The organism is Bacillus sp. M5A3_1b, assembly GCF_053345335.1.
Genome location: NZ_JBKEZY010000002.1, coordinates 1 through 461,373, shown reverse-complemented (window position 1 = coordinate 461,373; position 461,373 = coordinate 1). Strand labels below are relative to the sequence as shown.

Below are 461,373 nucleotides of genomic sequence, written 5' to 3'. Positions count from 1 at the left end.
TGATAAGCAATCGTATTTTGTGTTTTATATAGTGAATTATCAAATATTTTGTAGATAAAACAAAGATAAAATCCCCATTAAATTCCCTCTATGGCGATTATAAAGTTTCTGACAAATATTTTCAATATTTTCAGAAAACATTGTTGAATTGTGATATATTCGTATGCTAACTATGGAATTTTTACAAATATGTTAAAAAAATTACATAATATAACTAAATATTGAAAAAATATTGAATTTTTAATAAAATTCAATTTGTAATACATATTTTTTATTAGGGGAGGAAATAAGGGATGAACAAGAAACCGTTCAAAGTTTTGTCATCAATCGCTTTGACAGCTGTGTTAGGTCTTTCATTCGGAGCGGGTGGCCAGTCTGCATATGCTGAAACACCTGTGAATAAGACAGCTACGAGTCCAGTCGATGATCATTTAATTCCAGAAGAACGTTTAGCGAATGCGCTAAAAAACCGTGGGGTAATTGATTCGAAGGCTTCAGAGACAGAAACAAAGAAAGCCGTCGAAAAATACGTAGAGAACAAAAAGGGTGAAAATCCTGGGAAAGAAGTATCAAATGGGGACCCACTTACGAAAGAAGCATCTGACTTTTTAAAGAAAGTGAAAGATGCGAAAGCTGATACGAAAGAAAAGTTAGACAAACCAGCAACAGGAACACCTGCAGCAACAGGCCCAGTTAAGGGTGGTCTAAATGGTAAAGTACCAACTTCTTCAGCAAAGGGAAAAGAATATAACGGTGAAGTTCGTAAAGATAAAGTACTCGTTTTACTTGTAGAGTACGCTGACTTTAAACATAACAATATTGATAAAGAACCTGGTTATATGTATACTGACGATTTTAACAAAGAACATTATGAAAAAATGTTATTCGGTAATGAGCCATTCGCATTAGAGGATGGCAGCAAAATCGAAACGTTTAAACAATATTACGAAGAGCAATCTGGCGGTAGTTATACAGTAGACGGAACAGTTACAAAATGGTTAACAGTTCCTGGTAAAGCTGCTGATTACGGTGCAGATGGTGCGACAGGTCATGATAATAAAGGGCCAAAAGGACCACGTGATTTAGTAAAAGATGCATTAAAAGCAGCTGTAGATAGCGGTATTGATTTATCAGAGTTTGACCAATTCGATCAATATGATGTAAATGGCGATGGAAATCAAAAACAACCGGATGGTTTAATTGATCACTTAATGATTATCCATGCGGGTGTTGGACAAGAAGCAGGTGGCGGTAAATTAGGTGACGATGCAATTTGGTCACATCGCTGGACTGTTGGACCAAAACCATTCCCAATTGAAGGTACACAAGCGAAAGTTCCATATTGGGGCGGAAAGATCGCAGCATTCGACTACACAATTGAACCAGAAGATGGCGCAGTTGGTGTATTCGCACATGAATATGGTCATGATTTAGGTCTTCCAGATGAGTATGATACAGACTATACTGGTGACGGTGAACCAATTCAAGCTTGGTCTGTTATGAGTGGCGGAAGCTGGGCTGGTAACATTGCAGGAACAACGCCAACGAGTTTCTCACCACAAAATAAAGAGTTTTTCCAAAAAACAATCGGTGGTAACTGGGCAAATATCGTAGAAGTAGATTACGAGAAATTAAATAAAGGTATCGGTCTAGCAACATATTTAGACCAAAGTGTTACGAAATCTAACCGCCCAGGTATGATTCGTGTTAACTTGCCAGATAAAGATATAAAAACAATTGCTCCAGCATTTGGTAAGCAGTATTACTACAGCACAAAAGGTGACAATCTTCACACAAAAATGGAGACGCCACTGTTCGATTTAACAAATGCAACGACTGCGAAATTTGATTTCAAGTCATTGTATGAAATTGAAGCAGAGTATGATTTCCTTGAAGTACATGCTGTAACAGAAGATGGTCAGCAAACATTAATCGAAAAACTTGGTGAGAAAGCAAATAGTGGAAATGCACATTCAACAAATGGAAAATGGATTGACAAATCATACGATTTAAGCCAATTCAAAGGTAAGAAAGTAAAATTAACATTTGAGTACATTACAGATGGTGGTTTAGCATTAAACGGTTTCCTACTTGATAATGCATCACTAAATGTAGATGGTAAAGTAGTATTCTCTGATGATGCAGAAGGTACACCGCAGTTCAAATTAGATGGATTCGCTGTATCTAATGGAACAGAGAAGAAAAAACATAACTATTATGTAGAGTGGAGAAACTATGCTGGTTCGGATAACGCATTAAAATATGCTCGCGGTCCAGAATACAACACAGGTATGGTTGTATGGTATGCAGACTCAGCTTATACAGATAACTGGGTTGGTTTACATCCAGGACATGGTTTCCTTGGCGTAGTTGATTCTCATCCAGAAGCAATTGTTGGAACTTTAAATGGTAAACCAACAGTAGCAAGTAGTACACGATTCCAAATCGCTGATGCGGCGTTCTCATTTGATAAAACGCCAGCTTGGAAAGTTGTATCTCCAACGCGCGGAACGTATACGTATAATGGCTTAGCAGGTGTACCGAAGTTTGATGATTCGAAAACGTATATTAATAAACAGATTCCAGATGCAGGACGTATTTTACCGAATCTTGGCCTGAAGTTTGAAGTAGTAGGACAAGCTGATGATAATTCTGCTGGTGCTGTTCGTTTATATCGTTAATACAGTAAAACTACCGAAAGATTTTCTTTCGGTAGTTTTTTTGTGAGCAATGAATTTTATATGCAAGAAGAAATTATATATAATGTAACTTTACGAATAGAAATTTATTATATATGAAGTCTATATAAATAATGAAAGAATTGGATAAAAATAGTGGGAGAAGGTGAATGAATGAGTGTTTCTTCTATTGTAAATAAACAAAAAGCATATTTTTATAATGGCCATACGAGAAGTGTAGAAGTGAGAAAGAATAATTTGAAGAAGCTTTATGAAGGCATTCAGAGTTTTGAAGAAGAAATATTTCAGGCATTGAAATTAGATTTAAATAAGTCAGTTCATGAGTCGTTTACAACGGAAGTTGGATATGTATTAAAAGAAATTTCCTTTCAATTGAAGCATATTTCATCGTGGAGTAAACCGAAGCGGGTTCGAACAGCACTCACTCATTTTGGATCAAAGGGGAAAGTAGTTCCTGAACCGTACGGTGTGACACTTATTATTGCACCGTGGAACTATCCGTTTCAATTAGCAATTGCACCTCTTGTAGGAGCGTTGGCGGCTGGAAATACAATTGTTTTAAAGCCTTCAGAGTTAACGCCAAACGTTTCCAAAGTACTTACGAGGATGTTAGAGCAATTATTCCAAGAAGAGCTTGTAGCGGTAGTAGAAGGCGGTGTAGAAAAGAGTACGGAATTGTTAAAGGAACCGTTTGATTATATTTTCTTTACAGGTAGTGTCGGTGTTGGAAAAGTTGTGATGGAAGCAGCAGCGAAACGGTTGACGCCACTCACGTTAGAACTTGGGGGAAAAAGCCCATGCATTGTACATAAAGATGCAAAAATAGATGTAACAGCAAGACGAATTGTTTGGGGTAAGTTTTTAAATGCAGGGCAAACGTGTGTAGCGCCTGATTATATGTATGTGCATGCTTCGGTGAAAGAACAGTTAATCGAGGCATTACGACACGAAATTGCGGAGCAGTATGGAAAAGATCCACTAAACAATGACAATTATGTACGAATTGTGACTGAACGTCATTTTGAACGTTTATGTTCATTTTTGAAAGATGGTAAAACGGTAATCGGTGGGAACTATAAAAAAGAAACTTTACATATAGAACCAACAGTGTTAACAAATGTTACATGGCAAAGTACTGTTATGGAAGATGAAATTTTTGGTCCGATCTTACCAATTGTAGAATACGACAACATAGAAGAGGTAATTGGAACAATCCAGCAACATCCGAAGCCGTTAGCGTTATATGTATTTTCTGAAGATAAAGAAGTACAAAAGAAAGTGACAAGTAATATTTCATATGGCGGAGGCTGTATTAATGATGTTGTCTATCATCTTGCAACGCCATATTTACCTTTTGGTGGTGTTGGAAGTAGTGGATTAGGTAGTTATCATGGGGAAGAAAGTTTTCGGACTTTTTCACATTATAAAAGCATTTTAGCCCAATCTACGGCATTCGATATGAAAATTCGTTACTCTTCTACAAAAAGTGCTTTAAAATTCATACGAAAGTTGTTAAAATGATGATGGTGTTTATCAGTAGGCGTAGCCGTATGATAATAGCCCCTTCGTAATGGAAGGGGTTTTTCTGTTCGACATGTGTATCATGCAAAAATGAATCAAACATACTACATAAAGAATAGAAGAGAACGCTAAACAACCATTTTTGTTTGGATCGAAACAAAAAATAGTCTATAGAACATAAATATTTATTCATGAATATAAAAATTAAAATTTAAGGTAGATAGGACGGGAAAATGAAAAAGATTATTAAAGTTGAAGCAGTAGAAAAACATTTTGGAAATCAAGTGATTATCCCACCTCTTTCTTTAGACATTAAAGAAGGGGAATTTTTAACGATTTTAGGGCCGAGTGGTTGCGGGAAAACAACGTTACTTCGCATGATCGCAGGCTTTGAAACGCCAACTAAAGGGAATCTTTTATTAGATGATGAAAAGATTAACGATTTGCCACCATATAAGCGTCATATGAACTTAGTGTTCCAACATTATGCGCTATTCCCACATATGAATGTGGAGAAAAATATTTGTTTCGGTATGAAAATGCAGAAAGTACCGGCAGCAGAGCAGAAAGAGCGTGCTGAAGAGGCAATGCGTTTAACGCAGTTACTTGAGTTCCGTAATCGTAAACCTGCAAAGCTTTCTGGTGGACAGCAGCAGCGTGTAGCAATTGCGAGAGCGATTGTAAATAACCCGCGTGTATTATTACTAGATGAGCCACTTGGGGCGTTAGACTTTAAGTTAAGAAAAGATTTGCAACGTGAATTGAAAAACTTACAACGTAATTTAGGAATTACATTCATATACGTAACGCACGATCAAGAAGAAGCGATGAGCATGAGTGATCGTATTGTCGTTATGAATAAAGGACATATTGAACAAATTGGAACGCCGAAAGAAATTTACAATAAGCCGAAAACAATGTTCGTTGCGACATTTATCGGTGAAAATAATATTGTGAAAAACGGGGAAGGCTATGTAGCAATTCGCCCTGAAAACGTAAAAGTACGTTCGGTTGAAGAGCCGATTTTAAAAGAATACCATCTTGGACATATTGAAGACGTTGAGTTTGTTGGAAATATGGAAAAGCTGTATGTACGTGACGAGAAAACATCAGAATTACTAATGGCATATCAAACTGCTGAAGAAGCAGCGCAGTGGAGCATTGGAGATAATGTATACGTAGGCTGGGAGCAAGAGGACGAGGTGACCTTAAATTGAAAAAAGGGAAATTACTCGCACTACCGACAGTCGCGTGGCTGTTAATCTTCTTCCTAATTCCCCTTCTGTTTGTATTGGCATTTGCCTTTATGCAGCGCGGGGCATATGGGACAGTGGAAATGCAATTTACGTTAGAGAATATAGCTCGTGTGTTTGATCCACTATACATGGGAACGTTATGGGAAACTGTTAAGATTGCAGTTATTACAACAGTAATCTGTTTAGTAATTGGTTATCCATTTGCTTATACAATTACAATTGTTGATCGCAAATACCGTTCAATTCTTTTATTATTGGCAACGATCCCGTTTTGGATTAACTTCCTTGTTCGTTCATACGCATGGATTGTTATTTTACGTTCACAAGGTCTTGTAAACACATTGCTATTGAAACTAGGTATTATAAGTGAACCTTTAAATTTACTATATAACACACCTTCTGTAATACTCGGAATGGTCTATTCTTTATTACCATTTATGATTTTACCGGTGTATGCAGCGATTGAGCAGCTTGATAAGCGTAAGCTAGAAGCAGCTTATGATTTAGGAGCAACACCAGCAAAGGCATTTTGGAATGTAACAGTACCAATGACGATGTCAGGGATTGCTACTGGTTCTATTTTAGTGTTTGTTTCTTCTATCGGAATGTTTGTTGTATCAGACGTTATGGGTGGATCGAAAGTAGCGTTAATCGGAAACGTAATTCAAAATCAATTCTTAGGAGCGCGTGACTGGCCGTTTGGATCTGCGTTATCTATGATTGTTGTTCTATTCTCTGTTCTGTTAATTTACTTATATTATCGTGCAACGAAAGTATATAAATATGATGGGAACGGAGGGGAATAGGCAAAGATGAAGAAGTTTTTAGTTTCTTATTCTTGGTTAATTTTATTGTTCTTGTATTTTCCAATGATGGTTTTAATGGTATATTCCTTCAATGATTCTCGCATTAATGCGGAATGGGAAGGTTTTACATTCCATTGGTATACAGATTTATTTCAAAAGCAAGATGTTATTGATGCGTTTGTAAATAGTATGACGATTGCGATCGTAACGACGGTTGTAACGACAGTTCTTGGTGTGATTTTCGCGATTGCATTACATCGTTATAAATATCGCTATGAAGGGGCTATTAACGGTCTTGTGTATTTACCAATTTTAATTCCTGATATTTTAATGGGATTATCTTTACTTATCTTATTTAGTCAATTAGGTATGGAACTTGGCAAAACAACAATTATTATTGCGCACATTACATTTAGTATTTCATTTGTTGTCGTTATTTTAGCAGCGCGTCTTTCTGGTATGGGACGTGATTTAGAAGAGGCTGCGAATGATTTAGGAGCAACGCCGTGGCAAACGTTTCGTTATGTAACGTTCCCAGCAATTGCACCAGGGGTTATTTCAGCCGCATTATTAACATTCACATTATCAATTGATGATTTTGTAATTAGTTTCTTCGTATCAGGACCAGGATCAACAACATTGCCATTATACATTTACAGTATGGTTAAGCGCGGAGTATCACCAGAAATTAATGCACTTTCTACAATTTTAATTGTGGCTATCGTAGGATTAATGGTTCTATCTGAAATCTTCCGTAACAAAGGTGCAGATGGTGAAGAAAACTCTGGAGGACACCTTCCTTTATAATACGAACGATATAGAAAGTACGAGGAGGTAATAAACCGATGAAATTAATAAAAAGATTAGCCGGCGCAGCAATTAGCTTTAGCCTTGTTGCTGGTGTACTTGCTGGTTGTGGTGAAAAGAAAGAAGAGTTAAACATTTATAGCTGGGCTGACAATTTTGATGAGCAAGTGCTAAGAGATTTTGAAAAGAAATATAACGTGAAAATTAACTATGATAAGTATGCAAGTAATGAAGAAATGCTTGCGAAATTACAAGCAGGTGGCGCGAAGTATGATTTAATTCAGCCGTCTGATTACATGGTTAAAACAATGGCGAAAATGGATTTATTAGCGCCGTTAGACAAAAAGAATATCCCGAATATCGAAAATATGGTTTCTAACTTCAAAACACCGGCGTTTGATCCAGAGAATAAATATTCTTTAGTATATACTTGGGGCGTAACAGGTATTGCATACAATAAAAAGTATGTAAAAGAAGCTCCTACAAGCTGGGCTGACCTATGGAATGAGAAATATAAAGGGCATGTAACTTTATTAAATGATTCTCGTGAAGTGTTAGGTATGGGTCTTAAGAAGCATGGATTCTCAAACAGCACGAAAGACGATACACAGTTAAAGACAGCAGCAGATGATTTAAAGAAGCTGCTTCCAAACTTATTAGCATTTGATACAGATAATATTAAACAAAAATTCATTACAGAAGATGCTTGGATCGGAACAGTTTGGTCTGGAGATGCAGCATTTATCGCAAAAGATAATAAAGATGTAGAGTACGTTGTACCAAAGGAAGGCGGCACAATTTGGGCTGATACGTTAGCAATTCCAAAAGGTGCGAAAAACAAAGAGCTTGCAGAGAAGTTTATGAACTACTTATTAGATGAAAAAGTAAGTGTGAAAAACTACGAGTCAATTGGATACAGTAATCCTAATGAAAAAGCTCATCCTCTTCATAGTAAAGAATATCGTGATAATCATATGATCTTCTTAACGAAAGAAGAATTAGATCGTACAGAATGGCTTGTTGATGTAGACGATAAGCTAAAAGACTATGATCGTTACTGGACAGAGTTAAAAACAAAAGGTAAATAAGTAAGGAAATGCGGTTTCTAAAGTAGAAATCGCATTTTTTCATAGTAGGAGGAAATCGTTTGAACAAGAAGTTACATCAATATGAGGTAGTATGTATCGTTTTATTACTTGCTGTATTTGGCATTGTTGCTTGGCGCGTACATGCGGGTGGCGTTACAGTGATGGATACATATGTCCGAGCATTAGTAAAAGGATTACAAACAGAAGGTTCGCTTACATTTTTTTCACACTATACAAAATTAGGTTCTGCTATCGGGATCGTAACTACGCTGGCTATAAGTTTACTTGTTTTTTGGAGAAAACGTTATTATGCTGCGATGATCGTGTATCCAATGGGTATTTTAATAACACATCTTGTTAATAAAGGGATAAAAGAAATTGTGAAAAGGGAGCGCCCGTCGTTAAATGAAACGTTGGATGCACTTGGGTATAGCTTCCCTAGTGGACATGCAATGTTATCTATTATGACATTCGGGTTTCTTACTTATATTATTGCGGCAAATTTGAAGAGTGTAACTGGAAAATATGTTATAACGATTTTGATGGGAATTGTAATTGTATCGATTGGATTAAGTAGAGTTATTTTAAATGTACATTATCCAACTGATATTTTAGCTGGTTATTGCGTAGGTGGTATTTTGTTAATTATGGCGATTTACTGCCATCGTTTACTTACCAAAAGATTGGGACTTAATAAAGAGAGATAAAAAAAACGTCTGGAAAAACTATCAATATAGTGTTTCCAGACGTTTTTTGTTTGTACGAAGATGTGATACAGTATAAATGACAATTGAATTATTTAAAGTAGGTGAAAATGTGTGAAAACAAATGTACATAAAGTAGATAAGTGGGGGAAATTAGGAGCTTTTTTGTATCAGTTTCGTTATACAGTAATTGTAGCATTACTATTGGTTGCGATCGCACTCGGTATTTTCGCTCCAAAGCTGCCGGGAGTATTAGGCGGTGATGGTTTCCAAACGGAAGGGGACTATCAAAAAACGAAAGAAATTTTAGATAAAGATTTTAAGAGGTCTCAAGACACACTTCTACTCGTTTTTGAAAAAAATAAGGGTGTTTCACATGAGGAATTTCAAAAGCAAGTAGAGGGAATTGTAAAGAATGTACAAGAGAAAGAGACATATGAATCTTTCCATCACCCAGTGCAAAATAAAGAAATGTTACAAGATGATATCGGCTATGCGACAATTTTATTTTCCGGGAAAACAAATAAAGAACGAATGGAAAAGACATTGCAATTTGCTGATAAAATCGAAAAGGAAAGTAATGCCGCATTAAAAGTAACGCCTACAGGGTTTCCAAAAATTAATCAAGAGATTAATGAAAGAACGCAAAATGATTTAAAAGTAGCAGAGATGATTGGGTTACCAATTGCATTTCTCGTATTACTATTTTCATTTGGTAGTCTTTTGGCATCTATTTTACCAATTGTAAATGGGGCACTTAGTGTTATTAGTACGATGGGCATATTATACTTTATAGGTAGCGATAAGGAACTATCTATCTTTGTGTTAAATGTTGCACCGATGATTGGACTTGCGCTATCTATTGATTTTGCACTATTATTTGTAAATCGCTTTCGAGAGGAAGTTGCAAAGCGAACGGTAAAAGAAGCGATAGCAATTACATATCAAACAGCAGGGCGCGCTATCGTATTTTCAGGATTATGTGTATTTGTTGGATTATCTGGCTTGTTTTTCTTTAAAATCGATTATATTCAGTCTGTCGCAATTAGCGGAATGATTGTTGTGATTATGAGTATTTTATTCTCACTCACGCTTCTTCCAGCGCTATTATCATTAATTGGGAAACGAATATTAAAAAAGAATCAAGTAGCACATACGCCGGCAAAGGCGTGGCGTGAATTTGCACAATTTGTAATGAAACATCCAATCGCAATGATTATTGTTGTTACAACATTTATTGTTATTTGCTTATTACCGTTACGTACAGCTAATTTGCAGTTCCCTGACGTAGAAGCTCTACCTAAACAAAGTGATACAAGAATTGCATATGAGAAGTACGAAGAGGCATTTAATAAAACTGCAAAAAAACACGCTGATGTTACGTTAGTGGTAGAGACGAAAAAAGATATGAAAGAAAAAGAAAGTTTACAAAAGATAGAAGAAGTCGTTCAAAAGTTAAAAGATGATAAGAAAGTATATGAAGTTAGAAGCTTATACGACGGGTTAACTCGTATGAAAGCAGATCAAGTTGCTGGAATGTTAGAGTCGCCAGAAGCGGCGAAACTAGCTCCTATATTTGAAGCGTATACGAAAGGAAATAAGACGACGATAGAAATCTTTTTGAAAACAAAACCACGTACTGAAACTGCTAAACAGTGGGTTCGTGATTTTAAACAAAAGTATAAAGAAACAGATGTTACGTATTATTTAGGCGGGATGACAACGTTCCAACAAGAGTTAGAAGATGAAATTAAAGATAAAGTTGCAATTGGTATGTCTGTTATATTTGGGTCGACCTTTGTTATATTATTATTTGCATTCCGATCTATACTCATTCCAATTAAGGCGATTATTATGAATATACTTAGTTTAAGCGCGACAATTGGAATTGTTGTTTGGTTATTTGAAGGTGGGCATTTTGGTTTAGAAGCAAGTCCTGTTTTATTTGTCTTACCAATCTTTATTTTCGGCCTCGTATTTGGGCTTAGTATGGATTATGAAGTCTTTCTTATTTCGCGTATTCATGAGTTATATGAAGAAACAGGAGATAATGATCAAGCAACGTTAGAAGGACTTGTGTCAACAAGTAGGATCATTACATCAGCTGCGTTAATTATGATTGTTGTAACAGGTGCGTTCGCCTTTACTGATATTTTACCAGTACGGCAAATGGGGCTTGGTGTTGCATTAGCAATATTCCTTGATGCAACAATTATTCGTCTTATGCTTGTACCAAGTTTAATGAAACTGTTTGGAGATTGGAACTGGTGGTTACCATTTCGAAAGAAAAGAGAAAAATCATCGTAAAAAATACTCATCTTATAGATGAGTATTTTTTTATGAATAGCAAGACCTACATTTTGCAAATAGTATGTGATAAGAACATTACATATAAGTAGGTGAAGGCAATGTTTCGTTATTTTAAGTTTAAGCTAAATGATACAGTACAGTTTGCAGAAAACGATGGGCATATGTATCGCATTGTCGGTTATCGGTTAGAAAAAGGATTTTATCCAAAAGATGAATGGACTCATATCATTTATGAATTGCTTAGAGATTTTGATGGGTATACGATGGATGCGGAAGAGGAGGAACTTGTAAAGGTCATTCAAGTAGAGGATGAGTATTACAAAATACAAGAAGTATCGGGCTATCGTTATCCAGTAAAAATGAAGCAAAAACAACAAGTGATGAAAGTAGAAAAAATTGATGACTTATTAGATACGTATAATGATTATAAAAGATTGGCGGATTTCTTTAAAGATTTATCGTATGAGCAAAAAGCGGAAGAAGTATTGCAGGAAATGAAACGGCGTAGAGCGTGAGGGGGACAGTCTACTATAAGACTGGCCTCTATTTTTGACGGTGCATCAAATTGTGTTTTCCGTTACAATGAGAGAATCAATAGAAATAAGGTGATACAGTATGGAAACGAAGAAGAAGGGCGAATGGTGCGAAATTACTGTTCCAGCGAAATGGAATGGCATAAGTATTGATTCGTTATTAAAAATAGAATGGGAAATACCGAAAAAGTTGTTACATCAGCTTCGTATGGAAAAAGGTATTACCGTTAACGGAGAACAGAGAAGATGGAATGAGCTTTTAAAAGAAGGCGATAAGTTACAAGTGCATATGTTTATCGAAGAAGAATACGATGTAGAGCCTGAATATGGTGAATTAGATGTAGTATATGAAGACGATCACGTACTCATCGTAAATAAGCCTGAGAAGATGGATACGCATCCTGCGGAAAAAGGTGGGATGGGAACACTTGCAAACCTTGTTGCTTTTCATTTTCAAATGCAAGGTTTAGAGACGAAGGTTCGTCATATCCATCGGTTAGATAAAGATACGACAGGTGGTGTCGTGTTTGCTAAGCATAGAATTGCTGGTGCAATTATGGATCGTTTATTAATGGAACGAAAAATTAAAAGAACATATGCGGCGCTTGTGGAAGGGAAAGTAAAAGGTAAGCAAGGAACAATTGACGCAGCTATTGGAAGAGATCGCCATCATGCGACGAGACGACGTGTTTCTCCAAAGGGAGATCAAGCTATCACATTTTATAAAGTAGAGAAGTATTTTAAAAACCAAAATGTTACGTTCGTAACGTTACAATTAGAAACAGGTAGAACCCATCAAATTCGTGTTCATATGAGCTATCATGGTAATCCATTAGTTGGGGATGTATTATATGGTGGACAAACGCAATATATGTCCAAGCAAGCATTACATGCGATGAAGATAAACTTCTTACATCCAATTACGAAAGAAGAGATCGAAGTGGATGTACCATTCCCTGCAAAATTAAATGATACAATGAAAGAATTTCAAAGAATGAATGCGTAAAGTGTAAGTTTAAATTTGAGAAAAGTAGATTCTTGCAGGAATTTCTCTAAAAGAAGCGAAGCCGTTAAGAGAAAAGAGAGGTGAGAATTGCTTGGTCAAATATAAATACATACTAGGAATATTTTTCGTTTGTCTTTTAGTTACTCTATGCCTCTATCCATATTTACCAAATGAGATGGCTGTACATTGGGATGAAAATGGTGGGCCGAACGATTTTATGAGTAAACAAGTTGTTATAGCATTTATTCCTTTTTTTCTTATTTTTTTACATGGATTGATGTATATTATTTCACATAATATATATAAGTTTAATGAAGGCGAGCATGTCATTATAAGTGGATTTCTAAAGACGATTACTTTATTTATGTTGTTTATCCATATGCTCATTCTCTTTATTAATTTTGGAAGTATGATATCCTTTCAAACAGGACTAACAATTGGGATTAGTATGTTTCTTTTTATGCTTAGTAAGTTGTTTAAACAAGTTCAGAGTACGGAAAAAGACCCAATCAAATTACAAAAGATCCGTTTAGTGAGTAGGCGGATTTTTCAAATGATGGCATGTAGTATATTATTTTCATTATTTTTGAACTTGAAGTGGGGGTTTTATGTATTACTTAGTGTAATAAGTAGTGGTTCTATTTTGTTCATGTTTTACATTTTATACTCATACATAATAGAAAGTTATGAAACATAAAAAAGAGTCTTCTCATTATGAGAAGACTCTTTTAATCTATTTACTTCGTAATAAATTGTTGTGTCCAGTAGTTGCCGCTTTCTACATAGCCAACACCGATGTGAGTGAAGCCGTTATTTAAGATGTTTGCACGGTGTCCAGCACTGTTCATCCAAGCTTGTACTACCTCTTCAGGTGTACGTTGGCCTTGAGCGATGTTTTCACCTGCAGATGTATAAGAAATACCAAATTTCTTCATCATGTCAAACGGAGACCCGTATGTAGGGCTGTTATGATCAAAGTAGTTATTCTTCTGCATATCTTCAGATTTAACACGTGCTACTTTGCTTAATTCAGTATCAATTTTTAGTGCTGGTAAGCCTTGTTTTGCACGTTCAGCGTTTGTTAATTCAACAACACGTTGTTCGAATTCGCTTAAAGATTTTGCTTCTTCAGCAGGCTTTTGCTCAGCAGGTTTTTGTTCAGCTGGTTTTTGAGTATTGTTGTTTTCAGCAGGTTTTTGAGCTTCTGGTTTTTGAACTTCTTCAGCAGGCTTTTGTTCAACTGGTTTTTGCTCAGCAGGCTTTTGAGTTTCTGGCTTAGCTGTTGGTTGCTCAGTTACAACATTTTCAGTTGGTTGTTGACCAGGAATAATGCAATTTGGTTGGAAGTTTCCTTGTTGCCATTGTGCTAATGATTCCACGCCCATAGATTGTAAGAATGCTTGTAATTCTTGTTGGTTCATTTGCTTCATCATCACTTTTGAATGCTGAATATTTTGAACCTTTACGTTAGATGGTTGTACTGTTGCAGCTTGTGCATCTAGAGAAGATACTCCTAAAGTAAGAGCCGTTGCAGCAGCTACAGATAATAAAACACGCTTTTTCATGATGTGTGTCCCCCTATATAAAGTTTTAATTTGTTTTCACACGATTTGTTTTTGACAGCCTGTCTGACTGACAAATTCATCGTAGCATAGATTTTGTGAGAAAAAAGATGGAAAAAAATTCATAGACTTAAAAATTACCTAATTTATCCTAAGAGGGGAAAAGAGGAAAAATAAGAGAAACATAGAGTATAAAAGGAATTTTCAGCATTTTTATACTTGGTTTTAAGAGGGGTATTTTGGATGAATTTACCTAAACGGAAAATGAAGAATCCTATTGTATCAATGGTTTGAGAGTTTTTTTTAGGAATATACTGGATTGATTTTTACAAAACTGTAATGTATCTGTTGTTCTTTTTTATAATAAAGTAACATACTTTTAATATTGTAGCGGACAAAAAAGCGGCTATCTCTTTACATAGACGAAGGAGATAGCCGTTTTCCTATTATTACGTATGTTACGAGTTATTACGAGTTGGTTTCAATTGCTTCTAATAATAAATCTACAATGTGAATTCCTCTCATTTTATGAGAAAGTCCTTCTCGTTCAATGCCTAATTTCATTTGTAGTAGACAACCTGGATTTGCAGTAACAATAGTTGCTGCTTCTGTTTCATGTACACAGTCCATTTTATAATCTAGAAATTCCATGGAGAGTTCTGAATGAACAATATTGTAAATACCAGCAGAACCACAGCAGCGATCCGCATCTTTCATTTCACGATATGTTGCGCCTTGAATTGCTTCTAGTAACATACGAGGTTCTGAAGATGTTCGCATAACATTGCGTAAATGACAAGAGTCTTGATACGTAATAATTTGCGATGGAAGTCGTAAGTCATTTCGTTTATGGAAATCTAGTTCTACTAGAATAGCAGTAATATCTTTAATTTTAGAAACAAACTGCTTTGCGCGTTCAGCCCACTGTGGAACATCTTTTAAAAGATAATCGTAGTCTACGAGATAAGCTCCGCAACCACCTGCATTCGTAATAATATAGTCGATATTTAAATCTTCGAATGCTTTTATATTTCGTTTCGCTAATTCTTTCGCTCCGCTCTTTTCACCAGCATGCCCATGTAATGCACCGCAGCAACTTTGTGTTTTCGGAATAACGATATCACAACCAGCTAACTGAAGAAGTTTCATCGTTGCGTTATTTGTTTCTAAAAACATCGTATCCATTAAACAGCCTGTGAAGAATGCAACTTGTTTCTTTTTTGTACTTTCAGCAGGTAAAAATGCAGGACGATCTTTCATTGCTTTCATTTTAGGGACTTTTGGTAAAACGAGATCCATTGTTGCAAGTGTTTCAGGGAATAACTTCATAATACCCATTTTATGTGTTAGTGTTTGTAAACCAGAACGTTGGTAAAATCCGATTAACCCTGTTAATGTTCTCATTCGATTTTGATGCGGGAAGAGCCCTTCAAAAACGACTTTACGAACGGCTCTCACTGGCACCGAGAACTTTTTGTTTTGATTTATAATATCACGAGCTTCTTCTAATAAATGTCCGTAATTTACACCTGATGGACAAACAGGTTCACAAGCACGGCAGCCAAGGCAAACATTCAATGTATTTTCAACATCTTCATCTGGTTCAATTAAACCGTCAACGACCGCTTTCATTAATGCAATACGTCCTCGTGGTGAATGTGATTCTTTATATCCAGATTGAATGTAAGTAGGACAAGTAGGTAAACAGAAACCGCATCGCATACAGTTTAGTAGTTCATCTTCACTTAATCTTTCTTTAAATTCTTTTTGAATGTTTTCTTTATTTAATGTTGTCATCGCTCAACCACCACTCTTTTGCGAGTGTCTTTCGCGAACATCTTGCCAGGGTTCATAATGTTATTTGGATCGAAGGCTTGTTTAATTCCTTGCATGGCAGCAATACCTTCTTTACCTAATTTCATTTCTAAATAAGGAGCTTTCATCGCACCAACACCATGTTCACCAGTAATTGTGCCACCAAGTTCAATTGCTTTCGCAAATATTTCAGCAAAAGCTTGTTCAGCTCGGTGCATTTCTTCTTCATTACGAGCATCTGTCATACAAGTTGGGTGTAGGTTGCCATCGCCAGCATGCCCAAATGTACAAATAGGAATATTATATTTTTTTGCAATGGCATTAATAGCTTCAACCATCGGAGCTATTTGTGAGCGTGGTACCGTTGCATCTTCTAATATTGTAGTAGGTTTTAATCTTGCAAGTGCTGATAGTGCACTACGGCGAGCTGTCCGAAGCGCATCTGCTTCCGCTTCATCTTTTGCAATGCGAACATCGACTGCATTCATAGAGCGGCAAACGTTAGCCATTTTTTCAATATCTCGATTGACAACTTCAGGTGGACCGTCTTGTTCAATTAATAAAATTGCTTTTACATCAGTTGGTAAACCGATCTGTGCAAACTCTTCTACTACTTCAATTGTCGGCTGGTCTAAAAACTCAAGTGTCGCTGGAATGATTTTATTTGCAATAATAGAAGAAACAGCACGTGCAGCTTCATTAATATCTTCATATAGTGCAAGCATCGTTTTCTTCGTTTCAGGCATAGGAACAAGTTTTAATATTGCTTCTGTTACGACGCCAAGTGTTCCTTCAGAACCGATAAATAAACGAGTTAAATCGTAACCGGCTACATCTTTTGCTAATTTACCGCCAGTACGAATAATATCGCCATTTGGTAAGACAAGTTCAAGACCCATCACATAATCACGTGTTACGCCATATTTTAATCCGCGTAATCCACCTGAGTTTTCATTAATGTTACCGCCGATTGTAGAAATTTTCATCGAGCTTGGATCTGGTGGATAAAATAAACCTTTTTCTTCTACCGCTTTAATAATATCAAGTGTAATTACACCAGCTTGTACAGTAATTGTTAAATTCTCTTCATCAATTTCTAAAATGTTATTCATATGGCGGAAGATAAGGACGATACCGCCTTCAAGTGGACATGTCCCCGCGCAAAGGTTTGTTCCAGAACCACGAACATATACAGGAATTTTGTGAGTGTTACATATTTTTAACACTTCAGCTACTTCATTTGTATTACGAGGAGCAATGACTGCATCAGGCATTGCTTGGAAGTTTGGAGTGGCATCATAACTATACGTTAAACGCCCCATATTGGATGTATCTACATTATCTTCGCCAACAATGGATACGAATGAATGAATAATTTGCTTTTCTAACATTGGAAATCCCCCTCAAACTGTTAACGTATTTAGTCATCATAAAAAACGTTGTAACAGTGCTTTCATTATAATGATAAAAAAGTTGGGGGATTCTTTCTATGTATAATCATCTAAAGATTAATCTTTTTTATCATTCTTTTTTGTATGATTATCTAATAAGAGGAGCGAGAAGTATAAAATGTTTAAGTCTTTGAATTGTTTCGGGTCAAGTCCTGTATGCTCCTCAATCTTTTTAAGTCTGTAATGCAATGTGTTAATGTGTATATGTAATTGTTCAGCTGTTTGTTTATAGGATTGGTTATAATCAATAAATAAGCGTAAAGTGTGCATAAGCTCAGGAGATGATAGTAAGTTTTCGATAGTACGCCTTAGAAACTGTTCCCGCGTTTCAGCAGAAATATCTTGTAAGCACATTTCTAAACGTAAATCTTCATTAAATACAATTTTTTTCGTTTCAAGTGATACGGAAAGAGCTTGTAATGCTTGTTCGTACGATAAGTTCATATTGCTTGGTGTAACGGATTGTCCAATCCCAATATATAAAGGAATAGAAAACAAAGTTTCACAGTCTTGTTTTAATCTTTTTAAAAATTGATACGTTTGCTCTTTGGAGTTTGTGGCTGTAAATAAAATGAATCGATCATTTCCCCAACGAACAAATAGATGCTCCTTTGTTAATAGATTGCGTACGTGTTGCCAAATCTTACGCTGAAGCATCGTGTCATTTTGATCGATAGAGAACAAAATAAGTTGTTTCTTCTTATATAAATCAATACCAAGTGTTTTTGCGCGATCGAGAAAGCTTGGAGACCAGTCTGTATTTTGAAGCCAATCAAAGACAAATGCTTCATAAGAACGGTGTTCAAGTTCCAGTTGTTCTAAAAAGTAGTTTTCGTGAATGAGTAGTTCGGTCATTTTACGTAATATTTCTCCGTATTGTGAAATGTTTTCAGGTTCGCCTGTAATTCCAATGACACCAATTACTTCGTCATGAAATAGTAAGGGGAGGTTCATACCCGCCTTTACGCCTTGCAAACGTCGTTCATCTTCTTTTGTAATAATGACAGTTTTCTTTTGTTTCGCGCATCGGAGTGCACCTTCATGAAATTGGCCGATTCTTTCTACATCTGTACTTGCGATAATAACGCCTTGTATATTAATGATAATGATATTTTCTTTAATTAATCTGCGTACTTCTCGTACAATTTTATTCGCTAAATCAGGAAAAAGCATAATTTGCACACCTCAAATTCTATTTGTTGTACATTATATATGTAAATAAAGTAAGAAAGGAAAATTTCACACTTTCCACACATTTATTTGTTATTTTACAATTATAACGAAATCATCCGAAGATGGAGGGAATCTTTTGAGAAAGTATGTTTTTCTTCTCTGTTTTTTATTTCTATTAGTAGGGTGTCAAGGAAGTTCATATACACCGATTGCTAAAGATAAAAGTGTTATTATAACAACGAATATAAAAGAAGGTAGTATTAGTTTTGTTGATGAAAAAACTAAAAAGTTAATTACGACATGGGAACTTAATGAGCCAATGGCAGGAGTTGCACTACTTCCAAACGGTGAGGACATACTTGTATATGGCAAGCAGTTAGAGTACATGTATGTATATTCACTAGCAGAAGGAAGGCAAGTGGACAAATATAAAACGGGAAAAGGCATTGTAAATGTGATTGTATCCGAGGATAAAAAACAATTATTTGCTGCCGATCAAACTGCCCAAAAGGTAAGGTTCTTTACGATAAAAGGGAAAGAGACAGGGAGTGTATCAACAGGAAAAGGACCAATTACGATGGTAGAGCACGATAACCAGTTATCTGTATTAAACTTTTATGATACGAAGCTAACGACCATTGATACAAAGAAAAAAGAAGTGATACAATCCTTTATGATTCCCCCAGCATCAACGGGAGCGACAATTAGCCCGGATGGGAAAGAAATATGGATTGGCGGACATGGTGATGGAAATCAAGTCAATGAAAAAGTATTAGTGTATTCATTGCAGAGCGGAGAAATGGTACGTTCTTTACATGCTCCGTTTATGCCTGTGAATATAACGAAGGATAATAAGAATGTATATGCATTAAGTCACGGTTCGAATACGCTTAGAAAGTTTGATGTTAGCACGTATAAAGAGGTGGCTTCTGTAGAAGTAGGATCGAATCCATTTGCATTTTTGAAGAGCGGAGCAGAAGGATACGTAGCAAGCTATGATAGTGATGAAGTGTGTGTCATGGATATGAAGAGCTTGAAAATAAAACAAACAATTAAAGTCGGAAAAGGGCCGTTTCAACTCATAGAGAGGGAAGGGAAGGACAATGAGTAAATATAGGGTGCTAGTTGTAGATGATGAAAGTGATATGAGGCAGCTTGTTGGAATGTACTTAGATAATTTCGGATACGAGTGGGGAGAAGCTGAAAATGGAAAAGAGGCTCTAAAAAAATTAGAGACTGATCATTATGATTTCGTTGTATTAGATATTATGATGCCAGAGATGGATGGACTTTCAGTTTGTAAAGAAATTAGAAAAACGTCGGATGTACCAATTATATTTTTAACAGCAAAAGGTGAAGAGTGGAATAGGGTGAATGGCTTGCGTATCGGAGCAGATGATTATATTGTAAAGCCTTTTAGTCCTGGAGAACTAATTGCTCGTATGGAAGCTGTGCTAAGACGTTATACGAAGCAAGAGCAACAAGAAGAGATTCAGTTTGGACCGATACTTATTAATGAAAAAAGTAGGAAGATTGAGGCTGATGGTGAGCCGATTTCTCTTACAGTAAAAGAATTTGATTTACTCTATTTTCTTTGCCAACATACGGGACAAGTATTTAGCCGGGAACAATTGCTGGAAAAGGTATGGGGATATGATTATGCCGGAAGTACAAGAACAGTGGATACGCACGTGAAAACGATGCGTTTGAAGCTTGGAGAAAGTGGAAACTACATTCAAACGGTTTGGGGTGTAGGCTATAAATTTGAGGTGTAACGTATGTTTACGATGGTACAGAAGCTTTGGCTTACAGTAGTATGTGCAGTATGTGTAACAGTTTCCTTTCTTTATTTTGTATCTTTATACTCGTATGAAAAACTATACGTTGATAATTTAAAAGATTCATTAGTAATGGAAGGGAAACGTCTTGCTGCGCAATATGATAAGCGTGAAGGAATAGCAACTTTTGAAGAGAAAGTAAGAGCATTTGATCAAATATCTAGTTCAGATGTTCTTTTCGTATCTAATCCGCGTGATTTAAGCGCGTGTTTACCTTTTGATGTGCATCATCATTCTCTTATAAGTGAAGGGGACAGGCAAGCATTATTAGATGGAAAAACTGTGACAAAGATAGGGTATGAGGAACATTTTGACCGAAATATTATGGGGGTTGTCATCCCTGTTTTAGAAAATAAAAAGTTAGTTGGCATTGTATATTCTTATATTCCTTTAAAAAGTATAAAAGACTTAATATATGATATGGGCCTTATTTTAGCGCCATTAGCACTTGCTATGACTTTACTGACAATATGGATTGGTAGAAAGATTATTATTGCTATTACGAGACCGCTTTCGCAAATGGAACGAGTTGCCAATCATTTGGCTACGGGAGATTTCTCAGAACGGATTACAATTTCTTCCGAAGATGAAATTGGACGATTAGGAAAAGCATTTAATAAAATGGCAAATTCTTTAGAGACAGAAGACGTAAAGCGTAAGGAATTTTTAGCTAACGTTTCGCATGAACTAAGAACACCACTTAGTTATATAAAAGGATATAGTGAAGCTATTTTAGATGGTGTAGCGAAGGGACCACAGCAGGAAAAAGTAACACAGCTCATTCATAAAGAAGCGGGTCGTATGCAGCGTCTCGTTCATGATTTATTAGATTTAGCACAATTAGAAGGTGAACATTTTCCGTTAAAGAAACAACCTATCGTTTTTTCACAACTGATTGAAGATGTGTTAGATACGTATGAGATTAAGTTTATAGAAAAGAAAATTCGTATTTCAACAAATTTAAATCCAGAAATCATTGTAATGATTGATGAGGATCGTATGCAACAAGTGCTTCATAACGTGTTAGATAATGCGATACGGTATACAAATCAAAATGGGGATATTGTGATAACACTCAGGCAGATAGATGATTACTGTGAATTAAACATAAAAGATACAGGAATCGGTATTGAAACAGAGCATTTAGAAAATCTTGGTGAACGTTTTTACCGCGTTGATAAAGCGAGAAGTCGTCAACATGGTGGAACAGGTTTAGGCCTTGCCATTGTCAGACAAATTGTTCATATACATGATGGACAGTGGCGAATTGAAAGTGAAAAAGGGCATGGAACGACGGTTAGTATTAAATTGAAAATACAAGTTGAAGAAAGCATGTTCTAACGTGAAGGACATGCTTTTCTTCATGAGTGCAATGAATAGAGGAATAAATATAAATTAATATCAAATAAATATTAAAAATTTGACGATTTTATGAACAAAACATTTGTACTTCTTACCAATTCGTTCTAAAATAGTTATGATGCAAAGTTCTTATAAATCGTTTCAATTGTTGTTTGGAAGATACTGAGGTGATTTAACTGGAGTACAAATCTATTAAACCGAAAAAGATTTACGAAGAAGTATCTGAAGCTATTTTAACAATGATTAAAAATGGTACGTTAAAACCTGGTGACAAACTACTTCCTGTACATCAATTAGCTGAGCAGTTTCAAGTGGGTAGATCTGCTGTTCGTGAAGCGCTAAGTGCGCTAAGAGCAATGGGCTTAATTGAGATGAAACAAGGAGAAGGTACATATGTGAAGAATTTCGATTCTTCTTCATTAACAAAATCATTAAACAATAAATTATTAATGAAGAAAGAAGATATTTTAAACTTATTAGAAGTACGAAAGGTGCTTGAAGTGGGGGCAGTTCGAGCAGCTGCGGCAAAACGTACGGAAGATAATTTGCAAAATATGAAGCATTGGTTAGATGAAATGGTAAAGAGCATTGGAGATGAAAAGGCTGGCGAAAAAGCAGATTTTCAGTTCCATATGGGAATTGCGGAGTCTTCGCATAACAACATTTTGCTTGAACTCATGAATCACGTTTCAGAGATGATTGCTGAAACGATTGGTGAATCAAGACGCATTATTTTATATGGTGAACAAACAACATCAGAACGACTTATAGAAGAGCATCAAGTTATATATGATGCAGTGTTAAAGCAAGATGTAGAATTAGCGCAGCAAGCAATGCTAGATCATTTAACAAATGTAGAACATATTGTCACAGGTAAAAACGATATAAATTCGTAATTTAATCTTTTAAAAATCAAATTTTTTGATAAAATAGAGAAAGATTAAGTAAGCGTTTTCTTTAGAAGAGGGAGAGGATAGGCCATGGTTGAGCCTACTTCTTCTTTCCTTAGTCATCTGATGACCATATGTTTGTTGGTGGAGTTGTAAAAAGGGGGAGTAATAATTATGAAAGTTACTTTATTTGTTACTTGTTTAGTCGATATGTTTGAAACAAACGTCGGCAAAGCAACAGTTGAAGTGTTGGAGCGTTTAGGTTGTGAAATTGAATTTCCAGAAGCACAAGTTTGTTGTGGTCAGCCTGCTTATAATAGCGGCCATGTAGAAGCAGCAAAGGAAGCGATGAAACATATGATTGAAACTTTCGAAGATGCAGAATATATCGTTACACCATCTGGTTCTTGTGCGACAATGTTTCATGAGTATCCGCATGTTTTTAAAGATGATCCGAAGTGGGCTAAACGTGCACAAAAGGTTGCTGATAAAACATATGAATTTACACAATTTATTGTAGATGTTTTAAAAGTGACAGATGTTGGTGCAAGCTTACCAGGGATAGCTACTATTCATAAATCTTGTCATATGACACGCCTGCTTGGAGTAAAAGAGGCACCAGGAATTTTATTATCAAACGTAAAAGGATTAACTGTGAGAGAACTGCCAAACGAACAAAATTGTTGTGGGTTTGGGGGAACGTTTTCAGTGAAGATGACTCCAATTTCTGAGCAAATGGTAGATGAGAAGGTAGATAGTGCAATGGAAACAGGTGCTGATTATTTAATCGGTGCAGATTGTGGGTGTTTGTTAAACATTGGCGGACGTATTGAGCGTTTAGGAAAAGAAATAAAAGTAATGCATATTGCTGAGGTACTAAATAGTCGCTCATGAAGGGGGAACATAAGCTATGTCTATGAAAATCAGTGAGAAAAAATTTAATGATCGCGTTGGCGATGGAATTCAAGATTCTTTTATGCGCGGAGCAGTATCTTCTGCGCAAACGCGCTTATATACGAATCGCTTAAAAGCAGCGGAAGAATTAGGAAACTGGGAAGAGTGGCGTGAACTAGGTGAACAAATTCGCCAACATACGTTAGAAAATCTTGATTATTACTTAATGCAGTTAAGTGAAAATGTATCAAAAAGAGGCGGACATGTGTACTTTGCGAAAACGAAAGAGGAAGCAGCAAAGTATATTCAAGACGTTGCAAAAAAGAAACAAGCGAAGAAAGTTGTAAAATCAAAATCAATGGTAACTGAAGAAATTAGTATGAATCATGCCCTTGAAGAGATTGGTTGTGAAGTGTTAGAAAGTGACTTAGGAGAGTATATCTTGCAAGTAGATAACGATCCACCTTCACATATTATTGCGCCCGCACTTCATAAAAACAGAACGCAAATTCGTGATGTATTTAAAGAGAAGCTTGGCTATGAAAATTCTGATGATCCATATGAAATGACAAAGTTTGTTCGTAAACAACTTCGTGAGAAATTTATGGATGCAGAAATTGGTGTGACAGGTTGTAACTTTGCAGTTGCAAATACTGGCTCTCTTTGTTTAGTAACGAATGAAGGTAATGCCGATCTTGTTATGTCGATTCCGAAAACTCAAATTGCAGTAATGGGTATGGAACGTATGGTTCCGACAATGGAAGAATTAGATGTTTTAGTTGGTTTACTATGTCGTAGTGCAGTAGGGCAAAAATTAACAAGTTATGTAACTGTAGCGGGACCAATCCAAGAAGAGGAAGTAGATGGACCAGAAGAATTCCACTTAGTTGTTGTTGATAATGGCCGCTCTCAAATTCTTGGGTCTGAATTCCGTTCAGTATTGCAATGTATTCGTTGTGCTGCTTGTGTTAACGTATGTCCTGTATATCGTCACGTTGGTGGACATTCGTATGGTTCTATATACTCAGGACCAATCGGTGCGGTATTAACACCACTTTTAGGTGGATACGATGATTACAAAGAGCTTCCATATGCCTCTAGTTTATGCGGAGCGTGTACAGAAGCTTGTCCAGTAAAAATACCATTGCATGATTTATTATTAAAACATCGTCAAGTAATTGTTGAGCAAGAAGGACGTGCACCACTTGCAGAAAAATTAGCAATGAAAATGTTTAGTATGGGTGCATCTTCAGCAGCTTTATATAAAATGGGATCAAAAATGGCGCCAGCAGCAATGAGTCCATTTACATCGGGCAACCGTGTATCAAAAGGTGTTGGGCCACTTAAAAACTGGACAGATATTCGTGAATTCCCGGCTCCAAGTAAAGAACGATTCCGTGATTGGTATAAAGATCATAAGAAAGGCGGGGACAAATAATGACAGGATTAATTCAAAACCGTGAGTCCTTTCTAGATAATATTGCAAAAGAACTTGGACGTGAGCGGAAAACGGAAGGCGTAAAGCGTCCAGCATGGAAAAGTAATGTGAATGTAGAAACGCTAAAAGATTATTCAAAAGAAGAATTGTTAGAAGTATTTAAAAATCAATGTACAAACATTCATACAACTGTAGTGGAAACGACAAACGACCGTTTACGTGAAGATATTCAAAAAGTAATCGTGGAAAACGGCGGGGGACCTATTATGTTATCGGCAGACGAACGTTTTGATTCTTATGGATTGACTTCTTTATTTAAAGAAGAGCTTCCAAACCAAAATGTTGAAGTAAATGTATGGGATCCTGAGAAAAAAGAAGAGAATATGCGTATCGCAGAAAGAGCGAATATTGGAATCGCATTTAGTGATTATACTTTAGCTGAATCTGGTACGATTGTTGTACAAAGTCATAAAGGCCAAGGTCGTTCTTTACACTTTTTACCGACTGTATACTTTGCTATTATTCCACGTGAAACACTTGTGCCTCGTATTACACAAGCAGTTCAGGATATGAACACACGTGTAGAAAATGGCGAGGCAGTGGCATCTTGTATTAACTTTATTACAGGACCTAGTAACTCGGCAGATATTGAAATGAATCTTGTTGTCGGAGTACACGGACCATTAAAAGCAGTATATTTCATCGTATAAAAGAGGGGAAAGCAGGCCAGAAAATGGCCTGCTTTTTTAATAGAATAGAAATAATATGGAGTAGAATTTCTCTCCTTTTTTTGCTATGTTCTTCTGGAAAGGAGAGGAAGGGATGTTCACTTATTTATATGCATTGTTAGTGGGGATGGTGTTTGGTTCTTTTTTTATGTTAATTGCGATGAGAGTACCACTTGGTGAGTCTATCATTATCCCGCGTTCACATTGTCATTATTGTAAGTATGTGCTAAAGCCAAAAGAATTGATTCCAATCATTTCTTTTTGTATACAAAGAGGACGTTGTACGAATTGTAAGAGGAAAATGTCAATTTTGTACGTAGTATTTGAACTTGTAACAGGAATGATGTTTCTTCTTACTGTATATATGATTGGGGTGGAACGGGAGCTTATCATCATTTTATCGCTTTTTTCTCTCCTTCTTATTATTTCAGTTACAGATTACATATATATGTTAATCCCCAATCGTATTTTAGTTTGGTTTGCCTGTTTACTCATTTTAGAATGTGTTTTTGTGCCGTTAGTGACTTGGACAGATAGTATAGTTGGTAGTGGCGTTATATTCATTTTGTTATATTGCATGCAAAAGATATATCCAGAAGGGCTTGGTGGAGGAGATATAAAATTACTTTCGTTACTTGGATTTATAGTGGGACTGAAAGGGATTTTTATGATCTTATTTTTAGCATCTTGCTTTAGTCTTTGTTTCTTTGGAGTTGGTATAGTATTAAAACGTATGAAAATGAGGAGCCAAATTCCGTTCGGTCCTTTTATTAGCCTTGGGGCAATATGTTATATGTTGTTCACGTATACAAAATAGAGAGAGGATAGAACATGAATGTATATATGGATGATCAAAGAAGTTGTCCGTACGGGTATGTGCCCGCCACTACAGTAGAATGTGCCTTGCAAATGGTTCGGGATTATGATGTGAATATTCTTTCCCTTGATTTTAATATGGGATGGGGGAAAAGAAATGGATTAGATTTTGTAGAGGCTTTTTGTAAAGAGGGTTTATATGTAAATGAAATTCACCTTCATACGAATGATGTCATCGGTATGCACAAGATGAAACAGAGAATTAATAAGGGAAAGGAAGAAGGCGAAATTAATCCGCACCTTGTTGTTAAATATGTGGGGAGCTAAAAACTCCAAAGTTTTACTTTGGAGTTTTTAATGTTTCATATGTGCTTGTAACGGAATGATTTCTTCTTGTTGAGCCGCTACTAATTCAGTTTCTTCTTGTTTCACGTCAGGTACTTTCTTTGTTAAGTAATGGTATACCATGCCGACAAAGACGGACCCGCCAATAATGTTACCGATTGTAACTGGAATTAAGTTATGAATAGCACCTGCAAAAGAAATTGTCTCCGGATGCGGTGAAACTAAAGATAGAGCAAACAGTGATAAGTTTGCAATGCTATGCTCGTAACCAGATAAGAAGAATGTGAAAACGAGTAGCATCATCATCATAATTTTTGCTGTATCACCTTTAACTTGAGAAGGTAAGAAACACGCAAGACATACAAGCCAGTTACATAAAATTGCTTTAAAGAATAATTGCATTGTAGGTGTATTCATTTTTCCTTCTACTACTTTATTCATGAAATGGCCGTGATCAATTGCTTCGAAAATTCCAGTTGCATAAAATAGTAAGGCAAAGAATAAAGCGCCAGCTAAATTCCCTGCATAACAAGCGACCCAGTTACGAAGTGTATCAGAAATCGTTGTTTCTTTTCTTAAAGTTGCTACAGTAAAGTACATTGTGTTTCCAGTAAACAATTCAGCACCGCCATATATAATAAGTACGAGGGCAATTCCGAAAAACATAGAAGCAGCTAAATAAGTTGCCGGTGAATCTGCAATGTGAAAAAAATTACCTAATTTAAAACATAGTACAATAATAAAACCGATATAAATACCCGCAAGTGCGGCACGAATGAAATATTGCATCGGGTTTGTATCTAGCATTTGTTTTTTGCTCTTAGCCAGTTTGACAACATAATCTATTCCTTGCTCTAGCATGAGTAATACGCTCCTTTAGTACATCATCTATAAATACTCCTTATATGAATAAAGTACATGGAATTGTTCTTAGTTTCAATAAGTTTGTGCAATGTTTCACAAAAAGGACATACATACATTAAGAAAACGCTTACAAATGGTAGTATAATAGAATTTTTTCTGGACATTGAGAGGGGAAGGGAAAAAGAAAAAGCGCTGTAATTACAGCGCTTTTTCGTCTAAATTCTTTTCTACTTTTACTTCTACTTCTTTCGAGAAGAACCAACCGCCAACTGCGATTCCGACTAATATAATCCAGAATGTAAGCTTCCATAGTGTAGATTCTGGGAATGAATGCGGAATTACATTTAATGCAGGGTGTGCTAATGTATAAACTGCTAGTTTCACACCAACCCAACCTACAATTAAGAATGCTGCAGTTTCAAGTCCTGGTTTACGTTTTAAGATTTGTACGAAAGCAGTTGCTGCAAATCTCATGATGATTAACCCGATAAGTCCACCTACAAAGATAACAACGAATTGCCCAGTATCAAGACTACCAATTGTACCTAATCCTGTTTTTGGTAAAGTCATTGCTAACGCAACTGCAGCTAAAATTGAATCAACTGCGAAGGCGATATCAGCAACCTCAACTTTAAATACAGTCCACCAAAAGTTCTCTTGTTTTTTCTTTGCTTCTTTTTCTTCTGTTTCTTCATCCGTATTCTTTTTAACATACGTTTTAAATAAGTGATTACCAGCTATAAACATAAGGTAAATGGCACCGATTGCTTGCACTTGCCATACGTCGACTAAGAACGAGATCATAAATAACGATCCGAATCGGAAAACAAATGCCCCCGCTAATCCGTAAAATAATGCTTTCTTTCGTTTTTCTTCTGGTAAATGTTTTACCATAATTGCAAGAACGAGAGCGTTATCAGCCGCTAAAATCCCCTCTAGTGCAATTAGGATGAGTAATACCCAACCATACTCCAATAATAATGATACATCCATGTACATTCTCCTCTCATTTCTATAAGTACTAAATAAGTGAAGAATTTCCCCACTATTTAGTTTCCCCATACTCCTGCCTATTAACTTTGGAAGAATTTGGAAATTAATACAAAAAAGACCTCTGCCGTTAATAGGCAAAGGTCTTGCTAGACATATGTAATGAAAATGCCAACAAAGCCGGAAGAACTAAGTTCTACGTAATGACGACTTTGTTTCCAAGAAATATTCTTGGACGCTACTCCCCTTTGGAGATATGCTATTGTACTCTCATTATATGGATAATGTATACGGTTGTCAACCTGTTAAAATATCTTCATTCGGATATTTTATTTTTCGGTTCTTTTTACGTGCAAATGAAAAAGCCAATGTTAAAGGTCCCATTTTCCCAAAAAACATCATAAAGATGATAATAGCTTTTCCGATCATAGTTAAGTGTGGTGTGAAATTCATACTGAGACCGACAGTCCCAAATGCTGAAAATACTTCGAAAGCACTTATCAATAGAGGAACTCGCTCAGTAATACTTAAAATTAAAATAGCAAAAAAGATAAATGAAATGGAAATAATAGTGATGGTCAATGCTTTGACAATGAGAGTATCTTTAATAGATTTTTTAAAAACGACAATATCATCTTGTTCTTGTAAAAATTTAAATACCCCAAAAAACATGATTAAAAATGTTGTTAACTTAATTCCACCGCCGGTTGAAGCACTACCAGCGCCAATAAACATAAGGAGCATCATTAATAGTAGGGAAGGCTTTGATAATGCAGAAATATCAACTGTATTAAACCCGGCAGTACGAGTTGAAACCGCCTGGAAATAAGCGGCCATTCCTTCTTCAAATGGGGTAAATCCTCTCATAGAAAGGGAATTGTGGAACTCGAATATAAAAATAAAAACAGTCGCAATAATATTGACGATTAGAGTAGAAGAGAGCATAAGTTTTGAGTGTAATGTAAGGTTTTTAAAATTTTTCTTTCTTTTTATATCTACGATTACTGTAAAACCAATTCCACCTAAAATAATGAGGGAGGAAATAACGAGATTGACAAGAATGCTATGAGAATGGGACATTAAATTATCGCTCCACACAGAAAAACCAGCATTGTTAAAAGCAGAGATCGAATGAAAAAAGCTATAATAGATCCCTTTAGCAATCCCGTATTTTGGTACCCATTCAAAAGAAAGAATCAAAGTAGCGATACATTCGACTGTAAAAGAGAATAAAAATAATGCTTTGGCAAGACGAATGACACCACCAATGTTCGTTTGGTTTAACGCTTGTTGCAGTAAAATTCGGTTTTGAAGACCAATTTTTCTGCCGAGCATAATCGCAATTAAAACGGCAAAGCTCATAATGCCAAGTCCCCCTACTTGTATAAGCGTTAAAATGACACACTGTCCAAACAAAGTAAATACTTTTCCGGTGTCTACAACACCAAGCCCAGTAACAGTACAAGCAGAAACTGTTGTAAATAAAGCGTCGATCCATGAAATAGAAGTTGTTGTAGCAATTGGTAGTTTTAATAAGCATGTACCGATAACTGATAACATAATAAAAGACAAAGTAAGAACACGGGGAGGACTCATGCTAATATTAATCCGTTTCATGTCACATATCGTTCCTTTCAGTTTGCTCTTACTAGTATGTGAAAAAGCACGATTATGTATGTTAAAAATAGAAAGAGGCAGAGAATATCTGCCTCTAAGCCATAGGTTATTGTATTATCCACGTAATTGTTGTTGAGCTAAAGCGACTAGTCGTTTCGTTACTTCACCGCCAACTGAACCGTTAGAACGAGATGCTGTATTAGAACCTAAGCTAACACCGAATTCTTGTGCGATTTCATATTTAAATTGTTCAAGCGCTTGTTCTGCACCTGGAACTAGTAATTTGTTTGTTTTTACCATGTTGATACACATCCTTATGAGTAGTCCAATTCAGCTAAATACTTATCTAAACTGGTAACGTTATTTTATGTGGAAACGACGTACTCATACGCGGAAGTAATCGGTGTGATTAGAAGTTATTGGATAGAAAAAAGAGTAGCAAATTTGCTACTCTTTTTTCAGTATTGTCGCTGTACCTTCCACGACAATATCACCGGATTGATTATATATGTTTGTTTGCAACGTAATGATTTTTTTATCGTCTCGTTTTTTAATGACTTCTGCCACAACGCGAAGTGTATCACCGATTTTGACAGGAGCACGGAATGAAACGTTTTGAGATAAATAAATCGTGTTTTTGCCAGGGAGTTTCGTTCCAAGAATCGTCGAAATGAAACTGGAAACGAGCATGCCATGAGCAATACGTTCTTTAAACATTGTCGTTTTTGCAAAAGAATCTAAAATATGAATAGGATTCACATCTCCAGTTAATTTTGCAAAATTAATAACGTCCTCATCCGTAATAGTTTTTGTAAGGGATGCTTGATCACCGACTTGAATCTCATCATAACGAAGCTCCGGAACAGTTTGTGCTTCTTGAAATGGATTCATTTTGGCCTCCTTCTTTTCCATATCGAAAAATGCTAGCCATCTTGATGTAGTAGGAGGAAGAAAGAGTTTTGTTTGTGCTGCAGTTAGCTCCCACATTTTTCTTACTTGATGGAAGTAAATAAATTTTTTGAGTTTTCCTCGAACTGCTTTGCGAGTTCTAGTTGTTTGGACTTGAACTCTCCCAAAAAAACTTCTAACTGTTTTTGAACCTCTTCACGTTGTAATTGTTGTTGTTCAATAAATTGTTTTGTTGTTTCTTCAAATTGACCGCTAGTTTGAGTAAGAATAGACAAAGATGTTTTCGTAGGAGAAACAGTCAGTTGGTGCATTTGATTAGAAAGTTCATTCCATTTCCCTTGCCACTCGTTAATTTGATCATTTAAGGAGTTTCCAGTTAATTGCTTCACGTAATCTGTATATTGGTTATTGAACTGAGCAGTGAATTGTTGTAGTTCTTTTTCTAGTTCATCTACTCCTGATGTTAATTTATGCAAAGCGTCTTGTTGTTGTTTTAAAGTTTCTAAAGTAAGTTGCTCTAATTGTTTCCCAGCTGAAGAGAAGAGGGAAAGAGATTGAGACCAGTTTTTCCAAAATGCATCGACTAATTCGTATGGCTTAGTTTCCATTGTTTGACCTCCAAATGTTTTTTTGCATATTGTGAACGCAGATTACTCTGCTGTACCACCAGGTGAAGATGAAGAATCCTTTTCATCCTTTTCTGGAGAAGAAGAAAATGGAAAGAATGCATTGGTGTATAACGTAAAAAACGTCCGCAACATATTTTGATAATGTTCAAAAGAAGTTGCACATGTTGTTAAATATTGCTCTCCATATTCTGTTAAAGAATAAATTCGTTTCGCTGGCCCGCCTTCACTTGTATCCCAAGTGGAAGAAATGAGATTTTCTTTTTCTAACTTGCGCAATGTTCTATACACATTACCTTGGTCAACAGAAGAAAAGCCGATGTCCATTAGCATTTGAATGAGTTTGTAACCATGAAGACTCCAGTCTTTTAGACAGAGAAGTAAGAAAGGAACTAAGAAGTTTTTGGGCATGGAGTTTGGTTGTTTCGCTTGGTTTTTTTCCAAACTTTCTGGGTGTTCTGGTTCATTATGTAGCATGATTGTGCATCACCTCATGAATCAGTTAGATGGAATTTTTTTGCTTATAAGTGCAATTTACACCTATCTGTTTTTAATGTCAACACATTTATTGGAAAATAAAGAAAAATAAAATATAGACTTGAAGTTTTATTCAGAATATTAGAAAATAGTGAATAGGTTGAATTGTTTCAAAAACGAAAAAGGGAGTGTAGTCGAAGTGATTGATCAAAAATTCGATCCATTGCAAGCATGGAAAAATGCTTATGAACAAACCGAAACATTTTGGGGAAAAGCGCTCAATGAAACAATTAAAACAGAAGAATATTCTGCTTGGATGGGCAGCGTTCTAGATTTGAATTTGTTTTATCAAAAAGCATTAAATGATACGACAAAAAATTATTTAGAACAGGTGAATGTGCCGACGAGAGAGGATATCGCTAGAGTAGCTACGCTTGTTATCAATTTAGAAAATAAAGTTGATAACATTGAGGAAATTCTAGAAGAGAAAGTGGATTCATTAGGACAAGCTCCTACATTAAAGCGTGATGTTACGAAAGTAAAACAAGATATTCGCACGCTAGAAACGAAAGTTGATCAAATTTTAGAGTTACTAGAAAAGCAAAATGCAGTACTAGCGAAACTACAAGTACCTGCAAAAGAAGAAGTAAAACCTGCGAATAAGCCGGAAAATAAAAAATGATAATAGCGTTTGTTTATAACGTGTAAAAGGGAAAGGGAGAATCTCTTTTTCATGTATAAACAACGAAACATAATTAATATATGGACTCTATTCATATGAGTACCAAAATGATTCATAACAATCGTTCACAAATTCATTTAAGGGGGAAAAGAAATGGTTCAATTAAATGGCAAAGTAGCAATCGTAACAGGTGGGGCAAAAGGAATTGGAAAAGCAATTACAGTAGCATTAGCACAAGAGGGAGCAAAAGTAGTTATTAACTATAACAGCAGTAAAGAAGCAGCTGAAAACTTAGTAAATGAATTAGGAAAAGAAGGACATGACGTTTATGCAGTTCAAGCGGATGTTTCGAAAGTAGAAGATGCAAACAGACTTGTAGAAGAAGCTGTGAATCATTTTGGTAAAGTTGATATTCTTGTTAATAATGCTGGTATTACAAGAGATCGTACATTCAAAAAATTAAATCGTGAAGATTGGGAGCGCGTAATTGACGTGAACTTGAGCAGTGTATTTAATACAACAAGCGCGGTACTTCCATACATATCGGAAGCAGAAGAAGGAAGAATCATTAGTATTTCTTCTATTATTGGCCAAGCTGGTGGATTTGGACAAACAAACTACTCTGCAGCAAAAGCAGGTATGTTAGGATTTACAAAATCATTAGCATTAGAGCTTGCAAAAACAAATGTAACTGTAAATGCAATTTGCCCAGGATTTATTGATACTGAAATGGTAGCAGAAGTACCAGAAGAAGTACGTCAAAAAATCGTTGCGAAAATCCCGAAAAAACGTTTTGGTCAAGCTGATGAAATTGCAAAAGGTGTAGTATACCTATGCCGTGACGGTGCATATATCACAGGTCAGCAATTAAACATTAACGGTGGATTATACATGTAATGAATTGAGAAAAAAGTGCATATCCATAGCAGGAATGCACTTCTTTTTTTAGAAATAAATCGACCGAAAAGGAGATAGAAAAATGACTACATTCGTAACGGAATGGGAAAAGCAATTGGAGTTGTACCCAGAAGAATATCGTAAAGCATATCGCCGTGTGAAAAGAGCGAGCGAAGTTTTATTACGCGAACCAGAACCACAAGTTGGTTTAACACCAAAAGAAGTTATTTGGACGAAGAATAAAACGAAGCTGTATCGTTACATTCCAAAACAAGAAAAAACACAGAGAGTTCCAATCTTATTAATATACGCGCTTATTAATAAACCGTATATTATGGATTTAACTCCAGGAAATAGTTTAGTGGAATATTTAGTAGATCGTGGTTTTGATGTGTATATGCTTGATTGGGGCACATTTGGTTTAGAAGATAGTCATTTGAAATTTGATGATTTCGTGTTTGATTATATTGCAAAAGCAGTGAAGAAAGTAATGAGAACTGCGAAATCGGACGAGATTTCTTTACTTGGTTATTGCATGGGTGGAACGCTAACTTCTATTTATGCAGCACTTCATCCACACATGCCAATTCGCAACTTAATCTTTATGACAAGTCCTTTTGATTTCTCTGAAACAGGATTATACGGTCCTTTATTAGATGAGAAATACTTCAATTTAGATAAAGCGGTTGATACATTCGGAAATATTCCGCCAGAAATGATTGATTTCGGAAATAAGATGTTAAAACCAATTACAAACTTTGTAGGTCCATATGTCGCTTTACTTGATCGTTCAGAAAATGAGCGCTTCGTCGAAAGCTGGAAATTAGTTCAAAAGTGGGTTGGTGACGGTATTCCATTCCCAGGTGAATCGTATAGACAATGGATTCGTGATTTTTATCAAAATAATAAATTAGTGAAAGGTGAACTCGTTATTCGTGGACAAAAGGTAGACCTTGCAAATATTAAGGCGAATGTCTTAAATATTTCTGCGAAACGTGATCATATCGCCCTGCCATGCCAAGTAGAAGCTTTGCTAGACCATATTTCTAGCACAGATAAACAATATGTTTGTTTACCAACGGGACATATGTCGATCGTTTACGGTGGAACAGCGGTAAAACAAACATATCCGACGGTTGGAAATTGGCTGGAGGAGCGTTCTAATTAAAAATAAAAAATCCAACTAGCGTATGTTAGTTGGATTTTTTTATGGGAAATAACAAAAGATAGAAAGGAGAAATTTATATTTTAGGAGTATAATTATGAAACTTATGACTGGTAAGTTGTTTTGGAATACAGGAGTTTCTATACCTTGTTATCCATCATTAGAAAATGATATGATATGTGATGTGCTTGTAGTCGGAAGCGGAGAAGCAGGTGCTCATATAGCATATTCGTTAGCAAAAATTGGAATGCGTATTACGCTCATTGAAAAACGAGCAATCGCATGTGGTAGCACAGCTGCTAATACAGGTTTACTACAATTTCTTCATGATAAATCGCTAACCTCACTTATCCATACATTTGGTGAAAAAAAGGGGGTACGAGCATATAAGCTTTGTTACGAAGCGCTACGAACAATGGAGCAAGTTGTACCGACTCTCGATATTGATCCCCAGTTTATTCCGCGAAGTAGTTTGTATTATGCAAGTAGAAATGAGGATGTATCGTTTTTACAAGAAGAATATAATACGTTACGCCATTATGGATTCCCGGTTGAATATTTTACCGATTCACATATGAAGAAGAAGTATTCATTTATAAAACAAGCAGCGTTATATACGCATGGTGATGCCGAAGTGAATCCGTATTTATTAGCGCATAGCCTTTTGCATAAAGCAAATCAAATGGGAGCTACTATACTTGAGCATACAGAGGCCATACATATAAAAAAACGCCAAAATGATTTAATTTGTTACACGAAAACAGGAAATCAAATTGTAGCAAAGAATATTATTATGGCGACAGGTTATGAAGCACTTTTCGGAAAGAAAGAAAAAAATACAACGGTGGAAACATCATATGCAGTGGTGACAAATAAGGTAGATTCATTTGAAGGCTGGCATGAACAATCATTAATTTGGGAAACAGCACGGCCTTACTTATATTTTCGAACGTATCAAAATCGTATTATTGTAGGCGGATTAGATGAAGCGATGCAAATTCAAACAATTGGTGATACGAAATTATTGCATAAGCGTGATATCCTTATTAACATTGTAAAAGAGATGTTCCCGCAGTATAAGAATATACAGGCAGAGTACTATTGGGCGGCAGCATTTGGCGGTAGTCATGATGGTCTCCCTATTTTAAAAGAAGACAAAGAGATACATAATTTATTTTACGCATTGCCGTATGGAGGTAATGGAACTGTGTATGGAATGGTATTTGCCAAATTATTTGAGCAGTTATTTACAAATAAAGAAAGTGAAGATTTTTCTTTATTTAATCGATAGAAAAAAAGGTAGCGAAGTGATGGAATGAGAGATATAAAAAAGTTTTTACAAAAATTACGTCCTGTACAACTCATTGTTTTGTTTTATTTATTAGCAGTAGTTGTATCGGTGATATTGCTTAGTTTCCCGTTTGTTACGAAGTCTGGTGTGAAATGGACATTTATCGATGCCCTCTTTACATCTGTTAGTGCGGTAAGTGTTACGGGACTGTCTGTTGTTACGATTTCAGATACATTTACTACGGCAGGAATTATTATGTTAGCCCTTATTTTACAATTAGGTGGCTTAGGAATTATGGCACTTGGTACATTTGTTTGGATTATAACGGGGAAAAAGATCGGTTTGCAGAGAAGAAGACTCATTATGGCAGACCATAATCAAGGGAATTTATCAGGCCTTGTAGAACTGATGCGTTCTATTTTAATTGTAATTATTTCGATAGAACTTATCGGAGCGATACTATTAGGTACAAGATTTCTACTTTATTTTCCAACTTGGCAAGAAGCTTATTTTCACGGTTTCTTTGCCGCTGTTAGTGCAACTACGAACGGCGGATTTGATTTAACTGGACAATCATTAATTCCGTACAAAAAAGATTATATTGTGCAAATGATTCATATGTTACTTATTATTTTAGGAGCGATTGGCTTCCCGGTGTTAATGGAAATAAAGCAATTCTTTAGTAAAAGGCGACAGCAAATATTCCGCTTTTCGTTATTTACAAAATTGACGACAACAACATTTTTTGCCCTCGTTATCGTTGGAACCATTATGATTTTTTTACTAGAACGAAATCAATTTTTAGCAGGAAAGTCATGGCATGAAACAGTTTTCTATACATTATTCCAATCTGTGACGACGCGAAGCGGTGGACTTGCTACAATGGATATACGTGAATTGTCACAACCGACGCTTTTATTTATGAGTATATTAATGTTTATAGGGGCATCTCCAAGTTCGGTTGGGGGCGGAATACGTACAACAACATTTGCTGTTAGTATATTATCGTTATACACTTTTGCAAGAGGCGGAAGAACGGTTAGAGTCTTCAAACGCCAGTTACATGAAGAAGACGTGCTAAAAGCATCTGTCGTTATGACGATGGGGATTTTATTATGTGCCACAGCACTCTTTATTTTATCTATTACGGAAAATGTACCGCTTATGAGTTTAATTGTTGAAGTGTGTTCTGCTTTCGGAACGACAGGGCTATCGACAGGTATTACGCCAGATTTAACAACTGTTGGTAAACTTGTACTCATTGTACTTATGTTTATTGGGCGTGTCGGTATTTTAACATTTATACTGGCTAGTGGGGGAAGAGAACAGCCACCTCGCTATAAATACCCGAAAGAGAGAATTATTATTGGATAGTATGAAACCATTCTACCTATGTGAGGTAGAATGGTTTTTTAGTCGTTAATGCCAAATTGCGGATGCATAAAAGCCTCATTCTTATTATCCACTTCTTTTTTTAGCAACTCTTGATTTTCTTCTGAAATCCACCCAATATCATTTGTAGGATGAATCCATTCTTCTCCAGCCATAATGGCAGGGTCTACTTCATCAGTCCAATTGTGAAGTGGACTATTCTCGGAATCATATTTACTGTCTCCGATTACGACGTCATATTGATTTATGAAAGGTTGTTGCATCTTCTTTCCTGTTCCTTTAAAAGATGGGAAATTCATTTGATGCGGGAGCGTTTCATCTAAAATTGGTGACTGGATTTTATCTTTCTTCTTCAAAATAATCGCCCCTTTTCTAATGTTTTTTTCATAGGTAGTATTTCCATCTAGCGGCTTTATGTACTTGTTAACACTTGCCAGTAATAATTATTTAATGTTGTTTCAAACTAGAGTAGAAAGTGAATTCTTGAGAGCAGGTGAATGTATTGGTAAAAAGAAAAGTAAAACAAAATGCGGCAATCAACAATAATAAAACTCCGAAAGAAAGCTTACCAGATGCAGAATTTGCATTAGAGTATGAAGGAGAAAATAGCGCGAAGTATGCAAATCGTAATTCAAAAAAAGGTAAACAAAAATGAGGCGTTTTTTACAAACGCCTCATTTTTTTGTGGGATTATAAAGGTTTTTTTAATTATTTGTAAATTTAGTGTTCATTATTAGCAGAAAAATGCGAAAAAACATAGAAGTAGCAACGTATTACACAAAAACAAACAACAAACAAAAGATTAATGTTGGTTTAATACTGCTTTTACACTAGTTGTTTATATTAGAGTTGTACATAAGATTTATAAAAGGAGAGAGAGACAGTGAAAAAAACAATCTTTAAAGCTGTAGCAACTGGAATGGTATTTTCGTTATTAATGGGGTGTGGTGCAAAGAAAGAAGAAAGTGCTGGGGCAAAAGTAAAGGATGATAAATTATCTGGATCATTAACTGTTTACACAGCGATTGAAGAAGAACTTGTACCAATTTATCTTGATTCTTTTAAAAAGAAATATCCAGATGTGAAACTGAACATTGTTCGTGATTCAACTGGAGTTATTACAGCGAAATTGCTAGCTGAAGGAAAAAATACACAAGCAGATGTTGTATGGGGAACAGCAGCGTCTAGTCTATTAGCTTTAGATAAAAAAGATATGTTAAAAGGATACTCTCCAAAAGGAGCGGATCGTGTTCTTCCGCAATTTAAAGATGATAAGCAACCAGAAAAATGGGTAGGTAATACGGCATTTATGACGGGGATTGCTATAAATAAAGAAGAATTAAAGAAGAAAAATTTACCGATGCCAGAATCATACGAGGATTTAACGAAACCAGAATATAAAGGAACGCTTGTTATGCCACATCCAGCTTCTTCTGGGACAGGATTTTTAACAGTTTCTGCATGGTTACAAATTATGGGTGAAGATAAAGGCTGGGATTACATGAAGAAACTTCATGATAATATGGCAACTTATACTCATTCAGGTTCAAAACCAGCGAAATTAGCAGGCGCAGGTGAATATCCAGTTGGCGTATCAATGGTTTATAGTGCTTTGAAAGAGAAACAAAAAGGTGCACCAGTTGAAGTTGTATTGCCGAAAGAAGGATTAGGTTGGGAAGTAGAAGCGAACGCACTTATTAAAAAAGATAATGCAAAAAATGAAAAATTAGCGCAAGCATTTTTAGATTGGGCAATTACTGATGATGTAATGAAGTTATACTTCGAGAAAAATGGATTCGCGACAATTAAAAATGATTATAAACTTCCAGATGGATTCCCTAAAGATGTGACAGAAAAGTTATACAAAAAGAATGACTTTAAATGGGCAGCAGAAAATCGTGACAAAATTTTAGAAAAATGGGAAAAAGAGTTTGGCCAAAAAGCAGAACCGAAAAAGTAAGTGAGTGGGAGAGAGAAAAAATGAGCGAATATTTATCAATTCAACACATTCAAAAACAGTTTGATGCATTTACAGCGTTAAAAGATATTTCTTTTACTGTGAAAAAAAATGAGTTTGTATGTTTATTAGGCCCAAGTGGTTGTGGGAAAACAACATTGCTTCGAATTTTAGCAGGGCTAGAAGAGGCAACAACAGGTAGTATCGCTGTGGATGGAAAAGATATTACAGCATTACCTCCTGGAAAGAGGAATTTCGGAATGGTGTTTCAATCGTATGCATTATTTCCGAATTTAACAGCACTTGAAAACATTGAATATGGCTTAAAGACAAAAAAATATGGAAAAGCAGAAGTAAAAGAGAAAGCGCTAGAGGCGTTAGAACTTGTAGATTTGCTGAATGTAAAAGATAAATATCCTGCTCAAATGTCTGGTGGACAACAGCAGCGAGTAGCACTTGCACGTGCGCTCGCTCTGTCTCCGGATATTTTGTTACTCGATGAGCCATTATCTGCTTTAGATGCAAAAGTGCGTGAAAAGTTACGTAGAGAAATGCGTGATTTACAAGAAAAAGTAGGAGTAACAACTATTATGGTTACGCATGATCAAGAAGAGGCATTAACGATGGCCGATAAAATTGTTGTAATGAATCATGCGGAAATTATGCAGATTGGCACACCAGAGGAGATTTATCATAGACCAGCCAATCCATTTGTGGCAGATTTTATTGGTTCTATTAATTTCTTTTCGAAAAACGATGAAGAACATGCAATTCGTCCTGAGCATGTAACAGTTGTACAAAAGGATGGTATTAAAACGGTTGTGGAAAGCATGGAATTTCGCGGATCTGTATATCGGACGGAAGTGCGGGTCGTAGAAGAAAAAACACATCTTTATAACGAGAAAATTGTAGTGGATATATTGGCATCAGAAGTAGAAGCAACCGCAATTAGAAAAGGAAAGCCGATTCAAATCTCTTTCTCAGAAAATCATATGTTGTCATATGGAAAGAAGGTCATTGTATAGATGGAGATGTTAGAAGATTTTAAGGTAGAAAGTACGAAAAAAAAGATTAAGAGACGTATCGGTAAAGAAGAGTGGATACAAAGACTATTAATTATTGGTATGCTTCTCGCGTTTTTGATCATGCTTGTATTACCTCTATTACAATTGTTTTCACAAGCTTTTTATGATAAAGATGGAGCTTTCATTGGTGTTGCGAATTTCAGTAAATATTTCACAACACCAACGCTAGTTCAATCATTACAAAATACGATATGGATTTCGGGTGCGACAACAATTATTGCAGTGACACTTGCTTTCGCTTACGCCTATGCGATCGCTCGTACGAATGTGTTTGGAAAGCGTGTATTTCAATATATTGCGTTGTTACCATTATTCGCACCAACGATGATGCATGGTATCGCACTTACATATTTATTTGGTAATCAAGGGTTAGTAACGAAAGGAATGTTTGGTTTGTTTGAAGGGATACAAATCCCTTTATATGGACCAGTAGGAATTGTAATGGCTGAAGTCATGTATACATTTCCGCAAGCATTTCTTATATTATTAATTGCTTTTCAAGGCTCTGATTATCGTTTATATGAAGCTTCTAATATGTTAGGAGCGAGTAAAACAAAGCAATTTTTCACTGTTACTTTACCTAGTGTAAAGTACGGATTAATTAGTGCGATGTTCGTTGTGTTTACACTTAGTTTCACTGATTTTGGGGCACCAAAAATTGTTGGTGGGCAATATAATGTACTTGCTACTGACGTATATAAGCAAGTAATTGGGCAGCAAAATATGCCGATGGGTGCAACTGTCGGAATGATTTTATTAATCCCAGCTATATTTGCCTTTGCAGTTGATCGCATTACGCAAAGAAAGCAGGCGAATCTCTTATCTTCCAAATCAGTACCTTACAGAATAATAAATAATAAGAAACGAGATGTTATTTCGTTCGTATATTGTAGCGTAGTAACGCTTATGATCATTCTATTATTTGTGGCAGTTGGTATTGCTGCAAGTGTGAAAGTATGGCCATATAATATGAGCTTTACATTTGAGCATTTTAATTTTTCCAGTTTAACAGGAGATGGACTTGAAGCATTTAAAAATAGCGTAATTGTTTCAGCAATTACTGCGGTTATTGGAGCGGTTTTAACATTTATGTTCGCTTATGCGATTGAGAAAATAGATCAGCTACAATTTTTCCGAAAAGCAGGTTACTTTTTCTCTATCGTCCCTTTAGCGATACCAGGTTTAGTACTTGGGTTAGGCTACGTCTTCTTCTTTAGTCAACCAACAATACAAATCTTTGGACTTTCCGTAACGAATCCGTTCCATTCTCTATACGGAACAATTGCTGTGCTAGTACTAGTCAATATCATTCATTTTTATTCTGTAACATTTGTTACGGCAACGACAGCTTTAAAGAAATTAGATCGAGAGTTTGAACTTGTTTCACAGTCGATGGGGATACCGTTTTATAAAACATTTTTTCGAGTTACGGTACCGATGTGTTTACCAGCCATTTTAGAAATGGTAATGTACTACTTCGTAAATTCAATGGTAACTGTCTCAGCAGTTGTATTCCTGTATGCAGCTGATTTTAAACTAGCTGCCGTATCAATTGTAAATATGGACGATGCAGGAAATGTAGCACCAGCAGCTGCAATGAGTGTACTTATTGTTGTTACAAATATTGTAGTGAGAGTTGTATATGAATGGGGAACGAAAGCACTTCGTAACCGAACGTCACAATGGCAAAAAAGATAAAGTGAAACTTTAATCAGTGGGGAGGTGTTCCTCCCCCACTGATTATTAGTTGAACCAATCGGGCGTTTACGGGCAGTTGATCTCCCACTTAACTTTTTTGCTCCAGCCGAATTTTGAGGGGGAAATCTTACTGCCCGTTAACGCGGGATAAATAAGAAGGGTGATGGATTGGATGAAAGTAGAAGCAGTTATTTTTGATTGGGCAGGTACAACAGTTGATTACGGATGTTTTGCACCACTGGAAGTATTTATGGAGATTTTCCATAAACGTGGTGTGGCAATTACTGCAGAAGAAGCCCGTAAGCCAATGGGATTATTGAAAATTGATCATGTTAGGGCATTAACAGAGATGCCTCGTATTGCGAGTGAGTGGAATCGTATTTTCGGACAATTACCAACAGAAGCAGACATTCAGGAGATGTATGAAGAATTCGAAAAGATTCTCTTCGCTATATTACCGCGCTATGCGTCGCCGATTAATGGAGTAAAAGAAGTGATTGCTTCTTTACGTGAAAGAGGAATTAAAATTGGTTCAACGACTGGTTATACGAGAGAAATGATGGATATTGTAGCAAAAGAAGCAGCACTACAAGGGTATAAACCTGATTTTCTTGTAACACCAGATGATGTTCCAGCAGGTCGTCCGTATCCGTGGATGTGCTATAAAAATGCGATGGAGCTTGGTGTATATCCAATGAATCATATGATAAAAGTTGGAGACACAGTATCAGATATGAAAGAGGGAAGAAATGCTGGTATGTGGACAGTGGGTGTAATTCTCGGCAGTAGCGAACTCGGCTTAACTGAAGAGGAAGTGGAGAATATGGATCCGGTGGAACTTCGTGAAAAAATAGAAGTAGTTCGCAATCGTTTCGTTGAAAATGGGGCTCACTTTACGATAGAAACGATGCAGGAACTCGAAAACGTAATGGAACATATCGAGAAACAAGAACTTATTATTTCATAAAAGGGGAATAGGATCATGACTGAAAATCACTATTTATTATTAACGCCTGGACCATTAACAACAACCAAAACAGTAAAAGAAGTTATGTTATACGATTGGTGTACGTGGGATGCTGAATATAACAAAATGGTACAAGAGGTAAGAGCTAAGCTTGTATCGTTAGCAACGAAGGAAAAAGAGACATATACAACTGTTCTCATGCAAGGAAGCGGTACGTTTTCAGTTGAAGCAGTGATTGGATCTGTCGTTCCTAAAAATGGAAAGCTGCTCGTATGTACAAATGGTGCGTATGGTAAGCGAATTGTACAAATGGCAGAGATGTTACATATAGATGTGGTGGTCAGTCAAACAGAAGAGTGGGAGCCCACTAATATTGCAGCAGTAGAAAAGATATTGCAACGAGATAAAGAGATTACACATATTGCAGTTGTTCATTGTGAAACAACAACAGGTATTATCAATCCAATTGTAGATGTATGTAAATTAGGGAAGCAATACGGAAAAGTAACACTGGTTGATGCAATGAGTAGTTTTGGTGGTATTGAAATAGATATCGCTGAGTTGCAAATTGACTTTCTAATTAGTAGTGCGAATAAATGTATTCAAGGGGTTCCTGGATTTGGCTTTGTTATTGCGAAGCGCGATGAATTGGTGAAATGTAAAGGGCAGGCACGTTCATTATCATTAGACTTATTTGATCAGTGGGAAACGATGGAACATCAAAATGGGAAATGGCGTTTTACGTCACCTACACATGTTGTACACGCTTTTTATCAAGCACTACTTGAATTAGAAAAAGAGGGCGGAGTAGAAGCACGTTACAATCGATATTATAACAATCAAAAAATATTAGTGAATAGAATGAGAGAAATCGGATTTAAGCCACTAGTAGATGAAAAATATCAATCGCCTATTATTACATCCTTCATTTATCCAGAAGAGGGGTTCAATTTTGGGCAGTTATATAATGAATTAAAGTGTGATGGGTTTGTTATTTATCCAGGTAAAATTTCAAAAGTAGATACATTCCGCATTGGAAATATCGGTGATGTACATGAGGCAGATATCAATCGCTTAGTTGATAGTATCGCTAAAGGAGTTGTTATAGGTTGAAAGTATTTTGCTTAGGTGGAGCAGGTAAAATTTGTCGTGAAGCAATTTTAGATTTAGTGCAATTTTCATCTTTTGAGGCGATTACAGTAGCTGATTTTAATGAAGAAGAGGGCCTGAAAGTAGTAGAATGGCTCAACGATCCTCGTGTTGATTTTGTGAAAGTAGATGTAACGAATCACGAGGATACGGTTGCAAAAATGAAAGGTTATGACATTGTAATGGACGGTACGACAATTAAGTTAAATGGATTGTCTACTCGATGTATTGCAGAAGCAGGTTGTCACGGTGTGAATTTGAATGGATTTGGTGAAGAAAATGAATTTCATTCTATATTTGCTCAAAATGAAAAAACGTGTTTACCTGGTTTTGGTATGACGCCAGGTGTAACGCAAATGATGGCAATGCATGCAGCAAATCAGCTAGATACTGTAGAGTCAGTACGTGTAAGTCATGGCTCCTACCGTCCAATTGCTTTTTCTGCATCAATTACAGAAACAACGACATATGAATATGATCCACATTTACCATCGCGTACAGTATATGAAGATGGTGAGTTTAAGCAAGTACCGCCGTTTGCGCGTCCGAGAGAAATTGATTTACCGGCGCCTTATGGTAAGGAAACGCAGTATATAATACCGCATTCTGAAACGATTACGTTAGCAAAAGCACTAGAAAATAAAGGGGTCAAACTGATAGAGACGAGAGGAACTTGGCCAAAGCAAAATATGCAGCTCGTACGTGCTTTATATGATTATGGTATATTGCGTAATGATCGAGTTGACATAAATGGGAAAGAAATTGGCATTATGGATTGTATTTCGAAGTATTTATTGCAATCGAAAGAAGGGCAAGAAACAGAAATTTACGGTTATGCGCTTCATGTAGAAGTAATAGGTATGAAAAATAATGAGAAACAAAGGCACGTATTATATCATACACACCCGTTATCTGATGGTTCTGTTGTAGGATGGGAAAAATTAAGAGCTTATACGAGAAACGTCGGTATTCCATTTGGGATTGCTACAGAGTTAATCGCAAAAGGGAGTGTAAACAAAGTTGGTGTTGTGACACCGGAGGAAGCTTTTGTAAATCCACAAATTATTTTTGATGAACTAAAAAAGCGTGGTATTCATATTCATGAAGAAGTTTTCACTGAAAAAGAAAGTTATAACTTTGTATAAGTAAGGCAGTGTATGAGGTAGAAATCAATGGGGTGAATCTATGTCTGTAGTAGGTGAAGAAAGAAAGCGAACCATTCTTGAGAAGGTAGAGTTTAAAGGGAAAGTAAAAGTTTCAGAGTTAGCGAGAGAGTTTGCTGTATCAACAGAGACGATTCGTCGTTATTTAGAAGAATTGGATCGTGAAAAGAAGTTGAAGAAAGTGTATGGCGGAGCCGTCCAACTTCCGGGAGCTGGAATAGAGGCACCAATGTTAGAACGAGAGATGCTGCATATAGAAGAGAAGAAGAGAATTGGGTATAAAGCAGCAACGTTTGTGGAAGATGGAGATGTGATTGCGATTGATGATGGAAGTACACCACTTCAAATGGTGCCATATCTTGTTCATCGTAAAAATTTAACGATTGTAACAAGTTCATTTCCAGTAGCTACACAATTAATTTCTTCTATTAATAAAAAGATGTTTCACGGTGAAGTTTTATTTATTGGTGGAAAAGTCTCTCCAAAGCATTCACGTGTGTCAGGGTCTATTTCGCAGCAAGTAATCCAGCAATTTCATTTTCATAAAGCATTCGTTTCGATTGATGGATTGTTACCTGGTTTTGGGGTTTCTAGTTTTGAATTAGAAAAGGCGAAACTGTCAGAAACGATGCTGAAATTAGCGGAGAAAACATATATTTTATGTGATCATACAAAAGTAGGGGTAAAAGGAAATTACCGAATAGCAGCATTTTCACGTATTCAACATGTAATTTGTGATAAGAAAATGCCCTATAGTTTTGAAGAGGAAGTCAAAAAGCATAATATTCAATGGACAATTTGCTAAATAAATTGAACTCCCACCTGTTTTTGAGGTGGGAGTTTTACTGTCCGCAAATAGCGGGATAAAAGATTTGTATGTATGCAAAAAGTGGACACATTTTCTCATCTCTTTCATATAATTTACCAATACAAAAAAAGTTGGTCGAAGGAAAGAAGGGAGAAGCATGTCAGAACGGATATATAATAAACTTGTATTGTATGCAAATATTTTGCAAAAAATTGGTTTTATTAATGAAAAAGAAAAAAGTGAAATTCTTCATACGCTAGGTAAAAAGGCCCTTTGATTAAAGGGTTTTTTTATATTTTATCTTTGGAAATATAAACCTAATGTAATATTATCATTTATTTTTACAATTGATAACATTTATCAATTGTAAAAATTATGTATGATAGAGGATATTATTTTGAAAAAAGTTATATTAAGGCGCTAGTAGTAGCCACAACATTAGCAATTCCATTTGCTATATACTCTACTCCAGCATTAGCAGCACTAAAAGCTGAAGCAAACCAGTCGGTGGCAACAGCTAGTGAACGTACATACGATACTGAGATTAAAATATATGCCAAATTTAAAATCTTTAACAGTTGCGAATGCGAAGATAACAGATCCGTTGTTCTTTGCGCATTTAAAGCAATTAAATCATTTAGTTTTACGTGGTAATGAATTTTCAGATGTAACACTACTTGTTAAGATGGATAATTTAGCATCGCTTGATTTGAGTAATAATAAAATTACAAACGTTGCACCACTCATTGAAATGAAAAATGTAAAAAGTTTATATCTATCAGGCAACCAAATAGAAGACGTAACAGCATTAGCGAAAATGGAACAACTAGATTACTTGAATTTAGCAAATAATAAAATTACGAATGTTGCTCCATTAAGCGCGTTAAAAAATGTAACATACTTAACTTCAGCAGGTAATCAAATTGAAGATATTAAACCGTTATATTCATTACCTTTAAAAGACTTAGTATTAACGCGTAATAAAGTTAAAGATTTATCGGGTATTGATCAAATGAAGCAATTAAATAAATTATTTATCGGGAAAAATCAAATTGAAGATGTGACACCACTTGCTAAAATGACTCAGCTTACAGAATTAGATTTACCTAATAATGAGTTAAAGGATATTACTCCATTATCAAATCTAGTAAACTTACAAAAACTTGATTTAGAAGCAAATTATATTTCAGACTTATCGCCAGTTAGTAGGTTGAATAAGTTAGTATATTTAAGTTGTGTTGCAAATGAAATCCGTGATGTTAGACCAGTGATAGAACTAAGTAAGAAAGCTTATATTAATGTTCAAAACCAAAAAGTCTTTTTAGAGGATACAGAAGTAAATAAAGAAGTAAAAGTACCTATATACGAAAAAGACGGTGAGGTATCTACAAAAATCCGTCTGAAGAGTGATGGTGGTACGCATAGTAATGGTGTAGTGAAATGGAGTACACCAGGTGAGAAAGTATATGAATTTGGAGTGAAAGATCCATTTAATGATACAGGTATTTTCTTCACTGGTTCTGTGATTCAAAAGGTTGTAAATGAAAAAGTAGCTGAAGAAGTAATAGAGTTTAAAGATGTACCAAAAGGTCATTGGGCAGAAGGCTATGTGAAAGCTTTAGCGGATAATAATATATCAAAAGGTGATGGAAAAGGAAACTTTTTAGGTGATGATTTCGTAACACGTGAACAATATGCACAGTTTTTATATAATGCAATAAAGAAATAAAAGATGAGAAAATACGTTATTCTTTGATTTAAAAAGAATAACGCATTTTTATGTACAAAATGAAATAGGGAATAGACAGAAGTATAGATATATGGATGGCCCATTTTAAAGAAGAGCTATGAAACTATATTGACAAAAAGGCGTTATCATGTGATAATTCAATTAAATTTTTAGAATAATCAAAAAATACTCCTTTTACATAGAAAGGATTCGAACATTATATAAATATTATGCCGGGGGTGACGAAATGTTATTTTTTCTAAAAAAATGGAATGAATTAAAAGATGTGAAATCTGAATTGGCACTTCGTGATTGGTTTTATGGTACAAAAATTAGTTTATCACTCTGTACGTCAAAAGAGCCATTAACTTTTTTAATAAACGTTGAGGGAAGAGATAAAGGGTTATTTTCAGAAGAAGACTTTATTGTTGTTAATTGTATGTGTGAGCCAGTATTTGAAAATGAAGAAAAACCAGCTGCAGAATCGTTTATGCATGCGGATATTTATAAAAAAAGTAGTGCAGAATGTATTTTACAAGTGCAGACTGTAGATAGTCATTTAATATCAGAGTTATATGGAGAAGAAGGGGAAGTAACATTCGATAAACGTAGTGTGGAACGTGTTTTTGGAAAAGAAGGTATAACAGAAATGACAATTCCCATTGTAGAAGATGAGAAGAAATTTGCTGATTTATTAGAAAATAATGTACCGAATTTTATTGAAGGTGGAGGAGTAGTTCTTGTTCATAATTATGGCATGATTGTGTGGGGGAAAACTCCAGAAGAAGCGAAAAAATGGCTAGAGGGTATAGAATATTTAATGAATTATCATGTAAAGTTGTTAATGATAAAAGGTGCAAAGAGCTCTGTTATATAAAATGTTTGTGATGTCGTTACAAGTCAATAAAAAATGAAAGCGTTTTAAAAATAATTTCACTCATAAAATATAGGTCTCCTTATTATATATAGATTACATGTTGACATGTAAGGAGGAACATATTTTGCGAGTTAAATATCATTTTCTGCCAAAACAGCAAGTAACATTTTGCAAAATGAATGATTCAGGTGAAGAGGCTTTGCACATTATGAATGAAACGGGATTTCGAGCAATCCCTGTATTAGCAGAAGATGAAAAGAAATTCATAGGGATTATTTATAAAGTAGATCTTTTAGAAAAGAAGTGTAATAGCGGATTAGAGAAATTAAGTGCGGAACATATGCTGGGGGATTCCTCCGCATTTATTTTTGAAAAGGATTCTTTTTTTAGAGCATTTTATGTTATTCGTCGACTTCCATTTTTAGCTGTGCTAAATGACTATAATGAATTTGTCGGTATCTTAACGCATTCCAATATATTTGATGTTATTGAAGATTCATTCGGTATGCGGACGGGTGGTTATATATTAACAATTGCAACACAAGATTGTAAGGGAACGATTAAAGAACTTGGGACATTGTTGAAAGCATTTAATATCGGTGGATTATTTACACTAGATAACGGTGATCAATATATTCGCCGCGTTATCGTAAATATAGCAGATGAGTTAAATGAAAAAAGATTAAAGCAATTAATCGAAAAAATAGAGAAAAAAGGATTCAGGGTGAGTCATGTAGATTATATTTAAGGTGAAAAGGAAAGGTACCAATTTGCTATATGCAGATTGGTACCTTTTTAGTGTGAGTAATGAATCTTATTTTGAAACAGGAGGTGGAGATAGTGCTAAATCAGATAAAAAAATAAAATCTGCATGCGCGCGAATGTTAGGAATAGAAGTTTCTATAACACGTGATGTAATTTCACCTGGAGGTCCAACGTGTCCAATAGCTACCATAATCGGTTTTTCTTGAAGTTTTTTAATAAGTAATTGGGCTTGTTTTGAAATATGTGCCGCTGTATACACATCATCAAAAAATAATTGATTTTCAATAATAGGCACTCCTAATTCTTTCCCGATTTTTGGGACAACACTCTTAGGATTTGTTTTGCTATCTAAATAAAATAAACCGTGTTTTTTACAAGCTGCAAGTATAAGTCGTACAATTCTTTCGTCCGCGGTCACTTTTGATCCCATATGATTGTTCATGCCAATTGCATGCGGTACTTCTTGAATCGCTTGTTCGAGTCGGTTATTTATTTCTTCGTCGCTTAAATCAGTTGTAATTGCTTTTGGTCCAAGCCATTCTTTTTTACCTTTAATAGGTTCCATTGGCATATGTATAATAACTTCGTGCCCTTTCTTATGAGCCGCTATCGCATCTTCCTTTGTGGAAGGGAGAAAAGGCATAACGGCAATAGTCAGTGGAATAGGAAGTGATAACATTTTATCAGTCCCCTTCATATTATTGCCGAAGTCATCAATGACAATAGCGACTTTGTTTGTATGGGCCTTTGCTTGAACAGGAAACAAGAAGGATGGTAAAAACATAGTAAATATAAGTAATGCAATCGTATATTTGCGCATATAAATATTTCCTTTCTATTTTATCCCGCTATTTGCGAGCGGTGAGGAATGGACAAAATCCCCAATGATTAAATTTCACTTTATCAATCATCATTATGTTTTGCGTTTTTATATAAATTAAACAAAAAATGTCGAAGAAAAGTATATGGAAAATAGAGAATCCGCTATTTAATTGGTATTTGTAAAAAAAGAAGATGAAAAAAATGTCTATTATTGCGAATGTATTTACAAAGATAGAATAATTTGTAATAATTCTCAAAGTGAGGGTAAAGATTTGTAAATTACAGGGAGAAAATGTTAAATTTTCTGATTCTTCAAATTCAAATATGATTAAGTAGTTAAAAGGCCGATGGAGAAGTAAAGTCGAGAGCACGGAAGTATAATAAGGGGGATATGGATGTTTACTGTAAAAAGGAAGTACACATTAGAAAAGCTTTCACGTGATATTCATATGAAACGTGAAGAAATGATTCAATTAGGTTTAACAAGTGGGTTAAATAGTATGGAGACAATTCAAGTGAGTCAAGAATTGGACAAGCTTATTTTACAGTACCAGTGTTATAAAGAAAAACAAACACCAAAATGGTTATCAATTATAAAGGTACCTATTTTTCAAATTGGGTATGAAGGGAAATCAAGTAATTTTTGGCGAATGCTTGTGGCTGGTTTTATGAAATAAGTATAATTACCCTTTTGGGATAAGGATAATTATACTAGGTGTAACGGAATTTCGATATGAACTGTCGTTCCTTCATTTTCTATACTATCAATAAAAATATGCCCATTGTACATCTCTACAATTCGTTTACATATGACAAGTCCAAGACCGGTTCCAGTATCTTTATTAGTAAAGAACGGATGAAAGAGGTGTTTTTGAATATGTTTCGGAATTCCCTTTCCAGTATCTGTGATTTTCAATTGTGCGTGTGTTTCATTGTTTGTTACGGAAATGGTCAGTGTGTCACCAGAATTCATGGCTTCAATTGCATTTTTTGTAATGTTTAAAACCACTTGTTTCATATGGTCTTTTGAGCAACGGATATGAACAGGATGGTCTGGCAAATGTAAATGGAATACAATGTTATGTAGATTCGCCTCAGATTGAATAATTAATGCTACCTCATTTAGAATGGTTCTCACATCATATGTTTGTTCAATGATAGCAGTTGGCTTTCCAAGAATAAGAAATTCGCTTACAATTTCATTAATCCGTTCTATCTCTTGTTCGATGACGGAAAAATAAAACTGATCTTGTTCATCTTTATATTTCTCTTTTAATAGAGCGACGAGCCCTTTAATTCCGGTAAGAGGATTACGGATTTCGTGGGCTGTACTAGCTGCAAAAGTTCCAACCAATTCAATTTTTTGTAGTTCATTTTGTTGTCTTTCCAGTTTTGTTTGACGTTTTAACAACATATATTGAGCAAGTAAAAATAAAATGGACATTAAAAATAAAGTAGCTATACACTCTATTGCAACCCACTGATATAAAGTTTTTTGATGGATAGGCAATGGAGAAACAGAGACCTTCCAATTTAATCTTTGGAGTGGGGTAGTAAGCATATTAGAATGCGCATCACTTGTTTCGTTATTATCATCGGTGAGAAAAACTACATCATGTTTATCAGTTACTTCAAAATGATATTGTGGCTTAATGGCATTTAAAGATGCTGAAATGTAGTCAAAGCGTAAACTTGCTAACAATAAGCCTGAGATTTCCTTCTGTTTATTGAAAATGGGAGAAGCAATCATAATAGCTTGATGTCCAAGAACACGATCTGTAATGGCTGATGATACAGTTGTTTTCTTCGTTTGCAATACGTCTTGAATATATTTGCGATCTGAGACATCAACAGGTGGTCGGTCGCCTTCGGATGCGATTGTAATGATGCCTTCTGATGTAGCGTAATATAAACCAGAAAAACGTGTATCGTTTCCATCTGTATCATGTACAATTTGTTTAACTCCATTTATATTTCCAGTCTCGGTTCCTACGACCTTTGAGAGCATTTCTAATGCGGAAATTGCTTCACCAAGGTGATGATCTAAATAGTCTCTATATAAAAAGAGAACCGTGTGAGCAGATAGTTTGTTTTCCTGCTTCATTTTATACGAATGATATGAATAAAATGTAGCACCAATTCCTATCGTTGGTAGGATAACAAGCACTATATATAAAACTATGCTGTGGAATTTGACTTTCAAATTTGGTACTCCTTCTTTTTTATTATCATTATATATAAACTATGTTAAAATTGTCATGTTTTTATTCAAGAATCATTCATAATATATTTGGGGAGAGGAAATGAATGAGTGAATACTCATTCGGAATTTACATGAAGTACTAAGTTGTTTTTTCTTTTTATTACTGAGAATTTAAGTGAAGGGTTGAAAGTTGTATGACATCAAATAATGAACGAGAAGATATTTCTCAATCTTTAAAAGTATTTATTGCATTATCTCGTGTACATCGTTCTGTTATGGATACTACAAATAAATCTATACAAAGTAACGGGCTAAATCCAACTGAATTTGCTGTATTAGAATTGTTATATCATAAAGGCGGTCAACCACTTCAGCAAATTGGTGAGCGTATTTTAATAGCTAGTGGCAGCATTACATATGTTGTAGATAAGCTAGAGAAAAAGGGGCTAGTAAAGAGAATTCCGTGCCCGAATGACAGACGTGTTATTTATGCACAACTAACTGAATCTGGAGAGAGCTTTATTGCTTCTATTTTTCCAGGGCATGAGCAAGTTATACATCAGTCTTTTGAAATGTTAACGAAAGAGGAAAAGGATGAATTACTTGCTCTATTAAAAAAGATTGGAAAATATGAAAAATAATAGTATGTTCCAAAAGAGCTTTGGATAAAGAAATCCAAGGCTCTTTTGTTTACATGTAATTATGACAGCATCTGCCGTATTTTGTTGAAGAATAAGAGGAGATTTGTAAGTAAGCATTGAATTATAGTAAGGATGCACATAATGGAGAGGAGGCTCGTTCATGTCATTTAAAGACTATGAATATAAACGGCCAAATATTGAAGAATTAAAAGAAAAGTTTACTGTTGCTTTAGAGAAGTTTGATAATGTAAAAACTGTAGAAGAACAAAAACAAGTCATCAATTCAATTAACGAAATTCGCAACGACTTCGGTACAATGGGGAATCTTTGTTACATTCGTCATTCTGTTGATACGACAGATGCTTTTTATAAGGAAGAGCAAGATTTCTTTGATGAATTCTCTCCAGTTGTACAAGGATATGGTACAAAGTATTATAATGCGTTAATTCATTCTCCATTCCGTGAAGAATTAGAAGCGTATTATGGAAAGCAATTATTTGCTTTAGCGGAGTGTGATTTGAAAACATACTCTGATGAAGTTGTGAAAGATTTACAATTAGAGAATAAATTATCTTCACAATATACGCAGTTATTAGCATCTGCAAAAATTGACTTTGCAGGAGAAGAAAGAACGTTATCGCAACTGATTCCATTTATGCAAGGGAAAGAAAGAAATGAACGTAAAGTAGCAAGTGAGGCATATTACGGATTTTTAGCTGAGAATGAGGAAGAGTTAGATCGTATTTATGATGAGCTTGTTAAAGTGAGAACGAAAATCGCCAAATCTTTAGGTTTCAAAAACTTTGTTGAACTTGGATATGCAAGAATGTACCGTACAGATTATAATGCGGAAATGGTGGCGAATTATCGTCAGCAAGTACTTGATTATATCGTTCCCGTTACAACGGAATTAAGAAAGCGACAACAAGCACGTATCGGTGTAGAGAAGTTAGCATATTACGACGAAAACTTTGAGTTTGCTACTGGTAATCCAACTCCAAAAGGAGATGCGGATTGGATTGTTAATCATGGGAAAACGATGTATAAAGAGTTATCGGCTGAAACGGATGAATTTTTCAATTTCATGCTAGACAATGATTTATTAGATTTAGTTGCGAAAAAAGGAAAAGCTGGTGGCGGATATTGTACATATATTGAGAATTATAAAGCGCCATTTATTTTCTCAAACTTCAACGGAACATCTGGCGACATTGATGTATTAACACATGAAGCTGGTCATGCTTTCCAAGTATATGAAAGTCGTAAGTTTGAAATTCCAGAATACAATTGGCCAACGTATGAAGCATGTGAAATTCATTCTATGAGTATGGAATTCTTTACATGGCCATGGATGAAGTCATTCTTTGAAGAAGATGCAGATAAATATTATTTCTCTCACTTAAGTTCAGCACTTCTGTTTTTACCGTATGGTGTATCTGTTGACGAATATCAACATTATGTATATGAAAATCCAGAAGCATCACCAGAAGAGCGAAAGACAGCATGGCGTAATATAGAGAAAAAGTATTTGCCGCATCGTGATTATGAAGATAATGATTATTTAGAGCGCGGTGGATTCTGGCAACGTCAAGGACATATTTATAGCTCGCCGTTCTACTATATCGACTACACATTAGCACAAATTTGCGCACTGCAATTTTGGAAACGTGCAAGAGATAATAGACAAGAGGCATGGGAAGATTATGTGAATTTGTGTCAACAAGGTGGAAGTAAATCATTTTTGGAATTAGTAGAAGTTGCAAATTTAACATCACCATTTGCTGAAGGCTGTGTGAAAAGTGTCATTACAGAAATTGAAGCATGGCTACGTGCGATTGACGACACAAAATTGTAAAAAACATGCGCTTTTTTTCACATGTTTAACATCGACATAAAGAGAAAATGATGAGATAATAAAAGAAAAGAAAATTCAGAATACTAAAGAGGTGTTTCTAATAAGGAGCACCTCTTTTCACCAACAAAAAGGGGGGAAAGAAGTATGCTTCAATCTAATATGGATGTGAGTTTAGAAAGTTTGGTGAACTCATTACAGTCTACTCGAAGCACGCTATTATCAGAAATTGAAATGTTAAATGATACAGAAGTGAATGTAAAGCCACGCCGTGATAAATGGAGTATTATTCAAATTTTGCATCACTTGCATTTAGTTGAACAATCAGTTACATCTGCCCTTGTATATGCTTTACAAAAAAATGAAAGAAACACGACTCCATTTAAAGACCTCCAACTTACGCTTGATCGCACACATAAACGAGAAGCTCCTCAGCAAATGGAACCAACAGAAACGTTAATGAAAAAACAGCAAGGAATTCAATTACTAGAACATTCACGACAAGAACTATTACACGCGCTTCATAGTGTGGTAGATGAAAAAGATTTATTTGAAAATGGATTAAAGCATCCTATTTTTAATGAGTTGAATTTGTATCAGTGGGTTCAATTTCTTGATTTGCATGAACAAAGACATCTTACGCAGTTAAAAGAGGCGAAACACGCAATTTTGCAACGATAATCAGAAGGAAGTGGGAGACCACTTCTTTTTTGATACGTGCATAGTTTTCTTTCTTATTTTGGAATACTACATGGAGAAAGAACAGAAGGAGTTGAAAAGTATGTCCAAGAAAAAGAAAGAAGAAGAGCGCGCGTGGAAAGCACGTAAAGAAAATCAAAAACCACATGGTAAAGTGAAAGCCTTTGCTGAATTAGTTGAAGGAACAGAAAAAACGTGATGATTATTTCATCACGTTTTTTGTATGAGTGGAAAAGTTAATAAGAAGGTTGTACCTGTACCTTTTTCGCTTATAATATCGATTTTTCCGTCCATAGCTTGAACAACACTGAACACGACCATCATTCCAAGACCAGTTCCTTTTTCTTTCGTTGAGTAGAAAGGAGAGCCAAGACGTTTCACTTGTTCGGTATCCATACCGATTCCTGTATCTTTTATATACAACTGAATATGCTTATGATCAGGAACTAATGTGAAATAAAGATCACCGCCTTTTGGCATGGCCTCAATGCAGTTTTTTAAAATATTTAACAAGCATTGATTTAGTTTTTGTTTTTCTCCCGCGATAAAAAAAGAAGTGCTTTGCTTTATATAATGTGTACGCACATTTGCTAAATTAGCAAGCGGTGTAATTAACGATAATGCATGTAGTAGTTCTTCTTCTAACTGTAATCTTTGTTCTTTTTCAATACTTGGTTTTGCAAAGGTTAAATAATCTGTAAGAACATGATTTGCTTGTTCGATTCCGTTGATGGCTATGTCGATATATAATTTTCGCTCTTGCTCAGTGCATGTATTTGACTGCAAGAGTTGTAAAAATCCTTTTGTTGAAGTTAATGGATTGCGAATCTCATGAGAGATGGACGCTGCCATTTCTCCAATTAAATGGAATTTTTCGGCATTCATAAGTTCGTTTTGAAGACGAACTTGCATTTGTAGTATGTGTAGCAAATATAAAATAAGGATTGTTCCAATTATTGTACATATTTCGTACACGATAATATGGGGTATGTAATCGGCGCTATTTGTAACCTCTGAGAGGAAAGAAGGTACCCAGCCCAAGCCAAATATGAGACTGTAAAAGATAGCGAGTGCTATTTTTATTCGATTAGAACTTCGGTTAAATAGTTTGTATGTTAATAGTAGAACAATAAACAGTAGAACCGAGGCGATAAGGGATGGAAAAACACCTATTCCCCCTAATAAGAAGCGGTATATGTTTAATACAGTTAAGATGGAAGCACCAGCAATAGGGCCCCCTGTTAATGTACCGACAATTAATACGATATGGCGCATATCAAATTGAAATCCATAATTTGTTTTTGCTCCGAAAGTAATACATAGTATGGTAGCGAGGCAACATAATGCAATAAATATAGCTGAATTTAATTTAGGAGAACGTTTCCCTTTTTGATTCCAAAATAAATGGTATACGAGCATTGTAACAAGGATGAATAATATATTTAGAAAGAGATAAATAATAAAGGGTTTCAGTGGGGTGCCTCCTCTCTTCTCACATTAAATTCATCATACTATAAAATGAAAGAAATGAAATGAAAAATAGCGGAAAAATCAGAAAATTTTTCTGGTAGTATACAATATGTTACAATAAGCTTTGTCAATGAAAGAAGGAATTCCGTGCATTGCACGGGAGAGGTTCGCGAACTCCCTCTATAAAAAACTATGGAAACAACAATATCTTTAGGTATTGTTTTGTTTTTTTATTGTGACAGTTCAAGAACGTTCTTTCTTCTTATTCGTAGTAGAGAAGGAGAATGAGTGAAATGAAAAAAGAAAAGGCAGTTGTTGTTTTTAGTGGAGGACAAGATAGTACGACATGCTTATTTTGGGCAATAGAGCAGTTTGCAGAAGTAGAAGCTGTAACGTTTAATTACAATCAACGTCATAAACTAGAAATTGAGTGTGCAGCGGAAATTGCGAAAGAGCTAGGAATTAAACATACGGTGCTAGATATGAGTCTATTAAATCAACTTGCTCCAAATGCGTTAACGAGAACGGATATGGAGATTACACATGAAGAAGGTGAATTGCCATCGACGTTTGTGGATGGACGAAATTTACTATTCCTATCATTTGCTGCTGTATTAGCAAAACAAGTTGGAGCACGTCATATTGTAACGGGTGTATGTGAAACTGATTTCAGTGGTTATCCAGATTGCCGTGACGTGTTTGTGAAATCGTTAAATGTTACTTTAAATTTATCCATGGATTATCCGTTCGTAATTCATACACCACTTATGTGGATTGATAAAGCGGAAACATGGAAATTATCAGATGAACTTGGAGCATTCGAGTTTGTTCGAGAAAAAACATTAACATGTTATAACGGAATCATTGGTGATGGTTGCGGTGAATGTCCAGCATGTCAGCTTCGTAAAGCAGGATTAGATACGTACCTACAAGAACGCGAAGGAGCAAATAACTAATGGATAATTTCTTTGGATTTCGCATCGTAGAAAATTTGCAAAAAATGGACAAGGATATTCAGCGTAAACAGCTCAAATATCATAATAAAAGAGTAATGGTCAGCAAGGAATTTACATTTGATGCAGCACACCATTTACACTGTTATGAGGGGAAATGTAAAAACTTACATGGTCACACATATAAAGTTGTATTTGGGATTAGTGGATATGTAAATGAAATAGGTCTTGCGATTGACTTTGGAGATATAAAAGAAATTTGGAAAAATGAAATAGAAATTTATTTAGACCATCGTTATTTAAACGAAACGTTACCAGCAATGAATACGACTGCTGAAAACATGGTCGTTTGGATTTATGAAAAGATGGCAGAAGCATTACTAAAAGATAATCGTGCGAACGAATATAAAGGAGCTCGTGTTGAATTTGTTCGTCTTTTTGAGACGCCAACTAGTTATGCGGAAGTAAGACGGGAGTGGATGCTCGATGAGTAAAATCCCTGTCTTAGAAATATTTGGTCCGACCATTCAAGGTGAAGGAATGGTTGTGGGACAAAAGACGATGTTTATCCGTACAGCTGGCTGTGATTATAGTTGCGCATGGTGTGATTCTGCTTTTACGTGGGATGGATCGGCTAAGGAACAAATTAGACAGATGACAGCAGAGGACGTTTGGAACGAGCTTGTAGAAATTGGTGGCGAAAATTTTTCTCATGTTACGATTTCAGGTGGAAATCCAGCATTGTTGAAAAATATTGAGTTTCTTCTTTCTATATTAAAAGAGAATGGAATGCGGACGGCAATCGAAACGCAAGGGAGTAAATGGCAAGATTGGTTACTTCAAATTGATGAGATAACGATTTCTCCAAAACCACCAAGTTCGACGATGAATACTGATTTTCAGAAGTTAGATGCTGTTATTCAGAAACTAGCAGGAAAAGATATTAGTTTAAAGGTAGTAGTATTTGACGATTATGACTTTGAGTATGCAGTTAAGATGCACGAACGTTATCCAGATGTTCCATTCTTCTTACAAGTAGGGAATGATGATACAAAAACTGTGGATGATGCGATGTTGATTAAAAAATTATTAGATAAATACGAGTGGCTTATTGAAAAAGCGGTTAACTGTAAAGAAATGAATAATGCAAAAGTATTGCCACAGCTTCATGCGTTAGTATGGGGAAATAAACGCGGAGTATAATGAGAAGGGATGTTTAAAATGGCAGGAAGATTAGATGAAGATTTAAAAGATGTAACTTTATTAGGAAATCAAAATACAAAATATTTATTTGAATATAGCCCAGAAATTTTAGAGGTATTTGATAACAATCATCCAAACCGTGATTATTTTGTAAAATTTAATTGCCCTGAATTTACAAGCTTATGTCCGAAAACAGGTCAACCAGATTTTGCAACAATTTATATTAGCTACATTCCAGAACAAAGAATGGTAGAGAGTAAATCTTTAAAGCTATATTTATTTAGTTTCCGCAATCATGGTGACTTCCACGAAGATTGCATGAACGTTATTATGAATGATTTAATTAAATTAATGGATCCGCGTTACATTGAGGTATGGGGGAAATTCACACCACGTGGAGGGATTTCAATTGATCCTTACTGCAACTACGGTCGCCCAGGCACGAAGTATGAACAAATGGCAGACTACCGTATGATGAACCATGATCTATATCCAGAAACAATTGATAATCGTTAATATATAATAGAAAGAAAGGATCTGTATAACATACAGATCCTTTCTTTCTATTATATTATGCATTTTGATTAATGACAGTATAGTTTTTATGACTTACAACTGTAAGAGGTTCCATATCTAGTTCTCTAAAATTTTCCATAATTGTTATATCTACAATAACGGAGTTTTGATTTACTTTTTGAACACGGCCTTGCATTCCACCTTTAAATTCAATGATATCTCCAGTTTCTGCGATCTGCATAAGCAACTCTCCTTGTTACAGTTTTCCAAAAAAAGAATAATTTTGGTTTTTTTTATTTCCTCTTATTTTGAACCATATTGTCTAGTTTGTAAATGTTTCCAAAGTAAAAATTCGAAAAATATTCACATTTTGTAAGAAAATATGCAAGAACTCCAAGTTATTAGAAAAAAAGAACGGTTTAAATGCGCGCATCTTTATATAGGGGTATAATGAAAAAATACAATAACCTACTAAAGTGGGAGAAATTAGAGGCGGTAAAATGATGTTTGAATTTGTGGGGAGTGTTATAGCATTAACTTTATTTGTATTTTCTTATATAAATTTAAAAAAGATTCGTCATCATGAAACGACTACATATTTTGATGGGATGGATGGTATACATGCTGGGGTCACACATGAGAGTGGTTGGGATATGTAAAGGTGTATAACTTTCTTTTTTTGCGTGGTATGATATTTAAAAATAGTACATAATAGAGTTCGTAAGTGATGAATGGAGAGTGGAAAGAATGAAGATTTCTTTTATTCGTCATGGCCGCTTAGATCGTACTATAGAACCAATGACGGTTACATCCTTTCACGAATGGATGAAAGGATATGACTTACATACTATAACAGAAAAAGCACCTATACCAATGGAAACAATGGAAACGGTTGAAGCAGCAAAGTTGATTGTAACGAGTAATCAAAGGTGTGCTATACAGTCAGCAGCTGAATTAATGAATTCTTTATCTTTTATGCAAAATTCTCTTTTTAGGGAAGCTGAAATTCCGACGAATTTTTATGCTCCAACATGGTTGAAATGTAAACTTAACGTATGGATGTTTATCGGGCGAACATTATGGATACTTGGTTACCATAAAGGTGTTGAGTCTTATAAGGAAGTAAGAGAGAGGGCAAGGCAAGCGGCTTACTTATTACACCGTTATGCTCTCGTACATGGAAGTATTGCTCTTGTAGGTCATAATTACATTAATGCAATGGTTGGTGCGGAGCTGAGAGCGATGGGATGGTCTGGTTCTCCTATTTTACATAGGAAGCCATGGGGATGTACAACCTATACATTCCACGAAGCGATGGATGGAAATATATTAAATACAAAATTAACATAAAAGCACACGATTTATATATAAATCGTGTGCTTTCTTTTTAAGATATAGAAATTTTGATGTTTAATGTTTTTACGAGGTGTGCATAAGGTTCGCCTACAAGCATAACGATTTGATCTTTTTTATAACCTAGTTTTTCATATAGTGAATAGGCACGTTTGTTTTCTAAATTAACAAGTAATGCGATTTTTTCATGCTCCTTTTCAGTTGCATGGATTTCAGCAGCTTCAATTAATTGAGAACCGATTCCTTTTCCGCCATATGCACTTGAAACTGATAATGTATCAATGTAATATTCATCAAGTTCAGCTTCTTTTTCTAATGTAATTGATTCATCTTTATGTAATTCTCTTAAGTAATGTACAATTGGTGCATCAAGACTTGTTGCTTCACTACCGTGATAAGCGACAATAACCCCAACTGCAACCCCGTCTTGTACATATACAAAACAGTTTTCATAGCTCAGTCGATTTCTCTCTTTTGAGAACCATGTTTCAAGTCCTAGTAATACTTCTGTCTCAACTGTGCTGCCTGTGATTTTTTCAGCAATTTCGTGCAGAGCGTTATATAATAAAGGTGCAATTGCCTTCGCATCTGTCTTTTTTGCTTTCCGAATCATAGTATCCCTCCTAATTCTATTTATATATTGTAGCATAGTGGTATGGAACTTTGCATAATTGAATGCTGAAATGATTGATATAGAGAAGTAGCTATGTTAGTATATGATATTTAGTGGACATATACTAAAGAGATCTTTTTTGAAAAATAATGAAAATGAAATGAAGGTATAGCACCTGGATAATTTTACAGTTGTTGACCTATAGAATATACGATAAAATAAAATATTGCATAGAGGTGAAATACATGGATAAAGAATTAGCAAATGCAATTTTGGATCAGCTGAAAAATGGTGAAATAAAGGAGTATGTTGTTACGAAAGATGTATTTTATACGTTCAGAGAAGTTGTAGTAAGTCGAGAAGATTTTAAACATATTATTGGGAACGCACAGCGCGGCGGACAAGTAATTTATACATATTCAGAAACGCCACGTTCGTAACTAGAAGAATATAGGGAGGAGAATTATGGGCGATTTTAAACAAGGCATATTACCGCATTGGGATTATATGTGGAAAGATAGAGCTGGCAATAGGTTTATGGGGATGGTCATGTATCCAGAGAAACGAAAGTGTTCGGCAAAAATGCTTCAGAAAATAAAAAGAGCATATGAAGAGGCTATAGAAATTAAAGTAACCGTACAAGTTCAACATACATATCAGTACGTAGAAGGAATGATTGTGTACTTTGATGAAGAAGCTCCTGTATGTACAATGATTGATAAAGATGAAAATCCACATCATATATTTGTAAAAGATATTTTGCGCATTGAGCACTCAGAATAATCTTTTCATAAATAAGTTGAATTTCCATAATAATAATCTTTTTCTATAATAGTTATCTTTTAGTATGTAACGCGAACCGAAAGTATATGTATAATATTTAATAAAGTAAAACTGATAAATGTAATCGTTTTTTAGAACAGATTATCGTTTCATGTCTGTTCTTTTTTGCGTGATGCTGGAGAAATATATTCCTCCAGCATTTGCCGTTTTATGACAAAATATATTGGTAACTTTTTTAAAAATAAGGTTAAATTCGTTGACAACTTTTTTGAAAAGCACTTTATTGACATGAGTTTTAGAATGTTGTTTCATAGTCATTGTATTGAAAAAAATCGACTGTCTTGTCGAAAAGTAAAATTTAAAAAAAGAAAGAATTTATACATATATCTTGTGTCTTATTTTGAAACGTAATACAATATATAGAGAAATCAAGAAACAACATACAGAGAGTATAGATTGGAGAGGGAGGGTCGGAAATGATAGTTGCATATGATTCTATGACAGGAAACGTGAAACGTTTCATTCACAAATTAAATATGCCGGCCGTTCAAATTGGTGAAGATCTAGTAATAGATGAAGACTTTGTTTTAATTACGTATACAACAGGTTTTGGCAATGTACCAGAACGTGTTTTAGAATTTTTAGAGCGCAATAATGAAAAATTAAAAGGCGTATCTGCAAGCGGCAATCGTAACTGGGGAGACATGTTCGGTGCAAGTGCTGACAAAATTTCTGCTAAATATGAAGTGCCTATTGTATCAAAATTTGAGTTATCAGGAACAAATAATGATGTAGAATATTTTAAGGAAAGGGTGCGGGAGATTGCGACACATTGAACTGAATAATGAAATCACGCAAATGCAGGACGGTTTTTATCAGCTTCATAAAGATAAAGAGGCATTAGAAGTCTTTATGGAAGAAGCTAGAGAAAATACCGTTCATTTTAATAGCGTGGCAGAGCGAATGGAGTATATGAAAGAATATGATTACTATTACAACGTTCTGGACGAGTATAGCTTGGAGGAAGTAGAAGAGGTATATAACATCGCTTATGGTGAAAACTTCGAGTTCCAATCTTATATGGCAGCATCTAAGTTCTACAAAGATTATGCGTTAAAAACAAATGATCAAAAACAATACTTAGAAAGCTATGAAGATCGTGTAGCAATTGTTTCATTATACTTAGGACGCGGTGATGTTGCGAAGGCAAAACACTTCGCAAGCATGATTGTAAAACAAAACTACCAACCAGCGACACCAACCTTTTTAAATGCGGGACGAAGCAGAAGAGGAGAAATGGTGTCTTGTTTCTTGTTAGAGATGGATGATAGCTTAAATTCAATCGGCTTTAACATTAATACTGCAATGCAATTATCAAAAATCGGCGGTGGAGTAGCTTTAAACTTGTCTAAGCTACGTGCACGCGGTGAGCAAATTAAAGGTATCGATAACGCTGCAAGTGGTGTAGTACCTGTTATGAAATTACTTGAAGATTCGTTTTCATATGCAAATCAACTTGGGCAACGAAAAGGTGCCGGCGCAGTATACTTAAACATTTTCCATTGGGATATTATTGAATTCCTTGATACAAAAAAAATAAATGCCGATGAGAAGAGCCGTATTCAGTCTCTATCAATCGGAATTATCGTTCCAAGTAAGTTCTTTGAGCTTGCTGAGAAAAACGAACCTTTCCATGTTTTCGCGCCTTATACGGTATATAAAGAATACGGAAAGCATTTAGATGATATAGACATTGATGAAATGTACGATGAATTAATGAGCAATCCGAAAGTGAAGAAGAAGCCGCTAGATATTAGTGCACGTGATATGCTTATTAAAATTGCTATGATTCAGCTTGAGTCTGGTTACCCATACTTAATGTTTAAATCAAATGCAAATAACCAACATCCACTGAAGGATATTGGAACTGTGAAGATGTCGAACTTGTGTTAAATATGTAGCACCTTCTAGTAGAAATGCTAGTCGAAAACTCCGTTAAACGGGGAAAGCCTCAAATTTGAGGTAACCTACCGTGCTAAATCTTATCTTAGAATGAAAATATAAAAGTTCAGAATGTATCTTATTATTTTGTATAGCAGAGTTATGGGACAACATAAAGTAATAAGATACATTCTGAAGTATGTAAGATAAGTAAAAGCCTAACGACTATCCCTTATGGGAGTAGAGCGCAAGCGATTGGCGTTCGAAAAGCGGAGCACCTAATCAGGTAATGCTGTAGGTGATGATATAGTCTGTCCTGTATGGTGACATACAGCAGTTGCATGAGCAACGGACTGAGGAGTAGCGGACTCGGTTGAACATTCGAGACAGAAATCTTCCAGCTTCAAGAAACTTCTGAAATAAATGATTACGGTACAGATGATATTATCCGTCGTGATATTAACTGTAATTTAGGATCGTTAAATATCGTGAATGTAATGGAAAATAAAGAAATTCGTGAAGCTGTTCATGCGGGAATGGAAGCTTTAACAGCTGTGTCTGATATGACGATCATTCCGAATGCACCAACTGTGAAAAAAGCAAATGATGAGCTTCATTCAGTTGGACTTGGCGCAATGAACTTACACGGATATTTATCAAAAAACAAAATCGCATATGAAAGTGCAGAAGCGAAAGAGTTCGCTCGTACATTCTTTATGATGTTAAATTACTACTCTATTGAAAAAAGTATGGAGATCGCTAAAGAAAAAGGCGAAACATTTAAAGACTTCGATAAGTCTGATTATGCGAATGGCACATACTTTGAAAAGTACGAAACGACAGATTACAGCCCAGTAACTGAAAAAGTTCAGCAACTATTTGAAGGAATTCATATTCCAACAAAAGAAGATTGGACAAGTTTAAAAGAGCAAGTGAAGAAGAATGGATTATATAATTCATACCGTCTTGCTATCGCTCCAACACAATCTATCAGTTACGTTCAAAATGCAACTTCAAGCGTAATGCCGATCGTAAGTCAAATCGAATCAAGAACATATGCGAATGCGACAACATATTATCCAATGCCGTATTTATCAAAAGATACGTTCTGGTACTATAAATCTTCTTACGATATGAATCAGTTTAAATTAATTGATTTAATCGCAGAAATCCAAGAACATATTGACCAAGGAATTAGTACAATTCTTTACGTTAATAGTGATATTTCAACACGTGAGTTAGCACGTTACTACATCTATGCACATAAAAAAGGCTTGAAGAGTCTTTATTATACGAGAACACGTAAGTTAAGCGTGGAAGAGTGCGTAGCTTGTACCGTTTAATATAAAAAGTGAGACATCATGAGCAGGGTTTTCTGAACCCTGCTCATGCTTAGTTATCAATTTTTCATGTTTATTTAGAGAAGGGGCGATTGAATGCGTGCGGTAAACTGGAACAAAAAAGAAGATGATTTTAGTTTAATGTTTTGGAAGCAAAACATCGCTCAGTTTTGGACAGAAGAAGAAATCGCAGTATCTTCTGACAAAAATACTTGGGCACAATTATCAAAAGAAGAGCAGGTTGCTTATAAGCGTGTATTAGGTGGTTTAACACTTTTAGATACGAAACAAGGTGGCGAAGGGATGCCACTTGTACTTGTTCATCTTGAAAATTTACAAGCGAAAAGTGTATTAGCTTTCATGGGAGCTATGGAAGAAGTACATGCGAAGAGTTACAGTCATATTTTCACAACGTTAGCTACTGAAGAAGAAATTGATGATATTTTTGAATGGGTAGACAATCATCCATTACTTGAGAAAAAAGCTGGTATTGTTACTAGTTACTATCGTCGTTTATTAAAGCCTGAAGTAACGAAAAAAGAGTTATACATGGCGATGGTAGCAAGTGTATTCTTAGAAAGTTACTTATTCTATAGTGGATTCTTCTACCCACTTTACTTAGCAGGTCAAGGTAAATTGACAGCAAGTGGTGAGATTATTAACCTAATAATTCGTGATGAGTCAATTCACGGCGTATTCGTCGGTATTTTAGCACAACAACTCTTCGCAGAACTTTCTGCAGAAGATCAACAAGAAGTGCAAAAAGAAACACAAGAGTTATTAATGGAACTATATGAAATTGAAATGGCATACACAGAAGAAATTTACACTTCTATCGGTCTTGTAGAGGATGTAAATCGTTTCGTTCGTTACAATGCGAATAAAGGACTTATGAACTTAGGACTTGAGCCGAAGTTTGAAGAAGAAGAAATTAACCCAATCGTTTTAAATGGTTTACGTACAGATACGAAAAACCATGATTTCTTCTCTGTAAAAGGGAATGGTTACGTAAAAGCAACGAACGTTGAAAAGTTAGCTGATGATGACTTCGTGTTTGATTTTTAATATATACTCATAAAGAAAAGCTGTCTTATTCATTGATAAGACAGCTTTTCTTTATGGATTTGTTTACATAACACTATTATTTTTGTAATTAAATGGGTATTTACAAACTATTTGTATCAGTGTATTATTTAACTAGTACACCGATACAAAAGGAGGGAAGAAATGAAAATAGAGTTTTCTCCAAATACACCAATTTACATTCAGGTAATGGAATACATAAAAAAAGAAATCGTAACAGGACATTTATTGCCTGGTGATAAAATTCCCTCTGTACGTGAATTAGCGAGTGAATTACAAGTAAATCCAAATACGATTCAGCGTACATTTCAAGAGCTAGAACGGGATGGGGTTGTTGTCACACGTAGAGGAATGGGTCGATATGTAACGAATGAAGGGGAGAAAATTATGGAGCTGCGAAAAGAGATGGCGAAAGAATTACTTCATTCTTTTATAGATGGAATGGACAATTTAGGTTTTTCAGAAGAAGAAATTCTTACAATCCTTCGTTCTTCATTACACGAGAAGAGGGAGGAGAGCGAATGACAGAGTTATTAAAAATAGAAAACTTATGGAAGAGATACGGATTGAAAGCAGTGATCCGTGAATTAAACATAGAGATTACGGAAGGGAAAATTATAGGACTCGTTGGAGATAACGGGAGCGGGAAAACGACGTTATTGAAAATGATTGCCGGTCTGCAGCATCCTTCCGAAGGCAGTATTACAATTGCTGGTAAAAAGGTAGGATTAGAAACGAAAGAAATTGTTTCTTTTATGTCAGATAAACCAGTATTTGATGATTGGATGACGGTAAAAGATTCTTTATTCTTCTATCGAGATTTTTATAAAGACTTCGACATTCAAAAAGCGGTAGATACGATTGCGGAATTTAAAATACCGTTAGAAGAAAAAATTACAGCTTTATCAAAAGGTATGGTTGAAAAGCTACAAATTATTTTAACATTTTCTAGGAAAGCGAGGTTATACGTACTAGATGAACCATTGGGCGGGATTGATCTCGTTTCTAGGGAGCATGTACTGGAACTTATTTTACAGTTTTATCGCGAAGACTGTACTATTTTAATTGCAACACATTTAATTGGAGAAGTGGAAAATATTTTTGACGAAGTAATCTTTTTAAAAGATGGTGAGAGTGTATTGCATGAAAATGTAGAGGAATTACGTTTCCAAAGAGGAAAAGCTGTTACGGATTTGTTTAAGGAGGTGTTTAGTAGATGAAGGCCAGTTTAATATATATGTACAATGCGAATAAAAAACAAATTTTCATTTCGTTATTGTCATTCATATTTATTGCAGCTGTCGCTTTTGTAAGTATGGGGAATTATATTAAACAAGAATCAGGAGAAGTAAGGCAAATGATTATAGTTGCCTTAGTATTCTTAGTTTATATAATTTTTGCGGTATTAGTATTTCTGCAGGCGATGTCTGCGTTTGGGAAAATGACCGAAAGTACATTATTTCGATTAACACCGATATCTGGTAAAAAAATTGTTTTAGCAATATTGTCATATGCGGCAATTAGCTTAATGTGTTTTGAAGTAATAGGTACTATGTTTTTCTATAGCATTTCGATGAAAGTAATAAAAGGTACAGAACTCTATGGATTGTTATTTACCGAAAGTACACTTACGTTAGATATAGTAAAACAATTATTTAGCAGTGTGTTATATGTATTTAATTTATCAAGTGTATTGTTAGTTTTACTTTTTACAGTAGCTGGCGTTAAAGTATTTTCTTTGAAAAAGAAAAAAATGGAGTATGTAATTATTTTCTTCTTATTTTTACTAGTAACGAAAGTAATCAATATGATATATGAAATGCTAGGTGGACTTGCACCTACACCTGCTTTTATAAAAAAGTTAGTGTATATAGATGAATCATCAGAAGCAAATGTGTTTCTTTATCCGGAAAAGCTTATGAATTTATATAGTATTGCTTTTTCAATCGGTATATTTGTTTTATTTGTTTATATAACAGGTCGCATAATCGATAAGAAACTAGAAGTCTAAAGGAGGAATCAACATTGGGAAATGTAGTAGTAAAGTTAGAGAATGTTCGAAAAAAGATTGGTGGAACGGAAATTATCCGCGGTTTATCATTTGAAGTTCGTGAAGGGGAAGTGTACGGGTTTCTTGGACCGAATGGTAGTGGTAAAACGACGACAATTCGTATGATGACAGGTCTTATATCAATGACAGAGGGCGATATTACAATTTGTGGTCATAGTATTCGCACGGAGCGTGAAAAGGCGCTAGAGCAAATTGGAGCGATTGTAGAAAATCCTGAACTATATGATTATATGACAGGAATGCAGAACTTAAAGCATTTTGCGAACATGGCAATTACACCGATTAGTAAAGAGCGCATTGCTGAAATTGTAAAGCTTGTTGAATTGGAGCATGCGATTCATAAAAAAGTGAAAACATATTCACTTGGCATGAAACAACGTTTAGGAATTGCACAGGCATTACTGCATCAGCCAAAAATCTTAATTTTAGATGAGCCGACAAATGGATTAGATCCAGCTGGTATTCGCCAAATTCGTGATTATTTACAACGTTTAGCGAAAGAGGAGAATATTGCTGTAATCGTATCAAGTCACTTATTAAGTGAAATTGAACTCATGTGTGATCGTGTTGTTATTATTAAACAAGGTGAGTTTGTACAAGAGTACAACTTACATGAACAAGCAAAACATGATGAGACAGTAGTTGTAGCGTTTGAAGTAGATCAAGTACAGAAAGCAAATGAAATCATTGAAGGTAAGGCGCAAGGAAATGTCATTGTAGTATCTGTAACGAAAGAAGAAATTCCACAACTTGTAAAGAAACTTGTGAGTGACGATGTGCTTGTATACGGGGTTACCGTTCAAAATAAAACGTTAGAGGATGAGTTCTTAGCGATTACAGGGGGAGTGAAAGCGTAATGTTTAAATTAATTCAAAATGAATTTTTAAAGTTGCATGCGAAAAAAGGTATGTATATTTTAATTGGTGTTATTGCAGTATTGGAGATTTTGGGAGTTTTAGCAATGCTGAAATGGGGGGACGGAACTGAATTTAAAGGATCATATTTAGATTTTGCAAGTTCAGAGATTGGTTTAATTACTTTGTTTGCAACAATTTTTGGGATTACGATTGCTTCTCGTATGATTACTGATGAGTTCCAAAAAGGTACAATTAAGCAGTTATTAATCCGTCCAAGAAAACGAGTGACAGTTTTATTCTCTAAATATATTACAGTGTTACTTACTATAGTATTTATCATATTTGCTAGCACGTTAATTGCAATGATTGTTGGCGGAATTGTAATGGATGGTAGTAAAACAGAATTAACGGTAGGAATCGTAATGAAATCTACTTTATATCAAGTACTTTCGCCGTTCTTCTTTGCGACGCTTGCATTTTTCTTAGCAAATGTATTTAGAAAATCTGTATTACCATTAATTATTACGATGTTTTTCTTCTTTTTACAAGGACCAATTAATATGGTACTGATGATGTTTGCAAAAGGTGTAGCGAAATTTGTAGTGTTTTTCCATTTAAATTTAAGTGTTTACGATAGCAATAAATTAGTGAGCGGCGGGATGGAACCAACATTTACAGAGTTTACATTTACAACTTCATTATTACTTGTAGCTGCATACTTTATTGTATTACTTGTAGCATCAAGTGCATTATTCCAAAAACGTGACGTATTATAATAAAAGAAATCCCCGCTTGTAGAAACGGGGATTTTTCTTACATAACTTTCTTGTAGATTGCAACTTAAAGAACAGTGATATGGTATTTTAAAAGATATGTTGTTTGAAAGTATTTGAGAAAAATAGGAAGAATTTCAACTATATTCGAATTATAATTTAGTTATCTGACCATTTATTTATATTATCTTTGGGGGTGTTCTATATGCACTATGCATTTTCACGTATAAGACTCCGTAGCTTTTTTGGATGGATGATTATAGGGTTGTTCCTTACGATGATCCCATTAGGTCTATCGAATGTTTCTGAGAGTACGATGGAAGTTATTTCACAAATAACTATATTTTTTGTATTTCCGTTATTTTGGTTATACGTAAAAACAAATAAAAATAATGTTGTATTTAACAGTTTTTTTGATAAGCCAGGACGTTTACCGTGGGGGTTAATTGTATTAGCGACGATAATGGGAATGATTTTTTCAGTTGGTATATCTCATATTCAATTTTACATATTAGCACATACGTTACCGAATTTCTTAGTTACTATGTTAGAAGATGGAACTGTTATTAATACGAGTAACATATATATGACGATATTTACTTTCATTTCAGCATGTGTATTAGCACCTATTATGGAAGAGGTTATTTTTAGGGGATTCTTTTTACAGCGAATGGCTTATAAATGGGGGATAAAAAAAGCTGTAATTATATCTTCACTTATTTTTGGTCTAGGACATTTTGATGTTATTGGTGCGTTCATGTTTGGTGTTGTAATGTGTCTCTTATACATAAAGACGAAAAATATATGGACGAATATCGCTGTACACGCTCTAAATAATTTGATTGCAACAAGTATGCAATTTGTCGGTGGAGAAGAGAGTAGCGCAATCTCAATTCCTGAATTACAAGCGCAAAGTAATTTATGGATCGGTATCGGTCTTACAGTTGTTGGTTTACTGTGGTTAACTCCGTATGCTTGGAAGCAATGGCGTACAGTAAAAGAAGTTGGTGTGCCGCCGATGCGCTTTATAAATGAGGAAAAAATAGTAAGTGTGTTACAAGAAAATGAAGTGTATAGTCAAGTGATTGTAACAGATAGACTGATGGCTGTAGAGCTACCAGATGAAGCAGTAAATAAGCTTCGATTAGAAGAAAATGATTATGTAACAGTATCTGTAGAAGACGATAAAATCGTTATAAAGAAAGCGCGTGATACATAATTAAAAAGTAGCTCCTTAGGAGCTACTTTTTAATTTGTAATAATTTCTACACGAAAATTATTACCGTTCTTTACATATTTAATATCTGTAACGATACGGACTGTTTTTAAAATCTCCACTTTTTCACCAATTCGAGGGATAGTCGGAACATTGTCCCAAATGCCAAGCAAGTCATCTAATTGTGCCGTTTTTTCATAAAACCAGATTTTCAATGTAAAGCCCCTTTCTCGAACTTTATGTATTTTAATACATAATATATTATTTTTATTCTTATTGTAAGGGGTTTTTATATATTTTATGAATAAAAATAAATTAAACTTCTGGGAAGATATGTTCAATATCAGGAGTAAGAGATACTTCTGATAATACGATATGAGAAACAGTCGTTGCATATGAAGAAACATCATTGATAAATTCTTCAAGTTCAACGAGTGAAGGAACAGAAATTTTTACAATGTAGCATAAGCTCCCTGTTACTCGGTAACAAAAACTTGCAGATGGATAAGACTGAATAAACTGTTGCATACGTGTTGTATCACCATTTTTTAAAGTGATTTCTAAAATACAATCTAAAACAAGTCCTGCTTTTTTATAATCAATATCGATTGTGTACTTTTGAATCACGCCTTCACTTTCAAGTTTGCGAACACGTTCTGCAGTAGACGGAGCAGATAAGTTTACTCGTTTCGCCAATTCACGCATGGAAAGGCGACTATCATTATATAATTCATTTAAAATCTTTCGATCGACACGGTCTAGTTGCATTTGTAAATATACCTCCAGTAAAATAATGATTTTTGTAAAGTAAAAATATAAATTAAGATTCATATGAAATGTAAAGTGAACTTTATTTATTTTACAATAAAACGGAAGGAAATAGGAGGGGAAATGATGGAGAGAATTTCATTATCAAATGTAGGAGTTACAAAGTTTCAAAAGTTATTAGGGCATAATCCAGATCTATTACATGCATGGAGTATGGTAGAGAATACACTGTATAGTAAAGGAACTCTGTCGGCAGAGCTAAAGGAGCAAGTAAGAAGAACATTAGCGTACGGGAATGAATGTCCGTACTGTATGGCAAAGGGAAGACCTGATGATATGCAAAAGGTAGAAGAAATGAGTGTAGCAGTTACTTTTGCACATACATTTGTTCATGATAAAAAGGCAATAGATGATAATATGTTTCATGCATTGAAACAATATTGGACGGAAAAAGAAATTGTAGAGCTTTGCGCTTATATTTGTTTTATTACTGCGTCACAACAACTTGGTTTTCTGTTTCAATTACAGCCGAATGAAGGAGAAAATGATGACTAATCAAATAGCACTTATCATAATTGATGTACAAAAGGCGTTTCAGTTACCATACTGGGGCGAGAGAAATAATCTTTTTGCTGAAGAAAACATGAGAATGTTATTAGCAGAATGGAGAAAAAGGAAACGACCAGTTTTTCATATTCAACATGTAAATAAAGAAAATGCTCAATCGATGTTTTATGAAGGAGCGGAAACGGTGAACTTTAAAGAAGAGCTGAAGCCATTACCAGGCGAAGTGATTATTCAGAAATCTGTTAACAGCGCGTTCATTGGGACAAATTTAGAAGAGCAATTAAGAGAGAACAAATGTAATGCAGTAGTGGTTGTAGGATTAACGACAAATCATTGTGTGGAGACTACGACACGAATGGCAGGAAATTTAGGATTTACAACGTATTTAGTGAGTGATGCAACGGCTACTTTTAACCGTAAAGGTCTAGATGGTAAAGAGTATAATGCAGAGGATATTCACAATATGACACTTGTAAATTTACATGAAGAGTTTGCTACGATTGTAACGACAAAAGAAGTATTAAAATTATTTTAAGAAAATAATTGCGAATTATGTAGAAAAAAATAAGAATATTTCGTATAATCTAAGTACAATCATTTTGAAATAGGGGTGGCATCATATGGAGCAAATTCCGGTAAAGAGAATAGAAGAAGTACTTGTTGTAGCAGGGGACGATAAACAGAAGCAAAAGGAATTTTATGAATTGCTCTTATCTACTGAGTTTTATGTTGCTGGTTCACTAGAAGCAGAGGACGGGGCAACAGAAGGAATACTTCGTTTGCGTCATTTCCAAGGAGAGGGTAGATGGATCGTTCCGTTCTTTACACAAATGGAATTTGTAAAAGACGTGTTGCCAGAAGGAACGCCCCTTATTACGATACGTGGAAAAGAATTATTTGGTAGCATTGAGAAAGATGCTACAGCAGTATTAAATGTTGGCACTGATATAAGTAAAACATTTATTCCAGAAGAAGTTGCAGATATCGCATCTGGACGAATTTTTAATTATTATAAATAAAAGGAAAAGCGGAATCGCTTTTCCTTTTTAATTTGAATACGGATTGGCTACGCCAGAAGAAATAGAGAGTGTTTTATTATTTGTATTTATTGTCGCTGTAGCTCCAAGAGGAATCCCGATGTTTGGGCTTATATGTCCAATTGGTAAACCGAATAGGACAGGTATATGATATGGTGCGAAAAATTCATATAGTATTGTTTGCAATGATTGAGATGGTTTAGAAGGAGTGCAGTCGTGACAACTTGTAAAAATAACACCGCTACATTCATTAAACTTTCCAGATATAAGTAGCTGATTTAACATACGGTCAATGCGATACGGTTCTTCCCCAATGTCTTCAAGCAACAAAAGTTTATTAGCCGTATTTATCTCATAGGGTGAGCCAATTATACTCGTTAATACAGTTAAATTTCCTCCCGCCAATGTGCCTGTAACTGTACATGGAGAGGTAGGTACGATACATTCTGAAGCTGATAAGATGGTTGAATACGGATGGAATAGTTGATTGAAAGAAGATAAAGAAAGAGAATCTACACCTTTACCTAATTCTTCAACCATTGGACCATGAAAAGTAACAAGCTTTGCATAACGTGAAAAGGCCGTATGTAAAGCTGTAATATCGCTATATCCCCAAAAGATTTTTGGATTCTGCTGAATGATTTCATATTGAATGTGAGGGAGGAGACGAGCACTTCCGTAACCACCTCGTGCACAGAAAATGGCCTTTACTTCATTATTTGTAAATGCTTCGTGTATATCATCGAGCCGAACTTGATCACTTCCAGCTAAATATCCATATTTCTCATAAACACTCTTCCCGATTACTACAGATAAACCCATTTCTTGTAATAGGGTTACCCCTTTTAAGACATTTTCAATTGTTGGTGGGCCGGACGGTGCAATAATCATAACTGTATCACCTTGTTGTAACGCATCTGGATAAATCATCATTTTCAGCCTCCTTCCCTTTCAATATATTCGCTTCATAGGAAGTTCAACCCTTGTAAAAGAAGGGGAAAGTTTGTCAAATAAAGAAGATATAAGGGGAATAGGAGGAGAAATGATGTTTACAAGTCGCGTAATAGATGTATTACAAATTAAGTATCCAATCATTCAAGCAGGTATGGCAGGTGCGATTACGACGCCTGAGCTTGTTGCAGCTGTAAGTAATAGCGGAGGATTAGGAACGCTTGGAGCAGGCTATATGAGCCCTGAACAAATTCGTGACGCAATTTATAAAATAAGAGAACGAACGGATAAGCCTTTCGGTGTTAATTTACTGTTAACGAAAGAGATACAAATAGAAGAAGAGAAGGTAACCTTGGCAAAGGGATTACTTAGCGGAGTAAATAAAGAATTCGGTATAGAGGAAGAAGAGACGATAAAGCTTCCGAGAAGCTATAAAGAACAATTACAAGTGTTAGTAGAAGAAAACGTGCCAGTCGTTAGCTTTGCATTTCAAACGTTAGAAAAAGAAGAAATAGATGACTTAAAAAGAAGAGGAATAAAAGTCATCGGAACAGCTACTCATGTGAGAGAGGCGAGGGTGCTTGCTGAATTAGGAGTAGACATTATTGTCGGTCAAGGTAGCGAGGCAGGAGGGCATAGAGGAACATTTATTGGGAAAGAACAGGACGCTATGATTGGGACGTTCGCATTAATTCCGCAGTTAGTAGCAGCAGTCCCGCATATACCAATTGTTGCAGCAGGGGGTGTAATGAACGGGCAAGGGCTTGTTGCGGCATTTACACTGGGGGCAGAAGCTGTTCAAATGGGATCAGCCTTTTTAACGAGTGATGAAAGTATTACGCATGATGTGTATAAAAAAGCAGTTTTACATAGTACAGATACGAGTACAACTGTGACCCGTGCGTTTTCCGGGAAATATGCACGGGGTATTCGTAATGAATTTATAGAGAGATATGAAGGGAAAGAAAAAGGGCTTCCGATGTATCCAGTGCAAAATGTATTAACTTCTAAAATACGCCAAGAAGCAGCAAAACATAATAAAGGAGAATACATGTCGCTTTGGGCAGGGCAAGCGTCATCATTAGCACGAATAGAATCAGCTCAGCATGTAGTGGAGCGAGTGATGAAAGAAGCAGGTAACGTAATCGAACAATTGCAAAATATATATAGAAAAAGACCACTTGAATAATTCAAGCGGTCTTTTCATTAGTTTGCTTTATAAAATTGTTGGATGGCTTCATCGATATAAACCCAGCCTTTCCAACCTAAGTGCATATGATCTTTTAAGAAGTATTTATCATACTCATGATTTGAGAAGTCGGCAATTGGATAGCCAGCTTTCTCAATTTGCTCATGAACTTTTTTGTAGTACAATTCGCGACGTTCTTTCGGGAAGCCAGCGTAATCGTACCAAGGACCTTTTACAGGAACAGAAATGAAGAGTGGTTTTGCACCAGATTGTTTTAATAAATCAAGTACAATTTGTAAATCTTCATATTCTGGCGATTGATCATAAGCATCATTTTTTAAGTAGCCTTCACGTTGCTTTAACTTCTTCTTAATCTTGCTGTTGAAGTAATCATCTTCGATACCGTATTCGTTAGAACCTGATTCTACTGCACCAGTTTGATCTGCATGTTTACGAGCTTCTTCCCAATTCATTTGTTTTAATGAAGGGTCAAGTTTTTCTTTATGCGGTTTAATATCAAACATTGCTGTAAATAAATCTTTACGATCTAAAATGTTACGATAAATATAAGCGAAAGGTTTAGCAGCAAGTGCTTTTACTTTATGCTTTGTATCATCATAAACGATACCTTCAAGCGAAATTTTTAATAAAGTTTCTTTCTTAACGATCTCAAAGTTTAATAAACGTTTTGCAATTTGCTTTTTCATTTCAGGCTTTAAGTCATCATTGAAAAGTAAGTGATAGCCTTGTTGTTTTGAAAAGTTAGGTGCAAAGTGTGTTTCATCAATACCTTGTGGTACAAACCATTGAGGAGAAAGAACAAATACCATTTTCTTATCTTTCAATTGATCCATTGTAGATGCAAAGTTTAACACATGTACAAGGTCTTGTGTTCCTCCGCGTCCAAGAAGGAATGGTGTGAACCCTTCAGGTTTTACTTTGAAATAATTTGATGGATGGAAAGCATCCATACGTGCGAATTCCGATGAACCGTACATCGGAAGGTATTTCGGGTCTGCTAACATCTTTTGCTGTAAAATCATACTTTGAATCTTTTCTTCTTTTAAAGAAGTGGCAGCTTGTTCTACTTTTTCATCACTTAAAAGTGGAAGTAGGAAGCGCGTTGGAATAAGTAAGAATACAGCAAAAAGGGCCAATGCTAAAAGCATCGGACCAAATTTTGCTTTGTTCATCGGATTTCTTCCAACTTCTTAATAACCATGTTTGGTGTAGCCCACTCGTCACGGTCAAAATCAGAAATAGAAACTTCAATATCTAAACGCTCTTGGAATTCAACTAATAAAGATACTACAGCGAAAGAATCAAGAATACCTTCTTCAAATAATTGAACATCTAAGTTTTCTTTCACAATATCGTTTTCACATACTTCTTCTAAAATATCTAATACTTGCTCTTTGAATTCTGCCATTTTTAAAATCTCCTTTATATCCGAAATATATTATATGTGCAACTTCTTATTAGTATAAGAAGGGTGCATTAAAAGTATCTGTTAAGGTGTCCAGAGAAAATTAGGAAACCGAAACATACAACGTGGAACGTAATTACAATCGCAAGGACGTGTGTAAATTTATTGTTTGGCCAAAACTTATGCTTCTTGTTTTTTCGTTCGAAAATATCGAATAAAATAAACAGTGCGGCATGATAGAGACCATAAATAACATACTGCGCAATGGCGCTTCCTTGGATGTGCCAAATTCCCATAATGAAGAAGTTTAAAAAGGCACCGATATACGAAATTGTGTAACGGTTCTTGATTAACTTTTTCTTCGTTGCAAAAAAGACGAAACGCATGTAAATAAAATCACGGAACCAGAATGATAAACTCATGTGCCAGCGGTTCCAGAAGTCTTTAATGTTACGACTAAGGAATGGCTTATTAAAGTTTTCTGGTGTTTTAATTCCCATCATGTAACTGATACCAATTACGAACGCACTATAACCTGCAAAGTCAAAGAATAATTGCATGCTAGTAGCGTACATAAAAATCACATTAGATAAAAGTGTATCTTGATTGGCGAATACTGCCTTAACAAGGTATGTTGTTATCAAGTGCGCGATTATAAACTTATACAGAAAACCTTGGAAAATACGGTTAAGCCCTGTATATAGTAACTTTTGATATTCTTCAGCGCTAGGTGGCTTTTGAATATCTTTTTGGAATCTACGGTAACGATCAATAGGTCCACTTGAAATCGCAGGGAAGAATAAAACAAACTCCCAGAAATTAAAGAAGGAAAGTTCTTTAATTAAATTATCACGAACTTCAAAGACCATTTGTACAGCTCTAAATGTTACGTAAGACATACCTGCGAAAACAATAAAATGTAATTCAGGTACAAATGGTGCGATTTTTGCCAAAATAAGTGGCAAAATCGATAAAATAACAGCTATACAAAACATGAATGTACTATTATTTTGTTTTCTTAAAATTAAATAGCCTTTAATTAGGGCATATTGCCAAATAATAAATGCGGCTAACATAATCGCTTGCTTCGGTTTATCCGAGAAGATAATAGCAATCATGACTAATGTTAAAACGGCATTATATTTACGCAACATTTTACCTTTTAATCCAGCTATGATAGTAGGTATTAATAAAATGCCCACTATAGCGAAAAAATAAAATGATCCATATGCGGTCATGCTGTAACCTCACTCAATAATTTTTTGCGATCTACCTTTCCATTTGGTGTCATTGGAATAGAAGATTGATACATGAATTTACGTGGAATCATGTAGTTTGGTAACCGCTCATTGAGTTCTTTTTTAATTGCAGATGTTAATTTGAATTCTTTTTCAAATGAATGTTCTCCAGGAACAACAACCGCTAATAAATAATCGTATTTCTCACCTTTTTTAATTGGAACGATAACTGCTCCTTCTACGTAAGAACACGCACGAAGGTGATGCTCAATTTCTTCTAATTCCATTCGATAACCATGCAGCTTAATTTGGAAATCAAGACGACCATTATAGAATAGAAGACCATTTTCAACATAGCCAGCATCGCCTGTTTTATAGGCGCGCTCACCGTCAATCATAGTAAATGCTTTTTCTGTTAATTCAGGGCTTCCTAAATATCCAACACTTACGCTTGGACCGACAATTACGATTTCACCTTTTTCACCATCAGGTGCAATGGTGCCATCTTCTTTCATAATAAGAAGGCGGCAATCTGATTTACAGTAGCCAACTGGAAGTGATTTGTATTGATCAAGCACTTCTTCTGTAACGTGAATACCTGTTACAGCGACAGTAGCTTCTGTTGGACCGTACGTATTCATAATTGTCGCTTTCGGGAAACGCTCAATTAATTTTCTAGCTACTTCATTTGGTAACACTTCACCGCAGAATAAGAATGTTTTCATGTTCGGTAGCATACTCTCAGAGAAAGATGCTTCCATTAAACACATCTCTGCGAAAGATGGTGTTGAAGTCCATACTTGTATATCCGATTGCTCTAAAGAAGCAAACAAGTCTTTTGGACGTGCAATCATATCTTTATCGATTGCCCAAAGTGTACCACCTGTTACTAAGGATGGGTAAATATCCATGACAGATAAATCGAATGAGAAAGGTGCTTGGTTTAAGAATACTTGTCCTGTTTGTAAGTTGAAATCTTCTACAGCCCATTTTGTAAAGCTTACAAGGCAGTTATAAGTAATCTGAACCCCTTTCGGATTACCTGTGCTTCCTGATGTGTAAATAATGTAGAAGTTCTCATCACCTTTTACCGCATGTTCAGGATTTGGAGTGTTCCCTTTATGAGTAAAGAAAATATCTTTTAAGTTGTCTTCACTTACAATGCGAACTGGTAAATCAGTTACAGTTACTTCAGTTTCTGATAAAAGTAGTTTCGCACCAGAATTTTCAGCGATACGTTGTACACGATCAGCTGGGATAGATAAATCTACAGGAATATAAGCGTGTCCAGCTTTTACACATCCTAAAAAGTTAATAATCATTTCAGGTTGCATATGGCCATACACCATAATTGGTGAACGATCATCTGGATACTCAGAAGAAATCCAATGTGCTAACGCATCAGAATCTTCCTTTAATTGTTTGTACGTAATTTTCGCATCTCGCCAAACAAAAGCAGTTTGATCAGGCGTTTCAATAGCCCACTTTTCAATTTGTTCTAATAACTTCATAACGTTCCCACCCTAAAATTCGTTGTAAATAAATGTACTTGTGTTTGTATCATGGAATCCATACAACCAAAGCAATGCAAATAAAATTGCAAGGTAATAAACCGTCTTTGCAACCCATTGTGTGAGTGGTCGAGACCATATCTCTTTTAATCTTTCCATGTCTTTCCCTCTCTTAATGAAATGATAGCTCTTTGTAGGTATCATGTCCTACATTATTGTGAAAAAAACAAAATTCCACATTTTAGGTAAAAATAAGTCAAAAGGCTCTTTTCTGATATTAGCACTAAATACTAAAAAAGAAAATCCCTAACTTAGCAATTATATTACATTCAGCATGAATTTGTAATGGGTTTGACATGTAAATAGGAAGTGGATTGTGTGAATGTATAAAAGTGGTCTGGGAGAATGTATAGAAATGTAATATTTGTTTGAGTTTTTCATAGTTAATATATGAATTGTTAAAGTTTCATAAGAGGAGGAATTTCTGATGAAGAGGATGTGGAAGGATCTTATTTCAGAAGAAAACATTATTAAGTGGAGACAGCATTTTCATAAATATCCGGAATTATCATTTCATGAAAAAGAAACTTCACAATTTATATATGATACATTATGTTCATTTTCTTCTTTTGAAGTAACGAGACCGACGAAGTATAGTGTACTAGCAATTAAAAGAGGGACGGGACAAGGGAAAGTAGTTGCGATTCGAGCTGATATAGATGCTTTACCAATTCAAGAAGAGACAAGGAAATCTTATACGTCTGTGAATAAAGGAATGATGCATGCATGTGGGCATGATGCTCACGCAGCTATTTTGTTAAGTACAGCAGAGGTGCTATCAAATATAAAGGAAGATTTCGTAGGTGAGATTCGTCTCTTCTTTCAGCACGCAGAAGAGGTGTATCCTGGCGGGGGACAAGAAATGGTTGAGGCAGGCGTGATGGATGGTGTTGATTATGTAATAGGTTTACATGTTATGTCAGGACTTGAGAGCGGGAAAATCGGAATTACGTATGGACCGATGATGGCAGCACCGGACGTATTTACAGTTGAAATTCAAGGGAAAGGAGGGCATGCGGCGAGGCCAGAAGAAACGATAGATCCTATTGCTATCGGAGCACAGATTATTACAAATTTACAACATATCGTATCAAGAAATACAAGTGCTTTCATGCAAAGAGTTGTTTCAGTTACGCAGTTTCATGGGGGAATGGCTGATAATATTATTCCTAATACAGCAACTTTAATGGGAACTGTGCGTTCTTTTAATCAAGCGTTAAGAATAGAAGCAGAAGAGAAAATTGAGCAAATCGTGAAAGGAATTACAAAAGCACATGGAGGGAAGTATACATATACGTATCGATATGGATATGATCCGGTTATTAATGATGAATATATTACGAAAGTAGTAGAAGAAAGTGCACTACATTTGTTTGGGAATGAGCGTGTTGTGAAGCTTGAACCTTCTATGGGAGGAGAAGATTTTTCAGCATATTTAAGAAAAGCACCGGGTTGCTTCATTAAATTGGGGACCGGGAATGAAAAGATAGATACTTGTTATCCACATCATCATCCAAAATTTGATGTAGATGAAGCAGCTTTAATTTATGGAGTGGGATTATTTCTAGAGACAGCGATAAGATTGCTAAAATCGTAAAAAAGTATAAAAAAAGGCAACTGCGCTCTATCGCAGTTGCTTTTATTTCTTTCCGTCAGAGAGGGCTGAGAAAGAACTATGCTCATTTATAGTATATGAATAGCTAACGGACAAGCTTGTACATTTTAATCATTTTTTTAAAAATAGTTATTGACATTGATAATCACTGTCAATTAATCTAAGGGTAGTTGAAATTGATAATTATTATCAATAGGATGGATGCGACATGTTAATGAGAAAAAAATTTCACCTTCTGCGGAGGGGATTAAAAGATAAAAATAAAGATGTTGATCAGCATATGGAATGGCAACGAAATGTAATTCGATCTGAATATGTAGATGAGAAGAGTACACTTCCAACAGAAAAAGAGATACAAGGTAAAAGGAGAGATTCAGTTGAGTAAGTTAGTAATGATATTTGCAAGTATGAGTGGAAATACAGAGGAAATGGCTGATCATATTGCGGGTGCAATTCGTGAAACAGAAAATGAAATTGAAGTGATCGATATTATGGATTCACCAGAGGCTTCTATACTAGAACAGTATGATGGAATTATTTTAGGTGCTTACACTTGGGGAGATGGTGACCTTCCTGATGATTTCTTAGATTTTTATGACGCAATGGATTCTATTGATTTAAATGGGAAAAAAGCAGCAGTCTTCGGATCATGTGATTCGGCTTATCCGAAATACGGCGTGGCGGTTGACATTTTAATAGAAAAGCTACAAGAGCGCGGAGCTGCAGTTGTGTTAGAAGGACTAAAAGTAGAATTAACGCCAGAAGATGAAGATGTAGAAAAATGTTTACAGTTTGGAGCTGAATTTGTAAAACACCTTTCTTAATGGCAGAAGGGAGATGGAGAGCAAGTGCACGAGAAAATCGCAATCAAAACGATGACAGATTATCATTTGTATGATTTTATGCGTTGTCCGCATAAATTTTATTTTCGTCATATAAAAAGAAGAGAACCTTCTTCATTTGAATGGCAACAAATTGCACAAATGATTGTGAATCGAATTATTAACGAGTATTACACACTACCTGCGGGCCAACAAACGAAAATCGTACTTTTAATATTAATAGAAAAGTATTGGAAAAGAGTAAGGATTAATATGTTCGCTTCAAAGACGGAGTATTATATTGTGTTAGCGAAGTTAACGGATCATTTATTACAGTTTGTTGAAAGAGATGATAGTCAGACACCGCCGTTATTTTTATATGAAAAATTTCAAACATATATGGAAGAGTTAGGTGTCCACATGTCATTGACATTAGAAGTTGGTGAGTGGAGTACTGAGTCGTTTGTAATTAAAAAGTATGTTGTCGATGCGGATGAGGAAATGCTTGCTCTTTGTCAAAAGTTAATGACAGTATTCAGTTATAAAGCTTTCGGTATTCTTCCAGGAAAAATTGAAGTTATTAATTTAATAGAAGGAACTAAGTATGAGTACATTCCGAAACAGGAAGATATTATAACTGGCATGGCTGATTTATCTAGAATGAAAGAAATGTTGCAACAACCTGAGCATTATACAGAGCGTCATTTTCGTTCTGAGTGTATGAGTTGTGCGTTTCGTAGTGAATGCCAAAGGGAAGAAGTAAAGAAAGAAGCGAAGCAGAAGAAAAATATCGTACATTAAAGGATGCAATTTTGCATCCTTTTTTGTTATTGACATGAAAAGCTTTTCATCATTTAACGTATATTTGTAGCAGATTTTAATAAAGGGAGGAATAATCAATGAAAGATGAAACGAAAGTATTTCAATGGTTAAAAGAACAGAATGCTCCTTTTGGAATTCAACTGCAAATTTTACAAGCGTTTCAACTGTATCAAATTATTGTTGAAATGGATAAAAAGTTAATGATGTATGAGGAGAGAGAATATCGGGAGAGAATTTAATCTCGGCCCTGTAGTATTACTTTCAGTTGTTCAGTACCTTCTAGGAATTCAAGTTCATTCTTTGTTTCAAAGTTATAAATCATATTATGTAATAAAGGACTGTATTGATAAAAGGTCGTGATGCGATGAATGAGTAATGGATCATGGTGTGAAATAAGCGTACTGTATTGTTCATATACTGATGTAGTAAATTCATGTCCGAAATCATAATATAGCCCAGCAAAATCAAAGGCGGGATCTCCAATTTGAGCATCACCAAAATCGATAATACCTGAAATGGTTTTATTTTGGTGATCAAATAAAATGTGATGATGTGTAAAATCAGCGTGAATAATTGTATTTTGAAAAGTGGTTGTATCGAGAAAAGTAAAGAAATTTTCGAATAAACGATTTAAAGATGATTGCTGTAACGAAGTAAGACTATTAGTAACATACTGATTTAACTTAGTTTGTAGCTCTTTCCAGTAGGTAAGTGTTTTTTCAACAGGGAATCCTAACGTTGTACCTTGTTTTAAAGGAATACTATGTAAGGTTGCAAGGAAGGTGGCTAATTGTGTAATAATAGTTTTCAGTTCTTTATCCTCAAGCTTGATTACTATGTCTGTTTTTAATGGTTCACCATCAATGAGTGTATAGTAACTACAAAGTGGAACCGCATCAGCATCATTTCTATATAATAGGTGATACTGTGGAACCTCAATTTCATGTAGTGAACAAGAGAGGAGTGTGCATAGTTCTTGTTCTAACGGAATTCGCATTGCATATTCCTGTTTTCGAGGGAAACGAAACAGTAGCTCATCATTTATGATAATCGCTACATTATCCCATCCTTCTTCATTTTGTTTATATGAATGTATAGAAAGATTGGGCAAAGCTTCTTTTATATACTGTTTGTAAGAGTCCATAATTGTTCCTCATTTCTAAGTTAAGTTATTCCACTTCATGATATCAGAATTTTCTTTCTATATGTTAAAATATAACTATCATTATGAAGAAGGGCGGGAGTATTACGAAGAAAAGACTATTCCTCATTTCTCTATGTATCGCTTTTGGATTGTTTTGGTCATATAAAGAAGAGGTTTTTGCTAGCTTTAAACCGATTGATCAGTACGGATTAAATAATGAATTAAAGAACAAAAATATAGAAACTTTAACTCATAATGAAATGAAAAAGGTAGGAGAACATTTTGGGACAGAGCAATTATCAGTGTTTGAGCTTAGTAATAAAGAAGATGTGAAACGAAAAGGTGAAGAACTATTTGTAAATAGAGGGTATGAACAATTAATAGGAAATTATTATCCAAATCGGTTTCGGGATTTAGAGTATAAATTTACAAACGAGGACATACGTGAAGTGACGGATGAAAGTTTTCGTTATCAAACTGTAGCGTACGTTGCGGGTACTGAAAATGGTAAGAGAAGCGAAATGAAATTGAATTATGAAATGAAAATTGTAAAGGTTAATAATATATTTAAGGTGTTAGAACAAAAACAGTATGTACAATAAAGTGAAACATGAATCAGTGCTACAAATAGCGGATAAAAAAATCCCCCAGTTCTTTGAGGGATTCTAAAGGTTTTCATTTTGTTGACCAAGTTCTTTTTGAGCAGTATATAAATTTCCTTGCTCGACTTGTTTCTGTGTAAGAACAGAATCACCTGCATATCCTTTTTCTGTTTTTACAGTTCTTTTCGAACGATTGGAATTTTGTTTCTTCATATTAATGACCACCTTCCATCAAAAGTAAACGAAAATGATAAGCACAAGTAGTACTGCAGCGAAAATGGTAATACCCATTAAAAAAGAAGTGTTTTTATTTTTAGGTGGCTTATGTACATCTTGTCGATATCCAGGTGAAATTTCAGGGGCGAATTCTTCATCGAATGATTGCTTTTTTTCTTTTTCGTCCATATGTATCCACCTTTCTTTTTCATTATGTTATACGTTCAAAGAAAAAATATGCATAAAGAAAACCGCCCTCTATCGTGAGCGGCGGTTTTCTGTTGTATATTTTCTTTGAACTTGAAAGAGACGGACAAGAAGGAAAGTGGCACCAAATGCTAGACCGATAATAAGACCGATCCAATATCCTTTTGCTGCCCAGTCAGTATACGTCGCTAATATGTAACCGAGAGGGAGACCTATTACCCAGTAAGCGATTAATGTCATAATTAAGGAAACATTTACGTCTTTATAACCACGTAGTGCCCCTTGTACAGGAGTTGCAATTGCATCTGAAATTTGAAATAAAATCGCAAATATAAGAAATTCTTTTGCTAAATGATGAACTTGTATATCTGTCGTATAAATTGAAGCAATTGCATCATCAAAGAAGTAGAGAAGAATTGAATATAATAGGGCGAATGCAAGTGCTAAGCCAATCCCGATAAATCCATATTGTTTTGCGTTATTGTATCGCTTTGCTCCAACTTCAAATCCAACAGCGATGGTCATTGCCATTGCTAAACTTAAAGGAGTCATATATAACAAGGAAGCGAAGTTCATAGCTGCTTGATGAGCAGCGATTGTTGTCGTACTAAAATTACTCATCATAAGTGTCACCGCAGCAAAAATACTCGTTTCAAAAAAGATAGCAAATCCGATAGGGACGCCAAGTTTTAAGAATTCAGTCCAACTTGAAAGAGAAGGACGATATAATTGTTTAAATATATTGAAAGATGCGAAAGGCTCTTTCGTACGAATAATAATAACGGTAATAATTAAAATGCACCAATAGGTTGCTGCAGAAGCAATTGCCGCTCCAACACCACCGAGTTTTGGAAAACCGAAATGACCGAAAATTAATACATAATTTAATACTACGTTAATTGGTAATGATAGTAATGTAATAATCATCGTTGTGCGAGTTTTTCCTAATGCATCAATAAACCCGCGCAAAACAGTGTAAGTAAATAAAGGGATAATTCCAATTGCAATAATACTTAAAAATTGTGCCGCAATACGTTCCACAGGTTCTTCCAGGCGCATGCCGTTTAAAATAGGTGAAACAGCGAAGAAACCGATAAGGATGACCACGAAACTAGCACAAATTGCTAAATATACTGCTTGTATGACAACTTGGGGAACATCTTCTTTTTTCTTTGATCCAACGAGCTGCGCAACAATTGGAGTAGTAGCCATTAAAATTCCTGTTAATCCGGTACTAACGGGAAGCCATATACTTGTTCCGATAGCAACACCAGCTAAATCAATAGGACTTGCGTGCCCTGACATTGTCGTATCGAAAAAACTCATTGCAAATAATGACATTTGCGTTACGAAAATCGGGAAAAATAGTAATACAAATTGCTTTAATTTTTGTGAGAATGAATTAGTTTCCTTCATAAAATCCCCTTTCCGCTAAAAAAAACAAACTCTTACTATCATACAATTTAATCAAAAAATAGAAAAGAAATACGCGCATACAACATGTACAATCAATAAAAAAAAGATGCACTTTAAAAGGGGATAAGGTATTATGATAAGGTGTGAAAAATTACATATTCGTTATTAAGGAGGCACTACTCGTGGCTGATTGGTTAATTGGAATAATCATGGGTGCTGTTGAAGGTTTAACAGAGTTTTTACCAGTTTCATCAACAGGACATATGATTTTAACAGGTCATTTACTTGGATTTGACGATGAGAGAGCGAAAGTTTTCGAAGTTGTTATTCAATTGGGATCGATTTTAGCAGTTGTTGTTATATTTTGGAAGCGTCTATGGTCTTTAGTAGGTATAGGGAAAGTAACAGAAGGACCATCGTTAAATTTATTACATATTATTATCGGGATGATTCCTGCCGGCGTACTTGGCGTATTGTTCCATAGCGCGATTAAAGAAGTTTTATTTGGGCCAGGCCCAGTTGTCATCAGTTTAGTGGCTGGTGGTATTTTAATGATTGTTGCTGAAAAGTTTTCGAAACCAAGTACAGCAAGAACATTAGATGAAATCACATATAAGCAAGCATTTACAATTGGAATGTTCCAATGTTTAGCGCTTTGGCCAGGATTTTCTCGTTCTGGATCTACAATAAGTGGTGGTTTATTAGCTCGCGTGTCACATACAGCGGCGGCTGAATATACATTCATTTTAGCAGTACCAATGATGGTAGCTGCAAGTGGTTTAGATTTAATTAAAAGCTGGGATATATTAAGTACGGCTGATATCCCATTATTTGCAACAGGATTCATTACAGCATTCGTTGTTGCGATGCTTGCAATTGTTTCATTCTTAAAATTATTAGCTCGTGTAAAACTAACACCGTTCGCTTACTACCGTTTCATTTTAGCTGCGGTATTCTATTTCTTCTTCATTATGTAATAAAAAAACTGCCGAGTTCGGCAGTTTTTTTATTTTACTACTTTTTCCATCATGCTTTCCATTACATGTTCCCAAAGAGTAGTATCATCCGCTAATGTGGCACGGAAATTAGCGTACATTTCTTTTTGTTTCTCTTCGAATGTAGGATCTTCTTTTTCAGGCAATGTAGCGCGCATTGAAGTTACTAATTCTTGTACTTTCGGAGCGCGTGGTCCCCAAACGGCTTGTTCATTTCCATCTTTATCAATGAAAATAAAAATTGGAATGGCACGTGCTGTTCCATTTGTTAAATATTGATCCATTAATTCTAAGTTTTCATCGCGAATTAATAATTTCATATCAATATTTGCAACTTCAGAAATTCGTTTCATAACAGGTACGCATAAAAGAGCGTCACCACACCAATCAGCTGTTAATACGATAACACGCCAGCCATCATTTTGGCGTTCTTCTAATACAGGAAGTAATTCATTTGGAATTAAAAAGTTATTGTAAATGTGTAGTAGCTCGTATTGATTGACTTTCATTTCATTCACATATGTATCAAAGGACATACCTTTATCAGCCCATTGTTGTAAGTTCATAAGTAACACCTCTTTAGTATGATTTGTTGTCATTGTACCAATTTTTATATAGAAAAGCTTGTATTCTTACTCTTTCTTGTCACTTAATAATTGATTTAATAGGAAAAAGAATAGTACGACACATAATTCAGTAAGATTGGACAGTTGTACGCTCTCTATCCAATCATCGGCAGTATGAATGACGAACCAATCTAGCGTAATTTCAATGATTGCAAAAAGAGTAATAGCCAGCCAATTTGGCATGTTTTTTGTCATTGGATATAGCAACGCCTTGAGGAAGCCGAAGATAAAGAATGTAATACCGTCTAAGAAAGTGATTAATAGAAAAAATAGAAGTAAAGCAGTGCGTGATCTATACTCTATACCTGTAATATGAAAGATTCCTACATATACAAAGAATATAAATGCAAAAGTTATAATGAGAAACAGAATAACAAAACCAATAATCAAAGTCTTATCTTTTAGATTGAGATTAGAAAATTTGTCTTCTTCACTCACTATTTCATCCCCTTTTTCTGGAAAACCAACTTTATTGTATCATGAAATATCTATTTAAAAACTACGAATTATGGGAAAATAAGGTGACAAAAAGTAAGATTTCATGTAAAATTATTAATAAGGTTTTTATTTAACTAAATGAAATAAAAGGGGCTGTCAAAGTTGTCTCAAAATCGAGAGCAATTAATGGAAGAACTATCGACAAATGTTTTTGCTATGTTCCGCACGTTGCGTAATGATATTGGAAAGATATTTGGTGGTTACATACCGTGGAATGAGTTCATTGTCCTTAGAATATTGAATCGTACGAATAAAGAAATGGTATCACGTGTAGCCAATGAGTTAAATGTGTCGAATAGTCATATTACAGCTGTTACAGAAAAATTAATTAATAAAGGTTTTGTAACTCGTTCACGTTCTACGTCAGATCGCAGAGTTGTATATTTGGAGATTACAGAACAAGGAAAAGATTTAGTTGCGAAAATGGAAGGGGAGAAAAAGAAATATTTACAAGAAAGATTCTCCGCGCTTTCAGAAGAAGAAATGAATATAATGATATCAATTTCTAAAAAACTTATTTAATTCATTACAAGTAAGAAAACGCTTACGTAATAAAGGAGAAGACCTTCCCTATGTGAGGAAGGTCTTCTTTCGTATGTAAAAGATTATAAAAAAGAAAATATGTAACATACTACTAGTAAAGGAAGGGGGCAGACATATGACAAATCGAAATGGTAGTAAAGGGAGCGGAAATCAAGGCTCACCGAAATCAGGGCAATTTCAGCAAGAGTTTAGTACTGAATTTGAGACTGGTAATGATAATAAAGGAAAAGAATATCGTTCGAAAAAAGGAAGTAAATCAAAAAAGGAGTGAAATAATTCACTCCTTTTTTGATTTAAGATGCTGCGGATTGATCCGTATTATATTTTTCTTCTGATTTTGCGACGATCATTGCGCAAATTGCATCACCGGAAATATTTACAGCTGTTCTTGACATATCTAAAATGCGATCAATACCGATAATTAAGGCAATACCTTCTACGGGTAGATTTACTTGATTTAAAACCATCGTAAGCATTACAAGTCCAACACCTGGTACACCAGCAGTACCGATACTAGCTAGTACAGCAGTTAATACGACGACAGCTAATTGGGACATAGTAAGCTCAACTCCGTATACTTGAGCGATAAACACAGTTGCTACACCTTGCATAATGGCAGTACCATCCATATTAATTGTTGCACCTAGTGGTTGTACAAAAGAACTTATCGCTTTTGGAACGCCAAGTTTTTCTTGTGCTGTTTTCATTGCAAACGGAAGAGATGCATTAGAGCTAGATGTACTAAACCCAATTGCCATTACCGGTCCGAAATGTTTAAAGAAACGGACAATACTTTCTTTTGCTAATACCTTTAATAATCCGCCATAGACGAAGACGCCGTGAATAATAAGTACTAGCATAACGACAATCATATACTTGAACATCGCAGCGACGCCTGCAAGACCCATTTTACCAACGGATGAAGCGAGCAATCCAAATGTTCCGATTGGAGCTAATTTCATAACGAGATTAACAAGATACATCATTAATTCGTTGCCCTGTTCAAGTAATGAATGGATACCTTGAACTCGTTTTCCTAAAATAGCTATACCGAGTCCGATTAATACGGCAAAGGCAATAATTTGTAACATGTTTCCATCAGCCATCGCTTTTGCTGGGTTATCTGGTACGATATTTAGCAATGTATCGACGAAAGATGTTTCGGTTTTTGCCCCTTCATATTTAAGCCCTTCGGTTTTAAAGTTACCGCCAGATCCTGGTTGTATAATCAGTGCAAATGTAACTGCAATAGAGATGGCAACGGCTGTAGTTACAAGAAAGAATGAAATTGATTTTAAGCCGATTCTTCCAAGTTGTTTCGGGTCTCCAAGCCCAGCAGATCCAAGCACGATAGAAATGAATACAACAGGAACAACTAGCATTTTAATGAGGCGAATAAATAATTGACCAAGTGGATTGAACACATATTGATTTAATGGTTCAAAAATGGATGGTGCAGCTAAATTTAAAGTGAGTCCGACGACTAAACCGAGAAATAATGCGATTAAGATTGCTTTTGTTTGTTTCAATAAAACCCCCCCTTTATTTTTGTGAAATTACTTTCTACATTAATTGTACAGAAAAACCGCCTGTTTTGACAGTATTTTCTGAATATTTTGTATGAAAATATGTATTTAAATATAGATTGCTTTTGCTAAAGTAAGCAAAAAAGTTGGGGAATCTAGTTAGAACACAAAGTAGACCATCACATAGGATGGTCTAGGGAAGGGGACAATTTATGTCAATTTAATTAGGGATGGAAGCTATTCAAAGACACTGGGGAATGTCTTATAAATTAGGGAGGAACAGCTTCGATACATATACTATAAAAGTTGGATGTGACCCCCATGTGAACATAGAGTGAAAGAGAGAGGGAGTTTTAAATAGAAAATAGAGTAAACAAAAAAATAAGACCATCACAAATGATGGCCTAAGGAAGGGGACAATTTATGTCAATTTAATTAGGGATGGAAGCTGTTCAAGACACTGGGGAATGTCTTATAAATTAGGGAGGAACAACTTCGATACATATACTATAAAAGTTGGATGTGACCCCCATGTGAACATAGAGTGAAAGAGAGAGGGAGTTTTAAATAGAAAATAGAGTAAACAAAAAAATAAGACCATCACAAATGATGGCCTAAGGAAGGGGACAATTTATGTCAATTTAATTAGGGATGGAAGTTGTTCAAGACACTGGGGAATGTCTTATAAATTAGGGAGGAACAACTTCGATATATATACTATAAAAGTTGGATGTGACCTTGATGTGAACATAGAGTGAAAGGTATGAGAATTTGAGAAATGATACATATAAAATGATTGTTACGAGAGTTGTAGAGTACGAATAAATATAATAGAAAGTTTCTTGTCATAAAATGAAGTGGAGTTCGAGTATAAATAAAAGTTGAAATCTTTAAAAAAAAGGATTATGCTCAACTATATTATAAGAATATAAGGTTTATCCCGCTATGTAAGGTTTCTTATAAGCCTTTAGTTATGAGGGGAAAAGGGAGTTAGTGAACATGGAAGTAACAAAAAGACAAGGGCTGTATAATCGTTTTATACGATTAAATCCACCACAAATATTAGCACTAGGTTTTTTCTGCTTAATTCTGGTTGGCGGTTTGTTATTAAAGTTACCATTCGCAACGAAAGTACATATTAGTTGGGTAGATGCTTTCTTTACGGCAACGTCAGCAGCAACTGTAACCGGATTAGGAGTAGTAGATACTGCAAGTACGTTTACGATGTTTGGCGAGATTGTTATTATGTTTTTAATTCAAACAGGTGGTTTAGGGCTTATGACGATTGCCATTTTAATTGTTTGGGTATTAGGTAAAAAAATCGGGTTACGCCATCGATTATTAATCGGAGAGGCATTTAATCAGACAAATATAGGCGGTCTTGTAAAATTAGTAAAACGTGTCTTTATATTTTCAATTTGTATTGAATTGATTGGAGTTATCTTTTTATCATTTCGCTTTATTCCAGAGTTTGGCTTTGGAAAAGGTGTATACTATAGTATTTTTCACGTGATCGCATCATATAATAATGCCGGATTTGCTCTATGGCCAGATAATTTAACGAGGTATGTAGGAGATCCAATTATTAATATTGGGATCTGCTCTTTAATCGTAATAGGTGGTCTCGGTTTTACTGTATTAATTGATATATGGTATAGCCGGAGTTTTCGAAAATTATCGCTTCATTCCAAAATCATGATTGTTGGAACAGTAGCGCTAAATGTGATAGCGATGATTGTGATTTTTGTATTGGAATATAATAATGTGAAGACGTTGGGGAATTTACCTTTAAATGAAAAGTTATGGGCTTCTTTTTTCCAAGGTATTACTCCTCGTACTGCTGGATTTAATACAGTTGACTACGGGGGGATGGAAGAATCATCTATATTATTTACGATGGTTTTAATGTTTATTGGTGCAGGAAGTGTATCGACAGGTGGAGGGATTAAATTAACAACGTTTGTTATTTTAGTTACATCCGTCCTTTCTTTCTTTAGAAAAAAAGAGGAAATCGTTTTATTTCAGCGCACGATAAAAATGTCAACAGTAACGAGAGCGTTAGCCATTGCTGTTGCCAGTCAAATACTCATTTTTGCAGCAGTATTTGTATTAATGCTTACAGAAAACTTTAGTTTTATTCAGTTACTATTTGAAACAATTTCAGCGTTTGGAACAGTAGGGTTAACGATGGGGATTACTGCAAAGTTATCAGCGTTTGGAAAATGTATTATTATGTTTGTTATGTTTTGTGGATTAATTGGACCGTTAACACTTGTTTTTTCTTTAGCGCGACCAGCAAAACAAAAAATTAAATATCCATGGGAAGATGTATTTACAGGATAAGGTATCCCGCATAAGCGAGATACCTTTTTCTTTTTAAAAAAGGGAGAACAATAATCCGACAAGTGCTACTCGGAATAAAATTGCAATGAGTGCTGCAATTCCGCCGACAATCGCAGCGATACCACCAGTTACAGTAGCTCCGCGATTATAAGCGTAAATTCCTAGTAATACAGAAACAAGACCAAATAATGTTGGGAAGGTAAAGAGTGACAAGATAGATAAGGCAAGAGCGATAAAGCCAGCAGTTGATCCAGCGGCGGACGATCTTACATCATCTTTATTATCTTTCTCATCGTAATCATAATCAATGTGCTGTGGTGCAACCTCAGCTGCATATTCTTCTTTATAGTCACTATAATCACTATCTATTCTATCTCTTTTTTTATACTCATCAAATTTCTCAGTCAAAGTCATGACTCCTTTCATAACAAGGTTCAATAGTAGTATGCATCTCTTTTTCTTTTTTATCCCGCTATTGTAGCCCGTAAACATCTGATTGCTGATGGCTAATAATCAATGGGGGATGAACAAAGCCCTGCTGATTAAAGTTTCACTTTATCCGAACGAGTACAAGGCGTAATTCCACTTAGAAGAGTAAAATTGTTTTTTTGAAATAGGAAAAGTTAGTATGACTTCCTCTATTTTGGAAAGTATAAAAAAGAATAATGAGGAAAGGGTGCAATACATAATGGAACATCCAATTGAAGATTTAATGAAAACAGCAATGACAAATTTAAAAGAGATGGTAGATGTAAATACGATTGTCGGAAGTCCAGTTTCAACAGCTGATGGAAATGTAGTATTAACAGTATCTCAAGTGGCTTTTGGTTTTGGTGCCGGCGGAAGTGACTTTAAAGGTGATTTTATTTCCGAAAAGCATAATAACGGACAAGGGCAGCATAAAGAGAAGAAGCAAAGCCATCCATTTGGAGGCGGAAGCGGGGCTGGGGTTTCTATTAGCCCAGTTGCTTTTTTAGTAGTCGGTTCGAACGGTGTGCAAGTATTACACCTCAATAGTAGTACACATTTAATTGAAAAGGCTTTAAATACGGTACCAAGCACTGTAGATAAATTTGTAAATGGTCGCCAAAAGTGAACTTGCATTTTTTAGGAATTATGATATATTAGAAAAAGTGCGCTTTAAGATGATCGGAATAATTGAACTGTAAATATATATGATGTGTGGAATAAGGGAGAGGAATTTATGATTAATATCAAAAACTTAGTAGTTGGCTTATGTATGTTAGTAAGCGGTTTTGTTGTATATGTAATAAAAGAAAAAGCTCCATTCTAAAACAGACAAACCGTTACTGTCTGTTTTTAATTTACAAAAAATGTTGACAAGTTATTGTATTAGTGTTAAAATTTTAATTCGTGTCTCGGTTACAGCTAGTGTAAAGTAAATAAATCTTATAAATATAATACGAAAAGTTTGCGAAAGATCGGGTAGTCTTACCAACAACTTTTGTGAACAAACCCTATAAATTATTATTGTAGGCTTTATATGTATACTAGTGAATCAAGGAGCGGTCAGTGGAACCGTAATGATGAGAGAGAGGTAGGGCTTTCATCCAGTATATGTTACTTTCCCGTTAGGTGAATATAAAAAAGAGGACTCCTTTTCAAAAGGAGTCCTCTTTCTTTTTGTATAATACATTTAAGTGCGGCTCTCTACTTGCTGACAAATTTCATCTGTTGTTAGACCATGAGCTGCAATTACCGATCCCTTAATTGATGCATCTGCAATACCCATCATATTAGAATCTTGCCCAGTTACAACACAACAATCGCACCCTTGTGCATCATGTTCGGAGCCCAAGGTAACAACTTCATGTCCCTGTTGCTGAAGAGCTTGTTGAACATCTGTTAATGAGTTTTCAACGCCAATTCTAGCCATAATTCTCACCTCCTACCATCTAGTTGCTAGTATGCTCAAGTCCACTGCATATATTTATGAAAAGACGGTAGGAAGTAAATCTTTGTTTAGTCGTTATATACACCAGTAAGCATTTGACTTACGAATTGATCGTTTAAAGTATCTTGGGCAGAAGAAGTATTTGAATGAATGTCAATTGAAGCAATAAAATTATTATGTTCTTTATTATTTGGTTCTACCTCTACATAATTATCGAATTTACAAAAACCTTTCGTATCCATTAGATCAAATAGTTGAAGCATTTCTACTACCTCTTGTCTCGTTCCTTTAATTTGTACACACGCCATATTGATTTCCTCCTTCATTTTGACAAATTGTTTTTTAAAAATAGGATTATGATTACGAAACGAAAAATATGAATGTTATTTTTAGACAGCGTTATTCTTATTATTTCCCCCCTTTTTCAGCAAAAGTCGTTATATATTCCCGAATTTATAAAAACGGACGTCCGTTTATTGAATACAATAGATTCGTATCAATTGATGAAAATCCTTCTTTTAAACAAATATTTTTTTTAGTAGAAATTGACGAAAAAAATTTTTGATTTTTTGTAAACGTTAACAATGCTGTTAAATCAATATAATCAAAGATGTACGTACGATTAAAAATTATAAATTTTCTAAAAATTGACTTGATTTATTTAGAAAGGAGAGTAAACTAGGAAACAATAAAAAATTCATAGAACATAGGAGGCGCTTTCCAGTGAACGAGCAATGGATTTTCTTAAATGGAGAATTTGTTCCAAAAGACGAGGCAAAAGTTTCAGTATATGATCATGGTTATTTATATGGCGATGGAGTATTTGAAGGAATTAGAGTATATAGCGGTAATGTTTTCCGTTTGAGAGAGCATCTTGTCCGGTTATATGAATCAGCAAAATCCATTATGTTAGAAATTCCATATTCTTTAGATGAAGTAACGAATATTGTTGTTGAGACGATTCGACAAAATAAATTATCTAATGGATACATTCGCCTTGTTGTATCGAGAGGAGCAGGAAATCTTGGATTAGATCCTGATTCTTGTAAGAAACCGAATGTAGTAGTAATTGCAGAACAACTATCTTTATTCCCGCAAGAATATTATGAAAAGGGGATTCCGGTTGTAACAGTTGCAACGCGCCGAAATCGTCCAGATGTTTTGTCGCCACAAGTAAAATCTTTAAATTACTTAAACAATATTTTAGTTCGTATTGAAGCGAAATTAGCTGGAGTACAAGAAGCACTTATGTTAAATGATCAAGGATACGTAGCTGAAGGCTCAGGAGATAACGTGTTTATTGTAAAAGGAAATAAATTAATTACACCACCAAGTTCTGCTGGAGCGTTAGAAGGCATTACACGAAACGCTATATTAGAAATCGGTGAAAAACTTGGATATGACGTTAGAGAAGAATTATTTACAAGGCATGATGTATATGTAGCTGATGAAGTATTTTTAACAGGAACGGCTGCTGAAGTAATTGCTGTTACGACAGTAGATGGTAGAACGATTGGTTTAGGGCAAACAGGTCCACATACGAATCGTTTATTAGAAGAATTCCGAAAGTTAGTTGTAGAAGATGGAGAGAAGATTTACGAAGAAAATAAAGTTGGATAACAACTCTTTATAACAATAAGAAAGCGTTGAGAGGGAGGAGTAGTTGATTGTGAAGCCTCACAGAGAGTCGGTGGTTGCTGAAAACCGATGGTTCACGTCGACGAACATCGCCCTTGAGTGCTAAGCTGAAGCATTTGTCTAGGCTTAGACGGTAGCTCCGTTATTAGCTAGACTCATTTATGAGTCACTGAGGCAAGAGTATTCTTGCGAAGAAGGGTGGTACCGCGAAATCTTTCGTCCCTTCAGCACATAGCTGGAGTGTGGACGTAGGATTTTTTTTATTGATAAAAATTTTCAAAAAGGGGGCTTATAAGAACAATGTCTTCAAAAACGGAAGAGAAACTGGCAACTGGTGCACAGCTATTGTTAGAAGCGTTAGAAAAGGAAGGAGTAGAAGTGATTTTCGGTTATCCTGGTGGTGCTGTTTTACCTCTTTATGATGCACTCTATGACTGTGAAATTCCGCATATTTTAACAAGGCATGAGCAAGGAGCTATTCACGCCGCGGAAGGGTATGCCAGAATTACTGGCAATCCAGGGGTTGTCATTGCAACGAGTGGGCCAGGTGCTACAAATGTTATTACCGGTCTAGCAGATGCGATGATTGATTCATTACCACTTGTTGTATTTACAGGGCAAGTAGCAACGACGTTAATTGGAAGTGATGCTTTCCAAGAAGCGGATATTATGGGGCTTACGATGCCGGTGACAAAACATAACTATCAAGTGCGAAAGGCTTCAGATTTACCTCGAATTATTAAAGAAGCATTTCATATTGCTAGAACAGGAAGACCAGGCCCAGTCGTTATTGACCTTCCGAAAGATATGGTAGCAGAGCAAGGAGAACGCTGTAATGACGTACAAATGGATTTACCAGGATACAACCCTAATTATGAACCAAATTTACTCCAAATAAACAAATTATTACAAGCAATTAGGGCTGCAAACAAGCCGTTAATTTTAGCTGGAGCAGGTGTATTGCATGCGAAGGCTTCGAAAGAGTTAACAAGTTTTGCTCGTAAATATGAAATTCCTGTTGTGCATACATTACTTGGTCTTGGTGGGTTTCCGCCAGATGATGAACTTTTTCTAGGGATGGGAGGAATGCACGGTTCTTACACAGCCAATATGGCGTTATATGAATGCGACTTACTTATTAATATAGGTGCAAGATTCGACGATCGTCTTACTGGGAATTTAGCTTATTTTGCTAAAAAGGCGACTGTTGCGCATATCGATATTGATCCAGCCGAAATCGGAAAAAATGTGCCGACTGAAATTCCTATTGTTGCAAGTGCTAAGCGAGCTTTGGAAGTATTACTTCAACCAGAAGGAAAGAAAGAAAATCATCATGAATGGATCTCTTTACTAAAGAGTAGAAAAGAAAAGTATCCATTTTCTTATAAACGAAATTCGGAAAGTATTAAGCCTCAATACGCAATTGATATGTTATATGAAATTACGAAAGGAGAAGCGATTGTAACAACAGATGTTGGGCAACATCAAATGTGGGCGGCACAATATTATCCGCTCAAAAATCCAGATAAATGGGTAACTTCAGGAGGATTAGGAACGATGGGATTTGGGTTTCCAGCAGCAATTGGGGCACAAATTGCAAAGCCTGATGAACTAGTTATTGCAATTGTCGGTGACGCTGGATTTCAAATGACCTTGCAAGAATTAAGTGTGTTAAAAGAACACTCCTTACCTGTTAAAGTGTTTATTTTAAATAATGAAGCTTTAGGAATGGTAAGACAATGGCAAGATGAATTTTATAATCAAAGATACTCGCACTCTTTACTGTCGTGTCAACCAGATTTCGTTGCTCTTGCGAATGCGTATGGCATAAAAGGAGTTCGCATAGATGATCCACTTCTTGCAAAGAAGCAAATACAGCATGCGATTGAATTACAAGAACCGGTCGTAATTGATTGCCGTGTACTTCAATCAGAAAAGGTAATGCCGATGGTTGCGCCAGGGAAAGGTGTTCACCAAATGGAGGGAGTGGAAAAAAGGTGAAGAGAATTGTTACAGCGACAGTTCGAAATCAAAGTGGTGTGTTAAACCGAATTACAGGTGTTATGACACGAAGACATTTTAATATTGAAAGTATTTCAGTAGGTCATACAGAATCATCGGATATATCACGGATGACGATTGTTGTACACGTTGAAAATGAGCAGCAAGTTGAACAGTTAATTAAACAACTTCATAAGCAAATTGATGTTCTGAAAGTATCAGATATTACAGAAGAAGCGATGATCGCAAGAGAACTTGCACTTATTAAAGTCGCAACATCAGTAGCAAGAGCAGAATTATATAGTTTAATTGAACCGTTTCGAGCCGCTGTAATAGATGTTGGGAAGGATTCCATAGTTGTGCAAGTAACCGGTACGCAGGAGAAAGTAGAAGCATTAATTGAATTACTTCGCCCATACGGTTTGAAAGAAATTGCTAGAACAGGTGTAACAGCATTTACGCGTAGTATGAAAAAACAAGATAAGCAAGTTATGTTAATTCAATAATCATTTAAATATAGGGGGAAATGAAAATGACAAAAGTTTATTATGAGAAAGATGTAACGGTAAATGTATTAAAAGAAAAGAAAGTAGCAATCATTGGATATGGTTCGCAAGGTCATGCGCATGCGCAAAACTTACGTGATAACGGATTTGATGTAGTAGTAGGTTTAAGAAAAGGGAAGTCTTGGGATAAAGCGAAAGAAGATGGATTTTCTGTATATACAGTAGCAGAAGCAGCGGAAAAAGCTGATGTAGTAATGATTCTACTACCAGATGAACTCCAGCCAGAAGTATATGAAGCGGAAATTGCGCCAAATTTAAAGGCAGGAAATTCTCTCGTTTTTGCACACGGATTTAATGTTCACTTTGATCAAGTGAAACCACCAGCTAATGTAGATGTATTTCTAGTAGCGCCAAAAGGGCCAGGTCATCTTGTGCGCCGTACATTTGCTGAAGGCGGAGCTGTTCCTGCATTATTTGCAGTATACCAAGATGCAACAGGAGTTGCGACTGAAAAGGCACTTTCTTATGCTGATGGGATTGGAGCGACGAGAGCTGGTGTATTAGAAACGACATTTAAAGAAGAAACAGAAACAGATTTATTTGGAGAGCAAGCTGTGCTTTGCGGCGGAGTAACTGCGCTAGTAAAAGCTGGATTTGAAACGTTAGTTGATGCTGGTTATCAACCGGAACTTGCATATTTTGAATGTTTACATGAACTAAAACTAATCGTTGACCTTATGTATGAAGGCGGACTTGAAAATATGAGATATTCAGTTTCAGATACAGCGCAGTGGGGCGACTTCGTATCAGGACCACGCGTTGTAACGGAAGATACGAAGAAAGCGATGGGTGCAGTGCTAGCAGAAATTCAAGATGGTACATTTGCAAGAGGCTGGATTGCAGAGCATAAAGCAGGAAAACCAAATTTCCATGCGACAAATGAGAAAGAGAATGAACACGAAATTGAAGTAGTTGGACGTAAATTACGTGAAATGATGCCGTTTGTACAGCCGCGAGTAAAGGCAGGGGTCAAATAATATGAAGCAGATTTTGTTCATGGATACGACGCTACGTGATGGCGAACAATCACCAGGAGTAAATTTAAATGAACAAGAGAAATTGCAAATTGCAAGGCAATTAGAGAGACTAGGTATTAATGTCATGGAAGCTGGTTTTGCAGCAGCTTCCGCAGGGGATTTTCAATCGGTAAAACGCATCGCAAATACCATTCAAAATGCTACAGTTATGAGTTTAGCTAGAGCGAAAGAAAGTGATATTCGAAGAGCATATGAAGCGGTGAAAGGTGCTGTATCTCCTCGTTTACACGTATTTTTAGCCACAAGTGATATTCATATGAAATATAAACTTTGTATGTCAAAAGAAGATGTATTAGATAGTATTCACCGCTCGGTTACACTCGGGAAATCATTATTTCCGACAGTACAATTTTCTGCAGAAGATGCGACAAGAACAGCAAGAAATTTTTTAGCTGAAGCAGTTGAAGTTGCGATTCGTGCAGGAGCGAATGTAATTAATATTCCAGATACAGTTGGATATACGAATCCAGAAGAATATTATTCTCTTTTTAAATACTTACAAGAATCCGTTCCTTCATATGAAAAAGCAATTTTCTCTTGTCATTGTCACGATGATCTTGGGATGGCAGTAGCAAATTCATTAGCTGCGGTTGAAGGCGGAGCGTTGCAAGTAGAAGGAACAATTAATGGAATTGGAGAAAGAGCAGGTAATGCGGCGCTAGAAGAGGTCGCAGTTGCTCTTCATATTAGAAAAGATTTCTATAAGGCGGAGTCTTCTATGACGCTAAAAGAAATTAAAGCGACGAGTACATTAGTAAGTAGATTAACAGGTATGGTTGTACCGAAAAATAAAGCGATCGTTGGAGCGAATGCATTTGCTCATGAATCCGGAATTCATCAAGATGGTGTTTTAAAAGAAGTGACAACATATGAAATTATTGAACCAGCGCTAATAGGCGAATCTCAAAATCTATTCGTACTTGGAAAACATTCTGGACGTCACGCGTTTACAGAAAAAATGAAAGAGCTTGGCTATGAATTTACAAAGGAAGAACGAGATGCGGTGTTTGAAGCGTTCAAAAAATTAGCTGATCGTAAGAAGGAAATTACGGAGGAAGATTTACGTGCGCTTATGCTTGGTGAAGCAGCATTTGCAGCTCAGCAATATAACATTACGCAACTACAAGTTCATTTCGTATCAAATAGTACACAATGCGCAACAGTTGTACTAAAAGACGAAGAAGGAAATGCATACGAAGATGCAGCCACTGGTTCTGGTAGTATTGAGGCGATCTATAATGCAATCCAAAGAATTTTAGGATTAGAATGTGAATTGGCGGATTATCGCATACAATCTATTACACAAGGTCAAGACGCACTGGCTCATGTTCATGTTGAATTAAAAGAAGGAACGCATCAAGTATCAGGTTTTGGTGTTGCGCAAGATGTATTGGAAGCGTCGGCAAGAGCATATGTCCATGCAGCAGGGAAATTAAAATCTCTGGTAGAGCTTGTGAAATAAGTGTTTGATGGGTGAGGGAGAAGTTTCCTTACCTATCAAATTAAAGTTCTGAAAATTCAGTTAAAAGGAGTGTTGAAATTGGAAAAACGTATCGTTTGTTTAGCTGGTGATGGTGTTGGCCCAGAAATTATGGAAAGTGCGAAAGAAGTATTGCATATGGTAGAAAGGTTATATGGACATCATTTTCACTTACAAGATGAGTACTTTGGCGGGAGTGCTATCGATTTAAATGGGCAACCATTACCACAACGAACGCTTGCCGCTTGTTTAGCAAGTGATGCGGTTTTACTTGGAGCGGTTGGTGGACCAAGGTGGGATAGCGCGAAAGAAAGACCGGAGAAAGGATTATTAGCTCTAAGAAAAGGACTTGGTGTATTTGCGAACGTTCGCCCTGTAACGGTAGAAAGCGCAACGGCACATTTATCGCCATTAAAAAACGCTGATGAAATTGATTTCGTTGTCGTTCGTGAATTAACAGGCGGAATTTATTTTTCTTATCCGAAAGAACGAACGGACGAAGTAGCAACAGATACACTTACGTATCATCGTCATGAAATTGAACGAATCGTTTCCTATGCCTTTCAATTAGCGAGTAAGCGGAAGAAAAAAGTAACATCTATTGATAAGGCGAATGTTTTAGAATCTAGTAAACTATGGAGAACTGTTACGGAAGAAGTAGCACTTCGTTATCCAGACGTTGAACTAGAACATATTTTAGTAGATGCAGCTGCGATGGAGTTAATTCGGAATCCAGGACGGTTTGATGTAATTGTAACGGAAAATTTATTTGGGGATATTTTGAGTGACGAGGCTTCAGTATTAGCGGGATCATTAGGAATGCTTCCATCAGCAAGTCACGCGGAAAAGGGGCCTTCATTATACGAGCCTATTCACGGATCAGCACCGGATATTGCCGGGAAAAATAAGGCGAATCCAATTGCAATGATGCGCTCTGTTGCAATGATGCTTGGGCAATCATTTGAATTAACGAGAGAAGGGAATGCAATTGAATCTGCGATATCTGCAGTTCTTAAATTAGGAAAATGTACAGCAGATATCGGAGGAGATGAGACGACAACTTCATTTACGAAGGCAGTTATACAAGAGATGGAAGAGCAAGCGTTAGTAGGGAGAGGGAGATAATGGGAAAAAGGCTGCTAGATAAACTTTGGGAAAGACACGTAGTTACGACAAACGAAAATGGATTAGATTTATTATATATCGATCTTCATCTTGTTCATGAAGTAACGTCACCGCAAGCCTTTGAAGGCTTGCGGCTTACAAATCGAACGGTTCGCAGATCGGATTTAACATTCGCAACGATGGATCATAATATTCCAACGAAAGATGTTTGGAATATTACCGATCGCATTGCGAAGCAGCAACTAGATACACTCCGGGAAAATTGTAAACAATTTCAGGTGCCGTTAGCGGATATCGGGGATGAAGAGCAAGGGATTGTTCATGTTATCGGACCAGAACTTGGACTTACACAACCAGGAAAAACAATTGTTTGTGGTGATAGTCATACAGCAACGCATGGTGCGTTTGGCGCACTAGCGTTTGGCATTGGTACGAGTGAAGTGGAGCATGTATTGGCAACGCAAACGTTATGGCAACGAAAGCCGAAAGCGATGGGGATTGAGTTAAAAGGAAAATTACAGAAAGGTGTTTACGCAAAAGATATTATTTTGCATTTCCTTTCAAAGTACGGTGTAGCAGTTGGAACTGGATATGTAATGGAATTTTACGGAGATACGATTGAGGCTATGGAGATGGAAGAGAGAATGACGCTTTGTAATATGGCAATTGAAGGAGGAGCAAAGGCTGGTATTATAGCACCAGATGAAAAAACATTTGCTTATGTAAAAGGACGTAAATATGCACCGAAAGAATTTGAAACATTCGAGAAGAAATGGTCTGAACTTTATACAGATTCAGATGCAATTTATGATTTGCATATTTCGATAGATGTGACGGATTTAGCACCGTACGTTACGTGGGGAACAAACCCGAGTATGGGTGTTCGTATTGATGAAAAATTGCCAGAAAAGCAGGATACAAATGACGAAAGAGCATTTTCTTATATGGGATTAAGCCCTGGACAAAGCACGTATGACATTCCTGTTCAGCATGTTTTCATTGGATCCTGTACAAATTCCAGGCTTTCTGATTTAGAAATTGCTGCATCTGTTGTGAAAGGGAGAAAGGTAAAAGCGGGTGTGCGAGCGCTCGTTGTGCCTGGATCGAAAAGAGTAAGAGAAGCTGCGATGCAAAAAGGGCTACATCACATATTTGAAGAAGCTGGATTTGAATGGAGAGAACCTGGATGTTCAATGTGTCTTGGAATGAATCCAGATCAAGTACCTGCAGGAGAACATTGTGCTTCGACTTCAAATCGTAATTTTGAAGGAAGACAAGGAAAAGGGGCACGAACACATTTAGTTAGCCCGGCAATGGCGGCAGCAGCTGCGTTATACGGTCATTTTGTTGATACTAGAAAGGAGAGTTATGATGGAGCCATTTCGTATTCATAAAGGTACTGCTGCAGTACTGATGAATGATAACATTGATACAGATCAAATTATTCCGAAGCAATATTTAAAGAGAATTGAAAGGACGGGATTTGGAAAATATTTATTCGATGAATGGCGTTATGATAATAACCGCCATGAAAACCCTAATTTTCCGCTTAATGCACAAAATAGAAAAGGAGCAAGTATATTAATTACAGGTGATAATTTTGGTTGTGGTTCTTCAAGAGAACATGCTCCGTGGGCGCTTGCTGATTATGGTTTTCGCGTTATTATCGCCGGCGGGTTTGCAGATATTTTTTATATGAATTGTATGAAAAATGGTATGTTACCAATTGTAATGGATAAAGAAATGCGAGAACAACTTGCCATAACGGATGCGAGAGAACAAATAGAAGTAGATTTAGAGAATGAGGTAATTAAAACAAGTACGCACAGGTTTCATTTTACAATCGAGAAAATGTGGAAAGAGAAATTATTAAATGGTCTAGACGAAATTAGTATTACGATGCAATATGAACAAGAAATTGTAGAGTATGAAAGGAAAGTAGCTTTACATTAAGAAATAACGGAATGTTCAAAAAGTATTTACATTCAGAATTAAGTATTATATACTATGTAAAAATCAGAGGAGAAAGGGAGTAAGTATTATGAATATCATGCAATCTATTAAAGTGCTTACACAACTACATCATCATACATAAAGCCCTTGAACCTAGCGTGAAAACGTGTAGGTACAAGGGTTATTCCCGTTGTACCTACACTCTACTAAAGAGCCTTGTAGGTATTTTGTCTACAAGGCTCTTTTTATTTTCGGTTTAGGTGAATGAAATGAGCATACATTAGAAAGGGAAAGGTGTGAGAATTTAGATGACAAAATGGAAACGTGCAAACCCAAATGGAACGAGAGACTATTTATTCGAAGAATGTACGTTAATTGAGGAAGTGGAGCAAAAATTAAGACGTACTTTTTTAGGGCGAGGTTATGAGGAAATAAGGACACCTACAATTGAATTTTATGATGTTTTTGCCTTTCAAAATAGACCGATAGATGAAGAAAAGATGTATAAATTTTTTGATGAAAAGGGACGGATTATCGTATTGCGTCCAGATATGACAATTCCTTTAGCGAGAGTGATGGGAACGCAGAGGTGGGATACGCCGCTTAAATTGACGTATGGCGGGAATGTATTTCGGGCGAATGAGTCCCTTACTGGAAAATATAATGAAATTGTACAAAGTGGTATTGAAATTATAGGTATTGATAATGTAAGAGCTGAAATTGAATGCGTCATAAGCGTCATTCAATCACTTCAAAAGGTAAAGGTACAATCTTTTACAATAGAGATTGGGCAAGTGCAATTATATAAATGTATTGTAAAAAAACTCTCCATTCATGAGGAAGAAGAGAGAGCACTTAGGACATACATTGAAAGTAAAAATTATGCGGCTCTATCAAATTTTATTAGAGAAAAGAAATTAGATCGATGTGATGAAACAGTAAGATTACTTGAGAAGTTACCAAGGCTATTTGGAAACTTAGAAGTGATTGAGGAAGCAGAAAAACTCGCCTCAAGTAATGAAATGAAAATGGCGATTGCAAGAGTGAAAGAAATATATGAAGCAATTGAAAAACTAGGCTATGGATCTTACATATCAATTGATTTAGGTATGATCCAACATTTAGATTACTATACGGGAGTTATTTTCAAAGGGTATATATATGAAATAGGAGAAGAAATTGTTAGTGGCGGAAGATATGATGAGTTAATTGGAAATTTTGGAGAGATGCTGCCGGCTGTTGGACTCGCGGTGCAAGTCAATCAAATTGTGAAGGCGCTGCAAGAGCAACAAGAACCATATGAACGAAAGGAAATAGATATTATTATTCATTATGAGCTAAATAGATTAGCAGAAGCGGAAAGATTACGAAATTTACTTCAAAAGGACGGGAAAAAAGTAGAGCTATCCTTATACTCTAATGTAAACGACACCTTTCAATTTGCAAGAAAAAATCAAATAGTAACGGTCGTTGAGGCGAAGAACGAATCATTAGTGGAATATGTATGGAAAGAGAAATGGGTAGTCCAGAAAGAAGGAGAAACTTCATGCGTAACATTCAAATTGCGTTAACGAAGGGAAGATTAGAAAAACATGTGATTCCGCTCTTTGAGCAAATTGGAATTGATTGTTCGGAGCTCAAAAATAAAGGACGAAAGCTTGTCTTTCAAAGTAAAAATACAGATATCTCATTTATTTTAGTGAAAGCAGTAGATGTTGCTACTTATGTAGAACATGGAGTAGCTGATATTGGGGTCGTTGGAAAAGATATTTTAATGGAAAACGAGAAAGATATTTATGAAATGTTAGATTTAGGAGTGGGCGTGTGTAAGTTTTGTGTTGCTTCTATTCCTACGTATAATCCGAAGAGCTACCGAAAGAAACGCATTGCGACGAAATATCCACATATTACTTCTAACTATTTTCATGATAAAGGGGAAGATGTAGAAATTATTAAAATAGAAGGTTCTGTAGAAATCGCTCCTATTCTTGGATTGGCAGATGCAATTGTTGATATTGTGGAAACAGGAAAAACATTACAAGAAAATGGGCTCATTGTATTTGAGGAAATGTGTTCTATATCTGCTCGAATGATTGTAAATAAGGCTGCATTAAAAACTAAAAAAGACGAAATATTCAGTATTGTAAATATGATGGAGCAAGAAATTTTGTCAGGAAAATAGGGGGACTTGTAATGGAAATCGTTTATGAAAATTTTCAAAAGGCGTTATCAAAAATAAAATTGCTACGAGAAAACGCTAATATAATAGAAGAAACTGTTCAAAGAAATGTAAATGAAATTGTTCGAAATGTAAGGGAGAGTAGGGATGAGGCCCTATCTTTTTATACAAAAAAGTTTGATGGTGTAAAGGTTAAAGAATTTCGCGTAAGTGAAGAAGAAATAAAACGAGCGGGTATGTTTGTAGAGAATTCATTTTTAGAAGCGTTACAAGAGGCGAAGAAAAACATTATTTCATATCACGAAAAACAAAAAAGGCAATCCATATTCGATTGCGAGAGTAATGGCATCATTAGAGGACAAATCATTCGGCCGTTAGAGAATGTAGGCGTATATGTGCCAGGCGGAACTGCTTCGTATCCTTCGTCAGTATTAATGAATGTATTGCCAGCAAAACTCGCTGGTGTGAAAAAAATTGTAATGGTAACACCGCCGAGGGAAGGAGGAATTGATCCACATATTTTAGTTGCTGCAAGCCTTGCAGGAGTAGATGAAATTTATACGATAGGTGGCGCGCAAGCAATTGCTGCTTTAGCATACGGGACGGAATCGATTCCGAAAGTGGATAAAATAGTTGGACCGGGAAATTTGTACGTCGCTCTGGCAAAACGAGAAGTATACGGGATAGTAAATATTGATATGATTGCTGGACCGTCAGAAATTGTAGTTATCGCTGATGAAACTGGCAATGCAAAATACATTGCTGCTGATTTATTATCACAAGCAGAACATGACGTGAGAGCAACAGCAATTTGTATTACAACGAATATAGAGTTAGCAAAAGAGGTAGAAAAAGAGATAGAAAGACAGTTAGAAACATTACCAAGAAGCGAAATTGCACGTGAATCGATAAATAGAAATGGAGCCATTTTTATCATTCCTTCTTTAAATGAGGCGCTACAATTATCCAATGAAATCGCTCCAGAACATTTAGAGTTACATATAAAAGAACCGATGAATGCTCTAGCTTATGTGAAACATGCGGGATCTATCTTTCTTGGACCATATGCACCGGAACCGCTCGGTGATTATTTAGCAGGACCGAATCATGTGTTACCGACAAGTGGAACAGCAAGATTTTTTTCACCGTTATCAGTCGATGATTTCGTGAAAAAATCAAGCTTTCTGTCTTATACGGAGGAAGCGTTAAGAGATGTACAACATCATATTGTAGAACTTGCCAATAAAGAAGGATTACATGCGCATGCGAGAGCAATTCAAATAAGATTTGAGGAGGAAGAATAATGCGTGAGTGCAGTCAAATACGTGAGACGACAGAAACAAAAATCAAATTAAGTTTGCAGCTTGATGAAGGCAAAAACGTTTCTGTACAAACGGGAATTGGATTTTTTGATCATATGCTAACTTTATTTGCAAGGCATGGAAGATTCGGTTTACAAGTGGAGGCGGAAGGCGATGTATTCGTTGATGCGCATCATACAGTTGAAGATGTTGGAATTGTACTCGGGAATTGTTTGAAAGAAGCATTGCAAAATAAAGAGGGGATTAACCGTTATGGCTCCGCATATGTACCGATGGATGAATCTTTAGGTTTTGTCGCAATTGATATTAGCGGGCGCTCATATATTGTATTTCAAGGAGAATTAACGAATCCGAAGCTAGGGGATTTTGATACAGAACTAACAGAAGAATTTTTTAGAGCAGTTGCTCATGCTGCCAATATTACATTACATGCTCGCGTTTTATATGGAAGTAATACACATCACAAAGTTGAAGCATTATTTAAAGCATTTGGTCGAGCGCTTAGGGAAGCAGTTGATAAAAATACCAACATTACTGGTGTAAATTCAACGAAAGGGATGTTGTAATTGATTGCTATTATAGATTATGGAATGGGAAATATTCGTAGTGTAGAACAAGCATTAAAATATATTGGAGCAGAGTACATCGTAACGAGTGATAAAGAAGAAATTTTTAAAAGTGATGGAGTGATTTTACCAGGAGTAGGTGCATTTCCAAAAGCGATGGATGTATTGGAAGAAAAAGATTTAGTGTGTGTATTAAAAGAAGTCGGGCGTTCAGGAAAACCGCTTCTAGGCATTTGCTTAGGAATGCAGCTTTTATTTGAAAAAAGTGAAGAACTACAAGACTGTAACGGATTAAGTTTATTACCAGGTGTTATTCGAAAGCTAAAAGTCCCTTATAAAATTCCACATATGGGATGGAATGAGCTAAAGAAAGAGGGAGAAATAGCACTTTGGAATGGAGTAGAGGACGGTTCTTTCGTATATTATGTTCACTCTTATTACGCAGATTGTCCAAATGAAATTGTATATGGAATAAGTGAATATGGATTGAAAGTACCTGGTTTTGTAGCGAAAGGAAATATATACGGCGCACAGTTTCATCCTGAAAAAAGTGGTGACATTGGGATGCAAATGTTGAAAAATTTCAAAGGGGTGGTAGAAGCATGGAAATCTTCCCAGCTATCGATTTAAAAGAGGGACGATGCGTTAGACTGTATCAAGGAGAGTTTAGTAAAGAAACAGTAATGAATGAAGACCCAGTTGCGCAAGCGATTATATTCGAAAAATCGGGAGCGAAAACACTGCACATTGTTGATTTAGATGGTGCAATTGCTGGCGAGTCAGTAAATTTGCTCGTTATTGAAAGGATTTGCAAGGCAGTACGTGTTCCTGTGCAAGTTGGAGGGGGAATTCGATCACTTGTAGCGGTAGAGAAGTTATTGTCAGTAGGTGTAGATAAAGTGATTTTAGGAACAGCTGCTCTTTATGATAAGGAATTTTTAGAAGAAGCAGTTCTTCTATATAAAGAGAAAATCATTGTTGGAATTGATGCGAAAAATGGTTTCGTAGCAACGAGAGGCTGGCTTGATGTGTCTGAAATTTCTTACATTTATTTAGCAAAGCAAATGGAGAATGTAGGTGTTCAAACGATTGTGTTTACAGACATTTCGAAAGACGGGACGCTTGCAGGGCCGAATTTAGAGCAATTGGAGTTACTACAAAAAAGCGTTGCTATTCGTCTTATTGCTTCTGGAGGAGTGGCATCTATTCAAGATGTGAAAAAATTAAATGATATGAATATATACGGCGTCATAATTGGTAAGGCTCTTTATGAGAAAACGATTGATTTAGAAGAAGTGTTAGAGGTAACAAAGTTATGTTAGCGAAACGCATTATTCCATGTCTAGATGTGAAAGAGGGCCGAGTCGTAAAGGGTGTAAATTTTATAGGATTACAAGACGTCGGTGATCCTGTTGAAATAGCCGCCTTATATAATGAGGCGGGAGCAGATGAAATTGTATTTTTAGATATTACGGCAACGCATGAAGGACGAAAAACAATTCTAGATGTTGTAGAAAAAACAGCTTCAAAAGTATTTATTCCTCTTACAGTTGGCGGGGGAATTTCAAGTGTTAAAGATATGTACAATTTACTAAGAGCGGGAGCAGATAAAATTTCAATTAACTCAGCAGCAGTGCGAAATCCAAAATTAATTGAAGAAGGAGCAGAACACTTTGGCTCACAATGTATTGTCGTCGCAATTGATGCTAGAAAAGTAACAGAAGGTAAGTGGAATGTATATGTGAACGGCGGAAGAGTTGATACAGGAATGGATGCCATCTGGTGGGCAAAGCGCGTTACCGAGCTAGGCGCAGGGGAAATTTTATTAACGAGTATGGATGCGGATGGAACGAAAAATGGATATGACCTTCGCTTAACAGAAAAAATTTCAAAAAGCGTTTCCGTACCAGTCATCGCGTCAGGCGGGTGCGGTCATGTTGATCACATTATAGAAGTTTTTCAAAAGACAACAGTTGATGCAGCGTTAGCGGCATCAATCTTTCATTATGGTGAGGCGACAATGCAGGATGTAAAGAGAAAATTAAGAAATGCAAACGTCGAGGTGCGGTTATGAAACCTAACTTTTCAAAAGGATTACTACCAACAGTTGTAATTGAAGAAGGTACAAAAGAAGTTTTAATGCTAGCTTATATGAATGAAGAAGCATATGAAAAAACGCTAGAAACGAAAAGAACTTGGTTTTATTCTCGGTCAAGAAGGTCGTTATGGAATAAAGGGGAAACATCAGGGAATATCCAATATGTGCAATCTCTTTATTTAGATTGTGATCAAGATTCAATTGTTGTTGTCGTAAAGCAAGTAGGACCTGCATGTCATACGGGAGAAAAGACATGTTTTCATTACAAAATTATATAGGGGGATACATATGAAAAACGCTTTTACATTACTATTTGAAACAATTGAAGAACGAAAGAGAAGTCCGCTTCCTGAATCATATACAAATTACTTGTTTTCAAAAGGGGAAGATAAAATTTTAAAGAAAATTGGTGAGGAATGTTCCGAAGTAATTATCGCATCTAAAAATAATGATAAAGAAGAGTTAGTGAAAGAAATGGTTGATGTAATGTATCACTGCTTCGTTTTATTAGCCGAAAAAAATATACCATTAGAAGATATTATGGAGGAAGTGAAAGAAAGAAATGGGAAGCTTTCGAGAGTAGGAGACAGGAGAGAAATAGATACATTATAAGGGGGAAATGTAGATGAAGGTGGATTATCACATTCATTTAGAAGAAGGGCCATATTCAATAGGATGGCTAGCTAAAATAAATGAAGCACTGCAACATTATGAACCACTTAAAGAAGAAAAACATTCTATGGAATGGCTTGTGAAAACACAAGAACGCCTGCAAAGACGTGTGAAAGAAGGGCCATTTACAGTGAAATGGATTGATTTATATTTAGAAGAAGCTTTGCGAAAAGGTATAAAAGAAGTTGGGATTGTCGATCATTTATACCGTTTTTATGAAGCGAAAGAATACTATGAAAGATATGTCGATATTAGTAATTCGAGGCTTGGTCATTTACAGAAGGAATGGTTAGACCAAGTAAGGGTAGCGTCACTACATGATTTTACAAAGGCAATTGAAGAGGCGAAAGAACGATGGAGTAAAAGAGGTGTTACGCTTAAACTTGGAATTGAAGCGGATTATTTTATTGGTGGTGAACAAGAATTACAATCTTTACTCGCATTAGGGGATTTTGATTATGTAATAGGTTCTGTTCATTTTTTAAATGGCTGGGGATTTGATAATCCAGATACGAAAGAATATTTTAAGGAACATGACTTATATGTTTTATATGATACGTTTTTCAAAACGGTGGATTGTGCAGTTCGTTCTAAGTTATTTGATATAATAGCTCATCTTGATAACATAAAAGTATTTAACTACCGGCTAGATGAGAATGAACAACTTTCTTATTATACGGAAATTGCACGTGCGTTAGTAGAAACTAATACGGCAACGGAAATAAATGCGGGGTTGTACTATCGCTACCCTGTGCGCGAGATGTGCCCGAGTCCACTATATTTACAAGTATTAGCTAAGCATGGGATCCCGATTACACTTTCCTCAGATGCCCATTATCCGCATGATTTAGGAAAATATGTGGAAGAGAATATAAAGACGTTACGCAATCATGATATTTCACATTTAGCTACATTTACGAAACGAGTCAGAACGATGCGATTACTAGAAGAAGAAGTAACAATTTCAAAATGATCACGATTTTTTGATGAAAATTCACCTTTTTGTTCAAAATAAGAAAGAATAAAAAGGAGGGTAAAGAAATGACGAAACAACAAAATAAACAAAATGTACAAGGTGCACAGCAACAAGCGTATACTTCTGAAACGAATGCTGCATCTCAATCCGTTATTGAGGAACAAATTAGTGATACAGTTGCAGAAGGAACGATCGATGTGAAGCTTGGAAAACAATCGCAAGAAAAGGCATAAGAAGAGGGGAGACTTGCATCTCCTCTTTTTTTGTGGAAAAGTGTCGATTTTCAAAACTATAATCAAATTCCTTGGTTTTTATATGTGGATTTCTTACAATGAAAGATAAGAGATATCTTATTTTTTATAGAAGAGGTGTTAGTAGTGGCAAAAATATTAGTAGCAGGGAAAATTCCAGCAATCGGATTAGAACTATTAAAGGATCATGATGTAGAAATGTACGATAAAGATGCGTTAATTTCTTTAGATGAATTAACAGATCGTGTAAAAGATAAAGATGCATTGTTAAGTCTACTTTCTACAAAGGTGACAAAAGAAGTTATTGATGCGGCACCTAATTTGAAGATTGTTGCAAACTACGGTGCTGGTTACGATAATATTGATTACTCGTATGCCGGAGAAAAAGGGATTGCGGTAACGAATACACCGAAAGTATCAACTGAAGCGACAGCAGAATTAACATTTGCACTTCTTTTAGCAGCTGCACGCAGAATTCCTGAAGGCGATACATTATGTCGTACAACTGGATTTAATGGATGGGCGCCATTATTTTTCTTAGGCCGTGAAGTACATGGTAAAACAATTGGAATTATTGGGCTTGGAGAAATCGGAAAGGCAGTTGCAAAGCGTGCGAAAGCGTTTGGAATGAATGTTTTATATACAGGTCCAAATCGAAAGCCTGAAGCTGAAAGTGAACTGGAAGCAACATATGTAACATTGGAAGAATTATTACAAACAGCAGACTTTATTACAATTAATTGTGCTTATAATCCGAAATTGCATCATATGATTGATGATGAACAGTTTAAAATGATGAAGAAAACAGCGTATATTGTAAATGCTTCACGTGGACCAATTATGAATGAAGCGGCACTTGCTCATGCATTAAAAACGAATGAAATTGAAGGAGCAGCTCTTGACGTATTTGAATTTGAACCGAAAATTACAGAAGAGCTAAAAGGATTAAAGAATGTAGTACTTGCTCCTCATGTAGGAAATGCAACGTTCGAAACTCGTGATGCGATGGCTGAAATGGCAGTAAGAAATATTTTAGCCGTATTAAAAGGGGAAGAGCCTGTAACACCTGTAAATCAAAAAGTAGTAGTTACAAAATAAAAAGAAACCTTCCGATTCCGGAAGGTTTCTTATTTTTCTTTATTTGCTCTTTTAGATGGTCTTTGTCTAAGAAATTGAGATAGCATATACAAAATATATAGTGGAATAGCAATGAATAAGAAAACAGAAAAATTACCGAACCCTGTTTGGTACATTGTTATAATGATTCCAACTAAAAATAGTGTAATAATGATACTATATCGTGGAATTGGTACATCTTTTAAACTTGGGATACGAATGCGGCTCACCATTAAAAATGCGAACGTTACAAATACTGTAATAAGAACGATTTTTGGAATGGTATGTGAAAATAATGTTAAGAAAGCAACAAGCCCTCCCGCTGCTGTAATCGGTACGCCAGTGAAATATTTCATTGAAGTAGAAGATGGTGTTACATTAAATCGTGCTAAACGGTATGCTCCGAAAAGAGGGAATAATCCCGCTATGTATAGTCCGATGATTCCGTAATTGGAGAAAGATGTGTAATACATGAGAACAGCAGGTGCTGCACCAAATGTTACGACATCCGCCAGCGAGTCAAGCTCTTTTCCCATTTGTGAATCAACACGTAATAAACGAGCAACACGTCCATCAAGACTATCTAACATCATCCCGATAAGTACTAAAATAGCAGCTGATTTATAATATCCTAAAGATGCATAGCCGATTGACAAGAATCCACTATATAAATTTCCGAGCGTAAATAAGTTTGGAATAGCTGCTCTATACAAAATCTGATCCCTTGCTTTCTGTAATAAATTCTTAATTAGTTTATGAAATTTTACTTATTTTATCATACCATAAATTTCTTCCTCATACGAAAAAAATTCCCAATTTGTGAAAGATTTCATAGCGGAATGATTTGAAAAATAAGTGAAAAAAGAAGCAACTTTTATAAAAGTTGCTTCTGGCGCTATTCAAATTTCGTTGTCATTGTTCCGGTTTTATAACGATTGTTAGGGTCGAAACGTAATAAGTCTCCATAAATGAGTTTGTCGGAGAGTTTCAATTCAGTTTTTGCTTTTTCAATATTTGGTTGACATAATGAAATGTCCGCTTCTTCACCTGTATTTCGTTTATAGCACATGTTTTTTGTATAAACATAGTTTTCCGAAACGAAGCTACCATCACGCATTACCATAAGTGGATCTTCTTCTTTAATAAATAGGTCAGTTCCAAATTCAACTGATTGATTTGTTTTAATACCAAGTAAATGAAGTAGCGTTGGTTTAATATCAATTTGACCAGATACTTTAGAAATGACTTTTCCTTCTTGACCAGGTACATGAATAATGAGAGGGACGCGTTGTAATTGCATAGAATCAAACGGTGTAATAGCGTCTTTACCAAGGAACTGAGCCATAGCTGCATTATGGTTTTCAGAAATACCGTAATGATCTCCATAAATGACAATAACGGAATTATCATACAGTCCTTCCTCTTTTAATTGTTTAATAAATAGTTTAAGAGCTTCATCCGTGTAACGAACGGTTGGGAAGTAGCGGTTTACAACACCACTTTCCGAATTAAACTCATCAACATATTGATCTTCTGGATTTAGAAGAAATGGAAAATGATTTGTTAAAGTAATAAATTTTGTATAGAACGGTTGTGGTAAAGATTTTAGCTTTGGAATCGATTGTTCAAAGAACCCTTTATCTTTTAATCCCCAACCGACAGACATTTGTTCTGTGCCTACGTAATCATTTAAATTAAAGTAACGATCATATCCAAGTGCAGGATACATTACATCACGATTCCAAAACGTTTTATCGTTTGAATGGAAGACAGCAGAAGAATATCCGTGTTTTTTTAATTGTTCTGGTGTAGCTGTATATTCATTTGTTGCGTGAGTAAAGAATACAGAACCGCGGTCTAACGGATAAAGCGAATTTTCAACGATAAATTCAGCATCAGAAGTTTTACCTTGTCCCGTTTGATGATAGAAGTTATCGAAATAAAAACTATCTTTAATAAATTCATTTAAAAATGGAGTAATTTCTTTTCCATTTATTTTTTTATTAATAACAAAACTTTGTGTAGATTCCATTGAAATCAAAATTACATTTTTACCTTTTGCAGCTCCAAATAAGTTTTTATCAACTTGCTTATCTTTTGAGTCTGTATAGTTTTTAATTTCAGAGAATCCGTCACCACTTGCAAATACACGTTCAGCCGAAGATTTAGATTGAAGTGTAATATCAAATAGATGATATGTGTATAAACCTAAATTTTTCACGACAGTTTGACGATCAAATGAGCGTGAGAACATTTGTGGCTTATAAATAACTGAAACGACAATTTGTAATGCTAATAGAGCTGTTACACCGCTAAAGAAAGTTCGCTTCTCAGAGCGAGAAAGTGGCGTCTTGTCGCAAAATGTTGGAAATTTACGTGAAAGAAACATTAAAATAATTGCATCTGCAAATAAAAGTAATGTTTTGTACGTAAAGAGTTCTTTTATACTTGTCCCTAAATCAGCCATATTATTTGTTTGAAATAAAACTGGGAACGTAACGAAATCGTTATAAAACCCATAAAACATTGCATTTCCAAATAAAATAAAGGACAGTATAAAACTGATTCCAACTATAATGCGGTTTCGGTGTTTAGATGCAAGTAAAGCAAAACCGAAAAATAAAAGTAACGCAGCTAGTGGATTAATAAAAAGCATAAATTCTTCAAAGAAGTTATCAATTTTAATATCAAATGCTAGCTTGTACACAATATATGTTTTTATCCATAATAAAACGACTGCAACGAGTGCAAATCGCAGTTTTGGAAACAGATGTTGTAGCATAATATACTCCTCTCCTAAAAAGCATGACAGTTCTTGTGAGCCGGTTTGATTAGCTCCTCATTTTATATATACGAACAGTCCTTTGTTATTATGTTTATTATACTATGAGTATCATTATACGAAAATAAAAGAGAGTTGTGGACTTTTTTATAATAATTGAGTAGAAAAAGGGCAGTGGGAGACAATAAAACGGAGTTTCTATGTATGATAATTATCGTGCGCAGAAAGAATCGTGTAATAATACGGAGGTTATAATGCGAAGATTATTATATTTTATAGTATGCAGTAGTGTTATACTTTTTGCTTCACCGAGTGTGTCGGTAGCCCAATATGATGCACCTCTTATGGAAGATGCCCTTTATTCTGTTTTATTTCCGAAAATAAATAAAGCAATTGAAAAACAATATGGGAGCTTGAAGCCTTATCAATGTCCTAAAATTATTAGTTTAAAAAAAGTGTATAGCGGTACATATTTATTTCAAGCAAGTATTGAAGTAACGAAGTATGAACGAGTTGCTGGGAAAATTGCTCCACCATTTGAGAAGGTAACGATTACATTTAATAATGAAGAAGGCGAATGGGAAGTGTCAAAGATTTCAGTAAAGCGCTTACCAAATGATACGAAATTAAACTGTAAAAAAACAATATAAAAAATTGTTTGACAAATAAAATGATCCTTTGGTATTGTTAATAGCAACAATTAGATGTTTGAAAATTAAATAGACTTACCTCATCTACTCTCAAAGGTAGAGGCCGCGATAGGAAAGAGTAAGCTATGGGAGATTTAATGGAATCTGTGATCATAGGTTGAAAGGGACTATTGCCGAAATATAAGAATAACCATCTTATTCATATATTGGGACTGCATTGAATAAATGTAGTACTGTCATAATATTTATTTTATGGAGAGCTATTTGGAGATGTTGATGCGGTTTCTTATTTTGAGGAGATAACAACTCGTTTATTTTTTCAATATATATTTTTCCTAATAAGAAACGCGTGTGAACATTGTTCCGCGCGTTTTTTGTCTATCTAAAAGCGTGCTGCAATGAATAGAAGATTGGGGTTATGAGTTTTAGAGGAAATAAGGGAGGAATTCAAATGTATTTACACGGCACGAGCCGAATCAATGGGCAAGGACACTTAGAAATTGGAGGGTGCGATACGACGCAGCTAGCAAAACAATACGGAACACCACTTTATGTATACGATGAAGAGTCAATTCGAGGAAAGTGCCGCGCGTTTCATCGTGCGTTTAAAGAAAGTGGTTTCTCTTATCAAGTAGCATATGCAAGCAAGGCGTTCTTGTGCATGGAGATGTGCCGAGTGGCTCGTGAAGAGAATATGTCATTAGATGTTGTTTCTGGAGGAGAATTATATACTGCGCTGCAAGCAGGATTTCCGGCATCACGCATTCATTTTCACGGCAATAATAAAACAGAAGAAGAAATTGTGATGGCTCTTCAGGCGAATATTGGTTGTTTTGTCGTAGATAATTTCTTAGAATTAGAAATTTTGCATGATTTAGCAGTGCAACATGGGAAATTTGTGAACATATTAATTCGTGTAACGCCCGGAGTAGAGGCGCACACACATGAATATATTACAACAGGCCAAGATGATTCGAAATTTGGATTTGGCGTGTCAAATGGTCAAGCGATGCAAGTAATTGAGATTGCTTTACAAAAATCAAATTATAATGTGTTAGGAATTCATTCACATATCGGATCACAAATATTTGAAACGGCCGGCTTTGTGCGAGCGATTGAAGTTCTTCGTCAATTTTTAGAAGAAGTGAGAGAGCGAACAAACTATGTAGTAAAAGTGCTAAATGTAGGCGGAGGATTCGGAATACGCTACACAGAGTCAGATACACCATTAACTCTTGAGACATATGTGCGAGCTGTAACAAGTGCTGTGAGGGAACAATTTACAGTATGTAATTATCCCCTGCCAGAAATATGGGTTGAACCAGGCCGTAGTATTGTAGGGGATGCTGGAACGACAATTTATACAGTCGGATCTGTGAAAGACATTCCTGGTATTCGGAAATATGTATCAGTGGATGGTGGGATGACTGATAATTTAAGACCTGCTTTATATAACGCTCGTTATGAAGCGATGTTAGCGAATCGAGGGAATGATGAGAATGAGGAACTTGTCTCGATTGCTGGGAAGTGCTGTGAGAGTGGAGATATGTTAATTTGGGATATCACTCTACCGAAAGTTGCTTCAGCCGATTTATTAGCAATTTCTTGTACAGGGGCATATGGATACTCGATGGCGAATAATTATAATCGGATTCGTAGACCAGCTGTCGTCTTCGCGAAAGGCGGCACATCACAAATTGTTGTAGAGCGTGAAACATATGAAAATATTATTGGGAACGATCGCATACGTATTAAAGAACTTGTGTGAATGGGAAAAAGGAGTTGTTCGGATGGGCAATTCCTTTTTTATAAAATAAAATAATTAAAATATATCGGAAAACTAGGATTGAAAAAAATCAGAATTGTGATAAAATACAAATACAAAGCTTATCAAGAGAAGCGGAGGGAACTGGCCCGAAGAAGCTCGGCAACCTGCTTATAGAAAGCAAGGTGCTAAGTCCAGCAAAATGGAATCCATTTTGAAAGATAAGGTAAAATATATTACCGAACAGTCTTTTCGAAATGGGAAAGATTTTTTTTATGAATAAAAAGGGGGGCTGTTCGCGTGAGCGTACGGGAACATTTTGAGGAAGTATCTGAGAAAATTCAAGCGATGCTTGCTGATATGAAATATGGTTCAATTACAATTGTTGTGCAAGATGGGAAAGTCATTCAATTAGAGAAAAGTGAAAAGGTACGTTTAAAGTAAAAAGCGCTGACTAGAAAAACTAGAGGCGGTTTTAACCTATTATATTAGGTTAAAACCGTCTTTTTGCTTTTACAGGGGGAAAGAACATGTTGACGTATGAAACGTGGGAAGAAAGTAATGTTTCATTTTCAGAAGAAGATGAAACGAAAGGCGCGCTATCTGTATTAAGTTGGGCTTATAAAGAATATAAAAATGAAATTGTATACGCATGTAGCTTCGGAGTGGAAGGGATGGTATTGCTGCATCTTATAAACCAAGTAAATCCATCTGCTAAAGTTGTATTTTTAGATACGAATGTTCATTTTCAAGAAACGTATGAATTAATTCAAAAAGTGCGGAAACGATTTCCTTCATTAAATATTATAGAAAAACAGCCGGAACTTACGCTTGATGAACAAGCGAAGTTGCATGGTGAGAAATTATGGGAAAGTAATCCGAATCTTTGTTGTGAAATTAGAAAAATTTTACCGTTAGAAAAATCATTGGCAGCGGAAAAAGCGTGGATATCGGGCTTAAGGAGGGAACAATCAGAAACACGTAAGCATACAAAGTTTATAAATCAAGATCATCGCTTTCAATCTATTAAAGTTTGTCCACTCATTCATTGGACGTGGAAAGAAGTGTGGCGATATGTATACAAACATAGCTTACCGTATAACCCGCTGCATGATGTTGGATATCCAAGTATTGGGTGTGAGAAGTGTACGTTACCTGTAGGTGAGGGTGGCGATTCGAGAGATGGTAGGTGGTCTGGGAAAGTGAAAACAGAATGTGGTCTTCATTACCAATAAGATGAATTTGAAAATAAAGCTAAGAGAGGAAATAGAAAATGAGTACAAGAAACGAATTAATAAATCGTATAGACGAGACTTACGACGTATCACAAATCGAAAAAGAAATTGAACTAGACAACATTGCGTTAAGTGATTTAGAGCTATTAGCGACAGGGGGATATAGCCCACTTACTGGTTTTTTAGGAAAGAAAGATTATGATTCGGTCGTAGAAACGCTTCGCTTAGCAAACGGGAGCATATGGAGTATACCGATTACATTACCAGTAACAGAAGAAGTAGCAGAGAGTCTAAAAGCTGGAGAGGAAGTAAAACTTGTTAATGCTGAAAATGTATATGGTGTCATTCAAATAGAAGATATTTTTGTGCCTGACAAGGAAAAAGAAGCGTTACTTGTGTATAAAACGACGGATGAGGCTCATCCAGGAGTGAAAAAATTATATGAACGACCGAACGTTTATGTCGGGGGAGCTATTATTCTTACAAAACGCTTTGAAAATAATCCGTTTCCTTCTTATCATTTAGATCCAATTGAAACGAGAGAAGCATTTAAAAAACGTGGTTGGAAAACAGTGGTTGGATTTCAAACGAGAAATCCGGTACATCGTGCCCATGAATACATTCAAAAATCTGCCCTTGAAATTGTAGATGGTCTCTTTTTAAATCCACTCGTTGGGGAAACGAAGTCGGACGATATTCCTGCTGATGTAAGGATGGAAAGCTATGAAGTATTACTTCAAAACTATTATCCGAAAGATCGTGTCTTTTTAGGTGTATTTCCTGCAGCAATGCGTTACGCAGGACCGAGGGAAGCGATATTCCATGCAATAGTCAGAAAGAATTTTGGATGCACTCACTTTATCGTAGGGCGTGATCATGCAGGAGTAGGAGATTATTACGGGACTTATGAAGCACAAGAAATTTTTACAAACTTTACAGTGGAAGAGTTAGGGATTACACCATTATTTTTTGAACATAGTTTTTACTGCACGAAGTGTGAAGCGATGGCTTCAACGAAAACATGCCCACACGGAAAAGAGGATCATGTCATTTTATCAGGTACGAAAGTAAGAGAACTATTAAGAAACGGTGAGGTTCCGCCGAGTACATTTAGTCGTAAAGAAGTAGTGGAAGTGCTAATTAAAGGTTTGAAAAAAGAAGTAGTAACAGAATAAGGAGAGAGTGACATGGATACGAATATTACTTGGCATACAGCATCTGTTTCAAAAGATGAGAGAAGAGTAAGAAATGGGCATCATAGTTTTGTAGTTTGGTTTACTGGTCTATCAGCTTCAGGTAAATCTACGGTGGCGAACGCGGTTGCTCGTAAACTATTTGAAAAGAATATTGGAAACTATGTATTAGATGGAGATAATGTACGCCACGGTTTAAATAAAGACTTAGGTTTTTCTGAAAGTGATCGTATGGAAAATATAAGACGGATTGGTGAAGTGGCGAAGCTATTTGTAGATCAAGGTACTGTTGTTCTTACAGCGTTTATTTCACCGTTTCGAGTAGACCGAAAACAAGTTAGAGATCTATTAGCAGCAGATGAGTTTATAGAAGTGTTTGTAAAATGTCCAATTGAAGAGTGTGAAAAACGTGATCCAAAAGGATTATACAAAAAGGCAAGACAGGGTGATATTAAAGAGTTTACTGGTGTTGATTCACCGTATGAGGAGCCAGAGAAAGTAGAGTTAATTGTAGAAACGCACAAGTATTCTATTGAAGAATGTGCAGAACAAATCGTGAAGTACTTACAACAGCGTAGTTTTATATAGGGGGATAAAAAATGAGTTATGAAAAAGTATGGGCTAACAATGAAAAATTAAATCAGACTGAGAAAAATAAATTGAAAAAAGATGGATTGGAAATCTTTAATGATATTCCTTACTATGCAGAAAATGGCTTCGAATCTATTCCGAAAGAAGAGTGGGACGCATTCAAATGGGCAGGGTTATATTTACAAAGACCGAAAGAAGCTGGATATTTTATGATGCGTGTAAATATACCTTCAGGGATTATTACGAATGCACAGGCAGAAGTGCTTGCTTCTATCGCTGAGGATTATGGGCGTGACGTAATAGATATTACGACAAGACAGGCGATTCAGTTTCATTGGTTAGAAATTCATCAAATTCCAGATATTTTTAAAAGATTAGCAAGAGTTGGGTTATCTTCAGCGGGGGCGTGTGGTGATATAACGCGTAATATTACAGGGAATCCACTTGCTGGTATTGATGCAAATGAACTGTTTGATACAACGGGTATTGTGAAAGAGGTATATGATTATTTCCAACATAATGAAGAGTTTTCTAACTTACCGCGTAAATTTAAAATGTCTATTAGTTCTAACATTTATAATTCAGCAAACGCAGAGATTAACTGTGTTGCATTTACACCTGCAACGAAAGAGATAGATGGTGAGAAAAAAGTTGGTTTTCATATAAAAGTAGGCGGTGGATTATCAGCCCGTCCATATTTAGCTGATGAATTAGATGTATTCGTTTTACCAGAAGAAGTGAAGGCGGTAGCAATTGCGATTGCTACGATATTCCGTGATTTTGGATACCGTGAAAAACGTCATTTAGCCCGTTTGAAATTTCTAGTTGCAGACTGGGGAGCAGAGAAATTTAAAGAGAAACTAATAGAGTATATAGGACCATTGCAAAGTAAAGGAGAAAGTGCTCTCAAAGGATGGAATGCGGGATACTTTTATGGTGTTCAAGATCAAAAACAAGATGGACTAAAATATGTAGGTTTTAATGTGCCGGTAGGACGTCTACATGCAGAAGAAATGTTTGAGATTGCAAGAATTGCTAAGCAGTATGGAAATGGACAGATTCGTACATGTAATTCGCAAAATTTCATTATTCCGAATGTTCCGCCAGAAAATGTAACAGGTTTACTAAATGAGCCGTTATTTAAAGCCATATCAGCAAGTCCTAAATCATTTATTGGTCATGCGGTTTCCTGTACCGGTATTGAGTATTGCAATCTTGCTTTAGTAGAAACGAAAGAAAGATTACGCAAAATCGCAGAGTACTTAGATACACAAATTGCGCTCGATGTTCCAGTTCGTATTCATATGGTAGGATGCCCGAATTCATGTGGGCAACGTCAAATTGCTGACATTGGATTGCAAGGGGTGAAAATGAAAACGAAGGAAAAAGGAATTGTTGAAGCATTTGAAATATACGTAGGTGGAACGCTGTTAGATGGCGGTGCTTATAACCAAAAGTTAAAAGGGAAAATAGATGGTGAGGATCTATCTGATGTACTTGCATCATTTATAAGCTATTTCAAAGAGAATAAATTACCAGCTGAAACGTTTTATGATTTTGTCGGCCGTGTTGGTGTAGAGACATTACAAATAGCGTTAAATAACGTGCTAGAAGAAGTAATAGCGTCTTAGGAGGGACAATATGGATTTATATCGATTTGAAGCTGTGTTAGTAAATAGTATTGTTCCGATTGTTGTTGTTGCTCAAAGTGAAGAACAGGCATTTAAGCTCGCGGAGATAGAGCTTGAAAAGCATTTTTTACCGTTACCAGAAGTAAAGGAGATTTCTCTATTTGAAAAAAAGAAGATTCGAAAAGGTGCAGCATTTGTTATTCATGAGTAGGAAAAAGGTAATACGAAATAATGAAAACTTCCATTCGTATATAAGGATGGAAGTTTCACTTTAATAGTAGAAATGAGGAGAGATGATGGGGAAGGTTTATATCGTTGGTGCAGGTCCTGGTGATCCAGATTTAATTACTGTGAAAGGGTTGAAATGTATTGAGAAGGCAGATGTTATTTTATACGACCGTCTCGTGAATAAAGAGTTACTTTCCCATGCAAAGCCTGAAGCGGATTTAATTTATTGCGGAAAACTACCAAATTATCACACGATGAAGCAAGAGACGATTAACACGTTTCTTATTAAATATGCGAAAAAAGGAAAAGTTGTAACGAGGCTTAAGGGTGGCGATCCATTTGTATTTGGTAGAGGAGGAGAAGAAGCTGAAGCGTTAGCAAAGCAAGGTGTACCATTTGAAATCGTTCCTGGTATTTCAGCTGGGATAGCTGCTCCTGCTTATGCTGGCATTCCAGTGACACATCGTGATGCAAGTGCAAGTTTTGCTATTGTGACAGGGCATAGGAAAGAAGGTGCTGAAGAAGAAGTGAAGTGGGAAAATTTAGCGAAAGGTGTAGAGACTTTAGCTGTATATATGGGGGTTAGCAATTTACCCTACATATGTGAACAACTGATGAAGCATGGAAAAGACAAAAGTACACCTGCTGCTATTATTGAACGGGGAACGACATCAATGCAGCGCACAGTTGTTGGGACGTTAGGAACAATTGTGGATGTTGCAAAAAAAGAACAAATTCAAAATCCGAGCATGATTGTAATTGGAGAAGTGGTCCGTTTTCGAGAAAAAATCCATTGGTTTGAGAAACAGACAGAAAGTACCTATCAAGTAAGTGGAGTGTTATAAAATGAAAGCCATCTTATATATATGCCATGGAAGTCGTTTGAAAGCAGCTAAAGAAGAAGCGGTTGCATTTATTACGTCATGCATGAACCGTGTAGAGGCAAGTATTCAAGAAGTTTGTTTTTTAGAGTTAGCGAGCCCAACGATTAATGAAGGGTTCCGTACATGTGTGAAGCGTGGTGCTACAGAGATTATTGTTATTCCAGTTTTTTTATTAGCGGCAGGTCATGTGAAAAAAGATATACCGCTTGAATTGGAAAAGTTAAATAATCAATTTTCGAATGTTAAAGTGACCTACGGTAACCCGTTTGGTGTATCAGAAACACTTGTGAAATCGGTGTATAGTGGAAGTGGCATTGAACAGGAAGATAAGAATGAAGTGACGCTACTTCTCGTAGCAAGAGGGAGTAGTGATCCTGAAGTATTAAGAGATATAAACTGGATTGCTTCTTTATTTCAACATGAAGAGAAAATTAAAAAAGTAGAGGTTTGTTATTTAGCGGCTGCCGAGCCGAAATTTGAGGAGAAGTTAAAGGAAGTTGTTGAACGAAAAGAAAAGAATATCGTTGTACTGCCTTACTTATTATTTACAGGTTTACTTATGAAACATATTGAAAAAGAAGTGCGCCAATATGAGTTGGATGAGATAAAAATAAGTCCGTATTTAGGAAAGAATGAAGCATTTCAATATATGTTAATTCAGAAAACGAAGAAATTATTGAAGGGAGATCAATATGTATCCACTTACAGTGCGAGTTGAGAAGAAACGTGTTGTTGTCATTGGTGGAGGAAAAGTCGCGGGATTCAAAATTATTCCTTTACTAAAACAAGGTGCGGATATAGTTGTGATAAGTCCTGAATTGGATGCGAATTTAGTGAAACTAGTGGAAGAAAAGCAAATTCGTTGGTATCAAAGGGAGTATGAAAAAAGTGATATTCAAGGTGCTTTTTTAGTTGTTGCAGCGAGTAGTGATGCCGTATTAAATGAACAAATTGCTGAAGATAGCGCAGAAAATCAATTAGTAAATGTTATTACGAACCCGGAAAGTGGCAATGTTCATTTTCCGGCGGCGATTCATCGTGGATTATTGAATGTGGCTGTTTCTACCGGAGGAGCGAGTCCGAAACTTGCAAAAAAAATTCGTGATGATATCGCAAATAAATATGATGAGGCGTATGGATCGTATCTTGATTTTTTATACGAAGTTAGAATAAAAGTGAAAGAATTACAAATAGAGAAAAGAGAGAGAAATATATTGTTGCAAGAAGTATTAAAGTCGATATATGTTCAAAATGAACAAAAAAGAGAATTGTTTTTACAAGAATTAGAGAGAAGAGTTCATATAGGATAATGAGTAAATTGTACTTTACAACTATAAAAATATAATTTATAATCACAAGTAACTTCAATAAATGAAATCGATGAGCAAGAAGAGTATGTATATTTGATACGTTCAGAGAGCTGGGGGAAGGTGTGAGCCCGGTACGATAAAATATACAGAATGGGCTTGCGAGAGGTATGTTGAACATTGTAGTAGGCAACCCGGGTTCCGCCGTTAAAAGGATAGAGTATCGGAATTTTCCTGTACTTGAACAAGTGGGATTTATCAATCCAATTGAGGTGGTACCACGGTATTTACATTACATATATCGTCCTCTACATGCATATTTGCGTGTAGGGGACTTTTTTATTTTCTAAAGGAGGTGTGCGAGTATGAAATGAAAGTGTATAATTAACAAAAGTTTAAATATTCAGAAAAGGAGAATTTATGATGAAAGAAACACAGCAATGGACGTCGAAAATAGGCTTTGTACTCGCAGCAGCCGGAGCCGCAGTAGGTCTTGGTGCCATATGGAAATTTCCGTATGTTGCAGGTAATGGTGGGGGAGGCGCATTCTTCCTTGTATTTTTACTATTAACTGTATTTATAGGTATGCCGCTTCTTTTAGCTGAATTTGTTATTGGACGTAGTACTCAAAAAGAGGCAGTTACAGCGTATAAAGTATTGGTGCCAAATAGCAAGTTATATCCTTGGATTGGTCGCATGGGAGTTGTTACTTGTTTTAGTGTACTCTCTTTTTATAGTGTTGTAGGTGGATGGATTTTACTGTACTTATACTATAGTGTTACAGGTAGCTTCTGGAATGGTGTTGTTGATTATGGAAAATTATTTGGTGAAACGATTTCAAATCCAGTAAGTGCGATTGGAGCGCAATTTATCTTTATGCTTTGTACTATTTTTGTAGTAAGTAAAGGTGTAGAGAAGGGAATAGAAAAGGCAAGTAAGTATATGATGCCGCTATTATTTATTTTGTTTATTGCAATCATTATTCGTGCGTTAACACTAGATGGTGCTTTTGCTGGGGTAGAGTTCTTCTTAAAACCAGATTTTTCAAAGCTGACAGCAGATACGATTTTATACGCGATGGGACAATCGTTCTTCTCACTAACAGTAGGTGCCTCAGTAATGGTCACGTATAGTTCGTACTTGAAGAAAGAAGAACATTTAGCTAAATCAGCAACATCTATTGTAAGTTTAACTGTTTTTATTACAGTACTTGCAGGATTAGCAATTTTCCCGGCGATTTTCGCATTAGGCGTTAAGCCGACTGAAGGACCAGGACTACTGTTTATCGTCCTTCCAGCAGTATTTGCGAAAATACCATTTGGACAATTTTTCTTCATTATGTTTTTAGTTTTATTTTTCTTTGCAACTTTAACATCTGCGATTTCCATGCTTGAAATTGTAGTAGCATCTGTTGCGAAAGATAATGAGAAAAAGCGTCCGTCAGCATCATTATTAATTGGTATTCTTATTTTTGCAGTTGGAATCCCGTCAGCATTATCGTTTGGAATTATGAGTGATGTGAAAATATTTGGTAAGACATTTTTTGATTTCGTCGATTTTTCGGTAAGTAATGTATTACTGCCGCTCGGAGTACTAGCCATTTCGCTATTCGTACCAAATAAAATGAGTAAAGAAATGTTAATGAAAGAATTAGAAGTTACGGAAACGAAAGGGAAAACATTATTTAATATTTGGTTCTTCTTGCTTCGTTATGTTATTCCAGTAACGGTAATTATTGTATTTTTAAATGCGATAGGCGTATTTAAAATGTTTGCATAAAAAAAGACGGAGAAATCTCCGTCTTTTTATTGTGTTGGAGGTGTATTTAATAAGCGATTGTATGCTTTGTAGGCTGTGACGACTGCGATGAATGATCCGATTAAAAATAACGCTGAACCGCCAAACGTAAATAGCCGACCGATATAAGTCTCTCTAGCTTCTTCTATTTCTTGTAGTAATTGTGTATTCATAGTTGATCACCCCGTAAACTATAGGCATTTAGTTATAGTCTATGTGGAAAGCCTATATTATGTGAAGTATAAATAAAAAACTCGGTATGCACCGAGTTTTTTCTATAATCCGATATAAGGAGATGGATCAACTGCATTTGTTTTGCCGACATTCCATTCTCCAAGGTGAAGCTCGAAGTGTAAATGTTGTCCGTATGATTGGCCAGTGTTCCCCATAAATCCGAGTTGAGTACCTTGTTTTACAGTTTGTCCATTTGATACAGAACGGCTACTCATATGAGCATATACTGTTGTGTATGTTTTTCCGTTTATACGGTGAGATAAGTACACAACATTTCCGTAACTAGATGATAATTCTGAGCGAATAACAACGCCATCAGCAGCGGCAATAATTGGAACGGTTCCTGAGGCTGCGATATCGATTCCTTTATGGTTATCTATAGAGCGCACGCCAAACCCAGAAGTTTTTGATCCAGCTGCTGGCTTAATAAACCCACCAATATTTGTATCGTGTGGTGTTGGAGCTGCTTGAGCTGTTTGAGCAGATGTAGTAGCTTGTTTACGAGCTTCTTCCGCCTTGCGAGCTTCTTCAGCTTTACGAGCCTCTTCGGCACGTTTTTCTTCTTCAATTGCTTTTTGAACAGCTTGACGCTGATTTTCTAAAATGCCTTTAGATTCTTCTAATCCTTCAATCTCTGAATCTACTTTTGCTACTTTCGTATGTAGATCGCTAATAAAGGTTTGCTGCTGTTGTTGGTTATTTTGTAATTCTTGCTGTTTTTGTTCTAATTTTTGCTCGGATTCTTTCAATTGTTGCTCTTTTTTCTCAACAGTCTCTTTTTCTTTCGTCACAGCATTTTGGTCAGTTGTTTGCTTTTTAACAATATCTGTATCATTGTTTAAAATTAAACTTACAGAGTACATATTATCAACAAGATCAGCAATGTTTGTAGAATTTGTTAATACCTCTGTAATGATGTTTGTACGAGGTTTTTCTTGCATAGATTGTAAACGTTGTTTAATAACTTCCTGACGCGTATCTATGTTTGTTTGTAATTGCTCTATATGTTTCTTTTTTTCAGTAATTATTTGTTGTGTTTTACTAATTTCTTTTTTTGTATCGTTTAATTCAGCTTCGTTTTTATTAATAGAAGTAGTTAAGTCATCAATTTTCTTTTGTAATTCTTGAATTTCTTTTTCTATTTGTTCTTTCTCAACTGATTTATTTTGTAAGTCATTTTGTTTTCCTTCTAATTCAGATTGAATATTAGATAATTTATCTTGATTCGTTTCAGCGTATACGGGTGAAAGTAACGGAGAAACAAAAAGTGTTCCTGCTGCTAAAACACTAAACGCTGCAAATTTCTTTTTCATGGTTGTCTGGCTCCTTTCCCTATGAATGTTATATATCATAAGAAGAAGAGTGTCTATCGTTGTAACCATAATGTAAAGAAAATTTTATAAAGTTGCTAAGTTTTGTCGGAATTTATCATTTTTCAACGGTAATTGTCATGGTAGATGCACTTTTTGTTCGTGTAAGAAGGATGTATTTTTTGGGTTTTTATGTAAAATAAAGGGAATAATGTATTTGTTTTATATAGTGAAATATTAGATAGGAATCCAATAAAACACTGATAAGGAATCGTTCTCATGTGAGGTTTTCTGACATGGGTTTTGTTTTTGTCAAGAAAATTATTTGCGTTCGGGCAAACTTATTTTGTTGTCAGATTTAAAATTTTGATTTATGATTTTTAACAGGGACAAAATGTAGTGAATTGTCGAATAATATGTAATACTCTTAATTTCAAGTTTTATAGAGATAGAATGAGAGATAGAGTGACACATCGAAGAGGGGGTTACAACAAATATGAAAAGAATAGGACTTGCATGGCAAATATTAATAGGACTTGCGCTTGGTATTGCAGTTGGAGCGATTTTCTTTGATAATCCAGCGGTTGTGAAATATTTACAACCAATTGGTGATATTTTCATCCGATTAATTAAAATGATCGTTGTACCAATTGTTGTAGCAAGTATTGTTGTTGGGGTTGCTGGTGTTGGTGATGTAAAAAAACTGGGCCGACTAGGCGGAAAAACAATTCTTTATTTTGAAATCATTACAACAATTGCAATTATTGTCGGTCTATTAATTGCGAATATTTTCCAACCAGGAAAAGGCGTAAATATGGATCAGTTAACGAAGACAGATATTTCGAAATATACACATACGACAGAGCAAGTGCAAAGTCATTCATTTGCAGATACATTTGTAAATATTGTTCCAACGAACATTATGAAGTCATTAGCTGACGGAGATATGCTTGCGATTATCTTCTTCTCTGTACTATTTGGTTTAGGTGTAGCAGCAATTGGTGAAAGAGGAAGACCGGTTCTTCAATTTTTCCAAGGTGTAGCTGATGCGATGTTTTATGTAACAAACCAAGTTATGAAATTTGCACCATTTGGTGTGTTTGCACTAATTGGTGTTACAGTTTCTACATTCGGTCTAGCTTCATTAATTCCATTAGGGAAATTACTAATTGTCGTATATGGAGCAATGATCTTCTTCGTCGTAGTTGTCTTAGGACTTACAGCGAAAATATTTGGAATTAACATTTTCCAATTCTTTAAGATTTTAAAAGACGAGCTGATCTTAGCATATTCTACAGCGAGTTCAGAAACAGTTTTACCGAAAATCATGGAGAAAATGGAGAAATTCGGTTGTCCGAAAGCAATTACGTCTTTCGTTATTCCGACAGGTTATTCATTTAACTTAGATGGATCAACTTTATATCAAGCAATTGCGGCTATTTTCCTAGCACAAATGTACGGTATTGATTTATCTATTACACAACAAATTACATTATTACTTGTATTAATGGTTACATCAAAAGGTATCGCAGGTGTACCAGGCGTATCATTCGTTGTATTATTAGCGACACTTGGTACAGTAGGTATTCCACCTGAAGGTTTAGCATTCATCGCTGGTATTGACCGTATTTTAGATATGGCTCGTACAGCAGTTAACGTTGTAGGTAACTCTTTAGCAGCTGTAGTTATGTCTAAGTGGGAAGGTCAGTATGACGCTGAAAAAGGACAGGCTTATTTGAAAGAAATTTCTAATAAGCAAGCAGCTTAATTATAATTTGAACAAGCTCTCACATAATATGTGGGGGCTTTTCTATATAGAAGGGAAGCGGACGTAATGAAACGTAAATATGGTGACGGTTCTTCGTGGAAGCGACTAATAGAGAAGGATTATACGGTTAAGCAAGTAGAAGAAGGAATGCTAGGAATATTAGACATAAAAAAGGTAAGAGAGCCTAGTTGTAAAGAATATGATGGTAAAAAACTTTGTATCGCAGGGAATCAATATACGTGGATTCAATATTTTATAGACGGGAAAAACTTTGCGATTACAGCTATGTTAGATGATCAGAAAAAATTAGTGCAATATTATATCGATGTGGCGAAAGAATATAAAATTGATGACCGTGGTTTACCGTATTTTGATGATTTATATTTAGATGTAGTGTTATTACCGAACGGTAAGATGTATGTACTAGATGAAGATGAGCTAGAGGACGCCTATAAAAGTGGCGATGTTACAAAAGAAGAGTACGAGTTAGCTTGGTACACTACGAAATGGATAATAGATGCAATAAAAAATAGTGAATTTTATTGGATTTCAATATTGGAAGAAGAAATCAAAAAGTTAAAATGATTGTTGTATTCAAATTTTTGTATAATTACCAAAAAAATCTATACAAAAAATAATTGACTTTTGTTTTGTAAGCGAGTAAAGTTAGGGAAGAAATTATTATTAAAAAATAAATATGAAACCTTCTTATAAAGAGAGGCGGAGGGACTGGCCCTACGATGCCTCGGCAGCGGACTCGATTTCAGAGTGCTGTGCCAAATCCAGCAAGCATGTGCTTGAAAGATGAGAAGAGCGTTCCTTATAGATGTATAAGACCTCTTCTCATTGGAAGAGGTCTTTTGTTATTCATTAGAAAAGGTTGAAACTAGGGAGAGATGGTACTTTGAAAGAAACGAGAGGAAATGGTTTGGCTTTATTACCACTTGGGATATTTTTGGCGCTATTTATTGGTTCTGGAATTATTACAGGTGATTTCTATAAATTGCCGATACTTGTAGCAATTTCAATTGCTGTAGGAGTCGCTTTAGCGATGAATCGTAAAGAAAGTTTTAATGTAAAAGTAGAACGATTTGCTAAAGGTGCAGGGAACCCGGATATTATGATTATGGTTCTGATTTTTGTACTTGCAGGAGCATTTTCTGAAACAGCAAAAGGGATGGGCGGCGTTGATTCTACAGTTAATTTAGCGTTATCCATTTTACCGCAAGGATTTATCGTAGCTGGAATTTTTGTTATAGGGGCATTTATTTCATTAGCGATGGGAACTTCAATGGGAACAATTGCTGCATTAGCACCAATTGCTGTAGGTATTAGTGGGCAAACTGATATCTCTATTGCACTTACGATGGCTACTGTTGTTGGTGGGGCGATGTTTGGGGATAATTTATCATTTATTTCAGATACAACAATCGCAGCTGTACGTTCACAAGGAACAGAAATGAAAGATAAGTTTAAAACGAACTTTTTAATTGTATTACCAGCAGCTATTATTACAATTGTACTATTAGTAATCGTTACTTTAGGAAGTGACACGCAGATTAAAGCGCATAGCTTTGACTGGATAAAGATTTTACCGTATGCAGGAGTACTTATTACAGCATTGCTTGGTTGGAATGTACTTATTGTGTTAACTGGTGGAACTGTACTATCCGGCGTTATCGGTCTTTTAGATGGGAGTTACACGCTAGAGAGTTTCTTTAAAAGTGTAACGACTGGAATGGGCGGTATGATGGAGTTAGTATTACTTGCTATTTTAATTGGTGGTATGGTCGAACTGATTCAATATAATGGTGGTATTCAATATTTAATGAATATTTTAACTCGTAACATTCGTTCGAAAAAAGGAGCAGAGTTCGGTATCGCTGGCTTAGTGAGTATGACGAATATGTGTACAGCGAATAATACGATTTCTATTATTTTTACAGGTCCACTTGCGAAAAACATTGCAGATCAATATGAAATTGATCCTCGTAAATCAGCGAGTGTATTAGATCTTTTCTCATGTTGTGTGCAAGGGTTAATTCCGTATGGTGCGCAAATGTTAACGGCAGCAGGATTTGCGGCGTTATCTCCGATTGAATTGTTACCATATGCGTTTTATCCGATTTTAGTTGGAGTATGTGGAATTATTTCTATATTAATTGGTTTCCCGAGGTTTTCTAAAGTAGCGGGAAAGAAAGAGTATCACAAAACAGCATAATTTAAAATGAAGTTTATGAATAGTAATGAAAGCCGTACAGAGAATGTTCTCTGTACGGCTTTTTATGTGCGATAAAAGAGTGAATCATCCTATCCTACCGCATATTTTTACAAAAGGCTGAATGCAACTCAGTCTTAAGTCTGAGTCGAAAACGGTTCTTAAGCTCGTTATGGAAAAGTGAAAAAATAGTTAAGATAAGAGTATCAAATCGAAGGGAGGCAAGCACAAGATGAAACAATTTCTAGCGTTTATCGCGGCTGGTATTTTAGCTTTAATTGCTCTTGGCAGTCTTGCTGGTATTATAGGATTCGCAATTGGAGCAGGAGTTGTGTACTGGAGCTATAAATCATTTGTGCGAGCACAATCATTTTTTGGAAAGTTAGCTTGGGGTATTGTTGGTTTGATCGGCTTGTCCATCGCCCTTTCTCATTCCCCAGCATTAATTGGTATCGCAGCATTAGTAGTTTTATACTACGGATACCGTGAGTGGAAAAAAGAAAAAAATGTAGTTGTTGATTCTGCACCAGAAAGTTCTAAACCATATAGCAACTTTGAAGATGAGTGGAACAAGTTAATGAAAAACTAATAAAAAATCAAATCAAATTTATAAAGTAGAAGAGAGGAAGATTATAATGAAACAATCTTTATTCGGACGTGTACGCGATGCAATTTTAGCAGATTTTCATAATGTGTTAGATGAGAAAGAAAGAAAAAATCCAATCGCGATGTTAAACCAATATTTACGCGATAGTGAGCGTGAAATAACAAAAATTGAGAAGTTAATTGAGCGCCACAAAACATTAAAATCTAATTTCGCTCGTGAGCTTGAGCAAGCACGTTATTTCGTTAATAAAAGATCAAAGCAAGCGATCGTCGCTCAAGAAGCAGGCGAATTACAGCTACATGAGCGTGCGTTAGAAGAAGTAGCGTATTATGAAGGGCAAGTAACTCGATTAGAAGAAATGTATGCAGGTGTTGTAGAGCAAATTGATGAGTTAGAGCGTCGTCTTTCAGAAATGAAAAATAAATTAAAAGAAATGAACGCAAAGCGTATGGAATTAATGGCACGTGAAAATATGGCGCATGCAAATCGCCGTATGAATACAGCCATGCATAAAATGGATGAAAATAATCCGTTCTTACGTTTTGAAGAAATTGAAGATCATATTCGCGACTTAGAATCTCGTATAAATGAGGAGCATGAACGTGACACATTTGATATGAAGATTGCAAAGCTTGAGCGTGAAATGAAAGAGAAGAATGATGTATCGTTAACAAAAGAGTTAACAAAATAATAGTAGTATATTATAAAACAGGCTTATGATATAGTGATAGGAGAAAAGGTGTTGGAAAGCAATGCCTTTTCTTCTATGTATATGTAACAAGAAGGGGGGAGCTGAAATGAAGAAACAATTTTCAAAAACACAATTAATGGGGATGCTCCTCATCATATTTGGATTCGGTCTTTTTCTTGATATGATACTTGGACATTTTGAACCAGGTGGTCTCATTTTTGCATTTATTATGCTTATGTTTGGAAGGCATTATCGTAAGAAGAATCGTTATGTAAGGGGAAATGTCTTTTTATTTGTTGGTGGTATCGTATTTTTATTCTTCTTATTTTCATCAGCAGCATTTGTTCTTGTCGTCTTTGCTTGTTTAGCTTTAATTGGTTATCAATTGATTCAACAAGGACATCAGAAAAAAGCAATGAAGGTTGAAATTAAAGAAAAAGGATATATAGATGAAGAGAAGCAAATTTATCGTACAGAACCATATTTAAAAAACATGTTTGTAGGTAATGTGCGAATGATGGATCATATTTATGAACTTGAGGATATTAATGTTCAATATGGTGCTTGTGATGTGGAAATAGATTTAACAACTGCTATGATTCCAGAAGGAGAAACGGTAATTGTTATCCGAGGTATCGTTGGTAATATTCGTTTATACGTGCCATATGATATTGAGCTGTCTTTAAATCATTCTGTTATTGTCGGACGTGTGCTCCTGCCAGGACATGAAGAGACAGGATTTAATCGTAATGTTACATTTAGAACAGAGCAGTATAAAGAAGCTCCTCGTCGTATTAAAATTATTTCTTCGCTTATCGTAGGCGATACGGAAGTGAGGAAAGTATAATGAAGAAACAAAAAAATATTTCGTGGATGTATATTCGTTATTCTATGTTGTCTTCTGTTAGTATCGCACTCATTTGTACAATTGTATATGTATGGAAAAGCGAGCAACAAGTGTATGATTTATTATGGAAGGAATCCATCGCTTCTGTTCCAATTGGCTTGTTTATTATGACTACAAGTTTACTTATCGGGGGAATTGTAGGGTATGCAATCGGTTACTATATAGAGCAGCGTATACAAGGATTAAATACTTTTCTATTTGAAGTGGAGCGAGGGAATTTTCCGAGCGATGTTTCGTTTACTGCAGATGATGAATTTCATGAAGTAGAACGAAAAGTAATCGGTCTTGCTCGTCGATTAGAGGAGCAAGCTGGACTCTTTCAAAAAGTAACGAATGAACGAGCTCATTGGAATGAAGAGATGAGACAAGAAGCGATATCCCAAGAAAGGCATCGATTGGCGAGGGAGCTGCATGATTCTGTAAGTCAGCAGCTTTTTGCAATGTCGATGATGATGTCGGCTATTAATGAACAAGTAGCTGAAATTCCAGAAACGACAAACAAGCAGTTGCAGCTCGTTGAAAATATGGTTGTAAATGCGCAATCAGAAATGAGAGCATTGCTTCTTCATTTACGTCCTGTACAATTAGAAGGTAAGAAACTGACACAAGGCATAGAGGAATTATTGACGGAATTGTCGCGAAAGCAACATATGAAAATTGAATGGCTAATCGAGCCAATAGAATTGAAAAAAGGTGTAGAAGATCATTTATTTCGTATTGTGCAAGAAGCTTTATCCAATACTTTACGACATGCGAAAGCGAAGAAAACGGAAGTACGTCTTCGGAAAATTGATCAATATGCAATTCTAAAAATTATTGATGATGGCGTTGGATTTGAAGTCGGAGTGAATAAGGCTGGTTCATATGGTTTAAGATCAATGCAAGAGCGTGTTCATGAAATTGGTGGGACATTAAAAGTACTTAGTTTCCCCGCTAAAGGGACACAAATAGAAGTAAAAGTACCGATTATGATTGAGAGAGGGGGAGAATCATGATAAAAGTGTTACTTGTCGATGATCATGAAATGGTTCGAATGGGTGTATCAGCATATTTATCAACGCAGCCAGATATCGAAGTAGTTGGAGAAGCTGAAAATGGAAGAAAAGGTTCAGAGTTAGCACTGCAATTAAGACCAGATATTATTTTGATGGACCTTGTCATGGATGAGATGGATGGGGTTGAAGCAACACGTACTATTATTCAGGAATGGCCAGAAGCGAAAATTGTAGTTGTAACGAGCTTTTTAGATGATGAGAAATTGTACCCTGTTATTGAGGCTGGAGCGACAAGTTATTTATTAAAAACATCAAGAGCGAGTGATATAGCAGACGCTGTACGAGCTACTTATGATGGAGAAACGGTATTAGAGCCAAAAGTTACTGGTAAAATGATGTCTCGTATGCGTCAGAAGAAAGAACAACCTTTGCATGAGGAGTTAACAGAAAGAGAGTCTGAAATTTTGTTATTAATTGCAGAGGGGAAAAGTAATCAAGAGATTGCAGATGAATTGTTTATTGCCCTCAAAACAGTAAAGACACATGTGAGTAATATTTTAAATAAGCTAAATGTAAGTGACCGGACACAGGCAGTTATTTATGCGTTTAGACATCAATTGACGAAATGATAAAGTGAAACTTTAATCAGTGGGGGGTATCTCCGCTGATTATTAGTTTACGCCAAATCTTTTTATTGACGTTAATAAATGTAAGCGTTATCATTGAGTTGTTAACAATACATACAAAGGGGAGAGAGTGTATGTTAGTTCAAACGATATTTGGCATGGATAAGTCTAAAAAATTAGGGGATTATGTGAACGCATTACAAGCGCTTTGTGAACAATATAATGTTGAAACAGATAAAATTGCAATTGTTGAGGCGACAGAAGAGTACTATTTATTTTTAGTAAAGCAAGAAGATTGCTACGATGTTGTCAAAGTAGAAACAGTGGATACAAATATCGAATATTATACGAAAGCATATAAAATAAGCAGTTTTAATCATACTGTTTATCAAAAGTAAAAAACTCCCTTTCGGGAGTTTTTTAGGATGCTTTTACTTCGCGGGAATCGGTTATTAAGGGAACTTTTTTCGTACCGCTTAACTTAGCGATTGTAAGGCCGATAATAGCCCCGGCTAATGCTGGTATTAGCCAGCCAATTCCTTCATTATATAAAGGGATAAATTCAAAATATGGTGTGATAAATGAAACTGAAATGCCACCTTGTTTTAATCCGTCAAATACGCTTACGATTGCTGCTCCAATTAAAGCACCTACATAAACAGAACGATATCCACCGAAATATTTATGAAGTAACGATAGTAGGACGAGTACAATTGCAACTGGATATACAACAAGTAGAATTGGAACAGAGATGGCAATAATTTTCGTTAAACCTAAGTTGGCAACTAATAATCCTAATGCACAAATGATACTTGCGAACATTTTGTATGAAAATTTAGTCAATAATGTTGAGAAATATTGACTACAAGCAGATACAAGTCCAACACAAGTTGTTAGACAAGCGAGTGTAACGATTAGAGATAATAGAAGTAAACCGTATGGACCGAATAATTGCTGTACGATAACAGTAAGTAATTGTCCGCCATTTTGTGCATATCCGAGCGAGACGCTAGTTGCACCGAGCCAGCCAAGTGCACCATATACAAGTACGAGACCAGTAGCGGCAATAAGTCCTGCTTTCGCTGTTGCGATGGCAATGGATTTACGATCCTTCACACCTTTAGAGCGAATGGCATTTACAACGATAATTCCAAATGCAAGCGCAGAAATGGTATCCATCGTTAAGTATCCTTCCATAAAGCCTTTGAAGATTGGAGAAGTTTGATACTCTTGCATTGCTGGTCCTGATTGCCCGAGTGGCGTAAATACACTTTTAATAAATAGTAAGAGAATAGAGAGTAATAAAATAGGTGTTAAAATATTTCCGATGCGATCGACAAGTTTAGATGGATTTAAACTAAGCCAAAATACGATAGCGAAGAAGACGACTGTGTATAAAAATAGTGCTAGGTTACTAGAACGAATTGTTTCTGGTAAGAAAGAACTAACACCCATTTCATAAGCGACATTTGCAACGCGTGGAATTCCCATAGAAGGACCGATTGCGATATATACAACTACAGTAAAGAAAATTCCGAATAATGGGTGAACATGACTTGCGAGTTGTTGCATGCCGTTTCCTGATAAAGAAATTGCAATAACAGTTAATAATGGTAAACCGACTCCTGTTAGTAAAAATCCAATCATTGCCGGCCAAAAGTTTTCACCTGCATTTTGTCCAAGCATGGGAGGGAAAATTAAATTACCTGCCCCAAAAAATAAAGAAAATAGCATAAGACCCGTGAAAAAAATATGTTTTTTTGATACAGTGTTCATTGTTTTTCCTCCTTTTTTAAATTCATTTGTAAGAACACAAAAAACTCGTCCCTAAAGAAAGGGACGAGTTATATTTACCCGCGATACCACCCTAATTTATACATGTAGAAATGAGTCTATATGTATACGGCTTTACAACGTACAACATGATACGTGTTCCTTGTAACGGGGGACAGCCGGTAAGAACTTACTGTAACATTCGGTTCTACTTCTCGGAGATGATTTTCGGTTACGCACTGAACGTTGGCTTTCAGCAAATCGCCAACTCTCTGGGGGACAGTCCTATAACGTACTCGTTCTCGTCAATGAATTTTTATTCAAGTATTCTGACAGTATTGTCACATGTTTTTTTTTGAAAGTCAACATTTTTTTGAAAGGTATATTTATATATGGAAATATTGAATGTGATATTCGTTGTTGTAAAGGGAATGGTGAATTGTAAAACGGGAGTAAAAATTTGTAGAGAATTGTAAAACTTATAGAGAAAGTTGATATTTATAGGAGTAAAGAAGGTATTGTTTGAATTTACAGAGAATAATACAACAATCCACTTGCTGGAAAGAACAAACCAAAAGAGGTGACTGGAATGCTTGCGATGGGAGTATTATTTGGCATTATTGCTATAATTGGTTTTATGTGGTTATATTATTCGCGTTCGTTTAAACAAGCAGAAGTTTTACTCTTTCAAAAAGGTAGTTTGTTGACAAATCAGTCTAGATATTTAGTATGTCCGAAGTGTGGAAGTGCACAGGCCAGAAGTGGAGGATATCAAGAGTGTTGCAAAATTAGATTATGAAAGAAGGAAGCCTCACATTATGTTGTGAGGCTTCCTTCCTTACAATTTCATGGCGCTCCAAATTGTCCACCGATCTCTTTCGATAATAGGAGAGATGCTTTGTAATGCGGTCTGGACCTGTTGTAGAAGTTGAGAAAGTTCATGATCTGTTAATTCATATAGAATGGATCGACCTGTTCGAGGTGATAAATCTTGTAGCAATACTTCTACAGAATCATGTATTTTTCGCACTTCCCATTGTGTTTGAGAGGGGAACACGTGAAGAAAATATTTTTGTAATTCTTGCTGTATCGTGGTGGTTTTTGGCCGCCTTTTTGATTCTATTTCAATGAGTTTTGGAAAGGTAGAGAAAAAATATCCACGAATGTGTTCGGGGCTTCCAGGAATTGTACAATCTTCAATAGTTCGGTCTTGTACAATAAGTACACCGTTTTTCTTTAATATACGAGAAGCTTCACGTAGAAATGCAGGAATGTCTTGTAAATGATGAATCACTGCGCGCGAAATAACAATGTCAAATGTATTATTAGGATATGGGACGTTATGTGCATCACCGTGAATGAATGAAATATTTGGAAAGCCGCTACAATTTTCTTTTGCAGCTTGTAATATTTCTTTTGAAAAATCAAGTCCAATGACATTTTTGGCCCCCATAAGAGCAAGTTCTTTCGTATAAATCCCGCCACCACAGCCGATATCAATTATTTGTTTATTTTGTATATTTGTAATACTTTTTATCATTTCTCCCCAAGAAATATGGGCGTTTCGCTGTGCGTATGTGTATTTATTATTTGCATCGTGAAAATTAATGGACATGAAGAAGACCTCCTTTCAATACTTAGTATAGCGTATTTTATAGTGTTTCACGTTTTTGTTTTTTATATGAAGAGTATAAGAATTTCTTATTGTAAAAGGAGGATTAAGTTGAAAAGGAAATATGTATTGTTGTTGTTGTTATTTGCTACGTTATTAGCATCTTGTGGTCAAGTAGAGCAAAAAAAAGAAACAAAAAAAGTGGAAGAGACGGTGAATGAAGTGAAAGAAACGATAGGGGTAACCGTTATACAAAAAAAACATAAAGAGAAAAAGTTACAGGAATCAGAAGCTAAGTTAGTAATAGACATTATAGATAAAGCGGAAAAACAAGAAGTAACAGGTAGTTTTGGTGAACCGGAATATGAAATAAAAATTAATAGGGGTGGAAAAAAAGAAACATATTATGCATGGCTAAGAGGAGAAGACAGACGAGGATGGATACAATATAAGAAAGCTATGTATATGCTGAATAAAAAAGATACAGAAAAGCTTTTGGCTATATTTCCAAATGTTTCAGAACAAAAAGAAGATGAGATGCAGGTAGGTCCTTTAACGGAAGTAACAAAAAAAGATTTGCAGATTACTGCGTTTCATATTAAAGCAGGCGATCAAAAAGTGAATTATACGGTGCGGTATACGATTTCACATTCACTATACAACAAGTTAGAGAAGGAACAAGAGTATTATTTACAAGTCATTTTCCCAGAAAAAGTTCAAAAATTAATTGGAGCAAAAGAGAGTGAAAAAATTTCAGGTGAAAAGGTAAAGGAAGGGTATAAACAATATGAATTGCATGCTACTGTTCCGGTAAAAGATGCTTCAGAATCACAATTAAAGTCATTAGAAAAATATTATGAAAATTATGATTTGAAAATATTAAATAGCAAAAAAGAAAAAATAGGTGTTTTTCAAAATATCATTCAAATTGTTAAAGAGTATGGTGAAAAAATGGATTTACAAAGATAAAATGAAACTTTAATTAGCCCTTACGGATCGAGATGAATGTAAAGTCTATATGACCTTTCCTAGGAAATGATAATAGAGAGGGGAAAACACCCCCTCTCTATTATTTTGCTTTTGCAGATGGCTCATTCATTGATTTTCGTGTAATAAGAAAAGAAATCATAAGAGCGGAAAGGATGACAAGGGCAATAAATACGTGATTGGGCAACAAATCTAATAATAATACGTAACTAACGGTATAAAAAATAAGAGTTGAAGCTAAAAACGATAGAGCGCCTATTATGAGAGATTGTAAATTCATTTGCAAACACCTCCTTATATTTATATTTTTGGCTAAAAATGGATTAAATAAACATTATTTCTAACGATAGAAAAAAATATGTCATAATAGAGAAAAGAATAGTTTTGATGAATAAATATGATTCATTAATGAGAGATAAAGGAGAGGAATATGAAAAATAATAAAAAAGGATTATGGGGAATTATTGTTGCAATAGGGCTATTTTTACTTTCTAAGTTAAAGTGGGTATTTGCAATTTTTAAACTAGCAAAGTTTTCAACGGTATTTAGTATGTTTCTATCACTTGGTGCATACGCGGTTATATATGGTTGGAAATTTGGGGTAGCGCTCATTTATTTGTTGTTTATTCATGAAATGGGCCATTTATGGGCTGCGAAAAGAAAAGGTATACCAACATCGCCAGCAATATTTATTCCATTTATGGGCGCTCTTATTGGGATGAAAGAGATGCCGAAAAATGCAAAAGATGAAGCTTACATCGCCTATATGGGACCTCTTTTCGGATTGTTGTCATTTTTACCTGCGATTCCACTTTATATAATAACGAAAGAGCCATTTTGGGCATTAATTATTTTACTTGGAAGTATGATTAACTTCTTTAACTTGATTCCGGTTTCTCCATTAGATGGTGGACGAATTATCTCAGTTGTAAGTACAAAGATTTGGGGAGCGGGTCTTATTGTATTGCTCGGTTATGCCATTTACTTTAAAAGTATTTTGGGAGGATTTATTTTTATTATCGGCTGTATGGAATTATATAGAGTAATAAAGAGAGATGAGCCAATTAAGGAATTAGGATATAGAATTGATGGAATGAAAGAATATGTTGCAAGACTTGAAGAGGAGTTAAAAGAAACAGGTGCGGTGCATCGAAATATATATATGATGCAACATGAAATGAATATATTAAGGCAAAAAGAAAGAGAGAAAGAATTAAAAGTAGGAGAACTTCAAAAGATTGAAGTGTTAGAGCATCTTTTACCAAAGTTTGAGCCGCTTGATTACGTTCCATATGAAGATGAAAAAGAAACGCATACAATTCATATAAGAGAAGCATTTGAAATGTCAGAAAGAAAATTACAGGAATGGGAGACAGAAAAGAGACAACAGGAAAACTATTATAAAGTTGATATGAAAACAAAATGGACAGTCTTTGCTTGTTATATCGGATTAATGGCTATACTCGGTTACACAGCTTATGAAGGGTACATTGTTTTACAAGAACATTTACCAACGAGAAATGTATAGAAAAATATTGTCGAAATGATAGGAAGAATTTATACAGGAATTATATTTCTACGAGAGAATGTTACAAGTATAGTCTTACATTGTAATATCTTTAGTAGAGAAGGAGTTCTGTATATGAAGAAATTGTTAATTGTATTCGGGATTATTAGCGTAATGATCATTGCGAGCTATAGTCTTATGAAATTGCTATTACATTATGCGAATAAGCCTGCTGAGGTAAGTACAATAGCTCAAATAGAAGATGTGCAAGAAGAGACAAAAGTGCTAGATTTTATTCGTATGACGCATGAAAGTTATAATAATTTCTTAAATTACGGTAAAGCAGAGAATTATACAGAAGGGGACTGGAACCAATTTAAACAATGGTTTCAACAACAAGAATCGTCTTTAAAAAATATACATACAGAAATAAAGAATGAAAAAATAAAACGTGATGTAAATAGAAGCTATGAAATTGTAAAAAAAGGTGTGGAACTTCAAAATATTGAGTATGTAGTTTATGCACATCGTGTATACCATGACTTAGATATTATTGTAAATAAATATAGAGGTGAAACGAACATCTGGGGGTATACAGAGTTTGGAGATGGAAAAGATATAAGGGCAATTGAACAAGCTATACAGTCCAAATAATAAGCTAGCTAGAATTCTAGTTGGCTTATTTTCTTTTGTAAGTGCAATGTTCATATATTATTCACAAAAACACCGTGTTAATAGTGATTAAAATCACAATATGTACTATACAATTCAGTTAAACTAAAAACAGTTAAGGAAATAGAGGAGTGGGATACAATGTTAAGTGCAAAAACAATTGAAATCGTAAAGTCAACAGTACCATTATTACAAGAAAAAGGCGTTGAAATTACAACGAGATTTTATCAAATTTTATTTTCGGAACATCCGGAGTTATTGAATATTTTCAACCATACAAATCAGAAAAAGGGAAGACAACAACAAGCGCTAGCGAATGCTGTTTATGCAGCCGCAACGTATATTGATAATTTAGAAGCTATTATTCCAGTTGTAAAACAAATTGGTCATAAGCATAGAAGTTTAGGTATTAAAGCAGAGCATTACCCGATTGTAGGTACATGTTTACTACGTGCAATTAAAGAGGTCGCAGGTGCACCTGATGAAGTTTTAAATGCATGGGGAGAAGCTTATGGTGTCATTGCTGATGCATTCATTAGCATTGAAGCAGAGATGTATGAAGAAGCGGCACATAAAGAAGGTGGATGGAAAGATTTCCGTAAATTTGTGGTTGTTAAAAAAGTGAAGGAAAGCGACGTTATTACATCATTTTATTTAAAACCTGAAGATGGTGGGCAAGTTTCTTCATTCATCCCAGGACAATATGTAACGATTCAAATAAATATAGAAGGTGAAACGTATACACATAATCGTCAATATAGTTTATCAGATGCTCCTGGAAAAGAATATTATCGTATTAGTGTAAAGAAAGAAAAAGGTGTAGATACACCGGACGGTAAAGTATCTAACTACTTACATGGTCATGTAGAAGAAGGGGATATGTTACCAGTAAGTGCACCAGCAGGAGATTTCGTATTAAATATGGATTCAACATTACCAGTTGTGCTAATTAGTGGTGGAGTAGGTATTACACCAATGATGAGTATGCTAAATACGTTAATTGAACAAAACTCAAAACGTAATGTATGTTTTGTTCATGCAGCGATAAATAGTAATACACATGCAATGAAAGAACACGTTGAGGCAGTAGATAATGAATACGAACAAGTTAAAGCATACACTTGCTATTCTGCACCAACTGAAAAAGATTTGGAAATGAAGAACTTTGATAAAGAAGGTTTCATTGAAGCTGAATGGTTACAAACTATTATTCCGACAACTGAAGCAGAATTTTATTTCTGTGGTCCCGTACCATTTATGAAGCATATAAATGCTGCATTAACTAATTTAGGTGTGGAACAAGAGCATATTCATTATGAATTTTTCGGTCCAGCAGCAAGCTTACAATAGATGAAGTTTGAAATAAGTAAAAAAACGAGGTATTATTTTACCTCGTTTTTTATTTGTTCCCGTAACAGCCGATTTACCGTTTCACGGCGTATACCTATGAGTTGACCGATTTCAGTTTGTGTTAATATTTCATATATAGGAATGTCACCTAAATATAGTGTGAACCATTCTTGTAAACGATGTAGACGTTCTTTCGGAGAGACGGTTGTCAATTGATCGATACGCTGTTGCATCAGTCTTAATTTTGATTGTAGTTGCATAGCAATATTTGCATATGATGCAGGATTTGCCTGAAGTTGATCGTACCATTCATTACTAATTATAGGTTCAACTTCTGTTTTCATTAAAGCGATTGCTGTACCGTGATATTCCTTCGGTGAAATTAAAGAATGGTGAGGTATCGTTTCACCTGGAACGATAATGTTGAATAGAAATGGTGTTCCATCTTCTTCTATCCGTACTACTTTTAATAAACCTGTTTTTATAAAATATAAAGGACCGTCCTCGCCTTGACGGAATAGTACATCTCCTTTGTGTAGAATCAATGTTAGCCCCCCATTTAAACATTTATATTTCTTCTATTTTAGCGTATATGTATAAAGACAATATGCTTTTAAACAGCAATTTCATTGACGAAATATATGCTATTACAGTAGTATACTATTTAGTGTGTAATAGTACTAGCAATGAATACGCTGTAGGGGGTTTAGTATATTGTTAGATGCGATAAAAATGACGGATATGAGAATTCCGGCGAATGCTATCATTCATGTAGAAGAGATGAAAGGTGGAGTCGTGTTATCCGTTGAAGTAGACGGCCAAATTATTTATACGATGGCTTATGATGAAGAAACAGATAGTTATGCTGAATTATATGATCGAAACGATAAGAGGGCGTGCCAAGTACATGAGGATTTTATGGGATGGTCACTTCTTCACTAAAAAAGATGTCAATATGACATCTTTTTTTATTAAAACGATAGAATATACAAAGAAATGAAATATAAGGATAAAATTTGTAATAAATGATTTTGCATTGTTAGCACTTTGTAACTGCAAGTGAATTATTTTTTCGCTATCATAAAGATAACAGTCGCAGTTATAGGAGTGGTCAACTTGAAGAAAGTACATATTTCCAATTATATGTTATTATGTGTTTGTTTAATTTTATTTGTTCTCTTAGGAGGATTTTTATATTCATGTGTATAAGAAAAACGCATTCTAAAAAGAACGCGTTATAAAAAAGAAGTAATGATTAATCTAGTTCCGAGAATAATTAATGTGATACGTAATAAATTAATTACGGCATTACCACTTAATTTTGTATTAATATAAGCCCCGATTTTTCCGCCAATCCATGCACCAGGAATAAGAATTAATGCGTAAACCCAGCTGACATTTCCAAGGGAGATGTGAGTTGCAGAACTTACAATTGCTGATAAAAATACGATAAACATCGAAGTTGCTACAGCAATATGTGCTGGGAATGCAAAAAGTAGCATCATTGCTGGAACAAGTAAGGCACCGCCGCCAATTCCAAATAATCCAGATATAAAACCAACTATAAAGGCGATAAAGATAGCGAGAAGCGGTGGAAATTGATAGTGTACGGTGTTTCCTTCGTTATCTGTAAAAGAACGCTTAATTACCGTCATATTTGATAAAGAAAGGGGGTTTAATTTGTCTCGTAACATAAGAAGGATGGAGACAAAAATAAGGAAAATCCCAAAATATAAAGAAAATGTATCTTGGTTTAAAAATTTGTTTGCCCACGAGCCGATGATACCACCAGGGCCACTCCCGATAAATAAAATAAGTCCACTTTTGTAATCTACTCGTTTATGCTTCATATAAGTAAGGGTGGAAGAGAGTCCTGTAAAAACGACTGTTACCATTGAAGTTCCTACTGCAAGTTGTGGTGATAGACTGTGTAATCCGATTAATAACGGAACAATAATAATTCCGCCACCAAGCCCGACTAGACTCCCGACTGTCCCGGCGATTAACCCGATGAAAAGTAACATGATGTATTCCAAAATTTCCAACTCCTCTATATAACTTATCCACCAATTATTATACACGCTTTTTAATAAGAAAAAGGTTTGTTCACAAAAAAGTCGTCTTCCTAGAAAAATAAGGAAGACGACTTTTAATTAAAAGATTAAGTGTAATAAAGCGTAAAATAATGCAGCTAACGAAGCTGAAATAGGAAGTGTAATAACCCATGTAATTAACATGCGTTTTGCAGTTCCCCATTTTACACCTTTCACACGATGTGAAGCACCAACCCCTAAAATAGAAGAAGAGATAACGTGCGTTGTACTAACCGGTAAGTGAATGAATGTTGCGCCGAAAATAACAAGTGATGATGATAAATCAGCAGCTACACCATTTACAGGACGAATTTTCATAATTTGTCCACCGACAGTTTTAATAATTTTCCATCCGCCAACAGAAGTACCAAGACCCATTGCGATTGCACAACATAATTGTACCCAGAACGGGATGTCGTCAGAAGTATGATAGTTATTGGCCATAAGAGCCATCGTAATGATTCCCATTGCTTTTTGTGCATCATTCGTACCATGTGTATAAGCTTGTAATGCTGCAGTGAAAATTTGGAATAAACGGAAGTTTTTGTTCGTTTTCGTTAAATTAAAGTTTTTAAAGACCACTTTAAAAATACTGTATACGATATAACCAATAACAAAAGCGATAATCGGTGAAATGATTAAAGCTTCAAGAATTTTTATGAACCCTTTAAGATTTAACGAGCTAATACCGGCAGCAGCGATAGCTGCACCTGCGATTGAGCCGATAATTGCATGCGAAGAACTACTTGGAATACCGTAGTACCAAGTAATTAAATTCCAAGCTATTGCCGCAAGCAAAGCAGCTAAAATTACAAGAGAACCATTTTGCAAGGCAAATGGATCAACGATATCTTTTGTAATCGTTTTTGCTACACCTGTAAATGTCATCGCACCTAAAAAGTTCATAATAGCTGCCATAATAATTGCATGTCTAGGCTTTAGAGCTTTCGTTGAAACAGCCGTTGCAATAGCGTTTGCTGTATCGTGAAATCCATTGATAAAGTCAAAAGCTAAAGCGCAAATGACTACTAAAACGGTCAGTATCAAGAGTGTATCCATGATCAAACTCCTTACGCGTTCTTCATAATAATTGTTTCTAATACGTTTGCAACGCTTTGGCAGCTATCCGCTACTTCTTCAAGCTCTTCGTAAATCTCTTTGTATTGAATAATCTTAATCGGATCTTTCTCACGAGAGAATAAGTGCTTAATTGCATGACGGCGAATATCATCACATTGTGATTCGTAATCTTTAATCTTAATCGCGTTCGTACGAATGTCGACTAACTTCTTTTTAGACAGTAGTTCAACAGAATTTGCAATCTCAATCGCACATTGATTAATTGCTTCAACAAATTTAATCATGTATTCATCAGCTTCTGTAATAGAATACATTTCGAATAGACCAGCACTATGATCTAATCCGTCTAATACATCATCCATACTCATTGCAAGTTGTAGGATGTCCTCACGTTCAATTGGAGTAATAAACGCTTTGTTTAGCTCCATAATGATTTCGTGAATAAATGAGTCACCTTTTGACTCATACTCTTTCATGCGCATAGAAAACTCTTTTAAATCGCTAGCATTTTTAATTTTATACTCCACGAAAAACTGCGCGCCTTCTTTTAAATTTTCTGAAACATTCATTAGCATTTCAGAAAATTTATCTTTTTTTGATTTAAATACCATTATTAGTTACCCCCACAAAAGTAATATATGTAAAATATATTGGCTAATCAATTCTAACAAAAAACTGTCGTTTTTTAAAACATTTTATCGAAAAGTTTACAAAAACTTAACATAACTCTCATTGTTGTATTAATAATATTAATAATCAATAGTGAATATCTTACTTGTAGAATGTCCTTTTCTTGCAAAAAGTATGAATGTGAAAGAAAAGCTTTACACTATAGGAACGACTACGTTATTATAATAAATTTAAAAGGAGGTATATTCTTCCTTTTGAAAAGAAGAGTGTAAACAAACGAAGGAAGTGAACGAATGAAATTGAAGAACACTCACTTAAAAAAAATGCAGGAGTGGTTCAACAAGAGGAAGAAACTTCGTAATTCATTAATTGTATTAGGGAGTTTACTCGCTACTCTATTTATTGCTATAAATATAATAATTTCCATTCAAGACATATCTGAATTAAAACAAGCTGTTCCGCAACCGACCTTAATTTATGATGCAAATAATGAAGTTGCGACTAAATTAGCTTCTTCTAAAACAGAAGGTATTAAAAGGGGAAATATTCCTGATATTATGGTTCAGGCAATTGTTGCAGTAGAAGATAAGGAGTTTTTTAACCATCACGGTATTTACTATAGTGGAATTATAAGTGCAGTTTTTAAAAATATTACAGCAGGAGAAGTTGTAGCAGGGGGAAGTACAATTACACAACAACTTGCGAAAAATGTATTTCTGACACAAGACCGCACATACTCTCGAAAAATAAAGGAATATTTTTTAACAAAAAAAATAGAGCGTACGTATACAAAAGATGAAATTATTGAAATGTATATGAACCAAATTTATTTTGGCGAAGGTGCTTGGGGTATAAAAAGGGCAGCTAAATCTTATTTTGATAAAGATGTAAAAGATTTAACGGTTTCAGAGGCTGCAACGATTGCTGGCTTGATTAAAGCACCGTCTGCATATTCACCATATAAAAACTTTAATAAGTCAATCGAACGACGTAATGTTGTATTAAGTTTAATGAAAGAGCAAGGATATATTTCTGACGAGCAGTATAATAAAGAAAAAGAGAGCGGTCTTGTGTTAAAACGTGGTGTGGATGATAAATACAAGGGGAAATACTCTCAATATGTAGATTATATTGTTAGGGAAGCTATGGACAAGTACGAATTAACACAAAATGAAATTTTAGCAGGTGGTTATCGTATTTACACAGAGCTTGATCCGAAAAAACAACAGGCTGTAGAAGACGTTGTGAATAATGAGAGTTATTTCAAAGATAATGGCTCAGACCAGCTTATGCAAACGGGTGTAGTTCTTATGAATCCAAAAACAGGTGGTGTACCAGCTTTAGTTGGAGGTAGAGGACCGTATCAGTTTTTACAGTTTAACCATGCAACCCAATTAAAAAGACAACCTGGCTCAACGTTAAAGCCTCTGGCTGTATATGTACCAGCGTTAGAGCAAGGGTATGAAGTATACGATATATTAAAAGATGAACCATTTAATATTAAAGAATATAAACCACAAAATAGTGATCACACTTTTCACGGTGATGTGACAATGTATGAAGCCGTGGCAAAGTCGTACAATGTTTCGGCTGTTTGGCTATTGGAACAAATTGGATTGGATAAAGGGTTGAAATCTTTAGAGCGATTTGGTATTCCATTAGTGCCAGAAGATCGTACGTATCCAATTGCTTTAGGTGGGATGCATGTTGGGACCTCTCCATTTGTAATGGCTCAAGCATACAGTACATTTGCAAATGACGGTGTCCAAGTGGAAGCTCATGCGATTAGAGAGATACAAAATGCTGAAGGTGAAACAATTGGACAGTGGTATAAGAAAGAGACACGAGTGACGAGCGAGAAAATTGCTCAAAAGATGACATATTTATTAAAAGGTGTTGTCGAAAAGGGAACGGGCGAAAAGGCGAAAGTTAATAATGTTGATACGGCAGGGAAGACAGGAACTACTCAAATTGTAAATGGACCAAGCACCGGTGCAAAGGATTCATGGTTTGTTGGATACACACCAGATTTAGTAGGTGCGATTTGGGTAGGATTTGATAAAACAGATAGCGATCATTATGTTCCAGGGGGGAGTCAAATTACGACGACAATGTTCCGGGATATTATGAAAAAAGCGAATGCCAATCCAGCTCAAAAAGCATTCCAGTTATCGCTCATATCTGAGGCTGATTATAAAAAACAATTGAATACAATAGAAGAGGAAAAACGAAGAAAAGAAGAAGAGAAGAAAAGGAAAGAAGAGGAACAGCAAAGAAAAAAAGAGCAACAAGAGTGGCTCGATAAAGTAAAAGAATGGATTCCTTCACTTTGGTAAAAGAAAGAGGCGAATAACGAAATTCGCCTCTTTTTCGTATGAGAAATTAAGTGAACTTTTAATCGGTGGGAAGAGCTGTATCTATCCTTACGAGTTGTTAGCCCATATCAATTGGGATAAATAGTATTACTCGTTAAGTGTAACATTTGTACTGCCAAAGGATTGAGAATCGTATGTGATAATTATTTTTCCTTTACTAATAGGCTCGTAAGGTAATTCTTCTTCGTAAACACCATTATTTTCATTATGGATAGAAAGCATGATTTCATCAATTTCTTTATTTGTATACTGAACTTTAATCGTTTCAGCAATTTGAAGTAACGCTTCGGAACTAGCAGCTTTCGTAATAAGCATTCCTTTTATAACTTTTTTTTCATTATTTGAGGCATTGGAATAAGGGATGTTGCTTTGTTTTGTATACAAAAGTTTGTATGGAACAGTTTTTCTCTCTGCTTTTGATATAGTGGAATATTTTAGAGTTAAAAAAAATCCTACACATAAAATAATGCATACCATAAGAGCAACCCAAATGCGTATTAGTGACATAACTCTCATTTTCATCCCTCTTTCATATCTTTGACTTCACTATTTATCATACAAAATGAGGATTAAGACAGAGTAAATTTGAGGTAAAGAAACGTAAAGAAGGAGCACTTATCCTCCCAAATAAGTGCTCCTTTCTATATAAAGAGAGATTTAATACACAGTCAATTAAACATATCACTATAAATATGATTATTCGGCAAAAATTAGTAAATTCGGAAGACAGTTAGTACTGCAGTGGTTTCACCTGTGTTTGGAATAGAGATAGTGTTTGCTGTAGGTTGTACAGAGATTGTTGTGCCAGCTGTTAAAGTAATAATCGTTGAGAAAGAAACCGCACTACCGATAACGTTAGTTGAGAAATTACGAGTAGGTGGTTGGCCGTTAAATGAAAGACCGAAACCAAATGGTGAAGAGCCTGGGAAGGTTGTAGACGCGGAGAAGTTAATATCGTATACACCAGTTTCTAAAACAGTTAGAGTATCAGAGCCGTTAAAGGAGATGTTTGTTAATTCGAATGTTTCATTGAATTGTATATTGCTTCCTGGTGATACTGTTTGCGCATTTGTGTTACCTAAGACAGCTGTAGTTACAGGAATTGGAGTACCCGCTGCACCTGTTGCGCCAGCTGGTCCTTGAGCGCCAGTAGCACCTTGAGCGCCAGCTGGTCCTTGAGCACCAGTAGCACCTTGAGCGCCAGCTGGTCCTTGAGCACCAGTAGCACCTTGAGCGCCAGCTGGTCCTTGAGCGCCAGTAGCACCTTGAGCGCCAGCCGGTCCTTGAGCGCCAGTAGCACCTTGAGCGCCAGCTGGTCCTTGAGCGCCAGTAGCACCTTGAGCGCCAGTAGCACCTTGAGCGCCAGCTGGTCCTTGAGCGCCAGTAGCACCTTGAGCGCCAGCTGGTCCTTGAGCACCAGTAGCACCTTGAGCGCCAGCCGGTCCTTGAGCGCCAGCCGGCCCTTGAGCGCCAGTAGCACCTTGAGCGCCAGCTGGTCCTTGAGCGCCAGTAGCACCTTGAGCGCCAGCTGGTCCTTGGGCACCAGTAGCACCTTGAGCGCCAGCCGGTCCTTGAGCACCAGTAGCACCTTGAGCGCCAGCCGGTCCTTGGGCACCAGTAGCACCTTGAGCACCCGCTGGACCTTGAATACCTTGAGCACCCTGAGGTCCAGTAGCGCCTTGAGCACCCGCTGGTCCCTGAGCACCTTGAGGTCCTTGGGCGCCAGTAGCACCTGTTGCGCCAGCTGGTCCTTGAGGTCCAGTAGCACCTTGAGCACCCGCTGGTCCCTGAGCACCTTGAGGTCCTTGAGCGCCAGTAGCACCTGTTGCGCCAGCTGGTCCTTGAGGTCCTTGAGCACCAGCCGGTCCTTGAGGTCCAGTAGCACCTTGAGGTCCAGTAGCCCCAGTAGCACCTGTTGCTCCTCCTCCAAGGCAACCTGACCCGTATTGAACTAGGATAGTTTGGATCTCTGTTATGAGTTTAACTAGTTTGTCGATAGTGCAGCAATCTACTTTGAATAACTTAGCGATATACAATAAATAATTAAGCAAGCTTTGTAGCTCAACGTACAATGCTCCGCATGAGAAAGGTTTTGTTTTTAAAATAGTTAATAGATTAGCGATAATAGAATTTCCAATTTGTTTTTGTGCTGGAGATAAATCTAAGCAATTGAGGAATTTTTGTAGGTTATTTAGGGCAGTAATCAAGTTATCGATATTATTTTGAGAAGGGTTTTGAAAGACAGCTTGAATAGCTTGGCCAAGAGCTTGAAGAAGTCTAACGAATTCTGTAAGTTCGGACTTAGAGATGTTAATATAACTACAAGCTCTGACTTCGCAACAATCATTACCATAAAATACTTTTCCTTTATTTTTATTGTTCATCTTTTCATTCCTTTCTTTCATAGAATCAATAGTCGTTACTATATATTAAAATGAAATTTATACTAAATTCGTGATGGACAAACTACCATTTCTAAAAAAATAAGAAATTGGCCCTCTTAGCAAAAATAAGTAAGATAAAGAGAAGGTTTATATAATGTAAAGACGAAAAATTCAGCATAAAAAACTGCATGCTAATTGTTGTAGGTATTTAACAATTGGCATGCAGTTTGTGGAGGAGTACCTCATTTGTAGTCATTTAATCTTTCAAGGGTTGTTTTAGGTAAAATTGGAATTGAAATAGTGAAAGTTGTACCATCTTGATTACTGGTCATTTTTAATGTACCGTTATGATTTTGAATAATTTTCTTCGTTACTGACAAGCCCAGTCCTGTGCCCGAATCTTTTGTTGAGAAGAATGGATCAAAGATATACTCTTGAATGGCTGTTGGAATACCAATTCCATTATCAGTGAAAGTAATACGAACAAAATTATCTAGACGATAACTAGTAATTTGGATAGAAAGTTTTTTTTCACCTTGAGCATCGACAGCATTCTGAAATAGGTTTAAAAAAACTTGTACAAGTTCATGACGATCAATATGGACTAATACATCATCTAATTCGGTAGAAAAATTATAATCAATTGAAATATTATGTAAAAAGACTTCACTAGCTAGTAACTGTTGAATATACTCACGTAAAAATGTATTAATAGGAAACGGTTCTCTTGTAAATTCGCGTGTTTTTGAAATAGCTAAAAATTTTGTAATAATACTATTTGCGCGGTCTAATTCAGGAATAAGTAAGTTTTCAAATAATTCTTTATTAGATGGAGAAACAGTTTCTTGTAAAAATTGTAAATAACCTCGTACGGTTGTAAGAGGATTACGTACTTCATGTGCAATCCCAGCTGCAATTCGCCCTGCTAAAGAAAATTTCTCTGCATCACGTTCTGTGTTTAAATAATGAAAGACACTAATAACTCTAAAAATCTCTCCGTTATAATCACGAATAATTCGGTTATTTAAAATGCCATAGTTTTTGTCTAAAACTTCTTCATTATATATTTCTGTTCCAGTTCTTAATGTTTCAAGAGCTTTAATTTTTTCTTCTGGCAATTGTAGTAATTGTTGAATTGGCTTTCCGATTATATCATTTCGTACTACACCAAAATCATCTGCTGCAGCTTGGTTACATAAAGTGATATTTCCTTTAGCATCAACAAAGGTTACATGATGTGAAAAAGCATCAAAAATATGAATGAAGTATGTTTCAAGTTGCTCAAATAAAAATAATGAATCGCAAGTAAGTTGAAAATCAGCCTCTTTATTCTCTTTTTTTATGTTTTGAATGGAATGAGTCGTTCTCGTTTTCTTTATTTGTAAACCAATATGTGAATTTTTGTATGTGAAATGATGTGGTAATTCATTCACAAGTTCTTCATAAAAACGTACTTTATTTTCCAATTCTTCTATTCGTTTTTCATGAGATACAATATCATCGTTTGGAAGCATAAATAAATAACCCCTCAATTTAAAAATTCTTCCATCTAGTATATCATATTTTTATACGGATACTCTTAAAGAAGGGGCTACTTAATAAAATTGATTAGCTGAAGTGTTCGGGAAGTGAGTAGAATGAATAGAAGGTGAAGTTAAAAAGGGAGGGATATATTTGCTTTTCATTGGAGTGACAGGGTGGGGAGATCATGATTCTTTATATATAGATCCCTATGAAAATAGAAATAAATTACGAACATATAGTGAGTATTTTCCTATAGTGGAAGTGGATAGTTCATTTTATGCGATGCAACCTGCACGAAACTATACAAAATGGGCAATGGAAACACCGAAAGATTTTGCTTTTATAGTAAAAGCATATCAAGGAATGACAGGACATATGAAAGGTGAAATCCCTTTTTCTACGTTTGATGAGATGTTTGATGTGTACAAACAATCTATTCTGCCTTTAATAGAAGCTGATAAATTAAAAATGATTTTATTTCAATATCCACCATGGTTTGATTGTAAAAAGAAAAATGTGAATTTTCTTCGATATACGAAAGAAAAAATGGAAGGTTTACCGTGTGCCATAGAATTTCGAAATCAAACATGGTTTTATCCCGAAATGAAAGATAAGACGATACAGTTTCTAGAACATGAGAAATGGATTCATACCATTTGTGATGAGCCGCAGGCCGGGATAGGTTCGGTACCTCTCGTATTAGAAGTAACGAATGCAGAGATGGTGTTAATACGTTTTCATGGTAGGAATGTTCATGGGTGGCTTGATAAAGGGGAAAATTGGAGAGCGGTTCGTTGCTTATATCGCTACAACAATAAAGAATTAGAAGAATGGGTAGAAAGACTAGAGCAATTAAAAAAGAAGACAAAGGACATATATGTACTATTTAACAATAATTCGGGCGGAGATGCAGCGGATAATGCGAAACAGCTTATGAAAATGATGGACATTACATATGGTGAGCCGAAGCCTGAGCAATTAAATTTGTTTGAATGATAATAAACAAGAAAGGCACTGTACAAACAGGGGGAATGTACAGTGCCTTTCTATATGAAAAAGAGGGGTAACAATGTTACTGAGCGTTTGGTTGATTCATCAATTGTTGGCTTCGTAATAAATGATAATGGTTATCATTATCATTGTCAATAGTTTTCCGAAAAATAAATAAAAAACTTTTTATGAGACATTAACGGGTAGGAAGATTCCTGATAAAAGGTTTGGCTGAAGCAAAGAAGTTTTTCAGGGGAGAATGCTAGTAAACTCCTAATAAAGTATCAAAAAAAGAACAGCAATTAATGCTGTTCTTTTCCAGTGACGAATTGTTGTAAATCAAAAGGAGTTATCGCTTGGATAAACTCTTTTGAGATAAGTGTTTGAACAAGAGTACTTTCAGAAATGGAAGCGCCTGTTTTCTTTTCATAAGCTTGTTTTAATAAATCAAGTTTTTCAGCCGTATCTTTCGGTAATTCAATTGTTAATGTGTTCATAATTTCTCCCCCTTACTATTAGAGTACCACTACAATATAGGAGAGACAAGAAAAGAGAATGTGAAACATAAAAAAGGTTACCATTTATAAATGGTAACCTTTTTTATGTATAAGAGTTATTAAGCAATACCGATATACTTTAAAGTTTTTGATGGAGTACTATGATCAAAGAAGTGTTGTAAAAATGCGATATCAACACCTGATTTGTATGCACAATATCCCCAAGTTTTTCGAAGTGTATGTGAGCTAATCCCTTCTAATCCAACTTCTTTTGCAGCTTTGTTTAAAATGTACCATGCATGTTGTCTCGTAATAGATTTCGTTCCTTTTTGAGACTTTAATAATGGTTCATTACGTTTCCAAGTTTTACGTTCTTTCATGTAGTCTTCGATCGCGTGCTGCAAGTCTTCATTTACAGCAAACCATTTATGTTTCTTTACTTTTTCATTGTAAAATAAAATGGAATGGCGAACATTTTCATTTTCATCGATTACATCACTAACTTTTAATTGTAAGATTTCACTTACTTTTAAGCCAGAATTTACAGCTAATACGAATAATAAGCCATCACGTTTCGAAGATTGTAAAAGTATATTTTTGATAGTTTCTAATTGTTTTTCATTTTGAATAGGTTGTCCTGCTTGTTTCATTTCACGCACTCTCCTCATTTATGTGTGTAAAGGAAAGGATTAACTTGTTTCCTACTATAAAGGGAGAGTGTGAATTTCATGTGAACTCCTAGTGAAATTAAGACAAATTATTTGACTTCTTTTACTTTTTGTAAATTAAAGTAGAATACAACACTATTAGTCGTGTTATATACACCGTACTCGGCATGGTGGAGGTCTAAAATGTTTTTTACAATTGATAACCCGAGACCGGTACCTCCAGTATGACGGCTACGAGATGCATCTAAACGGTAGAAACGATCCCAAATTTTTTCAAGACTTTCTTCAGGGATAGGGTTTCCTGTGTTTTCGATTTCGAATTTCACTATATCTTCCAGTTCTATAACGGAGACGTGTATTTTTTCTCCATCTGGCGTATAGCGAATTGCATTGCTAAGTAAGTTCACAACGACTTGCTCAATACGACTACGATTCGCGTTAACGAATATAGAAGAGTCTACATCTACGTTCACTTGTAAATGCTTTTCCTCCATGCTAAATAATAACTTTGTATAGACTTGTTGAATTAATTCACCGATTGAGAATGTCGTCATATCTAGTTTGTACGTACCAGATTCTAGTTTTGCTAATTCTAACATTTCAACAATAAGTCTGTTCATGTTTTCTGTTTCTTCTAAAATAACATCTGTGTAATACGTCGTATCTTTACTAACGCCATCTTTAATTCCTTCTGCGAAACTTCTAATTACACTAAGTGGAGTTTTTAATTCGTGTGATACACCAGAAATGAATTCTTTTCGCGTTTTCTCTAATTGACGTTCACGTTCAATATCTTGTTGTAATTTTGTATTGGCAACATTTAATCGATCGATTCGGTCTTTTAAGTTTACAGATAACGTATTAATACTACCGGAAAGCCCGCCAATTTCATCGTCTGCTGTCACAGGTAATTTTTCACTAAAATCAAAATTGGCCATTTTTTTTGTAACGCGATTCATTTTAATTAATGGTTTCACAATGATTTTTGAGTAGTAGAAGGATAATAAAATAATTACGAGAAATACGATGATTAAGGCATAGACATAATAATCCTTTAAAACGAGCATCGCTTCATTAACAGGTTGTAAAGATGCTATCGCAAAAGCGTATTCTGTAATTTTTCCATTTTCCACAATAGGTTTTACAAAGATACTATTTTTTATATTCTCTCCACCATCTATTATATAAGTGTTTAATTGGTGTGAGTTAGCAGTGCCATTTCTAATAATCTCTGCAAAATATTGAACGGCTTGTAATGTTTCAAAATCATTTGCAAGACGAACATCTGCTTTGGATGGAAGCTGTAACTTAGATACGATACCAGTAAACTCAATTTGAGTCACAGTTTTGGATCGGCTTGTAAGTCTATTTTTAGCAGGGTTTCCATTAATGGATTGAAAATCTGAGTTGACATTTTCGTTTTGCCATCGATTATAGTTTGTTGTCAATTCTAGTGGTGTTATGGTGGAATCTTGTACAAAACCGACGACGTTTATCATCCCATCTTTTTTCAATCCTAAGTTTTCGAATTTATTATATTCTTCTGGCGTTAAAACATTATTGAGTGGAATGGAATATGCTTTATTATTTTTAGGATTAATTACATCAATGTAGAAATTATTGTCACTTTTAATAATGCCGTTCGTATTTAAAAACTGCATTTCAGCATTTGTTTTGTCATGAAATTCTTGTTTTAATTTTCGAATTTCCTCATAAGTTTTACCACTTTCTTCGTAAGTATTTACGAACTTCTCAAAAGCAGTTTGAACTGTTTTTACTTTTTTATTAATGTAAAATTTCTCTAAAAATAGAGATTGTCCTAAGAAAAAAAGGAGGAATATGATTGTAAATAATGTTGATGTTAATAAAAATAGTTTAAAGACGATACTTCTGTTTTTCACTGCGTCACCTCTTGTGAGAAATACTGTAAATGATTTCTTAATTATAACAAACGTTACAAAAAAGTAGAGGAGAAAATCTGTCTCTTCTGAAAGTAGTTTTTAATAAAAAGTCACATAAAAAGAACTCGACAGACGTATGACGAGTTCTTTAATGTATTATTGTTGAATTGCTGCATCTAAAGCGATTTCAATCATTTCGTTAAATGTAGTTTGACGCTCTTCAGATGTTGTTTCTTCACCAGTGAAAATGTGATCGCTTACTGTTAATACAGATAACGCATTTACACCGTATTTCGCTGCTAATGTATAAAGAGCAGTTGTTTCCATTTCTACTGCTAGTACACCATAATCTCCAAGTTTTTTAACCATGTCCATGCTTTCGCGGTAAAATAAATCTGCTGTTAAAACATTACCAACACGAACGTGTAAGCCTTTTTCAGTTCCAGCATCGTAAGCTTTCTTTAAAAGGTCAAAGTTTGCAGCTGGTGCAAAATCAAAACCTGGGAATGTTAAACGGTTCATATTAGAATCCGTACAAGCTGTCATTGCAATAATAACGTCACGTACTTTTACGTCTTTTTGAATCGCACCGCAAGTTCCAACGCGAATTAAATTTTTAACTCCGTAGCTTTGGATTAATTCGTTTACATAAATAGAAATAGAAGGAACACCCATACCTGTACCTTGAACAGATACGCGTATTCCTTTATAAGTTCCAGTGAAACCTAACATACCACGCACGTTATTATAGCAAGTAACGTCCTCTAGAAATGTTTCAGCGATATATTTTGCACGTAATGGATCACCAGGTAATAGAATAGATTCAGCAATTTCGCCTTGTTTTGCTTCAATATGTACACTCATGAAAAGTCCTCCTTATAATGTATTGATAGAAATCAATATCATTTGCATTATACACTATCAATCCTTTCAATTAAAATCTTTTAATTATTTGTAATATGTGCAAAGCAGGAGGATTTCATAAATCATAATCTAGAATATATATGTAAGAAGTTTTGTATAAACAGAGACAATAAAAATGGTAGGTGATATTTTGAAAAATCTTGTCATTGGACTTGTTGCTTTACTATTTATTGTAGTAGGCGGATTTTACATAAAAAAGTATCAGGAAACTACAGAGACTGTAGGTGATGTTCAGGAAGTAAAATGGGATGTGTCAAATGGAAAAGGAAATGAGAAAGTAAATATTTTGTTTCAATTACTAAATAATAAAAATAACGAAGTTCGTGGTGTGAATGATCAAATTCGGGCAGTTATTGTAGACGGACAATTAAAACATGTACAACAAATGAAACCTACATTTGCAGGGAATGGATCATATAAGGTATCTTCCAACATAGCGAAAGATGAAAGATATACAATATTTTTATATGAAGACAAAAACAAGTCTGTGAAATCATTTGCGAAGAAAGATTTTGGGAGAGAAATAGAGGAGAAAAATAAGAAAAAAGTAAAATTTCCAATCGATAGTGTGCTTACAAAAAAAATAGGGGAGTATGAAGTTTCTCTATTATTTGGTGCATTACATCCGAATGAACCAGCGACGTTAACATTTCAATTCCAAGCGAAAAAGGGTGAGAAATTGAAATTACATTCAGAGAGAGGAGAAGTGGCAGCGCTCTATATCGTGGACGAAACGAGAGAAAACTTTTTATACGCAATACCTGTTGATACAGATGAGCAATTACAATACCGTATTACATTTCCTATAGAAGGAACGTATAAAATATGGGGAGATTTCTATATAAATGGTAAGAAATATGAAAAAGAATTTATTGTACAAGTTCAAAAAAGAAAAAACAGCTAAATGTTTAGCTGTTTTTTCTTTTTCCTATTAATTTTGTTACAGAGAGCATTGTAATTGGTAAAGAATGATTCTTTCTAAATGCTAAATATTTACCGCTCCATGCTGGTTTATATTTTTCTTTAAAATGACGTAGCCCGCTGAAGCTATACGTATAACGAACATTATTAAAGATGGCAGCAGCAACTCGTTCGGACCAAAAAGATTGTGTCGATAAACCTACATTTGAAAGTGGTGCCATACCAATATTAAAGGAGTGGTATTCATTTTCTTTTGCCCACTGGAATAGGTGGATGAAAATTGCATCCATAATGCCGCTAGGTGCATCTGGATAATAGCGCATTAAATCAACAGACAATGATCCGTCTTGATATACGGGCATAAAGGTTGTAAATGCAATGATTTTTCCATCAGCATCACATAATGTAGCGATAGGTGCTCGGCTAATATATTCACGATCAAAGTATCCGAGTGAAAAACCTTTCTCTTTTTTTCCGCCGAGCCACGCATCTGAAACTTTTCTTAACTCTTCAAATAATTCGTTTGAGAATGGTGGCTGATGAATAGAGAATGTATAGCCTTCTCGTTCGAAACGGTTGAAAGTCGCTCGCATACCGGCTCGTTTTTTTCCTGTTATTGTAAATGTGTTCAAATCAACGACAGCTTCTTCACCAAGTTTAAAGAAGTTGTAACCAAAATCATGATATAAACTCATCCATTTACTTTCTATTTGGTAGAATACACAAATGTATCCAAATCGATCAGCCTCAGCTAAAAACTCTTGTAACACAGTACGGTAGGAGGAAGGATCCCCAATTGGATCACCTAGCACAACGAGACGTTTTCCAGTTATAGAGAAGAGAAGGAGCGCTTTCCCATCACTACTGAAGAAAAATTGTTTATCTCCTAAAAATCCTAAATGACTAAGTACATTACCATCATGTTCATCTAAAAAGTTTTGCAACCTTTTATCATTAGCTGGTTGCCCGGGAAATTCATTTCGATAACGATTGGCAATGAGTGAGCCAATCAGTAAAAATGTAGGAACGAAAAAGGCAGCTGCTAATGCACTTCGTTTCACTTGCGTAATATTACGAACGACAAAATCAGGTTTAAAAGCTTCTTTCGCACCTGCAAATAAAATACCTAAGTTTTTATATAAATATAAAGTTATGAGTAAGAATATAAAAACTTTTACCATATCAGAAAGTGAGACTTCCATTTTCTCGCGTACAAATCTTTTACGAAGCATATATAATACAGCGAGTACGATTAATAAAATAAACGTCTCTTCAATATCAATCCCTTTTAGCGTATTAAAGATGGCTGCTCCGATTAAAGAAATAATCGTCATATAGTAAGAACGCTTTGTTCCATAATATATCCCTCGCGAAAGGATCAGGAGGAGAATACCAAATGTTAGTGATAAGCTAAAAGAAAATTGAATAAGATGTTTTGGAGCTAGAATATGTAAGGCGTGTGCTCTGTTTATACTTGTCGGTAGAATGGTCGATAAAATAACCATTAATCCAGCAAATACTGTTAAAGCAGCAGAGGCCCATGAACCTAGTTTTCCTAGAAAATCACGCTGCAAAGTCCATATAACACCAGTTGTTTCTAATGCAGGCGCAATAAAAGGTTTATCTTCAAACTTTTTAATGGCCACGCCTGTCATTTCAAAAGCTGCAAAAATAAGACCAAGGCAGAAAGGTAAAATGTAATAGACGAGGCGATATAATAACATAGCAGGTAGTAATACGCCTGTATCAATGCCGTATTGTCCGAGCCCAGTTAAAAAGACAAGATCAAATGAACCAAGTCCACCAGGAACGAGACTAACAACACCAGCTAAAGCAGCAATTACATACACACCTAAAAACTTTTGAAATTCGATATCGATACCAAATAATATTAGTATGACGTACATAACAATACCGGCAGATACCCACTCAACTAATGAAACTAATGAGTATAAAACAGTTGGATTTTTTTCTTCTTCCCCTTCTTCTTGCCCTTCGGTTTGCTTTGGTTTTCTATTTTTTAGTTTAGAAAAGCCAATGTATATAGGGACGAAAAGGGCGAAGAAAATAAGAACAGGCCATAGCCACGGTTTTTCATGCAAAATAAAACTTGTGTCTAATATTCCAATAAGACCGAGGAAAGAAAGAATTGCGAGTCCGTTAATAAAAGCAGTTGTCATCCAGGCGATACTTTTAATAAGTTTGCCATTTTCTTTTATGTATGGACGATAAAGCATTGTGCGTACACCAGCTCCAACGAGACCACCAAACCCAATAAATCCATTTAAAGTATTAGCAATCCATGAGATACGAAAAATCTTTTGGACTGGTATATCAGCTTTTAAATAACGAAGCATAACATAGTCATAAAAGAACATTGTTGATACGGCAAATGCACCAAGTGTAATTGCTAAAAAGACTCCTCCGGTTGGAATGTTTTTAATTGTATTGATTGCTTCTAAAAAAGAAATGCCTGCTAATTCTTTTTTTGCTTGAAAGAATACAATTGTTAATACAACAAATGGGAAGATAATTTTCCCGATTTGTAAGAAACGTTTCCATGAAAACGACATAAATACAACTCTCCTTGTATAAGAAAACTGAGACAATAATATTATTATGACAAACTTCAAGAAAAATAAAAAGGTAAATTCCTGTATAGAGAAGCTATTTTTTATATGGGTCATATTTAAAAGAGTATTTCGTTTGTCAGAAAATTAAGTTAAAATGAATTGAAAGAAGGAAGAGAGGGGAAGTAGATGATTATAATAGGTTATGCGGGATATGAGTTAGAGAAAGCGAAACCTAATACATCAGAAGATTTCTTTAATAGATCTGAAGTGACATATATATTAAATAATAAAGAGAGAACTTTTTCCGTTTTATACGTTCGATATTTTGAAGAAGTTTTACAAGAAATTACTCCTTTTAAAGGAAATCCAGTATGTAAAGTAGAAGAACAAGACATATATTTACGGGATATTGTAGCGATATGTTGTTTACTGAAAGAGAATGAGCATCGCATGCAAAAACGTTTATATTTAAATAATATAGAAGCATTCCAACAATATTTTGATGAGGAAACAGTGGTGAAAGTACAAGAAATATTAGCTGAATTACATAAAAATAAAAGAGTAGAAATAGCGTGAAATGGCAAAGGAGAGGGAAAAAATGTCTAATCTAATGGTTGAAAATCAAACAGAACAAGTTTCTATGTTTTTAGAAGATGTTATTACTTTAATAACCAATTATGTAAATTATCATACGTTGCCTTCTTTATTAGAAGAAAAACCAGCAGGGAACGAGCAATATTATAAAGGGTTATTAGCATCAATAAGACGTCTTCTCGTTTTTTGTGAAGAAGGACATGATGCATGTTTTGTTTTGTTAAATAGCCAGCCATTTCGAAAAACAGCAGCTGAGAAAATTTTATATAAAATTTATCATCAAGTAATTGCAGAGTTTTTCTCACCAAAGAGTGATCATTGGTATGAAAATAGTCGGTCTGCCTATACTGGGAAGAACTCCATCGTTTTTCAACAAACGCCACCAGCATCTATAGAGCAAGTGATGAAGAGTTTAGAAGGAAAATTTCAATTGATGCGTGAAGAACTAGAATATTATGAGACGGATTACCAAACAAAGATGTTACACAAATATTAATTGCGAAAAAGAAGCTAAGGGGACTTAGCTTCTTTTCCTTTTGTACAGTTATATAAGGGATTTCCTTTGAATATATTTATGGGGATAGCATTAAGGAGGTGTAACATGAGTCAGCAAGGTGTATTTACAGATTACTTTCATGAAGTAGAAAGCTGGTGTGAAAGTGTTCTTCACGTATTAGATAGCCGTGCAATGGAAGTGTATGATGTCCATATGCTTGCTTATAAAATTCAAACGTTATTAGATCGTATGAAAGAGCATGAGTATGATACAGATGCAGAGTTTATGTATGAAATAAGTGATGATGTAGAACATATTCAGCATCATTTGCAGGAAGTATTCGTGCAAGGAGAAGAGGAATATGAACTATATGAAAGAGGGGATAGTGAACGAGCTGTTCCAATTGGAGGGCATACACTTCCGCCATTACCTTATCCGTATAATGCGTTAGAACCGTATATTTCTAGAGAAATTATGATGTTACACCATGATAAACATCATCGCAGTTACGTGGAAGGGTTAAATAAGGCAGAGAAAATGATGGAAGAAGCGAGAAAAACAAATCAATTTGATTTAATTAAGCATTGGGAAAGAGAAGCGGCTTTTCATGGATCAGGTCATTACTTACACACGATATTTTGGAATAACATGAAAAAAGATGGTGGCGGAAGTCCAAGAGGGGCTCTTTCACAACAGATTGAACAAGATTTTGGGAGTTTTTTACGTTTTCAAAAACATTTCACAGAAGCAGCTTCTAAAGTGGAAGGATCAGGCTGGGCGCTTCTCGTTTGGGTACCACGATCTGGAAGATTAGAAATTTTGCAGAGTACACTTCATCAATTATTTACACAATGGGATACGATACCGCTCCTCGTGCTAGACGTGTGGGAACATGCGTATTATTTACAATACCAAAATCGAAAAGATGAATATATTAAAAACTGGTGGAATGTTGTAAATTGGCCTGATGTAGAAAAAAGATTTGAAAGTGCGAAACAAATTGAATGGACACCGTATTAGACGCAGGTTCTCTGCGTCTTTTTTATTAGAAGGAGAAAGAGATTTTGTTCATATTTTAAAAGGCCAAGCATACACTTGTACAAAAAGTGCCAAAAGGACGTGGGGGGAAATATGAGACGAATTTGTGTAATAATCACGCTTCTTATTATGTGCGCAAGCGTTATACCAATTCCTACATATGCAAAGATGAACGGTAATGTCAGTGCTCGAAATGCTGTATTAATGGAGCAACAGTCCGGTCGTGTATTATACGGAAAAGCAGAACATGAGCCACAAAAAATTGCTAGTATAACAAAAATTATGACAGCCTTGTTAGCTGCTGAATCAGGAAAAATGAAAGAAATGGTATCGGTTAGTAATGAAGCGGTGAGAGTAGAAGGATCAGCAATTTATTTAAAGCCTGGACAGAAAGTGAAGTTAGAGGATTTAGTATACGGACTCATGCTTAGATCTGGTAATGATGCAGCACAAGTAATTGCTGAAAATGTAGGAGGAAGTATAGAAGGGTTCGTATATTTAATGAATGAAAAGGCGAAACAAATTGGAATGAAAGATACTCACTTTTCAAACCCACATGGTTTGGATGGAGATGGATCCCATTATTCATCAGCCTATGATATGGCACTTTTAACAAAGTATGCAATGGGGAACGAAACCTTTAAGAAGATTTTTGGGACAAAAACGTATAAATCAGATTCGTGGGATTATCCGTGGAAAAACAAACATAAACTCGTGACATCTTATTATGAATTTGCGACAGGAGGAAAAACAGGTTTTACGAAGAAAGCAGGACGGACACTTGTTACAACAGCATCAAAAGATGGACTAGATCTAATTGTCGTAACTTTGAGCGCTTCTAGTGATTGGGATGATCATATGAATTTATTTGATAAAGGTTTTGAACGTTTCAAGCAAACGAACGTTGTAGGACAAGGAGCTCTTGCTGAAATAACTGAAAAGAAATATGCCAATCATGTATATACAAAAAATAGTTTTGCGGTGCCATTAACTGAGCAGGAAAGAAAGAATGTCGTATTAAAAGTTGAACTTGATAAAAGTGCAAAACTTAAAGATGGAGTAAAGGTTGGGAAGACGGAAATTTATGTTGGCAATGAGAAAGTTGGAGAACGGAATTTATTTTATAGTAAACGAAAGTTAGTAGCTACAACGGGAATGTATTGGAATAATGTGAAAGAAATTTTTTCTCATATGATAGGTGTTGGGAGCGATGGTTAATCTCGTATGGGTAGCGATGGCAGTCATAGGGATTGTATATGCCATGATAAATGGAACGATGGAAGCAATAAATAAAGCCGTATTTGACGGAGCAAAAGATGCAGTAACAATTTGTATAGGACTTATTAGTGTATTAGTATTTTGGCTCGGTTTAATGAAAATTGCAGAGGAAGCAGGGTTGTTAAAAAAGTTAGTTTCACTTTTTATGCCGATAGTAAAAAGGTTGTTTCCAGAAATCCCGAAAGATCATCCGTCAATGGGATTTATTTTATCGAATATGATGGCGAACTTTTTTGGGTTAGGTAATGCAGCAACCCCACTTGGTATTAAAGCGATGGAACAATTGAAAGAGTTAAATGGAGGGAAGGATTCGGCGAGCCGTTCTATGGTGACGTTTCTCGCATTAAATACATCAGCGATTACTTTAATTCCTACTACTGTCATTTCGATTCGAATGACGTATGAATCAGCGAATCCTACTGAAATTGTTGGGGTAACATTCATTGCACAAGTACTCTCTATGATCGGAGCGATTTGGATTGACCGCTATTTTTACCGAAGAAGGAGTAGGAAGGGGCGGAAAAAATGAGCATTGTAAATACGATATCATTATGGGTAATCCCTTGTGTAATCGGTTTTATCCTTTTATATGGCACGATAAAGAAAGTGCCGACGTATGAATCGTTCGTTGAGGGGGGAAAAGAAGGGATTCAAATTGCGATCTCTATTTTACCGTTTATGGTTGGAATGCTTGTATCTATTTCGATTTTTCGGGCGTCTGGAGCGTTAGATGCAATGATATCAGTAATGAAGCCGATGTTAGATTTAATTCATGTCCCAGCAGAAATTGTTCCACTAGCACTTATACGCCCTATTTCAGGCTCTGCTGGTTTAAGTATTACGACCGATTTAATTGCCACATATGGGCCAGACTCGTTTATTGGAAGATTGGCTTCTACGATGCAAGGGAGTACAGATACGACTTTTTATATTTTAACAGTATACTTCGGAGCTGTTGGAATTAGAAAGATGGGAGATGCATTAAAAGTAGGACTTTTTGCCGATTTAATCGGGATTATTTGTTCAATTGTGTTTGTTTCTTTAATGTTTAAGTAAGGCGGCTATTCATTTTTTATGCTATTTCGCTTATAATACGTATACGACCACTATTAAGGTGTTGCTTAATAGTGGTTTTTTTATGCGGTATTTTTGACAAAATGATGAACTTTTATTGTGAGCAATATGAAGAATATGGACAATAATAAAAGGTAAAAACATGATTTGCCCTTTATATGTTTATTATCATCGCTATGTTGTTTAAGTAAGATGAAGCGAATAGCCGTCAAGCGTATGCGGTTGCCAAGTCTTTCTAATGTAAGGTAAGATAAATTCGAGGTGAAAAAAAGAAATGGAACGATTACAAAAAGTGATTGCGCAAGCAGGTATTGCATCGAGAAGAAAGGCTGAGGAATTAATTCAGCAAGGAAAAGTAAAAGTGAATGGAAAAATAGTGAAGGAGTTAGGAACAAAAGTAACTCCTCAAGATAAAGTAGAAGTAAATAACATCCCTCTTGAAAAAGAAGAACCTGTTTATTTTTTACTATATAAACCAACTGGCGTAATTTCAAGTGTATCAGATGATAAAGGAAGAAGTGTTGTAACAGACTTTTTCCCTGAAATTAGACAACGTTTATTCCCAATCGGACGCTTAGATTATGATACGTCTGGCGTATTATTGATGACAAATGATGGGGAATTTGCAAATGTATTAATGCATCCGAGATATAAAGTTGAAAAAACGTATGTTGCAAAAATTAAAGGGCCATTAACAGGTGAGAAAATTCGCATGTTAGAACGAGGTGTTGCATTAGAAGATGGGAAAACAGCACCAGCACAAGTGAAAATTATTTCTTGGGACAAGCGTAAAGAAACTGCGATTGTACAATTAACGATTCATGAAGGACGTAATCGTCAAGTACGCCGCATGTTTGAAGCGTTAGATTGTAAAGTAGTGAAACTAAAGCGTGAACGTTACGCCTTTTTAGAAGTGGGTAGCTTGCGACCTGGTGATGCGAGAGAATTGTCACCACATGAGGTGAAACAATTACGTGCATTGGCTTCTACAAAGCCGCGCTAACCGATAGTGTGAAACTTTCACCAGTGGAATGCTCCGCTGGTGATTTATTAAAAAATACATATATTCATCACTCGTCGAAGAGAGGGGAGACAATATGAAAAAAAATCGCTTATTATTTCGTGTTATTATTCTACTCATTTTATGCGGTGCTGTAGGATTTACACTTTATCAAGGATATTTCACTAAAGAAGAGAAAATGCAAATCGGAAAAGAAGCACCTAATTTTGTTGTAACAGATTTAGAAGGAAAGAAAATTGAATTAAAAGATTTAAAGGGAAAAGGTGTATTTTTAAACTTTTGGGGCACTTGGTGTAAACCGTGTGAAAAAGAAATGCCTTATATGAACGAATTATATCCAAAGTATAAAGAAAAAGGCGTTGAAATTATTGCGTTAGATGCAGATGAAACGGATATTGCTGTTAAGAATTTTGTGAAACAATACGATCTTAAGTTCCCAGTCGCAATTGATAAAGGTGGAGAAATTATAAAAACGTATGGAGTAATACCGTTACCAACAAGCTTCTTGATTGATAAGGATGGTAAGGTGATTCAAGAGATTAAAGGTGAACAAACGATAGAACAATTGGAAGAGTATTTAAAGAAAATTACTCCGTAATAAAGAAAGCCTTTACATACGAGGCGCTTACCTATAGCGTCTTTGATTTAAAAATTCTGAGTATTGCGGTAACTTGAGGGTAGAATATACAATAGTACATATAGATATAGGGGCGGTGAGAGTGTTGAAAGAAATTAAGTGTGAATGTGGACATGTGAATCCGATAGGAACTGTTTTTTGTGAAGCATGTGGGAAACCATTTGAAAGCAATGAAAATATAAAACTATTGGATATGCGTTATGAGGGGAGTGCTCGGAGATCTCTCACACAAACAAAAACGATAGTCGATAAAATTTGGAGCTTTTTCTCTTCTGTAAAAGTGGGTGTATGGCTCATTGTAATCACTTTAGCTGCATCAGCAATAGGAACTATTTTTCCGCAAGAAATGTACATAACTCCAGGAATTGCACCAGCTGAATATTATAAGCAAGAATACGGATTTTTAGGGCAACTATACTATCAATTAGGATTTAATAATTTATACGGTTCATGGTGGTATATGATTTTAATTGCTTCAATTGGTATTTCACTTGTGATATGTAGCTTAGACCGTGTCATTCCACTTTATAAAGCTTTAAAGAAGCAAGGGGTGAAAAGACACCCTAGCTTTTTAAAGAGACAAAGATTATACGGTACTGGTACACCGCAAGATGGTGATCTTGAAAGAGTGCAAAAGAATTTAAAGAAAAGAAACTATAACGTGAAAGTGGAAGACGGAAATATTTTGGCGGAAAAGGGACGGTTTTCACGCTGGGGTCCATATGTGAATCATATCGGTCTCATTATCTTTTTATTCGGTGCAATGCTCCGTTTTTTACCGAGTATGTACGTAGACGAAGCCCTTTGGTTACGTGACGGTGAAACGAAAGAAATACCAGGAACGGATGGTCAATACTATTTAAAAAACGAGAAATTTATTAAGGAAGTTTATGATAAAAGTAAGGACAAGGAAGTTTTTGATGAAGCGATTGATCGTGTAGGCGATAAAATGATTGCGAAAAACTTCCAAACGAATGCTGTATTATATAAAGCGGTCGGCGAAAATATAGCAGGACAAAAACCGAAATTAGAAAAAGTAAAAGAAGCGGAAATTCGAGTGAATGAACCGCTGAAATTTGATCAATTTGCTATATATCAAGTGGATTACAAAGAAAGTGAATTTAAAAGCATGTCATTCCATTTGCAAAACAAAGAAAATAATCAAAAGTGGGGACCGATTAAAGTAGATTTAACGAATCCTACAGAAAAATTTGATTTAGGAAATGGTTATTCTTTAGAACTATTAAGCTATTTTCCAGATTTTTATTTTGATGAGAGTGGAAGACCAAATACGAAAACGAAATTACCAAACAACCCTGCATTTGTGTTTAAAATGTTTACGCCTGAAACACCAGATGGTGAAGTGAGTTTTGTTGGTATTCAGCAAAATATAGAACCTGATGGAAATAATAAATATAAAATGTCGTTTGCAGGTGTGGAAATGCAAAATGCAACGGCACTTACTGTAAGGAAAGATTTAACGCTTTGGATTCTCGGTATTGGAGGATTTATATTTATGGTGGGTGTCATTCAAGGGATGTATTGGAATCATCGCCGTATTTGGATACAACGCGTTAATGATGAATGGTGGATTGCAGGACACACGAATAAAAATTGGTTCGGTTTAAAGAAAGATATTGAAAGAGTACTAGAAGGTACGGCAATTCCGCAGCCAAGCGATAAAGTAGTGGATAAAAAAATTAGTTAAGGTGGGGAAACGATATGGTGCAAATAAGTAGTAACTTTCTCTTTACCGCATTTATTTTATATTTAATTGCAACTCTATTTTTCGGGGGAGCAATTAAAGAAAAAGGTCATAAATGGGCAAATATAGGAATAACGATTACAATTTTAGGGTTTATTGCACAAACAGTATATTTTGTTACAAGATGGATTGCATCAGGACATGCACCAGTTAGTAACTTTTTTGAATTCGGTACATTTTTCGGCATGATGCTTGTCGGAGCATTTATTGTCATGTATTTTATGTATCGCGTAAGTATAATCGGACTTTTTGCATTACCAGTTGCACTTTTATTAATTGCCTATGCAAGTATGTTTCCGAGGGAAATATCTCCGCTTATTCCTTCTTTAAAAAGTAATTGGTTGCATATTCACGTGACGACTGCAGCAGCAGGACAAGCAATTTTAGCAATTAGTTTTATTACGGGCGTTATGTATTTATTGAAAAATGTAGACCAATCAACGAGAACCAAACGTACATTTTGGTTAGAAACGGTAGTGTTCACACTTGTTTGTACAGTTGGTTTTATTGGAGTGACAACGTTATTTTCTAGTATGAAATATGAAGCAAAGTTTCAATGGATTGATAAAAATGAACAACAAGTGGAAATGAAGTACAATCTTCCAGCTTTAGTAGGACCGCACGAAGGAAAGTTATTGACAGAAAATAAATTAGAACCGACAGTTGAAGTTCCAGCGATTGTAAATGCGAAAAAATTAAATACTGTTATTTGGTCAGTGTTAGTTGGGACATTACTTTATATTGTATTAAGACTTGTTTTACGCAAACGAGTATCGGCAGCACTTCAGCCGTTAGTAAAGAATACAAATAGTGATTTACTGGATGAAATCGGATATCGTTCTATTGCAATTGGATTCCCGGTTTTCACATTAGGTGCATTAATTTTTGCCATGATTTGGGCTCAAATAGCGTGGACACGTTTTTGGGGTTGGGATCCAAAAGAGGTTTGGGCGCTTATTACTTGGCTTTTTTATGCGGCGGTATTACATTTACGCTTATCAAAAGGGTGGCACGGAGAGAAGTCAGCGTGGTTAGCGGTAATTGGTTTTGCAATCATTATGTTTAACTTTATTGTAGTAAACTTAATTATCGCGGGTTTACATTCATACGCATAGAGAAATAAAATAGGAGAGTGAATGTCACTTTCCTATTTTATTTTTGTCAATTTTTCTTCTTTTTTGAGAAAAACATGACAAAGTAGCGGTTGATTTTGTAAAATGATGTCGAGGACATTATATCCTGTTCAAAAAAAATACATAGTTTTGGAAAAAAATTGAACAAACTTTATTATTCTTGTGAAGCATAATATGGGAAGTGAAACATTTAGAAGATTGCTTAAATAAACGAGAATAGTGCAACATACTAGTGTAGAAGGGTAGGTGTAAACCGTTGTGGTAAAAGTACGCAACGGGTAGAAATGGAAAATGAATCAAGAATTTTAATTGTAGACGATGAGGATCGTATTCGTCGTTTGTTGAAAATGTATTTAGAAAGAGAACAATATACAATTGAAGAAGCGGACAATGGCGATACAGCTTTAGAAATGGCGTTACAAAATGATTACGATTTAATCCTATTAGATCTTATGATGCCAGGTAAAGATGGTATTGAAGTGTGTAAAGGGGTTCGTGAGAAGAAAGCGACGCCAATTATTATGTTGACGGCAAAAGGTGAAGAAGTAAACCGAGTACAAGGGTTTGAGGTAGGAACTGATGATTATATTGTGAAACCATTTAGCCCACGTGAAGTAGTGCTTCGTGTGAAAGCGGTCTTACGCCGTTCTGTACCAACAACGTTCTTTACACAAGATACAACGACAAAAGATGTTACTGTGTTCCCTCATTTAACAATTGATAATGATGCACACCGTGTTACAGCAGATGGTAATGAAGTAAACTTAACACCGAAAGAGTACGAATTACTATTATTCTTAGCGAAAGCGCCTGATAAGGTATTTGATCGTGAGCAATTGTTAAAAGAAGTATGGCAATATGAATTCTTCGGAGATTTACGTACAGTTGATACGCATGTAAAGCGTTTACGTGAGAAGTTAAGCAAAAAATCACCAGATGCTGCGAAGATGATTGTTACCGTTTGGGGCGTAGGTTACAAATTTGAGGTTGTGAACGACTGATGCTTTGGAGAAGTGTAGTAGGGAAGTTATGGATGACTATATTACTTCTCGTTTCGTTTGTGCTCGGATTTGTTGCGATTTTACTTTCACAGTTTTTTAGAACATATTATGTTGATATGAGTGAAGCTAGGCTTCAAAAAGTTGCAACAAGTGTTTCAGAGTTAATTGAAGAAGGTGCCGATGTAAAAACGATTGAGAATATCGCGTACAAATTCTCTGATCCACTTTCAAGGATCATTATTGTAGAAGATGGTAAAGAAATATCTTCTTCGCCGAAACAAGAAGGATTAGTCACTCTTACAATGGATGATTTGAAAGAAGACAAAGAATTAGCGGCTGTTTTTACAGACAAAAAAGAAATTAAGAATAACATTAGAAAAGCCTCTAATAGTAGAAAGAATAAAAACACTGAAAATGATATTATGATTGTCGGAAAACCAGTGCATTCAAAAAATCAAAGTGCAGTGTTCGTATACGAATCTTTACAAGTACCGATACAAGGTATGGAGAGAACGACTGATTTTATATTCTTATCAGCAGGGATTGCGATTATATTAACAACGTTCTTTGCATTCTTCTTATCTACTCGAATTACAGCACCACTCCGTAAAATGCGTGAGGTTGCTTTTGAGGTCGCGCGTGGGAAGTTTGATGCGAAAGCACCTATGGTATCTCAGGATGAGATTGGTGAGCTTGCAACGGCCTTAAATCAAATGGGGAAACAGTTGAAGTTTAATATGAATGCCCTGCAGCAAGAAAAAGAACAGTTAGCTAGTATTTTAAGTAGTATGGCAGATGGGGTTATTACGTTAAATCAAGAAGGTGAAGTCGTTGTAATTAATCCGCCGGCTGAACATTTCTTACAAGTTTGGCAAGAGGAAAAGGAAGTAGAGCTCAGTAAAAAACTACCTTCTGAACTTGTTGAACTATTCCATCTCGTTGTAGAAAGTGAACAACAACAAGTGGTTGAAATTAATTTACAAAAAGGGAATTATGTAGTTCTTATGACGCCGCTTTACAACCAAACGAAAATTCGTGGTGCTGTAGCTGTATTACGTGATATGACGGAAGAACGCCGTCTTGAGAAGATGCGTCAAGACTTTATTGCGAACGTATCACATGAACTTCGTACACCGATGGTAATGCTTCAAGGGTATAGTGAAGCGATTTTAGATGATATTGTGCAAACGAAAGAAGAAATTAATGAGTTTGTTCAAATTATTTATGATGAATCCGTTCGTTTAGGTAAACTTGTAAATGAACTATTAGATTTAGCGCGTATGGAAAGTGGTAATGTAGAGTTACATATAGGTGAAGTTGATATTCATCCTTTCGTTGAAAAAATAGGTCGTAAATTCCAAGGAATTGCAAAGGATAAAGAAGTCGCATTAACGGTTGATTTCCAGAATCCAATTGAACAATACCCGTTTGATGCAGATCGTATGGAACAAGTATTGACGAATTTAATTGATAACGCAATTCGTCATACGAATGCAGGCGGACATGTAACGCTTGTAATTAATACGAAAAATAATGGTCTTACTTTTGAAGTACAAGATTCGGGCGCTGGTATTCCAGAAGAAGATATTCCATTTTTATTTGATCGTTTCTACAAAGCTGATAAAGCAAGAACACGTGGGAAAAAAGGTGGAACGGGGCTCGGGCTTGCGATTGCAAAAAATATTGTGCAAGGCCATGATGGTAAAATTGCTGTTTCAAGTGTTGTTGGAGAGGGAACTACATTCTCTGTATATTTACCGAATCGTATAATTTAGATATGCGTTTTTAAAGTTGATAATGAATAAAGTTCTACTGTTTTTTATTTTTTTGTAAAATCAATTAAATAAATAATAGTAGAACTTTTTTTCTATCTTAGTCGAATGAAGAATAGCAAGAGGGGTGTCGTGAAGCGATGAAATTATATACGAAAACAGGAGATAAAGGGACAACAAGTGTAATAGGCGGCAGAGTGGATAAAGATAATATCCGAGTTGAAGCATATGGCACGATAGATGAGGCGAATTCTCATATTGGATATGCAATGACTAAGCTACAAGGCGGATCTTTTGGAGATATTTACAATGAACTTGAAAATATTCAACATGAACTATTTGATTGCGGGGGAGACTTGGCGATAGTAGAGGGGAAAATTCCTTATAAAGTAACGGTTGAAATGGTTGAAAGCTTAGAAAGAAGGATTGATTCGTATATAGAAGAAGCACCGCCGTTAGAGCGTTTTATTTTACCAGGTGGAAGCGAAGCGGCAGCTGCTATTCATATTGCACGTACAGTTGTAAGGCGAGCAGAACGATGTGTAGTGTCCTTGCAAAAAGAAGGGAAAATAAATGAAGTTGTTCTAAAGTATGTAAATAGATTATCTGATTATTTGTTTGCGGTAGCTAGAGTAATAAACGCTCGATTACAAGTAAAAGATGTGGAGTATAATCGCAGTGCAATCGTTTTTCGTGATAAAAAAGAGAAGGAAGTGGAGTGATTCACTTTCTTTTTTTGTATACTTTTTTCTGTAATATACCAAAATAGAGAAGGTATGGTGTTAATTAGAAAACGGAGGATGTATATGAAAGTGTTAAAATGTAGCATCATGTTATTGACGGTATTGTTTTTATCTCAATTACATGTGTACGCAGAGGGAAATCAATGGACATGGCCTGTTGAAGGGCAGATAAGTGATTATTTTGGGACAAGGCATGGAAAACACTACGGTATAGATATAGCAGCACCGATTGGCACGCCTGTGGCAGCTATTCAAGAAGGTAAGGTAACAAAGTCTTATTATTCAAGTAGTTATGGAAACGTTGTATTTATTAAACATGGAGAATATGAGGCTGTGTATGCGCATTTAAATAAGAGATATGTAGTTCAAGGGGATTATATTTCAAAAGGAGAAATAATTGGAGAAGTAGGAAATACAGGAGAATCGAGAGGTGCACACTTACATTTAGAAGTTCATCAAGGAAGATGGACGATGGCGAAAAAGAATGCGATGAATCCATTGCTTGTTCTAAATGAACAGAGAAATGAAGTTGTGTCCTCATCCTTATATGTCGTCCAAAAAGGGGACACTTTAGTTAGTATTGCACGGAAATTTAGTATGTCAGTTAAGGAAGTTAAAGATAAAAATGGACTGCAGCAAGATCGGATTTATCCAAATCAACAATTATACGTAAAGTAAAAAAAGAGCTAGTTAAACTAGCTCTTTTTTTTACCAAAAAATAAAGACACATATAAATCCAGAAATAGCTAAGTAGCTATATAAGTAAAATACTTTCGTTCTTGTTTTTTCGTTCGTTCGAAATAGTACAATAGTCGGTTCAATTAAACCGATTGTCAAACAAAGTAAACCAAGAAGCATACAACCGATTGAAATGGAGTACAGGGCGATTTGTGGTGCTTGAAATGGAATCATCCATTTTAATAAAAATGCAATAAGTGCAGTGTAGCAAATGCTGCCGATGTATTTATTCAACGGTGCATTAGAACGGAACCCTGGAAGTTTTTTTAAGAAAGAACGGGAAACAACTTCAGTTTGTAAAGATGTGTGCTCTTCAATTATTTTTTGAGCTTCTTTTCCTTTTTGGAAAAGGGATAATATCCAGTTTCGCTCACCTTGAAAAATAAATTGAGAAGTTGTCAAATAATGATCCACCTTCACTTTATTCCAACTCTTCCATGGGTGACGCTCACACAGTTTTAATTTACTCTCTGTTTTTTTATCATACTGATAAATACTGATGCCATCTTCATCGAAAGCAGCATAGTATGTCTCGCTTGAGAATGTGCCTAAATCAATTGGACAGTAGAAAAGTAATTCTTTTTTTAAGTAAAAGTATTCTTTTCTTAAGTTTTTTTTCATTGCTTCTCGAATAGAGTGTCTCTTTTCTTTTTTCATGACATTTCCTCCATAATCCAGAAAATGTTCTTATCTTAACAATTCAACATCTTATCACTTTTCATTATATATGACTAGGGGATTCATAGGGGAAATGCCGAATACTAAAAAATCTGGGGTGTATTGTAAAATATAGTAATTGGTTTTAATTATATAAAATTAATAACTTATTTTTAATAAGTTACACTTTTTTTGTTCACAATACGATTATGTTGTTGTATAATAAAGTGGAAAATAGAATATCGGTCTATCTTCGGGGCAGGGTGAAAATCCCGACCGGCGGTGATGAACTATATGTGATTTTGTTCTAAGCCCGCGAGCCGTTAAGGCAGGATTTGGTGTGATTCCAAAGCCGACAGTATAGTCTGGATGGGAGAAGATGGAGGTTCAAGCGTTCAAAAAAGATATGGATTTGAACGTCTGTTTGATGTGCCTTAAATTCTCCCTTTGTGTAAAACACAAAGGGTTTTTTCGTTCTATGAAAAAGTAGGCATAGCAGAACCTTTCCACTTTCCATGAGATGATCGATGGAAAAGGAGAGAGAAAGATGAAACAAAAAAACAGTGTAGTGCAGATGGTGAGTGTAGCGATGCTAAGTAGTATTGCATATTTACTGATGATGTTGGATTTCCCGTTTCCAGGGCTTCCGCCATTTTTAAAAATTGATTTTAGTGATGTACCAGCTCTAATTGCAGCAATTATTTTCGGGCCAGTTGCAGGGATAATTGTAGAGGCGATAAAGAATATTTTACATTACGGGATTCAAGGGAGTTTAACGGGAGTGCCAGTTGGAGAAATTGCTAACTTTATTGCAGGATGTTTATTTATTGGACCGGCAGCTTTCTTATTTAGAAAGTATCGTACTGTTAAGAGTTTAACGACAGGATTAATGCTAGGGACAATTACAATGGCGCTCATTATGAGTGTATTAAATTACATCATTATATTCCCAGCTTACACTTGGTTTTTAAATTCACCAGCTATGTCTAGCGAGGCTATAAGAACAACGGTTGTAACGGCAATCTTACCATTTAATTTGATTAAAGGAATTGTTGTGACAATTGTATTTGTAGCGTTATTCTCACGCCTGAAAGTATGGGTGTTTGCAAAAATGAAAAATGCATAAAATATAAAATAAAACCATTAGTAGTATGGAACTACTAGTGGTTTTTTATTAAGTAGAATGAAAATAGAAAACAAAAAATATCCCTCATATGAATGAGGGATATTTTTTGAAGTTAATAAAAGACTATTCGAATTTTAAAGAGTCGCCATCAAATGATTCATCAGCAACTTTAATTGAGTCAGTTGGACAACCTTCGAATGCATCCATCATATCTTCAATTAATACATCTGGAATTTCAACGATACCTTGGTTATCGTCTAACGTTACAAATGCAATACCTTCATCATCATAATCATAAATGTCTGGTGCAGCAGCGCCGCAAGCACCACATGCGATACAAGTATCTTTATCAACGATTGTATATTTTGCCATCTTTTTTCCCTCCTGATAATATGTATGTGAAAAGCTCGCCATAAAAATTATAACCTTATTGTAAAACGGTTTTTAAAACTTTTCAACATAAAATTATAATGATAATCCTTATCAATTAGAGTGTCAACTAATTTTTGCATTATGTCATAAGATTTTCAAAATACGTAAATGTTATTTCGTTTGGTACAATATACTATATACAAGTACATAGTGCCGATATGATAAGTTTAATGAGTAAGTGCAATCATACTAAAAAGTAATTAAGCTAGATTGAAAGGTGGAAGCGGTAATGCAACTACAATATACTTTATTGTATTGTTTAAAACAATTGAATGGTGAAAGGACCGTTTCTTCTATTTATTATTTATTAAAAGGAAAACGATCTTCGCAAACGTTACAAGATGGAAATATGTTCCGAATTTCATTTTTGTTTGGAATATATAAATCGTTAAATAGAACAGACTATGATCGTGAAGTTGCAAAGTTGTTGCAAGCAGATTTGATTCGAGAAATACATGAAAATACATATTTGTTAACATCTAAAGGTAAAATGCAGTTACATACATGGGAGGAAGTGTATGCTTTTCCTGCGCATTTACATGGTTTACACTATGGTGAATTAGGTGAAACATTTTGGAAACGATTATCATTAATTATTCAAACTATATCTAATTTACAACAGAATAATACGAAGTTTATTCCCATTCAACAAGATACAGAAATAATGATGTGGGTAAAACGTTTTTTAACAGGTATACCATATAGGCGAAGTGAATTGGCTAAAAGATTATGGAAAGAAATATATAATCTTTTAGGAAAAGGTGATGTGGTAGAAGCGACGATTGTAACATATAGATTAACAGGATATGAACGTATCGGTTGTACATTGCAGCAATTAGCGGAAATTACGAAACAAGATATATTCCGGGTGTATTTTTTATTTTGGGGTACAATTCACTTCTTTATACAAGAAGTTCACGATAAAGAAAATGAATTTCCGCTATTGGCTGAGATTATCTCTTATCCAAATGAGAGAGCTGATTTATTTAGTTTATCAACGAAAAAAACATATAATTTTTGGAGACAAGGACGCTCTTTAGATGAAATAGCGACAATTAGAAATTTAAAGGTTGCAACGATAGAAGATCATTTTGTTGAAATTGCTTTGCGGGAAAAAGAGTTTTCAATCGAGATGTTTATGGAAAAAGACAAAATAGATAAAGTAACAAAAGTAATTGAGGCATTACAAACACGTAAGTTGCGTGAGTTGAAACAAGCGGTTGGAGAGGGTATCTCTTATTTTGAAGTTCGTCTTGTATTGGCGCGGATGGAGGGTATAAATGAAGCTTGAGGAATATTTATATAGATGGTTTGGATATTCTGAATTTCGTACAGGGCAAAAAGGGGTCATTACAGATTTATTAGAGGGAAAAGATGTTATAGCAATGCTCCCGACTGGAAGAGGGAAGTCTATGTGCTATCAACTTCCAGGGCTAATGCAAGAAGGAACCGTGCTTGTTGTATCACCATTATTATCTTTGATGGAAGATCAAGTTACACAATTAAAGTATGTTGTGAAAAACCGAGTAATAGCATTTAATAGTTTTCGGACATTACATGAAAAAAGAGAAGCGATGAAAAAATTAGCTTCATATAAATTTATTTTTGTTTCACCAGAGATGTTGCAGTCGGAAGTGTTAATAAGAGAATTGAAGAAAGTTCATATTTCATTATTTGTTGTGGATGAGGCTCATTGTATTTCACAATGGGGTTATGATTTTAGGCCAGACTATAAAAAACTAAATGTAGTCATTGAAAATATCGGGTCTCCTACGGTGCTAGCATTAACGGCAACAGCGACAAAAGATGTACTCCGAGATATAGCAGAGAGTTTAGATTTGAAGAAAGTGACGCAGCATGTATACTCTATTGATCGTCCAAATATTGCGATGGAAGTACAATTTGTGGAGACGATAGAAGAGAAGAAAGAAGCGCTTTTGGATCAGGTGATGTATTTACAAGGGCCAGGGATTGTATATTGTTCAAGCAGAGCGTGGACAGAACGTTTAACGGAGTATTTAAGAGGAAAAGGCGTGACTGGTGTCGCTTTTTATCATGGTGGTATGGAACATGAAGAGCGTATGTTAATTCAACAGCAGTTTATGAATGACCAGTTGCAGCTTGTAATATGTACAAGTGCTTTTGGTATGGGAGTAAATAAGTCGAATACGAGCTATATTATTCATTTTCATTATCCGACTAATATAGCTTCCTATTTACAAGAAATCGGAAGAGCTGGAAGAGATGGTGAACCGAGTATAGCTATCTTACTATGTAGTCCGTTAGATCACGATTTACCAATTTCGATAATTGAAGATGAATTGCCAAGTCAGTCGCAAATACAATTTTTATTCTCTTTACTACAAGAAAGAATGTTTCAAACGAAAGAATTACCAATAGAAGAGGTAGAAGAAATTTGTTATAATGCAGCAAGATTTAATGAACAATATTGGCGTTTCATCCGCTATCATCTTGAACAGCTTGGAATCATACAACAGCGAAAATTAAAATTAGAGAGCTTGTCAGATGAAATTATGAACAGATTAATAGCTGAAGTAGAAATAAGGCTACGTAATAAATATAGTGAGCTAGAAAACATGAAGTCGTGGATACAAGTGAAAGAATGTAGGCGTGAATATTTGTTACAACAGTTCGGTTATAGAAAAGAGAACGAGTTGAAAAATTGCTGTGACTATTGTGGTATTACAAAAACAGATTATAAAAAAAGACAAGCGCAACAATCGGATTTCGACTATAATTGGGAAACAGAGTTACAAAAGCTTTTCGGTCTAGAAAAGATGGGGGAATGATGAACATTCAAAGGCATAATATTGAAGATATGAGTCCGAAAGAAATAAGGCTGAATCTGTATATCACACAGTTCATTATTATCGGTATCGGTTGTTTACTAGCATATGTATTATTCCGAGATATAAAATCGGTGTATAGTCTGTGGAAGTGGGAACCGGTGTCTATACTTATAATAGGTGGCTTGTTGGCAATTGGTATTGTGTTATTAGATTATGTTGCAATGCGAGTATTTCCAGAGTCTTGGTTTGATGATGGTGGTATTAACGATAAGATGTTTCAAGGAATGTCAGTTATGCACCTACTCGTTATTACGTTCATTATCGGCTTTGCAGAAGAATTTTTATTTAGAGGTGTAGTGCAGACGCACTTTGGAATTGTAATAGCGAGTTTAGTATTTGCAGTGTTACATATTCGGTATATAACAAAGCCATTTTTGTTTTGTTTCGTCTGTTTCATTAGTTTTGTCTTTGGTTATGTGTTTGAATGGACAGAAAATTTGTTTATAACAATCTTTGCACACTTTCTTGTTGATTTTATAATGGGACTCCAATTAAGAAAATAAATGTAAGGTGGTGGTGAACAACATGAGAAAACGAATTCCTGATTTCGAAGAGGAATTAGAAGTTGAGCGAGTGGAAGAAAAAGAAAGTTTACCGCCGCGTAGTGAAATTCATAGAAATAAAGAGAAAAAAGAAAAGTTTAAAATGAATCATATTTTCGTCCGAGTTTTAACATTTCTATTCATATTACTACCAATTAGTATCTTATGGTATACAGATAAATATATTCAGGTGAAAAGTGATGGTAATAACGCTGGGAAAAGTGCGTTTGAGGTCATTTTCTTTGATTCAGCTAAATCTGAGTCTGAGGCAACATCTGAGAAAGTAGTAACGCATACGGTAAAAGAAGGAGAAACTTTAGAAAGTATAGCGAAGCAATATTTTTCAGATGAAACTGGGATTGAAGTGATTAAAAAGTATAATGATTTACAAGAAGATGAAGTGAATGTAGGTCAAGAAATAAAAATTCCGATAAAAGATAAGTCCGCAAAGCAGGATAGCTAGTAACATACCTACTATAAAAGCTGAGGATTATCTTTATGCGGAAGGGAGTGAAAATATATGATATGGATTATCTTATTAAGTGCTCTCATATGTATTGGTATTATATTTCTTCTTGTAATGTATACAGAAGCGATGCGTAATACTGTGTTAGAACATACTTTACTTTTTGAAGAATTTCCGAAAAGTTTTCAAAAAGTAAAGATGTTTTTTATTTCTGATATTCATAGAAGGGTCATTTCAAGTTCGTTAATTGAACAAGTAAAAGGAAAAGTAGACCTTGTAATTATTGGCGGTGATTTAGCGGAAAGAGGTGTCCCTTTATCGAAAATTTCTGCAAATATACAAAAGTTAAGAGCGATAGCTCCTGTATATTTTGTGTGGGGAAATAATGATTATGAGATTGAATATCATGAATTAGATGCTTTGTTATTAGAAAATAATGTGAAAGTTTTAGATAATACAAGAGTTGTATTTGAGTCTGAACTAGGAGAAAAAATTTGTTTGCTCGGTGTAGATGATGTTGGTTTGAAGCGTGATCGTTTAGATTTAGCTTTGGCTGATTGCAAAGAAGATGGTTTTCGCATATTAATTAGCCATAACCCTGATATAATAAATAAAATGTCTGGAAAAGAACAAATTTCACTTGTGTTAAGTGGACATACACATGGAGGACAGATTCGATTATTCCCATCTAAAAAATATTTAAAAGGTGGCGTATATAAGCATTCAAATATGACTCTTTTTGTTAGTAATGGGTATGGAACAACGTTGATTCCACTTCGCTTCCGAGCACCTGCTCAAACACATATTATTACGTTATGTGGAGGGAAATGATGCCAACTCTAAACGGGAAATATAACATAAAAGCTGTTTCCAATATAATTGGAATTCAGCCGAGTACGCTTCGTGCATGGGAAAGACGATATCAAATTATTGCCCCAATGCGGAATCATGCGGGGCATCGATTATATACAGAAGAGCATATTCAAATTTTGAAATGGTTAATGGACAAAGTTTCTTCCGGCATGATGATTGGACAAGCAGTTCAATTATTAGAAGGGAATCGTTTGCAGAGTAATGTTCAAAAAGAAATACATTACGATAGAGAAGTTGTTTTAGTGGACGATTTACTGCAAGCTTTGTTAAAATTTGATGAAATTACAGCTTCTGCATTGTTAAACGAGGCTTTTAGTATTTATGCAACAGAAAAAGTCATAGCAAGTATTGTTCTTCAAGTGTCAAATAAATTGTTAACGTTAAAAAATAATAATGAAGTTACAATGGTGCAATTCCAATATGTCGTATCATTTTTACAAACTCGTCTAGGAATGGTGTATCATAATGCAGCATCATTTTCTTCTATACACAAAGTTGTTGTGTTAGAAAATAATATGTTGAAAGGGTTTGTTTTCTCAACGTATTTACGCTTAAAAGGATATGAGGTGATATATATTAGGTCAAGCTTAGCGGAAGATGGTATTTTGTTAGCTGTTGAGAAAATACAACCTACATATGTAGTAGTCTCTTTTGATGAGGAACGAGAACTTAAGAACGCGATGAAAGACATGAATTTGTTGCAAGAAAAAAGTGAGAAACTTTCTGTTGGGTTTATAGGAGAAATAGGTGCTCGAGATCAGTTGAACATTCAAACATGCCTAATTGGTGATACGAAAGAAGAATGGGATGATTGGTTAAAAATGTTAGAATAGTTGTTCGAAAAGAACCATCTATTTTCTATTTCATATAATAAAAATTATATTCATTGGTTACGTAGGGAGGGTATGAGATGAGGCTGGAACGATTAAATTACAATAAGATAAAAATTTTCTTAACATTTGATGATTTATCTGAACGAGGATTAACGAAAGAAGATTTGTGGAGAAATGCACCGAAAGTACAGCAATTATTTCGTGATATGATGCAAGAAGCAAATAAGGAACTAGGGTTTGAAGCGGATGGCCCGATTGCAGTTGAAGTATTTTCTCTACAAGCGCAAGGAATGGTCGTAATTGTAACGAAAGAACATCAAGATGTGGATACAGATGATGAGTTCCGTGACGAGTTTATTGAAATGCAAGTGACTCTAGATGAAAGCGAGCATATACTTTATGAGTTTGCTACACTAGATGACGTAATTAACCTGTCGAATCGTTTATATAACCTTGATGTAACTGGCGGAAAACTATATACGTGGGATGGGCGTTTCTATCTTTGGATGGAAGAAGAGGAGCAAGTTCAATTACTGAAGGCAGATTTTATAGCTATTTTAGCGGAATATGGTAATCCGTCTACAGCAACTATTTATCGTCTAATGGAGTATGGTAAAGAATTAATGGCTTCTCAAGCAATTGAACAAATACACAATTACTTTGTGAAAAAACAAAACCTTAGCTAATATAACAAAGCTAAGGTTTTGTTTTTTATTTGGAGAAACCTAAAATGTTGGTCTGAAAATGTCAAAACGATTAATGGTATAGCGGGAATCATAAATATTTGGGCGCTCTTTACTATACTTAAAAATATCTTCTTAAGTTGTTATATATAAGTAAAATAAAAAATATTTAAATATTTAAGTATTTTACTTTTCTAAAAGCAATAAAAGGACTATAATGATAGTGAAAACGCTTGCAACAGGAAATAGTTTGTATATATTTGTTAGCGTTTTCTATTGCATTCCAAATTTAACGGTGTATACTAGGCAATGAAGGTTTACTAAACAAGTGAAATTACAGGGGGTTTACTTACTATGGTAGCCGAAAAGGGAACTCAAACAAAAACACAACAACAAAGGGAACAACATTTTGAACTATTGAATTCGACACAAATTGTTATTAGTGAAGCGTTAGAAAAATTGGGTTATCCAAACGAAGTATATGAATTATTAAAAGAACCAATTCGTATGATGACAGTGAAAATACCAGTTCGTATGGATGACGGGACTGTTAAAATATTTACAGGATATCGTGCACAACATAATGATGCTGTTGGTCCAACGAAAGGTGGAATTCGCTTCCATCCGAATGTAACAGAAAATGAAGTGAAAGCACTTTCAATCTGGATGAGCTTAAAATGTGGTATTGTTGATTTACCATACGGTGGAGGTAAAGGTGGAATTATCTGTGACCCACGTGAAATGTCATTCCGTGAGTTAGAAAGATTAAGCCGTGGTTATGTACGAGCAATTAGCCAAATCGTAGGACCGACGAAAGATATTCCAGCTCCAGATGTATTCACAAACTCTCAAATCATGGCATGGATGATGGATGAATATAGCCGTATTGATGAATTTAATTCACCAGGATTTATTACAGGTAAGCCACTTGTATTAGGTGGATCACATGGACGTGAAACAGCAACGGCGAAAGGTGTAACAATTTGTATTCGCGAAGCTGCAAAAAAACGCGACATTGATATTAAAGGTGCACGCGTTGTTGTTCAAGGATTCGGTAATGCTGGTAGCTTCTTAGCTAAATTTATGCATGATGCAGGCGCGAAAGTTATTGCAATCTCGGATGCTTACGGTGCATTGCATGATCCAAACGGATTAGATATTGATTATTTATTAGACCGTCGTGATAGCTTCGGTACAGTAACAAAACTATTTAATAATACAATTTCAAACAAAGAATTGTTAGAACTTGATTGCGACATTTTAGTTCCAGCTGCAATTGAGAACCAAATTACAGAAGAAAATGCTAATAATATTAAAGCAAAAATCGTTGTTGAAGCTGCAAATGGTCCAACAACATTAGAAGCAACTAAAATTTTAACAGATCGCGGAATTTTACTTGTTCCAGACGTATTAGCAAGTGCTGGCGGTGTAACAGTATCTTACTTTGAGTGGGTACAAAATAACCAAGGTTACTACTGGACTGAAGAAGAAGTAGAACAACGTTTAGAAAAAGTAATGGTAAGATCATTTGATTCTATTTATGAAACAGCACAAGTTCGTAAAGTGAACATGCGCTTAGCTGCGTATATGGTCGGTGTTCGTAAAATGGCTGAAGCAAGTCGCTTCAGAGGTTGGGTATAATATTATATCGTGAGAAAACGTGATTCCTTTCGAGGGAATCACGTTTTTTTGTTGAAGTATTAGTGTGAGGTGTTGTATATGGAAAATGAAATGATGGAACGAGTAGAACAATTAGAAGAAAAGGTTAAGAGGTTAGAGGGAGAACTCTCAAGAACGATGAAAGCCGGAAAAACAAGTAATGTTCGGATGTTCGGAGAAGGACTACTGTTTTTAATATTTGGTGCAGTTGTAGTAGGGCCGATTATCGCTTTTGTAATCTCAATTCTTACTTGGATTGTTGAAAAATAAAATAAAAACAAAAAAGAACGCTTGTTCTACACGAACAAACGTGCTATACTTTCCTTAGATAAACAAAACGGAAATGATTTTAAGGAGAGATAAATGATGAAAATGACAGTAGACCAAAGATTTATGATGCCAGCAGATGTTGTAGAACGAGTGGAAGTATTAAGAAACAAACAAAGTAAGCGCGGCACATTATTACAATCTGTAAATAAATTTTTCGGTTTAGATACGAAAGAAGATTGTGTTTGGTTTTACGGTTTTTATGGAGTTGCTGTAAGTATTTTATTATTTATGGTGTTCACATCAAATATTTTCGATTTTCTCTTCGCGTAAGAAATATGCGATAAGGACATTGCTACCGAATACATATATAAAGAAGTAAGGTAATCTTCTGAAGCGGGAGTTGGTAGTAATGGCGATGTTTCCTATAGAGCGTAACTATATTGGGTATGGAAGTTCACGACCGGGAATTCCTCTTTCTAAAGTAAGGTTTATTGTAAGTCATGATACGGGGAACCCTGGTAGCAATGCGATAGGGAATCGGGATTATTTTAATGAAATACAACCGAAAGCTTCGGCACATACATTTATAGATGATAAAACAATATTGGAAATTGTTCCTATAAATGAAGTTGCCTATCACGTTCGATATGGTGTGCCGACAGATAATGACTTATATGGTTATGATGCTAATAAGGCTGCCATTGGAGTGGAACTTTGTTATGGCGGTGATGTTAACTTTTGGGAAGCATATACCCGTTTTACGTGGTATCATGCGTATTTATGTCAAAACTTCGGCTTGAATCCGAAGAAAGATATCGTATCACATAAAACACTTGACCCAGCTAGAAAGATTGATCCTGAAAATGTATTAGGGAAACAAGGTATTAAATTTCAGCAGTTTTTAGCAGATGTCTATCGGATGTATGTTTCGTTTAGATGACAAATATATGAAAAATGAATACAATAAAGATAGGTGCCTACTGCTGTAAGTAGGTTTTTTCTTGTTTTTATAAATAGCGTATTGGTAGAAGACTAGGAGTGAGCTGAGTATGCAGAAAGAAACAGCTATCATAATTGGAGGCGGTCCGTGCGGATTAGCAGCAGCAATTTCGTTGCAAAAGGTAGGGATAAATCCGTTAGTAATTGAAAAAGGAAACATTGTAAATGCGATTTATAATTATCCAACTCATCAAACATTTTTCTCTTCTAGTGAAAAATTAGAAATTGGTGATGTAGCTTTTATTACAGAAAATCGTAAGCCAGTTCGAAATCAAGCGCTTGCGTATTATCGTGAAGTAGTAAAGCGTAAATCTGTACGTGTAAATGCTTTTGAGCGAGTGGAGAAAGTACAAAAAGATGGAGAAGTTTTTCATGTTGAGACAACAAAGCGTGACGGAAGTACAGAAATATATATAGCGAAATATGTTGTTGTAGCAACTGGATATTATGACAATCCAAATTATATGCATGTTCCCGGCGAGGAACTGAAGAAAGTAGCTCACTATTTTAAAGAGGGACATCCTTATTTTGATCGAGATGTAGTAGTTATAGGTGGGAAAAACTCGAGTATAGATGCCGCGTTAGAACTTGTTAAAACCGGTGCGCGTGTAACGGTTTTATATCGCGGAAGTGAGTATTCACCAAGCGTTAAGCCGTGGATTTTGCCGGAGTTTGAGGCGTTAGTACGAAGCGGCACAATTCAAATGCATTTCAGGGCTCACGTGAAAGAAATTACTGAACATACATTAACGTTTACAGTCGATGATGAGGCATATACAATCCAAAATGATTTTGTATTTGCGATGACTGGTTACCATCCTGATCATAGTTTCTTAACGAAGATGGGTGTTCGGATTGATGAAGAAACAGGACGTCCGATTTATGCAGAGGATACAATGGAAACGAACGCTGAAAATATTTTCATTGCAGGTGTAATTGCTGCTGGAAATAATGCGAATGAAATATTTATTGAGAACGGTCGATTTCATGGGGATGCGATTGCGCAAACCATTGCGTCAAGGGAAATATAAAAAGAAGCTGTCGAAATAAACTTCGACAGCTTCTTTTTAATTGTGCATAAACATATTTTGGATTGTTTCATGAGAATTTGTATTTTCTAATGCAACTAATAATTTAATACGTGCTTTTTGAGCATTTAAACCGTATGTGAATACAATACCCATATCTTTTAATTGTTTGCCGCCACCTTCATATGAATATACATCTTGCACGATGCCATTGAAACAGCGAGAAACTAATACGATAGGGATTCCTTTGTCGATTAATCGTTCTAGACTAGGAAGTGTTCTTGGAGGTAAATTACCTTGTCCAAGTGCTTCAATAACAATCCCGTCTACTGGAAGGTTTTCAATTGCTGCTAACAATGTATCGTCCATACCAGCGTATGCTTTTAGAACAACTACGTTTTTAGAAACCTTATTTACTGAATATGTTTCATGGTGTACTAAAGCGTGATGGAATACAACGCCGCGCTTTGTTACCATACCAATTGGTCCATACTGTGGACTCTGGAATGTTGCCACGTTACTTGTATGTGTTTTCGTTACATTTGTAGCGCAATGGATTTCGTCGTTTAATACGACTAAAACACCTTTTTCAGCAGCTTCACTACAGCTAGCTACTTTTACAGCCGATAAGAAGTTATATAGACCATCAGCACCTAATTCATTACTAGAACGCATTGCACCTGTTACAACGATTGGAATAGTTGCTTGCACTGTTAAATCTAAGAAATAGGCTGTTTCTTCTAATGTATCCGTACCATGCGTAATGACTACGCCATGAATGTTGTCTTGTTTTACTTTTTCATCAATGATGACTTGTAATTGTAACATTTCGCTCGGTGTCATATGAGGAGATGGTAGATGGAACACGTCTTCAACGATTAAATCAACATCGCCTTCTAAATCAGGAATAAATTTTAAAAGAGGATTTTTTTCACCTGGCTGTACGACCCCAGTTTCTTTATCTTCCTCCATTGCAATTGTTCCACCTGTGTGTAAAACTAGGATTCTTTTCAATGCTTATACCCCTTTCAAGTTGAAAAATACATTTAGAACATAACATGTTTTGAGTAAATTCGACAATGGAAATGTATAAAAGTATGCATCGAAAATGACAATAAAGTTAGCTGCTATATATACGATGTATAAAATCACGAAACGAAATGTGTAAAAGTAGGATAGGAGGGAGCAATTACATTGAAAAAGATGGAGAAAATTTTTATTCGTATATTAGTAATACAATTCATTTGTCTTTCTGTTGTGCAATTGTTATTTATACATAAGTCATCAGTGAAATATTTATCTAAAATTGTTTATTATGAAGGTGTCATGGTAAAAAACAAAGCAGAAATCTTACAGGTGAATAGGTAGTTTTCATTTTCTTCTATGAAGGATTATGCTACAATAATTGAGGATTTAATGACGTGAAGCAAATGAGAAGAAGCAGGAGAATACCTGCTTTTCGTTTTGTTTTATAAGTGAAAAAATGAGGTGTTACAATGGATAAACGAATTTCAATTGCTATAGATGGTCCAGCAGCTGCTGGAAAAAGTACGGTTGCAAAAGTTGTGGCAAAGAAACTTTCTTACGTTTATATTGATACAGGCGCAATGTACCGCACGATTACATATGCAGCCCTTGAACAAAAAGTGGACATTGAAAATGAAGAGAAGTTAATGGAAGTTGTAAAGAATGTAAATATTGAGTTTCAGCAAGGAGAAAATACACAACTTGTATTTTTAAATGGACAAGATGTTTCTGAAGTAATTCGTACACCTGAGGTGACGAATCGAGTATCTATTGTGGCGAAACATCGCCTTGTTCGTGAAGAAATGGTACGTCGTCAACAAGAGTTAGCGGAAAAAGGCGGCGTTGTAATGGATGGCCGTGATATTGGTACACATGTGTTACCAGATGCTGAAGTGAAGATCTTTATGCTTGCTTCTGTTGAAGAAAGAGCAGAAAGAAGACATTTAGAAAATATAAATAAAGGTTTCGATTCTAATTTAGAGCAGTTAAAAAAAGAAATTGCTCAGCGTGATAAATTAGATTCAGAACGCGAGGTTTCTCCTCTAAAGAAAGCTGATGATGCATTGGAATTAGATACAACTTCTTTATCAATTGAAGAAGTTGTCCAAAAAATTATGAGTATTGTTTCAGGAGTGTTTGCGAAATAAAGAAAGGGGATAACCTCTTTCTTTTTTTGTTTATATAGAAATGTAAAGGATGCGTGAATTGTGAGTCTCTTTCCTTGACAAATGATCGGATTTGTAAGAAGTTAGTAAAAGAAGGATAAAACTTTCAGAATATATTCGCTATTATATTTCAAAACATACTTTCTTCAAGATGATTTTGCTGTATACTATTTATATAGGTTTAATATATTTTCTAGTGAAATGTATGAAAACTGAGTATGTGATGATAAATTCTTAAACATGCAAATGAAAACATATGTTTTCATTTCGTATATACATAAAAAATGCTTTGTCAATTCTGTAGGGAGGTATTTCCATGGTAGAGAAAATGAATGAAGAAGTTATGGATTCAAAAGAATTACAAGTTGGTGACGTTGTTACAGGTTCTGTAACGAAAGTTGAAGAGAAACAAGTGCTTGTAAATGTTGGATACAAAACAGATGGCATAATTCCAATTAGTGAATTAGCTAACGTTCATATTGAAAAAGCAAGCGATGTTGTAGAATTAGATCAAATACTAGAATTGAAAATTATTAAATTAGAAGAAGATGATCTTGTCTTATCTAAACGTGCTGTTGATGCAGAAAAAGCATGGGTAGAATTACAAGAGAAATTTACTTCTGGTCATGTGTTTGATGTTACTGTAAAAGATATCGTGAATGGTGGATTAGTTGTGGACCTTGGTGTTCGTGGTTTTATCCCAGCTTCACTTGTAGAAGTACATTATGTAGAAGATTTTACTGACTATAAAGGCAAAACATTAGCCGTGAAAATTGTTGAATTAGACCGCGAAAAAAATCGTGTAATCCTTTCGCATAAAGCAGTAGTAGAATTAGAACTAGATTCTAAGAAAAAAGAAGCGATTTCTTCATTAAAAGAAGGAGACGTTGTTGAAGGAACAGTGCAACGATTAACGGATTTTGGTGCTTTCGTTAACGTTGGTGGTGTGGACGGTTTAGTTCATATTTCACAAATTTCACACGAACGTGTAGAGCAACCTTCTGAAGTATTAGAGCAAGGTCAAAAGGTAAAGGTAAAGGTATTATCTGTTGATGCTGATACACAACGTATTTCTTTATCAATTAAAGCAGCTCAGCCAGGACCTTGGGAGAATGTTGCTGGCGAAATAAAAGCTGGAGATATTCGTGAGGGAGTAGTAAAACGTCTTGTTACATTCGGTGCATTCGTTGAAATTTTACCTGGCGTTGAAGGTCTTGTGCATGTATCTCAAATTGCAAATCGTCACGTGAAAAATCCGAATGAAGTATTGGAAATGGGACAAGAAGTAAAAGTGAAAGTGCTTGAAGTCCATGTTGCAGAGAAACGTATTTCTTTAAGTATAAAAGAAACGCTTGAGGAAAATAATGTAATTGAGGATTACAGTCAGTATGAACCAAATGCTGATTCTGCTACTTTCCAATTAAGTGATATTATTGGTGAACAACTGAAAAAATTAAAGAAATAAAGAGGGGTACAAGTGGTAAGGGCAAAACGTAAATTAGATCATATTGAATACGCTCTTTCTACTGGTCAGTCTCGTACGCATGGATTTCATGATATTGATTTTGTGCATCAAGGATTGCCAAATTCAAGTTATGACACAATAACATGTGAAACAAAAATCGGCGAACTTTCACTAAGTTCGCCGATTTTTATCAATGCGATGACTGGTGGTGGGGGAGAGAAAACGTTACATATTAATGAGCAATTAGCATATGTAGCGAAACATCATAATCTTGCTATGGCTGTAGGGTCGCAAATGGCGGCGTTAAAAGATGAAAGTGAGGCTGCTTCTTATACGATTATCAGAAAGGTAAACCCAAATGGTGTTTTCTTTGCTAATTTAGGTAGTGAGGCAACTATCGAACAAGCAGAGCGTGCCGTTGATATGATTGAAGCGAATGCATTGCAAATTCATTTAAATGTCATACAAGAGTTATCGATGCCAGAAGGAGACCGTGACTTTACTGGTGTACTTCAGCGTATTGAGAAAATTGTATTAAATAGTAAAGTTCCTGTCATTGTGAAAGAAGTTGGATTTGGGATGAGTAAGGAAACCGTACAACAGTTAGCGAGCATAGGTGTAACGGCAATTGATATTGGTGGACAAGGTGGTACAAATTTTGCTGCTGTTGAAAATGAAAGAAGACAGCGAATGCTTTCTTATTTTAATGACTGGGGCATACGAACAGCAACCTCGATTATTGAAGCAACCTCTACAAACAATAACCTCTCTTTTATTGCATCTGGGGGTATACAAACAGCGCTTGACGTAGCGAAAGCAATCGCATTAGGGGCGAATACAACTGCGTTTGCTGGATACTTTTTACGTATTTTAATGCAAGATGGTATCGAGAAGTTAGTGGATGAAATTGATCTTTTACATACAGATTTGAAATTTATTATGACAGCTCTTGGTGCAAAGACGATAGAAGAGTTACAGGCTGTACCTCTTGTTGTAAAGGGCGAAACGTATCATTGGTTAACGCAGCGTGGTATTGATACGACGCATTATAGTAGAAGATAAAAAAATCAACCGTTTGGTTGATTTTTTTGTTTTTGTTCGTTTTAGTAATATAAGGTGAGGAATGGAATTAATATTCTATCAAAATAAAATTATTCCTATATAAACACTATCTTGTGCAAGTTGCGACTGAAAAAGAGGCTGGAAAATGTAGATAGTTTGCTACTGAATTATTGGGGAGAGTTTAATTTCGCAAAGGAAAAATAGGTAGAGATAAAACTAAACCATAGAAAAATTCGGATGTTAAATGTTATTTTGATATAAGTAAAAATCATTAAAATAATTATGTAAAAGACGGTTTCGTACAATATCGAAACCGTCTTTTTGTGTTCATTAGTGCTGATTTTGTTTTCGGGCTTGCTCTGGTGTATCCAGTCCAGTTGCACCCGGATATTGTAGTGATTGGTCACGATCAGATTCAACGCGTCGTGATTCTCTTAGTTTTCGTTCTTGACGATCTTTACCCATAATGAATAGCACCTCCTTATTAAAAGTGTTGCTGTTATATGAAAAAACTATGCGCGAAGAAAGTGGATTAACTTTCATAAAAAGTTCCCATAATGGAAAACATAGGAGGTGAAATGATGGAAGGGAGTACTTTTTATTTTTTAGCTTGGATAGGGTGGATTATTGTAACTTTTTTTATGAAAAAGGACTCTATGCGGTGGAAGATAAGCGCTTGTATATTGATTTTTATTATTTGCTCTCCGTTACATGTAACGATTGCTTCATTCAAGGTATCAGTAAATGCACTTTTGCTTTGTATTGTTGCTTTTATAGGAATCGCACTATATTCTATTTGGAAAAAATTATATAGCTTACTTTCGGCACTTATTATTGCAATGTTATATACAAGTTTTCATTTGTTAGAAGTATATGATCCGATTTGGATTGTGGTGGACAGGTTGTTTTTGGTAAGTGGTGCTCTTGTGTATGCATCGGTTTTATTGCATGAGGATCGCATATTACGATTATGTTCTCTTTATATAGGAATGTTACAGGGGGAATTGTTAGTGACACTTATTTTTCGAAAACTACATTTCCCTTATGATTACGGAAGTTTAGCGTTTTTTGATATCGTCGCCGTTGCTACATTTTTCATGGCAATTTTGTTTTGGATTGCAAAAGCATCAGTATACATGGAACAGTTCAAGAGGAAATCACGTAAAAGAAAGGCGAGGGTAATACATGACTGAATATACACCGGCCATTTTATGCGGAGTAATAGCGGGGACAGTAACGAGAGTGCTAATGCTCCGGACAGATACGCGTCAATATCCGACGAGGCTCCACGGGAAAATTATTCACGTTGCGATGGGGTTAATTGCAGCGGCTTTAGGAGCGATTGCAATTCCGTCAATTTTGAAAAAAGATTTTTCTGCTATTACATTTCTTACATTAGCAGCAACACAGTTTCGTGATGTGCGTAATATGGAAAGAAATACCCTTCAACAATTAGATGGATATGAGCTCGTACCGCGTGGAAATACATATATTGAAGGGATTGCATTAGTTTTTGAAAGTCGAAACTATTTGGCGATGTTAACGTCGTTTGCAACGACGTTTGCGTATATAGGATTCCATTCATGGATTGCTGGAGTAATTATGGCTATAATCGCATTTATTATCGCGAAAAAATTAATGTCTGGCAGAAGGTTACATGATCTTGTTGATATCGAGCATGTTCCACTTCGTTTTGAAGGAGCGGGGCTGTATATTGATAATATTTACATTATGAATATTGGATTACCAGCAAGGCAAGAGGAAATTATGAAATATGGAATGGGCTTTATTTTAAGACCGAAAACAATTGATGCGATGGTGACAATCTCAAACTTAGGACAACGACAAGCTATTTTACATGATGTTTCTGTTGCTTTAGGGATTTATAGAGATTCTGGTACGCCAGCGCTTGTGCCGCTAGCAAAGCGTGATTTAGAAGATGGTAGGGTTGGGATTTTTGTCTTGCCACAAGATCAAGATGCAGAGAAAGCGATAGGTGTCATAGGGAATGTGCCGACGTTAGAAAGTGCTGTTCATATGTCATCGGAAGCCCCGAAAGGAAGGGGAGATAAAAGATGATGTTAGAAAGTGTAATTCTCGCGGTTATTACAACAACGCCGGAGAAATTTGCTGGTGGTGCCCCTTTGTTTACTTGTGAATCGACAGATGAGTTAGAATTTGTTGCAAATAATTTAGAGGCAATTTTAGATGGTATTGCACATCGCTTACAAGAGAATGTATATATTATTGTGAAACATTAGTAACGTGTGGTATAATGTGAGGTGTTTTGATACGCTGAGAAATATTCTGGAATGCAAATCCCTTCTTGCACAAAGAAGGGTTTTTTACATAATAAACAGAAGCAAGTTGAAAGGATGAAAGTATATGCCGAAACCAGTAATAGCAATAGTAGGCCGCCCGAACGTAGGAAAATCTACTATTTTCAATAGAATTGTTGGAGAAAGAGTTTCAATCGTAGAAGATATACCAGGTATAACGCGAGACCGTATTTATAGTGCGGGAGAATGGTTAAATCATGAATTTAACATTATTGATACAGGTGGAATTGATATTGGAGACGAGCCGTTCTTGACACAAATTCGTCAACAAGCGGAAGTAGCGATTGATGAAGCAGATGTTATCATTTTTATGACGAATGGTCGCGATGGTGTAACTGCAGCAGATGAAGAAGTTGCTAAAATTTTATATCGTTCTAAAAAACCAATTGTACTTGCGGTAAATAAGGTTGATAATCCAGAAATGCGTAGTGATATTTATGATTTTTATGCATTAGGATTTGGCGAGCCATTCCCGATTTCAGGTACACACGGTTTAGGACTTGGTGATTTGTTAGATGAAGCTGCAAATCATTTTCCAAAGATTGAAGAAGAAGCGTATGATGATGAAACAATCCGTTTCTCTTTAATTGGACGTCCAAATGTAGGGAAATCATCACTTGTAAATGCACTTCTTGGTCAAGAACGTGTAATTGTAAGTAATATAGCGGGAACGACACGTGATGCTGTTGATACACCATATAGTAAAGATGGTCAAGATTATGTAATCATCGATACAGCTGGTATGCGTAAAAAAGGGAAAGTATACGAAAGCACAGAAAAGTATAGTGTACTTCGTGCGCTTAGAGCGATTGAACGTTCTGACGTTGTTTTAGTCGTTTTAGACGGAGAAGAAGGAATTATTGAACAGGATAAAAAAATTGCTGGATATGCTCATGATTCAGGACGTGCTGTTATTATCGTCGTAAACAAATGGGATGCAGTGAAAAAAGATGAAAAAACAATGAAAGCATTTGAAGAAAACATCCGTGCTCATTTCCAATTTTTAGAGTACGCACCGATTGTATTCTTATCTGCGAAAACGAAAAAACGTACACAAACATTATTACCAGTTATTAATGAAGTAAATGAAAGCCATAGTATCCGTATTCAAACGAACGTATTAAATGATGTAATTATGGATGCGGTAGCGATGAATCCAACACCAACTCATAATGGTAGCCGTCTGAAAATCTTCTATGCGACACAGGTTGCGGTAAAACCACCAACATTTGTTATATTTGTAAACGATACAGAATTAATGCACTTTTCATATGAGCGCTTCTTAAAGAATCGTTTACGTGAAGCGTTTGGTTTTGTAGGAACGCCGATTCACATTATCGCTAGAGCAAGAGACTAATGGAGAGGATGTGATTTTATGACAAAAATCACAGTAGTTGGAGCAGGTAGCTGGGGAACAGCGTTAGCGATGGTATTAGCTGACAATGGACATGATGTACGTATTTGGGGAAATCGTTCTGAACTTATGGATGAGATTAATACAAAACATGAGAATAGTCGATATCTTCCAGGAATTACATTGCCAAGCACAATCGCAGCCTACTCTTCTTTAGAAGAAGCATTAGTAGATGTAAATGTAGTACTTCTTGTAGTACCAACGAAAGCGTATAGAGAGGTATTACAAGATATGAAGAAATATGTAGCAGGTCCGACTACTTGGATTCATGCAAGTAAAGGGATTGAACCTGGTACATCAAAACGTATTTCGGAAGTGATTGAGGAAGAAATTCCAGAGGACTTGATTAAAGATGTTGTTGTACTATCTGGACCGAGTCATGCAGAAGAAGTTGGTTTACGTCAAGCGACAACTGTTACGTCTGCAGCAAAGCGTATGGAAGCGGCTGAGGAAGTACAAGATTTGTTTATGAATAGTTACTTCCGTGTATACACAAATCCAGATATCGTTGGAGTTGAGCTTGGTGGTGCGTTAAAAAATATTATCGCATTAGCTGCTGGGATAACTGATGGACTTGGATTAGGTGATAACGCGAAAGCGGCATTAATGACACGTGGTTTAACGGAGATTGCTCGTTTAGGAAGAAAAATGGGCGGAAATCCATTAACGTTTGCTGGTCTAACTGGTATGGGAGACTTAATTGTAACTTGTACAAGTGTTCATAGCCGAAATTGGCGCGCTGGAAATATGCTTGGAAAAGGACACTCTTTAGAAGAGGTGTTAGAAAGCATGGGTATGGTTGTAGAAGGTGTAAGAACAACGAAAGCTGCTCACGAATTAGCAGAGAAAATGGAAGTTGAAATGCCGATTACAGCTGCTTTATATGACGTGCTATTCAATGGGAATAATGTGAAAGATGCAGTAGGCTCATTAATGGGACGTGTTCGAAAACATGAAGTGGAAGCTATACCTGACTTACTTTAAAGAAAAGCGACAGAAGTACATTTGTACTTCTGTCGCTTTTTATTTTTATGGGTCTTTTCACCATTTTTTTAATTTTGCATAGGATGAAGAGTAACTTGAGGAGAGGGTGAAAAGAATGGATAATAACATTTTTAATAACATTGAAAAAGAAGCGAAAGTGAATAAAGAAGATATTTTTAAATTAGCATCATCTGTACAGAATGCGAATTTACGTGATGAGACTGTGCTTCGTCAATTGATTCATCAAGTGGCTCTTATGGCAGGACGTGAAGTGCCGAAAGAACAAGAGGATCAAATTGTAAAAGCAATTATTAACAATAATATGCCCGCTGATTTTGGTTCGTTAAGCAAAATGTTTAAAAAATAAGATATAAGAAACAAAGAGTTTGTAGATTGCATATGATAGCCATGAAAGTATGGGAATAGAGCTGTTTTGGGCATATTTGGTCAACCGAAGCGAGAGATACACTCGCTTCGGTTTTATTTTTATTTAGATTAGTGGAAGATGCGAAAAAACCTGTTGATTAAAGTTATATATTCGTAATTTGTAGTAAAATGTTCTTTTTGTATTTGTTTAAAGATTTTAATTTGTTAAAATAGTATAAAAATAGATTAATAAAAAGGGGTGTGTATATGTCAGAAGGGCTCATAAAAATGTGGTTTGCTTTAGGAGCAATTGGATTTATGTTTTTTGCAGTAAGTTTTATTTTACTAAGTAGATACAAAATAAAGAATAAATTTTTGAAAGGGATTACAGCGTTAGTAGCGTACACCCTTATGATTGTGTCAGGAATTGTTATTTTTCTTGTTGTATTTAGTGGACCTGTACAGCAGTAAAGGGAATGGTCTCGAAAATGCTACATACGGAGCAAGTTATATTAGTATGAAAAGGTGATTGCTAGTGAAAAAAGTCCATATTATTTTAATATTTTGTTGTATGAGCCTTTTAACAGGATGTCTGTATCCGAAAGAAAATATGAAACAAAATGCCGTTCCTTATGAAGATCAGATACAGGTTGTTCAAAAAGCTGTAGTGACATTTAAGGAGCAAAATGAGGGGATATTGCCAATTAAGACGCGGGATATGAGTACGCCTATTTATCAAAAGTATCCAATCGATTTTCAAAAGATTGCTCCGCGTTACATACAGGAAGCGCCAGGAAATGCGTATGAAAGCGGAGGAGTATACCAATACGTATTAATAGACGTTGAAACAAACCCGACAGTAAAGTTAATTGATGTTAGGATGGCTGAACAAATTCAGCAGTTATCATTAAAGCTTAGGATGTATCGGGATGAACATCAATATCCGCCTTTTAAAAAGGTAATTTCAGATGGTGTATATGAATTAGATTTCAAAAAACTAGGATATAAAGATGTGCCGCAAGTGACAAGTCCGTATTCTGGTAAAGGGCTTCCTTTTGTAATCAATGAAAAGGGAGAAATTTATGTTGATTATCGAATCGATTTATATGAAGCGTTGAAAAAAAATGAAGGGCAATTTAAGGAAGGGGAAGATATTCGGAATATACTTTCGAAAGATTCTCCATTTGTACCTGCGTATTCTTTACCGTATACGGTAAAGAATGGAGAACCAATTTTTTTAAAATCATAAGTCATGAACCTTTCTTTTAGTGAATAAGTTCTAGAAGAAAGGTTTTTTATGTTACACAACTTGCGATGCAAACAAAAGGTATTTTTTAATAGTCATATGAAATTGGACAAAATTATATGATATATTGTCCGAACTTCTAGAATACCATTATATTATATCAGATATTATAGGCAACGTTAGAGAAGGTATTAGTTGACTATAAATGTGGAATTATTCCCAAAAATATTGAGGGAGGGAATCACTTGGAAAAGGTAGATATTTTTAAAGATATTGCGGAACGCACAGGCGGTGATATTTATTTTGGAGTTGTAGGAGCTGTTCGAACAGGGAAATCAACATTTATTAAAAAATTTATGGAACTTGTAGTTATTCCTAATATTGAGAATGAGTCTGACCGTCAAAGGGCGCAGGATGAACTGCCTCAAAGTGCTGCTGGTCGTACAATCATGACGACGGAACCGAAGTTTGTTCCAAACCAAGCGGTTTCTATCGAAGTAGATGAAGGTCTTGAAGTGAATATTCGATTGGTAGATTGCGTTGGATATACGGTTCCAGGAGCAAAAGGCTATGAAGATGAGAATGGCCCTCGCATGATTAATACTCCTTGGTATGAAGAACCTATTCCATTCCATGAAGCTGCAGAAATCGGAACACGTAAAGTAATTCAAGAACATTCCACAATTGGTGTTGTAATTACAACAGATGGAACGATTGGGGAAATTCCAAGAAGAGATTATATAGAGGCAGAAGAACGCGTAGTAAATGAGTTAAAAGAAGTCGGAAAACCTTTCATTATGATCATTAACACTGTACAGCCGTATCATCCAGATACAGAGCAATTGCGTCAAAGTTTATCTGAAGAATATGATATCCCAGTCATTGCGATGAGTGTCGAAAGTTTAAGAGAAACAGATGTGTACAATGTGCTTCGAGAAGCGTTATTTGAGTTCCCAGTATTAGAAGTGAATGTGAACCTTCCGAGCTGGGTAATGGTGTTAAATGAAGGGCATTGGTTACGCCAAAGTTATCAAGAAGCTGTTCAAGAGACTGTTAAGGATATAAAACGTCTTCGTGATGTGGACCGTGTCGTGTGGCAGTTTAGTCAGTATGAATTTATTGATCGAGCGAGCTTAGCTGGCATTGATATGGGGCAAGGCGTAGCAGAAATTGATTTATATGCACCAGATGAATTATATGATCAAATTTTAAAAGAAGTAGTAGGGGTAGAAATTCGAGGGAAAGATCATTTATTAAAGCTTATGCTCGATTTATCTCATGCGAAAATAGAATACGATCAAGTGGCGGATGCCCTGCGTATGGTAAAGCAAACAGGATATGGTGTAGCAGCACCTGCGTTAGCTGACATGAGCTTAGATGAGCCAGAAATTATTCGTCACGGTTCAAGGTTTGGTGTGAAACTAAAAGCTGTAGCTCCGTCTATTCATATGATTAAAGTAGATGTGGAGTCAACGTTTGAGCCAATTATTGGTACTGAAAAGCAAAGTGAAGAATTAGTTCGTTATTTAATGCAGGATTTTGAAGATGACCCATTATCAATTTGGAATTCTGATATATTCGGACGTTCACTTAGCTCTATTGTTCGAGAAGGCATTCAAGCGAAACTATCTTTAATGCCAGAAAATGCAAGATATAAATTAAAAGAAACGCTAGAAAGAATTATTAATGAAGGATCTGGCGGATTAATTGCGATTATATTATAAGAAAAAATCCCTCTCATCGTAGAGGGATTTTTTTTGATTTTCGCGTATAGAATAGCAAAATAAACAGTCATTATCTAATATATTGTTGTAAATTGTCAAGTTTCATCAGAATTTCACATTTTAAGAGTAACAATTTCCTTAAAAATATTGAATTATAAAGGAGAATCGTATAATATAGGCGTTGATAATGATTTATCTACATCTTTGTAGTATAGAATTTGTAAAAATTGCCTACAAATGAAAGTAAGACTCATTTTATGATCATTATACAGTCTTATCTTTGGGAGGAGGTGAATGGCATGAACAAGACAGATTTAATCAATGCTGTTGCAGAAGCAAGTTCCCTTTCTAAAAAGGACGCAACAAAAGCAGTAGACGCTGTTTTTGATTCTATCTTAGAAGCTTTAAAACAAGGTGATAAAGTACAACTGATCGGATTCGGTAACTTCGAAGTTCGTGAGCGTGCGGCTCGTAAAGGTCGTAACCCACAAACAGGTGAGGAGATTGAAATCGCTGCAAGTAAAGTACCTGCATTCAAACCTGGTAAAGCGTTAAAAGATGCGGTTAAATAATCCTTACATATTAACAGGGAAGAAGAGTTTCCTTTTTGGGAACTCTTCTTTTTGCTTTTAAAAACATAAATATGCTAGAATGTGTTCGTATCACTTTTAGGTTTTCGGGAGGGCTAGCGGATGGCAAAAGTTAATTTAGAACAAATTGAACATGCAGTGCGCCTTATTTTAGAGGCAATCGGAGATGACCCAAATCGTGAGGGAGTACTTGATACACCAAAGCGTGTGGCAAAAATGTACGCAGAAGTGTTCGCGGGTATGCATGAAGATCCGAAAGAACATTTGCATAAAGTGTTCGGAGAAGATCACGAGGAGCTTGTACTAGTAAAAGATATACCGTTTTATTCGATGTGTGAGCATCATTTAGTTCCATTCTATGGAGTTGCTCACGTTGCATATATTCCACAAGGCGGAAAAGTGACAGGGTTAAGTAAATTAGCTCGAACTGTAGATACAATTGCACGTCGTCCACAACTGCAAGAACGTATTACATCAACAGTAGCGAACTCTATTATGGAAGTACTAGAACCGCATGGTGTAATGGTAGTAGTAGAAGCGGAACATATGTGCATGACGATGCGTGGTGTGAAAAAGCCGGGCGCGAAAACTGTAACAACAGCGGTACGTGGTGTGCTAGAAAATGATGCTGCGGCACGTAGTGAAATTTTATCTTTTATTAAAACGAAGTAAAGAAAAGTGGGAAACTGCTTTTCTTTTTTTTTTTTTTTTAATAAATGATATAGTTTTAGGAAGACAGAGTGAGAATAGAAAGACTACTTACAAGAATGAAAGATGTTATTTCATTCGGTGGAAGTTTGGAAAGAGTAGCCAAGTTTTGGTTATAGAAAATAGAATGAATGTGTTATAATAAGTTTTATGAATTAGAAAACAAGGGTGATTTTTGTGTGTGACATCTACGGAGGGTATGCGGGTATAAGAGAGAAATTGATGGAGAAATTACGCCATCCTTATTTTATAAACTATATTGAAGAACCATATATTGATGAAGAGAAAATAGCATTGTTATATGGTGCTTTAAAAAGTGCAAAATTACATATAGAACAAATTGAGCATTATGTAGTAACGATTATGCTTGTTCAAATTGCGCTTGATACACATGAAAGAGTATCAAATAAAGCAGGGGAAGAAGCGAATGAATCGCATAAACGTCGCCAGTTAACAGTGCTTGCTGGAGATTACTATAGCGGGTTATATTATTACTTATTGTCTATGAATCGTGATATTGTTTTAATTCGTGCGCTTGCTGAAGGAATTAAAGAAATTAATGAGCACAAAATAATGTTATATCAAAAAGCACATAAAACGATGGATGACATAATGGGAAGTGTAGTAACGATTGAGTCTGTGCTCTTACAAAAAACATGTGATCATTTTCATTTATCTCATTGGAAGCCGTTTATAACGTATGTACTAGGAAAAAATCGTCTTCAAAAAGAATGTGAACGATACGCTGATAAACAACATTCACCTGTTTTTCAAGCTATTCAAGAGATTTTGAACGATAAAGCGGATGCAGAAACAGTTATCAATGGATGGATGATGGAACTCAGAAAGAAAGAAAATCAATTTTTGGAAAACCACACAGATATAAGTGAAATAAACTCTGTGTTAAGAGATAGATCGAAGACATAAGCAATTTTACATTGGAAGAAGGTACGAGCATGCAACAATCAAAAGAAGAAAGAGTACATGATGTATTTGAGAAAATCTCTGATAAATACGATGTGATGAATTCTGTCATTAGTTTTCAAAGACATAAAGCGTGGCGTAAAGAGACGATGCGCATTATGGATGTAAAACCAGGTAACAAGGCTCTCGATGTATGCTGCGGGACAGCGGACTGGACAATTGCGCTAGCTGGAGCGGTAGGTGAACAGGGCAAGGTTGTTGGTTTAGACTTCAGTGAAAATATGTTATCTGTCGGTAAGCAAAAGGTGGAGGCGTTACAATTAAAACAAGTAGAACTTTTACACGGGAATGCAATGGAACTTCCATTTGAAGATAACACATTTGATTATGTAACGATTGGATTTGGTTTACGTAACGTACCGGATTATATGCACGTATTAAAAGAAATGACGCGTGTAGTAAAACCAGGTGGAAAAGTAATTTGTTTAGAAACATCTCAACCAACAATGATTGGTTTTCGACAAGGATATATTTTATACTTTAAATATATCATGCCGTTATTTGGAAAGTTATTTGCGAAAAGTTTTAAAGAATATTCATGGCTGCAAGAATCTGCTAGTACATTCCCAGGTATGAAAGAATTGGCTCATATGTTTGAAGAAGCTGGACTTGAACGTGTACAAGTGAAGCCGTTTACTTTTGGGGTAGCAGCGATGCATTTAGGTATGAAACCAGAATCAAAATAGAAAAAAGAAAAAAGAAGTTTTAGGTTAAGGTGAACAATATGAAGTTACAACTTATGTACTCTTTTTTACGATCGGATATTAATGTGATAGAAAAAGAATTAAAAAAGACAGTTGCTTCTGAACAGCCATTGGTAGAAGAGGCGGCATTACAACTTATTGAAGCTGGTGGGAAGCGAATTCGTCCTGTATTTGTGTTGCTTGCGGGAAAATTTGGAGATTATAAGTTAGATGCAATTAAACATGTAGCTGTTGCGTTAGAACTTATTCATATGGCTTCTCTTGTTCACGATGATGTTATTGATGCTGCATTTTTACGACGTGGTAGTGCAACTGTGAATGCGAAATGGGGAGATCGTATTGCAATGTATACAGGGGACTATTTGTTCGCTAAGTCTCTTGAATGTATAACAAATATCGAAATTCCAGAGGCGCATCAGGCGCTATCGCATACCATTTTAGAAGTGTGTAAAGGTGAAATTGAACAAATTAAAGATAAGTACAATTATGACCAAAATTTACGAACGTATTTAAGAAGAATAAAGCGAAAAACAGCATTATTAATTGCTGCGAGTTGTCAACTAGGAGCAATTGCTGCTGGCGCTAATCGTGATACGGTAAATCGACTATTTTGGTATGGGTATTTTGTAGGAATGTCGTATCAAATTATTGATGATATTTTAGACTTCGTTTCCACAGAAGAGAAGCTTGGAAAACCTGCTGGTGGTGATTTGTTACAAGGGAATATTACGCTTCCTGCCTTATACGCTATGGAAGATCCCGTGCTTCGTAAGAAAATCACATCTGTACATGAAAATACAACAGCGGACGAAATGAAAGGAATTATTGAGGCTGTAAAAAATAGTGACGCTATTGATCAAGCATTTGCGTTTAGTGAACGTTATTTACATAAAGCATTAGAAATCATAAAACCACTTCCGCGTGGACAAGCGAGGTATGCATTACAAAATGTAGCAAAGTATATTGGGAAACGAAAATTTTAGTGTTTTTTCTAAAAAATAAAATAATCTCTCTATTTCAAAACTATTGCGCAATTGTGATAAGGGTGTTAATATGTGTGTGGGGATATACAATTACATACATAATTCAGAAGTGGAGAGATTTTTTATGGAAAAAACATTTCTAATGGTAAAACCAGACGGTGTACAACGTGCCTTCATTGGGGAAATCGTAGCTCGTTTTGAGAAAAAAGGCTTTCAATTAGTTGGTGCAAAATTAATGCAAGTCACTCCGGAAATTGCTGGACAACACTATGCTGAGCACACAGAGAAACCTTTCTTTGGTGAATTAGTAGACTTTATTACATCTGGACCTGTATTCGCAATGGTATGGCAAGGTGAAGGTGTAGTAGATACAGCTCGTAACATGATGGGTAAAACAAGACCACATGAAGCAGCTCCTGGAACAATTCGTGGAGATTTCGGTGTAACTGTTGCGAAAAACATTATCCATGGTTCTGATTCGTTAGAAAGTGCAGAGCGCGAGATTGCTATTTTCTTTAAGGAAGAAGAATTAGTTGACTACTCAAAATTAATGAATGAATGGATTTACTAATTATTTTGAAATAATTTGTAAACGCTTTAATCACTGTGATAATAGTAGAAAGTGCAAGGAGAATAGGGGTATTCTTCTTGCACTTTTTTTGTTGCAATTAGTTACGAAGTTAGAGCTGTTATGATATATTGATATGTAAAGTAAAAGGCCTATCGGAGAATAAGCGAATGGCTGATCAAATATATAATTTCTTTCATATTTTTAGAGTAAGGAAAGATAATATCATTGCTTAATATAGCGGGATAAATACATATGCGAAAAGAGGAATAACGTATGCGATATATTACAGCTGGTGAATCTCATGGTCCACAACTTACAGCGATTATAGAAGGTGTTCCGGCAGGACTGCCTTTAGTAGCGGATGATATAAATGAAGAGTTAGCTAGAAGGCAAAAGGGGCATGGGCGTGGTAGACGCATGCAAATTGAAACAGATCAAGTGCAAATTGTAAGTGGTGTTAGACACGGAGAGACATTAGGTTCTCCAATTGCACTTGTTGTTGAAAATCGTGATTTTGCACATTGGACAAAAATTATGGGCGCAGAGCCTTTAACGGAACAAGAAGAAAAAGAAATGAAAAGGAAAGTAACAAAACCAAGACCTGGGCATGCTGATTTAAATGGTGCGATTAAATATGGTCATAGAGATATGAGAAATGTACTGGAGCGTTCTTCAGCACGCGAAACGACAGTGCGTGTTGCTGCTGGTGCGGTTGCTAAAAAAGTGTTAGCAGAACTTGGTATTACAGTGGCGGGCCATGTAATTGAAATTGGCGGTGTACAGGCTCAGGAAATTACGTATAGTTCAATTGAAGAATTAAAAAGTATTACAGAAGCATCACCTGTACGTTGCTTAGATGAAGAAGCAGGTAACCAAATGATGAAAGCAATTGATGATGCGAAAGCAAATGGTGATTCAATAGGTGGAATCGTTGAAGTGATTGTGGAAGGAATGCCAATTGGGGTCGGTAGCTATGTACATTATGATCGAAAACTGGATGCAAAATTAGCAGCTGCAATTATGAGCATTAATGCTTTTAAAGGCGTCGAGATTGGAATTGGTTTTGAAGCAGCGCATAGACCGGGAAGTGAAGTTCATGATGAAATTCTGTGGAATGAGGAACATGGATATACACGAAGAACAAATAATGCAGGTGGATTAGAAGGCGGTATGACGACTGGAATGCCAATTGTTGTGCGCGGTGTGATGAAACCGATCCCTACACTATATAAACCTCTTCAAAGTGTAGATATTGAAACGAAAGAGCCTTTTACAGCGAGCATTGAACGTTCAGATAGTTGTGCTGTGCCAGCAGCTAGTGTCGTTGCAGAAGCGGTTGTGGCTTGGGAATTAGCGACAGTTTTAATAGAACAATTCGGATTAGATCGTATGGACCTTATTCGTGAAAATATTGAGAAACATAATGAATATGCGAGGGGATTTTAATGGGAAACATACATATTCAAACGAAATCAAAAGAATATGATGTACATGTAGGAAAAGAATCGTTGTCACATTTGACAACAATCATTCAAAACATGCAGCCATCTGTATCAAGCATCATGATCATTTCAGATGAAGTTGTTGCAACTTTACATTTACAGACAGTTGTAGATGCATTGCAAATAAAGCAAAAAGTATTTTCATTTGTCGTACCGAGTGGCGAAAAAGAGAAGTCTTTTGAAAATTTCTATGCGGCTCATACGTCAGCTCTTGAAAATAAATTAGATAGAAATTCTTTAATTATTGCACTTGGAGGCGGGATGATTGGAGATTTAGCTGGTTTTGTTGCTGCATCGTTTATGCGTGGAATTCGCTTCGTTCAAGTTCCAACGACTTTATTAGCTCACGATAGCGCAGTAGGTGGGAAAGTAGCGATCAATCATCCGTTAGGTAAAAATATGATCGGTGCATTCCATCAACCGGAAGTAGTTGTATATCATACGCCGTTTTTACAGTCACTTCCTGAAAAAGAGTGGCGTTCAGGTTATGCAGAAGTGATAAAACATGCTCTTATTGGTGATGTAAAGCTGTATCATTGGTTAAAAGAAGAAGTGCAAACATTAGCGGATCTTCGTGATGAGAAGCTAATCCATATATTAACGAAGGCAATTCCTGTAAAGGCAAATATTGTATCACAAGATGAAACAGAAAAAGGCGTACGTGCTCATTTGAACTTTGGACATACGTTAGGCCATGCTCTTGAAAAAGAACTAGGATATGGAAATATTACTCACGGTGACGGAGTAGCGGTTGGAATGTTATTTGCCTTGTTTTTAAGTGAGCAAGTGTACAAGGTTAATCTTTCTTATGAAGAGATGAAGCAGTGGTTCTTAAAGTACGGATATCCAAAAATGCCAAGTGATTTGAATGTAGAGCGTCTCGTTCAATTGATGAAACAAGATAAGAAAGCGAACGCTGGAGCAATTCATATGGTGTTAATGCAGGAATATGGGGTAGTGAATGTCGTATCTATTCCAGATGAGACTGTTCATATTGCGTTAGAGGCATTTCAAAAGGATATGGTTTAAGAGCTAAGAAGTGCTTGTTTAAAGGTAGCCTCGTAATAGTGACGGTTAAGATAAACGATTGCAGTGAGAAATTACAACCTTATTGTAATTGAATTGAATAAAACGACTGGGGGAAGAAAAATGAGAGTGAAAGAGCAATTGTTAACTTTGAGAGCATATGTACCTGGGAAAAATATTGAAGAAGTAAAAAGGGAATATGGGTTATCAAAAATTGTGAAATTAGCGTCGAACGAAAATCCATTCGGTTGCTCAGCACGCGTAACAGAAGCATTAACTTCTTTAGCGAGTCAATACGCTCTTTATCCAGATGGATATGCATTTGAACTTCGGACAAAAGTAGCAGAGCAGTTAGGTGTCAAAGCAGAACAACTGTTATTTGGTAGTGGATTAGATGAAGTCATTCAAATGATTAGTCGTGCATTACTACATGAAGGAACAAATGTTGTAATGGCGAATCCAACATTCTCGCAATACCATCACCATGCTGTTATTGAAGGAGCAGAAGTTCGTGAAGTACCACTTAAAGATGGCATTCATGATTTAGATGCAATGTTACAGCAAGTAGATGATAAAACGAAGATTGTATGGATTTGTAACCCGAATAATCCGACAGGTACATATGTAGAGAAACAAAATTTACTTTCATTTTTAGAATCAGTTCCTAAGTCAGCGCTCGTTATTATGGACGAAGCATATTATGAATATGCGGGGGCAGAAGACTATCCGCAAACATTACCACTTCTTGAACAGTATGAAAATCTTATGGTTTTACGCACGTTTTCAAAAGCATATGGTTTAGCTGCTTTCCGTATCGGATATGCGGTTGGTAATGCGAATTTAATCGGGCAGCTAGAAGTAGCAAGGTTACCATTTAATACATCGACTGTAGCGCAGGCTGTAGCACTCGCTGCATTAGAAGATCAAGTGTTTTTACAAGAATGTGTGAAAAAAAATGAAGAAGGATTAAATCAATATTACGCATTTTGTAAGGAATATAACGTATTCTATTATCCATCTCAAACAAATTTCATTTTCTTAAAACTCGGTATTCCTGGTAATGAGGCTTTCGAACGATTAATGAAGAAAGGATATATTGTTCGTTCTGGTGCTGCATTTGGTATACATGATGGTATTCGTATTACTGTCGGTTTGAAAGAAGAAAATGATGAAATTATAGAATTATTGAAAGAGCTTGTAAATGAGCAAGTAAAGAAAGAAGAAACATACTCTTAAGAGTTTGTGAAGGCTCCTAATATAGGAGTCTTTTTTATTTAAATGAAGGCCTGTAAAGCTTGATCCGTGCGTGTTAATAATTAATAAGGGAAGTTATTTGCACGGTAATGAAAGAAAACGGTACAATAGAAAGTAGTAATGCGGTATCGGTGGCATATTTGAATCGTTGTCAGTGAAAGTACAAGATGAAGTATGCTCATCCCCTCACTGATTATTAGCCCGCACCAATCGGGGTAAATGAACAGAAAATAATATTTGTTAGAATTAAAGGAGACGTTTATGCAAAAGTTTGAACAAGCTGTTTCATATATTGAAAATGGTGAAGCGGAAAAAGGATTACAATTATTAAAAGAACAATTAAAAATTGCGAATGATGAAGAGAAGTATGATATCGCTCGCTATTATCATACACTTGGATTTACGGATGAAGCGTTAGTTATTACAGAAGACTTGCGTTTATTGTATCCGGAAGAAAGTGAATTCACTGTATTTTTAGCAGAATTATATATTGATCTAGACAAAGAAGATGAAGCGATTGAAGTGCTTCATGATATTCCAGAAAATGATGACTTATATGTTCAATCGTTATTACTTGTTGCAGATTTATTCCAAATGCAAGGTTTCGATGATGTAGCAGAACAAAAACTATTAAAGGCGAAAGAAATGATGCCTGACGAACCTGTTATTACGTTTGGATTAGCAGAGTTATATAGTAGTAAAGGTGAAGAACAAAAGGCAATCACTCATTATGAGTCGCTATTAGCAGAACATAAAGTCATGGGTGGTGTTGTCATTGCACTTCGCCTCGCAGAAACGTTAAGTGCGATTGGAAATTGGGAAGAAGCGATCTCTTACTATGAAGCAGGTTTAGAGGAACAAAAAGATATCCACTCATTATTTGGATATGCCTTCACATTATACCAAGGTGAAGAATACCAAAGAGCAATTGGTGCTTGGCAAGAACTAAAAGAATTAGATCCGGAGTATGCATCGCTGTACATGTATTTGGCGAAAAGCTATGAAAAAGAAGGAATGCTTCAAGAAAGCTATGAAACACTTCAAGAAGGAATTAAAGTAGATGAGCTTTCTGTACCATTTTATGTAGAATTAGCGAACATTGCGGCGAAATTAGGAAAAATAGCGGAAGCAGAGGAAGTGCTTCAAAAAGCGCTTGAGTTAGATCCAGGACATTTAGGTGCGATATTAAAATATGCGTATATCTTAAAAGAACAAGAAAAATATGAAGAGTTAATTGCAGTTGTAGAGCGTGCGATTGATAGCGGAGAACCAGATACACAACTACTTTGGGATCTTGCGTTTGCAAAAAAACAATTAGAAATGTATTCGGATGCATTAAAACACTATGAAAGTGCATATACTTCTTTTAAGAATCATCCAGACTTCTTGGAAGAGTACGGTTATTTCTTATTGGAAGAAGGTATGCGAAAAGAGGCGAAAGAAGTATTTACTCAGTTAATACAACTAGACCCGACACAAATTCATATTGAAGAATTGTTATATAATTTAGAGGATTTTTCATAAGTTGGAAGGAAACTGAATACCGCTTCTTGAATCTAAAAAGAAAAGAGAAAGACAGAGGAGGGACTTAATTGCTATGAATACCCCTGTTTCTGTAAACGAGAAGAAGGATTTTGTAAAATGGTTTTTGAATAATTACCAACTGAAACAGCGTGAATGTGTATGGATTTTGAATTATTTAATGAGTCATGACCAATTGATGCATAAAGTCCACTTCGTAGAGCATGCAAAATATTGTCCGCGTGGTTTAGTGATGTCCGCGAATTGTGTGAAAGACACACCATTTCACTTTTTTAAACAAAATGTTATGACAACAGATGCTGAAAAATCGTTTCATGATATTCGTTTAAATCGAGATGAAGATATTTATATTCAACTCAATTTTAAATCATCGTTTCAAAATGCCAATTATGTAGCTGTATTAGAAGAAAACCCGTATTTACCAAAGCATATTGAAGTAAATGAAAAAGATCGTTTACTTGCAGAAAGATTTTTAGAAGAAAGTGTATTTTCTTTTAGAAGAGAACGTCTTTTGAAACAAATTGATGAAGCGCTGGATAAGCAAGATAAGGAAGCGTTTCATAAGTTAACAGCTGAGTTAAAGATGTTATAGAATTCATTTGGATTCATAAAATTTTACAAATTTCAGACTTTTTTAAGAAAAACTACCTTAATATAGGTAGTTTTTCTTTTTTTACCTCTTTTAGTATGGTTTAATATATATAAAGTGAAAGTTCTGTCATTTGAAAATGAAGGGAGGGAAGACATTTGAAATGGAGTGTAAAAGATGTGGAGCAGTTTGAGCAAGCTAGAGATTATGTAGATACTGGTGTTATACCACTTTTATCAATTTCGGCAGCAAAAGAAATGAAAATGGTAGTAGAACAAGGTGAATTTATCGAATTGTTGAGTATGGAGTTGGAAAGAGAATATAAAGGAAGAGTACTTTTACTACCTGCATTTACGTATTTAGTAGAAAGTCAAAAAAATGAAAAAGGTCGTTTGCAAGAATGGACAAATCATTTGCAAAAGCAAGGTTTTAAGCATATTGCTTATGTTACAAGTGATTTTTCATGGAAAGAAGATATGCAAGAGTTACAAGGAGATTTATTTTGGTTTCCTTCATTAGCGTTAGAACAATTCAGTGATCAAGCAAAAAGAGAAGTTATTCATGCACATATAAAAAATATAATGGTGATGTTAGAAGAAAAATGGGGAAAGTAATAATAAACAGAAAGTTCTTATTATTATGAGTAGTATGATATTGACCTGTACCTAAGCGTATTATATCATGATAGTGTCCTAGTTTTTATTTTTTATATAATTTATCACGAGGGGACAATTTCTGATAGAGGGGGGAAATTTTCGTGAGCGAGAAAGAACATCGTGTATCAAGAAGACAGTTTTTAAATTACACCCTTACAGGGGTAGGAGGCTTTATGGCAGCGGGTATTTTAATGCCGATGACGCGATTTGCGCTTGATCCGGTGTTAAGAAAAGAAGCGGGAACGGATATGGTTGCTGTTGCACAAGTAAAGGATATTACAACAGAGCCGAAACGTTTCGACTTTAAGGTGAAGCAGGTTGATGGTTGGTACAAGTCCGAAGAGCCAAAATCAGCTTGGGTTCATAAAGATGAAAGCGGAGACATTGTTGCGTTCTCTCCAGTATGTAAACATTTAGGATGTACAGTTAACTGGAATTCGGACAAAGCACATCCGAATCAATTCTTTTGTCCATGTCACGGGGGCCGTTACACAAAAGACGGGATGAACATTAAAGGCACGCCGCCCCTTGCTCCGCTTGATGTATACGAGTCCAAAGTAAAAGATGGAACGCTGTATTTAGGCAAAGCGAAGCCAAAAGGGGGTGCAAAGTAGATGCTAAATAAAATTTATGATTGGGTAGATGAAAGGTTAGATATTACACCAATATGGCGTGATATCGCTGATCATGAAGTACCTGAACATGTAAACCCGGCACATCACTTTTCTGCATTCGTTTATTGCTTTGGAGGACTTACCTTTTTCGTTACTGTAATTCAAATTTTATCAGGAATGTTTTTGACGATGTATTATGTGCCTGATATTAAAAATGCTTGGGAATCGGTTTATTATTTACAAAATGAAGTTGCATATGGGCAAATTGTTCGTGGTATGCACCACTGGGGCGCTAGTCTCGTCATTGTAATGATGTTTTTACATACACTTAGAGTTTTCTTCCAGGGTGCGTATAAAAAGCCTCGTGAGTTAAACTGGATTGTTGGTGTTCTTATTTTCTTTGTTATGTTAGGTCTTGGTTTTACCGGATATTTATTACCGTGGGATATGAAAGCGTTATTTGCTACGAAAGTAGGGATCCAAATTGCAGAGCAAACGCCGCTCATTGGTCCTTACATTAAAACATTACTCGCTGGTCATTCCGAAATTGTTGGCGCTCAAACATTAACTCGCTTCTTTGCTATTCACGTCTTCTTCTTACCAGCAGCACTTCTAGGTTTAATGGCCTTCCACTTCATCATGATTCGCAAACAAGGTATTTCCGGTCCACTATAAGAGATTGCTAAATTAAAGGGGAAAGAACTAAAGGAGGGAGATTATGCATCGCGGTAAAGGGATGAAGTTTGTAGGAGATTCTCGGGTACCAGTAGCTCGAAAACCAAATATTCCCAAAGACTATTCTGAATACCCAGGGAAAACAGAAGCATTTTGGCCAAACTTCTTGTTAAAAGAATGGATGGTTGGTGCAGTTTTTTTAATCGGTTATTTATGTTTAACAGTGGCGCATCCGTCACCGCTTGAAAGAATGGCGGATCCAACTGATGCTGGGTATATACCACTTCCAGATTGGTATTTCTTATTCTTGTATCAGTTATTAAAGTATTCTTATGCTTCTGGCTCATTTACTGTAATTGGAGCATTCATTATGCCAGGGATTGCGTTTGGCGCATTACTGTTAGCTCCATTTCTTGATCGAGGTCCAGAAAGACGCCCATTGAAGCGTCCTGTAGCAACGGGATTTATGCTTTTAGCAATTGCATCCATTATCTTTTTAACTTGGGAATCTGTAGCACACCACGACTGGGAAGCTGCAAAAAAACAAGGAGCAATTGTAAAAACAGCACCAGTTGATAAAAATGATGATGGTTATAAATTAATGCAAAAAAATACTTGTTTAACATGTCACGGTGACAATTTACAAGGCGGGGCAGCAGCACCGGCACTGCAAAACTTAACTTTAAAGCCAGAAGAAATTGCTAAGATTGCGAAAGAGGGAAAAGGTTCAATGCCTAAAGGGGTATTTAAAGGTACAGATGAGGAACTGAAGAAGCTTTCGGAATTCGTTGCAAAGTATAATAAAAAATAATAAAAAGCTGACTGCAAAAAAATTGTAGTCAGCTTTTTATTTTGATGAAAGAAAGTTTACTATATAATAGAGTAGAGTTTGAGGAAAGAATGACTTTGTTTGAAAGGTGTTGGACATACAGCTTGGTTTATTTGTATGCAATGTTAAGACAACGCTCTATATTATTATTTTTATTAGTTGTTAACATATTAGGTACAATATACGGATTTATATGGTATGGAAATCAATTAAAAGAAACCTCACCTATATTTTGGCCGTTTGTACCCGATAGCCCGATGGCGAGTCTCTTTTTTGTCTTTGTTTTAATTGCTTTTTTAAGAAAGAGAAATTGGGGATTAATAGAGGCGCTAGCGATTGTTACTTTGATGAAATATGGTATATGGGCTGTTGTTGTAAATGCAATTATGATTTATGTAAAAGGTCCTATTGGTCTTATGGGGTATATGTTAATGCTTTCGCACTTTGCGATGGCAGTACAAGGATTGTTATATGCACCGTTTTACCGTATAAAAAAATGGCATTTTGCGGTAGCAGCTATATGGACATTACATAATGATGCAATTGATTATTTATTTTGGCAAATGCCGAGATATGGAATTATGCATTTGTTTGTAGAAGAAATTGGTTACTTTACGTTTTGGCTAAGCATCGTCACACTATGTCTTACATATTATTATTGCTTGCGTGAGAACCGAAAACAGTTTTCTTTATGATAGTTAGAACATGTAGGGGGAGAAAATGAAGAAAAATAAGAGTGGTACAAAAATATTGGATCGATTGATTACTATAGTTGTTTCATATAGCATAGCATTTTCTATATTTGCACTCGCAACAACAGCGGTTGTATACGGAAAATGGCTATATTATTTTGAAATTGATTTTTTAAACATCCCAGACTTAGCGGATATGACGAAGGCTGATATTAAAAAAAATTATGATGTGCTTATCACATATTTATCTCCGTTTTATGACGGGGCATTACAGTTTCCAACATTAGATATGTCTACAAATGGCCGTATTCATTTTGTAGATGTTAAAAATATTTTAGTAAAGATTCAATATGTAATGTATGCGACAATTATGATTGCAATAATAGGCGGGATTTATTTATTAAAAAAGAAAAATGAAAAGTTTTTACTGCACGGATCAATTTTAACAATTATCTTACCAATCGCGCTCATGTTACCGATCGCTATTAATTTTGAAAAGAGTTTTGTATTATTCCATAAGCTGTTATTCAGTAATGATTATTGGATGTTTGATATTGAAACGGATCCAATTATATTAATGTTACCAGAAGAATTCTTTATGCATGCTGCGTGTGCAATTTTATTATTTATTTTATGTGGCAGCATACTTTGTTACAGCTTGTATAGATATTTCGTAAAAAAGAAAAGGATTTCAAAGGAAAAATTCTCTGTTTAAAGAGAATTTTTTTGTTTGTAAAACGATAATATATTTTTCGGTCCAGTTCTGTTCTATTCTTGTCCCAATTAACATATTTTGTACTAGTAGTTATAGGGGGGACCGTGATGAAGAGAACATTAATTGGATTGATAGCATTTCTAATTATAATGTTTCCGTTACGTATATATGCTGAAGAGTGGAGTGGACTAACAGGGTTGTTAGACGACTCATTACAATTAGTGAAGCGTAATGAAGATGAAAAAGCAGTACAAGTATTACAACATTTCTCGGAGCAGTTTGTCATAAAGGGGAATGAAAAGAAGCAAGAAGTAACGCCAGATCAAGTTAGAGTTATTTCTTTAGCTTACGACAAGGCGAAACAATCACTCGCGGAAACAGATTTAGGTAAACAAGTTAAAATTGATAATGTGTTAGCCCTACAGCTCGCTGTTGATGCGAAAGTGTCGAAATATCAACCACTTTGGATGGAAAGAGAAAAAAAAGTAATGGGTGCCTTTTCTCAAATGGAAAAAGCGATGAAAAAAGAAGATACGGGACAGTTTCAACAAACGTTAAACACATTCTTACATGAATTTAATATTATTTATCCAAGCTTAATGATTGCTTTGCCAGAAAACGAAGTGCAGCGTGTAAATGCCCATTTATCTTATTTGGATGAATTTCGTAACGTTATGTTAAAAACGAAAGGTGGGCAAATGCAAGTAGGAATCATTAAAGGGGATTTGCAAAAAATATTTCACACAGTAAAAAAAGATGAAATTGCACCCTCTCTCATTTGGTTTATGACAATTACTGGAGGTCTTATTTTATTCACATTAACTTATGTTGGATGGAGAAAGTATAAAGGAGAGAGAGAAAAAAGAAAAAGTAATGTACACTCTAAAAATAGATAATGCAATAAATAAAGATATGGATTGTAAGGTTTATTCATTGACAATGATGTCAGAAGAAAATAGAATGAGAAGTACTATAATTAAAACTTCAATGGAGGTTCAAAGGTTCATGATGTTTTATTTAATTTACTTCGCGATCATAATGATCATACCGTTGTATGCACAGTCAAAAGTACGTAGTGCCTATAGCAAGTATTCACAAGTTTATTCAACATCAGGTATGACAGGAGCGGAAGTGGCTCGAAAAATTTTAGATGAGAATGGATTATACAACGTAGCTGTAGAAGAAACACCAGGTCATTTATCAGACCATTATGATCCAACTGCCAAAACAGTTCGATTATCAACAGACAACTATTACGGTCATTCAGTTGCTGGTACAGCAGTTGCAGCACACGAAGTAGGACACGCAATTCAAGATGCAAAAGACTATAACTTTATGCGTATTCGTCATTCGTTAGTGCCAGTTGCAAACTTTGGATCAAATATTTCCTGGGTATTTATTATGATTGGTGCCTTTGCATCTATGTCTAACTTATTGTTATTAGGTATCATCTTAATGGCAGCAGGTGTTGTGTTCCAGCTCGTTACATTACCTGTTGAGTTTGATGCATCAAAGCGTGCGATGCAACAAATTGAAGCGTTAGGTATCGTATCAACAGATGAATATGGGCAAGCTCGTAAAGTATTAAATGCGGCAGCATTAACATATGTAGCAGCTGCAGCTGTAGCGGTATTTGAATTATTACGTCTCGTATTAATGTATACTGGTATGCAGCGTAGCGACGACTAAAGACTATCAATTTTGATAGTCTTTTTTTGTTTTGTGAATTGAATTATATAATGTATTGCAAATAGAAATAATAGAAGTAATACGGAAAGGCGGTGGGGAAAATGAAATATCCAAGCCATTTAGTAAAACAAGTGAAAGAACAAAGTGCTCTTTATCAGCTAGAAGGTTTCTTAAGTGGACAAGGTCCTGAAAATCCGAAATTTATGTTGTTAGGAGAAGCGCCTGGTGAAACAGAAATTCATAATGGGATTCCGTTTAGCGGGAGGGCGGGAAAACAACTAATGGATTTTTTAGAGCGTATTCAAGTTAAAAGGGAAGAAGTATATATCACGAGCGCTGTTCGAAGTAGACCATATAAGTGGCGAGAGAAAAAAGAACGAAATGGTGAAATCATACAGAAAAAGTATAATAGAACGCCAAATCAAGGAGAAATACTTGCCCATGCCCCGTTGTTAGATTATGAATTAGAGAAAATAAACCCGAAGCTTATCGTCACACTTGGAAATATCGGCCTTCAACGTTTAACAGGAAAACATAAAAAAATAACTGATGTGCACGGAAAATTATTAAAACAGCCTATTCAAAAAGTAAAGGATATGCAAAGTGCAGCGTTTACATGGTCAGAGAAAGAATATCATATTTTCCCGACTTTTCATCCTGCTTCCATTTTTTATAATCGGAGTTTATTGGAGCTTATTTATGAGGATTTAGAGAAACTTAAAAAACATGTAATAAAAAACTAGAAAAGCTAGAGAGCTTTTCTAGTTGCGTTTATTTATGTAACGGATTTTTATTTTCATCTAACGTAAAACCTTCACCAACTACATCATGTACATCACTTACAGCAACAAAGGCATGAGGATCTACAGAAGTAATAATATTTTTTAATTTCACGATTTCATTTTTAGCAACAACGCAATATAATACGTTCCGTTCCACTTTTGTATACGATCCAACAGCTTTTAAAAAAGTAGCTCCGCGTTCCATATCAGATAAAATTTTGGCAGCAATTTCATCGTTTTTATCTGAGATAATAGTTGCTCCTTTTGCCGCATAGGCTCCTTCTTGCATAAAATCAATGACTTTCGCCCCGATAAAAACAGCAACTAACGTATACATGCCCTCGCGGTACGATAAATAGGTAAGAATAGAGACGATAATGACGATAGCATCAAACATAAACATCGTTTTCCCCATACTCCAGCCAACATATTTATGAGCGAGTCTTGCGATAATATCCACACCGCCAGTAGTCCCGCCATATTTAAATATGATTCCAAGACCGACACCGATAAATGCCCCGGCGAATAAAGCCGCGAGTGTCATATCATTTTGTAAGTTTACATGTAAGTTGAGAACTTCGTAACGTTGAAAAATCCATAGAAATAAAGATACGCTGAAGGTGCCGATTAGTGTATAAATAAATGTCGTTCTTCCAAGTAACTTCCAACCAATAAAAAATATAGGGATATTTAAAATTAAGTTTGAATAAGAAGGATCAAGCTTAAATAGAAAATACAATAATAGTGTAATACCGGTAAATCCACCTTCTGCAAGGTGATTTTCAATATTGATATTCACAATACCGAAAGAAAAAATAGCGGAACCGATTAAAATGAAAATGATATTTCGAATCTTCAAATTTGATGTCATATAGAAATCCTCCTAATTATGTAAATGGCATTGCTCCGCTGATACGGTAAAACATAATGATAAGTAATTTCTAGCTTTTAGTAAAAATAGTGAAGGCTATAAAAAACCGCAAAAGAAGTTTCACTTTACCCCGTTCCAATGGCTGATAGGGGATAAAGCTCTGAAGGAGGGCAAACCAGCCGCTGGAACCCAATTGGTTCGGGCTAATCTTTTGCAAAAACCGCAAAAGAAGTTTCACTTTACCCCGCTCTAACGGCTGGTAGAGGGTAAAGCAGTGAAGTGAGATCAAACCAGCCATAAGAGCCCGATTGGTTCTGGCTGATCTTTTGCAAAAACCGCAAAAGAAAGTTTCACTTTACCCCGCTCTAACGGCTGGTAGAGGGTAAAGCAGTGAAGTGAGATCAAACCAGCCATAAGAGCCCGATTGGTTCTGGCTGATCTTTTGCAAAAACCGCAAAAGAAAGTTTCACTTTATTATATTCTATCTAAAAAGGGGGCGCAAATAGGTGTTTTGCAGGGAATAATATTTGTCAAATCGCGATGAATTGGCTAACATGAAAGAGGAAGGATTAGAGGTGAATTGTATGGAAGCAAAAACGATGAAGGATATGCAGAAAGAAGTAGATGCATATATTGGTCAGTTTAAAGAAGGTTATTTCAGTCCACTTGCAATGATGGCTCGTTTAACGGAAGAAATGGGGGAGCTTGCAAGAGAGGTAAATCATTATTATGGTGAGAAACCGAAGAAAACAACTGAAAAAGAACGTAGTCTGGAAGAAGAGCTTGGAGATGTATTATTTGTTATGATTTGTATGGCAAATAGTTTAAATATTGATTTAGAAACGGCACATAACATTGTAATGAATAAATTTAATACACGTGATAAAGATCGCTGGACACGTATTGATGAGGGAGAGAAAGAATAATGAAAGAAATTAAAGTAATTATCGCTGGACCAAGAGGACGTATGGGACATGAAGCAGTCCTTCTTATGGAAAGAACGGAACATTTTAATTTGGTAGCAGCAGTGGATTATAAGCATGGTGGAGAGAAAATTTCTGATTTACCGGGCATGCCAGCGTTACAAGCGCCAATTTACGCAGATTTACATACTTGTTTAGAGGAAGTAGAAGCAGATGTGTTGTTAGATTTAACAACGCCAGAAGTTGGGAAACAACACGTTACACTAGCAGTTGAGCGTGGACTTCGTTCTGTTATTGGTACAACTGGATTTACAGAAGAAGAACTAAAGCAATTAAGAGAGAATGCGAAAGAAAAAGCAGTAGGAACAATTATCGCTCCAAACTTTGCAATTGGTGCAGTTCTTATGATGAAATTCTCACAAATGGCAGCGAAGTATTTCCAAGATGTTGAAGTAATTGAATTGCATCATGATCAAAAGTTAGATGCACCATCTGGTACAGCAGTAAAAACAGTAGAATTAATTCGTCAAAATCGTGAAGCAAAGCAGCAAGGTCATCCGAATGAAGTAGAACAACTAAAAGGTGCTCGTGGTGCAAATGTAGACGGCATTCACATTCATAGTGTACGTTTACCAGGACTTATTGCACACCAAGAAGTAATGTTTGGTGGAGATGGACAAATGTTAACGGTTCGTCATGATTCATTCAATCGTGCATCATTTATGTCGGGTGTAAAACTATCAATTGATACAGTAATGAATCTAGATCATCTTGTGTACGGTTTAGAAAATATTATCGACTAAAGGGGAGACAACGGATGAAAATTGCCTTAATCGCACATGACAAAAAGAAAGATGACATGGTTTCGTTTGCATACGCATATAAACCAATTTTTGAACAACATGAATTATTTGCAACAGGGACGACAGGACTTCGTATTATGGAGGCAACTGGTTTAGTTGTAACAAGATTTCAGTCGGGTCCTCTTGGTGGCGATCAAGAAATTGGTGCCATGATTGCAAAAAACGATATGGATATGGTGATTTTTTTCCGAGATCCACTAACTGCTCAGCCGCATGAACCAGATGTAAATGCATTGCTTCGTTTATGTGATGTATATGCGATTCCACTTGCAACGAATATGGCAAGTGCTGAAATGTTAATGCACGCATTAGAGCGAGGAGATTTAGATTACCGCAAGTTTAGAAAATGAGGGGAACAATTATGAGTGGATTACATATATTAGCGTTTGGTGCTCATGCCGATGATGTTGAAATCGGCATGGCTGGTACCATTGCTAAATATACGAAGCAAGGGTATGAAGTAGGTATTTGTGATTTAACAGAAGCTGACCTTTCTTCTAATGGAACGATAGAATTGAGAAAAGAAGAAGCAAAGGCGGCAGCTCGTATAATGGGAGTAAAAACGAGACTGAATTTAGCGATGCCAGACCGTGGTTTGTATATGAAAGAAGAGTATATACGTGAAATTGTAAAGGTGATTCGTACATATAAACCGAAACTAGTTTTCGCGCCGTATTATGAAGATCGTCATCCAGATCATGCAAATTGTGCAAAACTTGTGGAAGATGCTATTTTTTCAGCGGGAATTCGTAAATATATGCCAGAGGTTTCGCCACATCGCGTGGAGTCTTTTTATTATTATATGATTAATGGTTTTCATAAACCGAATTTTTGTATAGATATAAGTGAGTACCTTTCTATAAAAGTGGAAGCATTAGAAGCGTATGAAAGTCAGTTTTCAACAGGGAGTGATGGTGTGAAAACGCCGTTAACAGAAGGGTACGTTGAAACTGTGGTCGCTCGAGAGAAAATGTTTGGAAAAGAAGTTGGAGTCTTATATGCCGAGGGATTTATGAGTAAGAAACCGGTTTTATTACATGCTGATTTAATAGGGGGGATGTAAATGAAATTAAAAATAGGTATTACATGTTATCCTTCTGTAGGTGGTTCTGGGGTTGTTGGAACAGAATTAGGAAAGCAATTAGCGGAACGCGGGCATGAAATTCATTTTATTACATCGGGTTTACCATTCCGGTTAAATAAAGTGTATCCAAACATTTATTTTCATGAAGTGACGGTAAATCAATACTCTGTATTTCAATATCCACCATACGATTTAGCGTTAGCGAGTAAAATGGCAGAGGTTGCACAAAGAGAGAACCTAGATATTTTACATGTGCATTACGCAATACCACATGCCATTTGTGCTTATTTAGCAAAACAAATGATTGGAGAGCGTATTAAAATTGTTACAACCTTGCATGGAACAGATATTACTGTGTTAGGTTCCGACCCTTCGTTAAATAATTTAATTCGTTTTGGTATTGAGCAATCTGATGTTGTGACGGCTGTCTCGCATTCATTGATTAACGAAACGCATGAGCTTGTAAAACCAAATAAAAACATTCAAACGGTATATAACTTTATAGACGAGCGTGTATATTTCAAGCGTGATATGTCTCAATTAAAGAAAGAATACGGTATAAGTGAGAGTGAAAAGATACTGATTCACATTTCAAATTTCCGTAAAGTGAAACGTGTGCAAGATGTTGTTCAGGCATTTGCTAAAATTGTTACAGAAGTAGATGCGAAGTTGCTTCTTGTTGGAGATGGACCAGAATTTTGCACGATTTTACAGATAGTAAAAAATTTACATATTGAAGATCGCGTCTTATTCTTAGGGAAGCAAGATAATGTTGCAGAGCTACTTGCGATGAGTGATTTAATGTTGCTTCTTTCAGAGAAGGAGAGTTTTGGTCTTGTTTTATTAGAAGCGATGGCGTGTGGTGTACCTTGTATCGGAACAAGGGTTGGAGGTATTCCAGAAGTCATTCAACATGGTGAAACAGGATATTTATGTGAAGTTGGCGATCCAACAGGAGTGGCAAATCAAGCCATTCAGCTATTAAAGGATGAAGAACTTCACCGTAATTTGGGAGAGCGAGCAAGAGCAAGTGTTTACGAGCAGTTCCGCTCTGAAAAAATCGTCTCACAATATGAAACGATTTACTATGATGTACTAAGGGATGACAAAAATGGAAAGATTTAAAAAAGCTAGTTCTATTATTGAGACTTTAAAGCAACGAGGACATGAGGCCTACTTTGTCGGCGGAAGCGTACGAGATCTTATTATCGATAGGCCGATTGGAGATATTGATATTGCGACATCTGCTTTACCAGAAGAAGTGATGGCTATATTTCCAAGACATGTTCCTGTTGGTCTTGAGCATGGAACTGTAATTGTGGTAGAAAATGGTGAACCTTATGAGGTAACCACTTTTCGAACAGAGAGCGAATATGAAGATTTTCGAAGACCTAGTAGTGTTCAATTTGTTCGTTCATTAGAAGAGGATTTAAAACGTCGTGATTTCACAATGAATGCAATTGCGATGACAGAAGAAGGCAAAATGGTTGATTTATTTGCTGGACAGCAAGCGATTCAAAAGAGAGAAATTGTGACAGTTGGCAATGCTGCGGATCGTTTTCAAGAAGACGCCCTGCGAATGATGCGTGGTATTCGTTTCGTAAGTACGTTAGGTTTTTCTTTAGAAATGAAAACGAAACAAGCAATAGAAACATATGGACATTTGCTAGAACATATTGCAATTGAGCGAATTACAGTGGAGTTTGAGAAACTGTTAACTGGTACATATTGCGTGAAGGGCTTGCAAGAATTAGTAGAAACGAAGCTATTTTCTCATCTGCCATATTTACAAATGTCAGAAGAGAGATTATTAAAAGCTACGCAGTATAACTGGGATTCTTTTGAAACGGACATTGAGGCATGGGCATTCTTCTTATATTGTATTGGGGAAGAGCATCCATCTGTCTTTTTACGTCAATGGAAGTTTTCGAATAAAAAAATAAAAGATATCGTTGCAGTTTTATTAACAATCCGTACGAGAAAGGAGAAGGATTGGGATACAGTTCTTCTTTATAAAACGGGAATTCATATCGCTGAAATGGCAGAAAGAGTATATGAAGCGATGATTGAAAGCTATGATAATACATCTGTTAAACGGGTACAAACGTTGTTTGAAGCATTGCCAATCAAGAATCGACAAGAAATGAATGTGACTGGGAATGATTTATTAAACTGGGCAAATAAAAAGCCAGGTCCGTGGGTTGCTGAAATGATTCAAAAAATTGAGGAAGCAATCGTACAAGGAAACGTAGTTAATGAGAAAGAGTGTATAAGGGAGTGGCTGCAAGAATGCAATCTACTATAAGAAAGCAGTTATTGCAAGTTTTTTCAGAAGCGGATGGCGCGTTTGTATCTGGCCAAACGATTAGTGATAAACTTGGTTGTTCAAGAACCGCTGTGTGGAAACATATGGAGGACCTTCGGAATGAGGGATATGAACTTGAAGCTGTGCGTCGATTAGGTTATCGAATTGCGAGTAAGCCAGACAAAGTGACTGCTAATGAAATTCAGTTAGGGTTACAAACGAAACATATTGGTAGAACGGTATATTTTGAAGAGTCTGTTGAATCTACGCAGCATATTGCAGCAAAACTTGCTTATGAAGGTGCAGAAGAAGGAACGATTGTTGTTGCAGAAGAACAAACAGCCGGCAGAGGTCGTTTAAGCAGGAAATGGCATTCACCAAAAGGAACAGGAATTTGGATGAGTATTATTTTACGTCCATCAATCCCGGTTCATCATGCACCACAACTTACTTTATTAGCGGCTGTTAGCGTTGCACAAGCGATTGAAAAGTGCACGGGTGTAAACGTAGGAATAAAATGGCCAAATGATATTTTAATTCAAGGTAAAAAGGCTGTAGGTATATTAACAGAAATGCAGGCGGATCCCGATAAAATTAATGCTGTTATTATGGGGATTGGTATTAATGCGAATCAAAAGCAAGAACATTTTGATGAGGAAATTCAGCATATTGCTACTTCTTTAGCGATTGAATCCGGTAAGCCAATTGTTCGTGCAGAGCTTATGCAACAAATCTTTTTACAACTAGAAAAATTATATGAAGAGTATTTACAAAATGGTTTCTCTGTCATTAAAATTCTTTGGGAAAGTTACGCTGTGAGCATCGGGAAAGAAATTACCGCTCGAACGATGAGGGAGACAATTACAGGGGTAGCAAAAGGAATTACAGAGGATGGTGTATTGCTTCTGGAGGACCATGAAGGGAAAGTACATCACATTCATTCTGCGGATATCGAAATTAAGTAAAAGAAGTTCCTATTAGGAACTTCTTTTTATTTGACGATTACTTTGCCTTCCATTCCTTTAAGGAGATGGTACCGACATATTAATTCATATGTACCAGCACTTGTAGGTTTCACGGTAATATTTTTTTCTTTTCCGGACTCGACTACGACGTCAATTCCGAGTGTTTTTACTGTAAAGGTGTGCTCGCTTTTACCTTTGTTTTTCAAAAGCAATGTTGTAGATTGTTCGATCGGAATCGTGATGACATTAGGGTTAAAGTAATTATCATTCAGTTCAACCTCAATTACTTTCGTTGAATCGATAGGTTGTGTCACGACGTTAACTGAAGCAAATACATGGAAGGAGCTAAACGTTATCATCCCTACAATTATCACAAGAAAACCGGTAAGTCGAAATAACCATTTGTTCATAGACATTCGCAATTCTCCTTTTATAAGTATGTTTCCTCCATTAACCTGCATCATTATTTGAAGAGTTATACTATGCATGTAAATTAAGCGATTTATCTTTCTATAATGGAGTGATGTTTAAAAATTTCACATACCGTAATAGGAATAAAAAATTATTTTTTCAAAAAAATGTAGTAATTTCTTTTTGGAGTTTGCTATAATTAGTTCGAATATGGGCAGTATCAGAGCGAACTGCACCATGATTCAAAGCAATACGAAAAATAATAACTTGGATTCTGCCTTGATCCAATAACGGACTGGGACAGAGGGATGAATAATGCCGACTAACACACAACCCTTCTGCCCTTTTATGGCCAGAGGGGTTTTTTATATGATTTCGGCCATCTCCTCTCTCCTGTATAAAGGAGGAGTAGTTTTTGAAAACAAAAACAGATTTTTTGAAGATGAAAGAGCAAGGTGAGCCGATTACGATGCTAACGGCGTATGATTATCCGTCTGCTAAGTTAGCAGAAGAAGCTGAAGTTGATATGATTCTAGTTGGAGATTCCCTTGGGATGGTTGTGCTCGGCTACGATTCAACAGTACCTGTAACAGTAGAGGATATGATTCATCATACGAAAGCTGTACGCCGAGGAGCGAAAGAGACGTTTATTGTAACTGATATGCCATTTATGTCGTATCATGTGTCGCCTCAAGATACGATGGTGAATGCACGCCGCATTGTTCAAGAGAGTGGTGCTCATGCACTGAAGGTAGAAGGTGCAGGGGAAGTGGTATCAACTATTCATTACTTGACGAATGCGGGAATTCCTGTCGTGGCACACTTAGGCTTAACTCCTCAATCTGTAGGAGTACTAGGTGGGTATAAAGTACAAGGAAAAGATGCTGAAAGTGCAAAAAAATTAATAGAAGATGCGAAGAGATGTGAGGAAGCTGGTGCGATAGCGCTTGTGTTAGAATGTGTGCCAATGCAGTTAGCGGAATTAATTTCGAAGCAACTAACAATTCCGACGATTGGAATTGGAGCAGGGAAAAAAGTAGATGGGCAAGTACTTGTTTATCATGATCTTATCTCATACGGCGTAAATCGTGTTCCGAAATTTGTAAAGCAATATACGTCTGTTCAAGAGGAGATTGTGCGAGGGATTTCACAATACGTTACTGAAGTAAAGACAGGGCAATTTCCAGAAGAAAAACATTCATTCACAATGAAAGAGGAAGAATGCTTAGCGTTATACGGAGGAAAACAATAATGAAAATCGTAACTACAGTGCAAGAGATGCAGCAAATTACAAACGAACTTCGTATAAGTGGAAAAAGTATTGGTTTTGTTCCAACGATGGGTTATTTACATGAAGGCCATGCGACTTTATTACGTAAGGCAAGAGAAGAAAATGAAATTGTGGTTTTAAGCGTGTTTGTCAATCCGCTACAGTTTGGGCCGAATGAAGATTTAGATCGATACCCTCGTGATATTGATAGAGATGAAAATGTAGCAAAAGAAAACGGTGTAGATTATTTATTTTATCCGAGCGTAGAAGAAATGTATCCAGCAGAACAAACGACAACAGTAGCAGTTGTAAAGCGTACCGATGTATTATGTGGCAAACAAAGACCTGGTCATTTCGCTGGAGTTGCGACTGTACTAATGAAACTATTTAATATTACATTGCCAACGCGTGCTTATTTTGGTATGAAAGATGCACAGCAAGTTGCTGTCATTGAAGGATTTGTCGCTGATTTTAATATTCCGGTTACGATCGTACCAGTGGATATTGTAAGGGAAGTAGATGGATTAGCGAAAAGTTCTCGTAACGTGTATTTATCACAAGAAGAGCGTGAAGAGGCTCCTCATTTATATCGCAGTCTATGTAAAGCGAAAGAAAGAATTGAAGCAGGCGAACGTAATGCAGAAATCATTACAACTCTTGTGAAAGAGTATATTGAGACGTATACGAAAGGCACTGTAGATTATGCTGATTTATATGCCTATCCTTCACTACAAGTAATAGATAAAATTGAAGGACGAATCATTTTAGCAATTGCAGTTAAATTTGAGAATGTACGATTAATTGACAATATAACATTAACGGTTAAATAAGGGGGAGCATCTATGTTTCGCACAATGATGAGAGCGAAGTTACATCGCGCTACGGTAACAGAAGCAAACTTAAATTATGTAGGTAGTATTACAATTGATGAAGATTTAATGGATGCAGTAAATATTGTAGAAAATGAAAAAGTACAAATTGTAAATAACAATAATGGTGCGCGCTTAGAGACATATGTTATTAAAGGAGAACGCGGTAGCGGTGTTGTTTGTTTAAATGGTGCAGCTGCAAGGCTTGTACAGCCAGGGGATAAAGTTATTATTATTTGCTACGGTTTAGTGGCAGAAGAAAATATTCATAACCAAGAGCCGAAAATTGCAGTATTAGACGATGATAATCAAATTATCCAAATGTTAGGCGCTGAAAAAGCGGGTACGATATTATAAGTAAGAAGGCTATCTCTATTACGGAGATAGCTTTTTTGTGCATCTTTTCATTAAGATGAGATAAAACGTGGTATAGTAACATTATATAATTTTGTGTTTGATAGGTAAGAAATTGAGGTGTTACATATATGAGTAAACGTTATGTCGTTGTGGATTTAGAGACGACAGGGAACTCCTGGAAGGACGGGAAGGATAAAATTACCCAAATCGCAGCTGTTGTAGTGGAAGATGGAGAGATACTAGAGATTTTTTCATCTTTTATTAATCCGAAGAGAGAGATTCCGCCATTTATTACAGAATTAACAGGGATTGATGAGAGTATGGTTAAGCAAGCCCCGTTATTTCAAGATGTAGCCCCGATGGTTGTTGAGCTATTGCAAGGTGCAGCTTTCGTTGCACATAACGTTCACTTTGATTGGAATTTTTTAACGGAAGAATTAAGGTGGGCTGGATATACAGAAGTACATTGTCCGAAAGTTGATACAGTGGAGTTGGCGCAAATTCTTTTGCCGACAGCTGATAGTTATAAATTACGTGATTTAGCTAAACAACATGAATTAGAGCACGATCAACCGCATCGTGCGGATAGTGATGCTCTTGCAACAGCGGAATTATTTTTACAATTTTTAAATGAAATTGAAAAGTTACCACTTGTCACCTTGCAATCGCTTTATGAATTGAGCGATGTTTTTCAAAGTGATATAGCGGATGTACTTTCTGAAAATATTTTAAAGAAAATGATGCATGGTAGAAAAGTGGCAGAGGGGTATGAAGTGTATCGAAATATTGCGCTTCGAAAACGGAATTATGCTTTAAATCTCAGTGAAACATGTTCATCTAAATTTGATGCTTTCTTGCATAAGGCAATCGATAAACTTGAATTGAATATGCCAAAGTTTGAAAAAAGAGAAAGCCAACAGATTATGATGAAGGAAATATATACAGCACTAAGAGATTCTAGGTTTTCACTAATTGAAGCAGGAACAGGAACAGGAAAGACTCTTGCATATTTACTTCCAAGTATTTATTTTGCAACGAAAAAAGAAGAACCTGTCATCATAAGTACCCAAACAGTACAACTGCAACAACAAATATTAGAAAAAGAAATTCCATTATTACAGAAAATAATGCCATTTTCATTTGAAGTAGCTCTTTTGAAAGGAAGAAAGCATTATCTTTGTCTACATAAATTTGAATATGCTTTGCAAGAGGAAGAGAAAAATTATGATATGGCGCTCACAAAGGCAAAAATTTTAGTGTGGTTATTGCAAACAGAAACTGGCGATCGTGATGAATTAAATATTCCTGAGGGCGGAAAGTTACTTTGGAACCGTATTTGTAGTGATGTACATAGTCCAGGTGGGATGCAAAGCAACTGGTATAGCCGTTGTTTTTATCAACGAGCAAAGAATAAAGCATTATTTGCAGATATCGTTATTACAAATCATGCGTTATTATTTCAAGATTTTTCAAGTGAAGAACCACTATTTGCTTCATGTGAACATATTATTTTTGATGAAGCTCATCATATCGAGGAAGCGGCGAGTAGAACATTAGGTGAACAGTTCTCCTGTATGTATTTTCAATTAGTTTTATCTCGTCTTGGTACGCTAGAAACAGATGATGTACTTTCTAAAGTATATAAAATGATGAAAAAATCAGAGCAAGCCTCTCGTTCGACTTTCCGTATGGTGAGTCATAGTTTGAAGGAATTGAAATTTGATGCGGATGAGCTATTCCAAATGTTACGTGCTTTCATCTTTAAACAAACAAAGCAGGAACAAGGGATAAGCAATATGCCACTCATTTATCGATATAACACGGAAGTAGAGAAAGGTAAGTTATGGGATAGCATTACAGAGTTAACAAATCGTTTTGTATACGATGTAAGAAAATTATTGACTATACTTGAGAAGCAAGTTGATATATTGCAAAGTAAATTAGAATGGGAGATGCATGTTGTTACAGGTGAATTTATGCATTTAATTGAGTTGTTGAGAAAGATGGAACAATCTTTACAATTACTCATTTTAGAAAAAAATTCATACGTGACATGGATGGAGACTGAAACGAAGGGAACAATTCATTCAACCGTTTTATATGCACAGCCTGTTCATATTGGTGAAAGGCTTGCGGATGAATTTTTAACACAAAAAAAGAGTGTTATTTTCACATCAGCAACGTTAACAGTAAACGATTCATTTGACTATATAAAAGAGGAGCTAGGTTTACATGATTTTGCTCCCAATACATTACAGGTTCCATCACCATTCCGTTTTGAAGAACAGATGAAATTAATGGTTTCAACAGATGTGCCTTTTATTAAGCAAGCAAGTAATGAAGAATATATTGAATCTGTGTCGGCACATATTGCAAAAATAGCGAAAGCTACAAAAGGTAGAATGCTTGTTTTATTCACTTCGTATGAAATGTTGAAAGAAGCGTATACGAATTTGAAAAATGATGAGGAATTAGAGGGGTATTTATTATTAACGCAAAGTGTAAATAATAAGAGCCGAAGTCGTCTCATTCGTAAATTTCAAGAGTTCGACAAATCGATTTTGTTAGGAACAAGTAGTTTTTGGGAAGGGATAGATATACCTGGAGATGCCCTTAGTTGTCTTGTTATTGTACGGCTTCCCTTTACGCCTCCTCATCAACCGATGATGGAAGCAAAAGGAGAGTGGTTAAAAAATCAAGGAGAGGACGTATTCGCTAAGTTAGCACTCCCGCAAGCAATCTTGCGTTTCAAACAAGGATTTGGTCGTCTGATTAGAACAAGTACAGATACCGGAACAGTATTTGTATTAGACCGTCGTTTGATAAGCGCTTCTTATGGAAAACGTTTTTTACAATCAATCCCAACTGTTCCGCTTTATGAAGGCCCTCTAGAAGAATTATTAGAACAATTAAAGGCATGGCCAAATAAATAAAATTGGAAGAAAAATACGCCTGAAGTACATTTAAGCTTCAGGCGTAAAAAATGTGGGGAGGAGGAATTTTATTTTTCTTACTTCTTGTATACAAAATGTATTGGTTTTCGACTTGAAACCTTTTTTTGCAGTACATGTCCTGCTATAATAGATGGGTGATGAAGCAGGGGTTGTAAAGAATGTACTCTTATTGTAACCGTATTGCGTTCTTCTATAATTAGAAATTTTTGTGTAACGGAGGAGTTTTTTCATGGATAAGAAAATCGAAGTCCTATCAACGACGCGTATTAAATATTCGTCTGACTTGTATAAAATTGTTGATAGTTTGAATCGTACGTTAAAAGAACAGGACCTCATGTTCGGATTAGCATTAGACGAAAAAGATAAAGAAATAGCTGTATTTACGATTTACAGAACGTAATGATACAATGAAAAAGTGGATCTTTGCAATCGTTATCGTAATCGTTGCTAGCGGAATATATGGGGCGTATGTTTACAATAAAGCAATGGAAAAGAAAATCCATAAAGAGGCAAAATCTGTAGAAATTGCGAAAGAAAAGGCAAAGCTTACAAAAGTAAAATCTGTTGATTATTATAATGGAAATTCTTCATATACAGTCGTACAAGGTGTAGACGAAAAAGGAGAACAAATTATTGTTTGGGTGCCTAATAAAAAAGGGAATGTCCTTGTGAAGAAAAAGAGTGAAGGTATTCCTGAAAAAGAAGCTTTGCAAAAGTTGGCTGAACAAGCTACAGGAAAAGGTGATGAGCCAAAGCCAAAGCCAAAAGAAATTATAAAAGTAAAATTAGGTGCTCAAAACGATATTCCGTTGTGGGAAATTACATATATTGATCAGGAAGATCGTTATACGTATTATTATTTAGAGTTTCAAAATGGGGCTTATGCTGGTCACTACAGCATTGAAAAATAGATGTAGGGGGAACTACAAATGAAATTAGCAAAGCGAGTAGCTGCTTTAACACCATCTGCAACTTTAGAAATTACAGCAAAGGCACAAGCATTAAAAGCAGAAGGTCATGATGTAATTGGATTAGGGGCAGGAGAACCTGACTTTAATACGCCAGAACATATTATGGATGCTGCACATAAAGCGATGTTAGAAGGACATACGAAGTATACACCAACAGGTGGATTACAAGCGTTAAAACAAGAAATTGTGAAGAAGTTTACACGTGATCAAGGAATTGCGTATGATCCATCTGAAATTATTGTATGTAACGGTGCAAAGCATGCATTATATACATTATTCCAAGTGTTACTTGATGAAGGAGATGAAGTTATCATCCCAACTCCTTATTGGGTAAGTTATCCTGAGCAAGTAAAGCTTGCTGGAGGTAAGCCAGTTTACGTAGAAGGCCTGGAAGACAATGAGTACAAAATTACAGCGAAGCAGCTGCGTGAGGCAATTACAGAGAAAACGAAAGCAGTTATTATTAATTCACCGAGCAATCCAACAGGAATGATTTATAGCAAAGAGGAATTACAACAGCTTGGAGAGGTATGTTTAGAACACGATATTTTAATCGTTTCAGATGAAATTTATGAAAAATTAATTTATGGTGGAGCAGAATATACTTCGATTGCCCAGCTTTCTAATGTATTAAAAGAACAAACACTTATTATTAATGGTGTATCTAAATCTCATTCTATGACAGGATGGCGTATTGGATATGCAGCAGGAAATAAGCAGCTTATTAAAGCGATGACGAACTTAGCGAGTCATAGTACGTCAAACCCTACTTCAATCGCTCAATACGGCGCAATTGCAGCATATGCAGGCTCACAAGAACCTGTAGAAACAATGCGTCAAGCATTTGAAGAAAGATTAAACATTATTTATGATAAATTAATTCAAATCCCTGGCTTTACTTGCATTAAACCACAAGGTGCATTTTACTTATTCCCTAATGTAAAAGAAGCTGTAGCTTTATCAGGATACGAAACTGTGGATGATTGGGCAAAAGCTCTATTAGAAGAGGAAAAAGTGGCTCTTGTACCAGGTACAGGATTTGGTGCTCCAAATAACGTTCGTTTATCATATGCGACATCTCTTGAACAAGTAGAGAAAGCATTAGAACGCATTCATACGTTTATGAAAAGTAAAGTGCAAGCTTAATTGTATATTTTATTAACGCAATACAAAAAACCTTCCTACATAATAGGAAGGTTTTTTTGACGAATTGTGGCAAAAAGAAATAGCGAAAGGTGTGTTATACTAGAGAGCGAGGTGTTTGGTGATGAAAAAGAAAATGATGTTACAGTGGTTTGAGCAGGGAAGCATTGCAATTCCAAAATTACTTATGATGCATTATAAAAAATTAGGGTTAAATGAAATGGAATTTATGGTTGTACTTCATGTACACACATTTTTAGAATCGGGCAATTCGTTTCCGACTCCGTCAGAGATTTCAGAACGGATGACGATTACTGAAATGAAATGTATGGAAGTAATTCAGACATTGATTCAAAAAGGTTTTTTATCACTAGAAGGTGGACAAAAATCAGAAGCGATGATGTGTGAAAGTTATTCTTTACAACCGCTATGGGAAAAAATATTGCATTTCTTAATGAACGAATCAATAGAGGAAGAACAAAAAGAAATAAAACAACTGCAAGTAAATTTATATACAATATTTGAAAAAGAATTTGGAAGACCACTTTCTCCGTTTGAATGTGAAACGTTGGGTATGTGGGAAGATCAAGATCAACATCATCCGAATTTAATTCAAGCGGCCCTCAGGGAAGCTGTAATGAGCGGTAAGCTTAATTTCCGATATATTGATCGTATTTTATTTGAGTGGAAAAAGAATGGTATTAAAACAGTAGATCAAGCCCAAAACCAAGGACGGAAATTTAGAGCAAATCAACAACGAACGCAGCAAACGACAAAACAAGAGACGAAATTTACTGGGAAAGTGCCTTTTTATAATTGGTTGGAGCAGTAATGTAGGAGGAAGTATATGTTAAATAAAGCGCAAATTCGCTATTGTTTAGACACAATGGCGGATATGTATCCAGAAGCACATTGTGAATTAATTCATGATAATCCATTTGAATTAGTAATCGCGGTGGCGTTATCTGCACAATGTACAGATGCACTTGTAAATAAAGTGACGAAAAATTTATTTCAAAAATATAAAACACCAGAAGATTATTTAAGCGTGTCTTTAGAAGAATTACAACAAGATATACGTTCCATTGGATTGTTTAGAAATAAGGCGAAAAATATTCAAAAATTGTGCCAGATGTTGCTAGATGATTATAACGGGAAAGTTCCAGAAGACCGTGACGAGCTGACGAAATTACCAGGAGTAGGAAGAAAGACAGCGAATGTAGTTGTTTCGGTTGCATTTGGAATTCCAGCGATTGCTGTTGATACGCATGTAGAGAGAGTGAGTAAACGGTTAGCGATTTGTAGGTGGAAAGATTCGGTGTTAGAAGTAGAAAAGACATTAATGAAGAAAGTTCCGATGGATGAATGGGGCGTTACACATCATCGTATGATTTTCTTTGGGCGTTACCACTGTAAAGCACAGCGACCACAATGTGAAGAGTGCCGATTACTAGAAGTGTGTCGTGAAGGAAAGAAGCGAATGAAGGGGAAATAAAGGGTGGAGCGAGTTATAGAAATACCGAAAGAATTTCGGTGCTTACCATTTTTTACAGAAAGCGTAACTTCGATTACGTATCATACAGATCAGTCTTTTGAAGAAATAATACAAAATACTTACTTTATATTTGATATTGAAAGACAATATGAGCCGTGGAATGAAATTGAAAATAGTATTCCTGTACTGTTGAATGTATGGAAAAGTAAGCATGAAGACATTGCTACACTATTTCGAAACAGAAATAAGCAAGAAGCTGAAGGTCCAATGATTCTTTTTGCGGCACATTTGTTATCGATTATATATTGGCTAAATGAGCAACCTGTTCATAGTTTGAATGAAATGGAAGCTTATACGAGTAAATTGGAAGTACAACCAGTTAATTTTATGGAGCGATATTCGTTCATTATAAAGAAACCGAATAATTATCATTCCTATATTCAGTTAGCGCAGTTGTATATTGAAATAGAAAAGCTATATGTTAAGAAAATGATAACAAAAAAGAAGTCCTTTCCTCGTTAAGAGAAAGGACTTCTTTTTTTGTATTAAGACTCTGTTGTGACAACATTTCCGTCTGCGTGAGGTGTATCTCCTCCGGTATTTTGTTGTTGTTCTTGTTGCTTGTGTTGTTCTTCTTCAGCTTTTTTTCTAGCAGCCTCTTCTTCAGCTTTCTTTCTAGCAGCTTCTTCTTCGGCTTTCTTTCTAGCAGCTTCTTCTTCAGCAGCCTTTTTCTGAGCTTCTTCTTGTTGTTTACGTTGTTGTTGTTGTTGCTGTTGCTCTTGTTGTTTACGCTGCTCTTCATCAGCTTTTTTCTGAGCTTCTTCTTGTTTTAATTTATCTTCATTAGCCTTTTTCTGAGCTTCCTCATCAGCTTTTTTCTTAGCTTCTTCTTCGGCTTTCTTTTTGGCAGCTTCCTCTTCAGTTTTCTTAGCATCTGGAGTTCCGCCAGGCGCAGTGAAGGATGCTCCAACTGCTGGGCTTGTTCCAGTACCTTTTTTCGCTACTACAGAGAAGCTGTAAGTAACGCCAGGTTTAATACCACCAAGAGAAGCTGTCGTACCACTTATTGATAGGCTACCACTTGAACCGTCAGTCGCTTTATAGCTTGCTGCATACGCATCAACTTCTGTTGGTCCAGACCAGTTTAGTGTAACAGTACTAGCGCCATCGAAAGTGACATTAAGACCACTAGGTGCATCTACTTTAATTTGTTTAATTGCATCTTTTTTCGCACCTTTTACGTATAACTCTCCGTTTATTTCTTGTACAGAAGAAGGACGCTCGAAACGGGATTTATCTGTAGCGAATTTGCTCATCATTACTTGGAACATTTGTTGTGCAATTCTAGTATAACGGTCACTAATGTAGTTTTCTGGGCCATTTTTTTCGTAACCAGTCCATACTGCCATTGTATATTGCGGTGTATATCCAGCGAACCAACTATCTCTGTTTGCATCAGCTGGAATACCATATTTTTTAAGAACGTCTTCATCAAAGTTTTGTGTTCCTGTTTTACCGGCAACATCAACACCTGAAACGTATGCTGTTGGACCAGTACCGCCAGCACCAGGTTTTACTACGTCACGAAGAACGTCAGTCACCATGTAAGCTGTGTAGTCTTGCATCGCACGTTGTTCTTTCGGTTTAAAACTTTTCTTTTTCCCATCTGGGAAGATAACTTCTTTTACGAAGTGCGGTTTATTGTAGTTCCCACCGTTACCAAAGGCTGCATATGACCCCGCTAATTGTAATGGAGAACTATCGTTACTACCAATTGCTGTTGATTCATATGTTTTGCCGTCTTTAAATGTCATACCTAAACCTTCAGCAAACGCTTGTGACTTAGGAAGACCAACCGCTTGAGCTGTCTTTAAAGCTGGAATGTTTAATGACTTTTTCAAAGCTTCACGTAGTGAAACGTCACCTTTGTAACTATTTGTTGCATTTCGTATTTTTTTACCAGTGGAATACGTATACTCTGAGTCATTTAATTGATGATATGTAGACCATTGTAAATTCTCAATTGCTGGACCGTAGTCGAAAATTGGTTTCATTGTTGAACCAACTTGGCGTTTTAAATCAGTGGCCATATTATGACCTTTGAAAGTAGACTTACTTTCTTTACGCCCAGCTCCAATTGCTCGAACTTCTCCAGATTGTGTATCCATAAATACGAATGATCCTTGGAATTGATCGTTCGGATACTTAATAAGATTGCCATCCATAATTTTTTCAGCATAATCCTGAGCATCTTGGTCAAGTGTTGTATGAATCGTTAAACCATCTGAACCGATATTTATATCGGGATATTCTTTTTCAACTTCTTTTACAACAGCATCTAAAAATGCTTGATACTTCATCTCAGTTACTTCTGAAGCCGGTTGAAGACCCTTAGTTACAGAGATTTTCATTGCGTTATCCATTTCATCTTTTGTTATATAACCATGTCGATTCATTAATGACAATACGACATTACGACGATTTGTTGCTCGTTCAACATTTTCCTTTTTGGTTGGATCATAAATGTTTGGACCTTGGGGTAAACCAGCGAGCATAGCAGCTTCATGTAACTGTAAGTCTTTTAAATCTTTGTTATAATATTTTTGGGCTGCTGTTGCAATACCGTACGAACGGTTACCTAAGTTAATCTTATTTAAGTACATTTCTAAGATCTCATGTTTAGAGTATTGTTGCTCTAATTTGTAAGATAGGTACCATTCTTGTACTTTTCTCTTCGCAGTTTTGTCCATCGTTAGAAAATAGTTTTTGACTACTTGTTGTGTAATCGTACTACCACCTTGAGATCCGAACCCTCCAGTGACATTTTCCATAACTGCTTTTGTAGTTCGTTTAAAATCAATTCCATTATGATCATAGAAACGTGAATCCTCAGTTGCAAGGAATGCACTTTCAACTACCTTTGGAATTTGATCATACGTAACGTGGGTTCGTTTTTCAGCACCGTATTCATAGAAAAAGTTCCCATTCTTATCAAGAAACTTTGTTGATAAAGGATTGACAAGTTTTGATTTGTCTAATTTTGGAGCGTCCTTCACCATAACAAAGAAAGCGGAAACGCTAGCTATAAGACCAACGATACCAAGAAGTAGACAACCTATAAGGAATTTTTTAAAAAAGGAGCCCTTTTTCTTTGGTTTTTTTTCTTTATTTGTTTCTTGCTTTTGATTTTGATTTTTTACATGATTTCGTTCTGTACGAGAACGATAATTATCTGACATTATACTTTCTCCTACCTTTCATTCTCTCCCCAAAAGTCGAAAAAAGAGCCTTAGTGATGACTCTATCACGAAAAATAAACCGTGTCTAGTACACGGATATAATCAATCCGAGGGTGATAACCGCATGATAATAAAGATCCATGCTCTTCTATTTCTTCTTTCGTAATCGATTTCCGTCCACCAGTATTTTGACGATTCCAAAATGCAATAATATGTTTTGCATCTAGTAAATAAAGTTCATCAAAAAGTGTAAATTTAATAATAACAAATGCAATTCCATCATGAACGATTACTTGCTTCATATGTTCAATTTGATGAAGGTGGAAGTTTTGAAGTGGAAAGCTGGTTTTATTTTTTGTTTCTTTCGCTTCAAAATCGATGTATTTCCCTTTGTATACACCGTTGTAATCTGTTGTAGAAGGTTGTTTAAAATACGCTTCTTTTACCACTGCAGCACTTCGAGCGGGGTAATCTACTTTTACAATTTGAAGAGGTGTAGGTTTTTTATGTACACATGCAATATTATGGGTTAAGTAATATTCATTTGTTTCATTCAATTCCTCTTCAAGGGACATACCTCTATTACTATAAGTATGTTTTTTAATTGGTGTTTTATGGGGTTGTGAAGCTTGATTGTACCGTTTTCCGTTTGGGTAACGAATGGTCATAGTGTGTCCACTCCCAACTTGCTAAGAATTACTTACAAAGGTGATTATAACAAAAAATGAAAAAAGATGTGACCTTTTTGAAGAAAGGTATGATGACTTATTTATGTTTACATGGAATGATTATGAGAAAATTAAACAATATCGTAAAAATATGGTTTGTACAGACGAAGAAAAAACAATCGTTTATAACATTAAGAGGCAAATAGAAATGGCTAATATGGACAACATTTCTCGAACACAGTCTTATCAAGAATATTATGTAAGGAACAGTGAAATTAGGTGGGCCTTTTTAGCAAGTATGGTCTCGAGAAATGCGGGATGGAATATGACTGATTTAAAAGGGAGATATTATGCTACTGTTTTACCTCAAACAGTAAAAAAACATTTGTTTCTGACTTATGAAGAAGCGAATTGGATTATTTTTTTAGATGCATTTCCTCAGCTATTGTTATACGAAGAAAGTAAGAGGAGGCAGGTACCACTATTCTATTTGTTACAATATTTTAACGTATCAATTTTTATGGAAAAAGAATGGATTTATTTTTGGGAAAAAAAAGATATAAATAGGCTCATGACAGCGCTTATTATAAATGAGCAAAATAAAATTCAAAAACCAGTTATTGAGAATGCATATTTTAAAAAACATGTATTCCATACTGCACTTTTTAAATTGCAAGAAATGCTTCATATTAGTGCTGTTATTTTTCCGACTGTTGAAGGGAGGATGTATGGTTTTTCAGTTTATCAATTTGAAACGTTACAAAAGCGTATAGAACTAGGGCAGAAATTAGCGGAGTTACTGTTTCATCCGAATTATAAAAGTTTATTCCATAGGTTTGCATTGCAAACTATACACACAGGATCAAGAGCAGATTATGAATATTATGTAAGAGAAGCTAGAAAATCTTGTACGCCAGCCCTTAGAGAGGTTTATCCTGTCGTTGCACATAAGGAAATAAGTATGAGAGATTGGTTTTGTAGAGATATGGAAATAAATGAGTTGTTTCTACAGGAAGAGTATAAGGGTGAAGTTGATATAACAGAATGGTATAAAAGAAAGAGGGAGCAAATCTATGTTGCTTCTATCGTAAATCGTTTTGTTAAAAGGATGGATGAGTTCGTGATATAATAAAAAAGAAGTCCCGTCTTCATAAATGAAGACGGGACTTCTTAATGTAAAGTAATCCTGCCGTGTATGCTAAGAATTTAATCTCAAAACGTAATGAATATAAGAGATTAAGGATGCTCAGAAATTAGCTTTTTGTAAAAGTGCTAAAGTTTCACTTTATGTAGCAGGGAAGTTTGGACCATCTAACTTAGGGTTGCCAGTCTCGGGTTTATTTTGTTTGTTTTGTTTTTTCTTTTTTTCGTTTTTGTTCTTTACCATTTTCATACACCTCCTTTTTGTATTGTTACCATTTCTATAAATGACATACAAAATGATTTCTTTGACGAATAACAACTAGTTTTGTCATGTGAGCAGGAGTGAGGAGTCATTCGGCGAAATTACATGACAAAGGAAAAGCAAAGAAGGGGGCGTTTTGTATATGGCGATGGTTCAGAAGGAAGATGTAATGAAAACAATGGATCAAATGTTAAGTTCTCTCGATTTGCTGGAAATGAATATAGGGATTAGAATGAATCATGCATTGAAGGATACGGGTGAAAAAATATGCAATAAGATAGAAATAACAGAAATGCATATTGAGCATATGGAAAATAAATTAGTGCATCACGAAGAAAAAGGGAATTGGGTGAAGGCATTTCAAAACGTCGTAGTGAGTGCATAATAAGGTGGGAATAAAATGAAGTATGAAGCATTAATACAATCTTCAGAAAAACTCATGCAGTATAATAATGAAGCGAATGTGAAAAAAAGAGAAATGATTGAGTACGATTTTTATAAGGATATGAAACCATTTGTAGATATGGTAGATGAGGAATTAAAAGTGTGGAAAGAATTAGCTTATAAATGGATTAAGGAAGAAAAACCGAAGTATATACATGTACAGCAAATTGATCAAGTGTACGATAATTTACAGACAAATGTGTTGCAATGTTTTGTAAATAAAGGTAAAGGTAAGCGATTCTTTGAAACACATCAAGCCATTTCGTATACTTTGCAAAATATAATTGAGCAATGTAAGTAACAAGAGGGGAAACCCTCTTGTTTTTTTATGCTTCTGTCATTGTTGTAGGTTTTGTTGCACCGTTTATTTCTAATTCTTTTATTAATGTTCGGTAATCTGAAATGCATATTTTTCCTTCGAGATACCACTGTCTCGTAAAGTCTAACAATTCATTTACATTCTCTGTGTAATACCCCTTTTTTTGAGAAAACGCTTGTTTTAAATCCCCTAATACCATGTTGATTCCTCCCCCATGAGAATCTTCTTCTTCACTATCATAGCATGGAAGGGTTTTCTTTTTTAATTTTTTAAAAATTTAAACTTCCGACAAAAATAGACAGAGACTCCGCCACACAAATTATTTTACAAGTACATATTATATATGTAGAAACTTATGTGAAGGAGGAGAGAATGCATGTTTCAACAATCTAACGTATATCAGCAATCTAATCCATATGCACAGCAAAATATGTACCAATATAATACGGATACATATTTACGGTATAATATGTATCCTTTCGAGCCTAATTATGGAAATCAAAATTATTACCAGCCATTTGAAGTGTCGTTTATGAATCAACCACAACAACAGCAGCAACCCCATACGAATCAACAACAGCAGCCCTATATGGATCAACAGCAGCAACCCTATACGAATCAACAGCAGCAACCCTATATGGATCAACAACAGCAACCTTATATGAATTCACAATACTATATGCCACCACCATCTCCCTATGGAAATCAACAAGCGATGTTTTATCCACCAAAACAACCGTACCCGACGCAGAATAAACAAAAACAACAACAGCAACCGAGTCAATTTTCTAGTTTTGTTTCCCAATTTAAAAACTCAGATGGTAACTATGATGTAAATAAAATGATGAATACAGCTGGACAAATGATGAATGCGATGAACCAAGTGACAGGTATTGTAAAGCAAGTTGGAGGTTTTTTTGGTAAGTAATCTTGGGGGTTGTCTATAAAAAGCATTACGTATAAAGCAGAAGGCTAGACAAATTTCCTTGTAATAAATGGGTATATATAACAAACGGCTTTCTCTCTTTTCTCATATTGTAAAGTGTAGTCAGATTTTTTTAACGAGAGAGGAGAGAAAAAACTATGCATCATTGTCATCCTTGTTTTGGAGGGCATAAGCCTGTAGGACCTATCTGTACAACTGCTCCTGTCATTCATCCGACGAAACAATGCGTAACACATTCTTTTTCAACAACGGTGGTGCCACACATTTTCCCAACGCATACAACACATGTTCATCATCAACAAATTAAAAACCAAAACTTCTTCCCACAAACAAACTCGAATGTAAATGTTGTAGACCCGATCGATCCAGGGTTCGGCGGCGGATGTGGACCATGTGGTCATGGACATCATGGACATCATGGACATCACGTATCACCATTTGGACCAGGACCAAATGTATCACCATTCGGACCAGGACCAAATGTATCACCATTCGGACCAGGACCAAATGTATCACCATTCGGACCAGGACCAAATGTATCACCATTCGGACCAAACGTTGGTGGAATATTTAAAAAGTAAATGATATGTTAGAACTAGCGAAATGCTAGTTCTTTTTTTGTAATTGGAGTGTTGATATGAAAGTTATTGCTGTAACGGGATATAAGCCATTTGAACTTGGTATATTTAAAAATGATCATCCAGGGGTGGAATGTATAAAAAAAGCATTGCATCGAAAATTAACTACTTTTGTAGAAGAAGGTTTGGAATGGGTGATAATAAGTGGGCAGTTAGGAGTCGAATTATGGGCTGCTGAAGTTGTTTTTGAAATTCAAGTAGAATATCCAAATCTAAAATTAGCGGTATTTACTCCGTTTTTAGAACAAGAAGAAAGCTGGAAGGAAGATAACCGTGAATATTACGAATGTATTCTCTCTCAAGCAGACCATATTGATAGTATTACGAAACGGAAGTACGAAAGCCCGGAACAATTTAAATTAAAAAATCAATTTTTTATTGAAAAAAGTGATGCACTTTTAGCTGTATATGATGAAGAAAAACCAGGGAGTCCCAAATATATTGTAGAAGCAGCAAAGAAAAAAGGAGAAATAGAAAATTATCACAGTTATTTTATTCTTTTTTCTGATTTACAAGATATAATAGAAGAGGAACAGTGGAATAATGCTGAGTAATATGTAATATAGTACTCGTATATATGATTGACAAAAGGCATTGTTTCTGAAAAAATTTAGGTAATGAAAGTTTTGGCAAAAATTTGAGGTGAAGAAAATGATTTCGGATAAAATTAAATTAACGGCGAAAGATATTTTAGAAAAAGAATTTAAAACAGGCATGAGAGGCTATCAACAAGAAGAAGTAGACAAGTTTCTTGATATGATCATTAAAGACTATGAAGCTTTCCACAAGGAGTTTGATCAATTAAAGCAACAAAATGCTCGTTTAAAGCGTGAATTAGAGGAACAAAAATTAGTAGCAACGCAAGTGCCACAACAACCAGTTGTACAAACACCAGTTGCACAACCTGTATATAACAACACGAATACGGACATTTTAAAACGTCTATCTAATTTAGAAAAAGCTGTATTTGGAAGTAAGTTATACGAATAATTTCTAGTGGTAAAAAGGTTAAAGCATTTTACATAGAAAAAAACATTGCAAAATCTTTTTGTTTCCACTATACTAATGGATGTCATAACGTTTGGGTAATCGCTGCAACGCTAACGTTGTAGAGGAAAGTCCATGCTCGCACGGCCTGAGATGGCTGTAGTGTTCGTGCCTAGCCAATTCATAAGCTAGGGTATTCTGGCTGTAAGGCTGGTTTAACGGCAGGGAAAAAACCTAAGTCCTTTCGGATATGGTTTGACTACCTTTAAAGTGCCACAGTGACGAAGTCCTTGAAGAAATGATAGGAGTGGAACGAGGTAAACCCCACGAGCGAGAAACCCAAATAATGGTAGGGGAATCTTTTCCAAGGAAATGAACGATGGGAAAGGACAGGTTGTATAACCTGTAGATAGATGATTGCCACCGGAGTACGAGGCGTGGGCCGTTTGCAGTACAAAGGAACAGAACATGGCTTACAGAACGTTATGAACCAACTATGAAATAACTCAGCTCTCCTTTGTTAGAGGAGGGCTTTTTATTTGTATGAAGTTATAAATTATGAGTTAAAATGGTTAATGAGAAAATTCTTCGTAAAATGTAATGATTAATAGGACAAATTGCTATTAATTATTGTTTAACTATACATAAGAGGTGAATGCAAATGGGAAAAGTTACTTTAATTGCAACAGCGGCAATGGGTATTGAAGCGTTAGTTGCCCGAGAAGTTCGTGATCTTGGTTATGAATGCCAAGTGGAAAACAGCAAAGTAACATTTGAAGCAGATGAAAAGGCGATTTGTCGCACGAACTTATGGTTACGTACTGCGGACCGTGTGAAAATTAAAGTTGGCGAATTCAAAGCGACAACATTTGATGAGCTGTTTGAAAAGACGAAAGCATTAAACTGGGGAGATTATATTCCAGAGAATGGGGAATTCCCTGTAATTGGTAAATCGTTAAAATCTGAGTTGTTCAGTGTTTCAGATTGCCAACGTATCGTTAAAAAAGCTGTCGTTGAAAAATTAAAAACAACATATAAACGTACAACTTGGTTTGAAGAAGATGGTCCGTTATTCCGTATTGAGATCGCAATGCTCAAGGATATTGCAACATTAACAATTGATGCAAGTGGTGTTGGACTTCATAAACGTGGATACCGTATGGATCAAGGGGAAGCCCCATTAAAAGAAACATTGGCTGCGTCTTTAATTAAGTTAACAAACTGGAAGCCGGATCGTCCTTTCGTGGATCCTTTCTGTGGATCAGGTACAATTCCGATTGAAGCAGCATTAATTGGACAAAATATTGCACCAGGATTTAACCGTGGCTTCGCATCAGATGAGTGGGGCTGGGTTGGTAAACAAAACTGGCGTGAAGCTCGTCAAGAAGCTGAAGATTTAGCGAATTATAATCAACCACTACAAATCATTGGGTCAGATATTGATCATCGTATGATCCGAGTTGCTCAAGATAATGCAGAAGAAGTGGGCTTAAGTGATTTAATTACATTTAAACAAATGCAAGTAAAAGATTTCACGACAAAAGAGGATTATGGCTATGTTGTAACGAATCCTCCATACGGAGAACGTTTAAGTGAAAAAGCACTCGTTGAACAATTGTACAAAGAAATGGGACAAGTATTCCGCCCATTAGATACATGGTCAGCGTATGTATTAACAAGCTACGAAGCATTTGAAAAGTGTTATGGAAAAGATGCATCGAAGAAACGTAAACTGTTTAATGGGTTTATCCGTACAGATTACTACCAATACTTCGGAAAACGTCCACCGCGTAATTCATAGTATAAAACTCCTCCAGCGCGCATATACTGGCTATTATGTAATGCGTAAAGGAGGACGTGATATGGATAGTTTCCAATTATCTATGATTCAAAAAGCTATTCATCGTACGTATGATGAGATCGGGAAAGAAGTGGATAGCCAAGGTACGATTGTAGAGGAAATACAAAAAGCACAAGAAGAATATTTGTCAGCTCTTTCACACGAAACAGCGATTGATAAACGGTATTTAAAGTCATTAATATAGAAAAAAATTTTCCTTTTTCGAAAGGAAAATTTTTTTTCGTGTATTTCTATGTATGGCAACAGGGGAAAGTGGCTGCACACATATGAGTAGCAGTTGCTATATCTTTTTATAGAAAAACTTTTTGGTTGGAGGCTAAGGATGTTTACTGAGAAGAGATTACCATTTGAAGTAGGAAAACAAGATAATTTTTATGATAAGTTGAATGAATGGATTGGAGATGTGTTTTACGATATCCTTCCGGAAAAAGGCTTTGAAGAGCGTGATGAACAAATTTTTATGGCGTTTCAATTAGAGCGTGCTTTCCAAGAAAAGAAAGTAATGTTCGCAGAAGCGGGTGTAGGAACAGGGAAAACAATTGTATATCTTCTATATGCAATTTGCTATGCGCGTTATACTGGAAAACCAGCTATTATCGCTTGTGCTGATGAAACGTTAATTGAGCAGCTTGTGAAAGAAGAAGGAGACATTGCTAAGTTATCTGAAGCATTAGGACTATCTGTTGATGTTAGACTTGCGAAATCAATGGATAATTATTTATGTTTACGTAAACTTGAAGATGTTATGAGTGGACGAGCTCCAGAAGTAATTGAAGATGTATACTACGAATTACCACAGTTTGTATTCGATCATGGTACGATGCAAAACTTTACTCACTACGGCGACAGAAAAGAATTTCCACTTTTAAATGATGAGGAATGGTCAAAAGTAAATTGGGATTACTTCCAAGATTGCTTCACTTGTGATTCTCGTCATCGTTGTGGTCAAACTCTTTCTCGTGAACATTATCGTAAAGCGGCAGATTTAATTATTTGTTCTCAAGATTTCTACATGGATCATATTTGGACGTACGATGCTCGTAAGCGTGAAGGGCAAATTCCGTTATTACCTGAAAGTAGCTGCGTTGTATTCGATGAAGGACATCTTGTAGAATATGCAGCTCAAAAAGCTTTAACATATCGTTTAAAGCAAACGATGATGGAGCAACTTTTAACAAGATTGTTGCAAAATGATATTCGTGAAGAGTTTGCACATTTAGTAGAAGAAACAATTTGGCAAACAGAGCGATTCTTTGATGTGTTACAAGAAAATAAAAAGGAAATCGCCGGTTCTGATCGTTTAGAAATTACTGTGACAGAAAAAGTAACAGCTGAAGCGAATAGACTTTATGCGAAAATTGGTGAAGTCGGTGATGCATTAGTATTTGAAAGTGAAATGCATACAGTAAACACGTATGATTTAAATATCGTTGATGAACATTTAGATGTATTAGAACATTCACTTCGTCTGTTCATGCACGAGAAAAATGTAATTACATGGGGTGAAGAAGGTGATGGAGCCTTCACGTTAGTGATTATGCCACGTGCAGTTGAAGAAGTATTACAAGAGAAAGTATTCTCGAAGAAAATCCCGTATATTTTCTCTTCTGCTACATTATCTAACAACGATTCATTCGCATTTACAGCAAATAGCCTAGGGGTAAAAGATTACTTATCATTCTCAGTTGCCTCACCGTTTGATTATGAGGAGCAAATGGCAGTAAACTTACTATCGCATACGAAAGAGAACGAATGGGAAAGAAAGTGTCAATATACACTTGAAAATATACAGAAAACAAATGGACGTACACTTGTATTATTCCGTACAACACAAGAACTTGCAGCGTTTAAAGAATATGTAAGTAAAGAACAAATGTCCGTTCCGTTCCTATATGAAGGGGATCAAGAAATTAGTCAGCTCGTTTCTCGTTTCCAAAATGAAGAAGAGACTGTACTTTGTGCTGTTCATTTATGGGAAGGTTTAGATATTCCAGGTTCATCATTATCGCATGTTATTATTTGGTCATTACCATTCCCTCCAAACGATCCTGTGTTTGAAGCGAAGCGTAAACATGTAAATAATCCATTCTGGGATGTAGATGTACCGTATATGATTTTACGTCTTCGTCAAGGGATTGGACGTTTAATTCGTACGAGCGACGATAAAGGGGCTATATCAATCTTCTTATCTGATACAGAAGATGAGAAAGTGATAGAAGCGGTGAAAAACGTACTACCAGTAGAAGGTAAAGAATTATAAGGAGAAAGCTTGGCGCTTGCCAAGCTTTTTTTCTATTATAAAAGGAATTTAGGTTTCCATGTCGAATTAAGTTTGAGGTAGAAAAGGGAGGTTTTATACGATGACAGTAGCTACATATGAAGTAGAAAAACAATTTTTAACATATGTGAAGAAGATACAAAATTACGGTGAAGCATTAAGCTTAATGTTTTGGGACTTAAGAACAGGTGCGCCTAAAAAAGGTGTAGACCAGCGTTCGGAAGTAATTGGTATGCTTTCATCAGAAGTGTTTGTCATGTCGACTTCAGATGAGATGGGAAATTATTTAACAGAGCTTGAAGCTTTAATAAGTGAAAATAAACTTTCTGAAACGACGAAGAAAATGGTTGAAGAGTGTCGTAAAGAATATGATAGAAATAAGAAAATTCCACAAGCGGAATACGAGGCGTATGTGAAATTAGAAGCGAAAGCGGAAAGTGTGTGGGAAGAAGCTCGGGAAAAATCTGATTTCGAAATGTTCCGTCCGTATTTAGAACAAATAGTTGAATTTAAAAAGAAATTCATTACATATTGGGGTTACGAAACATATAAATATAATACATTATTAGATATGTATGAGCCAGGTATTACAGTAGAAGTGTTAGATCACGTATTTGGTCAACTTCGTGAGCGTATCGTTCCGCTTGTAAAAGAAATATCGGAGTCACAAAAGAGATTAAAGACAAGTGCTTTATCAGAACATTTTTCAAAAGAAAAACAAAAGAACTTTACATTAGAGTTATTAAAGCAATTGAATTATGACTTTGAAGCAGGTCGCCTTGATGAAACGGTACATCCATTTGAGATTACATTAAATAGAGGGGACGTTCGCATTACAACACGCTATGATGAAAAAGATTTCCGTATGGCAGTGTTTGGAACAATTCATGAATGTGGCCATGCTGTATATGAACAAAATATTGCAGAGAAATTCGAAGGTACACCGCTATGTAGTGGAACTTCTATGGGTATTCATGAGTCACAATCATTATTCTTTGAGAACTTTATCGGTCGTAATAAATCATTCTGGAAGAAAAATTATGATTTATTAAAAGAGTATAGCGATGGTCAATTCAATGATATATCAGTAGATGAGTTTTATGATGCGATTAACGAATCGAAGCCATCGTTCATTCGTATAGAAGCAGATGAGCTTACATATCCGCTTCACGTCATGGTTCGTTATGAACTTGAGAAAGAATTATTTGATGGTACATTACAAGTGAAGGATTTGCCAGCGGCTTGGAATGATAAGATGGAAGCATATTTAGGAATTCGTCCGGAAAGCGATGCACAAGGTGTATTGCAAGATGTTCACTGGGCTGGTGGTTCATTTGGATACTTCCCATCTTATGCGCTTGGTTATATGTATGCAGCGCAATTTAAGCAAAGAATGTTAAAAGACATTCCGAACTTTGATGCATTATTAGAAGAAGGAAACGTAACACCAATTCGTGAATGGTTAACAGAAAATATTCACCAATACGGTAAAACCAAAAAGCCACTTGAAATTTTAGAAGATGTGACAGGTGAAGGATTAAATGCAAACTACTTAGCAGATTATTTAGAAGCGAAGTATAAAGAAATCTATGAGTTATAAAAAAGAGCTGCTTAATTGCAGCTCTTTTTTTCAAGGGGGATAGAAGAATGGATTATACATATACAGTAATGACGCAAGAAGAAGCAGAAGAAATTGCATATAACTGGCATTATGAAGGGAGGTATTCCTTTTACGATATAGGTGCAGATGAAGAAGATTTAGCTGAGTTTTTACATGATGAGAGTAGAGGAGATCATACATTTTCTGTGAAGGAAAACGGCACTCTCATTGGTTTTTTTACTGTTTGTAAAATAAATGACGGAACGGTTGATATAGGTCTTGGAATGAGACCTGATATAACTGGAAATGGATTTGGTTTACAGTTCGTAAACGCTGGACTAGCTTTTAGTAAAGAAAAATATGGTTGTAATTATATAACGCTATCAGTAGCGACATGTAATGAGAGAGCGATTAAAGTATATAAAAGAGCAGGATTTGAAGTTGTTGGAACGTTTATACAGAAAACAAATGGTAGTTGTTTTGAGTTTTTGAAAATGAATTATATATGTAAAAATGATTAAGAAACAGAGGAGATCTTCTGTTTCTTTATTTTGATTTAGAAGTATAGGATACATATTTTTGTACTTGTTGTAATTGAGAGTTTTGAAATTTTGACAGAGGATGTGTATGATTGAACTTTAGTAGCAAATAGCAGGTTTAGCAAGGAGAGGTAGAATGATTACAATTAAAACGAAAAATGAAATAGATTTGATGCATGAATCTGGGAAATTACTTGCTTCATGTCATAGGGAAATTGCCAAAATGATGAAACCAGGTATTACGACAAAAGAAATTGATACGTTTGTTGAAGCTTATTTAGAAAAGCATGGTGCAACATCTCAGCAGAAAGGTTACAACGGGTATCCATATGCGATATGTGCATCTGTAAATGCTGAAATGTGCCATGGGTTTCCCGCCAATGTTCCTTTAACTGAGGGGGATATTGTAACAATTGACATGGTAGTAAACTTAAATGGTGGTCTTTCAGATTCTGCTTGGACGTATAGAATTGGAAATGTTTCTGATGAAGCAGAAAAGTTATTGTTAGTAGCTGAGAATGCTTTATATAAAGGGATTGATCAGGCGGTAATCGGTAATCATGTAGGAGACATTGGCTATGCAATTGAAAGTTATGTAGCTACTGAAGGTTTTTCGGTTGCAAGAGATTTTACGGGGCACGGGATTGGTAAAGAGATTCATGAAGAACCAGCAATTTTTCATTTTGGAAAGTCAGGACAAGGGCCTGAGTTACAAGAAGGGATGGTTATTACAATTGAACCGATTGTAAATATAGGTATGCGATATTCTAAAGTAGATTTAAATGGATGGACTGCGAGAACGATGGATGGGAAATTATCAGCTCAATATGAGCATACAATTGCGATTACAAAAGATGGGCCGATTATTTTAACGACGCTTTGAAATATTATGTAAGAGTTTACAAAACTCGAACGAAAACAGTTCTTTTTAAAATTTTGTACGTGTTTTTTCGGTAAATGCTTTTCAAAGTATAAAAAGTGCGTTATAATCCTTCTATAAAATAAATAGTTAGCTACACTCATATAATCGCGGGGATATGGCCTGCAAGTTTCTACCGAAGTACCGTAAATACTTTGACTATGAGTGAGGACGAATATATTTGCTTGTTTAGCATTCTTTTTTGCGAAACTCCAAAAGCGCGTCTCTCACTTGTAACGAGTGGTGGCGGCTTTTGGAGTTTTTTATTGCATAAGAGGGGGAACAAACATGAAAGTATTACAAGAAAAGATTTTGAACGAAGGAAAGGTTTTATCTGGTGACGTATTAAAGGTAGATGCATTTTTGAATCATCAAATTGACCCAGTACTTATGCAAGAGATTGGAAAAGAATTTGCTAAACGTTTCAAAGAAGAGAACATTACAAAAATCGTAACGATTGAATCTTCAGGCATTGCACCAGCAGTTATGGCTGCATTAGAGCTTGGTGTAAAAGTAATCTTTGCAAGAAAACGTAAATCGTTAACGTTACAAGATAATATGTACGTTGCAAACGTATATTCATTTACGAAACAAGAAACGAATGAAATTTCATTATCTCGAAATCATATCGATGAAAATGACCGTGTTTTAATTATTGATGACTTTTTAGCAAACGGTCAGGCTGCTTTAGGTTTAATGAGTTTAGTAGAGCAAGCTGGAGCAAGTATTGCAGGAATTGGTATTGTTATTGAAAAAGCATTCCAAGATGGAGGAAAGAAGCTTCGTGAACAAGGAGTTCGTGTTGAGTCACTAGCAGAAATTGCATCACTTGATAACGGAACAGTTACATTTGTACAGCAAGAAACTGCGGAGGTGAAATAAACGATGAAGCAACATCCATTTAAAATCGCATCGCTTGGTATGCAGCATATGCTTGCTATGTATGCTGGAGCAATTATTGTTCCGCTTATTGTGGGCGGCGGACTTGGTTTAAATCAAAAAGAGTTAACATACTTAGTCTCAATTGATTTATTAATGTGCGGCGTTGCGACAATTTTACAAGCATTATCAAATCGTTTTTTCGGTATTGGACTTCCAGTTGTACTTGGTTGTACATTTACAGCGGTTGGCCCAATGATTGCAATCGGGAAACAATACGGCGTGTCTTCTATTTATGGAGCAATTATTGCTGCCGGGTTATTCGTTGTTATTTTTGCGAAATTATTTGGAAAGCTTGTAAGACTGTTTCCACCTGTTGTAACAGGATCTGTCGTTACCGTAATTGGAGTTACACTTGTTCCAGCAGCGATTAATGATATGGCTGGAGGAGTAGGAAGTAAGGATTTTGGTAGTCTTGAAAATTTAGCGTTAGCATTTGGTGTATTACTATTTATCATCATTATGTATCGTTTCTTTGATGGATTTATTCGTTCAATCTCTATTTTACTTGGCCTATTGTTCGGTACAATTGTCGCAGCATTTATGGGGAAAGTAAGTTTGCAAGCGGTTGGAGAAGCGGATTGGTTCCATGGTATTCAGCCGTTTTACTTCGGTACACCAACATTTGAATTAACGCCAATTATTACGATGATTTTAGTTGCTTGCGTAGGGATTGTAGAAGCAACAGGTGTTTATTTTGCATTATCTGATATTTGCAATAAAAAGATTGGTGAAAAAGAATTAACAAAAGGTTATCGCGCAGAAGGATTAGCGATGGTGTTAGGTGGTATTTTTAACGCATTCCCATATACAACATACTCTCAAAACGTAGGACTTGTTCAATTAACTGGAGTAAGAAATCGCGTTATTATTTATACTTGTGGTGGTATGTTAATCGTTCTTGGTTTTATTCCAAAAATCGCAGCTATTACAACTATTATCCCGAAATCAGTACTTGGCGGTGCAATGTTAGCGATGTTCGGTATGGTAATGGCATATGGCATTAAAATGTTAAGTAGTGTTGATTTTGGTAAACAAGAAAACTTATTAATCGTTGCATGTTCTGTTGGAATTGGGCTTGGGGTTACAGTTGTTCCGACATTATTCTCACAACTTCCTGAAAACATTCGTATTTTAACAGATAACGGAATTGTACTTGGAAGTGCGTCAGCAGTACTATTAAATATTGTATTTAATATGGTGCCGCAGCGTAAAGTGAAAGAAGAGCCAGTGTCTATGCAAAGTGCAGTAAGAGAAGCGTAAAAAAGCAAGGTCTCATTATGAGACCTTGCTTTTCTTTTTAAGTGGCATCATTTTCCCATACGTACCAAGACGCCAAATGTACTCAAGTGGCCCGTATTGATAACGTGACAGCCACCAGCGGCTAATAAAGATTTGTAACGTATAGAAACTAATGCAAAATAGAGGACCTACCCATAATGGAGCAAGATAATCATTTTTGAACAATAGTCCGAATACAAGTAATGTAACAATTGTATGTGAAATGTAGTTTGTTAACGCCATTCGACCAACATACTGGAACGGACGTAATAATGTTTGCCATCTTTCTTTTTGTAATAAACGCATTAACGTGACAATGTAGAAGATGAACAATGTCTTTCCGCTTATCATCGTAATACCCATAAGTGAAAATGGTGTGTATGGTTGATTGTTCATAAAGAAGTAAACCATAATAAACCACATCGGTAATGTTAAAATGAACATAATGATTTGCCATTTTTTAAGTTTTAGATCTAATTCTTTAGCACGGCGGAAAATGTCTTTTTTACCGGCATATAATCCTAGTAAAAACAATCCTAGTGTTTCAGGAAGCATAATAAGACTGTTACTTATTGCTTCAGAATAGAAAGAATGGAATCTGTCTGTAATTTGTAAGCCCCAGTTTTCTAACGGCATAATGGCTATGGAAAGGCCTAGTTCATCTACCGGCACTAATAACATGAGAAGAGAACCTACTAATGTGAACAATTGCATGAAACTTAATAGTACAATTGACCATATTAAAATAGTGCGTGGCTTTCTCTTGTAAAATAAAAATAAGAAAAATCCAGCGATTGCATAACTATGTAAAATGTCTCCGTCCCATAAAAGAACGTAATGTAAGAAACCAAATAATAATAAAATAAGTAAGCGGCGAACAAATAAAGTTTTTGGGCGATCTGTTTTCGCTTCAGCACGAGTCATAAAAATGTAAAAGCCTAGGCCGAATAAAAACGAAAAGATTGTATAAAATTTTGTTTGAATAAACATATCGTAAAATAGGCGAATATAGCTGTCTATCCCTTCGTAAATTCCTGTAATATCACGTGAGTCAACCCCGGCGATAATTGGCCAGTTAACAAGAAAAATACCTAGTACAGCTATCCCTCTAATAATATCGATGGAATGTATCCTCTCGCCTTGTGAAATATTTTGTGTCATTATTTTCCTCCTTGTTAAGTAATTCCCTTTTATTATACAAAATGTAAAGAGGAGGGTATATAGGTAATTTCCAATTTTTAAAACTGTTAAGATATGTATTATGAGATATAATAAGAGTGCACAACAAGTTTTAACCTTCTTCAAACCAGGCAGTAAAGCTCCTTTCTATAAGGAGCTTTCTTTATGAAAAGTATTGATAATGATTCTCTTTAATGATAAAATGTATTCAAAAGTGATAATCATTATCAAAAAAAGGTTGGTGCATGAGCATGGTATATGCATTAGTAGCAGGTACAGTCGCTGTATATGCAGTTATTGCAAAGTATGTTTTAAATGGAGTAGGAACAGCAAAATGAGTGATATGACATAAAATCCCTTTCATTTGTAAAAAGAATGAAAGGGATTTTTTATTTTTAATGAGAATATGCTGAAAATTTAGTATGATAGTAAAGTGAAACTGTAATCGATGAGGGGATGTATCTCCTGATGATTATGAGCTCGCAAATAGCGGGAAAAAGTATATACATCTTGGATAAAGGGGAACAAGGGGATGACAAACATAGTACAGACAAACGGTATGAAAAAACTTGTTTGTTTTTATGAAGAGTGGCAAAAACACGGCGATGCAGAGAATAGTGTAAAGTTGTTTGAGGTGATTCAAAAATATAAACAAGAACAGCTTATGATAGCGTTCTGCGGTCACTTCTCTGCAGGGAAATCAACGATGATGAATCATCTATATAAAGCGCAGTTGTTACCAACAAGTCCAATTCCGACAAGCGCTAACGTTGTCAAAATTGAAAAAGGAATGGATCGTGTTGTTGTAACAGTTAAATCTGGAGAACAGTACGAATATGATGGTGCATATTCAGCTGAAGAATTAAAACAAATTTGTAAAGACGGTGATGAGGTAATTGGTGTTCATATTTATCGGAATGATGCGCCAATTCCTGAGGGTGTTATGTTAGTTGATACACCAGGGATTGATTCAACAGATGATGCCCATCAATTAGCGACAGAATCAACGCTGCATCTAGCAGACGTGATTTTTTATATGATGGATTATAATCACGTCCAATCGGAAGTGAATTTGCAATTTGTTAAAGAATTGAAGCAACGTAATAAAACGGTTTATCTCGTTGTAAATCAAATAGATAAACATAAAGAAAATGAATTATCGTTTGAGGATTATAAAGATAGTGTAAAACAATCGTTCTCTAACTGGGATATTGAAGTAGATGGAGTGTATTATACTTCATTACGAATGATGAACCATACACATAATGAAATTGGGAGCTTAGAAACATTAATTACTTCTATTATGAAAGAAAAATTGCAGTATGTAAGAGATGGAATGGAGCGAGAAACAGAATATTTAATGGGGGAACATTTTTCATTTATTCTTTCAGAAAATGAAAAAGCTCTTTTGAAATATGAGGAAGAGCTAGCGTCGCCGCTTTCTATTTCAGAGATAGTTGAAAAGAAAGAAGAGCTAACGGAAACTAAACAACGCGAGGCTAGTAAAGAATCTCATGTGAGAAACGAATTTATAAAAGGCTTACAAGCTATATTAGATAACGCGTATTTAATGCCATTTGAAATGAGAGAATTGGCAAATGCGTATTTAGAAACGAAATTAACTAAATTTAAGGTCGGTTTGCTGTTTGCGAAAGGAAAGACGGAACAAGAAAAACAGAGACGTTTAGATGCTTTTTATTCTGCTTTGCAAAAGACTGTTGAAACGCAACTTGATTTTCATGTGAAAGAATTTATCGTTGCCTTCTTAAAAGAAGAAGGATTGTTCACAGAGGAAATTGGGAAAGACATATATGCTTTAGAAATTGCTTTTGGACCAGAAATGTTAGCTGAAGTCATTAAACAAGGTGCAGGTTTCACAGGTGATTACTTACTTCTTTATACAGCGGATGTAGCGAATGAACTGAAGAAACGTTATTTTACAAAAGCGCAGCAAATTTTTGATAAAAGTGCAGTCGTTTTAAAGCAAAAGGTGAAGGAAGCAGTTGCACACATTGAAAAAGAGATTGAAAAATATATGATGTTGCAAACGGCAAAAGAAACGCAATTGCAATACAGTAACAATTTAGAGACATATGAAAGTTATTTGCAAAATGTTTGGCACGAGCGTGTTGCTACACCAGAAGGATTGCAAATAGAGGAGATATTGCAAAGTAAAACACAAATTGTTAGTGAGAAATTCACACTACAAGAGCAGGAAAGCGTAAACGATAACGTAATGGCTCGTGAGGAAGAGATAAAAGGAACGGTAGCATTAAATATTCAGCGTATATTAGAGAAAGTGAAGAAAGCTGAAACGATATTAGAGCCATTGCCAGCGCTGAAACATGTACAACAAGAGGTAATAGAAAAAAGGTGTCGTGTGGAAACGAAACAATTTACAGTAGCGTTATTCGGAGCTTTTAGTGCTGGGAAATCATCATTTGCCAATGCATTGCTTGGTGGGAATGTACTTCCTGTATCACCAAATCCGACGACGGCAACGATTAACCAAATTTTGCCGGTTACAGAGGAAAAACCACACGGAACAGTAATGGTTCAATTCAAATCAAAGCAAGCTCTATTAGAAGATATGAAAGCTGTTTATAAGTTGTTTCATTATGAGATTACTACGTTAGATGAAGCGTTAGCACAAATTGATAAAGTTATGAAATATCCTTCACCAACTGGGAAGCAAAAAACAACATTTAGCTTTTTACGAGCGGTACAAAAAGGGTATGATACGGTTTCTGCTCATTTAGGGGAGCAAGTACAAGTTACATTAGAAGAGTTTTCTGATTATGTAGCGAATGAAGAAAAATCATGTTTTGTTGAGTACATGGAGCTTTATTATGATTGTGCTTTAACAAGGCAAGGAGTAGCGCTTGTAGACACACCTGGAGCGGATTCTATTAACGCCCGCCATACGGACGTTGCGTTCCAGTATATTAAAAACGCAGATGCTATTTTATTTGTAACGTATTATAATCATGTGTTCTCTCGTGCTGACCGTGAATTCTTAATCCAGCTTGGTCGTGTAAAGGATACTTTTGCACTTGATAAAATGTTCTTCTTAATTAATGCGGCCGATTTAGCAGAGTCTGAAGAAGAACTTGAAATGGTAAAAGGTTATATCGCAGACCAGCTACTGCAATATGGTATTAGAAATCCGCGTTTATTTGCAATTTCAAGTTTATGTGCACTTGAAGAGAAGCAAGGAAAGAATATTGAAAAAGAGAAGTACGGTATTTTACAAAACTCTGGGGTTGCTAAGTTCGAGGAATCATTTACATCCTTTATGATGAGAGATTTAATGCTAGTATCTGTTCATGCTTTATATGGTACATTGCAAGGAGCAAATCAGCTTTTAGTAAATATGATAAACGGTGCAAAGCAGGGGAATGAAGAGAAAGAGAAGCAAACGAAAAAATATGAAGCAGAGCGTGATCAGCTACTTCATATTATTTCATCATATAGTGTGCTTGCTGAAGAGCAGGCGATGCAAAATGAAGTGAAAGAATTGCTTTATTACGTGCAACAGCGTCTATTCCTACGCTATAACGATGTGTTTACTGAATTTATTAATCCAGCATCGCTGCGAACGGATGGGAATGTGAAAGTGCAGTTGCAACAGTGCGTTATGGAATTAGTGGCATTTATTCAGCATGATTTACTACAAGAAATGCGTGCGACATCATTACGCCTTGAGAAATGGATAGATGAAGCGATGAAGCGTGCAAAGAATGAAATTGTGGTGAACTGTAAAGTAGAAAATGAATCAATTTCTATGAGTGGAACAGTGGATTATGAATATAAAGATATTGCACATAAAGAACCATTCCCTTCAGTTGAAATAAAAGATTTCAAAAAAGCACTGGCGCATTTTAAAAATGAAAAAAGCTTTTTTGAAAAAAATGATAAAGCTTTCATGCAAGAAGAGGCTAAAGTTGTATTAGAGCCTTTCGTATCAAACTATGTAGCTGATGAAAAAGATTTATTTGTTCATCATTATAAGCAAGAGTGGGATTTGAAATGGAACTTATTCCAAAAAGTGATGCAGCAAGATGTGATGAATTATTATGAAAGTGTATTATTTGCATTGGCTGAAACAATTGATGTATCACTATATGAACAAAGTAAAGAACAATTGCAAAAGCAGTTAGTAGAGATTGAAAAAGAAATTTATGTGATATAGTCGTTATGAGAAAAAGATTCGTTCAATTTTCTTTTGCAATACTGTATCTAAAGATTTGACAAACCCAGCAAATTCATCGGTAGAAATCATATGAGTAAGAACGAGGCGTCTGCCGTCTGGTGTTTCACCGCATAAGACGAATGAAGAAAATTCATATGTTTTGTTTTCTACTACTAATTTTGGGTAGGAATACGTGTCGCTTTTCTTCTTCTTTCCATCAATAGAGATGACGTTGCACTTTTTCTCATTGTTGTCCATGGTGAATCCCTCCTTTCTATTATTTATGGTAGACAAGGAGGGATTAGAACAATAGAGAAAGGGGAGTTTTTTATGTGTGTAGTAATAGAGTATATTTCGAAAGAAGCTATACCGAAACCTTTATTATTGCTTGCTGATCCGAGTGAGGAGCAAATTGATGCATATGTACAAAGAGGGAAAACATATGTAGCTAAGCAAGAGGGGAGAGTTATCGGTGTATATGTTCTTTTGGAAACAAGGCCGAAGACGATGGAAATTATGAATATTGCGGTTGTAGAGCATTTGCAAGGAAAAGGGATTGGAAAGCAGCTATTAAGTCATGCCGTAGAAACTGCTAAAGGATATGGTATGTCAAAACTTGAAGTTGGTACGGGCAATTCTAGTGTTTCACAACTTGCTTTATATCAAAAATGTGGATTTCGTATTTTTTCTATTGATTTTGATTACTTTTCGAAGCATTATGAAGAAGAGATTATTGAAAATGGGATTGTATGCCGTGATATGATTCGGCTTGCAATGGAATTGAATGAGAACGTATAACTTATTTAGGGGGAAGAGAAGATGGAAGTACATAAAGCAATTACAGCACATTCTCGTAAACAAAATGAAAGTGTAAAAGCATGTTTACAATTAGATGCGCAGCGTGAAGCAGCTATTGAAGCAGCCGTATCTCTTGCGTCAAATGGGAAAGAATTTTCGGTTGATGTCATTAATGTTGTAACAAAGCAAATTAATGATCTTGCAAAAAATGGTGTTACACTAGAGCGTAAATATGTTACAGAAGAAATGGTTATGGAGTATGTAAGTCGTTTGCAAGAGAAAGAAGGTCGTTAAAGATGATAGTTACAGTCGAATGGTTACGTGAGCATATAGAAGATGAGAATGTCCGTATAATCGATTGTCGTTTTGATTTAGCGAATCCTAATTGGGGTAGAGAAAAGTATGAGGAAGAACATATTCTTCATGCATTATATTTTGATTTGAATTTAGATTTATCAAGTCCTGTAACAGAACATGGTGGTCGCCATCCATTGCCGAATATTGAGGAGTTTGCAGACAAGCTTTCACAAGCTGGTATTGATGAACATACGACAGTAATTGCATATGACAGTCAAGCGGGTGCAAATTCTTCTCGTCTCTGGTGGTTATTAAACTATGTAGGACATGAGAAAGTATATATATTAGATGGTGGATTTCCAGCTTGGAAAGAGAATGGACTACCGATAACAACGGAAATTCCTGTTGCTATACGAAAAACATTCAAAGCAAATGTACAAGATTATATGCTTGTAACGATGGAAACGGTGAGAGAGAATATTCATGCAGGTGCAGATGTTACGTTAATTGATTCTAGAGAGCCAAAGCGTTATGCTGGTGTAGAGGAACTAGTTGATCCAAAAGCAGGACATATCCCGACAGCAGTAAACTATTTTTGGAAGGATGGAATTGTACAATCAGGGCAATTTAAGAATGAAGCTGGGCAACAAGAACGATTCCGAAATCTTTCGAAAGATAAGGAAACAATTGTATATTGTGGTTCTGGTGTTACAGCCTGTCCAAATATCCTTGCATTGAAATTAGCTGGATTCCAAAATGTTAAATTGTATGCAGGTAGCTGGAGTGATTGGATTTCTTATCCAGAAAATCAAATTGCAAAAGAAGAAGATTAATCACTTGCATGCAAAAATAATTTGTATTAAAATAAGGTCACAAGCAAGAAATTGCTCGAAAAACTTTGTATTTTACACATTGGAAACAATGTGATAATATAACGACAAGTAAATAATACATCCTGCGGTGTACGTAACTTATTTATGTCTAAAACCGATGTTAGTTATACGGAAGCTCAATATTTAGCGACCATCATCAAGCCTTCCTTGTGGAGGAAGATGTACGGTAACTGTGAGGGCATCCACCTGCGAGTAGCGGGTTTTTGGACATTTACGAGGAGCGGCACGTGCGGGGGGCTTATTTCAACTAACATTATATAAAATTCCTACGGTGTACGTAGCTTATGCATGTCTTAAACCAATAAGTTTAATATGGAAGTTCAATATTTAAATGTAGCTAACATGCCATCTTTTTAAGAAGGAAGTTACAAACATTTGTGAGAGCATCCACCTGTGAGAGCAGGTTTATGGACATCTAGAGAGAACGGCATATGTGGGGCTATATAAAAACCTTACGTTTTATACGTAAGGTTTTTTTGTTGCATACATATATCTATTTTATCTGGATTCACCTGTGAAGTTTCCATAATAAATATAGCACTTTCTATCTTCATCAATCTCTCTTGAATCTAAAGCGAACTCCATATGCATGCCGTCGCGCTGAATATATATAATGTCTGAATGAAGAGATGGCAAAATTTCTTCATAGTTCCATACATCTTTCCGATCTATTATGCTTGAACTCGTTTCACTTAGTTCTCTAACCTCAAAACCGATGTGAGAGTATGTAGGATCTGAAGTGTCATTTGCAAACTCTTCTTTTTGAATATATATAACTGCTATTCCGTCTGGATCTACTGAAGTAGCAGTAACAACATATGTCTTGTTATCCTTTATAAAATATTCACATGTCATGCGCGCGATGATTTCAGAATTAGAAATATTTGCGTAGTTCCATAAAGCAGGATACCTTTTCGTTTCATCATTAAGTCGATATTCTAAGCGCATTTTATCCCTCTTCTTCCTTTTTCTTCTACTTTATCATGCTATCTTATATAATAGGAATAGAATTTAAAAAGGGGAGTGCGAAGGTGACAAAAACGAAATGGCTAGTAGGTGGTGTCGTAACGTCTTTAATGACTGGCACCTTATTTGGCTGCGCACAAGATCTTCCCCCAAAACCGAATGATAATAGTTGTTCAGATTGGGATTGGGATGATGAACTTGGGGTATGGCAGTGTGATGATAGTAGGTCAGGTTATCGTGGGCATTATTTTTATGGTGGGAGTTACTATCAAAATAAATCCACTTTTAAAAATTCATCGGCGTTTAAATCTTATCAATCGTCTGCGGAATTTAAAGGTGGAATTGGAAGCGGTTCAAAGGGAGGATTTGGGGGCTAACATATGTCGCAATACATAAGAGAACGAAAAGCGTTTTATTCGAAATATCCGAATTTTTGGTCGGATTTATATGAATGTGAGTATAGTTTGTTTCATGTTTTCTCTATAACAAATCAGACTATGAAACAATTGCAATTAGCAACTGAACGAATGGGGAAAATATTTTTTAAGACTGCTAAACTTTTGCGGAATTTAAGTGACGAACAGCTTCTTGAACTTGGGTATCCTTCTGCAAGCTTATCGTTTATTAGAATGAAAGGATTATATCCTGAATCTATTATTTCACGATTTGATTTCGTTTTAACAAGTGATAACCAAATTAAAATGCTTGAGTTTAATAGTGATACACCAACTTTTATTATGGAATGCTTTCAAATGAATGGAAAAATTTGTGGGAAACTAGGCTATGATGATCCAAACTTGGGTCAAGAACGATTACTATCTTCTGGTGTTACAAAGGCCGTAATGGAAGCGACAAAGGGAATAGATAACCCAAATGTTGTTTTTACAGCACATCATGAACATATTGAGGATTGGAATACGACTATGTATTTGAGTCAGTTATGCCATGTTGAAAATAAAGTAGTGCCAATGTCAGAACTTAGAATTACAAAAGATGCTTTAGTGGATAGGGATGGAGTACAGATTGATATTTTATATCGCCAAACATATCCGATAGAAGATTTAATTGAGGATCAAGATCCTGAAACAGGAGACTTCGTAGGTGTGGAACTGTTGCAACTTGTAAAAGCCGGAAAGCTTTTTATAATAAATCCTTTGTCAGCATTTTTGCTTCAGCCAAAATCAATTCAGTGTCTGATTTGGGGGTTAGCAGAAGAAAAGGCCTTTTATACAAATGAGGAACAACAGTGGATTAAAGAATATATGTTACCTACATATTTAGAACGAGATTTATTTTTAGGAAAAGGCTCTTTCGTTCAAAAGCCTTCATTTGGTAGAGAAGGAGACACAATTACCGTTCGCGATAAGGACGAAAATATTATGATTCAAAATGCACACCAAACGTATAAAGCGTCACTGCCGATATTTCAAAAGTATACAGAACTTCCAGTCGTATCTTTGGAAACAGAGAAAGGGATGGAGAAACTGTCGTATGTGTTTGGTTCGTTTCTAATTGCTGGAAAAGCGAGTAGTATCGGTATTCGCGCTGGGGAAAAAATTACGGGGAATGAATCGTACTATTTACCGGTAGGTATAAAAAAGGAGGAAAGTATATGATTAATTTTTTATTATATTTAGCAGTAACACTGGGCCTTTTATGCATTGGTCTGTTCCTCATGGAAGTGACAACGAAAGTAAAAGAATTTAAGTTAATGGCCCAAGGGAATAAGGCGGTAAGCTATGTACTTGGAGGACGATTACTTGGATTAGCTATTGTTTTATATTCGACAGCAGCTAATTCCATTTCACTTCTTGATATGGTTTCGTGGGGAGCCGTTGGGATTTTGGCTCAAATTATCGTCTTTTATTTAGCTGAGTGGCTTACACCACGCTTTAATATAAACAAAAGTCTTGAAGAAGATAATCAAGCAGTCGGTCTTTTTCTTATGTTTTTATCGCTTTCCATTGGGATTGTAATTGCTGGTTGTATAACTTATTAAAACCTTTACGTTAGTTCGCCATACTTTTCGAAAAAATTGTAGGCTACTGTTGACATCTATTTTAAATAAGAGTAACATTTTCTATGTAATAAAAATAAGTCTCTGTTAGGTGAGGCTCCTGTATAGAGAAATGCTACTGCCCAAAAATGTCGAGAGACGCCAATGGGTCAACAGGAATGATCGAATTAAGGTTTTTCTTAACGTAGCTGGTAATGTACCTATGCTATACAGTGCTAAAACTCGGCGAGGGAGAGGTCCGTAGATTTCTAATTGTTTAGGAATCGTTTATTTGTGTATGCCATGACCTTTACTCTTTTCGGAGTAAGGGTCTTTTTGTTACAAATCTATGAGTAACTTCATAGTATAAACTATAAAATTAAACGAGGAGGTGAGGAGCATGTCAAATTCTGACTCGGTTCCGTTACCCATATACTTCAAATCAAAAATATATGATGTAGGCAGGAAACGACTTGTTCCTCCCTCTATATTTATCATAATGTAGCGTTTATATGCATGTTTAAGCGCTAAACACTGTTACGGTAAAAGTGGATAAATTGAGAAACAAAGCGTTTCTTCCTATGTTGTACAGGAGGAGACGATAATATGTTATATGCAAACAAAACTGTGGGTAACACGTCATATAAATTAAGTAAAAAATCAATGAAAGAACAAACAATGCTTCAAAAAAATAAAGATTTATTAATTGAAATCGCAACGAGAGATGTAAAATCTGTATTTGCGTATTTTAAAACAACAAGAGACGGATTATCTATGAAAGAGGCACAAAAACGCATTCAAGTATACGGCCGAAACGAATTAATTTCAAAAAGAGCGCGTATTGCGGAAGTAATGATGAAGCTAAGTGGAATGATTCCAGGTTTTTCAAAACAACATGTGCGTGATGGATTACAATGTGAGAAAATTACTGTGTCTCGAGTAGAATGTTCTAGTGTAACAGGTTTAAACGGTAAATTAAAAATGATGAATGTGCCAGTACAAGAGCTTGTTCCTGGGGATATGATTTTTCTTTCAGAAGGTGATACAGTACCAGCAGATGTACGTATCATTTACGCGAATGATTTATTAGTAAATGAATCCGTGCTAACAGGAAAAGATGCAAGGATTGAGAAATTTGAAAGTTGCTATCACCTTGAGCGTAAACGATTCATTCCTTTAAAACGAATGAAAGACTATAATCCACTTGAACTTGAAAACGTATGTTTCAAAGGGACTCATATTGTTGGCGGAAATGCAAAGGCTGTAGTTGTTTCGACTGGGAAAAATACGTATACAGGAATTCTTCATACTTGTTGTAGTAGAACGTCTTAATGTGTAAATGATGCTAAATATACAAAAACAATGTATAATAGACAAAGTTGAAAAAACGTAGAATGGTAATCTATTTATATAACCTTACGTGATGACGTGGGGTTATTATTTTTTTGGTAGGAGAGGGATTATGAAAAAAGTATTATTAGTTGATGGTATGGCACTATTATTTCGTGCTTTTTACGCAACAAGTGTCTACGGACAATTTATGAAACGACAAGATGGTACCCCTACAAATGGGATTCATGGTTATATGAAACATTTATTAACAGCTATGCAAGCAGTTGAACCGACACATATCGTAACATGCTGGGATATGGGTAGTACGACATTTAGAACAGAATCGTTCTCGAATTATAAAGCGAATCGTGTAGCGCCCCCTGAAGAATTAATTCCGCAATTTGATTTAGTTCAAGAAATGACTGCGAAATTGTCTATTCCAGTTATCGGTATGAAAGGGTATGAAGCGGATGATTGTATCGGCACGCTTGCAAAACAATACTGTAATGAAGCGGAAGTGTATATTTTAACAGGTGATACGGATTTACTTCAGCTTGTTGATAAGAACGTTACAGTAATGCTCTTGCGCAAAGGAATCGGAAATTACGAATATTACACACCAGAGAAAATCATGGAAGAAAAAGGCGTAGAGCCGTGGCAAATCGTGCATGCGAAAGCATTCATGGGAGATACGAGCGATAATTACCCAGGTGTAAAAGGTATCGGGGAAAAAACAGCGTATAAATTGATTCAAGAGCACGGAACAGTAGCAACTGTACTAGAAAATGTAGCATCATTAACGAAAGCGCAGCGCACAAAGATTGAAAGTGATTTAGAGAACTTAAATATTTCATTACAATTGGCACAAATTCATTGTGAAGTTCCAATTTCATGTTTACTAGAAGAAGGATTACACACAATGGATGAAGAAAAACTTAGATTCGTTTGTGAAGAAATGAATTGGGGAAGACCTGAAATATTAATCAATATGCTATAAATAGTTTTGAAAGAGGGGTGTTATATAAGTCAAAGTTTGACTTATATAACACCCCTCTTTTTGTTTTTACGAACAGTATCGTAGTAAATAAAATTATATCGAACTCAATTTTAAATATATAAATGTTTCGACAAAATATATTGATAGAAGTTGATGACAATAGCAACTTTTATAATGAAATGAAGCAATTTCAAAATGGTTTTAGGATGATCACATTTTTGTATGTTCACAAAGTTGTCAGAAAATAAATGAAATTTTCATATGAAGTTCAAATGGAATTCACAACAATCAATTATTATAAGGACACACAGATAATTCCTTATCTTTTATATAAACCATCCCCCAAGGAGGAAAATGAAAATGAGAAAAAAAGTGAGAAAATCTTTTAAACAATTATTAATTGAAAATAAACAATCACTATTAAATAATAAAGAAAATATGAAAGAAATTGAAGAAAGAATTGAGAAACGACATGTAGCATACAGAGTTGCTAGTAATTGAGTAAGATAATTTGGCCTATGAAAAAAGCTTGTAGTTTGGATACTATCCAAACTACAAGCTTTTTCTTTTTTATTATTTCCACCAAATCCAAGTCCAAAAGTAATTTCGTATATTTCGAGGAGTAATGCGTATAAAACGTTCCCCGTCAAAGAAGCAGTTTAAATTTGGAAGTGTTTCATTTGGATTTTCTGAAATAAAGGTGACGATATTTTCGTTGCTTGTAACGGTTACTGTAATTGGTGGGTCGGTAGGTGAAACTTGAAGTTGTAATGAAATATTGGCCGTATTTTTAAATTCATTAGTAACAGGTGGACTTATCACTTGTACTGTGAATAACACGATAATTGTTTCGTCTGGTTCCAAATTATTAGCGACTAGGAAACCGATATTCGGATTCGCTATTGGAGAGCGTTCGCCGTTAATAAAGACAGTGCCGTTCATAAATTGTAAACCTGCTGGAATGGTATCTTGCAAAGAAACATTTGAAAGTGAAATATCAGAAGTATTCGTAATACGTACCGTATAATCAAAATATTGTTTTAAATAAGCCGAGCTGACGGAAGTGTTTTTTACTACTGTCGCAGTTATAAATTGAACTGGTATACGAACGATATTTGAATTAACAATGAAAGTAATAATTGGGTCTTGTGGTGTCAACTGGAATGCGGCTGTAACTGTTGCGGAATTAATAATTGTACTGTTTGAAGGAATAGAAGTGACGAGGACTTTAAATGTTATCGTTGCTACTCCATCTGCTGGTAGGGCGCCGATATTAATACCAGTGTCTGGACGAACATTTGGTACCGAAGTACCGTTAATGGTTACGCTGTTTTCTATAAATGTTGTACCAGTTGGAATGGTATCTAAAATAGAAGTACTTATCGTAGGAATCGGGGAATGGTTCAATACCTCTAATGTGAATGTAATAACATCTCCTATAACGGCGATAGATGTGTCGGCTGTTTTGTTAATTCGAACCATTGGGTCTATTATAGTTGTTGTAACGGTATTTGTTTGCTTTGTAATTGTAATAGGCGGTTCATTCGGATCAATGGTAACAGTATAGGAAACAGAAGCATTGTTATTGATTGTAGATTGAAGAGTGGAAGGAGATATTGTTACTTGGAAAGTAATGATAGTAGATTCATTAGGAGAAAGGTTTCCTAATGTAATACCATTTTCAGGATTTGCATTAGGCTGATTGATTCCGTTAATCGTAACGCTGCCCGTAACGAAGGTTGTATCTACTGGTGCGGTGTCTATTGCAAGAAGGTCTTCAATCGTAACATTACCGCTATTTGTAATCGTAATTGTATACGTTAAAGTTTGACCAGGTAAGACATTCGTTACATCAACAGACTTAATAGCAAAGACATTATCATTTTGGACAATCGTTGTGACGGTATTTGTTGTAGTTGTATTCGTAACAGGTATGTTATTTGGGTTGACTATATAGTTAAAGGTAGTAATTGCGTTGTTGTTGAGTTCATTTGGTGTTGGGATAGAAGTCACAGAAACTTGGAATGAAGCGATAGCATTTCCGCCTACAATTATAGTACCAATTGGTATACCACTTACTGGATTAACTCCCGGAAGAGTTTCTCCGTTTACCATGACGCTATTTTCTATAAACGTAGTACCTTGAGGAATCATATCTTGAATGACTACATCATTTGCTGCAACATTACCAGTTTGATTGAGTGTAATTGTATAAGTTAACGTGTCACCGACTGTTGCAAATGCAAGGTCAACAGCTTTATTACTATTTAAATTTGCATGATTAATTGCTGTTACGGCAGCTGATGAAAGAATAGTTTCGGTAATAGGCGGCTGGTTTGGTATGGTGTATTGGTATTCAATTGTACTCGTGTTAGAGATTGGATTTGTTTGCGGAATTGAAGTAACCCGTACTTGGAATAGAATGGTTGCTGTCGTATTAGGTGGAATGTTATCAAGTTGTATCCCGTTAAGTGGATTGTCATTTGGACGAGCGGTGCCATTCACAATAACACTATTCTCTATAAAGCTCGTATTTGCTGGGATAATATCTGTAACGATAATGTTTTCTACTTGTATATTCCCATTGTTTGTGATGGAAATGGTGTAAGGGATAATCGTTTGTAGGTCAGCATATTGAATAGGTGTTGTTTTTATAGCGAGCACATTAGCAGAAATAACTTCAGTGAAGGTAATATTACTAGTCGATATTTGTTCTTCGCCACTAATTGTATAACGAGAAGTTGATTGGTTTTGGATACGACTGCTTGCTGGAAGAGATACCACAGTAACGGAAAACGTGACAGGGATAGAATCATTAGGAGCAATCGTTCCTACAAGTATACCAGTACTTGGATTCGCGTTAAGCTGAGGAATATTATTTACTAAAACGCTACCATCTATAAAGGTTGTTCCAACAGGAATATTGTCTGTAAATACAACAGCAGTAGCATCTGCATTTCCTATATTCGTTAAAGTTGTAGTATAAGTTAAAATGTCACCAATCGTAACAGAATTCAAATCAACAGTTTTCAGTGAAACGATATCAGCGTCATTAATTTGGACGAAAGTAGTATTGGAAGTAGTCGATTTTTGAATAGGTGCAAAGTCAGGGTTGAAAATAAAATCGTAGACGATGTTTGCAGTATTAGGTGTTGGGTTTACAGCAGGTAAATTCGTAACGGAAACTTGGAACGTTATTGTAGTCACTTGATCTGACGTAATATTAGGGATGGAAAAGCCGATATTTGGATCTGCTGCAGGAAGTGCAGTGTTGTTAACTGTTACACTTCCCGGAATAAATACTGTTCCATCCTCTATAGTATCTGTAAAAAAGGTGGAGTTAGTTGTAGTAGATCCGTTATTTTGAATGAGTACTGTATATTCAATGGTTTCATCAATATTAGCTAATACTGTATTTGCGGATTTTGTAGCGATAAGAATCACATCAATAAATTGTATATTTGTAGTATTGGAAGATGTCGTTTCTGAAATTGGTGGCAAGCTTGGGTCTGGCTGATACTCATAGTGGATGACGGCGATATTATTAATGTTATTTTGAGAAGGTGCAGAGACTACATTTACTTGGAATGTAACGATAATTGTATTGTTTGGAAGGATAATATCAAGGGTGATTCCGGTAATTGGATTTTCGTTAGGTCTCGGTATGCCATCTACAAGAATGCTATTTGGAACGAATGTGGTGCCAGCAGCAATTGCGTCAATTAGGAGAGTATTTGTAATAGGTACTGTACCAGCGTTTGTAACTGCGACTGTATATGTGATGATTTGACCTATGCGTGTAATAGATCTGTTAGCGGATTTAATTGCACTCACATTTGCCGTCCGCACTTCAGTATTTACTGCATTTGATAATGATCTACGCTGAATAATCGGAGAACTAGGGTCAATTTGGTATTCATACGAAGTGTCTGAAATGTTAATGACTGTGTTGCCCTCTGGTATATTTGTAAGTTGTACTTGGAATGAAATAGTGACTGTTTCATTTAGTTGTATCGTGCCGAGGGTTACTCCATTTTCAGGGTTCACACCAGGCTGAATCACATTATTTATTGATAAGCTATCTTCAATGAATATAGTACCTTCTGGAATGTTGTCAATGAACAACGTATTGTTAGCTGGAACAGTTCCTATATTTTGTAGTGTATTTGTGTAGGTAATATTTTGCCCGATGGATACGAAAGTAACATCCGCCTGTTTAACAGAAATAATATTTGCATTTTGAAGTGATGTTGTAACAATATTAGAATTTGCAGAGCGATTCACTGGTGGAGCTGTAGGAATACTTACATATTGGTAATTTACAGATGATTGATTTACAATTTCGGTTTCAGTAGGTGGATTATTTGTTTGTACTTGAAATAGTATCGTTTTGGAACTATTTGGTGGAATCGTTCCAATTGGTATTCCGTTTTCAGGATTTGCATCAGGCTGAAGTACACCGTTAATTGTGACACTGTCTGGAACGAATGTAGTCCCAGCTGGAATAGCATCTGTAAAAGTAATATTTATTGCGTCAACATTTCCGGTATTTTTCACTTCAGAAATATAAAGTATAGTTCCGCCAATATCTACAGTGATTGGATTGGACGTTTTTGTAACTGTCAATTGTGCTTGCACGAAATTTGTAATGACAATATTACTTGTAGATGTTTCAGTAATAGGCGGTTGCCCTGGGTCTGGTTGAATTGTATATGTTGTATTAGATTGATTTGTAATCGATTGTTGCGAGAATGAATCGTTAATAAGAATTTGGAACGAAATAAGGTGAGTAGCGTTTGCTACTAGGTTAGGCAAAGTAACACCTGCATTTGGATTTGCACCAAGTATAGCTGTTCCGTTAAGTGTAAAACTATTTTCTACGAATGTAGTCCCTTCTGGAAGCGTATCTGAAAATATGAGATTAGTAGCTGGAATATTTCCGGTATTTTCTAGCGTTATCGTATAGGTCAAAATGTCACCGGTTGTTGCTTGTTGTGCATTGACAGCTTTTAAAGAAAGAACATTCGCATCCGAAATTTGTGTGAAAGCTGGATTAGACGTAATTGTTCGAGAGATGATAGGAGCAGCTGGATCGGCGATAAAAGTATAGTCAATACGGGCTATATTAGAAATTGGATTCACGCTTGGAATGGATTGAACGATAACTTGGAATGTGACGGTGACGATTTCTGAAGGTGCAATGGCGTTTAAGGAGATTCCTACGTTTGGATCAGCACCTGGGGCTGAAACGCCATTTATGGTTACGCTATTCGGAATAAATGCAGTTCCTTCTGGGACCAAATCTGTTAAAGTAACTGTATTTGCAGTTGTATTTCCGTTATTTTGAACGACTACCGTGTAAGTGATTGTACCGTCAGTAGATTGTACGAGAGAATCTGTATTTTTAATTACAGATAGCGATGCATCAACGACAGCTGTATTTACCGTATTAGATGAAGATGTTGCTGTAACTGGAGGTTGACTTGGGTCGACAATATAAGTGTAACTTGTAAGTGCTTGATTTATAATCGCTCCTTGCGGTGGAATAGAACTTGCAAGAAATTGGAACGTAATAGTAGCAGAATCACCTGGTGCGATAATACCAACTGGAATACCGAGAGTTGGACTTGCATCTGGAAGTGAAATCCCGTTAAGCGTGACACTATTTGGAACAAATAATGCCCCTTCAGGAACTCCATTAATGAGTAATACAGAATTTGCAGGGAAGTTTCCAGTATTCGTTAATGTTGCTGTATACGTAATTATATCTAAGGTAGATACAATTGTACGATTTGCTTCTAAAACAGTTGTAACAGTCGCGTTATTAATTTGTGTGGAAGCACTATTAGAAGTTATTGTGCCTGTAACAGGAGGAGAGGCCGGATCAACTATAAATTCGTATTGAATAGCTGCAACGTTTGTAATTGGGTTCGAAGGTGGAGTAGATGTAACTATGACTTGGAACGTAACGGCTGAGGAACTACCAGCATTCACGGTTCCGATATTAACCCCGTTATTTGGATTTGCCCCTGGAATGATACTTCCATTTACAGAAAAACTATTTTCAACAAAGGTCGTTCCAGCTGGAATAAGATCTGAGAAATTTAGATTCGTAGCGTTTGTATTGCCGCTGTTTTGAATAAGGACCGTATAAGTGATCGTGTCTCCGATATTTGCAAAGGCTGTATTAGCAGTTTTTACAGCTGAAAGTATCGCTGAATTAATAGAAGTAACGAAGACGTTCGTTTCCACATTGCCAGGCTGGGCCTGTAATGCATTTCCTACGTTATATTGGAAGTTCACAAATCCTAAGTTTTGGAGTTCAGGTGTGAACGTTGTTGGGTTGCTTGTGATTTGAACTTGGAACATGATTGTTACAGTTTGATTTGGAATGATTGTATTTATGCCAATACCGTCAATGATAGAAGCAGATGCTAATGGTGTGCCATCAACAATAACTGATCCTGCAACAAATTGTGTCCACGATGGAATCGGGTCTGAGAAAATAACGTTATTAGCAGGAATATTTCCTGTATTCGTAATCGTAGTTGTATACGTAATTGTATCACCAATCGTTGCAAAAGCTTTATCTCCGATTTTAGTAGTAGTTAAAATAGCACTTTCAATTGTTGTTGTAACACTATTTGAAGTAATGTTTTTTGAAACAGGAGGATTAGCTGGATTGACAATGTGTTGGAAACTAACACTAGCTTGATTGGTAATTGGATTTATAGGCGGAATTTCATCGGCACTAATATGAAATGTTACAATGACAGATTCGTTTGGCCCAATATCACCAATTGGAACGCCTGTAATTAGGTCTGCATTTGGGATGGTAGTTCCGTTAAGTGTAAAACTATTCGGTTCAAAGGAAGTTCCGTCTGGAATTAGGTCGGTAAAAATAACATTCGTCGCACTAACATTTCCGCTATTTGTAATCGTAACTGAGTAGACAATATCTTGCCCAATATCTACTGCTTCCACATTTGAATTTTTTTGTGCAGTAAGGATAGCGCTATTAACTTGTGTTGTCGTTGTATTAGATTGATTAGAAGTTGAAATGAACGGCTGATCTGGATCAACAATATAACGGTAAGTGGTAAGAGCCGAATTAGAAATAGGATTGTTGATTGGGAGGGTTGAAACGATGGCTTGGAATGTGACGATTGATGTGTTTCCACCATTAATGGAACCGATATTTACACCAGTAGATAAATCAGCGTTTGGAATGGTTTGCCCATTAACTGTGAAACTGTTTGGAACGAAACTTAAATTGCTATCAAGTATATCGATAACGGTAACATCAGTTGCAGCCACATTCCCGGAATTAGGAAGGGTAAGTGTAAATGTTATTGTATTACCAACATCCGCAAAAGTAAGATTTGCTGTTTTTGTACTAATAATAGTTGCATTGTTTATTTGAAGAAGCGTCGTGTTAGAATTAGCTGTACTTGAAACGGGAGGATTAACAGGATCAACAGTAAACTCATACGTCGTTGATGATGTATTTGGTGCAGGATTAATAGGTGGGATGCTGTTAACTGTAACTTGAAATACGATACTATATATTTCATTTGGTGGAAGTGTTGCAAGTAATACACCGGTATTTGGATTCGCGTCAGGTTGTAAAACACCATCAACAGTTAATGTGTTAGGAACAAATGTGAGTCCGCTCGGTAATACATCTGTGAATACAATGTTGGCTGCATCTGTATTTCCTATATTCGAAATAGAAGTAGTGTAAAAAGCGGTTTGCCCGACGTCTATAAAGGATACACTTTCGTTTTTCGTCATGGATAATATAGCTTCGTTAATTTGAGTTGAAACAGGATTGCTAATTGAAGTTTCTGCATCAGGCGGTGAGACTAATTGATACGATGTTGATGAGAAATTTACAACTGGGTTTTCGGTTGGTAATGACGTTACAGTAACTTGGAACGAAACTGTTACTGTAGTCCCAGCTGTTATAGTCCCAATATTTACACCGTTCGATGGGTCCGCACCGCTTTGGGGAATACCATTAATAGAAAAAGAGTTTGTAATAAATGTAGTTCCGCTTGGCATTGTATCAGTGAATATAACATTTTGTGCGGTGGAATTTCCGTTGTTTGATAGAGTGACGGTATAGGTGAGTGTGTCTCCAATACGACTAAAGGGTTTATCGACTTGTTTTAATGAAAGAATGGTAGCTGTGTTAATTGTAGTGAACACTGTGTTTGAAGTAACATTCCTTGAAACAATAGGGGCATTAGGATCAGCGATAAATGTATAAGAAGCACTAGCGGAATTGGCAATAGGATTTTGAACTGGAGTAGAAGTAGCTGTAACTTGAAATGCTATTGCTATTGAGTTGTTAGGAGCGATTGCACCAATCGTTATACCTGTATTAGGATTAAGACCAATTTGCGTGATACCATCTATTGTAACGCTATCAATAATAAACGTTGTACCATCTGGTATAAGGTCAGTGAACGTAATATTAGTTGCGTTTGTATTACCACTATTCGTTAAAATTGTCGTATAGGTAATGGTATCACCTAGCGTTACAAGTGTTTGATCGACCGATTTTACCATTGTTATCATAGCATCTAGTACAGGGTTTGTAACGATATTCGTTGAAGTAGAAGTAGTAGCAGGAGCTGCGCTTGGATCAACAGTATAAGAGTATAAAATCGTATCATTACCCATAATCGAACTTGAAGGTGGCACTGAAATAACATTTACTTGGAAAGTAACAGTTACTGTTTCACCAGGAGCGATATTTGGTATAATTACCCCAAGTGCTGGCTGTGCACCAATTTGCTGAAGACCATTGATTGTGACCGAATTTGGTATAAATGTAGTGTTAGCTGGAATAGCGCTTGTGAATGTTATATTCGTTGCTGGTGTATTACCGGTATTTGTAATCGTAGTTGTATACGTAATTGTATCTCCGACAGACACTATAGATTTATCAGCACTTTTTGTTGTAGTTAATATTGCACTATTTATTGTTGTAGTAGCGGTATTAGATGAAGTGGTTTGTGTTATAGCTGGTTGACTTGGATCGACAATGTGCTGAAATTGTATAGAACTAGAATTAGAGATGGGATTTATACTTGGAATGTTTGTTACAAGTACGTTTATCGTAATAGTAGCCGTGCTACCGGGATTTATATTTCCAATCTGAATCCCGTTCCCGGGATTTCCAATTTGCTGAGCACCAGAATCATTTACAAGAGTACCAGATATAAATGTCGTTCCATCAGGCAAAATATCCGTGAAAAGTATATTTTGTGAAGTGACATTTCCAGGGTTGCTTAATGAAATTGTATAGGAAAGTGTATCCCCGATCTTTGCAAAAGTTTTATCTACAGATTTAATTGCCAAAATTTCTCCGGAATTTATTTGTGTTGAAACCGGATTAGATGTTGTACTTCGTGAAACGAGTGGTAAATTAGGCCCTGTCATAAATTGATAATTAATAGAAGCTCCGTTTACAACGGGTGAGTTTGGTCCCCCAGGTCCGATTGGAAAAATAGGATTTGGGATGCTAACTACTTGCACACGAAAGGTGACATTTATAAAATCTCCTGCAATAATATCCCCAATTGGTATCCCGTTCGCCGGATTTACTCCAGGTAATAAAACCCCACCTACTCGAACGCTATCTTCTATAAATACTGTATTATTTGGAATCGGATCTGTAAAAGTGATATTAGTAGCAGTTGTGTTTCCTATATTATCCAATAAAACTGTATAAGTTAAAAATGAATTTCCGGGTGCGATGTCAGAAAATATACGATCGACACTTTTTGTTGCTTGAATAATTGCTTCGTTAATTTGCACTAAAGTTGGATTACTTGTAGCTGTTTCTGTCACTGGCGGCTGGGTAGGATCCACAATGATAGAATATGTCGTACTGGATTGATTCAACGTAGGATTTGTAGCTGGTATTGAGCCAACGATAGCTTGGAAGCTAATTGTTGTTGTTCCTCCAACTGGAATGGGGTCTAAAGAAATCCCGCTATCTGGTCTAAATCCAAGTTGTGGGATGGTATTAATTTGTAAGCTATCAGGAACGAATGAAAGTTCAGGTGGTAATATATCGATAAAAACAGGTGTGTTTGCGGTAGTATTTCCGCTATTAGTGAGAGTAGTTGTATACGTAATTGTATCTCCGACAGCAGCAAATGCACTGCTTGCAGTTTTTGTTGCGATTACGGAGGCTGTATTTACTTGTGTAAAAGTTTTATTGGATTGAACGGTCCGTGAAACAGGCGGTTCATTTATATCAACAATAAAGCTATATTGAAGCGATGATTTGTTAGGAATTGGATTAGGATTTGGGATTGTTTTAATGTTTACTTGAAAGCTGAGTATAACTGATGCATTTGAATTTATGTTCCCGATATTGATACCGTTTTGTGGATTTGTATTAGGAATAGTTATTCCATTTACTGTAAAACTATTTGGGATAAACGTCGTACCATCTGGAATTAAATCTGTAAAAATAACATTGTTTGCGGTAGTGTTCCCGGAATTAATAATGGTAGAAGTGAAAGTGAGTGTATCTCCAATAGTAGCGAATGTTGAATTGACAGTTTTATTTATAGATAGAGTAGCATCAATAATTGGAGTAACCGTCGTATTCGTAATTGTACTACCAACAGCAGGTGATTGGTTTGGATTCACGTTATATTCATAATTTACAAGAGCATTATTTGTTAATGTGCCACTAGGTGGTATCGCTAAAATTTGTGCTTGAAAAGTAATGAATATAGTATCACCTGGAGGAATATCTGCTAAGTGAATACCAAGTGATGGATCTAATCCTGGCTGTGGAACATTATTAATAGTTACAGAATTCTCGATAAATGAAGCCCCTGCGCCAAGTCCATCCGTTAAAACAGTTGCACTAGCGGGAATATTTCCTGTGTTCGTAACTGCAATCGTATAGGTAACGATATCTCCAATTGCAGCAGTCGGTGTGTTCACTGATTTCGTAGCGATGATTGTAGCGTTATTAATTTGAGTTGTTATTACGTTACTTAACGCATTGGAGGATGTTGGAGGTAAGTTAGGATTTACGAAATATTGGTACGTTGTGTTACTTTGGTTCGGGATAGGGTTCGGATTCGGAATGGAATTTACTTGCACTTGGAACGAGATGGTCGTATTTGCATTAGGATTTATCGGATCAATTGCTATGCCATTTGCTGGATTTGCATTAGAGAGCGTAGTACCATTTACTGTTACGCTATTTGGAATAAAAGATGTCCCGCTTGGAATGGTATCTGTAAATACTATACTTGATGCAAGTGTGTTCCCATTATTTGTTAAAGTAGTCGTATACGTAATAATATCATTTACGTTCGCAAACTGTTTATCAGCAGATTTTGCAGAGGTAATCGTAGCGTTATTAATAGCTGTTTGTACAGTGTTAGAAGCAACCATCTGCATGATGGCTGGTTTGGATGGATCGTACGTGTATTGGAATGTAGTGCCTGATTGATTCGTAATTGGATTTACAGCAGGAATAGTTGGTACAAAAACTTGGAATGAAACGGTACGTGATGAATTTGCCACAATCGTACCGATCAAAATGCCGTTAGCAGGATTTGCATTTGCTATAGGGACACCGTTAATCGTTACAGTATTAGGAAGAAAGATGGTACCATCTGGAATGATATCTGTAAACGTTACATTAGTGGCAGGGATATTGCCGTTATTCGTTAAAATTGTTGCATAAGTTATGACATCGCCAACATCAGCGAAATTTGTACTTGTTAGTTTCGTAGCAACAAGATTTGCGGTGTTAATTTGTGTCGTTACGATATTGCTAGTGGCATTTCTAACAACAGCAGGGAAATTTGGATCTGCGATAAAGCTATATTGTAGTGCAGCACTATTTTGAACTGGATTTGGTGAAGGTAAACTATTTGCACTAATTTGAAAAACAATGGTTGTAATTCCACCTGTGGGAATTGTTCCAACTTGAAGACCAACACTTGGATCAGCACCTAGCTGTAAAGCGCCGCCTATAAAAATACTATTTGGTACAAGAGTCGTACCAGGAGGGAGTATGTCGGTAACAACTACATTATTCGCTGGAGTATTCCCAAGGTTCGCTAAGGCAATTGTATATGTGATTGGTTGCCCAACATCAGCAATAGTTAAATCTACCTGTTTGACAATAACTACATTTGCTAAATTAATTTGTGTGCTTACAGTGTTACTTAAAGAGGTTTCTATAGTTGGTGGATCGCCTGGATTTAGAATAAAGCTATACTGTGTACTAGATGAATTTGTTGTTGGATTTTGTGTAGGTAAAGCAGTGACGGTTACTTGATAAGAAACAGTAATTTCACCGTTAGCAGGAATGGAAGGTAACGGAACACCGGCGTTTGGATCAGCGTTATTTTGGAGTACACTATTAATAAGGAAAGTGTTTGGAATAAAGGTAGTACCGTCTGGATTCGTATCAACGAAAGTAGGGCTATCAGCAGTAACACTTCCTGCATTCGTTAAAAGAATAGTATAAGTTAATACATCCCCAACAGTAGCAAATGCCCGATCCACTGTTTTTGCTGAAATGACATTTGCATCGTTTACTTGAGTAAATGTAGTGGTTGAAGTAGTGTTCTTACTTACAGGTGAAGCGTTTGGATCCACGATAAAGTTATAGGAAATAGAAGCGCTATTTGAAATAGGATTTGGATTTGGGATGCTAGTTATTAATACTTGGAATGAAGCTGTAATTGTAGTATTTGCATTGATGCTACCAATATTGATGCTAGCTGGTGTAACACCTGGCTGAGCAACATTGTTAATTGTAACACTGTTTGGTACAAAGGCAGTACCATTCGCAATTGAATCGGATAGTACTACATTGTTCGCCGCAACATTTCCATCGTTTGTAAGAGCAAAGGTATAAGTTAATACATCTCCAACTTCCGCAAATGTTTTATCTACAGACTTCGTAGCTTGAAGGTTTGCTAGTCTAATTGTTGATGTAACAGAATTAGAATTTGCTGTTTTTGAAGTTGGTGGCAGACTTGGATTAACAGTATATAGATAAGAAGCGAAAGCATTATTAATGATAGGATTTTGGGCGGTAATATTAATAATTGTTACTTGGAAAGAAAGAGTAAAAGTAGCTCCGCCAGGAATTGTTCCGATAGGTAAAGCGACGAGAGAATTTACATTTTGCAAAACTCCATTTAGTGTTACAGTACCAGGAGTCAATATCGTTCCATTTGGAAGTGGATCTGTTAGTTGCACGTTAGTTGCGGCTGTATTTCCACTGTTTGTAATGAGGATTGTATAACTTATCGTTTCGCCAATTGTAGCAAATTGTTTGTTTGTTGATTTTGTTAATGTTAAATTCGCGTTGTTAATTTGAGTGGAAACAAGATTAGAAGAGATATTTTTTGTAACGGGTGATTGGCTAGGATTGACGGTATATTGATAAGAAGCGCTTGATCCATTAGAAACGACACTTGACGCGGGTATTGTGTTTACTACTACTTGAAACGAAACATTTTTTGTTGTGCCAGTTGGGATGGATCCTACATTTACACCGTTAGCAGGATTTGCTCCAACTTGTGTCGTTCCATCTATTGTTAAACTGTTGAGAACAAAAGTTGTTCCAGTAGGAATGATATCTGTAAAAATAACGTTATTCGCATTCGTATTACCTGTACCTGTAAAGGAAACGGTGTAAGTTAATGTATCACCAATATCTGCAAAATTTTTATCTACTGCTTTCGTCATTGTTACAGTAGCATTATTCACTTGAGTGGAGACAATATTTGTCGTATCAGTCCCGCTTACTGCTGGCTGATTTGGTACAGGAATGTATTGATATGTTGTTGTGCCACTATTTAATATTGGATTTGTTTGGGGAATAGAAGGAACGAATACTTGAAATAAAACAGTAGTCGTAGAATTAGCAGCAATAGTTCCAATGGATATACCATTAGCGGGATTCGCTCCAGCTTGAATAACTCCGTTAACAGTTACACTTCCCGGAATGAAAGTAGTCCCGCTAGGAAACGGATCCGTATATATGACGTTAGTTGCAGCGATATTTCCTACATTAGCTAAGGCAATACTGTAAGTTAACGTTTCGCCAATATCGGTAAATATTTTGTTAACTGATTTTGTGCCATTAATATCTGCGAGGTTAATTTGTGTTCCTGCAGAGTTGCTTGTTGCAAGACCATTAAAAGTTGTTCCTCCGGCGATCGGTGTATATTGAAATGTAATATTAGCAGTGTTAGAGATAGGGTTTTGGCTTGGAAGAGAAACGACAGTAGCTTGAAAAGTTACTGTACGAGAAGCGTTATTATTAATGGTTCCAAGAGATATACCAGCAGCCGGATTTGCGTTTGTTTGCGGGACATTATCTATCGTTACAGTCCCAGGTATAAAGGAAGTACCGTTAGGGAGAATGTCTGTAAAAATAACGTTATTGGCAGGAAGAAGTCCAGTGTTAGGGATAGTAACTGTATAAGTGAGAACGTCTCCAATTGCAGCGACGCTTTTATTCACGCTTTTCGTTGCTTGTATATTAGGAGAATTTATGTTGATTTGTAAACCGACTGTATTCAACATATACGCGTCTCCGTTAGTTGTTAAACGGATTGCGGCGGACACTTGAGAATTTGTTAAATAAGGAGAAATATCAATAGAAGTAATGTCCCAGCCCTGTCTCCCAGCAGAGATGTTTGTGCTTGTAGAAGCACTTTGATTTCGTGTTCCAAATGTCCCAGTTGTATCTAAATTACCGGCAGCATTATTAACTTGAGAACCGAAGAAATTATTTACAGCATTATTTGGCCCGGATAATGCATTTAATGAACTGAAATTTGGTCCAAATAATGCTTGATCCCCAGTTAAATCAGCATCCCCTTCAGTAGAACTTATAAATAATCTCCCGCTTACAGGTCCTCCGGCAGGTGTTAAAAACCCTGAGACAGATACATCTGCACTACCAGTTTCTACAGAAACGCGGTTACCAGCTACGTAAATTGTTAAATTTCTTGCGGGTAAGGAACCGTTTTGATAAGCGACAATGAGCGTCCATCCAGAAGAATTGATAGCTCCGTTAGAAGCATCCAAAGGATCAACAAGTCCAGGGACAGAGCCGGTTGTATAAGAGCCAGATCCTCCAGCTTGAACGAGGGATGTTACATCTGCGGAACGTGTATAAAATCCAAATGTGACAGATCCAGAAACGAATGTTTGATTAGAAGCTGTAACGGTTGAAGGGGTAATTGAGTATGTTGACACAGGTGTTGTAAAAGAAACGGGGTTTCCTAATACACTCGTAATGTTTTGATCACGAGATAAGTAGTTGCCACCCCAAACAAGTTCTGCGTAAAGAATAGTACTACCAGCAGGGATATTTAAAAGAGCGGTAGAACTATTTTGTGTATAGTTTAATGTTGTACCAGCAGGAAAACTCGTTACTTGTAAAGCAGTATTCGTAGTTACGAATGCACCAATTGCCCCGATTGTACCAGCACGGTTTTGATTACTAATTTTACTTAAGCCTAAAGTATTACCTGTAATTGCGAGTGCGCCGTTAGTGGTGGTAGAAAATCGATTCGTAATGGGCATGTTGTCACCTCATTTATAATATAGTCTTGGTCAAAATAGGATATGTGTGTGACAAATAAAGTGAAACATGTACAAGTTGATTTAATAATAATGATTTAAATGTCTAGATAAGGGGATGAAGTATGCTTGAATTGGAAATTAAGGTGGAGCGTCTTAGGGAAGAACAAATAGGCGATATTGTAGCATTATCTTCTTATATTGGGTGGGATTATAATAAAGAAGAAATTGAGACTATTTTTGATTCAGGTATTATATACGGTGTGTGGAATAAGAGAAAGGAACTTATTGCTAGCGCGGCAATTATATTATATGGGGAGAAATTAGCGTCTATCGGAATGGTCATTGTACATCCGAAATATGAGGGGAATGGGATTGGAAAGGCGATAACGAATTCATGCATTAAGAGCGTATCGGCTCAAACTCCAATTATGCTTATTGCTACGGATGAAGGAAAGCCGTTATATGAAAAACTAGGATTTAGGGCAGTAAGCTATGTTTCTAAATACATATGTAACTCGTACAATGTGAATGATTATTGTGTAGGAAATGAAGATTATATGATGAATTATGAAGAGTGTGATTTAGAAAAAATAATAAAATTAGATGAAAATGCGTTTGGAACAAATAGAAAAGCATTTTTAACGAAAAGAATTATACAAAGTGAACAGTGCATCGTTGTAAAGGACAACAACCAAAATGTATTAGGTTACGGTTTAAGTATACAAACACCAGAAAATAAAATAATAGGTCCAGTCGTTGCGAAAAATGATGCGATGGCAATGAGAATTGTGCATGATTTAGCAAGAGAGCATCATGGTAAATTAAGAATTGATGTATCAGAAGGAAAGAAAGGTTTCATGAAAGAATTAGAGATTACTGGTTTTCAAAAGGTTAATACACCGCCAATTATGATGAGAAATAGTGATCAATTTTTGAAAAGAAATGGGGAACTATACAGTATTGCAGCGCAAATTTTTGGATAAAAAAGAATCCTTCTAAATGAAGGATTCTTTTTTATTAATCACGATATTGGTCGTGAGTTGGTTGGAAGAGGTCTTCCTCGATATCTCTCACCATAGAAAAATGATCCACATTATAATGACCATGGAGAATTTTATTATGGTGAGAGATAATTTGTTCTGCAGTCAATACGTCAGAATCAGTTGTGGAATGACCGTTTTTAATTAATGTAACATCAAATCCTTGTACAGTAGCTGTTCTAACTGCGGTGTCGATGCAATGTTCTGTTTTACATCCACCGATAACGATATGATTAATTTTTTCTTCTTTTAAAAGTTCAAGTAGAGAAGTGCCATAGAATGCGTTTGTTGCTGCTTTATTAATAAGGATTGCAGACTGAGGTACTTGAATTTCATTATGTACTTCAAATCCTTCTCCGCTACCAGAAGCAACATCGATATCTCTTACGAAAACAATAAGGGAATTTGCATGTATTGCTTTTTGTACGGCTGTATTTAGTGTAGATAATAACTCTTTTTTGCGAAAAACTTCTTTTTCTTGTTCATTCCCATCCATTAATTCTTGCTGCGCATCGATAATTAATAGTGCCTGTTTCATCGTGTCTCCCCTTTAATATGAAATAAGTTCCACTATACATATTCATTCATATTGCAAGGAAATCCTCTATTGTCTATGCAGTAGACGATAGATTTACAAAGTTGTCAAAGAAATTTCATTCTCATAGCGTGTAAAAACATGTATGATAAGAAGTGGAGAATTTTTGAGTAGGTGGGAATATCATGCAAACAGTAGAAGATTATCTTTCATTCTTACATACGAAAGGATTTAAACTATCAGAGGAAGCACAAGGGTTTATTATGTTTGGACAAGGATATACTGGTGCATCTGATGGAATTGTGAACGCAGCAATAGAAGCGACAATTAAACATCAATTACAGTTTGATGGGAGTTATTTTGTTGCGTTATTAGAACGTTTGAAAGAAGAAGAAATTACCGATAAAAAAAGCGCTAAGGCTTTTATGCGGAAGTTACAAGCGTAACTTCACGCAGCCTGCGCTTCTTTTTTTGTTTTGGAAGGTAATTCAACAAAAACCATGCCTAGGAAAATACATAGGCATCCGATAATAGCAGAAATAGAAAGTTGTTCGTTTGCAACGAGAACGCCTGTTAATGCAGCAAAAACAGGCTCCATTGCGAAAATAATTGCTACTCTCGTTGGAGACGTATGTTTTTGTGCTGATGTTTGAATAAAAAAAGCAATGGATGTCGCAAATAGGGAAGTTAGAAATAGAGCGAATAAAAAGGAAGAATTCGTCCATAGTGCTACTGAAAATAATTTTTCCCAATCTTCAAACAAAAAGGCGCAAATAGAAGAAAACATACCGACAGCTAATACTTGCGACGTGCTTAATAATAAAGGTGATATTTTCTTAGAGAAGAAGCCGTTAACAAGAATATGGGCAGCGAAAGCAACTGCACAACCGAGAACGAGTATATCTCCAATATTTAATTGAAAAGAATCACCAGCAGTTAATAAGTATAAACCTGCTGTTGCTACAGCAATGCCCATTACGATAAAAATGGTAGCTTTTTGTTTTAAAAAGATAAAAGACAAAATGGGTACCATAACGATACTAAGACCTGTTAAGAAACCAGCTTTTGAAGAAGTTGTATAAAGTAAGCCGAATGTTTGTAATACATAGCCAACGCATAAAAAAAATCCAACGATTAATCCAGCGAGACTACTCTGTTTTATATCTTGTTTTGAAGATTTTTTTGAGAAAATCATTTGAACGAATAATAAAATAATTCCAGCGAATAAAAAGCGAATACCATTAAAAGTAAATGGACCAACGAAAGACATAGCATTTTGAACGACAACAAATGTAGCTCCCCAAATAAAAGAGACAAATAATAAAGCAAGAGGAGCAACCCAATCTTTTTTCACACTCATACCCCCGTTAATTTTGTAAGATAGCTTTTCTAGCTAATTCATCAGCAACTTTATTTTGACTACTTGGAATCCACTTAATAAAAAAGAGATCGAAACTTTTTATGTACTGTAATGCTTCTTCTAATAGTGGTGCAAACATTTTATTTTTTGCGTATTCTTTTTCGACAGCTCGCTCGACAAGTTGCGAATCTGTACGAAAAGAGACAATGTTATAATTATGCTCCGTGCAATATTTTAATGCTACAAGTAAAGCGTGGTATTCTGCTTCATGATTGGACATTGTCCCAAGGGGCAATGATAATTGTACAGCTGGTTGCACCCCTTTAATAAACACTCCAGCACCAGAAGGACCAGGATTTCCTTTTGATGCACCATCAATATATACTTCAATCAAAGTGAGAAACCTCCAAATTATAAGATGATCCCCTACTTATATGTTTCTTTGAAGTAGGGGATAGAGTAACTTAGCCGATTGTAATACTATAACGACATGTAAATGTTTCATTCGCTTGTAAAGATTGAATTCCTTTTTTTTCCTTGAAATCTTTTGCTGGATTTACTTCATCAGCAATCCCGTACCAAGGTTCAATACATAAGAAAGGTGCGTTTTCGCCTGGTGTCCATACGCCGACAAATGGGAATCCGTCAAATTCTACTTTTACAAATTTATTATGTTTATGAGAACGAATAGAGATTTCATCCGTATTCATATTTTCAAAAATAAGCGCATCATTTTTGAATAAATCGTATGTAAGTGGTAATTCATTCGTATTTTCAGCGATTAATTGTTTTTTACTTGAAAGGTAAGGTCCTTCTAATACGCTTGTTTCTAAGCGTTCAGAACCATTAAATGATAAATGATAATCTGTAAATGATTCGCCCTCTAATAAGGGGAAGTTGAAACCAGGATGTGCTCCGATTGAGAAGAACATCTCTTTTGAAGTAGGGTTATTTACTTCATATGTTACATGAACGATTTGTCCGTCTAGCTCATAAGAAACGAGTAATTCGAATTCGTATGGGTATTTTTTTAATGTTTCTTCATTACTAGTTACAATATAAGTGATTTTCGTTTCACTTTGTTCTTGTACAGAGAATGTAAGATCACGAGCAAAGCCGTGCTGTGTTAAAGAATATGGTTTACCATCTACGTAGTATGTATTATCTACTAATCGGCCGACAATTGGGAATAAAATTGGTGAGCGGCGCCCCCAATAAGTAGAATCGCCTTGCCATAAGTATTCAGTGTTATCTTCTTTTAAGCGAACGCTTTGTAATTCTGCACCTTTGTCAGAAATGGAAACGATCACTTTTTCATTTTGAATTGTTGCTGTCATGAAGTGAAACCTCCTAAAACTTTCATATGTTTTATTATACGTTGTCTAAAAGAAAAAAGGTAGTTAATGATAGGAATCTATTGACGAGAGAGTGTGTATTGCGTAGAATATATTCTTGTTGCTTAAAAAACGAATAACGTGGTTCGAAACCATCCCACGTAAAAAAACTAAGGAGATTTTGTCATGAATATAAGAACATTAGTCGGTAATGGTATTTTAGCGGCATTATATATTGCTGTTTCTATGCTTATTCAGCCATTTGGCTTTACGAGTGTACAGTTTCGTATTTCAGAGATGTTTAATCATCTTGTTGTATTTAATAAGAAAGCAATTTACGGAATTGTATTAGGTGTATTTTTAACAAATCTCTTTTTCTCACCCATGATCGCTTACGATTTAGTATTTGGAGTAGGGCAATCTATTCTTGCATTAGTTGCAACGATTATTTCTATGCGATTTATTAAAGGTGTTTGGGCTCGTATGATTTTTAATACAGTTATTTTTACAATTACAATGTTTATGATTGCAATTGAACTTCATCTTGCATTTGATTTACCATTTATGTTGACTTGGTTAACATGTGCCGTCGGTGAATTTGTTGTCATGGCAATTGGTATGCCTGTAATGTACTGGATTAATAAACGAGTACAATTTGAAAGATTTATGCAATAGATGAAAGAGCTATTCCTATAGGGATAGCTCTTTTTGTATGTAATCATATTGAATATAATGCTGTGACTCTTGATACAATATAATAAAATAAAGTGAGGCTTTCATTAGCTGACTACATATAAGAAGTCTTATATAAGGGGAATCTAGTATGAAATATAAAATTCATTGGCTGTATAAAACAAAGAGCGGATTGCAGACGGAATTAACGACAGATTATATGAACATAGAAGATGTATTGCAATTTGCAGAGGATTTCGAGAAAACAGGAAGAGTGAAAGAACTATCATTTTATGATGAAATGGATGCAGAATGGTCATTAAAGGAAATGAAAAAGCTGAGTAAACAAGTGGAGGAAGAGCCCCAAGAAATCCTCGTTTATTTTGATGGCGGTTATGATGTACAGACGAAAGAAGCTGGAGTAGGTATATGTGTATATTATAAAAAAGGAAATACAAAATACCGAATTCGCCGTAACGCATATATAGAAGGTATATATGATAATAATGAAGCGGAATATGCATCATTACTATATGGCATGAATATACTCGAGGAATTCGGAATTAAGTATGAAGCAGTTACACTTCGCGGCGATTCTCAAGTTGTACTGCAGCAATTGGCTGGAGAATGGCCTTGTTATGATGAGCATTTAAATCATTACTTAGATCAAATTGAACAAAAAGCGAAGCAAATGAAATTAAAACTTGTATGTGAGCCGATATCTAGAAAACAAAATAAAGAAGCGCATCAATTAGCTACGCAAGCATTAGAAGGAACAGTCATTGATAGTCATAAAGAAATAACCGAATAGAGAGGTGCAAAGGTGGATAAAAAGCAACTCATTACAGAGGTAAATGACTTATTAGAAACGTATTGTGAAGGATGTTTCTTGCGAGAACATAATCGAAAGACAAATAGTAAGTATTACGCTCATTCATTTTGTATTAGGCAATGTACAGTTGGAGAAACATTGAAAAAGTATGGGGAACAGTTATCATGAAAAAACATCCAGAGAAAATTCTCTGGATGTTTTTTAGTGTCTTGCTTCGTTTAGTTGATGCTCGCATTTACTTAATTTCTTTTCCTCATTCATTAAAAATGGCTCATCTAAATCTGTCGCAACAGATTTCATAATTTCAAGCTGAGAGCGAGCGGCTTCTACAGCAGTAGTCGCATGCTCTAATGTATCTGGATCCATTGAAATTGTCGCTGATCCTACCATTTTTTGTGCTGTTTCTACACGGAATTTCACTTCTTCAAAATCATTTACTTCTGATCCCATTATTACTTCCTCCTTTGTATATTGCGCATTTCACATAGTTTTTGCTCTGTAAAACGGAAATATACAAAGGAATAACAAAGGAGGTTACCAAGTAAGGTAACCTCCTGTTATATGTTGGATTAAAGTTTTACTACGTTAGCAGCTTGAGGTCCGCGGTTTCCTTCAGTGATATCGAAAGATACTTCTTGACCTTCTTCTAAAGCTTTGTAGCCGTCACCTTGAATAGCAGAGAAATGTACGAATACATCGTCAGCGCCTTCCATTTCGATAAATCCAAAACCTTTTTCGTTGTTAAACCATTTTACTTTTCCTTGCATGTTACAATTCCTCCTAAAAACATTTGCTTTTTTTCATTTAGTGAAATTCATTTGAAAGATAATATAAACTAAAAATGCTATAATCTTGAATATTCTGCTAAATGATTAATTTAAATATACACGAATTGGTAGAAATTAGTCAAGTAAGCGATTTTATTTTTTTGTATTTTTAAATAATTTTTCAGCCGAATTTTTAAATAGGTATAGGACAGGCCGAGTATGTAATATTCTTAATTGAATGCTATACATAATGAGGTGAAAGAAAGAATGAATGAGTCTTATTTATTAGATAATGAAGGAATGAGAACGAGAACTGACATACCAAATTGGGTTGCAAAAGAATTTCAAAATTTTTCGAGTGTCGTGCTAGAACCAACTTTCCCATGTTATTTCGGCTTAACAGCTTTGAAAAAGAATGAACTTCGTTATTCATTTCTCTCTCATACTGATTGGAGTCATTTGCCACATACAATGTTATCTTTTTTAGAGTTAATGAAAGAGCGCCCAATTGTAAGAAGAGGATTCTTTCTTTTTGTGGAACCGGAATGTGAGGAACAATCACTGGAATATTATCGTGATTACTTTTGGAAAGTACTACAATATTTACATGAAAACGATGACCAAACATGGCCGAAGCAAATTCCTGAAGACCCAGACCATTACTTATGGGAATTTTCATTTGGTGGTGAACCGATATTCGCATTTGGAAATGCGCCAGCTTATAAACAACGAAAAACTAGGCATTTAGGAAATTCTCTCGTTATTGGATTTCAACCGCGTACCATCTTTGATGGATTAGAAGGGGATCGCCCTAAAGGAGCATATTCAAGGCAAACGGTCCGAGATCGAGTTGAAAAGTGGGATCAGCTGCCGAAACACCCTAACATTAGTCATTATGGTGATCCAGATCATCGCGAATGGAAACAATACTTCATAGGAGACGATGTAGAGCCGATAAAAGGAAAATGTCCTTTTCTTCATAAGTTAGAAAAGTAAGAGCCATCATCCAGATGGCTCTTTTGCATATTTTGGATAAAAAAGGGTATTTTAGTAGTAAATATTTTGATGAAAGCTAGTCTATTTTTAATCATTACATCATTACTTAATAGTAAAGGAAGTAGAAAGGATAGAGCGATGTTTGGAGCGATTATACAACAAATTGTATTAGGTATTTCATTAGCTGCGCCAGTAGGTCCGATTAATATTGAAATGTTAAAACGAGGAATTGAACGAGGTTTTTGGCATGCATGGGTTGTTGGAATTGGTGGAATGACTGCAGATATTTTGTTTATGCTTCTCATTTATTTCGGTTTATCTTCTGTGTTTATGTATACATATGTACAAGCTTTTATGTATTGCACAGGGTTTTTCTTATTATTTTATTTAGGATTTCAAAGTGTAAAACAAGGAATTTCCCACTCGAATATGGAATATAAAAAGGAAGAGGTAGGTGGCCTTAAACAATCGTTTATGGCAGGTTTTTTAATTGCGATATCCAATCCATTAAACCTTGTTTTTTGGTTTGGTATATACGGAAGTACACTTAGCTCATTGCTTACGAAGGTAACGAAACAAGAAGCCTTTTTATACAGTCTTTGTATTATCGTTGGCATTATTTTATGGAATTTAAATATTGCTTTTTCTGTCCATTTTGGCAGAACTTTATTAAAGCAAAAAGCACTTGGCTATATAACAGCGGGAGCCGGTATTATTTTAGTAGGATATTCTATCCATTTTGCATACAAAGCTTTACAGTTGTTCACATAAGATTGAAGGGGAGATTTTTATGTATCGAACCACTATTGACGGAAAAGAAATTATTATTACGTTAGCACCCAAAATCCGAAAAGAAATTACTGATAGGAATCCACTATATGAAGCGGTATTTCATAATGCAGCAAGATTACTGCAAACAAAGCAACCAACGTTTGCGCTAAATCATGAAATATTTGGGCTCATTATTGGAGAGGTACAAAGAGGAGAAGTAACAGTGTTTGCGGTGGAACATATTATTCCAAAGCAAAATATATTTGGATCGAACAATTTTTTCTCGACAATAGAGCAGCAGGCAAATTTGTAAAGTGAATAGAATAAAATAAAAAATAGAAGAAATAGTCGTAACGATATGTTGCGGCTGTTTTTTTGGAAAAGGGGGAAGGAAGATGAAGAGAGTGGGGAAAGAGTTCTTTTTACAACATGATATCGTTATTATGTATAGTATTTTATTTATTTTCATCATTATTTTAAAAATGCAATTTTTTACATGGATCGGTATGTTCGCGTGTTTGTTTGGGATTGTTTTTTATACGCTTAACGAATATATGACACATCGGTTTTTATTCCATTTAAAGCCACCTAAAAACGTATTTTTATTAAAAATGTTAAGAAGATTACATTATGATCATCATGTATATCCAGATGATTTAAAACTATTGTTTTTGCCTGTATGGTTTAGTATACCTAGCTTTACTATATATTTACTTATAGCATATGGTATAACAAAAAGTGCTACTATTACACTTTCATTCGGAATTGGAATGATTATCATGCTTCTCGTTTATGAATGGAAACATTATATTGCACATAAGCCGATTCGTCCGTTCACTAAGTTTGGAAGGTGGCTAAAAAAACAGCACATATTACACCATTATAAAAATGAAAAGTTTTGGTTTGGTGTTTCAAATCCAGTATTCGATTTCATATTTGGAACACTTAAAGATGGGAAAGACGTTGAATTAAGTGAAACAGCTCGTAATTTAGAAAAAGAGAAAAAGACAGAAGTAGTGCGATAAGCACTACTTTTTTTATTTGGAAATTTGCCGGGTGGTAAAACTCCCGCCTCACAATCCGGCAAATATGAGGAAGTTAGATGGAAGATAACTTCCTGTAAAGCTTGACTGGTGAGGAATTGAAGTGCGTAATTTTTATGTTGAAAAAGTATATTAAAAACTTAGGAGAAATTGGCGAAAAATGTCTATCGAAAAATCTTTGCAGGAATGTATGGATTGTCTAAAATAGAAATAAGTTTCTGAATATTTATAAAATTTAGTCTTTAGGTATACAAGGGGGAATTGTATTTTCGGTAAGAGAGGGGAATGGGAATGAAAAGAGATGATACATCAGCACGTAAGTTACAAAATGAAGTGAATTATACAGAGATTGTTCAGTCAGAAGAATTTCAATTGCTATTAAATACGAAAAAGAAGTTTATCGTTCCGATGAGTATTTTCTTTTTAAGCTTTTTTATTGCATTACCTATTTTAACATCGTATTCAAAGGTGCTCAATACACCAGCATTTGGGGATGTTACGTGGGCATGGGTGTTTGCATTTGCGCAATTTATCATGACGTGGTCATTATGTATGATTTATAGCAAGAAAGCAGAATCCTTTGATAAAATCTCGCAAAAAATTCTACAAGATATGCAAAAAGGGAGGGGCTAACTTTGAATGTAACCGCTTTTGCATTATTTTTAATCATCGTTCTTGGTACACTCGTCATAACTTATTTTGCATCGAAGAAAACGAAAAATGCGAGTGAGTTTTATACAGCTGGAGGGGGATTAACTGGTTGGCAAAATGGTCTGGCCATTGCGGGAGATTATATGTCTGCTGCGTCATTTCTTGGTATAGCCGGGGCGATCGCATTAACTGGATTTGATGGATTCTTTTATAGTATCGGCTTTTTAGTTGCTTATTTAGTTGTTCTATACCTTGTTGCAGAACCGCTTAGAAATTTAGGGAAGTACACGTTAGCGGATATGATTGCGGCACGTTTTGATGCGAAAAAAGTTCGCGGCGTTGCAGCGCTTAATACAATGACGATTTCGATTTTTTATATGATTGCACAATTAGTTGGGGCTGGTGCACTTATTAAATTATTATTAGGGATCGAATATACGACATCCGTTTTAATCGTTGGTACATTAATGACAGTGTACGTTATTTTTGGCGGAATGACTGCGACGAGCTGGGTACAAATTGTTAAGGCTGTATTACTTATGGCTGGTACATTTATTATTTCTGTTATCGTTTTCTCAAAATTTAATTTTAGTGTGACTGAAATGTTCGCTCAAATGAAAACAGCTACGCCATTAAAAGATTCATTTTTAAATCCAGGGGTAAAGTATAAGGATGGTCTTGATACACTGTCTTTAAATTTAGGACTAGTTCTTGGTACTGCCGGATTACCACATATTCTTGTTCGCTTTTTTACAGTACGTGATGCAAAAACGGCACGGCAATCTGTTGTGTACGCTACGTGGTTAATTGGCGCATTTTATATTATGACAATCTTCTTAGGATTTGGGGCAGCAGCATTTGTAGGGAATGAGGCGATTATGAAAGCAAACCCTGCTGGTAATATGGCAGCACCTTTATTAGCTAAAGCGTTAGGTGGAGATTTCTTATTTGCTTTCGTTTCAGCAATTGCCTTTGCAACTATTTTAGCTGTAGTGGCAGGACTTGTATTAACAGCAGCATCAGCATTCGCACATGATTTTTATAATGAAATTATTCGCAAGGGGAAATCAACGGAAAAAGAGCAAGTGTCAATGGCTCGCTATGCGTCTATTGGAGTAGCGGTATTATCCATTATACTAGCGTTATTTGCTCAAACATTGAACGTGGCATTTTTAGTTTCATTGGCATTTGCAGTTGCAGCGAGTGCAAATCTACCAGTTATATTATTCACAATATATTGGAAGCGCTTCAATACAACAGGTGCCATTTCGGGTATGGTCGTTGGTCTTGTATCAGCAATTGTTCTCGTAGCTTTAAGTCCAAATGTTTGGAACCCTGTAGCTGGAAAAGCTATATTTGTTGGGGAAGCGATATTCCCATATACGACACCTGGAATTATTTCAATTCCGCTTGGATTCCTTGCAGCATATTTAGGAACCGTGTTATCTAGTAAGAAAGAAGATGTTGCGAAATTTGATGAGATTCTTGTGAAATCTAATACAGGTCATGGTGTTAGTGATGCATCGTCACATTAAAAAGAGAAGGGCTTTTCGATATATAAGAAAAGCTCTTTTTTTCTTGTAAATATTACTGTATTGTAAGTAGGATTTTGTCTTAATTTTGTGGAATGAAAATAAGCAGGGAGAAAATTAAATCATCATGGCACCAGCGCAGCTTTTGTGAAAAATAAGTTGTTATGGAAGGTGGAAGAAATGATGAAAACGAAACAGACTGATGAATTATTAGCAAAAGATGAGCAATATGTTTGGCACGGAATGCGTCCCTTTAGTCCAAATAGTACAATGGTAGGGGCAAAAGCAGAAGGGTGCTGGGTTGAAGATATACAAGGAAAACGATATTTAGATGGTATGAGTGGTCTTTGGTGTGTGAATAGTGGATATGGCAGAAAAGAGCTCGCAGAGGCGGCTTATAAGCAATTACAAACATTATCATACTTTCCAATGTCACAATCGCATGAACCGGCTATAAAGCTTGCAGAAAAATTAAATGAATGGCTTGGAGGAGAGTATGTTATTTTCTTCTCTAATAGTGGCTCGGAAGCGAACGAAACAGCTTTTAAAATAGCAAGACAATACTATGCTCAAAAAGGTGAACCGCATCGTTATAAATTTATGTCACGTTACCGCGGGTATCATGGGAATACAATGGCAACGATGGCAGCGACGGGACAAGCACAACGTAGATATCAATATGAGCCATTTGCTTCAGGATTTTTACATGTAACGCCGCCAGATTGTTATCGTATGCCTGGAATAGAAAGAGAGAACATTTATGATGTAGAATGTGTAAAAGAAGTAGATCGCGTTATGACATGGGAATTAAGTGAAACGATTGCAGCTTTTATTATGGAACCAATTATTACGGGCGGAGGCATTTTAATGCCGCCACAAGACTATATGAAAGCTGTTCATGAAACGTGTCAAAAACACGGTGCCTTGCTCATTAGTGATGAAGTGATTTGCGGTTTCGGACGTACAGGAAAAGCATTTGGATTTATGAATTATGACGTTCAGCCAGATATTATTACGATGGCAAAAGGGATTACGAGCGCATATTTACCGTTATCAGCGACAGCTGTGAAAAAAGAAATATATGAAGCATTTAAAGGGAAGGGAGAATATGAATTCTTCCGTCATATTAATACATTTGGTGGAAATCCTGCAGCTTGTGCATTAGCGCTTAAAAACTTAGAGATTATGGAAAATGAAAATTTAATTGAGCGATCTGCACAAATGGGCTCGCTTTTATTAGAGCAATTAAAAGAAGAAATTGGAGAGCATCCACTTGTTGGGAATATTAGAGGGAAAGGTCTACTAGTTGGAATCGAACTAGTAAATGATAAAGAGACGAAAGAACCAATTGATAACGACAAAATTGCAAGTGTTGTAAATGCTTGTAAAGAAAAAGGTTTAATTATTGGACGAAACGGCATGACAACAGCAGGATATAATAACGTCTTAACATTAGCACCACCACTTGTTATTTCAAGTGAAGAAATTGCCTTTGTTGTTGGAACGTTGAAGACGGCGATGGAACGTATTTAATGAATCGAGCGAGCTGTAATATACAGCTCGCTTTTGTTTATTATGTGAAATATGATAAATTTTCAAAGGGAGGGAACTTTTATGAAGAAATATGACCCTAGTCAACATTATCACATCGGGTATTATGAAGATGGATACGATTTAGAAGTGACGGCGTACAAAAGAATAAATGAACCAGTTTGGGACGCTTATATTCCGCACTATGAGGTAGACAATTTTTATAAGAAAGTGGAGAAAATGAAGCTAGGTGAATATATAGATGATTACGGCATTATGGTGTATTCATTTCGTAATGATATTGATGATGAAGAAGCACGAATTATTTTTGAAAAATGGTTAAAAACGAATAAAATTGTTTAAAGATAAAACGAAAAAGGAGATTGCTATCTTATAAGATAGCAATCTCCTTTTTTATTAAACTTATTTACTTGCTTTCATTGCTTTATCTTTTGCACCAAAAGTGTATTTTAACATTGGTGGTGTAATCATTGTAGTTAAAATAACGACAATAACGATAGCTGTAAAGTAATCTTGTGCTAGTAGACCTGAAGAAAGTCCTGTTCCTGCGATGATAAGTGCAACTTCACCACGAGAAACCATTCCAGCACCGATAATTGCAGAAGACTTAGCGTCAAATCCAGTCATTCGTGCACCAAATCCACAACCAATTAGTTTCGTTAATACAGCGATTACTGTTAATGCTAGGATGAACCAAATTTGATTGCCAATACCGTCAAATGTAATATTCATACCGATACTAACGAAGAACACTGGAACGAACATAGCGTAAGCGATTGGTTCTACTTTCTTTTCTACTTCATGTTTGTAGTTCGTTTGAGAAATAGCGATACCAGCGGCGAAAGCACCGATAATACCAGCAATTCCTAATAGTTCGCCGAAATATGCGAATGAGAAACAGATGATAAGAGCCGCGCTCACGATAGACTCAGATACGCGTAGTGGTGATAACCAGCGCATAATCGCAGGAACACCTTTCCATCCGATTAAAATAATAGAAGCGAAGAATACAACTTTCTTCAAGATAACCATTGTTAAGTTAACATCGTCTGTACCTAAGAAGCTCATTGCAAATGCTAATAAAATAACAACAAGAATGTCATCAAATACAGCTGCGCCAAGCATAGTTGTACTTTCACGTGTTTTCATCTTTCCTAAATCACGAAGTGTTTGTACGGAAATACTAACACTTGTCGCACATAGAAGTAATCCTAAAAATACAGCATTTCCTTGTTCCATTCCCATAACAAGACCAGAAACGTAACCACCTACGAATGGTAGAATGATACCTCCAAGTGCAACAGCTAAAGAAGAATTACGATTTGCATTTAATTCCTCTAAGTCTGTTTCAAGTCCTGCCATAAACATTAAAAGAATAACACCGACATTACTTAATTGTGTTAGAAGCTCTGAATTTTCAATCCAACCTAATATAGCTGGACCGATAACGATACCGACAATTAATTTACCGAGTACAGAAGGTTGACCTAGTCTAACACTAAGGTCACCAGCAAGCTTTGTACTTAATAAAATAAGTGCAATTTGAAAGAAAAATTCGAAATCCATCGGATCCTCTCCTCATCATTTTTATTTTTATCATACGATTTCTCGGAATTTGCCTAATGAAAATATGTAAAACCCATTAAACAAAGGTCTGATTACAAGTTCTTTTGAACTCGTAATTTGAACCTGTAATTAATATATAATAAAATGTATGAAAAATCAATGAAAAAATAGCAGATTTTCATGATAGGATTCGATTTAGGTATGGAGGGTAACTAACTGTTACGATGTATTTAACCAAGTATAACGAAAGTTAATTAAATATATCAGTAAGCCGTACTAGTTAAGTGATTGGCTAGTAGTGAGGGTTAACGGCGGGCAATCCCTAAAGCTGATTGAACTACAACGTGGCTAGAAATAGCGAGCGTGAATGTCGCCGAAGCAGAAAAAATCAATCAGATCGTGCAAGGTTAAATCCTAAACATTAGAACAATGGGTCTTCCGCATCGAATCATCTAAGTTAATATTGATAAGATGAATGTTCAACGACTATTTTGTATAACTGACGAGAGTACATCACAAGCCTATGGTGGTGGAAAAATCCTCTATCTCTAAGTAGATAAACATATAGTCTGCGCTCATGTGAAAACAGGAGAAGTTCATAAGAGAACTGGCTAAGGAATTGCATCCTTAGTTGAACAAGATAAATTTTATTGAATCTATCAAACTTCATTGAATTTGTCGAACGTATGTGCTACTTTAGATTCAATGAGGTGAGAATAATAATGAAATTTTCACGAGTTAGTCAAGTATCAGAATTAACAGGTTTGCATCCGATTAGTCTCAGGAGAATGCTGGTGGAACACGCTACTATTCAGAAGAACAAATCTTTCATTAAAGGAGTTACATTCTGATGATATTGGCGAAGAAGGTCAGACTGATTCCAACGCCTGAACAAGAAAAAGTGCTTAGAAACCATGCTGGTGCTGCAAGATTTGCTTATAACTATTGTAAAAGAATGAGTGATAGATACTATAAGCTATTTGGGAAATTTGTTTCACAGTTAGATTTACAGAAACGATTTACAAAGATCAAGAAGCGAAAGAGATATGAGTGGTTACATGACATCAATGCACAGGTTCCTAAACAGGCTTCAAAAGATTTTGACAAGGCGAGGAAAAATTCGTTCGAAAAGTACAAAAATGGTTCTCACACTTCTTATAAATCCAAAAAAGATGTAATCCAAGGATTTTATGCCAATTATGAAAGGCTGATTATAGGAAAGAAAGTAGTTCATATTCAGTCTATTGGAGAAGTGAAAACAAGCCAACAACTACCAAGAAACAAAAAACCATCCAATCCAAGAGTTACCTTTGATGGTCGTCACTGGTGGATTAGTGTAGGGTTCCAAAAAGACTTTGAATTACAAGAACTAACGAACGAGTCGATTGGTGTGGATGTTGGATTAAAAGAGCTGTTTGTAGCTTCTAATGGTATGAAAGAACGAAATATAAACAAAGATGCTAAGGTTAAAAAACTTTTGAAAAGGAAAAAGTCAGCGCAAAGAGATATGTCTAGGAGATTTAAAAAAGGTGTAAAAATTCAATCTGCCGGATATGAAAAAGCGAAAGGTGAGCACCTGCGGTTATCTAGGAAAATTATGAATATCCGAAATAACCATATCCAACAAGCAACAGCTAACTTGGTGAAAACCAAACCAATGAGGATTGTTGTGGAAGACTTATCTATCTCAAACCTGTTAAAAAACAAAAAACTATCGAAAGCATTTTCATTTCAAAAATTAAACTTCTTCTTTCAATGTTTATCATACAAGTGTGAGAAGTACGGCGTTGCGTATGTAAAAGCTGATAAATGGTTCGCTTCAAGCAAGATTTGCTCATGTTGCGGCGTAAAATACGACCATTCAGTTCAATCAGAAGGACAGTGGAGTTTAAAAATACGTGAGTGGTGTTGTGTTTCCTGCAATAGCCATCACGATAGGGATGTAAATGCTGCGATAAATTTATCAAGATGGGTAAAATAAATGCTTGATAATAGGAGGTAACGATACTGCCTCGTGTGGAGTGTTATACCCCTCGTCCCTTTGGGGCTGCGAGAACACGATGAAGCACTAACTTGTGTAAATTTGATTGAATTGTATAGATTTAGTTAAGTTTATCGTATCGGAATCACTATATAATAAGAAGAAATAAGGCTACGCTATTAATGAATTGGAGAAGGGTATATGTTATTAAATAAACGTTTTACAATTGGAGAAATGGCAAAAATGCAAAATATAGCGGAATCTACTTTACGCTATTATGATGAAAAGGGGATTTTTCATCCGTCCATTGTGGACCCGCAAACAAATTATCGCTATTATACGATCGATCAATTTTCACTATTAGATACGATTAAATTTTTACGCCAATTAAATATTCCATTAAAGGAAATTAAGAAATATATTGATGAAAGAAATCCGGCATACGCACTCAATTTATTGGAAAAACAACAAGAAATGATGTTGAAAAAACAAAGAGAAATTGAGTATGCTTTGGCGAAAATGGAACATAAAATTCATTTAATTAAGGAAGCGACAAAAGCAAAAGCTGAACAAATGGTAATTAAAGAGATCTCGCAGCGAAAAATTACAGCAATTGCGGTTGCCCCGAATACGACGGATGATATGTTTGAGTACTATATTCATTCGTTGCAAAAAAATATGAAACAAATGGATGATAGCTTATTTTCTGGAGATATCGGTGTAACAGTTGCGAAAAAAGGATTAATGCAAAATGAGTTTCAAGCATATAGCAGTGTTTTTATTCTTTTGGATTACATGCCTTTTCAAATACATAGTTCAGATGAAATTAAAGAAGGCATGTTTGCCTGTGTATATCATCATGGACCATATGAAGAAACGGATGAAACATATAAGAAGTTAATGAAATATATTAATCAAGAAGGATACGAAGTAAGTGGAGATGCGATTGAGATTGCATTAATTGATTGGTCTGTAACAGACAATCCAGAGGAGCAAGTAACAGAAATTCAAATTCCTATAATGAAAAAACAAAGCAATAAGTTGTAGGACGCGTATCATTACAAATTGGCTCCAAACATGATAATTAAGTTACCTATTTTTTAATTCTCTATTGACCTTCAAGTAACTTGAAGGTTTAAACTGTGAACAGAGCATTGAAAAAGGAGCATTTATATGATGGAAACAACAGAAAAGTTAAGAGAAAAACCGATAAAAAGTTTATTTATTTCTTATTTAATACCAGCCGTTCTAGGAATGGTGTTAATGTCAGTTAATATTGTGATTGATGCGGTTATGATTAGTAGGGGAGTTGGAGCAAACGGATTAGCAGGAGTAAACGTGGCTATTCCAGCGTTTTCAATTTTCTTCTCTATTTCATTATGGATTGGAATGGGCGGGGCAACGTTATATTCCATTGCACTAGGTGAAAATAAATTAGATAGGGCAAGATCTATTTTTACTCAATCCATGACGGTAGCAGTAATTATCGTAGGTGTGTTAGCAGCGCTTTGCTTATGGAGAATAGAAGATTTAGCATACTTATTCGGTGCAAACGAAGTGATTTTACCGTATGCGTTAGACTATTTACACGTGTTATTAACATTTGGAATGATATACGTTTTAGAAAATATTTTAAGTACATTTATACGAAATGATGGAAATCCTAATTTAGCAATGGCAGGGCTAGTTGTAACGGCTGTATTAAATATAGTGTTTGACTATATCTTTATTTTCATCTTTGGATGGGGCATAACAGGTGCGGCTTCAGCGACTATTCTTTCAGCAGCGATTGGTTTCCTTGTATTATTAACGCACTTCTTTAGAAAAAGTAGTATTTTAAAATGGACGAAATTCCATTTTGAATGGGATACAGTTAAACAAATTATGATCATAGGTTTCCCGAGCTTTACAGCAGAAAGTACAGTAGCGATTGTTACGATTGGTTTTAATATTACATTCGTTCAATATGCAGGAGAAGTAGGAGTCGCTTCTTATGCGATGGTGAATAGTATTCATGCGATGACATTACTATTATTCTTCGGCGTTGGAGCAGCGTTACAGCCAATCGCTAGTTTCCATTACGGTGCAAATTTAGCAGAAAGATTACGTGAAGGATTGCAGTTTGCTGTAAAAATTGCGGTAGTACTTGGGGGCGTAGCAATAATTGTCGGATTATTCTTCGGGAAATATATTATTGGTCTCTTTGATGTCCAATCTCCAGAGTTATTGGAGTTAACATTAACGGGTATTAGCTTGTTCTTTATCCAATATGTATTTTTAGGCTATAACATTGTGTATGGAGAGTACTTCCAATCCGTGCGACAAACGACAAAATCAGTGCTGATTATAATGAGCCGAGGGTTACTATTTATTATTCCATTATTATGGATTATGCCAAAATTATTTGGGATAAACGGAATTTGGCTCGTTATGCCAGTAGCTGAATTATTGACAGCGATTATTGTATTTACGATGAATCGTATGAAACATCCTGTTCCATTAAATATGGCGGGAGAGAAAGAAGCGATATAATGAAGAAAATCCCCTTGAGTAAGTAAGGGGATTTTTTACTCTTTTAAACTAATCGCAAAAGATCCATCTGTTTCTTGAACAGACGCGAAAGCAACGCTTTTAATATTAGTGATGCCCTTTTCTTTTAATTCTTTATATAACCATTTTTCGTCCTTATGAATTAACTTTAAGTTATCGTATTGAATTTGCGAATCAACGATAAGGGCAATTGGTAATCCGGCATACGTAACATCTATGTTCAAATCTTTTGGAGTTAATGGTACAAGCTCACGCTTTGGTAAAATACTAATGGCTCCGTTTGCTTCTAAAATAGCGTATTCAATTTCGTGAACACTTGGGTATCCCGCGACGCGAAGGTTAGAAAGAAGTTCAGCGATTGGATATCTACTTTTTTGTAAGTTCTCAAAAATAATATCACCATGTTTAATTAAAATGATAGGATGTCCGAGAATGAAACGATTTAGTTTGTTTAGTAAGCTTAATTTTGTAAGAAGCAAATGCAAACATGTAATAACGACCATACCGAGAAAAGCTTGCAAAGCACCAGAGACTGGTATGGCCTGAAAAGCTAAATAAGATAAAAAGATAATAGCACCAAAATCATGAGGAGTTAGTTGTGCTAAAGCTGATTTACCGAGCATTTTAAGTGATAGTAAAAATAAGATGAAAAAGAACGATACGTTACATAAAAAGAGAAGCAATAGAGACACTCCTTCGTGCAAAGTTGTACTTACTGTTCCCGAAAGAAATATAAATATTACTTTCCAGAGGATAAATTAGACTGAATTGGAATTTGTCTGTATACAAACAAATAAATGGATATTATCATGAAAGAAGCAAAGAACATAGGAGAATATGGATATGAAAAAGAAGAAAATAATTAAGTATATGATAGGGATTATAATGGTTTGCGCTGTTTATGCGGGATTTTTACAATATAACATTTATAAGCATGGGCAAATGAATGCGGCCTATGATGCTGATTATATAATTGTATTAGGCTCGAAAGTAAACGGGACGAAACCATCATACTCCTTGCAATATCGTATTGATAAAGCTGCTGAGTATTTACAATCACATGAGAAAACAATTGCTATCGTGTCTGGAGGGAAAGGAAAAGGAGAAGATATTTCAGAAGCATTAGCAATGAAAAATGGATTAATGAAACTAAAAATTGCAGAAGACCGCATAATAATGGAAGATAAGTCAACGAGTACAGATGAAAATATTACATTCTCAAAACCTTTAATTCCGGACAATATGAAAAAAGGGATGATCGTAACAAACGATTTCCATATGTTTAGAGCGAAAAAAATAGCAGCAAAGCAAGGTTTACAATTAGAAGGTCTTCCGGCCGAAACGCCGAAGCGAATTGTTATTCCATCGAATATACGAGAGTATTTTGCTATTACGCAATATTGGTTTATGAATCGAATATAGAGAAAAATAATCCCGTCTGGAAGTCCAGGCGGGATTGTTTTGCGGAAAATCTTACAAAAATGTCATGTTCCTGAAAGGCAAAGCGATAGTTTCTAGAATGCATTCCTGACATAATGAAGATAACAAAAACTATTTAGAGGTGAATCGGATGAAAGGAAATAATATATTATCTTCACTATGTTACTTTAGTATCTTTTTTGCACCATTTTTACTGCCAATTATCGTGTACTTCATTGCGGAGGATGAAGTGAAATATCACGCGAAAAAAGCATTTTGGTCACATGTTTTCCCGTATGCGGTTTTATTTGGTGGATTAGCAGTATCAGGCATATATGGTTTAAGCTTCAATCAATCTGATGGTGCTGGAATTGGAATGATGATCACATATGCAGTATTCATTCTTGTAGGGGTTTATTACTTCATTTGGAATATCGTAAAAGGTGTTAAAGTTTTGAAAACAGCGTAATAAGATAAGGAATAATTCGGAGTGAATTTGTCGTTATTTGTCGGTAAGTCGATATCCCTTGTCGAATCGTCGATATATCTGAAAAATCGCTGATATATTTAAATAATCGTCGATATAATTTCATGCACCGTATTGATAGACGTTTTAAAAAGAGCAATTCAAAAAGAATTGCTCTTTTTGTGCTTATAAGTTGTGAATATTGGAAAAGATATGTTAATTTTTCATTAGGAAGAGAAAAAAGGAGTGTTTTTCATGAATGAGATCATACATACAATGGAGCAACACGTTTCAGTTCGTAAATATAAAGAAGAATCAATTCCGAAAGATGTAATAGAAAGAATGGTGCAAGCTGCGCAGCATGCTGCTTCCTCGCATTTTGTACAGGCGTATTCTGTTATATATGTAACAGATCAAGACTTAAAGGTTAAACTAGCAGAGCTATCCGGAAATCGTCACGTGAAAGACTGCGCAGCATTCTTTGTTTGTTGTGCAGATTTAAAACGACTTGAAATGGCGTGTGAACAGCATGGTACAGAGATTAAGCATGAAGGAGTAGAAGACTTTATCGTTGCGACGGTAGATGCTTCACTGTTCGCGCAAAACTTAGCGTTAGCAGCAGAATCGTTAGGATACGGTATTTGTTATATTGGTGGTATTCGTAATAACCCGAGAGAAGTAAGTGAATTGCTTCATTTACCAGATAAAGTATATCCTATATTCGGAATGACAGTTGGTGTACCAGATGAAAATCATGGAGTGAAACCACGTTTACCAGTAGCGGCAATTCTACATGAAAATGGGTATGATGAAAAGAAATATGATGAATTACTAAACGAATACGATGAAACGATGAGTTCGTATTACAAAGAAAGATCAGCAAACAAGAAAAACGTAACATGGACAGAATCAATGAGTTCGTTTATGGCTAAAGAAAAAAGAATGCATATGAAAGAGTTTTTAAGTGAAAAAGGACTTAATAAGAAATGAATAAAAAGGCAGACCTTCATGTAGGTCTGCCTTTTTTGGAGGAGAAATATGATTGTTTTCGAATAAGTATAGAAGGAGGAGATAATATGAAAAAAGCTTTAATCTTTTTATTCGATGGATTTGCAGAATTTGAAGTGAATATAGCGAGTTTATTTTTGATCATTTAGAAAATGAACAATTGTTATCGATCGTGAATGAATTACATAAGCAAAATAAATGGATAGCAGGTATTTGTGCAGGGACATCATTACTACATGCAGCAGGAGTACTTAATAAGAAGAAATTCTCAACATCATTAACACCAGATGAAAAACAATTAGCGCATTTACATGAATGGGAATATAAACAAAATAAAGATGTAACCGTTGATGGGAAAATCATAACCGCGGTAGGATCTGCGTACGTGGAATTTGCTGCTGAAATAATGAAGCAGCTCAATTTATTTAACGAAGCTGAAGTGAAGGAGAACTTGCAATACTTTAAAAATGTAACAGAGGTTTGTGATGAAACGTTAGTATAAGTGAATATAAAAAGCGGCATAATAGCCGCTTTTTATCGTTTAAATCTATGAGTTTTTGTACAATTTAAAGCATCTATTGTCTTGAAGAGTTTACTTATAATAAATACAAACTCTCAATAAGAAGATACATACCCGTGCAACTCAAAAGGATGTACGTAAATATTTTAAAAATCCGTTGATTAAGCCATTTGAAAATAATTTGACCTATATACAAACCTAAAAAAACAATTGGGATTGCATAAAAACTTGATTGCCAAATTGTTTTGTTTGTGCCAGTAAAGAGTATTTGAGTTAGTAGACTAATGAAATATATAAATAGATAAAAAGCTAAAGTAGTTGCTCGTAACTTCTCTTTTTTTGTATCAGTTCCTGTAAAATAAAGTAACAGGGGAGGTCCTGGCATACCGATACTTGTCGTTAATAGACCAGATAATCCACCAACTATGAAATCTCTAGATTTTGTTGATTGAATTTTAAAGTTGCATATTAGCATCAACGTTAATAGTAAAAGTAGGATGCTAATTGCTAATTTAAATGTGTTGATGTTAATGGAAATGAAAATTAATATTCCAAAAGGAACACCAACTATACTTCCGAAAATTAATCTTTTCAGTAGAATAAAATCAATGTCTGTTTTTATTTTCCAAATGAGCGATATGGAAATAATTAATGATAAAATGATATTTATTTGTATAGCTTCTTGTGGTAGAAATAACATGAGTAAGAAAGGTGTTGCCATAATAGAAAAGCCAAAACCTGTACTTGTTTGTAAAATAGAAGCTACTAATATAATACATATGAAAGTGAATATAATCTCCAAAATAGTCCTCCTATATAATTAGTTCCAATACATATTTTAACATAAAGTGAAACTTTAATCAGTGGGGCTTACTGTCCTTTAAAACGGGAAAAAAGCGGCTAAATAGCCGCTTTTTTCTCGCATTTAATATTCCAATGATGACCCTGTAGCTTTAAAATATTTTTCTCGTGAAGGCGTCATTACACGGATTGCTAATAAACAGGAAAGGAAAAGAATAAGTAATGAGCTGGTTATTACAGTGATTTGAACGGAAAGAAATTGTGCGGATGCCCCAATTGCTAAAATGAAAAAGATTTGGATGAAATTTTTTATGGAATCAAATACGCTATCAATACGACCTATCATATGTACAGGGATGTTATTTTGATAAAATGTTATAAAGCCAGTACCAGCAAATGATGAAGAAATGCCAAGTAAAATGAAACCACTCGCTGCAACTATAAATGAACTTGAAAAGGCGAAAATTACATAGCCTATTGCTGTGAAAATCATACCTAATCCGATACAATGTTGAATTGGTAATCGTTTAGCAAAGAGAGAAACAAGAAATGAACCGAAAACGTAAGCAGCACCAGTTATACTAACAAGCATGCTATATTCTATATTGGATAAAAACAGTACTTGTTTTGTGAAAACAACCTCTTGTGAATCGAGTGCCATAGAGACAAGCATAGTAGCTTGAAATAAAACGAATATGAGAATAATGTAACTTTCAGTTCGAGCGAATGAAAAAACTTGTTTCCAATCACTTCGTAATGTTTGTACGAAAGTATTTGCAACTTCTTCGTTTTGTTTTGTTTGTAGTGTAATGTTTGGCAAGAAGTAAATGAGAATGGTAGAAAGTAGAAAGGAAAGTGAGTTGCAGTAAATCACAAAGGATGCTGAGTACGTGGTGAGAAGTATTCCAGCAAGAGCTGGACCGATAATAAAAGCCCCGTTTGTAAATAAGCTATTCCAAGCGTTGAATTGAGCGCGTTCTTCAGCTCGTATGAGCATTGTTCTATAAGAAAATGATGCTGGATCGAAAAATGATGTAGCAATGCGAGTTAAAAAGATAAAAATATAAATGGCCCAAATAGAATCAAATAGTGGAATACAGCCAATAAGAGCTGCTCGAATTATATCTGTGATGAGCATAATGGACCGTTTGTTTAATCGATCTACTATGCTACCAGACCATATTTTTGTAACAACGGTGGCAATTGGACCTACAATCCATAATCCTGCTACAGCAGCAGGGGAGTTTGTGCTATTTAACACCATTATGTTTAAGGCGATGAGATACATAAAATCACCTAAACGAGAAATTCCTGTTCCCGACAATAATAATAATTTATTTTTCATGAACAAATGGCCCTTTCTTTCATTGTTTTTTAATCCTGCAGGAAATGGAGTATTCCTCTTCGGAGTTTGATTGACGAGCGGTTTTGTTTTCCCAGCGTAATAAAACTTGTGTAACTTCCCAAGTAAGCTGTTGTAATTCCTCTGGAGTTAAAAATAAATGAGATACAATATGACTACCTGTATTCGTTCCTTCTGTGCCGCTTTCTTCAATATAGAAATGAGCAGCTTTTGCTTTATAATATTTTTCAATAATTCCCCGTTTTTCTTTCGTGTCTACTAATTCAAGTAACCCTCCATCATATAAAATTTGAACGTGATAATGTACGCTACCAGCAGATTTATTTAGTTTAGTAGCTACTTGTTTTGCAGTGAGTGCCTCGTCTTTTAAAAGGTGAAGAATTTGAATGCGAGTTGCATTAGAAATGAGCTTCTGCTGCTCAGCTGAAATAGTAAGTCTATCGTCAAACATTATGATATCTCCTTTCTTATGATCTAAATTTATTGTACATTCTAAAAAATTAGAACGTAAGGAAAATAAATCGCCTTTTTCCTTTATATTTCGACATAAATAAAAATAGCATGTACATAAACATGCTATTAAGTGATAGTAGATTCTTCACTCAGTTTCCCGCGATAAAACAGGTAAAGCCATATAAAACTAACAAAAATACAGCATATAGCTAATAGGCTACCAATAACTTGCGGAGAAAGGACTTCTAAAAGCGCTCCAGTAAAAAACATAGATAGCTGAATAAGAGATCCGTAAATGGAATAATGGAATGAAAAAACTTTACCCATCATATTTTCCTTCGTATAAGTTTGAAGTAATGTCGTATCAAGTGGAACGATGATTCCTCCTGCTATGCGCATACAGAATAATGTAATGATACCGATAATAAGTTGATCGGATAAAATGAATCCGAGAAAGAAAATTCCTTGTAGGAAATAGGCCCACCCGAATGCTTTTTTCATTTTTTCTTTATTATGAGACATATAAAGATTAACGAGAAGGCTTCCCATCATAAGCCCAGCCCCTTGAACCGTATATAAAATTCCAATGTTGGTGTGGAAAATTTTTTCGGCATAGATCGTTAGAAGTAGCTGATAAGCCCCTCCAATCATGCCCCATGAAATGCCGACAAGAATTAACGTTAAAATGATTTTTGTTTGTAATATGTATGTGTAACCATCTTTTATATCAGTAAAAAATGCTTTTTTCTTGTTACAAGTATCATGAGAAGGGACACTCATATTATAAATAAAATAGGCTGAAATAAAGTATGACAGGATATTTACTAAAAAAGTGAATTCAATATGTAAAGATTGTGCAATTATCCCGCCCAAAGAAGCCCCCATAATAGACATAAAACCATTCATTGTACTAGAAAGAGAGTTAGCAGTTACGAAATGATCTTGGTGTACGATATTTTTTAAGGCTGCCTGTTTAGCCGGCTCAAATAAACAAGAAAGTACAGATAAACATATATTAGAAATGAAAATAATCTCAATTTTATATAATGCAAATAAATAAGTGAGGACGATTATGCCTCGTAAAATATCGGTAAAAATAAGAATCTTCTTTTTAGGAAAACGATCTACAATCCCGCCTATGAAAGGACTAAGTAGAAGTTGAGGTAAACCTTTACTTATAAAAGTTAGTGCGATCATAAACGGAGATTCCGTTATGCTATAGACGAATGTTACTAAAGCTACCGTATGAAACCAATCTCCAAGTACACTTAATGTTTGCCCATAAAATAGTTTTTTGAAGGTATTATTTGTTTTCAAAAGTGTGATATAAGAAATTGACATAAAAGATTAATCCTTATGTAATAATGATGCTTGAACTTGTTTCTTCCATTCACTTAAATACACTTTCTCCTCTGTAGGAAGTTCAACAGGTAATTGTGCAATTAATTCTAAACTATTTCCGTCAGGATCGTTAAAGTATACGGCGGCATGCGCTAATTCTGGAAAAACAATCGGTTCAATTGGTTCCATTCCGAAATCTTTTCGTGCTGAAATGCCTTTTTGATTTAGCCAATGAATCGCATTTTCTAAATCATGTAAGCTTACTTGAAAGGCGATGTGTCGTAAAGAGGGATGATAATTAACTTTGTATTCTGTGCCTTCCCAAAGGCCGAGCCAACTTTCATTTTCTTTAATCCAAAAGAAAGCAATATCATCTCCTCTTTTATATAATTTCAGTCCAAGTGATTTATAAAAAGATATTGATATCTCTAAGTTACTGACAGGTAAATGTGCTTCGTAAAGACCTTTAATCATTGTAATCCTCCTTAGTAAAATATTTCTTATTTCATAGTAAACTTTTTTTTATTAGTTGAAATCACAAAATAGAGGGATATCACTTCATACGAAAGTATGAAAAAACAGCTCAAATATGAGCTGCTTTCGTATAGTTTTTCGTTCATTTGTTAAGGATAGGATATATTAGTATCCGTATCCGCCGCCACCCCAGCAGCTACAACCGATGATGATTAGAAGGATGAATAGTACGATAAGCAAAGCAAATCCACCGCCGAAACCAGCGCAACTTCCACCATAGCTCATATGTTTTCCTCCTTTTGAGTAAGTTAATCTATATAATTCATGGACTACTATATACAGTATGTTTTTTGTGTGGAAAAGGAGCCAGTCTCTTTTGTAATTAGACAAACGCCTGTATGGTTATTTTAATTGTATATTGTGCTAGGGGTATGTGAAGAAATCGTTATATATTTTGCGATTTGTTCATAAAAAAATATAAAAATTGTAAAAAAAACCATTTTTATATTTTTTTATGAGAGGATTTGTACTATAATTTTACAAGTAATATTATGGGAAAAGGGAGTTTTAGTAAAGAGATGGAGATGGGAAAATTACACAATAAAATAGAAAACAAAAAGAAAGAGCTAATCCAACTTGTTGCTAGACACGGATTGGATCATGATAAAGTTTTGTTATTTAGCCGAGATTTAGATATACTTATTAATAAGTTTATGAATGTAAAAGATAAATTACATAAATAATTTGTAGTTTTTTATATTAGGATATTTTGCGAAAAGGAGAGAAAATTATTTGGAACATTTACAAGAAGAGTTATATAAACAAATAAAAGAAGAAAAAGGTATTGTTACAGTTTTTTTAAAGAGTGGCGTTAGAATAGTAGGAGAAATTGTTGCGATAGACAAATTTACCGTTTTAATGTTAGTTGATGGAAAACAACAACTGATTTACAAGCAGGCTGTATCAACGATAATGAAATAAGACACTCAATTTGAGTGTCTTTTCATTATCGTTTGCAAGCTTCCACGTCAATGCCGGCAGCTAGTAATTTCTTTTCGCCATCTTGTTCAATCATTTTTTGTAATTTAGATAGGAAAGAATCAAAGTTTGTATGCTTTGCCACTTGGAATGTCATTTTATGCTCAATTGGTAGCCACGTATCAATATCAGCTTCGTTATGCTGAATTTTCACCTCAAGCTTATCAAGTGCGTTGGCAACTTTTGCTTCGTACGTTTCTTTCGCTTCAAACTCCATCCATAAATCATATAATTCCTCACCGAGAGAACCTTTTAATGTTCGTTTAATATTTAAAATGGCTTCTTGCTCATTTTTTTGTTTTTGTAATTGTAATTCATGACTATTCATTGTATCAAAAGCAGGAATATCACCAGCTTCTGCCTCGACTAGGTCGTGAATAATAACCATTTTAAGTAATTTTTCAATATTTACTTTTTGATCTAAATAAGGCTCAACTAAAATGGCCATTAGAGACATGCGCCACGTATGTTCAGCAACACTTTCTTGACGCCCGTTAGAAAGCCAGCTATGTCGCATTTCGTATTTTAATTTTTCTGCTAGTGCAATGACTTGTAAAATGTTATGTTCCATCGTGATCCTCCTCATATTTCCATACTATAATTCTAATATGGAAATGAAATGTGTCAATTTTATGAGTATATTGCGATAAATAGATAATAAGCGTATAATAAACATTATATGTGAAAACGCATTATTAAAATGAAAAAATGTTTTATAAAAATGAAAAGGGAAGGTCCGGAATATGGGAGATGAAAATCAAGTGTTTGCTAGACCAGAAAGAAAAAAAAGGAAGTTTGATATTTCTAGCCCAGTGGGCATAATAGTAGGTTTTGCTATTGTAATAGCAGCAATTATGATTGGCGGCGGCGGAGTAAAAGCTTTTAAAAACTTTTTAGATGTTTCATCTATTTTAATTGTCATAGGGGGAACAACTGCGACAATTGTTGTGGCATATCGATTTGGAGAAATAAAAAAATATACGAAAAGTATTTTTACTGTTTTACATAGAAAAGAAGAAGATTTAGAACAGTTAACGGATTTGTTTGTCGATTTTTCAAAAAAGTCCAAAAAACACGGTTTGCTTTCTTTAGAAGTTGATGGAGAGCAAGTAGACAATCTTTTTATTCAAAAAGGAATTCGATTAATGTTAAGTGGTTACGATGAAGATGAATTAAAAGAAGTGTTAATGAAAGATGTTGAAACGGAAGTGTATGAGTTAAGAAAAGGGGCAGCATTACTAGATAAAATTGGCGATTTCGCTCCAGCTTGGGGCATGATAGGGACTTTAATCGGTCTTATCATTATGCTTCAAAACTTGCAAGACACATCGCAAATTGGTACAGGGATGGCAGTTGCGATGTTAACGACATTGTATGGGTCAGTACTTGCGAATATGATTGCAATCCCTCTTGCTGAAAAAGTGTATCGTGGTATTGAAGATTTATATACAGAGAAGAAGTTTGTTATTGAAGCGATTTCAGAATTATATCGTGGTCAAATTCCTTCTAAATTAAAGTTGAAACTCGATACATATGTATACGAAACAAAGATAAAAAAGGTAAAACGAGCAGCCTAATATTTCAAGGAGTGGTATGGTTATGATGCAACGACCGCAAAAGGGATCGCCTCGTTGGATGACGACTTTTACAGATTTAACGATGTTATTATTAACTTTCTTTGTATTACTAGTTGCTACATCAAAGCAGGATGCAGTAAAATTGTCACAGATGCTTGAAAAGTTTAGTGACGTGGAGCAAGTAGATGCAAAAGTAATGGAAAATACAATACCAGATATTTCACATGAAAAAAATGATGAAAAAATGGTCTCTAAAAAGAGAATGGACGAATTATATAAAAAGTTAAAAGCATATGTAGATAATAACGGTATTAGTCAAGTGAATGTATATCGAGAGGATACGGGAGTAAGCGTCGTTATAGTAGATAATTTAATATTTGATACGGGTGACGCGAACGTTAAACCAGAAGCGAAAGAGATAATAAGTCAATTAGTTGGGTTTTTCCAATCAGTACCAAATCCGATTGTTGTTGAAGGGCATACAGATAGTAGACCTATTCATAATGACAAATTCCCTTCTAACTGGGAGCTGTCTTCAGCAAGAGCAGCAAATATGATTCATCACTTAATTGAAGTGTATAATGTGGATGATAAAAGGTTAGCTGCGGTAGGATATGCAGACACAAAGCCAGTAGTACCAAATGATTCACCGCAAAATTGGGAGAAAAACCGTCGCGTTGTCATTTACATAAAAGAATAGTATATTATCATTTTAATAATAAAATAATGAAAATACGAAAATTCTTTTAAAAAAATATTAAATTTTATCATTTTATTTTGTATAATGAGTGAGAATGATAAGGTGAAATATTAAGATATATTTATACATAGAAGGAGAGAATTAAAAAGAATGGCACATAAAATTTTAGTTGTAGACGATGCGATGTTCATGCGAACGATGATTAAAAACTTATTAAAAAGTAATTCTGAATTTGAAATTATTGGTGAAGCAGAGAATGGAGTAGAAGCAATTCAGAAGTTTAAAGAACTTCAACCGGATATTGTAACATTAGATATTACTATGCCAGAAATGGACGGACTTGAAGCATTAAAAGAAATTATTAAAATTGATTCAAGTGCAAAAGTTGTTATTTGTTCTGCAATGGGACAACAAGGTATGGTATTAGATGCAATTAAGGGTGGGGCAAAAGACTTTATTGTAAAGCCATTCCAAGCAGATCGCGTAATCGAAGCTTTAACAAAAGTAGCAAACAGCTAATATAGAAGGGGCGCCACAAGGAATCTAAACATTGGTAGCGGATATGCGTGTGGCCCCCTTTTTTCTTGCTATAAAACACTAAATTGTTATACATAAATGAAATGTTTGTTAGACAGGTAGGGGATGAAAATGCAAACAGATCTATTAAATATATTTTTTGAAGAATCAGAAGAACATTTACAATCGCTAAATGAAAATGTGCTAACTTTAGAACAAAATCCCACTGATATGGATGTTGTGGGAGAAATATTCCGCTCAGCCCACACATTTAAAGGTATGTCAGCGAGTATGGAATTTATGGAAATGGCGGATTTAACGCATAAAATGGAAAACGTTTTAGATGAAATTCGTCATGGGAATATAGTTGTAAATGCAGAGATTATTGATGTGATTTTTGAGTGCATTGATAATTTAGAGAAGATGGTTGCAGATGTGCAACAAGGCGGAATGGGCAATATTGATGTAATTACAACTAAGCAGAAATTAGAAGCATTATTGAATGGCAATGTAGAAACTCCTGCGGAATATATTGAGCAAGAACTTATAAATAATGATAATGCAGTTTCGCATGAAGTGCATATAACTGTTGAGCAACATGCTATTTTAAAAGCAGTACGTGCAATTATGTGTATTGAAGCACTGCAAAATGTAGGTAATGTACAAAAAACAGTTCCAAGTATTGAAGAAATTGAAGCGGATGCTTTCGGGTTTGAGTTCACAGTATTTATGGATACTGATCAAAGTGAAGAAGAATTAAAACAAGTAGTGCTTCATGTTTCTGAAATTGAGAGAGTAGAAGTGAAGCAAGGACATACATTAAAAGAAGTAGTCTCGAAAGAATTGGGTACACAAGAAGCTATGCAGGAAGATTTACAAGCGGCTACGCATGCGGAATCAACTAAAGAAGTATCGAAGCAATCAGCTAATGCTACACCTGCTAAAAGCGCTACAAAAACGAAAAATGGTAAAGTGGAAAATCGTTCCATACGCGTTCAATTAGAAAAAATTGAACGATTAATGAACATGTTTGAAGAAAGTGTAATTGAGCGTGGTCGTATAGATGAATTGGCACAAGCAATTCAAAACAAGGAATTAATTGAGCATTTAAATCGATTAGGCGATATTTCAAAAGATATTCAAAATGTACTACTAAATATGCGTATGGTGCCGATTGAAACAGTCTTTAATCGTTTCCCGCGTATGGTACGTATGTTAGCGAAAGATTTAGGGAAGAAAATTGATTTACAAATTACAGGTGAAGACACAGAAGTTGATAAAATTGTTATTGATGAAATCGGTGATCCACTCGTTCATTTAATTCGTAATGCAATTGATCACGGTGTTGAAACTGTTGAACAACGTCGTGATGCAGGTAAAAATGAGACAGGTACGATTAAATTAGAAGCGTTCCATAGTGGAAATCATGTCGTAATTCAAATTACGGATGATGGAAATGGAATTCATAAAGGGAAAGTATTAGAAAAAGCGATTAAAAATGGTGTTGTAACAGAATCTGAGGCAAATAAATTAACGGATCGTGAAGTATTTGATTTGATCTTCCAACCAGGATTTAGTACAGCTGAAGTTGTATCAGACCTTTCTGGGCGTGGCGTTGGATTAGATGTAGTGAAACATACGATCCATAGTTTAGGTGGACATTTAATTATTGATTCTGAAGAAGGAAAAGGTAGTACATTTAGAATTGAACTGCCATTAACGTTGTCCATTATTCAATCTATGCTTGTTCAAACGAATGATAAACGTTATGCTTTCCCTCTTGGTAATATTGTTGAAGCAATTCGGATTAAGAGAGAAGACATCCAATCCTTACAAGGAAAAGATGTGTTAAATTACCGTAATCAAATTATTGAAGTGAAGCATTTAAGTACTGTATTTGGTGAAAAAACAGTAGATGAGGCGTTTGCGTCATATGATGGTCAAATGGTTCCTGTGTTAATTGTTCGTAATACACATCGCAGCTATGGACTTATTGTAAACACAATTATCGGTCAAAGAGAAATAGTCCTAAAGTCATTAGGTGACTTCTTTGCAGAGAGTTCTAATTATTTCTCTGGTGCGACAATTCTCGGTGATGGACGAGTGGTCCTCATTTTAAACCCAGAAGGTTTATAATAGGAATGAAGGAAAGCTCCCCACTTGTATACAATTGGGGAGCTTTTTGGTTAATCGTTACTAAACTAAAAATGGGAATAAATACATATTAACGTTTTATATAATAAGTTTGTTAAAATAAAATGAGAGTTTATATCATTTGATAGAAAAACAGAAATGAGGAGGCAGAGAAAATGCCTGAGCAACACACAAAAGGGGATACGAGCACAATTGTGCTAGAAAAAGAAAATGAGCATTTAACGCCTCAAGAATGCGATATTCTTGGCGAAATTGCAAATATATCATTTGGTTCAGCTTCGACTGTATTATCAACAATCTTAAATAGGCAAGTAAGTATTACTGCTCCTCGCATAGAATTGGTAAATTTATATGATTCAAGCGACGTCGAAGTTCCACACGTTGTATTAAACATTCATTTTACAAAAGGATTAGATATGGAAAACCTTCTTGTCCTTAAGCAAGATGTTGCATTATCCATTGCTGATTTAATGATGATGGGAACAGGTGAAGTGGAAGACGGAAAAGAACTTGGTGAATTAGAGCTAAGTGCTGTACAAGAAGCGATGAATCAAATGATGGGGTTCGCAGCTACATCTATGTCTGAATTCTTCCAAGATACAGTAGATATGTCTCCGCCGACAATTAAAGTTGTAAAGTTATCAGAAGAAATGGAGAAAATCTCTGAAATCGATGGGAATCATACGATTGTTAAAGTATCGTTTGATTTAAAGATAGATAATCTTGTAAACTCTAAACTTGTGCAAATTGTTTCAGTTGAACATGCGAAACGAATGGTAAATAAATTAATGCAATTATCTGGTGGAGTAGAAGAAAAAGATGAGCCAGCAGAAGTAGTGGAAACTGAGATTGTAGAAGAACAAGTTGAAAAAGAGCATTTAACACAAGAAGAGAAAGATGTCCTTGGTGAAATTGCAAATATTTCAATTGGCTCCGCTTCAACAGTATTGTCAACACTTTTAAATCAGCCAGTTACAATTAGTACGCCCAATGTAGAATCAATCAATGTTCGTCATTATGACGGAGTACCAGTCCCGTTTGTTATTTTAAATGTTGATTTTGTTGAGGGACTAAAGAATGAGAATGTATTCGTATTTACGAAAGATGTCGCTTTAACAATGGTAGATTTAATGATGATGGGAACAGGGGAAGTTGATCCAGAGAAAGAACTTAGTGAATTAGAACTGAGCGGTATTAAAGAGATCATGAACCAAATGATGGGGCATGCTGCAACGGCGATGTCAGAAATGTTTCAAGAAAAAATGGACATGACACCACCAAATGTTAAATTCGTAACGTTAAAAGAAGAAATGGAATATTTGGGAGAGTCAATGAAAGTGGACGAACTCGTCCAAATTACGTTCAACCTTGAAATTGGCGACCTGCTTCAATCGAAAATGTATCAAATTTTACCGATTTCAGAAGCGAAAGAAATGGTAAGAAGACTTCTATATCCAATGATGGAAGAGGAAGAAGAGATTGTTACGGAAGAAATTGAAGAAGAAAAAATTGTAGAACCTGTTGTGCAACCTATTGAATTTAAAGAAGTAAAACAAATGGAACCAGTATACATGGACACATCCATCTTACAAAATGTAGAAATGAATGTGAAATTTGTATTTGGAAGCACAGTGAAAACAATTCAAGATATTTTAAGTTTACAAGAGAATGAAGCGGTTGTACTAGATGAGGATATCGACGAGCCAATTCGTATTTATGTAAATGATGTATTGGTGGCGTATGGTGAACTTGTAAATGTAGATGGATTTTTCGGAGTAAAAGTGACGAAATCGCTATAAGTCGTTGAAATAGGAGTTTGAGCTAGTAGATGAAAAACGTAAAGTTTTTTCTAATGAGCTGGTTATTCATAAATGTGTGTCTGTTCTTCCCTCTGCAAAGTCAGGCGGAAGAACAAATTGAGCCAGATCAAAAACTAAATGAAATGAATGTACAAGAAGAAAACAAAGAAGTTCAAGAGCAGCCAGAGCAAGTGGAAGTGAATCAAGGTAAAGAGCAACAACAAGAAGTAGTAAATGAACAAGAGGCCGAAAAAAAGATAGAGACGGATCAAGGGGTTATTACAGTAAATAAGTCGGAATTAAAAGTTGGCGAAGAAGTGCGAGTTATTGTAGAGCCGAAAGAGCAAAATGTTCAAAGTATAAAAGGTATTTTGCGCTTGCCAAAAAACGGCGATCAGTATGAACAAGAAAGAATGCTATCGTTTAAGTATGAAGAGGAAACGAAGCGATGGATTGCTAACTACAAGGTCGAAACTTTTGATTTGCAAGGTGATTGGAATCTTCAGCTCATTCAAAGTTCTAAAGAAACTGAGAAAGAAGAGCTTATAGAAAATGAAGTGAAAGTCCCATTTATTCGTATAAATAATGACACGCCAACAATAGATAAAGAACTGCCGAAGTTGCATAAAGTTACTGTTGACGAGGCGAAAGAGAAGCTAATTGAACGGAAACAAGGCGATTCTATACGTGTGCGAGTGAAGGCGACAGACGGAGAATCAGTTGTGAAAGAAGTTCGTGTTACATTAAAAGGGAAAGAAAATAAAGAGATTACATTTTTATTAGATTACAATAAGCGCGACATGGATTGGCAAAAAGTATTTGAAATAACGGATGCGTTGCCAATCGGGACGTACGAAATACTTGTAGAGATAGTGGATGCGGCCGGCAATAAACTGGTTGAGGAAAGTGAGTATATCGTTTCTATTTTGGAGCAAAAACCAGAAGATGATAAAAAGATAGAAGAACGAGAGAATGAAGATAAATTAGAAGATAAGAAAGAAACTGAGAAGCAGGAAGACTCGAAAGTAGAATTCCCGCTTCCAGAAGAAAACCCGCCAGTTGTTCAAATTCCGAAAAAAGAAGAGAAAGTAAACGATCTTATAAAAGAACCATTGAAAGAGAAAGAAAAAATTACTTATGTTATAAAAGAGCCTTTCACAGACAACAAGGAAGTAAATAAAGCGAAGGCACAAATAGATAAAGATAATAACAATCAAGTCATTTCGAAAAAGAAAGAGAAAAAAGAAAAGCCAGAAGATAAGAAAGAAGCTAAAAGTGAACAGGGAATACAAGCTTCTAATGTATTTGCCATCATGTCAGGTTTATTCGTATTGTTTTTAGTTTTAAAAAGTAATAAAGAATGGGGCTAATAATTTCATAGTAGTGGAGGCGCTTAGATGGAGATTAAACGTACGACAATTGAAAATAAGACGCTACAACCATTAAAACAGCCTGCAGCTATTTCGGAACATGAAATCCAGAAAGAACGAAAGCATAGTAATCTAGTGTTTACTGGACAGTCTAAGATTATTTCGAAAAATAATGAAATAGGGATTTTACTTGCGAGTTTAGGTGATGGAAAGGTTATGAAGGAAATGCTTTCTAAAGAGATGGATACAGTACTGCAACTCTTTAAAAAGTTGCATACGTTATCTGGAGAAGGGAAGCAAACAGAAAAAGTATTTGAACAAGTAATGAGAAGTTTACAAGGGCTTGTTAAGCAGGCGCATATAAAAGAACTTCCTTTGTTAGATGGAACGTATGATTTCGCAGAAGTACAACTATCATTTGGTAGAAAGGTACATATTCCGTTATTAGATGTAAGTGCACTCATTTCTAGAGTGGAAAGTGATTCTTCAGAAGGAAATATAAATTTAATGGTAACGGTTATTACTGCTTACATAACGAAATTGTCTAATGAAACTATTTTAATTAGTGTTACAGATCGCACTGCTAAAGAGCGGGATGTGAGTGTATGGAGAGCGCTCGCAGAAATGAATATGACACAATTATCGCAGGCCCTGAAACAAACGATGCAAGAACATAAATGGTCTATGACATTTCTTTTTCTCTTTGTATGGATTGTTGCTATTATTTTAATTCGAGTTATATAAAAAGGTCGTCACTTTACATTGTGACGACCTCTTTTATATTTTTTCGTAAAAGAATGTATCAAAGCGCTGAAGATTGAATCGTTCGGGTGTTAAAATTTGTTCTGTGCTACCAACAAATAGCACCCCGCCTTTTCGTAAAGAGCGACTAAACTTTTCGTAAAGTTTTACCCTTGCTTCTTCAGTAAAGTATATCATTACGTTGCGACAAATGATTAAATCGTAATTTGTATCGAACGACTGCATTAACAGGTCATGTTGTTTGAACGTAACGTTTTGCTTAATGTTTTGATGTAATGAATATATATCATTCTCTTTTGTGAAATGACGTTCTTTCAAATCGGTAGGTAATTCTTTTAAAGAACGTTCTGTATATTGACCGCGTTTTGCAGTTTCTAAAATGTGAAAGTCAAGATCTGTTGCTTGTATTTCAAAACGAAATGGAGCTAGATGCTTCGATAAAATTAAAGAGAGTGTATATGGTTCTTCACCGGCAGCGCAAGCGGCACTCCATACTTTTAATTTTCCGTTATTTTGTTCAAGTAATTTTGGTAGTGCTTTCGTCTCTAACGTTTGCCACCGTTCTTTATTTCTAAAAAATTCTGAAACGTTAATTGTAATATAATCAATAAAACTTAAAAATAAATTTTGATCGGTACGTAAATTACTTAAAAAATTAGTGTAGTTCTCAAAACCTTTTCTCGAAATAAAAGCATCGATTCTACGACGCATTCTATCTTGTTTATATGAAGCGATATCCATATTAAATTGTTGTTTAAAACTCGCGATAAAATGATCATAATCTTGTTCAATTATCATATTTATAATAGGCACAATAATGATATTGTGCCTCCCCCTTTACATCATACGGATTTTTTGTTCAAAGTTTTTCTTCATCTGTTTTTCATGTAAACCAGGTAAATCATAAATAACAGCATCAATTCCTGCATCTTTTGCAACGTCAACGGGAATGACAGATGTATGCTTGTCCCCATTATAAAAACAGAGAACTAAATCGGTATCTTCAATTATTTGTTTTACAAAAAACATATAATCCGATCGGTAAATGGAGTCGGAAGGATGATCAAAAGCGACATACTCGGCTCCGTGTCTTTTTAAGTAATCAACGACCTCTTGAAATTCATCTGTTAATGATTGTAACGGCTGTAGCGTGTAAAGGCATAAATTTTGAGCGAGTCTTTCGTTTTCGATGAAAAAACGAAGAATCTCATTTTCGATAGATTTATAACATAATATGTAAATTTTATGTTTGTGAGCATAGTCAGTTAGAAATTTTTTTATTTCTTCTTGATCTAATGCTGTTAATTGATTTGAACCACAAAGAAAAATATTCATAGATTTGTGCCACCTCATGCTAAATTGTAACATATCTTTTATAAAAAATAACTGCAAAATATTAGTGTTCAGAGTATAATTATAAATAACTGGATTTTACGATTAAGTTTAGGAAGAAATAAAAAAATAAATAGGTGATATATATGCTGCGTTCGATCTCGCATAATCCAATTTTATCGCATATACCGCCTGCTACTCAAATGCCGAAAGAAGCAAATGTCAGGACAGGACTTGCATTTTCGGATAATTTGCATGCAGATCCGAAAAAAGATAAATTGTTAGAACAAATGGAAGCATTTGTCGATAACATTGGAGAAATTAAAGAGAAAATTGAAATGGAATTAACGCTTGATAATGTAATGGAATACAAAAATACAGTAAAATCATTTTTGAATTTTTACGTAGATAATGTATTGCAATATAAAGATGTCATGTCTCGCCATCCGCGTTACGGATATTCACAGAAAATGACGATTGTGAAACAGGCGGAAATGGGATTAAATGAGTTAGAAGATGTTATGAATTTAATTAATACGAAAACGGGACATTTAGAAATGTTAAATCAAATTGGAGAAATCCACGGTTTAATTGTAAATTTAGTCTTGTAAAAGGGAAGGAAGCTATATGTACATACAATTATATGAAAAGCTCGTTATTATTCAAAAAGCATATGAAAACATTCAAGCGCTTGGAGAACAAATATATGAGAATTTAAAACATAAAAATGTAAATGCAGTTCAAAAGTTACAAGTAGAGCAATTGCAGTACATTGATGGTTTAAAAAAGTTATCAAGTTCATTTGAAGAAATGGTTGTTCAGTTTTGTAAAGAACAGGGCGTGGAATCATTTCGCGTAAGTGCGTTATTTTCGTATTTTTCTCATGAAGAAATTGAAAAAATGGGAGAATTACAAAAAAATGTAGCTGAATTAGAAGAGAATGTAAAAATGATTCTTTTGAAAAATCAATATTACTTAAACGTACTATTAAAAACTACAGAAAGTATTGTGGATTCCGTTTCTGAATATAATTTAGAGCGAAACAATAATTCACAAATCTTTATGAACGAACTATTGTAAAGGGGAAGTGAAACATTATGAGACTATCTGATTATAATACGCCGTTATCAGGTTTGTTAGCGGCACAAATGGGATTACAAACGACGAAACAAAATTTATCTAACATTCATACGCCTGGTTATGTGCGTCAAATGGTGAATTACGGATCGGCTGGAGCAAGTCATGGCTATTCACCAGAACAAAAAATAGGTTACGGTGTACAAACGTTAGGCGTTGACCGTATTACAGATGAAGTGAAGACGAAACAGTTTAACGATCAATTATCTCAACTCTCTTACTATAACTACATGAATTCGACTTTATCACGTGTAGAATCTATGGTTGGAACGACAGGAAAGAATTCATTATCTAGTTTAATGGATGGCTTCTTTAATGCCTTTCGTGAAGTTGCAAAAAATCCAGAACAACCAAATTACTACGATACATTAATTTCTGAAACTGGGAAGTTTACAAGTCAAGTAAATCGTCTAGCGAAAGGCTTAGATACAGCAGCAGCACAAACGACAGAAGATATTGAAGCGCATGTCAATGAATTTAATCGTCTTGCTGGCAGCTTAGCGGAAGCGAATAAAAAAATTGGACAAGCAGGTACACAAGTGCCAAATCAACTTTTGGATGAACGTGATCGTATCATTACAGAAATGTCTAAGTATGCAAATATAGAAGTGTCTTATGAATCTATGAATCCTAATATCGCGAGTGTTAGAATGAATGGTGTTTTAACAGTAAATGGACAAGATACGTATCCGCTTCAATTAAATAAAGAAAAAGAACCAATGACTGCTGAAATTTACGGTTCGGAAATTCCTTTAACGAGTGGAGCAATCCAATCAGCGATCGATACGAAAGCGAAGATTGCTAGTTATAAGAAAAACCTTGAAGAATTAATGGGTTCTGTAAAGAATGAAGTGAACACAGTAATGGGGAAAGAGTTCTTCGTTGGAGATCAAGCGAAAGATATGAAATTAAACCCGGAATTTGCAAAAGATGTTTCGAAAATGAAAATATCTGCTGAAACAGCAAATAAACTAGCAGCAATTACAGATGGTAATTATAAAGAAGGTCTTTCTTATAAACAAGCATTAGACCAATTCGTAGTTGGTGTTGCATCCGATAAAAGTGCAGTGAATGCTTATCAAAAAATTCATGGGGATTTATTAGAGGGGATTCAGCAAGAAAAAATGGGTGTTGAAGGCGTTAATATGGAAGAGGAAATGGTTAATTTAATGGCCTTCCAAAAATATTTCGTTGCAAACTCTAAAGCGATTTCTACGATGAATGAAGTGTTTGATAGTCTATTTTCGATTATTAGATAATGAGGGATAAAAACGAAGGTCTTTTCTTTTATGTTTGAAGAGAGGGCCAGCAGAGGATAGAAGCGGTCAGAGCCTAATAGAGGACCTATCGGTGTGAGACCAGAGATACGGTGCGGTAGAGGAATAAGTTAGGTAAGCGGAGAGCCGGAAATAATTCTGGTTTCTTCTTCAAATTAATTTGAAATAGATAAAGGAGGAGATAGAAATGAGAGTATCTACATTTCAAAATGCAAGCTGGGCAAAAAATCAGTTAATGGATTTGAATGTGCAACAACAATACCACCGAAATCAAGTAACTTCAGGGAAGAAAAACCTTTTTATGAGTGAAGATCCACTTGCGGCAAGTAAATCATTTGCGATTCAACATTCATTGGCGAATATTGAACAAATGCAAAAAGATTTAGCGGATTCGAAAAATGTATTAACACAAACTGAAAATACTTTACAAGGTGTTTTTAAATCTTTAACGAGAGCAGATCAATTAACGTTGCAGGCATTAAGTGAGCAAAATGGTGAAAAAGAATTGAAAGCCATCGGTGCAGAGATTGATCAAATTTTAAAACAAGTTGTATATTTAGCAAATACGAAAGAGCAAGGTCGTTATATTTTCGGTGGTGATAATGCAGAGAAGCCACCATTTACAGAAGATGGTACGTATCAAGGTGGACAAAATGATGTGAACTGGCAACTAAATGACGGTTATGAATTAAAGGCATTTCGTAACGGTGAAGCGCTATTATCCCCTGTTATAAAAACGTTAAAACAGATGAGTGAAGCGATGCAAAAAGGTGACCAAAAAGCATTGCAGCCTTTATTAGGAGAAAATAAGAAAAATTTAGATGGCATCATTAATCGTACAACTGAAGTTGGTTCGACAATGAACACAATGGAGACGTTTAAAACAATTTTAAGCGAGCAAAATTTAGCGCTTCAAGAAAATCGTAAAGAAATCGAAGATGTTGATTTAGCGGTAGCCATTTCTGATTTAGCGTATATTAATGCGACGTATGAAGCGACGCTTAAAGCAGTTAGTACGATGAGTAAAACGAGTATTTTAGACTACATGTAATATACAAGGAGTGAGAAAAATGGCAGGAACAACGATGACAGGTATTGGTGGTAGACAACAAATTTGGAACCTTGGAAATAATATGATCGATACTTCTAACTTCGTGGAATTAGAAATGAATGCATTAGATATGAGAAAAACGCCGTATACGAAAGAAAAGACTGACCTTACGAATGATAGACTGGTATATACGAGTTTGAAATCGGAATTTAGCTCTTTTACACAAACTTTTAAAAACTTAGCGGCTTTTAAAGGAAATGAGAAAAAAGTAACAACATCACAAGACGGCTATATTAATGTAAAAGCTGATGGTGGTGCAATTGCAGGAACTTTTAATATGACGATTACTCAGCTTGCACAGCGTCATCAAATAGCCTCTAATAAGGTTACTGATATAAATGCGAAGCTTCCTAAAGATGAAACCATAAAATTAGGTGATAAAGAACTAAAAGTAACAACTGATATGACATATAAGGATTTAATTAATAAAATTAATGATGGAGATTATGGTGTATCGGCTTATACACTTGGAAATAAAATTTTCATGACCTCGAAAAAAGAAGGGGCAATGAATGAAATTAAATTAGAAAAGACACCGCCTAATGTACTTACAGATTTGTTTTATTCGAAAGTGGAAGGCAAAGACCCACTTGCCACTGAAATGAGATTAAATACTATTAATGAAGCGCTAGATGCAAAATATAGCATTAATGGTGTTGAGGGAAAAAGTGATAGTAATACAATTGAAGCATTGCCAGGTGTAAAGATTGAGCTATTGAAAGTGACGGAATCAAAGGTGGAAAATAAACCAGAAGGCGGAACTGGTACAGATGCAGACCAAAAAGCAAAAGGTATAGATCTAAAATTCACAGTAAGTGACTCAAACGTAACAGACGCATCAAATATTATTAAAAAGATGGTTGCAGATTATAATAAAGCTGTTTCTACCGTGGATATTTTCGCTGGAAAAGGTGGAGTTTTCCAAGGTCAAACTATTATGCAAAGCGTACGTCAGGCAATGAATAACGTCGTAACATTTTCTCAAGATGGTAATTATTTATTCTCGTTTGGTATTCAATTAAAGCAAGATGGAACGATGGAAGTTAATGATGAAAAATTAACACAAGCACTAAAAGAAAAACCAGATGCAGCGAAGCAATTTTTCTTCAGCTCTAACGGTTTAGGAAAAATGATGGAAGAGCCACTTGATAAGTTATTTGGTGATAAAGGTGTAGTCGGAGAGAGAGTAAAAAGCATTGATTCACGTGTAAGTGATTTAGATAAAAAGATTAAAGATATTGAAACACAAAACTTGCAAAAGCAAGATGAAATTGTGAAGAAGTATCAAAAGCTAGAAAGTACATTAGCGGCGCTTGATAGCCAATTAAAAACAATTAAAGCAATGACAAAACAAAAAAGTGATGATTAATGAAAGTTGAGGAAGTGATCGTATGCAAGCATGGCAACGTTATATGCAAAATGATATTATGACGAGTAATCCGATTAAAAATACAATTTTTATTTATGAAAGATGCATTATAGAATTTCGTAATTTAGAAGAACTGTTAAATGCTTTTAAACTACAAGAGGGAGATGCACTTCTTGAAAAGTTAGAACGTATTTTTGAAGAATTAAAGCTTCAATTAAATCCTGAAATTACGAAAGATTTATATGATAGTTTATATGGCTTATACGATTGGATTAGCATTCAAATTCAAACGATGAAAGTAACACGTGAAGCAAAAGACATTGATGCGATTGTGAAAGTGTTACAAGATTTAATAGACGGTTACCGCGGAGCACTTGAAAATGAACAATGATATTTATCGGACGTTTGTCGGCTGTTTTAATGAAATCGGTGAATTGCAAGTGTCAGATGGAGAGTTTGCTGAGAAGAGTGAAATGTTAAATCGCTGGATGATGACATTGGATGAGGAAACACGTGCGCAAGTTGCAGCAGAAGTAAGCCCGTTCATTATTAAGGCGGCACAGCATATTCGAGATAAGCAAAAGATTTTAGAAGAAATGATTATGACAAATGATGGGCGCATGAAAGCTAATTCATTTTACGGTAAATTTTAATGATAGAGTCTAGAAACGGATTCCCCTTTTAGGAGGGGATCCATTCCTTTGTTTAAGTAAAGACTTCCGCTGATTGAGGTTTCATTTTATGACTGTAATGAAAAAAGTAGTAATCTAAATAATGTGAAAATGAACTTTAGTTTGTAGATTATATATTGAAATGTTGCATAGATTATTACGTGTATACAGTTTTTTTGTATTCTTTTTTATATTTTTGTATTTTTCTAAAGACAACAATGGAAAAATGGAATAAAATATGTAAGGGTACATGATTGTTAATATTTTAATAAACACATATAAGAAAATAAATAATGAAATGAAACTTCCATCAGTGGATCATGAAATTAGAAAAGAAAGGGTGTGGAATATGCCAGATTTAGTGAGTGATGTAGGCCATTATATGAATTATTTAGTGACGAAACGAAATACTGTTTCTAGTAATATTGCAAATGCGAATACACCCGGCTATAAAGCACAAGATGTAACATTTGCTGAGCAAATGAATAAAAGTAGTGCATTATATAAGAACAATGCTGCGGACTTAAAGAGTAATCCGAATTTATATCAAACGAATGAAATGCACTTACCGACAGTGAATATGAAAAATACATATGCAAAGATTCAAACAAAATCAATGCAAACGAATAAAGATGGAAATAGTGTGGATGTAACGACAGAAATGCTAGATTTAATGAAAGCAAATCAGTTATACGGTATTTCAATCAACGCAATTAATACACAATATGCAATTAACCAAGCGGCACGCGGACGTTAAAAGTAGAAGGAGAGACAACGATGTTTCAGGCAATTAATGCAAGTGGCTCAGGGCTAACGACAGCGAGAAAGTGGATGGAAGTTACTTCTAACAATATTGTAAATGCAAATACAACGGCTGCTCCGGGGGCGAATTTATATGAGCGTCGTAGTGTAGTGCTAGAATCAAACAATAGTTTTGCAAATATGTTAGAGGGGTCTCCTACTAATGGAGTAAAAATAAAAAGTATTGAAGCAGATAAAACTGAAAACTTAGTGTATGATCCAACACATCCGCATGCAAATGAAGAAGGATATGTACGTTATCCAAATATTGATGTGACTGCTGAAATGACGAATGTAATGGTTGCCCAAAAAATGTATGAAGCGAATACAAGTGTATTAAATGCGAATAAAAAAATGCTTGATAAAGATTTAGAAATCGGCCGAGGATAAGGGGGAATATAGTAATATGAAAATCCAACCAATGTTAAATACACAGCCATTTGGAGCAATTCAGTCAATTGGTGCACCGAAAACGTCTCAAACATCTGTAGTTGAGGGGAAAAAGTTTATTGATTTATTGGAAGATATGAATCAAACGCAAAACAATGCGCAAACAGCAGTATACGATTTACTAACTAAAGGAGTAGGAGAAACGCATGACGTTTTAATTCAGCAGAAGAAGGCTGAGTCTCAAATGAAAACGGCTGCTCTCGTACGTGATAATCTTATTGAAAATTATAAGTCACTAATTAATATGCAAATTTAGGAAAGTGGACGGGTGTGTTTAAATGGAAAAGATGAAAAATGTTATCCAATCATTAAAAACGTGGCATAAGCTAGTAATCGGTGCTGCGCTTTTAGCGATTGTAACAGGAGCACTTTTATACTTCACCTTGCCAGATAAATATGTTGTTGTATATCAAAATTTAAATGATACAGATAAGCAAGAGATTACAGCAGAATTATCGAAGTTAGGTGTCGATTATCAGTTAGCGGCCGATGGATCGATTCGTGTGCAAAAAAATGATGCTCCATGGGTTCGAAAAGAAATGAATGGAATGGGCTTACCGTTTAATTCTAAAAGCGGTGAGGAAATTTTATTAGAAAGCTCGCTCGGTTCAAGTGAGCAAGATAAAAAAATGAAGCAAATTGTCGGTACGAAAAAGCAATTGGAGCAAGATATCGTAAGAAACTTTGCGACAGTTGAAACGGCAAATGTTCAAATTACATTACCTGAAAAAGAGACAATTTTTGATGAAGAAAAAGCAAAAGGAACAGCGGCAATTACTGTAGGTGTGAAACGTGGCCAATTATTAACTGCAGATCAAGTTGCGGGTATACAGCAAATGATTAGTGCAGCAGTTCCAGGTGTAAAAGCAGAAGAAGTAAGTGTGATTGATAGCAAAAAAGGTATTATCTCAAAAGGAGCAGATGAAGCGCATTCTACTAGTTCCTCTTCTTATGAAAAAGAAGTAGAGATGCAGCAACAAATTGAAGGTAAATTAAAGCAAGATATTGATGCAACGTTAATGACGATGTTTAAACCGAATGAATATAAAGTGAATACGAAAGTGTCTGTAAACTATGATGAAGTTACACGCCAGTCAGAAAAATATGGTGATAAAGGTGTACTTCGTAGTAAACAAGAGCAAGAAGAAAGCTCTACTGCACAAGAAGGAGCAGAGACGAAACAAGGCGCTGGTATTACAGCGAACGGTGAAGTACCAAACTACGGTACGAACAATAATCAAAATGGTAAAATCGTCTATGATAATAAAAATGGTAACAAAATTGAAAACTATGAAATAGATAAAACAGTTGAAACAATTAAGAAACACCCAGAATTAACGAAAACAAATGTTGTAGTATGGGTAGACAATGATACGTTAGTAAAACGAAAAATGGATATGACTACTTTCAAAGAAGCAATCGGCACAGCTGCTGGGCTTCAAGCTGATCCGAATGGAAACTTTACAAACGGTCAAGTTAACGTTGTAACTGTTCAGTTTGATCAGCCGAAAGAAGAGAAGAAAAAAGAACCAGAAGAAAGCGGTATAAACTGGTGGTTATTCGGTGGAATTCCAGCTGGTTTATTAGCGATTGGTGGTCTAGTATGGTTCTTATTAGCAAGACGTAAGAGAAAGAAAGAAGAAGAGGAATATGAAGAATACTTAGCAGAAGAGGAAATTGCTGCAAGTAATGAAAGTATTATGGAAATTCCTGAAGAAAAAATAGTACCAGAGCCAAAACCAGAACCAGAAGAACCGAAAGAACCAACGTTAGATGAACAAGTGCATGATGCTACGAAAGAACATGTAGAAGGAACTGCAAAAGTAATTAAAAAATGGTTAAATGGACAGTAAGGGAGGAACAACGATGTTAGATGAAATCTCCTCCAAAGAAAAAGCTGCCATCCTTATTCGTACATTAGAAGAAGGGGTGGCAGCAAAAGTCATTGAATATATGACGGCTGAGGAAAAAGAAGTATTACTTCGTGAAATTGCGAAATTTCGTGTATATAAACCGGAAACGTTAGAAAATGTACTAGGGGAGTTCTTGTATGAATTAAATGTAAAAGAATTAAACCTAGTGACTCCGGATAAAGAATATATTCGTCGCATATTTAAAAATATGCCAGAAGACGAACTAGAAAAATTATTAGAAGATCTTTGGTATAACAAAGATAATCCGTTTGAATTCTTAAATTCACTTGCAGATTTAGAACCACTTCTTACTGTACTTAATGATGAGTCGCCACAAACGATTGCGATTATCGCTTCTTATATTAAACCGCAGCTTGCTTCTCAATTAATTGAGAGATTACCAGATCATAAGCGAGTAGAAACGGTAATGGGGATTGCGAAGCTAGAGCAAGTAGATGGTGAATTAATAAATCAAATTGGTGATTTATTAAAATCAAAATTAAATAATATGGCGTTTAATGCAATTAATAAAACAGATGGCTTGAAAACAATAGTAAACATTTTAAATAACGTTTCACGAGGTGTTGAAAAAACAGTCTTTCAAAAACTGGATGAAATGGATTATGAGTTATCTGAGAAAATTAAAGAAAACATGTTTGTATTTGAAGACTTACTCGGACTTGAAGATCTTGCACTTCGTCGTGTTTTAGAAGAAATTACAGATAACGGTGTTATTGCGAAAGCACTTAAAATTGCAAAAGAAGAAATTAAAGAGAAATTATTTACATGTATGTCTTCAAACCGTAAAGAGATGATTCTAGAAGAATTAGATGGCTTAGGACCACTTAAGATGACGGATGCTGAAAAGGCACAGCAAACGATTACAGGCACAGTGAAAAAGCTAGAGAAGGAAGGAAGAATTATCGTTCAAAGAGGTGAAGATGATGTCCTTATTTAAAAACAGAATTCCGAAGAATTCTGTTTCTTTTTCTGAAGAAACGTTTGAATTACAATTTCCAAAACCAATACCAGTTCAAGTAGAAGAAGAAATACAGGTGGACCATGAAGAGCTTCTTGCACAGCAACAATCATTACATACTGAACTGAATCAACTAAGACAAGAACAACAAATGTTAGAGCGAGAGCGTCAACAGCTATTACAAGATAAAGAACAATTTCAAATGCATATTCATGAACAAATGGAACAGATGGAAGCAGCACGTATGCAGTTTCAAAAAGAACAACAAGAAACAGCATATGAATGGACAGAGTTATTATGGAATCAATCTTTTCAACTAGCAGAAAAAATTGTGAATCAAGCTGTAGATACTAGATTACTTGATGTGTTACCTATATTAACGGGCATCGTTCAAACATTGCCTACTTCTTTTGAAAAATTAGTCATTACAGTACATCCAGAAACATTTGAACGTATTCAAGAAGAGAAGGAAAATACGAAAGAGTATTGGTTACTACAATTAGTAGAATGGAAATACGATTTCTCCTTGCAGTTCGGTGAATTTGTTCTGGAAGAAGAGAAAGAGTTCTTTGAATTTAAATTTGCACCTATATTTGCGAAACTTCGCCAGAAATGGGAAGAGGGGAAGTTATTTGAGGAGCAAAATGTATGAATAACAAGCTCATGAACGAACATAGTAAATGGAATACGTTTATTGAAACCCCGTTTTATACGAAAGTCGGTAAAGTTCATAGTGTACAAGAACAGTTTTTCGTAGCGAAAGGGCCAAAGGCGAAAATTGGAGATGTTTGTTTCGTTGGGGAACATAATGTTTTATGTGAAGTGATTGCGATTGAAAAAGAAAACAATATGCTACTTCCATTTGAGCAAACAGAAAAAGTATGTTATGGAGATTCAGTTACATTAGTTGCAGAAGATGTTGTCATACCTCGTGGGAATCATTTACTCGGAAAAGTGTTAAGCGCAAATGGTGAAGTACTAAATGAGGATGCAGAGAATATTCCATTACAAAAAATAAAACTAGATGCCCCGCCTATTCATGCATTTGAACGGGAAGAGATTACCAATGTATTTGAAACAGGAATTAAATCTATTGATTCTATGCTAACAATTGGCATCGGTCAAAAGATTGGAATTTTTGCTGGATCAGGTGTTGGTAAATCTACTTTACTCGGAATGATTGCAAAAAATGCAAAAGCTGATATAAACGTTATTAGTTTAGTAGGAGAGCGTGGCCGGGAAGTAAAAGACTTTATTCGAAAAGAATTAGGTGAAGAAGGAATGCGAAAAAGCGTCGTTGTTGTAGCGACGTCAGATGAAAGCCACCTAATGCAACTTCGTGCAGCGAAGCTTGCGACATCTATTGCTGAATACTTCCGTGATCAAGGCAATAACGTACTACTTATGATGGATTCTGTTACTCGTTTTGCGGATGCCCGCAGAAGCGTTGATATTGCCGTTAAAGAGTTGCCGATTGGTGGTAAGACACTCTTAATGGAAAGTTATATGAAGAAGTTGTTAGAGCGCTCTGGGAAAACACAAAAGGGATCTATAACAGGTATATATACAGTACTCGTCGATGGGGATGATTTAAACGGACCTGTACCAGATTTAGCACGAGGTATTTTAGATGGGCATATTGTGTTAAAGCGTGAACTTGCAACGCTCAGTCATTACCCTGCCATTTCAGTGTTAGATTCAGTAAGTAGGATTATGGAAGAAATCGTGTCGCCAACTCATTGGCAACTGGCAAATGAAATGAGAAAAATCTTATCTGTTTATAAAGAAAATGAATTGTATTTTAAATTAGGAACGATTCAAGAAAATGCAGAAAATGCTTATATTTTTGAATGTAAAAACAAAGTAGAAGGTATAAATACGTTTTTAAAACAAGGTCGATCTGATAGTTTCCAATTTGATGATATTGTTGAAGCGATGCACCATATAGTATAAGACCTCTGCCCAAGAGGTCTTATTTTTTTGTTTTTTAATATTTCACAGATTTTTTTGGAAAAAAACTATATAATAGAAAAAGAGAACGTTATAATAGGAAGGGGCTATAAAAACAGGTGGATAAGCAGCAGTACGACACGATAAAATTGCAAATAAATCAAGAAAAAGAACAGATTTTGAAAGAAGTGTATGAATTAACAGGTGAAAAAAGAAAAATAGAACAAAAAAAAGAATATGATTTATATGTAGTAAAATCGCGTAGTAAAGTCGTACAAACTGGGCAGCGTATAATGGCTGGCATGCTTTCGTCACATACGTTTTCACCTGAAAGAATAGAAGAATGGAATCGGAAAATTAAAAAAACGGAAGATTTTATTCAAAAAAATGAAAGCCTTTTAGAGCAAGTAAAAGAAAAAGAACGTGTCATTGATGAGATGTATCAAGAAGGTTGTAGAAAGCTTGCTAAAGTACGAGAAAAGCAGGAAGAAAAAATGCTTCTTGATTTGAAAATGTGTATGAATGGATGAGGTGAATATAGTGATACAGTCTGTATTACCGGTGCAACAAAGTTTACCTCCGCAAAAAGAAAAAGGGCTAGAAGTACAATCAAAAAGTGAAGATTCTTCATTCGATCGTACGATGAGAATGGAAAATAAAAAGCAGCCGAAAACGGAGAAAATGAAACGAGAAGAAGCACCAAAAGAAGAAAAAAAAGAATATATTCTTTCTAAACAATCCGTAACGAAAGAAGAGCCAATTGTAAAGAAAGAAGAAAAAAAAGAGACAGAACAGTTACTATTGGCTGTATCTGAGCAAATGGTTGCAATTGAACAATTACGTGTGCAGCCGGAATTGTTATATCAATACATACAAAAAATACAAGAGCTATATAAAGAATATGGGAATATAAAACTTAACGAATTACCCGCCAATGAATTACAACAGTTGCAAGAGCTTCTTTCAAATATGAATATCAAAAATGCTATATGTTTAGAAGATACAATGCAAATGGTATTAGACAAAATGAAGATGCCGGAGCAAACGATGCAAGCATTAAAAATTGTAGAAACAGAAACTTGTAATATTGCAAAGAAACAAGAAGATTCCAAAGACTTAGATGTAGATCTTCCAAAAGCTGAGGGCGATGATGTAAAGATAGAGTTGCCGGAAGGTGATGTGTTAAACGATTCGAGTTCAACGGGTGCGGAGTTATTAAATAAAGCAACGGGTACGGATCAAATAGGAAAATCAAATAGTGGCGCTGAGAAAGTTACGTTACCTGACTTAGGAAAGAAAATGGAAGCACAAGTAGAAGCGTTGCAAAAATTTGTAGTGAAACAAGAGCGTGTTTTATTTCAGTTAAATCCAGAAAAACTTGGTACATTAACGGTGTTTATGAAGAAACATGGAGATCAAATTGATGTTCACGTAGAAATGGAAAAACATGATGCGAAAAAACGTGTTGAAATCATTTTTGATGAATTGAGACTGAAGTTAAAAGAAAAAGAAATCAATATTCAAATTAGCTATTCAGATAAAGATGAAAATCGAAAAGAACAGCGAGAACAAGAGCAAAGACAAAAACAAAAATTAGCAAGTACGAAACATGAAAAACAACATTCAAAAGAATTTGCGGGATTATTGGAGGAATAAAGTGTGCCAACAGTTGGATTAAATACAACGAGTACAAATCATATTCCGTTACAAGCAGGAGCACAAACAAAAAACGCATCTGTTACTGGTGCACAGTCGACAGCTCAACAAGCAAACGGAGTATCAGCAAGTACTCAAAAAACACCCGGTATTATGGATAAAGATGATTTCCTGAAACTTTTCTTAGCAAGCTTTCAACATCAAGACCCGTTTAATGCGATGGATATGAACCAAATGATGAACCAAACAGCACAGCTATCGCTTATGGAGCAAGTACAAAATATGACGAAAGCAGTAGATAAACTGCAATCAACGATGTATTCGACGGCTCTTGATGGAGGGATGAAGTTTTTAGGAAAGTACGTTAGAGGTGTAAGCAATAATGGAAAGCAAGTGACTGGTCAAGTGGAAACAGTTCGACTTGCTGAAAATAACGATGTGCAACTTATTGTTGATAATCAAGTTGTCTCACTTCGTTTCATAGAGAGGGTTTCTGATAAACCAATAACAGAAACTAATCCGGAAGATGAGAAGAAAGATGATATAGAAAAAAATGAAGAGGTTAAGCAAGATTAATAAAAGGAGTGTACAAAGGTTATGATTAAAGCGTTATATACAAGTATTACAGGGATGAATGCAGCACAAAATGCATTAAGTGTTACTTCAAATAATATTGCAAATGCACAAACAGTTGGATATAAAAAGCAAAAGGCTATTTTTGATGATTTACTATATAATAATACGGTTGGTTCACGTGGTGATGGTGCTTATGCTGGCACGAATCCAAAGAGTATTGGTAACGGTGTAAAGTTCAGTGGGACATCTACAGATTTTAGTGATGGTTCTATTACTTTAACTAGTGATAAGATGGAGACAGCAATAGAAGGAAACGGTTTGTTTTTAGTTGGTGATCGTAACGGTGGAAATGTAGAGTATACGAGAAAAGGGTCTTTTGGTGTATCGAAAGATAGCTATGTTACAAATACAGGTGGACAGTATGTACTAGGTTATGGTGTAAAAACAGGAACACAAGAAGTAGATTTTTCTTCACGACCAAGCCCAATTCATATTCCAATGGGATCAGCTGTTGGTGGGATTCAAACAGATAAAGCGACAATAAGCGGAAACCTTCCTAGGAACCAAAATGCATTATCTCACGAATTCACAGTTTTTGATGCGGAAGGGAACTCGTTAACGTTACGTGTAAATATTAAGCAAAAGACTGAATCGGAGACTGTAGATGGTAAAGTAGTTGAAAAGCCGAAGGCAGGTGAATATACATATTCAGTTTCTGTAAGAAATGATTCTAAAAACGACAAAGAATTTAAGCCTATTGAAGGCATGCCGGAGAATAAACCTCTTATATTTGATACATTAGGGAATTTAAAGCAAACAGATGAACCTGTACAAAAAGATCCAGTAACTGGTGAAATTACTAAAGGTGGAACGATTGATATTCCTTTTGGAAAGGGATTGAAACTGGATTTAAGTGGTCTAACAAATTATCCGACAGGGAAAACTATTTCTACAACAGAAGTAACGGGGCGTCCAGCTGCAATTGCAAATGACTATTCTATTTCTGATGGTGGTTTCGTTATGATGAAATATTCGGATGGTAGTATGAAAGTTGTAGGACAACTAGCTGTAGCTACATTCCCGAATTCAGGTGGATTAATGAAAACTGGGAATGGAAATTACGTTGCAACACCATCAGCGGGTATTCCAGGGGTAGGTGTTGCTGGTGAGAATGGTGCAGGGAATGTACGAGGGTCAGCAAAAGAAAGTTCAAACGTAGATTTATCTGTAGAATTTGTTGATTTAATGCTTTATCAACGTGGATTCCAAGGAAATGCGAAAGTAATTAAAGTGTCAGATGAAGTATTAAATGAAGTTGTGAACTTAATTCGATAATATATAATAAAGTAAAATTGTAATGTAGTAGAAAGGGTTTTTTATTCGTATGACGACAAGACAAGAGCGAATTTTACAATTGCCTTTTTTCGAAAATAAACGTGAACTTGCCGAGCAAGTGTTAAAAATGGAACGAGAAGAGCATATATATTTACCTGATCAATTTGAAATTAAGCAAGTACCTGCATATTCATTTGGTGAAAAGCAATCAATTATTGGCCGTATTCATGAGTTTTATTTCGTAAGTGTTGGTAGCGAAGGAGAATGGAAGTATCAACTGTTTAAGGACGAGATGAAGTGCCGGGAGTTTTTTATTACACTATCAGGGATAACGGATCAGCAGATTGCATTTTGGTTCAATAACATCGAGTTATTGAAAAGCTCTTAAAAAGCTTTTAAAAGCCCTTTTTTAGGTTTTGAGAGAGGACCTGGCGGTGTGTGGTGGCGGTTAGTGCTTATGTGGGTGCTCGACCGTTGTTTAAGACCAGAGATATGGAGAGTTACTAGGTTAGTTTAAGAAGATTTAAGCGAAGTGTAGTATGAATAATACGTGTGGTCTTAGCGTGTTAGATGGACTAATAAGTTTATTTGTGACGATAGATTTCTATAAAAGGAGAGGTGAGGAGGATGGCGCAGAATAAGTATCGCGTTACATTCATTTCGCCAAGTGAGGTTGAGCAGCGGACTGTTATGGCGGCGAGTAGTTTGCCGGATTTAATTCGTAAAGTAGAGAGTATTATTGCAGATCCGAATGGTTATTTTGTGAATGATAAAAAAAATAATTGCTATTTTAAAGTGATTAAAGAAAATGTTACATTTATTCAATATGAGTTACTATTTTCTGATAAAGAAATTCATATTGAAAAATTAAAACATATAGCACCATCTATATTGAAACAATTATTTAAAAAAATAAATGATCCGGAACTATATGCGCTCGCGCTACTGGATGTTGATATAGCGACGAAAGAATATGTGCTAGCAGAAATGAATACAGGGTTAAGAATAAGAGTAGAAACAGAGCTTTCGAAAAAATGGGAAGCGATGCCGACAGAAATTGTAGGAGCACAAGAAGTGTTATTAGAAGCACTTGCTGCGTTTATACAAGAGTAATTGCTTTTCTAAATAAAGAAATGAATCGTTCGACTATCTATATTTTTCATATAGGTAGTTGACTTTTTCGGTTTAATAAAGCTTAATAATTAGATATACGGAAATAATGAAAGGGGAGCGACACCTTTATGTCACAAGCACAAAGTATTTTATTAGAAAGCGGAACAAATGAATTAGAGATTGTTACATATACTGTTGGTGAAAACCTATTTAGTATTAACGTAATGAAAGTACGTGAAATCATTAATCCATTCCCTGTTACAACTGTGCCAGAATCTCATCATGCAGTTGAAGGTGTTGTTCAAGTACGTGGTGAAATCTTACCCGTTATAAACTTAGCGACAGCTCTTAATTTAAAATCGACAAAGCCACTTGATCAAACGAAATTTATTATTTCAGAATTAAATCAAATGAAAGTTATTTTCCGTGTTGATGAAGTGCATCGTATTCAACGTATTTCGTGGGAACAAATTGATGAACCAGCTTCATTGTCTATGGGACTAGAAGAAACGACATCTGGTATTGTAAAACTAGATGGAAAAATCATCTTACTATTAGATTACGAGAAAATTGTATGTGAAATTAGCGGAACTGGTTATGATAATAAATCCCTTTCAAAATTAGAACAAAAAACAGATCGAGCTGAAAAAGTTATTTATATAGCAGAAGATTCAGCGATGCTTCGCCAAATATTAGAAGAAACATTATCATCAGCTGGATATACGAAAATGAACTTCTTCAGCAATGGTGCAGAAGCATTGGCGCAAATTGAAAAGCTAGCGAAAGAGCAAGGAGAAAAAATGTTTGAACATATTCACTTGCTAATTACGGATATTGAAATGCCGAAAATGGATGGACACCATTTAACGAAAGTAATTAAAGATGGTGAAATAATGAATCGTTTACCAGTCGTTATTTTCTCTTCACTAATTACGAATGAATTATTCCATAAAGGCGAAGCTGTGGGGGCAAATGCTCAAGTAAGTAAGCCAGATATTCAAGAGTTAATTGGTTTAGTAGATAAGTTAGTGTTGTAAAAGAGATTTAAAAGCATTTCTTTTGCTGGAATAGAAGCTCTAGCTGTGTGTGGTAGCGGTCAGTGCCTAATAGATCTCTGTGCGATGTAAGACCAGAAGTATGGAGTTGTTTTAGATACAGAGGAAAAGTGAGCCGCCAAGAGGGTTTTTAAAAAGCTGATATATCATGTTTTTCTATTTATTAGGAATAGAGAAACTAGCCATGTGTGGCGCGGTTAGTGCCTAATGGAGCGCCGTACCATGTGAGACCAGAGATATGGAGTGGTTTTAGGTAAGTAGAAGAAGTGAGGATTTGCAGACACTATTTACAACTCTATTCTTCTAGTGGAGAGAAGGGAACTAGCCATGTGTAGTATTGGTTAGTTCCTTTTTAGTGTTCTATATTCTGTATAGGCGGAAAGATGGAACGTTTTGGAGTGTTTCTAGTTGTAAGTATCAAAAATCTTCATTTGAAGATTTTTGATTTAGAAATATAAAAATGTATCTTTGGATTATTTTGGTAATATTTCGTGGTAACGCAAACTTTTTCGGTGAAAATACATTCAAAATACCATATAATATAATTAAATGTGATTAATATGCAATTATACATATTAATTGAAAAATCTTTTTTTATTTCTATACTTTTTATATATTTTTGTATGTTTATTATTTGACAGACAATTTTGAAATGTTATAATATGGATATGTAAAAATTGCTATTTTCTGAGAAGACATGGGAGTCAGATGAGAATTGTGAAAGGATGAGGGGGAGTGACACAGATTATGTATCACCACACAGCAATCAATGTATTAAGTCTTTTACAAAACATGTCAAATAATAAAATGAACGATGTGCAACTAGAAGAGGAATTTAAAAAAATAGAAAAACAATTCCAAGTAAAATATGAAGAACTAGTTGATTTACATAATAGAATGGTATTATTTCAAATAGATATAGAAAAAAATGGTGGGATGCGAGCGTATGAAAAATCAACAATTACATGGCTAAAGTCTGAGCTAGAGTTACTGTATGAAGTGTATCAATTTTCCCAACGTCACGGTTTAAACATTATTAATATTTCAAAATACGTTAGTAAAAAAGAACTAAATCTTTTTCCAAAAACAGCAAGTCAATTACAAAATACGTATTACAAATTAAAAAAATGTGAAATACCATTTGAAAATGTTGAAAAACAAAAACCAGGACGAAAGCGAAAATATACGCCTGTAAAAGAACCAATTGTTGAGATGAAAACAGAAAACAAGAAAGAATTAAGAAAAGAAGTTGAAAATACAGAGAGTGAAAAAAACCTTGTAACAGTTATATCTGGTATTGTTGATAATTTTGAAACGATTAGCCAGTGTAGTGAAAGAAAAGAGCATGAACTACATCAGTTCATGGAAGGGATTTATAAGCTTTCTAGCATGGCGGCAGAGCGTTCAAAAGATGAAAAGAATGCACGTGGTCTCGAAGGTGAATTACATGTATTGCGAGCTGAAAATGAAAGGCTAAAACGAGAAAAGGAAGAGCTTGTTCATGATATAAAAGAAATGACGCATCATTTAATTCATTTCATTACGAGCTCTGATATTAATCAAATTCGCACATTACCTTTCTTCGTAAAAGAATGTAAACAAGATTTGCATAAATTAGGGTTATATAACGCGCAAGACGGTAAAATGAAAATTATGGTTGATCGTAGTGGGCAGGTTATGACTGTAACGCAGTAATAAAATTTGGGTACAAAATAAAAGGGAGATACATAGTTTATATGTATTTCCCTTTTGTTTTGTATGGAATCGTTTCATAGAAGGAAGATGATTTTTTAAGATTGTAGTAACTTGGAAACCATTTGCGGAATTTGATTTGCTTGTGAAACCATACTAAGTGCAACTTCAGTTAACAATTTAAACTTTAAAAAATCGCTCATTTCCTGCGCCATATCTGCATCTTCAATTCGAGATGCAGCATCTGTTAACGCCATACTTTGGCTATTTAAATTTTCAATATTAAACTGTAAACGATTCATCATAGCACCGAGATCAGCACGATGAAGTGATACATTTTGTAAAGCCTCTTCAATTTTACGAATTGCAGCTCTTGCTTCTTGTTCTGTTGAAATTTTGATGTCATGTTGTGTAGGGGAAGGAGGAATATGTTTCGTTATATTTACTGTATGACCAATATCATCTAACGTAACAGGACGGTTTCGGCCGTCGAACACGGATAAATCATTAAACTCAGTCGTCTCGTCAATATAGCCAATTTGTTCTGTTAAAGATTGAAACTCTTTATTTAGTGAATCACGGTTTTTATTTGAATTTGTACCATTTGCAGATTGAACAGCTAAATCACGCATGCGCTGTAAAATATTCGTCACAGTTTGAAGAGCTGCTTCTGCCGTGCGGAGCATCGATATCGCATCCTCATTATTACGAATTGCCACACGCATACCACTCGCTCGTGCATGCATACGAGTCATAATCGCAATATTAGCTGGATTATCAGAAGCATGGTTTAACTTCTTACCAGTAGCCAAATGCTCCATCGCAATATTCATACGTTTTTTCATTCTCGTATAGCGATTGCCTAGCATTCATACTCAAAACATTCGTACCAATACGCATAATAGACACTCCTTATTGTATAGATTCATATAGGATCTTAAAGCCAATAAACAGTTATAAAAAGAAAAAAGGACTTATGCTTATCTTCTAGTTGTGTTTTAACGAGAGAGGGGATAGAGATAGGTTAATGATTATTGCTAGGTAACGCGGATGCTCTCTCTTACCTAAAAAAGAAAAATCTTACAAATAATTCATCTATATAGAAAAAATAAACCTCTCCGCAAGCAGAGAGGTTTATTCATGAGACTAACTCAAATGGATTATTGTAATAATTTAGAAACCATTTGAGGAGTTTGGTTTGCTTGAGAAAGCATGCTAATACCAGCTTCGTTCAAGATTTTGAACTTAGTCATTTCAGACATTTCTTTTGCCATGTCAGCGTCTTCGATTTGAGAAGCAGCTGAAGCCATAGAAGAAGATTGGCTCTTAAGGTTGTTTACGTTAAAGTCAAGACGGTTTAATGTAGCACCTAAAGTTGCACGGTTATCAGCAACTGTTTTTAGTGCAGCATCAATTTTACTTACTGCATCTAATGGAGTACCATTTGTAGCAGCAGCTTTAGCAGTTTCAAATTTAGAAACTAAATCTTTAGAACCTGCTGTATTCTCCATTATTCCTTTAGTATCTTCTAATTTTTGTTTGTTAACAGCGTTACTTGTATCTGCTTCATAAACAGCTTTAGCAGCAAGGTAATTTTTGGCTGGCGTATCTAAAGCTGTTTTAGCATCTTTATAAGCTGTAACTAATTTGGTAGCATTTACATCTTGGCTAGAAGCTGCTGTAGCTAGAGTAAGTTCAGCTTTTTTACCGTTTTCTGAAGCTTCTAATGCATCGAATTTGTTAATTAATTCTAGGGCTTTAGCTTTCTCAGTAGGATCAACAGTGTTTGTAATAGCGTCTTTAGCAGTAGTTTTATCTCCTGCATTAGCAGCGGTAATATAAGCTTTTGCTAGCGTAGCAGCAGCTTTATCAGGACTAGCTGCTCCGTCAGCAATCGAAATAACTGATTCTTTAAATGATGTAGTTAGCGCAGTAGCTTTATCAGCAGCTTCACTTGCATCAACAGTAGCTTTTGCAAGTGGGTTAGCAGAAGCACCAATCGCTAATTGGTCAATTCCAAGAGATTTTAAAGAAGCTGATTTTAAGTTAATACCAATTTGTTGATTACCATCTGAAGAGTCTAATGTTTGAATGTTAATAGATGAATCAGACTGTAATAAGTTTTTATCATTGAATTGTGTATTCTCTGAAATGTAAGTAATTTGCTTTTGTAGTTCTGCAAATTCTTTTTGCATTGCAGCTTGGTTATCAGATGTATTTGTGCCGTTTGCAGATTGGTTTGCAAGGTCACGCATACGAAGTAAGATGTTAGATACAGATCCTAAAGCTGAGTCAGCCGTACGGATTAATGACATACCATCTTGTGTGTTGTTAGCAGCTACGTTTAGACCGCTTTCACGTGCACGCATACGAGTTGCGATTGCAAGACCTGCTGCATCGTCAGAAGCGTTGTTGATACGCTTACCGCTTGATAAACGGTCCATAGAATTGCTCATTTTTGCTTGGTTTTGACGCATATATTCTTGCGTACGTAAACTATTAATGTTTGTGTTAATTCTCATGTTAAGAACCCCCATTTTTTTATATTGACTTTTCTGCAAATTGAAAAACGGTAATATGCGAAAAAATCAATTTCGAGATTTATTGTAATCCCTGTCATAGCGGGTGTCAACTAAAAATTCGAATTAATAAATATAAAAAAATAACAGTTTAACAATATATTCATTTTTTTATTACAATATTATTAAAAGGATTATTGCAAACTTAAAAAAAAAACTCTAATATTAGATTATCTTTGTTTACCGAAAAGGTGATATTATGATAGTTGGAAATATAGTAAAAGAAGTGCTTGCATATAAGAAAGGACAAATTCAGCAAAAGCTAAGTAGTCCACAAGCATTCGTTAGTAGTCGTTTTCAAGAGAAGTTGCAGAGTGAACCTGCGAAGGAGACGAAGGGTACTACGCAGCCGGCAAATGTAGAGGATATGAGTCAGCCGGTACAATCTACGAAAATAGAAACGGTCGTAAATAAACCGGAACAATCTATTACTAAAGTAGAGGAAGCGAGTAAGCCTGAAGAAAAGGCTGAAACGAAGAACGTAGATGAAGTGCAAGTCGCACAAAAAGAGTTTGAACGACGTTTCCCAGAAACGAAAAATGAGGCTGCTGATACGTGGGAATTAACGAAGAAGTATAATATTCAAAAAATACGTTCTTCTAATGAAGGGAAGTATGAGGATATTATTGATAGAGTCAGTCGTACATACGGAATTCCGAAAACGTTAATTCAAAAAATGATTGAAGTAGAGTCTAATTTTAATCCGAAAACGGTGTCACATGCAGGTGCGATGGGACTTATGCAGCTTATGCCAGCGAATGTGAAAGAGATGGGTATAAAAAATCCATTTTCACCAGCTGAAAGTATTGAAGGCGGCGTGAAAGAGTTAAGCGGTTATTTAAAGAAAAATAACGGCGATCTCGTATTAGCGCTTGCATCTTATAATGCAGGTCCTGGTAATGTGAGAAAGTACGGAGGCGTACCACCATTTAAAGAAACGCAAGGATATATTAAAAAAATATTAAATATCGACGTTTCAAAATAAGAAGTTTCATATATAGAGAGAACATGAAATTTTCGTGAACATGATATGGGAGTTGGCTAGATTTGAAATTACAAGATGATATTCCGTTAACAATTTATTTTGAAATCGGAAATACGAAAAAGAAAATTGAAGATTTGCTTCATATTACGAAAGGTACATTGTATCGTCTTGAAAATTCAACGAAAAATACGGTGCGTCTTATGCTTGAGAATGAAGAGATTGGAACCGGAAAGATTTTGACGAAGAATGGAAAGATGTACGTTGAAATCGTTGAATTGAAAAGGTAGGGAAGGGGATTGTCATGAGTGGCGAAAAATTAAGCCAAGAGCAAATTGATGCCCTGCTGAAGGCGGTAAATGAAGGCGAGGAAATGCCAGCTTTCGCACAAGAAGCAGGGAAGCAAGAGAAATTTCAAGAGTATGATTTTAATAGACCGGAGAAGTTCGGTGTTGAGCATTTACGTAGCTTGCAAGCAATTGCTTCTACATTTGGTAAACAGACGTCACAGACGTTGTCAGCGCGTATGCGTATTCCGATTGAGTTAGAGCCTTCTACGGTTGAACAAGTTCCATTCACGAGTGAGTATGTGGAGAAAATGCCGAAAGATTACTATTTATATTGCGTTATTGATCTTGGCCTCCCGGAGCTTGGAGAAATTGTTATTGAGATTGATTTAGCGTTCGTTATTTATATTCATGAATGTTGGCTTGGTGGAGATAGTAAGCGTAACTTTACGATGCGCAGACCACTTACCGCATTTGAGTTTTTAACACTGGATAATATTTTTATGCTCCTTTGTAAAAATTTAGAGCAATCATTTGAAAGCGTTGTTGCGATTGAACCGAAATTTGTAACGACGGAGACAGATCCGAATGCATTAAAGATTACGACAGCGAGTGATATCATTTCATTACTAAACGTAAATATGAAAACGGATTTTTGGAATACGACAGTGCGCATCGGAATTCCGTTCTTATCTGTTGAAGAAATTATGGATAAGTTAACATCTGAAAATATTGTGGAACATTCTTCAGATAAACGTAAGAAGTATACGTCTGAGGTGGAAGTGAAAGTAAATCAAGTGTATAAACCTGTTCACGTTGCAATTGGCGAGCAAAAGATGACGATGGGTGAGATTGAACAAATTGAAGAAGGCGATATTATTCCGCTTCATACGAAAGTTTCGGATGAATTACTTGGTTATGTAGATGGAAAGCATAAATTTAATTGTTTTATTGGGAAAGATGGAACGCGTAAGGCGCTCTTATTTAAAAGTTTTGTAGAGTAGGAGGATCCATATGAAGCATGAAGTATCTCCTGTGTCATTAATGGGATTAGAAGATTTTGCAGGAAAGCGAAATGAAGCGGGTAAAGCACATATTGATACCGTTTCAGACATTTCGATTGAACTTGGTGTAAAGCTTGGGAAGTCATCTATTACGCTCGGTGATGTGAAGCAATTAAAAGTGGGCGATGTTCTGGAAGTAGAGAAAAACCTAGGACATAAAGTAGATGTGTATTTAAGTAATATGAAAGTCGGCATTGGGGAAGCGATCGTAATGGACGAGAAGTTCGGTATTATCATTTCTGAAATTGAAGCCGATAAGAAGCAAGCTGCGCTTATGAAAGCGCAAAGTCAAATGCAAGATAAAGAGTAGAGGAGGAGTCATATGTCGTATATGACGACCTTATTTCAAGTCGTTTTACTGTTTGGTGCGCTCGGCTACGGTGCATATTATATGACGAAAAAGACGCGCAAGCAGCAGTTTTTTAAACAAGGTGAAAATGGCCATATTCAAGTAAAAGACGGTGTGTATTTAAATCATCAAACGAGCGCCTTTTTATTTGAAGTAGATGGTAAGCAAGTGTTCACTGTTATTAGTAATAACGGTGTACAATCTGTGCAATTAACAGGAACAGGAAATCAGTTTCAACAAGCGCTAGAAGACGCGGTGAAGAGTGAAACGAAAAAAGTAGAGGATCCATCATGAGAATAAAGAAACAGTTATCGTTATTAGCCGTTATTTTCGTATTTTCTATCGTTTTTTCAATTATTTTTGTAAATCCAGCGTATGCGGCCCCGAACGGTTTTATTAATTTCGAAAATGGAAAAGAGTTTACGAGTAATTCAAGTGTACAATTATTTGCGCTCGTTACCCTTTTATCATTATCTTCTTCTATCGTTCTATTATTTACACATTTTACTTATTTTATGATCGTTCTTGGGATTACACGTCAAGGACTTGGGGTAATGAATTTACCACCGAACCAAGTACTTGTTGGACTTGCCTTATTTTTATCACTCTTTACGATGCAGCCTGTACTTGGGCAGCTAAAGAGCGATGTGTGGGATCCGATGACGAAAGAGAAAATAACAGTAAGTCAAGCTGCGGAGACGACAGCTCCAATTATGAAAGAGTATATGTCAAAGCATACGTATAAGCATGATTTAAAAATGATGCTGAAAGTGCGCGGAGAAGAGTTGCCGAAAGATTTGAAAGATCTTTCCTTATTTACGCTCGTACCATCCTTTACGTTAACGCAAATTCAAAAGGGATTATTAACGGGGATGTTCATTTATTTAGCGTTTGTATTTATAGATTTGATTATTAGTACACTGTTAATGTACCTCGGGATGATGATGGTACCGCCGATGATTTTAAGTTTACCGTTTAAAATACTCGTTTTCGTATATTTAGGTGGATATACAAAAATCGTCGACATTATGTTTAAAACAGTCGCCTGAAGCGTTTGATGCTATGTGATAGGAGTCATATAAATGAATACGTCACCAATTATAGATATTTTTCAAACCTTTTTTTATAAAGGGGTTATGATTTTAATGCCGGTTGCCGGCGTAAGTATGATTGTCGTTATTATCATCGCTGTCATTATGGCGATGATGCAAATTCAAGAGCAAACGTTGACGTTTTTACCGAAAATGGCGAGTATCGTACTCGTTATTATCATTTTAGGTCCGTGGATGTTTCAAGAGTTAACGACGCTTATTTTAGATTTATTTGATAAAATCCCATCGCTATTGCGTTCGTACTAAGATAGGTGAACTGAAATGAATATGGAATTATGGGCGGCGACGTTTTTTGCGTTTTGCCGCATTACTTCATTTTTATATTTTTTACCGTTTTTCTCAGGTCGATCCATTCCAGCGATGGCGAAGGTTACAGTAGGACTTGCTCTTTCAATTACAGTGGCCGATCAAGTTGATGTCTCTCACATAAAGACAACTTGGGACGTTGCAGCTTATGCAGGAACGCAAATTGTAATCGGATTATCGCTTTCAAAAATTGTAGAAATGCTGTGGAATATTCCAAAAATGGCAGGGCATATTTTAGACTTCGATATCGGTTTATCACAGGCAAGTTTGTTTGATGTAAATGCAGGCTCACAGTCTACTTTACTATCAACAATTTTTGATATATTTTTTCTCATTATTTTTATTTCACTTGGCGGCATTAATTATTTCGTTGCCACGATTTTAAAGTCGTTTCAATATACAGAGGCGATTTCAAAATTGCTGACGACTAGTTTTTTAGATAGTCTACTCGCAACGTTATTATTTGCGATCACATCAGCGGTTGAAATTGCTCTTCCGCTCATGGGAAGTTTGTTCATCATTAACTTTGTTTTAATTTTAATCGCAAAAAACGCTCCGCAATTAAACGTTTTTATGAATGCGTACGTTATTAAAATTACATGTGGTATTTTGTTTATTGCGATGAGTGTACCGATGCTCGGTTATGTGTTTAAAAATATGACGGATGTATTGCTTGAGGAATATACGAAACTATTTAACTTTTTCTTAACGAAGTAGGGGGACGCACATGGCAAAGGATAATAAAACAGAAAAGGCCACCCCGCAGAAGCGTAAGAAATCGCGTGAAGAAGGGAATATTGCCCGGAGTAAAGATTTAAATAATTTGTTTTCCATACTTGTATTAGCAGTTGTCGTTTACTTTTTCGGAGATTGGTTAGGGTTTGAGATTGCAAATTCTGTAGCGGTGCTGTTTGATCAAATTGGAAAAAATACAGATTCGACCGAGTATTTTTATTTAATGGGTATTTTATTACTAAAAGTATCAGCTCCGATATTAATACTCGTATACGCTTTTCATTTATTTAATTATATGATTCAAGTCGGTTTCTTATTTTCTTCTAAAGTCATTAAGCCGAAAGCTTCACGTATTAACCCAAAAAACTATTTTACGAGATTGTTTAGTCGTAAAAGTTTAGTAGATATTTTGAAATCACTATTTTATATGGGATTAATCGGTTACGTCGCTTACATTCTCTTTAAAAAGAATTTAGAGAAAATCGTTAGTATGATTGGATTTAACTGGACTGCGTCACTTACTGAAATTATTAGGCAAATTAAATTTATCTTTTTAGCTATTTTAATTATATTAATCGTTCTTTCTATTATTGATTTTATTTATCAAAAATGGGAGTACGAACAAGATATTAAGATGAAAAAAGAAGAAGTAAAACGAGAGCATAAAGATAATGAAGGGGACCCGCAAGTAAAGGGAAAGCGAAAAAACTTTATGCATGCCATCTTGCAAGGGACAATTGCGAAGAAGATGGATGGTGCAACGTTTATTGTAAACAATCCGACTCATATTTCAGTCGTACTTCGGTACAATAAACAGGTTGATTCGGCGCCAATTGTCGTTGCAAAAGGGGAAGATGAGCTCGCATTATATATACGAACGCTCGCCCGCGAACAAGAAATACCAATGGTGGAAAACCGTCCACTTGCTCGTTCTTTATATTATCAAGTCGAGGAAGATGAGACGATTCCAGAAGATTTATACGTAGCTGTAATTGAAGTTATGCGCTATTTAATTCAAACGAATGAACTTGAAGTATAATAGCGCGGTTGGAGGAGATCTCTTGTGTTTAAGATAGATTCTGCAAGAACCTATTTTTCTATCTTTTTAGCAGCGTCATTCGTAGTGGCGCTCTTAATTCCACTTCCACCATTTATACTTGATATCGTTATCGTTTTTTTACTAAGTATGTCAGTGCTTATTTATATGCGAGCAACAAGTATTAACGAGTGGGATGAATTAAAGTCATTTCCGACGATGTTGTTATTAATCGGGATATTCCGCGTATCGATTAACGTATCGACGACGCGAGCGATTTTGACAGACGGAAATGCGGGGCATGTTATTGAAGAGTTCGGTCAGTTTGTAATTGGCGGGAACTTATTAATTGGTATCGTTATATTTACAGTATTAATCATATTCCAGTTTATCGTTGCAAACGGTGCATCTCGTACTGCTGAAGTTGCAGCTCGTTTTACACTTGATTCTTTACCCGGGAAACAAATGTCGATCGATGCGGATTTAAACCAGCGTATTATTACTGAAAAAGATGCACAGGAAAAACGAAAAAAGTTAAATATGGAAACAGAGTTTTACGGGGCGATGGATGGTGCCGGGAAGTTCATTAAAGGGGACGTTATTTTCGGGATTGTCATTTTATTCGTAAACATTATTTTCGGTTTAATTGTCGGGATGATGCAGCAGGGGATGAGTTTTGCTGATGCAGCTATTCACTATACACAGCTAACTGTCGGTGACGGAATCGTAAACCAAATCGGTTCGTTAATGCTTGCGATTTCAACAGGTATTATCGTAACACGTGTATTTGATGGTTCAGCGGATACAGTAACAGAAGGTATCTTTAAAGAGTTATTAGCACATGAAGTTGTTGTATATGCACTTGGTGGTTTATTTATTGCGATGGGTATTTTCACTCCGCTACCATTTCTACCGTTTGCTCTTGTTGGTGGAACAATTATTTTATTAGGAATTCGTAATAAAAACAGAATAAAGAAAGAAAAAGAAGATGAGCTTCAAAAAGAATTAGAAATGATTCAAGGCGAAGATGAGCAACTGCAACAAGTGGAAGATTCATTCGGAGTATTTACAGATAAATATCCAATTATAGTAGAACTCGGTTTAGATTTAGCAGCCCTTGTAAAGCAGAAAATTAACGGGGAAACAGCTCGTGATAAAGTTGTTTTAATGAGGAAGTCGATTATTACCGACCTTGGTATTAACGTTCCTGGCATTAACTTTAAAGATAATACGAGTTTTAGACCACGCGGACGTTACATTATTCGTATTAAAGGTGCGAAGGCAGCTGAAGGTGTTTTAAAATCAGGTTATTTATTAGCATTGAAAACACCGAATGTAATGGCCGATTTAGATGCAGAACCAGCGAAAGATCCAATTTTCGGTGAAGATGGATATTGGATTTTAGAGCATATGGTACAAGATGCACAAATGAAAGGCTATCAAGTATTAGAGCCGCTTAGCATATTAATTACACATTTAGATGTTGTCGTTAGACGTAATCTTCATGAGTTAATTCAGCGTCAACATGTAAAAGACTTAATTAACTCGCTTGAAAATGATAACGGTGTTTTATTAGAAGAGATTAAGAAGAAAGAAATCGACTTATCACTCGTTCAAAATGTTATTAAACAATTGCTAAAAGAGGGTATTTCTATTCGTGATTTACCAACTATTATCGAAGGTATTATTGACGGAAAAGAAATTTATCAAAATCATGTAGACGGTGTAACGTCATTCGTCCGTGAATGTATTTCAAAAGTGATTTGTGAAAATGCAAAAAATCCTGACGGTAAAATTTATGCGGCGCTCTTCTCAGATTCAATCGAGTTAGATGCGGATGTTGTAAATAATTCATACCAAGGTTACTTATTAAACTGGGATTTAGATTTAGAAACACGTGTTGTTGAACAAGTACAGCGTGTCTTTAAACAAGCTCGTTTAATGGGAAGAGAACCAGTATTATTAACGCGTAGAAAAGATTTCAGATTTGCGATTGTAAGACTTCTTGAGCGTTATCAAGTAGAAGCGCAAGTACTTTGTATTAGCGAATTAGCACCGGAAATTGTTGTAGATCAAATTGCCTATATTGAATAGTAGGGGGTGAAGTAATGGAAAGTACAGAAAAGAAAGAAGCGTTAATGCGAATAAAAGCAGCTTCGAAAAATGAATTGTATCGAAAGTTATTTGACCAATATGGTACAGATTATTATTACGTTGTCGATGAAAGTGTAAAACGAAATATCCCGTTTTTTTGGAAAAAGAATTATGAAATGTTAGTTGCTTTTCCAGAGGATAAACAGGAAGAAGTGAATGAAGGCACAGCTCAATTTCATGAACAACTAATGGATGTTGTAAATGATTCTTCAGAACAAATTGTGAAGGCGAACGGAATTCAATCGGTACTGCACAATTTAGAAAACGTGACGACTTCTATGTCATATGCGGCGATGCAAACAGGAAATAGTGAAGAATGGACAAGAAAGAAAGAGAAACTATTAAAGCTGTTTGAAAAAGGTATCGTCGTTGTGAAACAGACGGAAGAAACGAAAGTAGCGAAAGTAACAAAAAAGCAAAAAACTGTGAAAAAAGTTGTTCCGGTCAAGAAAGAAGAAGTGGTTGTAAAAAAAGAAAACGAAGAATCTGTACCGTTTATTATTCAAAAAGTAATTCGCATGCTAGAGCAAAACGATGTAGAACAATATTTCATTCATGCATATGCTGAAAAGTTAAAAGTGAAGTTTGAGAATGCGACGATGATTACAGAAGAAGAAGTGATCGGCTATATATTGGAAGATATGAGATCCCATTTCAATACGGAAAACGTTTTTGAAAAAGAAGTGCAAACAATTGCATTAATCGGTCCAACTGGAGTTGGAAAAACGACGACACTTGCGAAAATGGCGTGGCAGTTTCACGGTAAGAAAAAAACGGTTGGTTTTATTACGACAGACCATTCACGTATCGGGACAGTACAGCAACTGCAAGATTACGTAAAGACAATTGGATTTGAAGTAATCGCTGTACGTGATGAGGCTGCAATGACAAGAGCACTTACGTATTTTAAAGAAGAAGCGCGCGTCGATTATATTTTAATTGATACCGCCGGAAAAAATTATCGTGCGTCAGAAACAGTAGAAGAAATGATTGAAACGATGGGACAAGTAGAGCCAGATTACATTTGTTTAACGTTATCAGCTTCGATGAAAAGTAAAGACATGATTGAAATCATTACGAATTTTAAAGATATTCATATTGATGGTATCGTATTTACGAAATTTGATGAAACAGCAAGTAGTGGTGAATTATTAAAAATTCCAGCAGTATCATCAGCTCCAATTGTATTAATGACAGACGGACAAGACGTGAAGCAACATATACATATCGCTACAGCTGAACATTTAGCGAAGCAAATGTTGCAAACATCATAGAAAAGAGGTGAAGGATAAGGCAACTGCCTTATTCAAACGAGTATGAACGGTCTTTATATAGGTTCTATGGGTATGATGAATTACATGCAGCGCATTAATGTTCATTCGAATAACGTTGCAAATGCTCAAACGACAGGATTTAAAGCAGAAAATATGACTTCTAAAGTATTTGATGTACAAGACACATATCGCCGCGGAGATGGGGCTGTGACAAATATCGGTTCGACTGATTACGCTGTAGTACCAGCCGCAACGCATGTGAACTTAGTACAAGGAAATATACAAATGACAAATAGTGATACAGATTTCTTTTTAGATGACGGTACGGCCGGCACAGCTTCGTTTTTTGTTACATCTAAAAATAATGAAACGTTTTTAACGAGAGACGGTAGTTTTACATTAAATAGTGATCGTTATTTACAAACAACTTCAGGCGCTTTCGTAATGGGAGAGAATAATGAACGTATTCGTATTCCAGAAGGAGCAAAAGTAGCTGTACAAGCAGACGGTACGTTATATGATGCAGTAACACAAAATAATATTGCCCGCCTGCAAACAAAAACAGTAGATGCAGAAGCGAATGCACGTCTAATGCAAAGAGAGAACAAAAGCTTTGCGCTAGCTGAAGGGAATATTGCTGATTTACCGAACGGAACAGGGACAGTAAAAAACCATATGCTAGAAAATTCAAATGTAGATATGACGAAAGAGATGGCTGATCTTATGACAGATCAAAAAATGATTTCAGCGTCACAACGCGTTATGACTTCATTTGATAAAATTTATGAAAAAGAAGCGAATGAAATATTGAGATAAAAGACTTCCGTTAGCGGAGGTCTTTTTTTATTGCTTTTATTTCAGTTACATCATAAAATGATAATGATTATCAATATCATTTTATCTATTTTCATAAGAATGGAATTTCATAATGACAGCAACATTGCTTAACTAGGTAAATTAAAAACAAGGGAATGGTGTGAATGTCTACAAAAAAACAACTGTGCATTGGTTTATGTTTAATTTCTAGAAAGAAAGAGCAAGAGAGTGAGTTTAATTCAGGAATTGCTGAACAAGTAAAGTTAGCGAAACAGGCAGAAAAGGCTAAGTTAGATTTTGTTTTTAAGGCAGATTATTTAGTGGCGCACCCGGATTTAATTGCTCGTAATAAAGGGAATGTCATTTTAGATCCGACGTTACTGTTTACGGCTATTGCTTATGCAACAGAAAAAATTGGAGTCGTTACGACTGCGTCAACTTCGTTTTATCCACCATATATATTAGCGAGGCAATTACAATCTTTACACTGGATTAGTAACGGCCGAGTAGGGTGGAATATTGTCACATCCATTGACGGTGCAGAAAATTTTGGTGAGACAGAGATGCCATCATCTGAGGAACGATACGCGAAAGCGGCAGAATGTACAGCGTTAGTAAGAAAACTTTGGGGGAGTCATCCTAATGAAGTATTGAAAGTAGATAACTCTGATGTGATTAGAAAGATGGTAAAGCCTATTGAGCATAATGGTGAATACTTTAAGGTGAAAGGTCCACTTAATATTCCGCAGCACATTTCAGGGGAAATGCCATTATTTCAAGCTGGTGCTTCAGAGTCAGGACGGAATTTTGCTGCTTCTGTTGCGGATGCAATTTTTGCTGCAACGCCAGATGTAGAGTCAGGAATGGAACTGCGTCAAGATTTAAGAAGAAGAGCAAAGCAGCATGGCCGAAAGCAAGATGATATACGTGTATTACCTGGATTATATTTCTTTATAGGTGATACATATGAAGAAGCGTTAGACATGCATAGGCAAGCACATCAACATCTCACAAAAGAGAAGAGATATGCGTTACTCGAAATGGTTCTCGGATTAGACGTTAGAGGGATTCCGCTAGAAAGTAAGGTTACGGAAGAGATGCTGCCAAGCCGGGATCAAACTGTTCGCAGTAAAACTCATGCCGAATTATTACGGAACTTCATTATTAAAAATGAACCAACTGTTGAACAAATACTAGAACGCCCAGAAGTTGTTGGATCGGCTCATTGGGTTGCGGTTGGTACACCGCATGACGTTGCGAAACAAATTATGGATAGGTTTGAGGCTGGAGCGTTAGATGGATTTATCGCCATTCCAGGAGGACCTCCAAAGTCACTAAATCTATTCTTTAGTGAAGTTATTCCTCTATTCGTGAAAGCTGGTGTATTTAGGGAAGAGTATACAGGTTCTACTTTACGGGAGCATTTGGAGGAGAATCTATCAAATATGTTGCAACTAAAATAAGTGAAATAGTATGTAGAAAAAGCCTTCTCATGAAAGGCTTTTTATTTTCGGGTTAAATTTCAGAATTATCAATTGACTTTGTGGGTCTGTTTTTTTATATTAGTAGGTATACCAATAACTACTAACATATTTGTATCGTTTTGAGATGAGAGTTATATAGAATGTGAGGGATTGCCGATGGATGAAATTATAAAGGAATTACAAAAGTTAGGTTTTTCCCAGTATGAATGTAAAGCGTATATTGGACTATTAAAACATTCCCCAGTAACTGGGTATGAAGTGAGTAAACAGACAGGAGTACCTCGTTCGATGATTTACGAAGTGCTCGGTAAATTGATGGATAAAGGAGCAGTGCATATCGTTCCTACTGAACCAGTCAAATATGTACCAGTACCAGCTACGGAGCTAATGGATCGAATGCGAAAAGATTTTGAAAAGTCCTTTGAATTTTTAGACCGGAAATTAAATTGTTTAGAACAAGAGCGACAAATAGATGTAATTTCGCATATTCGCTCAAATGATCGTGTTGTAAAAGAAATATGCAATATAATTAATAGGGCGAAGGAAGAGCTATGGATTTCTGTTTGGGAAGATCAAGTGCATGAAATTGAGCCATATATTCGTCAAAAGGAAGAGGAAGGTGTACATATATTTTCAATCTTATTTGGCGCTCCTAATAAAAAAATAGGCGCGACGTTTCACCATAATTATATGACACCCCACGTTGTTGAAAAGAGAATGGGTGGTCATTTAACTGTTATTGCTCGTGATGGAGAGGAAGTATTAATTGCGAATTTCTCAAATGATAGTACTTCATGGGCCGTTACAACGTATGACCCAGCTTTAGTTCTCGTTGCTACAGAGTATGTGCGGCACGATATTATGATTGAAGAAATCACAAAGGAATTTGGAGCTGATAAGTTAGATACGTTATGGCGTGAAAATATAGATTTAGTTCATGTCGTAACAGGAAAACGAACGATAGAAGGAATGGAGGATGATACGAATGAGTAAAGCTCAGGCCCATGTAGCTTTGCAGAGCGATGATACATTTCAGCAAGGAGTAAAAGATTGTTTACCAACTGTATTTGGTTATTTAAGTATCGGTATAGCAGCTGGTGTAATTGCAAAAACAGCAGGTTTCTCCATCATTGAAATTGCATTTATGTCTACTTTAATTTATGCAGGTTCTGCCCAATTTATATTAGCCGGTATGTATGCAGCCGGTGCTCCTGCTTCAGCAATCATTTTCACCGTCTTTTTTGTTAATTTACGCCACCTTCTAATGAGTGCTGCCCTTGCACCATACTTTACGAAACTTCCGCTATTAAAAAACGTATTTATCGGTTCTCAAATTACAGATGAAACGTTCGGCGTTGCAGTGCAGCATGCAACGCAAAAAGGATATGTTGGTGACAGGTGGATGATGGGGTTAAATGTAACAGCATATTTAAATTGGATTCTTGCTACTATTATTGGCGGGCTGTTTGGCGAGTGGATACCAGATCCGCATACGTACGGCATGGATTATGCATTACCAGCAATGTTTATCGGATTATTTGTTCTTCAGCTCATAAGTAGTAAACCGAAACTAGCAATTCATCTTACTGTTGCAATTGTAGCGATTATGATCGCATACGTTTCACACTTATTTATGCCAGATAGTATAGCGGTTATTATCGCAACATTACTAGCTGCGACGATTGGAGTTGTGATTGAAAAATGGAAATGAGATTGGACGTACTATTACTTTTACTAGCAGCAGGAGCTGTCACACTCGTGCCACGTATTTTACCTCTACTCGTATTTAGCAAACTACAAATTCCAGACTGGGGTTTAAAATGGTTAAATTACATACCAATTGCGATATTAGCAGCACTTTTAGCCCAAGTATTATTTATGCATGAGACGATGCAGTGGGATTACCTTGTCGCAGCAATCCCAACATTTCTTGTAGCGATATATACTCGTAGTTTATTAGGTACAGTATTAACGGGAGTGATTGTGATTATTTTGTTACGTTTCTTTTTCTAAAAAGGATTACGCTCATATAATAGCGAAAGGTGTAATAACATGAAAGATATAGGGGGTGGTGTTATGATACTTTTAACGATAGGAGCAATTTTGTTAACGTTGTTTATTTTATTTATTATCGGCTTCGTCACGTTTATGATGTTTGTTGATAAGGCGACACCTCAAATATATTATACACCTTGTGAATCAGTGACAGTGAAAGCTAAAGGTAAACATAGAAGGAAGAAAAGTTGAAAGTTGGCTTTTCTTCCTTTTTCTATTACATCCCCGAAAGAACTAACAACAATAAACCAAATAGAAAACTAATAAAGGAAAGAAAACCAATACATATTGAGAACACACGATTGTTTCTCCATTCGCGCCAGAAAACGATACATCCTAAAATACAAAGGGAAAACCAAATGGGTAAGAATATGAACTCGCTAACTACCTCGGGAAGTAAACCATAAAAAGATGTTAAATATAAGATCCAATTTGTAAAAAATAAAATGTAAACAATAATAGATTGTAAGTAGGGGCGTTTGGAAAACTCCCCCTTTTTTACGTTTACAAAAATAATAGTTAGCGCTGAGAAAAAGGCAATGAATATGAAAATAAGTAAGAGTAATGTAAGCGTCATTTGAGCCTCCTTTATAAGAGTGTTTTTACCCCGCATTAATGGGCAGTAAGATCCCACCTCAAAATTCAGCTTAAGAAAAGAGGTTAGGTGGGGGATCAACTGCCCGTAAAAGCCCGATTGGTGAGGGCTAATAATTAGTGGGGGATAAAGAGTCCCCTACTGATTAAAGTGTCACTTTACAAGAAACGAATCTATTAAATGGTATGCCTGCTTTGTAGAGTTCTCGCTATATTTTTCAGTGTACGGATTTAGAAAACCATGTTCACCGTGTAGTTGTTGTATTTCTAGTAAAGGATTTTTTTGTTGCTGCAATGTTTGAATTAAAGAGGATACTGAAAAACTAACTTCTTTTTCAGGGAAAATAAGTAAGGTAGCACATGTTGGTTTCATATGAATATAGTCACGTATACGGGAACCGTAACATCCAATAATAAAATCTATTTTCGGATTGTTACTACATAGCCATGAGATGGTAGCACCAACACTAAAGCCGATAAGTCCAATATGTGTGTAATTACTAGAAAGATGAGTAATGAATTCTTCAATTTGCTTTTTTCCATCTTCAAATCCAATATGATTCATAAAAAAATGATATGCTTTTTCTTCATCACTATAAGTAAATGCATGTTGTGATTGTAGCAGATTAGGACAGAATACATCTATATGAGATGAAGTAAAGTGATGGATAACGTGATGCATATGGTCGTTCACACCATATATTTCATGAACAGCAATGAGAGCTAATTTTTTCTTCATCGTTATAAAATACCTCTACGAAACTTAAATTCTTTTTCTACAAGGCAGATACGCAGGTGGAAGTTTTCATACCATTGCTCACGGCCTCTTTTTTTCGCTTTTTTATGTAAGGCGTTCTGTTTCCAATTTTCAATTGCCTCAAGTGATTCCCAATAAGAAATTGTGATTCCGAGTCCCGAATGATCTCGTGCACTTTCTACACCTAGAAATCCAGGTTGCTGCTTTGCAAGTTCCTCCATTTTGTCAGAGGCGGCACTATAATCTGTTGTATCATTCGATAAATTAGAAGTGAATATAACTGCATAATAATGACTTGTTTTTTGCGATGTGTTCTTCATTCAAATTCCCCCTTGAAAATTATTTCATAGTTTGAATTTTAGCACGAAATAAAAAGAAAAGAAGCAAGGGGCTTCTTTTCTTTTTTACGCTGTAAATTTTAATCCAGCATATATTTTACGACCTTTTTTTTGAATCCAACATACTTTGGCTTTTTTCTTTTGAATATTACGCTCATTCATTGTTATCTGTATAATTTGGTCAATCGCGAGTGGGGTGTTCGTTTGTATTTGACACCCACCTGTACTATAGTCGATAATGGTCGCTTCAATCGGCATCCCATTCATATGCAATGTTCCAGGAGACATCAGTTGTTCACGTATATGTTGCCTGCGAAATTGTCTTGGTGATTTCTTTGTGTTTTTTATGAACGATGCAATTGCTAGTGTAAGAAATGCTTTATCGTATACCTTTTCCACCCGGTCATTAACAGGTTTACTAAATAGATGAAGAATGAGTTTACAATATTGCTCATGGGATACATCATGAAACGATACACCAATTTGTACTGAATTTGCTTGTCTTCGGATCCATTTTTTTGTACTATGAATCTTTTCTACCTGTCCAAAAGATAATGTATAGGAAGATAGACTTGATAAAGTTTCAAATGGAATGGATGAATCTACTTCAAAACGTGCACCAGTTTCACTAATATCAAGGACGTGGCAAGAAATCGTCATATCTTCGGTTTGTAAAGTACCTGGTAAATTTACTACGAAACGTTCAGAGTTTCGGAAACGCGGTCTTTCAAATGCTATAAATAAGGAAGTGATAATAGCTATTCCGTTGTAAAGTACCCAGAAAATATTAATATATAAGCTTTCTCTTTCAATATGATATTGTTCAGGGGATAGAAGCATAAGTATTGCCCGAATCAGTGCAATAATTGTTAATATTAGTAGCACGAGATGAGGGACACTTGCAATCCATAAAAAATGCCTCGTGTTATTTTGGACGCCTTTTCTCGTTACATGAAATTGAAACTTTTTCCGTAAGAACGTTTCAGATAAAATAGCAAATCCCATATAAGGTGCCATAGCTACTTCGTATACGTGACTCCACGTAGTCGTTCGTTTTTTATTCGAAACAGCTTTGAAAATAAGCTGTGACGTTAAAAAGGCAGGAGCCCAAAACATAAATAATTGCATAAAATTAATTTCTAAACTATAAATATTGAATACTAAAAATAATAGTGGTGCTAGTAAAAATATCATTTTATAAACGCCGAAAAACCAATAATGAATTCCATCTGCATATAAAAGACGCTGCATAAAAGATAATCCTTTTAAAGTGAAAGGATTCCATTTTTTTACGACTTGAATATTCCCTCGACACCAGCGATCACGTTGTTTTAATAAATCGCTAAACGTTTCTGGGGATAATCCAACAGCGAGTGTTTCATTGACAAATACAGTTTCCCATTTGTTCGCTTGTAGTAGCATACCAGTTGCCATATCTTCGGTAATAACGCCAGTTGCAAATCCTCCAATTTCTTCAAGAGCAGTACGGCGAAATAGAGCGTTACTACCAACATACATTGTAGCGTTAAATCGATCTTTTCCTTCCTCTAATTGACGCATAAAGAAATCTTGTTCATTGGCGATATTATCTTCAAAAAACAAATTATATTGGAATGGATCAGCATTATAAAACACTTGTGGTGCTTGAACAAATACAACATTATTTTTAGAAAAATAACCAATCGTTCGCTCTAAAAAGTTGGCTCTTGGGACCATATCAGCATCCATTGTAACGATAAAATCACCTGTCGAATGGGTCATGGCATGATTTAAGTTTCCTGCTTTTGCATGATTGTTTTCAGTACGAGTAATATAGTGAACAGAAAACTCACTAGCAAGATTTTTAACACTTTCCCGTCGACCATCATCACAAATGTAAATATTGAGCAACTCTTTCGGATAAGTAATCATTGTACAACCAGCGACAGTTCGTTTTAATAAATCGAGTGGCTCATTGTAAGTTGCGATAAAAATGTCAACGGTAGGTAATGTTTCGAAAGTAGATAAAGGGACTTCTTTCCGTTTATACGGCTTCCATGAAATGATGCTGAAAACGATAGATTGTAAATAACCAGCCCACTCTGTAACTAACAATATAATACCCGCGATAATACTTATAAGATTAATAGTTGGTAACGAATAAAAAGTTCGCCAAATAAGATAAATGGCATTACTAACGAGAAATAGAATAATAAGTAATTTTTTTGACCATAAATATTTATGGGCGAGAGCGTAAATAATAATTATTAAGAGAAAAATAATGCCTAAACCTTCGTATATAGAAAGGTTCATCAAAAGCCTCCTTTAATAATAGGGTATGGAAATATAAAACTTTTTATATTTGTTTATAAAGATTTTGTAATTATCATTATATAGAATACCGTAAAATGGGTTTAAAGTAAGAAGTTTCTATATTATTTATATGCAAAGTTTAATTATTATTAGACACTATTGTCAATCTTAAAATCTTTATATTAAAATGTATAAAATAGTAATAATTCACATATTTTGTTAACAAATCTTATGATTTATATTAGAATAATACATATAAAGTATATGAATATAATATGTTAGTAAAATTCATTGAAGGAGGTGACCTCTTTGCACAGTAGGATCAAAGAAAATGAAAAAGTATTAAACGTATTTGTAGTTGTTATGAGTTTATTCTTGCTATTATCTCAATTGCAATTTTTAAGTCCAATTGATACGGCAACGGCAGCAGTTACAGATGAAGAAGGTTTTAATAAACCAACCTATCAATCTATTCATAAAGGTGAGATGTATTCGACCGGTAATGTGAATTTAGGTATTAAAGCTACTGAAGCTCAGAAGAAAACTGCATTGTATTCAGATATAACGAATATTGTGTCTACAGCACCGAATGGCTATACCCGTGAACTTATTGATATAGATGATGATCCAACAACTACAAATTCATCTATGGCATATATTCCCGTTCCAGAAGATGCTGAAATTGAATGGGCTGGATTATATTGGAGTTCAACACGTTATGAATTAACGCAACAACAGTATGTATCACCAATTAAGTTTACTACTCCGGTAGGCAAGAGCTTTCAAGTAAAACCAAGTAATACGTATTACGGAAGTGGTTTACTTTATGGTTTTGGTATTGATGGTACTTATTATTCTAACTATGCAGATGTTACAAAGCTTTTACAGTCCTCTAATTCAAAAGGAGGAAGCTATACTTTAGCAAATATTCCTTATCCAAATACAAAACTTGCCTATAATTATGGATATTATTCTTTTGCTGGTTGGTACATGCTAGTTATCACGAAAGATAAGTCAAAAACAAGAAAAGCATTTACTGTTTATGATGGTGGATTGAAAAGAGCTACTGGATCAGGTGAAAAAGAATTCACAGTGAAAAACTTTCTTGCTTCAAAAACTGGAGATTTAGATCCAAAAGTTTCTGTTTTCGCTGTCCAAGGTGATAGATATTGGCAAGGTGATAAACTTTTTGTTCATACAGATAATACCTGGAAGGAAGTTACTGATAAGCTGAATCCAACAGGTAATATATTTAATTCCACTATTTCTGAATATGAGGAACATATGAGAGATAAGTATCCAGGTACTTTTAATCCCGATTATAAAAATAATTTAGGGATTGATGCAGATTTAATTAGGTTACCAGCAGGATATATTAAACCAGAGCAAAAGGAAATACGTTTAAAAGCTGCGACATCTGGTGATGACTACGTATTAAACACATTAGCCTTTGCAGTAAATGCAACGGCACCAGAACTTGTAATTGATAAGGAGGTAATAGATGCAAAAGAAAAGTACGATCCAGGTGATGAAGTTACATATCGTTTACAGGTGAAAAACATTGAACCGAATTCGAGTTCTGTTGATACAAAAATTGAAGATGTTTTAGATTCTCGTTTAGAATTTGTACCAAATTCGGTGAAAATCATTTCTGGTCCGAATACTGGAAATCAAACAGAACAGGTTGACTATGATGCAAAGACAAGAAAGTTAACAATAAGAATAGGTGAAGGAGCAAATGCTACAAAAGGTGGAATCTATACGGATAAAACACCTGAGACAACCATTGAATTTAAAGCGAAATTAAAGGGAGAAAAGGTAGAAACAGAAATTCCCAATATCGCTGTGGTTCAAGGGATTGATGAGTTAACAGGAAGTCAGGTTGAAGCTAACGATTCTAATAAAGTAGTAGTTAAAGTATTACCCGAACGAGAAGAGAAACCTGGGAAGTTAGTAGCTACTAAACTAGCTAAAGATATAAACGGTGGTACGCTGAAAGTTGGCGACAAATTAGAGTATACAATTCATACTAAAAATAGTGTGCCAGATTCTCTCTTAAAATCTGTTAAAATTACGGATAAACTCCCTGAAGGAGTAGAATATGTTCCAAATACGTTGAAGATAAACGGGAAGGAACAAACGGATGTTGAAGATGAAGATCATGCACATATAAAAGATGGAACGATTTATGCTCATCTCGGCGACCTTAAAGGTGAGGAAGAGAAAGCAATTACGTTTGAAGTTGTTGTAAAGCCGGAGATGGCAAATAAGAAAATAAAAAATATAGCAATAGTTGAGACTGATAGTTCGAAAGATAAGGAAAAGCCAGAAGTTGAAACACCAGTTGACTCGTTGTCTGGTCAACTAGAATCGAAGAAAGAGATTATTGGTATTAAGCAAGAAAAATTCCATGTCAATGATGAATTAGAGTATCAAATTAAACTTCGAAATAAGGTAGAAAATGGACTTATTAAAGATATGCGTCTAACGGATAAGCTTCCTGGAGGTATAGAGTATATAGCTGGTAGCATGAAGTTAAATGGGAATTTATTGACAGATGCAGTTGACGAAGATGAAGGATCTTATGAGGATAATACGATCAAAGTAAACTTTGGTGACGTACTTGATACAGAAGAAAGAACGGTAACTTTTAAAGTGAAAGTTACACAAGACGCATTACAAACGAAAGAAATTGAGAACATAGCTGTTGTTGAGGGGAAAACACCAGATAATGAAGATTTACCACCACAAAAACCGAATGTAAAAACGAATGTGGAAGCAAGGGAGCCTATGGTAAGAAAGAAGGTTTCGGATGCAGATGAAAAAGAAGTGGAAAAAGCGACATTACAAAGTATAGATGAAGAGTTTACATGGCATGTAAACTATAATTTTGGTAATGATGTTATGAACCTTGAAAAAGTAGTATTGCAGGATGACTTAGAGGATATTTTAACCATCTTACAAGTAAAACTTGTAAACAGCGATGGAGAAGAAATAGAAGTTATACCGCAAATTGATGAACAATTAAAGAAAGTAAGTATTGAGTTACCGAAGCAGGACGGAAATTATACTTATCTTGCGAATCAATCGTATACGATGCATATTAAGTCAAGACTAAACGATAATGTAAATGTAGATATGCTAACGAAATACAATGCGGATGATGGTATTCCAAATAAAGCGGAATTATTGTTTGATCAGGAAAAAATTGTGTCAAATGAAGTATTCGTAGTACCACCAACATTAGGGAAGTTTGAGGTTGAAAAAGTAGATGCGAACGATGAAAATCTCAAATTAGAAGGCGCAGTATTTGAAGTAATAAGTAAAGATGGAAATACAGTATGTACATTAACAACTGATAAAAATGGTTTAGCAACTTCAACTCCATTAATAATTGGGAAATATACATTAAAAGAAGTAAAGGCACCAAAAGGATATATGTTGATGAGAGAGCCAGTAGAAATAGAAGTGAAGTCTGGAATGGATTCACAAAAAATAAGAGTAGTAAATAAGAAGAGTGAATTTGTTATTCCAGAGACTGGTGGAATAGGGACAATTATTTATTATGCAATTGGTGGAATATTGATGTTGGTTACATTGTTCCTCTTTGTTAGAAAGAGAAACAATGAGAGATAGAAATAACAAAAGTAATGAAAATGATAGGGAGTGGACGACAATGAAAAAGATTTTTAGTTTATTTTTAATCTGTATGTTAGCTTTTTCAACGTTATCTAACATAATTGTTAGTGCGGAATCTAGGAGTACAGGTACTTTAACGATTCACAAATTTGAACAAAGTAAAGATTCTAAAACTAATACAGAAGGTAATGGGAAAGAAGGACAAGTTGTTCCAGAGGATGTAAAGCCTTTAGAAGGTGTAACTTTTGAAATTAAACGAATTGAGTCATTTGAAAAAATTTCAAATGATGGAACTGTTATAAAAGAAGATGCAAAACCAGTAAAAGACGCTGCAATAACAAAGGTAACAAACGCAAAAGGGGAAGCTGTTTTTACAGATCTTCCGCTAGGACGTTATGAAGTAAAAGCAATTGAAGGTCCAAAACATATTGCGTTGGATAAGACTACTTTTATTGTCGATATTCCAATGACGAGTGCAGACGGTAAAGATTTAAATTACGATGTTCATATTTACCCTAAAAATGAAACAAAACGTGGTTCAGTAGAATTCGTAAAAAAAGGTGAAGCCGGTAAAGTATTAAAAGATGCAGAGTTCCATTTGTTTAAAAAAAATAAAGATGGAACAAGTACACAAGTTAAGACACCGAGTTCATTAGTAACAGGGGAAGATGGTAAAGTTCGTGTTGATTCGCTAGAATATGGAGATTATTATTATTTTATTGAGCATAAGGCTCCAACAGGTTATTTAACTAGTAAAGAGGAGCGTCCTTTCTCTATTAAGGAATCTGGTGAAGTAGTTAAGCTGGATGATATAAAGAACTATAAAGAACCTACCATTACTAAAAGTATAAATAACGGTTCAAAAGTAGCTGGAATTAATAAAGAGACAGATTATACGTATGATATTAAAACACTACTTCCTGAAGATATTCAATCATATAAAAAATATGTTGTAACAGATATTTTAGATGATCGTTTGGAAATAAAAGGCCTACCAATTGTTATGATTGATGGAAAGAAAGTTGAAGATGATAGTGTAAAAGTAGTTGTAGAAGGCCAAAAAGTAACCGCTACGATTGAAGATTTTTCAAAAATAAATGGAAAAGAGCTTCATTTACAAATTACTGCAAAAATTAAAAGTGATGTTGAATCTGGAGTGAAAATTCCAAACAAAGCAGTACTTGATTTTGTAAACAAAGATGATGTTTCATCAGAAAAAGATGGAAAGCCATCTAATGAAGTGGTGGTCACACCGACAACGGGAAATATTAAAATTGAAAAAGTTGATGGTAAGGATAAGACGCTTAAATTAGAAGGTGCGAAGTTCCAATTACAAGATAAAAAAGGTAATGTTATAAAAGTTAATGGGAAAGAAATGAATGATATAACAGATGCAAATGGTATTATTACATGGAATGAAATACCGTACGGTGAATATCAAATTGTTGAGACGGAAGCACCAAAGTATAAAGATAAAGACGGTGCAGTCGAACACTATCAAAAGTTAAGAGATCCGATTGATATTACAATTGATGAAAAACACCAAAAAATAGAGCTACAAGTTGAGAATAATAAGAGCGGTTGGATTATTCCAGCAACAGGTGGTATGGGTACAATTCTCTTCACAGTAGTGGGCCTTATACTAATGGCGGTAGCAACATTTATTTTCTTTAGAAAAAAACCTGTAAAAAATTCTTAATTTATATGTTTATAATAATTGAGTTTAGAAAAGAGGAAAGGCATATTGCTTTCCTCTTTTCCACATTTTATCCGTAGTGAAAGAGGCTATTATGAAACGAAATATAATTTTTGGAAGTATTTTTTTACTAGGATTAAGTATATTTCTCTATCCAACTGTAAGCAATTGGTTTGCAACAAGAACACATTATTCAGAAGTAAGTACGTATGATGAAGCGATAAAGGGGCTGGAGCAGGAAGAGATTGATCGTAAAGAAACGGAAGCACGAGAGTATAATAAGAAGGTACAAAATACGACGCAAACATTTTCAGATCCTTTTCGGGAAAAGGATGGTGAACGTAAAAGTTCTACTGTGGATATGTTAAATGTTGGTGATGTTATGGGGTATATTGAAATCCCAAAAATTGATGTAAACCTTCCAATTTATCAAGGGACAACAGAAGAAGTGTTAAGCCGTGGGATTGGTCAGTTGAATGAAACCTCATTACCAATAGGGGGAGAAAATACGCATACAGTTTTAACGGGACATCGCGGTTTACCTTCAGCGCTAATGTTTACTCATTTAGACAAAATTGAAAAGAAAGATATATTTTATATTCATACATTAGATAAAGTGCTTGCCTACCAGGTAGATCAAATAAAAGTTGTGTTACCAAATGAGACAGAAGATTTATTAGTTGTACAAGGACAAGATTACGCAACATTAATTACGTGTACCCCTTATGGAGTGAACACGCATAGGTTACTAGTGAGAGGACACCGTGTTCCATATGATGCTGAAGAAAAAGAAATGATTACAAAACCTTTCATTTTAGAAGATTGGATGATCGTTTTTCCTATTGGTATTATTTGCATTGTCCTTCTAACAATCTATTTAAAAAAACGAAAATAGTATGTATTGTGTGGTGAGTGTGTGAGAAGGGGATTCATAAGTTTAGTATTGTTCCTTGCAGGTTTATCTCTATTTCTATATCCATTGGTTGCTAATTATATAAACAATTATGTATATAAAACGAGAGTAATCCGTTACGAAAAAGTGGTTGATAATTTAAAAGTAGAAGATGTTAATGAGAAATTTCAGAAGATGGAAACATATAATAGTTTGTTAGGAAGAGCTGCTTTCAAAATGAATGATCCATTTGTTCAGGATGCTGAAGTAAATAAGGAATCGTTAAATTTTATAAATAAAGATGAGATATTTGGTACAGTTTCTATTCCAAAAATAAATGAGGAGTTGCCAATTTACTTAGGGGCGAGTCAAGAAAACTTAAGTAAAGGGATAGGGCAAATCGAAGGGACTTCATTACCAATTGGTGGGAAAGATACACATGCTGTTTTAGCAGGGCATCGAGGCTATCATGGGGCAAAGATGTTTCGCCATCTTGATTGGTTAACTGATGGAGACTTATTCTATGTAAAGGTATTTGGAAAGCAGCAAGAGTATAAAGTAGTTGGCCGTGAGATTATTAACCCTAATCAAGTTGATAAATTAAATGTAATAAAAGGAAAAGATAAAGTTACATTACTTACGTGTGAACCATATACATCAAGCAAATATCGTTTGTTAGTGTATGGGGAGCGAGTAGAAGCAGAGCAAAATGAAATTGAAAGACAAAGCAAAAGTATAGCAGATGTGAGGAGTCATGAAACAAGAGATTTATTTGAAAAACTGTTTTTTGGCATAGTAGGTCTAATTGTAATTTGTATAGGGTTGTACGGTTTATTAAAAACGAAAAACTAGTGATGCAATATATAATAAAAGAAAATGCCACTTCAAAAAATGAAGTGGCATTTTTTATATTTCCTCTAAGCTATTAACTGGAACCGTTAATTCGCGTCCTGGATTTTTTACTTCATATATGCGGGCGGTTTCGTTGCTTTCGTCGACGTGTTGAATCGTAACAGGCATGCCTTGAAAACTAACATTAGCTTGCTCCGCTGACACAGAAAGCTCTTTTGCACGTTGAATATTCATTTATATTCCTCCCATCATTATTATCTTTGCTAAAAAAGAGGAATAATATACCATTTAGAGACATTCTTAAAGTTTTTGTATTATTTGTAATGTTTCTTTAATAAATGAAGAGAAGATGGAATCAGGATAGCTATTTATCGCTTGAACTGCTTCTTTTGCTTCTTTCAAGGCAGATTTTTTATCTTGAAGTTCTATATAGCAAAGGGCACGATAAGATCCAGCTGTTAATAACCACGATTGATCAAGTGGATGACTCATATAATCCGGTATGATAGCACGATCTAATACTTCTAAAGCTTCCTTGTAATGTTTTAAACCATACAGAGATTTTCCTTTTTCAAGATAATACAGTCCATCGTCTTGAAAAATTGGTACATCTTTTAGCTTTTCTCGGAATTGTTCTAAATGTGCTAATGCAATTGTATATTCATTCGTAACGGTATTGTAGTAATAAGCTTTTAATATATGTATATTTGCAGTGGATAAAGTATCTTCTGTAAAAATGGCAAATTGCTCAGATTTTTTTATGTAATATAAATATCTTTCTTTATCAGTTGTAATGATTTTTTGATAAGATAAAATACGGTAAAATTCATCTGTTTTATAATACACTTGATGTTTTTTTGAAAATGCAAGTGCATCTAAAATGACTTTTTCACATTTTTCATAATTACCATATGCGAGTAAAATAATTGCTTCTTTTAAATATAATTGTATATGTGTAATAAGATCCATTTCTAAATTCTTCGTTTTATATTCATCGCGAATTCTGGTAATCAACTGTAAACATTCTTTATATTTTTTCCGTTTGTAGAGCATATAGTAAAACAGTAGTTTCGTTTCAGTACTTTCGCGATACAAAGTATATTTTTCAAATATAGAAACAGCTTTTTCAACGTAATATTCAATATTATAATCGTTCATAATAGCCGCTCCAGTTATGAAATGTTTATATAAACGTGCTGTATTTAAAGTAAGAGGTAGTTCTTTTTGAACGATAGGTAGTAAAGTCTCATATACTTCATCGCATTTATTTGCTTTTATTAATGGCTCCATTTTTTGAATGAGTGCTACAATTTCTACATCATCTTCTTCTAATAAAAAACTCGTTTCACATTCAAGTTTTTCTGCAATATATTGTAATGTTTTCATAGAAGGTGTAGCTTTTCCATTTTCAATTTGACTAAGCATGCTTTTTGTCAATTCGGAACCTGCCAGTGCTGTTTGAGTAAGCTTTTTTTCTTTTCGTAATGCCTTAATTTTTTCTCCGAGAGTTGCCATATTGTAGCTCCTTTATAATCAAAAAAGTTAAATACAATTAAACTTTTTGTTGTAATAATTGGAAAGTTGATTATATAATAAGTTTAACACAATTTAACTTTTAAGGGGAGAGTGTCATAATGGAAGATGTAAGTATAGGTCAAGCTGATTCAAGAATGAAGATTGCAACGAGAAATATCATTTTAATGATGATTGGAAAGATGACGTCTTTGTTAGGGGCGGGTATTTATACGTTTGCAATGGGGTTATACGTACTAAAGACAACTGGTTCAGGAATGGGGTTTGCCATTACGCTCGTTTGCGGATCACTTCCAAGGATGATCTGTGGTCCAATTGCAGGTGCTGTAGCTGACCGTGTCAATCGAAAATGGCTTGTCATTGGTACAGATTTATTAAGTAGTTTAACGATGCTTATTATGTTTATTCTTGCTACTATATTTGGACCATCACTTCTTTTTATTTATATTTCAGCAGCATTATTATCAATTTGTGCAAGTTTTTATTCTGTTGCATTAACGTCGTCTATTCCGAGTTTAGTGGATGAGGGGCGTATTCAAAAAGCGAGTGCTTTAAATCAAACGGCAGCTTCTTTATCAAATATTTTAGGGCCGATTATAGGTGGAGTTGTATTTGGTTTCTTTTCAATTAAGTCGTTCTTTTTGTTAAATAGCATTACATTCTTTTTAGCAGTTATTTTGCAATTATTTATTGTGTTTGATTTATATAAAAAAGAAGTGGCTGAGAGTAAAGAGCATTTCTTGACGAGTATAAAAGAAGGTTTTTCATATGTAAAACGACAGCATGAAATATATGGTTTAATGAAAATAGCATTGTGGGTAAACTTTTTTGCGTGTGGGCTAACCGTTGCACTTCCATATATTATCGTCCATACATTGCATTTATCTTCAAGGCAACTCGGTACTGTAGAGGGAATGTTAGCGGTCGGGATGCTAATGGGGGCGATTGCTTTATCAGTGCGTAAAGAAGTGAATAATCCGTTTCGTTCTATTTATACGGGACTGTTTTTGTTTGCAGGTTTAAGTTTATGTACAGTCTTCCCGTTGTTAGTTACGATTCCAAAAGTGGCAAGTTTTATTTACTATATTGCTTTTATGATGTTAACGGGTATAGCAATTATGATTGTAAATATTCCGATGCAAGTACATATGCAAAAAACGACAGATCCGAGCTACTTAGGACGTGTGTTTGGTCTACTTGAAACAATTGCTACTGCAATCGCGCCACTCGGTATGATTGTATATGGATTATTATTAGATATGTTGCCAACTAGCATTGTTATGATGACGATAGGTGGAGGTTTATTGTTAGTTGTATTAGTTGGAGTAAAGCAACATATGGCGAAAAAACAAGTAGATGTGTCGGCTTAAAAACAAGAAAATAATAAAAATTTGACTTATCATAATAAAAATGACCGAATTAGTATTTTAGTTTTTGAAACTCTTTTTCATGTGTGTTACAGTAAAGTGAGCAGGCAAAGAAAAGGAGAAAACATCATGAAAAAATTAAGTTTTGTTATGCTTTTTCTGTTAGTCGTAATGGCTGGATGTAGTAATTATGACACATATATTGATACAGGTATGCAATCATTGAAAGATGAAAAATATAGTGATGCAACGATGTGGTTTGATAAAGCGGAAAAAGAAAAATCAGGAAATGAAGCGAAATCATATAAAGAAATGGCCGAGAAAATGGATCACGGAGCAACAGCATTAAAAGATGGTAAGTATTTAGAAGCGAAAGACATTGCAAATGAAGTGTTGCAAATGAAAAAAGATGATGCACTTGAAACAGCTGTAACATCAAATGCAGAGAATATGCTTCAAAAAGCAAAAGATGTAGAAGAGAAAGTGAATGAAAGAGTAGCAAAGCGGAGAAAAGTAGAAGAAGAAGGAATCGATAAACTCATTAAAGCTGTCGATAGTATAGATGATGTGAAAGAAAAAGAGAAAAAATTTTCAAAAGCATTAGATAAGGCTGAAGAGGCACAAGCAAAAATTGAAGCGAAGAAAAATAAATAGAGTTGTAGTTTAAAAGGCTGTCGTGTATAACGACAGCCTTTTAACTTTTTTCTGCATAAGAAGTGATGCTATGTAGTAAAAAAGAAATAATTTTAGAATTCCATCTGTCCTCATGATGAATTGTATAAATGTTACGCTGAAATTCAAATTCAGGGATAGGTATGTAGCATAGTTCATTTCGTTGTACTTCTTGTTCAATAGCGAGTTTAGAAATAAAAGCGACACCATTACCGTATTTTAAAATTTGTTTCATCGTTTCTAATGAATCTAATTCAATTTCGGATTGGAATGTAATGTTATGAGCTAACATCCATTTTGTAAGTAAATCTCTCGTTGTAGATGGATTACGATGCAATAATATACGTTCCTTTTCAATGTCTTGTAATGATACATTTTCTTTTTTTGAAAAAGGATGTTCTTTGGAGAAAACAAGAACAAGTGTATCAGGCATTACAATCGTCTGTTTTAAAAGTGATTCATCAAACGGTGCCGCAGAAATTACCCCGAGATCAATTTCATGATTTTGTAGCATTGTTCGAATTTCAGGAGCTGTTTTTACCATAAGTGTTATTTTTATATTTGGAAATTCACATTGAAATTGGTGAATAATTTCTGGTAAAAGATAAGTCGCTGGTACATAACTAGCGCCAATTGTTATAGCGCCTTTATGAAAATCTTTAAACTCTTGCGTGACCCGCCTAGCTTCTTTCATAAGTGCATCTATTTTACAAGCATAATGATGCAATGCCTCACCAGCCTCTGTTAAGAAATATCTTCCAGAACGTAATTCAAATAAAGACACACCGAGTTCCTCTTCTAAGCTTTTTATATGGAATGTAATAGTAGGCTGTTTCACACCAAGTTTTTCTGCAACAATCGTAAGCTTTTTATATTTCTTAATAAGCACTACAATTTCTAATTTTAAGAGATTCATGGCAATTTGCCCCTTTTTCTTCTAACTATAGAAAAAATCTATAGAAATAAATAGTTTATTAGAAGTTTTTTAATTTAATCTTTACAGTACATTAACATTCAGTATAAATCTTCCAGATAGAATGAAAGCAGGTTAAGAGTGAGAGGAGAGAGGTGAAACGATGGATATTAAAATTCATGGATTAGAAAAGATGTTTGGAAAAACGCAGGCGTTAAAACCGTTACAAATTGTCATGAAACAAGGTGAATTCACCACACTGTTAGGACCTTCTGGATGCGGGAAAACGACTTTACTTAGAATGATTGCAGGACTTGAAGAGCCAGATAAAGGTGAAATATATTTTGGAGATACGTGCATGTATTCTTCAACCAAAAAAATAAGAACATCTCCTCATGAACGTAATATCGGGATGGTATTTCAAGATTTTGCTTTATGGCCGCATATGACTGTATTTGAAAATGTTGCATTTGGTTTAAGGGCTACAAAGCAAACGAATCAATTACGGGAAAAAGTAGAAGATGCAATAAAGCGAGTTCGCCTGCAAGGGATGGAGAAAAGATATCCGCATGAACTCTCTGGTGGACAGCAGCAACGTGTCGCATTTGCGAGAGCGATTGTAACAAAACCGCATTTTATTTTGTTTGATGAACCGCTGAGTGCACTCGATGCAATTTTGCGAGAAGAAATGCGATTAGAGCTTATGGACATCGTTCATTCAATCGGTTTAACGGCATTGTATGTCACGCACGACCAAACAGAAGCGATGTCAATGTCAGACCAAATTATTGTCATGAAACAAGGAGAAGTATTACAAAAAGGAACACCAGAAGACATTTATGTGAAGCCATCTCATGAATTTGTTGCAAAATTTGTTGGTAAAGCCAATTGGCTTGTAGAGGGGAAACAAATGGTTCGTCCAGAACATGTAAGTTGGACGAAAAATGAAGTGAGCGAAATGTATACAGGTGAAATTCAGCACGTTACATATGTAGGAGAACGGTATGAAATGAAAGTAAACATGGGTGTACTTGGGATATGGACAGTTTATCACAATAGTAAATTAAGCATCGGTAAACCAGTATCGTTATATGTGCCAAAAAAATGTATTCATCATATAGGGGGAGAATCTTATGAAGAAATTCAGTTCGCTTAAGTCTTTATTTGTATGTACTTTATTATTTTCAGCTGTAGTAACAGGGTGTAGTTCAAAGACAGGAAATGCAGATGCAAAAAGTAAAAATACGAATGAAAAGAAAATTGTTGTATATAGTGCAGGACCAAAAGGATTAGCAGAAAAGATTCAAAAGGACTTTGAAAAGAAAACAGGTATAAAAGTAGAAATGTTTCAAGGAACAACAGGTAAGATTTTAGCGAGAATGGAAGCTGAAAAGAAAAATCCAGTCGTTGACGTAGTCGTACTTGCCTCATTACCAGCGATGGAAGGATTAAAAAAGGATGGGCAAACGTTAGCTTATAAAGAAGCGAAACAAGCTGATAAGCTTCGTTCTGAATGGTCGGACGATAAAGGACATTATTTTGGATATAGTGCTTCAGCGTTAGGAATTGTGTATAACACAAAAAATGTGAAGACAGCGCCTGAAGATTGGAGTGATATAACGAAAGCGGAATGGAAAGGAAAAGTGAATCTTCCAGATCCAGCACTTTCAGGTTCAGCTTTAGACTTTGTAACTGGATACGTGAAAAAGAACGGGAAAGATGGATGGAATTTATTTGAACAGCTTAAGAAAAATGAAGTTACAGTAGCGGGGGCAAACCAAGAAGCATTAGATCCAGTTGTAACAGGTGCAAAAGATATGGTCATTGCGGGTGTTGATTATATGACGTACAGTGCAAAAGCAAAGGGTGAACCGGTTGATATTGTGTATCCAAAAAGCGGAACAGTTATTAGCCCGCGTGCAGCAGGGATTATGAAGGATAGTAAAAATGTAGAAGGTGCAAAAGAGTTTATTGATTATTTATTATCAGAGGATGTGCAAAAACAAGTGTCTAAAGCGTATTTATTACCGGGCAGAACAGATATAAAAGCTGAAAATAGACCGAATGTAGAAGAGATTCCAGTATTAAATATTGATTGGAAAACAGTTGAGAAAGAACAAGATGAAATAGGAAAACAATTTAAGAAAGTATTTCAATAAGATGGTGATTACATGGTAAATCGATTCGTATCAGTACGGCAAATTGGAATGACGGTAGCGCTGTTACTTGTGGCGATGTTAATCGTCATTCCGCTTTTTCTCATTTTATTTTCTAGTGTATATGAAAATAGTAGTTGGAATTTTTTAAAGCCTTTTGAAGTGATGCAGAATGGTGGGTTAGCTGGGATTTTTCTAAACTCAATGCTCCTAGGTGTACTCGTAGTAATAGGAGCAACCATATTTGCATTTCCATTAGCGTTCATTATGAGCAAAACAGATGTTGGAAAGTATAGTAAATTGGATATTGTTTTTATGATTCCATTTATGACACCGCCGTATATTGGATCGATGGGCTGGATTTTGTTCATGCAACCGAACGGCTATTTCGAGCAGTTTTTCCCGATGCTAAAGATGATTTCATCTTCGTTTTTCAGTTTAGGTGGTATGGTTTTAATTATGAGTCTGCATTTATTCCCATTTCTTTACTTCATGTTGAAAAACACGTTACTTCAAATTGGGAGTAGTAAAGAAGAAGCTGCAGCAGTTCATGGTGGAGGCTTTTTCTACCGTTTAAGAAAAATAATATTGCCATTATTAGTTTCAAGTTATGTAATGGGTGCTTTACTTATTTTCGTAAAGACGATTGCTGAATTTGGAACACCGGCTACATTCGGACGTAGAATAGGATTTCATGTATTAACATCAGAGATTCATAAATTTATTTCGAGTTGGCCGATTGATTTTAGTAGTGCAACAGCATTATCTTCTTTATTGCTTAGTGCATGTATGCTCATTTGGTATATGCAAAATGTATTGAATCGAAAGTATTCATATGCAATGGTTAGTGGAAAAGGCGTGAAATCTAAAAGGTATACTTTGTCTATATTTACAAGGGTTGTAGCATGGTTTTATGTAATTGGTTTATTAATTGTATCAATTGGGATCCCGTATTTTTCTATACTGATTGCTTCTTTGTCAAAATTAAGAGGCGGCGGCTTACATATAAACAACTTTACAACGAGCCATTATGAAGCATTGTTTACAATTGGATCTCCAGGATTAGAGGCTTTATGGAACAGTTTTCTTTTTTCACTTATAACAGCGATTATTGCTGCTACTATTGGAGTCTTTTTGGCGCTTATGATTCGAAAAGGGAAAAAGTCCTCTGAAAAGTGGCTTGATATGTGCGGTATGTTACCGAATATGGTACCAGGAATCGTGATGGTTGTAGGGCTTATTTTATTTTGGAATTCACCCTATATGCCCATGTCAATTTACAATACACCCGTCATGGTTATCGTAACGTACGTCGTTCTTTTTTTACCTTATACGGTGCAGTATGTAAAAGCATCGCTCGGGCAAATTGATGATTCTCTTGTACAGGCAGGAAGTATTTTTTCTGGAAATTATATTTATATTTTTAGAAAAATAATATTACCTCTTATTATCCCGGGCATTCTTGCTGGGTGGGCGATGACATTTACAATCTCGATAAGAGAGTTAGTAGCATCCCTTCTTGTACTGCCTCCATCAGTAGAAACTTCAGCAACATTTATTTTTGCTCAATTTGAACAAGGAGAAGTATCTATTGGCATGGCAATGGCTGTCGTTTCAGTTGGACTTACAACAATATGTTTATTACTTCTGCAACATATGGAGCAAAAACGAAAAGGGGTAGCATGATGAGGATAGAAGTATGGGGAGGAGCGGGAGAATACGGTCGTTCTTGCTACTTTGTAAAAAATAAAGAGACGAAAATAGTATTTGATTGTGGTATTAATCGATCATATGAGGATAGTTATCCAAAAATAGAGAGGGAAGTTGTACCGTTTTTAGATGCAGTATTTTTATCACATATTCATGAAGATCATACGATGGGCTTACCTTTATTAGCGAAGTATGGATATAAGAAAAAAATTTGGACGACTCGTTATACGAAGGAGCAACTTCCCGCTTATTATGAAAAATGGAGAAACTATAATTTAACGCAAGGATGGAATGTGCCTTATAACGACCAAAATGTTAAAGATTTAAATTATGTATATATTGATGAAATTAGTAATCCGAATGAATGGGTACAGATTACTCCTACATTACGGTTTCAATGGGGGTATAGTGGACATGTATTAGGGGCTGTTTGGTTTTTAGTGGATATGAGTCATACATATGTATTTTATTCTGGCGACTATTCAGCAGAGTCTAACATACTCCGAGCCAATTTACCTGAGAAATTGCGCGGCGATATAAAAGTTGCAATCGTAGATGCCGCTTATCATACTGAGGATGTTTCGCAACATGAAAGAGTAAACGAACTGTGTGCAGAAATTGAACGAGTTGCGCAAAATAAAGGAATAGCATTACTACCATTGCCACCGCTTGGTAGGGCGCAAGATATCGTATTGTATTTATATGAAAAATATAAAGAACTTCCCATTATAGTAGATCAAGAAATTTTGGATGGATTCCAACAGATGTTCGCATATAAAGATTGGCTCAAAAATAATGAAGAACTTGAAGGGCTTATGGAGAGTTTAAAAAGAAACATAATCGCTATGGATTATGACAGCTGTACGCAAAATAGTTATGGAATAGTTGTAATGAGTGATGCGAATATGCAAACGAAACGAGCACAGTTATATTATGAACAACTTCGGCATGAAGAACGAAATTCCATTATATTTACAGGACATATTGCTAAAGGGAGTTTTGCAGAAAAGGTTATGAAAGAACGTGTAAATAAAGAATGTAGGGTGAAGCGAGTTCCTTATAAAGTTCATCAAAGTATAAGTGACGTTAAGGCAATGTTAAATACACTATTACCAGAACATACGGTTTTAGTACACGCTTTGAAAGAGGATACGGATCGATTACAGAAAAAGCTTAGCACGGCAGGGTATGAAAATGTACATTCACTTACTATGGAACGTATAGAAGTCATTTAAAATGTAAAGGGGATAGGTATATGAAAAAAGTATTTGTATTCGTAAGCATTTTCTTTTGTTGTTTCCTTTATAACGTTAAGGAAGGGTTTGCTGCCAGTCCAATGACACCTAGTTTTGAAGTGAAGTTATTATTAAAACCCGAACAAGTATTAGGTTATAACAAAGAGATAAATCAAGAGGTACTAGAATATTTCCAGGCTGGTACAAATTATGAAAGAATACAAGTGCAATTTTTAGATACGGTAAATAAAAATTTAAGTAAGGAAGGTTGGTTTGCGAGAATTCGAAAGAAAGAATTTAGTAAAGATTTTGAGCTAACATATAAAAAAAGATATCCTATTCCAAACGGTGTAATTCAAGATGCACTAGAAGTAGCTAAAAATGATGGATTTGATAGTAAAACCGATAACTATGATGCGGAAATAGATTGGGGATTTGAGAAGAAAACGTTAAGTATTTCAAATAAGAAAAGCTACAGTGCTAAAGGATATGGAGTACTTGATTTACCAAACGAACGAGCTGCTCAAAACATGTTAATAGAAAAGTTGCCAGGGAAAATGAACAAATGGTTGTATACGAATTGGGGAGAAGAAATGCTCAAAAATTCTCGTATTTATGGGCCTGTATTAATGAAAAGGTATACAGCTGAATTTGAAAATATTAAAACGAATATTGAAGTTTGGTCATTAAGTAATACAGGGAAAATAGAAGATGATTTCGTAATAGAAGTGTCGTTTAAAGCAAAAGAGGAAAGTATTGCAACAAAACAAAGAGAATTATTAATGAAGAGTTTAGAACAAAAAGGATGGTTGTTACCGAAAGATAGTCTGAAGACAGAACTTATTTTTCAGTGAATAGTAAAAAGGAATCCATATGTCATGGATTCCTTTTATATATGGGTATTAAGCTAAATCAGCTGACACGAACATATCATTATTTTGAAGGTTTTTAGAGCGTAAACTATAAGCAACGACCTTCTTTTTATGTTGCTTTACAACATCAACATGCTCTTCATGACTATAAATATAAAATGTAAAATCTTTTTTGCCACGTTTTGCATTGATAATTAAAGGCGTACCCTCATTGTGTGGCGGTGCATAATAGCGATCTAAAAATAAACCTTCGTTAAAATCATGAATAATTTTGGATTTTTGTTCGCCTTCTAAGTTATTTCCATTGATTGTAACAGTCGCATTCTCTTCTTCAAGTTGCGGATGTGTTTCGTACTTACTAATAATGGATTCAATAACAGAGTTGGGAAGGCTAGAAACGATAATTTTAAATGCCCCAAATACAACTAACATAACAATAAACCAAGTCGTCATAGTATATCATCCCCTTTTTCCTATTAAATAATATAACTCATATGGTAATAGTACATATGGTGAAGTTTTGTATAATTTGTGAAAAATATGCCATTTTTACGAACGAAATATTAGAAAAATCAATTTTGTTACAAAAAGTTGAAATCGAAGTATTTTAAAAGAAAAAGGTTTATAATAAAAATATAACTAATAACCACATTACTAATTATAAGGAAGTGTAACTATGAGTACTGTAGCAATCGTATATGGTATTATTCTTTCCACAATTATTGTTTTGTTTTTTGTTGGGGTTTCACGTTATATTCATAAATGGAAAGAAGGCGTTGCGAAATTAAATCACATTGAAGAAGAACTTAGTGATTTAATGTTACATCATGGTAAGTAAAAAGTTTATTTTTTAACTAAACAATGTGAATAATATCACAAAACATGCTCTCATCATGAAGGCATGTTTTTTTGTTATGTGAATGATTAGGCACATTCATACATTTTTTCCATACGATACAGTGTGAAACTAGAAATGTTCGGAGTGGAAAAGAGGGATAAAATGAGTAGTTCAGGTTATGTTCCAGATAATAAAAATTTAAAGAAAAGTTCAGGAACTCCAAACCTTTTCTTTGATTCGAGAAAAAACATCTTTTTTAAAAGAGATGAGAAAAACGTTGCCTATGAAGTTACGTCAACGCAGTTACCAGCAATGATCGGTGGAGCGTTTGTCGATTTATTTATGACAAAAGGGCACATGCGGGAACCACATTGGCATCCGAATGCGTGGGAATTAGATGTTGTTGTATCAGGAGAAGCAATTACATCTATCTTAAATCCGGAAACGAATCAATTGCAAAATTATCATGTAAAAGCGGGGCAAACCGTCTTTATTCCAATGGGATGGTGGCATTGGATTACAGCGATAACAGAAGAAGTACAATTACATTTGTTCTTCAATAACGATCAGTTTGAAACAGCAGAAGGGTCAGACATACTTAGATTAACTCCGCCAGAAGTATTTCAAGCTGCATACGGTGTAAGTGCAGAAAAATTAGGAAAGGACCTTTCGCAAATTAAGGAGTCAGTTGTCATTGGTCCTCCTAACTCCAATCGATTAAAAGGTGCTAAAGAAAGTGGCGACTCAAATATAGTCGTTACGTTAAATGGACAAATAACATCATGTGAAATAGAGTAACTCTTTCTTTTTTAGGAAGAGTCACTCTGTTTTGTATAATTTTGTAATTAGATTCGTTATAATTATATAGTAGGGAACTTAGTAAAGGGGGGCATAATGTGAACATATTAAAGATTATAGGAATTGTTGCAGGAATTATTATAGTAGCCGCTATAGCTTTCTTTTTTATTATGAAGTACTATTTGTCAAAAGAAGATCCTAATTATGTATTACAGTACATAAAAGAGCATAAAGGTGATAAAACATGTTCATTACTAATTAGAAAAAATGGGGAAGTAGTAACATCTATAAATGAAGATGTAAAATTGCCATTAGCGAGTATGGCCAAAATTGTAATAGCAGTTGAATTTGCTAAGCAAGTGTCAGAAGGAAAAATAAGTCGGGATGAACAAATTTCATTGCAGGAGTTAGAAAAATATTACGTTAAAAACACTGATGGTGGAGCGCATCCTGACTGGTTAGAAGATGCCAAAGCGAGAGCGTTAATGAAAAATGGACAGATAGCTTTAGAAGAAGTCGCTAAAGGGATGATTCATTATAGTTCTAATGCAAATACAACATATTTGTTAGATAAGCTTGGAATAGAAAGGGTAAATGAAAGTATAAAAGAATTAGAGCTTACTAGTCATGACAAATTCTCTTCGTATACTGCTTCACTATATATGAGAGGGTATGTAGAAAAAGAGCTTCATGAGCCAGAAAATCAATCATTAGAAATGATACGTAACATGTCAAAGGATGAGTATAATAAACATGTATTACAAATTCATGAATGGATGAAAGATGAAGAAGAATGGAAAAAACGGGATATTCCATTAAAGGTAGATATGGAATTTCAGCGAATTTGGTCAGATCGATTAGTGAGTGCAAACGCTAAAGATTATATGAGTATAATGGAAAAAATAAATAGTAGAAATTATTTTCCAAAATCAATGCAAGAAGAAATCGAGAACATTTTCAAAGGAACAGTTAAAAATAGTAAGTTCGAATATGCTGGTCAAAAAGGTGGTTCTACCGCATTCGTATTGACAAAAAGCTTGTATACTACAGATAAGAAAGGGAATAAAGTAGAAGTTGTCATTATGTTTAACGATATAGAAGAGCAAGTTGCATATCAAAAGCTGAGAAATAATGTAGATTATTTTATTCGAGACATTATAACAAGTGAGGAATTCAAAAATAAATTATAATAGAATAATTTTATTATGTAAACAAGGTGCTATTAAAGGTAGGTGTGGAGATGAGGTTGAATGAGTATATGCTTGAAACGTTTCCAAATTTAGAACTTAGACCACCTCTATTTTATAATGGGGATATTGGTATTCGCTTTAGATTAGGTGTGAACTATGATTGCAATAACATTTATGAAAACTGCCCATATTTAGAAGGCGTTTATAATAGAGCGATTACTTTATTTCAGTCTTTACATGCAACAGAAGATGATATTTATATCGTAGTGGATGTAAATGACTATGCAGACGGTGAAATTTTCAAACACAAGTTGAATATCTTTTCTAAGTATGTAAAAGAGAAGTCCGATTTGTTTAAGTTACAGAAAAATACAATCCCTTATATTTTTCCAGAAGACGATGAAGACGGGGTATATAAAACTCATAGATATACTTTGAAATGTAAAGTTTCAGACTTGAAATACATTCCTATGCTAAAAGCAATTTGTAATCAAGATATGGGAATAAAACCGCGTATTTTTCATAGGGTGTATTTCATAAATATTAACAAGAATACTATATTTCACGTTTATGATGATAGAGGTTGTGATGTATTAGCTACCTCTCCTAATACAATTAGAGATATTTATCATACATATAATGATTGGATATTAGAATACGACAGAAATAAAATTGATAAAGTATTTAATTGAATGTAGTCTATTTTAAATGAGGGAAATACCATAGAGGTGTTTCCCTTTTATTAATATGAAAATCAACATTCAAATTTGACAGCACTTATTATAAAGGTAAAGGGATTTGATGGTAATGTATTGAATTTGGATAGAAACAGAAAAGGGGGAATGAATGAATGACGACAATATATTTTGTTCGCCATGCTCACTCTATATATACAAAAGACGAAAGGGTACGTCCCTTATCTGAAAAAGGGCACTTAGATGTAGAGAATGTAACACGCTTATTAAAAGATAAGCATATTGATGTTGTGATTTCTAGTCCGTATAAAAGAGCGATTCAAACGGTACAAGGAATTGCAAATACATATAATATATCGATACAAATAGAAGAAGATTTACGAGAAAGGTTATTAAGTAAAGAGCCAGTAACAGATTTTAATGATGCGGTCCAAAAAGTGTGGGAAGATTGGGATTTTGCACACGAAGGCGGAGAATCGAATGATGTAGCGCAAAGGCGTGCTGTAATATGTATGCAAAATATATTAAAAAAATATGAAAATAAGAATATTGTAATAGGTACTCATGGGAATATTATGGTATTACTAATGAATTATTTTGACTCGAAATATGATTTTCAGTTTTGGAAAACCCTTCATATGCCTGACGTGTATAAATTAACTTTTGATAATAATTGTTTCAGTTCTGCTGAAAGAATACAGTCTACAGATTGTCAGATAAATAATTTGTAAAAGTTTATCAAAAAAAGAGGAAAGGGAGAAGTTATTGTAGAAGTATGACTTTGTAACATAAAAAATATGTGTTAAAGGAGGCTGTTTACATGTTTGAGAAAGAGAAAGAAGGGCTTATTGAAGTTCAGAACGTATTTGAAATTGTACCAGCAGATGGAGCAATTATTGGTATGGCAACGGAAGAAGAAATGGAAATTGCTGCTGAACTAGAGCTGCAGTACTATGCCCATTCTCGTTTGTTAGAAGCAAATATTCAGTTAGACGGTTCCTCCTACAAAGAGTTACTTCAGGAGTTCCAGGAGTACGAAAGAAAATCAATGAGCTTTTGGCGAGCAATACATAAGCGTTTAGCTGTGCCATGGGCATGGGTATTACGTATTGACGTTGCGAATGGCCCTATATATGTAAGTAATGGGAATTCGTATTATGAAGAAATCGATGATGAAGAAGATTATGAATAGATAAGTAAGGAAGCAGCTTTAGTTGCTTCCTTTTTTTATTTATAGAGATTGAACAGCCTCAATAATAATATCTGGTCGATCAATTTCAATTCCGTGACCAGCATGTTCGGCAAGTATATATTGGCTATGTATTGAGAGCTGTAATTGTTCATGAATTAGTTCTTGCCACATTGCTTCTAGTTGTATCGCTTCCTTTTTTGGCATGCCGCCTTCAGTCAACTGAGTAATAGAATATTGAGGGTCTCTACCGATAACGATTAAAGGTGTTTTTAATGTTTTATGTAGCTCTTTTATTGAGCGGGCACAATTTTTCCACTCACATAGTTCAGAAGCTGTCGCTTTATATAATAGAGGCGAGGTAGAAAATTCAATGTACTGTCTAGATTGATCAATGAGTATAGGTTTTAGTTCAGTATTAAGCATGTCTATATCCATTTTGGAGTATGTATTATATTTTTGAATCCACATATCATCCGAATCCGTTTGATCAGAAATTGGTAAATGCAGTTCATCTAATCGGTGTAAGTTCATAGAAGTAGAATCAACTAAAATAAGTGCTTGCAGCTTATCTTCATGTAACATCGCAAAATGTTGTGCACATAAGCCTCCATAGGAATGACCGATTAAAATGATAGGCTCGTGAATAGCAAGTTCATGTAGTAACATATGAAGTTCGTTTGTCGCTTGTCTTGTAGTACGCGAATAATTTCCTAGTTCACTTTTTCCGTAACCTGGGCGATGGTATGAAATGACTGTAAAATGTTGTGAAAGTTTTTCTATAATAGGGAGCCAATCATAAAATGAGCAACCCATTCCGGTCTGAATAACTATCGTTTGTTTACTACTTCCTTTTGTATATACTTCTATAGTTTGCTCCAATACCTCTACAAATTTATAAATAATAAACCCTCCTAACTAAGCTTGAAATAATTTTTGACAAGCAAAAACGATACACCAAACACCTATACCAAACAGGACAGATGTACTAAGTGAAAATGAGTTTTTTAGACCAATATAGACGATAAATAGTAGTAGTGCGGATGCAGGAAATCCATATAATACGCCTATAGCAAATTGACTTAATTCTTGTTTGTTCCCGCCTTCTAAAGAAATCCAAAATAGGCTCAGTAAACTAACGAGAGGAAGGGCAGCAATAAAGCCGCCTATCGTACTATAATGTTTAGCGACTTCAGTAATAACGCCAATAATAAGTGCAGAAACGATTACTTTAACGAGGAAATGCATATTTTGCCTCCTTCGCTAATAACGAAAAGGCTTTTTCAATTAATTGTTGTTCTTCTTTTGATAACTGTGATTCTAATATTTTTATCTTTTCTTTATCTAGTAAAGTATGCTTTTCTAATATTTCAATGCCTTCTTTCGTTAAAGTAAGGTTTACGACCCTTTCATCTTGTTTGTTTCTTTCTTTTATAATAAATCCTTTTTGAATAAGGCGCTTTACGTGTTCTGATGCTGTGTTATGAGAGAGACTAAGCTCAGTAGCGACTTTTCCAATTGTTATATCTTTCTCACGAGAAATGAGTTGTAAAATACGAATGGCTTGGTGAGAAAGGTTGTCCTCATACTCATATCGTAAGTGATAATAAATGCTCTCCCAATGTTGATTGATGTCTTTCATAATGATAAATCCCCCTGTTTTTATATCGTATAGTAAGATATATTCGTGAACATAGAAATAAAATCCTTTTATTTGGATAAAAAATGTTGAAAAAGTTTATTTTTATTGAAATATAAGGTAATCTATGTGTAAAGGTATACATTTAGCAAGAGAGAGGATGATAGCTGTGAATACATTCAAATGGATGAGTCATGAACAGATGTATGTAGATGAAATACATGTTGAAAAATGTGGTCCTCTTTCAGTCGGCGTATATGGGGGAAATCAAGAGAGTGATGCATATGAACGAGGAGATGCGGTACTTGCTTGGTGGGATCCTGAATTACAATTTGAATTTGTTATGATTTTTGATACACACCACAAAACAAAAAATATTGATTATATAATAGAAGCAATTTCAGCAAGAAAAGAGAAACTAAAAGAGTTATTTTCTTACCCGATACATTTAGCTTTTCATCATACGCATATGTACTTATTAGCGTTATTTACAGATGAATTGTTTATTGAAAAATGTGATCAAGATGATGAGGAACTTGCATGCTTAATTTGTTTGCGAAAAGGCGAATTTTTATATTGGCTATCAGTTGGTGATTGCTTCGCATATTTATTCCATTCTGAAAAAACGAAGAATGGTAAAGGGCGGTTAAATAAACGGAAGAATTACGAATATATTGGTAGGAAAAATATTTTTGCTGCAAATACACCTTGCTTTACATCAGGTGTCAGAGGATTAGAAAAAGGAATGAATCATATTGTAATGGCAACGGACGGTATTTTAGAGTGTGATAAACGAAAATTTGATGATGATCAATCTTTAGTAGAAATATTGCACGACGGAAGTTGCTTACAGATTGAGCCAGTATTAACAAATGTACTGCAGTGGAAAGGTAGAGATTGTGCCACAATTATTGGATGGTCCATTGATACTGAAAATAAAAAATGCGCTAATTAATATAAAAGGAGTTCAAGGTTTTTATCCTTGAACTCCTTTTTGTTAAGCAATATGAATATGATACGTTTTCAACCATTCATTTACTTGTAGCATATATTCCATAGCACTTCTTGCTTCAAAATTGTTAATTTCTTTATTGCTTTCATCGGCAATGGCAAGTAATGTGGAATGATTAATAAGTGAGAAAATAGGATTGTTTTTATTACTGCACAAGTCGAGTGATAAATGACGGATTGTTTGTAAATAATGTGGATCTTGTGAAGTTGGGTAAGCGCTTTTTCTTCTATTGCGTACATCGTCAGGTAAAGCAGGTTGCAGTGCTCTACGTAAAATGCCTTTTTCAATATTATCAATGCTTTTTATATTGAAAGGAACGTTCCATAAATATTCAACTAATCTATAATCGCAAAAAGGTACACGTACTTCAAAGCCTACAGCCATACTCATACGATCTTTACGATCAAGTAAGAACGGGAGAAATCTCGTTAAAAATAAATAAAACATTTGGCGTTGTTTCGCGGCTTTTTTACTTTCCCCTTCAAGAGTAGGTACTTCAAGAATCGCTTCTTGGAAGCGTGTATCAATATAGTTTTCTAAGTTGCATTGGTTATTTACTTCATTTAGTAGAAGAGGGGAAGTATTTTTCCAATTTGTTAGCCAAGGAAATTTATCGACAAATAGTAAATCCTCTTGATGAAACCAAGGGTAACCACCGAATACTTCATCAGCAGATTCGCCGGATAAAGCTACAGTTGCATCTTTTTTCATTTCGCAAAATAGTAAATATAGTGAAGTTTCCATTTCGCCAGCACTCGGTAAATCTTTTGCACGGAGAGGGACGAATAAGTGATTTGCTAATTCTTCAGCATTCACAATAATGTCATGATGAGATGTCCCTACATGTTCGGAAACACGTTTTACCCAAGGAGCGTCTAAACCAGTGCGAGCAAATGTCAGCTCGAAATCTTTTGCACTATTTACAAAGTCAACGGAATACGTATGAAGTGTTTTATTTTCCGCTGCAAACTCTTTACCCGCTAGTGCAGTAATACCGCTAGAATCTAATCCTCCTGATAACATACAAACGAGAGGAACATCGGCAATTAATTGTCTTTTTACTGTATCTTGTAAAATAGATAAAATATGTGATGATGTATCTTCAGTAGAGTCTGTATGAACTTTACTTTCTAAATTCCAATATTTCTTAACTACTTTTTTATCACGTGTAAACGTTATAGAATGTCCAGCACGCACTTCTTGAATATGTTTAAAGACGCCACATCCTGGAGTTCGAAATAATCCTAATCCAAATATTTCGTTTATGCCATCCGCATCAATTTCAGCAGGGACAGATGGATGCGCTAATAGTGCTTTTATTTCAGATCCGAAAATAATGCTGTCATTTCTTTCTGTATAAAAGAGTGGCTTTACGCCTAAATGATCACGTGCTAAAAATAATTGTTGCTTCTGATCATCCCATAAAGCGAAAGCGAAAATTCCGTTTAAATGTTGTACGCAGTCTTCTTTCCATTCTAAATAAGCATGTAGTAACACCTCTGTATCCGAATGTGTTTCAAATGCATGACCACATTTTTGAAGTTGCTCTCTAAGCTCGCGGAAATTATAAATTTCTCCATTATAAGTAAGAGCATACGTATAATCACCAGCACGAAATGTTTTTGGTTGTGTCCCGCCTTCTGGATCAATTACGATTAACCGACGGTGTGCAAAGGCCGCACGAGGTGAAAACCAAAATCCTTCAGCATCCGGACCGCGATGCTGGATACTATTTGCCATCTTTTCTAAAATAACATGTTCATTGGAAAGATCCTTATTCCAATTTACCCAACCTGTAATTCCACACATACACATCTCATCTCCTAATTTAAAATGTTGAAAAGTAGATTAATGAAATAAAGTGAAACTTTAATCAGTGGTTTTTTTTCCATCCCCCACTGATTATTAGCCCTCACCAATCGGGCTTTTACGGGCAGTTATCTCCCACCTAACTTCCTCGCATTCGCCCAATTTTGAGGTGGGATTTACTGCCCGTTAATGCGGAGTAAAATGTACACCAAGTTAAAGAATGACTATATAAATAGTGTACTACATGAATTAAATTGCAGACTTGAGAAAATTCTCTTGTAATACATAGTTATGTGAGACAATGACGTAGGGAAAGTATTCCATAACATACAAAAAATAAAAAAGATGAGAGAAAATATTTTGTAAGACGTTATATAGGGTGTAAAAGCTTTTACAAAAAAATAAGGGGAATCGCTACATGAAATCAAATGAGAAAAATTTTATAAAAAGATTACAACGACAAAAAGAAGATGCGCTAGAATTTGTTGTTGATACATACTTACCACTCATAAAAGGAATAACGCACAAAGTTCTCCTTCCAGTTCGAAATGATGGACTCATAGAGGAATGTGTAAACGATATATTTCTTTCCATTTGGAATAACGCAAATAAATTTCATGGAGAGCCGAGTGACTTTAAAAAATGGATAGCGGCGATTGCGAAATTTAAAGCGATTGATTATTACCGGAAAGCGACTAGAAAAGTAGAAATTATTTCAGATGAGTTTCATATTAGTACGGAAAAGTCAGCTGAAGATGAATTAATCGTTATGGAAGATAGGGAAGAGTTATTGAAGCTTATTAATCAATTAGAACCGTTAGATCAAAAGGTGTTCATAATGAAATATCTTCTCGGTATGAAGACAGAAGAAATAGGAGATAAGTTAGGGTTAACTCGGGCAGCGATCGATAATCGTGTATACCGTGGGAAAAAGAAACTACAACAAAATGCTACGAAAATTAGTTTTGGAGGTAGTGCCATATGAAAGACATTTATGAACTATTAAATGACATTGATATAGATGAAAAAGAACTTGAGGAAATTGAGGCTTCTGAAATTGAAAAAGAAAAAGTGAAGCGCAATGTAAAACAATTGTTACGTACGAAGAAAAAGATGAAAAGTTGGAAAAAAGGTGTCGCTGCCGCATCTATTTTAGTAGGATTATCAGTTGCAACGCTTGGTATTGGATTTCCTACATATGCAGGGGGATTGCCAATTGTAGGTGATATATTCCGATTTTTAGATAATGGTAGAACAGGGTTATATGAAAATTATAAAGCGAACGCAGAGAAGAAAACGGGGCTTCATAATAATTATCAACAATACGCCACAGTACTAAATATGACAAAAGAAAGAAATGGAATTAAGATAACGATTAATAATGCGATTTTCGATGGTAAGACAGTATCAATAAACTATTCTATAGAAAGTAACAGAGATTTAGGAAAAAATCCAAGTACGTTGGATTTTTTAACTATTAAAGGAGCAGGTGCCCAATCAGGAAGCAATGAAATTATTAAGGTCGCTGATAGGAAATATAAAGGTTTAATAAAAACAAGTAGTGATCTAATTAGTAATAAAGGAACTACAGTGAATGTTGAATGGAGTATACAAAGTATAAACATTTTAGAAACAGAAGAAGAGATAAAAGGAGATTGGAATTTTAATATTAATCTAAAAGGAATAGAAAATAAAGAGAAATTGATTAGAGGTAGTGCAGAAAAAGATGGTGTAAAAGTTAATATGGAGAGAATGGAAATAACACCCATGTCGTTTATTCTATATTACAACCAAGAAGTAGCTCAAGAAATAAGAGGTGTATGGGATGGAGTGGATGTTGATTTAAAAGTGAGAGATGATATAGGTAATCAGTATTATGGAGAAGGAAATGGAGGCTCAGGTGAAGATCCTTATAATTTTAATTGGAGTGAAACATTCCAACAACTTAATGAGAATGCGACTAAGTTAATAATAACGCCTTACGTTAATTTAAGAATTCACACTCCTGAAAATTATGGCTCAGTAACAATAGTTGGAGGAGAAGTAAAGGAGCGTTTTGTGCCTCGAAGATTGGGAGGCAATAAGGGTATTGCGTTAGATGATATCGTAATTGATTTAAAGAAATAAAAGAGAGACTGCCTAAAACAATTAGGCAGTCTTTTTTTCGTTAAGAACTAGTAACGAGTAATGCATGTGGATGCTGCGTTTTATACTCATCTTTCCACGGAATGTTTAATTGTTCCCACGATTCGCCGCTATCTTTGGATTGAAAGGCGCCGTTGTTATTTAAAGTGTAAAACGTATGTGGTTCTGCTGGATTTGTAGCAAACATTGAAATGACTGTACCAATTGCAGATGGTAGACCTTGCTGCACTTGCTCGAAAGGAGTATCTTTCGTTTTACGGTAAATATAGGATTCATAAGGAATATGGTGATGGGCGAGGTCAGCACTTGGTGCGGCAGAAACGAGAATTGTATTGCAATCAGCTGGATCAATAGCCATGCTGTATAAATAATGATGTTCAAGTCCTTCACTGCATGATATCCAGCTGTTTCCACTGTTATAACTTTCAAGGTATGCACGATCAGGTCCGCCCATAAATCCGTCACCACATGATGCATAAAGGCGATTTGGAGCTTCAGGGTGCATAAGCAATTGATGTGCATCGATAGGAGCACCGAATTTTTTATCAATCCAAGTATGCCCTCTATCATTACTTTGAATAACAGCACCAGCTTCAATTGAAACATGGATTGTATTTGGATTGTTTGGATCAACTGTAATCCAGCGTACATGATGGGTAAAAGGTCTAGGCGGAAAAGCCCACGTATAAGAAGATATTAATGATTTCATATTTTTAAGTTCAGTCCACGTTTCACCACCATTTTCAGAACGGAATAAAGCGCTCGGTTCTGTGCCGACATAAACGACGCCATAGCCGTTAACTTGTTCATTAGGACTTATCGTAATGGAAGTTATCGAAGAGTGTAAAATACCATCTTCTTTAGGGAAATCAAAGTAACGATATGAATCTCCAATCGGTTTCCACGAATCACCGCCATCGTCGCTTAACCATAAACCTCGTCCAAATGTTCCGCAATATACACGATTATTTTGGAATGGATCAACTGCAATACAAGTAGGTTGCATGTTTTGTAAGTGATACGCTGTTTCAAAGTGACCATATTGTTCTTTCACTACAACAAGTTCTCGCTCCATACAGAGAAATAAACGTTTCATTTTAGTAACCTCCTTAAAAATTCTTTCATTAGTAAACAATATGAAGCTGAAAAAGAAGTAGTCTTATTTTTTGTTGAGAAAAAGGACTTGTTTGAAAAATAACGAAGTGTATAGATAGAGGAAGCGGACGTTTATGGACAGTTAATGGGGGATAAAGAGGGGGAGTTTGTTTCATACTAACATACAGATATTACACTTAAAGGAGCATTCGTATGGGACATTCACATGATCATGGTCATTCTAACAATAAAAAGGCGTTACTAATTGCTTTCGTACTAACGACAAGTTTTATGATTGCTGAAGTTATTGGGGGATTTGTAACAAATAGCTTAGCACTATTATCTGACGCGGGGCATATGTTAAGTGATGCAGTATCGTTAGCGTTAAGTTTACTTGCGTTCAAGCTCGGAGAAAAAACAGCAACAACTGCGAAAACATATGGGTATAAGCGAGTCGAAATGTTAGCGGCATTATGTAACGGTGTCGTTCTTATTGTCATTTCAGTATACATTTTTATTGAAGCAATTCGCCGTTTTAAAGAGCCAGTTGAGATTGCTAGTAATGGGATGCTCATTATTGCTGTACTTGGTCTGCTTATTAATATTTTATCAGCTTGGATATTAATGAGAGGCGGAGATGTGAAGGGGAATTTGAATTTAATAAGTGCTTTCTTACACGTATTAGGCGATCTATTAGGATCAGTTGGAGCGATTATTGCTGCGCTATTTATTAAATTTTTCGGATGGACTGTTGCTGATGCGATTGCTAGTATTCTTGTGTCTATTTTAGTCATTATTAGCGGATGGCGTGTAACACGTGATACGGTCCATATATTAATGGAAGGTGCACCCCAGCACATAAATGTTGAAGAGGTAAAAAGTACATTATTAAATATTACGGTTGTAAAAGAAGTTCATGATTTGCACATATGGTCTGTCACATCTGATTTTCAAGTATTAACTTGCCATTTGATTATTAAAGGTGATGAAACGCAAAATGTATTAAAAGAGGCTACGGATGTATTAAAGGAGAAGTTTCATGTAGAACATGTCACTATTCAAGTAGAAATAGATGGTGAATTTAATCATAGTGAGACAACTTGCAAAGTATGAAAGAAAAAGGATAAGAAAATGTGTCATAACATTTTTCGCACGGCATACATATATATAATGTGGCCACAAATACTTTGTAAGGTAAATATTTCATGAAATTACTTTACTTATAAAGAGTCATCTTTTATAATCAAAAATGGTAATTGATAAAGATTATCGTTTTCAATGATTGTGGAAAGGAGTTTTTTAAAAGATGAGTAGTCAACTCCGTTTTGCTGTTGAAAATCGTAAGAGGCATTTAATTGATGAGTTAATTGGAGCAGGTGTGTTTAAAATTCGCGACCGACAATTATACGAGCTGTCTTTAGAGGAATTGGAAAAAGAGTACGAAGATATGGAAGAATATGCAGATATTCAGGCATAACTATATAGATTAGTAAAAGGTGAGCTGGTTACGATTTTCTGTAACCAGCTCTATTATTATTTCGTAGAAATTATTTTTGATATTTCTTTCATTGGACGGAGCCAGTTTTGAGACATCATTTGTTCCATTTGTTTTTCGTCCTGTTTTTGCAATGCTTGAATGATAGAGTGATGTTCTTCAATAGATTGACTTGCTGGAACAAAGTTTTGGAAAAATAAATATTCAAGGCGTAAAACGTGAAGTTGCATATTTTCTAGAAAGGGTTCAATATATTGGTTTTTAGCAATAGAAGAAATTGTATTGTGAAATTGTATATCTAGTTTTAAAGCTTGTTTTGCGTTTTTCTTCTCTATAGAGCGCTGAAAATCAGCATTTATTTCAGAAAGTAGTTTCAGATCAGCGTCTGTAATGTTTTGAAGTGCTTGCTTTCCTATAATAGAGTGAAGACCAGCCATCGTTTCATAAATGATAGGAATGTCGTCTAACTTAATAGGAGCAATTTTTGTTTTTTGCCCAGGTACCATTTCCACTAATCCAGAAAGCTCCAATATTTGAAGTGCTTCTCTTACAGGTGTTCTGCTTACTCCTAGTGCTTCAGCCAACTCCCCATCATTAATTTTTTCATCAGGCTGCAGTACACCTTCAATAATCCAATCTTGTAGTTGATTTAAAACGAGTGATTTTGCCGAAACTCTTCCTTGTTTTTTATAATTTTGAGGGATAGGCATAGTGAAATACAATCCTTTCATTGTATATTTTCTTTTTTCTCATGAACAAACTTTAATTCCTGTTTCCCTTCATCCGGTTTTTGGCTTAAGATGAGCACCATTACAATGACACAAAAAGCCCCTAATAACTGAAAAGATTGAAAGGGTACGTGTAATATAAGTACAGAAGAAATAATAGCTGCGAGTGGTTCAGTACAACCGAATAATGTCGTTTCTTTCGGAGTCAGGTATCGTATGCTGTCTAAGTATAAATAAAATGCAATCAGTGTTCCGAAAATAACGACAAATGTGATGAGCGGTAGGGTACTTAGTTTTACATATTTCATAGTCGATAATAAAATGAATTCGTTTGTAGAAATAAAGTGTAGAATCGTAACGCCAATACCCCCAATAATCATGCCCCATCCAACGATAACAGAGGAAGACCAGCTTTCTAGTAATTCCTTGGAATATAAACTATAAAAAGCAAGAGATACCCCAGATAAAATACCCCAAATAATAGCCGGTGTAGAAACAGCCAAGTTATGAACAGACCCATTTGTTAGTAAGAGAAAAGTGCCTACTAATGAAAGGGTAATGGAAATGAAATCAATTTTTGATGGCCGAACGTTCCATTTGAAAAGTAAGTATACAGTAATAAATATAGGAGCTAAATATTGCAATAATGTTGCGACGGCAGCGTTCCCTTCTTTAATAGAAGCGAAGTACGTGTACTGTACAGCAAGCATACCGAATAGGCCAAACAATATCATTTTAGTAGCATCAGATTTTTGTTTCCATATGCCGAATATTTCTTTTTTTCTCGTTCCGAATGAGGAAATAAGGAGCAAGATAACGCCAGATATAAGCAATCGAATTGTAACTAACCATTCAGTAGAAACATTTTCATATTGAAAAAGTTGTTGTGCAGCTGTTCCGGACAATCCCCATAAACAAGCACCAATTACAACCATAATGATTCCTTTTAAACGATTTGGATCCATATAGTTTTTATTCTCCTTTTCTACAAATTCGTTTCGGATACAATATGCAATATATCACGAAATGAATAAAAAATAAACTGAAATTTCTGTGTTATAAGGTGGGAATTTTAGTAGTTCCAGTTATGTTTACGATACAAGTGAAGAGGTGAAATAAAGCGAGATAAAATTATAAAAATAAATCATAATCAAGAGGATAAAAAAATAAAGATAAGAGTAATTTGGTTTGTTAAAAATATGTGTAGAAGGAGAAATGTGATGAGCTGGGTTACTCATAAACCAACATTTGAATTTGATCAATACAGTCCATATATTCGTATGAATTCTGCATGGGTAGGACATTTAAACTTCGCTTATGATTTAGTAAGATTTGAAAAACCAGAAATATTAGTTGAGTTAGGTACACATCTAGGAGCTTCTTTTTTCAGTTTTTGCCAAGGGGTAAAAGATGAAGGGTTATCTACAAAATGCTTTGCTGTAGATACTTGGGCAGGAGATGAGCACACAGGTCCATATGGGGAAGGTGTCTTTCAAATAGTGAGTAAATTCGTGAGCACGAGTTATCCTCAAATAGGGAATTTAATTCGGTCTACTTTTGATGAGGCCGTGGATCAGTTTCAAGATGGAACGATAAATTTGTTGCATATTGATGGCTATCATACGTATGAAGCAGTTTCTCATGACTATAAAACATGGTTACCGAAACTTGCGAATAATGGTATCGTATTATTTCATGATATTGAGGTGAAAGATCGAAACTTCGGCGTGTATAAATTTTGGGATGAGGTTAAAGCGAAGTATCCTCATTTTCAGTTTGAGCATTCATATGGGCTTGGAGTGTTATTTCCGAAAGGTTGTAGCGAGAAGTTTGTGGAAATACTTAAAAATAAAGAAGAAATACAAAATATGTATAAATAAAAGTGGAGCATGCATCATTTGAATGATGTGTGCTTTTTTTTGTGGGGAATAATAATACTCCTTAAAACGGTGAGGATAATGGTAAAAAGTTTTATGGTGGCAAATATTAAAAAAGTTACTCTTTGATTGTTAAATATAAAAAATGTAACATTTTTTATATTTTCCATTGCGAAAAGTAGCATCTACTTTTACAATAGAAAAGGTGTCCGTATATTATACTGGAAAAATAAATCGAAATAATATGAAAATTTTGTTTTGTCTTCGCTAATTGTATATTACATACATGTAAGACGACATACGTCATGTTATCGACTTGTAAGGAGAGAAAAAAATGAAAAGTGTAAGATTACCATCGATGCTAGAAATCATAGTTCTTTTATTACTATTTCTTGCTGTTGTCTTTTCCTTCCAAACGATTTTTGATCTCCCAATTCAATTAGCGCTATTTATTTCATGGTTTTTAGTAATTGCGCTTGGATTAAGATTAGGATTTCGTTATCAAGAATTGCAAGATGCAATTACGAAAGGGATTTCTAACGGATTAGAAGCAATACTGATTTTAGTTGCGGTAGGTGCTTTAATTGGAACTTGGATTGCTGGTGGCGTTGTACCAACATTAATCTATTATGGATTAGAGTTTATTCACCCTAGCATATTCCTATTAGCAACATTAATTATTTGTTCGATAACTTCTATTGCGACAGGAACATCATGGGGAACAGTTGGAACAGCAGGTATTGCTATGATGGCGATTGGTGAAGGACTTGGCTTACCACTTCCGCTTGTTGCTGGTGCAGTTCTTTCAGGAGCTTATTTCGGCGACAAATTATCACCACTTTCTGATAGCACAGTTCTTGCAGCTTCTATGGCGAAAGTAGACGTTATTGCTCACGTTCGAGCTATGCTCGTATTAGATGTTCCGGCTTACATTATTACTAGCATTATGTTTACTGTAGCTGGTTGGATGTATGGCGGCGATAATGTAGATTTGAATCGAGTAGAGTTTTTAAAAGAAGCTTTATTAAAGGAATTTGATATTAAAATATGGATGCTTGTTCCGGCAGTCATTGTTATCGCTTTATTAGCGATGAAGAAACCTTCTATGCCAACAATTGCAATGGGAGCTTTAATTGGTGCAATTTGGGCAACTCTTTTCCAAGGAATGAACTTTGGAGAGGCGATTGGAACAGCGTATAACGGATTTTCAATTCAATCAGGTGTTGAGTTTGTTGACAAGTTATTAAACCGTGGTGGAATTAACGGTATGCTTGGCTCAGTAGCCGTTATTATTTTCGGTTTAGGATTTGGTGGCTTACTTGAAAAACTGGGTGTTTTAAAAGTGATTGTATCAAAATTTGAGAAGAAATTAAATTCTGCAGGTAATGTAACATTGTCTACATTAATCGTGGCATTCTTAGCTAATATATTTGGTTGTGCAATGTACGTATCATTAATTTTAACACCGAAAATTATGGAAGATAGCTATGATAAATTAAAAATAGACCGACGTGTATTAGCGCGTAACTCAGAAGTAGGTGGAACGTTAACTTCTGGTATGGTTCCGTGGTCGGATAATGGTATTTTTATGGCTGGTATTTTAGGTGTAGCAACGTTCTCATACGTTCCGTTTATGTGGTTAAGCTTTGTTTCATTAATTTTAGCAGTTATTTACGGATACACAGGCAAGTTCATTTGGTATGTAGATGACGTTGAAAAAGGAAAGCAAGCATCATAAAAAAATACCTTCTGCGATGGCAGGAGGTATTTTTTTATATATACGAGTGAGAATTCTTATCATTTGGGTGGAATTCTGTTAAAATGAGAAATGTAGGTATTTTATTTTCAAGGGGATGAAAAAATGGAGTACAGAATTGAAAGAGATACAATAGGAGAAATAAAAGTTCCAGCTGATAAATTATGGGCAGCACAAACGCAACGTAGTAAAGAAAACTTCCCAATTGGAACAGAGCAAATGCCGCTTGAGATTGTAAAAGCATTTGCCATTTTAAAGAAAAGTGCAGCACTTAGTAATCAAAAATTAGGAAAGCTATCAGAAGAAAAAGCAGAAGTAATTGTGGCAGCAGCTGACGAAGTGATTGCAGGGAAATGGAATGAACATTTTCCACTTGTCGTATGGCAAACTGGTAGCGGTACACAGTCAAACATGAATGTGAATGAAGTAATTGCAAATCGAGGGAATCAAATTTTGAAAGAGAAGGAATCTGACGTACATATTCATCCGAATGATGATGTGAACATGTCTCAAAGTTCAAATGATACATTCCCAACGGCGCTTCATGTAGCATGTGTAATTGCAGTGGAAAATCACGTATTACCAGCAATTACGAAATTAAAAGAAACGTTAGCAGAAAAAGTAACTGCATTTGAACATATTATAAAAATTGGTCGTACACACTTACAAGATGCAACACCGTTAACATTAGGGCAAGAAATTAGCGGATGGCACCGTATGCTTGAAAAAACAGAGCGTATGATTGCTGAGAGCAATACATATATGAAAGAGCTTGCAATTGGTGGTACTGCAGTTGGAACAGGTATTAATGCTCATCCTAAATTTGGTGAGATGGTGTCAGAGGAAATTAGCCAATTTACAGGTAAGCAATTTATTTCTGCACCAAATAAGTTCCACGCATTAACAAGTCATGATGAAGTTGTATATACGCATGGTGCATTAAAAGCATTAGCAGCTGATTTAATGAAAATCGCTAACGATGTGCGCTGGCTTGCAAGTGGTCCGCGTAGTGGTCTAGGAGAAATTATTATTCCGGCAAATGAGCCAGGAAGTTCTATTATGCCAGGTAAAGTAAATCCAACGCAAAGTGAAGCGTTAACGATGGTTGTAGCGCAAGTGATGGGAAATGACGCAACAATCGGATTTGCAGCGAGCCAAGGTAATTTTGAATTAAATGTATTTAAACCTGTTATTGCATATAACTTCTTACAATCCGCTCACTTATTAGCAGATGCAATTGTTTCATTTAATGATAATTGTGCAGTTGGTATTGAAGCAGATGAAGAAGTAATTAAAGAGAATGTGAATCGTTCTTTAATGCTTGTTACAGCATTAAACCCGCATATCGGATATGAAAATGCAGCGAAAATTGCGAAGCATGCTCATAAAGAAGGGTTAACGCTAAAAGAAGCAGCACTGCAATCTGGACTACTAACAGAAGAACAATTTAATGAAATTGTCGATCCGAAAAAAATGATTGCTCCGAAAGAGTAATAAAAAAGCCAAGATTCTTTAGAATCTTGGCTTTTTTGATATTTATTTTTATGACTTCCATTTGTATTACTACAAGTGCCAAAATATATTATTTGTTAGCAGGCATGTTCAATACTTTCATTTGTGGACAGTTTTCTTTTAAGCGTGAAATGAACTTTTCTTCTTCTTGTGGTACGAAAGTTGTCACAGAATCAAATAAATTGTAATGGATTTCTAATTGCTGCCTAGTCCACTTTTCTGAGCGAAGTGTTTTGCCAGAGTATGTAATGTGGCGAATATCTTCAAATGGAATTTCAGTACGCAGTATGAAACCATATTTTACAACAAGAGAGGATTCCGTTACGTCGTAGTGAGAGAAATAGAATGAAGAAAGATTCACGATATTTAACAGCATTATGAGAGTGAAAAAAATAGAATTTTCATTTTGGAAGAATAGCGAAACGAAAAAAATAATGATAAATAATGTAATAAAAATGACGTGAAATGGATTCTTTTTCGCTTTGAATTTCAAGTTAGTCACCTCGGTTTACGTGTACGCTAACTAAATTAAATCACAACATCGTAATAAAACGTATATGTATGCATAATTGCATATTCACACGTTTTATTATTCATGTAAAATTTCCTGATGGGATAAATTTAAATGGAATTTTGTAATAGTGGAGAGGTATAAAGTGACTTGCAAAAATAGAAAGTTAGCATTAGTCATAATTAGTTGTATGATGATTATGGGTAGTTGTGCTAATAAATTTGTTGAGGATGGAAACCGAAAGCATATATTCGTACAGGTAAGTAAGGCTTTAGTCGAGGTTATAAATAGAATATATAATGGATAAAAGGTGTTTCCATATACGGAAATACCTTTTTGTAGTTAAAATTGAATGCTGAAGTTTTGGAATGAGTGAGTACCAGTTCCGTGTAGAACGAGGTTGTTATCACTCAAATATTGAATAGCGTATTTTAGTTCTTTCAGTATAGTAGGCGGGAGACCAAGAGTATGATGTGAACCGTAAATTTGATTAACAGTAAACAAAGGATCTTGCAGAATAGTCATGTTTTGTTTCACATCCTATCTTCATTTGTGTATTAAATACATTCGCTTTTTTGTTACTTTAAGTCTTTTCATAAAATTATTTAGTAGACGTTTTTTATAAAAGTTTGTAAAATGGGTAAACGTAATGTTGAAATGTTTATTTGCTGTATGTTAAGATGATGAAGAGATAGTAAACGTTATTGGGAAATGTCTGTTTTTAGATAAACATTTTAAAGGAGTGTTTAGTATGAGTGATATTTCAGAGAAGTTTTGGGATGCTTCGGTAGAAGAATTGAAGAAAGGGTATGTATTTGAAGTGGAAGCAGAGGAGTATATTTGTTTAGCTTGTGGAGAAGCGTTTATTAAGGGGGTTATTTATCAAGATAATCAAGTTTTGTATGAAGCAGAGAAGTTTGTGCAATTGCATGTGCAAAATGAACATACGTCTATGTTTGATTATTTATTAAACCTTGATAAAAAGTATACGGGTTTAACGGATTTACAAAAGAAAATGGTTCAGTTTTTCCATATGGGGCTAAATGATAAAGAGATTGTAAAAGAGATGGATGGCGGAAGTACATCAACCATTCGTAATCATCGATTTACACTTCGAGAGAAAATGAAGCAAGCGAAAGTATTTTTAGCATTAATGGAACTGTCAGAAGAAAAATCAAAAGTACAAACGAAATTTGTACCCATTCATAGAACAGCAACGATGGTAGATGATCGCTACAATATTACGGAAGAAGAAAATGATGAAGTATTAAAAGCGCATTTTACAGAAGGATTAGATGGACCACTTTCTACATTTCCGAAAAAGCAAAAGCGCAAATTAATTATATTACGCCATTTAGTGACGAGGTTTGATAGTAATAAAAAGTACACTGAAAAAGAAGTAAATACTATCATAGAAAGAGTATATCCGGATTTTGTAACTTTAAGAAGGTATTTAATCGAATATGGTTTTTTAGATAGAACAGCAGATGGGAGCCAATATTGGGTAAAGTTATGATAATATGGAAAAGAAAATAAATAGAGGCACATTATTATAACAACTATACAAAGAAATAGAAGTTGAAAAACAGATTTTTAATAAAAGGAGAAATGAAATTTGAAACCACCTACAGATAATAATAAAGAAGGTGCGGAGTCACATAAGTTAGAAAGTGAGAGTAAACCGATTTGGAAATCGATGTCCATGTTTTTAGTACCTTTACTATTAAGTAATGTATTACAATCGATTGGACAATTATTCGGTATGGTAGTAGTAGGAAGATGGCTTGGCGTTAATGATTTAGCGGCTATATCAGCATTCTTTCCACTATTTTTCTTACTCGTTTCATTTGTAATTGGTATTGGTTCAGGGAGTTCTATTTTAATTGGTCAGGCGTTTGGTGCTAAAAACGAAGATCGTTTAAAAGCTATCGTTGGTACGACACTGACATTTACATTTATTATTGGAGTTGTGTTGGCGATAATAGGTAGTATTTTTGCGATGGATATTATGCGCCTAATGGGAACGCCAGAAAATATTATTGATATAAGTGTTCATTATGCACGTATTTTATTTATATCGATGCCAGTATTATTTTTATATTTTGCATACACAACATTTATGAGAGGTACAGGAGATTCTAAAACGCCATTTTACTTTTTAATTGTAAGTACAGCGCTAAATATGATCTTATTACCAATTCTTATTTTTGGATGGTTAGGAGCTCCGAAATTAGATGTGTATGGAGCAGCCTATGCTTCTGTTATATCTACAGTTATTACGTTTATTGTCATGTTGGTGTATTTAAAGAAGAAAAATCACCCACTACAATTAGATAGTACGGTAAGGAAATATCTTCGCATGGATAGGGAGTTATTGAAGCTATTGTTACGACTCGGAATTCCAGCGAGTATTAATATGATATTAGTTTCATTATCTGAAATTGCGGTAATCGCGTTTGTGAATCGTTATGGTTCGGATGCAACAGCAGCTTATGGCGTTGTGAACCAGGTTGCAAGTTATGTACAAATGCCAGCAGTTAGCCTTGGTATTACAGTTTCCATTTTTGCAGCACAATCAATTGGTGCGAATCAATTTGATAGATTGCAGAAAGTTGTGAAGGCCGGAATTATTATGAACTACGTCATCGGTGGTGTGCTAATATCTCTTATTTACTTGTTCTCAAGAGACATTCTATCACTATTTTTAACGAGTCAAACTACAATTGAAATTGCTCATAGCCTAGTTATGATTACGTTATGGAGTTATTTAATTTTCGGGCATGCGCAAATTATTAGTGCGACAATGCGAGCGAGTGGTACAGTATTATGGCCAACTGTTATCGGAGTTGTATCAATTTGGCTTGTTGAAGTACCTGTAGCATATTACCTTTCTTACCATACAAGTCTTGGCATAGAAGGGATATGGATTGGGTACCCAGCAGCATTTATTGTCAGCTTAATATTACAGTATGCATATTATAAGCTTTCATGGCAGAAGAAACGAATTACACGACTAGTGAGTTAAATCATGCAAATGTCCCTAAGCTATTATACTTAGGGACATTTTTTTGTAAGTGTATGTTTACAAATAGCTTTTTAAAGTGATATCAAAATGTTGTCTAATGAGCTTGTTATCGCTCATATAAAACTCCCACGCTTTTTCAGGTTCACCGATAATTTCAAAAGATTCTTCTGTAATATATAAAGCGCAATTATCCTCTAGTGCAATTCCTTCTATATTACCTTGATGATTTTGTAAAAAGGAATGGAAGGCGTTCATTCTATTTAATTGATTATAATGTGGACAAAACCTTTTGTTAACAATCCCCCAACCGTTACACTCTATATAACCAGAACCTTCATAATCTGATCGGATACTAGATGTGAACCAACACATAGCACCAGCGCTATTGCCCGCAATGAGTGTTCCTTGTTGCAGAGCCAATAGTAATTTTTCATCGAGTTTAAGTTCTTTCCATTCTGTAACCATTTGAATATAGTTCCCGCCACCGAGATAAATTAAATCAGCAGACTGAATCATTTCGTCTATTTCATATTTAGAAGGTGTATCAGCTATAGTACGTAAAATTTGTACTTCACAGTGTAATTGTTTTTCGAACGTGTCTAAAAATAGCTTTATATAGCTTTCATCATCATGACTAGCTGTAGGAATGAATAATACTTTTGGATACTGTTTATTTGTTAATTCTATAAGTCGCTCATTAATAGGCGAGTGATTGGAATCTTGTAAATCACCGCCACCAATGACAGCTAATTTCATAGTAAAGCACCACCTAATCATTTTTGTTATATAAAAATTCGATAGAAGAGAGTAACATTCCTTCTCTCAAGTAATGAATAAGTAGAAAATATAGTTTAAGTATATCGGAATAGTAAAGGTAGTGATAACTATATAGAAAAATGAATTTGAAACAATTTATTGATATATAATATTTCGTACTATTGTTTCAAAATATAGGAAAAATATGTTTAAATTGATATAACGACGCAGTGATTAATATTGAATTAAAAAAGAATTAGAAATAATAGGGATATTAAAAGTGCTTTTTACTTTTAATAGGAACTTGTACCGTAATATGGTAAAATTATTTTAATATATTTATTTAATATAGAATGAATAGAGGGAGCGTGAAAAAATGGATTTTCGATTTGAGTTTGCAACGAAAGTGAAAGAATACTTAGATGATGAGAAGGATGAAAAAATAATAAAAGATGGACATAGAGATATAATTTTTCACTATTTATATGCGTTAGAGGCTGAAATTGGCGTTGTGAAAAATCCTAACTTTACTTTCTTTACATCAGGAAGACGTTCACATATCGTATTAGAAAATATTGAATTTAAAACAGAGGTAAATGTCAAAAGTAACATCATTGAAATTACAAAAATAGTGGATAATGTCGTTATTCCATTAGATACTATCGTAGCGAAAGATCGGGAATTATTTGCACTTGGGCGTAATAAGAAGTTTAATGTACAAATATTAGAGCAGTATCTCTTTGAAACATTTGGAGAGAAGCTAGGATTATAATGAATGGAATGGCGAACGTATTTATAGGTAGTGGATTTTAGTGCATTTCATTCGTGTTTGACCTTTCATTTAATTTATACTACAATTCGTAGTGTGAAAGGAGCCATACTATGTTTACTCAAAACTATAAATTAAATGAGCAAGGATTAAATCACTTTTTTGGACCGCTTGAAGCGAAAATTATGGAGATTGTCTGGTCTACCGAGGGTATTACGATTAAAGAAGTGCAGCAGAAATTAAGTGAAGAATCACCTGTGAATTTTAATACGGTCATGACAGTTATGAACAGGTTAGTAGAGAAATTCCACTTAGAAAAACAGACTGTGAAAAGAAGTGGCATATATCGTGCTGTGCAAACAAAAGAAGAATTCTTATCCAATCAAACGAAGAAAATGACACAGGAATTGATGGGGGAATTTGGAGATTTAGTTGTAAATCATATGCTTGATGAGTTAGAGCAGGTTGATCCAACTTTAATAAAAAAATTAGAAGACAAATTGAATCAGTTAAAAAAAGAGGATCAATGAAATGAAATGGCAAATGCGTAAAATCGTATTGTTAGCAGTAATTGTTAGTACCCTCTTTTTCAGCATGTTAGTGTATTACGTTACATATCCATTTCTGTTTCAAAATAAGGCGTTCTTTCTTTCAAATTTTTGTTTGTTTCAATTAGAACAACATATGAAGGAATTATCGCTCATTCGTATTATAATTGCTGGATTACTATTACTTACTGTACTCATAGTGTGCAAAAGAATGTGGCGACAATTTTTCTATAGTAAAAAATTACAAAAAGTACTTATCCCTTCCATTCGAAAAGGAAAACAAATATATATATTGCCGACCGCGGAAGTTGCAGCATTTACAATTGGGTTATTTCGTCCGAAAGTTGTCATGTCAGAAGGCATGCTTCAAACATTTTCAGATGAAGAAATGGATGCGATTATTTTCCATGAAGAATATCATCAAACTAATCGAGATCCATTAAAATTATTTTGTTTTACGTTATTAGCAGAAGGAATGGTGTACATCCCGATATTAAAAGGTTTATTGCAGCGCTATCATGTGTATCAGGAGCTAGCAGCAGATAAGTATGCGATGCGAAAAATGAAATCTAAATTCGAGTTAGGTAGCGCATTATTAAAATTAATTAAAATAAAGACAATGGAAAATCGATGTGTGACAGCTTCATTTGCAAAAACAGCAATAAATTTACGAATCGAGCAAGTGTTAAATGAAAAAGTTGTTAAGCTCAATATTCCGTTACATACGAATTCGGTATATGTAACATTAGGTTTATTCTGTATGTCGATTGTACTTATTGTCGGAGAGTGCATATAGCCTCTTTTTTTAAGAATTAACACTACTTATTGTAGTGCTTTAGGGGGAGTAAAATGAATGCAGCAGATTTAACAATTTGGCTTGTAGCTGGGGCAGGGGTATTGTCATTTATATCACCATGTTCTTTGCCGCTATATCCAACTTATTTATCGTATATTACAGGTGTGTCTATTCAAGATTTAAAAGAAAATCGTGGAATGATGCAAAAATCAGCGATCATACATACCGTATTTTTTATGATCGGATTTTCGGTTATATTTTATGCGTTAGGCTTATCGGTAAGCTGGATTGGAATAACATTTTCATCTAACCAAAAATTGATTCAACAAATTGGTGGGATTTTCATTGTTTTGATGGGGCTGTTTATGACAGGTTTGTTTCAGCCTAAGTGGCTTATGGCAGAGAAAAAGGTACAGTATAGAAGTAAATCGACTGGATATATTCGCTCGATTTTAGTCGGTATGACATATGCAGCGGGTTGGACGCCGTGTGTTGGACCGATATTTTCAGCTGTACTCATGCTTGGGGCGACAAATCCTGAAGAAGCACTTCTTTATATTACAGCGTATACTCTTGGGTTTGCGGTTCCGTTTTTTGTGATGGCATTCTTTATTGGGAAGGTAAAATGGATCGTTACATATGCCAATGTCATGATGAAAATTGGCGGTGGAATGATGATTGTAACAGGGGTTTTATTGTATACAAATCAAATGACGAAAATTACCGCATTCTTTATTCGTCTATTCGGCGGATTTACAGGCTTTTAAAAATGAGGAGGAAGAAAAGTGAAGAAGCTAATTGCGATTATACTGGCCGGGGCATTAATTTGGGCCGGGGTTAATTTTTATAATACAAAGAAAGAAGAAAAAGAAAGAAAAGCAAAACAAGCGGAGTTACAAGAAACAGAAGTATTACCACAAGTAGGATTTAAAGCGCCAAACATAACATTAAAAGGGTTAGACGGGAAGCTGTATTCGTTAAATGATGCAAAAGGAAAGCCATACCTTATTAATTTTTGGGCATCATGGTGTGGCCCATGTGAAATGGAGGCACCTGACTTAGTTCGTATGTATGATAAATATAAAAAGGATGTTGAAATTTTTGCGGTAAATGCGACAATTGGAGATCCAGTACAAGAAGCGAGTGCATTTGCAGATCGTCACGGATTTAAGTTTCCTGTTTTACTAGATATGGACGGAGTAGCTGGATTAGATTATAAAGTATTTTCGTTACCAACGACATTTTTTGTTAATAAAGATGGAATTATCGTAGAGCAAGTACGAGGCGTATTACCTCCAGATCAATTAGAAGAGAAATTTAAGAAATTAATTGAGAGTTAAAGAGGGGATTTTGTATTGATGGAGTGGATCGTGAGGTTACAACCCGTATCTCTTATAATTGGAAGTTTATTTGGATTTATGTTGATGAAACGAAAGATGAAGAACGAAAGTGTACCATATGAAAAAATGATGGATGCAGTAACAAATGCTTTTCTTATCATCGTATTTGTATGGAAATTTGCACCGGCAATTTTAAATCCAGTATGGGCCTTTAGGTCGCCATTGCAGGCACTATTAGCTGTAGGAAGTATGCAGCATATTATAGCAGGATGTGTAATTGCGAGTATATACATTGTTTGGAAAAGTAAAAAGGGACAATTTTCGCTTCGTATTTTACTTGACGCATTACCTTTTGGACTATGTATGAGTATTATTTTTTATTTTCTATTCAACCACAAAATAGGTGTACAAACGACATTGCCTTGGGGTGTGAAAATATATGAATCTAAATTTTTATATCACCCTATTTTCGTATACGAGATCATCCTCGCCCTTTGTATAATCGGCTTGTTATGGATGAAAAATGAAAGGCTCGGAAATGGAAAGAATATAAGTGTTTTTCTAATTATTGAAGGGGTTGCTCATCTCATTATTTCGCTTGTTAGTGAACAAAATTCGGTTCTATTTGGTTTATCAATACAGCAAATAATGAGCTTCTTAATTATTAGTTTAGGAATTTTGTTGGTGCCGAAAAAATAAAAAGATAGCCACGTATGGAGTGTGCCCGTACGTGGCTATCTTTTTTATTGTGTATTAAAAAATCGGCGGAGTAACAGAAAATAAAACAATTGCATTTTTCTCGAACTGATTTACCCATTTATGTTTTAAATAAGCAGGTATTTTTACGCTATCACCCGTTTCTAATATGTACTCTTCTTCGTTTAAATACAATGTGATTGTCCCGTCTAATACAAATGCTAATTCTTCGCCTTTATGTTCTAGCACATTTTCTGATGAAGCTGTATTTGGCGGAACGGTCATGATTGCTGTTGCTAAATTCCCTGTAAAATCAGGTGATAACAATTCATATGATAAATTATCAATAATCATTTTTTTTCGTTTATAGGAACGTACAATTAAATCGTCTGTATTTGTATCTTCAAGTAAAAAGCTAAATGTTGGAACATCTAACGCTTTTGCGAGTACTTTTAATGTTTGGATAGAAGGGTTAGCAGACCCACGCTCAATTTGACTTAACATAGATGGTGTAATACCTGCCATCTTTGCGAGTTCTTTACTCGTTAAACCTTTTTCTTTTCTTTGTTTTTCGATCTTTTTACCAATATCTATATTTTCCATAATGAAAAGCTCCTTACTAATTTATTAAATTATATTTAAATAAATTAAATTAAAATTAACTTAAGTGAATAATTTGTGTTAAACTATATTAAAATTAAATTAATTATAATTTATTAAATCGTAAGCTACAAGGTGATGAGGAGGAAGAGGAATGAAGGAAATAGAGAAATTAAAAGCGGAATATCCATTATTAAATAAATTAATCAAAACAGAAGAAGTGTTTTGGGTGAATCCGAACATGGAAAAGTATGAAACGGCAATAAAAGATTCGCCACTTAGTGAAGAAAATGTAAAAGATGCGGAAGAGAGGTTAAAGCGTTTTGCACCATATATTGCGAGAGTTTTTCCTGAAACGAAAGAGACTAACGGCATAATTGAATCACCTTTAGTGAAAATCCCTTTAATGAAACAAGCTTTAGAGAAAAATTACGAGCAACCTATTTTAGGAGAATTATTATTAAAATGTGATAGTCATCTTCCGATATCAGGATCCATTAAAGCTAGAGGCGGGATTTATGAAGTGTTGAAACATGCTGAACAATTAGCTTTGCAGCATGGTATGTTAACAGAAGAAGATGATTATTCCATTTTAGATAGTGATACATGTAGAGAGTTTTTTGCCAAATACTCAATTGCGGTAGGTTCAACAGGAAACTTAGGATTAAGCATTGGGATTATGAGTGCGAAACTAGGTTTTAACGTAACTGTTCATATGTCAGCAGACGCAAAAGAATGGAAAAAAGATTTATTAAGAAGTAAAGGTGTAAACGTTATTGAATATGAAGCTGATTATAGTAAAGCAGTAGAAGAGGGGCGTCAGCAAGCGGATGCAGATCCTAGCTGTTATTTTGTAGATGATGAAAACTCACATGATTTATTTTTAGGATACGCAGTAGCAGCATCGCGTTTACAAAAACAATTAAAAGAGTTAGAGATTGTAGTAGATGAAGAGCATCCTTTATTCGTTTACCTTCCGTGCGGAGTAGGGGGCGGACCTGGCGGAGTCGCATTTGGTTTAAAGTTATTGTATAAAGACAACGTGCACTGTTTCTTTGCAGAGCCTACGCACTCTCCATGCATGTTACTCGGTTTAATGACAGGACTTCATGATAAAATTGCCGTTCAAGATATAGGGATTGATAATGTAACAGACGCGGACGGACTGGCGGTAGGAAGACCGTCTGGATTTGTCGGTAAAACGATGGAGCCATTTTTGAGTGGAAATTACACAGTAAGTGATGAAGAGTTGTATAGATTGTTAAAAGAACTAGCTGATACGGAAAATATTTATTTAGAGCCTTCTGCGTTAGCGGGCATGATAGGATCAGTGAAAGTATGTACAGAAGATGAGTATTTACAAAAGCAACAGTTAACAGAGAAGATGAAAAAAGGTACTCATATTGTGTGGGGAACGGGTGGTAGTATGGTTCCAGAAGATGTGATGAATGGGTATTATAAAACAGGTGAGTCATTAACAATATTAGAAAAATGAGGCTAATTGTGGCCTCATTTTTTATTTATATGACATATGTATTATTATAAATTCTTTGTTATTTTCGCATTAGTTCATTATAGTATAGATATAAAGAACTAATATCAAATAAATATAACAAAAAGCTTTATTTTACATAATAAGAGGATGTGTATACGATGTCATTACAGACTAAATATATAGCGGGTATTTCGCTTGGGGTTATGGGAGTAGGTTTTGCGGCTTCTATCCCTTTTCAAGGAACGGTAGCAGGTGAGATTATACAAGGGGGATTTGAAGCTGGATTAGTTGGAGGACTTGCGGATTGGTTCGCAGTTACAGCATTATTCCGTCATCCGATGGGAATTCCAATTCCACATACAGCGTTATTACCTAAAAATCGTAAACGAGTAACGAAAGGGCTCATTCATACGTTAGAAAATGAGTGGCTGACGAAAGAAAGTATTACGAATAAAGTAAAAGAAATGCAGCTAGCGCAAATGGTACTGCAAATTGCTGAAAGAGAAATGCAGTCTGACGCTGTGAAAAAGGGAATTGTAACAATTGCTGAGAAGGCGATTGTTACAATAGATACGGAAAAATTAGCGGTTATTATTGAAAAAGAATTAAAAACGTATTTGCATACAATTAATACAAGTAACATATTACAAGTGCTTGTTGATCAACTAGTTGTGCAAGAATATGATGAAAAGACACTTGATTACATTTTAGTAAAAGTGAAAGATTGGACAGCGCAAGATGAAGCGCGTTACCAGCTCGGAAGCTTAGGTATGAAGGCGATGGAAAATATAAAAGTAGATGGATTCTTACAGTTTACTTTAAAATCGTTTATGAATATTGTAGATGAAGATAAAATTGGCGGCATTTTGCAGAAATTTATTATTAGCAATATTAACAGCTTACAAGATGCAGATAATAGCACAAGACAACTTATCTTATCAAAAATTCGCCAAGAAATTATAAATGTAAAAGAAAATGAAGCGTTACTACAAGAATTAGAAAATTGGAAAGGAAAATGGATTGCCAATTGGGATGCTACTGACAAAATTAAAGAGATGCTGGAGCAAGTACAACAAAGGGCAATTACTTTTGTGAAAAATGAAGAATTTGCGAATAAGTATGTTATTCCATTTTTACAAACACAAATGAATAAAATAAAAGAAGATGAACAAACTGTTCAAAAAATAGAAGAGTGGCTACAAAAACAAGTTGTCACACTTGTGGAAAAGAATCATTCGAAAATCGGAAAACTTGTACAAGAAAATCTTGATAAGTTAGATGATAAAACGTTAATTGAAATGATTGAAAATAATGTAGGTAAAGATTTGCAGTGGATCCGAGTGAACGGGGCGGTTTGCGGATTTATGATTGGATTAGTATTAGAAGGAATTAAAGCGATTATATAAGAAAAACCTTCCGCAATTGCGGAAGGTTTTTCTTATTTTTCAATAACGCTCATATTTAAATTGTAAGCTTTCTCAATATTTAACTTGTACGTCCCATTTCCGGTTTTAATCGAATTTTTATACCAATGTTCTTGGTTGTTTAATTCTGGATGCTCTTCTGAAGAAGTATTTTCTTTTTTCGTTAAATCTTCTACTTGTTCCCAAGGTGTGCTTCCGTGTGTTTCTTTTTGATTCGTTACTGCTGTTAAAGATACATCACTCTCTTTTGCAAGATGTACAGACACTCTTGAGCTTTCTTGTACAAACCAATTGTTTTGTAATTGACCTGGATAAAGAGATAGCTCGTTATTTGAAGCACGAATTTCCACATTTTTATTTTGCGGAAGAACGAGTGTTGGTTTCACCTGTGGTGCCGAGTTAAATAACGTATGCTGAACAGGTAATGATTTTAATGTGATATGCATCGTTTCTCCAGCCGTTTGAACGGAAAGGAAATCATCTCGTTTTAAATTGAGTTTTTCATTTGCTTTCGTCGTCATTTCATAAGTTCCCAAAAGATGAATTTGATTTGTATCATTACCCTCTATTGTTAGAGGGTGCTGTCCTGCATCCACTACAATTTTTTTGATAGATTCAGGTATATCAAATTGTCCGTCTGGAATATTACTCGTTTGCCTCGTTGTGTTAATAGAATGACGAACTTCTTCTAGTAATCCAGTTGATAATAAACAGTAAAAAGCAATTCCGACACTTCCTAAAACGCCGATAAAGAAAATACTAAAAATATCATATTTAATAAAAGATTGCTCTTTTTTAGAGAATAGAAGGTATAGTAAAACTTCAGCTCCAAGTATGATAAGTAAAACCGGCCACCATGCAGTTAGTGTATCTAATACTTGAATTCCTTTTACGACTGAAAATAGTAAAAAGCATCCTAACGATATAATAGAAAGCCCCATTGAGAATGTTCCAACACGCCAAGTCCTCATTCGCTTGTCCCACCTTTGTTTTCTTTATTTCCAAGTAACAATTTAAAGCCGCCACCAATTAAGAAGAGTGCAACGATAGATGTTTGGAAATAGCGATAATATAGTTCGCTAAGATGAATATTAAATATAGTTACAAAATAATCATTCAAAATAGGAAGGACTGTTTGATTTAATAAATAATAACCACCTAAAGCAATTAATCCGATACCAATCCATCTTTGATGATTGATAAAATAATCAATGATAGGTTCGTCATGTACACGTTCTTTTCCATACTTTGCAGTTTGCTGTAAAGCGTCGAAAAAGCTATAAAACCAAATGATTGGTACTAAAAATAAAAACGCAGAAAGTCTTAATAAGTCGAGTAAATAAATTGATAGTAAAAAGGCTGCCATAAGCTGAAGACCACGACGTTGTAAACCTAAATACATATGTCCTGCTCCAGGGAACATCGCTAAAATAGAAGCAAATGTTTTACTTTTCTTTCCTTGTTCTCGATGTTCTTCAAAATCTTCGAAAATAGTACGATCATCTAGTTGCTCTCCGCGTTCTTTTTTCTGTAGTTGTTGAACAACATCAAAGAAGTTATAAATCCATAAAACAGGTAATGTAATAAGGAAGATAAGGAAACTTTCTTGCGATGTTAAAAGTGCAACGAATATAATCATACTTCCGATTCCTGTGCAAGCTACTAAAAATGTAAGTCCACGTTGCATAAGTCCTAATTGAAAATGTCCAAGTCCAGGGATGATTGATAGAAGAATGATATAAAATCGTTCGCTTTCTTTAGAGGACTCTGTAAATTCTCCGGCTGCTTGTTTTTTCGATTGGTTAATAATAGTGATAACTAAATCTAATAAATTGATTGTCCATAAGACGACTAGTAAAAATAGAGAAAGAAAAGCAATATCACGCGCACCTAATGCTATTGTACAAAATGCTGCAAAGATAAATAGAAATACAGCCCCTCCACTATATAAAATAAACCGTCCAAATTTCTTTAAATATAAATGTCCAAGCCCGGGAATTAGCCCTAATACAAGTGCTAAAAAGGGATTTTTATTCATGTTTTGAACCTCCGTCCTTTTTTGATGTGTCGACCGATTTGTTTACAATTTGTTGTGAGATAGAAGACTCGTTATGTTTTGAAGATTTCTCGAAATTTGATGTCGCTGTGAAAATATATTGGAATAAACCACTTACCATAAAAATAATTGTAGCCGCAGTCGCAATTATGTAGTGAATAATGGTGCGCTTTAGTGAGTTTGTTTTTATATTTTCATTAGGTTGTAGCGTTTCAAAATTAATTTGCGTCATAACTTCGTTCGTAAATGAATCATCATTTATCATTGGAAGGTTTTCATGTTGTTCATCGATACTTTCCATATAAAGTGCTAAACAATGATCGCATTCATAAAGGTGTTCTTCCATAGATTCACGTCCATTGCTTTCTATAAAATCTAAAGTATAATTGCGCCAATCCTCTTTTGAATAATGCATCATAGAAACTCTTCCTCCTTCCAATGTTTTTTAATCCATTTTCTTGCCCGGTACAGTTTCATTTCGACTGTTTTTACTTCGATGTTTTCCTGTAAAGAAATTTCTTGATAACTTTTTTCTTCTAAGTAATGTGCGAGAACGACGTCACGGTAATTTTCGGGAAGTTCTCTCAGTTTTTGAGCAATGAGTAATTTTTGCTCTTTCGTCAATAATAAATCCTCAACGTTATGAGAGGATTTTATATTTTCCTCAGTTTCTTTACATAAGGAGAGTTCTTCATTTTCTCTAGCTTTTTTCCTCTTATAATCAATAGCGTGATTGGTGGCAATACGCGCCATCCAAGTTTTTAATCCGCGAAATTGATAATTAGGGAGAGAGGCGTGAATTTTTACGAATACTTCTTGTGTAACATCTTTCGTATCTTCTTCATGTCTTAAAATAGAAAAGATAACTTGAAAAATATAATGACGATATGTTTGCACAAGGATACGAAAAGCGTGTTCGCTTCCTTGCTGTGCTTTTTCAATTAATTGTTTTTCCTCAATGGGTCTCTCCCTCCTTTTTGACGCATTCTATTATATAGACGTAAGAAATGATCGGTCACCCTACACATGTTGTAAAAAAAGAATAATATATTTTTAGGAAGGAAGCTATACGAAAAAAGGTGTGAAAAAATGGTAAAGAGAAGTATATAATGAGCAAGTAGGAAATGTTACGTGAAGAAAGGATGTGAATATTAGTAGGGGAAGGTCCATACTAACAAACATGAAAATTAAAATATTAATAGCAGATGATAATTCTTTTATTAGAGAAGGCATGAAAATTATTTTAAATACATATGAAGAGTTCGAAGTTGTAGATACAGTAAATGATGGGAAAGAAGCAGTGGAATATTGCGAAAAGAACGACGTTGATATCGCTCTTTTAGATGTCCGCATGCCAAATATGAACGGGGTAGAGGCAACGAAATTCATTTGTGAAGGGACGAAAACGAAACCGCTAATTTTAACGACGTTCGATGATGATGAATATATTTTGGACGCAGTAAAAAACGGGGCGAAAGGTTATTTATTAAAAAATAATGATCCAGAGCGTATTCGTGATGCAATAAAAGGAGTATATAACGGTCAAACTGTTATGCAAGATGTAGTGCTTGATAAAATTAAGAGCAATTTAATGGAAAGCAAAGAGGACGAATGTAAAATAGATACAAGTCTTTTTACAGAAAGAGAACTTAGTATTATCGCATTAATTGCGAAAGGTTTCTCGAATAAAGAAATTTCAAAGCAACTTTTCATATCAGAAGGAACGATTGCAAATTATATTACATCAGTTTTAGGGAAAACTGGACTTGAACATCGCACACAAATTGCGATTTATTATTTAACAGGGAAAGTAGATTAAAGATATGGAATTTTGGTTAATTGTAAGTAAATTAATTGTCTTCATATATATTGTGTTTAGTTACATTTATTTAAATGTTGTGAACTTACCGTGGATTATACTTACTTTGCTTTTATATCTTTCTGTAAATGTGCTGATCTCTATATTTAAACAAGATACGTACAAAAACATATTATCTAGTCTGTCAATTGGCATAGTTATATTATTTACATGGAAGGTTCATCCATTTTTTATTTTATTTTTACCATTGAACTTATATGAAGTTATATTTCGTTATATAGAGAAGAAATGGCAGCTCTTTATCATTATGATGATTCCTATTATCTTTACAGAAGAAAGTATTCGAATGACATATGGATTAATTGCTACATTTTCTTTCATCGTATTAACTATGGCAGAACGGTATATATCGCGTGTATTAAAGCTTGAATCACAAAATGATAAGATGCGAAAAGATATGCAGCGGCTGACGAAAAGCTTACATGAAAATAAAGAGTACATAAAGCAATCAGAGTACACATTTAAGTTAGAAGAGAGAAATCGGTTATCACAAGAAATTCATGATAAAATTGGTCACTCGATGACAGGGGCGCTAATTCAAATGGAAGCAGCAAAGAGATTAATGGGGATAGATAAAGAAAAATCTGCCGAGTTATTACAAAATGCAATTCATATATCGAAAGATGGAATTGAAAGTATTCGAGTTACATTAAAAAATATGAAGCCACCAACGGAGCAAATTGGCATTCATCGTATGAAATTATTCATAGAGGAATTTGCCGGTAAGCATGATATAAATATCCCCTTCGTATATAAAGGGAATTTAGATATGATCTCACCGATTCAGTGGAAGATTATCGGTGAAAATGTTACGGAGGCACTAACGAACGCGATGAAATATGCTGATGCGACAGTCATTTCAATCGATATTCATGTACTTAACAAGATGGTGAAAGTACAAGTGAAGGATAACGGAAAAGGTGCAGCTCTCGTTAAGAAAGGTCTCGGGATTATGGGGATGGAGGAGCGAACAGCATCAGTAAACGGAAAAATTATTGTAGATGGAACAAGTGGCTTTTCAGTAACGATGCTGTTGCCGATATAAGAAAATGGGACGAAGATGAATCATCTCATATGAAAAAAGTGAATAATCTCATGTGAAAAGAATGAACTTCTGCACTGAGCAGGTTCATTTTTTTTGTTTATACTAAAAGCAGAGAAACCGAAATAGGGGTGAAATGATGAATACATTAGAAATTAAAAATTTAACGAAAAAATTTGGTGATTTCATCGCGGTAGATAATATGTCTTTATCTATTAAAGAAGGAGAGATATTTGGCTTTTTAGGATCAAATGGTGCTGGTAAGAGTACAACGATAAATATGATTGCCGGGTTGTTAAGAAGTAATGAAGGCGAAATTAGCATATTAGGAAAAAATATAAAGAAACATAATCGGTTTGCGAAGATGAATATCGGTATCGTTCCACAAGATATTGCGATTTATGAAGAGTTAACTGCCTATGAAAATGTGAAATTCTTTGCTGGACTGTATGGGTTAAGAGGAGCTGAGCTAAAAGCGAGAGTAGAGGAAGCACTTCAATTTGTAGGGCTTAGTGATAAGCATAAAAGTTACCCGAAAAACTTTTCTGGCGGGATGAAACGAAGATTGAATATCGCTTGCGCAATCGCTCATAGACCGAAGTTAATTATTATGGATGAGCCAACAGTTGGGATTGATCCGCAGTCAAGAAACTATATTCTCCAGTCTGTTCGAAAATTAAATGAAATGGGAAGTACGATTATTTACACGAGCCATTACATGGAAGAAGTAGAAGAGATTTGTACGAAAATAGCAATTGTAGATCACGGTAAAGTAATTGCAGAAGGAACGAAAGAACAGTTAAAAGCGATTATTACTGATACGAAAGATATTTGGGTTGAAGTGAAGTCAATAGAAAATTTAGATGTAGAAAAGTTAAAAGAGATAAACGGTGTGAAAGCTGTTCAAGTTGAAGAGAACGTAATCAAGGTAAACTCGGATGCAGGAGTAAATAATTTAAATAAAATTATTCAGCATTTCATTAATCATGACATTGAAATTCGTTCGTTAGAGGAGCAGGCCCCGAACTTAGAAACAGTATTCCTTACGTTGACTGGAAGAAACTTACGAGATAAATAAAAGGTAAATGAAGAAAAGGTAAAGGGAGGTTCATCAATTGAACATCTTCAATATTGCAGTTATGCATATTAAAAGAGATTTCAGAGACGTAAGAACTTTAGTTTTTATGTTAGCATTTCCGATTGTACTTATGCTTGTGTTAGGAACAGCATTAACGAATGCATTTGATAGCGATAGTCAATCGATTAAAGATATACAAGTGCTCTACAAAGATGAAGCGAGTAGCACGTTTTCTCAATCGTTCGAAGCATTTACGAAAGAAGTCGATAAATCGGGTATTCATTTTAAAAAAGCTTCCGGCAGTATAGATGGGAAAGAAGAAGTGAAGCAAAATAAATATGCTGCTTATGTAGAATTAAATAAAGATGGTGCGAAATTTTACGGAAGTGACAAAAGTAGTATTGAGGGAAGTATTGTGGAAGGCATGCTTACAACATTTATTGATAAGTACAATGTAGCGGCCGAAGCTGCAAAAGTTGATCCTAGTAAGGTGAGCGCGGTTATTTCAAGCGGAAATCATAATGATTATATAAAAGAAACATCTTTACAAGCTGCGAAAAAGCCAGGTTCTATGGATTACTATGCGGTTGTAATGACGACGATGATTGCACTATATGCTGCGATGGGAGCGAGTTCTTTAATTCGTGGAGAACGAATACGTAAAACAGGAGATCGCCTCATTGCTGCGCCTATAAGTAAGGCTGAAATATTCATTGGAAAAGTACTTGGTAGCCTAGTAGCAAATGCTCTGTGCATATTACTCGTCATGTTATTTAGTAAATTTGTTTTTCAAGCGAATTGGGGCGACCATCTTGGAATCATATTTATTATTTTATTAACACAAGTCTTCTTAGCAATTAGTTTCGGTTTAGGAATCGGATATATTACAAAAACACCGGAATCATCAAGAGCAATTATTATGGTAGTAGTGCAATTAGCTTCTATTTTTGGTGGTGCATATTTCGTAATAGAAGAAAATTTCGTTACGAATTTATCACCATTAACGTGGGCGAACACAGCTGTTATGAAAATTATTTATGCAAATGATGTAGGAGCAGCATTGCCAGTAATATGTTTAAACCTTGGAATTTCGGCACTCTTTTTATTAATTGCAATTATTGCATTACGTAGACGGGAGGGGCTATAGTATGAAAGATATTTTATGGCTCATACAAAAAACGTTATCTGTACTTTTGAAAAATAAAAAAGGGTTATTCATTATTATTAGTTTGCCGATAATCGGAACGCTAATCTCCTTCTCAATGTATGGGAATGTGGGGCAAGGGACGTTAAATATCGGGGTTATAAATAAAGAAAATCAATCTATAGCAAATGATACGGTGAAATTTTTAGAAGGATTAAATCATGTAAAGGTAAGTAAAATTAAAGAATCTGAAGTAGAAGATAAACTCACTTCCAAAAAACTTGATGGAGTTATTACATTAGATTCTGGTTTTGCAAAAAGTGTTCGAGAAGGGAAACCAAATCATATTGAAATTTCATCGATTAAAGGTGATCAAGTAACAGGCTTTATAAAATCATATTTATACAATTATATTGATAATGTAGCAGCTATTAGTAAAGTAGCAGGAACAGATCAAAGTGCATTTGATAATATGTACGCTGGGTATCAAAAAAGTGCATTTAAAATGAAAACTGAAACGCTAGAAGATACTTCGAAAAATAAAGATATGACAAACCAAACGATGGGTTACCTTATTATGTTTATGTTGTTTTCAGCAGCGAACTTATCTGGTCAGATTTTAAAAGAAAAAGAGAATAGAACGTATTTTAGACTCATATCAACGCCGATAGATGGGAAGAAGTTCATATTATCTAATATCGGGGTAAATATGATGCTATTAACAGTACAAATTCTAATTACAATCTTATTCCTAACGAATGTTTTTCATATAAATATCAATATGCCTTTCATCGTGATGATTGGTGTACTCATGCTATTTGCTTTAATAGCGATTGGAATATCGTTAGTGCTTGTCGCTTTTTCGAAAAACTCAGCATCGGCAAACGCACTGCAAAATATGATCATTGTACCGACATGTTTACTCGCTGGATGCTATTTTCCGTATGATATTATGCCGAAAGCAGTGCAAAAAGTAGCTGATTTTCTTCCGCAAAGATGGCTATTAGATACGGTATCAAAACTACAACAAGGAATTCCTATTTCAGATTTGTATTTAAATATATTAATCTTGATTGCCTTTGCGGTAGCATTCTTCTTAATTGCTATTTATAAGTTTGGAAGAAATAATGATGCGAGAAACTTTGTTTAATATGAAAAGGGTGTGACGTTAAGTCACATCCTTTTTTGTATGAAGCATGAAATCTAAATTGGAATGACAAAATAGAAGGGTAGAAAGAAAATGAGCGGAAGGAAATCAAAATGATTAAAAAAATATTGCGAGTTACTTCTATTATTATTGCTATTGTTGTTTTTATTGTAATTTGGATGCATATCGATGTTACTTTAGGTAGGAAAATGGAAGCTGGGAAAAACATGCCGACAGAGTATGCACCTCATTATAGTGATTTTCAATTATTTGTAGAAGGAAAGTCATTTTATAAACAGTTATTTACTGATATAAGGGAAGCGAAGCAATCTATTTACACGTACTTTTTTATTTTGTCGGATGATAAAAGTAGCCATACTTTTTTAAACTTATTAAAAGAGAAGGCAAAAGAGGGAGTAAACGTCTATTTATCCGTTGATCGCATTAATGATTTATCATTTGAAAGCAAGATGATAAATGAATTGCGGGAAAGTGGTGTACATTTTACATATAGTAGAAAACCTAAATTGCCATTCGGATTTTATTCACTTCACCATCGTAATCATCGCCGTATTACGACGATTGATGGAGAGATTGGCTATACAGGTGGTTTTAATATAGGGGATGAATATTTGGGGAAAGATAAAAAATTTGGATATTGGCGTGACTATCATGTGAGGCTTAAAGGGGAAGGAGCAAAAGATTTAGAAGAACAATTTGCTTTAGATTGGAAACGAGATACGAAAGAACATATAAAGAGAAGTACGAATAAAGCGAGTAAAGGGAATACATTACATACGATGGCTTGCTACAATGGACATCACGTCGCTGAAACATATATCGAATTAATACAACAAGCGAAGCATTCAATCGTAATTACAACACCTTATTTTATAGCGAAAAATAAAGAATTTATGAATGCTTTAATTGAAGCGCAAAAACGTGGTGTTACAGTGAAAATACTTTGGTCATATAAACCAGATATTCCTCTCATTAAAGAGGCAGCATATCCTTATATTCGTCAAGCTGTTAATAATGGAATTAAAGTATATGGTTATAAAAAAGGAATGTTTCATGGGAAGTTAATGTTAATTGATAATGAACTAACTGTTATCGGTACAACGAACATGACTGCACGTAGCTTTTATATAAATGATGAGATGAATTTGTATATTCACGGTGGGACTATCGTGTCAGAAGTGAATGAGGCATTAACAAAAGATTTTCGTGATTCGAAAGAGATGACGAAACAATTTTTTGAGAAGTTATCGTTTTGGGAGCGTTGTAAGGAGAAAGTGGCAGGATTAGTGGATTTTTATTTATAAAGGTTAATGAAAAAGGGTGTCTTTTATAGACACCCTTTTTTAATGAGAGATAATTAGTTTTCATGCACAAGCAATGAAGCATCATCATTAATCAAAGTCCCTACATGCTCACCTAAACAAATTCTTTTCATAACCCCCGGCTCATCAAAGTTAAAGACGTGTGCTGGTAAATTGTAATCACGAGCAAGTAATAAAGCGGCTTGATCCATGACTTGAATGTTTTGCCTAACAACATCGTTATAGTTTAGTTTTCTGTACATTTTTGCTGATTTATTATGTTTTGGATCACTAGTAAAGACGCCATCGACTCCTTGTTTTGCGACTAATATTGCGTCACTATTCATTTCAATGGCTCTTTGAACACTTGGATAATCTGTCGTAACGAACGGCTGCCCGTTACCGCCACCAAAAATGACAACATAACCGTTATCTAAATGATGTACTGCTCTGAGGCGAATATAAGGCTCTGCTACTGCATTAAACGGGATGGAAGTCATAACGCGTACTTCTTTATTTGTTTTACTTGTTAAGACGCCGCGAAGCATTAAGCTGTTAATGATTGTACCTAACGTACCGATATTATCAGCTTCTACTCGATCAATGCCCCATTCTTCAGCTAGATGACCTCTGAAAATGTTACCGCCGCCGATGACAATGGATACTTCGATACCTAAGTCAATAATGGATATAATTTCGTTTGCGATATGTTCTAATCTTTTGGAGTTAAAGCTATTTCCGGATTGATCAGCAAGTGCGCCGCCGCTTAATTTAATTAATACTCTTTTATATGGCTTCATAACAATTCCTCCTATATAGATCGCAATAAAAAAGGAACAAAGGCAAATGCCTTTGTTCCTTTTTAAGAAAATGAAAAAGAAAAGAAGAAGATAGGACGAATTTTTGTACATAATTTTTCATACCATCCACTCCTTTTCATTTCGATTTATTGTAAGTGTATATCTTTTTGATTATACGAAACAATCTGATTACTTATCAAGTATATTGTATCTCTTTTTAATAAAAAGGTGTCAATGAAAAAGAAAAGAAAAATTTTCGAATTTTTTGTGACGAACTTGTAGGTTTTTGTATGATTTTGTAGGTTCGCTTATAAGATGTGTGAGTAGCTTTTATAAATTCAAATTGAAAGCGTTCGCATGAAGGGGATGAACATAAATGAAAAAATTCGGATTGGCAACACAAATTTTTGTCGCGCTTGTTCTAGGGATTGTAGTAGGGGCAGTCTTTTATGGCAATAAAACGGCGATTTCTTATATCACACCAATTGGGGATATATTTATTCACTTAATTAAAATGATTGTAGTACCGATTGTTATTTCAGCATTAATTGTTGCAGTAGCTGGTGTAGGAGATATGAAGAAGCTTGGGAAACTGGGTGGTAAGACAATTCTTTATTTCGAAATTATTACGACGATTGCTATTTTAATGGGATTACTTGCGGCGAATATATTCCAACCAGGTACTGGCGTTGATATGAGTAATTTACAGCAAAGTGATATTTCTTCTTATAAACAAACGGCAGATGCTACAGAGAAGAAAGGCTTTGCAGAAACGATTGTTCATATTGTACCGAAAAACGTATTTGAATCGATTTCACAAGGTGACTTATTACCGATTATTTTCTTCTCCGTATTATTCGGTTTAGGAGTTGCGGCAATTGGAGAAAAAGGGAAGCCTGTCTTTAACTTCTTTGAAGGTGTACTCGAAGCGATGTTTTGGGTTACAAATCAAGTTATGAAATTTGCACCATTTGGTGTATTCGCATTAATTGCGGTTACGGTTGCAAAATTTGGTGTAGCAACACTACTTCCTTTAGGAAAACTAGTGCTAGCTGTATACGTAACTGTTATACTATTCGTTGTGATTGTATTAGGTATTAATGCACGAATGGTTGGCGTAAACATTTTTACATTAATGAAAATTTTAAAAGAAGAACTCATTCTTTCATTTACGACAGCAAGTTCAGAAGCTGTTTTACCTAATATAATGAGAAAAATGGAAGAATTCGGTTGTCCAAAGGCAGTTGCCTCTTTCGTAATTCCGACAGGTTATACATTTAACTTGACTGGATCGGCTATTTATCAAGCGTTAGCAGCATTGTTTGTTGCACAAATGTACGGTGTGCACATGTCACTGACAGAGCAAATAACGTTATTATTCGTTCTCATGTTAACATCCAAGGGTATGGCGGGAGTTCCAGGTGCATCCTTCGTTGTTGTATTAGCAACGTTAGGTTCAATGGGGTTACCACTAGAAGGTATCGCGTTAATTGCGGGAATTGACCGCATTTTAGATATGATTCGCTCATCTGTCAATGTATTAGGAAATGCATTAGCGGCCATTGTTATGTCGAAGTGGGAAGGCGAATTCGATGATGAGAAAGCAAAACAATATGTAGAAACAGTCAAAGAAACAAAAGCAGCATAAGAAATCGTTAAGGAGTGAATAATCATGGCAACATTAACTGAAGTTAAAAATGGTGTTCGAATTGAAAAAGATTTTTTAGGTGAAAAAGAAGTACCGAATTATGCATACTACGGTGTACAAACAATGCGTGCAGTTGAAAACTTCCCAATTACAGGATATAAAATCCATGAAGGTTTAATTAGAGCGTTCGCAATTGTAAAAAAAGCTGCAGCGCTTGCTAATACAGATGTAGGAAGATTGGAATTGAGCAAGGGCGGCGCGATCGCAGAAGCTGCTCAAGAAATTCTTGATGGAAAATGGCATGATCATTTCATCGTAGATCCAATCCAAGGCGGAGCAGGTACTTCAATGAATATGAACGCAAATGAAGTCATGGCCAATCGTGCTCTTGAATTATTAGGAATGGAAAAGGGAGACTATCATTATATTAGTCCAAATAGTCATGTAAACATGGCGCAATCAACAAACGATGCATTCCCAACGGCGATTCATATCGCAACATTAAACGCATTAGAAGGTTTATTACAAACGATGGGGTATATGCATGATGTATTTGAATTAAAAGCAGAGCAGTTCGATCATGTTATTAAAATGGGTCGTACACATTTACAAGACGCTGTGCCAATTCGTCTTGGACAAGAATTTAAAGCGTATTCCCGCGTACTTGAACGTGATATGAAACGTATCAAGCAATCACGTCAACATCTATATGAAGTAAATATGGGAGCAACTGCAGTTGGTACAGGCTTAAATGCAGATCCAGAATATATTGAAGCAGTTGTAAAACATTTAGCTGCAATCAGTGAATTACCACTTGTTGGTGCAGAAGACTTAGTAGATGCAACGCAAAATACGGATGCATACACAGAAGTATCAGCAGCACTTAAAGTATGTATGATGAATATGTCTAAAATTGCGAATGACCTTCGTTTAATGGCATCAGGTCCGCGTGTTGGTTTAGCAGAAATTATGTTACCAGCTCGTCAACCAGGTTCTTCTATTATGCCAGGGAAAGTAAATCCTGTTATGCCAGAAGTAATTAATCAAATTGCGTTCCAAGTAATTGGTAACGACCATACAATTTGCCTTGCTTCAGAAGCAGGACAATTAGAATTAAACGTTATGGAACCAGTACTTGTTTTCAACTTACTTCAATCTATTAGCATTATGAATAACGGTTTCCGTGCCTTTACAGATAATTGCTTAAAAGGAATTGAAGCGAATGAAGATCGCTTAAAAGAGTATGTTGAGAAGAGTGTAGGAATTATTACAGCCGTGAACCCTCATATCGGTTATGAAGCAGCAGCTCGCGTTGCGAAAGAAGCAATTGCAACAGGTCAATCCGTTCGAGAACTTTGTGTGAAAAACGGTGTACTGTCACAAGAAGACTTAGAGTTAATTCTAGATCCATTCGAAATGACACACCCAGGGATTGCAGGAGCAACTCTTTTAAAGAAAAATTAAAAGAAGAGGGGGGGACAATCCCCTCTTTTTTGTTTACAATATAGAAATGCTATATATGAATAGAGGTAGGGATGTTATGAGTAAGTTTACAGTAGCTTCTAATGGTTCATTAGAAACGACATTAAGAGGAGTAGAAGTATTATCAACACCACTTTTAAATAAAGGGGTCGCTTTCACGCAAGAAGAGAGAGAAGAATTAGGTTTAAAAGGGTTATTACCGCCAGCGGTTTTAACATTAGAAGAACAAGCACGCCGAGCGTATGAACAATTTTGTTCTCAGCCGGACGATTTATTAAAGAATGTATACTTAACAGCGTTACATGATCGAAACGAAGTGTTATTTTATCGTATATTAACAAATCATTTACGTGAAATGTTACCAATCGTATATACACCAACTGTTGGTGTAGCGATTCAAAGATATAGTCATGAATACCGTAAACCGCGTGGTGTGTATTTATCAATTAACGATCCGTCGGGTATTGAAGAAGCTTTCGCCAATATCGGTGCAACAGCAGAAAATATTGATTTAGTCGTTGTTACAGATGGAGAAGGCATACTTGGAATTGGTGACTGGGGCGTTGGTGGTATAAACATCGCAATCGGAAAATTAGCTGTTTATACGGCCGCAGTTGGAATCGATCCTAGTCGTGTATTACCGGTAATTTTAGATGTAGGTACAAATCGTGAAGAACTATTAAACAATCCATTTTATATTGGAAATCGTCACCCTCGTATAACTGGTGAAGCTTACGATGAATTTATTGATACGTTTGTACAAGCGGTAAATAAACAATTCCCGAAAGCACTTTTACATTGGGAAGACTTCAGCTCTCGAAATGCACGAAAAATTTTAGATAAATATCGCCATGATATTTGTACATTTAATGATGATATTCAAGGTACAGGTGCAGTTTCACTTGCTGCTGTGTTATCGGCAGTGAAAGCTTCTGGTGTACCATTAAGTGAACACCGCGTTGTTGTGTTTGGTGCTGGTACGGCTGGAATCGGTATTGCAGATCAAGTTAGAGATGCTTTGGTCCGCGTAGGTGTGTCAGAAGAAGAATCATATAAGCGTTTCTGGTGTATTGATCGTAACGGATTAGTTACAGATAATATGGAAGATCTTCTTGATTTCCAAATTCCATATGCAAGAAAAGAAGCGGAAGTAAATGAGTGGAAGCAAAATGATGTGATCGGACTTGCTGAAGTTGTGAAGCATGTAAAACCGACAATTTTAATCGGTACATCAACTGTTGCAGGAGCATTCAAAGAAGAGATTATTAAAGAAATGGCATCTCACGTAGAAAGACCAATCATTTTACCGATGTCGAATCCGACGCCACTTGCTGAAGCAAAACCAACTGATTTAATCGAGTGGACAGAAGGAAGAGCATTAGTTGCAACAGGAAGTCCATTTGAACCGGTTACATACAATGGTGTAACGTATGTGATTGGACAATCAAATAACGCACTTATTTTCCCAGGTCTTGGTCTTGGAACAATTGTTGTACGTGCAAGCGTCATGACGGATGGAATGTTCGCAGCAGCTGCTGAAGCAGTTGCAAGCATGGTAGATACAAGTCAGCCAGGAGCACCTATTTTGCCAGAGGTTGAAGAGTTACGTAATATCTCGGAAATGGTTGCAATTGAAGTAGCGAAAGTTGCTGTTGCAGAAGGTGTTGCTAGAGAGAACTTAAGTGATAACGATATCAAGATTGCAGTGAAAGAAGCAATCTGGGAGCCGGAGTACCGCCAAATAAAAGCAGTAGAAAAGGTTAGAATATAGAAATAAAGCCCGTTTATAAAAATAAGCGGGCTTTCATTTTTATTACCGAAAAAAGTATAGGAAGTGGCACCTTTGAATTGGAATCAATTATGGAAGAAAGATATATCCCTTTTAATTATATTAATGGTTGTTGTTCCGATTGCTGGAGAGCTTAATTTTCATCCTTTTAACGATACGTTTCGCGTTAGCTTTGGGACACCGCTTTTCTTCTTTTTATTATTATTTTTAAGAAGAATACCAGCAGCGGCTGCAGGTATTCTTGTCGGTATATGTGTCGTTTTATTCCGTGTATGCCTTGATTGGATCATGCAAGGTTCATTTCATATGACAGAATCATTTTATTTGCGCTATCCTGTGTTCTTCTATTATTTTATTTATGGAAGTCTTTTTTCACTTTGTAGGGTGAATAAGTTTCATCAGAAACCAATCGTTATTGGGTGCCTTGGAATTACAATTGAAATTATCGCAAGTATGTCAGAACTTGCGATTTATCATATGGTAGTACTCGGTACAATAATAACAGTTTCTGAAGTGAACAAATTAATTATTATTGCTATTTTTCGTAGTTTCTTTGCACTTGGCTTTTTAAATATGATGATTTTATATGAAACGAAATTAAAAGAGTCACAAGTCCGAAAAGAAAATGAAAAAATGTTCATGCACCTTTCAAATTTATATGTAGAATCTGTTCACTTGAAAAAAACGTTACAAAATGCAGAATTGATTACACAAGAAGCATATCAACTATATCGAAATTTACAGACAGATGATGATTCCAGTAGTAAAACAGCATTGAAAATAGCAGGAGAAGTGCACGAAATAAAAAAGGATAATCAAAGGATTTTTGCAGGATTATCTAAACTGTTATTAGATAAAAATGTGGCTGAGTATGTAGAAGGACATGAGCTTACAGAAATGATCGTAAGAATAAATGAGAAATATGCTGAAATGCTAGGGAAAGATATACGTTTTTCAAAACATATAGAAGGTGAACACGCTGCATATCACGTGTATACAGTGCTATCAATCTTTAATAACTTAGTTGCCAATGCAGTGGAAGCAATTGAAGATAGAGGCCTCATTCGTATTAAGTTATATAAACGAGAGCAACATGTAATCTTTGAAGTAATTGACGATGGCCCTGGTATTGCACAAAAGTATAAGAAATTAGTATTTAAGCCCGGGTTTACTTCCAAGTATGATCAAACAGGAACACCGTCAACAGGTATTGGACTTTCTTACATACACGAAATGGTAACAGAGCTCGGCGGAGAAGTAAGGTTAGAAGACAATGAAACTGAAAAAGGGTGTAAGTTTATCGTTTGTTTACCGGTGTGCAGTTTAAAGCGGGAAGGGGAATAGGTTTGTTTTATTATATTGTAGATGATGATGAAGTTTTCCGTTCAATGCTTTCGCAAATTATTGAGGATGGCGATCTTGGGGAAGTAATTGGAGAATCGGAAGATGGAGCGTTTATTGAAGCAGAACAGCTAAATTATAAAAAAGTAGATATTTTATTTATTGATTTACTAATGCCGATGAGAGACGGCATTGAAACAGTTCGTCATATAGCGTCTTCATTTACTGGGAAAATTATTATGATTTCCCAAGTTGAATCGAAACAGCTCATTGGTGAGGCGTATACACTTGGTGTGGAATATTATATTACAAAACCACTAAACAAAATAGAAGTAGTATCTGTTGTACGAAAAGTGATGGAGCGTATTCGTTTGGAACGTTCTATACATGACATTCAAAAATCATTAAATAATGTGTTTCAGTGGGAAAAGCCGCCAATGCGTAGTGAAACAGTACAAGAAGGAAAAAAGATATCAGATTCAGGACGCTTCTTACTAGCAGAACTCGGTATTGCGGGAGAGAACGGAAGTAAAGATTTACTTAGTATGCTGGAATATTTATACGGACAAGAAAAGGCGCAAACATTTGAATTTGGCTTTCCTGCGTTAAAAGATATTTTTCACTATATTACGATAAAGAAATTAGGGGATGAAGCTTTACATACGGATATTGATAAAGAGAAAAAAGCATCTGAACAAAGAGTGCGCAGAGCAATTTATCAATCATTGAATCATTTAGCCTCCCTCGGACTAACAGACTTTTCAAATCCGAAATTTGAAAGCTATGCTCCGAAGTTTTTTGATTTCACTGTAGTTAGAAAACGGATGACAGAAATGACAAAGGATGAAGTAGCAACTTCTGGCCATATACGAATTAATACGAAAAAATTTATTCAAGTGTTATATTTTGAGGCGAAACGGTTGATGGAGATAGAGTGAAGAAGGTGCTTATAAATAAGCATCTTTTTTTGTTCAATCAATATTTTATATTTTCTCGTAGAGCATGTAAAATGTTAAGTAAGAGAAAATGGTTTTACATTAAGGAAGTGTCAAAACAATGAGTTTTACATTAAATAAATCGATTATAAAAGAAGTATGCGGAGAGACCTCATATAAAAGAGGCGAAGCTTATTATAAAGCAAATAAAGTAATCGTGAATCATTATGATGAAACGAAAGAAATTTGTGAAGCGACGGTAAAAGGGAATGAGGATTTTCATGTTACAGTAGAAAAAGCTAAAAAAGGTGATGTAGTTGCGAGATGTAGTTGTCCTTCATTAGCGTCTTTTCAAACGTATTGTCAACATGTTGCAGCCGTACTAATACAAATAAATTATAACCAGCAAACGGGCGGCATGTCCGAAAATATGAGTGGAAATGATCAATTAACGAGCGGAATGTTTCAGTTGTTTGCAGAAAAACCACTGAGGCCAAAAAGTAAACAACACCGTTTTGATACACGTGAAATATTAGATATTGCGTTTATATGTTCACCAGTAGCGACGAAAAGTGGTGGGGCCCTTCTTGGAATTCAGTTAAAACTTGCGAAAACATATTTTATAAATCATATTAGAGAATTTCTTTCTAAAGTAGAGAAGAGAGAGACTTTTCATTGTTCTAATGAATTTACATACACACCAGATGTACATAGCTTCAGGCAGGAAACAGATGCGGTTATTCAGCAGCTTATTAAAATGTATCATAATGAAAAAATGTATGAAGATGCGTTAGAAGTACATTCGAAACAAGATGAAAGTATGATATTCATACCGCCAGCTTCGTGGAAAGATATGCTCTCTTCACTTTCTAAAGTTGCGTATGTACAGCTGAAACAAAATAAACAACAGTTTCAGGGCTTACAAATTTCAAACGGTTTATTGCCATTACATTTTGAGTTTACGAAAGGAAATAATGGTGGATTCACACTTCATATAGACGGCCTAAATCGTGTTCAAGTGATGGAAATGTATAACAACGCTCTTTACGATGGGAAATTATATCATTTACCTATGGAAGATTGTATGCGACTTATTGAATTGCAAAAGATGATGAGTCGCTCAAATAGCAATCAGTTTTATATTCCTGAAAGTAAGATGGAACATTTTGTAGCGAAAGTTGTGCCAGGATTAATGAAACTGGGAACGGTACGAATTGATGAAGTAATATCAGATCGTGTTGAAACGCCGTCGCTAAAAGCAAAACTGTATTTAGATCGAGTGAAAAATCGTTTGTTAGCAGGTCTTGAATTTCATTATGGAAACGTCATGATCAATCCGTTAGAAGAAGACGGACAGCCGTCTGTTTTTAATCGTGATGAGAAAAAGGAAAAAGAGATTTTAGACATTATGAGTGAAAGTGCCTTCGCGAAAACAGAAGGTGGTTACTTTATGCATAATGAAGAGGCTGAGTATAACTTTTTATATCACGTCGTTCCGTCGTTAAAAGGTTTAGTTGATATTTATGCGACGACAGCAATTAAATTACGTATTCATAAAGGGGATACAGCACCACTTATTAGAGTGAGAAGAAAAGAAAGAATTGATTGGTTATCATTTCGTTTTGATATAAAAGGAATACCGGAAGCAGAAATTAAAGGTGTATTAGTGGCGCTTGAAGAGAAACGCAAATATTACCGATTAGCGAATGGTTCTTTATTATCACTAGAGAGCAAAGAATTTAATGAAATTAATCAGTTTGTAAAAGAATCGGGTATTCGGAAAGAGTTTTTACACGGAGAAGAAGTGAACGTTCCGCTTATCCGGAGTGTAAAATGGATGAACGGACTTCACGAAGGTAATGTTTTAAGTTTAGATGAGTCTGTTCAAGATTTAGTAGAAAGCATTCAAAATCCGAAAAAATTAAAGTTTACAGTGCCGCAAACTTTAAATGCTGTAATGAGAGAGTATCAAGTATACGGATTTGAGTGGATGAAAACACTCGCCTATTACCGTTTTGGCGGTATTTTAGCAGATGATATGGGACTTGGAAAAACGCTGCAAAGTATTGCTTACATAGATTCTGTGTTGCCTGAAATTCGAGAAAAGAAACTACCTATATTGGTCGTTTCACCGTCCTCTCTCGTTTACAATTGGTTTAGTGAATTGAAAAAATTCGCCCCGCATATTAGAGCTGTTATTGCAGATGGAAATCAAACAGAGCGGCGAAAAATATTAAAAGACATAGTGGAATTTGATGTCGTAATTACGTCATATCCATTACTGAGAAGAGATATAAGATCGTATACGAGGCCGTTTCATACACTGTTTCTTGATGAAGCACAGGCGTTTAAAAATCCTACAACCCAAACTGCAAAAGCAGTGAAAACAATTCAAGCTGAATACCGTTTCGGGCTAACGGGAACGCCTGTAGAAAATTCATTAGAAGAGCTATGGTCTATCTTCCATGTCGTATTTCCGGAATTATTACCAGGAAGAAAAGAATTCGGTGATTTAAGGCGCGAAGATATAGCGAAACGCGTAAAACCTTTCGTATTAAGACGATTAAAAGAAGACGTATTACAGGAGCTTCCAGATAAAATAGAGCACTTACAGTCATCGGAGTTATTACCAGATCAAAAGAGACTTTATGCCGCTTATTTAGCGAAATTAAGGGAAGAAACGTTAAAACATTTAGATAAAGATACGTTACGTAAAAATAAAATTAGAATTTTAGCTGGCTTAACGAGATTGCGACAAATTTGTAATCATCCGGCTTTATTCGTTGATGATTATAAGGGTAGTTCAGCTAAATTTGAACAACTACTAGAGATACTAGAGGAATGCAGAAGTACTGGTAAGAGAATTTTAATCTTTTCTCAATTTACGAAGATGCTGTCTATTATTGGTCGTGAGTTAAATCGTCAAGCGATTCCATACTTTTATTTAGACGGGAGTACACCATCACAAGAACGTGTAGAGCTATGTAATCGGTTTAACGAGGGGGAAGGGGATCTATTTCTCATTTCTTTAAAAGCTGGTGGTACGGGTCTTAACTTAACGGGTGCCGATACAGTTATATTATACGATTTATGGTGGAATCCAGCTGTTGAACAACAAGCAGCTGATAGAGCATATCGAATGGGACAAAAAAATACAGTACAAGTTATAAAATTAGTAGCCCACGGAACAATTGAGGAAAAAATGCATGAACTGCAAGAGAGTAAGAAAAATTTAATCGCTGAAGTGATTGAGCCGGGAGAAGAGAAATTATCATCAATCACGGAGGAAGAAATACGAGATATTTTAATGATTTAATATAAAAAGCTATGCTTTCACATGTATGAGAGCATAGCTTTTTTAGTGTAATAATTATAATTTGTTTTGAACAAAGTAAAGAGATAATACAGAATTTATTTTTTAGTCCCTTTACTTTTATATGGCTTGGCAGCTGCCTTTTTCTTTGCACTTGATTGCCAACGATTCCATCCTTTACTTCCTGTACCTTGCCCTACACCTTTTTTCGGTTTTGCTTTCGTTTTACTCATATGATCACTCCGTTATATAAAAATCTTATTTGATAATAGTCAATGATTTAGAACATACTCTTTATAAATGACTATGATTGCTTTAAGTAAAAATAAACTGCTTGAATGCTATAGTATAACACGAATTTGCAAGTAAACTGAAAGGAATTACAAAGAAAATGAAAATAATACGAAATACTGCGGATTCTATATTTCGAACGATTACATTACTTGTTGTGTATATGTTAGTTTCGGTTAGTGAAACGTTTTTTGGATTGACAAGACAAAAGAAGTGAAGACGTTATATTGAAAACAATCAATAAAGCCGTAAAATAAAGAATTGAAAAATATTTTTAAATTTTTGTTGACTTTCTTTATTTTTTGTATAGAATAATCATTAATAAAATGTTTCAGAGATGTGACAACAAAACGACTATGAAAGGACGAGTAGTAGTAGGATGTAGTCTAAGCGAGTCAGGGGTGGTGTGAGCCTGATACGAAGCCTATTATGAAGAACCTCCTGGAGTTGCTAACCGAAATCCTTTACAGGAAAGTAGACTTAGCCGGGAACTTCGCCGTTACAAGAAGAACAGTATCGAGATATTTCATCTCCGTATTGTATAAGTGAGCAACCTCTGTTGCTAATTTGGGTGGTACCGCGGAACCAAAGTCTTTCGTCCCAGTTTTTTGGGAAAGAAGGGCTTTTTTTGTTGGCTTCTTTTCACAACATCCAAACATTTTAGGAGGAAACCACCATGTATCAATCATTAATGACAGTAAGAGAGACTCAAATCGCAATTAAGGAAGTTAAAACATTTTTCGAGGATCAATTAGCAAAACGCCTTGAACTATTCCGCGTATCTGCACCATTATTCGTAACGAAAAAATCAGGATTAAACGATCACCTAAACGGTGTAGAACGTCCAATCGAATTTGATATGTTACATTCAGGAGAAGAATTAGAAATTGTTCATTCACTAGCGAAGTGGAAAAGGTTCGCATTACATGAATATGGATATGAAGCTGGTGAAGGTTTATATACAAACATGAACGCGATTCGTCGTGATGAAGAACTTGATGCAACACATTCCATTTACGTTGACCAATGGGATTGGGAAAAAATCGTTCAAAAAGAATGGCGTACTGTAGATTACTTGCAAGAAACAGTACGAACAATTTATGGAATATTCAAAGATTTAGAAGACCACTTATTTGAAAAGTATCCGTTCCTTGGAAAGTATTTACCAGAAGAAGTTGTTTTCATCACTTCCCAAGAACTCGAAGATAAATATCCAGAATTAACACCGAAAGATCGTGAACACGCAATTGCAAAAGAACACGGTGCAGTCTTTATTATCGGAATTGGTGATGCACTTCGTTCAGGTGAAAAGCATGATGGACGCGCAGCTGATTATGATGATTGGAAATTAAACGGTGACATTTTATTCTGGCACCCAGTATTACAATCTTCATTCGAATTATCATCAATGGGAATTCGTGTTGATAGTAAATCACTTGATGAGCAGTTAACGAAAACAGGTGAAGACTTCAAACGTGAGTACGATTTCCATAAAGGTATTTTAGAAGACGTACTACCGTTAACAATTGGCGGTGGTATTGGACAATCAAGAATGTGCATGTACTTCTTACGTAAAGCACATATTGGTGAAGTTCAATCTTCTGTATGGCCTGACGATTTACGTGCAGCTTGCAAGAAAGAAAACATTCATCTGTTTTAATAGAAGAGAGAGGATAGCTCAAAGAGTTATTCTCTCTTTTTTATAGTGTAAACGAGTGGTTTACAGTGGGTTTTACTAATGGTTTCTTTCTTTTTTTGATCCTTTTATGTAATAATTTGTTAAAGGAGGGGACGTTATGAGCTTAGGAGAACAACTTAAAAGATTACGAGAGTCACAAGGATTTTCACAGGAAGATGTTGCTAAGAAAATTGGTGTGACAAGGCAAGCTGTGTATAAGTGGGAACATGATAAAAGCTGTCCGGATATTGATAATTTAATTTTGCTTAGCGAAATGTATAATGTCACGTTAGATGAATTAATAAAAGGAAACCAAAGCTTTAAAGAGAAAATACATATTGATGAAGATGAAGATTTTGAGAAAGAGAATGAATTTGGTTTCTACATTGGATTTGGTTTGCTAATTGTGAGTGCTTTTGTTGATTATGAAGGAATGCAAGAGATATTATTAGGGATAGCACTATTCATGATGGTTTTTTACTCTGATGTAAAGAAAGTTATGTTGAATGAGTTCAGATCGTTTTTCAAAAGAAAAGATATATATGATAAGAATTGAGAAGAGTCAGTTATATTTCCTAGGAAAGAGTATAACGAGTAAATGAATTGTTTTATAATAATTTTAGGATGTTGATAGTATGTTAAAAAAACAAACAAGCATAACCCCGTTCTAAAGTTAGGACGGGGTTGAAAATCTAAGCTTTATTAAGAAAGAATATCTTTCAAATATTTTTAATTCAGTAAAACATTCCTTATTTGTTACCGAGTTCTTCCGCTAAACCGATTAAAATTCCTTCGGTTCCACGAATGTAGCAGAGTCGATACGAGTCCTCGTACTGAACTACTTCACCAACGAGCTGAGCACCATGCTTCTTAGTAAGTCTGGATACCAATTCATCAATGTCTTCAACGGTGAACATGACGCGCAAATAACCGAGGGCATTTACAGGAGCTGTCCGGTGATCTGCTATAGTAGGTGGGGTGAGAAAGCGTGAAAGTTCAATTCGGCTATGGCCATCTGGCGTAACCATCATAGCAATCTCCACGCACTGAGAACCGAGTCCGGTTACGCGCCCAGCCCATTCACCTTCGACAGTAGCTCGCCCTTCGAGTTTTAATCCAATCTCTTCGAAGAAAGAGATTGCGTTATCAAGAGATTCTACAACGATGCTGACATTGTCCATTCGTAATAATCTGTTGTTTGTCATAGTCTTTATCTCCTTATATGTATAAATTTATTATTTAATTATCCTCATAATTATACTAAAATCTCTTCTAAACAAAAAACACCTTGTTACAGTGTAGGAAAATGTGACAAGGTGTTTTCGGGCATAGTGTATAAAATCTTGTTAACGAATAACACTTCGTAAACCCTTTACTATTGAAATATGCGAGAACTTTATTTCGTGAATGCTATCATTTCAAGAATTTGATACTGTAATTGCTATTCGATAGAATAACTTCGACTTTCCCACAAAACAGTCCTACCCTGTTTCTATTGATATAGGAAGGAAATAGATTCATATATTTTTTAAAGTTTTACCGGTGGAAATTAACTCATCTGCACTAAAGGCTCAATTTTCGCCATAAATGATTGATGCAGTGCCTCGACACCTGTTACTAAATGAAGGCGGTCAATAACGACAGACACTTTAATTTCTGATGTACTTACCATTTTAATATGAATATCTTCTTCTTTTAAAGTAGTGAACATATTTGCAGCAACACCAGGATTAGAGACCATACCCGATCCTACAATGGATACTTTTGCTAAATGATTTTCATATTCTACAGATTCATAGTGAAGTGTTTCTTGATTCTGTTCCAATACCTCTAATGTTTCTTCTAAATCATTAGAATGGATTGAGAAGGAGAGGTGAACAGTTCCTTCATTTGTAATACTTTGAATGATGATATCTACATTAATATGTGCCGCTGCTAATGTAGAGAAAACTGTTGAAAGTGCACCTTGTTCCAATCCTTTCATTGTGACGCGTGTAATATTATCTTCAAATGCAATACCTTTAACGATTGATTGTTGTTCCATGTTATATTCTCCTTTTACAATTGTTCCGTTTTCTTGTTCCATACTTGAGCGAACTTCTAACATGACATTATGATTTTTAGCAAACTCAACAGCACGCGGGTGTAATACACCAGCACCGAGGTTTGCTAGTTCTAGCATTTCGTCATAAGAAATTTCATCTAATTTATAAGCATCTTTTACAACTCGTGGGTCCGTTGTATATACACCGGTCACATCCGTGTAAATATCACATTTTTTTGCTTTCAGTGCAGCGGCTAATGCAACAGCAGTTGTATCAGAACCACCGCGGCCAAGCGTTGTAATTTCATGGTTTTCACTCATTCCTTGGAAGCCAGCTACAATAACAATCGTGCCTTCAGTAAGATAAGACTGAATTCGATCTGTATGAATTTCAGTAATCCGTGCACTATTATGTACAGATTCTGTCGTAATACCAGCTTGCCATCCAGTTAATGAAATCGCGTTATAACCTTTTGCTTGTAGTGCCATCGTTAATAATGAAATAGTCACTTGCTCTCCTGTTGATAGAAGCATATCCATTTCGCGTTTACTCGGATTTTCTGAAATCGCGTTAGCAAGTGCTACGAGTTCATCTGTGCTTTTTCCCATTGCTGAAACGACAGAGACGATGCTATGTCCTCGTTCATATTCTTCAATAATTAAATTTGCTACATGTTGAATGCGCTCAACGCTTCCAACAGAAGTGCCACCAAATTTTTGTACAATCGTTTCCATTACGAATTCCTTCTTTCATCCATTTTTAAGAATAGATTAGGACATATATAAATCCCAATATTCCTGTAGTTACCAGAGAAAAACAAAAAACACCATCTCAAATAAGTGAGGATGGTGCTGTTACAGGAAAAGGGAAACAGAAAACGGAGCTAATAAAAAAACCGCCAAAAAAGGAATACCATAAAAATGATATCTCTTTTTTGTAGATAGCTCTTCATACATACACTGCTGTACATATGACAGTTCTGTTTCTATTCGAAAACAGCCCCAATCGATAAATGCAGAGAAATATATCGATTTCGGCAATACTTCCTTTCATCTAATTTCATAGACATCTCTGTGTCTCCATTAGAATAATCATAAGTATCGCAACCTCTATCTCACGTTTTAGGCGAGAGTGTTTGATTTATGAAGTTGTTGGTAACATTTGTTTTATAATAATTTAAATTTTTCGGGGAATCAAGTGTTTTGTATAAATTTTAAAAATTCTTTCTTCTCTTGGAGGAGTTTGTGAAAACTGTAGCAAAATAAATTCATAGCATGTACATTAAAATTATAGCGCATTGGAGGTGGAAGAATGAAGGGGAAAAAGCCTATTTATGTTTCGGCAGAAATGAACACAACAATGGAGAAATTATGGGAATACACGCAAGAACCACATATACATACAGAATGGGATGCTCGCTTTACTGAAATTTCATATTTAGAGAAAAAAGAAGGAGAACCGCAGAAGTTTTTATATAAAACAAAGATCGGATTTGGACTTGAAATAGCTGGGGAAGGAGAATCGATAGGTGAAATAAGAAAAGAAACGGGAGAACGGATTTCTTCTTTAAAATTTTGGACGGATAATAAATTATCACTTATTCAAATAGGGCGTGGTTATTGGAAGTATACACCGCGTAAAGAACACATTCATTTTGAGACGCAATATGATTATGATACGAGGTTTGGTCGTATAGGGAATGTAATAGATTTTTATATGTTTCGTCCGTTATTAGGCTGGGCGACTGCTTGGAGTTTTAAAATTATGTAATAAGAGTAATGATTTAATCATTACTAGTAAGCTGAGAAGAAACGGTAAAGGAGATGAGGGGATTTATTTACATACTCGTTTCTTTACAATTCGTTTACCGTTAGCAGAGACTTTTATTATAAAGGAGAACACGAATCACATATTAGAAGCTAACCATAGAATGTGGATATTTGGAGTTAAGTTTTTAGAAATTGATTATGAGATTAAGAAAATAGAAGGAAAGTAAAAAAAGCTTGGAGAGATACCAAGCCTTTTTTACGTATGCGTAATTGTCATAGCAACTTGTTTATCTAAGTCTCGGTCCCAAACACGTTGAATTTCAAACGTACCTTTTTCAAAAAATAATGGGAATCTCTCTTTAAACCAATTTTGCATAGGAAGATTTAGTGCTGTATCGATTGCTACCCATAATAATTCGCCTTCAGGAGGATTCAAAAGGAGTTCACCTTCAAATGAATCTGTCCAATAGTTAAATACCATATATCGAACATTTTCTTTCGGATTTACGTATTCATCTAATCCTTTAAAAGTTAAATTTGAAACAAGTAATCCAGTTTCTTCTTTTACTTCTCGTTTAGCAGCTTGCACAATACTTTCTGGGAAATCTACTTTTCCGCCAGGAGCGATGTAGCCAGGAAAACCTCGATGATCGGGGCGTTTTATAAGTAAAACTTCATTATTTCGTTGGATCATACACATTGTATAGATGCGGTGCTCGATGTTATGAGAATTTTGAGGCATAACAATGTATTCTCCTTTATATTTATTTTGATAATTTTACCATAACATAATGGTTTCTTATATAATTAAAAAAGAATATTAGGAATTTTTAGTGATGTATTATAAAGTCTATAATCATTTGAAAAGAGGAGAGAGAAATGCAAGGGGAAGTACAAAGAGAAAAAGCTTTGGGGTATGTTGGTAAATTATTGTTGCCAGTTAGAGTATCACGGCATTTTAAGTTTTTGTGGATTGGACAATTGCTTTCAACTTTAGGGAGTTCTATAACGATGGTAATTTTACCAGTCGTTGTGTATTCGTTAACGGGTTCAACAGTTGTTATGGGGATGACAATGGCAATGTACATGCTACCAAATATTCTTGCTTTACCGTTTGCAGGTTTAGTTGTAGATCGAATTGACCGAGTAAAATTAATGTTATTTACAGACATAATCCGCTGTATATTGATGCTATTACTTGCATCGCTTATATTGATGGATTTATTAACAATTACAATTTTATATGTACTCGTTGCCTTTTACGGACTTATGGAAGGCATATTTCAGCCAGCGTATTCAGCTGTAAGAGCAAAAGTATTTGTACCAGAAATTCGAAACGCAGCTAATGCATTAACACAAATGAGTAATCAAGGTATTCGATTAATTGGACCGGCACTTGGAGGATTAATCGTATCAGTTGCATCTGCTGGAATAGGGTTTGGATTAGATGCGGTAACGTATTTGTTATCATTTTTTTGTTTATTATTTTTAAGTGAAATAAAGTTTAAAAAAGTAAAACCCATTGAAAAGAGAAAGGTCGATTACAAACAAGAGTTTATGGAAGGTATTTTAGTGTTAAAAAGTCATCCGTGGCTATGGATTACAATTTTGGTTTTTTCTTTCGTAAACATTTGTTATGCCGGCATTATCGTCGTATTAATTCCATGGTTATTTAATGTTCATCATCATTTTGAAGCTTACGTGTATGGATTAGGAATGGCATCCTCTGGTGTTGGAGCTGTAATTGCCGCACTTATTTTTGGTGGGAAGGAGCGGTGGCGTAAGCGGGGATTACTTGCCTATGGTGGTGTTTTAATAAGTGGTTGTGCGCTTTTAATAATGCCGTTTATTACTTGGGCACCTGCTTTAATTGGATTAATGGCAATTGAAGGATTTGGTATGATGATATTTGGACTCATTTGGGAAACAAGTTTACAAGAGCTTGTGCCAGAAGAAGCATTTGGAAGAGTGGCAAGCCTTGATATGTTAGGTTCATTTGCTTTATTACCACTAGGTTATGTGGTTGTAGGCTGGTTAGCTACTGTCATAGGTGGCGAGATAACGATTATAACACTAGCTATTTTAGTACTTGTAACAATTGGAATAGCGTTATGTGTAACAAGTATTCGACGATTTGATTGATGATATAAGGGAAGGGGGAACGACTTATATGATTATTGAAAACTTGAAAGATATAGTAGTAAAGGAGTTGGCCAACAAATATATTTTGCAAGAAAAGGTCTTTGAAGCAAAAATTTCACAGTCTATATCGCCACCCATAGAGAAAATAAGCTAACATATAACCAACTAGTATTAATAAAACATCTTTGTAACGAAAAGCCTTCCGTACATATTTGGGACAAGAAAATTAGTACGGAAGCAACAGAACTAGAAATCACAGAAGAAGTGACGGAAGCGATTCAATCTGGTTTTGTAAATGAAGAATAAGCCCTAATCAAATTAGGGCTTATTCTTCATTAAACACAAATGTTTGTTTCATTTGTTCCCCCTCATTTACCGGATGACCGTTGTATGAGAAATTTTTTTCTTCCCAAGTAATGACGACTTTAAAATTATGGCTATTAAAGTCTAAAGGGAATACGATGTAGTCAAAGCTTGTTTGACTTTTTGAAACGTTGTTATGTAATGTAGTAGGGTTAAAAGTAGCTTTAGAGGTAGGAGTGTTATCAAGTATTTCCACTGATACATTTGAAACGTCATTACCGATGTTTTTTACGAGTAAGCGATATGTATCGTATACACCCTGTTTTGGCTGCACTGCTTGCTTGTTTGCGCTATGAGATTTATCAATTTCGATATACCACTGTTTAGACTTTGATTCAATTGGTAGTGAGTGAAATGTGTATGCACTAGCTTGTATTGGTAGTGCTAAACAGACTAGTGTAAAGAGAGAAAGTATTTTTCGTTTCATCTTTAAAGTACTCCCATTCTGTAACGAATTTATTTGTTATTATCTTCTTTTTTTGAGAAGGTATACCATAATTCAATTGTAAAAAATATAGTCTCTCTTTGTGAATAAGATGGATATATTTCTCTTGGGCTAACCAATTGCCTGCAGCAATTGCGTTATGGATTGGAACGATGTATTTATTTATAAAAGGAAAACTATATGTTGTTTTCTTAATTCCCGTGACACTCATGACTGTAATTTACATTTTAAATGCAAAAATTGGTTTTAACATTCCGTTAAACACATCTTATATTGTAGGTACAGTTATTACGGTTATAGTAACTGCTGTATTCTTTATGAAAGCTGTGAAAAATAAAAATGAGAATATTGAAGTAGATGTGCAATTAGAGAAGGAAGCTGTGTAGAGATTTTTCTACACAGTTTTTTCTAATGTGAAAAATTTTCCAATAATATGTTAAAATAACATTGTCATACAACAAGGGGGATTTGTTTTATGGAAAATGGATATCTTGCTAAAGTAGATTTAATGAAAAGAATAGAATCGAAATCTAAGTATAATAAGAAACTTGAAAAATACCAAAGACGTTTATTAGCGCTACAGCAAATTGTAAAAGAAGAAAAAATCGCAGTTATGCTCGTTATGGAAGGCTGGGATGCGGCTGGAAAAGGCGGAGCGATTAAGCGAGTGACGGAACATCTTGATCCGCGCGGGTTTCAAGTAAATCCAATCGGAGCACCAGCACCTCATGAAAAACGGTACCATTACTTGCAACGTTTCTGGCGGAAACTACCTCAGTATGGGCAAATTACTATTTTTGATCGCTCATGGTACGGCCGTGTGTTAGTTGAGCGTGTTGAAGGCTTTGCTACAAAGGAAGAGTGGACGAGAGCGTATGATGAGATTAATGATTTTGAAAAACTATTAACAGATGATCATTATATAATCGGGAAGTTTTTCTATCATATTAGTAAAGATGAACAATTAAAGAGGTTTAAAGATAGAGAGAACAATCCTTTAAAAAGATGGAAAATTACAGACGAAGATTGGCGTAACCGTGAAAAGTGGGACGAGTATGTTGAAGCAATGGAAGACATGTTTGAAAAAACAAATAAGCTAAATGCGAAATGGGAAATTATCGCAAGTAACGATAAATTATACGCTCGATTGAAAACGTTGAAAGTGATTATTTCATTAATTGAGGATTACCTTGTAGAACATAATATAGAATTACCTTCGTATTATTATGAGATGAAAGAGGGTAAGGCGGAAGGTTTTGAAGCTAATCAAGATGAAGTTGTAAAATAGTACAAAGTTTGTATATGAAATATAAAGTAGAGCCACCCTGTAATTTTAGATAATAAACTTACAGGGTGTTTTTATTTAGAAACATTTTACAATTAACGGAATGAGGTATATAATCAATAATCATATTAACAATGTTAATATGATTATTGATTATATACAGTATGGAGGTTTTATTTTGAAGGGAAGAGATGTTGTCTTAGGCTTGTTAATGGGAAAAGAAATGTCTGGTTATGATATTAAAATTGTGTTTGAAGACGTATTTACTCATTTCTTTGATGGGAGTTTTGGAATGATTTACCCAACGTTACGACAGTTGGAAAAAGAGGGGAAAATAAAGAAAGAGGTTATTATGCAAGAAGGAAAACCGAATAAGAAAATGTACTTTATTACAGATGAAGGGCGTGAAGAGTTTTATCAGTACATGCAAACAGATGTAGAGAAAGATGTTTTACGTTCAGATTTTTTAATGAGGATGTATTTCGGTAATTATAGCGATGACAAGGCAATAAAAAAATGGATTGCGGACGAAATTGAAAGGAAAGAAGCATATATTGCGGATCTTCGTTTGAAATATGAAAGGTGGAGAGAAGGTATTACTTTTGTTGAAGAAATTTCACTAGATGTAGGTATCGCATCGTATAGTGCTCAAGTAGAGACGTTGAAAAGAAAACTAGAGCAACTAGAAGTAAAAAAACACAATAAAACGGAAGAATGAAAAACACGTTCATAATAAATAAAGGGGTAGATGAACATGGAGCAATCAAAGGGTATTAAGATTGTCTTTTTAATGTGCTTAGGTATATTTCTTTGTATGATTGATACGACAATTATGAATATAGCTTTACCAGCCATACAAACGAGTGTAAATACTTCATTAGAAAAGATGTCTTGGATATTAAATGTTTATACGATGACGATTGCAGTACTAGCCATTCCACTAGGACGGATAGCTGATATTTTTGGGAAAGCAAAGATGTATATTCTTGGTTTGATAATTTTTGGTGGTGGATCAGTGCTTTGTGCTTTTGCTAATACGGGCGATTTTCTTATCTTTTCTCGTTTTATACAAAGTATTGGTGCGGCAATTTTATTTCCGACAAGTATGGTAATCGGCGTATCAGCAATGCCATTAGCAAAGAGGCATGTTGCACTTGCAATTTTAGGGGTAACACAAGGACTATCAGCTGCAATGGGACCAGTAATAGGTGGAATTATTACACAAAATTTCGGTTGGAGATGGGTGTTCTTCGTAAATGTTCCAATTTGTATTCTTGGAATCATTTTATGCTGCGTTATGCTGCAAATAAAAAATGAAGAACGTATTATCTCAAAAATAGATTGGGTAGGACTACTATTAAGTAGCACAGCAATTTTTTCTTTTACTCTCATATTAGTAAAAGGCAATACATGGGGATGGCAAAGTAATATTGCTTTTTCTTGTTATGCAATTAGCACTATTTCTCTTGTTCTATTTGTTTTAGTAGAACGAAAGATTCATAATCCAATGGTGAATTTAAAGTTATTTCAAGATCGAATGTTTGTCGGAGCGTCTATCGTTATCATATTAAGTAATTTATTTTTAATTGGAGTTACTGTATTGCTTCCGACGTTCTTGACGAAAATACAAGGCCGAACGGAAATTGAAGCAGCTTTTTTAGTGACACCTATTTCAGCAATGATATTTTTTGTCTCACCAGTTGCAGCAACTTTAATTAAAAAACTCGGAAAGGTAACTATTATTTTGTCAGGCTTTCTTGTTATGGGCTTATCTTATTATTGGTTGCAAATGATTGATGTTAATTCAACAAATATAGAAATTATTATTCCATGTATGATATTAGGTGTTGGGTATGGTTTAGTAGTAGGTCCAATTACAGTTTTAAGTGCTTCTTCGTTTGAAGGGGAATTATTAACCGCTTCTCAAAGTGTTGTCTCGATGTTGCGGCAAGTAGGAATTGTATTAGCAGTTGCAATATTTGTATCTAACTTAACGCACAATTTAGCTGTAAATAAAGAGAATGTATATCGTTATGCAGAAGAAAAAGTGCATAATATTCATGTGGATAGCTCACAGCAAGCTGAAATACTACAAGTAACAAAAGAAAAAATAGAGAACCAAAGTATAGAACCAAGTGTAGAAAAGCATCAACATAAAACATTTGTAGGGTTAAATAAAGAGAAAAAAGATGCATTAATTCACCAAAAAGTGGATGAAGTATTAAGAGAAATTCCAGTAGAATATAGAGATGTAAAAAGAGAAGAAGTTATGAATCAAGTGACAAATGAAGTTGAAAAACAAGAGGAAAGTATAAAGAAAGAAGTACGTGCATTTTCGAATGATGTGAATCATTATGCTAAGAATCAGATGGCTATGAGTTTTACAGATTTATATAAAGCAAGTGTGCCAATTATTTTAATTTGTGCTTTAGTAAGTTTGTTATTTTCGGAAAGAAAGGCTTTGAGTAAAAAGAGAAGGGAAAGAGTAGTAGAGGAAGTGTAAAGATAACAGGCTATTAGCAGCCTGTTTTTTATTGTTTTCTCCTTGCATATTGTGAATAATAGTATTTTTAATATAGCATGGGAGAAGTCGAGTTTGGTTAGAAAGTTTTTTAGAATGGAAGAGATAAATGGAAAACAGCATTGAATATGTAACGTTAAACATAGTACATTAACAAGAGGATTTTATTTCAAAGGGAGGATGAGGAATTGTTAGATGAGGCGGGGGCTTTAAAAAGTAATCACATATATACAGAAGAAGACCAACAAAAATTATACAAACGAACATTAATAATCGTCAGCATCTCACAAATGTTCGGCGGAGCAGGGTTAGCTGCTGGAATTACAGTAGGTGCACTTCTTGCGCAGCAAATGCTTGGGACAGATGCATATGCAGGATTGCCAGCAGCTATGTTTACAATGGGATCTGCGGTAGCGGCTTTCTTTGTTGGGAAGTTATCACAAAAACATGGTCGCCGCATAGGGCTTGCAGGAGGTTTTATAGTAGGTGGACTAGGGGCTATTGGAGTTGTGGTGGCAGCTTTAACAAATAGTATTATTCTTTTACTAGTTTCTTTACTTATATATGGCGCGGGCACAGCTACGAATTTACAAGCGCGTTATGCTGGAACGGATTTAGCGAATAAGAAGCAAAGAGCAACTGCTATTAGTATTACGATGGTAATGACGACTTTTGGTGCAGTCGCAGGTCCAAATTTAGTAGGAGTAATGGGCAGGTTTGCTCATTCAATTGGAATTCCTGAACTTGCAGGTCCGTTCATATTATCGGCAGCAGCGTTTATACTAGCTGGTCTTGTTCTATTTGTTATGCTTCGTCCAGATCCGTTACTTATTGCTAATATGATAGAAACATATAAACAAGAGTATACATATAAAGGGCAAGCAGTAACAGAAGAAGCTACAGAAAACAAACGAGGTATTACTGTTGGAGCCATCGTAATGATACTTACACAAATCGTGATGGTTGCGATTATGACGATGACGCCAGTCCATATGGGACATCACGGTCATGGATTAAGTGCAGTAGGGCTTGTGATTGGTTTTCATGTAGGTGCAATGTATCTTCCCTCTCTCGTTACAGGAATGCTAATTGATAAAATTGGCAGAACTACGATGAGTATAGCTGGTGGAGTAATTTTACTAGCAGCAGGTGTCATAGCTGCGATAGCGCCGAGTGATTCTTTAATACTATTAATTGTTGCTTTATCTTTACTAGGATTAGGATGGAACCTCGGTTTAATAAGTGGTACTGCTCAAATTGTTGATGCAACTATACCTTCCACACGTGCAAAAACACAAGGGAAAATAGATGTGTTTATTGCGCTAGCTGGAGCTTCAGGTGGAGCGATGTCAGGTATGGTAGTGGCGAATTCAAGTTATGCGGCATTGTCATTAGCTGGAGGAGTGTTAGCTTTCATGCTTATTCCTGTTGTGATATGGGCTCGGACAGGTAAATAAAATTAAGAGAGTAGAAGCAGCGTTCAAAGTGGGGTAACCAATCTTTGGATGCTGCTTTTTTGTAGTTAGTTGTATAAAAGAAAAATGTTAGTTTAAATCCCACTCCACAATAAGGCCTAAATGCGTAAGACCACCGCCAAATCCGTATAGTAAAAGTGTGTCTCCGTTATTTAATTTTCCTTCTTTCCTAGCTAAGTCCAGAGCGAGTGGAATGGAAGCCGAAGATGTATTTCCCATGTGTTTTACACTTGTTAAAGTTTTTTGAATTGGAATTTCGGTTTTCTCACAAATAGATTCAATCATTCGTAAGTTAACACTGTGTGGTATGAACCAGTCTATATCATCTATTTGCATATTTGCGGTATGTAATAATTCTTTTATACCTGCTGGCACTGTACGAGTTGCCCATTTATATACTTCTCTCCCGTTTTGAACGATTTTTTCATTTGTTTGCAGTGGTGTATTATTCATAGTAGTAGATAAGTTTGTTCGGTATAGATGAATACTACCGTGCCCATTTGTTCCCATATGAGCAGCGACAAAGCTTGGTTTGTTTTCATCTCTTTCTAATAAAATAGCTCCAGCACCATCGCCAAATAAAATGCAAGTCGTTCTATCGGTGTAATCAGTAACTTTAGATAATGTCTCTGTCGCTACGACAAGTACTTTTTCGTGTGATCCAGAAGTGATTAAGCTATTACCAACGTGCAGACCATATGTGAAACCAGCGCAAGTTGCATTTAAATCAAATGCTATTGTATGAGGTATGTTGAAGTGTTGTTGTATTTGACATGCGACACTAGGAAAAACATAGTCAGCGGTTGTTGTAGCGACGATGATACAGTCTATATCTTCTAAATTCTTTTTAAAAGTTGTACATAAATTTTCAATTGCTTTAATGGCTAAGTGTGAGGAGTATTCGTCTTCGCTCGCGATTCGTCTTTCCTTCATTCCTGTTCTTTGTACAATCCATTCATCATTCGTATCAATCATTTTCTCTAAATCGTTATTAGATAATATTTGATTTGGAACATAAGTACCAATTGCAGTAATACGAGATTTAGAATTCATAGGAACATCTCCTAACTTATTTTATAACCTGATACTATTATCAAGTTATAAAAATGTCAATAAAGACTTTTATTGTATTGAAACGAAAAAGCTTAACTTACTATGAAGGAATTTGGCGAGTGTTGTAAAAAATAATATACGATAAGTTTTTAAAATTGATAATGAAGAGAGTTGGGCTCTTTGAAAAGAATTTTGTATATATTGCCTGTTGTCATTATTTGTAGCTTTATTCTTATTATTTTTCCAGAGAAATCTTATGCTTGTGATTGTATTAACGTATTAGCAGAAGATGCATTTCAAAAAAACGATGTAGTATTTGAGGGGAAGGTAATTGGGGTTGGAAGGAAAGAAGGAGTTGAGATTGAAGTATTATTTGAAGTGAAGAAAATTTGGAAAGGGACAACTTCTTCGCAACTTATTGTATATACAAATGGTGGTGATTGTGTATTTCACTTTGTAGAAGGAGGAGAGTATTTAGTATATTCTTCTCAAAGAGGATCAGAAAAACAATTACACACACATAGTTGTAGTGGAACGAAGAGATTAGATGAGGCAGGGGCGGAGAAAGTGGCTTTAAGTCAAATTACAAAAGAGTCTATTCCGACGAAGAAAGTCGATTTAAAAGGGAAGATGGTCAGCGGTTTCAGTTGGTTGCAAGTTGTTACCCTTTCTATAGGTCTGTTACTGATAGTAGCTTTTGTGATTTTTAGTGTAAGAAGAATGCGCAAAAAATGACGATTAAAGTAAATATATAAAGAATTTCTTTCTGTTTCTATAGGTGGTTTAATCTTGTGAAAGCGAATTACTTATGCTACACTTTATGTAACTTAAAATGAACGGAGGGGCTTCCTTTGATCTTAATCAGATTACGTCTCAATACTTTGTGCCAATAATTGAATAGCGCTCAAAGGCTCTGTCTGTGTGCAGAGTGAACGGGATTGGTCTGCCTATTTTAAAGGAACCCTTTATTAAGCTTATATGTGAAAAAGAGGGAGGGACGAATACGCCCTCTTTTTGTTTTGCCTTTATAAATAGAATGGGATCGTATAGGTGAACACTTATTGTGGATGCGTATATGATTTTGGGACTTATTGACTATGAGATAGGATGAAAGTATAACTTTCTCCTATTTCTTTGGTGAACCCTTATCCGTTTACGAAAACACAGGCAGTAACCTGTGTTTTTTATTTTACGTAATCGAAATGGAGGAATAAATATATGGAAGAATTATTACAAAGAGCAGTTTTAGTTGGAGTAAATTTAGGTAATGAAGATGATTTTGCATATTCAATGGAAGAGCTAACAAATCTTGCAGAAGCTTGTGATGTAGAGGTAATTGGGCAAGTGACGCAAAATTTACAACGAGTAAATCCGTCCCATTATATTGGAAAAGGAAAGATTGAAGAAGTAGCAGCTTATGTAAATGAAGTAGATGCGAATATGGTAATCTTTAACGACGAATTATCTCCTTCTCAAATTCGAAATTTAGAAGCAGATTTAGATTGTAAAGTAATTGACCGTACCATATTAATTTTAGATATTTTTGCGCAACGTGCGAAAACGAAAGAAGCACAGTTGCAAGTAGAGGTAGCACATCTTCAGTATATGATGCCTCGTTTAATCGGTCTTCGTGAATCGTTAGGAAGACAGAGCGGCGGAGTTGGTACGAAAAATAAAGGTGTCGGTGAGAAGAAATTAGAGTTAGATCGTCGTAAAATTGAAGAACAAATTTCAGTTTTAAATAAAGATCTAGAAGCACTTGTTGTCCAGCGTCAAACGCAGCGAAAGCAACGTAAGAAAAATGAAGTACCAGTTGTAGCATTAGTAGGCTATACGAACGCCGGAAAGTCAACGACAATGAATGCAATGCTTGAAATTTACAATGGTACAGAAGAAAAACAAGTATTTGAAAAAGATATGTTATTCGCGACGCTAGAAACATCTGTGCGAAATATTGATTTACCAGATAACAAATCATTCCTATTAACAGATACAGTTGGATTTGTAAGCAAATTACCGCATCACCTTGTGAAAGCATTCCGTTCAACGTTAGAAGAAGTAGCGGAAGCGGACCTACTTATTCACGTTGTAGATTACGCGAACCCAAATTACGAACAGTTAATTGACATTACAAATGAAACGTTAAAGAAAATTGGAGTAGAAAATATTCCAACCATTTATGCTTATAATAAATCAGATATGGTAGATGTTGAAATTCCGAAAGTACAAGAAGACCGCGTTTATTTATCAGCGAAGAAACATGTTGGGATAGAAGAGCTTGTCGAAATGATTCGTTCACACATCTATAAAGAGTATACGAAGTGTGAAATGTTAATTCCGTATGATCAAGGACAGGTAGTTTCTTATTTCAATAATCATGCGCACGTTTTATCTACAAGTTATGAAAACGAAGGTACCAAACTAGAAGTAGAATGTAAGACGAGTGATTACGAAAAGTATAAGCGTTTTGCAATTTAATAAAGAAGGCGATCCTAATATATGTTAGGATCGCCTTTTTCTTATTCTGTAATAGAGGCCCACTTATAAGAATAAATTCCTGCAAATGGACGAATAACAACACCTTTTACTGTTGGACGTTCTAAATATACAAGTCCTGATTGGAAGATTGGAGCGATAGCTGCATCATCTTCCAGTAAGACTTTCTCTGCATCTTGGAACGCTTTCCAACGTGCTGGTAAGTCAGTTGCTAAAGTAGAGCTCGTTTTCTCAATTAATTCGTCGTATTTTTTGTTTGAATAACTCATCTTATTAAACGGTCCGTCAGTGACAAACATATTTAAGAATGTTGTAGGATCAGGATAATCTGGTCCCCATGTAGAAAGTGAAATTTCAAAATCACCATTTCCTTCACGATCTAAAAATGCTTTTACTGGAAGGGGTTGTAATGTGACTTTAAGTCCTGGTAAGTTTTTCTCCAGTTCACCTTTTAAAAACTCACTAATTTTTTTATCGTTAGATTCATCAGTTGTTATGATTGAAAGTGAAGCGTTTTGTAAGTTTGTTTCTTTTTTTGCAGTTTCCCATAGTGTTTTAGCTTCATTCACATTTGTTCCTACTTTTACATTACTTGTACTGCGAAAATCTTTATTATCAGGTCCTTTTACGAATCCTTTCGGAACAAATGCATTCGCAGGTATAGAACCATTATTTAAAATCGTTGTTGCGATTCCTTGTTTATCAAAAGCGAGCGAAATAGCTTTTCGAGCATTCTTGTTTGCTAATAAAGGATTCTTTTGGCTAAATCGGAAAAATGTCATAGAAGGACGTTCCATTTTCTTTAAGCTCGGATCTTTTTGATATTTATCGACAAACTCTGAATTAATCGTAATTCGGTCTACTTGTTTGCTTTCAAATAAATTAACGGCTGTGGAAGTATCTTTTACGATATTTACATTAATTTCACTTAACTTCACATTTTTATTATCCCAGTAGTTCGGGTTTTTTGACATTTTATAACTTGTATCATGTTTCCATTCACTTAATTGAAACGGCCCGTTATAAACTACATTTGCAGCTTCAAGTCCGTAATTTTTCCCTTGCGCTTCTACAACTTTTTTGTTTTGAGGATAAAATGTTGCAAATCCCATTAACCCTAAAAAGTATGGAACAGGGTGTTCTAACTGTACTTCAAGCGTTTTATCGTCAATTGCTTTTACACCAAATGAGTCAATTGGTAATTCTTTTTTATTTATTTTTTCTGCGTTTTTAATATCGAACAAAATATGTGCGTATTCAGAAGCAGTTTCTGGATTAACAGCACGTTTCCATGCATATTCAAAATCATGTGCAGTAACTGGATCACCATTTGACCATTTTGAATCGTGTAATGTAAATGTATATGTTTTTCCGTCTTCGCTCAGCTTGTATGATTCAGCTGCTGCAGGGACAGGTTTATTGTCAGGGCCAGGCATATATAATCCTTCCATTACGTTGTTTAATGCAGCGTAAGAAAACCCATCAGTTGCGATAGATGAATCAAGTGTAGAAATTTCCCCAGCTTCTACAATGTTTAATACTTGTTTTGAAGATTCTTTTTTCTTTTCTCCGGTAGTTGTTGCCTCTTGTTTTTGACCACATGCTGTTAAAAACATAGATAATGTGATTGAGAGTGCAACGATTCCTTTAGTTTTTTTCTTCATAGTTGTCATCCTTTCCTTCATCTCTGTCCTAGTATAAAAGAAAATATAGAAAATTTCTATAAATAAATCCGATAAAACTTATAGAAAAAATATATTATGTAAGAAGTGATATTTCTGGAAAAAGAAATGAAACCAGTATAGAATAGAAATGTTTCAAAAGTCAGAATTTATCGAGGTTAAAGTTTTACTTTATTACACTTGCTGTAATAAATATATATTTTGTACAGGAAGGAGAAATACATATATGCAGGCAGTTTCGAAAAAAAATACAATGGAAACACCGACGATATATCGAATTCTATTTGCGATTAGTTTCGGTCACTTTTTAAATGACTCGATGCAAGCAGTCGTGCCGGCATTGTTTCCTATTTTGGAAAAAACGATGAATTTATCTTATATGCAAGTAGGATGGATTGCGTTTGCATTAAATATGACGTCATCGATTATGCAGCCGGTTTTTGGTATGTATTCAGATAAGAAGCCATCACCATTTTTATTACCGCTCGGTATGTTTTCGAGTATGCTTGGAATGATTGGACTTGCATTTGCACCGAACTTTATTATTGTTATCATTTCTGTTTTATTTATCGGATTAGGTTCCGCAGTCTTTCATCCAGAAGGTGCTCGAGTTGCTTATATGGCAGCTGGTGCAAAACGAGGTTTAGCGCAAGCGATTTATCAGGTTGGAGGAAATACAGGGAATTCCTTAGCTCCTATTTTTACAGCGCTAATTTTCGTTCCGCTCGGCCAAATTGGTTCTTTAGGTTTTACAGCCTTTGCAGCAGTAGGAATTGTATTATTAATTTTCGTATCAAATTGGTATAGAAATGAATTAGCAACTGGCGCTGTGAGAAGAAAAAAGAGGGCTGCGCTTGAGGCGGAAAATGCGATTGTAAGTACACATATTAAATTTGTTATTCTACTTCTTGTTTTTCTTACTTTTGTACGTTCTTGGTACGGTGCTGGTATAGGGAATTTTTATCAATTTTACTTAATTGAGCATTACGGTTTATCTATAAAAAATGCCCAGTATTTCGTATTCGCATTTATGATTGCCGGTGTATTAGGAACTTTCTTTGGTGGACCGTTAGCAGATCGATTTGGAAAGAAAACAATTATTGTATTTTCAATGCTAGGTTCGGCGCCACTTGCCCTTTTATTACCTCACGTTTCGCTCATGTGGGTTGTACCGCTATTTTTATGTATCGGTTTTATTAGTTCAAGTAGTTTTAGTGTAATTGTTGTTTATGCGCAAGAGCTTGTTCCTGGAAAAGTAGGGATGGTATCTGGATTAATTGTAGGGCTTGCGTTTGGACTCGGAGCTTTAGGATCTGTAGTACTTGGGAAATTGGCTGACATATATAGTCTACAATTCATTATGTTACTATGTAGTTGTCTACCATTAATTGGACTTACTTCTTGGTTATTACCAAGTGATAAGAAAACGATAGAATAGGGGATGCACTATGAAATTATGTGAAAATGTTACAGAATTAATAGGAGATACACCTGTCGTCCGATTATCTAAATTTATTCCAGAAGACGCAGCGGATGTGTATGTAAAACTAGAAATGTTTAATCCATCACGCAGTGTGAAAGACCGCGCTGCCTATAATTTACTGCACGTTGCAGAAGAGAATGGTCTCATCAAACCAGGAGATACAATTATTGAACCGACAAGCGGAAATACAGGAATAGGCTTAGCAATGAATGCAGCTGCGAAAGGGTATAAAGCAATTTTAATTATGCCAGACAATATGTCAAAAGAGCGTATAAATTTATTGAAAGCATACGGCGCGGAAGTAGTTTTAACACCGGCAGAACAAAGAATGCCAGGAGCAATTGCGAAGGCATTAGAACTGCAAAAGCAAATTCCAAATAGTTTTATTCCGCAACAATTTGAAAATCCAGCAAACCCGAATATTCATCGTTATACGACTGCACTTGAAATTTATGAACAAATGGATGGCGAGATTGATGCATTCGTAGCAACGGCTGGAACTGGTGGAACTATTACAGGTACTGGGGAAACGTTAAAAGAGAAGCTGCCAAACTTATATATTGCAGTAGTAGAACCAAAAGGATCTCCCGTTTTATCAGGCGGTGTTCCAGGTCCTCATAAACTAGTAGGAACAAGTCCAGGGTTTATCCCGAAAAACTTAAATACAGAAGTGTATAACGAAATTATTCAAATTGCAGACGAAGAGGCTTTAACGACAATGAGAAACTTAGCTAGACAAGAAGGTTTATTAGTTGGGCCATCGTCTGGAGCATCTGTTTACGCAGCAATTATGATAGCGAAACGTCTAGGCGCAGGTAAAAAAGTTTTATGTATTGCACCTGATACAGGAGAACGTTATTTGAGTATGGGATTATTTGAATGAAATTGATAGAAACAGCTTAATCGTGAAATTGTCACGATTAAGCTGTTTATTTTAGGTTGTAAAGAGGGGGGAGAATGACAATGAAACTATTAAAACCAACAAATGAATATAGCGAACAAATTATAGAGTATCGGGAGGCATTTTTACATACGGATGAAAAACCACATGGTAGTAGTTCTTTACAAAATTTTGATTCTCTCGATAAATGGTTTGAAAAAGTGAGTATACAAGAAGTGGAAGAAAACTTACAAGGTAATCGAGTACCGTCTAGTCAATTTTTAAGTTTTGAAAAAGGGGAACTTATAGGTTTTGTGAATATTAGACATCGATTAAACGAAGAATTATTACTGGAAAGCGGTCATATTGGTTATAGTGTACATCCAAATAAACGTCGTCAAGGTTACGCTACGAAACAACTACAACTTGCATTAGATGAAGCACAAAAGTTAGGGTTACAGAAAGTGTTAATAACTTGCGATAAAGTTAATATCGCTTCGGCTAAAACGATTCAAAAGGTTGGCGGTATGTTAGAAGATGAAGTAGTTTCTGTTCATACTGGGGAAATTGTTCAGCGTTATTGGATAGAAATATGATTTAGTGGGACATTGAAAAGGGAATACAATGCATAATATCGAAATAGATAAATGAAAAGGTAACTGTGTACTGCAATTATAGGGGGAAATGAAGTGGGATTAAAAGAGAAAGCAATAGAAATGTCGGAGATTTATAGGAGAAATCCGAAAGTAGAGACTATTATTTTAGCGGGTTCAGTAGCTAGAAAACTAGAAGATGAACATTCAGATATAGAATTGCATATTTTATGGTCAATGCCACCAGAGGATGAGGATCGCAAAGGGCCAATTAACTATATTGGTGGAACAATTTTGTCATATCACCCTTACGAGGAAGAAGAATGGTCGGAAACGTATTTGACAAAAGAGGGAATTAAATTAGAGATTAGTAACTTTTTAACTGAAACTGTAGAGAAAGTTATTTCGGATGTGGTGGATCAATATGATATAAGTTATGAAAAACAATGTATCGTATCATCCGTTCATGATGGTGTTAGTTTGTATGGAGAAGAGAAAGTACATGAATTAAAAGATAGAGTGGTGGCATATCCAGAAGACCTAGCGAAACGGATGATTTCAGAAAATCTTTGGTTAAGTAATCGCTGGCATAATCGAGAGGCGCTTTTAAAACGAAAAGACTGGCTTATGTTATATGATGTTATTTGTGAAGTGCAAAGAAATATATTTGGGGTCTTATTTGGTTTGAATAAAATGTATGTACATCATCCGGCATTTAAATGGATGCCACATAATGTGGAACGAATGATTATTAAGCCTGAAAATCTATACGAGCGTATGGCAAATACGTTAATAGGGAAACCGGAGTATAGTGTACAGGAGTTAGAAGTGTTAATTGAAGAGCTATTACATTTAGTACAACAATATGCTCCAGAATTACATATTACTGAACAACAAAAACGTATACAATATGCGAAGTAAAAAAGAAGGGATGTAACAATGAGTTACCTCCCTTCTTTTTATTTGACTAATTTACCTAGTATGGGTAATCGTTGAAGTCTATCACCGAGAATATGTGAAGCAAGTCCGCTCGTTAGGACGAATAAAAGATAAACAATCCCTCCTACAGCGCCGCATATAAAGACAATGAGAAGTGATTCCATATAGGATTGTCCAGGAATCATCCATTTTAAAATCGCTTTTAATGCAATTACAACAGCAGACATTGCAGCGGAGTAAATTGTAATAAGAAGTACTGTTTTTGCTGTCTCACCAATTTTAAATTTCGCAAACTTAATGATGCAGTACAACATAATAACATTGGAAACGAGGTATCCAAGAATTGTTCCAAGTACAGCACCGTGTCCGCCAAATAAATGTAAGAGCGGTGTATTTACTAAAACTTTAACGAGAATACCGACTGAGAAAGCGATCATCGTTTTTCTTTGATAATCGATTCCTTGTAATATAGCTGCTGAAACTGTGAAAATCGCACTTAATATAGCAGAAGGTGCAAATGAAATTAAATATTGTGATCCCCCAAGTGCAATTTCAGGATTTACATAAACCATACGGAAGGCATCGTAAGCGATGCTAGCAAGACCGAATGCAGCTGGGATAGTGAAGAATAATAAGACTTGAAATATCTTTGCAATTTGTTCTTGTAGTTCTTCTAGTTTCCCGCTTGTATACGATTTCGTTATAGCCGGAATGATCGTTAATGAGAATCCAGTTGCAAGAGAAGCTGGAATCATAATTAACTTTTGGGCATAGTTCGTTATATAAGCGAAAACTGCATTCGCTGTTTCTAACGGTTCGCCCATCGCCCTAAGGACATCAGCTACAGTATATTGATCTACTAACGTGTAGAGTGGAATTGCAATACCGACAAATACAATTGGGATTGCATATCGAAGTAATTCCATATAAATATTTTTTAATGGAATATTCGATGCCCTTGACTTTAATTCTCCTTCGGGAGGCTTTAATCCATTATATTTTTTCCAGTACAGCATTAAAATCGAAACGCTGGCAAGCGCTCCGATAACAGCGCCAAACGTAGCAACTGCAACAGAAGAGGCGACTGCCCCCCCTAATAGTTTTGAAACGATAAAACTACCAACTAAAATGAAAACAACGCGCGCAATTTGTTCTACGACTTGAGAAACGGCACTTGGTTTCATATGTTGAAAACCTTGGAAATAGCCACGTGTAACACTCATAGCTGGTACGATAATAAGTGCGAAACTTAATGCTCGCATCGTAAGTGTTACGTCAGCGATAAATTGTGGATCTGGCGTTTTTGAGCGAATAATAAATTGTGATATGTACGGTGCTCCAATAAATAAAGTTAAAAACCCTAAAAAGCCCATAAACAGCATTAATTTTACGCTTGAGTTGTATAATTTTTTGCTTGTACTATAATCACCGAGCGCATTATGTTTTGCAACAAATTTAGAAACGGCAATAGGAATACCAGCGGTTGAGAAACTTAATAAAATACCGTACCAAGAGTATGCATATCCATATAAAGCGACCCCTTGTGTTCCGACTAATAGTTGAAAAGGGAAGAAGTATATAAAACCTAATATACGTGAAATCATTGTTGCACCACTTAATAAAGCAGTACCTTTTAAAACTTTTGAAGTAGACAAAATTCTTTCCTCCTACTCGTGCTGTCTTGCATTTATCGTATACTACTATAAACCTGTTAGAGAAGTTAATATAGTATGGAACATAAATATTCTAATATTATTCATTTAAAAGTCATATTTTGCATTTTTAAATAGAATGTAATACATAAAAATTCAAAATATAAGTTGACACTATTTTTAATGTGTGATAAAAATGATAGTAATCAATTCGGAAAATAATATTTGGGCAATGAAAGGGTATAGTAGTGAATATCTCCCTATTTCAGAGAGCTGATGGTTGGTGTGAATCAGTATATAGATTATTCATGAAGTTCGTCCTGGAGCATCTTTCATAAATCTCATATTTTGAGGAAATGAAAGACGGTAGTTTATACCGTTATCAAATAAAGTGGTGAAGATTGTTTCACAACTAGGGTGGTACCGCGATATATATCGTCCCTACGTATTTACGTAGGGACGTTTTTTGTTTAGTTCCTAACTTTGTTGTGGCTTCATAACTAGGGTGGTACCGCGATAATTTATCGTCCCTACGTATTTGCGTAGGGACGTTTTTTATTTAGGTCCTAACTTTGTTGTATCTTTATAACTAGGGTGGTACCGCGATATTTTTGTCGTCCCTACGTATTTACGTAGGGGCGTTTTTTTATTATTAGGGAGGAAGTGAACGTATTAGAAAAGAGTATTGATAGAACAATATAAATACTGAACTGAAACAAAGAAAAAGAGACAGAGAGGAGATTAACAAATGAATTCACAGCAATGGACATCGAAATTAGGTTTCGTATTAGCTGCAGCAGGTTCAGCAATTGGTCTTGGGGCGATTTGGAAATTCCCATATATGGCCGGCATCGGAGGGGGCGGGGCATTCTTCCTTATTTTCATCGGTTTCACATTATTAATTGGTTTACCGCTATTACTAGCTGAATTCGTTATTGGAAGAAGTACACAAAAAGAGGCTGTTGATGCATATAGAGAAATCGCACCAAAAACATTATGGCCATGGTTAGGGAAATTAGGGATTGTAACTTGTTTCATATTACTTTCTTTCTACAGTGTTGTAGGAGGCTGGATTTTATTATACTTATGGAATGCAATTACAGGTAGACTATGGGAAGGAAATGGGGCATACGAAGCTACGTTTGGTGAAATCATTTCCAATCCGTATTTAGCAGTTGGATCACAGCTATTATTCATCCTTATTACTATTTTCATCGTAAGTAAAGGTGTACAAAATGGTGTTGAAAAAGTAAATAAATATTTCATGCCAGCATTATTCGTTTTATTCTTTGTTTTAATCGTTCGTGCACTTACGTTAGATGGTGCTGGAGAGGGAGTTCGTTTCTTCTTACAACCTGACTTCTCAAACGTAACATCAGAAGTCATTTTATATGCAATGGGACAATCGTTCTTCTCGTTATCTGTCGGGGTAGCCGTTATGGTAACATATAGTTCTTACTTACCGAAAGAAGAAAGTTTACCGCGTTCAGCATTTTCTATCGTAGCTTTAACGCTTGTTATTACATTACTTGCAGGGCTTGCAATTTTCCCAGTAGTGTTCGCATTTGGAATGGAACCATCTCAAGGGCCGGGGCTATTATTTATCGTATTACCTGCTATTTTCAGTAAAATGGCATTCGGAAAATTATTCTTCATCGTTTTCTTATTACTATTCTTCTTTGCTACTATTACATCAGCAATTTCGATGTTAGAAATTAGCGTTGCATCTTTAACTGCAAAAGGAAAAGGGAAACGTGAAAAAATGGCTTTAATCGTAGGATTATTAATCTTCGTTGTTGGAGTACCATCAGCATTATCATTTGGTATATTAAGTGATCTGAAGATTTTCGGAAAGACAGTCTTTGATTTAGCGGATTATGCAGTGAGTAACGTACTAATGCCACTTGGTGTTTTATTAGTTTCCATCTTTGTTCCTTTAAAAATGAAGAAAGATGTATTAATGAAAGAGCTTGGTGTAAGTAAAAATAAAGGCTATAAACTGTTCGTATTATGGTTATTCTTACTTCGCTTTATCGCACCAATTGCGATTATTATCGTATTCTTAAATGTACTTGGCATTATTTAAAAAGAAAGGTAGCGCATCGATCTATGATACGCTACCTTTTTACTTTGCTCTTTTTTGCAGTTCGTTTACTGTTACGAACTGATAGTCCTTCTTAGATAATGAGTCTAAAATACCTTCAATGGTCTGTAAATTTTCATTAGACTCATCGTACATAGAGTGTAATAAAATGATAGAACCTGGTTGTACATTTTTATTAACATATTCAATTTTATCAGCAGCAGATTTATAAAAAGTATCAGGTTCAAGGTCCCATGTGATTGTTTCGATATTATTTTTATTTAAATAATAGGGCAGACCAATTAGCTTTTTTCCGTTAGGTGGTCTAAAATCAATTTCACCTGTATATCCTGTTTGGCGGATTAATGAATTCGTTTTTTCTATTTCTTCTTTAATAAAAGAAGGTGTTTTAAAAACCATTCTGTTATGAGAATATGTATGGTTTCCAACTTGGTGTCCAGATTGTACGATAGATTCTCCTAACGATAGGTTTTTTTCTAATTCATTTCCGATTAAAAAGAAAGTAGCTTTTGCATTGTATGTATCTAGTAGCGGTAATATTTGTTTTACATTGTTCGTAGGACCATCATCAAAAGTTAAAGCAATCACTTTTTCATTTGTTTCTACTCGGTTTGTTAAATCTCCAAACAATTGAAAACTTCTTGCGTTCATCAATTTGTATGTTCCAAATAATGCTACAGTAATAATGAATAATGTAACGATTGTAATAATTATTTTCTTTTTCATAAAGCAACCTCACTATATTTTTGAATTGGACTAAAAAGTATTATATCAAACTAAGTAATTTCATGCTTTAAAAAGGATGTGGATGCAAGGGGGAGGAATTTATCATATAATAAAATGCAAAAGGTATATTAGGAGGTGTTTATATGGCGATTACAATTCAATTGCCGGACACTGCAGCGTCTCATGCAAAGCCAAGTATGGAAATGGCGATACTTTGCGTGAGGTAGATAAGTAATATACAATCGCCTAAATGAGCTCGTATCATTTTTTATATTTGGCTTTGCACCTTATTGAAATGAACCATAAAAAATAAGGGGCGAGCAGAAATGAAATACGTTAAAGCTGCGACAGTTTTACCAGAAAGTTTAATTATTGAAATTCAAAAGTATATACAAGGTGAAACAATTTACATTCCAAAACAAGAAACGAAACATTATAAATGGGGTACACGATCTGGAGGAAGAAAACAATTAGATGAAAGAAATAAAGCTATTAAAGAAGCGTTTAAAAGAGGAATTTCCATTCATCAACTTGCAGAGGAGCATTTTCTTTCCGGAGAAACGATTAAAAAGATCGTGTATTCTAAATAAAAATAAAAGAGTCTAGTTCAATTATTAAATTGAACTAGACTCTTTTTTGCTTTGTATGTATCGGATATATTGCGTATGAATGGACAAAATAATAGAAAAATGTGTCGTTTTTTTACTAAATAGAATATAGAACATTTGAGTGAAAAGCAGAAAGGTGAGCATTTATGAATCATATTGGACAAATAACGATAGAGCTTTTAATTGGTTTCTTTGTTCTATTAATTGCTACAAAAATACTAGGGAAAACACAAATATCTCAGCTAACCCCCTTTGATTTTATTTCAGCTATCGTCCTTGGTGAGCTCGTTGGAAATTCAATATATGATCCTAAAATTAAAGTGTGGTCTATTTTATATTCAGTATTTGTTTGGGTAATTTTAATTTATTCAATAGAAGTGATAACACAAAAAATAAGAGGAACAAGAAGGTTTTTTGAAGGGTATCCTTCAATTATTATCCGTAATGGAAACATTGACCGAGAACAATTAAGTTCAAATCATTTAGATATTAATCAATTACAACAAATGCTTAGGCAGCAAAAAGATATTTTTTCAATTCGAGAAGTTGAATATATGATTTTGGAACCTAACGGAAACATAAGCGTTCTGAAAAAGAGCAAATATGAATCTCCTACTATAAATGATTTAAGTTTAAAACATAAGCCTGTATACTTACCAATTTCATTAATTAGTGATGGAAAAGTAGTGAAAGATAATTTGAGGGAAGCTGGTTTTGATGAGGGATGGCTGTATAAGCAAATAAAGCAAAGAGGGATTACTAAATTTGAGGATGTATTATATGCTGAATGGAAAACAGACGATGGTTTCTTTTGTCAGGAAATGGAGCGGTAAAATATAATCGATGTATGTAATATTCGTTTCTAAGTTATCTTTTACATATCAAAAAGTTGAATCATTGTATACAATAAGACTAGATCAACAATTTGTATGGAGTGATAAAGATGGAAGCTTTTATTAGAAGTGATCAATACAATTTTATAAAATCACAAGCTTATATTTTAGCAAATGGGCATGCAACGGCAAATGATAGAGGTGTAATTCAAGCATTAAAATCACTTGCGATTGAAAAAATAATACATGTATTTGAAAATTTAACAGATGAACAGAAAGAGTTAATTGATACCGTATTAACAGTTCAAAATAGAGAAGATGCAGAATCGTTTTTAATGAAAATAAATCCGTATGTCATTCCGTTTCAGGAAGTTACAGCGCAAACATTAAAAAAATTATTTCCTAAAGCGAAAAAGTTAAAACTTCCTGATATGGAAGAACTGAACATGAAAGAATTATCTTATTTAAGCTGGATTGATAAAGGGTAACTAACTGTTACGATTTATTTAACCAATTATAATGAAAGTTAATTAAATATATCAGTAAGCCCTGCTAGTCAAGTGATTGGCTAGTAGTGAGGGTTAACTGCGGGCAATCCCTAAAGCTGATTGAACTACAACGTGGCT

General features: G+C 35.3%; 476 protein-coding genes, 3 other RNA genes, 10 pseudogenes, 10 riboswitches and 5 other annotated features. Of the genes and pseudogenes, 369 read left to right on the top strand and 120 right to left on the bottom strand.

The annotated features are described in order from the left end of the window. The first annotated feature begins 293 nt into the window (after positions 1–293). The 11 genes from inhA1 to ACLBWW_RS08560 all read left to right on the top strand — a co-directional run bounded on the left by inhA1 (position 294) and on the right by ACLBWW_RS08560 (position 13,427). Positions 294–2,681 (top strand): M6 family metalloprotease immune inhibitor InhA1, encoded by a 2,388-nt coding sequence (inhA1, locus tag ACLBWW_RS08610; RefSeq protein ID WP_098633446.1) that lies wholly within the window; start codon positions 294–296, stop codon positions 2,679–2,681. Positions 2,682–2,852: 171 nt separating this feature from the next. Then, positions 2,853–4,220, top strand: coding sequence for an aldehyde dehydrogenase (locus tag ACLBWW_RS08605; protein WP_048545054.1), 1,368 nt, complete (start codon positions 2,853–2,855; stop codon positions 4,218–4,220). A 233-nt stretch (positions 4,221–4,453) separates the two neighbouring features. Next, positions 4,454–5,437: a spermidine/putrescine ABC transporter ATP-binding protein PotA gene (potA, locus tag ACLBWW_RS08600; protein WP_000720323.1), complete on the top strand. Its 984-nt coding sequence runs from the start codon at positions 4,454–4,456 to the stop codon at positions 5,435–5,437. After that, entirely contained in the window at positions 5,434–6,282 is an 849-nt protein-coding gene (gene potB, locus ACLBWW_RS08595; protein WP_000715495.1) for a spermidine/putrescine ABC transporter permease PotB, read from the top strand. The genes potA and potB overlap by 4 nt, the downstream gene beginning before the upstream one ends. A 6-nt stretch (positions 6,283–6,288) precedes the next feature. Further along, positions 6,289–7,089: a spermidine/putrescine ABC transporter permease PotC gene (gene potC, locus ACLBWW_RS08590; protein ID WP_000714201.1), complete on the top strand. Its 801-nt coding sequence runs from the start codon at positions 6,289–6,291 to the stop codon at positions 7,087–7,089. 38 nt (positions 7,090–7,127) lie between these two features. After that, positions 7,128–8,177, top strand: a complete 1,050-nt coding sequence (potD, locus tag ACLBWW_RS08585; protein ID WP_046957063.1) for a spermidine/putrescine ABC transporter substrate-binding protein PotD — start codon at positions 7,128–7,130, stop codon at positions 8,175–8,177. A 59-nt stretch (positions 8,178–8,236) separates the two neighbouring features. Next, the gene (locus ACLBWW_RS08580; RefSeq protein ID WP_048545052.1) at positions 8,237–8,884 is read left to right on the top strand and encodes a phosphatase PAP2 family protein; all 648 of its coding nucleotides are present in this window, start codon (positions 8,237–8,239) and stop codon (positions 8,882–8,884) included. A gap of 111 nt (positions 8,885–8,995) precedes the next feature. After that, positions 8,996–11,188 (top strand): MMPL family transporter, encoded by a 2,193-nt coding sequence (locus tag ACLBWW_RS08575; protein WP_048545050.1) that lies wholly within the window; start codon positions 8,996–8,998, stop codon positions 11,186–11,188. Between the two features lie 101 nt (positions 11,189–11,289). Next, the gene (locus ACLBWW_RS08570) at positions 11,290–11,706 is read left to right on the top strand and encodes a hypothetical protein (RefSeq protein ID WP_000490295.1); all 417 of its coding nucleotides are present in this window, start codon (positions 11,290–11,292) and stop codon (positions 11,704–11,706) included. Positions 11,707–11,806: 100 nt separating this feature from the next. Continuing rightward, a complete protein-coding gene (locus ACLBWW_RS08565; RefSeq protein WP_447613988.1) occupies positions 11,807–12,730 on the top strand; it encodes an RluA family pseudouridine synthase in 924 nt (307 codons plus the stop codon). 91 nt (positions 12,731–12,821) lie between these two features. Beyond that, positions 12,822–13,427 (top strand): DUF1648 domain-containing protein, encoded by a 606-nt coding sequence (locus ACLBWW_RS08560; protein WP_060489453.1) that lies wholly within the window; start codon positions 12,822–12,824, stop codon positions 13,425–13,427. 40 nt (positions 13,428–13,467) lie between these two features. Here the strand turns inward: ACLBWW_RS08560 and ACLBWW_RS08555 are convergent, their stop codons facing one another. The 4 genes from ACLBWW_RS08555 to ACLBWW_RS08540 form a co-directional block, all read right to left on the bottom strand. Then, positions 13,468–14,295 (bottom strand): CAP domain-containing protein, encoded by an 828-nt coding sequence (locus ACLBWW_RS08555; protein WP_098047512.1) that lies wholly within the window; start codon positions 14,293–14,295, stop codon positions 13,468–13,470. A 465-nt stretch (positions 14,296–14,760) separates the two neighbouring features. Next, the gene (locus ACLBWW_RS08550; RefSeq protein WP_447613987.1) at positions 14,761–16,089 is read right to left on the bottom strand and encodes a (Fe-S)-binding protein; all 1,329 of its coding nucleotides are present in this window, start codon (positions 16,087–16,089) and stop codon (positions 14,761–14,763) included. Further along, entirely contained in the window at positions 16,086–17,498 is a 1,413-nt protein-coding gene (gene glcD, locus ACLBWW_RS08545) for a glycolate oxidase subunit GlcD (protein WP_046957068.1), read from the bottom strand. Before glcD ends, ACLBWW_RS08550 begins: the two co-directional genes overlap by 4 nt. 117 nt (positions 17,499–17,615) lie before the next feature. Further along, positions 17,616–18,731 (bottom strand): CdaR family transcriptional regulator, encoded by a 1,116-nt coding sequence (locus ACLBWW_RS08540; protein WP_048545040.1) that lies wholly within the window; start codon positions 18,729–18,731, stop codon positions 17,616–17,618. Positions 18,732–18,867: 136 nt separating this feature from the next. On the opposite strand from ACLBWW_RS08540, the gene ACLBWW_RS08535 reads away from it, so the two are divergent. From ACLBWW_RS08535 to ACLBWW_RS08495, 9 genes are all read left to right on the top strand, one after another. Beyond that, entirely contained in the window at positions 18,868–19,842 is a 975-nt protein-coding gene (locus tag ACLBWW_RS08535) for a YncE family protein (RefSeq protein ID WP_001234162.1), read from the top strand. Next, positions 19,835–20,506, top strand: coding sequence for a response regulator transcription factor (locus ACLBWW_RS08530; RefSeq protein WP_101195538.1), 672 nt, complete (start codon positions 19,835–19,837; stop codon positions 20,504–20,506). Before ACLBWW_RS08535 ends, ACLBWW_RS08530 begins: the two co-directional genes overlap by 8 nt. A 3-nt stretch (positions 20,507–20,509) precedes the next feature. Beyond that, complete coding sequence (locus tag ACLBWW_RS08525; protein ID WP_000494801.1) at positions 20,510–21,910, top strand: sensor histidine kinase; 1,401 nt, start codon at positions 20,510–20,512, stop codon at positions 21,908–21,910. 227 nt (positions 21,911–22,137) lie between these two features. Next, entirely contained in the window at positions 22,138–22,827 is a 690-nt protein-coding gene (locus ACLBWW_RS08520) for a FadR/GntR family transcriptional regulator (protein WP_255256195.1), read from the top strand. A 168-nt stretch (positions 22,828–22,995) separates the two neighbouring features. Continuing rightward, positions 22,996–23,715, top strand: coding sequence for a (Fe-S)-binding protein (locus tag ACLBWW_RS08515; RefSeq protein WP_000869144.1), 720 nt, complete (start codon positions 22,996–22,998; stop codon positions 23,713–23,715). Positions 23,716–23,731: 16 nt separating this feature from the next. Next, the gene (locus tag ACLBWW_RS08510; protein ID WP_000061936.1) at positions 23,732–25,153 is read left to right on the top strand and encodes a LutB/LldF family L-lactate oxidation iron-sulfur protein; all 1,422 of its coding nucleotides are present in this window, start codon (positions 23,732–23,734) and stop codon (positions 25,151–25,153) included. Then, positions 25,153–25,863: a LutC/YkgG family protein gene (locus ACLBWW_RS08505; RefSeq protein WP_447613986.1), complete on the top strand. Its 711-nt coding sequence runs from the start codon at positions 25,153–25,155 to the stop codon at positions 25,861–25,863. Before ACLBWW_RS08510 ends, ACLBWW_RS08505 begins: the two co-directional genes overlap by 1 nt. 112 nt (positions 25,864–25,975) lie before the next feature. After that, complete coding sequence (locus ACLBWW_RS08500; RefSeq protein ID WP_447613985.1) at positions 25,976–26,698, top strand: prepilin peptidase; 723 nt, start codon at positions 25,976–25,978, stop codon at positions 26,696–26,698. Between the two features lie 14 nt (positions 26,699–26,712). Further along, entirely contained in the window at positions 26,713–27,024 is a 312-nt protein-coding gene (locus ACLBWW_RS08495) for a cyclic-phosphate processing receiver domain-containing protein (protein WP_048545036.1), read from the top strand. A 27-nt stretch (positions 27,025–27,051) separates the two neighbouring features. On the opposite strand, the gene ACLBWW_RS08490 is transcribed toward ACLBWW_RS08495, so the two are convergent. From ACLBWW_RS08490 to phaQ, 7 genes are all read right to left on the bottom strand, one after another. Then, entirely contained in the window at positions 27,052–27,903 is an 852-nt protein-coding gene (locus tag ACLBWW_RS08490; RefSeq protein ID WP_048545034.1) for a formate/nitrite transporter family protein, read from the bottom strand. Positions 27,904–28,104: 201 nt separating this feature from the next. Next, complete coding sequence (locus ACLBWW_RS08485) at positions 28,105–28,899, bottom strand: TerC family protein (protein ID WP_048545033.1); 795 nt, start codon at positions 28,897–28,899, stop codon at positions 28,105–28,107. Between the two features lie 90 nt (positions 28,900–28,989). Next, positions 28,990–29,155: riboswitch (yybP-ykoY riboswitch) on the bottom strand. A gap of 38 nt (positions 29,156–29,193) precedes the next feature. Then, positions 29,194–30,513 carry a TrkH family potassium uptake protein gene (locus ACLBWW_RS08480; protein WP_048545032.1) on the bottom strand — a complete coding sequence of 440 codons (1,320 nt, stop codon included), beginning with the start codon at positions 30,511–30,513 and terminating at the stop codon, positions 29,194–29,196. A 114-nt stretch (positions 30,514–30,627) separates the two neighbouring features. Further along, the gene (locus ACLBWW_RS08475) at positions 30,628–30,813 is read right to left on the bottom strand and encodes an alpha/beta-type small acid-soluble spore protein (RefSeq protein ID WP_000241212.1); all 186 of its coding nucleotides are present in this window, start codon (positions 30,811–30,813) and stop codon (positions 30,628–30,630) included. Between the two features lie 147 nt (positions 30,814–30,960). Next, positions 30,961–31,404, bottom strand: a complete 444-nt coding sequence (locus ACLBWW_RS08470) for a MaoC family dehydratase (RefSeq protein ID WP_001067917.1) — start codon at positions 31,402–31,404, stop codon at positions 30,961–30,963. Between the two features lie 101 nt (positions 31,405–31,505). Further along, positions 31,506–32,030, bottom strand: coding sequence for a polyhydroxyalkanoic acid inclusion protein PhaP (gene phaP, locus ACLBWW_RS08465; RefSeq protein ID WP_000448583.1), 525 nt, complete (start codon positions 32,028–32,030; stop codon positions 31,506–31,508). Positions 32,031–32,072: 42 nt separating this feature from the next. Continuing rightward, positions 32,073–32,525, bottom strand: a complete 453-nt coding sequence (phaQ, locus tag ACLBWW_RS08460) for a poly-beta-hydroxybutyrate-responsive repressor (protein ID WP_447613984.1) — start codon at positions 32,523–32,525, stop codon at positions 32,073–32,075. Positions 32,526–32,724: 199 nt separating this feature from the next. On the opposite strand from phaQ, the gene phaR reads away from it, so the two are divergent. The 5 genes from phaR to ACLBWW_RS08435 all read left to right on the top strand — a co-directional run bounded on the left by phaR (position 32,725) and on the right by ACLBWW_RS08435 (position 37,934). Then, positions 32,725–33,207: a polyhydroxyalkanoic acid synthase subunit PhaR gene (gene phaR / locus ACLBWW_RS08455; protein ID WP_000566954.1), complete on the top strand. Its 483-nt coding sequence runs from the start codon at positions 32,725–32,727 to the stop codon at positions 33,205–33,207. A gap of 153 nt (positions 33,208–33,360) precedes the next feature. Further along, positions 33,361–34,104, top strand: a complete 744-nt coding sequence (locus ACLBWW_RS08450) for an acetoacetyl-CoA reductase (protein ID WP_000250411.1) — start codon at positions 33,361–33,363, stop codon at positions 34,102–34,104. A gap of 82 nt (positions 34,105–34,186) precedes the next feature. Continuing rightward, positions 34,187–35,272: a class III poly(R)-hydroxyalkanoic acid synthase subunit PhaC gene (gene phaC / locus ACLBWW_RS08445; protein ID WP_000206842.1), complete on the top strand. Its 1,086-nt coding sequence runs from the start codon at positions 34,187–34,189 to the stop codon at positions 35,270–35,272. A gap of 94 nt (positions 35,273–35,366) precedes the next feature. Then, positions 35,367–36,560, top strand: a complete 1,194-nt coding sequence (locus tag ACLBWW_RS08440; RefSeq protein WP_098047509.1) for an NAD(P)/FAD-dependent oxidoreductase — start codon at positions 35,367–35,369, stop codon at positions 36,558–36,560. Between the two features lie 24 nt (positions 36,561–36,584). After that, positions 36,585–37,934 (top strand): TrkH family potassium uptake protein, encoded by a 1,350-nt coding sequence (locus ACLBWW_RS08435; RefSeq protein WP_447613982.1) that lies wholly within the window; start codon positions 36,585–36,587, stop codon positions 37,932–37,934. Positions 37,935–37,972: 38 nt separating this feature from the next. Here the strand turns inward: ACLBWW_RS08435 and ACLBWW_RS08430 are convergent, their stop codons facing one another. Continuing rightward, positions 37,973–38,308, bottom strand: coding sequence for a DUF3905 domain-containing protein (locus ACLBWW_RS08430; RefSeq protein WP_000725963.1), 336 nt, complete (start codon positions 38,306–38,308; stop codon positions 37,973–37,975). Between the two features lie 146 nt (positions 38,309–38,454). Here ACLBWW_RS08430 and ACLBWW_RS08425 point away from each other — a divergent pair, with 146 nt between their 5' ends. The 11 genes and pseudogenes from ACLBWW_RS08425 (at position 38,455) to cbpA (ending at position 50,133) form a co-directional block, all read left to right on the top strand. Continuing rightward, positions 38,455–38,607: a hypothetical protein gene (locus ACLBWW_RS08425; RefSeq protein ID WP_000240799.1), complete on the top strand. Its 153-nt coding sequence runs from the start codon at positions 38,455–38,457 to the stop codon at positions 38,605–38,607. A 228-nt stretch (positions 38,608–38,835) separates the two neighbouring features. Further along, entirely contained in the window at positions 38,836–39,912 is a 1,077-nt protein-coding gene (locus ACLBWW_RS08420) for a putative 2-aminoethylphosphonate ABC transporter substrate-binding protein (protein ID WP_000750887.1), read from the top strand. 20 nt (positions 39,913–39,932) lie between these two features. After that, positions 39,933–40,934: a putative 2-aminoethylphosphonate ABC transporter ATP-binding protein gene (locus ACLBWW_RS08415; protein ID WP_447613981.1), complete on the top strand. Its 1,002-nt coding sequence runs from the start codon at positions 39,933–39,935 to the stop codon at positions 40,932–40,934. Further along, positions 40,935–42,692 (top strand): putative 2-aminoethylphosphonate ABC transporter permease subunit, encoded by a 1,758-nt coding sequence (locus ACLBWW_RS08410; RefSeq protein WP_048545025.1) that lies wholly within the window; start codon positions 40,935–40,937, stop codon positions 42,690–42,692. 172 nt (positions 42,693–42,864) lie between these two features. Continuing rightward, positions 42,865–43,659: a phosphonoacetaldehyde hydrolase gene (phnX, locus tag ACLBWW_RS08405; RefSeq protein ID WP_048545023.1), complete on the top strand. Its 795-nt coding sequence runs from the start codon at positions 42,865–42,867 to the stop codon at positions 43,657–43,659. Positions 43,660–43,674: 15 nt separating this feature from the next. Continuing rightward, a complete protein-coding gene (gene phnW, locus ACLBWW_RS08400; RefSeq protein ID WP_048545021.1) occupies positions 43,675–44,772 on the top strand; it encodes a 2-aminoethylphosphonate--pyruvate transaminase in 1,098 nt (365 codons plus the stop codon). After that, on the top strand, positions 44,769–45,953 hold the full coding sequence (locus tag ACLBWW_RS08395) for a saccharopine dehydrogenase family protein (protein WP_048545019.1): 1,185 nt from the start codon (positions 44,769–44,771) through the stop codon (positions 45,951–45,953). The genes phnW and ACLBWW_RS08395 overlap by 4 nt, the downstream gene beginning before the upstream one ends. 40 nt (positions 45,954–45,993) lie before the next feature. Further along, positions 45,994–46,776 carry a DeoR/GlpR family DNA-binding transcription regulator gene (locus ACLBWW_RS08390; protein ID WP_048545017.1) on the top strand — a complete coding sequence of 261 codons (783 nt, stop codon included), beginning with the start codon at positions 45,994–45,996 and terminating at the stop codon, positions 46,774–46,776. Between the two features lie 547 nt (positions 46,777–47,323). After that, positions 47,324–48,472: pseudogene (locus ACLBWW_RS08385) on the top strand (leucine-rich repeat domain-containing protein); the annotation flags it as partial. A 283-nt stretch (positions 48,473–48,755) separates the two neighbouring features. Continuing rightward, positions 48,756–49,385 (top strand): class II aldolase/adducin family protein, encoded by a 630-nt coding sequence (locus tag ACLBWW_RS08380; protein ID WP_048545015.1) that lies wholly within the window; start codon positions 48,756–48,758, stop codon positions 49,383–49,385. A 124-nt stretch (positions 49,386–49,509) separates the two neighbouring features. Next, on the top strand, positions 49,510–50,133 hold the full coding sequence (gene cbpA, locus ACLBWW_RS08375; protein ID WP_048545012.1) for a cyclic di-AMP binding protein CbpA: 624 nt from the start codon (positions 49,510–49,512) through the stop codon (positions 50,131–50,133). Between the two features lie 66 nt (positions 50,134–50,199). Here cbpA and ACLBWW_RS08370 read toward each other — a convergent pair whose 3' ends face one another. After that, on the bottom strand, positions 50,200–50,970 hold the full coding sequence (locus ACLBWW_RS08370; RefSeq protein ID WP_098047506.1) for a divergent polysaccharide deacetylase family protein: 771 nt from the start codon (positions 50,968–50,970) through the stop codon (positions 50,200–50,202). 397 nt (positions 50,971–51,367) lie between these two features. Here ACLBWW_RS08370 and ACLBWW_RS08365 point away from each other — a divergent pair, with 397 nt between their 5' ends. Further along, positions 51,368–51,649 carry an aspartyl-phosphate phosphatase Spo0E family protein gene (locus ACLBWW_RS08365; protein ID WP_000495532.1) on the top strand — a complete coding sequence of 94 codons (282 nt, stop codon included), beginning with the start codon at positions 51,368–51,370 and terminating at the stop codon, positions 51,647–51,649. Positions 51,650–51,678: 29 nt separating this feature from the next. Here ACLBWW_RS08365 and ACLBWW_RS08360 read toward each other — a convergent pair whose 3' ends face one another. Beyond that, the gene (locus tag ACLBWW_RS08360; RefSeq protein ID WP_048545008.1) at positions 51,679–53,175 is read right to left on the bottom strand and encodes a DUF3149 domain-containing protein; all 1,497 of its coding nucleotides are present in this window, start codon (positions 53,173–53,175) and stop codon (positions 51,679–51,681) included. A 194-nt stretch (positions 53,176–53,369) separates the two neighbouring features. On the opposite strand from ACLBWW_RS08360, the gene ACLBWW_RS08355 reads away from it, so the two are divergent. From ACLBWW_RS08355 to ACLBWW_RS08340, 4 genes are all read left to right on the top strand, one after another. Then, entirely contained in the window at positions 53,370–53,816 is a 447-nt protein-coding gene (locus tag ACLBWW_RS08355; protein ID WP_000203344.1) for a MarR family winged helix-turn-helix transcriptional regulator, read from the top strand. A gap of 160 nt (positions 53,817–53,976) precedes the next feature. Beyond that, the gene (locus tag ACLBWW_RS08350; RefSeq protein ID WP_075308615.1) at positions 53,977–55,671 is read left to right on the top strand and encodes a M3 family oligoendopeptidase; all 1,695 of its coding nucleotides are present in this window, start codon (positions 53,977–53,979) and stop codon (positions 55,669–55,671) included. 144 nt (positions 55,672–55,815) lie between these two features. Continuing rightward, positions 55,816–56,349: a DinB family protein gene (locus ACLBWW_RS08345; RefSeq protein ID WP_048545002.1), complete on the top strand. Its 534-nt coding sequence runs from the start codon at positions 55,816–55,818 to the stop codon at positions 56,347–56,349. 100 nt (positions 56,350–56,449) lie between these two features. Beyond that, positions 56,450–56,566 (top strand): DUF6254 family protein, encoded by a 117-nt coding sequence (locus ACLBWW_RS08340; RefSeq protein ID WP_000038254.1) that lies wholly within the window; start codon positions 56,450–56,452, stop codon positions 56,564–56,566. An 11-nt stretch (positions 56,567–56,577) separates the two neighbouring features. Here the strand turns inward: ACLBWW_RS08340 and ACLBWW_RS08335 are convergent, their stop codons facing one another. Further along, positions 56,578–57,786 (bottom strand): ATP-binding protein, encoded by a 1,209-nt coding sequence (locus ACLBWW_RS08335; protein WP_098047502.1) that lies wholly within the window; start codon positions 57,784–57,786, stop codon positions 56,578–56,580. Between the two features lie 207 nt (positions 57,787–57,993). After that, a riboswitch (PreQ1 riboswitch) is annotated at positions 57,994–58,037 on the top strand. A gap of 93 nt (positions 58,038–58,130) precedes the next feature. On the opposite strand from ACLBWW_RS08335, the gene queC reads away from it, so the two are divergent. The 4 genes from queC to queF are packed head-to-tail and all read left to right on the top strand — an operon-like array spanning position 58,131 to position 60,509. Then, positions 58,131–58,793, top strand: a complete 663-nt coding sequence (gene queC, locus ACLBWW_RS08330; protein WP_048544998.1) for a 7-cyano-7-deazaguanine synthase QueC — start codon at positions 58,131–58,133, stop codon at positions 58,791–58,793. Beyond that, the gene (gene queD, locus ACLBWW_RS08325) at positions 58,793–59,284 is read left to right on the top strand and encodes a 6-carboxytetrahydropterin synthase QueD (RefSeq protein ID WP_000368411.1); all 492 of its coding nucleotides are present in this window, start codon (positions 58,793–58,795) and stop codon (positions 59,282–59,284) included. Before queC ends, queD begins: the two co-directional genes overlap by 1 nt. Beyond that, entirely contained in the window at positions 59,277–59,993 is a 717-nt protein-coding gene (gene queE / locus ACLBWW_RS08320; protein WP_000036302.1) for a 7-carboxy-7-deazaguanine synthase QueE, read from the top strand. Before queD ends, queE begins: the two co-directional genes overlap by 8 nt. 18 nt (positions 59,994–60,011) lie before the next feature. After that, positions 60,012–60,509, top strand: a complete 498-nt coding sequence (queF, locus tag ACLBWW_RS08315) for a preQ(1) synthase (protein WP_000918895.1) — start codon at positions 60,012–60,014, stop codon at positions 60,507–60,509. A gap of 55 nt (positions 60,510–60,564) precedes the next feature. Here the strand turns inward: queF and ACLBWW_RS08310 are convergent, their stop codons facing one another. Then, positions 60,565–60,750, bottom strand: coding sequence for a YkvS family protein (locus tag ACLBWW_RS08310; protein ID WP_001165081.1), 186 nt, complete (start codon positions 60,748–60,750; stop codon positions 60,565–60,567). A 262-nt stretch (positions 60,751–61,012) separates the two neighbouring features. On the opposite strand from ACLBWW_RS08310, the gene ACLBWW_RS08305 reads away from it, so the two are divergent. Together ACLBWW_RS08305 and ACLBWW_RS08300 are read left to right on the top strand one after the other, a co-directional pair. Beyond that, positions 61,013–61,168, top strand: a complete 156-nt coding sequence (locus ACLBWW_RS08305) for a hypothetical protein (RefSeq protein WP_048545344.1) — start codon at positions 61,013–61,015, stop codon at positions 61,166–61,168. Positions 61,169–61,256: 88 nt separating this feature from the next. Beyond that, a complete protein-coding gene (locus ACLBWW_RS08300; protein ID WP_048544994.1) occupies positions 61,257–61,859 on the top strand; it encodes a hypothetical protein in 603 nt (200 codons plus the stop codon). 37 nt (positions 61,860–61,896) lie between these two features. Here ACLBWW_RS08300 and ACLBWW_RS08295 read toward each other — a convergent pair whose 3' ends face one another. Further along, a complete protein-coding gene (locus ACLBWW_RS08295; RefSeq protein WP_048544992.1) occupies positions 61,897–62,475 on the bottom strand; it encodes a GNAT family N-acetyltransferase in 579 nt (192 codons plus the stop codon). A gap of 245 nt (positions 62,476–62,720) precedes the next feature. Between ACLBWW_RS08295 and ACLBWW_RS08290 the strand changes: the two genes are divergently transcribed. The 12 genes and pseudogenes from ACLBWW_RS08290 (at position 62,721) to ACLBWW_RS08235 (ending at position 72,542) form a co-directional block, all read left to right on the top strand. After that, the gene (locus ACLBWW_RS08290; RefSeq protein ID WP_000356682.1) at positions 62,721–62,915 is read left to right on the top strand and encodes a hypothetical protein; all 195 of its coding nucleotides are present in this window, start codon (positions 62,721–62,723) and stop codon (positions 62,913–62,915) included. 25 nt (positions 62,916–62,940) lie between these two features. After that, complete coding sequence (locus tag ACLBWW_RS08285; protein ID WP_000502198.1) at positions 62,941–63,258, top strand: hypothetical protein; 318 nt, start codon at positions 62,941–62,943, stop codon at positions 63,256–63,258. Positions 63,259–63,734: 476 nt separating this feature from the next. Next, positions 63,735–64,094 (top strand): class Ib ribonucleoside-diphosphate reductase assembly flavoprotein NrdI, encoded by a 360-nt coding sequence (gene nrdI, locus ACLBWW_RS08280; RefSeq protein WP_000634376.1) that lies wholly within the window; start codon positions 63,735–63,737, stop codon positions 64,092–64,094. Then, positions 64,081–65,208, top strand: a pseudogene (locus ACLBWW_RS08275) (ribonucleotide reductase N-terminal alpha domain-containing protein); the annotation flags it as partial. The gene nrdI and the pseudogene ACLBWW_RS08275, both read left to right, overlap by 14 nt. Before the next feature lie 383 nt (positions 65,209–65,591). Beyond that, entirely contained in the window at positions 65,592–66,542 is a 951-nt protein-coding gene (locus ACLBWW_RS08270; protein ID WP_306295567.1) for a ribonucleotide reductase, read from the top strand. Positions 66,543–66,635: 93 nt separating this feature from the next. Beyond that, positions 66,636–67,604 (top strand): class 1b ribonucleoside-diphosphate reductase subunit beta, encoded by a 969-nt coding sequence (gene nrdF, locus ACLBWW_RS08265; RefSeq protein WP_048544989.1) that lies wholly within the window; start codon positions 66,636–66,638, stop codon positions 67,602–67,604. A gap of 162 nt (positions 67,605–67,766) precedes the next feature. Then, positions 67,767–68,147, top strand: coding sequence for a GntR family transcriptional regulator (locus ACLBWW_RS08260; protein ID WP_000687513.1), 381 nt, complete (start codon positions 67,767–67,769; stop codon positions 68,145–68,147). Then, positions 68,144–68,842 (top strand): ABC transporter ATP-binding protein, encoded by a 699-nt coding sequence (locus ACLBWW_RS08255; protein ID WP_048544987.1) that lies wholly within the window; start codon positions 68,144–68,146, stop codon positions 68,840–68,842. The genes ACLBWW_RS08260 and ACLBWW_RS08255 overlap by 4 nt, the downstream gene beginning before the upstream one ends. Then, complete coding sequence (locus tag ACLBWW_RS08250; protein WP_048544985.1) at positions 68,839–69,633, top strand: hypothetical protein; 795 nt, start codon at positions 68,839–68,841, stop codon at positions 69,631–69,633. The genes ACLBWW_RS08255 and ACLBWW_RS08250 overlap by 4 nt, the downstream gene beginning before the upstream one ends. Before the next feature lie 14 nt (positions 69,634–69,647). After that, positions 69,648–70,550, top strand: coding sequence for an ABC transporter ATP-binding protein (locus ACLBWW_RS08245; protein WP_048544983.1), 903 nt, complete (start codon positions 69,648–69,650; stop codon positions 70,548–70,550). Next, positions 70,550–71,326 (top strand): ABC transporter permease, encoded by a 777-nt coding sequence (locus ACLBWW_RS08240; RefSeq protein ID WP_048544982.1) that lies wholly within the window; start codon positions 70,550–70,552, stop codon positions 71,324–71,326. Before ACLBWW_RS08245 ends, ACLBWW_RS08240 begins: the two co-directional genes overlap by 1 nt. A 202-nt stretch (positions 71,327–71,528) precedes the next feature. Next, entirely contained in the window at positions 71,529–72,542 is a 1,014-nt protein-coding gene (locus ACLBWW_RS08235) for a CPBP family intramembrane glutamic endopeptidase (RefSeq protein WP_098631275.1), read from the top strand. Between the two features lie 29 nt (positions 72,543–72,571). Here the strand turns inward: ACLBWW_RS08235 and ACLBWW_RS08230 are convergent, their stop codons facing one another. Beyond that, positions 72,572–72,754, bottom strand: coding sequence for a DUF3913 family protein (locus ACLBWW_RS08230; protein WP_000707104.1), 183 nt, complete (start codon positions 72,752–72,754; stop codon positions 72,572–72,574). Positions 72,755–72,854: 100 nt separating this feature from the next. Continuing rightward, a complete protein-coding gene (locus tag ACLBWW_RS08225) occupies positions 72,855–73,307 on the bottom strand; it encodes an Lrp/AsnC family transcriptional regulator (protein ID WP_001175500.1) in 453 nt (150 codons plus the stop codon). Positions 73,308–73,370: 63 nt separating this feature from the next. Here ACLBWW_RS08225 and ACLBWW_RS08220 point away from each other — a divergent pair, with 63 nt between their 5' ends. From ACLBWW_RS08220 to ACLBWW_RS08210, 3 genes are all read left to right on the top strand, one after another. Beyond that, positions 73,371–73,862 (top strand): carboxymuconolactone decarboxylase family protein, encoded by a 492-nt coding sequence (locus tag ACLBWW_RS08220; RefSeq protein ID WP_098221449.1) that lies wholly within the window; start codon positions 73,371–73,373, stop codon positions 73,860–73,862. After that, on the top strand, positions 73,855–74,409 hold the full coding sequence (locus tag ACLBWW_RS08215; RefSeq protein WP_116363177.1) for a cysteine hydrolase family protein: 555 nt from the start codon (positions 73,855–73,857) through the stop codon (positions 74,407–74,409). The genes ACLBWW_RS08220 and ACLBWW_RS08215 overlap by 8 nt, the downstream gene beginning before the upstream one ends. An 85-nt stretch (positions 74,410–74,494) precedes the next feature. Continuing rightward, a complete protein-coding gene (locus ACLBWW_RS08210; RefSeq protein ID WP_000435201.1) occupies positions 74,495–74,893 on the top strand; it encodes an SseB family protein in 399 nt (132 codons plus the stop codon). Between the two features lie 27 nt (positions 74,894–74,920). Here the strand turns inward: ACLBWW_RS08210 and ACLBWW_RS08205 are convergent, their stop codons facing one another. Continuing rightward, on the bottom strand, positions 74,921–75,841 hold the full coding sequence (locus ACLBWW_RS08205) for a S66 peptidase family protein (protein WP_098221470.1): 921 nt from the start codon (positions 75,839–75,841) through the stop codon (positions 74,921–74,923). 115 nt (positions 75,842–75,956) lie between these two features. Here ACLBWW_RS08205 and ACLBWW_RS08200 point away from each other — a divergent pair, with 115 nt between their 5' ends. After that, positions 75,957–77,051, top strand: a complete 1,095-nt coding sequence (locus tag ACLBWW_RS08200; RefSeq protein WP_098221448.1) for an NAD(P)H-dependent flavin oxidoreductase — start codon at positions 75,957–75,959, stop codon at positions 77,049–77,051. 17 nt (positions 77,052–77,068) lie between these two features. Here the strand turns inward: ACLBWW_RS08200 and dltD are convergent, their stop codons facing one another. The 5 genes from dltD to ACLBWW_RS08175 form a co-directional block, all read right to left on the bottom strand. Next, on the bottom strand, positions 77,069–78,244 hold the full coding sequence (gene dltD, locus ACLBWW_RS08195; RefSeq protein ID WP_048544965.1) for a D-alanyl-lipoteichoic acid biosynthesis protein DltD: 1,176 nt from the start codon (positions 78,242–78,244) through the stop codon (positions 77,069–77,071). Next, entirely contained in the window at positions 78,241–78,480 is a 240-nt protein-coding gene (dltC, locus tag ACLBWW_RS08190; protein WP_000807310.1) for a D-alanine--poly(phosphoribitol) ligase subunit DltC, read from the bottom strand. The genes dltD and dltC overlap by 4 nt, the downstream gene beginning before the upstream one ends. 68 nt (positions 78,481–78,548) lie before the next feature. Beyond that, positions 78,549–79,715 carry a D-alanyl-lipoteichoic acid biosynthesis protein DltB gene (gene dltB / locus ACLBWW_RS08185; protein ID WP_144613754.1) on the bottom strand — a complete coding sequence of 389 codons (1,167 nt, stop codon included), beginning with the start codon at positions 79,713–79,715 and terminating at the stop codon, positions 78,549–78,551. Continuing rightward, positions 79,712–81,226, bottom strand: a complete 1,515-nt coding sequence (dltA, locus tag ACLBWW_RS08180; protein WP_098641760.1) for a D-alanine--poly(phosphoribitol) ligase subunit DltA — start codon at positions 81,224–81,226, stop codon at positions 79,712–79,714. The genes dltB and dltA overlap by 4 nt, the downstream gene beginning before the upstream one ends. Before the next feature lie 12 nt (positions 81,227–81,238). Then, positions 81,239–81,385: a teichoic acid D-Ala incorporation-associated protein DltX gene (locus ACLBWW_RS08175; protein WP_000440293.1), complete on the bottom strand. Its 147-nt coding sequence runs from the start codon at positions 81,383–81,385 to the stop codon at positions 81,239–81,241. Between the two features lie 328 nt (positions 81,386–81,713). Here ACLBWW_RS08175 and ACLBWW_RS08170 point away from each other — a divergent pair, with 328 nt between their 5' ends. The 5 genes from ACLBWW_RS08170 (at position 81,714) to ACLBWW_RS08150 (ending at position 84,783) form a co-directional block, all read left to right on the top strand. Further along, entirely contained in the window at positions 81,714–82,883 is a 1,170-nt protein-coding gene (locus ACLBWW_RS08170; protein ID WP_098078580.1) for a M20 metallopeptidase family protein, read from the top strand. A gap of 226 nt (positions 82,884–83,109) precedes the next feature. After that, positions 83,110–83,286 carry a hypothetical protein gene (locus tag ACLBWW_RS08165; RefSeq protein WP_016088748.1) on the top strand — a complete coding sequence of 59 codons (177 nt, stop codon included), beginning with the start codon at positions 83,110–83,112 and terminating at the stop codon, positions 83,284–83,286. Beyond that, positions 83,279–83,725 carry a flavodoxin gene (locus tag ACLBWW_RS08160; protein ID WP_000041145.1) on the top strand — a complete coding sequence of 149 codons (447 nt, stop codon included), beginning with the start codon at positions 83,279–83,281 and terminating at the stop codon, positions 83,723–83,725. The genes ACLBWW_RS08165 and ACLBWW_RS08160 overlap by 8 nt, the downstream gene beginning before the upstream one ends. A gap of 24 nt (positions 83,726–83,749) precedes the next feature. Beyond that, positions 83,750–84,523 carry a hypothetical protein gene (locus ACLBWW_RS08155; protein ID WP_098078577.1) on the top strand — a complete coding sequence of 258 codons (774 nt, stop codon included), beginning with the start codon at positions 83,750–83,752 and terminating at the stop codon, positions 84,521–84,523. Between the two features lie 98 nt (positions 84,524–84,621). Continuing rightward, complete coding sequence (locus tag ACLBWW_RS08150; RefSeq protein WP_046958209.1) at positions 84,622–84,783, top strand: hypothetical protein; 162 nt, start codon at positions 84,622–84,624, stop codon at positions 84,781–84,783. Here ACLBWW_RS08150 and ACLBWW_RS08145 read toward each other — a convergent pair. After that, the gene (locus ACLBWW_RS08145) at positions 84,780–85,688 is read right to left on the bottom strand and encodes an aminoglycoside phosphotransferase family protein (RefSeq protein WP_098221444.1); all 909 of its coding nucleotides are present in this window, start codon (positions 85,686–85,688) and stop codon (positions 84,780–84,782) included. The genes ACLBWW_RS08150 and ACLBWW_RS08145 overlap by 4 nt on opposite strands. Before the next feature lie 83 nt (positions 85,689–85,771). Between ACLBWW_RS08145 and ACLBWW_RS08140 the strand changes: the two genes are divergently transcribed. Further along, positions 85,772–86,290 carry a biotin transporter BioY gene (locus ACLBWW_RS08140; RefSeq protein WP_098221443.1) on the top strand — a complete coding sequence of 173 codons (519 nt, stop codon included), beginning with the start codon at positions 85,772–85,774 and terminating at the stop codon, positions 86,288–86,290. A 63-nt stretch (positions 86,291–86,353) separates the two neighbouring features. Here the strand turns inward: ACLBWW_RS08140 and ACLBWW_RS08135 are convergent, their stop codons facing one another. The 3 genes from ACLBWW_RS08135 to ACLBWW_RS08125 form a co-directional block, all read right to left on the bottom strand. Then, positions 86,354–86,503 (bottom strand): hypothetical protein, encoded by a 150-nt coding sequence (locus tag ACLBWW_RS08135; protein WP_447613980.1) that lies wholly within the window; start codon positions 86,501–86,503, stop codon positions 86,354–86,356. A gap of 18 nt (positions 86,504–86,521) precedes the next feature. After that, on the bottom strand, positions 86,522–86,695 hold the full coding sequence (locus tag ACLBWW_RS08130) for a hypothetical protein (RefSeq protein WP_000343557.1): 174 nt from the start codon (positions 86,693–86,695) through the stop codon (positions 86,522–86,524). A 69-nt stretch (positions 86,696–86,764) separates the two neighbouring features. Beyond that, positions 86,765–88,129 (bottom strand): MATE family efflux transporter, encoded by a 1,365-nt coding sequence (locus tag ACLBWW_RS08125; protein ID WP_048544954.1) that lies wholly within the window; start codon positions 88,127–88,129, stop codon positions 86,765–86,767. A 182-nt stretch (positions 88,130–88,311) separates the two neighbouring features. Between ACLBWW_RS08125 and uppP the strand changes: the two genes are divergently transcribed. Continuing rightward, positions 88,312–89,106: a bacitracin resistance undecaprenyl-diphosphatase gene (gene uppP / locus ACLBWW_RS08120; protein WP_000796251.1), complete on the top strand. Its 795-nt coding sequence runs from the start codon at positions 88,312–88,314 to the stop codon at positions 89,104–89,106. A gap of 29 nt (positions 89,107–89,135) precedes the next feature. On the opposite strand, the gene ACLBWW_RS08115 is transcribed toward uppP, so the two are convergent. Both ACLBWW_RS08115 and ACLBWW_RS08110 read right to left on the bottom strand, forming a co-directional pair. Then, a complete protein-coding gene (locus tag ACLBWW_RS08115) occupies positions 89,136–89,723 on the bottom strand; it encodes a thioredoxin family protein (RefSeq protein WP_095205720.1) in 588 nt (195 codons plus the stop codon). A gap of 33 nt (positions 89,724–89,756) precedes the next feature. After that, the gene (locus ACLBWW_RS08110; RefSeq protein ID WP_046958205.1) at positions 89,757–90,188 is read right to left on the bottom strand and encodes a regulatory YrvL family protein; all 432 of its coding nucleotides are present in this window, start codon (positions 90,186–90,188) and stop codon (positions 89,757–89,759) included. 162 nt (positions 90,189–90,350) lie between these two features. On the opposite strand from ACLBWW_RS08110, the gene ACLBWW_RS08105 reads away from it, so the two are divergent. Together ACLBWW_RS08105 and ACLBWW_RS08100 are read left to right on the top strand one after the other, a co-directional pair. Continuing rightward, positions 90,351–90,770, top strand: coding sequence for a MarR family winged helix-turn-helix transcriptional regulator (locus ACLBWW_RS08105; RefSeq protein WP_000081442.1), 420 nt, complete (start codon positions 90,351–90,353; stop codon positions 90,768–90,770). A gap of 136 nt (positions 90,771–90,906) precedes the next feature. After that, on the top strand, positions 90,907–91,062 hold the full coding sequence (locus ACLBWW_RS08100) for a hypothetical protein (RefSeq protein WP_000184933.1): 156 nt from the start codon (positions 90,907–90,909) through the stop codon (positions 91,060–91,062). Positions 91,063–91,084: 22 nt separating this feature from the next. Here ACLBWW_RS08100 and ACLBWW_RS08095 read toward each other — a convergent pair whose 3' ends face one another. Continuing rightward, on the bottom strand, positions 91,085–92,320 hold the full coding sequence (locus ACLBWW_RS08095; RefSeq protein WP_000814822.1) for a dicarboxylate/amino acid:cation symporter: 1,236 nt from the start codon (positions 92,318–92,320) through the stop codon (positions 91,085–91,087). A gap of 996 nt (positions 92,321–93,316) precedes the next feature. On the opposite strand from ACLBWW_RS08095, the gene ACLBWW_RS08090 reads away from it, so the two are divergent. After that, positions 93,317–94,660, top strand: a complete 1,344-nt coding sequence (locus tag ACLBWW_RS08090) for a TrkH family potassium uptake protein (RefSeq protein ID WP_048544950.1) — start codon at positions 93,317–93,319, stop codon at positions 94,658–94,660. 33 nt (positions 94,661–94,693) lie between these two features. On the opposite strand, the gene ACLBWW_RS08085 is transcribed toward ACLBWW_RS08090, so the two are convergent. Next, on the bottom strand, positions 94,694–95,086 hold the full coding sequence (locus ACLBWW_RS08085) for an imidazole glycerol phosphate synthase (RefSeq protein WP_116442972.1): 393 nt from the start codon (positions 95,084–95,086) through the stop codon (positions 94,694–94,696). Between the two features lie 202 nt (positions 95,087–95,288). On the opposite strand from ACLBWW_RS08085, the gene ytfJ reads away from it, so the two are divergent. After that, on the top strand, positions 95,289–95,756 hold the full coding sequence (gene ytfJ, locus ACLBWW_RS08080) for a GerW family sporulation protein (protein WP_053078521.1): 468 nt from the start codon (positions 95,289–95,291) through the stop codon (positions 95,754–95,756). Between the two features lie 108 nt (positions 95,757–95,864). After that, the gene (locus ACLBWW_RS08075; RefSeq protein WP_000608225.1) at positions 95,865–95,954 is read left to right on the top strand and encodes a hypothetical protein; all 90 of its coding nucleotides are present in this window, start codon (positions 95,865–95,867) and stop codon (positions 95,952–95,954) included. Between the two features lie 363 nt (positions 95,955–96,317). On the opposite strand, the gene ACLBWW_RS08070 is transcribed toward ACLBWW_RS08075, so the two are convergent. Then, positions 96,318–96,557, bottom strand: coding sequence for a YkuS family protein (locus tag ACLBWW_RS08070; protein WP_000101010.1), 240 nt, complete (start codon positions 96,555–96,557; stop codon positions 96,318–96,320). A gap of 86 nt (positions 96,558–96,643) precedes the next feature. Next, positions 96,644–96,883: a DUF3911 family protein gene (locus ACLBWW_RS08065; protein ID WP_000752504.1), complete on the bottom strand. Its 240-nt coding sequence runs from the start codon at positions 96,881–96,883 to the stop codon at positions 96,644–96,646. Positions 96,884–96,951: 68 nt separating this feature from the next. Between ACLBWW_RS08065 and ACLBWW_RS08060 the strand changes: the two genes are divergently transcribed. The 21 genes from ACLBWW_RS08060 (at position 96,952) to ACLBWW_RS07960 (ending at position 115,537) form a co-directional block, all read left to right on the top strand. Continuing rightward, positions 96,952–97,140 carry a hypothetical protein gene (locus ACLBWW_RS08060; protein WP_048544943.1) on the top strand — a complete coding sequence of 63 codons (189 nt, stop codon included), beginning with the start codon at positions 96,952–96,954 and terminating at the stop codon, positions 97,138–97,140. A gap of 158 nt (positions 97,141–97,298) precedes the next feature. Continuing rightward, positions 97,299–98,195: a branched-chain-amino-acid transaminase gene (ilvE, locus tag ACLBWW_RS08055; RefSeq protein WP_048544941.1), complete on the top strand. Its 897-nt coding sequence runs from the start codon at positions 97,299–97,301 to the stop codon at positions 98,193–98,195. Between the two features lie 17 nt (positions 98,196–98,212). Next, positions 98,213–98,440 (top strand) — a binding site (T-box leader). A gap of 73 nt (positions 98,441–98,513) precedes the next feature. Further along, entirely contained in the window at positions 98,514–100,214 is a 1,701-nt protein-coding gene (ilvB, locus tag ACLBWW_RS08050) for an acetolactate synthase large subunit (protein ID WP_447613979.1), read from the top strand. Further along, positions 100,211–100,720 (top strand): acetolactate synthase small subunit, encoded by a 510-nt coding sequence (gene ilvN / locus ACLBWW_RS08045; protein ID WP_000822948.1) that lies wholly within the window; start codon positions 100,211–100,213, stop codon positions 100,718–100,720. The genes ilvB and ilvN overlap by 4 nt, the downstream gene beginning before the upstream one ends. A gap of 20 nt (positions 100,721–100,740) precedes the next feature. Then, the gene (gene ilvC / locus ACLBWW_RS08040; RefSeq protein WP_095205719.1) at positions 100,741–101,757 is read left to right on the top strand and encodes a ketol-acid reductoisomerase; all 1,017 of its coding nucleotides are present in this window, start codon (positions 100,741–100,743) and stop codon (positions 101,755–101,757) included. 1 nt (position 101,758) lies between these two features. Continuing rightward, positions 101,759–103,279, top strand: a complete 1,521-nt coding sequence (gene leuA, locus ACLBWW_RS08035) for a 2-isopropylmalate synthase (RefSeq protein WP_447613978.1) — start codon at positions 101,759–101,761, stop codon at positions 103,277–103,279. 78 nt (positions 103,280–103,357) lie between these two features. Then, complete coding sequence (leuB, locus tag ACLBWW_RS08030; protein ID WP_048544933.1) at positions 103,358–104,422, top strand: 3-isopropylmalate dehydrogenase; 1,065 nt, start codon at positions 103,358–103,360, stop codon at positions 104,420–104,422. Further along, a complete protein-coding gene (gene leuC, locus ACLBWW_RS08025; protein ID WP_048544931.1) occupies positions 104,422–105,816 on the top strand; it encodes a 3-isopropylmalate dehydratase large subunit in 1,395 nt (464 codons plus the stop codon). Before leuB ends, leuC begins: the two co-directional genes overlap by 1 nt. Continuing rightward, positions 105,794–106,375, top strand: a complete 582-nt coding sequence (gene leuD / locus ACLBWW_RS08020; RefSeq protein WP_048544930.1) for a 3-isopropylmalate dehydratase small subunit — start codon at positions 105,794–105,796, stop codon at positions 106,373–106,375. The genes leuC and leuD overlap by 23 nt, the downstream gene beginning before the upstream one ends. Before the next feature lie 308 nt (positions 106,376–106,683). Then, positions 106,684–107,946, top strand: coding sequence for an ATP phosphoribosyltransferase regulatory subunit (hisZ, locus tag ACLBWW_RS08015; RefSeq protein WP_048544928.1), 1,263 nt, complete (start codon positions 106,684–106,686; stop codon positions 107,944–107,946). Further along, complete coding sequence (hisG, locus tag ACLBWW_RS08010; RefSeq protein WP_001244476.1) at positions 107,922–108,557, top strand: ATP phosphoribosyltransferase; 636 nt, start codon at positions 107,922–107,924, stop codon at positions 108,555–108,557. Before hisZ ends, hisG begins: the two co-directional genes overlap by 25 nt. 11 nt (positions 108,558–108,568) lie before the next feature. Then, entirely contained in the window at positions 108,569–109,858 is a 1,290-nt protein-coding gene (gene hisD / locus ACLBWW_RS08005; RefSeq protein ID WP_048544926.1) for a histidinol dehydrogenase, read from the top strand. Further along, entirely contained in the window at positions 109,858–110,442 is a 585-nt protein-coding gene (gene hisB, locus ACLBWW_RS08000; RefSeq protein WP_048544925.1) for an imidazoleglycerol-phosphate dehydratase HisB, read from the top strand. The genes hisD and hisB overlap by 1 nt, the downstream gene beginning before the upstream one ends. Further along, entirely contained in the window at positions 110,443–111,072 is a 630-nt protein-coding gene (gene hisH, locus ACLBWW_RS07995) for an imidazole glycerol phosphate synthase subunit HisH (RefSeq protein WP_048544924.1), read from the top strand. Continuing rightward, complete coding sequence (gene hisA / locus ACLBWW_RS07990) at positions 111,045–111,764, top strand: 1-(5-phosphoribosyl)-5-[(5-phosphoribosylamino)methylideneamino]imidazole-4-carboxamide isomerase (protein WP_048544922.1); 720 nt, start codon at positions 111,045–111,047, stop codon at positions 111,762–111,764. Before hisH ends, hisA begins: the two co-directional genes overlap by 28 nt. Further along, positions 111,758–112,516, top strand: a complete 759-nt coding sequence (hisF, locus tag ACLBWW_RS07985) for an imidazoleglycerol phosphate synthase cyclase subunit (RefSeq protein WP_048544919.1) — start codon at positions 111,758–111,760, stop codon at positions 112,514–112,516. Before hisA ends, hisF begins: the two co-directional genes overlap by 7 nt. Beyond that, entirely contained in the window at positions 112,513–112,818 is a 306-nt protein-coding gene (hisI, locus tag ACLBWW_RS07980; RefSeq protein ID WP_048544916.1) for a phosphoribosyl-AMP cyclohydrolase, read from the top strand. The genes hisF and hisI overlap by 4 nt, the downstream gene beginning before the upstream one ends. 10 nt (positions 112,819–112,828) lie before the next feature. Then, positions 112,829–113,152, top strand: coding sequence for a phosphoribosyl-ATP diphosphatase (hisE, locus tag ACLBWW_RS07975; RefSeq protein WP_048544914.1), 324 nt, complete (start codon positions 112,829–112,831; stop codon positions 113,150–113,152). A 13-nt stretch (positions 113,153–113,165) separates the two neighbouring features. After that, the gene (locus ACLBWW_RS07970) at positions 113,166–114,185 is read left to right on the top strand and encodes a histidinol phosphate phosphatase domain-containing protein (protein WP_048544912.1); all 1,020 of its coding nucleotides are present in this window, start codon (positions 113,166–113,168) and stop codon (positions 114,183–114,185) included. 68 nt (positions 114,186–114,253) lie between these two features. Continuing rightward, the gene (locus tag ACLBWW_RS07965; protein ID WP_447613976.1) at positions 114,254–114,421 is read left to right on the top strand and encodes a DUF4025 domain-containing protein; all 168 of its coding nucleotides are present in this window, start codon (positions 114,254–114,256) and stop codon (positions 114,419–114,421) included. A gap of 144 nt (positions 114,422–114,565) precedes the next feature. Further along, positions 114,566–115,537 (top strand): NAD(P)-dependent oxidoreductase, encoded by a 972-nt coding sequence (locus ACLBWW_RS07960; protein ID WP_048544909.1) that lies wholly within the window; start codon positions 114,566–114,568, stop codon positions 115,535–115,537. A 29-nt stretch (positions 115,538–115,566) separates the two neighbouring features. Here ACLBWW_RS07960 and pssA read toward each other — a convergent pair whose 3' ends face one another. Further along, the gene (gene pssA, locus ACLBWW_RS07955) at positions 115,567–116,268 is read right to left on the bottom strand and encodes a CDP-diacylglycerol--serine O-phosphatidyltransferase (protein WP_000285422.1); all 702 of its coding nucleotides are present in this window, start codon (positions 116,266–116,268) and stop codon (positions 115,567–115,569) included. A gap of 182 nt (positions 116,269–116,450) precedes the next feature. Continuing rightward, positions 116,451–118,337, bottom strand: coding sequence for an LTA synthase family protein (locus tag ACLBWW_RS07950; protein WP_447613975.1), 1,887 nt, complete (start codon positions 118,335–118,337; stop codon positions 116,451–116,453). Positions 118,338–118,591: 254 nt separating this feature from the next. On the opposite strand from ACLBWW_RS07950, the gene ACLBWW_RS07945 reads away from it, so the two are divergent. From ACLBWW_RS07945 to ACLBWW_RS07890, 12 genes are all read left to right on the top strand, one after another. Next, positions 118,592–118,987 (top strand): DUF3888 domain-containing protein, encoded by a 396-nt coding sequence (locus ACLBWW_RS07945; RefSeq protein WP_170956979.1) that lies wholly within the window; start codon positions 118,592–118,594, stop codon positions 118,985–118,987. 89 nt (positions 118,988–119,076) lie between these two features. Continuing rightward, positions 119,077–119,258: riboswitch (Lysine riboswitch) on the top strand. Between the two features lie 180 nt (positions 119,259–119,438). Next, positions 119,439–120,755 (top strand): diaminopimelate decarboxylase, encoded by a 1,317-nt coding sequence (gene lysA, locus ACLBWW_RS07940; protein ID WP_048544900.1) that lies wholly within the window; start codon positions 119,439–119,441, stop codon positions 120,753–120,755. A 116-nt stretch (positions 120,756–120,871) separates the two neighbouring features. Next, a riboswitch (SAM riboswitch) is annotated at positions 120,872–120,980 on the top strand. Between the two features lie 72 nt (positions 120,981–121,052). Then, entirely contained in the window at positions 121,053–121,196 is a 144-nt protein-coding gene (locus ACLBWW_RS07935) for a YezD family protein (RefSeq protein WP_000116163.1), read from the top strand. A gap of 86 nt (positions 121,197–121,282) precedes the next feature. Beyond that, positions 121,283–121,987, top strand: a complete 705-nt coding sequence (locus tag ACLBWW_RS07930; protein ID WP_048544897.1) for a phosphoadenylyl-sulfate reductase — start codon at positions 121,283–121,285, stop codon at positions 121,985–121,987. A 38-nt stretch (positions 121,988–122,025) separates the two neighbouring features. Further along, the gene (gene sat / locus ACLBWW_RS07925; protein ID WP_048544894.1) at positions 122,026–123,162 is read left to right on the top strand and encodes a sulfate adenylyltransferase; all 1,137 of its coding nucleotides are present in this window, start codon (positions 122,026–122,028) and stop codon (positions 123,160–123,162) included. Between the two features lie 12 nt (positions 123,163–123,174). Next, complete coding sequence (gene cysC / locus ACLBWW_RS07920) at positions 123,175–123,768, top strand: adenylyl-sulfate kinase (protein ID WP_048544892.1); 594 nt, start codon at positions 123,175–123,177, stop codon at positions 123,766–123,768. 11 nt (positions 123,769–123,779) lie between these two features. After that, a complete protein-coding gene (locus ACLBWW_RS07915; RefSeq protein ID WP_098131816.1) occupies positions 123,780–125,402 on the top strand; it encodes a nitrite/sulfite reductase in 1,623 nt (540 codons plus the stop codon). 10 nt (positions 125,403–125,412) lie between these two features. Then, positions 125,413–125,613: a DUF3906 family protein gene (locus ACLBWW_RS07910; protein WP_000366913.1), complete on the top strand. Its 201-nt coding sequence runs from the start codon at positions 125,413–125,415 to the stop codon at positions 125,611–125,613. An 85-nt stretch (positions 125,614–125,698) separates the two neighbouring features. Beyond that, entirely contained in the window at positions 125,699–126,475 is a 777-nt protein-coding gene (cobA, locus tag ACLBWW_RS07905) for a uroporphyrinogen-III C-methyltransferase (RefSeq protein WP_048544889.1), read from the top strand. Position 126,476: 1 nt separating this feature from the next. Further along, positions 126,477–127,232, top strand: a complete 756-nt coding sequence (locus ACLBWW_RS07900; protein ID WP_098048914.1) for a sirohydrochlorin chelatase — start codon at positions 126,477–126,479, stop codon at positions 127,230–127,232. Further along, entirely contained in the window at positions 127,207–127,824 is a 618-nt protein-coding gene (locus tag ACLBWW_RS07895) for an NAD(P)-binding protein (protein WP_048544886.1), read from the top strand. The genes ACLBWW_RS07900 and ACLBWW_RS07895 overlap by 26 nt, the downstream gene beginning before the upstream one ends. Before the next feature lie 61 nt (positions 127,825–127,885). Beyond that, positions 127,886–128,133, top strand: a binding site (T-box leader). A gap of 111 nt (positions 128,134–128,244) precedes the next feature. Then, positions 128,245–129,600: a sodium-dependent transporter gene (locus ACLBWW_RS07890; RefSeq protein WP_000665462.1), complete on the top strand. Its 1,356-nt coding sequence runs from the start codon at positions 128,245–128,247 to the stop codon at positions 129,598–129,600. A 26-nt stretch (positions 129,601–129,626) separates the two neighbouring features. Here ACLBWW_RS07890 and ACLBWW_RS07885 read toward each other — a convergent pair whose 3' ends face one another. Then, positions 129,627–129,791, bottom strand: coding sequence for a hypothetical protein (locus ACLBWW_RS07885; RefSeq protein WP_165775575.1), 165 nt, complete (start codon positions 129,789–129,791; stop codon positions 129,627–129,629). 102 nt (positions 129,792–129,893) lie between these two features. After that, the gene (locus ACLBWW_RS07880) at positions 129,894–131,165 is read right to left on the bottom strand and encodes a murein hydrolase activator EnvC family protein (RefSeq protein WP_048544883.1); all 1,272 of its coding nucleotides are present in this window, start codon (positions 131,163–131,165) and stop codon (positions 129,894–129,896) included. Positions 131,166–131,658: 493 nt separating this feature from the next. On the opposite strand from ACLBWW_RS07880, the gene gltP reads away from it, so the two are divergent. The 9 genes from gltP (at position 131,659) to ACLBWW_RS07835 (ending at position 139,372) form a co-directional block, all read left to right on the top strand. Further along, positions 131,659–132,930, top strand: coding sequence for a glutamate/aspartate:proton symporter GltP (gltP, locus tag ACLBWW_RS07875; RefSeq protein ID WP_000821129.1), 1,272 nt, complete (start codon positions 131,659–131,661; stop codon positions 132,928–132,930). 66 nt (positions 132,931–132,996) lie between these two features. Next, positions 132,997–133,515: a DUF402 domain-containing protein gene (locus ACLBWW_RS07870; RefSeq protein WP_048544881.1), complete on the top strand. Its 519-nt coding sequence runs from the start codon at positions 132,997–132,999 to the stop codon at positions 133,513–133,515. 120 nt (positions 133,516–133,635) lie between these two features. Then, positions 133,636–133,741, top strand: a riboswitch (SAM riboswitch). 93 nt (positions 133,742–133,834) lie between these two features. Continuing rightward, entirely contained in the window at positions 133,835–135,151 is a 1,317-nt protein-coding gene (locus ACLBWW_RS07865; RefSeq protein ID WP_033659650.1) for a Na+/H+ antiporter NhaC family protein, read from the top strand. Positions 135,152–135,380: 229 nt separating this feature from the next. Further along, on the top strand, positions 135,381–135,737 hold the full coding sequence (locus tag ACLBWW_RS07860) for a lmo0954 family membrane protein (RefSeq protein ID WP_000808634.1): 357 nt from the start codon (positions 135,381–135,383) through the stop codon (positions 135,735–135,737). A 46-nt stretch (positions 135,738–135,783) separates the two neighbouring features. Next, positions 135,784–136,446, top strand: a complete 663-nt coding sequence (locus tag ACLBWW_RS07855; protein WP_048544879.1) for a PspA/IM30 family protein — start codon at positions 135,784–135,786, stop codon at positions 136,444–136,446. A gap of 106 nt (positions 136,447–136,552) precedes the next feature. Continuing rightward, entirely contained in the window at positions 136,553–137,293 is a 741-nt protein-coding gene (gene liaF / locus ACLBWW_RS07850) for a cell wall-active antibiotics response protein LiaF (protein ID WP_048544878.1), read from the top strand. Next, positions 137,293–138,348: a sensor histidine kinase gene (locus ACLBWW_RS07845; protein ID WP_000744323.1), complete on the top strand. Its 1,056-nt coding sequence runs from the start codon at positions 137,293–137,295 to the stop codon at positions 138,346–138,348. Before liaF ends, ACLBWW_RS07845 begins: the two co-directional genes overlap by 1 nt. Beyond that, the gene (locus ACLBWW_RS07840) at positions 138,345–138,977 is read left to right on the top strand and encodes a response regulator (protein WP_048544876.1); all 633 of its coding nucleotides are present in this window, start codon (positions 138,345–138,347) and stop codon (positions 138,975–138,977) included. The genes ACLBWW_RS07845 and ACLBWW_RS07840 overlap by 4 nt, the downstream gene beginning before the upstream one ends. Positions 138,978–139,033: 56 nt before the next feature. Beyond that, on the top strand, positions 139,034–139,372 hold the full coding sequence (locus ACLBWW_RS07835; RefSeq protein ID WP_165775576.1) for a DUF3922 domain-containing protein: 339 nt from the start codon (positions 139,034–139,036) through the stop codon (positions 139,370–139,372). A 22-nt stretch (positions 139,373–139,394) separates the two neighbouring features. Here ACLBWW_RS07835 and brnQ3 read toward each other — a convergent pair whose 3' ends face one another. Continuing rightward, the gene (gene brnQ3, locus ACLBWW_RS07830; RefSeq protein ID WP_447613974.1) at positions 139,395–140,750 is read right to left on the bottom strand and encodes a branched-chain amino acid transport system II carrier protein BrnQ3; all 1,356 of its coding nucleotides are present in this window, start codon (positions 140,748–140,750) and stop codon (positions 139,395–139,397) included. Positions 140,751–140,806: 56 nt separating this feature from the next. Then, positions 140,807–141,065, bottom strand: a binding site (T-box leader). A gap of 271 nt (positions 141,066–141,336) precedes the next feature. On the opposite strand from brnQ3, the gene ACLBWW_RS07825 reads away from it, so the two are divergent. Continuing rightward, positions 141,337–141,546 (top strand): hypothetical protein, encoded by a 210-nt coding sequence (locus tag ACLBWW_RS07825; RefSeq protein WP_000880630.1) that lies wholly within the window; start codon positions 141,337–141,339, stop codon positions 141,544–141,546. A 39-nt stretch (positions 141,547–141,585) separates the two neighbouring features. On the opposite strand, the gene ACLBWW_RS07820 is transcribed toward ACLBWW_RS07825, so the two are convergent. Then, a complete protein-coding gene (locus tag ACLBWW_RS07820; RefSeq protein ID WP_098068887.1) occupies positions 141,586–142,362 on the bottom strand; it encodes a class I SAM-dependent methyltransferase in 777 nt (258 codons plus the stop codon). 108 nt (positions 142,363–142,470) lie between these two features. On the opposite strand from ACLBWW_RS07820, the gene ACLBWW_RS07815 reads away from it, so the two are divergent. After that, positions 142,471–143,328: a hypothetical protein gene (locus ACLBWW_RS07815; RefSeq protein ID WP_099004682.1), complete on the top strand. Its 858-nt coding sequence runs from the start codon at positions 142,471–142,473 to the stop codon at positions 143,326–143,328. A gap of 100 nt (positions 143,329–143,428) precedes the next feature. Here the strand turns inward: ACLBWW_RS07815 and ACLBWW_RS07810 are convergent, their stop codons facing one another. Beyond that, positions 143,429–143,626 carry a hypothetical protein gene (locus tag ACLBWW_RS07810; protein ID WP_001053356.1) on the bottom strand — a complete coding sequence of 66 codons (198 nt, stop codon included), beginning with the start codon at positions 143,624–143,626 and terminating at the stop codon, positions 143,429–143,431. 150 nt (positions 143,627–143,776) lie between these two features. Here ACLBWW_RS07810 and ACLBWW_RS07805 point away from each other — a divergent pair, with 150 nt between their 5' ends. The 3 genes from ACLBWW_RS07805 (at position 143,777) to hmpA (ending at position 146,875) form a co-directional block, all read left to right on the top strand. Next, positions 143,777–144,874: a site-2 protease family protein gene (locus ACLBWW_RS07805; RefSeq protein WP_048544865.1), complete on the top strand. Its 1,098-nt coding sequence runs from the start codon at positions 143,777–143,779 to the stop codon at positions 144,872–144,874. A 114-nt stretch (positions 144,875–144,988) separates the two neighbouring features. Continuing rightward, the gene (locus tag ACLBWW_RS07800; protein ID WP_447613973.1) at positions 144,989–145,507 is read left to right on the top strand and encodes a hypothetical protein; all 519 of its coding nucleotides are present in this window, start codon (positions 144,989–144,991) and stop codon (positions 145,505–145,507) included. Positions 145,508–145,666: 159 nt separating this feature from the next. After that, positions 145,667–146,875 carry an NO-inducible flavohemoprotein gene (hmpA, locus tag ACLBWW_RS07795; RefSeq protein WP_048544860.1) on the top strand — a complete coding sequence of 403 codons (1,209 nt, stop codon included), beginning with the start codon at positions 145,667–145,669 and terminating at the stop codon, positions 146,873–146,875. A gap of 32 nt (positions 146,876–146,907) precedes the next feature. Here hmpA and ACLBWW_RS07790 read toward each other — a convergent pair whose 3' ends face one another. Continuing rightward, entirely contained in the window at positions 146,908–147,420 is a 513-nt protein-coding gene (locus tag ACLBWW_RS07790; RefSeq protein ID WP_048544859.1) for a Crp/Fnr family transcriptional regulator, read from the bottom strand. A 169-nt stretch (positions 147,421–147,589) separates the two neighbouring features. Here ACLBWW_RS07790 and ACLBWW_RS07785 point away from each other — a divergent pair, with 169 nt between their 5' ends. After that, complete coding sequence (locus tag ACLBWW_RS07785; RefSeq protein WP_000882907.1) at positions 147,590–147,817, top strand: hypothetical protein; 228 nt, start codon at positions 147,590–147,592, stop codon at positions 147,815–147,817. A gap of 293 nt (positions 147,818–148,110) precedes the next feature. On the opposite strand, the gene ACLBWW_RS07780 is transcribed toward ACLBWW_RS07785, so the two are convergent. The 3 genes from ACLBWW_RS07780 to ACLBWW_RS07770 all read right to left on the bottom strand — a co-directional run bounded on the left by ACLBWW_RS07780 (position 148,111) and on the right by ACLBWW_RS07770 (position 150,659). Then, positions 148,111–148,911: a sulfite exporter TauE/SafE family protein gene (locus ACLBWW_RS07780; RefSeq protein ID WP_000455764.1), complete on the bottom strand. Its 801-nt coding sequence runs from the start codon at positions 148,909–148,911 to the stop codon at positions 148,111–148,113. 117 nt (positions 148,912–149,028) lie between these two features. After that, positions 149,029–150,027: an inorganic phosphate transporter gene (locus ACLBWW_RS07775; RefSeq protein WP_048544857.1), complete on the bottom strand. Its 999-nt coding sequence runs from the start codon at positions 150,025–150,027 to the stop codon at positions 149,029–149,031. An 11-nt stretch (positions 150,028–150,038) separates the two neighbouring features. After that, complete coding sequence (locus tag ACLBWW_RS07770) at positions 150,039–150,659, bottom strand: DUF47 domain-containing protein (protein ID WP_000231446.1); 621 nt, start codon at positions 150,657–150,659, stop codon at positions 150,039–150,041. 312 nt (positions 150,660–150,971) lie between these two features. On the opposite strand from ACLBWW_RS07770, the gene ACLBWW_RS07765 reads away from it, so the two are divergent. Further along, positions 150,972–153,014 (top strand): transglycosylase domain-containing protein, encoded by a 2,043-nt coding sequence (locus tag ACLBWW_RS07765; protein ID WP_048544856.1) that lies wholly within the window; start codon positions 150,972–150,974, stop codon positions 153,012–153,014. Positions 153,015–153,140: 126 nt separating this feature from the next. Here the strand turns inward: ACLBWW_RS07765 and ACLBWW_RS07760 are convergent, their stop codons facing one another. The 3 genes from ACLBWW_RS07760 to ACLBWW_RS07750 all read right to left on the bottom strand — a co-directional run bounded on the left by ACLBWW_RS07760 (position 153,141) and on the right by ACLBWW_RS07750 (position 156,951). Beyond that, positions 153,141–153,569: a hypothetical protein gene (locus ACLBWW_RS07760; RefSeq protein WP_048544855.1), complete on the bottom strand. Its 429-nt coding sequence runs from the start codon at positions 153,567–153,569 to the stop codon at positions 153,141–153,143. Between the two features lie 194 nt (positions 153,570–153,763). Then, positions 153,764–155,437 carry a Gly-Xaa-Xaa repeat protein gene (locus ACLBWW_RS07755; RefSeq protein WP_447613972.1) on the bottom strand — a complete coding sequence of 558 codons (1,674 nt, stop codon included), beginning with the start codon at positions 155,435–155,437 and terminating at the stop codon, positions 153,764–153,766. 242 nt (positions 155,438–155,679) lie between these two features. Beyond that, the gene (locus tag ACLBWW_RS07750) at positions 155,680–156,951 is read right to left on the bottom strand and encodes an ATP-binding protein (protein ID WP_048541879.1); all 1,272 of its coding nucleotides are present in this window, start codon (positions 156,949–156,951) and stop codon (positions 155,680–155,682) included. 160 nt (positions 156,952–157,111) lie between these two features. Between ACLBWW_RS07750 and ACLBWW_RS07745 the strand changes: the two genes are divergently transcribed. Beyond that, the gene (locus tag ACLBWW_RS07745; protein ID WP_048541881.1) at positions 157,112–157,957 is read left to right on the top strand and encodes a DUF72 domain-containing protein; all 846 of its coding nucleotides are present in this window, start codon (positions 157,112–157,114) and stop codon (positions 157,955–157,957) included. Positions 157,958–158,253: 296 nt separating this feature from the next. Here ACLBWW_RS07745 and ACLBWW_RS07740 read toward each other — a convergent pair whose 3' ends face one another. The 4 genes from ACLBWW_RS07740 to deoD form a co-directional block, all read right to left on the bottom strand. Continuing rightward, positions 158,254–158,448, bottom strand: a complete 195-nt coding sequence (locus ACLBWW_RS07740) for a DUF3924 domain-containing protein (RefSeq protein WP_001094854.1) — start codon at positions 158,446–158,448, stop codon at positions 158,254–158,256. A 119-nt stretch (positions 158,449–158,567) separates the two neighbouring features. Continuing rightward, on the bottom strand, positions 158,568–159,098 hold the full coding sequence (locus tag ACLBWW_RS07735) for a tyrosine-type recombinase/integrase (protein WP_000806236.1): 531 nt from the start codon (positions 159,096–159,098) through the stop codon (positions 158,568–158,570). Positions 159,099–159,205: 107 nt separating this feature from the next. After that, positions 159,206–161,017 carry a sensor histidine kinase gene (locus ACLBWW_RS07730; RefSeq protein ID WP_048541883.1) on the bottom strand — a complete coding sequence of 604 codons (1,812 nt, stop codon included), beginning with the start codon at positions 161,015–161,017 and terminating at the stop codon, positions 159,206–159,208. Between the two features lie 156 nt (positions 161,018–161,173). Further along, positions 161,174–161,881 (bottom strand): purine-nucleoside phosphorylase, encoded by a 708-nt coding sequence (gene deoD, locus ACLBWW_RS07725; RefSeq protein WP_447613971.1) that lies wholly within the window; start codon positions 161,879–161,881, stop codon positions 161,174–161,176. Between the two features lie 175 nt (positions 161,882–162,056). On the opposite strand from deoD, the gene ACLBWW_RS07720 reads away from it, so the two are divergent. After that, a complete protein-coding gene (locus tag ACLBWW_RS07720) occupies positions 162,057–162,845 on the top strand; it encodes a hypothetical protein (RefSeq protein WP_141545817.1) in 789 nt (262 codons plus the stop codon). Positions 162,846–162,849: 4 nt separating this feature from the next. Here the strand turns inward: ACLBWW_RS07720 and mprF are convergent, their stop codons facing one another. Then, positions 162,850–165,435 (bottom strand): bifunctional lysylphosphatidylglycerol flippase/synthetase MprF, encoded by a 2,586-nt coding sequence (gene mprF, locus ACLBWW_RS07715; protein ID WP_048541887.1) that lies wholly within the window; start codon positions 165,433–165,435, stop codon positions 162,850–162,852. 186 nt (positions 165,436–165,621) lie between these two features. Here mprF and ACLBWW_RS07710 point away from each other — a divergent pair, with 186 nt between their 5' ends. From ACLBWW_RS07710 to ACLBWW_RS07645, 14 genes are all read left to right on the top strand, one after another. Then, entirely contained in the window at positions 165,622–166,011 is a 390-nt protein-coding gene (locus tag ACLBWW_RS07710; protein ID WP_048541889.1) for a hypothetical protein, read from the top strand. Between the two features lie 22 nt (positions 166,012–166,033). Further along, the gene (locus ACLBWW_RS07705) at positions 166,034–166,525 is read left to right on the top strand and encodes a YpuI family protein (RefSeq protein WP_000067570.1); all 492 of its coding nucleotides are present in this window, start codon (positions 166,034–166,036) and stop codon (positions 166,523–166,525) included. Positions 166,526–166,630: 105 nt separating this feature from the next. Continuing rightward, positions 166,631–167,545, top strand: a complete 915-nt coding sequence (locus tag ACLBWW_RS07700) for a superoxide dismutase (RefSeq protein ID WP_000082674.1) — start codon at positions 166,631–166,633, stop codon at positions 167,543–167,545. Positions 167,546–167,656: 111 nt separating this feature from the next. Then, the gene (gene dacB, locus ACLBWW_RS07695) at positions 167,657–168,781 is read left to right on the top strand and encodes a D-alanyl-D-alanine carboxypeptidase DacB (RefSeq protein WP_048541891.1); all 1,125 of its coding nucleotides are present in this window, start codon (positions 167,657–167,659) and stop codon (positions 168,779–168,781) included. Beyond that, positions 168,774–169,370, top strand: coding sequence for a spore maturation protein SpmA (gene spmA, locus ACLBWW_RS07690; RefSeq protein ID WP_000247806.1), 597 nt, complete (start codon positions 168,774–168,776; stop codon positions 169,368–169,370). The genes dacB and spmA overlap by 8 nt, the downstream gene beginning before the upstream one ends. Next, entirely contained in the window at positions 169,367–169,897 is a 531-nt protein-coding gene (spmB, locus tag ACLBWW_RS07685; RefSeq protein WP_000029511.1) for a spore maturation protein SpmB, read from the top strand. Before spmA ends, spmB begins: the two co-directional genes overlap by 4 nt. A gap of 292 nt (positions 169,898–170,189) precedes the next feature. Continuing rightward, positions 170,190–170,918 carry a 23S rRNA pseudouridine(2605) synthase RluB gene (rluB, locus tag ACLBWW_RS07680; protein WP_000440552.1) on the top strand — a complete coding sequence of 243 codons (729 nt, stop codon included), beginning with the start codon at positions 170,190–170,192 and terminating at the stop codon, positions 170,916–170,918. Between the two features lie 94 nt (positions 170,919–171,012). Further along, on the top strand, positions 171,013–171,534 hold the full coding sequence (gene resA / locus ACLBWW_RS07675; protein ID WP_000742201.1) for a thiol-disulfide oxidoreductase ResA: 522 nt from the start codon (positions 171,013–171,015) through the stop codon (positions 171,532–171,534). A gap of 121 nt (positions 171,535–171,655) precedes the next feature. Next, complete coding sequence (resB, locus tag ACLBWW_RS07670) at positions 171,656–173,281, top strand: cytochrome c biogenesis protein ResB (RefSeq protein ID WP_098047363.1); 1,626 nt, start codon at positions 171,656–171,658, stop codon at positions 173,279–173,281. 14 nt (positions 173,282–173,295) lie between these two features. Then, entirely contained in the window at positions 173,296–174,453 is a 1,158-nt protein-coding gene (gene resC / locus ACLBWW_RS07665) for a cytochrome c biogenesis protein ResC (protein WP_048541895.1), read from the top strand. A gap of 302 nt (positions 174,454–174,755) precedes the next feature. Then, the gene (gene resD / locus ACLBWW_RS07660) at positions 174,756–175,472 is read left to right on the top strand and encodes a DNA-binding response regulator ResD (protein WP_000426862.1); all 717 of its coding nucleotides are present in this window, start codon (positions 174,756–174,758) and stop codon (positions 175,470–175,472) included. After that, positions 175,472–177,247, top strand: coding sequence for a sensor histidine kinase ResE (gene resE / locus ACLBWW_RS07655; protein WP_000964666.1), 1,776 nt, complete (start codon positions 175,472–175,474; stop codon positions 177,245–177,247). Before resD ends, resE begins: the two co-directional genes overlap by 1 nt. A gap of 137 nt (positions 177,248–177,384) precedes the next feature. After that, complete coding sequence (locus ACLBWW_RS07650) at positions 177,385–177,966, top strand: cob(I)yrinic acid a,c-diamide adenosyltransferase (protein WP_048541897.1); 582 nt, start codon at positions 177,385–177,387, stop codon at positions 177,964–177,966. A gap of 84 nt (positions 177,967–178,050) precedes the next feature. Beyond that, positions 178,051–178,665: a peptidoglycan DD-metalloendopeptidase family protein gene (locus ACLBWW_RS07645; RefSeq protein WP_048541899.1), complete on the top strand. Its 615-nt coding sequence runs from the start codon at positions 178,051–178,053 to the stop codon at positions 178,663–178,665. Positions 178,666–178,695: 30 nt separating this feature from the next. On the opposite strand, the gene ACLBWW_RS07640 is transcribed toward ACLBWW_RS07645, so the two are convergent. Then, a complete protein-coding gene (locus ACLBWW_RS07640; protein WP_000711800.1) occupies positions 178,696–179,382 on the bottom strand; it encodes a hypothetical protein in 687 nt (228 codons plus the stop codon). A 245-nt stretch (positions 179,383–179,627) separates the two neighbouring features. After that, a riboswitch (FMN riboswitch) is annotated at positions 179,628–179,767 on the top strand. A 162-nt stretch (positions 179,768–179,929) separates the two neighbouring features. Here ACLBWW_RS07640 and ACLBWW_RS07635 point away from each other — a divergent pair. Then, a complete protein-coding gene (locus ACLBWW_RS07635) occupies positions 179,930–180,508 on the top strand; it encodes an ECF transporter S component (RefSeq protein ID WP_000810851.1) in 579 nt (192 codons plus the stop codon). 123 nt (positions 180,509–180,631) lie between these two features. Here the strand turns inward: ACLBWW_RS07635 and ACLBWW_RS07630 are convergent, their stop codons facing one another. Beyond that, positions 180,632–180,880, bottom strand: coding sequence for a ferredoxin (locus tag ACLBWW_RS07630; RefSeq protein ID WP_001151994.1), 249 nt, complete (start codon positions 180,878–180,880; stop codon positions 180,632–180,634). 289 nt (positions 180,881–181,169) lie between these two features. Between ACLBWW_RS07630 and ACLBWW_RS07625 the strand changes: the two genes are divergently transcribed. The 12 genes from ACLBWW_RS07625 to ACLBWW_RS07570 all read left to right on the top strand — a co-directional run bounded on the left by ACLBWW_RS07625 (position 181,170) and on the right by ACLBWW_RS07570 (position 191,166). Continuing rightward, the gene (locus ACLBWW_RS07625) at positions 181,170–182,231 is read left to right on the top strand and encodes a helix-turn-helix domain-containing protein (RefSeq protein WP_098132577.1); all 1,062 of its coding nucleotides are present in this window, start codon (positions 181,170–181,172) and stop codon (positions 182,229–182,231) included. Next, on the top strand, positions 182,221–183,750 hold the full coding sequence (locus ACLBWW_RS07620) for a RecQ family ATP-dependent DNA helicase (RefSeq protein WP_088110187.1): 1,530 nt from the start codon (positions 182,221–182,223) through the stop codon (positions 183,748–183,750). The genes ACLBWW_RS07625 and ACLBWW_RS07620 overlap by 11 nt, the downstream gene beginning before the upstream one ends. After that, a complete protein-coding gene (locus ACLBWW_RS07615; protein ID WP_107134497.1) occupies positions 183,750–184,313 on the top strand; it encodes a CPBP family intramembrane glutamic endopeptidase in 564 nt (187 codons plus the stop codon). Before ACLBWW_RS07620 ends, ACLBWW_RS07615 begins: the two co-directional genes overlap by 1 nt. 22 nt (positions 184,314–184,335) lie before the next feature. Continuing rightward, positions 184,336–184,815, top strand: a complete 480-nt coding sequence (locus tag ACLBWW_RS07610) for a LysM peptidoglycan-binding domain-containing protein (RefSeq protein WP_001231546.1) — start codon at positions 184,336–184,338, stop codon at positions 184,813–184,815. A 57-nt stretch (positions 184,816–184,872) separates the two neighbouring features. Further along, positions 184,873–185,649 (top strand): metallophosphoesterase, encoded by a 777-nt coding sequence (locus tag ACLBWW_RS07605; protein ID WP_048543567.1) that lies wholly within the window; start codon positions 184,873–184,875, stop codon positions 185,647–185,649. Next, positions 185,649–186,524: a MerR family transcriptional regulator gene (locus ACLBWW_RS07600; RefSeq protein ID WP_048543565.1), complete on the top strand. Its 876-nt coding sequence runs from the start codon at positions 185,649–185,651 to the stop codon at positions 186,522–186,524. The genes ACLBWW_RS07605 and ACLBWW_RS07600 overlap by 1 nt, the downstream gene beginning before the upstream one ends. A 77-nt stretch (positions 186,525–186,601) precedes the next feature. Next, positions 186,602–187,210, top strand: a complete 609-nt coding sequence (locus ACLBWW_RS07595) for a genetic competence negative regulator (protein ID WP_001235391.1) — start codon at positions 186,602–186,604, stop codon at positions 187,208–187,210. A gap of 351 nt (positions 187,211–187,561) precedes the next feature. Next, positions 187,562–188,848, top strand: a complete 1,287-nt coding sequence (gene gudB / locus ACLBWW_RS07590) for an NAD-specific glutamate dehydrogenase (protein ID WP_000225171.1) — start codon at positions 187,562–187,564, stop codon at positions 188,846–188,848. Between the two features lie 78 nt (positions 188,849–188,926). Continuing rightward, positions 188,927–189,136, top strand: a complete 210-nt coding sequence (locus tag ACLBWW_RS07585; protein WP_048543562.1) for a hypothetical protein — start codon at positions 188,927–188,929, stop codon at positions 189,134–189,136. 93 nt (positions 189,137–189,229) lie between these two features. Then, on the top strand, positions 189,230–189,466 hold the full coding sequence (locus tag ACLBWW_RS07580; RefSeq protein ID WP_001983018.1) for a DUF3961 domain-containing protein: 237 nt from the start codon (positions 189,230–189,232) through the stop codon (positions 189,464–189,466). A 79-nt stretch (positions 189,467–189,545) separates the two neighbouring features. Continuing rightward, complete coding sequence (locus ACLBWW_RS07575; RefSeq protein WP_001240648.1) at positions 189,546–190,076, top strand: peptidoglycan recognition protein family protein; 531 nt, start codon at positions 189,546–189,548, stop codon at positions 190,074–190,076. 109 nt (positions 190,077–190,185) lie between these two features. Continuing rightward, on the top strand, positions 190,186–191,166 hold the full coding sequence (locus tag ACLBWW_RS07570; protein WP_048543560.1) for a YpdA family putative bacillithiol disulfide reductase: 981 nt from the start codon (positions 190,186–190,188) through the stop codon (positions 191,164–191,166). A 36-nt stretch (positions 191,167–191,202) separates the two neighbouring features. Here ACLBWW_RS07570 and ansA read toward each other — a convergent pair whose 3' ends face one another. Further along, complete coding sequence (gene ansA / locus ACLBWW_RS07565) at positions 191,203–192,177, bottom strand: asparaginase (protein WP_088110189.1); 975 nt, start codon at positions 192,175–192,177, stop codon at positions 191,203–191,205. 180 nt (positions 192,178–192,357) lie between these two features. Between ansA and ACLBWW_RS07560 the strand changes: the two genes are divergently transcribed. The 4 genes from ACLBWW_RS07560 (at position 192,358) to ACLBWW_RS07545 (ending at position 195,882) form a co-directional block, all read left to right on the top strand. Further along, positions 192,358–192,531, top strand: a complete 174-nt coding sequence (locus tag ACLBWW_RS07560; protein WP_000738047.1) for a YpfB family protein — start codon at positions 192,358–192,360, stop codon at positions 192,529–192,531. Between the two features lie 128 nt (positions 192,532–192,659). Further along, positions 192,660–193,337: a (d)CMP kinase gene (gene cmk / locus ACLBWW_RS07555; protein WP_000361262.1), complete on the top strand. Its 678-nt coding sequence runs from the start codon at positions 192,660–192,662 to the stop codon at positions 193,335–193,337. A gap of 334 nt (positions 193,338–193,671) precedes the next feature. Then, positions 193,672–194,820 (top strand): 30S ribosomal protein S1, encoded by a 1,149-nt coding sequence (gene rpsA, locus ACLBWW_RS07550; RefSeq protein WP_048543558.1) that lies wholly within the window; start codon positions 193,672–193,674, stop codon positions 194,818–194,820. 12 nt (positions 194,821–194,832) lie between these two features. After that, a complete protein-coding gene (locus tag ACLBWW_RS07545) occupies positions 194,833–195,882 on the top strand; it encodes a type 2 isopentenyl-diphosphate Delta-isomerase (RefSeq protein WP_048543556.1) in 1,050 nt (349 codons plus the stop codon). Between the two features lie 330 nt (positions 195,883–196,212). Here the strand turns inward: ACLBWW_RS07545 and ACLBWW_RS07540 are convergent, their stop codons facing one another. After that, positions 196,213–196,347: a YpzI family protein gene (locus ACLBWW_RS07540; RefSeq protein WP_000513900.1), complete on the bottom strand. Its 135-nt coding sequence runs from the start codon at positions 196,345–196,347 to the stop codon at positions 196,213–196,215. Positions 196,348–196,463: 116 nt separating this feature from the next. Here ACLBWW_RS07540 and ACLBWW_RS07535 point away from each other — a divergent pair, with 116 nt between their 5' ends. From ACLBWW_RS07535 to ACLBWW_RS07395, 29 genes are all read left to right on the top strand, one after another. Continuing rightward, complete coding sequence (locus ACLBWW_RS07535; RefSeq protein WP_048543554.1) at positions 196,464–197,075, top strand: YphA family membrane protein; 612 nt, start codon at positions 196,464–196,466, stop codon at positions 197,073–197,075. Then, entirely contained in the window at positions 197,068–197,961 is an 894-nt protein-coding gene (locus tag ACLBWW_RS07530; protein ID WP_000141603.1) for a YIEGIA family protein, read from the top strand. Before ACLBWW_RS07535 ends, ACLBWW_RS07530 begins: the two co-directional genes overlap by 8 nt. Next, a complete protein-coding gene (locus ACLBWW_RS07525) occupies positions 197,958–198,143 on the top strand; it encodes a capping complex subunit for YIEGIA (protein ID WP_000979052.1) in 186 nt (61 codons plus the stop codon). Before ACLBWW_RS07530 ends, ACLBWW_RS07525 begins: the two co-directional genes overlap by 4 nt. A gap of 124 nt (positions 198,144–198,267) precedes the next feature. Next, the gene (gene der, locus ACLBWW_RS07520; protein WP_001125888.1) at positions 198,268–199,578 is read left to right on the top strand and encodes a ribosome biogenesis GTPase Der; all 1,311 of its coding nucleotides are present in this window, start codon (positions 198,268–198,270) and stop codon (positions 199,576–199,578) included. Positions 199,579–199,596: 18 nt separating this feature from the next. After that, positions 199,597–200,619, top strand: coding sequence for an NAD(P)H-dependent glycerol-3-phosphate dehydrogenase (locus ACLBWW_RS07515; protein WP_000161769.1), 1,023 nt, complete (start codon positions 199,597–199,599; stop codon positions 200,617–200,619). A gap of 115 nt (positions 200,620–200,734) precedes the next feature. Next, the gene (locus ACLBWW_RS07510; protein WP_000369753.1) at positions 200,735–200,986 is read left to right on the top strand and encodes a stage VI sporulation protein F; all 252 of its coding nucleotides are present in this window, start codon (positions 200,735–200,737) and stop codon (positions 200,984–200,986) included. A 266-nt stretch (positions 200,987–201,252) separates the two neighbouring features. Further along, positions 201,253–201,456 carry a DUF2768 domain-containing protein gene (locus ACLBWW_RS07505; protein WP_001288995.1) on the top strand — a complete coding sequence of 68 codons (204 nt, stop codon included), beginning with the start codon at positions 201,253–201,255 and terminating at the stop codon, positions 201,454–201,456. A gap of 64 nt (positions 201,457–201,520) precedes the next feature. Beyond that, the gene (locus ACLBWW_RS07500) at positions 201,521–202,234 is read left to right on the top strand and encodes a hypothetical protein (protein ID WP_048543552.1); all 714 of its coding nucleotides are present in this window, start codon (positions 201,521–201,523) and stop codon (positions 202,232–202,234) included. 242 nt (positions 202,235–202,476) lie between these two features. Then, entirely contained in the window at positions 202,477–203,955 is a 1,479-nt protein-coding gene (gene spoIVA, locus ACLBWW_RS07495) for a stage IV sporulation protein A (RefSeq protein ID WP_000416519.1), read from the top strand. Positions 203,956–204,254: 299 nt separating this feature from the next. Then, entirely contained in the window at positions 204,255–204,527 is a 273-nt protein-coding gene (locus ACLBWW_RS07490; RefSeq protein ID WP_001043860.1) for an HU family DNA-binding protein, read from the top strand. A gap of 120 nt (positions 204,528–204,647) precedes the next feature. Beyond that, on the top strand, positions 204,648–205,217 hold the full coding sequence (gene folE, locus ACLBWW_RS07485; protein WP_001151478.1) for a GTP cyclohydrolase I FolE: 570 nt from the start codon (positions 204,648–204,650) through the stop codon (positions 205,215–205,217). A gap of 213 nt (positions 205,218–205,430) precedes the next feature. Next, on the top strand, positions 205,431–206,180 hold the full coding sequence (locus ACLBWW_RS07480; protein WP_048543550.1) for a heptaprenyl diphosphate synthase component 1: 750 nt from the start codon (positions 205,431–205,433) through the stop codon (positions 206,178–206,180). A gap of 29 nt (positions 206,181–206,209) precedes the next feature. Beyond that, positions 206,210–206,923, top strand: coding sequence for a 2-heptaprenyl-1,4-naphthoquinone methyltransferase (gene menG, locus ACLBWW_RS07475; protein WP_001187660.1), 714 nt, complete (start codon positions 206,210–206,212; stop codon positions 206,921–206,923). 38 nt (positions 206,924–206,961) lie between these two features. Continuing rightward, a complete protein-coding gene (hepT, locus tag ACLBWW_RS07470) occupies positions 206,962–207,924 on the top strand; it encodes a heptaprenyl diphosphate synthase component II (protein WP_048543547.1) in 963 nt (320 codons plus the stop codon). 124 nt (positions 207,925–208,048) lie between these two features. Beyond that, entirely contained in the window at positions 208,049–208,495 is a 447-nt protein-coding gene (ndk, locus tag ACLBWW_RS07465) for a nucleoside-diphosphate kinase (protein ID WP_000415885.1), read from the top strand. A gap of 273 nt (positions 208,496–208,768) precedes the next feature. Then, positions 208,769–209,941 (top strand): chorismate synthase, encoded by a 1,173-nt coding sequence (aroC, locus tag ACLBWW_RS07460; protein ID WP_048543545.1) that lies wholly within the window; start codon positions 208,769–208,771, stop codon positions 209,939–209,941. Next, positions 209,941–211,026 (top strand): 3-dehydroquinate synthase, encoded by a 1,086-nt coding sequence (gene aroB, locus ACLBWW_RS07455; RefSeq protein ID WP_048543543.1) that lies wholly within the window; start codon positions 209,941–209,943, stop codon positions 211,024–211,026. Before aroC ends, aroB begins: the two co-directional genes overlap by 1 nt. Positions 211,027–211,146: 120 nt before the next feature. Continuing rightward, a complete protein-coding gene (hisC, locus tag ACLBWW_RS07450) occupies positions 211,147–212,259 on the top strand; it encodes a histidinol-phosphate transaminase (protein ID WP_048543540.1) in 1,113 nt (370 codons plus the stop codon). Positions 212,260–212,538: 279 nt separating this feature from the next. After that, positions 212,539–213,801: a tetratricopeptide repeat protein gene (locus ACLBWW_RS07445; RefSeq protein WP_048543538.1), complete on the top strand. Its 1,263-nt coding sequence runs from the start codon at positions 212,539–212,541 to the stop codon at positions 213,799–213,801. A 73-nt stretch (positions 213,802–213,874) separates the two neighbouring features. Beyond that, the gene (locus tag ACLBWW_RS07440; RefSeq protein ID WP_001095922.1) at positions 213,875–214,411 is read left to right on the top strand and encodes a ReoY family proteolytic degradation factor; all 537 of its coding nucleotides are present in this window, start codon (positions 213,875–213,877) and stop codon (positions 214,409–214,411) included. Between the two features lie 155 nt (positions 214,412–214,566). Then, a complete protein-coding gene (locus ACLBWW_RS07435) occupies positions 214,567–215,022 on the top strand; it encodes a YpiF family protein (RefSeq protein ID WP_048543535.1) in 456 nt (151 codons plus the stop codon). A 143-nt stretch (positions 215,023–215,165) separates the two neighbouring features. After that, positions 215,166–215,678 (top strand): menaquinol-cytochrome c reductase iron-sulfur subunit, encoded by a 513-nt coding sequence (gene qcrA, locus ACLBWW_RS07430; RefSeq protein WP_001290419.1) that lies wholly within the window; start codon positions 215,166–215,168, stop codon positions 215,676–215,678. Continuing rightward, entirely contained in the window at positions 215,679–216,353 is a 675-nt protein-coding gene (gene qcrB / locus ACLBWW_RS07425) for a menaquinol-cytochrome c reductase cytochrome b subunit (RefSeq protein WP_000932700.1), read from the top strand. Between the two features lie 43 nt (positions 216,354–216,396). Beyond that, complete coding sequence (qcrC, locus tag ACLBWW_RS07420) at positions 216,397–217,164, top strand: menaquinol-cytochrome c reductase cytochrome b/c subunit (protein ID WP_000554603.1); 768 nt, start codon at positions 216,397–216,399, stop codon at positions 217,162–217,164. Between the two features lie 122 nt (positions 217,165–217,286). Beyond that, positions 217,287–217,877, top strand: a complete 591-nt coding sequence (locus ACLBWW_RS07415) for a DUF1405 domain-containing protein (RefSeq protein ID WP_000262813.1) — start codon at positions 217,287–217,289, stop codon at positions 217,875–217,877. Between the two features lie 25 nt (positions 217,878–217,902). Next, on the top strand, positions 217,903–218,589 hold the full coding sequence (lit, locus tag ACLBWW_RS07410; protein WP_048543533.1) for a lipoprotein intramolecular transacylase Lit: 687 nt from the start codon (positions 217,903–217,905) through the stop codon (positions 218,587–218,589). Positions 218,590–218,696: 107 nt separating this feature from the next. Then, positions 218,697–219,485: a sporulation protein YpjB gene (gene ypjB / locus ACLBWW_RS07405; protein WP_048543532.1), complete on the top strand. Its 789-nt coding sequence runs from the start codon at positions 218,697–218,699 to the stop codon at positions 219,483–219,485. Positions 219,486–219,597: 112 nt separating this feature from the next. Next, complete coding sequence (locus tag ACLBWW_RS07400; RefSeq protein ID WP_002096760.1) at positions 219,598–220,278, top strand: zinc metallopeptidase; 681 nt, start codon at positions 219,598–219,600, stop codon at positions 220,276–220,278. Between the two features lie 101 nt (positions 220,279–220,379). Next, the gene (locus ACLBWW_RS07395; RefSeq protein ID WP_098047375.1) at positions 220,380–221,021 is read left to right on the top strand and encodes a uracil-DNA glycosylase; all 642 of its coding nucleotides are present in this window, start codon (positions 220,380–220,382) and stop codon (positions 221,019–221,021) included. 28 nt (positions 221,022–221,049) lie between these two features. Here the strand turns inward: ACLBWW_RS07395 and ACLBWW_RS07390 are convergent, their stop codons facing one another. Further along, positions 221,050–221,931 (bottom strand): YitT family protein, encoded by an 882-nt coding sequence (locus tag ACLBWW_RS07390; protein ID WP_098047376.1) that lies wholly within the window; start codon positions 221,929–221,931, stop codon positions 221,050–221,052. A 584-nt stretch (positions 221,932–222,515) separates the two neighbouring features. Between ACLBWW_RS07390 and ACLBWW_RS07385 the strand changes: the two genes are divergently transcribed. The 7 genes from ACLBWW_RS07385 to ACLBWW_RS07355 are packed head-to-tail and all read left to right on the top strand — an operon-like array spanning position 222,516 to position 228,071. Then, the gene (locus ACLBWW_RS07385; RefSeq protein WP_048543622.1) at positions 222,516–222,857 is read left to right on the top strand and encodes a nucleotide pyrophosphohydrolase; all 342 of its coding nucleotides are present in this window, start codon (positions 222,516–222,518) and stop codon (positions 222,855–222,857) included. After that, entirely contained in the window at positions 222,857–223,657 is an 801-nt protein-coding gene (gene dapB, locus ACLBWW_RS07380; RefSeq protein ID WP_098047377.1) for a dihydrodipicolinate reductase, read from the top strand. Before ACLBWW_RS07385 ends, dapB begins: the two co-directional genes overlap by 1 nt. Before the next feature lie 14 nt (positions 223,658–223,671). Then, a complete protein-coding gene (mgsA, locus tag ACLBWW_RS07375) occupies positions 223,672–224,067 on the top strand; it encodes a methylglyoxal synthase (protein ID WP_046955216.1) in 396 nt (131 codons plus the stop codon). An 11-nt stretch (positions 224,068–224,078) separates the two neighbouring features. Next, positions 224,079–224,780: a bacillithiol biosynthesis deacetylase BshB1 gene (gene bshB1, locus ACLBWW_RS07370; RefSeq protein ID WP_098069317.1), complete on the top strand. Its 702-nt coding sequence runs from the start codon at positions 224,079–224,081 to the stop codon at positions 224,778–224,780. Then, the gene (gene bshA, locus ACLBWW_RS07365) at positions 224,781–225,926 is read left to right on the top strand and encodes an N-acetyl-alpha-D-glucosaminyl L-malate synthase BshA (RefSeq protein ID WP_098078502.1); all 1,146 of its coding nucleotides are present in this window, start codon (positions 224,781–224,783) and stop codon (positions 225,924–225,926) included. Then, the gene (locus tag ACLBWW_RS07360) at positions 225,913–227,106 is read left to right on the top strand and encodes a CCA tRNA nucleotidyltransferase (RefSeq protein WP_048543517.1); all 1,194 of its coding nucleotides are present in this window, start codon (positions 225,913–225,915) and stop codon (positions 227,104–227,106) included. Before bshA ends, ACLBWW_RS07360 begins: the two co-directional genes overlap by 14 nt. Then, positions 227,091–228,071 carry a biotin--[acetyl-CoA-carboxylase] ligase gene (locus tag ACLBWW_RS07355; RefSeq protein WP_048543513.1) on the top strand — a complete coding sequence of 327 codons (981 nt, stop codon included), beginning with the start codon at positions 227,091–227,093 and terminating at the stop codon, positions 228,069–228,071. The genes ACLBWW_RS07360 and ACLBWW_RS07355 overlap by 16 nt, the downstream gene beginning before the upstream one ends. Positions 228,072–228,097: 26 nt before the next feature. Here the strand turns inward: ACLBWW_RS07355 and ACLBWW_RS07350 are convergent, their stop codons facing one another. Further along, complete coding sequence (locus ACLBWW_RS07350) at positions 228,098–228,487, bottom strand: cupredoxin domain-containing protein (protein ID WP_098047381.1); 390 nt, start codon at positions 228,485–228,487, stop codon at positions 228,098–228,100. A 410-nt stretch (positions 228,488–228,897) separates the two neighbouring features. Here ACLBWW_RS07350 and panB point away from each other — a divergent pair, with 410 nt between their 5' ends. The 10 genes from panB to ACLBWW_RS07300 all read left to right on the top strand — a co-directional run bounded on the left by panB (position 228,898) and on the right by ACLBWW_RS07300 (position 238,063). After that, positions 228,898–229,734 carry a 3-methyl-2-oxobutanoate hydroxymethyltransferase gene (panB, locus tag ACLBWW_RS07345; RefSeq protein WP_000853116.1) on the top strand — a complete coding sequence of 279 codons (837 nt, stop codon included), beginning with the start codon at positions 228,898–228,900 and terminating at the stop codon, positions 229,732–229,734. After that, complete coding sequence (gene panC, locus ACLBWW_RS07340) at positions 229,734–230,582, top strand: pantoate--beta-alanine ligase (protein ID WP_046955211.1); 849 nt, start codon at positions 229,734–229,736, stop codon at positions 230,580–230,582. The genes panB and panC overlap by 1 nt, the downstream gene beginning before the upstream one ends. 12 nt (positions 230,583–230,594) lie before the next feature. Then, a complete protein-coding gene (gene panD, locus ACLBWW_RS07335; protein ID WP_000490178.1) occupies positions 230,595–230,978 on the top strand; it encodes an aspartate 1-decarboxylase in 384 nt (127 codons plus the stop codon). Positions 230,979–231,106: 128 nt separating this feature from the next. Beyond that, on the top strand, positions 231,107–233,911 hold the full coding sequence (gene dinG / locus ACLBWW_RS07330; RefSeq protein WP_098047383.1) for an ATP-dependent DNA helicase DinG: 2,805 nt from the start codon (positions 231,107–231,109) through the stop codon (positions 233,909–233,911). A 250-nt stretch (positions 233,912–234,161) separates the two neighbouring features. Further along, positions 234,162–234,332 carry a YpmA family protein gene (locus ACLBWW_RS07325; protein WP_000358351.1) on the top strand — a complete coding sequence of 57 codons (171 nt, stop codon included), beginning with the start codon at positions 234,162–234,164 and terminating at the stop codon, positions 234,330–234,332. Positions 234,333–234,339: 7 nt separating this feature from the next. Continuing rightward, positions 234,340–234,843 (top strand): cell wall elongation regulator TseB-like domain-containing protein, encoded by a 504-nt coding sequence (locus ACLBWW_RS07320; RefSeq protein ID WP_046955209.1) that lies wholly within the window; start codon positions 234,340–234,342, stop codon positions 234,841–234,843. An 18-nt stretch (positions 234,844–234,861) separates the two neighbouring features. Then, positions 234,862–236,049: an aspartate transaminase AspB gene (gene aspB, locus ACLBWW_RS07315; RefSeq protein WP_098132583.1), complete on the top strand. Its 1,188-nt coding sequence runs from the start codon at positions 234,862–234,864 to the stop codon at positions 236,047–236,049. Between the two features lie 121 nt (positions 236,050–236,170). Beyond that, positions 236,171–236,878, top strand: coding sequence for a DNA replication protein DnaD (dnaD, locus tag ACLBWW_RS07310; protein ID WP_098977604.1), 708 nt, complete (start codon positions 236,171–236,173; stop codon positions 236,876–236,878). A gap of 15 nt (positions 236,879–236,893) precedes the next feature. Further along, on the top strand, positions 236,894–237,541 hold the full coding sequence (gene nth / locus ACLBWW_RS07305) for an endonuclease III (RefSeq protein ID WP_098047384.1): 648 nt from the start codon (positions 236,894–236,896) through the stop codon (positions 237,539–237,541). Between the two features lie 3 nt (positions 237,542–237,544). Beyond that, entirely contained in the window at positions 237,545–238,063 is a 519-nt protein-coding gene (locus ACLBWW_RS07300) for a YpoC family protein (RefSeq protein WP_098132584.1), read from the top strand. 23 nt (positions 238,064–238,086) lie between these two features. Here ACLBWW_RS07300 and ACLBWW_RS07295 read toward each other — a convergent pair whose 3' ends face one another. Both ACLBWW_RS07295 and recU read right to left on the bottom strand, forming a co-directional pair. Then, entirely contained in the window at positions 238,087–240,780 is a 2,694-nt protein-coding gene (locus tag ACLBWW_RS07295; RefSeq protein WP_447613969.1) for a PBP1A family penicillin-binding protein, read from the bottom strand. Positions 240,781–240,845: 65 nt separating this feature from the next. After that, complete coding sequence (gene recU, locus ACLBWW_RS07290) at positions 240,846–241,448, bottom strand: Holliday junction resolvase RecU (RefSeq protein WP_046958934.1); 603 nt, start codon at positions 241,446–241,448, stop codon at positions 240,846–240,848. A gap of 103 nt (positions 241,449–241,551) precedes the next feature. On the opposite strand from recU, the gene ACLBWW_RS07285 reads away from it, so the two are divergent. Continuing rightward, positions 241,552–242,577 carry a DUF2515 domain-containing protein gene (locus ACLBWW_RS07285; protein WP_098132596.1) on the top strand — a complete coding sequence of 342 codons (1,026 nt, stop codon included), beginning with the start codon at positions 241,552–241,554 and terminating at the stop codon, positions 242,575–242,577. Positions 242,578–242,733: 156 nt separating this feature from the next. Here the strand turns inward: ACLBWW_RS07285 and ACLBWW_RS07280 are convergent, their stop codons facing one another. Further along, positions 242,734–242,910 carry a hypothetical protein gene (locus ACLBWW_RS07280; RefSeq protein WP_003304757.1) on the bottom strand — a complete coding sequence of 59 codons (177 nt, stop codon included), beginning with the start codon at positions 242,908–242,910 and terminating at the stop codon, positions 242,734–242,736. Between the two features lie 85 nt (positions 242,911–242,995). Here ACLBWW_RS07280 and ACLBWW_RS07275 point away from each other — a divergent pair, with 85 nt between their 5' ends. After that, on the top strand, positions 242,996–243,238 hold the full coding sequence (locus tag ACLBWW_RS07275) for a hypothetical protein (RefSeq protein WP_001252041.1): 243 nt from the start codon (positions 242,996–242,998) through the stop codon (positions 243,236–243,238). A gap of 15 nt (positions 243,239–243,253) precedes the next feature. Next, positions 243,254–243,598, top strand: coding sequence for a YppE family protein (locus ACLBWW_RS07270; RefSeq protein ID WP_000872967.1), 345 nt, complete (start codon positions 243,254–243,256; stop codon positions 243,596–243,598). Positions 243,599–243,623: 25 nt separating this feature from the next. On the opposite strand, the gene ACLBWW_RS07265 is transcribed toward ACLBWW_RS07270, so the two are convergent. Further along, positions 243,624–243,815, bottom strand: coding sequence for a YppF family protein (locus ACLBWW_RS07265; protein ID WP_098078645.1), 192 nt, complete (start codon positions 243,813–243,815; stop codon positions 243,624–243,626). 177 nt (positions 243,816–243,992) lie between these two features. Here ACLBWW_RS07265 and ACLBWW_RS07260 point away from each other — a divergent pair, with 177 nt between their 5' ends. The 13 genes from ACLBWW_RS07260 (at position 243,993) to pbuX (ending at position 255,586) form a co-directional block, all read left to right on the top strand. Further along, positions 243,993–244,544, top strand: a complete 552-nt coding sequence (locus ACLBWW_RS07260; protein ID WP_000487713.1) for a YppG family protein — start codon at positions 243,993–243,995, stop codon at positions 244,542–244,544. A 155-nt stretch (positions 244,545–244,699) separates the two neighbouring features. Continuing rightward, positions 244,700–245,143, top strand: a complete 444-nt coding sequence (locus ACLBWW_RS07255) for a CotD family spore coat protein (RefSeq protein WP_447613968.1) — start codon at positions 244,700–244,702, stop codon at positions 245,141–245,143. A gap of 56 nt (positions 245,144–245,199) precedes the next feature. Next, the gene (locus tag ACLBWW_RS07250; RefSeq protein ID WP_048543489.1) at positions 245,200–245,754 is read left to right on the top strand and encodes a DUF1273 domain-containing protein; all 555 of its coding nucleotides are present in this window, start codon (positions 245,200–245,202) and stop codon (positions 245,752–245,754) included. 97 nt (positions 245,755–245,851) lie between these two features. Further along, complete coding sequence (gene gpsB / locus ACLBWW_RS07245) at positions 245,852–246,190, top strand: cell division regulator GpsB (protein ID WP_000622425.1); 339 nt, start codon at positions 245,852–245,854, stop codon at positions 246,188–246,190. Positions 246,191–246,277: 87 nt separating this feature from the next. Beyond that, positions 246,278–246,668: RNase P RNA component class B (gene rnpB / locus ACLBWW_RS07240), an RNA gene on the top strand. A 180-nt stretch (positions 246,669–246,848) separates the two neighbouring features. After that, the gene (locus ACLBWW_RS07235) at positions 246,849–247,988 is read left to right on the top strand and encodes a THUMP domain-containing class I SAM-dependent RNA methyltransferase (RefSeq protein WP_000521230.1); all 1,140 of its coding nucleotides are present in this window, start codon (positions 246,849–246,851) and stop codon (positions 247,986–247,988) included. Positions 247,989–248,049: 61 nt separating this feature from the next. Beyond that, positions 248,050–248,232, top strand: coding sequence for a DUF3921 family protein (locus tag ACLBWW_RS07230; protein WP_048543487.1), 183 nt, complete (start codon positions 248,050–248,052; stop codon positions 248,230–248,232). A 138-nt stretch (positions 248,233–248,370) separates the two neighbouring features. Beyond that, positions 248,371–250,308, top strand: a complete 1,938-nt coding sequence (locus ACLBWW_RS07225; RefSeq protein ID WP_060489642.1) for an ATP-dependent DNA helicase — start codon at positions 248,371–248,373, stop codon at positions 250,306–250,308. 100 nt (positions 250,309–250,408) lie between these two features. After that, positions 250,409–251,926, top strand: a complete 1,518-nt coding sequence (gene ypwA / locus ACLBWW_RS07220) for a carboxypeptidase (protein WP_000215108.1) — start codon at positions 250,409–250,411, stop codon at positions 251,924–251,926. A 47-nt stretch (positions 251,927–251,973) separates the two neighbouring features. Next, positions 251,974–252,447, top strand: a complete 474-nt coding sequence (locus tag ACLBWW_RS07215) for a GNAT family N-acetyltransferase (protein ID WP_048543481.1) — start codon at positions 251,974–251,976, stop codon at positions 252,445–252,447. A 154-nt stretch (positions 252,448–252,601) separates the two neighbouring features. Further along, positions 252,602–253,348, top strand: coding sequence for a type I methionyl aminopeptidase (locus ACLBWW_RS07210; RefSeq protein ID WP_048543478.1), 747 nt, complete (start codon positions 252,602–252,604; stop codon positions 253,346–253,348). 116 nt (positions 253,349–253,464) lie between these two features. After that, positions 253,465–253,566: riboswitch (purine riboswitch) on the top strand. A gap of 106 nt (positions 253,567–253,672) precedes the next feature. Beyond that, positions 253,673–254,266: a xanthine phosphoribosyltransferase gene (locus ACLBWW_RS07205; protein ID WP_000866483.1), complete on the top strand. Its 594-nt coding sequence runs from the start codon at positions 253,673–253,675 to the stop codon at positions 254,264–254,266. 3 nt (positions 254,267–254,269) lie between these two features. Beyond that, complete coding sequence (gene pbuX / locus ACLBWW_RS07200; RefSeq protein WP_048543477.1) at positions 254,270–255,586, top strand: xanthine permease PbuX; 1,317 nt, start codon at positions 254,270–254,272, stop codon at positions 255,584–255,586. Between the two features lie 15 nt (positions 255,587–255,601). Here pbuX and ACLBWW_RS07195 read toward each other — a convergent pair whose 3' ends face one another. Continuing rightward, positions 255,602–256,765: a DUF418 domain-containing protein gene (locus ACLBWW_RS07195; RefSeq protein WP_098132589.1), complete on the bottom strand. Its 1,164-nt coding sequence runs from the start codon at positions 256,763–256,765 to the stop codon at positions 255,602–255,604. A 550-nt stretch (positions 256,766–257,315) separates the two neighbouring features. Here ACLBWW_RS07195 and ACLBWW_RS07190 point away from each other — a divergent pair. Then, a complete protein-coding gene (locus ACLBWW_RS07190) occupies positions 257,316–260,975 on the top strand; it encodes a dynamin family protein (RefSeq protein ID WP_098132590.1) in 3,660 nt (1,219 codons plus the stop codon). Positions 260,976–260,978: 3 nt separating this feature from the next. Here ACLBWW_RS07190 and ACLBWW_RS07185 read toward each other — a convergent pair whose 3' ends face one another. Further along, positions 260,979–261,233 carry a DUF3931 domain-containing protein gene (locus ACLBWW_RS07185; protein ID WP_000369740.1) on the bottom strand — a complete coding sequence of 85 codons (255 nt, stop codon included), beginning with the start codon at positions 261,231–261,233 and terminating at the stop codon, positions 260,979–260,981. A gap of 72 nt (positions 261,234–261,305) precedes the next feature. On the opposite strand from ACLBWW_RS07185, the gene ACLBWW_RS07180 reads away from it, so the two are divergent. The 5 genes from ACLBWW_RS07180 (at position 261,306) to ssrS (ACLBWW_RS07160) (ending at position 263,407) form a co-directional block, all read left to right on the top strand. Further along, positions 261,306–261,773 (top strand): GNAT family N-acetyltransferase, encoded by a 468-nt coding sequence (locus ACLBWW_RS07180; protein WP_048543472.1) that lies wholly within the window; start codon positions 261,306–261,308, stop codon positions 261,771–261,773. 21 nt (positions 261,774–261,794) lie between these two features. Next, on the top strand, positions 261,795–262,067 hold the full coding sequence (locus ACLBWW_RS07175; RefSeq protein WP_000451816.1) for a YpbS family protein: 273 nt from the start codon (positions 261,795–261,797) through the stop codon (positions 262,065–262,067). Between the two features lie 2 nt (positions 262,068–262,069). After that, positions 262,070–262,903: a sulfurtransferase gene (locus ACLBWW_RS07170; RefSeq protein ID WP_098977610.1), complete on the top strand. Its 834-nt coding sequence runs from the start codon at positions 262,070–262,072 to the stop codon at positions 262,901–262,903. Positions 262,904–263,019: 116 nt separating this feature from the next. Continuing rightward, a non-coding RNA gene (ssrS, locus tag ACLBWW_RS07165) (6S RNA) lies at positions 263,020–263,203 on the top strand. A 20-nt stretch (positions 263,204–263,223) separates the two neighbouring features. Further along, positions 263,224–263,407, top strand: a non-coding RNA gene (gene ssrS, locus ACLBWW_RS07160) — 6S RNA. A gap of 54 nt (positions 263,408–263,461) precedes the next feature. On the opposite strand, the gene ACLBWW_RS07155 is transcribed toward ssrS (ACLBWW_RS07160), so the two are convergent. Continuing rightward, positions 263,462–263,911 (bottom strand): hypothetical protein, encoded by a 450-nt coding sequence (locus ACLBWW_RS07155; RefSeq protein ID WP_098132592.1) that lies wholly within the window; start codon positions 263,909–263,911, stop codon positions 263,462–263,464. Positions 263,912–263,994: 83 nt separating this feature from the next. Here ACLBWW_RS07155 and ACLBWW_RS07150 point away from each other — a divergent pair, with 83 nt between their 5' ends. The 6 genes from ACLBWW_RS07150 (at position 263,995) to ACLBWW_RS07125 (ending at position 268,755) form a co-directional block, all read left to right on the top strand. Continuing rightward, positions 263,995–264,306, top strand: coding sequence for a hypothetical protein (locus tag ACLBWW_RS07150; protein ID WP_000169026.1), 312 nt, complete (start codon positions 263,995–263,997; stop codon positions 264,304–264,306). 3 nt (positions 264,307–264,309) lie between these two features. After that, positions 264,310–265,545 carry a glutathionylspermidine synthase family protein gene (locus ACLBWW_RS07145; RefSeq protein ID WP_098222365.1) on the top strand — a complete coding sequence of 412 codons (1,236 nt, stop codon included), beginning with the start codon at positions 264,310–264,312 and terminating at the stop codon, positions 265,543–265,545. Continuing rightward, complete coding sequence (locus ACLBWW_RS07140) at positions 265,542–265,928, top strand: DUF350 domain-containing protein (RefSeq protein ID WP_000606860.1); 387 nt, start codon at positions 265,542–265,544, stop codon at positions 265,926–265,928. The genes ACLBWW_RS07145 and ACLBWW_RS07140 overlap by 4 nt, the downstream gene beginning before the upstream one ends. A gap of 94 nt (positions 265,929–266,022) precedes the next feature. Next, positions 266,023–266,188: riboswitch (M-box (ykoK) riboswitch) on the top strand. Between the two features lie 343 nt (positions 266,189–266,531). Then, complete coding sequence (locus tag ACLBWW_RS07135) at positions 266,532–267,257, top strand: P-type ATPase (protein WP_447613967.1); 726 nt, start codon at positions 266,532–266,534, stop codon at positions 267,255–267,257. 130 nt (positions 267,258–267,387) lie between these two features. After that, entirely contained in the window at positions 267,388–268,254 is an 867-nt protein-coding gene (locus tag ACLBWW_RS07130) for a 5'-3' exonuclease (protein ID WP_107134503.1), read from the top strand. A gap of 360 nt (positions 268,255–268,614) precedes the next feature. Continuing rightward, complete coding sequence (locus tag ACLBWW_RS07125; RefSeq protein ID WP_001228045.1) at positions 268,615–268,755, top strand: FbpB family small basic protein; 141 nt, start codon at positions 268,615–268,617, stop codon at positions 268,753–268,755. Positions 268,756–268,827: 72 nt separating this feature from the next. Here the strand turns inward: ACLBWW_RS07125 and ACLBWW_RS07120 are convergent, their stop codons facing one another. Further along, the gene (locus ACLBWW_RS07120; protein ID WP_447613966.1) at positions 268,828–283,860 is read right to left on the bottom strand and encodes a DUF7507 domain-containing protein; all 15,033 of its coding nucleotides are present in this window, start codon (positions 283,858–283,860) and stop codon (positions 268,828–268,830) included. 122 nt (positions 283,861–283,982) lie between these two features. Here ACLBWW_RS07120 and ACLBWW_RS07115 point away from each other — a divergent pair, with 122 nt between their 5' ends. Next, positions 283,983–284,843 (top strand): GNAT family N-acetyltransferase, encoded by an 861-nt coding sequence (locus ACLBWW_RS07115; protein ID WP_048543458.1) that lies wholly within the window; start codon positions 283,983–283,985, stop codon positions 284,841–284,843. 34 nt (positions 284,844–284,877) lie between these two features. Here the strand turns inward: ACLBWW_RS07115 and ACLBWW_RS07110 are convergent, their stop codons facing one another. Next, positions 284,878–285,438 (bottom strand): cysteine hydrolase family protein, encoded by a 561-nt coding sequence (locus tag ACLBWW_RS07110; protein WP_098078617.1) that lies wholly within the window; start codon positions 285,436–285,438, stop codon positions 284,878–284,880. Positions 285,439–285,620: 182 nt separating this feature from the next. On the opposite strand from ACLBWW_RS07110, the gene ACLBWW_RS07105 reads away from it, so the two are divergent. Beyond that, positions 285,621–285,881, top strand: a complete 261-nt coding sequence (locus tag ACLBWW_RS07105; protein WP_001195212.1) for a DUF6123 family protein — start codon at positions 285,621–285,623, stop codon at positions 285,879–285,881. 2 nt (positions 285,882–285,883) lie between these two features. Here ACLBWW_RS07105 and ACLBWW_RS07100 read toward each other — a convergent pair whose 3' ends face one another. From ACLBWW_RS07100 to ACLBWW_RS07090, 3 genes are all read right to left on the bottom strand, one after another. After that, a complete protein-coding gene (locus tag ACLBWW_RS07100; RefSeq protein WP_048543452.1) occupies positions 285,884–286,789 on the bottom strand; it encodes a DMT family transporter in 906 nt (301 codons plus the stop codon). A 13-nt stretch (positions 286,790–286,802) separates the two neighbouring features. Further along, positions 286,803–287,189, bottom strand: coding sequence for a reverse transcriptase-like protein (locus tag ACLBWW_RS07095; RefSeq protein WP_048543450.1), 387 nt, complete (start codon positions 287,187–287,189; stop codon positions 286,803–286,805). Positions 287,190–287,259: 70 nt separating this feature from the next. Continuing rightward, positions 287,260–288,132 (bottom strand): aldose 1-epimerase family protein, encoded by an 873-nt coding sequence (locus tag ACLBWW_RS07090; RefSeq protein ID WP_048543448.1) that lies wholly within the window; start codon positions 288,130–288,132, stop codon positions 287,260–287,262. Between the two features lie 132 nt (positions 288,133–288,264). Further along, positions 288,265–288,309: riboswitch (PreQ1 riboswitch) on the top strand. Positions 288,310–288,315: 6 nt separating this feature from the next. On the opposite strand from ACLBWW_RS07090, the gene ACLBWW_RS07085 reads away from it, so the two are divergent. The 3 genes from ACLBWW_RS07085 to ACLBWW_RS07075 all read left to right on the top strand — a co-directional run bounded on the left by ACLBWW_RS07085 (position 288,316) and on the right by ACLBWW_RS07075 (position 289,801). Continuing rightward, positions 288,316–288,804: a QueT transporter family protein gene (locus ACLBWW_RS07085; RefSeq protein ID WP_048543446.1), complete on the top strand. Its 489-nt coding sequence runs from the start codon at positions 288,316–288,318 to the stop codon at positions 288,802–288,804. 148 nt (positions 288,805–288,952) lie between these two features. Further along, positions 288,953–289,612: a ribonuclease H family protein gene (locus ACLBWW_RS07080; protein ID WP_048543444.1), complete on the top strand. Its 660-nt coding sequence runs from the start codon at positions 288,953–288,955 to the stop codon at positions 289,610–289,612. A gap of 12 nt (positions 289,613–289,624) precedes the next feature. After that, positions 289,625–289,801 carry a zinc-finger domain-containing protein gene (locus ACLBWW_RS07075; protein WP_000358801.1) on the top strand — a complete coding sequence of 59 codons (177 nt, stop codon included), beginning with the start codon at positions 289,625–289,627 and terminating at the stop codon, positions 289,799–289,801. Positions 289,802–289,834: 33 nt separating this feature from the next. Here ACLBWW_RS07075 and ACLBWW_RS07070 read toward each other — a convergent pair whose 3' ends face one another. Then, positions 289,835–290,083: a DUF2564 family protein gene (locus ACLBWW_RS07070; RefSeq protein WP_000534395.1), complete on the bottom strand. Its 249-nt coding sequence runs from the start codon at positions 290,081–290,083 to the stop codon at positions 289,835–289,837. 119 nt (positions 290,084–290,202) lie between these two features. Next, positions 290,203–290,400: a cold shock-like protein CspB gene (cspB, locus tag ACLBWW_RS07065; protein ID WP_001161731.1), complete on the bottom strand. Its 198-nt coding sequence runs from the start codon at positions 290,398–290,400 to the stop codon at positions 290,203–290,205. A 267-nt stretch (positions 290,401–290,667) separates the two neighbouring features. Between cspB and ACLBWW_RS07060 the strand changes: the two genes are divergently transcribed. The 8 genes from ACLBWW_RS07060 to ACLBWW_RS07025 all read left to right on the top strand — a co-directional run bounded on the left by ACLBWW_RS07060 (position 290,668) and on the right by ACLBWW_RS07025 (position 297,286). After that, positions 290,668–291,396, top strand: a complete 729-nt coding sequence (locus ACLBWW_RS07060) for a YqcI/YcgG family protein (RefSeq protein ID WP_048543442.1) — start codon at positions 290,668–290,670, stop codon at positions 291,394–291,396. A gap of 138 nt (positions 291,397–291,534) precedes the next feature. Then, the gene (locus ACLBWW_RS07055) at positions 291,535–292,167 is read left to right on the top strand and encodes a LysE family transporter (protein WP_000466560.1); all 633 of its coding nucleotides are present in this window, start codon (positions 291,535–291,537) and stop codon (positions 292,165–292,167) included. A gap of 19 nt (positions 292,168–292,186) precedes the next feature. Beyond that, positions 292,187–292,480: a hypothetical protein gene (locus ACLBWW_RS07050; RefSeq protein WP_000286360.1), complete on the top strand. Its 294-nt coding sequence runs from the start codon at positions 292,187–292,189 to the stop codon at positions 292,478–292,480. 82 nt (positions 292,481–292,562) lie between these two features. After that, entirely contained in the window at positions 292,563–293,192 is a 630-nt protein-coding gene (locus ACLBWW_RS07045; protein ID WP_000832138.1) for a sterol desaturase family protein, read from the top strand. Positions 293,193–293,501: 309 nt separating this feature from the next. Then, a complete protein-coding gene (locus ACLBWW_RS07040) occupies positions 293,502–293,843 on the top strand; it encodes a DUF485 domain-containing protein (protein ID WP_000817357.1) in 342 nt (113 codons plus the stop codon). Between the two features lie 2 nt (positions 293,844–293,845). Then, a complete protein-coding gene (locus tag ACLBWW_RS07035; RefSeq protein ID WP_048543439.1) occupies positions 293,846–295,396 on the top strand; it encodes a solute symporter family protein in 1,551 nt (516 codons plus the stop codon). Positions 295,397–295,576: 180 nt separating this feature from the next. Then, positions 295,577–296,926: an aspartate aminotransferase family protein gene (locus ACLBWW_RS07030; RefSeq protein ID WP_062822007.1), complete on the top strand. Its 1,350-nt coding sequence runs from the start codon at positions 295,577–295,579 to the stop codon at positions 296,924–296,926. A 51-nt stretch (positions 296,927–296,977) separates the two neighbouring features. Next, the gene (locus ACLBWW_RS07025; protein WP_223265741.1) at positions 296,978–297,286 is read left to right on the top strand and encodes a DUF3986 family protein; all 309 of its coding nucleotides are present in this window, start codon (positions 296,978–296,980) and stop codon (positions 297,284–297,286) included. Between the two features lie 60 nt (positions 297,287–297,346). Here ACLBWW_RS07025 and ACLBWW_RS07020 read toward each other — a convergent pair whose 3' ends face one another. Beyond that, on the bottom strand, positions 297,347–298,510 hold the full coding sequence (locus tag ACLBWW_RS07020; RefSeq protein ID WP_048543422.1) for a cation:proton antiporter: 1,164 nt from the start codon (positions 298,508–298,510) through the stop codon (positions 297,347–297,349). A gap of 722 nt (positions 298,511–299,232) precedes the next feature. Here ACLBWW_RS07020 and ACLBWW_RS07015 point away from each other — a divergent pair. The 4 genes from ACLBWW_RS07015 (at position 299,233) to ACLBWW_RS07000 (ending at position 303,023) form a co-directional block, all read left to right on the top strand. Continuing rightward, complete coding sequence (locus ACLBWW_RS07015) at positions 299,233–299,361, top strand: hypothetical protein (RefSeq protein ID WP_255256191.1); 129 nt, start codon at positions 299,233–299,235, stop codon at positions 299,359–299,361. Then, entirely contained in the window at positions 299,361–300,491 is a 1,131-nt protein-coding gene (locus ACLBWW_RS07010; protein ID WP_098721069.1) for an RNA-guided endonuclease InsQ/TnpB family protein, read from the top strand. Before ACLBWW_RS07015 ends, ACLBWW_RS07010 begins: the two co-directional genes overlap by 1 nt. Positions 300,492–300,692: 201 nt before the next feature. Then, entirely contained in the window at positions 300,693–301,538 is an 846-nt protein-coding gene (locus tag ACLBWW_RS07005) for a MerR family transcriptional regulator (protein WP_048543420.1), read from the top strand. A 129-nt stretch (positions 301,539–301,667) separates the two neighbouring features. Then, positions 301,668–303,023 carry an MATE family efflux transporter gene (locus tag ACLBWW_RS07000; protein ID WP_098977517.1) on the top strand — a complete coding sequence of 452 codons (1,356 nt, stop codon included), beginning with the start codon at positions 301,668–301,670 and terminating at the stop codon, positions 303,021–303,023. A gap of 35 nt (positions 303,024–303,058) precedes the next feature. Here the strand turns inward: ACLBWW_RS07000 and ACLBWW_RS06995 are convergent, their stop codons facing one another. Continuing rightward, positions 303,059–303,724 (bottom strand): DUF421 domain-containing protein, encoded by a 666-nt coding sequence (locus ACLBWW_RS06995; RefSeq protein ID WP_000923941.1) that lies wholly within the window; start codon positions 303,722–303,724, stop codon positions 303,059–303,061. Between the two features lie 160 nt (positions 303,725–303,884). Between ACLBWW_RS06995 and ACLBWW_RS06990 the strand changes: the two genes are divergently transcribed. From ACLBWW_RS06990 to ACLBWW_RS06975, 4 genes and pseudogenes are all read left to right on the top strand, one after another. Beyond that, positions 303,885–304,463, top strand: coding sequence for a YdcF family protein (locus ACLBWW_RS06990; RefSeq protein ID WP_048543419.1), 579 nt, complete (start codon positions 303,885–303,887; stop codon positions 304,461–304,463). 148 nt (positions 304,464–304,611) lie between these two features. Continuing rightward, the gene (locus ACLBWW_RS06985) at positions 304,612–304,929 is read left to right on the top strand and encodes a DUF4870 domain-containing protein (protein WP_048543418.1); all 318 of its coding nucleotides are present in this window, start codon (positions 304,612–304,614) and stop codon (positions 304,927–304,929) included. A gap of 252 nt (positions 304,930–305,181) precedes the next feature. Continuing rightward, on the top strand, positions 305,182–305,916 hold the full coding sequence (gene nfsA, locus ACLBWW_RS06980; RefSeq protein ID WP_048543417.1) for an oxygen-insensitive NADPH nitroreductase: 735 nt from the start codon (positions 305,182–305,184) through the stop codon (positions 305,914–305,916). An 86-nt stretch (positions 305,917–306,002) separates the two neighbouring features. Then, positions 306,003–306,436 (top strand): annotated as a pseudogene (locus ACLBWW_RS06975) (DJ-1/PfpI family protein). Positions 306,437–306,530: 94 nt separating this feature from the next. Here the strand turns inward: ACLBWW_RS06975 and ACLBWW_RS06970 are convergent. The 6 genes from ACLBWW_RS06970 to ACLBWW_RS06945 all read right to left on the bottom strand — a co-directional run bounded on the left by ACLBWW_RS06970 (position 306,531) and on the right by ACLBWW_RS06945 (position 311,171). Continuing rightward, entirely contained in the window at positions 306,531–307,256 is a 726-nt protein-coding gene (locus ACLBWW_RS06970) for a sulfite exporter TauE/SafE family protein (protein ID WP_098630473.1), read from the bottom strand. A 123-nt stretch (positions 307,257–307,379) separates the two neighbouring features. Beyond that, positions 307,380–308,600, bottom strand: coding sequence for an MFS transporter (locus ACLBWW_RS06965; RefSeq protein WP_098633474.1), 1,221 nt, complete (start codon positions 308,598–308,600; stop codon positions 307,380–307,382). Between the two features lie 19 nt (positions 308,601–308,619). Continuing rightward, complete coding sequence (locus tag ACLBWW_RS06960; protein WP_098078459.1) at positions 308,620–309,069, bottom strand: ArsR/SmtB family transcription factor; 450 nt, start codon at positions 309,067–309,069, stop codon at positions 308,620–308,622. Between the two features lie 128 nt (positions 309,070–309,197). Beyond that, positions 309,198–310,412: an MFS transporter gene (locus ACLBWW_RS06955; protein WP_447613965.1), complete on the bottom strand. Its 1,215-nt coding sequence runs from the start codon at positions 310,410–310,412 to the stop codon at positions 309,198–309,200. A 6-nt stretch (positions 310,413–310,418) separates the two neighbouring features. After that, entirely contained in the window at positions 310,419–310,886 is a 468-nt protein-coding gene (locus ACLBWW_RS06950) for a VOC family protein (RefSeq protein ID WP_048543412.1), read from the bottom strand. A gap of 165 nt (positions 310,887–311,051) precedes the next feature. Continuing rightward, a complete protein-coding gene (locus ACLBWW_RS06945) occupies positions 311,052–311,171 on the bottom strand; it encodes a YjcZ family sporulation protein (RefSeq protein ID WP_000120179.1) in 120 nt (39 codons plus the stop codon). 239 nt (positions 311,172–311,410) lie between these two features. Between ACLBWW_RS06945 and ACLBWW_RS06940 the strand changes: the two genes are divergently transcribed. Both ACLBWW_RS06940 and hfq read left to right on the top strand, forming a co-directional pair. Beyond that, complete coding sequence (locus ACLBWW_RS06940; RefSeq protein ID WP_002108625.1) at positions 311,411–311,629, top strand: aspartyl-phosphate phosphatase Spo0E family protein; 219 nt, start codon at positions 311,411–311,413, stop codon at positions 311,627–311,629. Positions 311,630–311,678: 49 nt separating this feature from the next. Continuing rightward, a complete protein-coding gene (hfq, locus tag ACLBWW_RS06935) occupies positions 311,679–311,867 on the top strand; it encodes an RNA chaperone Hfq (RefSeq protein WP_000400662.1) in 189 nt (62 codons plus the stop codon). A 25-nt stretch (positions 311,868–311,892) separates the two neighbouring features. Here hfq and ACLBWW_RS06930 read toward each other — a convergent pair whose 3' ends face one another. Next, entirely contained in the window at positions 311,893–312,495 is a 603-nt protein-coding gene (locus ACLBWW_RS06930; protein WP_000400774.1) for an HD domain-containing protein, read from the bottom strand. 172 nt (positions 312,496–312,667) lie between these two features. Between ACLBWW_RS06930 and ACLBWW_RS06925 the strand changes: the two genes are divergently transcribed. From ACLBWW_RS06925 to ACLBWW_RS06895, 7 genes are all read left to right on the top strand, one after another. Beyond that, positions 312,668–313,501 (top strand): flagellar motor protein MotP, encoded by an 834-nt coding sequence (locus tag ACLBWW_RS06925; protein ID WP_098633472.1) that lies wholly within the window; start codon positions 312,668–312,670, stop codon positions 313,499–313,501. Positions 313,502–313,523: 22 nt separating this feature from the next. After that, positions 313,524–314,201 (top strand): OmpA family protein, encoded by a 678-nt coding sequence (locus tag ACLBWW_RS06920; RefSeq protein WP_016134059.1) that lies wholly within the window; start codon positions 313,524–313,526, stop codon positions 314,199–314,201. 150 nt (positions 314,202–314,351) lie between these two features. Continuing rightward, the gene (locus ACLBWW_RS06915) at positions 314,352–314,720 is read left to right on the top strand and encodes a response regulator (protein WP_000940570.1); all 369 of its coding nucleotides are present in this window, start codon (positions 314,352–314,354) and stop codon (positions 314,718–314,720) included. Between the two features lie 129 nt (positions 314,721–314,849). Further along, positions 314,850–316,853 (top strand): chemotaxis protein CheW, encoded by a 2,004-nt coding sequence (locus ACLBWW_RS06910; protein WP_447613964.1) that lies wholly within the window; start codon positions 314,850–314,852, stop codon positions 316,851–316,853. 173 nt (positions 316,854–317,026) lie between these two features. Beyond that, positions 317,027–318,670, top strand: a complete 1,644-nt coding sequence (locus tag ACLBWW_RS06905; protein ID WP_048543410.1) for a flagellar motor switch protein — start codon at positions 317,027–317,029, stop codon at positions 318,668–318,670. 29 nt (positions 318,671–318,699) lie between these two features. Continuing rightward, positions 318,700–320,040 carry a transglycosylase gene (locus ACLBWW_RS06900; RefSeq protein WP_447613963.1) on the top strand — a complete coding sequence of 447 codons (1,341 nt, stop codon included), beginning with the start codon at positions 318,700–318,702 and terminating at the stop codon, positions 320,038–320,040. A 27-nt stretch (positions 320,041–320,067) separates the two neighbouring features. Continuing rightward, entirely contained in the window at positions 320,068–320,784 is a 717-nt protein-coding gene (locus ACLBWW_RS06895; protein ID WP_000403983.1) for a hypothetical protein, read from the top strand. Between the two features lie 33 nt (positions 320,785–320,817). Here ACLBWW_RS06895 and cheR read toward each other — a convergent pair whose 3' ends face one another. Both cheR and ACLBWW_RS06885 read right to left on the bottom strand, forming a co-directional pair. Further along, a complete protein-coding gene (cheR, locus tag ACLBWW_RS06890; RefSeq protein WP_132131566.1) occupies positions 320,818–321,600 on the bottom strand; it encodes a protein-glutamate O-methyltransferase CheR in 783 nt (260 codons plus the stop codon). A 39-nt stretch (positions 321,601–321,639) separates the two neighbouring features. Next, positions 321,640–322,137 carry a hypothetical protein gene (locus tag ACLBWW_RS06885; RefSeq protein WP_061680540.1) on the bottom strand — a complete coding sequence of 166 codons (498 nt, stop codon included), beginning with the start codon at positions 322,135–322,137 and terminating at the stop codon, positions 321,640–321,642. A 143-nt stretch (positions 322,138–322,280) separates the two neighbouring features. Here ACLBWW_RS06885 and ACLBWW_RS06880 point away from each other — a divergent pair, with 143 nt between their 5' ends. From ACLBWW_RS06880 to ACLBWW_RS06775, 22 genes are all read left to right on the top strand, one after another. Beyond that, positions 322,281–322,745 carry a YaaR family protein gene (locus ACLBWW_RS06880; RefSeq protein ID WP_000946323.1) on the top strand — a complete coding sequence of 155 codons (465 nt, stop codon included), beginning with the start codon at positions 322,281–322,283 and terminating at the stop codon, positions 322,743–322,745. A 16-nt stretch (positions 322,746–322,761) separates the two neighbouring features. Continuing rightward, positions 322,762–323,214: a hypothetical protein gene (locus ACLBWW_RS06875; protein ID WP_431122178.1), complete on the top strand. Its 453-nt coding sequence runs from the start codon at positions 322,762–322,764 to the stop codon at positions 323,212–323,214. A 17-nt stretch (positions 323,215–323,231) separates the two neighbouring features. After that, positions 323,232–324,530 (top strand): flagellar hook-associated protein FlgK, encoded by a 1,299-nt coding sequence (gene flgK, locus ACLBWW_RS06870; RefSeq protein WP_447613962.1) that lies wholly within the window; start codon positions 323,232–323,234, stop codon positions 324,528–324,530. Positions 324,531–324,735: 205 nt separating this feature from the next. Next, on the top strand, positions 324,736–325,599 hold the full coding sequence (locus ACLBWW_RS06865) for a flagellar hook-associated protein 3 (protein WP_447613961.1): 864 nt from the start codon (positions 324,736–324,738) through the stop codon (positions 325,597–325,599). 19 nt (positions 325,600–325,618) lie between these two features. Continuing rightward, positions 325,619–327,028, top strand: coding sequence for a flagellar hook-associated protein 2 (locus ACLBWW_RS06860; RefSeq protein ID WP_447613960.1), 1,410 nt, complete (start codon positions 325,619–325,621; stop codon positions 327,026–327,028). A gap of 22 nt (positions 327,029–327,050) precedes the next feature. Further along, positions 327,051–327,419: a flagellar export chaperone FliS gene (locus ACLBWW_RS06855; RefSeq protein ID WP_098152117.1), complete on the top strand. Its 369-nt coding sequence runs from the start codon at positions 327,051–327,053 to the stop codon at positions 327,417–327,419. After that, positions 327,409–327,681, top strand: a complete 273-nt coding sequence (locus tag ACLBWW_RS06850; RefSeq protein ID WP_001058080.1) for a hypothetical protein — start codon at positions 327,409–327,411, stop codon at positions 327,679–327,681. The genes ACLBWW_RS06855 and ACLBWW_RS06850 overlap by 11 nt, the downstream gene beginning before the upstream one ends. Before the next feature lie 316 nt (positions 327,682–327,997). Continuing rightward, on the top strand, positions 327,998–328,456 hold the full coding sequence (flgB, locus tag ACLBWW_RS06845) for a flagellar basal body rod protein FlgB (RefSeq protein WP_447614015.1): 459 nt from the start codon (positions 327,998–328,000) through the stop codon (positions 328,454–328,456). A gap of 20 nt (positions 328,457–328,476) precedes the next feature. After that, positions 328,477–328,890 carry a flagellar basal body rod protein FlgC gene (gene flgC, locus ACLBWW_RS06840; protein ID WP_060489730.1) on the top strand — a complete coding sequence of 138 codons (414 nt, stop codon included), beginning with the start codon at positions 328,477–328,479 and terminating at the stop codon, positions 328,888–328,890. A 16-nt stretch (positions 328,891–328,906) separates the two neighbouring features. Continuing rightward, positions 328,907–329,206: a flagellar hook-basal body complex protein FliE gene (fliE, locus tag ACLBWW_RS06835; RefSeq protein ID WP_000701682.1), complete on the top strand. Its 300-nt coding sequence runs from the start codon at positions 328,907–328,909 to the stop codon at positions 329,204–329,206. A gap of 22 nt (positions 329,207–329,228) precedes the next feature. Then, positions 329,229–330,803: a flagellar M-ring protein FliF gene (locus tag ACLBWW_RS06830; protein ID WP_226545494.1), complete on the top strand. Its 1,575-nt coding sequence runs from the start codon at positions 329,229–329,231 to the stop codon at positions 330,801–330,803. A gap of 13 nt (positions 330,804–330,816) precedes the next feature. Continuing rightward, positions 330,817–331,821 (top strand): flagellar motor switch protein FliG, encoded by a 1,005-nt coding sequence (locus ACLBWW_RS06825; protein WP_000883360.1) that lies wholly within the window; start codon positions 330,817–330,819, stop codon positions 331,819–331,821. Further along, entirely contained in the window at positions 331,808–332,494 is a 687-nt protein-coding gene (locus ACLBWW_RS06820) for a FliH/SctL family protein (RefSeq protein ID WP_447613959.1), read from the top strand. Before ACLBWW_RS06825 ends, ACLBWW_RS06820 begins: the two co-directional genes overlap by 14 nt. Then, a complete protein-coding gene (gene fliI / locus ACLBWW_RS06815; RefSeq protein WP_447613958.1) occupies positions 332,491–333,795 on the top strand; it encodes a flagellar protein export ATPase FliI in 1,305 nt (434 codons plus the stop codon). The genes ACLBWW_RS06820 and fliI overlap by 4 nt, the downstream gene beginning before the upstream one ends. 116 nt (positions 333,796–333,911) lie before the next feature. Then, positions 333,912–334,322: a cytoplasmic protein gene (locus ACLBWW_RS06810; protein WP_098080157.1), complete on the top strand. Its 411-nt coding sequence runs from the start codon at positions 333,912–333,914 to the stop codon at positions 334,320–334,322. A 10-nt stretch (positions 334,323–334,332) separates the two neighbouring features. Then, positions 334,333–335,448 carry a flagellar hook-length control protein FliK gene (locus ACLBWW_RS06805; RefSeq protein ID WP_141559786.1) on the top strand — a complete coding sequence of 372 codons (1,116 nt, stop codon included), beginning with the start codon at positions 334,333–334,335 and terminating at the stop codon, positions 335,446–335,448. A gap of 3 nt (positions 335,449–335,451) precedes the next feature. Further along, positions 335,452–336,024 carry a flagellar hook assembly protein FlgD gene (locus ACLBWW_RS06800; protein ID WP_001143483.1) on the top strand — a complete coding sequence of 191 codons (573 nt, stop codon included), beginning with the start codon at positions 335,452–335,454 and terminating at the stop codon, positions 336,022–336,024. Positions 336,025–336,045: 21 nt separating this feature from the next. After that, entirely contained in the window at positions 336,046–337,359 is a 1,314-nt protein-coding gene (gene flgE, locus ACLBWW_RS06795) for a flagellar hook protein FlgE (RefSeq protein WP_431069840.1), read from the top strand. A gap of 49 nt (positions 337,360–337,408) precedes the next feature. Continuing rightward, a complete protein-coding gene (locus ACLBWW_RS06790) occupies positions 337,409–337,747 on the top strand; it encodes a DUF3964 family protein (RefSeq protein WP_000213334.1) in 339 nt (112 codons plus the stop codon). 239 nt (positions 337,748–337,986) lie between these two features. Then, positions 337,987–338,472: a LysR family transcriptional regulator gene (locus ACLBWW_RS06785; protein ID WP_447613957.1), complete on the top strand. Its 486-nt coding sequence runs from the start codon at positions 337,987–337,989 to the stop codon at positions 338,470–338,472. A gap of 128 nt (positions 338,473–338,600) precedes the next feature. Beyond that, positions 338,601–339,509, top strand: coding sequence for a chemotaxis protein (locus ACLBWW_RS06780; RefSeq protein WP_061680553.1), 909 nt, complete (start codon positions 338,601–338,603; stop codon positions 339,507–339,509). Positions 339,510–340,274: 765 nt separating this feature from the next. Further along, entirely contained in the window at positions 340,275–341,222 is a 948-nt protein-coding gene (locus ACLBWW_RS06775; RefSeq protein WP_447614014.1) for a DNA-binding domain-containing protein, read from the top strand. 95 nt (positions 341,223–341,317) lie between these two features. Here the strand turns inward: ACLBWW_RS06775 and ACLBWW_RS06770 are convergent. After that, positions 341,318–342,119, bottom strand: a pseudogene (locus ACLBWW_RS06770) (flagellin N-terminal helical domain-containing protein). Between the two features lie 260 nt (positions 342,120–342,379). Continuing rightward, entirely contained in the window at positions 342,380–343,741 is a 1,362-nt protein-coding gene (locus ACLBWW_RS06765) for a flagellin N-terminal helical domain-containing protein (RefSeq protein WP_447613956.1), read from the bottom strand. A gap of 256 nt (positions 343,742–343,997) precedes the next feature. Between ACLBWW_RS06765 and ACLBWW_RS06760 the strand changes: the two genes are divergently transcribed. The 17 genes from ACLBWW_RS06760 (at position 343,998) to ACLBWW_RS06680 (ending at position 357,644) form a co-directional block, all read left to right on the top strand. After that, positions 343,998–344,783 carry a lytic transglycosylase domain-containing protein gene (locus tag ACLBWW_RS06760; protein WP_447613955.1) on the top strand — a complete coding sequence of 262 codons (786 nt, stop codon included), beginning with the start codon at positions 343,998–344,000 and terminating at the stop codon, positions 344,781–344,783. A gap of 62 nt (positions 344,784–344,845) precedes the next feature. Continuing rightward, complete coding sequence (locus ACLBWW_RS06755) at positions 344,846–345,070, top strand: flagellar motor switch protein FliN (RefSeq protein ID WP_000775712.1); 225 nt, start codon at positions 344,846–344,848, stop codon at positions 345,068–345,070. 14 nt (positions 345,071–345,084) lie between these two features. Continuing rightward, complete coding sequence (gene fliM / locus ACLBWW_RS06750; protein WP_000012366.1) at positions 345,085–346,071, top strand: flagellar motor switch protein FliM; 987 nt, start codon at positions 345,085–345,087, stop codon at positions 346,069–346,071. A gap of 10 nt (positions 346,072–346,081) precedes the next feature. Continuing rightward, entirely contained in the window at positions 346,082–346,441 is a 360-nt protein-coding gene (gene fliN, locus ACLBWW_RS06745; protein ID WP_000680010.1) for a flagellar motor switch protein FliN, read from the top strand. A 12-nt stretch (positions 346,442–346,453) separates the two neighbouring features. After that, complete coding sequence (locus ACLBWW_RS06740; RefSeq protein WP_000121176.1) at positions 346,454–346,774, top strand: hypothetical protein; 321 nt, start codon at positions 346,454–346,456, stop codon at positions 346,772–346,774. Beyond that, the gene (locus tag ACLBWW_RS06735) at positions 346,771–347,529 is read left to right on the top strand and encodes a flagellar type III secretion system pore protein FliP (protein WP_001220582.1); all 759 of its coding nucleotides are present in this window, start codon (positions 346,771–346,773) and stop codon (positions 347,527–347,529) included. Before ACLBWW_RS06740 ends, ACLBWW_RS06735 begins: the two co-directional genes overlap by 4 nt. A gap of 33 nt (positions 347,530–347,562) precedes the next feature. Further along, complete coding sequence (locus ACLBWW_RS06730) at positions 347,563–347,838, top strand: flagellar biosynthetic protein FliQ (protein ID WP_001098085.1); 276 nt, start codon at positions 347,563–347,565, stop codon at positions 347,836–347,838. Positions 347,839–347,853: 15 nt separating this feature from the next. After that, positions 347,854–348,615, top strand: a complete 762-nt coding sequence (locus ACLBWW_RS06725; protein WP_001055716.1) for a flagellar biosynthetic protein FliR — start codon at positions 347,854–347,856, stop codon at positions 348,613–348,615. A gap of 10 nt (positions 348,616–348,625) precedes the next feature. Next, positions 348,626–349,672 (top strand): flagellar type III secretion system protein FlhB, encoded by a 1,047-nt coding sequence (flhB, locus tag ACLBWW_RS06720; protein ID WP_099004569.1) that lies wholly within the window; start codon positions 348,626–348,628, stop codon positions 349,670–349,672. Between the two features lie 24 nt (positions 349,673–349,696). Then, entirely contained in the window at positions 349,697–351,763 is a 2,067-nt protein-coding gene (flhA, locus tag ACLBWW_RS06715) for a flagellar biosynthesis protein FlhA (RefSeq protein ID WP_099004570.1), read from the top strand. 14 nt (positions 351,764–351,777) lie between these two features. Next, positions 351,778–353,097, top strand: a complete 1,320-nt coding sequence (flhF, locus tag ACLBWW_RS06710; protein ID WP_099004571.1) for a flagellar biosynthesis protein FlhF — start codon at positions 351,778–351,780, stop codon at positions 353,095–353,097. A gap of 42 nt (positions 353,098–353,139) precedes the next feature. Beyond that, positions 353,140–353,913 carry a flagellar basal-body rod protein FlgG gene (locus ACLBWW_RS06705; protein WP_098131921.1) on the top strand — a complete coding sequence of 258 codons (774 nt, stop codon included), beginning with the start codon at positions 353,140–353,142 and terminating at the stop codon, positions 353,911–353,913. Between the two features lie 164 nt (positions 353,914–354,077). Continuing rightward, on the top strand, positions 354,078–355,376 hold the full coding sequence (locus ACLBWW_RS06700) for an NtaA/DmoA family FMN-dependent monooxygenase (protein WP_447613954.1): 1,299 nt from the start codon (positions 354,078–354,080) through the stop codon (positions 355,374–355,376). Positions 355,377–355,553: 177 nt separating this feature from the next. Beyond that, positions 355,554–356,390, top strand: coding sequence for a TrmB family transcriptional regulator (locus ACLBWW_RS06695; RefSeq protein ID WP_048543379.1), 837 nt, complete (start codon positions 355,554–355,556; stop codon positions 356,388–356,390). After that, positions 356,383–357,108, top strand: coding sequence for an AzlC family ABC transporter permease (locus tag ACLBWW_RS06690; RefSeq protein ID WP_048543378.1), 726 nt, complete (start codon positions 356,383–356,385; stop codon positions 357,106–357,108). Before ACLBWW_RS06695 ends, ACLBWW_RS06690 begins: the two co-directional genes overlap by 8 nt. Further along, positions 357,099–357,410: an AzlD domain-containing protein gene (locus ACLBWW_RS06685; protein WP_048543377.1), complete on the top strand. Its 312-nt coding sequence runs from the start codon at positions 357,099–357,101 to the stop codon at positions 357,408–357,410. Before ACLBWW_RS06690 ends, ACLBWW_RS06685 begins: the two co-directional genes overlap by 10 nt. Before the next feature lie 63 nt (positions 357,411–357,473). Next, positions 357,474–357,644, top strand: a complete 171-nt coding sequence (locus tag ACLBWW_RS06680; protein WP_000602248.1) for a DUF3951 domain-containing protein — start codon at positions 357,474–357,476, stop codon at positions 357,642–357,644. Positions 357,645–357,669: 25 nt separating this feature from the next. On the opposite strand, the gene ACLBWW_RS06675 is transcribed toward ACLBWW_RS06680, so the two are convergent. The 4 genes from ACLBWW_RS06675 to ACLBWW_RS06660 form a co-directional block, all read right to left on the bottom strand. Then, positions 357,670–358,029, bottom strand: coding sequence for a hypothetical protein (locus ACLBWW_RS06675; protein ID WP_098078426.1), 360 nt, complete (start codon positions 358,027–358,029; stop codon positions 357,670–357,672). A gap of 171 nt (positions 358,030–358,200) precedes the next feature. Then, entirely contained in the window at positions 358,201–358,785 is a 585-nt protein-coding gene (locus ACLBWW_RS06670; RefSeq protein ID WP_048543375.1) for a dienelactone hydrolase family protein, read from the bottom strand. 2 nt (positions 358,786–358,787) lie between these two features. Continuing rightward, positions 358,788–359,123 (bottom strand): antibiotic biosynthesis monooxygenase family protein, encoded by a 336-nt coding sequence (locus tag ACLBWW_RS06665; RefSeq protein WP_098131918.1) that lies wholly within the window; start codon positions 359,121–359,123, stop codon positions 358,788–358,790. Between the two features lie 84 nt (positions 359,124–359,207). After that, positions 359,208–361,433 (bottom strand): glycosyltransferase, encoded by a 2,226-nt coding sequence (locus tag ACLBWW_RS06660; RefSeq protein WP_098820148.1) that lies wholly within the window; start codon positions 361,431–361,433, stop codon positions 359,208–359,210. Positions 361,434–361,742: 309 nt separating this feature from the next. On the opposite strand from ACLBWW_RS06660, the gene ACLBWW_RS06655 reads away from it, so the two are divergent. From ACLBWW_RS06655 to ACLBWW_RS06640, 4 genes are all read left to right on the top strand, one after another. Further along, positions 361,743–365,069, top strand: coding sequence for an isopeptide-forming domain-containing fimbrial protein (locus ACLBWW_RS06655; protein WP_447613953.1), 3,327 nt, complete (start codon positions 361,743–361,745; stop codon positions 365,067–365,069). A gap of 40 nt (positions 365,070–365,109) precedes the next feature. Then, the gene (locus tag ACLBWW_RS06650; RefSeq protein ID WP_048543372.1) at positions 365,110–366,771 is read left to right on the top strand and encodes a SpaH/EbpB family LPXTG-anchored major pilin; all 1,662 of its coding nucleotides are present in this window, start codon (positions 365,110–365,112) and stop codon (positions 366,769–366,771) included. A gap of 91 nt (positions 366,772–366,862) precedes the next feature. Further along, positions 366,863–367,663, top strand: a complete 801-nt coding sequence (locus ACLBWW_RS06645; RefSeq protein ID WP_048543371.1) for a class C sortase — start codon at positions 366,863–366,865, stop codon at positions 367,661–367,663. A gap of 21 nt (positions 367,664–367,684) precedes the next feature. Beyond that, entirely contained in the window at positions 367,685–368,512 is an 828-nt protein-coding gene (locus tag ACLBWW_RS06640; RefSeq protein WP_048543370.1) for a class C sortase, read from the top strand. Positions 368,513–368,566: 54 nt separating this feature from the next. Here the strand turns inward: ACLBWW_RS06640 and ACLBWW_RS06635 are convergent, their stop codons facing one another. After that, on the bottom strand, positions 368,567–368,746 hold the full coding sequence (locus tag ACLBWW_RS06635; protein WP_001025744.1) for an H-type small acid-soluble spore protein: 180 nt from the start codon (positions 368,744–368,746) through the stop codon (positions 368,567–368,569). 66 nt (positions 368,747–368,812) lie between these two features. Further along, the gene (locus ACLBWW_RS06630) at positions 368,813–370,027 is read right to left on the bottom strand and encodes a helix-turn-helix domain-containing protein (protein ID WP_048543369.1); all 1,215 of its coding nucleotides are present in this window, start codon (positions 370,025–370,027) and stop codon (positions 368,813–368,815) included. A 119-nt stretch (positions 370,028–370,146) separates the two neighbouring features. Between ACLBWW_RS06630 and ACLBWW_RS06625 the strand changes: the two genes are divergently transcribed. Together ACLBWW_RS06625 and ACLBWW_RS06620 are read left to right on the top strand one after the other, a co-directional pair. After that, positions 370,147–371,415 (top strand): MFS transporter, encoded by a 1,269-nt coding sequence (locus ACLBWW_RS06625; RefSeq protein WP_048543368.1) that lies wholly within the window; start codon positions 370,147–370,149, stop codon positions 371,413–371,415. A gap of 126 nt (positions 371,416–371,541) precedes the next feature. After that, positions 371,542–372,066: a DUF4398 domain-containing protein gene (locus ACLBWW_RS06620; RefSeq protein ID WP_048543367.1), complete on the top strand. Its 525-nt coding sequence runs from the start codon at positions 371,542–371,544 to the stop codon at positions 372,064–372,066. A gap of 40 nt (positions 372,067–372,106) precedes the next feature. Here the strand turns inward: ACLBWW_RS06620 and ACLBWW_RS06615 are convergent, their stop codons facing one another. Next, entirely contained in the window at positions 372,107–373,000 is an 894-nt protein-coding gene (locus tag ACLBWW_RS06615; protein WP_046955139.1) for a LysR family transcriptional regulator, read from the bottom strand. Positions 373,001–373,160: 160 nt separating this feature from the next. Between ACLBWW_RS06615 and ACLBWW_RS06610 the strand changes: the two genes are divergently transcribed. From ACLBWW_RS06610 to ACLBWW_RS06590, 5 genes are read left to right on the top strand one after another with little or no spacing between them, the layout of a single operon-like run. Then, complete coding sequence (locus ACLBWW_RS06610) at positions 373,161–374,153, top strand: ABC transporter ATP-binding protein (RefSeq protein WP_098078413.1); 993 nt, start codon at positions 373,161–373,163, stop codon at positions 374,151–374,153. Continuing rightward, positions 374,131–375,156 (top strand): ABC transporter substrate-binding protein, encoded by a 1,026-nt coding sequence (locus ACLBWW_RS06605; RefSeq protein ID WP_048543364.1) that lies wholly within the window; start codon positions 374,131–374,133, stop codon positions 375,154–375,156. Before ACLBWW_RS06610 ends, ACLBWW_RS06605 begins: the two co-directional genes overlap by 23 nt. 12 nt (positions 375,157–375,168) lie before the next feature. Next, on the top strand, positions 375,169–376,839 hold the full coding sequence (locus ACLBWW_RS06600; protein ID WP_098152096.1) for an ABC transporter permease: 1,671 nt from the start codon (positions 375,169–375,171) through the stop codon (positions 376,837–376,839). Continuing rightward, a complete protein-coding gene (locus ACLBWW_RS06595) occupies positions 376,836–378,098 on the top strand; it encodes an MBL fold metallo-hydrolase (RefSeq protein ID WP_048543362.1) in 1,263 nt (420 codons plus the stop codon). Before ACLBWW_RS06600 ends, ACLBWW_RS06595 begins: the two co-directional genes overlap by 4 nt. A 20-nt stretch (positions 378,099–378,118) precedes the next feature. After that, positions 378,119–378,952, top strand: a complete 834-nt coding sequence (locus ACLBWW_RS06590) for a hypothetical protein (RefSeq protein WP_048543361.1) — start codon at positions 378,119–378,121, stop codon at positions 378,950–378,952. A 48-nt stretch (positions 378,953–379,000) separates the two neighbouring features. On the opposite strand, the gene ACLBWW_RS06585 is transcribed toward ACLBWW_RS06590, so the two are convergent. Continuing rightward, entirely contained in the window at positions 379,001–379,423 is a 423-nt protein-coding gene (locus tag ACLBWW_RS06585) for a YfmQ family protein (protein WP_048543360.1), read from the bottom strand. Between the two features lie 41 nt (positions 379,424–379,464). Between ACLBWW_RS06585 and ACLBWW_RS06580 the strand changes: the two genes are divergently transcribed. The 7 genes from ACLBWW_RS06580 to ACLBWW_RS06550 all read left to right on the top strand — a co-directional run bounded on the left by ACLBWW_RS06580 (position 379,465) and on the right by ACLBWW_RS06550 (position 383,683). Further along, positions 379,465–379,581, top strand: coding sequence for a hypothetical protein (locus tag ACLBWW_RS06580; protein WP_002011946.1), 117 nt, complete (start codon positions 379,465–379,467; stop codon positions 379,579–379,581). A gap of 65 nt (positions 379,582–379,646) precedes the next feature. After that, entirely contained in the window at positions 379,647–379,808 is a 162-nt protein-coding gene (locus tag ACLBWW_RS06575; protein WP_000108701.1) for a hypothetical protein, read from the top strand. A gap of 162 nt (positions 379,809–379,970) precedes the next feature. Next, positions 379,971–380,606 carry a cupin domain-containing protein gene (locus tag ACLBWW_RS06570; RefSeq protein WP_048543359.1) on the top strand — a complete coding sequence of 212 codons (636 nt, stop codon included), beginning with the start codon at positions 379,971–379,973 and terminating at the stop codon, positions 380,604–380,606. A gap of 98 nt (positions 380,607–380,704) precedes the next feature. Further along, on the top strand, positions 380,705–381,796 hold the full coding sequence (locus tag ACLBWW_RS06565; protein WP_098222383.1) for a serine hydrolase: 1,092 nt from the start codon (positions 380,705–380,707) through the stop codon (positions 381,794–381,796). A gap of 50 nt (positions 381,797–381,846) precedes the next feature. Beyond that, positions 381,847–382,488 (top strand): DUF3885 domain-containing protein, encoded by a 642-nt coding sequence (locus tag ACLBWW_RS06560; RefSeq protein WP_098222385.1) that lies wholly within the window; start codon positions 381,847–381,849, stop codon positions 382,486–382,488. Positions 382,489–382,646: 158 nt separating this feature from the next. Then, positions 382,647–383,222 carry a histidine phosphatase family protein gene (locus ACLBWW_RS06555; protein WP_098222388.1) on the top strand — a complete coding sequence of 192 codons (576 nt, stop codon included), beginning with the start codon at positions 382,647–382,649 and terminating at the stop codon, positions 383,220–383,222. Positions 383,223–383,311: 89 nt separating this feature from the next. After that, on the top strand, positions 383,312–383,683 hold the full coding sequence (locus ACLBWW_RS06550; protein ID WP_046959012.1) for a hypothetical protein: 372 nt from the start codon (positions 383,312–383,314) through the stop codon (positions 383,681–383,683). A 39-nt stretch (positions 383,684–383,722) separates the two neighbouring features. On the opposite strand, the gene ACLBWW_RS06545 is transcribed toward ACLBWW_RS06550, so the two are convergent. The 3 genes from ACLBWW_RS06545 to ACLBWW_RS06535 are packed head-to-tail and all read right to left on the bottom strand — an operon-like array spanning position 383,723 to position 385,322. Then, entirely contained in the window at positions 383,723–384,562 is an 840-nt protein-coding gene (locus ACLBWW_RS06545) for an alpha/beta fold hydrolase (RefSeq protein WP_098222390.1), read from the bottom strand. A gap of 36 nt (positions 384,563–384,598) precedes the next feature. Continuing rightward, complete coding sequence (locus tag ACLBWW_RS06540; RefSeq protein WP_000545644.1) at positions 384,599–384,928, bottom strand: DUF3147 family protein; 330 nt, start codon at positions 384,926–384,928, stop codon at positions 384,599–384,601. After that, entirely contained in the window at positions 384,912–385,322 is a 411-nt protein-coding gene (locus ACLBWW_RS06535; RefSeq protein WP_000651933.1) for a MarR family winged helix-turn-helix transcriptional regulator, read from the bottom strand. Before ACLBWW_RS06535 ends, ACLBWW_RS06540 begins: the two co-directional genes overlap by 17 nt. Positions 385,323–385,446: 124 nt before the next feature. Between ACLBWW_RS06535 and ACLBWW_RS06530 the strand changes: the two genes are divergently transcribed. Then, positions 385,447–386,274, top strand: coding sequence for a protein phosphatase 2C domain-containing protein (locus ACLBWW_RS06530; RefSeq protein WP_088062938.1), 828 nt, complete (start codon positions 385,447–385,449; stop codon positions 386,272–386,274). Positions 386,275–386,316: 42 nt separating this feature from the next. Here ACLBWW_RS06530 and asnB read toward each other — a convergent pair whose 3' ends face one another. Beyond that, positions 386,317–388,140 carry an asparagine synthase (glutamine-hydrolyzing) gene (gene asnB / locus ACLBWW_RS06525; RefSeq protein ID WP_048543353.1) on the bottom strand — a complete coding sequence of 608 codons (1,824 nt, stop codon included), beginning with the start codon at positions 388,138–388,140 and terminating at the stop codon, positions 386,317–386,319. A 418-nt stretch (positions 388,141–388,558) separates the two neighbouring features. Here asnB and ACLBWW_RS06520 point away from each other — a divergent pair, with 418 nt between their 5' ends. Together ACLBWW_RS06520 and ACLBWW_RS06515 are read left to right on the top strand one after the other, a co-directional pair. Continuing rightward, positions 388,559–389,125, top strand: a complete 567-nt coding sequence (locus tag ACLBWW_RS06520; RefSeq protein ID WP_447613951.1) for a sigma-70 family RNA polymerase sigma factor — start codon at positions 388,559–388,561, stop codon at positions 389,123–389,125. Next, positions 389,122–390,267 carry a DUF4179 domain-containing protein gene (locus ACLBWW_RS06515; protein WP_048543352.1) on the top strand — a complete coding sequence of 382 codons (1,146 nt, stop codon included), beginning with the start codon at positions 389,122–389,124 and terminating at the stop codon, positions 390,265–390,267. Before ACLBWW_RS06520 ends, ACLBWW_RS06515 begins: the two co-directional genes overlap by 4 nt. A 40-nt stretch (positions 390,268–390,307) precedes the next feature. On the opposite strand, the gene ACLBWW_RS06510 is transcribed toward ACLBWW_RS06515, so the two are convergent. Continuing rightward, positions 390,308–391,381: a WD40/YVTN/BNR-like repeat-containing protein gene (locus ACLBWW_RS06510; RefSeq protein WP_098131904.1), complete on the bottom strand. Its 1,074-nt coding sequence runs from the start codon at positions 391,379–391,381 to the stop codon at positions 390,308–390,310. 212 nt (positions 391,382–391,593) lie between these two features. Between ACLBWW_RS06510 and ACLBWW_RS06505 the strand changes: the two genes are divergently transcribed. Both ACLBWW_RS06505 and fbpA read left to right on the top strand, forming a co-directional pair. Then, positions 391,594–392,493 (top strand): cation diffusion facilitator family transporter, encoded by a 900-nt coding sequence (locus ACLBWW_RS06505; RefSeq protein WP_447613950.1) that lies wholly within the window; start codon positions 391,594–391,596, stop codon positions 392,491–392,493. A gap of 193 nt (positions 392,494–392,686) precedes the next feature. Next, complete coding sequence (gene fbpA / locus ACLBWW_RS06500; RefSeq protein WP_000098304.1) at positions 392,687–392,857, top strand: Fur-regulated basic protein FbpA; 171 nt, start codon at positions 392,687–392,689, stop codon at positions 392,855–392,857. Between the two features lie 56 nt (positions 392,858–392,913). Here fbpA and ACLBWW_RS06495 read toward each other — a convergent pair whose 3' ends face one another. Further along, positions 392,914–393,585, bottom strand: coding sequence for a GntR family transcriptional regulator (locus tag ACLBWW_RS06495; RefSeq protein WP_046959020.1), 672 nt, complete (start codon positions 393,583–393,585; stop codon positions 392,914–392,916). A gap of 17 nt (positions 393,586–393,602) precedes the next feature. Further along, positions 393,603–394,568: a DMT family transporter gene (locus ACLBWW_RS06490; protein ID WP_098080211.1), complete on the bottom strand. Its 966-nt coding sequence runs from the start codon at positions 394,566–394,568 to the stop codon at positions 393,603–393,605. Between the two features lie 255 nt (positions 394,569–394,823). Between ACLBWW_RS06490 and ACLBWW_RS06485 the strand changes: the two genes are divergently transcribed. From ACLBWW_RS06485 to fumC, 3 genes are all read left to right on the top strand, one after another. Beyond that, on the top strand, positions 394,824–395,483 hold the full coding sequence (locus ACLBWW_RS06485; RefSeq protein WP_048543345.1) for a class I SAM-dependent methyltransferase: 660 nt from the start codon (positions 394,824–394,826) through the stop codon (positions 395,481–395,483). 331 nt (positions 395,484–395,814) lie between these two features. Then, positions 395,815–397,218: a Na+/H+ antiporter NhaC gene (gene nhaC / locus ACLBWW_RS06480; protein ID WP_000843982.1), complete on the top strand. Its 1,404-nt coding sequence runs from the start codon at positions 395,815–395,817 to the stop codon at positions 397,216–397,218. A gap of 123 nt (positions 397,219–397,341) precedes the next feature. Then, positions 397,342–398,730: a class II fumarate hydratase gene (gene fumC, locus ACLBWW_RS06475; RefSeq protein ID WP_048543344.1), complete on the top strand. Its 1,389-nt coding sequence runs from the start codon at positions 397,342–397,344 to the stop codon at positions 398,728–398,730. An 88-nt stretch (positions 398,731–398,818) separates the two neighbouring features. Here fumC and ACLBWW_RS06470 read toward each other — a convergent pair whose 3' ends face one another. Next, the gene (locus ACLBWW_RS06470; protein ID WP_447613949.1) at positions 398,819–399,241 is read right to left on the bottom strand and encodes a PH domain-containing protein; all 423 of its coding nucleotides are present in this window, start codon (positions 399,239–399,241) and stop codon (positions 398,819–398,821) included. 360 nt (positions 399,242–399,601) lie between these two features. Next, positions 399,602–399,754, bottom strand: a pseudogene (locus ACLBWW_RS06465) (MBL fold metallo-hydrolase); the annotation flags it as partial. Positions 399,755–400,010: 256 nt separating this feature from the next. Here ACLBWW_RS06465 and ACLBWW_RS06460 point away from each other — a divergent pair. Further along, positions 400,011–400,775: a DUF2087 domain-containing protein gene (locus ACLBWW_RS06460; RefSeq protein ID WP_098078381.1), complete on the top strand. Its 765-nt coding sequence runs from the start codon at positions 400,011–400,013 to the stop codon at positions 400,773–400,775. A 99-nt stretch (positions 400,776–400,874) separates the two neighbouring features. Beyond that, the gene (locus tag ACLBWW_RS06455) at positions 400,875–402,284 is read left to right on the top strand and encodes an MATE family efflux transporter (RefSeq protein ID WP_000804152.1); all 1,410 of its coding nucleotides are present in this window, start codon (positions 400,875–400,877) and stop codon (positions 402,282–402,284) included. Positions 402,285–402,341: 57 nt separating this feature from the next. Here the strand turns inward: ACLBWW_RS06455 and ACLBWW_RS06450 are convergent, their stop codons facing one another. Continuing rightward, positions 402,342–403,040, bottom strand: coding sequence for a peptidase E (locus ACLBWW_RS06450; protein ID WP_048543339.1), 699 nt, complete (start codon positions 403,038–403,040; stop codon positions 402,342–402,344). A 376-nt stretch (positions 403,041–403,416) separates the two neighbouring features. Between ACLBWW_RS06450 and ACLBWW_RS06445 the strand changes: the two genes are divergently transcribed. The 6 genes from ACLBWW_RS06445 to ACLBWW_RS06420 all read left to right on the top strand — a co-directional run bounded on the left by ACLBWW_RS06445 (position 403,417) and on the right by ACLBWW_RS06420 (position 407,192). After that, positions 403,417–403,812 carry a DUF3942 family protein gene (locus ACLBWW_RS06445; protein WP_048543338.1) on the top strand — a complete coding sequence of 132 codons (396 nt, stop codon included), beginning with the start codon at positions 403,417–403,419 and terminating at the stop codon, positions 403,810–403,812. Between the two features lie 110 nt (positions 403,813–403,922). After that, positions 403,923–404,339, top strand: a complete 417-nt coding sequence (locus ACLBWW_RS06440) for a BlaI/MecI/CopY family transcriptional regulator (protein WP_048543337.1) — start codon at positions 403,923–403,925, stop codon at positions 404,337–404,339. Position 404,340: 1 nt separating this feature from the next. Beyond that, the gene (locus ACLBWW_RS06435) at positions 404,341–405,153 is read left to right on the top strand and encodes a M56 family metallopeptidase (protein ID WP_048543336.1); all 813 of its coding nucleotides are present in this window, start codon (positions 404,341–404,343) and stop codon (positions 405,151–405,153) included. 53 nt (positions 405,154–405,206) lie between these two features. Continuing rightward, a complete protein-coding gene (gene ccdA, locus ACLBWW_RS06430) occupies positions 405,207–405,920 on the top strand; it encodes a cytochrome c-type biogenesis protein CcdA (protein ID WP_048543335.1) in 714 nt (237 codons plus the stop codon). A gap of 18 nt (positions 405,921–405,938) precedes the next feature. After that, positions 405,939–406,493, top strand: coding sequence for a TlpA family protein disulfide reductase (locus tag ACLBWW_RS06425; protein WP_000733169.1), 555 nt, complete (start codon positions 405,939–405,941; stop codon positions 406,491–406,493). Between the two features lie 18 nt (positions 406,494–406,511). Beyond that, positions 406,512–407,192 carry a prolipoprotein diacylglyceryl transferase family protein gene (locus ACLBWW_RS06420; protein WP_048543334.1) on the top strand — a complete coding sequence of 227 codons (681 nt, stop codon included), beginning with the start codon at positions 406,512–406,514 and terminating at the stop codon, positions 407,190–407,192. A 54-nt stretch (positions 407,193–407,246) separates the two neighbouring features. Here ACLBWW_RS06420 and ACLBWW_RS06415 read toward each other — a convergent pair whose 3' ends face one another. Then, complete coding sequence (locus ACLBWW_RS06415; RefSeq protein ID WP_048543333.1) at positions 407,247–407,792, bottom strand: helix-turn-helix domain-containing protein; 546 nt, start codon at positions 407,790–407,792, stop codon at positions 407,247–407,249. Positions 407,793–407,943: 151 nt separating this feature from the next. Between ACLBWW_RS06415 and dsdA the strand changes: the two genes are divergently transcribed. After that, positions 407,944–409,284 (top strand): D-serine ammonia-lyase, encoded by a 1,341-nt coding sequence (gene dsdA, locus ACLBWW_RS06410; RefSeq protein ID WP_447613948.1) that lies wholly within the window; start codon positions 407,944–407,946, stop codon positions 409,282–409,284. Positions 409,285–409,442: 158 nt separating this feature from the next. After that, a complete protein-coding gene (locus tag ACLBWW_RS06405; RefSeq protein WP_098137041.1) occupies positions 409,443–410,690 on the top strand; it encodes a DUF445 domain-containing protein in 1,248 nt (415 codons plus the stop codon). A gap of 32 nt (positions 410,691–410,722) precedes the next feature. Here the strand turns inward: ACLBWW_RS06405 and exsE are convergent, their stop codons facing one another. Genes exsE through ACLBWW_RS06385 form a run of 4 tightly spaced genes read right to left on the bottom strand, consistent with a single transcriptional unit; the run spans position 410,723 to position 413,661 of the window. Continuing rightward, a complete protein-coding gene (gene exsE / locus ACLBWW_RS06400) occupies positions 410,723–411,679 on the bottom strand; it encodes an exosporium protein ExsE (protein WP_048543330.1) in 957 nt (318 codons plus the stop codon). Further along, the gene (locus ACLBWW_RS06395) at positions 411,676–412,746 is read right to left on the bottom strand and encodes a hypothetical protein (protein WP_048543329.1); all 1,071 of its coding nucleotides are present in this window, start codon (positions 412,744–412,746) and stop codon (positions 411,676–411,678) included. Before ACLBWW_RS06395 ends, exsE begins: the two co-directional genes overlap by 4 nt. Further along, positions 412,739–413,182: a hypothetical protein gene (locus ACLBWW_RS06390; RefSeq protein ID WP_048543328.1), complete on the bottom strand. Its 444-nt coding sequence runs from the start codon at positions 413,180–413,182 to the stop codon at positions 412,739–412,741. Before ACLBWW_RS06390 ends, ACLBWW_RS06395 begins: the two co-directional genes overlap by 8 nt. Then, entirely contained in the window at positions 413,179–413,661 is a 483-nt protein-coding gene (locus ACLBWW_RS06385; protein WP_234931839.1) for an RNA polymerase sigma factor, read from the bottom strand. The genes ACLBWW_RS06390 and ACLBWW_RS06385 overlap by 4 nt, the downstream gene beginning before the upstream one ends. A 283-nt stretch (positions 413,662–413,944) precedes the next feature. Between ACLBWW_RS06385 and ACLBWW_RS06380 the strand changes: the two genes are divergently transcribed. The 6 genes from ACLBWW_RS06380 (at position 413,945) to cls (ending at position 420,379) form a co-directional block, all read left to right on the top strand. Next, a complete protein-coding gene (locus tag ACLBWW_RS06380; RefSeq protein WP_447613947.1) occupies positions 413,945–414,583 on the top strand; it encodes a response regulator in 639 nt (212 codons plus the stop codon). Positions 414,584–414,587: 4 nt separating this feature from the next. Continuing rightward, positions 414,588–415,688, top strand: coding sequence for a sensor histidine kinase (locus ACLBWW_RS06375; RefSeq protein WP_098131899.1), 1,101 nt, complete (start codon positions 414,588–414,590; stop codon positions 415,686–415,688). A gap of 136 nt (positions 415,689–415,824) precedes the next feature. Continuing rightward, a complete protein-coding gene (locus ACLBWW_RS06370) occupies positions 415,825–416,763 on the top strand; it encodes an ABC transporter ATP-binding protein (protein WP_098068137.1) in 939 nt (312 codons plus the stop codon). A gap of 37 nt (positions 416,764–416,800) precedes the next feature. Continuing rightward, positions 416,801–417,910 (top strand): ABC transporter permease, encoded by a 1,110-nt coding sequence (locus tag ACLBWW_RS06365; RefSeq protein ID WP_447613946.1) that lies wholly within the window; start codon positions 416,801–416,803, stop codon positions 417,908–417,910. Between the two features lies 1 nt (position 417,911). Further along, positions 417,912–419,057: an ABC transporter permease gene (locus tag ACLBWW_RS06360; RefSeq protein WP_048543323.1), complete on the top strand. Its 1,146-nt coding sequence runs from the start codon at positions 417,912–417,914 to the stop codon at positions 419,055–419,057. A gap of 110 nt (positions 419,058–419,167) precedes the next feature. After that, positions 419,168–420,379 carry a cardiolipin synthase gene (gene cls, locus ACLBWW_RS06355; protein ID WP_447613945.1) on the top strand — a complete coding sequence of 404 codons (1,212 nt, stop codon included), beginning with the start codon at positions 419,168–419,170 and terminating at the stop codon, positions 420,377–420,379. Between the two features lie 53 nt (positions 420,380–420,432). Here the strand turns inward: cls and pyrH are convergent, their stop codons facing one another. Next, positions 420,433–421,176 carry a UMP kinase gene (gene pyrH, locus ACLBWW_RS06350; protein ID WP_048543321.1) on the bottom strand — a complete coding sequence of 248 codons (744 nt, stop codon included), beginning with the start codon at positions 421,174–421,176 and terminating at the stop codon, positions 420,433–420,435. A 376-nt stretch (positions 421,177–421,552) separates the two neighbouring features. Here pyrH and ACLBWW_RS06345 point away from each other — a divergent pair, with 376 nt between their 5' ends. From ACLBWW_RS06345 to ACLBWW_RS06320, 6 genes are all read left to right on the top strand, one after another. Continuing rightward, positions 421,553–422,824: a cation:dicarboxylate symporter family transporter gene (locus ACLBWW_RS06345; RefSeq protein ID WP_048543320.1), complete on the top strand. Its 1,272-nt coding sequence runs from the start codon at positions 421,553–421,555 to the stop codon at positions 422,822–422,824. A gap of 24 nt (positions 422,825–422,848) precedes the next feature. After that, the gene (gene aspA, locus ACLBWW_RS06340; RefSeq protein ID WP_048543319.1) at positions 422,849–424,288 is read left to right on the top strand and encodes an aspartate ammonia-lyase; all 1,440 of its coding nucleotides are present in this window, start codon (positions 422,849–422,851) and stop codon (positions 424,286–424,288) included. A 76-nt stretch (positions 424,289–424,364) separates the two neighbouring features. After that, positions 424,365–426,077, top strand: a complete 1,713-nt coding sequence (gene malS / locus ACLBWW_RS06335) for an oxaloacetate-decarboxylating malate dehydrogenase (protein ID WP_048543318.1) — start codon at positions 424,365–424,367, stop codon at positions 426,075–426,077. 63 nt (positions 426,078–426,140) lie between these two features. After that, positions 426,141–427,439 carry a sensor histidine kinase gene (locus ACLBWW_RS06330; RefSeq protein WP_088110198.1) on the top strand — a complete coding sequence of 433 codons (1,299 nt, stop codon included), beginning with the start codon at positions 426,141–426,143 and terminating at the stop codon, positions 427,437–427,439. A 2-nt stretch (positions 427,440–427,441) separates the two neighbouring features. Next, entirely contained in the window at positions 427,442–428,374 is a 933-nt protein-coding gene (locus ACLBWW_RS06325) for a response regulator (RefSeq protein WP_048543316.1), read from the top strand. Between the two features lie 118 nt (positions 428,375–428,492). Continuing rightward, on the top strand, positions 428,493–431,687 hold the full coding sequence (locus tag ACLBWW_RS06320; protein WP_048543315.1) for a DEAD/DEAH box helicase: 3,195 nt from the start codon (positions 428,493–428,495) through the stop codon (positions 431,685–431,687). Between the two features lie 95 nt (positions 431,688–431,782). On the opposite strand, the gene ACLBWW_RS06315 is transcribed toward ACLBWW_RS06320, so the two are convergent. Further along, complete coding sequence (locus tag ACLBWW_RS06315; protein WP_000047588.1) at positions 431,783–431,917, bottom strand: DUF3934 domain-containing protein; 135 nt, start codon at positions 431,915–431,917, stop codon at positions 431,783–431,785. A gap of 405 nt (positions 431,918–432,322) precedes the next feature. Continuing rightward, positions 432,323–432,581: a binding site (T-box leader), on the top strand. A 70-nt stretch (positions 432,582–432,651) separates the two neighbouring features. Here ACLBWW_RS06315 and asnA point away from each other — a divergent pair. Together asnA and ACLBWW_RS06305 are read left to right on the top strand one after the other, a co-directional pair. Continuing rightward, positions 432,652–433,635, top strand: a complete 984-nt coding sequence (gene asnA, locus ACLBWW_RS06310) for an aspartate--ammonia ligase (RefSeq protein WP_048543314.1) — start codon at positions 432,652–432,654, stop codon at positions 433,633–433,635. Between the two features lie 136 nt (positions 433,636–433,771). After that, positions 433,772–434,209 carry a helix-turn-helix domain-containing protein gene (locus ACLBWW_RS06305; RefSeq protein WP_048543313.1) on the top strand — a complete coding sequence of 146 codons (438 nt, stop codon included), beginning with the start codon at positions 433,772–433,774 and terminating at the stop codon, positions 434,207–434,209. Positions 434,210–434,402: 193 nt separating this feature from the next. Here the strand turns inward: ACLBWW_RS06305 and ACLBWW_RS06300 are convergent, their stop codons facing one another. Continuing rightward, positions 434,403–434,858, bottom strand: a complete 456-nt coding sequence (locus tag ACLBWW_RS06300) for a VOC family protein (protein WP_048543312.1) — start codon at positions 434,856–434,858, stop codon at positions 434,403–434,405. A 344-nt stretch (positions 434,859–435,202) separates the two neighbouring features. Continuing rightward, the gene (locus ACLBWW_RS06295) at positions 435,203–436,432 is read right to left on the bottom strand and encodes an aspartate kinase (protein WP_048543311.1); all 1,230 of its coding nucleotides are present in this window, start codon (positions 436,430–436,432) and stop codon (positions 435,203–435,205) included. Between the two features lie 199 nt (positions 436,433–436,631). Further along, positions 436,632–436,818, bottom strand: a riboswitch (Lysine riboswitch). A gap of 191 nt (positions 436,819–437,009) precedes the next feature. Here ACLBWW_RS06295 and ACLBWW_RS06290 point away from each other — a divergent pair. Then, positions 437,010–437,456: pseudogene (locus ACLBWW_RS06290) on the top strand (hypothetical protein); the annotation flags it as partial. After that, a pseudogene (locus tag ACLBWW_RS06285) lies at positions 437,443–437,694 on the top strand (YndJ family protein); the annotation flags it as partial. The pseudogenes ACLBWW_RS06290 and ACLBWW_RS06285, both read left to right, overlap by 14 nt. 29 nt (positions 437,695–437,723) lie before the next feature. Here ACLBWW_RS06285 and ACLBWW_RS06280 read toward each other — a convergent pair. Further along, on the bottom strand, positions 437,724–438,209 hold the full coding sequence (locus tag ACLBWW_RS06280; protein ID WP_001136059.1) for an 8-oxo-dGTP diphosphatase: 486 nt from the start codon (positions 438,207–438,209) through the stop codon (positions 437,724–437,726). Between the two features lie 137 nt (positions 438,210–438,346). Here ACLBWW_RS06280 and ACLBWW_RS06275 point away from each other — a divergent pair, with 137 nt between their 5' ends. Together ACLBWW_RS06275 and ACLBWW_RS06270 are read left to right on the top strand one after the other, a co-directional pair. After that, entirely contained in the window at positions 438,347–439,609 is a 1,263-nt protein-coding gene (locus ACLBWW_RS06275; protein ID WP_048543309.1) for an MFS transporter, read from the top strand. A gap of 28 nt (positions 439,610–439,637) precedes the next feature. Further along, positions 439,638–439,915 (top strand): annotated as a pseudogene (locus tag ACLBWW_RS06270) (hypothetical protein). Between the two features lie 19 nt (positions 439,916–439,934). Here ACLBWW_RS06270 and ACLBWW_RS06265 read toward each other — a convergent pair. Then, positions 439,935–440,399, bottom strand: a complete 465-nt coding sequence (locus ACLBWW_RS06265; RefSeq protein ID WP_048543308.1) for a hypothetical protein — start codon at positions 440,397–440,399, stop codon at positions 439,935–439,937. A gap of 110 nt (positions 440,400–440,509) precedes the next feature. On the opposite strand from ACLBWW_RS06265, the pseudogene ACLBWW_RS06260 reads away from it, so the two are divergent. From ACLBWW_RS06260 to ACLBWW_RS06240, 5 genes and pseudogenes are all read left to right on the top strand, one after another. After that, a pseudogene (locus tag ACLBWW_RS06260) lies at positions 440,510–440,803 on the top strand (carbon starvation CstA family protein); the annotation flags it as partial. Positions 440,804–440,892: 89 nt separating this feature from the next. Continuing rightward, on the top strand, positions 440,893–441,705 hold the full coding sequence (locus tag ACLBWW_RS06255) for a polyphosphate kinase 2 family protein (protein ID WP_447613944.1): 813 nt from the start codon (positions 440,893–440,895) through the stop codon (positions 441,703–441,705). Positions 441,706–441,880: 175 nt separating this feature from the next. Continuing rightward, positions 441,881–442,420, top strand: a complete 540-nt coding sequence (locus ACLBWW_RS06250; protein WP_098131891.1) for a PadR family transcriptional regulator — start codon at positions 441,881–441,883, stop codon at positions 442,418–442,420. 36 nt (positions 442,421–442,456) lie between these two features. Then, positions 442,457–444,205 carry an MFS transporter gene (locus tag ACLBWW_RS06245; RefSeq protein ID WP_098131890.1) on the top strand — a complete coding sequence of 583 codons (1,749 nt, stop codon included), beginning with the start codon at positions 442,457–442,459 and terminating at the stop codon, positions 444,203–444,205. A gap of 206 nt (positions 444,206–444,411) precedes the next feature. Beyond that, a complete protein-coding gene (locus tag ACLBWW_RS06240) occupies positions 444,412–445,680 on the top strand; it encodes an MFS transporter (protein WP_447613943.1) in 1,269 nt (422 codons plus the stop codon). Between the two features lie 87 nt (positions 445,681–445,767). Here the strand turns inward: ACLBWW_RS06240 and ACLBWW_RS06235 are convergent, their stop codons facing one another. Then, positions 445,768–446,751, bottom strand: a complete 984-nt coding sequence (locus ACLBWW_RS06235) for a beta-ketoacyl-ACP synthase 3 (protein WP_447613942.1) — start codon at positions 446,749–446,751, stop codon at positions 445,768–445,770. A 180-nt stretch (positions 446,752–446,931) separates the two neighbouring features. Here ACLBWW_RS06235 and ACLBWW_RS06230 point away from each other — a divergent pair, with 180 nt between their 5' ends. Together ACLBWW_RS06230 and hflX are read left to right on the top strand one after the other, a co-directional pair. Then, complete coding sequence (locus ACLBWW_RS06230; protein ID WP_447613941.1) at positions 446,932–447,486, top strand: cobalamin biosynthesis protein CbiN; 555 nt, start codon at positions 446,932–446,934, stop codon at positions 447,484–447,486. 483 nt (positions 447,487–447,969) lie between these two features. After that, positions 447,970–449,229 carry a GTPase HflX gene (hflX, locus tag ACLBWW_RS06225; RefSeq protein WP_107135050.1) on the top strand — a complete coding sequence of 420 codons (1,260 nt, stop codon included), beginning with the start codon at positions 447,970–447,972 and terminating at the stop codon, positions 449,227–449,229. 41 nt (positions 449,230–449,270) lie between these two features. Here hflX and ACLBWW_RS06220 read toward each other — a convergent pair whose 3' ends face one another. After that, positions 449,271–450,911, bottom strand: coding sequence for a peptide ABC transporter substrate-binding protein (locus ACLBWW_RS06220; protein ID WP_098078332.1), 1,641 nt, complete (start codon positions 450,909–450,911; stop codon positions 449,271–449,273). 244 nt (positions 450,912–451,155) lie between these two features. On the opposite strand from ACLBWW_RS06220, the gene ACLBWW_RS06215 reads away from it, so the two are divergent. The 4 genes from ACLBWW_RS06215 (at position 451,156) to ACLBWW_RS06200 (ending at position 454,806) form a co-directional block, all read left to right on the top strand. Further along, a complete protein-coding gene (locus ACLBWW_RS06215; protein ID WP_048543300.1) occupies positions 451,156–452,367 on the top strand; it encodes an MFS transporter in 1,212 nt (403 codons plus the stop codon). Positions 452,368–452,377: 10 nt separating this feature from the next. Next, positions 452,378–453,295: a cysteine synthase A gene (gene cysK / locus ACLBWW_RS06210; RefSeq protein ID WP_048543299.1), complete on the top strand. Its 918-nt coding sequence runs from the start codon at positions 452,378–452,380 to the stop codon at positions 453,293–453,295. Between the two features lie 80 nt (positions 453,296–453,375). After that, the gene (locus ACLBWW_RS06205) at positions 453,376–453,888 is read left to right on the top strand and encodes a GNAT family N-acetyltransferase (RefSeq protein WP_048543604.1); all 513 of its coding nucleotides are present in this window, start codon (positions 453,376–453,378) and stop codon (positions 453,886–453,888) included. A gap of 93 nt (positions 453,889–453,981) precedes the next feature. Continuing rightward, a complete protein-coding gene (locus ACLBWW_RS06200) occupies positions 453,982–454,806 on the top strand; it encodes a DUF4037 domain-containing protein (protein ID WP_048543298.1) in 825 nt (274 codons plus the stop codon). Between the two features lie 38 nt (positions 454,807–454,844). On the opposite strand, the gene ACLBWW_RS06195 is transcribed toward ACLBWW_RS06200, so the two are convergent. Beyond that, a complete protein-coding gene (locus ACLBWW_RS06195; protein ID WP_048543297.1) occupies positions 454,845–456,479 on the bottom strand; it encodes a putative polysaccharide biosynthesis protein in 1,635 nt (544 codons plus the stop codon). Positions 456,480–456,699: 220 nt separating this feature from the next. Further along, positions 456,700–456,922: a binding site (T-box leader), on the top strand. A gap of 302 nt (positions 456,923–457,224) precedes the next feature. Between ACLBWW_RS06195 and ACLBWW_RS06190 the strand changes: the two genes are divergently transcribed. Beyond that, positions 457,225–458,562: a sodium-dependent transporter gene (locus tag ACLBWW_RS06190; protein WP_001088193.1), complete on the top strand. Its 1,338-nt coding sequence runs from the start codon at positions 457,225–457,227 to the stop codon at positions 458,560–458,562. Between the two features lie 39 nt (positions 458,563–458,601). Here ACLBWW_RS06190 and ACLBWW_RS06185 read toward each other — a convergent pair whose 3' ends face one another. After that, positions 458,602–459,306, bottom strand: a complete 705-nt coding sequence (locus tag ACLBWW_RS06185) for a polysaccharide deacetylase family protein (RefSeq protein WP_048543296.1) — start codon at positions 459,304–459,306, stop codon at positions 458,602–458,604. A gap of 326 nt (positions 459,307–459,632) precedes the next feature. Here ACLBWW_RS06185 and ACLBWW_RS06180 point away from each other — a divergent pair, with 326 nt between their 5' ends. From ACLBWW_RS06180 to ACLBWW_RS06170, 3 genes and pseudogenes are all read left to right on the top strand, one after another. Then, a complete protein-coding gene (locus ACLBWW_RS06180; protein WP_048543295.1) occupies positions 459,633–459,896 on the top strand; it encodes a CD3324 family protein in 264 nt (87 codons plus the stop codon). Positions 459,897–460,060: 164 nt separating this feature from the next. Beyond that, entirely contained in the window at positions 460,061–460,747 is a 687-nt protein-coding gene (locus ACLBWW_RS06175; protein ID WP_048543294.1) for a DUF421 domain-containing protein, read from the top strand. A 110-nt stretch (positions 460,748–460,857) separates the two neighbouring features. Further along, a pseudogene (locus tag ACLBWW_RS06170) lies at positions 460,858–461,232 on the top strand (FusB/FusC family EF-G-binding protein); the annotation flags it as partial. Positions 461,233–461,373: the final 141 nt, after the last annotated feature.

Coding starts and splice junctions, on each gene's coding strand:
- ACLBWW_RS07880 (WP_048544883.1), bottom strand. CDS start 131,165: ATGAAAAAGAAATTTGCAGCGTTTAGTGTTTTAGCAGCAGGAACACTT.
- ACLBWW_RS07615 (WP_107134497.1), top strand. CDS start 183,750: ATGAACATTCAAAGGCATAATATTGAAGATATGAGTCCGAAAGAAATA.
- ACLBWW_RS06660 (WP_098820148.1), bottom strand. CDS start 361,433: ATGAACCTTTCTATATACGAAGGTTTAGGCATTATTTTTCTCTTAATA.
- ACLBWW_RS08490 (WP_048545034.1), bottom strand. CDS start 27,903: ATGCTAGAGCAAGGAATAGATTATGTTGTCAAACTGGCTAAGAGCAAA.
- ACLBWW_RS06985 (WP_048543418.1), top strand. CDS start 304,612: ATGAAAGGAAATAATATATTATCTTCACTATGTTACTTTAGTATCTTT.
- dinG (WP_098047383.1), top strand. CDS start 231,107: ATGAGTAAACGTTATGTCGTTGTGGATTTAGAGACGACAGGGAACTCC.
- ACLBWW_RS07440 (WP_001095922.1), top strand. CDS start 213,875: ATGAATACCCCTGTTTCTGTAAACGAGAAGAAGGATTTTGTAAAATGG.
- phnW (WP_048545021.1), top strand. CDS start 43,675: ATGACTGAAAATCACTATTTATTATTAACGCCTGGACCATTAACAACA.
- ACLBWW_RS08250 (WP_048544985.1), top strand. CDS start 68,839: ATGAAGGCCAGTTTAATATATATGTACAATGCGAATAAAAAACAAATT.
- ACLBWW_RS08100 (WP_000184933.1), top strand. CDS start 90,907: ATGACAAATCGAAATGGTAGTAAAGGGAGCGGAAATCAAGGCTCACCG.
- ACLBWW_RS06910 (WP_447613964.1), top strand. CDS start 314,850: ATGCAAACAGATCTATTAAATATATTTTTTGAAGAATCAGAAGAACAT.
- potD (WP_046957063.1), top strand. CDS start 7,128: ATGAAATTAATAAAAAGATTAGCCGGCGCAGCAATTAGCTTTAGCCTT.
- hisE (WP_048544914.1), top strand. CDS start 112,829: ATGAAAAACGCTTTTACATTACTATTTGAAACAATTGAAGAACGAAAG.
- pbuX (WP_048543477.1), top strand. CDS start 254,270: ATGAAGCAACATCCATTTAAAATCGCATCGCTTGGTATGCAGCATATG.
- ACLBWW_RS07230 (WP_048543487.1), top strand. CDS start 248,050: ATGGATAGTTTCCAATTATCTATGATTCAAAAAGCTATTCATCGTACG.
- phaC (WP_000206842.1), top strand. CDS start 34,187: ATGACTACATTCGTAACGGAATGGGAAAAGCAATTGGAGTTGTACCCA.
- flgC (WP_060489730.1), top strand. CDS start 328,477: ATGTTTCAGGCAATTAATGCAAGTGGCTCAGGGCTAACGACAGCGAGA.
- bshB1 (WP_098069317.1), top strand. CDS start 224,079: ATGAGTGGATTACATATATTAGCGTTTGGTGCTCATGCCGATGATGTT.
- ACLBWW_RS07205 (WP_000866483.1), top strand. CDS start 253,673: ATGAAAGTATTACAAGAAAAGATTTTGAACGAAGGAAAGGTTTTATCT.
- ACLBWW_RS06205 (WP_048543604.1), top strand. CDS start 453,376: ATGAAACTATTAAAACCAACAAATGAATATAGCGAACAAATTATAGAG.
- ACLBWW_RS07195 (WP_098132589.1), bottom strand. CDS start 256,765: ATGACACAAAATATTTCACAAGGCGAGAGGATACATTCCATCGATATT.
- leuC (WP_048544931.1), top strand. CDS start 104,422: ATGGGAAAAAGGCTGCTAGATAAACTTTGGGAAAGACACGTAGTTACG.
- ACLBWW_RS08500 (WP_447613985.1), top strand. CDS start 25,976: ATGTTCACTTATTTATATGCATTGTTAGTGGGGATGGTGTTTGGTTCT.
- ACLBWW_RS06725 (WP_001055716.1), top strand. CDS start 347,854: ATGAATATGGAATTATGGGCGGCGACGTTTTTTGCGTTTTGCCGCATT.
- ACLBWW_RS07740 (WP_001094854.1), bottom strand. CDS start 158,448: ATGAACACATTAACAATTGAATTACCGAAAGATACGGCTGAAAAACTT.
- ACLBWW_RS06635 (WP_001025744.1), bottom strand. CDS start 368,746: ATGAATATTCAACGTGCAAAAGAGCTTTCTGTGTCAGCGGAGCAAGCT.
- mprF (WP_048541887.1), bottom strand. CDS start 165,435: ATGTCGTTTTCATGGAAACGTTTCTTACAAATCGGGAAAATTATCTTC.
- ACLBWW_RS08295 (WP_048544992.1), bottom strand. CDS start 62,475: ATGATTCGGAAAGCAAAAAAGACAGATGCGAAGGCAATTGCACCTTTA.
- ACLBWW_RS07445 (WP_048543538.1), top strand. CDS start 212,539: ATGCAAAAGTTTGAACAAGCTGTTTCATATATTGAAAATGGTGAAGCG.
- ACLBWW_RS08215 (WP_116363177.1), top strand. CDS start 73,855: ATGACTAATCAAATAGCACTTATCATAATTGATGTACAAAAGGCGTTT.
- ACLBWW_RS06610 (WP_098078413.1), top strand. CDS start 373,161: ATGGATATTAAAATTCATGGATTAGAAAAGATGTTTGGAAAAACGCAG.
- recU (WP_046958934.1), bottom strand. CDS start 241,448: ATGACCATTCGTTACCCAAACGGAAAACGGTACAATCAAGCTTCACAA.
- ACLBWW_RS06245 (WP_098131890.1), top strand. CDS start 442,457: ATGGAGCAATCAAAGGGTATTAAGATTGTCTTTTTAATGTGCTTAGGT.
- ACLBWW_RS06395 (WP_048543329.1), bottom strand. CDS start 412,746: ATGAATAAAAATCCCTTTTTAGCACTTGTATTAGGGCTAATTCCCGGG.
- ACLBWW_RS07635 (WP_000810851.1), top strand. CDS start 179,930: ATGAAACAAAAAAACAGTGTAGTGCAGATGGTGAGTGTAGCGATGCTA.
- ACLBWW_RS07930 (WP_048544897.1), top strand. CDS start 121,283: ATGTTGACGTATGAAACGTGGGAAGAAAGTAATGTTTCATTTTCAGAA.
- ACLBWW_RS06300 (WP_048543312.1), bottom strand. CDS start 434,858: ATGACAAACAACAGATTATTACGAATGGACAATGTCAGCATCGTTGTA.
- ACLBWW_RS07580 (WP_001983018.1), top strand. CDS start 189,230: ATGATGAAAATGACAGTAGACCAAAGATTTATGATGCCAGCAGATGTT.
- ACLBWW_RS08450 (WP_000250411.1), top strand. CDS start 33,361: ATGGTTCAATTAAATGGCAAAGTAGCAATCGTAACAGGTGGGGCAAAA.
- ACLBWW_RS08515 (WP_000869144.1), top strand. CDS start 22,996: ATGAAAGTTACTTTATTTGTTACTTGTTTAGTCGATATGTTTGAAACA.
- ACLBWW_RS07630 (WP_001151994.1), bottom strand. CDS start 180,880: ATGGCAAAATATACAATCGTTGATAAAGATACTTGTATCGCATGTGGT.
- qcrB (WP_000932700.1), top strand. CDS start 215,679: ATGCTAAATAAAATTTATGATTGGGTAGATGAAAGGTTAGATATTACA.
- ACLBWW_RS07120 (WP_447613966.1), bottom strand. CDS start 283,860: ATGCCCATTACGAATCGATTTTCTACCACCACTAACGGCGCACTCGCA.
- ACLBWW_RS07885 (WP_165775575.1), bottom strand. CDS start 129,791: ATGAATACACAATTACTACAAGAAATAGAAGAAGCTAGAGAGACTTAT.
- ACLBWW_RS07625 (WP_098132577.1), top strand. CDS start 181,170: ATGCAACTACAATATACTTTATTGTATTGTTTAAAACAATTGAATGGT.
- ACLBWW_RS08165 (WP_016088748.1), top strand. CDS start 83,110: ATGTTAATGAGAAAAAAATTTCACCTTCTGCGGAGGGGATTAAAAGAT.
- ACLBWW_RS08300 (WP_048544994.1), top strand. CDS start 61,257: ATGAAGATTTCTTTTATTCGTCATGGCCGCTTAGATCGTACTATAGAA.
- aspA (WP_048543319.1), top strand. CDS start 422,849: ATGGCAACATTAACTGAAGTTAAAAATGGTGTTCGAATTGAAAAAGAT.
- cspB (WP_001161731.1), bottom strand. CDS start 290,400: ATGCAAGGAAAAGTAAAATGGTTTAACAACGAAAAAGGTTTTGGATTT.
- ACLBWW_RS07190 (WP_098132590.1), top strand. CDS start 257,316: ATGACAAACATAGTACAGACAAACGGTATGAAAAAACTTGTTTGTTTT.
- ACLBWW_RS07025 (WP_223265741.1), top strand. CDS start 296,978: ATGATAAATTTTCAAAGGGAGGGAACTTTTATGAAGAAATATGACCCT.
- ACLBWW_RS07125 (WP_001228045.1), top strand. CDS start 268,615: ATGAGAAAAAAAGTGAGAAAATCTTTTAAACAATTATTAATTGAAAAT.
- hisB (WP_048544925.1), top strand. CDS start 109,858: ATGCGTGAGTGCAGTCAAATACGTGAGACGACAGAAACAAAAATCAAA.
- ACLBWW_RS07005 (WP_048543420.1), top strand. CDS start 300,693: ATGTTATTAAATAAACGTTTTACAATTGGAGAAATGGCAAAAATGCAA.
- ACLBWW_RS07045 (WP_000832138.1), top strand. CDS start 292,563: ATGAAGAGAGTGGGGAAAGAGTTCTTTTTACAACATGATATCGTTATT.
- dsdA (WP_447613948.1), top strand. CDS start 407,944: ATGAAGGAAATAGAGAAATTAAAAGCGGAATATCCATTATTAAATAAA.
- ACLBWW_RS08065 (WP_000752504.1), bottom strand. CDS start 96,883: ATGGCGTGTGTACAAATTAAAGGAACGAGACAAGAGGTAGTAGAAATG.
- ACLBWW_RS07155 (WP_098132592.1), bottom strand. CDS start 263,911: ATGCGCTTAGAATATCGACTTAATGATGAAACGAAAAGGTATCCTGCT.
- ACLBWW_RS08200 (WP_098221448.1), top strand. CDS start 75,957: ATGTTTACAAGTCGCGTAATAGATGTATTACAAATTAAGTATCCAATC.
- ACLBWW_RS08440 (WP_098047509.1), top strand. CDS start 35,367: ATGAAACTTATGACTGGTAAGTTGTTTTGGAATACAGGAGTTTCTATA.
- ACLBWW_RS07055 (WP_000466560.1), top strand. CDS start 291,535: ATGTTTGGAGCGATTATACAACAAATTGTATTAGGTATTTCATTAGCT.
- ACLBWW_RS07575 (WP_001240648.1), top strand. CDS start 189,546: ATGGCGATGTTTCCTATAGAGCGTAACTATATTGGGTATGGAAGTTCA.
- ACLBWW_RS08170 (WP_098078580.1), top strand. CDS start 81,714: ATGAAGAGGATGTGGAAGGATCTTATTTCAGAAGAAAACATTATTAAG.
- ACLBWW_RS06825 (WP_000883360.1), top strand. CDS start 330,817: ATGTTAGATGAAATCTCCTCCAAAGAAAAAGCTGCCATCCTTATTCGT.
- ACLBWW_RS07490 (WP_001043860.1), top strand. CDS start 204,255: ATGAACAAGACAGATTTAATCAATGCTGTTGCAGAAGCAAGTTCCCTT.
- ACLBWW_RS07115 (WP_048543458.1), top strand. CDS start 283,983: ATGCTTGAATTGGAAATTAAGGTGGAGCGTCTTAGGGAAGAACAAATA.
- ACLBWW_RS08345 (WP_048545002.1), top strand. CDS start 55,816: ATGCTTCAATCTAATATGGATGTGAGTTTAGAAAGTTTGGTGAACTCA.
- ACLBWW_RS07295 (WP_447613969.1), bottom strand. CDS start 240,780: ATGTCAGATAATTATCGTTCTCGTACAGAACGAAATCATGTAAAAAAT.
- ACLBWW_RS07855 (WP_048544879.1), top strand. CDS start 135,784: ATGAAACAATCTTTATTCGGACGTGTACGCGATGCAATTTTAGCAGAT.
- ACLBWW_RS06345 (WP_048543320.1), top strand. CDS start 421,553: ATGAAAAAATTCGGATTGGCAACACAAATTTTTGTCGCGCTTGTTCTA.
- ACLBWW_RS06965 (WP_098633474.1), bottom strand. CDS start 308,600: ATGAAAAATAAATTATTATTATTGTCGGGAACAGGAATTTCTCGTTTA.
- queC (WP_048544998.1), top strand. CDS start 58,131: ATGAAAAAAGAAAAGGCAGTTGTTGTTTTTAGTGGAGGACAAGATAGT.
- ACLBWW_RS06735 (WP_001220582.1), top strand. CDS start 346,771: ATGAGAATAAAGAAACAGTTATCGTTATTAGCCGTTATTTTCGTATTT.
- dltD (WP_048544965.1), bottom strand. CDS start 78,244: ATGAACAAAGCAAAATTTGGTCCGATGCTTTTAGCATTGGCCCTTTTT.
- ACLBWW_RS07185 (WP_000369740.1), bottom strand. CDS start 261,233: ATGGACAACAATGAGAAAAAGTGCAACGTCATCTCTATTGATGGAAAG.
- ACLBWW_RS06320 (WP_048543315.1), top strand. CDS start 428,493: ATGAGTTTTACATTAAATAAATCGATTATAAAAGAAGTATGCGGAGAG.
- ACLBWW_RS06315 (WP_000047588.1), bottom strand. CDS start 431,917: ATGAGTAAAACGAAAGCAAAACCGAAAAAAGGTGTAGGGCAAGGTACA.
- flhF (WP_099004571.1), top strand. CDS start 351,778: ATGGAAAGTACAGAAAAGAAAGAAGCGTTAATGCGAATAAAAGCAGCT.
- dltA (WP_098641760.1), bottom strand. CDS start 81,226: ATGAAGTTATTAGAACAAATTGAAAAGTGGGCTATTGAAACGCCTGAT.
- ACLBWW_RS08175 (WP_000440293.1), bottom strand. CDS start 81,385: ATGGAAAGATTAAAAGAGATATGGTCTCGACCACTCACACAATGGGTT.
- ACLBWW_RS08555 (WP_098047512.1), bottom strand. CDS start 14,295: ATGAAAAAGCGTGTTTTATTATCTGTAGCTGCTGCAACGGCTCTTACT.
- cmk (WP_000361262.1), top strand. CDS start 192,660: ATGGATAAACGAATTTCAATTGCTATAGATGGTCCAGCAGCTGCTGGA.
- gudB (WP_000225171.1), top strand. CDS start 187,562: ATGGTAGCCGAAAAGGGAACTCAAACAAAAACACAACAACAAAGGGAA.
- hisF (WP_048544919.1), top strand. CDS start 111,758: ATGTTAGCGAAACGCATTATTCCATGTCTAGATGTGAAAGAGGGCCGA.
- ACLBWW_RS08225 (WP_001175500.1), bottom strand. CDS start 73,307: ATGCAACTAGACCGTGTCGATCGAAAGATTTTAAATGAATTATATAAT.
- ACLBWW_RS07355 (WP_048543513.1), top strand. CDS start 227,091: ATGCAATCTACTATAAGAAAGCAGTTATTGCAAGTTTTTTCAGAAGCG.
- ACLBWW_RS07320 (WP_046955209.1), top strand. CDS start 234,340: ATGAAAAAGTGGATCTTTGCAATCGTTATCGTAATCGTTGCTAGCGGA.
- hisG (WP_001244476.1), top strand. CDS start 107,922: ATGCGTAACATTCAAATTGCGTTAACGAAGGGAAGATTAGAAAAACAT.
- ACLBWW_RS07645 (WP_048541899.1), top strand. CDS start 178,051: ATGAAAGTGTTAAAATGTAGCATCATGTTATTGACGGTATTGTTTTTA.
- ACLBWW_RS06865 (WP_447613961.1), top strand. CDS start 324,736: ATGAGAGTATCTACATTTCAAAATGCAAGCTGGGCAAAAAATCAGTTA.
- ACLBWW_RS08135 (WP_447613980.1), bottom strand. CDS start 86,503: ATGAAGAAACAAAATTCCAATCGTTCGAAAAGAACTGTAAAAACAGAA.
- ACLBWW_RS06685 (WP_048543377.1), top strand. CDS start 357,099: ATGGAAATGAGATTGGACGTACTATTACTTTTACTAGCAGCAGGAGCT.
- ACLBWW_RS06780 (WP_061680553.1), top strand. CDS start 338,601: ATGTCACAAGCACAAAGTATTTTATTAGAAAGCGGAACAAATGAATTA.
- ACLBWW_RS07255 (WP_447613968.1), top strand. CDS start 244,700: ATGCATCATTGTCATCCTTGTTTTGGAGGGCATAAGCCTGTAGGACCT.
- nrdF (WP_048544989.1), top strand. CDS start 66,636: ATGCGTGCGGTAAACTGGAACAAAAAAGAAGATGATTTTAGTTTAATG.
- cysK (WP_048543299.1), top strand. CDS start 452,378: ATGAAATTATGTGAAAATGTTACAGAATTAATAGGAGATACACCTGTC.
- flgK (WP_447613962.1), top strand. CDS start 323,232: ATGAGACTATCTGATTATAATACGCCGTTATCAGGTTTGTTAGCGGCA.
- ACLBWW_RS07510 (WP_000369753.1), top strand. CDS start 200,735: ATGGATAATAACATTTTTAATAACATTGAAAAAGAAGCGAAAGTGAAT.
- fumC (WP_048543344.1), top strand. CDS start 397,342: ATGGAGTACAGAATTGAAAGAGATACAATAGGAGAAATAAAAGTTCCA.
- queE (WP_000036302.1), top strand. CDS start 59,277: ATGAGTAAAATCCCTGTCTTAGAAATATTTGGTCCGACCATTCAAGGT.
- ACLBWW_RS08125 (WP_048544954.1), bottom strand. CDS start 88,129: ATGAAGGAAACTAATTCATTCTCACAAAAATTAAAGCAATTTGTATTA.
- ACLBWW_RS06785 (WP_447613957.1), top strand. CDS start 337,987: ATGGCGCAGAATAAGTATCGCGTTACATTCATTTCGCCAAGTGAGGTT.
- ACLBWW_RS07170 (WP_098977610.1), top strand. CDS start 262,070: ATGATAGTTACAGTCGAATGGTTACGTGAGCATATAGAAGATGAGAAT.
- ACLBWW_RS08085 (WP_116442972.1), bottom strand. CDS start 95,086: ATGAAAGGAGTCATGACTTTGACTGAGAAATTTGATGAGTATAAAAAA.
- ACLBWW_RS07860 (WP_000808634.1), top strand. CDS start 135,381: ATGAAACAATTTCTAGCGTTTATCGCGGCTGGTATTTTAGCTTTAATT.
- phnX (WP_048545023.1), top strand. CDS start 42,865: ATGAAAGTAGAAGCAGTTATTTTTGATTGGGCAGGTACAACAGTTGAT.
- ACLBWW_RS06595 (WP_048543362.1), top strand. CDS start 376,836: ATGATGAGGATAGAAGTATGGGGAGGAGCGGGAGAATACGGTCGTTCT.
- ACLBWW_RS06875 (WP_431122178.1), top strand. CDS start 322,762: ATGTACATACAATTATATGAAAAGCTCGTTATTATTCAAAAAGCATAT.
- ACLBWW_RS08605 (WP_048545054.1), top strand. CDS start 2,853: ATGAGTGTTTCTTCTATTGTAAATAAACAAAAAGCATATTTTTATAAT.
- hisZ (WP_048544928.1), top strand. CDS start 106,684: ATGACAAAATGGAAACGTGCAAACCCAAATGGAACGAGAGACTATTTA.
- ACLBWW_RS06375 (WP_098131899.1), top strand. CDS start 414,588: ATGGAATTTTGGTTAATTGTAAGTAAATTAATTGTCTTCATATATATT.
- ACLBWW_RS06415 (WP_048543333.1), bottom strand. CDS start 407,792: ATGGAAAATATAGATATTGGTAAAAAGATCGAAAAACAAAGAAAAGAA.
- ACLBWW_RS06495 (WP_046959020.1), bottom strand. CDS start 393,585: ATGCCTATCCCTCAAAATTATAAAAAACAAGGAAGAGTTTCGGCAAAA.
- ACLBWW_RS06885 (WP_061680540.1), bottom strand. CDS start 322,137: ATGAATATTTTTCTTTGTGGTTCAAATCAATTAACAGCATTAGATCAA.
- ACLBWW_RS06990 (WP_048543419.1), top strand. CDS start 303,885: ATGAAAAAGAAGAAAATAATTAAGTATATGATAGGGATTATAATGGTT.
- ACLBWW_RS08350 (WP_075308615.1), top strand. CDS start 53,977: ATGTCATTTAAAGACTATGAATATAAACGGCCAAATATTGAAGAATTA.
- ACLBWW_RS07700 (WP_000082674.1), top strand. CDS start 166,631: ATGAGTCAGCAAGGTGTATTTACAGATTACTTTCATGAAGTAGAAAGC.
- ACLBWW_RS07040 (WP_000817357.1), top strand. CDS start 293,502: ATGAAAAGAGATGATACATCAGCACGTAAGTTACAAAATGAAGTGAAT.
- ACLBWW_RS06445 (WP_048543338.1), top strand. CDS start 403,417: ATGGATTTTCGATTTGAGTTTGCAACGAAAGTGAAAGAATACTTAGAT.
- ACLBWW_RS07535 (WP_048543554.1), top strand. CDS start 196,464: ATGGAAGGGAGTACTTTTTATTTTTTAGCTTGGATAGGGTGGATTATT.
- ACLBWW_RS06855 (WP_098152117.1), top strand. CDS start 327,051: ATGCAAGCATGGCAACGTTATATGCAAAATGATATTATGACGAGTAAT.
- hisI (WP_048544916.1), top strand. CDS start 112,513: ATGAAACCTAACTTTTCAAAAGGATTACTACCAACAGTTGTAATTGAA.
- ACLBWW_RS08285 (WP_000502198.1), top strand. CDS start 62,941: ATGGGCGATTTTAAACAAGGCATATTACCGCATTGGGATTATATGTGG.
- ACLBWW_RS07540 (WP_000513900.1), bottom strand. CDS start 196,347: ATGGGTAAAGATCGTCAAGAACGAAAACTAAGAGAATCACGACGCGTT.
- asnB (WP_048543353.1), bottom strand. CDS start 388,140: ATGTGTGGAATTACAGGTTGGGTAAATTGGAATAAGGATCTTTCCAAT.
- ACLBWW_RS06540 (WP_000545644.1), bottom strand. CDS start 384,928: ATGCATTTCCTCGTTAAAGTAATCGTTTCTGCACTTATTATTGGCGTT.
- ACLBWW_RS06960 (WP_098078459.1), bottom strand. CDS start 309,069: ATGTTTGACGATAGACTTACTATTTCAGCTGAGCAGCAGAAGCTCATT.
- ACLBWW_RS07050 (WP_000286360.1), top strand. CDS start 292,187: ATGTATCGAACCACTATTGACGGAAAAGAAATTATTATTACGTTAGCA.
- ACLBWW_RS06670 (WP_048543375.1), bottom strand. CDS start 358,785: ATGAAGAAAAAATTAGCTCTCATTGCTGTTCATGAAATATATGGTGTG.
- ACLBWW_RS06235 (WP_447613942.1), bottom strand. CDS start 446,751: ATGAATTCTAAATCTCGTATTACTGCAATTGGTACTTATGTTCCAAAT.
- ACLBWW_RS08075 (WP_000608225.1), top strand. CDS start 95,865: ATGATTAATATCAAAAACTTAGTAGTTGGCTTATGTATGTTAGTAAGC.
- sat (WP_048544894.1), top strand. CDS start 122,026: ATGAGTACAAGAAACGAATTAATAAATCGTATAGACGAGACTTACGAC.
- ACLBWW_RS07800 (WP_447613973.1), top strand. CDS start 144,989: ATGAAGAAATTGTTAATTGTATTCGGGATTATTAGCGTAATGATCATT.
- fbpA (WP_000098304.1), top strand. CDS start 392,687: ATGAGTAGTCAACTCCGTTTTGCTGTTGAAAATCGTAAGAGGCATTTA.
- ACLBWW_RS06380 (WP_447613947.1), top strand. CDS start 413,945: ATGAAAATTAAAATATTAATAGCAGATGATAATTCTTTTATTAGAGAA.
- ACLBWW_RS07825 (WP_000880630.1), top strand. CDS start 141,337: ATGCTTGCGATGGGAGTATTATTTGGCATTATTGCTATAATTGGTTTT.
- inhA1 (WP_098633446.1), top strand. CDS start 294: ATGAACAAGAAACCGTTCAAAGTTTTGTCATCAATCGCTTTGACAGCT.
- ACLBWW_RS07870 (WP_048544881.1), top strand. CDS start 132,997: ATGAAACGTAAATATGGTGACGGTTCTTCGTGGAAGCGACTAATAGAG.
- rluB (WP_000440552.1), top strand. CDS start 170,190: ATGGAACGATTACAAAAAGTGATTGCGCAAGCAGGTATTGCATCGAGA.
- ACLBWW_RS06420 (WP_048543334.1), top strand. CDS start 406,512: ATGGAGTGGATCGTGAGGTTACAACCCGTATCTCTTATAATTGGAAGT.
- ACLBWW_RS06180 (WP_048543295.1), top strand. CDS start 459,633: ATGAAATACGTTAAAGCTGCGACAGTTTTACCAGAAAGTTTAATTATT.
- spmA (WP_000247806.1), top strand. CDS start 168,774: ATGGTTAATCTCGTATGGGTAGCGATGGCAGTCATAGGGATTGTATAT.
- menG (WP_001187660.1), top strand. CDS start 206,210: ATGCAACAATCAAAAGAAGAAAGAGTACATGATGTATTTGAGAAAATC.
- ACLBWW_RS06505 (WP_447613950.1), top strand. CDS start 391,594: ATGGGACATTCACATGATCATGGTCATTCTAACAATAAAAAGGCGTTA.
- ACLBWW_RS06460 (WP_098078381.1), top strand. CDS start 400,011: ATGAGTGATATTTCAGAGAAGTTTTGGGATGCTTCGGTAGAAGAATTG.
- ACLBWW_RS07265 (WP_098078645.1), bottom strand. CDS start 243,815: ATGGTATTAGGGGATTTAAAACAAGCGTTTTCTCAAAAAAAGGGGTAT.
- ACLBWW_RS06360 (WP_048543323.1), top strand. CDS start 417,912: ATGAAAGATATTTTATGGCTCATACAAAAAACGTTATCTGTACTTTTG.
- phaP (WP_000448583.1), bottom strand. CDS start 32,030: ATGGAAACTAAGCCATACGAATTAGTCGATGCATTTTGGAAAAACTGG.
- ACLBWW_RS06645 (WP_048543371.1), top strand. CDS start 366,863: ATGAAACGAAATATAATTTTTGGAAGTATTTTTTTACTAGGATTAAGT.
- queD (WP_000368411.1), top strand. CDS start 58,793: ATGGATAATTTCTTTGGATTTCGCATCGTAGAAAATTTGCAAAAAATG.
- ACLBWW_RS07610 (WP_001231546.1), top strand. CDS start 184,336: ATGAGAAAACGAATTCCTGATTTCGAAGAGGAATTAGAAGTTGAGCGA.
- ACLBWW_RS08260 (WP_000687513.1), top strand. CDS start 67,767: ATGAAAATAGAGTTTTCTCCAAATACACCAATTTACATTCAGGTAATG.
- ACLBWW_RS07515 (WP_000161769.1), top strand. CDS start 199,597: ATGACAAAAATCACAGTAGTTGGAGCAGGTAGCTGGGGAACAGCGTTA.
- ACLBWW_RS08435 (WP_447613982.1), top strand. CDS start 36,585: ATGAGAGATATAAAAAAGTTTTTACAAAAATTACGTCCTGTACAACTC.
- ACLBWW_RS07395 (WP_098047375.1), top strand. CDS start 220,380: ATGAAATATCCAAGCCATTTAGTAAAACAAGTGAAAGAACAAAGTGCT.
- nfsA (WP_048543417.1), top strand. CDS start 305,182: ATGAATGAGATCATACATACAATGGAGCAACACGTTTCAGTTCGTAAA.
- ACLBWW_RS06520 (WP_447613951.1), top strand. CDS start 388,559: ATGAAATCAAATGAGAAAAATTTTATAAAAAGATTACAACGACAAAAA.
- nrdI (WP_000634376.1), top strand. CDS start 63,735: ATGATAGTTGCATATGATTCTATGACAGGAAACGTGAAACGTTTCATT.
- ACLBWW_RS07175 (WP_000451816.1), top strand. CDS start 261,795: ATGGAAGTACATAAAGCAATTACAGCACATTCTCGTAAACAAAATGAA.
- ACLBWW_RS08145 (WP_098221444.1), bottom strand. CDS start 85,688: ATGGACTCTTACAAACAGTATATAAAAGAAGCTTTGCCCAATCTTTCT.
- ACLBWW_RS08530 (WP_101195538.1), top strand. CDS start 19,835: ATGAGTAAATATAGGGTGCTAGTTGTAGATGATGAAAGTGATATGAGG.
- ACLBWW_RS06895 (WP_000403983.1), top strand. CDS start 320,068: ATGGAGATTAAACGTACGACAATTGAAAATAAGACGCTACAACCATTA.
- ACLBWW_RS06255 (WP_447613944.1), top strand. CDS start 440,893: ATGGAAAATGGATATCTTGCTAAAGTAGATTTAATGAAAAGAATAGAA.
- dapB (WP_098047377.1), top strand. CDS start 222,857: ATGAAAGAAATTAAAGTAATTATCGCTGGACCAAGAGGACGTATGGGA.
- ACLBWW_RS06405 (WP_098137041.1), top strand. CDS start 409,443: ATGTCATTACAGACTAAATATATAGCGGGTATTTCGCTTGGGGTTATG.
- ACLBWW_RS08480 (WP_048545032.1), bottom strand. CDS start 30,513: ATGAAACGGATTAATATTAGCATGAGTCCTCCCCGTGTTCTTACTTTG.
- panD (WP_000490178.1), top strand. CDS start 230,595: ATGTTTCGCACAATGATGAGAGCGAAGTTACATCGCGCTACGGTAACA.
- ACLBWW_RS08550 (WP_447613987.1), bottom strand. CDS start 16,089: ATGACAACATTAAATAAAGAAAACATTCAAAAAGAATTTAAAGAAAGA.
- dnaD (WP_098977604.1), top strand. CDS start 236,171: ATGAAAAAGAAAATGATGTTACAGTGGTTTGAGCAGGGAAGCATTGCA.
- ACLBWW_RS07750 (WP_048541879.1), bottom strand. CDS start 156,951: ATGCTTCCAAACGATGATATTGTATCTCATGAAAAACGAATAGAAGAA.
- ACLBWW_RS07755 (WP_447613972.1), bottom strand. CDS start 155,437: ATGAACAATAAAAATAAAGGAAAAGTATTTTATGGTAATGATTGTTGC.
- ACLBWW_RS07595 (WP_001235391.1), top strand. CDS start 186,602: ATGAGGCTGGAACGATTAAATTACAATAAGATAAAAATTTTCTTAACA.
- ACLBWW_RS06950 (WP_048543412.1), bottom strand. CDS start 310,886: ATGATTAAAGGTCTTTACGAAGCACATTTACCTGTCAGTAACTTAGAG.
- hisA (WP_048544922.1), top strand. CDS start 111,045: ATGGAAATCTTCCCAGCTATCGATTTAAAAGAGGGACGATGCGTTAGA.
- ACLBWW_RS08570 (WP_000490295.1), top strand. CDS start 11,290: ATGTTTCGTTATTTTAAGTTTAAGCTAAATGATACAGTACAGTTTGCA.
- aroB (WP_048543543.1), top strand. CDS start 209,941: ATGGGAAACATACATATTCAAACGAAATCAAAAGAATATGATGTACAT.
- nhaC (WP_000843982.1), top strand. CDS start 395,815: ATGAAAAGTGTAAGATTACCATCGATGCTAGAAATCATAGTTCTTTTA.
- ccdA (WP_048543335.1), top strand. CDS start 405,207: ATGAATGCAGCAGATTTAACAATTTGGCTTGTAGCTGGGGCAGGGGTA.
- flhB (WP_099004569.1), top strand. CDS start 348,626: ATGGCAAAGGATAATAAAACAGAAAAGGCCACCCCGCAGAAGCGTAAG.
- ACLBWW_RS08310 (WP_001165081.1), bottom strand. CDS start 60,750: ATGCAGATCGCAGAAACTGGAGATATCATTGAATTTAAAGGTGGAATG.
- cysC (WP_048544892.1), top strand. CDS start 123,175: ATGGATACGAATATTACTTGGCATACAGCATCTGTTTCAAAAGATGAG.
- ACLBWW_RS06650 (WP_048543372.1), top strand. CDS start 365,110: ATGAAAAAGATTTTTAGTTTATTTTTAATCTGTATGTTAGCTTTTTCA.
- ACLBWW_RS06190 (WP_001088193.1), top strand. CDS start 457,225: ATGAATTCACAGCAATGGACATCGAAATTAGGTTTCGTATTAGCTGCA.
- ACLBWW_RS06730 (WP_001098085.1), top strand. CDS start 347,563: ATGAATACGTCACCAATTATAGATATTTTTCAAACCTTTTTTTATAAA.
- mgsA (WP_046955216.1), top strand. CDS start 223,672: ATGAAAATTGCCTTAATCGCACATGACAAAAAGAAAGATGACATGGTT.
- ACLBWW_RS07105 (WP_001195212.1), top strand. CDS start 285,621: ATGCAAACAGTAGAAGATTATCTTTCATTCTTACATACGAAAGGATTT.
- ACLBWW_RS06690 (WP_048543378.1), top strand. CDS start 356,383: ATGAGTAAAGCTCAGGCCCATGTAGCTTTGCAGAGCGATGATACATTT.
- fliE (WP_000701682.1), top strand. CDS start 328,907: ATGAAAATCCAACCAATGTTAAATACACAGCCATTTGGAGCAATTCAG.
- ACLBWW_RS08340 (WP_000038254.1), top strand. CDS start 56,450: ATGTCCAAGAAAAAGAAAGAAGAAGAGCGCGCGTGGAAAGCACGTAAA.
- ACLBWW_RS06555 (WP_098222388.1), top strand. CDS start 382,647: ATGACGACAATATATTTTGTTCGCCATGCTCACTCTATATATACAAAA.
- ACLBWW_RS07720 (WP_141545817.1), top strand. CDS start 162,057: ATGGTAGGTGATATTTTGAAAAATCTTGTCATTGGACTTGTTGCTTTA.
- ACLBWW_RS07260 (WP_000487713.1), top strand. CDS start 243,993: ATGTTTCAACAATCTAACGTATATCAGCAATCTAATCCATATGCACAG.
- ACLBWW_RS06185 (WP_048543296.1), bottom strand. CDS start 459,306: ATGAAAAAGAAAATAATTATTACAATCGTTACATTATTCATTATTACT.
- spmB (WP_000029511.1), top strand. CDS start 169,367: ATGAGCATTGTAAATACGATATCATTATGGGTAATCCCTTGTGTAATC.
- ACLBWW_RS07180 (WP_048543472.1), top strand. CDS start 261,306: ATGTGTGTAGTAATAGAGTATATTTCGAAAGAAGCTATACCGAAACCT.
- pyrH (WP_048543321.1), bottom strand. CDS start 421,176: ATGAAGCCATATAAAAGAGTATTAATTAAATTAAGCGGCGGCGCACTT.
- ACLBWW_RS07620 (WP_088110187.1), top strand. CDS start 182,221: ATGAAGCTTGAGGAATATTTATATAGATGGTTTGGATATTCTGAATTT.
- dacB (WP_048541891.1), top strand. CDS start 167,657: ATGAGACGAATTTGTGTAATAATCACGCTTCTTATTATGTGCGCAAGC.
- gltP (WP_000821129.1), top strand. CDS start 131,659: ATGAAAAGAATAGGACTTGCATGGCAAATATTAATAGGACTTGCGCTT.
- ACLBWW_RS07360 (WP_048543517.1), top strand. CDS start 225,913: ATGGAAAGATTTAAAAAAGCTAGTTCTATTATTGAGACTTTAAAGCAA.
- ACLBWW_RS07130 (WP_107134503.1), top strand. CDS start 267,388: ATGAAAAAAGTATTATTAGTTGATGGTATGGCACTATTATTTCGTGCT.
- ACLBWW_RS06850 (WP_001058080.1), top strand. CDS start 327,409: ATGAACAATGATATTTATCGGACGTTTGTCGGCTGTTTTAATGAAATC.
- ACLBWW_RS06675 (WP_098078426.1), bottom strand. CDS start 358,029: ATGACGCTTACATTACTCTTACTTATTTTCATATTCATTGCCTTTTTC.
- gpsB (WP_000622425.1), top strand. CDS start 245,852: ATGATTTCGGATAAAATTAAATTAACGGCGAAAGATATTTTAGAAAAA.
- ACLBWW_RS06370 (WP_098068137.1), top strand. CDS start 415,825: ATGAATACATTAGAAATTAAAAATTTAACGAAAAAATTTGGTGATTTC.
- hmpA (WP_048544860.1), top strand. CDS start 145,667: ATGTTAAGTGCAAAAACAATTGAAATCGTAAAGTCAACAGTACCATTA.
- ACLBWW_RS06580 (WP_002011946.1), top strand. CDS start 379,465: ATGGTAATAGTACATATGGTGAAGTTTTGTATAATTTGTGAAAAATAT.
- ACLBWW_RS07275 (WP_001252041.1), top strand. CDS start 242,996: ATGGCGATGGTTCAGAAGGAAGATGTAATGAAAACAATGGATCAAATG.
- ACLBWW_RS06575 (WP_000108701.1), top strand. CDS start 379,647: ATGAGTACTGTAGCAATCGTATATGGTATTATTCTTTCCACAATTATT.
- hisD (WP_048544926.1), top strand. CDS start 108,569: ATGGAAATCGTTTATGAAAATTTTCAAAAGGCGTTATCAAAAATAAAA.
- ACLBWW_RS08255 (WP_048544987.1), top strand. CDS start 68,144: ATGACAGAGTTATTAAAAATAGAAAACTTATGGAAGAGATACGGATTG.
- ACLBWW_RS07285 (WP_098132596.1), top strand. CDS start 241,552: ATGTTTACATGGAATGATTATGAGAAAATTAAACAATATCGTAAAAAT.
- ACLBWW_RS08290 (WP_000356682.1), top strand. CDS start 62,721: ATGGATAAAGAATTAGCAAATGCAATTTTGGATCAGCTGAAAAATGGT.
- ACLBWW_RS08365 (WP_000495532.1), top strand. CDS start 51,368: ATGTTTACTGTAAAAAGGAAGTACACATTAGAAAAGCTTTCACGTGAT.
- ACLBWW_RS07605 (WP_048543567.1), top strand. CDS start 184,873: ATGATATGGATTATCTTATTAAGTGCTCTCATATGTATTGGTATTATA.
- ACLBWW_RS08090 (WP_048544950.1), top strand. CDS start 93,317: ATGGAAGTAACAAAAAGACAAGGGCTGTATAATCGTTTTATACGATTA.
- der (WP_001125888.1), top strand. CDS start 198,268: ATGCCGAAACCAGTAATAGCAATAGTAGGCCGCCCGAACGTAGGAAAA.
- queF (WP_000918895.1), top strand. CDS start 60,012: ATGGCAGGAAGATTAGATGAAGATTTAAAAGATGTAACTTTATTAGGA.
- ACLBWW_RS07735 (WP_000806236.1), bottom strand. CDS start 159,098: ATGAAACAAGCAGGACAACCTATTCAAAATGAAAAACAATTAGAAACT.
- ACLBWW_RS06175 (WP_048543294.1), top strand. CDS start 460,061: ATGAATCATATTGGACAAATAACGATAGAGCTTTTAATTGGTTTCTTT.
- ACLBWW_RS06605 (WP_048543364.1), top strand. CDS start 374,131: ATGAAGAAATTCAGTTCGCTTAAGTCTTTATTTGTATGTACTTTATTA.
- aroC (WP_048543545.1), top strand. CDS start 208,769: ATGCGATATATTACAGCTGGTGAATCTCATGGTCCACAACTTACAGCG.
- ACLBWW_RS06760 (WP_447613955.1), top strand. CDS start 343,998: ATGATAGTTGGAAATATAGTAAAAGAAGTGCTTGCATATAAGAAAGGA.
- ACLBWW_RS06860 (WP_447613960.1), top strand. CDS start 325,619: ATGGCAGGAACAACGATGACAGGTATTGGTGGTAGACAACAAATTTGG.
- aspB (WP_098132583.1), top strand. CDS start 234,862: ATGAAATTAGCAAAGCGAGTAGCTGCTTTAACACCATCTGCAACTTTA.
- ACLBWW_RS07135 (WP_447613967.1), top strand. CDS start 266,532: ATGTTATATGCAAACAAAACTGTGGGTAACACGTCATATAAATTAAGT.
- ACLBWW_RS07765 (WP_048544856.1), top strand. CDS start 150,972: ATGAAATTGAAGAACACTCACTTAAAAAAAATGCAGGAGTGGTTCAAC.
- ytfJ (WP_053078521.1), top strand. CDS start 95,289: ATGACTTCCTCTATTTTGGAAAGTATAAAAAAGAATAATGAGGAAAGG.
- ACLBWW_RS08380 (WP_048545015.1), top strand. CDS start 48,756: ATGTTATTTTTTCTAAAAAAATGGAATGAATTAAAAGATGTGAAATCT.
- ACLBWW_RS08070 (WP_000101010.1), bottom strand. CDS start 96,557: ATGGCTAGAATTGGCGTTGAAAACTCATTAACAGATGTTCAACAAGCT.
- ACLBWW_RS06530 (WP_088062938.1), top strand. CDS start 385,447: ATGTGTAAAGGTATACATTTAGCAAGAGAGAGGATGATAGCTGTGAAT.
- ACLBWW_RS07090 (WP_048543448.1), bottom strand. CDS start 288,132: ATGACAGCAACAATTCAAAATGAAAAAGTGATCGTTTCCATTTCTGAC.
- cobA (WP_048544889.1), top strand. CDS start 125,699: ATGGGGAAGGTTTATATCGTTGGTGCAGGTCCTGGTGATCCAGATTTA.
- ACLBWW_RS07070 (WP_000534395.1), bottom strand. CDS start 290,083: ATGGGATCAGAAGTAAATGATTTTGAAGAAGTGAAATTCCGTGTAGAA.
- ACLBWW_RS08150 (WP_046958209.1), top strand. CDS start 84,622: ATGAAAGATGAAACGAAAGTATTTCAATGGTTAAAAGAACAGAATGCT.
- ACLBWW_RS08540 (WP_048545040.1), bottom strand. CDS start 18,731: ATGCTTTTTCCTGATTTAGCGAATAAAATTGTACGAGAAGTACGCAGA.
- ACLBWW_RS06515 (WP_048543352.1), top strand. CDS start 389,122: ATGAAAGACATTTATGAACTATTAAATGACATTGATATAGATGAAAAA.
- ACLBWW_RS08355 (WP_000203344.1), top strand. CDS start 53,370: ATGACATCAAATAATGAACGAGAAGATATTTCTCAATCTTTAAAAGTA.
- ACLBWW_RS06600 (WP_098152096.1), top strand. CDS start 375,169: ATGGTAAATCGATTCGTATCAGTACGGCAAATTGGAATGACGGTAGCG.
- ACLBWW_RS07530 (WP_000141603.1), top strand. CDS start 197,068: ATGACTGAATATACACCGGCCATTTTATGCGGAGTAATAGCGGGGACA.
- ACLBWW_RS06305 (WP_048543313.1), top strand. CDS start 433,772: ATGAGCTTAGGAGAACAACTTAAAAGATTACGAGAGTCACAAGGATTT.
- ACLBWW_RS07350 (WP_098047381.1), bottom strand. CDS start 228,487: ATGTCTATGAACAAATGGTTATTTCGACTTACCGGTTTTCTTGTGATA.
- ACLBWW_RS06880 (WP_000946323.1), top strand. CDS start 322,281: ATGCTGCGTTCGATCTCGCATAATCCAATTTTATCGCATATACCGCCT.
- ACLBWW_RS07775 (WP_048544857.1), bottom strand. CDS start 150,027: ATGGATACACTCTTGATACTGACCGTTTTAGTAGTCATTTGCGCTTTA.
- brnQ3 (WP_447613974.1), bottom strand. CDS start 140,750: ATGAACACTGTATCAAAAAAACATATTTTTTTCACGGGTCTTATGCTA.
- ACLBWW_RS06765 (WP_447613956.1), bottom strand. CDS start 343,741: ATGAGAATTAACACAAACATTAATAGTTTACGTACGCAAGAATATATG.
- ACLBWW_RS07640 (WP_000711800.1), bottom strand. CDS start 179,382: ATGAAAAAAGAAAAGAGACACTCTATTCGAGAAGCAATGAAAAAAAAC.
- ACLBWW_RS07845 (WP_000744323.1), top strand. CDS start 137,293: ATGAAGAAACAAAAAAATATTTCGTGGATGTATATTCGTTATTCTATG.
- ACLBWW_RS07235 (WP_000521230.1), top strand. CDS start 246,849: ATGGGAAAAGTTACTTTAATTGCAACAGCGGCAATGGGTATTGAAGCG.
- ACLBWW_RS07840 (WP_048544876.1), top strand. CDS start 138,345: ATGATAAAAGTGTTACTTGTCGATGATCATGAAATGGTTCGAATGGGT.
- ACLBWW_RS07015 (WP_255256191.1), top strand. CDS start 299,233: ATGAAATTTTCACGAGTTAGTCAAGTATCAGAATTAACAGGTTTGCAT.
- ACLBWW_RS07390 (WP_098047376.1), bottom strand. CDS start 221,931: ATGACATCAAATTTGAAGATTCGAAATATCATTTTCATTTTAATCGGT.
- ilvC (WP_095205719.1), top strand. CDS start 100,741: ATGAAAATGACAAAAGTTTATTATGAGAAAGATGTAACGGTAAATGTA.
- ACLBWW_RS07085 (WP_048543446.1), top strand. CDS start 288,316: ATGAATATAAGAACATTAGTCGGTAATGGTATTTTAGCGGCATTATAT.
- ACLBWW_RS06705 (WP_098131921.1), top strand. CDS start 353,140: ATGAACGGTCTTTATATAGGTTCTATGGGTATGATGAATTACATGCAG.
- resC (WP_048541895.1), top strand. CDS start 173,296: ATGGTGCAAATAAGTAGTAACTTTCTCTTTACCGCATTTATTTTATAT.
- ACLBWW_RS07140 (WP_000606860.1), top strand. CDS start 265,542: ATGATTAATTTTTTATTATATTTAGCAGTAACACTGGGCCTTTTATGC.
- ACLBWW_RS06665 (WP_098131918.1), bottom strand. CDS start 359,123: ATGAAGAACACATCGCAAAAAACAAGTCATTATTATGCAGTTATATTC.
- ACLBWW_RS07600 (WP_048543565.1), top strand. CDS start 185,649: ATGCCAACTCTAAACGGGAAATATAACATAAAAGCTGTTTCCAATATA.
- malS (WP_048543318.1), top strand. CDS start 424,365: ATGAGTAAGTTTACAGTAGCTTCTAATGGTTCATTAGAAACGACATTA.
- ACLBWW_RS08565 (WP_447613988.1), top strand. CDS start 11,807: ATGGAAACGAAGAAGAAGGGCGAATGGTGCGAAATTACTGTTCCAGCG.
- ACLBWW_RS08390 (WP_048545017.1), top strand. CDS start 45,994: ATGTCTGTAGTAGGTGAAGAAAGAAAGCGAACCATTCTTGAGAAGGTA.
- resA (WP_000742201.1), top strand. CDS start 171,013: ATGAAAAAAAATCGCTTATTATTTCGTGTTATTATTCTACTCATTTTA.
- hepT (WP_048543547.1), top strand. CDS start 206,962: ATGAAGTTACAACTTATGTACTCTTTTTTACGATCGGATATTAATGTG.
- ACLBWW_RS06820 (WP_447613959.1), top strand. CDS start 331,808: ATGTCCTTATTTAAAAACAGAATTCCGAAGAATTCTGTTTCTTTTTCT.
- ACLBWW_RS07965 (WP_447613976.1), top strand. CDS start 114,254: ATGACGAAACAACAAAATAAACAAAATGTACAAGGTGCACAGCAACAA.
- ACLBWW_RS07060 (WP_048543442.1), top strand. CDS start 290,668: ATGAATGAGTCTTATTTATTAGATAATGAAGGAATGAGAACGAGAACT.
- ACLBWW_RS07145 (WP_098222365.1), top strand. CDS start 264,310: ATGTCGCAATACATAAGAGAACGAAAAGCGTTTTATTCGAAATATCCG.
- ACLBWW_RS08470 (WP_001067917.1), bottom strand. CDS start 31,404: ATGAATCCATTTCAAGAAGCACAAACTGTTCCGGAGCTTCGTTATGAT.
- nth (WP_098047384.1), top strand. CDS start 236,894: ATGTTAAATAAAGCGCAAATTCGCTATTGTTTAGACACAATGGCGGAT.
- ACLBWW_RS06440 (WP_048543337.1), top strand. CDS start 403,923: ATGTTTACTCAAAACTATAAATTAAATGAGCAAGGATTAAATCACTTT.
- ACLBWW_RS07950 (WP_447613975.1), bottom strand. CDS start 118,337: ATGCTACAACATCTGTTTCCAAAACTGCGATTTGCACTCGTTGCAGTC.
- asnA (WP_048543314.1), top strand. CDS start 432,652: ATGTATCAATCATTAATGACAGTAAGAGAGACTCAAATCGCAATTAAG.
- ACLBWW_RS07805 (WP_048544865.1), top strand. CDS start 143,777: ATGAAAAATAATAAAAAAGGATTATGGGGAATTATTGTTGCAATAGGG.
- ACLBWW_RS06485 (WP_048543345.1), top strand. CDS start 394,824: ATGAGCTGGGTTACTCATAAACCAACATTTGAATTTGATCAATACAGT.
- ACLBWW_RS08485 (WP_048545033.1), bottom strand. CDS start 28,899: ATGGATGTATCATTATTATTGGAGTATGGTTGGGTATTACTCATCCTA.
- ACLBWW_RS07945 (WP_170956979.1), top strand. CDS start 118,592: ATGCGAAGATTATTATATTTTATAGTATGCAGTAGTGTTATACTTTTT.
- ACLBWW_RS07325 (WP_000358351.1), top strand. CDS start 234,162: ATGGATAAGAAAATCGAAGTCCTATCAACGACGCGTATTAAATATTCG.
- hisC (WP_048543540.1), top strand. CDS start 211,147: ATGAGAGTGAAAGAGCAATTGTTAACTTTGAGAGCATATGTACCTGGG.
- ACLBWW_RS07890 (WP_000665462.1), top strand. CDS start 128,245: ATGAAAGAAACACAGCAATGGACGTCGAAAATAGGCTTTGTACTCGCA.
- ACLBWW_RS07080 (WP_048543444.1), top strand. CDS start 288,953: ATGAAATATAAAATTCATTGGCTGTATAAAACAAAGAGCGGATTGCAG.
- ACLBWW_RS06905 (WP_048543410.1), top strand. CDS start 317,027: ATGCCTGAGCAACACACAAAAGGGGATACGAGCACAATTGTGCTAGAA.
- ilvB (WP_447613979.1), top strand. CDS start 98,514: ATGTCTTCAAAAACGGAAGAGAAACTGGCAACTGGTGCACAGCTATTG.
- cls (WP_447613945.1), top strand. CDS start 419,168: ATGATTAAAAAAATATTGCGAGTTACTTCTATTATTATTGCTATTGTT.
- ACLBWW_RS08525 (WP_000494801.1), top strand. CDS start 20,510: ATGTTTACGATGGTACAGAAGCTTTGGCTTACAGTAGTATGTGCAGTA.
- ACLBWW_RS08335 (WP_098047502.1), bottom strand. CDS start 57,786: ATGCTCGTATACCATTTATTTTGGAATCAAAAAGGGAAACGTTCTCCT.
- ACLBWW_RS07770 (WP_000231446.1), bottom strand. CDS start 150,659: ATGGTATTTAAATCAAAAAAAGATAAATTTTCTGAAATGCTAATGAAT.
- ACLBWW_RS06560 (WP_098222385.1), top strand. CDS start 381,847: ATGAGGTTGAATGAGTATATGCTTGAAACGTTTCCAAATTTAGAACTT.
- ACLBWW_RS06900 (WP_447613963.1), top strand. CDS start 318,700: ATGAAAAACGTAAAGTTTTTTCTAATGAGCTGGTTATTCATAAATGTG.
- fliN (WP_000680010.1), top strand. CDS start 346,082: ATGAAGCATGAAGTATCTCCTGTGTCATTAATGGGATTAGAAGATTTT.
- fliI (WP_447613958.1), top strand. CDS start 332,491: ATGAATAACAAGCTCATGAACGAACATAGTAAATGGAATACGTTTATT.
- leuA (WP_447613978.1), top strand. CDS start 101,759: ATGAAGCAGATTTTGTTCATGGATACGACGCTACGTGATGGCGAACAA.
- ACLBWW_RS06590 (WP_048543361.1), top strand. CDS start 378,119: ATGAAAAAAGTATTTGTATTCGTAAGCATTTTCTTTTGTTGTTTCCTT.
- exsE (WP_048543330.1), bottom strand. CDS start 411,679: ATGAGGACTTGGCGTGTTGGAACATTCTCAATGGGGCTTTCTATTATA.
- ACLBWW_RS08060 (WP_048544943.1), top strand. CDS start 96,952: ATGAATGTTATTTTTAGACAGCGTTATTCTTATTATTTCCCCCCTTTT.
- ACLBWW_RS07010 (WP_098721069.1), top strand. CDS start 299,361: ATGATATTGGCGAAGAAGGTCAGACTGATTCCAACGCCTGAACAAGAA.
- deoD (WP_447613971.1), bottom strand. CDS start 161,881: ATGAGTGTACATATTGAAGCAAAACAAGGCGAAATTGCTGAATCTATT.
- ACLBWW_RS06775 (WP_447614014.1), top strand. CDS start 340,275: ATGTATCACCACACAGCAATCAATGTATTAAGTCTTTTACAAAACATG.
- ACLBWW_RS08305 (WP_048545344.1), top strand. CDS start 61,013: ATGTTTGAATTTGTGGGGAGTGTTATAGCATTAACTTTATTTGTATTT.
- panC (WP_046955211.1), top strand. CDS start 229,734: ATGAAAATCGTAACTACAGTGCAAGAGATGCAGCAAATTACAAACGAA.
- potA (WP_000720323.1), top strand. CDS start 4,454: ATGAAAAAGATTATTAAAGTTGAAGCAGTAGAAAAACATTTTGGAAAT.
- ACLBWW_RS06490 (WP_098080211.1), bottom strand. CDS start 394,568: ATGGATCCAAATCGTTTAAAAGGAATCATTATGGTTGTAATTGGTGCT.
- ACLBWW_RS08220 (WP_098221449.1), top strand. CDS start 73,371: ATGAAATGTAAAGTGAACTTTATTTATTTTACAATAAAACGGAAGGAA.
- ACLBWW_RS07910 (WP_000366913.1), top strand. CDS start 125,413: ATGGATTTATATCGATTTGAAGCTGTGTTAGTAAATAGTATTGTTCCG.
- ACLBWW_RS08205 (WP_098221470.1), bottom strand. CDS start 75,841: ATGATTTATCCAGATGCGTTACAACAAGGTGATACAGTTATGATTATT.
- qcrC (WP_000554603.1), top strand. CDS start 216,397: ATGCATCGCGGTAAAGGGATGAAGTTTGTAGGAGATTCTCGGGTACCA.
- ACLBWW_RS08240 (WP_048544982.1), top strand. CDS start 70,550: ATGTTTAAATTAATTCAAAATGAATTTTTAAAGTTGCATGCGAAAAAA.
- ACLBWW_RS06510 (WP_098131904.1), bottom strand. CDS start 391,381: ATGAAACGTTTATTTCTCTGTATGGAGCGAGAACTTGTTGTAGTGAAA.
- ACLBWW_RS08130 (WP_000343557.1), bottom strand. CDS start 86,695: ATGGACGAAAAAGAAAAAAAGCAATCATTCGATGAAGAATTCGCCCCT.
- ACLBWW_RS07270 (WP_000872967.1), top strand. CDS start 243,254: ATGAAGTATGAAGCATTAATACAATCTTCAGAAAAACTCATGCAGTAT.
- ACLBWW_RS07215 (WP_048543481.1), top strand. CDS start 251,974: ATGGATTATACATATACAGTAATGACGCAAGAAGAAGCAGAAGAAATT.
- potC (WP_000714201.1), top strand. CDS start 6,289: ATGAAGAAGTTTTTAGTTTCTTATTCTTGGTTAATTTTATTGTTCTTG.
- ACLBWW_RS06695 (WP_048543379.1), top strand. CDS start 355,554: ATGGATGAAATTATAAAGGAATTACAAAAGTTAGGTTTTTCCCAGTAT.
- ypwA (WP_000215108.1), top strand. CDS start 250,409: ATGACAGTAGCTACATATGAAGTAGAAAAACAATTTTTAACATATGTG.
- ACLBWW_RS07000 (WP_098977517.1), top strand. CDS start 301,668: ATGGAAACAACAGAAAAGTTAAGAGAAAAACCGATAAAAAGTTTATTT.
- ACLBWW_RS08210 (WP_000435201.1), top strand. CDS start 74,495: ATGGAGCAAATTCCGGTAAAGAGAATAGAAGAAGTACTTGTTGTAGCA.
- resD (WP_000426862.1), top strand. CDS start 174,756: ATGGAAAATGAATCAAGAATTTTAATTGTAGACGATGAGGATCGTATT.
- ACLBWW_RS06295 (WP_048543311.1), bottom strand. CDS start 436,432: ATGGAAACGATTGTACAAAAATTTGGTGGCACTTCTGTTGGAAGCGTT.
- ACLBWW_RS06550 (WP_046959012.1), top strand. CDS start 383,312: ATGTTTGAGAAAGAGAAAGAAGGGCTTATTGAAGTTCAGAACGTATTT.
- flgE (WP_431069840.1), top strand. CDS start 336,046: ATGATTAAAGCGTTATATACAAGTATTACAGGGATGAATGCAGCACAA.
- ACLBWW_RS06280 (WP_001136059.1), bottom strand. CDS start 438,209: ATGCCTCAAAATTCTCATAACATCGAGCACCGCATCTATACAATGTGT.
- ACLBWW_RS06625 (WP_048543368.1), top strand. CDS start 370,147: ATGGAAGATGTAAGTATAGGTCAAGCTGATTCAAGAATGAAGATTGCA.
- ACLBWW_RS08505 (WP_447613986.1), top strand. CDS start 25,153: ATGACAGGATTAATTCAAAACCGTGAGTCCTTTCTAGATAATATTGCA.
- flgB (WP_447614015.1), top strand. CDS start 327,998: ATGAAACTTCCATCAGTGGATCATGAAATTAGAAAAGAAAGGGTGTGG.
- bshA (WP_098078502.1), top strand. CDS start 224,781: ATGAAATTAAAAATAGGTATTACATGTTATCCTTCTGTAGGTGGTTCT.
- ACLBWW_RS07820 (WP_098068887.1), bottom strand. CDS start 142,362: ATGTCCATTAATTTTCACGATGCAAATAATAAATACACATACGCACAG.
- dltB (WP_144613754.1), bottom strand. CDS start 79,715: ATGACCGCATATGGATCATTTTATTTTTTCGCTATAGTGGGCATTTTA.
- ACLBWW_RS07570 (WP_048543560.1), top strand. CDS start 190,186: ATGCAGAAAGAAACAGCTATCATAATTGGAGGCGGTCCGTGCGGATTA.
- ACLBWW_RS06630 (WP_048543369.1), bottom strand. CDS start 370,027: ATGGCAACTCTCGGAGAAAAAATTAAGGCATTACGAAAAGAAAAAAAG.
- ACLBWW_RS07900 (WP_098048914.1), top strand. CDS start 126,477: ATGAAAGCCATCTTATATATATGCCATGGAAGTCGTTTGAAAGCAGCT.
- ACLBWW_RS07915 (WP_098131816.1), top strand. CDS start 123,780: ATGAGTTATGAAAAAGTATGGGCTAACAATGAAAAATTAAATCAGACT.
- glcD (WP_046957068.1), bottom strand. CDS start 17,498: ATGTTAGAAAAGCAAATTATTCATTCATTCGTATCCATTGTTGGCGAA.
- ACLBWW_RS06215 (WP_048543300.1), top strand. CDS start 451,156: ATGCAGGCAGTTTCGAAAAAAAATACAATGGAAACACCGACGATATAT.
- ACLBWW_RS06585 (WP_048543360.1), bottom strand. CDS start 379,423: ATGACGACTTGGTTTATTGTTATGTTAGTTGTATTTGGGGCATTTAAA.
- ACLBWW_RS07030 (WP_062822007.1), top strand. CDS start 295,577: ATGAAAACGAAACAGACTGATGAATTATTAGCAAAAGATGAGCAATAT.
- ACLBWW_RS07385 (WP_048543622.1), top strand. CDS start 222,516: ATGGAAGCAAAAACGATGAAGGATATGCAGAAAGAAGTAGATGCATAT.
- ndk (WP_000415885.1), top strand. CDS start 208,049: ATGGAAAAAACATTTCTAATGGTAAAACCAGACGGTGTACAACGTGCC.
- ACLBWW_RS06930 (WP_000400774.1), bottom strand. CDS start 312,495: ATGGAACATAACATTTTACAAGTCATTGCACTAGCAGAAAAATTAAAA.
- ACLBWW_RS07705 (WP_000067570.1), top strand. CDS start 166,034: ATGTCTAATCTAATGGTTGAAAATCAAACAGAACAAGTTTCTATGTTT.
- phaQ (WP_447613984.1), bottom strand. CDS start 32,525: ATGCTACATAATGAACCAGAACACCCAGAAAGTTTGGAAAAAAACCAA.
- ACLBWW_RS08495 (WP_048545036.1), top strand. CDS start 26,713: ATGAATGTATATATGGATGATCAAAGAAGTTGTCCGTACGGGTATGTG.
- ACLBWW_RS06920 (WP_016134059.1), top strand. CDS start 313,524: ATGATGCAACGACCGCAAAAGGGATCGCCTCGTTGGATGACGACTTTT.
- ACLBWW_RS07710 (WP_048541889.1), top strand. CDS start 165,622: ATGATTATAATAGGTTATGCGGGATATGAGTTAGAGAAAGCGAAACCT.
- ACLBWW_RS06680 (WP_000602248.1), top strand. CDS start 357,474: ATGATACTTTTAACGATAGGAGCAATTTTGTTAACGTTGTTTATTTTA.
- ACLBWW_RS07020 (WP_048543422.1), bottom strand. CDS start 298,510: ATGGATTTCGAATTTTTCTTTCAAATTGCACTTATTTTATTAAGTACA.
- hflX (WP_107135050.1), top strand. CDS start 447,970: ATGGAAGAATTATTACAAAGAGCAGTTTTAGTTGGAGTAAATTTAGGT.
- ACLBWW_RS07210 (WP_048543478.1), top strand. CDS start 252,602: ATGATTACAATTAAAACGAAAAATGAAATAGATTTGATGCATGAATCT.
- ACLBWW_RS06435 (WP_048543336.1), top strand. CDS start 404,341: ATGAAATGGCAAATGCGTAAAATCGTATTGTTAGCAGTAATTGTTAGT.
- ACLBWW_RS07970 (WP_048544912.1), top strand. CDS start 113,166: ATGAAGGTGGATTATCACATTCATTTAGAAGAAGGGCCATATTCAATA.
- ACLBWW_RS07760 (WP_048544855.1), bottom strand. CDS start 153,569: ATGAGAGTTATGTCACTAATACGCATTTGGGTTGCTCTTATGGTATGC.
- ACLBWW_RS08475 (WP_000241212.1), bottom strand. CDS start 30,813: ATGGTAAAAACAAACAAATTACTAGTTCCAGGTGCAGAACAAGCGCTT.
- ACLBWW_RS08115 (WP_095205720.1), bottom strand. CDS start 89,723: ATGACAACAAATCATACTAAAGAGGTGTTACTTATGAACTTACAACAA.
- ACLBWW_RS06615 (WP_046955139.1), bottom strand. CDS start 373,000: ATGAATCTCTTAAAATTAGAAATTGTAGTGCTTATTAAGAAATATAAA.
- ACLBWW_RS07895 (WP_048544886.1), top strand. CDS start 127,207: ATGTATCCACTTACAGTGCGAGTTGAGAAGAAACGTGTTGTTGTCATT.
- ACLBWW_RS06740 (WP_000121176.1), top strand. CDS start 346,454: ATGTCGTATATGACGACCTTATTTCAAGTCGTTTTACTGTTTGGTGCG.
- ACLBWW_RS08235 (WP_098631275.1), top strand. CDS start 71,529: ATGCACTATGCATTTTCACGTATAAGACTCCGTAGCTTTTTTGGATGG.
- ACLBWW_RS06265 (WP_048543308.1), bottom strand. CDS start 440,399: ATGAAACGAAAAATACTTTCTCTCTTTACACTAGTCTGTTTAGCACTA.
- ACLBWW_RS06830 (WP_226545494.1), top strand. CDS start 329,229: ATGGAAAAGATGAAAAATGTTATCCAATCATTAAAAACGTGGCATAAG.
- ACLBWW_RS08510 (WP_000061936.1), top strand. CDS start 23,732: ATGTCTATGAAAATCAGTGAGAAAAAATTTAATGATCGCGTTGGCGAT.
- ACLBWW_RS06945 (WP_000120179.1), bottom strand. CDS start 311,171: ATGAGCTATGGTGGAAGTTGCGCTGGTTTCGGCGGTGGATTTGCTTTG.
- ACLBWW_RS08370 (WP_098047506.1), bottom strand. CDS start 50,970: ATGCGCAAATATACGATTGCATTACTTATATTTACTATGTTTTTACCA.
- liaF (WP_048544878.1), top strand. CDS start 136,553: ATGAAGAAACAATTTTCAAAAACACAATTAATGGGGATGCTCCTCATC.
- ypjB (WP_048543532.1), top strand. CDS start 218,697: ATGAAGAGAACATTAATTGGATTGATAGCATTTCTAATTATAATGTTT.
- ACLBWW_RS06955 (WP_447613965.1), bottom strand. CDS start 310,412: ATGTCAATTTCTTATATCACACTTTTGAAAACAAATAATACCTTCAAA.
- ACLBWW_RS07225 (WP_060489642.1), top strand. CDS start 248,371: ATGTTTACTGAGAAGAGATTACCATTTGAAGTAGGAAAACAAGATAAT.
- ACLBWW_RS07585 (WP_048543562.1), top strand. CDS start 188,927: ATGGAAAATGAAATGATGGAACGAGTAGAACAATTAGAAGAAAAGGTT.
- ACLBWW_RS06790 (WP_000213334.1), top strand. CDS start 337,409: ATGACGACAAGACAAGAGCGAATTTTACAATTGCCTTTTTTCGAAAAT.
- rpsA (WP_048543558.1), top strand. CDS start 193,672: ATGGTAGAGAAAATGAATGAAGAAGTTATGGATTCAAAAGAATTACAA.
- leuD (WP_048544930.1), top strand. CDS start 105,794: ATGGAGCCATTTCGTATTCATAAAGGTACTGCTGCAGTACTGATGAAT.
- ACLBWW_RS07810 (WP_001053356.1), bottom strand. CDS start 143,626: ATGAATTTACAATCTCTCATAATAGGCGCTCTATCGTTTTTAGCTTCA.
- lit (WP_048543533.1), top strand. CDS start 217,903: ATGAAGAAAAATAAGAGTGGTACAAAAATATTGGATCGATTGATTACT.
- ACLBWW_RS07505 (WP_001288995.1), top strand. CDS start 201,253: ATGTCAGAAGGGCTCATAAAAATGTGGTTTGCTTTAGGAGCAATTGGA.
- ACLBWW_RS07525 (WP_000979052.1), top strand. CDS start 197,958: ATGATGTTAGAAAGTGTAATTCTCGCGGTTATTACAACAACGCCGGAG.
- dltC (WP_000807310.1), bottom strand. CDS start 78,480: ATGGCAGAATTCAAAGAGCAAGTATTAGATATTTTAGAAGAAGTATGT.
- ACLBWW_RS06620 (WP_048543367.1), top strand. CDS start 371,542: ATGAAAAAATTAAGTTTTGTTATGCTTTTTCTGTTAGTCGTAATGGCT.
- ACLBWW_RS08140 (WP_098221443.1), top strand. CDS start 85,772: ATGAAGAAGGGCGGGAGTATTACGAAGAAAAGACTATTCCTCATTTCT.
- resE (WP_000964666.1), top strand. CDS start 175,472: ATGCTTTGGAGAAGTGTAGTAGGGAAGTTATGGATGACTATATTACTT.
- ACLBWW_RS06535 (WP_000651933.1), bottom strand. CDS start 385,322: ATGAAAGACATCAATCAACATTGGGAGAGCATTTATTATCACTTACGA.
- ACLBWW_RS08415 (WP_447613981.1), top strand. CDS start 39,933: ATGAGCGAATATTTATCAATTCAACACATTCAAAAACAGTTTGATGCA.
- ACLBWW_RS07110 (WP_098078617.1), bottom strand. CDS start 285,438: ATGAAACAGGCACTATTAATTATCGATGCGCAGCAAGAATTAATGGAT.
- ACLBWW_RS07650 (WP_048541897.1), top strand. CDS start 177,385: ATGAAATTATATACGAAAACAGGAGATAAAGGGACAACAAGTGTAATA.
- ACLBWW_RS06275 (WP_048543309.1), top strand. CDS start 438,347: ATGCAAGGGGAAGTACAAAGAGAAAAAGCTTTGGGGTATGTTGGTAAA.
- ACLBWW_RS06450 (WP_048543339.1), bottom strand. CDS start 403,040: ATGAAATTAGCTGTCATTGGTGGCGGTGATTTACAAGATTCCAATCAC.
- ACLBWW_RS06570 (WP_048543359.1), top strand. CDS start 379,971: ATGAGTAGTTCAGGTTATGTTCCAGATAATAAAAATTTAAAGAAAAGT.
- ACLBWW_RS07400 (WP_002096760.1), top strand. CDS start 219,598: ATGTTTTATTTAATTTACTTCGCGATCATAATGATCATACCGTTGTAT.
- ACLBWW_RS06925 (WP_098633472.1), top strand. CDS start 312,668: ATGGGAGATGAAAATCAAGTGTTTGCTAGACCAGAAAGAAAAAAAAGG.
- ACLBWW_RS06915 (WP_000940570.1), top strand. CDS start 314,352: ATGGCACATAAAATTTTAGTTGTAGACGATGCGATGTTCATGCGAACG.
- ACLBWW_RS06700 (WP_447613954.1), top strand. CDS start 354,078: ATGTCTACAAAAAAACAACTGTGCATTGGTTTATGTTTAATTTCTAGA.
- lysA (WP_048544900.1), top strand. CDS start 119,439: ATGTATTTACACGGCACGAGCCGAATCAATGGGCAAGGACACTTAGAA.
- ACLBWW_RS07250 (WP_048543489.1), top strand. CDS start 245,200: ATGAAAGTTATTGCTGTAACGGGATATAAGCCATTTGAACTTGGTATA.
- cheR (WP_132131566.1), bottom strand. CDS start 321,600: ATGATAATTGAACAAGATTATGATCATTTTATCGCGAGTTTTAAACAA.
- ACLBWW_RS06220 (WP_098078332.1), bottom strand. CDS start 450,911: ATGAAGAAAAAAACTAAAGGAATCGTTGCACTCTCAATCACATTATCT.
- ACLBWW_RS08410 (WP_048545025.1), top strand. CDS start 40,935: ATGGAGATGTTAGAAGATTTTAAGGTAGAAAGTACGAAAAAAAAGATT.
- folE (WP_001151478.1), top strand. CDS start 204,648: ATGGCAAAAGTTAATTTAGAACAAATTGAACATGCAGTGCGCCTTATT.
- fliM (WP_000012366.1), top strand. CDS start 345,085: ATGAGTGGCGAAAAATTAAGCCAAGAGCAAATTGATGCCCTGCTGAAG.
- ACLBWW_RS06390 (WP_048543328.1), bottom strand. CDS start 413,182: ATGATGCATTATTCAAAAGAGGATTGGCGCAATTATACTTTAGATTTT.